Below are 461,373 nucleotides of genomic sequence, written 5' to 3' on the forward strand. Positions count from 1 at the left end.
TTTAATATTAGCACAGAATATGATGTAACCATTATGCAAACAGAAGAAAAAGGCGAAAAGCGCGGATATAAGCCTGTCCATCGTCTAACGATTACAGCATTCGATCATCAAGACGCAGCAACACAAGTATTTCAAATGTTTAATATTGCTGATAATTTGCCAAAAGATTGTGATGCAAGGTTTATTAGCACAGGCGATATTTTGTTAATTGATGAAGGTACTCGGGGGAAGTATTACTACAAGCTATGGACAGACGGCTGGCAAAAAGTAAATCGTCTGCACGTACGTTAAACATAAGGTAAAAGCGACCTATCTGGCCGCTTTTTATTTATATGTTGACTCTTAGTAATCACGAGTATGATGACCAGGGCCATTTTTTCGATTTGTTGCTGAATATTCATCTCCATGGGCTTCATGTTCTGCTATAATTGCTTCCTTTGGAATATGATTATTCTTTTTAGGCGAATTAATTCGGTTGCGATGTTTTTTCCCCATACATATCACCTCAGCTAAAGTTAGTAAATCCCTTGCGCTATTAGTGTATCCTTATATAAAAAGACATACTACGCCATTTTTTGGGCGGTATGTCTTTTTATTTTTGACGCATAATGTTAGAAGTAAATAGACAAGCAAGGGATACAATATGGTATAGTGAAAGCGTAAGATTTTTTACATATAGGAGGTACGAAATGAGCGTACATATTGGGGCAAAACAAGGTGATATTGCAGAAACGATTTTACTTCCAGGTGATCCACTTCGTGCAAAATACATTGCAGAAACATTTTTAGAAGATGTAACTTGCTATAACGAAGTGCGCGGTATGCTTGGATTCACAGGAACATATAAAGGAAAGCGCGTTTCTGTTCAAGGAACAGGAATGGGTGTACCATCAATTGCTATTTATGTAAATGAACTAATGAATGAATATGGTGTTCAAAACCTAATTCGCGTTGGTACATGCGGAGCAATTCAAAAAGATGTAAAAGTACGTGACGTTATTTTAGCCATGTCTTCGTCAAGTGATTCACAAATGAACCGTGTTAAATTTGGTCCTATTGACTATGCACCAACAGCTAACTTTGATTTATTAAAGCGCGCTTACGATGCAGGTGTTGAAAAAGGCCTTCAGTTAAAAGTAGGAAGTGTATTTACATCTGATCAATTTTACAATGAAGACGGCCAGCTAGAAAAATTAGCAGCTCACGGCGTATTGGCAGTTGAAATGGAAACGACGGCTCTGTATACGCTAGCCGCTAAATACGGCCGTAATGCTTTATCGGTTTTAACAGTAAGTGATCACATCTTCACTGGTGAAGAAACAACGTCAGAAGAACGTCAAACGACGTTTAACGATATGATTGTTGTTGCGCTTGAAGCAGCAATTAATGAATGAACATAATTTCAGTTCGTTTATTTGCTGAATGGCAGTGAAATGCCATCGCGTAACAAATAAAAAGACGAGAAGCAATCAAGCTTCTCGTCTTTTTATTTGTGAAAATTAATTGTTTCCAAATAGGAAATTGTATGGTACGATTTGATACGTTAAAAACGGCTTTGATTTTCGTGAAAGTCGAAAATCGTATAAAAAATTTATAAGAGGTGATAAACCATCATGATGGCAAGTATTAAACAGCAGTGGTTTTCAAACGTTCGAGCAGATATTTTGTCTGGGATGACAGTTGCTCTTGCGCTTATTCCAGAAGCCCTTGCTTTTTCCATTATCGCCGGTGTCGATCCCATGGTTGGCCTGTATGCATCTTTTTGTATGGCAATTGTGATTGCTTTTACAGGCGGAAGACCAGCTATGATTTCAGCTGCAACAGGAGCGATGTCTTTATTGATGATTAACTTAGTCAAAGATCACGGCATTGAGTATTTATTTGCAGCTACTGTTTTAACCGGAATCATTCAAATTTTACTTGGTGTTTTGAAAGTAGGAAGGTTTTTATCGTTTCTTCCTCAAACAGTGATGATTGGATTTGTAAATGCGCTCGGTATTTTAATTTTTACCGCACAGCTTCCGCATTTTGAAGGAGCAAATTGGATGATGTACGCAATGGTAGCCGGAACGCTGCTCATCGTCTATTTATTTCCGCTCATGACCAAGGTAATACCATCGCCGCTTATAGCGATTGTCTTGATGACGATTGTAGCGATTGTCTTTCATTTAGATTTAAAAACGGTAGGAGATATGGGGAATATTACGCGTTCACTGCCGGTTCTTCACTTTCCAAAGGTTGATTTATCAGTGGATACACTGCTCATCATTTTACCTTATTCACTTCCTTTGGCGATTGTAGGTCTGCTTGAGTCTATGCTAACGGCAACGGTACTGGACGAAATTACAGATACGCCTTCGAATAAAAATAAAGAAGCGCGCGGTCAAGGCATTGCTAATATTGTAACAGGCTTCTTTGGAGGAATGGCTGGCTGTGCCATGATCGGACAATCTATGATTAATGTAAAATCAGGGGGACGAGGAAGATTATCTACCTTAGTCGCGGGAGTCTTTTTATTGTTCTTAATTATGGTGCTTGGCGATGTTGTTAAACAAATTCCAATGGCTGCTCTTGTAGGCGTTATGTTTATGGTAGCTGCCGGTACATTTGATTGGCAGTCCCTTAAAGACTTAACGAAATATCCGCTATCAGATGCCATTGTAATGGTTGTTACGGTGGTTATCGTATTATTTACACATAACTTAGCACTAGGAGTAATGGTAGGTATTGTGTTAAGTACCATTGTATTTGGCTGGAAGATGGCTAAAATCAAAACAACTTCACAAACAGAAGGCAATATGAAACAATACAGGGTTTCAGGGCAATTATTTTTTGCCACCATCAGTTTCTTTATGGATGAATTTCAGTATGAAACAGACCCAGATACGATTATTATTGATTTTAGTTCTTCTCATATATGGGATCAATCGGCCGTGATTGGCATCTCGAAAATTATCGATAAGTACGAGCGATTGAATAAAAAGGTTATTGTAAAAGGACTAAATGAAGAGAGTAAAAAAATCGTAAGGCAAATTGGCTTAACGTCGCTGACGCATAAATAAAAGGTGTGCAATTGCACACCTTTTTCTATGTGTTTCGTTTTAGTAGCTGTATGAGCCAGGTGAAAAAAGAAGTTGTAGATGAAGGTACGGATGTCTGCTTTAACAAAATAGCATAGGCTTTGCGCCGATATTGGTAATCAAGCATGCATATCTACTCCTTTTAAAACAGGTTTTGAAAGCGTTTTCTTTATTGTAGCATGCTTAATAGGGAGATAAAAGAAAAAAGAGAGACCATCGTCTCTCTTTAATCATTTCCAAACATATAGCGTTTGTGATGCCATGAGATTCCAAACATCAGACCCATTGCAAACATGTTCCCCATCAGTGAACTACCTCCATATGAAATAAAAGGAAGTGGAATTCCGGTAATAGGCAAGACTTGAATGGTCATACCGATATTTTGAAATACGTGGAACGTAAGCATTGAAATAACGCCTACACATAAGTAAGAATTGAATTCATTTTTTGTTTCAAGGCCTAGCTTGATCAAGTAATAAACGAGTACGAAGAAAAGACTAATAACAATGCTGGCGCCTATAAAGCCAAACTCTTCTCCAATAACCGCAAAAATAAAGTCGGTCTGTCCCTCTGGCAAATAGACCACTCCATTTCCGATCCCTTTACCGTTTACCATTCCTGACCCAATCGCATCTAACGATTTCTTTAAATGATAGCCCTCTCCCGAACTATACGACTCAGGATCAAGCCAAGAATAAATACGTCCAAATTGGTATTGCTTAACCCCTAGATACTTTTCTAATAGGCTAGGTGCATAAACAACAAGTCCCAAAATGACAGAACCAACCGCTGTAATACCTAAAAATGCAGGCGCGATGATTTTCCAGCTTACGCCTGAAACAAATACAAGTCCAACTGTGATTGCTAAGAACACAAGAGCGGTACCTAAGTCAGGCTGCTGCATGATTAACAATAAAGGTAAAGCAAGTACAGCGCCTAGTTTACCAAGCAGTAAAAAGTCTTCTCTTACTGTTCGGATACGATATTTTTCATTGTGTTTAACAATGACCGTACTCAGCGTGATAATCAAAAACACTTTCATAAACTCTGATGGCTGCAACGAGAAGCCGGGAAGTGTGAACCAACTTTTTGCCCCGTTAATTTCTCTGGCAATACTTGAAGGAGCCACTAGTAAAAGAAGCAATAAAAAGTTCCCAAATCCATAAAAAACCCACGTTAGCTTTTGAAGCTGATCGGAGTCAAAACGCATGACAAATCCTATAATCACCATTCCAATAATATAAAAAACAACTTGTTGCGCTACGAAGTTCTTATCATACTGCCCAATTTTTTCAGCACTATGGATTGCCACAACGCTTACGCAAAACAATAGGAAGATTAGGAAAGCCAAGTTCCAGTCAAATCTACTAACATTTCTTTGATTTTCACCCATATTATTCACCTGTCACTATTAAATCTCATTCTTTCTTTATGATAAAAGAAAAATGCTGGTTTTTAATGCAAAGTCGATTAATGAAGAGTCGCACTAACCCCACTTTGCAGTTTTTGCTTTGAATATAGACTTGCTAAAAGTAAGAAAAGATATATCGCAAGCTGCGTTACCATACAGCCTTTTATTATACATGAATTATTCTATAACATAAATAGGAGAAATGATAACAATTTCTTTTTTCTAAAAACTCTATTTGCAGGGATTTATTCAATTCATCTTCTTTATCTCCTTAAAGGTTAATATGAAAACATATTATAGGAATTTATCTTTTTTTGCACGTGAAAAGATAAAGAAACGTGTGCATATATAACGAAAGAAAGGGGCAAATAGTTTCATATGAACGACTGAAAAATTCTAAACTGCGAGGACTAAATCTAGCAAGCTATACATATGAATAATAGTAAAGGTAAGAGAAAGTGTTCTACACTATCTTTTTCTACATGCAGACATTCAACTTCTTAGCACCCCCCACAAGTAAACAGTCATATTCTACTTTCTTACTGATGAACGTATGGAAGGCATAGGGGTAGATTACCGAATAAAAGACACAGGATATTAGGAAAATAATAGATAGAGATTAATAGAATCATAACGTAGAGAGGTGTGTTTATGATCATAGGGGCAAGTGTGACAGCATTTTTATTATTATGGTGGACAATTTTTTATAGCGGGCGCTACTATCATTATGTTTCAGAGCCTGTTGGCAAAAGAATTTCCCTTCACGTAGGCATACACGTCACCTTAGTGGTTGGGGTGAATGCATGTCTCTGGCTTGAGCAGCCGCTGCTTTTTTCTAGCATTTTAGCAGGGTGTGCAGGCCTAGGAGCCGGATGGTTTGTAGGGATTCCTTTTTCGGTAAAAAGTATTTTAAGCGGAATAATGGGGGGGATAGGAACGGGTGTTAGTTTTTATATCTCTATGAGCATGTGGATGGATCAATTTAACTGGCTATCTTTTTTATTGATAGGAACGAGCGTTATTTTTAGCGGAAGCTTGTTATTTCAAGTGTTAAAATCGATTCCGTCATTTGAAAAGGTACTGGTGAAAATGTGGGTTCAACACCCTTTTTTGATAGCTCCTATTTTGATTACCGTATTTTGGCTGTATAATTTTATTGAAAAATATTTTCCACAAGCAGATCCAACACGCAAGTAGTTTCCGTGTTGGATTTATTACTTCTTCCGATAAGGCTCCCCCTTTTAAGCTCACCAAGTTTGACATCGTTCGATTAGTCTATAGAAGGTAAAAGTAGACATTCACCTATCTTCATTATGATGCATATTGTAACGTAGCAAGCATTATAAAGGGGGAGTGTGTATGTATCCATATCAATACGATCCACGTTTTCAAAATTTGTTTCCACCTGGAGGAGGAGGCCAAGGGTTTCCATCGTTTCCACCTGGAGGAGGAGGCCAAGGGTTTCCATCGTTTCCACCTGGAGGAGGAGGCCAAGGGTTTCCATCGTTTCCACCTGGAGGAGGAGGCCAAGGGTTTCCATCGTTTCCACCTGGAGGAGGAGGCCAAGGGTTTCCATCGTTTCCACCTGGAGGAGGAGGCCAAGGGTTTCCATCGTTTCCACCTGGAGGAGGAGGCCAAGGGTTTCCATCGTTTCCACCTGGAGGAGGAGGCCAAGGGTTTCCATCGTTTCCACCTGGAGGAGGAGGTCAAGGATTTCCATCGTTTCCACCTGGAGGAGGTCAAGGGTTTCCGCCGCAGGGAGGAGCGCAGCCGCCTTCAAGTCCGCCGCCAGCTTTTACACCTGCACCAAAGCTAGGTTCAGGAGGCCCATCACTTTATGCTGTTGATCCAGGCGCTATTTCAGGATGCTTATACCGATACACCTATATATGGCCGAGATATGGTCGACCTTACTGGTTTTACCCAACCTTTGTAGGCAGACGCTCAGTTGCAGGATATCGCTGGACAGGATCTTTCTGGGTGTATGCTGGGGTAGATGTAAATCAAATTCGAGAATTTCAATGTGTATAAAACTCCGCTTGCGGAGTTTTTTTGTGCGAAAAGGTTGACGCATAAAAAATGACGTTATATAATAAATCTCGAATTAAAGATAATTTGTTTAGTAATATCTCGAATTAATAATAATAGACACTTTTTAGGAGATGACATTTATGGCAAATGTATTATATGTAAAAGTAAATCCGCAGGTTGATGAAGCATCATTTTCAACTCGTTTAGCACAGGTTTTCTTAGATGAGTATAAAACAGCAAACCCGACTGATACAGTGACAACGCTTGATCTGTATAAAGAAACAGTTCCATTCATTGATGGAGATGTTTTAGCAGCATGGGGAAAAGCTGGAGCTGGTGAAGAATTATCAGCTGTTGAATTAGAAAAAGTAACGCGCATGGGTGAATTAGTAGAGCAGTTTTTACAAGCTGACAAAGTGATTTTCTCAGCTCCAATGTGGAACTTAAGCTTTCCTCCACTAATGAAAGCATATATTGATAACATTTTAATTGCAGGAAAAACGTTTAAATATACTGAAAATGGTCCAGTAGGATTAGCTTCAGATAAAAAAGTAGTATTACTAGAAGCTCGTGGAGGCGTGTATTCAGAAGGCCCTGCGGCAGAGCTAGAATTTACTCAAAGCTATTTGCGTACAGTGATGAGCTTCATTGGTGTTCAAGATTTCCAACTGGTTGTTGCAGAAGGCATGGCTTACACACCAGCAGAAGCAGACAATATTCTAGCAAAAGCATCTGAAAAAGCAAAAGAAGTTGCGTCAACGTTCTAATCTCAAGAGGCTGGGACAAAAGGATTTTAGACGAAGTGAAAAACGAACCACTGATCAAGATGTTTGATTAGTGGTTCGTTTTTTTTGTTACAGTAAACGTAGGTTTCATGTTCGTAAGTCTTTCTAGCAGTTGATTGGAGGGCAAGCCGAAGACTCCTGCGGGAAAAGTGGAATAGGTGAGACCCCACAGGAGCGTATGCGACGAGGAGGCTCAGCGACCCCCCGCGGAAAGCGAAGTCTTGCACGGAAATCAACGGCGGTGTCAAAAGCGGTTCGGCTCATGTAAACAAGTTGTTCGTCTTTAGATTGGATTCATTTTTTTATGTCTCAACCTCTTTTTTAGGTTTAAAATTCAATATCCATCCTTAAGAAGATGTATAAAGGGTTACATGAAGTGCAGCATAGAGAACGTGCTTCTTATAAAAGCGCTTATACATTTTTATTTACAAGACAAAAAAAGCATGGTTAAATAATGACCATGTTAACGTAATACCGGGATAGGGGAAGTTTTTCTGCAGAATCATTGGGGTATGCTACAAGTACAATCTAAAAAAGGGTGATTGAGATGTTTAAAAAATTATTTGGTAATAAGACAAAATCAAAAGAAACAACCGTTCTAGCTCCGCTTTCAGGTAATATCCTGCCAATCAGCGAAGTGCCAGATCCAGTGTTCGCACAGAAGATGATGGGAGACGGTTTTGCAATCGAACCTTCAGAAGGACAAGTTGTTTCACCCGTTGCTGGGGAAGTAGTTCAGCTTTTTCATACAAAACATGCGGTAGGCTTAAAAACAGAAGCCGGTACAGAAGTATTAATACATATCGGCCTTGAAACAGTGGCAATGGAAGGCGAAGGATTCGAAGCTCACGTAACACAAGGTGACAAAGTAAGTGTAGGAACACCTCTTATTACGTTTGATTTAGCGCTTATTCAAGAAAAAGCGAAAAGCATTATCACACCAATTGTTATTACAAATAGTGATGCAAGTGAAAGTTTCGAAATTTTGGCTCAAGGGACGGTTCAAAAAGGCGAAACGGCTTGTGCAAAAGTAACGATGAAGTAATAAGCAAGGCCTTTTCCTTTAAGAAAGGAGAGCGCATTTGAAGATTTTAAAAGTGTTAAATAACAATGCCGTTGTCTTTAAGGAAGGCGGAGTTGAAAAGATTGCGATGGGTCCCGGTATCGCTTTTCAAAAAGGTAAAAATGATCTTATTAATGCTGCGAAAGTGGAGAAAGTCTTTGTCATGAAAGAAGAACAGGAAAAGTTTCAAGAACTATTAAAAAACCTTCCTGAAGAACATATTCAAGTGGCGGAAGAAATCATTTCTTATGCTGAGCAGCAGCTTTCTGCTACGCTAAGTCATCATGTGCATATTGCTTTGAGCGATCATTTATCCTTTGCTGTCGAAAGGATAGCCCGCGGAATTTCCATACAAAATAAATTGCTTAATGAAATTAAATCTCTCTATCAGCCTGAGTATGCAATAGGAGTGTGGGCTCTTCAGCATATCAAAAAGAGGCTAGATATCACGATGCCGATTGACGAAGCAGGATATATTGCGCTTCATATTCATACGGCGAAACTGAATTCACCGGGAATGCAGCAGCTAATGATGAATACAACGATTATTAATGAAATGGTTACGATTATAAAAAAAGAGCTGAATATGGAGATTGATGAAAACAGCATGTCCTATCAGCGTCTGCTGACTCACTTGCGCTTTGCGTTAAATCGTTTAGCGCAAAATGAACCTTTTCATGAGATGGATGAAGAGATGCTCGACGTATTAAAAGTCAAATATAAAAAATCGTATCAGTGCGCTGAAACGATAAAGCAATTTGTCAAAGATGAGTACGAAATTAATTTTCCAGAAGCGGAGTTAGGCTACATCACGCTTCACATTTGCCGAATAGAGCAAAGAATATAGAAAAAAACATTGACGAATATTGTTGCTTTGAGTACAATGAAAGCGTATTAATTGAATAATCGGGATTGTGACTGGTAAAGCAGGCAAGACCTAGAATGCGCATAAAGGACAAGTATGTCTTTTGTAAGCGTATTTTAGGTCTTGCTTTTTTTATGACATACAACAAGGAGGAAGTAAGATGGACGTAAAAGAAATTGCTAAAAAGCTTGTTCCGCTTTTAGGAGGAAAAGAAAATATTACTAGTGCCCAGCACTGTGCTACGCGTTTGCGCCTCGTTATTCGAGATGAAAGCAAAATCGATCAAAAAGGTTTGGATGAAATAGAAGATGTAAAAGGGGCTTTTTCAAATTCAGGACAGTTTCAAATCATTTTTGGAACCGGTCTCGTTAATAAAATCTATGCTGCTTTTATGAAAGAACTAGGTGCTGAAGAAGCTGCTGCCCCAGCGGATCACCAAGAAGAAATGAAAAAGAAAATGAACCCATTTGCCCGTTTTGCCCGCATGCTTTCCAATATTTTTGTTCCCATTATTCCAGCCATTGTAGCCAGTGGTTTACTAATGGGGCTGCTTGGAATGATGAAAGCGTTCCACTGGGTCTCAGAAGATAGTGCGTTATTTGTCTTATTGGATATGTTCTCAGGCGCAGCATTTATCATTTTACCGATTTTAATTGGATTTTCAGCTGCAAAAGAATTTGGTTCAAACCCTTATCTTGGAGCGGTTATCGGAGGGATTTTGACACATCCGATGTTATTAAATCCATGGACATTAGCAGATGCTAAACCAGAATATATGGATTTGTTTGGGTTAAGTATCCCGCTGATTGGCTATCAAGGTACGGTCGTTCCAATTTTATTAGCTATCTACGTCATGAGTAAAATTGAAAAGGGACTCCGGAAAATTGTGCCGAATTCGGTTGATTTACTTGTTACGCCTTTTTTAACTGTTATTATCACGGGCTTTGTGTCACTTGTGTTTATTGGTCCTTTCGGCCGCTATATTGGAGATTTAATTTCGATCAGCCTTCAGTCTCTATACGATGTAGCCGGAGTGTTTGCGGGGATTTTGTTTGGTGGCTTATATTCAACCATTGTATTAACAGGCTTGCAGCATAGTTTTCATGCTATTGAAGCAGGACTGCTTGCTAATCCGAAAATTGGCGTTAACTTCTTACTTCCTATTTGGGCCTGCGCCAATGTGGCGCAAGGAGGAGCAGGGCTGGCTGTTTACTTTAAGACGAAAAATGCCAAAACGAAAAAAATTGCGATTCCGGCGGCCATATCTTCCTTCTTAGGAATTACAGAACCGATTATTTTTGGCGTCAACTTACGCCTTCGCAAGCCATTTATTGCTGCGGCTATAGGTGGAGCAGCCGGGGGAGGCTACGTTGTACTTATGCACGTGGTAGCCAATGCATACGGACTCACAGGTATTCCAATGATGGCAATCGCCGCACCGCTTGGTATGAGCAATTTAATTCACTATATCATCGGTATGATTATCTCTGTGGGTGTAGCATTCGGCGTTACGTGGTTCATGAAACTAAAAGAAGACTGAAAACCAGCGTTAAGCATACAACAATAGAGAATGGTATTAGATTTGCTCATCATATCTTGTGGTGAGCAAATTTTGTGTCGTAAATATGAAACTTTTTAAAAAGTAATACGTAGAACAGTCAAAGAGATAAGTTGATGTTGTGTAACAGGAACGTAAATGCTACACTACATATATTGGATTGTACTATTATAGTCAGAAAGAGAGCTGGCACATGGAATTTTATCACGATCTTTTTCTATATGCGCCGTATTTATCTGCTTTCGTTTTATACATCCTTTGTTATTATATGCTTCGTGAAGCTAGGTTTACGGCTTTTCATGCGGAACCTGTCACCGACCATGTGAATGCAGGGATCGATCCTTCAGTATTAACGATATGGAAAAGACGAAATGTATTTATACATGTGTATAGAAAAACACCAGTTAAAGAGAAGAATAATGATGAAGAAGATCCTTTCCTTCTGAAAAACACTTCATACATTTAGTCATTATTAGGAGGAAAGAATATGAAAAGAAATAAAAAATTATTATTGCTTGGTTTAATGGGAGCGCTTCTTTTAGCTCTAGCCGGCTGTAGCAGTACAAAAACACCGGTTACGGCTACAAGCGGCGGATTCTGGGATCATTATTTTGTTTACCCTTTATCTATGGCATTAACGAAAATTGCTGAGTGGGCAGGCGGAAGCTATGGTCTGTCTATTATTATTGCGACGGTTATCATTCGTTTAGTTCTATTGCCGCTTATTTTAAAACAGCAAAAGAGCACGATGGCTATGCAAGCACTTCGTCCAGAGATGGAAAAGATTCAAAAGAAATATGCTGGTAAAAAAGATCCAGAAACACAGCAAAAGCAGCAAAAAGAAATGATGCAGCTTTACCAAACGCACAAAATTAATCCGGTTGGCGGATGTTTGCCAATCTTTATTCAAATGCCTATTATTATCGCATTTTATAATGCCATTGCACGAACGCATGAAATTGCGCAGCATTCATTCTTATGGGTAAGTTTAGGAAAGCCAGATCCTTACTTTATTTTACCGGTAGTTGCAGCGATTACGACATTCTTACAAATTCGTGTAAGTATGACGGATGAAATTCAACCTCCAATGAAAATGATGATGAACATTATGCCAATCTTCATTTTAGTAGCGGGAATTTCACTTCCATCTGCTCTTGCATTGTATTGGGTAATTGGTAACTTATTCGGAATTGGACAAGGTTACTACTTGAAAAAACGTATGAGTTTATTAAAAGAAAAAGATGCGGCTAATAATGCAGCACAAGCTAAAACAAAGCCATCACCAAAATCTAAGTCAAAATCATAATATACAAAAAGCGCAGCTATTCGCTGCGTTTTTTTATTATTTAAAAAGAGGCTGGGACAAAAGTAGTTTAGCCGAAGTGAAAAACGAACCATTAATCAAAATATCTGATTAGTGGTTTGTTTTTTTATGGTGAACGGAGATTTCATCTATTTCGTTGCTTCTAGCAGTTGATTGGAGGGCTAGACGAAGACTCCTGCGGGAAAAGCGGAAGAGGTGAGACCCCACAGGAGCGCAAGCGACGAGGAGGCTCAGCGGCCGCCCGCGGAAAGCGAAGTTTTGCACGGAAATCAACTGTGGTGTCACAAGAGGTTCAGCTCATGTATCTCATTTGTTGGTCTTTCGATTAAATTCATTTCTTTATGTCTCAACCTCTTTTATTTTTTCAAAAATGTGATGAGATGAGAAGATTTGTGTAACGCTATAAAAAAAGACAGGAGTGAACATGGTGAAAAAAATAGCGTTATGTCTGCTTTTTCTTATATTGTTCCCGATGCAAATAAATGCTGCCAATACAGTGAAAGTCAGTTTTATACGGGAAGGAAACCTATGGATATATGATAACGGCACCGAAAGGCAGTTATCATATGGCCGTCATGCCTCTATGCCTCAATGGTCATCTCATGGAGGTATGGTTGCATATGCAGAAAATGATTCTTTAATGATTGCACCGTTAAAAGGAAAACGGCTGCTTGTTGAACATGATGTGACTCATTATCAATGGTCACCGGTTGCCGAGGAGCTTGCGTATATTTCGAATGGAATCTTAGTATATTACAACGTTAAAACGCATGAAAAGAAGCGTGTAGCCGTAGGAGTTGATCAATTTTCATGGTTTCCGGAAGGAGATCGATTTTTAATTACGTCAGCTGCTGCGCTGGCGCCCACGGGATGGGGACCGGTAAAGCTATATACAGTGAGTAAATATGCAGGGTTAGACGTAAAAAAAGTGGAGGCTTTTACGACGCTGCCAGCAGAAAATGATTCATTTTTTGCGTATACAACAAGCAGCTTTAAATGGTCTCCTAACGGTCAATGGATTAGTTTTATAGCTATTCCAACGGCTTCGATGTCTGCAGATGCAAATAAGCTGTGCATTATTACAAAAGAAGGAAAAGCTTTTCAAGTAGTGGGAGATATGCTTAATGTACCCAATTGGTTTAAGTGGAGTAATGAAGAGCAAGTACTGGCATTTATTAATGGAGAAGGAAGGTTTGCCACCGAAAATAAAAAGTTCACTTTAAAAGAGATGCCGGTTTTTAAAGAACATGTGTATACTCCAAAAGGCTTCGCAGATTGGGATTTCACTTGGACAGAAAAAGATAACATCATCATTTCACGTGTGCCCGAAGCAGGGTGGTCGAATGATGAAAAAAAGAGGCGGCTGCCCTTTTTGTATAGTATGAATGTAAAGACCAATAAGCAAAGTCAGTTCACATTTCCGCAAAAAGGCTTAGGAGATTACGCGCCTGTTTATCATAAAGCAACGAATCAAACGATGTGGATTCGCACAAATCGAAAACAAGCAAATCTTTTAACACGCGTAAAAGATACGAAAAATGACAAGATACTCATTTCAAACTTAGACCTGCCGGGAAATTATTATGAGCTGTATCGGTGGAATGAAGTATTTAGCGTGTACAGTCCTTAATAGCTAATTAAAACATAAGAAACTAAGGTGAAAAGATGAATATACGATTGTTGGCAAAAGAAGACGCTGACGTGTACTTTGAACTCCGTCTTCGTGCTTTAAAAGATCATCCCGAAAGTTTTATTTTAAGTTATGAAGAAGAATATGAAAAAGAAATTGCTGATATCCGAAATTATTTTCCAAGCAGCCAATCAGAATTTGTAGTAGGAGCTTTTATGGAAAAACAGCTTGTGGGGATTGTAGGGTTTCAGCAGCAAAAGCCTTTAAAAGTTCAGCATAAAGGAGATATTTGGGGCATGTACGTAGCCCCTGAAGCAAGGGGGAAAGGTCTTGGGAAGACGCTGTTAAAAGCCGCTGTTGAACAAGCTTTTTCCAAAACGAATGTTTTGCAAATCTATCTAGCTGTCGCTGCTGAAAATGAAGGGGCAAAAGCCCTATACAAAAGCCTCGGTTTTACTTCTTATGCGTATGAAAAAAGAGCTCTTCAAGTAGATGGTGAATTTATTGATGAAGAGCATATGGTATTGTCTATGAAAAGCCTTTGATCATATCAAAGGCTTTTTTGTACGGGAAAAATTTAGCTGAAACGTATAGAGATGGAAGCACATTCCCCCTAAATATGCTATGATTTAACATATAGGATTATGGAAAGGCGAGGCAGCAGATGGAAAAACTGATTGAATTAAAAAATGTTGCAAAAGTATACAAAAAACATACCGTGTTAGAAAACGTTCATACGACGCTTTATAAAGGAGAGACTGTCGCGATTGTTGGAAAAAACGGTGCGGGGAAAAGTACGTTTTTAAAGCTAATTGGGGGATTATCTAAACCGACTAAAGGGACGGTTCACCTTCATAAAGAAACCGGTACGCCTGGATTTGTGGTAGAACAGTTTCCTCAGGAGCTGCGTTTTACACTAGCAGGATATTTGCAGCATATGGGGCGAATTCAAGGGTTGTCTAAGAAAAAGCGCAGCTCTAGAATTGAAGAGTTGCTTGAAACTTTCGAAATGGTAGAGTTTAGACATGAAGAAATTATTTCTTTTTCAAAAGGAATGAAGCAAAAAGTCAACATGATGCAAGCACTGCTGAGTTCTTCTAAGCTGCTATTGCTTGATGAACCTCTATCAGGATTAGATGCTCGTGCTCAGCTAGAAGTAGAACGGATTTTTACAAAGCTCAAAGAACGAGGGATGACCATTGTATTTACGTGTCATGAAGAAAGGCTCATTCATGCTGTAGCGGATCGTGTTATCACTATTGGCTCGCAGCGCATTTTAAAAAATGAGCGCGTTCAACTCATTGAGCATTTAACGGTTATTGAGGCAAATGTCATTCTCAATAAGCCGCTTCGTTTATTAAAAGAAAAGTGCATGAAAATTGAACAGCACGGAAACTACTGGATTTTTTACATAGATAAAAAATATGTAAATGAGTTTCTTGCAGAATTACTTGCTGTTCAAGCTGAAGTTGTAAAGCTATATCATATGGAAAGGGAAGAAATTTAAGATGGGCGCATTGATTCGCTATCATTTTATTACATATATTAAATCGTATCGATATATTCCGCCGCTTGCACTTTATATTATTTCGCTATGTATGAACTATACATATAGACCGAACCCGGTACTTGATAGCTTTTTTAATACTGCACTTTTTCTCTTTTTTCTAACTACTTGGTTTACAATGTCGCTGTTTCACGCAGAAGATTCCAGTCAAGAAGTTATTACAAAACTTCACGTAGGGAAAAAGAATAAGTACTTTACGAGCAAACTTATTAGCTGTGTTCTGCTGTTTACATTTTTATCGGCGGTTTCAATTGCTTATCCCGTGCTGCTTGATATGTTTGAAATGGATATATCCACTAAGCAAATGGTGTTTGGGTTTATTATTCACTGGACGTTTAGTTTGCTTGGTATGAGCATAGGTCTTGTTTTTACAAGAGATGTTGTAAGAGAAGGCAGCTTATCGTGGTTTGGACCTCTATTTATTTTAATCATTACGCTTGCAGCGGCAGGCGTTTCCTTTCCGTATCAAGGAGGCGGACTGCTGCTGTATGTACTGCCACCCGTATCTGCAATCATTCAATTTGTTAACGAAGGATTAAACAAATTTTTGGTGTTTGGCTGGGCTTTGCTTTATGCTATAGCACTAATTAGCCTGTACTTGTGGCGAGCGAATAGAAGAGATGCATAAAGAATAAACACTTGCCGCGGCAAGTGTTTATTCTTTATGCAGCACGTTATAAAGACGATCCGGGTAATTAGTAAACATGCCGGTTACGCCCCACTCGATAAGTGTTCTCATTTGTTTTTCATCATTTACTGTATACGGATGGACGTCTAAATCATACGAGCGAGCTTTTTGTACATATCGTTTTGTCAGCGTGTTTGCGTTAGGACCGATGCCGTTCGCGTACGTTTTAATTTGTTTGAACTGCTGATCTGTTAACATATTGGTTTGCTTTGTACGAATCAGTTGAATTAGTTTCATAGTAGGTCGGTATCGATGGACGGTTTTTAAGCTTTCAGGACTAAATGATTGCACAATAACATGATCAGTATGAATGTTGTACTTAGCCATCAGCGTTAACAATTCTTTTTCCATACCTGGATATTCATGTGGAGATTTTGTTTCAATATAATAGTTTGTTCGATTGCCAAACGTACGGAATATTTCTTCTAAAGTTGGAATGACGGCTTTTTTATTACCTTTTCCTGCGTTCAAACGCTGAAGCTGCTTCACTGTATACTGTTTTACATATCCTGTTCCATTTGTCGTGCGGTCAACTTTATAGTCATGAATTGCTACAAGCTGGTGATCTTTAGACATGTGAAGATCAAGTTCGAGATAATCTGCTTTTTGCTGTACGGCGGCGAGATAAGATTGCATCGTATGCTCTGGCTCATATCCTGATGCGCCTCGATGAGCAATAATGGCTACTTTTTCTGCTTGAGTAGAAGCTGCCTGCGTATGTATAAACATAAAAATACCGCATAAACAAAGAGTGAGTGAGCTTACAAACCACCATTTTGGTCTCATATCAAAACTCCTTTTTATTGAGGGGTCGTGCATTAGTTTACTAGCGAGATGTTGTGTTCATATTAAGGCTGTGTAAATATTTAAATAAAACGAACCAGTGTGTAATTAAAAGTAATAAAGGCCGATGTTTAGTGAGAAACATCGGCTGTTTTTTCCGGGCGCAGGCTTGTATAAATAACGAGTCTGCGCTCATGAGTTTTTTGTTTATGATCAAATGTTCCCGTACAGGTGATTAAATTAAGCTGGTGTTGAAAAGTTGGACCGAAAATCTCTCTGATAGGAGCAGAATCTCGGGGATAAGAAGCTTTATTGGTAACAACAAAGGCCAGCTGCTGACCTTGCTGATCGGTTACAAAAATTTCATCTCCTTTTGTGAGCTTGTTGAGATGATAGAAGATAGCGGGTCCTTTTTGGTCATCAACATGTCCTGCAATGACCGCATTTCCTTCCTCTCCGGGTCTTGCTCCAAGCTTAAACCAAGCTACGTCATGACCATTATCAGGAACGCTCATTTCACCTTGATTAGTAAGGCCCATTCCTTTTATAAAAGCCTTGATATGAAGCTTCGGAATAATAAGCTGAGATGGAAGAGGCGTAGAAGCAGTCCCTGAAGATTTCAAGGATTGAGCCGATTTTGTTTCAGCCATCTTTACAACAAAATCCGTCGAGCTGTTTGCAAATGCTGATTGGTCAAACCAACTGCTCATGAATAGTATAAAAGAAAAGGTGAAAACCCCTCCTATCCATTTCATTCGCTTTCGTATCCTCTGTGACGACGAACAACAAATATAGCAACCGCTCCAATTCCTAATAAAGTAAGAACCGGCACAATTGAATTATAATTATCCTCTGAAGCACCGCCCATACCTGTTTTTGGCATTTCGGAAGGCATAGCCGTATTATCTTTTAATAACAGTGTTTCAAGGCTGTCGGCTTTGTTAATAGCGAGCACCGTGTAGACCGTGTTGGCTTCTAAATTAAGATTTGGAATCTCCAGTACTTTTTTATTGTCTTGACTAGTTGCGATGGTTAAATCATAGGTTCCGGCATCTACTTCAGAATAATTTGTCATTTGTTTAAAAGCAGTGTCTTTAAACAAAGTAGGGCCGTGATTAATACCTACATTAACAGCGGGAGTATCTGGAGAAAAGTGAGCAATTCGGATTTTACTCTTTCCTTTAGCCACGTTCATATCATCTTGAGCTACTTTTAATTCTAAGTGTGCAACTTGGTTAATGGCAGCAAGGGTATAGGCTTTGTTTGCTTCGACGGTTACATTAGTGGAAATGACAGGCTTTTCTTTTCCTTTTGTACCTATAGCATATACCTCTACTTTATGAGACCCCGCAGGTACCTTAAGGTAATCTGTCACATCTTTAAACGATGCGCCGACTACGATGCTTTGATTGTCCACATATATATCTACTTCAGGTGCATCAGGTGATGCATGCACAACTCGTATCATTGCCTCCTGCACAGCTGCAGAAGTGAAATTATCTGAAAAAGCTAGCAATAAAACTGCGAGTAAAGAAGCAGCAATAATCTTTACACGGTTCATAACGTTTTACTCTCCTTTTAATCTAAGTTTGTCCTGTTAATCCCGTATGAAAAGTGGTGGGATGCATTCACTTTTGAACGTACTCGGGCATTTATTCACTTGTTATCATCTACAATTTTATCCAATATATGCACAATTTATTTCATTAGATGAAATTTTTGTAAAAGAGAAGATAAATAGTTTGAATTTTATGATAATATTAAAATAGAGCGTTTAGTTAGTCATTGATGTCTCGATCACAAAAAGGAGGGGAAGTTATGTGCTGCAAACGAATCATGAAATAAAAAAGGTTGTTCATCGTTCGCTATCAGCTAAAATGATTATAAAGCGCATGCTGTTTATTTTAGTGGGAGCCCTTTTAATGGCCGTCGGGCTAGAATTTTTTCTTGTCCCTAATGAGGTTATTGACGGTGGAATTGTAGGTATATCTATTATTTTATCCCACTTAACGGATGTTCAAATCGGATTTTATATCTTCGTATTAAATCTTCCATTCTTTTTTATTGGATATAAGCAAATTGGAAAAACATTTGCGCTATCTACGCTTTTAGGTGTTGTCATTCTATCCATTGCTACCTCTATTTTTCACGACTTGCCGGTCTTAACAGGCGACCCTCTTTTAGCAACTGTGTTTGGCGGAATTGTTCTCGGTGTGGGAGTAGGAATTGTTATTCGATACGGCGGTTCTTTAGACGGCACCGAGATATTAGCTATTTTATTTAACAAGCGTACGCCTTTCTCGGTAGGTGAGACGATTATGTTTTTTAATTTATTTATTTTGGGAAGTGCCGGTTTTGTATTTGGCTGGGACCGCGCTATGTATTCTTTAATGGCTTACTTCATTGCTTTTAAAACGATTGATATTGTGATTCAAGGTTTAGATGAGTCCAAGTCAGCTTGGATTATCAGCGAACAATATGAACGAATTGGTGAAGCAATCCTTGCTCGTTTAGGGAGGGGCGTCACGTATTTAAATGGGGAAGGGGCGTATACGGGAAATGATAAAAAAGTAATTTTTTGTGTTATTACCAGGCTTGAAGAAGCAAAGTTAAAAGCGATTATCGATGAGATAGATCCATCTGCTTTTTTTGCTGTAGCAGCTATTGCTGAAGTCAGGGGAGGAAGGTTTAAGAAACGAGATATTCATTAATGAAGGTTGTCTGCTAATGAGACTGCCCCTTATTATAGCTTACAGCAGAATTTTTAGCCTTCTCTGCTTGTTTGATTATTTGTAATGGTTTGCGTCACTTTTGCTGCTTCATGCATATTGAGCCCCTCTTTTTTCTTGTATGTCTTTGAAACAAACATGTAAAATGTCTAAAAGATGTAAAAAGAGTACATAGTAAAAAAACAGAAAGAGGGAGTGACATGAAAAAAACGTTAAAAATATTAGGAGTCGGTCTTGCCGTTCTTGTTGCAGTAACCGCTGCTTTTTTTATTATATGGTCAGGTTTTGATTATGAACCTTCAAAGCAGCTTCACTCACTGGTAGATGAGAAAAAAGTAGTGAAAAAAGACGATTATTACGTATTTAAGCCTCAAACGAACAAAGAGATAAAAGCTGGCTATATTATTTATCAAGGTGCTAAAGTAGAGCCGTTAGCATATGGCTATTATGCTCAGCAAATTGCAAATGAAGGATATCTTGTTGCTGTTGTAGATTCTCCGTTTAATATGAGTTTTTTTAGTCAAAACAAAGCGACGGATATTGTGAAGAGCTACCCGCAGATTTCCGCATGGTTTATCGGAGGGCATTCCCTTGGAGGAGTGAGTGCAGCCTCTTATGCGTATGATCATCCAAACTCAATAAAAGGCTTAGTTCTTTTAGCATCGTATCCGATGAATAAAAATGATTTTTCAACCTCCACTTATCCTATTTTGTCTTTAACCGGTGAGAAAGATGGTTTGTCGACGCCTGAAAAAATTAAAGAAACCAAGCATTTACTTTCAAAAAATACGGAGCTGGTCCAAGTAAAAGGAGCTAATCACGCACAGTTTGGAATGTACGGGAAACAAAAAGGCGACAACAAAGCCAGTATTTCTCCTAAAGAGCAGCAGGATGAGCTAGTAAAAAGAACGGTCAAGTGGTTAAACAGTCAAATGAAAAAGTCCGTCAGTTAGTTACTGACGGACTTTTTTTCTTTTTTTGGAAATAACACTTGAAAAAATAACCAGTTGGTTATATAGTTAGTTACATGAGTAACGAACCACTTAAGTGAGGTAGTCAAAATGAAACAATCATTAGATCATCAGCGACCAATTTTTCAACAAATCAAAGAAACCATCGAAGAGAATATTTTGAATGATGCTTTTCCAGAAGAAGAAAGAGTACCGTCTACGAATGAATTTGCCAAAATGTATCGCATTAACCCTGCAACGGCAGCTAAAGGAATTAATCAGCTAGTTGACCACGGAATATTGTATAAAAAGAGAGGGATAGGGATGTTTGTATGTGCGGGTGCCAAAGAAGAATTGCTTACACAAAGAAAAGAAGAATTTTATAACCGTTTTATCGTTCCGCTGAAAAAAGAAGCACAGCATTTAGGAATTACGGTAGCCGAGTTAAAAGAGCTGTTAGACAAGGGGGAAATAGAATGAATATAGAAGCGCAGCTACTGAACAAGTGCTACGGATCTAAGTTTCTCTTTTTGCTTAAAGTTAGGCGCTACTCGTAAGGCATATCTTTTAACGATGACCTGTGTTTTTGCTTTATTTGCAATTGTAATGTCCCTTATCAATGTTGTCATCATAAGCATTTCAATAAAGGTGATTAATAGTTTGAATTTAATGAATGTTCAGCTTTATTATGCGAGCGATTTTATCTTTCATGACCCTACCGTCGCTATTCACTTTTTAACAGACGCTGTATTTATCTTTTTTATTACAGCAGCAGCGTGTTTGCTCGGAAGCATCGTCTATAAATTCGGGCAAACAGGAGGGATGATCACCGGTGCTGCTCTAATTTTACTGTTTACGATTCCAGTGACAAAAGAACCGGTTATTCATTTTATAAAAAGCTTTTCGAACGGTTCGTTAGTGATTACATTCGGAACAATGGTTATCGTAAGCTTTCTACTCTTTCTTATCAACTGGCTGTTTTTAAAAAAAGCCTCTCCTGTCTATCAAGCCTAATAAAAAAGCAATCATTCCTTTACTGAATGATTGCTTTTTTACTGTACTTTTTTTGAACAAGCTGCATCAATATCTAGAATCCAGTCGTGAAACTTTTGCTGAAGAAGTTGAAGAGAAGACTGATTGTTCGATACAATGTCCAGTCCGCGCTCATCGTATAGGTGGAAGATGGTTTCTTTATTCAAATTCACAATGTAACACTCTTCTTCAATAGCCGGATGAATATGAAGATCGCGGTTGGCAATTGATTGCAAAAGAAGCTTTTCTTTCACATCATTTGTTTTACAAGCAATAATATACTCAGCGTTATTTAATAATGCTACGGATTGAACTTCCTGCTTCTTCAGGCGAGAGCGAATGAATTTTTTAATAGCTGTTTCTTTTTTCTTTTTTAAAAGTAAATCATCCTGTGCAGCATTCGCTTTGAAAACAAGCAACAGCTCATCATTTTTTTCATGGAGTGTCTCAAAAATTTCGTAAGCGCGTGCGTAAACATTTTTCATGTATTCTCGTTCCCATACGCCTTTTTGATTGGTAAGCGTAAAGCGAATACCTGCGGGCGCGTTATAAAAAAGAGGTCTCTTCATTTGAACATTTGGAAACATTGTTGTTAAGTATGATTGAAGCCGCATTGTGGTCATACGCAACACCTCATTTAGTTTAGTCCTGACTTAATATGTTGAATTTAGTCTATCACGTGATTAGCTAAATTTGTAAAGAAGTAATGTTATTTAATCAAAAGGTAACCAAACTGTTATATTTTGTTGATTTTGCATTATTTCTTTACACAACCTTTGCGGATGAACAGGTTTTTTCATACGGCTGTCGTATTACTTAACGTAGTAACGACGTGAAGAAAGGGTGATATACGGTGAAAAAACAGCTTCTTCTTATTTCAATTGTTACAGCTGCTTTTTTTGTGCTTATTTTTCACAAAACGATTTTTCAAGAAGGTAATCCTCTTCCTATTGCATGGAGTATTGTAAAATTAAAGTCTTCGGGTGAAGACGTTGTGCAAATATCGGATAAGCCTAAAAGGTATCTCATTCATTCAGATGACTACTTAACGTTTATTAAACAAATGAAAAAGAAAAAAGTGAATTTTCAATATCAAGATGATAAAAAATTTTATTTTAATAACGACAATGAACGCCAGCTGTTCGTCAGCAAAAACTATACTGATAAGTTCACGATTATGGAACTAAAGAAAAAAGAGCTGACTGAAGCTGGCGTTGAGTAATAAGAGCTAATCTCTGCCCTGTGTCCCAAAATCTTTAATTTGAACATGAACATGATAATCGATGGTCGACTGGCTAAATATTTCATCCCATTCATGCTGATGTTTTTTCCAAAAATGAGGATAATGAATTCGTACGTAATCATGCAGGTCAATCACATCAGCTTTGTAGTTGTTTTGCAGTAAGCCGAGTGTTTTTTCTGCGTCTTTTCGAATGATTTTTTCTATTTTTTTTTCGGTGTTCTTTACATTAGAGGCGGTAAGAGCCTGTTTTGAAGTCTCCCAATCTTCTGATAGCCTGCCGCTTGTTTGAACGTTGATGTCAAAATGAATGGAGTGATTTGAATCAATCCTGCCCTTCACATCTTGCTGAACATCTCCAATTTCGTAGGAAAAGGGGTATGGCCCGTGTTTGCCGTAAATAATTCCGCCTTTAATATTCCCCGTTAACCACGTTAAAGCCTCCACCTGGTGCTGAGTTAAGATGAATTTTGCTTTTTTATCTTTGATGATCGCGGCACCGTCTAGTTCAACGCTATTTTTAATTTTAGAAAGCCGCTGTATTAAAAAGCTTTGATCGGTTTTTAACTTGGCTGATAGCTCTCCCATTGTTAGGGGATTTAAAATTTTATTCGTTTTGAATTTATTGTAAACAAGCTCGTAAATTAAGTTTACAGGCGGTACAGACATTCCTTGAATCGTTAAAACGTTTTTAGCATCGCCTTTTGTAACAAACGCAAGGCTGCTGCGCCGTATCTCGTTATCACGAACGAATTGATTAATAAGCGCATCCAGAGGGATGGTCTTGCTCGCTTTTTCTCCTATTAAAAGTGCTCGCTGATGCTGGCTGTATATAGGATCAGATTTCAGCGAAATATTTCGCGTGATTTCATGAATAGTAGGACCAGCTGTTGTAATGTTCTTGTATGGAATGGAAGAAGACATATTTCCGGATTCCGTTTCGGTTAAGGTTTGATGAGTCAGCACAAGCTGATTTTTTCCTGTTTTTGGTTCGATTTTCGGTGTGATATCCATTGCCACTCCTATAACAAGAGCAAGTTGTTCAATATTCCGATGGCTCATACAGCCGCATAATAAAAAAATGGTCATCATGACAGGAAGACATTTTTTCGTCATTTGAACACAACCTTTTTTATTTTCATTAACGTGCTGAAAAAAAGAGGGATAACTAAAAATGTCACTAAAAATGCCCAGCCTAATACCGTTGAAAAATGTGACACGTCGCTTGCTGTTTTGGGTGCTAACGAGCTCATAAATAAAATGGGCACAAGAAAGATAATATTGGTAGTTGATCGATTTTTGAAAATCTTTTTAAAACCTGAAACAGCCAAAAAGAAATACATTACAAAGGTTAAAAAAAACTGAAGAAGCCACACAATAAGCAGAAATAATTCAAGCCTCTCAAAGAAAATTCCTTTTACTTCATGCGTCTGAACAAATTCAATCGTAGGCCAAACGGTTGTTTTTACCTCCGGAACGGATAACGCGCCTACAACTAATACGTAAGTGATAATATATAAAAGTAAAGGAATAGAAAATCCGATAATCGAAACTTTTCGTAAGTGATTTTTATTTTTCATATGCTTCGGAAGAAATACAATGGTTTCAATCCCTAAAAAGGAAACAGAGACGGTTGTAAAGGCAGCAAGAAGCGGGCTGAATCCGTCAGCTAATACAGGCTGCAAGTTTTTTAAATCCACCATACCGATGCTAAGAGCGTATAAGGTAAGAAGGATAATGATGGTTATAGGTGTACATAGTGCCATTACTTTTCCAATAGAATCAATACCTCCCGTGATTAAATAAACGCCTGTCAAAATAAACGAAAGAATAATTAATTCAATGGGCATCGTTTCTAGTAAATAAAAATGAATCATTTCTGCCATAGCTCTTACTTCAAAGCTTGCTACAGATGTAAAATAAACGACCATAGCAAAGTTGAATATATTTCCAATCAGCTTGCCGGTTACTTCCTGTGTAAAATCAAACATACAAGTAATCGCAAAAAACTTAACCATCCAGACTAAAAAAAGAACAATTCCAATAAACAAAAGACCGTCCATAATCAGTACAATCCATCCGTCTGCATTATTTGTCTGGTTTGTAATACTGCTTGGCAGTGTTAATAAACCGACGCCAAGCATAGTTGAAGAAATAATTGAAATGGCGTAAAAATCTGAAAGAAGCTTGCTTGATTGTGATTGTTGCATATGGTCCTCCTTTTGTTAGTTTTGTTTTGATTTATTTTTAGACTGTTTTAGACTTTTGTTTGGAAGACGAACATAAGAGTCTTTCCATGCTTTTTTATTTAACGCAAAAAACGGTTTAAAGTAGGCCATACCAAAACTTTCGAGTTTGGTTAAATGGATGACGAGCACAAGAAAAAACATGGAAACGCCATATAATCCAAAAATTGCTGCAATCATCATAGATACGAAACGCAAAATTCGAAACGAAAGACCAATCCCGTACTGAGGAACGGTAAAGGACGCGATTGCCGACACAGATACAACAATAATCATCACAGAACTAACGATATGTGCTTCTACCGCTGCTTGACCAATAACAACTCCGCCTACAAGTCCAACTGTTTGTCCAACTGGAGTAGGGAGGCGCAGTCCGGCTTCGCGCAATAGTTCAAGGGTAACTTCCATGACCACCGCTTCGATAAAAGGAGAAAAAGGAACGTTTTCTCGTGTGGCTGCAATAGTAATAGCCAGCTCTGTCGGAAGCAGACCTTGGTTAAACGAAACGAGTGAAATATAAATAGCCGAAAAGAATAGGGTAATAAAAATAGACAAGTACCTTAGTAATCTTAGCAATGAACCCGCTATCCATCTTTCGTAATAATCATCGGGTGATTTCATAATCATATCGAAAGTTGTAGGCACTAAAAGGGCAAAAGGAGAACCATCTACTAAAATGGCTACTCGCCCTTCATTCACCGCAGCGAGAACACGATCTGGTCTTTCTGTATTTTGTACTTGAGGGAACGGTGAGTAAGGTGCTTCTTCTAAAAATTCTTCAATCATTCCCGAGTCTTGAATGTTATCTAAAGGAATGTCTAATAATTTCTCTCGCACTTGATTCACAATGTGAGTTTGACAGTGTTTATTATGAAAAACGATACTTGTTCGATGTTCCTTTGCATTTCCAATATAAATGTCTTCAATAACCATTTCTTCTTCGGTAGAACGCTGCCTTAAAAGACCAAGGTTTTCATCTAAGTTTTCGATAAGAGCAATTTTAGGGCCTCGCACTACTTTCTCTGTTGTAGGTTCACTTAAAGAGCGCTGTTTGGTCATAGACATATTCAGTGAGTATACCGTGGTGCTTTCGCTCATAAACAGCAAGGGCTGACCTTTAAAAAAACACGAGATCGCTTGTTTGTATGTATAGACTTCTTTGTCTTTAATGACAGAAATAAACGAATCGATGTCATCGATTGTTTGCGTTTCACTTTTCGCTTTTGTCTCAACGATATGCTGAGTAAGATTATCAAGTTTTTCTCCGTCGACTAGTCCTTGGAGATAAATAATGCATATATATTTTGTGGGAGACAGCCATAATTTTTTGGAACCAACATCTGTATTTTGACCCACCAAATCTAAAAACGTTTGAACGGTGTAGTCTGCATTGGGCTGAAATTTTGAATCGAGCATAAATAAACTCACCGCCTGTTGTGTTAATGAGCTTAGTGTTTACGATGTAAAAACGAGTTATGCGAAAAATGTGGAAGAATAGAAAAGATATGTTATGGTAAAGAAAAGAGGTGATTGTATGCTGCATTCATTTACGTTAAAAACGAACAAGCGTGACGAAATGATTGACGTAACAAGTCAGGTACAAGCAGTGATAAGAACAGAAGGATTAAAAGAAGGGACTGTAGTAGTTTACTGTCCTCATACAACCGCGGGTATAACAATTAATGAAAATGCGGATCCCGATGTAAAAACGGATATGATTCGCCGTTTTGATGAAGTATATCCTTGGGAACATGAGTTAGATCTTCATATGGAAGGAAATACGGCGGCGCATCTTAAAGCGAGCACGGTCGGCTCCTCACAGCATATCATCGTTCACGATGGGCAGCTGCTGCTAGGAACGTGGCAAGGAATTTATTTTTGCGAGTTTGATGGACCTAGGACCCGTACGTATTATGTAAAAATTTTATCTGCTCAATAACTTTTTTTCATACTTATTGTCCAACTTTTTTCTGAAAATTGTTATAAAACAAAGTTAATTTAATATAAATGTTATATAACAGTTAAAGGGAGAGATTGAACAATGGAAAAGATCGGTGCAGAACAAGAAACAGTGAAAAAAGAAAATGAAAAAACAAACTTTACATGGGTGGAAGAATACCCAACTATTTTGGACATTGTCAATGAGTATTATAGTACGTGTCGATAATGTGAAGAAGCTGGGGCAAAATTATTTTAGTTGAAGGAAGATCCGAACGCGTTTGATTCTTGCTTGAGAATCCAACGCATTCGGATTTTTTCATTGATATCGTGAACGTAGATTTCATATATGTAGACGAGGAGGCTCATCGGCCGTCCGCGGAAAGCAAAGTCTCAAACGGAAATCAATAGCGATGTAACAAGCCGTCGAGATCATTTATCTCATTTGCTCGTCTTTAGATTGAATTGATTTAGTTATGTCTTAATATCTTTTTTTAAAAAAAGATATAATAGTAGCAATTTTCCTAAAAGGTTTAATATAATAAATATTAGGGTACTGAATTGTATGAAATAAAGATAAAACGCATCGTTTCATACTATTTCCTTTTTTACCGCTAGTATAGCCTTGAAGAAAAAGCTTCATTTGATATACTAACTATACGCTTAGTCTTTAAGATAAAGATGAAGATTCATTGTCATTGTTACACGCAGTGAATGAGCTGCCTTTGCTTGGCGAAAACGTCGTACAAACAAAGACAGATAGCGAATTGTTTTGGGTGCGTTCATTTAGTTCAAAACAGGGAGGCGATTAGTCTATGTTACTTGTACGTATGGCCATGATTGGTTTCTTTTCATTAACAGCCATATCATTGTTCTCTTTTCAGTCCGTTGAAATTATCCATGCCATTATGGACTTTTTCTCATCAGCTGATAAGTACTAAAAAACGATATCTTTTTTAAATAAAAAGAGGATAACCCTTAGGGGGCTATCCTCCAAAAACCGCCCAAAAGGCGGTTTTTTTATGCTTATAGCTGTGCTCACAAACGCACTGCATTCATTTTCTGATGACAAAGTCCACGTATTTTTTAAGCTCAACATTTGTTGAAATAAGTATTTACGTACTGTTCAAACTGAAGCCAATCGTCCACGCGAGGGACATTTACTTCTTCGTTGTATGGGTAGCTCATGGCAACAGCATGGCGACCTGTAGCTTGAAAAGCCTTCAAATTATGCGGTGCATCATCAAATAGCAAGTCTCCGTATATTTTATCTTTTTGGTGTGTAAACACGATATTGTACTTTCCGATAAACGGAAGGTGTTTTTCAACCCACTGCTCTTTTTCTGTATAAGCATAGGTACGGCTGCTTGTGACAATTAAAATGGAAAACCTTTCATAAAGTCGTTTAAGAACCTCAACAGCATGAGGCAGAGGTTTTAAATGTAAAAAAAGCCCCGGCTGATCGAGGTAGTCATAAATTTTTGTGCCGCACTGCGGCTTTACATACTTTTCTGATTCCCAGCATTTTAATTTTTCAACCGATAAGCTGTCGCCATAATCTTTGTTATATTGGTTATGCCAATCCGTCATAAGATCACAAATGACAGAATCCATGTCAATTAAAAGGGTTTGCATTTATTCAACTTCCTTTACAGTATTCATCTACACGCTTGGTTTTGCAATGTAATGTGCTGCTTCTACTATACCAAATCTTTTACATACAGAAAAAGAGCAAGCCGCATCAAAATCGCACAGCTTGCCCTTTTTATCGAAACTACATTCTTTTAGCACCTAAATAGCGTTTGCTCCAATAGCTCTCCTTTAGAGAAGAGATGCTCACACCTTTAGATGAAGAGCAGTGAAGAAACTGGTTATTTCCTAAATAAATTCCTGCATGAGAAGGCCCTTTTGTATAGGTTTGAAAGAACACAATATCTCCAGCTTTTGGACTTGAGACGCGCGTTCCTTTTTGATAAATTTGAGCTACTGTACGAGGAAGCTGAACCCCACCACCATGTTTGAACGCATAGCCAATAAAGCCGCTGCAGTCAAAGCCGCTTGGCGTTGTTCCGCCCCAGCGATATCGAACGCCCATATACTGTTTTCCTTTGTTAATCACTGCGTTAGGGTTATAGCGCGCTGAGCTAGAAGACGATTTGCCCTTTGCTGAAACGCCTAGTTTAGCATACGTTCCTTTTCCGACAATACCATCTGCTGCTAGTCCGTTTTTGCGCTGAAATGATTTTACAGCAGAAGTTGTAACAGTCCCAAAGTATGTAGTTGTATTCCCTTTAAAATAACCTTTATTTTTCAACGTTTGTTGTAGTTGTTTAACATCTTGGTGATTCATGCCTTGGCGAAGCGTTTGGTCGCCTAGAGCCGCTTGGCTGACAATCGGGCTAGTAGAAACAATAACGCCAGCGAGCGTAAGAGCTGCTATTACTTTTTTCATAAAACTAGTACCCCCTGAAAATTTTTCCTGATTTAAGTAAATTCATCATATCATCTTTCGACAGTGTTCTACGTTACAATTTCATTACATATATGAAAAAAATGAAATATAACGGTGAATATAGTCGTATAAAAGCCGTAATTAAAAAGGTTCTTTAGATGTGCAATATCACTAGAAAAACTTTGAATATTTGACGGTAAATAACTAAAAGATATGAAAAAGTATGTACATTTAAAATTTAACAAAGAAATATGTTGTGAATTACTACACAAAAAGTTCGAACTCGGGTAAAATGTAGAACTATAATATAGTAGTCATGTATGTGACTTTGATGAGGTGAAAGTAATGAAAAGAATAGGTGTATTAACAAGCGGCGGAGATTCTCCAGGTATGAATCCTGCGGTTCGTGCTGTTGTGCGTAAAGCAATTCATGAAGGTATGGAAGTTTATGGTATCTTCCAAGGGTATCAAGGGTTAATAGAAGGGAATATTAAAAAGCTAGAAGTTGGAGATGTTGGTGACATCATTCAACGCGGCGGAACTATGCTTTATTCTGCAAGATGTCCAGAATTCAAAACAGAAGAAGGGCGTTTAAAAGGTATTGAAAACCTTAAGAAGCACGGTATTGAAGGCTTAGTAGTTATCGGTGGAGACGGATCATATATGGGAGCTGTAAAACTAACAGAGCTTGGTTTCCCTTGTATCGGTATTCCAGGAACAATTGATAACGACATTCCAGGAACAGATTTTACACTAGGATTTGATACGGCCCTTCATACGGTTATCGACGCAATTGATAAAATCCGTGATACGGCGACTTCTCATGAACGTACGTTTATTATTGAAGTTATGGGTCGTAATGCAGGAGACATTGCTCTTTGGTCAGGTCTTGCTGGCGGTGCGGAAACAATCCTTATCCCAGAAGCAAAAGATGAGTTCCAAGAAATGGTTGATCGTTTGAGAAAAGGACAAGAGCGCGGTAAAAAGCACAGCATTATCGTGGTAGCTGAAGGTGTAGCCAATGGTAATGAAGTAGCGAAACAGCTTCATGAAGCTGCAGGTATTGAAACGCGTGTAACAGTATTAGGACACATTCAGCGCGGTGGTTCCCCAACTGCTCAAGATCGTGTGCTAGGAAGCCGTTTCGGCGGTCGTGCAGTCGAACTTTTACTAGAAGGTAAAGGCGGCCGTGCAATCGGTATCCGTAAAAATGAAATTGTAGATTATGATATTATGGAAATTTTAGGTGAACCTCACCATATCAATGCTGATATGTACCGTTTATCTAAAGAGCTTTCAATCTAATCACAGTATTGCTGAGGCGAAACTTCTTATATTGAAGGAGTTTCGTCTTTTTTTGACTGCATCCCTGTCCCTTCGCAGTGTTTGCATGTTTTCATGTAACCGATACCAGGAATAACGGCTAGCTTTCCGAGCCCTTTGCAAAAAGTGCAAATTAATTCAAAACCAAACATTGGTTCATCCCCTCTATACACGTTTTCTTTCAGTTTATCATAAAAGTAGACAAGTAATTTTAAAAATTATAGAAATAATCAAAAAAATGATTACATTTGAACAGCGAGTGATATAGTAAAGAGAGAAAACCATTTTACAAAAGAGGAGAGGAAGCATTATGTTTAAACGGATTTTACTTGCCTCAGATGGCTCAGAGCATGCAGCTAAAGCAACAGAAAAAGCCGTTCAGCTGGCTCAGCTGACGGAAAACAGTTTTATTCAAGTTATTTATGCAGTAGAGGGTGATTCAAGATTAAAATCACTTAGCCGCGACGAGGAACGGGAAAGTCGGATACATACAACGGACGAAATTTTAAAGCAAGGAAACGTGGAGTATGAGATTACCTTTATGCACGGAGACGCGGCTAAAACAGTAATTCAATTTGCTAATCAAAATTCATTTGACCTTGTGGTAATAGGAAGCAGAGGGTTAAATCCTGTAAAAGGCATGCTGCTTGGAAGCGTTAGTTCTAAAATTGCACAGCAAGTAACGATTCCTGTACTAATTGTTAAATAGGAGAGAAATGTAATGTTAAAACAGTACAAAGAATTAAAACAGCTCATTGATGATGCTAAACACATTTGTTTCTTTACAGGAGCAGGAATGAGCACAGAGTCAGGCATACCGGACTTTCGCTCCCAAAATGGCTTATATCGCCAAAACAAAAGCTTTGTGGACATAGTAGCTGCTGACTTTTATGAACAGTATCCTCATGAATTTTGGCCGCTGTTTAAAGAGATTTTTCATATTAAAATGCTGCATCAGTATAAAGCAAATACAGGCCATCGCTTTATTGCGGAACTAGAATCAGCCAAAACCGTACATGTTATTACACAAAATATTGATGGATTGCACCAAGATGCAGGAAGCACGAACGTTTTTGAAATTCATGGCTCCATTAAACGTGCTCATTGTCCGAACTGTAAAGAAGAGTATGATTTGGCTTATTTGAATCAGTCAGCTCTCCCGCAATGTACAGTGTGTGAGCGCCTTTTAAAGCCAAATGTTGTTCTCTTTGGAGATGCTATTCATCAGTTTGATGAAGCAGTTACAGCAGCGCTGTCATCTGATTTATTTATCGTACTTGGTTCATCGCTTGAAGTAGCACCGATTAATCAGATTCCGCTGCTTGTGAGCCGGTACAATCGTACAAATATGGTGATGATTAATCAAGAACCTACGCATTACGATTATTTGTTTGATTTGGTTATCTATGATTCCATTGGACAAGTGGTCGCCAACTTATAAGCGTCTATGCATGGACATAGCGCTTTTTTAGCATTTAGTGATAAAGTGTAGGGATGTATCATATGGTGTAGTACATCATACATTCGCTAATGGATAGAAGGGATGTTTTCGCATATGAGTGTAGGCTTGAGAGTTTGTCTCTTCATTGTTGGTATTGCACTCAAAGTGACAGCTGTTTTGACTTTGATTTTTGAAATGAATCTTGTCCCTATTCACGGAAGGAGTCTCACTTATTATGCTGAAGCGATAGGTATGAAACTCCCCATTATCTGTTTTGTCCTTGGTTTTTTTTGTGCAGCAGCAAGCTTTTATTTACCTGCTAAAAATCGCCGCACCAGTAAATAGCAAGGGCAGGAGACTATCTAAAACGTTTGACTGCAAAGTTTTTAACATTTAAAATAAAGACAATAAGTCTAAAAAGAAATAGGATAATTATTCCTTATTCTTTTTAGATATACGGAAATAGAGGTGATTGGATGGGGCAGTGTACCACGTTGGCAAAGTAGCGTTATATGCACCAGTGTCAAAGCGTACAATACAGTATTATACAAACCTACATTTGCTTCACGCATATCGCTCTTTATCACATAATTGCTCTTTTAAGGCGTTAACAGACTTTAACTTTATAAAGATTGTAAACTACTAATTTTTTTATAAATGAACTGGAAGAGAGAATCAGCGCTGAAGCAACATCATGAAATGAAGCGATGTGAGCCATTGCTTCACATCTAGAACAGCTGAATAAAGAATGACCTGCTACATTAATGAGTGAAACGTGAGATAAGGAAGAAAGACTGGCAGTTTTGCTCCATATAAAAATGTTTATACATTTATCATGTGATTCCTCCTTATATGCACTTTTCCATGTGATCAGTACAGGGATAGAGTTCTTTATCCAAATTTTTTATTTTTTAGGAGGTGAGTCCTTACTCGTTTTTAAACGAGCTAAGGAACTTGATTGGACATATTTAACTTGATTTTACTAGCGGTACTGATTGCATTAACTGCTTTTTTCGTTGCTACCGAGTTTGCGATTATTCGCGTGAGGAGTTCCAAAGTGGATCAGCTTATAGCAGAAGGGAGCAGCAATGCAAAAGCTGCGAAGCAAGTTATTTCAAATTTAGATGAATACTTATCTGCGTGTCAGCTTGGGATTACGATTACTGCGCTGGGAATTGGTTGGTTAGGAGAGCCTACACTTTCGCATCTCCTGTCACCATTACTTGATCAACTAGGGATAAGCGGTGCTTTAACAAAAGTACTATCTGTTGCGATTTCTTTTGCGGTTGTTACATTTATAAATGTTGTGGTCGGAGAGCTTGCTCCGAAAACATTTGCAATTCAAAAAGCAGAGAAAGTCACTTTATTATTTGTTCGTCCGCTTATACTTTTTTATAAAGTAACCTATCCTTTCATTTGGCTATTGAACAGTTCTTCTCGTTTAATAACAGGGTTATTTGGTCTAAAGCCTGCTTCAGAAAATGAGCTTGCACACAGTGAAGAAGAGCTTCGCATCTTGTTATCAGAAAGCTATAAAAGCGGTGAAATCAATCAATCGGAGTTTAAATATGTAAGTAAAATTTTTGACTTTGATGATCGCGTTGCCAAGGAGATTATGGTGCCGCGTACGGAAGTCGTTTCGATTGATCAGGAAGATACGGTCGAATACATCCTTGATATGGTGCAAGAAGAACGATTTACCCGCTATCCGGTCATCGATGGAGATAAAGACCATATTATTGGAATGGTCAATATGAAAGAGATTTTAACCGAGATTGTTATGAACAACAGCAAGGAAAAAATAAATTTAAAACAGTATATCCGTCCTGTTATTGAAGTAATTGAATCGATTCCTATTCATGATCTATTGCTTAAGATGCAGCGTGAACGCATCCATATGGCTATTTTAATTGATGAATACGGAGGAACAGCAGGGATTGTAACAGTAGAGGATATTTTAGAGGAAATTGTCGGTGAAATTCGTGATGAATTCGATGCGGATGAACTTCCATTGATTCAGAAAGTCAAACCCGATCATTATATTGTAGATGGAAAGTTATTAGTAAGTGAGCTTAACGAGCTGCTTGGCACAACAATTGATGATACGGATGTTGATACAATTGGAGGCTGGGTCTTAACGGAAAAATATGACGTCAAGCAAGGAGAAAGCCTTAGCTTTGATCAGTATGACTTTACCGTTACGAAAATGGAAGGCCATCACATTCAATATATTGATGTGATCAAAAAACGTCAGGTGCATCAAAGTATGGATGAAGAGGTTAATGTGTCGGACATGAATCAGTCACAGGCTTTATCTTCATAATAAGAAGGCGCATTGCGAAAGAGCAGTGCGCCTTTTTTATAAAGAAAGTGTGGAGGGAAGATAACAAAGTCATATAGTGGAACTATGGGATAATATTACCGCTATGAATCTTGAAATCAATTTGCTTTAATAAAAGTATGAAAACTCTATCAAAACTTTTATTAGTAACACTGTTGTCTGTCACTCTAGCTTTTGGTCTTAATAACACTGCGCAAGCAGCAACCGTACATACCGTTCAATCGGGAGATACGATGTGGAAAATAGCAGTAAAATATCAGGTTGGCGTTTCCGAGCTGATTGAAGCGAATTCTGCTATTAAAAATCCTAATTCGATCTATCCGGGACAAAAAATTACCATACCAACAGATAAAGCAGGAAGTTCATACGAAGAGCAAGTGGTTCAGCTAGTGAATCAAGAACGTGCTAAAGTAGGGCTTAAGCCTTTAAAGTCTAATTGGGAAGTAGCTCGCGTTGCTCGCTATAAATCGCAGGATATGATTGATAAAAATTATTTCAGTCATACATCACCTACATATGGAAGTCCGTTCGACATGATGAAAAACTTTGGCATTACATACAGTACAGCAGGTGAAAATATCGCTGCTGGACAAGCAACTCCAAAAGAAGTGGTTAACGCATGGATGAATAGCGAAGGTCACCGTAAAAACATACTATCAAGTCAATTTACCGAAATCGGAGTAGGTTACGCTAAAGGCGGAAGCTACGGTCATTACTGGACTCAAATGTTCATTTCAAACTAAAAAAGAAAGGAAAAAAAGCTGACTTAGTAGTCAGCTTTTTTTAGCTTCGAGCACTTTCTAAAAATTCTTTTGGATTGCCAGAAAGCTTTCCGTCCTGCTCAACGATGAGTGTGCGCGTAGGGAAAGCAAATTCTACGCCTTCTTCTTCAAGAATGTCCATAATTTCGAAGTTTATATTTTCTTTTACATCTAAATAATCAGCAAAAACGGTTGTATTTGTAAAAAAATACAGATAAATATTTAGACTGGATTCATAGAAGCCGTCAAAATTTACAAGAATCGTTTCATTGTGAATTTCTTCGTGTTCAGTCAGCATCTTTTTAATTCTTGCCACTACGGTTTCTAACTTTTCTTTTGGTGTATTATAATTCAAGTTTAAATGAAAGGCAATTTGACGTTTCCCCATTTTAGCCCAGTTAATAATAGGTTCATTAGAAAGAGTAGCATTTGGCACTGTTACGACTGCTTGAGCGAACGTTCGAACTTTGGTGCTTCGAAACGTAATATCTTCTACAACGCCTTCAACACTCGGTGTTTTAATCCAATCTCCAATGGTAAAAGGCTTTTCGGTAATAATTACAATTCCGCCGAATAAATTACTAACGGTGTCTTTTGCGGCTAGGGCAAAAGCAAGACCACCTAAGCCAAGACCTGCTACAAAGCCGTTTACGTTAAAACCCCATTCTTCTGCGATAATGGAGATAGAAAGCATAACAACAACGATGCGGATGAACTTTTCAATAAAAGGAATGATGATTCGATCCACTTGGATATCAAAATTTTTGGCAAACGTTGCAAAAAATAAATTGGTAGAAGCAGCTAAATTATACAAACCCCATCCTGCAAGGCCAACAGAAGCTGAACGAACTAAATGTCTTTCCGTGTCGGCTGTTAAAACATCAAAGGGAAGATAGGGAAGAGCAAGCTTGAAACCAATAATCACAAATATCCAGCGCAGCGGCTTTTCAAAAGCTTCTAAAACGCTCGTAATTAAATTGATTTTTTTATTTTTGACAAAACCAATAATAAACTTAAACAAATAAGTCGTGAACAGCTTGCGAAGAATCAAAAAGATCAGAAAGATCCCAATCGCAATCACGATTTTTTTCCAATCATCCAACGATGACAGAGACTTTAAAAAATCCATACAATCCTCCTAATTACCAAAACTGTGCTACAGTTCATTTATATCCGTCATTTGAAGCATGTCTATGTAGAATGTACTGTACCCTAAATTCATTCTTTTTAAAAGCTTCTTCCCTATTAAAATAGCATAAAAATACCCGTAAATCTATTTAAGTGATAATTATGAATATATCTCTCTTTAGTAAAAGAGACAGACAATAGTCTGAACATAAGTTGTATAATAAATAGGTGATATTATAAACGTTAATTTATCTTATTATTTATTTAAAACGTTCGTTGGAGGGAGAAGCTTTGTTAAGTCAATTAAATAAAATGCTAGAAAAATTGATGCCGTTTATTACGCCGGTCAGCTTGCTCGTAGGAGTTCTTGTCGGTTCGTCATTAAGTCATTATACTTTTTTAATTCCATGGCTTTTTGCATTAATGACGTTTGCCGGAAGTTTAAACTCAAATTTTCAGCAGTTAAACGCCACCATACACCGTCCATTTCCAATCTTTATGGCCCTGTTTGTTTTACATATTTTTATGCCAGCGTGGGCTTGGAGCGTTGGTCAAGTGATTTTTCCGCATGATGTATTTACAAGCACGGGCCTTTTACTAGCAGCGATTATTCCAACAGGAGTGACTAGTTTTATATGGGTCTCGATTTACAAAGGAAGCATTCCTCTTGCGCTATCCATTATTTTAATTGATACTCTTTTAGCGCCGCTTATCGTTCCTTATACGCTTTTATTGGTGGTTGGAGACACCGTGCATTTGGAAGCGCTAAAGTTAGTCAAAGATTTATGTTTTATGATTGTCCTTCCATCCCTGTTAGGCATGTGCTTAAATCAATATACAAAAGGAACAATTAAGCAGACATTAGGACCAAAGCTGGCACCTGTTTCGAAAATAGGGTTAAGTGTGATGGTTATGATAAATGGGGGAGTAATTGCACCTTATTTAAAACATATTGATAAAAAACTGCTGTTTATTATCGTAATCGTCTTTTTAATGAGTTCAGCTGGTTATTTCTTCAGCTGGATGATTGGCAAATGGCTAAGGTGGGACCGAGCAAAAGTTGTGACGCTTACGTTTTGCGGAGGCATGAGAAATATTAGCGCCGGAGCCGTATTAGCGGTATCTTATTTTCCAGCTCCCGTTGCTGTACCCGTCGTACTAGGGATGTTATTTCAGCAGGTATTAGCTGCTTTATCAGGGCGTTTAGTTCAAAATTATTACCAGAAAAAAGACGCTGAATTTGTTTCATTAAAATAAATGGAAGAATAAGGGGATAAACTACATTAATCATAAAATAAGCACTCTTTTTTAACGATCAGAGATAAGGTGCTTTTACACTTGTTGCGTTCAAGATAATGAGATGATTAGAAAAAGGTACGATGTGGCATACTAGAAAGAAAAAGGTCGGATATTCTTGCTTATCAATATAGCGCTGGCATTTGTTTTACCTTGGGTTTTTGGCACCCTCTATTTACATCCTAGAAATCGTCGTTTACTGCCTTTAGTAGGAACTGCTTTTTGCATTTTAGCAATCGTTATCAATGAATTAGGAAGCTATTATGGCTTTTGGAAACTGCGGACTTCTTTAGAAAATGAAGCATTAGAAGCGCTGCCTTTTAATTTAGGTGTCTATCCTGTATTGGCCAGCTATATGATTTTTTTAATCCAGCGAATAGGAAAGCCTCATTTTTTTATTTTTCTTATTGCGCTGCTTACAACATTTTTAGAAGGAACGTATATGTATATGGAAAGAATTATATACGGAAACGGATGGAATCTCGGCTGGACATTTTTTTCCTACTGGATTCCGTACAGCGTGATTTATTTATACTATAGGTATTTGGTTAGTCTTAGACTGCTTCATTAGAAGAAAAAAAGAAGTAAATTTGCACAATAAAAAAAGCCGTGAATATTCACGGCTTTTTTTATTAGATCGCTTCTTTCGAGCTAGATTTATCTTTTGAATGATCCCATGCATCAATATTATCAAGTCCAGAAATGCTGTCTTGATAGAAGACAGGGTCTTTTCCAGCTTTCTTTTGGGCAAGATAATCTTTGAGTGCGGCAAAGGCCACTTTTGAGAGCAAGAGAATGGCGATTAAGTTGACTACTACCATAAAGCCCATAAACAGGTCTGCTAGATCCCAGACAAGCTGAATTTGAGAAATAGAACCAAACACAATCATTGCAAGTACAGCAACACGATAAGTCATCAGCCAAGCTTTATTTGTGTTCAAGAACTCAATATTTGTTTCTCCGTAGTAGTAGTTACCAATTAATGTACTAAAAGCAAATAGGAAAATCATAATCGCAAGAGCGCCTGCTGCCCAAGAACCAATGTGAGTGCTTAAAGCAGCTTGTGTTAACTCAATACCGCTTAAATTTTTATTTGTGTAAGCACCTGAAAGTAAAATGATAAAGGCAGTGCTACTACAAATAATAAGCGTATCGGTTAATACACCAAAGGCTTGAATCAATCCTTGTTTTACCGGGTGGCTTGTTGTTGCAGCAGCTGCGGCGTTTGGCGCGCTACCCATACCCGCTTCGTTTGAGAACAATCCGCGTTTAATTCCTTGCATAAGAGCTGCTCCAAGAGAACCGCCGGCAATTTGCTCGAAACCAAATGCATTTTTTACGATTAACGCAATAAGAGAAGGCATCTCTTGAATGTTCATAATAATAATAAAGAGTGCTACGCCAATGTAGGCAACAGCCAGTACTACCACAATATATTCTGACATTTTTGCAATACGCTTAACTCCGCCAAAAATAATGGCAGCGAAAGCCACTGTCATAATAATTCCTAACACTAGACGATTTGTTCCGAACGCATTTTCAAACGCAAGGGTAATCGTGTTTGATTGTACAGCATTAAAAATTAAGCCGAAGGATAAAGTGATTAAGATGGCAAAAAGTCCGCCCATCCAGCGCTTTTTTAACCCTTTTTCCATATAGTAAGCCGGTCCGCCTCGGAAGCCCCCGTCTTTGTCTTTTACTTTGTATATTTGTGCTAACGTACTCTCGATAAATGCTGAAGCTGAACCAATAACGGCCAGCACCCACATCCAAAATACGGCACCAGGTCCCCCTAAAGCGATCGCAATCGCAATACCTGTAATGTTCCCCGTACCAACGCGGGCTGCCATACTGATACAAAACGCTTGGAATGGAGAAATTCCGTCTTTAGAAGAGCTATCCGCACCTTCTTTTAATACACGAATCATTTCTCTTAATAACCGAATTTGTAAAAACTTTGACCTGAATGTAAAAAACAAACCAAATGCAATCAGCATCGCAATCAGTAAGTAGGACCAAAGAAATTCGTTGATTGAACTAACAAAACCTTGAACTACTTCTTGCATAGTTTCACCTCTTCATGAATTATACTAGAATAATAATAAAAAACGTGAATTTATAGAATTTTCCCTCTATTTAGATAGATCTCTCTATTTCCCCGCTGTTTTTCTTCATTATCCTTGTCGAATCTTGTTGCTAAATCTGAACCTTATATATATATAAAATAATAATTTTGGTCTTTTGTCAACTAACCTCACATGGAAAAATAGGGTGATATGACAAATGAAGCAGGTATGAAAAGGCGATAACAGCAGGGATGAAAGAAATTTCATTTTGTTTTACTTAATTGTTGCTAGAAAATAAAAGTTTTAGGCCAAGTACGCCAAAAACCGTTCCTTTTACATATTTTAATGTGTGCTGAAAGATGCGGCTCTTTTTGACTTTTTTCCCAAGGCCAGAAGCAAATAGCGCAATAAGTGAAAAGATGATGAGCGTTTCGGCGATAAAGATGATACCAAACAAAATCATCTGCAAACTTACATGTCCAAGAGACGAATTGACAAACTGCGGTAAGAACGTAATGAAGAAAATAGCTACTTTTGGATTGGTTAAGTTGCTAACAAATCCTTTTCTAAAGTGATGGTGCTGCTGAACGTTTTCTGTTAATTCCAACGGACCGCTTTTTTCGCGAAACGATTGGTATGCTAAAAACAGCAGGTACAGAACACCTACAACCTTTAGAATTGTAAAGGCAATAATTGATTTTTGAAAGATAATAGATAGCCCTACTGCGGCTAAAAGAGTATGTACGAATGTTCCCGTAATAGATCCCAATACGGTTTTGATGCCTGCTTTGACGCCTGAAGCAATACTTTGTGTCATTACAAAAATCATGTCTTGTCCTGGTATTAAGACAATGATAAGTGACACTGCTATGTAAGGTATAAGCCAAGAAAATGTCATGATGATCCCCTCCCAACAGAATTTTAACCATTTCGACAAAAAGTTCTCAAGAGTGTGTGCTAATGAATTAATAGATTAATGGAGTAAAGTTAGGAAGGTGTAAAAGCGTAAAAAGAGGTTATTCTCCTTAATAAAAATCAATAAAAGGTGTAGGAAAAAAATAGGTGGTGTTGTATAATAATTCGATATACTTAATTTTTATAGAAAGAGGGTAAAAATTTATGAAGTACTGTTTAGCACAGCCGGAGGACGCTGCTACAGTTCACGATCTTATGCTGCAAGCCTTCTCCGTCTATCGCGATTCTGTCCCACCATCCAGTGCTCTTGATGAGACAATGGAATCTATTATGCAATCATTAAAGCACGAAAAAGAAGCTGTCATTTTATCCGTCGAAAATAAGCCGGTAGCGATGGCGCGTTTTACGCTAGAAGAAACGAGCTTATATTTTTACCGCCTGTCTGTTATTCCTGCTTTTCAAGGGAAAGGAATAGGTAAACAGCTTATTCAATGGTTAGAGACATACGCCAAAGAGTGTGGTAAGGAAAGTTTAACATGCAAGGTGAGAATGAATATTTCTCGCAATATAGCTTTGTATGAATCAATCGGCTTTTACATAGAAGAACAAGAAATTGTACATAGAGACGGAGTGGATATTCCTGTAGTAAATATGAAAAAAGACGGTCTAAAAGGAGTAATGGCATGAATAAATCAACTCTTCCTTTACCGCCGGCATTATTTCTTTTAGTAGGTGTATTAGCCGTGTCCTTTTCTTCTATTTTAATTAAATGGTCGGACGCACCTGCTTCTATTTTAGGGATGTATAGGCTGCTGTTTACGGTCTTTCTATTCTTGCCGTTTCTACCCTGGAGGAAAATGAAAATTCTTTTTAAAAACAGCACGGTAAAAGAATGGCTAATGCTAGTTGTATCAGGCGTATTTTTAGGGCTTCACTTTTTGTTTTGGATGGAGTCTTTTTCACATACAACAGTTGCTAGCGCGATGATTTTGACTGCGCTTGAGCCGGTCTTCGTGGTGATAGGAGCTTATTTTTTATTTAAAGAAAAAACCAGCAAAGTAGGAATCATCAGCATTTTAATTGCTGTTAGCGGCTCGATGATTATCGCATCGGGAGATATCGGCGTATCTAAAACGGCTCTTTATGGAGACTTGCTTTCTGTTTTAGGTACAGTGGCTGTTTCTGTTCATATGCTGGCAGGGCAAGACCTGTGCAGGAAAATGCCTCCAATCATCTATAGTTTCGCCGTTTTTTTAATCGGTGGACTGGTTCTATTTGTCTACAATATTTGTACAAACGTATCGCTGACTCAGTATGACACAAAGGACTGGTGGATCTTTTTGCTGTTAGCACTTATTCCTAATATTTTTGGTCATGCCTTATTTAACTGGCTGTTAAAGTATGTAGGTGCTACAACGATTTCAATGGCTATTTTAGGCGAGCCAATTGGCGCCATCATTCTCGCTTATTTCTTACTTGGAGAAATGACCACCGCTTCTCAGCTAGTGGGAGGAATGATTGTGATGATTAGTGTAATGATCTTCTTAAAGTACAAAGCAGCAGAGCCGGAAAAAGTCATAGCTCTTCAAGAGAAGTCGAATATCACCTAATGGGATAGGCAAGCAGCACCCGAGTATGATACAGTTTATTTATCATTATTTACCATTTGATAAAAAAGCTTTTATTAAATTACATAAAGCAGGTGTAAATATGCTGAAAAAACTAACGGACCACATTTATTACTTTCCTCACTCTAAAGAAACGGATCGACCTGTCCTCGGGCTTATATGCGGGGAGAAGTATAGTTTCGTCGTCGACGCTGGGAATTCTCCTGCGCATGCATCAGCCTTTCTAGAAGAAGTGGAAAAACTGGGGGCCCCTCCAATCAAAGGAGTAGCTATTACGCATTGGCACTGGGATCATACATTTGGCATTCATGCAATGAACAAGTATACAATCAGCCATCATTTAACTAAGAAGAAGCTGGCCTATTTAAAGACACTGCGCTGGGACGATGATTCCTTGGATAAACGCGTCCAGGAGGGTGAGGAAATCGAATTTTGCCGGGATATGATAAAGAAAGAAATGCCATGTCGAGAGACGTTAATTTTACAGGAACCGGACGTAACGTTTCATCATCATATGGAAGTTGACCTAGGTGGAATCACTTGTTGCATTCAGCATATTGGAGGGGTACACGCCCAGGACTCGTCCGTTGTCTACGTCCCCCAAGAAAAAGTACTGTTTTTAGGTGATTGTCTATGTCCAGATTTTTATAGCGGTGACTGGAGTTATGATAAAGAAGACCTTGAGCGGATTCAGAGAGAACTTCAAAAATATGATGCGCAGTATTATCTTTCATCTCATTTTGACCCTGAAACTTCTGAGGAACTTTGGCGAGACTTAAATCAATTGAGTGCGATTGGAGAAATTGTAGAAAATGAAGTCGATTTAGAAAAAGCATGTTTTCAGTTTGAATGTGAAACGTATAAGAAGCCAACAAATGAGCAAAAAGAGAGAATACAGTATTTCGTTAATGGAAATGTCAAACGCAAAAGCAGAGAACTGTTTTGATAGTTTATGCATAATGGTAAATAAGCCCGCCTGCTCATACTATAGTATGAGCAGGCGGGCTTATTTAATTGGTTGTGCTGTGATATAAGTGTTAAGTTATGATAGTAAAATAAATAACTTGACGAAACGAAGTTATAAAAATATAATAAGTTACATAAAGTAAGTTAATTAAAAAATGATATATTCAAAAGGAGAAATAATCATGAACTTTCACCGTGCACCCCATGTATTTGTTGGAAAAGTAAATTTAAAAGTAGAAAATTTAGAGCGTTCACTTGCTTTTTATCAGCAAATAATTGGGTTTAAACTTTTAGGGAGAAAAGAGAATAAAGCCTTGTTAACAGCTGATGGACGCACGGCGCTTTTATCGATTGAACAGCCGGAAAACGTTACAGCAAAACAGCCTCGTACAACAGGCTTATATCATTTTGCTCTATTGCTGCCGACTCGTTCTGATTTAGGAAGTATTCTGCAGCATTTGTTAAATAGCGGTTATCCGCTTCAAGGGGCGTCTGATCATCTAGTGAGCGAAGCGCTGTACTTGGCAGATCCAGATGGAAACGGTATAGAGATTTATCGAGATCGTCCGTCAAGTACATGGGAATGGAATGACAGTGAAGTAGTAATGGCTACAAAACCTTTAGATGCAGAAGCGATAGTAGCTGAAGGAAACGGTAAACCATGGACAGGATTACCTTCAGCTACCTTAATGGGACATATTCACCTTCACGTTTCTGAATTAAAGCAAACGGAAACCTTTTATCGAAATGGATTAGGTTTTGAGGTTGTGAGCAATTACCATAATCAAGCATTGTTTATTTCAACTGGACGCTATCATCATCACATCGGACTAAACGTTTGGAATGGAATTGGAGCGCCTAGTCCTCTTGAAAGCAGCGTTGGTTTAGAGTCATTTACACTTGTTTTCCCAGCTGAAGAAGCAAGGGAGCAGGCAATAAATCAGCTTCGTGAAATCGGAGCAGCTGTTTCTAAAGAAAACCAAGATTTCATCACAAAAGATCCATCAGGCAATATAATTAGATTAGTCCTTTAACATAAAAGCTGCCGCAATTGGCAGCTTTTATTTATCGCAATGTTCGTCAAAATAGGCAAGAAATGTACACTTTTTTCTCAAATAGTAAGAGGATAATGGCGAAAACGGTGTTATTTTCAGGGAAATAAACGAAGAGTCTTACGTTTAAAAAAGTTTGTAAACAAGCGGGCGTGGGAATAAAATACATATCAAGCGTCGTTTCTTATCGTTATTGAATCTTTATATAAAGTCTTTCCATATAAAAACTTGAAGGAAGGGAGCGGAAACCTGTGAGATATAAAGTGAAACATTGGCTTAGATTAACTTCAGACGAGCGCTATCTTGTATTGTTTGCTACTGCTGCTTTGCAAAAAGAAAAGCGATAAAAGAGTTGTTAATAGTAAGGAAAGTAGCTTTATATGCTAACGAAAAGGTAATAAAAGGCCTGAAAATAATATATTTATTTTCGGGCCTTTTATTATTTTTAAACCTTTTTTAAGTCAATTGTTGAGAGATAGCTTCGGCCGTTTGTTTGCCGTTTGTTATACACGCTGCAATGCCTACTCCATAGTAAGAACAGCCTGCTAATGTAATAGCGGGGTGCTTGTCATGCAATTTTTGAGTCAAGTTGCGCACAAGTTCACCGTGTTTAAGATGATAGGTAGGCATCAATTTATCCCAATTGGTTACGTCGCTTTCAATGGGCTGCTCTTTGATCCCTAAGCTGTTTTCAATGTCCTTTTGTGCCACTGCTAGCAGCTCTTCCTTTGACATCGTCCGCAGGCTGTCAAAGTGGTGACTCGTGCTTTTATAAAATAAGCGAACTAACAAATTCCCCCGCTTAGAGGTGTGAGCCCATTTTTTGCTCGTCCACGTGCAGGCATTGGCGATTAAGTTGCTTGATTGAGAGGCAATAAACCCGGTGCCTTCAGCGGGAAGGTATTCGTCTGGAACGTCATAGCCGATGTACACGCTAATCAGAGAAGAATCTTTTAACTGCTCAAAGTCTTCGTTTAATTCGGGATCGTTCAACAGGTGCTGAGCAGCCGTGTGCGGTGTAGCTAACACCAAGTAATCCGCTGAATGGGCTTGCCCCGGCGTACTGATTTGGTAACGTTCACCGTTCTGTTTTATGCTGGTGGTTGGCGTATCTTTTAAAATCGTTACATCAGAAAGCTCTTCTTCTAGGCGGTGAATAATCGTTGATAAACCTTGTTTAAACGAAATGAATTTTTTATTTCCTGCCGTTTTAAATTTTTTTTCATTGGCTCCCATTCCCTTGATGATGCTGCCGTACGTGTTTTTATAGTCGAGCAGATAAGGGAGAGTCGAAGAAATCGTGAGTTTGTCTAAATCGCCAGAGTAAACGCCCGATAAAATAGGTGCAATTTGCTTTTCTACTAGCTCTTCTCCTAAGAAATGTTTTAAAAAGAGTCCAATTGAGCTGTCTTTTGTAAACGTTGTATTTTTAGTAATTAAGTCTTTTAAAGCTGTAATTTTAGCTTTTGAAGAAATCAGCTCGCTTTTAAAAAGAGATTCCACGCTTGTTGGAATACCGAACATGGTATCTTCCGGAATTGGAAGCAGCTCATTAGCAGAGTAAATAAACGATTTGCCCGTTTCGTTATATACTAAATCGTTTGTTAAGTATAGCTCTTCTAGCAGAGGCATGACGTTCTCTTTTCGAGCTACGATAGAATCTGCCCCTGTTTCCATGATAAATTCCCCCGCTTCACGCGTATTAATTTTTCCTCCTAGATGGGAATTTTTCTCTAGTAATAATAATTTAAGCGGAAGGTTACGTTCTCGTTTTAGTTTCTGCAAATAGTACAGAGTGGTTAAGCCCGTAATTCCTCCTCCAATAACAGCGACCGTTTTCAAAATATTCACTCCTACATTTTCAACAATTAGTCTGTAATATACGAAAATCATACCACTATGACTAGGAAAAGTGTAATGAATTGATTGTGAACATAGTGTGTGCAAATACGAAAAGAAATATTGAAACTATACGATTAGATATTTTGAAATTACATAAAATAAAAGCTCATACACGTAGAGAAAATAACTGAGACGCAGCAGTGAAGAAAGGAGGAAGCATCATGCTCGGCGGTTTTATGGAAACGCTGAAAAAAGACTGGCTCGCTTTCGTATTAATAAGTGTTCTTATATGCGGGATTACCTTAAACGTACGAGCTGAAGAGAAGAGCGGACGAAGCGGATACATCGAACCAAAGCTAGTTTTTCCTGTGATCAGTGATGTTCATATTAAGGAAACAGGAACGCTTGATTTGCGTACTTTTCAACATGCATTAACGCAATTAAATGAACAGGCACCGAAACAAGATGCATTTGTAGTAGTAGGAGACTTGGCCGATACAGGCGCGTTAAAAGAATACGACCGTTTTTTTTCTGTTTATAATCAAAATAAACAGTCGCAGGCCGTATCTCTTTTTACAATTGGCAACCATGAATACCGGGACAGCGTAACCAATCAGCAAGCGCAGCAGCGTTTTTTATCTAAAACCAAAATGAAGGCTCTTTACTTTCATCAAGTGATAAAAGGCTATCATTTTATCATGCTTGGAACAGAAAGCCGATTAACTGCCGGTGATTATTCAATCAAGCAAATTAACTGGCTTGGAGAACAGTTGAAGATAGCAAAGCGAGACGATCCTAAAAAACCGATTTTTGTCTTTATTCATCAGCCTATTAACAATACACTGTACGGGGAAAATAGATGGGGGATAGAAGTGAATGAACAGCTTCTTTACAATACGTTAAAACCTTATTCGCAAGTCATTACGTTTTCTGGTCATACCCACCATCCGTTGGACGACCCTCGTACTATTTTTCAAAGAGATTTTACCTCTCTTGCAACGTCTTCTGTTCGGTATATATGGCCTGGTGCTGGATATTTACAAGGTGAACTTCCTCCTGGCTATCGAGACGTGAGTCAAGGTCTTCTTGTAGAGGTTTATAATCGAAAAATAGTCGTTAAAAGGCGGGATTTTCACGCAAATAAGTGGACGGGAGAAGCGTGGGAAATTGATATACCTGCAGATGCAAAAAAATTTCACTACACAAATGAGCGAGATTTAGTAAAACCGATTTTTCTTCCAAGCTCTACTATTTCTGTTATACAAGAAAAAGCTTCAGCAAATCAGCTTTATATCCAGTTTACGCAAGCGGTGGATAATCTGATGGTTCATTCTTATCGCATTACCGTCAAAAATAAAGAAACTGGAAAAGTGGTCAAAACATATAATGCATTTTCTCAATATTACAGCGATCCTGTTCCGGATGTTTTAAGTCTTCCGTTATCAGGTTTGCAGCCTCATACTGCGTATCAAATAGAAGTAGCGGCAGTGGATGCGTTTGACAATCAAAGCGATCAAAAATTAATTATTGAAGGCTCTACTAAATAGCTGAAAGAATCCTGATTTTTATTGATTCTTTTAGCTTTTTTTCATCTGTTTTTAATGTTATTTTCATTAGATTTTTAAGTGGAGTTGCTACACTGAAACTGTATTTAAAGTCATAATATGTAATTTTTATGAAAGTATCAAAATCAAAAGGAGTTTATATGAAAGGATCTTTTGTACGTTTTTTAGTAGTGGGACTGGTCAATACAGCAGTAGGTCTCTCCATTATGTATGTGCTGCTTCATATCTTTCATCATTACTGGATAGCGACGTTCGTCGGCAATGCAGCGGGGGCAGTCGTCAGCTACGTGTTAAATCGAATATTTACGTTTAAAAGCGGAGTTCATTTATCAAAAAGCATACTGCGTTTTATTTTAGTTATTGGCATTTGCTACGGCTTGTCTTACTATATTGGACTGCAGTTCTCCAGCTGGTTATTGCATCAACTTCCTGTTGCGGTGCGTCCGTTCAAAAAAGACGTCGGTATATTAATTGGAACAGGTCTGTATACGCTTTTAAATTATACGGGTCAAAAATACTTTGTATTTAATACAAAAAAAGAAGCAGTCGTCATTCACGATTAGCTTTTAGTCATTATGAAATGGAAATAGGTGTTAACAGATGAAGAAAGAAACAGCTATGAATAAAGAAAAAACATTGCTTATTATCGCTTTCCTTTTGCTGCTTGCGTATGTATCTCCTATGTTTTTACTTGGGGAAAATTCACATATACGCGTGCATGATAATTTAGACTCAAATATTACGTGGTATAAAGTTCTGCATCAAAGCGGGGAGCTGTTTGGTTCCAGTCATGCCGTATTACCTCAAATTATTAACGGATTGCCGAGAAACACGTTTGGAACAGAATTTAGCGGTATTCAGTGGCTGTATGGCTTATTTCCTACCATGCTTGCGTACAGCCTCAGCCAAATGATTACGCGCATATTTGCTTTAATTGGAATGTATTTATTATTAAAAAAGCATTTTATTAAAAGCGAGGATGCTTATGCGATTCGAGTGCTTGTATCACTTGCTTTTGCACTTACGCCATTTTGGCCTTCGGGCATGCTGAGTACATTAGGACAGCCGCTGGCGCTGTGGGCGTTTTTAACCATTCGAAACCGCGAAGGAACGTGGAAGGAATGGCTTACACTTTTATTGCTTCCGTTTTACGCGAGTTTTGTGCTAGGTTTTTTCTTCTTTTTAGCGGCGATGGGGCTGCTATGGCTAAGAGATGCCGTAAAAAAACGAGCGTGGAATATTCCTTTTTTAAGAAGTATTGCAGCGATGACCGCTGTCTTTCTTCTCATTGAATACCGGCTTGTTGATTCGCTTTTATTTCCGGAGGCCCCGACGAGTCGAAATGAATTTTTAAGCTCTACTCTAAGCTTTGGACATTCCGTTCGCCTTGCTTTAAAGAACTATACGCTCGGGCATACGCATGTAATGACGCTTCATACCTTTGTCATTTTACCGCTTTCTTTTGTCGTACTGTGGATTGTTGCTCGGAATCAGAAGGGAAAGCTTGAAAAAACGTTTTTGCAGTTATTTATTCTTAATCTCCTGCTGTCGATTTGGTATGCGTTTTGGTTTTATAAAGGATGGGAGCCGCTAAAAGAAAAATATCAGCTTTTTAATACGTTCAATTTTGCTAGATTTCATTTTTTACGCCCGCTCATTATTTATTTAATGTTTGCCGTTGGCGGCTATGTTTTATGGAAAAGGAGCAAGGCGTGGAAGAAGTTTGTGTGGGTATGTTTGATTTTACAGCTGCTTGTGTTATTTATAGCAAATCCAGAACTTTATTACCGCTACAATCACGAGCCGTCAGTCAAGGAATTTTATGCTGTTCATCAATTTGATGAAATAAGCAGATATATTGGAAAACCTAAATCATCTTATCGCGTAGCAAGCATAGGGCTTCATCCATCCATTGCTCAGTATAACGGCTTTTATACGCTAGATACGTATAACAACTTCTATCCGTTAACGTATAAGCATGAGTTTCGTAAAATTATTGCCAAAGAGCTTGATAAAAATAAAAAACTAGAAAGCTACTATGATCACTGGGGCAACCGCTGCTATGTGTTTGTTAGCGAGCTAGGGAAAAAATATGATTACCGAAAAGACTCAACTAAAAAAATCCATCATTTGCAGCTTAATATCAATCAATTTAAAAAAATGGGCGGTCGCTATATTTTTTCAGCTGTGCCAATCGAAAATGCTGAAAGCGACGGTTTGCACTTTTTAAAAGCATTTAACGATAAACAGTCCGCTTGGAAAGTGTATGTATATGAAGCAAAGTAAGGGGGCAATAAAATGAACAGACCTATTTTAACGATTGTTGTTCCATGCTACAACGAAGAAGAAGTATTCACAGAGACGTCTTTTCAATTAACTACTGTAGTAAAAGAACTAATAGATGAACGTCTTGTATCAAGTGAAAGTACCATTTTATTTGTAGACGATGGAAGTAAAGACAGCACGTGGTCGCTTATTGAAAAAGAAAGCTGCAGCAATTTATTTGTAAAAGGGTTAAAGCTAGCGCGAAATGTAGGACATCAAAATGCTTTGCTTGCAGGACTAGAAGCAGCCTACCAACAATCTGACTGCGTCATTTCCATTGACGCGGATTTACAAGATGATATCAACGCCATTCGTACTTTTGTAGAGAAGTATTGGCTCGGGTATGAAGTTGTATATGGTGTTCGAGACAGCAGAGAAACCGATACACTTTTCAAACGAACTACGGCAGTAGGATTTTACCGTTTTATGAATAAGTTAGGAATTCAGCTCGTTCAAAATCACGCTGATTTTCGTCTCATGAGCAAACGTGCTCTTGGTGAACTCATGAAATACAAAGAAGGAAACGTCTTTTTACGAGGTCTTGTACCATTAGTAGGATTTCGCTCCACTGAAGTCACATATGACCGCAAAGAACGGACGGCGGGCGAATCAAAATATCCGTTAAAGAAAATGCTCGCTTTTGCATTTGACGGGATTACATCTTTTAGCGTAGCGCCTATACGGTTATTAACGCTGCTTGGAGGAGCTTCTTTTCTTTTTAGTGTTGCGTTTGGCATTTATGCGCTGATTCAAAAATATTTAGATCATACGCAAATTGGGTGGACGTCTCTTATTTTATCAATTTGGCTTGTAGGCGGCCTGCAGCTAATGGGGATAGGGCTTGTCGGAGAATACATTGGCAAGATTTTTAACGAAGTGAAACAGCGTCCTAAATATACGGTTGAAAGAGATTTATATACGAAACACTCATTAGACAAACAAAAAGATTTGCTGATGCATTAATTAAGAAGCTTCTCCTGAATGGGGGGCTTTTTGTGTTAAAACGTATATCATAATTTTTAGGGCAATAGGAGATGCTACTACTAAAATTGCTAAGGAGATCAATATCTATGAAAAGACTATTTTATACAGTCAGCACTTTTTGTTTTGTTTGGCTTGCTTTTGCAACTATTCATGTTAGCGCTCTTTCGATGGAAAAGCTTCCAATGAAGAAATCATCTGAACAATGGTCGGTTGAACTGGCAAAAGCAAGTATGACGGGAGATAATCAGCTAAAGTGGAAAAATAACGTCTATCATACATATGGGTTAACCGTTGAAAACATTGGAAAAGACGTAGAACGCGTGCAGGTTCAAGCTTTTCGTCACGAAGGAAAAAATAAGACGAAATACAGCTTGTTTTCTCCTATTGAAAGATCTAACTTAAGCAAAAGCGGTCAGCGTTTTCGCTATGCGAATTTTGCTGTTCCTGGAAAAGCGGCAGGCTTAGACATCATGATTAACTGGACGGATGAACAAGGCAATCATCAAGAACATTTTGAATTTAAATAAAAGTCTTCGCTTAGGCGAAGACTTTTTTTGCAGGAATTTATCTCTGCATGTGGAAAACGAACACGAAAGGAGAGATCGTGATGATTGTAAAAGCTACTGAAGAAGAAATACAGGAAATTCGGACAAAATCTGCTGATGCGCTGTTTGAAGGAACAACGCATCAGTTTCAACCGTCAACTGAACGCGTAAATGAACTAATTGATAATGCTCTTAAAAAAGGATGTTATTATTTAGTATCTAGACAAGAAAATAAACTCGCAGGCTGGGTTCTTGCGGGACCATCTGCCGACTTCTTTTCAAAAGAAGAAATTGGCTTTATCTACGAGTTATATGTTGTATCAGAATACCGCGGGCGGGGTCTAGCCAAGCCGTTAATGCAAAAAGCGATTGATGAATTGTCTATCAAAGGATACCCTGAAATCAGGCTCAGCGTTCATGCTGGGAATTTTGTACAGCATGTGTATCGCGAACTTGGATTTGTAGATAAACAAATATCAATGAGCCTGCAGGTGGTAAAACGTTCGTAACGTTGGTGAATGTCAGCGAGTCCATAAAACATAAGATGTTATACATGCGATGAGGTTTGGTAATGAAAGTAAAAGTAAATAAGTAGCCCAAACGGCGCCTTTATCTAGTACTTCAACAGCTCCTCCACCTGTATGATCTGAGGCGGGAGGATCTTCAAGCGCGTTCATAATCAAAGCCGCTGCTGCTAAAATAATTCCTCCAATGCTTCCGGTTGTTTTGACAATTGCAATATGGAAAGTAGATGAAAAGGCAATGCTGAGAAGCAACAGCAAGCTTCCCAAAAAAGCAGATAACATATATCGTTTCATGTGCTCACCATCCTTTATGACAGCATACCATATTTTACTTCTTTTTTCTTTTTATTGAAAAGCTATTGACGTAACCTACAAAACATATTAGAATAGTCAGAAATAATTTAAAAACGAAATATTCTTATCTAGAGAGGTGGAGGGACTGGCCCTTTGAAGCCTCAGCAACCACAATTATTGAATGGTGCTAATTCCAGCATAGCCTAGCTTTGACAGATAAGAAGAGGAATCTTTTTCTATGGTGAAATCCTCTTCTTAGGAAGAAACATTTCGTATAGAAAAGGTGATGACATTGAACAATAGACAAACGGCGTTAAGCATTGATGATTATTTAGATCTATACTTGTTAGCAAAAGAAATAAAAGACGAAACGTGGCAACAGGAAATTTTAGCTGCGCTAAAAACGAAGCAAAATCGCTCATTTGAAGACAAACAATCCGCACTCGTTCAAGAAATATGGGAAGATTTTAAACAGTTAAATGAAGATATTTCTTTTACGTATCGCTTAATTCAAGAAGAGCCAACTAATGAACGATTTCAGGCTAAATTAAGGCACCTGCGAGAACGACGGATTACGCTGAGTCGCGAGTTATATCTAGCTAAAAAACAGTATGTTGAACATATGCAATAAAAAGATCCGCTTGATAAACAAGCGGTTTTTTTGCATGTAAATGTTAGAAGCATTATATTTCGGGTAAAAAAGAGATAAGACAAGAAAAGGAGGGATGACAGTGGCTCAAGGTGTATTATGTGAAGTAAATGAGTGCGTGTATTGGAAAACTGGAAACAAATGCAGTGCAGAGTCCATTTACGTTGTGAGTCCTGAAAGTAGTCACCATGTTTCTGAAACGGAAGAACCTGGCTGTAAAACTTTTGAACCCGCGAGATAAATGCTAGTTTTTATAAAAAGCATAAAATGAACGATGCGCTGACGGAGTTGAGTCGGCGTTTTTCTATTTTTTTAAAATGCTATTACTTAGGTGCAATAATAAATACATAGTAAAAAACCAGTGTCTACATCTAATTGTGTATTTAAACAAAATGATACGATAATTTTTTTATTTTTCGACAAAAGAAAAGTGAGAGAAAGGTGATAGAATACAAATATATAGCCTAGCTGACTTTTAGCACAGACTTATATGAAAGCGCTAACAAAAAAGGCTGTATTCATCTCGTTTTGACAGATTGGAAAAAGGGGAGACGTTTATGCAGGGGAAAACTCAGGGGAAAGAATTGAAACGCGGGTTAGAAGAAAGACATGTGACGCTGATGTCCTTAGGAGCAGCCATAGGGGTAGGGCTGTTTCTTGGATCTGCATCTGCTATTAAATTAGCAGGACCGGGAATATTGTTGGCGTATGGATTTAGCGGAATGATTATGTTTTTTATTATGAGAGCACTTGGAGAAATGGCGATTCAAAAACCTGTTGCAGGTTCATTCAGTAAGTACGCGCGCGACTATTTAGGGCCGCTTGCTGGTTATTTAACAGGTTGGAATTACTGGTTTTTATGGGTTGTAACATGTATGGCTGAAATTACAGCCGTTGGTATTTATATGGGGTATTGGTATCCAGATGTACCAAACTGGATTTGGGCGTTATCGGCGCTTGTCATTATGACAACAGTTAACTTCTTAGCTGTTAAGGCATATGGCGAACTGGAATTTTGGTTTGCACTTATTAAAATTTTAGCGATTGTATTAATGATTGCCGTTGGATTATTAATGATTGTGTTCGGAATCGGCAACGGCGGCGTTGCGACTGGTATTAAAAACTTGTGGGACAACGGCGGACTGTTCCCGCACGGATTCAAAGGCATTTTGCTGTCGCTGCAAATGGTCATGTTTGCGTATTTAGGAATTGAAATGATCGGTGTTACCGCGGGAGAAGTGAAAAATCCGGAAAAATCTCTAGCAAGAGCGATTGATTCTGTCTTTTGGCGTATTCTTATTTTCTACGTGGGTGCATTATTTGTCATTATGTCGATTTATCCTTGGCAAGAAATCGGTTCACAGGGAAGCCCGTTTGTATTAACATTTGAAAAAATCGGGATTCCAGCGGCGGCTGGTATTATTAACTTTGTCGTGCTAACAGCAGCTCTTTCTTCTTGTAACAGCGGTATTTTTAGTACAGGCCGTATGCTGTTTAACTTAGCAGAGCACGGAGAAGCGCCAAAAGGATACAGCCAGCTGACAAAAGGCGGCGTACCGGGAAAAGCTGTTTTAGCATCAGCGGGTGCTTTATTAGTGGGAGTAGCGTTAAACTACATTGTGCCTGCCAAAGTATTTACGTGGGTAACAAGCATTGCAACATTCGGTGCGATTTGGACATGGGGAATTATTTTGCTTTCTCAAATTAAGTATCGCAAAACGTTAAAAAAAGGTGAAGAGGAAAAGTTAAAATACAAAATGCCTTTGTTTCCGCTAACGTCTTATGTATCACTTGCGTTTCTAGCGCTTGTTGTTGTTCTTATGGCGTACAACCCAGACACAAGAATTGCAGTTGTCATCGGACCATTATGGTTTATCGGTCTTATTATTGCGTACTACGCAAAAGGATTTCATAAACGAAGTCAGAGTTCAGCTGCAACTGAGCAAAAGCTCGTGAAATAAAAGAAAAAACCTCTTTCTTGGAAAGAGGTTTTTTCTTTTGTTTGTTTTTAATTTCTTATAAATTAATTAGTTTAGGTAGGTTTCGATAATTGTTTCAATATCATAAGGGGTAACACCTTCATCAAGAGAATAAATAGTGTCAGCTTTTTGCTTGTCGTGGATAAGTGTTCCTCTAGCTTCTGCGTGAAATGAAAAAAGGTCATAAAGCGTTGGCTTCAACAGCTTTGTCATAGCTTTTCCTATAAGAGAGACAGATCCATTGTTTTGTTCGAGATTATTTTCAAATTCAACATGATGATGCAGCGAAATATCCGTCCAGATTAATTTTCGCTCTTGTAAATCAAAAATTAAAGGGATGGAGATGGTGGAATCACTAGCAAGATCTACTTTATTCTGCACGGTAGAAGGTTCGAATATCTCGCCGGACTCTATGTGCTGTCTTATCATCCATCCTCCAAAACATTCGGGAAGCATAACAAAAGGCTGGACAGAAAATGAATAAACGTTCATCAATATATAACGGCCGCCTTTTTTTAGAATCGTAGGGATATGCAAGTCAATAAATTCACATGCCCCGTTAGGAGCAGATGTAATATCTCCGCTGTGAAAAGCTTTGAAGCTTTTTGAAGATAAGTTTGTATAAGAAATATGCTCTTTATACTGCCAGTTTTCATCGTAAATTCCGGCAGACAAATCAATATCTACACTACCGGTGTGTTCACCATTTACAAAGCCTTCTTTCCACCAAATAAAAAAACGAAGCGTATTGCCTTCAGGAATTGTTAATTTACTGCCCCTACTAATCGTTTTTAATGTTTTGCTGCTTGAACGCTGTGAAAATGGTATAGTTTGTTCACGTAAACGTTCATCAAGCCATACATTTCCAAGAGGTGGCAACTTAGCAAAACGGTCATGTAAAGCATCTTTGCATGCATTTATTACACCATCACAAAGATTTTTACGAAGAGAAGGTAAGGGATTATCAAGCGCCATTACTTTGGACACATTCCCTTTTGGAAACACTACGCGCATATCTTGTCTATGATGTCGATGCTTCATATGTGAATAGAGCTGAAGCAGTACTGGCGTAGAGACATGATGAGCGACCGTTGCAAATGCTACAATAATAGAAGCAGCTTCTTGTTCCCCAGTAGATAAGCGCAGTAAATGGTCAATTCGTCTAGCAAAGTCACCTGGCCGTTTTTCTAAAAGTGAAACTGCTTTTGAGACGTCTTGTTGCTCGAGTGCTTTCTCTAATTTACTATAGAACGTCAACGGTCTTTTATGGTTTCGAACAGCATCGAATCCTTTAGCAGCGTGAGGAAATCGATGTTTGTATTCTCCAGGATGTAAAATCTCACCTAAACGAATCCACTTTACTTTATAACGAAACATATCTTCTTCTACATTTGGAGTGCTTTCTAGCAGCTGCAACAAGCTTCGGCGTTCAAAACGACTAAACTTTTTAAATAAAGTGGGTGATGAAAGGCTAATATCGCCATCAGATAAAGCGGTTGCCAAACGTAAGACATCTGTTGCTGTTTTAAAATAAGAAGACAAGACATCAATAGGTAGTTTGTTTGTTTTAATTAAAACTGAGCTAACAAATGCAGCATTTTCTTTTTGAGGAATGACTGCTGGAAGTAGGTCTAATGCCGGTAAAGTGATAAGAGACCATTCGATGTCTGCTCGATCCGTTTGCGATAATGAGGTATTGGCACCAATTAATTGGCGCATCATAAGGTCAAATTCTTCATCCGTTCCGAGGTCAATAATCCGTAAATCTGTAGTATCAAACAGTGGAAAAACATCTTGTTTTTCACTGTTTGGTAAAATCCCAGTCAGATAGTGAACCACAGCATTTATGTATAGTTCTGCTTCGGACGCTTGCATGACTTCGTTTGGAAAGTTAGGATACATCGGTTTATATTTAACATGAGCGCCAACAAGTCTTTTTAAAGATAAGAGAAGCTGCTCATAAAAAGACATAAATTCGTAGAACGGAAGAGTGAGTAACCGATCAATTAAAGAAGTTGAAGCTGTAAATCCTAATGCCTCAATGTTTTTTAACATGGAAGCCACATAAGCAGGGGGTAATATATCTGATCCTTGCTTCACAATTACTTTAGACTGTCTTCTTAAAAAAATATCGTTTTTCATTCAAACACCACCATGTATGATTTGCACAGAAAAAGCCAGGCGCTTTGCTTCCTGACTTTGAATATATGTATAGTTAAGTTAATGGATTAAGGAAAAGGGATACCTCTAAATTCTAAGAGTTGGATGAGAAGGAAGAAGTATCATAGCCTTAATCTTTGAATAGTGTACCATCATATTGAAAGGATGTAAAATAATAATAGTTTAGTAAGAAAGGGAATTTTTTATCTTTTTTACCTATCGAATTCTCTCAATCTTAAACCCATTATCAATCTGATGAAAGCCGACTTTTGGATAATAGTTCATAGCAGAAGGAGCGGAAAGTAAAATGAGCGCGGTTTCTTCACCGATTTCTGCTTGAACGTGCTTGATGAGCTGTGTGCCGATTCCTTGATTTTGATAGTCTTTTACGACAGCTAAATCCGATAAATAGCAGCAGTAGCTAAAATCTGTTAACGCTCTAGCTATGCCAATGAGTTCGCTGTCGTTCCAAGCGGTGATGGTAAGAGAAGCGTGATCAAGCATTCTTTGAATCCGATCAAGATCTTGTGAAGGACGTTTAATGCCTGAATGTACAAACACTTCAGCAGCTTGTTCGGCACGGATTGAGACGTTGGTTTTATAAGTAATAGTCATTGTGTCATCTCCTTGAGTTATAAGATATAATTCAGTATATGAAGAAACTGAACTGAGAGTAAGTGTCAGAAACGGTAAATTTGATAGTATCAGTTAGAAAGGAAAGAATACCATGTTAGAGTTAATGCCCTTGCTCAATAAAAGAAAAGCAGATCCCTTATACATGCAGCTTTATACTTACATAAAAAAACAAATTCAAAAAGGTACCATTCCGCCTCATGAAAAACTGCCTTCTAAACGAAAGCTAGCTCTTCATTTAAGCATTAGCCAAAATACGGTTGAAGCAGCTTATATACAGTTAGAAGCAGAGGGCTATATTGAGATACTAGCCAGGAAAGGAGCATTTGTAAAAGAGATAAAAAATGAAGTCGTGCTTCAAGAACTGCCTCCTATCTCTGTATCTCTGCAACAAGAAGATCAAAAATCAACTGCCATTGATTTTAGCCATGGAAAGATAGACGTAGAAAAATTTCCGTATAATACGTGGAAAAAGCTAACGGTTCAAGCTATTTATCATGATGAAAGCCAGCTTTTTTATAGCGGACATCCGCAGGGCGAACTGCTTCTTCGCCAAGAAATTGCGTCATACCTTTACCACTCAAGAGGAGTGCGCTGCACAGCGGAGCAAATTGTGATAGGTGCAGGTACACAGTACCTCATGTGGCTGCTTTCTGTCATTCTAGGAAAAGAAAAGATAATTGGGTTCGAAAACCCAGGTTTTCACCGAACAAGGCACGTTTTTCAAGAACAAGGCATGTCGGTCGTCCCTATTTCTCTTGATAGTTCTGGCTTGAAAGTCAAGGAACTGAAAGAAAGCGAAGCGGATGCGGTGTACATTACGCCGTCTCATCAATTTCCTATTGGTATGGTCATGCCGATAGCAAGAAGGCTTGAACTACTAGAGTGGGCGAAGGAAGCGAACGGCTATATTATAGAAGATGACTATGACGGAGAATTTCGCTATAAAGGAAAACCGATTCCGGCACTTCAAGGATTAGATCAAGACGATCGCGTTATTTATACGGGGACGTTTTCAAAATCGTTGATGCCTTCTCTTCGAATAAGTTATGCCGTGCTGCCACACCGACTTCTTACAAGATATGTGAAGCACTGTGGACTTTTTAAACAGCCTGTTTCAAGACTTCATCAGTATACGCTTTTTCTTTTTATGAAAGAAGGACACTGGGAACGTCACTTGAATAAAATGAGAACAGCATACCGCAAAAAACAAGCGCTGCTGCTAGATTGTTTGACTACTACTATGGGAGAACGTGTAGATATTGTCGGAGAACATTCTGGCTTGCATATTCTTCTTAAGGTAAAAAACGGAATGAGTGAACAGAAACTAATTGAAGCAGCTGCCGAGCAAAAAATAACGATTTATCCAACGTCTATTTATTATCATACTGCTAATAAAAACCAGACGCCATATGTACTGCTTGGATTTGCGGGACTGTCTGACGAAGAGATAAAAATGGGCATAGATTCGCTGTTTAAAGCTTGGTTCGTCCAATAAGAAGTAAAATTAAAGAGTTTTTTAAACAAAAAGACTTTAAACAGTCTATTTTAGCGAGAGAAATAGATAAGAACCAGCGCGTTTGATTATACAGACTGCGCTGGCTTTTTTGTCTGGAAATCAAGGAACAGGCAAGGGTTAATAAGTTAGTGAACTTGAAAGTAAAGGAAAGTTTGATAGGAAGAAGATGCTTCTTGTAAGGAAGTGATAAATATATGGAAAAGCGGCGTTACATTCATGCGGTTGTTTCTCGACCAGTCGTGGTTTACGAAAAATGATTTTCTTAGTTCGGCTGTGAGTTCAAGCTGTACTCCGGCTTTTAGCAGATTATCGTTCACAATATTTTGCTCGCTTGTTCCGGCTATATCAGAAGGAGCGTCACGGACTGTAAAGCCGTGTTTGCGCAGCGATTGCTTTACCAGCTCTTTATAAAGCTGATTTTTTCCCCCTACATATACGATAGGCTGGCTGCCACTGTAGCCGTGAATCGTCATGACGGACATACTTTGCTGAGCCATTCCTCTAGCAAACGGTTCGTCAAAGTTTTCTGAGGTTATGTGCAGAACTCCGTTGTTAGTGGACTTGATGCCTTCGAATAAATAATAAGAAGCGGAAAAGCGATCAGCGAGTTCTTTGGCAACTTCTGATGTACCCGGTTCAATTCCTCCGCCGTGAATGGCCATAATGGATAGGTAGCTAAAGCGCTGCTCGTAGCGAATATCATAGTCTTGATGGAGAATCTCGTGCTGCTGCAGTTCTGCATAGGAAGAGTAAGAGTCACCGCTTGCATAAGAAGGAAGGGGAATCAAAAAGCAGTACATCAAACATAGCAAAGTGCTCGCACTCCATTTGAATAAACGGTTCATTAATAATCACCTCTATCTATCCTATGATAGGTAGAGGTGATTATTAGTGCTTCCGGCCGATATAGAGTAAATGAGAAGAAAGTCCAAGGTGATAAGAACTTGATGCTTGTTGAATAAGGAGCTGAACGATGCTGTTCATTTCTTCAGAAGAAGTTTCCTGCCAGTACGTCCATTCCTTTGAATTAACTGACGAAGCAAGGTTAGAGGCAATTAGCTCAACACATTGGAATCCATGGTTCGCTAAAAAAGGAATAATATCCTCAATTTTAGTGTAATAAGCGTGGGTAAATCGGCCTTCTTCTGCATGATCAAAGCAGCCTGATTCATAAAAATCATGAAGCGCTTTTGCCGTGTTGTTTGGTTTTAAACGTTCCGGCGATGTTAAAGAAGAAATCATGTGCTGAACACGCGGCATAAACGAAATAAAAACAGTTCCGCCTGGCTTTGTTACCCGATACAGCTCTCGAACGGCTTGAATACGATCTTGCTTCTTCTGTAAATGATACATTGGTCCAAGCATTAGTGACGCATGAAATTGTTCATCTGAACAACAGTGAAGGTTTCGTGCATCTGCCACATGAAAATTACGAAATGCATTATATACTTGCTGTTCTAAAGCTTTTTCTTTGGCTTTTTCAACTAGCTGCGGCGTCAAATCAGTTAAAGTTACTTCATAGCCGTTTTCTGCTAGTTTCAAAGCATACCTTCCCGGTCCGGCACCGTTATCTAAAATATGTCCGCTAGGGAGAAGGTGCTTATTAATAAAATGCCAGTTTACTTGAAACTCAATAGGTTCTCGTTCTAATCGTCCCCACTCATCAAATTTGCTGTAATAATCGATGACTTTATCCATTTTAAAGAGCCTCCTATTCAAAAAAAAGTTATAGTAAATTATAACAAAAATAGAAATAGTTAATAGGTGCATTTATGAAAAATTGAAGAGAAAGGAGGAAAAAAAGTGACTGCAGCTTTTATTAGTCGTCTCGCGCTATCAGGTCTGTTAGGAGCTTTGGTTGGATTAGAAAGAGAATTTAGAGCAAAAGAAGCGGGCTTTCGAACTCATTTTTTAGTTGCTGTCGGTAGCACGCTGATTATGCTGATTTCGAAATATGGCTTTTCAGATGTGCTTCATCAAGATCATATGGCTCTTGATCCGAGCCGGGTTGCGGCACAAGTAGTAAGCGGTATTGGTTTTTTAGGGGCAGGTATGATTATTATTCAAAAGCAGCATATTAGAGGGCTTACAACAGCCGCAGGCGTATGGGCAACATCGGGAATTGGTTTAACCATTGGGGCGGGTATGTATACAGTCGGCATTAGTGCAACTATATTAGTGCTGATTGGCTTAGAAATATTGAACGTGATGTTTACATCTCTTTCTACTCATTCCATTTTAATTAAGTTTCGTGCAGCCAATCAAGAGGATATTTATGAGCTGCTTGATAAAATTGAAAGAGAAAATATTATGATTTCATCTTACGAAATTCACCGAGATCATCATCAAGGTGAGCTGCTCTATTTTGTAGAAATAAAAGGAAAGGCAAAAAAGAAAGGGAATAAAGTAGAATTGATTAAATCCATTCACTCTATGGCTCACGTGTTATTTATTGAAATTGAATAAGCGCTCATTTGTTTTTTGTCAAAGAGATTAAGACATAACTAAATTAATATAAAATCGAACAAATGGATAAAGGGGACCGTATGGATCGTTTAGTACACCGCGGTTGATTTTCGTGCAAGGCTTCGCTTTCCGCAGGCGGCTGGTGAGCCTCCTCGTCGCTTGCACTCCTGCGCGGTCTCACCTGGTCCGCTTTTCCCGCAGGAGTCTTCGCCTTGCCCTCTAATCAACAGCTGGAAGCACCTCCATATATGAAACCTACGTTCGGATCTTTTATTAACTAAAAAACTTTCGCTTCGGCTTCTTTATTCGTTCTCTATCTTGCTTAAACCATTTTGCTGTGTTTTAGCATAGCAAAAAAAGGCTATTACCTAAATATAGAGAATTTTACTGGAGGTTTTAAAATGAAAATTGGAGTCGTAGGTGCTACAGGAAAAGCAGGAAGTTTTATCGTGAAAGAAGCCTTAAATCGCGGACATGACGTAACGGCAATTGTACGCGATGCGAGCAAAGTAGAAGAAAGAGATGTTCATACACTGGAAAAAGACATCTTTGATATTACGGAAAAAGATATTGAAGGTTTCGATGCAGTGGTAAATGCATTTGGGGCTCCTGAAGGAAAAGAACACCTGCACGTAGAAGCGGGGCAGTCGTTAATTCATGTATTTAAACAAGCTCCGGACGTTCGCCTTCTTGTTGTAGGGGGAGCAGGCAGTTTGTTTGTTGATGAAGAGAAAACGACGCGTCTAGCAGATACGCCTGATTTTCCAAAAGAATACAAAGCAACAGCTGACAATCAAACTCAAAACTTAAAAGACCTAGAAAGTACAAGCGATGTTAACTGGACTTTTATTAGCCCGGCAGCATTTTTTAATCCTTCAGGAAAACGAACGGATGCTTATAAAACGGGGAAAGATCATGTCATTTTAAATTCAGAAGGAAACAGCCACGTCAGCTATGCGGATTACGCAATTGCGGTCATTGATGAAATTGAGCGAGGAGAACATGTAAATGAACGTTTTACCGTAGTATCCGACGCTAGATAAAGGAAAAGCCGCTTTATGCGGTTTTTTTAGCGCATGTTATACTAAGGAAAAAGGAGTAAGGTCGAGAATGGATAATGCAGTAAATGTAGAGCTAACGTTTTATAGTGAAACTTATGAGTCACCTGTACATAGCTATACGCTGCCTGAAGGGCAGCTCATTTATACGGCACTTCCTGCTGAAGCCATAGCTAAGTGTAAGCAAGAAAGAGACAGAGCGCCCGTTTTGATTTTGGCAGAAAACAAACTAGCCGGCTTTTTCGTGCTCGACGCAGGGGAAGCTGTTAAAGAATATACCGAGAGCTCCGGCGCGCTTTTAATACGGTCTTATTCCATTCATCCTGATTATCAAGGAACTGGAGTTGGCAAAAAGTCATTAAAGCTTCTTCCTTCTTTTATCATTCATCACTTTCCAACTAAAAATAAAGTGGTGCTAGGCGTGAACCATAAAAACACGGCTGCGCAGCGTCTGTACAAACGATGCGGCTTTATTGATACAGACCGGCATATTTTTGGAAGCCAAGGAAAGCAGTTTGTTTATCAGATGAACATAAAAAAAGCTTGAACAAGAGTTCAAGCTTTTTTCTTATATAACAAGGAGGAAGCTAGAGCAAATAGGGAGAGCTACAAGGGACGTTTTTAATACGGGAGCAGGTACGCGGTTTGTAAACTTTGCTCCAATATATGAACCGACCATTGTGCCGACAACAACTTGAATCAACAGCGGAATATCTAAAAAGCCCTGCTGATAATAGCCCATTCCGCCGCCAATTGCAATCGGAATAATAACGAGCATTGTCGTTCCGGCCGACTGGCGAATAGACAAACCTAACACCATCATAAGGCCAAGCTGGATAAATGGAGTTGATCCAATTCCAAACATTCCGGACAGAGCACCGGTAATTAAGCCAATTAGTAAAGAGTAGACGACAAATTTAGCTCCTGTTGGAACAGTACGTTCTTTTTGCTGACGGGAAAATAAAAACATTCGCAGCCAAAGTAAAACACCAGATAATAAAAGCATGCTGGCTGTTAGCCATTTTAGCTCGCCTTCTGGGATAAAGGATGAAAGGTTAGACCCAATCCAAGCGCCTAATGCACCGAGGATACCAACAGAGATACCGGATTTCAAAGATACGTTACCTTCGCGGTAATGACTGACTGCGCCAGATAAAGAAGAGAAAATCATTGCGGTAAGAGCCGTTGCGAGTGCAACGTGTACAGATACGCCGTACAGCAGCGTTAAAATTGAAATAATAAAACCTGATCCGCCTGCTCCGACAAATCCTAAGATCAGTCCGACGGCTAACATTGTTAAAACAATTGAAACATCCATAAACTAATTCCTTCTTTCAACACTTATTCTATGCAGGCACATAACATTTTTAGCAAGTGCTACGTTCTTCATTTAAACATGAATTTTTTATGACGTCCAATGTATAATTTATATGAAATTGATAGTATTATGTAATAAGTAAAGGATGTGAAAAAATGGAATGGCAGCAGCTCGAATATTTTAATGTTGTAGCTCAAACGGAACATTTTACAAAGGCAGCGGAACAACTATCAATCGCGCAGCCTACGCTCAGCCGCTCAATTTCTAAATTAGAATCAGAGCTTGGCGTGCCGCTATTTGAACGAAAAGGAAGGCAAGTTATTTTAAATCGATACGGACGGCTTTTTTACGAACGAACGGCCAAAGTATTAAATGAAATGGAAGAAGCTAAACGTGAGCTTTCGGATTTGATTCATCCTCATCGCGGCAGTATTTCGTTTGCTTTTTTAAAATCATTAGGCGCTTCGTCCGTCCCAAAATTAGTTCATGCTTTTTTACAAGAGTATCCGAACGTTCAATTCCAAATTTTTGAGAACGCTACAAACATCATGCTCGATCAGCTTCAAACCGGGGAAATTGATTTTTGTATGTCTTCCGTAACGGAATCTAGGGCAGGAATTCAGTGGGAATATTTATGGAAAGACGAGCTGTACGCGTATGTCCCTGATACGCATTCTTTTGGCTCAAGGCAAGTGCTTTCGATTTCAGAGTTGGCTCATGAATCGTTTATCGCGTTAAAAAAAGGATACGGAAGCCGAACAATTTTTGATCAGCTGTTTGAAGAAGCCGAAATTGTCCCAAATATTACGTTTGAAGGAGAAGAATTTTTGACGGTGATTGGTTTTGTAGCGGCTCATTTAGGGGTTGCCTTGCTTCCTGAAATAAAGGGAGTGGACTTGCGAGGTATTAAAAAAATAAAGCTCAAAGAAGACACAGCTTCAAGGGTAATTGGGATTGCGTGGAACAAGGATAAATATTTAACTCCTGTTGCGAAAAAGTTCCAGGAATTTTTAATTCAGTATTTTAAAGACCATCATACGGGGGGAGAACTATGAAGAAAATTGCTTGCCTGCACGCTCATTATTCGAACATCTCTTATATCGAAAAAACTCTGCCGTTTGCGAACTGTATGCATTTCGTAGACCCTGGACTTGTACATCGGGTAACAACCGACCCTAAGTTTGCAGCGGAGTCAGCAGCTGAAGAAGTAGAGAAGCAGTTAAAGTGGATGGAAGAATGTTCAGCAGATGCCATTTTACTTACGTGTACGAATTACATTGCTCTTTTACCAGAAGCATTTACAAGCGATGTTCCAATTATTAAAATCGATGAGCCTTATTTTCGCCGAATATGTGAAATAGAAGAACCGCAGCTTATTGCATTTACAAATCCAGAGACCGTAGAAGGAACGATGAAGCGTCTAGATGAATTTGCATTTTATCAAAATGTAAAGATAAAGGTTCGCCCTGTTGTGATAGAAGGTGCTTTTGAACTAGTAATGACTGGAAACCTAGAGAAGTATAAACAGAAGGTAAAACATGTCTTACATGAGCTAATAAAAGAGCATAACACCGTTGTTTCAGTGGCGCAGCTCTCGATGGTAGAAGCGGCGGCGGAGGTAAGCGACCGTATTATTACGCCTCTTCAACCGTTAGCCGAAGAAGTAAGAAAAACAATTATTAGGTCATAAGAAATGAAAGTAAGGGAAAATAAATGGTAAAATATTCACTTTATTTTGACAAAAATTTCATTTCCTTATATGATAAGTAGTGTTATAGAAACCACTTATTATATAGGGGAGGCATCGTTTTGTGAAGAAAGCAAATGCGCGCGATAAGATTTTAGAAACAGCATCGCGGCTTTTTCAGCTGCAAGGCTATCATGCAACAGGATTAAACCAAATTATTAAAGAGAGTGGGTCGCCAAAAGGGTCTCTTTATTATTATTTTCCAAAAGGGAAAGAAGAACTGGCGATTCACGCTGTTCAATATACGAATAAATACGTCCAAGTTCAAATTAAAGAAAGTTTAAATAAATCTTCTGACGCGGCACAGGCTATTCAGTATTTTATTGAAGAATTGTCCAAGCAGTTTGAACAGGAAGAAAGTATTGCTGGTATGCCTGTTGGGCTGCTGGCTGGAGAAACGGCGCTTATTAATGAAGCGCTGCGAGAAGTCTGCTACTCAGCGTTTCAAGATTGGGAAAAACTTTTTAGAGAAAAAATGATAGAGAGCGGATTTCAAGAGAAGCAGGCAGGAGAGCTCGCAGTTGTGATTAACTGTATGATCGAAGGAGGAATCTTGCGTTCGTTAACAGAGAAAACAAGCGCTCCTTTGCAGCAGATTCAGCAGCAGATTCCAATTCTTGTTCGTAAATAAAGAGTAGCTTTGCGCTTGGCTATTGGTACTTAACATTTTAAATAAAAAAACGCCTCCTCTGATGACTCAAAGGAGGCGTTTTTTTATTTAGCGTGCTTGACTGCTGAAGATTGATAAAAGCGGCCTTTAAAGATATACGTAGCTGTAATAAATAAATAGATAGCTAGTGTAATAGTCGTAATAACAACGGATGTTGTGCAGATAACACCAATTAAAATAGCGCTTAGTGCAATTAGGGCAGCCCACGTCGTATAAGGAAACCATTTAACAGAGTAGCTACTCGATGCTTCCGGCTGAACTTTGCGGGACTTTAAGTGTGCGATCGCAATAATCAACCAAATAAACAACACGGTATATCCTAAAGATCCCATCAAATAATCAAATGTTTTACTTCCTGCAAATAAGGAAATCAACACGCCCACATAAAGGGATGATGTACACATTAAGATTGCATAGACAGGAACTTTGTTAACAGAAAGTTTCGAAAATATCTTCGGTACTCGACCGTCTACTGCTTGCGTATACAAAATACGGGATGAACCGTAAAGTCCTGAGTTCATAGAAGAAATAACGGCTAACAAGATCACGGCATTCATAATATGATCTGCTCCGGGAATTCCAATCATCTTAAATACCATCACAAAAGGACTTTGAGAAACGCCATTTACTTCATTCCAAGGAATCAAGCTCACGATGATAAAAAACGGGAACAGATAAAAAGCAATGATGCGCGTTAATGTGCTGCGCACAGCCTTTGGTACTACTTTTTCAGGGTTTTTTGTTTCAGCTAGCGTTACCCCGATGATTTCAGTCCCACCGTAAGAGTAGATGACAACTAGCATCGCCGTAATTAACCCAGTTGGTCCTTTTGGAAAGAAACCGCCGTGATCGCTTAAATTTGAAAAACCCGCTGCGGTATGGTGACCAAATGATACAAATAGTAACAAAAGTCCAGCGATGATAAAGATCACAATGACCGTAATTTTAATTAATGCTAACCAATATTCCGTTTCAGCAAATGCTTTAACCGAAAGCAAGTTAATAACTGTGACAATAACGGATATGCCTAGAGCAAGCATCCAAATTGGATAATCAGGAAGCCAGTACTGAATAAAAATAGCTGCTACAACTGCTTCAGCTGCAATGTTTAACACCCACATTTTCCAGTAAATCCAGTCTAAAAAATAAGCGGGGTAGCTTCCTAAAATCGACTGAACTAAATCACGAAACGTTCGTGCGTCACTGTTTCGAACCGCCATTTCAGCAAGACCTTGCATAATGAATAGTAAAATAATTCCGCCAATTAAATAAGCAATGATAACTGATGGTCCTGCCATATCAATAGCTGAGCTGCTTCCTTTAAATAAACCAGCGCCAATCGCTCCACCTAGCGCCATCATCATAATGTGACGTGAAGTCATTGTTCGCTGCAAACCTTGGTTGTCCTTCTTCATGACTTTTCCCTCCACTTTTTTATAAAATAAAAAAAGCTTATCGTCTCCTACCTCATTATCAAATGAGAGAAGAGACGATAAGCTTTAGCTAACCGCGGTACCACTCTTGTTGGCTCTTAAAGAACCCTGCTTAAAACCTGATAACGAAGGTTAGACGTTAAAACTTAGAGAATACTTCTGCATTCTTTCTGAATTACCACTCCTGGGCGAGTTCAAAGTATTATTGGACTACGTTGCACCAACCCGTAGCTCTCTTGACCGAATAATATGCTTCTACTACTCCCAATCGCTGTGTTTTTGATTAAAATCTGAAAGTTCTTGATGAATAACCATTACTATACGTGCTTCTTTTTTCTTTGTCAACAGCTATTTTTGAAAAAGTGAAAATGATTGAACTCTGTTTTTTATAGAACTCAGGACTGGTTATTTTGGTAAAAAAATCAGTCGTTTCACCTAATTTTCACCAACTCTGCTTACATTAAGAAATATGAAAAAGAGGTTGTTTTGACAAGTACATAGGTGAGGAGAATGAATAGAGTGAAAAAGATGATGTACATCCGGTTTGGACTGGATCTTTTAATGGCCGTTACGTTTGTTTTATTTTTTAACAAACAAGTATTGGGAGGGTTAACGTTTCATGAAATTGCGGGGTTGACGATTGCGGTCGCCTTTTTTACCCACGTGCTACTAAACTGGCAGTGGGTAAAGAAAGTGACGGTTAAATTATTTGACCGTAAGCTTCCGCGCAGAACAAAGTTCGGTTACTTTTTAAATATCATGCTGTTGATTACGATGTCATTTATTATGATTAGCGGTATTTTTATTTCAAGAGTAGTATTTCCAAATATTAATGTGGGGGGCGAACAGTGGTTTAAGGTTTCGCATATTTCGGTATCATTTTTAGTGTTAATTTTAGTAGCCGCTCACATAGGTCTTCATTGGCAATGGGTTATAAATGTATGTAAAAATATGACGAAATTCAAAAAGTCAAAGAAAAGCTTGAGCATAGCAGCTAAGCTGGCAACCGTTGCACTGTTAGTCGTTGGCATATACGAAATAAATGAGACGGATTTTCTTGGAAAGCTTGGAGGAGTAGCGAGGGTGCTGAATTTAAGTTCCTCAGATATGCCGCAAAAAGGCGGTGGGAAGCCAGATTTTGATCGTCATTCATTTAGCGAGAACAAATCTTCTACGACGGCATCTGCTGGTCACGAACACCCGAACTTTGATCACGATGGCGGAGGTTTGGAAAGAGGGATGAAAGGAAAAGAAGGCGGTTTTGAAAGTCCGAATCCTTTTGTTGTAATCAGTACTTACTTTGCTATTATGTCGGTTTTTATTAGTGTTATTTATTATATTGAAAAAATATTAACAGGGGTGAAAAGACGTAAAAAAAAGGCGGGTGCGGCTGCGGAAATTTAAATTAAAAAAGCTATCTATTTCACTGTTTTTTCATCGTACAGAAGTAAAATCATTTATGTAAAAGCAAATGCTTTGCAAAATTAAAATGAGAGAACCTTAGGTGGTGGAAATCGTGAAACAACACACACAGCCTGAAACGGAACATAAGAAAAATTGGTTTATTAATGCGCTATTGAATTTTGGTATTTATAAAAAAGGAAATCGGCACCTATATGAACTGACACTTCAAGAGTTAGAAGCTCAATATGTAAAAGTAAAAGCATTCATGTATAATCAGGAACCTCTTTCACAATGATAAAAAAGCACTCATTATATGAGTGCTTTTTTAATCTGTATTGCTTTCGCTAGTAAAATTAAATTGATTAAGCTTAATTTGAATTTCTTTTTTGGTATGCGTTTTTATCCAATCTAGAATTTCAGAGACTTTTAGAGTGAAATTTTCTACTTCTTTATATTCTTCCCATTCTCCAGCAACCCCATTTTCGCAGCGCGGGCGAATTTGCTTACCTTTAATGGTCACCACTACATCTCTTTCAGAGAGAAACTGCTGATTTAAATCAAAAGAGAAGAGGATGCTCGCCGGCTGATTTTGTAAATAGATTAATTGTGCAAAACAGTCGGAAACGGTAATATCACAGCGCACCTTTGCATTTGAAGGTACTTCTAAAGCTATGCGTTCGTAGGAGGTTATTTGATAAGGCTCACTTATATATGAACCGTTTTTCCCTGTGATTCTAATTACTACGGTGATAATTTTAACGAGATGAATAAGATGAAGAGTTTGATGCGTTCCGTCTTGAAGCTGCACTTGGATCGTTCTGCGCCTGCCAGGTGGTTGTTCTCGGCAGGAGACTTCACAAACATTACATGTCACAACAGGGTTAATTAAATCACATGGGTTAAATGATGGAACTGGATTTTTTGGTTTTAACTCAAAGGTTTGCAATTCTAAAACCTCTCCAGAATTTACTGTTATCTGCTGTGGATCTGCAGGTATAAAACCTATAGCGGTTACAAGGATGGTATACGTGCCAGGCGGTATATCGTGAATTGTAAAGCGGCCTAGTCGATCCGTAGTTGCACGGCCAACTATTTGGTCTTTGGTATTGATTACGTGAATCGTCGCGCCAAAGATAGGTTGTTTGGTCTCGGCATTAATGACTTTTCCTGTAATTGTTGCACCCAATTCAATTGGATCAAGGCGGAAATCTGCTCTTTGCGTTTCGCCTTGTCTAATCGTAATTGTGACTGATGGTGGTATAGCTTGATAACCATCTGTATCTACTACTACGGTATACGTGCCAGCTTTTAGTGATATAAAGGAATATTCTCCTGCTTCATTGGTAGTAGTAGAGGCTGCAAGCTGTCCTTGATTATCTAAAAGATTAATGCGAACGTTGGCAATTGGAACACTTGTTGAGTTATCGACGACTCGACCAGTAATAGCCCCTGTCGAAGAAGGTATTTGCTTTAGCTCAAAGGTTTGTAAGTCTAAAACCTCTCCAGAATTTACTTTTATCTGCTGTGGATCTGCAGGTATAAAGCCTATAGTGGTTACGAAGATGGTATACGTACCAGGCAGTATATCGTGAATTGTAAAGCGGCCTAGTTGATCTGTAGTTGCACGGCCAACTATTTGGTTTTTGATGTTGATTATTTGAATCGTTGCACCAAAGATTGGCTGTTTGGTCTCAGCATTAATGACTTTTCCTGTAATTGTTGCACCCAATTCAATTGGATCAAGGCGGAAATTTGCTACGATTGCTTCGCCTTGTTCAAACAGAATGGCAATTGTGACGGATTGTTGCTGAGTTTGATAACCATCTGCATCTACCACTACGGTATACGTTTTTGCTTCTAGTGATGCAAAGAAATATTGACCTACTTCATTGGTAGTAGTAGAAGCTATAAGCTGTCCTTCGTTATCTAAAAGATTCACGCGAGCATTGGCAATTGGCAAACTTGTTGAGTTGTCGACGACCTGACCAATAATGGCGCCTGTAAAAGCAGCTGTTGTTGTTAATGCAAAATTGAGTTCAAGCACTTCATTAGGGCTTAACTGTATTTTTACCGTTTCAGACATATAGCCAGAAGCGGACGCGCGCACAGAGAACGCTCCTTGTGGTAGTCCTTCAATAACATATTTCCCATTTTCATCGGTTAAACCAAAGCTTACTGATAAATCAACTTCGTTAAAGACTTCAATCAGAGCACCGATAACAGGAAATTTAGTTTCTTTATCAACAACTCTGCCTATTAATCTGGCTGGGTTTCCATTAAGCGTAAAATCCACTTCTTTTACTTCATTTGTGGTAAGTGTCACAGTTTGTGCTGCTGCTTGATAATCTACATTGGATGTTATGATTTGATAAGTGCCAGCAGCCAGGTTAGAAAGGAGGTAGTTACCGTTAATATCAGTTTGTGTTGTTGTCACGACCACTCCGTAGGCATTAATGACACGAATGCGCGTGTTGGCTAACGGTGCACCCGACGAGCTATCTGTAACCTTTCCTCGAATAGTCCCCACTTGTGGCAGAAGCAAGAGATTAAATGTGAACGTCTGACCACCGACTGCGAATGCCGTTAAACCTTGTGAGCCAAACCCTGCTGCAGTGGCGATAATTGAAAAGGCCCCGTCTGGAATACTGCTGATGGTAAATTTTCCTGAGGTATCTGTGAAAACAGTTGTGAAAATCGGACCAGAAGAACTTTGATAGCGAATGGTGACAGCTGCCCCTTGAATAGGTGATTTTGTTTGAGCATTTAAGACACTGCCCTTGATTGTTGCAAATAAGGAGCTTAGCTTTACATTTAACGAAGTTGTTTCTCCAGAATTAATTGTTGCTCCAGCAGACAATCGTTCAAATTCTTCTGCAGTAAAGACCACTCGGTAATTTCCAGGGTTTAATCCTTGGATTGTATATTGACCGATAGCATTTGTAACTGCTGTTGCCACAAGGCCGTTAGTGAAATCAAATAGCTGCACAACTGTGTTGGGAATCGGATTTTCAGCTTCACTTTTTACGGTACCTGTTAAGAAACCAGGAGCCATGCTTAAAAATAGAGTAGTAGAAGTTATGCCGTTTGTTTGTAAAAGAACTGTTTTTGAATCTGCTCCAAAGTTGACTGCAGTAGCCGTGACGATGAGCGCTCCTGGTGGTAAATTCATTATCGTAAAGCGTCCACTTACATCTGTAGCCGTTACAGCTAAAACCTGACCTTCAAGCGTTGTGGCAGAGACGATGGCTCCCTGTATCGCCTGACCGCCTGCTAAAGTGACGACTTGCCCTGTCACCGTAGCTGGACTCGATTGTAATAGAATTCTAGCAAATGTGGCTTCATTTGCTGTGACTCTTGCTCCAATAACTTCTGTAATAAATCCTGACGCAGAAGCCGTAATAAAATAGTTGCCAGGTTCAAGATTAGGGAATGAAAATGTGCCGTCTGAATATCCTGTTGTGGTGAAAATGAGAAGATTATTGGTATCGAACAGGGAAAGGGAAATGCTAGAACCAACAATTGGCTGTGCTAAATTGTTTAAGACAACACCGTTAATTGAACCAAAAACTCCTGTAAGCATAATGTCTACGACTTCTGTAGCGTTTGTTTCAATGATAGCACCTACTGCCTTGGTTTCGAAACCTGACGCAGTAGCAGAGACAGTGTAAGAGCCTGGAGGTAAATCAGTAATTACATATCGTCCGTTTGAATCAGTGACGGTTGATGCAATAATAATACCTGTTGCGCCGAGTAATCTTACATTTACAAAAGCGCCGGGAATTGGTTCATTGCTTTGGTTGGTGACCGTACCAGTCAATATGCCTGGATTTGACTGGAGGACAAAGTCGACGTTTTTTTGTTGGTCCCCTTGAGCAAGCGTAAGGTCTGATAATACAGATTGGAATGCTGGTGCTGACGCAATCACTGTAAACGTGCCAACAGGAATGTTCCCAATGGCATAAAAGCCATTTTCATTTGTGATTCCATAACCGATAATCACTTGATTTTGATTAAGGATACGAACGGTAGCATTATTAATTGGTAAGCCTTCTAGAGTTGAAACAGTTCCTGAAATAGAAGCAAAGTTTGGTTGTAAGAACAAGTTGGCTATAGTGACTTGATTTGAAGTAACGGTAGCTCCAGCCGAAGCACTGGCATAGTTAAATTCTGAACCTACGACAACATAGCTTCCTGGCTGTAGTCCTGGGAATTGATAATTTCCTAGCTGGTCTGTAACGGCAAAGGCAATAGGGCTTAAACTTTGATTTGGGAACAGGTTAACGACAGCTCCTGGAACTGGCTGGTTCGTTACGACATCTCGTATGGTTCCTGAAATAATTCCAGGGTCAGCTAAAAGAGTAAAATTGATTGTGGCTACTTCGTTAGGAGCTGCTTCAAAACGAGTGAGGGCTGCTTGGAAATTTGGCTGATTGGCTGTAAGTGTATAGCTTCCGGCAGTAAACCCTCTGATAAAGTAATTCCCGTCATTATCTGTTTGCACTCTTCGGATTAGACCGCTTTGGGTATTGAAAAGTTGAACTAAGGCGTTTGCAAGGCCGTTTCCTTCTTCGTCAACTACACGCCCCTGTACAGTTGAAATAAAAGAAGAAAGAGATGCATTAACAATTTCAATTTCTCCAGCGTCTAACTGTACAGATGATATGTCTGATCCGAATAGAGGTGCTCCGCTAAAGACAACAGTGTAAGTGCCAGAGACGATGCCTGTTACTTCATAAAATCCGTTTGAATCAGTAACGGTTGTTGCGAGAATAGGACCAGATGGCGTTAGTGCGCGTATAACAACGCTTGCGTTTGGAATTGGCTGCCCGGCTTCTGAAGTAACGACCTGGCCTCGGATTATACCTGGATTCGGTGCAAGGTCAAATGCAATGATTATATCTTGATTTGCAATAATTGTAAAACCGCGCAGTTCGCTTCCGAATCCAAAAGAGCTTGCAACCGCAACGTACTTGCCTGGAGAAAGAGTTGGGACTTTGAAGTTACCTTGGCTATCGGCTACGATTGACAGGATAAACGTTCGATTTTCATCAAAAAGTTGTACGGTAGCTCCTTGAAGCGGAAGGCCAGATGATGCACTTGTCACTTGCCCGATAAGGCGTCCAGGACTGGGTGACAGAGAAAGAGTAGTAGTTGTTGTTTCTCCATTTGTGATAATGGCAGAAGTTGTGGCGTTTCCAAACCCAATTGCTTGTGCAATTATATTAAGCGGACCAGCTGGTAAATTTGGAATGGTGAAGAATCCGTTATCTCCACTTATTCCCGTTGCGATGATAACACCGTTAGACCTTGTCACGGTAATGGATGCTCCAACAATCACTTCGCCAGAAACACTATTAATCACTTGCCCGGTTAATGTTCCAGGTAAAGGAGTAAGGGTGACGACTACCTCTGTTGTCTCGTTATTTCTTACAATGGCAGAGACTGTATTTGACGCAAAGTCAGATGCTTCAGCATTTACTAGATACGTTCCTGGTGCCAGGTCAAATACTTCAAAGCGGCCATTGGATAGCGCAAGTAAAATTTGAACCACTACAAGGTTTGCATCAAGAATTTTTACTGGGATAAATGGCGTGGTAATCGGTACTCCTTGTTCATCTACGATTTGTCCGCGAATGCTCGGTTTACCATTAGTGCCTGCTCCACTTGCTCTTGTGAGTGTAGCGTTTAAGATCGTTGTTGTATTAGAGGTAATTTGTGCTCCTAAAATGACGGTATCGTAACTCTCATCAAAGAAAGAAACAGTATATTGTCCTGGTGTTAAGTTTTGAATTGTATAACGACCGTCCACGTTACTAAAACCAGAACTGACAATTATGCCTAACAGATTTCGAACAACCACATTCACTCCAACAAGCGGAGCGTTTGTATTTGCGTCAATAACTGTACCTGTTAAAATGCCTGGGTTGGCAACAAGTGTAAAGTTTACATCCAATCGACTTTCTCCTAGTAAGAGCGTTATTCCACTTGTAGCAGTTGAGAAGCCTGCAGCACTCACAACAATATTCCGGTTGCCAGGTGGCAACCCTTGAACAGTATAACGTCCATCAGACCCTGAAATACCTGTTCCCAACACGGTTTCACTTTGATCAATTACACGAATCGAGGCATTAGAAATTGGATTTCCATCTTGATCAACAATTTGCCCAGACATGCTGGCGGGATTCGACTGAAGTGAAAGATTAACTGTCGATTGGGTAGTAGCAAGTACAGATGCACCTGAACTTGTTCTTGCAAAATTGGTTGCATTTGCTGAAACTGTGTAGCTGCCAGGCTGAATGCTAATAAAACGATATCTCCCATTTTCATCAGTCACTGTATTTCCAATAGAGATTAATCCTTGATATGGGAAAATCTGGACAGTTGCACCAACCAGAGGCAATCCGGTTTGAGCGCTAGTGACAATGCCAACAATAGATCCTGGATTTGACTGAAGTGATACATTAATGGTTGTTGTTTGGCCAGATTTAATTGCACATCCGACAGTTTGACGCTGAAAATCAGGATTTATAATAATAAGAGTGTAGGTTCCTGGTGATATATTCTGTATGCTGTATCGTCCATTAATATCCGTTTGCACAGTGCCAACCACGACATTGTCTGTATCAACGATCCGAACCAATGTGTTAAATAAAGGTTCGCCCGTTTCTGCGTTGGTGACAAATCCTTGGGCTGCCCCAGGATTTGGTGGTAAAGATAGTTGAACAGCTGCCGTTTCATTTGAAAATACTTGAGTTGAAGCAGACTGTGTTCCAAAGGTTGATAAAGTAGCGATGACCGTATAAGTCCCAGGCGGCAGGTGAGGGATGGTAAAGGTTCCATTTCCATTCGTTGAGGAGTTTGCAATGACTGGACCTGCTGGTGAAAATTGACGTACAACAATGCTTACATTACCAAGAGGCTCCCCGGTTTGTTGATTAAAGACGGTCCCTTCAACACTTCCCGGATTAGGAGAGAGGTTGAAGTTTAACGTTGTCACTTCGTTTACGGCGACATCCGTTTCTTGTACTAACGAGCCAAAGTTTTGAGTCGAAGCGATGATTCGATACGTTCCTGGCGCTAAATTGTCAGCGCGGTATTGCCCGTTTTGATCTGTGACAACAGTTGCAACCAGTCCTCTCGTGAAATCAAATATTTGAATTGTTGCGCCTTGCAGCAGATCGGCTGTTTGTGCATTTCGTACAGCTCCAGTCACCCATCCTGCTTGGGGTGCGAGTGACAACAGAATATTCCCGTTTGCTCCTGGTCCAAGCGGAACAGATGTCGAGGCAGAACCAAAACCAGGCTGGGTAGCAGTGGCTGTTACAATAATCGTATTTGGTGGTAGATTCCTAATGATAAACTGCCCATTAAGGTCACTGATAGCATTTCCAACGACAATTCCGTTCGCATCCGTAACGGAGATGATCACCCCTGTTAATGGCGCGGAAGTAACAGAATTTACAACTTGCCCCGTTACAGTTGCAGGATTTGGCGTGAGCGGAACAGAGACAGATGTAGTGGTATTAGCTCTAACATTTACGCTTGCAACTCCTGTTGCATAATTAGGCGCCGTTACTTGAATGAGATACGTTCCTGGCGCTAAATCAATAACGTTAAATGATCCATCTGCATTCGCAAGCAGTGTTTTTAACAGTGTGCCAGTTGCAGTAAAGACTTGAACTTGAATATTCGAACCTGTAATACCGGATCCGTTTACGTTTGTGACGGTTCCAAAAACTGTTCCGGTAAGTGGAGACAATACTAGGTCAGCAGTTGTAGCGTCGTTAGCTTGCACCAATGCTCCAACCGTTGTTGTGCCAAAGCCTGAAGCTGTTGCTACAACTGAATATGAACCAGGGGCAAGACCTTCAATCAAATAGCGGCCATTTTGGTCGGTGGTACCACTGTCTACAATTACAGTTGTTCCTCCTGATGTTCGAACAACTGTAATGGCTCCAACAATTGATTGACCCGTTGCCAAGTTGAAAACTCGCCCTGTAATACTACCAACCAATGCTGTTAACTGAATGTCTACATTTGGTAAAGTTTGCGCAGGTGTTAATGTGACAGCTGTTAATTGAGTAGCGAATCCTTGTGCAGATGCAATAATAGTTAAGGTTCCTTGTGGCAAGTTTCCAACTGAATAATTGCCATTTATATCTGTAATGGCAGTTCCTAATACCGTTTCGTTCTGGTCAAGAACTCGCACGGTCGCATTTGGTATAACGTTACCACCGGAGTCTGTAACTGTTCCAGAAATTGTTGCTGGATTTGAAGTTAACTGAATATTAGCAACTGTGGGGCTGCCTGCTGAAATTACTGCTCCTACACCGCCGCGTGCAAAGTCAGTTGCCACTGCTATAATATTATATTCTCCAGGAGCCAAGTTTAAAATTGTATATTGCCCATTTTCATTCGTTATCCCTCGGGCAATAGAGGTTATGCTTTGCGAAGGAAATACGAGCACGACAGCGTTTGCAATTGGGCCTCCTGTAAAAAAGTCTGTGACCGTTCCTGTTAGCTTTCCTGGGTTCAGCTGTAAATTTACATCAACCGTCGTAGTTTGCTCAGGTGCAACAGTAAAGCCAATGGTTTGTCTTTGGAAGCCTGAACTAATGGTAACTAACGTGTAAGAGTCAGCAGGAAGGCCTCCTATTGTAAACAACCCTTGTGCATTGGTGAGAACTTCGTCAACAACTGTTCCATCCCTGCGAATTACGCGTACAATTGCTTCTTCAAGCGGTGCGCTTGTGTTCTCATTTCGTACCGTTCCTTGAACGGTACCCGGTAACAGCGTCAGTCCAATGCTAATGGTTGAAACGTCATTTGGCAGTACAGTAGTTGTTGCAGCTTGTGTTCCAAAGTTTGTGGCTTGTGCAATGATAGTATACGATGCTGGCTGTAAGTCTGATATGGTAAATACACCTACCCCATCAGTCACAGTTGTTGCAGCGATAGGACCTGCGGGAGAAAACTGTCGAATTTCAACGCTTGCTCCTTGAACGGGTGCTCCTGTTTGTTGATTAATTACTGTGCCTGTAATGGTACCAGTAAGAGGAGTAAGTGATAGGATAATCTGTTGCGTCTCACCAGGGCTAAGAACAATTGTTTGCGGTGTGTTTACAAAATTTTGTGCAAAAGTAACAATGCTGATGGAGCCGGCTGCAAGGTTTGTTAGCTGGAAATTTCCATTTATATCTGTTACAGCTGTTGCAATAATTTGCCCGTTTGAAGACGCAGTGACCGTCACTCCTTGAAGCGGTGTGTTCGTTTGTTGATTGACAACATTCCCACTAATGGTAGCAGGGTTTGGCGTTAATGCTATAGCCACAGTGGTTGTTTGATTGGCTGTGATCGTAATTGGAATACTGTTTGCTGCATAGTTCGGTGCTTCTGCAATAACAGTGTACGTTCCAGGATCTAGACCAAATACCCCAAATGTACCGTCTGGTTGAGCCGTGACGGATTTGAGTAATACGTTATCATCAGTAAAGATTCGAAGGAAAATATTTGATCCTGTGATTGGATTTCCATTTATATCCGTTACAAAGCCAGACAGAGTACCCGCGTCTGCTAATAAGGCGAAGCTTGCAGTTGATGTCTGATCACTAGCGGCGGTGACTGTTTGTATTTGAGTGCCAAACCCCATCTTAGTGACCGTGACGGAGTATTCCCCTGGAGCTAAGTTTTTGACAAGGTAAGTTCCTTGTTGGTCCGTATTTACTGTTCCTACTACAATGCCGCCGCTTCCTTGCTGAAGAGAACGAATGGTAACGATAGCTCCTGGGATTGGTGCTCCGGTTCCACTACTTGTTACTTGCCCGGCAATGGTTCCTGGGTTTTCCTCAAGGGGAATATTGAAATTAGATAACACTTGATCAGGGGCAATGGTTACACCTTGCGTATTTGTGGCAAAACCAGACGCGCTTGCAATAATGGTGTAGGTTCCTGCTGTAATGTTACCGATGGTGTAGTTACCGGTAAGATCAGCACTACCGATACCTACTACGTTTTGGTTTGAATCCAGTAATCGAACCGTTGCGTTGGATAATGCATTTCCTGAAAAATCGGTCACTCGCCCAGAAATAACACCAGGAAGCGGTGGGGCTTGAACTGTAATTGTTATTGTGTTGCCAGAAGTGACAACGGTACCTACTGCTACTGAGCCAAAGCCTGTCGCTTGGGATACGAGGCTATATTCACCAGGTGCTAACCCAATAAGAGAAAAGCTTCCGTTTTGATCTGTTACGGTATTGGCAACGGGAGTCGTACTGCCAGACTGAAAGACTTGTAGAACTGCTCCAGAGAGGGGCGTGCCAGTTTGTGCATTAACTACCGTACCGGTAATGGTTCCTGGATTTGGCTGCAACGAAATATTTTGTGTAACAGTTTGATTCGATGCAATGGTAATGCCATTTGCGAGCTGCTGGAATTGAGGGTTCGTTGCCACAATTGTGTACGTTCCAGGTGCTAACCCTTGAATGCGATAATTTCCGCTTATATCTGTTTGTGATACAGCCACAAGCACGCCGTTTACATCAAGTATGCGCAGGAGTGTATCTGCTAGCGTCTGACCCGTCTGGGCACTGGTGATGGTTCCTTGAGCGATACCAGGATCTGGAGATAAATTCAGTAGAACAGTTGAGACTGAGTTTGATTGCACAAATGTAGAGGCAGATTCTGTTCCAAAGTTAGGTTCCGATGCTACCGCTGTGTAAGCACCAGGTGTCAAGTTAAAGACGGTGAATTGACCTTGAATATTAGTTGCAATTGTTGCAACGATTGGTCCAAAAGGAGAAAATTGGCGTATTGCAATACTTGCACCTGCAATCGGCGCACCAGTTTGTTGATTAAATACACTGCCTGTAATAGTACCGGGGCTCGGCGTTAAGTTAAAGTTAAGAGTAGTGGTAGCTTCAGAAGTTACTTGAGTATCTTGAGTAACGGCTCCAAAATTGTTTGCTGTTGCAATTAATCGGTAAGAGCCGGGTGCTAGATTTTGATATTGATAAACACCGCTTTGATTTGTTTGCAAAGTGGCGACAAGTGCTCGTGTAAAATCGAAAATTTGAACAGTTGCGCCTGCAAGAGGATCCCCTGATTGCGCATTGAGAACTGTCCCTGTAACGGTGCCCGGTGTAGGTGTTAAACTTAATGTTGTAGCTTCAATTTCGCCTGGTGTTAAGATAACGGACTTTGAATCACTGCCAAAACCTCCTGCAACCGCCGAGATATTAAGCGTAGCTGGTGGAAGGTTCAAAACGGTAAAGTTTCCATTTAAATCAGTTGCTCCAGATCCTACTGCGATGCCGTTTAAGTCCGTAATTGTTATAAGAGCCCCATTAATCGGTGTTCCTGTACTGCTGTTTAATACCTGACCAGTCACCTCAGCGGGATTTAACTTAAGCGTAATATTTGTTTCAGTTGTTTGATCTGAAATGACAACAGCATTCGTCGTTGTGGTAACAAAATTTAGAACAGTAATAATTAATGTGTAGCTGCCTGGAAGCAAGTCTAGTATGTCATATGTTCCATCATATTGAGCAAGCAATGTTTTTAAAAGAGTGCCGCTTTGATCAAATACTTGAATTTGAGTGTTCATTCCTAGAATAGGGCTGCCTCCAGCATCTGTGATAGTTCCATTAATTCTTCCAACACTTGGAATGAGGCTGATATTGGCTAAAGTTGTTTCATCGCTTTGAACGACTGCTCCAACGCTTATGCTCGCAAACCCACTTCCAGATGCTACAACCGTATACGTTCCAGGTGCTAAGCCGCCGATAAAGTAGGTTCCATTTTCGTTTGTAATACTGTTGGCAACAATAACGCCAACTCCTCCTACAAGCCGTACTACAACAATTGCGCTTGAAATGGCTTCGCCAGTCTGCGCATTTGTAATTTGCCCCGTAATATTTCCTGAATTCGGGTTTAACGAGAAATTAATGTTTTCTAATACATCACCTGGTTGAAGAGTAATACCGCTAAGCTTGTTGGAAAAAGCAGGTGCATTCACTACAATAGTTTGTGCGCCTGGCGGTAGATTACTAATCACGTAGTTTCCATTTTGATCTGTTAAGGCAGTGCCTAATACAGTTTCATTTTGACTAATAACACGAACACTTGCATTTCCAATTGGTGTTCCGTTGATGCTTATAACCGTTCCACTAATGGTAGAAAAATTTGCTTGAAGTTCAATGTTAGACACCGTCGTTTGATTTGAAAAAACAACTGTTCCTACAGTACCTCTTGCGTAATTGCGTGCATTTGCTACGAGGATATATTCGCCTGGTGCCAGACCGCCCATTTGAAACATTCCATTTTGATCTGTAAGTGCGTTTGCGATAGGAACCAAACTTTGCGGAGGGAAAAGTTGAACTGTGGCTCCGTCCAAAGCTAAGCCGGTTTGTTGGTCAAGTACTCTTCCTGTGATTCTTCCTGGGTCTGGAAGGAGTGTGACGTTAACAGTTGTAGATGCATCAGAAACAACTGAAAACCCAATCGTTTCTCTTTGAAAGTCAGATGCCACTGCAATTAAAACATAGTCGCCAGGAGCTAATCCTTCTGCTTGATAATTTCCAGTTCCATCGGTTTGTACTTCTTGAATAATGACACGATTGCTATCTAAGATACGAGCAAATGAATTTGTTAACCCTTCGCCTGTTTGGCCATTTGTGATTTGCCCTTGAACGGTTCCCGGGTTTGGAATTAATGCAAGTAAAATATTAGATACATTGTCTGATTGTACAATGGTTGAGGCAGCTTTGCTTCCGAAGTTTGGATTCAATCCAACGACCGTATACGTTCCAGGTGCTAGATTATTAACGGTAAATATCCCATTTTGGTCGGTAGATAATGCAGCAATAATTGGACCTGTCGGCGTAAATTGACGAACAATAATCGAAACGCTGGCAAGCGGGTTTCCAGTTTGCTGGTTAACAACTGTACCTTGAATACTTCCTGCATCAGGAGGTAAAAAGAACTCCAAAACGGTTTGTTGATTAGCGACGACCATAGCTTCTTGGACAGTGGACCCAAAGCCTTGAGCTGAAGCAATGACGCGGTACAAATCGGAAGAGAGACTCTGAATTTCATAAAATCCAAATGTGTCAGTCATCACAGTTGCAATAATTCCTCGAGTAAAGTCAAACACTTTTAGCGTTGCACCTGCAATCAGTTCACCTGTTAGCTCATTAACTACGGTCCCTTCAAGTCTACCAACTTCTGGAGACAGAGCAATCGTTATCTGTGCCACTTGACCAGGTGTAAGAATAACAGATTGAGAGAGGCTTCCAAAGTTATTAGCTGTTACGGAAACATTAAGAGTTTGTGGAGGAAGGTTTAAAATACTGACAGATCCATTCGTATCCGTTACTCCACTCCCAACAATCGTTCCGTTTGGCAAGGTAAACGTGACAATAGCACCTGGAATTGGTTCACTCGTTTCTCCACTAACGACTTGCGTTGTAACCGTAGCAGGATCTGGCTGCAGTGTCGCCACTAAAACAATTGTTTGTTCAGAGGTAACCGTTGCACTGAATATACCAGTTGTAAAGTTAGGCGCTGTAAAGGTTAACTGATAAGAGCCAGGTGGCAAGTCAACGACAGTAAACACTCCATCGCTGTTGGCTAAAACAGACTTGATTAAATGTCCGTTTTGATCAAATACTTGAATTTGAATATTATTTCCTGTAATCGGATTGCCTTGAGAATCAATAATTGTTCCGCTAATAACACCTGCAAGTGCTGTTAATGGAACATTGGCCGTTGCAATCGTATCACTCACAACGGTCACGCCTACCGTATTTGTTCCAAAACCAGATTTGCTAGCTGTTACAAGGTAGGTTCCCGGAGTTAAATCATTTACCCGGTAGTTTCCATCTACATCTGTTGTTGCGTTTGCAACGATAATTGAACTTGCACCTGTTTTACGAATCACAATGTCAGCGCCTGCAATAAGGGCTCCGTCTTGAGCATTAGCCGTTTGACCTTGAATATTCCCGGAGTTTGGTGTTAACTGAGCGCTAAAATCTGTAATAATCTGTCCAGGTGATAATGTTACACCAATGATTTGAGTGCCAAATTCGGAAGCAGAAACGACAGCAATTTGTGAACCGGGTGATAAGTTGCCAATTGTAAAATGTCCGTTTTGATCTGTGACTCCTGTGCCAAGAACAGTTTCATTCTGGTCAATAATCCGAACGGCGGCACCAGGGATAGGTGTTCCATTGGTAGAGGTAATGGTTCCGCTTAAAGCAGCTGGATTTGGTGAAAGAAGCAGAGCAGCCGTTGCCGTTGTATTTGGAAATACCGCTGTTCCAACTGCTGCCACAGCGTAATTTGATACAGTAGCCTCTACTACATAATCTCCAGGCTGAATGCCAAGGACGCTGTAACCTCCGTCTTGCCCTGTAATCGCACTAGCAATTGGAATCAAACTTTGAGCAGGGAAAATTTGCACAGATGCTCCTGCAATCGGCAAGCCGGTTTGAGAATCAATGACCGTGCCTGTAATCGTTCCTGGGTCTGGTGTTAACGCCGTATTTACGGTTATGACCGTATCGGAACCTACTATTGCACCAATAGTACTGCTTTGGAAATTAGGGTTTGAAAATACTAGTGTATACGTGCCAGGTGCCAGCCCAGGCACAAAGTAATTTCCGTTGCTATCAGTCTGAACCGTTGCTACTAAAATTCCAGCATCGCTAAGAATATTAATTTGTGTATTTAAAGCAGACTCCCCAGTCTGAGCAGATGTAATGAGCCCTTGAACTGCTCCAGGGTTTGGCAGTAGCGCAAGTGAAACGGTTGAAACCGTATCTGACTGAACAAACGTTGTAGTGCTCTGGGTGCCGAAATTCGGATTAAATACAGTGACAGCATACGCTCCGGGTCCCAAGTTTAGCACTGTAAATTGTCCGCTGCTATCTGTTGCCGTTGTTTGAACAACTGGCCCAGCAGGAGAGAATAGCCTTACGACCACTGAAGCGCCTACGATGAGAGCTCCGGTTTGTTGATTAACGACTGTGCCAAAAATCAATCCAGCATCAGGTGTTAGAACCAGATTGACTGTCGATGTTACATTTGAGGCTGCCTGAACGTTTTGCACCTGTGTACCGAAATTTGCAGAAGTGGCAATCACTTGATAAAAGCCAGGTGTCAGGTTCTGAACTTGATAAAGCCCATCACGATCTGACAAGACAGTTGCAACAAGTGCTCCTGTAAAGTCAAATATTTGCATAGTGGCCCCAATAAGCGGAGCACCCGTTTGTTGATTTATCACAGCCCCGCTCACAGCTCCAGGATTTGGCGCTAAGGTCAATAATGAAGTTCCTGTTGACCCTGGTGTTAAAATTACTGAACGAGAATCTGAACCAAAATTTGTTGCTACAGCTGATACAATAACGGTTGTCGGCGGTAGATTTGGAATGGAAAAGTTTCCATTTTGATCCGTAACAGTACTGCCGATTGGCAGCCCGTTAAGGTCAGTGACCGAAACAATTGAGCCAAAAATAGCATCTCCCGTTGTGCTGCTTACCACTTGCCCATTCACCTTTCCAGGATTCGGGGTCAGCGGAACAGTAAGTACGGTCATTTCGTTTGCTGTAACAAACGCTCCCACTGTATTGGCTGCATAATTCGCTGCTGTCACGGTTAATTGATAAGATCCAGGAGGCAGGTTTGTAATAGAAAACGTCCCATCAGACTGTGCAGCTACTGTTTGAAGCAAGCCGCCGTTTTGGCTAAACACACGGATTTGAGTTGGGATATTGACAATTGGATTTCCTTGGACGTTTAAAACGGTACCGGAAATGGAACCAACAAGTGGTGAAAGAGCGATATTTGCTTGAGTCATTTGATCGCTGATAACAATTGCCCCCACTGTGTTTAACGCATAGCCAGTAGCAGAGCCTGTGACGGTATAAGAACCAGGCTGTAAGCCGTTTATCTTGTAGTTTCCAAGCTCATCTGTTGTAGTTGAAGCCACCACAACAGGAACTCCGGCGACTGTTCGCACAATAGCGATGGCACCGACAATTGGTATCTCTGTATCCGCTGTTACAATTTGCCCAGAAATGCTTCCCGAATTAGCTGTAAGAATGAAGTTCAAATTCGTTACCACTTGCCCTGGAATTAAAATAACGCCGCCGAGCTGTGTAGCAAATCCGGGGGCACTTACAATAATTTCTTGATTTCCTTGCGGCAAATCGGTCAGCGAATAGTTTCCAAACTCGTCTGTGACGATGGTTCCCAACACAAATTCATTTTGATCTAAAATACGCACGGTCGCATTTATAATCGGTTCGCCTGTATCTGATCTTACTGTTCCGGAAACAGTGGCAGGAGTAGGGACTAAGAAAATAGTAGATGAACTTGTTTCATTAGAGCGAACTGCTACGCCTGTAGACGAAGTGGCGTAAGTTTGAAATGACCCGATTAGAATATAAGAACCAGGTGCTAACCCGTCTAAAAAGTAATGACCCCTACCATCGGTTACGAGGGTAGCGATTGGATTTAACCCAAGAGCAGGGAAGACTTGAATAGACGCACCAATTAAAGGAGAAGCCGTTTCTGCATCCAGCACTTGACCTGTAATGGACCCAGGAGAAGCAATAAGATTTGCATTGACCACAGACGTTTGATTTGGTTGAGAAGTAAAGCTTAACGTTTGAGATTGAAACGTAGGGTTTGTAAATGGAATCGTATAATCCCCTGCTGTAAATCCTGCAATCTGATAAAAACCGTTAATATCCGTTTGCGTTTGTGTAACGAGGATTCCGTTTGCATCAATCAACTGAATCAGCGTATTAATAATCGGAACGCCGGTTTCTGCATTTGTTACCGTTCCTTGTACAGCCGATGGAAGCTGTTCCAAAGCAAAGTTTAAAGCAGCCGTTTCACCAGGAGCAAGCGTGACGGATGAGGCTTGTGATCCAAAGAGTTCATTTACAACAATAACCGTAAAGGTTCCTTGCGGTAAGTGTGATACTGCATATAGGCCATTGGTATCTGTGACAGAAGTCGCAATAATAGGACCGGTTGCGTTAAACTGGCGAATAATTACATCTGTTCCGCTGAGTGCTGTACCAGTGGCAACGTTCGTAACAGTGCCTTGAATGGTTGAAGGGTTTGGCTCCAAAGCAAAGCTTGCAATGGCCTGTGTGTCTGACACTACGGTAAAACTAATGGTTCCACTTGTATATCCTCCAGAGGCAGCAATGGCTGTATAGAGCCCCGGCGCTAATCCGGATATTAAAAATTGTCCTTGAGCATTCGCAGACACCGAAACGGCTGGCGCGCCTGTTTGATCAAAAATTTGAATGCTTGCTCCTGCAAGGGTATCCCCGTTATTACGGTTAACAACAAAACCAGACACACTTCCAGGGTTTGGCGTAAGTGTAAGTGTAGTAGTGGTCGTTTGTCCCGGCGATAAAATGACAGCCCGCGAGTCCGTTCCAAAGTCTTGGGCACCGGCGCTTGCAACAAATGAGCCGGCCGGTAAATTTTCAATAACAAACGTTCCGTCTTGACCAGACGCGCCTCTTCCGATTAGTAATCCCGTATTTGGATTAAGGACAGATACGATGCTTCCTGCAATACTTATCCCCGTTTGTTGATTAATGACTTGCCCTGTCAACGTTGCAGGAGATGGTTGAAGTATGACGCTTGTTTGAACTTGTTGATCTGCTTGCACTTGTATTCCGATTGTCGTCGCTTGGAATGCAGGTGCTGATGCATTGAGTACGTAGCTTCCTGGAAAAACATTAAAAAAGGCAAACGTACCATCTGATTGAGCAAGTAATGCTTCAATAAGAACACCATTTAAATCAAGTAAACGAACTTGCAAGTTTGATCCGGTAATCGTTGTACCTGTTGAGTCAACAAGCTGACCATTGATTGAACCAGCTAATTCGTTAAGTGCAATACTGGCCGTTGTAGTGGTATCACTAGAAACAATTGCTCCAATTGTTTTTGTTCCAAACGTAGGGAACGAAGAGGTCACGGTATAACTCCCAGGTGCTAATCCTTGCACAAGAAAGTTACCCGACGAATCAGATGTCACGGTTGCAACGGCAACACCTGAACCGATTGCTTGACGAATGACAACCGTTGAACCAGCTAACGGTGCTCCTGTTGCAACATCGGTGACTTGCCCGCTGATTGCTCCTGGATTTGGAGTAAGAGCAAAGTTTATGTTGGCTAAAGTACTGCCGGGACTTAGTATAATTCCGCTTGTTAAGTGCCCGAAACTTGGAGCTGTTACAAGAACTGAAAATGAACCTGGAGGTAAATTTCCAATTGAATACGCACCATTGGCGTCAGTTCCGGCTGTTGCGAGAATGGTTTCATTAGCATCAAAAATTTGAACGGAAGCGTTTGGGACAGCAGCGCCACCCGTATCCGTAACGACCCCTGAAATAATAGAAGGGTTAGGAATTAAAGCGAAACTCACACTGGTTGCTGTATTGGAAGAAACAATTGCTCCTGCTGATTGAACGGCAAAGTTTGGAGATGACGCAATAAGAATGTAATTACCTGGTGCAAGATTTGAGAATTGATAGTTTCCACTGCCATCTGTTAATACGCTTTGAATAAAGACATTTTTAGCACTGTAAAGTGCAACTACTGTATTGGGCTGAACAGGGGAAACATTTCCGGCAATGAGTCCAGGTTCAGGAGGTAAGCTTACATTTACAACTGTGGTTGTATCAGCCAATACAATTCCCCCGGCTATGTTCGTTTGGAAGTTAGCTGCGTTGACTACAACATGATAATTTCCTGGAGGCAACCCTTCAATCATATAAATTCCTTGACTATCGGTAAAACCAACCTGAACTTGAACATTACTTTGGTTAACTACACTTACGCTGGCCCCGATAATTTGATCTCCTGTAGTGCCGTTTACAACTTGCCCGGTGATGATTCCTGGGTTAGGAGCAAGTGAAACATCAATATTTGCTTGACCTCCTGGAGACACAGTGATGGTTGCAAAATTCGTTTGGAAATTTGGTGCGGCCACAACGAGCGTGTACGTTCCAGGAGCTAATTGCGGGACAAGAAAGTTACCTTCTGAGTTGGCAAAGACAGTGGCGATAACAGCTCCGTTTGTATCCAAAATTCTTACTTGGATTTGAGCACCAGCAATCGAGTCACCCGTTTGTTGATTTCTAACGGTTCCGGTGATGGTTACCGGATTAAAAGCAAGCGTAAAGTTTAGCGTTGTCGTTTGATCGGATCTAATCGCAGTTCCTTGACTCGAGCTTTGAAAATTTAAGGCGGTCGCCGTTACAATATAGCTCTCAGCCGATAAGTTTGGAATCGTATAAACGCCGTTTTGATCTGTGATTCCTGAACCAATAATGGCACCGCCGACTGTCGTTTTGACATTAATGGTAGCACCTGCAACGGCTGCTCCAGTAGAATCGGTCACCGTTCCAGTTAACGCACCAGGATCTGGAGTTAGGGAAAAGTTTACGGTTGTTGTCTGGAAAGCAACAACCTGGGCACCTGCTACTTTAGACTGGAAATTTTGATCGATGGCTGTGACCGTGTAGCTGCCCGGAGCCAAATTAGGAACGACATACGCTCCCGCTTGATCTGTCGTAACAGAAGCAACCAAGTTGTTATTTAAAAATACATTAACCACTGCACCTGCAAGCGCGCCGCCTTGACCGGAGGTGACGACTCCATTAATGACACCAACTAAACGGTTTAGAGCGGCATTTAACGTGGTTGTTTGATTGGATTGAATAATTGCTCCAATCGTTTGACTACCAAAACCAGGTTGCCCAAAAGTGACAGTATAGCTGCCCGGAGCCAAATTGGTCACACTGTACTGACCTTGTGCATTTGTTGTAGCTGTTGCAACGGTAATACCGCCTTGATTAACTACATTAACTGAAACACCTGACAAGGAAACGCCCGTTTGAGCATCGTTTACAGCACCTGTCAACGTCCCTGGAGAAGGTTGAAGGATAACGTTTTGAGTTGTTGTTTGACTGGCTTGCACTGTAAAACCCAGCAAGGTGGTTTGGAAGTTTTGAGCTTTCACCCGTAATTGAAATGTGCCTGGTGCAAGTTGATTAACGGTATATTGGCCTTGGGCGTTGGTTGTAACGGTTGCGATTACATTGTTCCCCGTATCAAGAACTTCCACAATCGCGCCTTGAATAGGTGTTCCATTAGTGTTAGATACAATACCCGTCACAGTTCCCGGGGAAGGAATCAGAGTAAAATTAGCAGTTGTCGTCTGGTTGGATGTAACGGTAATACCGAGTAACTGTGATTGGAAGTTAGGTGCACTGACGGTCACCGAATACTGACCTGGATTAACATTTGAAAGTGTATATTGACCTTGTATGTTAGTTGTCGCGGTTGCTACAACCGTATTAAATGCATCAATTAAATTAATAGTAGCACTGGCAACAGGTGTACCTCCTGTAGAAGTAACGGTGCCTGTTACTGTCCCAGGGGAAGGCTGAAGAGTCACATTGACGATTTGTGTTTGCCCGGCAGGTACGGTTGGCGTGCGCGTAGCAGTTACGAAATTAGCAGCGATAAAGTTAAGCGTGTACGTTCCGCTAGCAAGCTGAGTGAAGCTGTAATTTCCTTCGGCGTTCGTTTGAGTAGTAGTAATGAGGACATTGTTTTGATTTCTAAGTTCGACCGTTACCCCCCTAAGAGGTAATCCAGTTTGGCCAGATGTAACTTTCCCTGTAACAGCAGCTGCTGCAGCTGCTTCAATATTATTAAAAGCAGTTGCATTTGTTAACTGAAGGCCTGTGAAGTCATCAATTCCCGAAGCTGTAACTGTATTAAGCCTCCTTGTTCCAGAAGTAGTGAATGTCCCAATTACGGTATATGTTAACGTAGCAGTTTGCCCGGCAGCAAGGTTTCCTATTGTCCAAGACAGCGTTGTGTTGTTTGAATTAAATACGGATGTTCCAGTTGAGGTATTTATGCTGCTTACACTTGACAATTGGTCGAGACTAAATACGTCATTTACAACCACTTGTCTTGCGAGAGCCCGACCGCTATTTGTCACAGTAACAGACTGAGTCCAAGTTGTTAGAGAGCCTGTAAAAACAGATGTAGGTCCTGAAGTAATGGTCTTGGCTGCAGTTAAGTTAGCACGTACGTCCACGTCTTTAGGAGAGACAGGGTTGGTTAATGCGTTAACAAATTGAAAACCTTCAGACGTTTGTAAAGAATCTTTGTTGTAGTTGTTTGCATTAGCGGAGGAGAAAATAATAAATTGCAGCGGTGAAGAAGGACTAATTCCTAAAACTCGAAAAAAGTCAGCAGCGGGAAATTGAAAATCAATAAAATAATCGGCATCTCCGCCGAAATTAGACCCATCGTTTGTCAACGTGACGCGAGATACATCAAAATTAACAATCGGACGTGAGAAGGTAGGGGTCCCACTTCCGTCTGTTCCTTCGGCAGGGTCATTCCATGAGTTGAATACACGCGTTGTGTTTTTTATAAGATTAATTGTATTATCTAATCCATTTACGTTTGCTAACCAATCGTAGACCCCAGGATTTCCTGATGTATTGATTAAGACACCCCAAGAAAAGTTGCTAAAGCCAGTATTTTTAGAGTTTCGAGGGTCAGCATTTAGCCGAATTCGGAAAAAAATAGTTGTTCCATCATAAGCGGCAAATGCTGCTGGAAACTGCGTATTTCCCACAATATCTGTGGAAGCTGGCGATTCGTCACCTACTACATCATAAATAGGCTGAGTGCCTATAAGAATAGGGTGAAATTGGGTGTTAGATGGAGAAGCCATTTTTTGCACTCCTTTTCAAATTTATCTTTACAACATATTAAGTAGACAAAAAGTTCGTGAGATATTATACATATTTTTTTAGAAAAAGCTTCATGATAACTAATGATTTGAGCTCGAATGAAAATTAATCCAAATCCATGTAAAATTTATAAATATCGTCATTTTTTAGTAGAAGGAGCAAAAGTCAAATTTATTGACAGTATAAACTGTACAGATTAAAATCACAGTATATTTTAAAGTTACAGTTTTAAATGACACATATTAATATTATAGGAAGGGAAACAGTTTCTACCTATAATATGCCACTATTTTTGACCGTATCATTTTTGGAGGGAAATAAAATGACAAATAAAAAGTATGAGCCGCTTTTACAGCCATTTACTTTTTTAAATGGCATCAAATTAGATAACCGCGTTATTCTTGCGCCTATGACAAATTTTTCATCAAATGAAGATGGAACAGTATCAAATGCAGAAATAGACTACTATGTACGACGTTCAAAAGGTGTTAGCATGGTCATTACAGCATGTACATACGGAACGCCGAACGGCAAAGGATTTCACGGAGAGTTTGCTGCAGACAGCGATGAAATGATTCCTAGCCTGAGCCGTTTAGCAACAGCAATTAAAAATCAAGGAGCAAGAGCAGTTCTTCAAATTTTCCACGGAGGCCGCATGTGTCCGCCTGAGCTTGTTCCAAATGGAGAGGTTGTTAGCGCAAGTGCTGTTGCCGCAGAACAAGAAGGAGCACCGGTGCCTCGAGAGTTAACAAATGAAGAAATCGAAGGCATTATTCATGATTTTGGTGAGATGACGCGCCGTGCTATTGAAGCAGGATTTGACGGAGTTGAAATCCATGGAGCAAATAACTATTTAATTCAGCAGTTCTTTTCTCCGCATTCTAATCGCCGCGAAGATAAATGGGGTGGCAGCGTAGAAAAACGCTTAACATTCCCGCTAGCAATCGTAGACGAAGTAAAACAAGCCGTTTCTAAACATGCAAAAGAGCCATTTTTAGTAGGCTATCGCTTCTCGCCAGAAGAGCCTGAAACGCCTGGAATTACAATGGCTGATACGTTGAAATTAGTTGATGCACTAGCAGAGAAAGACCTTGATTACCTTCATGTATCGCTAATGGAATTCTGGTCAAAACCGCGCCGCGGCGTGGAAGATACTCGTTCACGTATTGAAATTATTCAAGAGCGAGTAGGAAGCCGCGTGCCTGTGATGGGCGTAGGTTCTATTCATACAGCAGACGAAGCAGCAGCGGCTCTTGAAACGGGCATTCCACTGCTTGCGATTGGCCGCGAATTAATTATGGATCCAGACTGGGTTCAAAAAGTCAAAGAAGGCCGCGAAAATGAAATTGTGACAACATTAAGCAAAAAAGATCAGGAAAAGCTTGTGATTCCTGACCCGCTCTGGCAAGCTGTTATTAACACGCCAGGCTGGTTCCCGGTTGAAGATTAAAAGAAAGACAGAAAAGCGCAAAGACGATGGGACTGAACCCCATGTCTTTGCGCTTTTTTATGGAATATCGCTTTTGAGCCATTAATTTACAAATGGACTTTTTTGTGTTTGAATAGTAATAGTTTTCTGGAAATGAGGTGAAAAAATGAAAGCAGGCCCAATGATAAAAATGATGGTTTCAATGAGTATTTTTGGTTCAATTGGCTTTTTCTCCACACAAACTGGACTGCCTTCTTTTGATTTAGTATTTGTCCGCTGCATTTGTGCAACGCTTTTTCTCGGAATGTGCTGGTTTGTAACGGGTGAGTATAAAAGGGAAAAATGGAATGCCAAAGAAATAAAGCAGATTTTACTGTGCGGAATATTTCTTGTGTTTAACTGGGTATTTCTATTTAAAGCATTTGAAATGATGTCCGTTACGGTAGCTATCTCTATTTATCATCTTGCCCCCGTTTTAGTATTGCTTCTGGGAAGCTTTATCTTTAAGGAGAAATTAACGGTTCTTGGCGTGATGTCTATCATCATTTGTTTTGTAGGAACACTTCTGATTATTGGGGTGAAGGAACTTACGACTGATGGCTTCATGTCGTCAGGAATACTGTGGGCGCTTTTAGCCGCTTTGTTTTATGCATGCACGACGCTGCTTGGCAAAGGAATTATTCATACGAGTGCTTATGCTGTTACATTCCTTCAGACTTTTGTAGGGATTTTTCTATTATTGCCGTTTGTTCATTTTAGTGATTTTCATTTCCTAACAGCGGCCAACTGGACAGCTATTTTAGTAACAGGCTTTGTACATACTGGTTTAGTGTATTATTTGTTTTTCGACAGCCTGCGTTACTTAAAAACTCAGGTAATTTCAGTTCTGGTATTTTTAGACCCGGCCGTTGCCATTTTATTAGATACAGCGTTTACGGGATTTCGGCCGACGCTTTTTCAGTTTGCAGGCATTGTTTTGATTTTTTTAGGAATGCTTTTTACTTTGAAGCCAAAACCTTCAGCTAAAAAAATATTTCCACATAGCAAGATTAAAAAGATCACATAGAATTTCAATTTCATCTGCAGGTCTTCATTTATTAGAAAAAGGGGAGCTAGTCATGAAAGTCAGTAAGCAAAACGCAGAACACTACGCGTGGGGAGGGAAATGCGATGGGTGGCATCTAGTGAAAAATAAAGACGTAAGTATTATTCATGAGCGCATGCCCCCTCATACGAAAGAGGTAAGGCATTATCACACGAGAGCGCATCAATTTTTCTTTGTGCTAAAAGGAACAGCTGCTCTAGAAGTAGACGGAACTATTTATGATGTAAAAGCACATGAAGGAGTAGAAGTGCTTCCGTCCATTCCTCATCAAATGATGAATCGTTCGAGCGAAGAGATTGAGTTTCTTGTTATTTCACAGCCCTTTGCACAGGGAGACCGCATAGCTGTTGATGAAGACGAAAACTAAGAATAGACAAGTCTATTTTTACTAGTCCTAACAGTAAGCGAAGAATACCGTCCAGTACAATAGTACCTTTTCATTCAGCAAGTGAAATATTATGCCTAATAAAATAAAAATACTTTTATTGCAGAGCAGAAATGTGGTAAATTAATATGTATGCAATATAGGGAGAACAAAATTTACAAATTAACAATTGTGTAATAATACCATCACGATAAAAAAATAAGAGATTGCCAGTTGAAAATGTAAATTTTGTAGATGACTAAAAAAAGAGATGAAGATGATATTGTTTGACAAATTGAATCATTTTCAGGTAATCTTTTGCAGGACGTAACCGTTACGATTTAATGTAGGGGACTTTCCTGAGGTTAGCTGAACATGAAATCTCTACTTTTTAGTGAAAGGAATTTGAAAATGAAAAAACTATTTTCAAAGCCGTTGTTTTACTTTTTTATAGCGGTTTTATTCATGTGGATCAAGTCTTACATGTCTTACAAAGTGGAGTTCAACTTAGATATAAGTGACTCAATGCAAAAAACGTTATTGTTTATTAATCCAATTAGTTCAACTTTGATCTTTTTAGGGTTAGCATTGTTTGCAAAAGGAAAAAGAGCCATCGTTTGGACGCTTATCCTTAGCACAATTATGACGGTCATTTTGTACAGCAATATTTTATATTATCGTTTTTTCAATGACTTCGTTACATTGCCTACTTTAACGCAAACAAGCAATGTGGGTCATTTAGGAGGCAGTATCGCTGATTTACTAAAAGCGCATGATATTCTATATTTTGTAGATATCATTTTACTGATTGCGCTATTGTTTGTTAGAAAAATCGAATGGCCAAAAGCACGTCTTAAATTCCGCTATACGTTCATGGTGTTAGCGGCAGGAGCTATCGCATTTGCAATTAACTTGCACTATGCTGAAAAAGATCGCCCTGAATTATTAACAAGAACATTTGACCGCAACTACCTAGTGAAATATTTAGGAGCATACAACTATACGGTGTATGATGCAGTTCAAACGTTTCAAAACTCAAAGCAGCGAGCATTCGCAAGCAGTGATGACTTAACAACAGTAAAAAACTTCAGTACAAGTCACTATGCAGCTCCAAACATTGAGTATGCCGGTAAAGCAAAAGGAAAAAACATTATTAAAATTCATCTAGAATCATTTCAGTCATTCCTAATTAATTACAAGTTAAACGGACAAGAAGTAACGCCGTTTTTAAATTCATTAGCAAATGGAAATGAATTTATGTATTTTGATAACTTCTTCCATCAAACAGGACAAGGTAAAACGGCTGATGCAGAGCTTATGATGGATACGTCATTATATGGCTTGCCTCAAGGATCAGCATTTAGCTTAAAAGGCCGCAACACGTACCAAGCAGCACCAGCGATCTTAGATCAAGAGGGCGGCTATACAAGTGCTGTGTTACACGGAGATTATAAAACGTTCTGGAACCGTAATGAAATTTACAAACAGTTCGGTGTGGATAAATTCTTTGACGCAAGTTATTACAATATGACTGGTGATAACAAAGTAAACTATGGATTAAAAGATAAGCCATTCTTCAAAGAATCGATGCCAATGCTGCAGTCATTGAAGCAGCCGTTCTATGCGCATATGATTACATTAACAAACCATTTCCCATTCGTTCTTGATAAAGGCGATGCTAGCATTGAGCCGGCAAACACAGGAGATGGAACGGTAGACCGTTATTTCCAAACGGCTCGTTATTTGGATGAATCACTGCAAGAATTCTTTACAGAGCTAAAAGCTTCAGGCTTATATGATAACTCAGTTATTATGATTTACGGTGACCACTACGGTATTTCTGAAAATCATAACAAAGCGATGGAAAAAGTTCTTGGCGAGAAAATTACGCCATATAAAAACGCTCAGCTTCAACGCGTACCGTTCTTCCTCCACGTGCCAGGTGTAAAAGGTGGAGTGAACCATACGTACGGCGGTGAAATTGACGTAGTACCTACGCTTCTTCACTTAGTGGGAATTGATAGTAAAGAGTATGTTCAATTCGGTACAGATTTATTATCAAAAGACCATGATCAGGTAGTAGCATTTAGAAACGGTGATTATGTTTCTCCGAAATACACGTCAGTTGACGGCAAGTATTACGATACAAACACAGGAGAAAGAATCACAGCAACAGACGAAGCGAAAGCTTATAAAAAGAAAGTTGGAAGAGAGCTAGAACTTTCTGATAAAGTGTTATACGGTGATTTATTACGATTTAATAAATTAGATGACTTTAAACCGGTCGATCCATCAAAATACATGTATGGAAAAGACCAAGAAACAGAAAAGTAATGTAAGCTTTCACACCATACAATCCAAACAAGCAAGTAGAGGAGCTTTTTAAAAGCTTAGCTACTTGCTTGTTTTATGAGAACTTCATTGAAAAGAAAGCTGGTGACAGAAACGTGGAGCGAACAAGACGCAAAAGAAGAAGAAGAGTTCGATGGGGCAGAGTGTTCTTTGCTTTGTTGTTCCTTTTTATTATCGTTGGAGGCATATACAGCTATTTCCAATATAAGCAAGGGCTATCGATGGCAAGCGATGGTAAATATGCGGATGACGGCACGACATTTGAACAGTTTCAAGGCAGTCTCCCGAATAACGGCGAAGTAAATATGCTGCTGTTAGGAAGTGACTCGCGCGGGGAAAAGCATTCTCGTACAGACTCTATTTTAATTGCTCACTACGATTCTAAAAGCAAACACCCGAAAATTGTTTCCCTTATGAGGGATATGTATGTGGATATTCCAGGACACGGCAAGCAAAAGCTGAATGCTGCTTACGCGTTCGGAGGTCCTGAGCTGCTGCGCCAAACGATCAAACAAAATTTTGATATTGATATTAACTATTATGCAGTTGTGGACTTCGAAGGATTTTCAAAAATTGTAGATACGATTGCGCCTGATGGCATTGAAGTAACCGTGCCTCACGATATGTCTTCGGGAATTGGTATGACGCTTCACAAAGGTACCCAAGTTTTACACGGTGAACAGCTGCTTGGCTACGTACGTTTTCGCCATGATAACATGAGTGATTTTGGACGCGTTCAGCGCCAGCAAGAAGTCGTTTTAAAGCTTAAAAATGAAGTAGCAAGCCTAAATAGCGTGTTTAAAATACCAAAGCTTCTCGGCGTAATGGATCCTTACATCGATACAAATTTAGATACAAAAAGCATGATGCTTCTGGCTAAAGATGTGGTAACAGGAAACATGAAAGATGTTCAAAGCCTGCGACTGCCGTTAGACGGATCATTTGAAAACAAAACGTATAGCGGCGTTGGTATGGTGCTTGATATTGATTTAGATAAAAATAAAGAAGCGCTGCAAGAATTCTTAAATGACAAATAAAGAAAATCCTCGAGACGCCTGTCTCGAGGATTTTTCCTTATACATAGACGATAATGCGTTTGAATGATGTAATCAAACTGGTGACTATACCGGAGCATACAACAATGAATAATGAATAAATAGCTGTATCGTTTTGAAGCAGTAAAATACCTGAAATAATAATAGATGCGTCAATCACTAAAATGATGATGCCGGGGTTTAAAGATAACCATTTCGCAAGTATCAGAGAAAATAAATCGACCCCGCCTTGACTTGCGTGCTGCCGGAGCATGATGCCGGTTCCGATTCCGTTAAAAACACCTCCAAGGCAAGCGCTTAAGATAATGGGAAGGTGAAAAATCCCGTGAAGCGGAAACAGCAAATCAATCATAACGGCTGAGAGAACCATGCCATAGATAGCATTTAAAAAATAAGAGCGGTTAAAGCCTAGGGCGAGAAGATAAATCGGCAAGTTTAAGCAAAAAATCATCACGCCTACTTTATAACCAAGTAAATAATTAATGATTAAGCTAATTCCCGTAATGCCTCCTGTTACAAGCTGAAGCGGAAGAATAAAAACGTTAATCCCGATACTAACAAACACACTGCCAATTCCAATTGCAATCAATTTTTTGTACATGCTGTCTCATCCTTGTCTATGAATCTCTTTATATGTATATGAAGACAAGCAGAGTTTCAGCACAAAGACTGCTTCAGAAACTATAATGCTCGGATTAAATATATGCAAAGGAAGCTGCTTTGAGATGCAAATGAGTTGCATAAACATTCTTCACCATAGACAATAAGAATTAACGAAGAAGGTAAATGGAGGAGAAAAAATTGATCGTTCGAAAAGCTAGAGAAGAAGAAACATCATCTATTGAAACAGTGACGCTTGCTGCTTATGAGCAATATGCAGCTGTAAAATCAGAAGCACACTGGAAAAGATATCGAAAGGGAATTTTACATACCCTGAGTGAAGAAAAGAAATTTGAGTGCATGGTAGCTGAAATCGATGGAGAAATGGTAGGAAGCGTGTTGTTTTATCCCCCAAATACGGATGTATATGGAGGGTTGTTAAAGCCATTTCCATGGGCTGAAATTCGTCTGCTGGCAGTTGCTCCGTCGCATCGCCGAAAAGGAGTCGCCAATGCGCTTCTTGAAGCGTGTGAAAAAAAATCTCGGGAGCTAGGGTGTTCTTATTTAGGTTTACATACAGATCATTCAATGGAACATGCCATTAAGCTTTACACTAAAAGAGGTTACGTCCGCTTCCCAGATAACGATTTTTATCCGGTCAAAGATTTGCACGTCATGGCATTTAGAAAATCAGTTTAATCAAAAAAGCCTTTGAAATCATTGATTTCAAAGGCTTTTGTATTTATATAACGTGACGATTCCAGTGGCGGTGAGCTGAAATAGCTTCAATAAATTCATCTGTAAAGCGTGTAGTTTCTCCAGTTACGACACCTGGGCTACTATCTAAGCCAGCAGCTTTTAGCCACTTAACACCTTCAGCCGTGGCGCCAATTGGTTTAAAATGCTCGAATGCTTCTTGAGCAAACGTCAGTGCTTCTTTACGAAACTTCTCATCAGCTGACGAACTTCCGACAACATAAACCGCATCGAATAAGACAGAATCACTTGTTAAGAACGTGTGCTGTACTTCAAGTTCTGACCCGTCTGTTCCTTTTACGTTTTGGAGGGTTGTGCCGACAATTTCAGGCTGAATGCCCTGTTGTTTTAAACTGTTTAACACCTGTGGTAGGTCACTGCTAAAGTCGTTAGCTACAATGACAGCTACTTTACGCGTATTCGGCTTTTTAATCGTCTGTTCCTGACTAAGAGCAGGCGATGACTTGGTCACCGGCGCGTCTTCTCCTGATGGAGGCGTCGCGCCAATCGCTTGTGCTACTTGTTTAGCTAACACTGTACTGACGTTGGCAAACATATCAACGACCTGCTGCTGAACAGACTTGCTTTTCACTTTTCCAAGCTCAAAGCTGAAAGCACTGATAATATGCTCTTTTTCAGGGTCGCTCATGCTATTCCAAAATAGCGTTGCCTGTGAAAAGTGGTCTTTAAAACTTTCGCTTCGACTTCGAACTTTTCTTCCTTCCACTTTTTCTTGATAGTGAGCATAACCGCCTTCTGACTCTGGGACAGGAGCCGGCGTATTGGCTGCAAGAGAGTTTCTGTGATAGCTGACAGGTCCTTTGTTAATTGTTTGACGTCCGTAACCGTCGCGTTGATTGTTATGGAACGGGCATACTGAACGATTGATTGGAAGTTCATGGAAATTAGGGCCGCCAAGACGAATAAGCTGAGTATCCGTGTATGAAAACAATCTTCCTTGTAAGAGAGGATCGTTGGAAAAATCAATTCCCGGTACTACATGCCCCGGATGGAATGCGACTTGTTCCGTTTCGGCAAATACGTTGTCTACATTTCGATTTAAGGTCATTTTTCCAACCAATTTGACGGGAATGTCTTCTTCGGGCCAAAGCTTAGTTGGATCGAGAATGTCAAAGTCGAACTTAAATTCATCTTCCTCAGCTATGATTTGTAGGCCTAGCTCATATTCAGGATAGTCTCCGTTTTCAATTGACTCCCATAAATCGCGGCGATGAAAATCCGGGTCTTTCCCAGAAATTGTTTGAGCTTCGTCCCAAACAAGGGAATGCGTTCCGAGCACAGGCTTCCAGTGGAATTTGACAAAATGAGCTTTTCCTTCTGAATTAACTAAGCGAAAAGTATGTACGCCGAAGCCTTCCATCATACGCAAGCTGCGAGGGATTGCGCGGTCTGACATTGACCACATGACCATGTGAGCAGACTCTTGGTTATTGGCGACAAAATCCCAAAACGTATCATGTGCTGAAGCCGCCTGCGGCATTTCGTTGTGTGGCTCAGGCTTAACAGCGTGAATTAAATCCGGGAATTTAATCGCATCTTGGATAAAGAACACGGGAATGTTATTTCCGACTAAGTCATAGTTTCCTTCTTCTGTATAAAATTTTGTTGCAAAACCACGTGCGTCGCGAACCGTTTCAGCTGAACCTTTAGAACCTGCTACAGTAGAGAAACGGACAAATACAGGTGTTTTTACAGACGGATTCTGCAAAAATTTAGCTTTTGTATATTCACTGAGAGAGTCATACAGTTCAAATTCTCCGTGAGCAGCGAAGCCGCGTGCATGAACGATGCGTTCAGGAATGCGCTCGTGGTCAAAATGCGTCATTTTTTCACGGAAATGAAAGTCTTCCATCAGGGTTGGACCACGTTCGCCTGCTTTTAAAGAAAATTCATCTTCGGAAAGCTTTAACCCTTGATTGGTTGTGAGCGCTTGGTTTCGATCATCTGTTTTAAACTGCTCGAGCTGTTCTTGCTTGCTTTTTTCATTTACAGGGTGCTTTTTTGTCATACCTGTCTTCCTCCTTGACCTTCAATTCATAATCATTACAAAATGTGTACCCTATCAAAAGTTCACGCAAACAGAAATGTTGGAATTTTTTCGTAGGAAATCCGTTATTTTCTTGTTATGATTATGAATAAGTATTCATAAATAAGAAAATAAAAGGAGAGGGGATACATAGATGAAAACACGGGTAACAGATTTATTAGGAATTCAATATCCGATTGTACAAGGAGGTCTAGCGTATTTAGCGTACGCAGAACTTGCTGCTGCGGTCTCAAATGCAGGAGGACTTGGACAAATTACAGCTATGACGCTCCGAACACCTGAGAAACTTCGAGCTGAAATTAAGAAAGTACGTTCTTTAACTGAGCGTCCTTTTGGCGTTAATTTTGCTGTTGGAGGTCAAACAGAAGGTTCTTATAAAGAACTTCTCGATGTAGCAGTAGAAGAAGACGTTCCGGTTATTTCCATAACAGGAGCAAATCCCGCACCTATTTTTGAGAGATTAAGAGGAACGGGAATTAAAACGCTCGTGCTGGTAGCCAACGTGCGCCAAGCTCAAAAAGCTGAGAAGTTAGGAGCAGATGCCGTCATGGCAGTGGGACAAGAAGCAGGAGGACATATTGGGCGTGAGGATCTGGGCACAATGGTGTTAATTCCCCGAGTAGCTGCGGCTGTGTCAATTCCGGTCCTTGCAAGCGGAGGAATTGGAAACGGACAAGGATTATTGGCAGCGTTATCATTAGGAGCTGAAGGGATTGAAATGGGGACACGTTTTATCGCGACAAAAGAATGTGTAGATGCCCACGATGCGTATAAACAAGCTATTGTAGAAGCAAAAGAAACCGATACTGTGGTTATTAAACGTTCGTTCGGAGCACCTGGACGCGTATTGAAGTCCCACTACACTCTTGACATTATTGAGCGTGAGCAGCAAGGAGAGAGGTACGAAGAGTTAAAAGACGTCATTAGCGGAGGGGCAAACTGCCGGTATATTTATGAAAATAAAATCGATGAGGGCTATGGATGGGCAGGCCAAGTCGTTGGACTGATTGATAGTATTCCAACGGTGCAAGAGCTGTTTGACAGTATGATAGAAGAAGTGCAAGCCGGTTCTAAACGACTGCTGAGTCTAGTGGAAAAGAAGTAGAGATACAAGCCGTCATACTGCAGCAATTATTCGCATATTTATAATCTATATCTCTAAATGAGGTGAGAGAATGAAACGAATGCGAGCATTTGCTATTATGACGTTTTTAGTAGTAGGTTCAGGGTATGCAGTCTTTACTAAAAAAGAAGAAGTTTTCAAGACTCAGCAAGCACAAGTGTATGAAGAAGCAAAGCCTGTTATTAAACAAATGGACAAACTGGATATTTGGCATAAAATCAGCAGAGGGTTAACGGAAGCAGGCTATGAATCAAGGGGCGTGAATTCTTCCCTTTACTCAAAAGACAGAGTAGAGCTGGATGTGTATATGGAGCCTTCCGTTTCATCTGATGTCAAAACGCAAGAAACGATTAAACAAATGGTATATAAAATACTGGAAGAAAATAAGTTTCAGCAAAAGGCCTTTCATGTAACAATTAAATTCCTGCCCGAAAAACAAGCAAAATAGCCTTGTCTCGGCCAGGAAATTTTTTTATTAAAATGCTTTTTCATTGGCTGCCGGAATACTCTCTGGGAGAGAAATTTCAGCATTTTTGGGCTGATACGCAATTTTTCCGTCCAGCACATCATTTGCTTTTTGTAGGTCTAATAAATTTTCCCATCGTGCGATAATAAAAGCAGCTACTGCATAACCAATAATATTAACTGTGGTCCGGTAATTACCCATAAAGCGATCAGGAGCGAGCATCAGAGCAACGGCAGCTACCGGAATGGATCCGGTTGCTGCTGCGGTAGCAGAGAGAGCAACAAAAGCTGATCCTGGAATGCCAGCCATTCCTTTAGACGTAAGAAGAAGGACGCCAAGCATTAAAAGCTGATCTGTCAGGCTTAAGTCTACGCCTGTTGCTTGTGCTAAAAAGACGAGAGCAAGAGACAGGTAGATAGAAGCACCGTCTAGATTAAACGAATAGCCCGTAGGAACAACAAGGCCAACGACTGCTTTGTTGCATCCTGCTTGTTCGAATTTATCCATGAGCTGCGGCATAACGGCTTCAGTGGAACCTGTAGCAAATGCCAGCATAATTTCTTCTCGTATATATAGAATGACTTTCCACAAACTTAATCTTAAATAGATTCGTAAAATAACAGCTAAAACAAGAACAAATGCTAGACAAGCAATTGTCATAGCGATAAATAGCTTTCCAAATGCAGCAAGTGTTCCAAGGCCGTACTGGCTAACTGCAAATGCCATGGCGCTAAACGTAGCAAGAGCCGTTAACTTCATGATGTATCCCATAATTTTGAATAACACATCATTTACTTTTTCTAATACGTGTAGAAGGGTCTCCGCTGTTTTTCCACCTATATGGACAAGCGCGATGCCGAACAAACAAGAAATTAAAAGCACTTGAAGCATGGAGTTGTTTGAAAAAGCACCAACTGCACTGTCTGGAATCATATTAAGAAAAAAATCACCTTCACTTGGAAGTTCGGAGCCGTTTGTCTTCGCGTCCACCTCGCTTGTGCTTAGGTTTGAAGGATCAACATTCATACCGGCGCCGGGATTCATTACGTTTGCTACTAATAGACCAATAAGTAGAGCGAATGTTGTGACGATTTCGAAGTAAAGAATGGTTTTTCCGCCGATACGCCCAACTGTTTTAATGTTTCCAACCTTGGCAATTCCGACAACGACTACTCCGAAAATAAGAGGAGCAATCAGCATTTTGATGAGCTTAATAAAACCGTCTCCAATCGGTTTCACAGCATTTCCAAAGCTTGGCCATAGATATCCTATAGCTATGCCAAGTACAATTGCCATCATAATTTGAAAGAAAAGACCTTTATAAAAAGGTTTTTGCTTACTTTTTGCCGCTGTTTGTGTCATGTGTTCTCCCTTCGTCGTACATTTTTTGAATATTACAATAGATGTTATTTTTTTTTACATTTTAACGTAAGGTTGTTTGAGGTGTCATTGGTCTCTTTGACTAAAATTCAATAAAAATATTAGTTGAAGTGTATAAGAAGAGGAGAGGAGGGTTTAAAACATTATTATTTTTAATGTAGATCTTTAAAAAAACTAATAAAAAGCACATGCAAAGGCATGTGCTTTTTATTTATTAAATTAGCTTAATTCCGCTAATTAAAATGATGGTCGCCATAATGGCTTGAAGTGGTCTTGAAGGCACTTTAGTCGATAAACGGCTTCCAAGCAAAACACCTGGAATAGATCCAGTTAATAGATTAGCAGTCAACATATAATCAACGCTTCCAAAGCTTGCATTTAAAATACCAGCCACCGTAACGAGGAGAAAGGCATGTGCAATATCAGTTCCAACCAGCTCAGATGTTTTTAGCTTAAATAAGTACAGCATCGCAATCGCAAATAATGAGCCGGAACCAATCGATGTTAATCCGACAATGAATCCAAAGACTACGCCAATTCCGATTGTTAATCCTTTTTTCTGATCTAAGTCCATTTCCTGAAACCGATTTGGGCGAATTAATTTATCAAAAAAGACGCGAAAGATAATTGAAAGGGCAACCAGTGTCATGACATATCCAAGAGCGTGCTTAATAATCGTTTCTTGATGCTCGTGAAAAGATGGGAATGCATGAAGCGTGACAATAGCCAGTACAGCGCTCGGAATACTTCCGAAAGCTAAATATTTTGCTAATTTAAAGTTAATGGTTCGCTGTTTGTAGTGCTGAGCGACTCCGAATAATTTTGTGATAGAATTGTAGACAAGATCTGTTCCTACGGCAATGGAAGGGTTAATGCCGAGTACAATCAGTAAAGGTGTTAATAAAGCGGCACCTCCAACCCCTGTTAAGCCTACAAGGGTTCCAACGAATAATCCCATTAAGGTAATTGATAGTTCCATATTTCGTCCTCCTACTCTCAAAACCAAGTACATTGATCTGATTATAGAGCATTGTAACTCATATGTAAATAAAATTCTGAATATTTTTAGTGGAGTTGAAAAGGTTTTCTTGGCCTTCACTATTTTAGGGAACGGACGATAAAGTCATAGGAAGTTATAAAAAAGTAAATAGAATACGTTTATTTATCTATGATTACACTCTAATTTGTGTTACAAATGTAAATGCAATAAAAGAGTTTATTTTTATCTCATTTGAAAGACCGGTGAATGCATGAGTTTTGTTACGAAAGATTTGTTAATTAATTTTTTATTTATTTTATTGGCGCTGTTTTTAGTGCAGATGTTTTATTTAATCAAGTATGCTAAAAAAATTCATTGGTGGAAAGATCGTTATATCGCGTTATTTCCGATTTTAGCCATTACCTTTTGCCTTTTGTTTCCGGTTAACGGAGCTTATGTCCCGGATGACTATCGAATGGATTTACGAAGAATTCCTTATATTTTAGGAACGTTATATGGAGGCTGGCCGCTGGGAAGCTTGCTTTTTGTCTTTATTTTACTGCTGCGCTTGCTAATTGGCGGGTACGATGTAGGGTTTTTATCAACATTAATTGCTCTTCCGATTTTATCCATTCCTTTATTTTTCATAACAAAATACTTTTTACATTTCTCATTAAAAAATAGAATTATCGTGAGCACCTGTCTTAGTGTAATTGGTTCTTTATTAGCTATGCTTGTATCTATTTTTGTCTTACACGTAACAAGCATTCCTATTAGCGTGTGGGTTCAGTTCGCTGTTTTAGATGTAGCAGGCATGTTTGTGATTACCATACTGTGGGAAGCGATACGAGCAAATTTATTAGTGCTGCAGCGCCTGATGAAAGCAGAAAAGCTAGAAATTGTCAGTCATTTAGCTGCCAGCATCTCTCATGAGGTGCGAAATCCTCTAACGGCAAGCAGAGGATTTATGCAAATGCTGCAGGAAGATGAAAAAGAACCTGCTAAAAAACGCTACATTTCAATTGCGATTAATGAATTAGACCGCGCAAAAGAAATCATTGATGATTACTTGCTATTTGCGAATTCCGCTCCAGAACGAAATGAAAAAATGAATATTTCAGAAGAAATTCATCACGTCACCCATATTATGACGCCTCTTGCCAATATGAACGGAGTCGCGATTGATTTTACATTCGATGAAGAAATGAAGTTCTTCGTAATGGGAGAAAGAAGAAAGCTTCAGCAGTGCCTAATCAATTTATTTAAAAATAGTATTGAAGCGATGCAAGACGGAGGCACGTTAACTATTAAAGTAGGAAAAGAAGGCGGAGCTGTTATCGTTGATATTATCGATACGGGCTGCGGCATGACGCAAGAACAAATCAACCGGCTAGGCGAACCGTATTTTACAACAAAAGAAAAAGGTACCGGGCTTGGAACGATGGTATCTTTCAGCATTATTCATTATATGAAGGGAAAAGTGAGTGTGTCTAGCGTAAAAGGAAAAGAAACGTGTTTTTCACTTGAATTTCCACTTTGTGAATAAAGAGCAGCCTTAGGGCTGCTTTTTATATGCAAAAGTTTTAGAAATAGATAAAAGTAAACTGATTATTAAAAAAAGTATTGAATTTAATAAATGAAAGCGTTACAATCTATTTAAAGTTATCCGAAACGTTTTGGAGGAATTTTGAGTGACAACGATTAAAGATATAGCGCGAGTTGCTGGCGTATCTGTAACGACGGTGTCTCGGGCTTTAAATGGTTATTCAGATGTAAATGAAAAAACAAGGCAAAAGATTGCAGCCGTAGCAAGAGAGCTGGACTATAGCCCTAATACATTAGCTCGAGGATTGGTTATGCAAAAGTCAAAGACAATTGGACTACTAGTTTCAGGCATCAGCAGAGAGAGCGTAAAAGATAATTTCACGTTTGAAGTATTGTGCGGTGTAAATGAGCGTGCATCTACTTTGGGGTATGACTTGATTTTATTTAATACAAACACGATGATGCAGCGAGAAAAAACGTATACTCAGCTTTGTCGAGAGCGAAGAGTGGACGGGGCAATTATTCAGGGCATCAAAAAAGAAGATCCTTATTTAAAAGAAGTAGTAGAAAGCGATATTCCTTGTGTTTTAGTTGATATTCCCGTCCATTCTAGTTCAGTAGGCTATGTCACCACCGATAATGCCTTGGGAGCTAAAAAAGGGGTTGAACATTTAGCGAGTCTTGGCCATCAGCATATTGGGATGATTAACGGACATGAAGACGCATTTGTCAGCCAAGAACGTCTCAATGGATACAGACAAGCCCTCAAAGAATGTGGTTTGTCGTTTCGGTCTGAATGGGTTGTAAGCGGAAAGTTTGAAGAAAAGAAAGCAGAGAAAGCTGCCAGTGAGCTTTTAAATAAGTATAAAGAGCTCACCGCTATTTTTTGTGCAAGTGATTTAATGGCACTGGGAGCATTAAAAGCATGCAAAGAGCTTGGCCTTGATGTACCGAAAGACATTTCGATTGTCGGATATGATAATATTGTTCTTGCCTCTTACTCGTCTCCAAATTTGACGACTGTAGGGCAGGAAGTATATCAGATTGGCTATGAAGCTGCAGATTTACTAATTGAGATGCTAGAAGGAAAAGAAACAAATATGAAGCGTTATCTTGATACAAAGCTGATTATTCGAGAATCAACAGCTAAAAACCACGGCTAGTGGTTTTTATATAATGTAAAAACCGAAACGTTTCGGTTTTTGTGTTTCGTTTTTCCAAAACGTTTCGGTGAAATTTAGGGGGATGGAAATGGATTACCGTGTGATTAAAGAAAATGACTTATTTTTACTAACAGATCAAGCAGGAAATATCACTGAAAACCATCAGTATGGTTTAGGGCTATATATGAAAGATACGCGTTTTTTGAGCAAATTTCATTTGAAAATTAACGGTGCAGATCCTGTGTTATTGTCCTCAAGTGCCGACGAAAACCTGTTAGCCACAATTCTTCTTACTAATCCGCATATGGAAAAAGAAGGAGAACTCTCGCTGTGGCGAGAGTCTGTAGAAATAGAAAGAAAACGCTTTATATACGAGGGTGTTTTCTATGAAAAAATAAAATTGAAAAGTTATTTTCCTAAAAAAATTGCTTTTACATTAAGTATCCAAGCAGATGTCGATTTTAACGATATGTTTATCGTAAGAGGTTTTCAAACTGGAAATGTCGGAAAGCGAACAGGGCAAATAAAAGGGGAAAGCAGTTTAATATATACATACGAAGGAGCAGATGATATTAAGCGTTCGACACGGATTTCTTGGGATAAAAAAGCCTCACACGTGTATGAACAAGGAGAGGTTATGTTTTCTTTCGAACTGAACCATCAGGAAGAAGAAGAAATTACATTAATGGTTCAGCCGCAAATGGGCGAAGGCATCAATGAAAATATTTTATCAGCTGGTGAAGCATTTAGTTTACTAACGCAGTCATATAAAAAGTGGGAAAAATCTTCTACAAAAGTGACAACCGATCATCCGACAATGCAGCGCCTTATTACAAGAGGACTTAACGACCTGCGCGTACTGCTAACGGATGTAGGATTCGGTGCTTTTCCTGTAGCTGGATTGCCTTGGTTTGGTGTGCCATTTGGAAGGGATAGTCTAATTGCAGCGCTTCAAATGCTGGCTTTTAATCCGGAAGTAGCAAAAGGAACGCTACGTACCATGGCAGCATATCAAGGAACGGCAAATGATCCATGGCGTGATGAACAGCCGGGTAAAATTATGCATGAAATACGTTACGGAGAACTAGCCAACACAAATCAAATACCTTTTACTCCGTACTACGGAACAGTTGACGCGACACCATTATTTTTAATTTTGTTAACGGAATATGTGAAGTGGACGGGAGACTTCGAGTTTGTAAAAGAAATGCAAATGACTGTCGATGGAGCTTTGACATGGATCAATGAATATGGAGATCGAGACGGTGATTTATTTCTTGAATACCATCAAGAATCAAGTAAAGGAATTGCTAACCAAGGATGGAAAGACTCAGGAGACTCTGTTGTCCATCGCAGCGGTGAATATGCAAAAACTCCTATTGCTTTAGTGGAAGTACAAGGCTATGTATATCAAGCGAAAATGGGTATTGCTTCTTTATATGATCAGTTAAACAAAACAAATGAAGCAAATAATTTACGTGAAGAAGCTGAGCTGCTGCGTAAAAAGTTCAATGAAGCCTTTTGGATGGAAGACGTGTCATTCTATGCCATTGCACTTGATGAACATAAACATCAAGTAGGAACGATTACGTCAAATCCAGGTCATGTACTTTTAGCCGAAATGATGGATGAGGAGAAGCTGAACAAAGTAGCGGAAAGGCTAGTATCAGAACCTATGTTTTCGGGATATGGAATTCGTACAATGGCAGAAGGAGAAGCGGGTTATAATCCAATGAGTTATCATGACGGGAGCATTTGGCCGCACGATAATAGTTTAATTGTTCTCGGTTTGAGTAAAGCGAACAAGCAAACAGAAGTCAATAAAGTGATAAAAGGGCTGGTTGATGCAGCTGAGCATTTTGAATACGACCGCCTTCCAGAGTTATTCTGCGGCTATTCAAGTAACCTTGGCAAGCCTGTCAAATATCCCGTTGCCTGCTCACCTCAAGCTTGGGCAGCCGGCACGCCTTTAGCTTTCGTACAGGCGATGCTGAGACTGTTTCCTGATAGTACAGCAGGTACTATACAGATAAATCCTTTGCTCATAGACGATATGAATGAAATTTCTGTAGAAAACCTTGTAATTGGCAATGGAAAACTTTCATTAACGGTTAAAAAAGACGAAAGCGAAACTATTATTTACGTGAAAGAAAATACGACAAAATACGAGCTTCTATCTCAATGTAAAGTAAGAAATTATGTAGGTTAATGTTACTTCGACCGCGGCTTATTAAGCGTCACTTAATAAGCCGCAGGTCAATGAAATGAAAGGAGACAGCTAATGAAGAAGTGGATACTCGCTTTAAGTTTGGTTCTGGCAGTAGCCGGAGCAGCTTTAACTGGATGTTCAAATGTACAAGAAGTTTCCGGGAAAAATGGTCAAGTCGAAATTGTATTAGCCGGCTGGGGAGGCAACCCAACAGAGACGAAGCTGCTTAATCAAACTATTCAAGACTTTGAAAAACTCCATCCATCAATTCATGTGAAGCATGAAGTAATCACTGATCAATACATGGATATTTTAAAAACGCGTTTAATTGGCGGAAACGGTCCAGATGTTTTTTACCTTGATGCACTTGAAGCGCCTGGTCTTATCAATACAGGGGTTTTAGAACCTTTGAATTCTTATGTAAAGTCCAATTTTGATGTTCAGGATTTTGAGAAACCATTATTGAAAGCGTTTCAGAAAAATGGAGAGACGTATGGTTTTCCGAAAGATTACTCCACATTAGGCTTATTTTACAACAAAAAGCTATTTAAAGAAGCAGGAGTAGACGTACCAAAAACATGGGATGAGTTTGAAGAAGTTTCAAAAATATTTAAAAAGAAAGGGATTCAAGCGTTTGGTGTCACGCCGGAATTAGCGCGTATCTTCTACATGGCGCAGGCAAACGGAGGAGACGTTGTAAAGAACAATAAGGCAAACTTTGCTACGAAAGAAGTCGTGGATTCTCTTCAGCCGCTCATCGATCAGCATTTAAAAGATAAAACGTCTGTACAGCCTTCTGATGTAGGCGCAAATTCAGGTACGGACATGTTTGCACAACAAAAAGTAGCTATGGTGATTGAAGGAAATTGGATGATTCCATTTTTACAAGAGTCCTTCCCAAAACTTGATTACGGTACGGCAGAAGTTCCGACAATAAACGGTCACAAAAATACGATGGCATTTACGGTCGCGTATGTAATGAATGCTGACTCAAAAAAGAAAAAAGCATCTTGGGAGCTCATTCAGTACTTAACCGGAAAAGAAGGAATGGAAACTTGGACAAGCAAGGGTTATGCATTGCCAACAAGAAAATCCGTAGCGGATAAGCTTGGTTTTGCTGAAGACGAAAAACGAGGTCCATTAGTAAAAGGAGCTGCTTATGCAACTGTCTGGCAAGATGGTCCGTATTTGCCTATTATCATGAATAACTTTAATAACCAGTTTTTAAGCGCCTTTTTGGGACAAAGTGATTTAGAAACAGCTTTGAAAAAAGCACAAAAGCAGGCAAATCAAGAGATTAGTATTTATGAATAAGGCTCGGCGGGGGAGTGGAGGAAATGAAAAACGGAAAAATAAGAACGTACAAACCTCGTGATGTAGGGCAAGGATATGCTTTTATGACGCCTACACTGTTTGTACTATTGCTGTTTGTTATTGCACCTATTTTTTATGCCATCTTTTTGTCTTTACATAAAGTTCAATTACTGGGTGGAACTGAGTTCCATTTTCGAGGGCTTGAGAACTACATGAAGGTTCTTGAAGATGACAAAGCTAAAATTGCTCTTTGGAATACGGTGAAGTATGTAGTAATTGTTGTACCGGTACAAACGGCATTGGCACTTATACTGGCTGCCACATTAAATGCAGGGCTAAAAGCAGAAAAAGTTTTTCGCATTATTTATTTTTTACCTACGCTTACATCATCGGCTGTATTAACACTTATTTTTATGTGGATGTACAATCAAAATGGGATTGTGAACGAGTTTTTAAAGTTTGTTGGCCTTCCAACTTACAATTGGCTTGGAGATCCTCAGGTCGCTTTGATTGCCATTATGATTATGAACATCTGGGCAACAGCTCCATTTTTTATGGTTATTTATTTGGCAGCTTTGCAGGACGTACCAGATTCGCTGTATGAAGCAGCTCAGTTAGATGGGGCTAATGTGTTTCAACGATTTTGGCATATTACAGTTCCGAATCTGCGACCGGTTACATCATTCGTAGTAATCATGGGACTGATTGGTACGTTTCAGTTATTTGATCAATCGTTTATTTTCTCAGGAGGTTCAGGAGGTCCTAATAACTCGACTCTGACTGTTGTTCTTCTTATTTATCAATATGCATTTAAAAATTTAGGAACCATGGGATATGCTGCAGCACTAGCCTTTATGCTGGCGCTCGTGATTTTGATGGCAACGGTTATTCAGAGGAAGTTTTCAAAAGAAGAAAGTATGTACTAAGGGGGGGAAGAAAAAGATGAAGAAAAAAATAGGAGTCCTCATTTTATATACGATTTTAAGCATATACGCGCTGATTACTCTGATTCCATTTATTTGGGCGCTATCCGCTTCTTTTAAAACGCTTGAAGAAATTGTGTCAGGTACGGTGAACTTTATTCCGAAACACTTTACGCTAGACAACTATAAACAAATTTTTGTGGAACAAAAGCTGTTCCCTCGCTGGATGTTTAATAGCTTATTCATTGCCGTAGTAGGAACAGCTCTGAATTTGCTATTTAACTCAATGGCTGGTTATGCCCTTGCACGCCTCAGTTTCCCGGGAAAGAAAAGTTTATTTATTATCATTTTAGCGGTGCTTATGATTCCTGGACAAGTAACGATGATTCCTAATTTTTTAATTTTAAAAGAGTTAGGCTGGTTAAATACCTATCAGGGAATGATTGTACCGGGAATGGTAAATGCGACTTTTATATTTATGATGCGTCAATTTTTTATTAATTTCCCAAAAGAGCTTGAAGAAGCAGCGGAGTTGGATGGGTTATCAAAGTTTGGAACATTCTTTAAAATAGTCCTTCCACTTGCAAAACCTGCCCTAGCAGCACAAACGATTTTTGTATTTATGGGATTTTGGAATGATTTTATGAAGCCTTTAATTGTGATGTCCGATGAAAATATGTTCACTTTGACTTTAGGCCTTAACACATTTAAAGGTCAGTATATTAGTTATTGGAACTATATTATGGCAGCTTCCATGGTTTTTACACTTCCCATTTTGCTCATTTATGCGTTTTTTAACAAATATTTCATTAAAGGAATTTCGTTTACTGGAGGAAAATAAAAAACGGCTGGGATAAAAGGATTTTAGTTGGAATTACAAACGAACGATTAATTAAAAAACTATAATCGTTCGTTTTTTGCTGTTATGGTTCAATTTGTTTTTAGTGAAGTTCACTCACATACTGATCAATCATCGTCTGCAGTTCCTCTAAGTTCGTTTTACTGTTGTTAACAGGCAGCTGTTTTAATGAATGTAGAGCACTATCAACAACAAACTTACGGGGGGGTGATTGTTTAAACAGCTCTTCTTCAATAAAACTAATAAGCTCTGTGCATTTTTGACGTTCGAATTCATCCGTGAACTGTTTGTGAACTTGTTTTTTTAAATCGATAAGTGCTGTAGAAATGTCCTGTTCTATTTGATTTTTAGTATTGGGGCAAGATGGAAGCCATTCTTTGATCGTTTGCGGATCGAGCAAAATGTCTCCTGAACTTGCTACTTCGTCTACAAGAGGAAGCAGACGCTTAACGCTGTAAGTTATAATCTCATGGGGATCAGTATTTGTACCGTTGACCATAAAATGATAGTGAAAGTTGCGGTGAAGCATGCCAAGAAACATAATTGCACAATCTAGCAGATAAGGTTTCTTTTCTTGCCCAAATAAATCAATAAACCGTTTATAAATCCAGTTTACTTCGATGAACTGGGTTTTTTTAATGTATGCTTTTAAATCAGGATCATTGGAAACAAATACTTCTTCAAGTAACGTAAAAAATTTATGTTTGTGATGGTTTTTCATCTGCGCATCGATTTGTTTAACAAATACATCTACATCGGTCATGCTTTTACCAACCAGCAGCTGATTGCGCTCTTGTTCAATTGTTGTATGAAGCCAGGTAAAAACAGCGATTAATAATTCATTTTTTGAAGAAAAATAGTTGTAGAATGTTCCTTTTGAAATGCCGCTATAATCAATGATGTCTTGAATGGATGTAGCTTGAAATCCTTTTTCAACGAAGAGATGGTGTGCATTTTTTACAACTTGCTGTTTTCGGTTATTCATTATTATCACCTAAATATAAAATTAGACTCATGGTCCAACTTTATAATACATGATTTAAAGCGTTTACACAAATGTTCTTTTCGGAAAAATAACGATATCACGGCATATATATTGATATAAGAGGATTATAGGGCTAAAAAAGTTGAGAAAATAAAGGACGTGAACGCAAGATTTTTCGCTTGCATAAATTGAACTCACAGTATAATATACTCTATGTAGAACATGTGTCTAAAAAAATGAACCTAAAGTATAAGGGGGTATAATAATGAGTCAATCAATAAATCAAATGGAAAAGCCGCCTTATGGCATAATTGCTATTTTGTTAATTGGCGCTTTTATCTCATTGTTGAATGAAACGTTACTAAATGTGGCGCTGCCGTCTATTATGAAAGACTTAGATGTGACAACGTCAACTGTCCAGTGGCTTTCTACTGGTTATATGTTAGTGAATGGTATTATGATTCCAACTACCGCTTTTTTAATTCAGCGCTATTCTATCAGAGGCTTATTTTTAACGGCGATGACTTTATTTACAGCAGGAACAATACTTGCCGGTTCTTCGCCCGTATTTTCTGTGTTGTTAACCGCTCGTATTATTCAAGCGTCAGGCGCAGCTATTATGATGCCGCTTTTAATGAACGTATTGCTCACAAGTTTTCCATTAGAAAAACGCGGAGCTGCGATGGGGATTTTCGGTTTAGTTATGATTTTTGCTCCGGCAATTGGTCCTACATTATCAGGATGGCTAATTGAACACTATGAGTGGAGAATGCTGTTCCACCTTGTTACGCCAATCGCAGCCATTGTATTAATAGGCGCTTTCTTCCTATTAAAAGACAAAAAAGAAAAAGTGGAAATCAATTTGGATTTTTTATCTCTTTTGTTATCTACAATTGGATTTGGCGGACTTCTATACGGATTTAGCTCAGCAGGGGATAAAGGCTGGGATTCTGTGGAAGTATACGGCACCATTATCGTAGGAGCTGTGGCTCTGATTTTATTTATTACGCGTCAGTTCAAGCTTAAAACACCGATGCTTGAATTCCGCATTTTTAAATATCCAATGTTTGCTTTATCATCAACGATTTCGATGGTGATCACAATGGCATTATTTTCAGCCATGCTGCTAATGCCAATTTATGTTCAAACGGTACGAGGCATTTCTCCGCTTCATTCCGGATTACTAATGCTTCCAGGTGCGCTGCTAATGGGTGTGATGTCACCGATTACCGGAAAATTATTTGATAAATTCGGAGCGCGTGCACTGGCTGTAACGGGTCTAACTATTACAGCCGTTACGACGTATTTCTTCAGTAACTTAGAGCTTGATACGACGTATACAACGCTCATTACGCTTTATACGCTTCGTATGTTCGGAATGTCTATGGTGATGATGCCGGTTATGACAAACGGATTAAATCAGCTGCCGCAGCGCTTTAATCCGCATGGTACTGCCATGAACAATACGCTTCAACAAGTATCGGGAGCTATTGGTTCGGCTCTTTTAGTAACGGTGATGTCAAACCGTACAGCTACTCATGCAAAAGAGCTCGCTCAAGATGCAATGAGCGGAGCAGGAGCAGCTAATGCAACCGCAGCCGGGGCAGCTCAAATGAAAGAACAGATTGGGATGCAGGCAATGGTACAGGGGATTAACGATGCCTTTGCCGTCTCAGTAGTACTAGTGGTGGTTGCCTTAATTCTTTCATTGTTTATGAAACGAGCAACGCCTGCAAGTGAAGATGAAGTGATAAAGGAAAAAGCAGGACGCGAGCAGTTTGCTAAATAAAAAAAATCTCCGCTGAGACAGCGGGGATTTTTTTAGCTTGTATATCTAAAGCTTAAGCCCATTTTCTTTAATAATTTCCGGTAGCCGATAGACGTTTGATCAGCCATAATATGCGCTTCCATCTGCAGATCTAAAGGCAAGTCTTCAGGTTTTTGATTTTCAACCATTTCACGGTCTTCGTCAAAGACGCGAAGGTTAAAGTCATACACACCTTCAACGGGAGAATCTTTGTCAAAGTTTCGAGCGATTGGCGCAAATAAACGTGTTTCGCGGGCTGAAATAGGAGAGACTGCATTCATAATCCACAGCTCTGCGCCTTCTGGGAAGTATACTTTTAGCGTAGCTGTAAACGGCGGATAAACATCAAAGACGCGAAGCCATTTAAAATCAGGTGGATTTAAATGCTGCTGTTCTTTGGAATAATTGCTCACGGTGCTCGTATATTCTACATGAAGCCCATAGTCTGTATCGCTTACTTTATATTTAGGCACGAAGGCGTTGTTTCGATCACCAAATGTGTCCGTGTGAACCCAAGCAAAATGAGCTACGTCTAAAAAGCCTTCCATTTGACGACCGGCTGAACCCATGATATCAAAGCTCGGACAAACAATTTGCTGAAAATCAGGATCCTCCCACGCATCGAAGTAAGGCAGGTTATCTTCTTCTCCTGTCAGGGAAGTCCACACTAATCCAAATCGTTCAATAACTGGATAGACGGCCATACACAGGCGGGGAGAAATGTTGGCGTCAGGGTGAGCTGGAATCGACGTGCATGCGCCGTCCGTTGCGTAGCGGAAGCCGTGGTAAGGACAGACAATTTCATCATCTTCCACCCAGCCCATGCTAAGCGGGGTGCCTCGGTGAACGCATAAATCACGAGCCGCTACTACTTTGTGTGTGGTACGGTATAGAACTAGATTTACATCTAGCAGTTTTACGGACGTTGGTTTCTCTGTTACATCACTGCAGCGTGCGACAGGGTACCAATACTTAGCGAGCGTCGTCCAATCTTCCAGGCTGAACGTGCAGTCTCTTGGGTAGGGAGTTGCCGTTTTTGATTTGGTCATGGTTGGTTGTTGTTCCATCTATTTTCTTCCCTTCTTTTGTAAGCTCTTTTACTAAGGGTAATATAAAAAAAGAAAATTCACACAATTTATGTGAGGAGTTCTAACATAAAATATGGAACTTTGTAGAAAGTGCGAATTTCAGAAGACGCAAATTAGAGAATATACCAATAAAAAAATTGAAAAAAGCGCTTCCTAAATTAATTTAAACGTGATATAATTTTTCAAGACGCTGGTGTAGCTCAGTAGGTAGAGCACTTGCATGGTAAGCAAGAGGTCGCAGGTTCGATCCCTGTCGCTAGCATAATAAAAAAACCTTCTTTCTTGTTGAAAGAAGGTTTTTTTATTTATGTTGGCTTTAAAAGTATTCTCCGAATTATTCTTCCCCGCCTTGTGAACACTTTAACAGTTTGATAGCCTTATTAGGAGGCCGTGAAAAAACATGTGTATCTTTTCGACTATGTCTTATGAATCATATTTAGAAATATTCTTAAAAGAATGTTTATTGCCTCTAAGTATTGGGTACACGAAACTAGGGATTAAATTTCAACAGGGAGTGTGAACGATAATTTGATTACGTTTAAGAATGTGTCAAAGCAATATCCAGACGGTACGACCGCCGTGAAAAATATTAATCTAGAAATTAAAGAAGGAGAGTTTTTCGTTTTAATTGGTCCGAGTGGATGTGGGAAAACCACCACCTTAAAAATGATTAACCGTCTTCATGATATTACCGAAGGAGAACTATACATAAAAGATAAGCTCGTATCGGACCACAACATACATGAGCTACGCTGGAACATTGGTTATGTCCTACAGCAGATTGCTCTTTTTCCTCATATGACCATTGCTGAAAATATAGCCATTGTACCGGAGATGAAGCATTGGAAGAAAAACAAAATCAAAACGCGCATTGATGAACTGCTTACCTTGGTAGGACTAGACCCAAAGCAGTATCGAAACCGAAAGCCGTCTGAGCTCTCAGGTGGCCAGCAGCAACGTGTAGGTGTAGCACGTGCCCTCGCAGCTGATCCCCCCGTTATTTTAATGGACGAACCCTTTAGCGCCCTCGATCCGTTAAGCCGCGAACAGCTTCAGCAAGATGTTATTAGCTTAAAAGAAAAAATCAACAAAACATTTGTGTTTGTTACGCATGATATGAGCGAAGCGATGACGCTTGGAGATCGTATCTGCTTGATGAAAGATGGGGAAATTGTTCAAGTTGGAACCCCAGAGGAATTCATTTAAAAGCCTAAAAATGAATTTGTAAAAACATTTATTGGAAATCAAGGAAATACTTTATTTGAGACATTAGATATGTTTGTCAAAGAAAGTGAACAGCCAGACGTAGAACCTACTGAAGAGCTAGCTTCAACCGCCACTGTTCAGCAGGCAATGGACGCCCTTTACGACCATGAAGCAATAGCCGTGAAAAAAGGGAGCAAACGTATTGGCGTTGTAACGCGCAAAACTCTATTAGCGTTTCTTTCTGATAAAACGAAAGAAGGAGGAACGCTGTAATGAATGCACTAAGCACATTATTAGATCAACGAGGAGATGCACTGTTTCAAGCTCTTCTTGAACACATTCAAATTTCAGTACTGGCTCTTGTTATTGCCGTATTAATTTCAGTGCCGCTCGGACTGTACTTAACGAGGCATGACCGCATAGCTGAACCGATCATTGGCGTAACAGCCGTACTGCAAACCATTCCTTCACTCGCTTTATTAGGATTACTGATTCCTCTTGTCGGAATTGGAACCTTTCCCGCGGTTATTGCACTGTTTTTATATTCGCTTCTTCCTATTGTACGAAATACATATACCGGAATTAAAGAAGTGGACCCATCTTTAATTGAAGCATCCAAAGCCATGGGGATGAACTCGTGGAGACGATTAATCAAAGTAGAACTTCCTCTAGCACTTCCTGTCATTATGGCCGGAATTCGCACAGCGATGGTACTCATTATTGGTACAGCGACAATCGTGGCTCTTATCGGAGCGGGCGGACTCGGAAGCTTAATTTTGCTTGGTATTGACCGAAGCGATAATAGTTTGATTTTATTAGGAGCTATTCCAGCAGCATTATTAGCGCTTATTTTTGATGGAATTCTGCGAACGATTGAACACTCAGCAAAAAAAGGGTCCAAAAAACGCTCTTTCATTATGATTATCGTATTAATACTTATTCTTGTTTCTCCGTTTGCAGCGATGAGCGCAACAAAACCAGACCTTGTTATCGGAGGGAAAATTGGCGCAGAACAAGATATTTTAATTAATATGTACAAAGAATTAATTGAAGATCAAACCGATATGAAAGTAAATCTTCGTTCGTCGCTTGGGAAAACGGTATTTGTATTTGAGGCTCTGCGTAACAAGGAAATTGATTTGTACCCTGAATATACGGGTACAGCCATTGTGACGCATCTAAAGGAACAGCCGGACAGCAAAGATGAAACACAGGTGTACAAGCAGGCAAAAGAAGGATTTCAAAAGAAATTCGGCCTTGTCTATTTAGATCCAATGAAGTTTAATAATACGTACACATTGACCGTGACAAAAGAATTTGCCAAAGAAAATAATCTAACGACCATTTCAGATTTGGCAAATGCAACAGATAAAGTAAAAGCAGGATTTACGCTTGAGTTTAAAGATCGTGAAGACGGCTACGTAGGCCTTCAAAAAGAATATGGCCTTACCTTCCCGAATATTAAAACGATGGAGCCGAAGCTTCGCTATCGCGCTGTAGAAAAAGGCGATATTAACATGCTTGATGCTTACGCAACGGATCCTGAAATCAAACAGTTTGGTTTAAAAGTCTTAAAAGACGACCAGCAGTTCTTCCCTCCGTATCAAGGAGCGCCTGTGCTTCGTGAAGATACGCTAAAAGAGCACCCTGAACTGAAAAAAATCTTAAATCAACTGGGCGGTAAAATCAGTGACGACGAAATGCGTGAAATGAACTATCAAGTAAACGCAAAAGGAAAAACGGCTGAAGAAGTCGCTCATCAATTCTTAGTGAAAAAAGGATTAATTAAAAAATAAAAATGAACAAAAAAAGATCCGAACGATTTATCGTTCGGATCTTTTTTTGGGCGTGATTTCGTTATGTTTCAATCTCTTTTTAATGTGAGAGAAGCGTTAATGAAAATGAGGTCTTATGAACAAGCTAAAGGTACCAAATTTGTTTTCTGATGGAGAGGAGATGCCGTTATGAATTCATTTTTTACGTGTCACCCTGTACAACATTCTTTTCAGCTTTTTTCAGTTGAACATCTTGTAACTTTAGCCATTATTGTGATCATAGGAGCATTTATTTTTTTGTGGCGAAAGCAGCTGCGAAAAAAGAGGTTTGCGTTCGTTTTGCTTTCATTTGTTCTAATTGCTTCAGAAACGGCCTACCAGGCTTGGGAAATCGGATGTCATCAGTGGTCGGTTGAAACTTCCTTGCCTCTTCAGCTCAGTGATATAGTCGTGCTGCTGGCTGCTGTTGTGCTGATAACCAAAAGCAGGTTTCTTTTTTATTTTGTGTACTTCGCAGGAATCAGCAGCTCTGTTCAAGCGATGATTACCCCAGACCTTGGCGGCTATGCGTATGCCCAGTTTCGCTATGTGCAGTTCTATTTATCGCATGGCGGTGTGGTGCTTGCTTGCTGTATACTAATTGCTGCCTGCAGATATGAGCCGACGTTTCGTTCTTTATGGGTAAGCGTAGTATTTGTTAATCTGTACGGAGGTTTTATCTATGCCATGAATCGTTTACTCGGTGCGAATTATTTATACATGATGAGAAAGCCAGAGCACGCTTCCTTGTTGGATGTTCTTGGACCTCACCCTTGGTATTTAGTATGGATTGAAGGAATCATAATTCTTAGCTTTCTTGTTCTTTATCTGCCGTTTTGGGTACATAAGAAAATCAAAGGGAAATCAATTTTGTTGAAGAGAAATGCTAATACTGGTAATTTATAAGTGTAAACTAGCTAGGATTTCCTGAATGAAAAGGAAAAAAAACGCCTGAACAAGCTGTTAGAGGCAAACGTAAAAAATAGAAAAGAATAAAGCAAGCACAGACATCAGAAGGAGAGTATCAAAATGAAAACACTGGTTATTTTAGCGCATCCAAATTTAGCATCTTCTCGCATTAATAAAGCGTGGGCAGAGCGGTTAAAGAAAGAAGAGAATGTACACGTTCATGATTTATACGCAAACTATCCCGATTTCAAAATTGATGTAGAAAAAGAGCAGGAGTTAGTTGTTCAATTCGATCGCATTGTGTTTCAATTTCCGTTTTACTGGTACAGCTCACCAGCACTCTTAAAAGAGTGGCAAGATGTTGTCTTAACGTACGGATGGGCTTATGGCAGCGAAGGTACTAAACTTCATGGAAAAGAGTTTATCGTAGCTACTTCGACAGGAGGACCTGCAGAAGCTTATCAAGAAGGCGGCTACAACCGTTATCCAATGAATAATCTGCTTCTTCCGTTTCAAGCTACGGCAAATTTAACAGGCATGAATTTCCAAACTCCGTTTTTATTTCAAGGAGCAGGCGGTGGACTGAGCGAAAAAGTCATTCAAGATAGTGCAGAAAGCTACGCTCAATTATTAAGACAATAAAAAAAGCCGCGTCACAGCGGCTTTTTAATTTACATTTGTTCGTGAGAAAGAAGTAAGCAGCTTTTGAGGAGCAATATCCAATCCTTCAATTAGTAATCCTGTCATAGCCGTTAGACTCCCGACTTCAAAAGATTCCCCGGCTCTCCAAAATGCTGATTCACCTTGTTTGATATAAATTTTCAGTCCGTTATCGCCAGCTACCCAGCCTTCCCCGTGAACGACTAAAAGAAGCTGTGGAATCGTAGCTTCTTGACGAGGTGTATAATCATTTTCTTGAAAAGATAAAAAGCTGATTTTGACATCTCCGGTATGAGAAAGTAATGGGTTTACTTTATAGGTAGAATGAAGAAAGGAACGCTCTTCTTCAGATTGAAAACCATATAATTTCATCATTTCATCTCCTTGGTTAAAAAATATAAAAAAAGAAGTCCTTCTCCTTTCATATACGCATACAGAAGAAAAAATAGAACTTCAAAGAAACAGCTGTTTTCTAGAAAATAGCTCCATTTCATCTCCATTTTTTGTCGAAGCTGAAAATTTTTTGAAGGATAGGGAGGAAAAACAGAAGTTTTTTTGAATAGTATAAAAAAAGGTGTCCTCTAATGGACACCTTTTCCTAATTTAAAAATGACTGTAACGCTTGTTTGTTTTCTTCCAGGTCGATGCTTAAAACAGCACCAATACCGGATATTCGTTCATTTGAATAGGAACCTTCAACCGGTAAACGAAGAGATTTTAAATTTGGCTGATTTCCAACTAAAAAATCTTTTCCTATCACAATAAATGTTTTTGGAGGAATATTTGTATCCACATATGGATCAATGACGCCCCATAGCTTAGGAGCTTTCGCCAGTGTCTTTACTTGAAGAGCTTCATCCATTAATTTACCAATCACTTCTTGTTGACGCTTCACGCGCCCGAAATCACTTTGGCTATCATGGCGGAATCGCACGTATCCTAGTAATTTATCTCCGTGAAGAGTTTGTTTTCCAGGTTTTAGGGTCATGCCAATTCCTGATGACATTTCGTGTGGCACGGTAACCGTAATCCCCTCAGGGGCAATCGTATCGGCAACTTTGGAAAAACCTTTAAAATCAACAACGGCATAATAGTTTACATCTACGCCGAAATTTTCTTTAATTGTCTTACGCATTAATTCGGGCCCGCCAAATGCATAGGCTGAATTTAATTTGTTTTTGCCATGTCCAGGAATATCCACATATGAATCACGCATCAAAGAAACAATTTTAGGCTGATTGCTGTCTTTGTCATAATGAGCAATCATAATTGTATCGGCACGCGAATGTTCTTCACCTCGAGAGTCAATTCCAAGAAGCAGTACATTCATGCTATCTAAATTGGCACTTGCACCATTAAAATCAAACTGTCCATCTTTCCCAAAAGCTCCGTCTGCTTCTGCTAACCCTTGTTGGTATTGATAATACACATATGCACCAGCGGCGATTACAAGAATGAGAAAGAAAAGAAGTAGCTTTCTAAAGCGTTTCTTTTTTCTTTGCTTTTTTCTTTTATGTTGTTTACGTTCTGTACGTTCTTCCAAATGTCTCACCATCGCATTCAAAAATATTAATACTTTTTTGTTTGAAACCAATTATGCAAAAAATTATAAAACGACATAATAAAATTAACACTAAGGAATTAGATTAGCAAGTACGTTCACGAGTAAATCGGCGAAGACAGCTAAAATAAGAGAAGGGTATAAATAGAAGAAAGAGGAAATAAAGGTTATTTTTTTCGAGGATATTTGTTATAATCTATCATAGTTAGGGAAAAAGTTCTGTCTTTTAAGAGTGGAATATGAGAAAAGTCTCTGTTTGTTGAGAATCAAATATAGGTCTAAGTGTAGGAAAAAGGAGTGAAGCGAATGAGTATATATGTGTCATCTTCGAACCTTGTGCTGATTCCAGAAGTGGCGTTAAGTCATTGGAAACCTTATGGCGCGGGGGAATTGACCGGAGCTATTATTTCAGGTAAGGATAGTGCTGAAATAATTAAAGAGCTTAATCAATCGTCTATTCTGCCTTTTACAAGTTTTTTCTATCGAAAGCATTTTGTTATTCTGTTTGATAAAGAACAAGTGAAAAATCATTTTGAACAGTTGCTTTTATTATATAAATCTCAGGGCTATATTTTTTATTCTTCTACTTTATACGATGATCATTGGTCCCAGGTCCTTGAAGGAACTAAGCAGCTGCTAACGGTAAATGGACAAGTGGTGCCGGTGCTTGAGCTTGAACAAAACGGTGAATTTGACGTTGTGCGTGATGAAAGTGGTCTGCACATTGTGATAGATGATGACGAAGACGAAGAGAAGCAGCTAGAAAAAAAAGTTCATGAGCTCCCGCTTGAAGAAGGTAACTATTTTATTGGCGATCCGGGATTTGTTGAAAACCGAGACATGCTGGTAAAAGAATATTTTCCTAAAGGTACGTACGAATTTATTTATAGATACGGAGAAAATGGCTGGCTGATGAAAGTAAGTATTCAGCGAAAAGCGATTAAAGAGCAGCTTACTACTCTTCACGCGGCTTTGTCTTAACCTCTATTCATTGTACAATATTGCTAAATAACTATGTTATAATAGTAATATTGCACAATGAAAGGGGTTTTTTTAATGGAAGCACGTTTGCAAAAAGTCGTATCATGGCTGAAGGAAAAGAATGTAGAAACGGCCTTTATTTCGTCAACTGAAAACGTATTTTATTTAACAGGATTTCACACGGATCCGCATGAGCGTCTGCTTGGTTTGTTTTTATTTAATAAAGCGGAGCCGATGCTTGTTTGTCCATCAATGGAAGTGGGTCAAGCAAAAGAAGCCGGCTGGAAATTTGATGTGATCGGATATGAAGATCATCAAAATCCTTGGGAACTTATTAAAGAAGCTTTACATAAACGAAACGTGATAGATGTAAAAAAGGTTGCTGTAGAGAAAGAACAGCTGCTGTATGCGAGAGCTGAAGAACTGCTTAATTTATATCCAAATGCTGAGCTAGTCGGAGCAGAAGAGAAATTAAATCAGCTGCGTTTAATTAAAGATGAGCGTGAAGTTGAGATTCTGCAAAAGGCAGCTGCATTAGCTGATTTTGGCGTGGAAGTAGGCGTAGCTGCCTTAAAAGAAGGCGTTACGGAAATGGATGTTCTGGCTAAAATTGAATACGAGCTAAAGCGAAAAGGAATTCGTGAGATGTCGTTTTCAACGATGGTTTTATTTGGTAAAAAAACGGGAGAAGCGCACGGGAACCCAGGTCTTCGCACGTTAAAGCCAGGAGATATGGTTCTATTCGATTTAGGCGTAGTGCTAGACGGATACTGTTCAGATATCACGCGTACAGTCGCTTACAAGTCGATTAATGATAAGCAAAAAGAAATCTATGAAACGGTACAGCGCGCCGAGCAGGCAGCTCTTGAAGCTTCCAAGCCCGGCACTCGCATTGGCGACTTGGACATGGTAGCACGCGATATTATTACAGAAGCAGGATATGGAGAATATTTCTTGCATCGTCTTGGTCATGGTCTTGGTATCAGCGTGCATGAGTTTCCTTCAATGAGCCGCAACAATAATGATGTGCTTCAAGAAGGCATGGTGTATACGATTGAACCGGGTATATATATTCAAGGACTCGGAGGCGTGCGTATTGAAGATGATGTAATCATTACAAAGGATGGATACGAAACGTTAACGAAGTACCCAAAAGAATTACAAATTATTTCATAATAATGTCATAAAAATAGAGGCTGCCATGGTGCAGGCTCTATTTTTTATGAGAAAAGAAAAAATTGGTTAAGGTTTCTTGTTTGCTTCTTGAGACAATTTCATAGTATGTTACGAAACGATAACATTTCTATCACATTTTCTAAAAACTATATCGTAAGCGAGTGCTGTAGTATATGCTGTACAGTAGGGGACTTTTTAAGGTCGCAAGCAAGGAGGTTTTTTATGAGTAATTTTACAAAAGATGAAGAATTAATTATACATAAAGCAATAGATGTATTTGGTCAAAAGGACCGAATTGAAGATTATTCAGATGAACGAAAAAAGCATGGTATTCATGTTGTGGCGTGTGAAAATCATCCGCGTCAAGACGTAACCGCATATGCAACGCTCGGTGGACATCAATGTCCGACAGGCTATACAGTTGGAGGGATCCCGCTTCGAATTGAAATCGTTGGAGCTTGTCATGAAGAATTCGGTATTTATTCTGCTATTTTAGCAAACTGTATTTTCCATATGATGAAATCTCATGTCTCCATCTTCCCAGGAGCTATTTATAAAGACGTTATTGCAGTCCTTGATGACAGCTTTCATATGCAGCACATTTTGCTGATTCCGCCGTTTTTATGGGATAATTTTTCAACGATTGAACTATCTGATAAAAAAGTAACGTTCCTGCAGGCCGTTCCGATCTCAGAAAATGAACGTGCTTTTGCACTTGAGTACGGAGTAGATTCATTGCTAAGCCGCTTTGATGCTGAGCAGGTGAATGTCTTCAATTTAGAAAGAAGATCTGTTGTATAAACAAAAAGAGCGCCGACTGAGACGCTCTTTTTTGTTATTGATTAGTAGGTCAATTCTTTTTGCGGTATAGCTTTTTTATGACTCGTTTGGTAGCTGTGAAGCACCATGCCTGCTACGATAACTCCCATTCCAACCCAAGAAAGAAACGATGGCAAAGGACTTGATAGAAGGAAGACCTCTCCTAGCAGGGCAAATAAAACTTCCATCGATTGTGTAGCTTCAACTGCACCTAACTTGTGAGAATCTTTTTTAACAAGGTCAGTTGCTGCAAAAAATAAAACCGTTGCACATACTCCTGAAAGTAAAGCAACTAAACTGCTTTGATACATCTGAGTTGTTTTTGGCAGTCCATCGGTGACGTAGGCATAGACAGAAAGAATAATCCAAAACGGCAGGCTTGAAAGCGTCATTCCAAGCACGCGCTGAAACGTATTAAGTGACGATACCTCCATCATTTTACGGTTGCCAAGCGGGTACGCAAAAGAGGCAATTAAAATGGGAATGGTACAAAGCAAGGCAGTAGAGGCCGACAGTTCAGTCGCATGCTCAAGCTGCATGAGCACAACGCCTATTAAAATAATAAACGAAAAACCTAGCTGCTTGAAAGGAATGCCTCCTCGCTTCTTTCCTTCCTTGTAAAACAAAGGGGCTAGGAGAGATCCCGATAAAATTGTGATTTGCCAAGTTCCTGCAATAAGCCAGCCGGGACCGTAGGCTGAAGCAAAACAAAGAGGAGCGTAGAATAAACCAAATCCAACCGTGCTCCACAGCAGCCATTTTTGCGGCTGGGCTTTTATTTCTGCCACCACAGGTTTGATACCACCCCAAAAATAAACAAGCACAAGCAAAAGAGGTACCATAAAAAAATAGCGCAGAGATGCGCTCCACGCCCAGCTGCCTCCAGATAAATCCATCGCTCGATTTAAAACGAATGTAAAAGCAAAAAAGAATGATGCAGCGATGCCTAATAAAAGAGGCTTCACGTTGATTCCTCCTCATTTGTCAACGCTTCACCTAATGTGAGCCAGTTTGTTTCGACAAGCTGTGATGTTAGGGCGGCATCTTTTTGACGGCAAGCGTTTATGATTTCTTTGTGCTGATTAACGGAAGCAAGACTACCAAGAGAAGAAAAGCGAGCGATTTCCAGACGTTGAATTTTGGCGCTTGTCTGTTTTACAACACGTTCTAGCTCTACATTATTCGCTCGGTTTAAAAAAACGGAATGAAATGCTTCATCCGCTTCGATCGCTTCAAGTACATTTCTTGTTTTGATTGCATGTTCTAGAGATTGGTTGTATTTGATTAGTTCGCCCATATCTTCTTCTTGTAGCGAAGTACAGGCCAGCTTAGCAGCAAGTGCATGAAGAGCTGCGACGACAATAAAAGATTGTTTTGCCTCCTCAAGGTTTAATGGAGCCACTTTTGTAGAAGAGCCAGGTGTCGTTTGGACAAGGCCTTCATCTTCGAGCCTTTTTAATGCTTCTCGAACAGGAGTGCGGCTAACTCCAAATTGCTCAGCCAGTTCTTTATCCTGAAGCTTTTGTTCCGGCTGAAATTCAAGCATAACAATATTTTGTTTAAGTGTTTGATAGACTTCCTCCCGTAGGGAAAGTCGTTTGAGGGGTTGAATGTTATTTTTCATAAAACCAATATATCGCATATTATATTAAATAACAATGTGAAATCTAAAAAACTTCATCTAAAAAGCAGACAGCTGCTTTTTAGATGAAGAGCTTAATTACTGCTGCGCAAAGACTTAGATAAGATGCTCGCAATCGCTTTGCTGTGCTCAACCTGCGTTTTTTTGGACTCTTTTCGTTCAAGAGCTACTTTTTGAAGGCTTTTTTCTTCTTCGGTTTGAGCAATAACTTGAGGAACGGGGGCGGGCTTTCCATTTTCTAGTGCAACAAAGGTGAGAAAAGAAGTTGCAGCAATACGTTTAATGCCCGTTAACAAATTTTCGGCAATGACTTTAACAAAAATAATCATGGAGCTTTTTCCTGTGACAACAACGAATGCTTCATATGAAATAAAATCTTCTTCGGTGACGGGCTCGATAAAGTCAACGTGATCAATGGAAGCTGTAACACACGACTTTCTGGAATGTTTAGCTGCTGAAAGAGAAGCCGTCATGTCCATATCAGCGACAATTTTTCCGCCAAAAAGGGTGTGGTGATTGTTCAGGTCATTTGGAAAAATGTGCTGTGATTTGACTACTCGTGAGACGCTGCAAAGTACTGCTTTTTCACTCATTGAAAACACTCCTTCAAACTGTTTATATGGTTTAATGTATGTTGACTACTTGTTCTTATGTATACAAGTTATAGAAAGCCATTTCGTAAAAAGCTCTTCAAAAGCTTCTATATGGTAAAATAGAGCAAATACGAAAGAGAGGATGAGAGTATGAACTTAACGCAATTTTCTAGAAGAAAATATACGGATTCCCCTACACCTTTAGAAAAGCTATCAGTTTTATCAAAGCAGTTAAATGGACCTTCAATTTATATGAAGCGCGATGATATGCTTGGACTGACAGGGGGCGGAAATAAGACGCGTAAGCTTGAATATCTAGTAGCTGATGCAAAAGCGCAAGGAGCAGACGTGCTTATAACGTGCGGTGCGATACAATCCAATCACTGTCGTTTGACGCTCGCTGCTGCTGTAAAAGAACAAATGAAATGCGTGCTTGTATTAGAAGAAGGAGAAAATAAAGCAAGCGATCAGCCGACGGGGAACTATTTTCTTTATCATTTATTAGGCGCTCATGACATGCGGTTTGTCGCTGAAGGTTCGGATTTGACAGCGGAAATGGAAAAAGTAGCGCGCGAGCTAAGTGAAAAAGGTCATAAGCCGTACCTAATCCCAGTAGGAGGTTCAAATGTTATCGGTGCAACAGGCTACGCTGCCTGCGCACAGGAGATGCTTATGCAAAGCTATGAGCAGCAAATAAAGCTTAGCCACGTAGTTTGCACAAGCGGAAGCGGAGGCATGCATGCAGGGTTAGTGGCAGGCTTTCAAAGTCTTCAAAGTGACGTGTCTGTTATTGGAATGAATGTGAGTCGTGCTAAAGAAGAGCAAGAAATGAAAGTTGCCAAGCTAACGAGCGAACTTTATGAACATTTACATAGCAAAACGCCTTTTAAAAAAGAAGATATTGTTTGTATGGATGAATATGTAGGTCCAGGCTATGCTGTTCCAACAGAAGAGATGGTAGAAGCAGTCAAACTTGTGGCCGGTACGGAAGGAATTTTATTGGATCCTGTGTATACGGGAAAAGCGATGGCTGGTCTAATTGATTTAATTCGAAAGGGTTATTTTAAAAAAGATGAGAATGTGGTGTTCATCCACTCCGGGGGCTCACCGGCTCTTTATGCGTATACATCGATTTTTTCATAAAAAAGCAAGGGATTCGACTCCCTTGCTTTTTTAGTTTATATAGGAATAGTAAGTGAAAACGTCACTCCGGTGTCTGTGTTTTCAGCCGTAATTGCTGCATCGTGCATCGTAACAATACGCTTTACGATACTTAAACCAATACCGAATTCACCGTTTGCTCCTTTTTTAAATGGTTCAAACAAGTGTTCAAGCACGCTTTGATCAATCGGCGGACCATCGTTGCTGATTGTACATTGAACGTTCGTTTGGTGTTTAGCAAGCGAAAGTGAAACCTTCGTATCGGCATAGCGCAGCTGATTATCGAGTACATTTTCAAGGACTTTTGTCCACAGCTCTTTGTCTCCTTTAATCGTTGCGTTTGCGTCGTCAAATTCCCACTGTATTTCAGGGCGCCTCCACCGCAAGCGATCCACTACTTCATGAAGAAGAGCAGTAAAATCAAAGTCGTCTTGTGCAAGCTGGTGAGTGGACATATAGTCAAGCTTGGTTAAGTAAAGCAAATCGCGGATTTTTTTCTCAAGATTTTTGGATTCATCTTCAATGACTTTTAACGTTTGAGATAAATCACCTTTTGGATAAATGCCGTCTTGAATCGACTGAGCGTAGCTTTGAATAACCATTACCGGTGTTTTTAAATCGTGTGAAATATTTTGAAGCAGCGTTTGCTGTGCTTCATCTTTAGATACGAGCCTTTTGCGCATTTGCTCGATGGACGCGCCTAGCTTGCCGATTTCATCGGAACGGTTGACTGTAACAGGCTCATGCCAATTTTGTTCGGCGATTTTTTTTACATCTTTTTCAAGCGATACAAGCGGCTTGCTTAAGTATCTTGACAGCCAAATAGATGGAAGCCAGCTGAATAGAAATACAATTGAAATTACAAGAAGCAGTTGCTTAAAAAGAGTAGAAGTGAGCGCGTTGCGATACGTATCCCAGGAAAATGAAAGCAAAAAAGCAGGCTGTCCGTTTACGCTTACTTTTCGAATCACGTAAAAAAGCGTCCGGTTGCCGAGATCTTTTTCATAGCGAGCGACAATTTTTCGCTGACTGATTGCATCTTCCTGTGCTTTTCTCAAAAAGTCTTGAGGCAACACCCGTGATGAAAAATAAGAGATATCCGCGTGTTCAGGCAATAAAATATGATCCACGGTTCGATTGCCAAGTGTTGGTTCACTGTCTTCATTGCTAAAGTAGTATTCACCTGAGCGGCTTGGCAGGCCGTATTCTTTTAAAATATGCTGTTCATTTTCGATAGTGGTATAAATTTCATTCGTGAAGAACTGCCTGAGCGTCGTTGGGAATAAAATAGCGAGCAAAATTGAAATAAGCAGTAAAATACCGGAGATGACGAGCCAAATTTGAAATGCAAGAGACTTGTTTTTCATGCTTTCATCATCCGGTATCCGTATCCGTAAATTGTTTCAATTCGTGCTTGCGGCATTTTTTTACGTACGCGCCTTACTAAATCATCCACCACTCGGTCTGTGCCGAAATAATCTTCTCCCCAAATGAGATTCAGCAGCTGCTCCCGTGAAAAAGCCTGTCCAAGGTCTTTTGAGATAGTGACAAGAAAATCAAATTCTTTAGACGTCAAATCAATCGGTTTTCCATTTTCACTGACTGTACGCGTATGTAAATCGATTTCATAAGGAGTCAGCGTAATGGTATCGGTTTTCTTTTGATTGGAACCATATACGAGGTTTAGCAGTTTGTTTGCTCGAATAACTAGTTCACGCGGCAAAAAAGGTTTTGATAAATAGTCGTCGCTGCCCATTTCAAGTCCAAGAACTCGGTCAATATCGGCATCGCGTGCTGAAATGAAAATAACAGGCACCTGTGGCGTTTGCTGCTTGATTTCGCGAATAAGCTGATACCCGTCAATGTCAGGCAGCATAATATCTAAAATCCACAGATGCGGAGGAGCTGCAATCATTTCTTTTGCGTCCGTGCCGTTAAAAAATGAGCGAACGTCCCAGCCTTCTTTTTGAAGGTAAAGGGTTAAAACTTCGTTTAAATTTTGTTCATCCTCTACTAAATATAGTGTAAAGCTCAAATTTGACACCTTCCTCTGAATATATGAAAATTAAGGTAAATGAAGCACATTACGCCATCTATGGGCGTTTCTTTAAAGGTCTATGTACCCGCTATTATACTACGTGTTTGCTGTTATAAAGAAATTTTTCACAATTTCACATATTGTTTTGATACTTATCCCAAACTTTTATTTTATAGTATAGATAACATAAAATTTGCTACGTTAAAAGGAGTGTTTTTCATGGATCCACGTGATTATGAAAGAGAGGAAGAACGAAAAGAAGAATATGAAAATCGCCAGCAGCGCTATGATCAGTATCAGCCTTCATCGTCGTCACAGCCTCCAAAAAGACGCTTATTTCCAGTGATCGCATCTTCCATCGCCGGAGCAGTACTAGGGGGAGGAATTGTGCTATACGGCGCTCCGCAGCTAGGGTTAATGGATTCAGCGGATACGCAAACAGCGAATCAAACGAATCAAACAACGCAGACTCAGACCGCAACAACAACGAGCACAACGCCTCGAACAGTAAGCACAACCGTGAATCAGTCAGATCTTGTTTCAGTTGTAAATAAAGTATCAGCCGCTGTTGTAGGCGTGAACAATATCCAGCAGCAAACAAATCCATTTTCTGGAGATACTCAAACGCAAGAAGCAGGAACGGGTTCCGGTGTTATTTTCAAAAAAGAAAATGGAAAAGCATACGTTGTGACCAATAACCACGTTATTGACGGCGCAAGCGAAGTAGAAGTGTCACTTTCAAATGGGCAAAAAGAAAAAGCTAAAATTGTCGGAGCTGATGCGCTAACGGATTTAGCGGTGCTTGAAATGTCCGATAAAAATGTTGAACAAGTGGCGAAGTTCGGAAAATCATCAGATTTAGTGGCGGGTGAAACGGTTCTTGCAATCGGTAACCCTCTTGGTGAACAATTTTCTCGTACGGTCACACAAGGTATCGTGAGCGCAGCAAAACGCTCTGTCCCTATTTCAGAGAATTGGAACGTAGACGCAATTCAAACGGATGCGGCGATTAATCCAGGAAACAGCGGCGGTGCCTTGATCAATTCTTCCGGTGAAGTAGTTGGTATCAACAGTATGAAAATTTCAGAAGACAATGTAGAAGGCATTGGCTTTGCTCTTCCAAGTGATGAAGTGCAGCCGACGATTGAACAGCTGATGAAAAACGGAAAAATAACGCGTCCGTATATGGGGGTAGGTCTTCAAGATGTAGGTCAGCTTTCAGCTGCAACAAAACAAGATCAGCTAGGCCTAACAAGCGATACGTCTGAAGGAGTTGTCGTAACGACGGTTGAACCGTTCTCTTCTGCTTCTGATGCAGGTTTACAATCAAAAGACGTGATTGTTGCCATCGATGGAAATGAAGTCAAAACATCCAGTGATTTACGTCAATATCTATATACAAAACGCAAAGTAGGAGACACTGTAAAATTAGACGTGTACCGAAATGGAAAAAAACAAACCATTTCTCTGAAGCTTTCAGCACAGCAGGATAACAATGGATGAGTTCAACACCGTTAAAGCTGCTGCTAGCAGTATTAACAGCGTTCGGATTTTTGGCAGGATGCGGAGAGAAGCATTCAAACACGATGTTTCCTTCTGTAGAAATTAGTCAGCTATCTTCTGCCAAAGGAGTGGCAGCGTATGAGGGAGGCAAGGTGACAGGAGCAGAATTCAACCGTTTTTTAGCCGTTGAAGGGTTCTTAAATCCAGATGCCCCGCTAAATGATACAAGCTACCGCAAAGAGTTATTGCGGCAGCTTGTTATGCAAAAAATCTTAATTTCGCATCCAAAGACGAGTGATAAAGTACAAAAACAAGTCGAGGATATGTGGAAGCAAATTAAACGCTCATATGACCTGGATACAAGAAAACAAGGTTATGAAGTGTTAAATATTCGTTCTAGTGATGTAACCAGCCAGCTAACGAATCAATTTAAATTAGAAGAATATTTCCGTAAACAAATTACGTCTGATGAACTAACTGCTTACTATAAACGTATTGAAAACGATCTAACACGCGTATCTTTTACGCGGCTGGCTTTCCCGACTTTACATGATGCCGATGTCGTTGCGGCTGAACTGAAAAAGGTAACATCGGTTCAAGACGTTCAAAAAAAATATGCTGATGTTCAGACAATCAGCACAATAGAGAATGATGATAATCTAAAGCTTTCAAGTCTATCTCCCTCTTTTATAGATGTTTTAAAAAAACAGCACATCGGAGAGAGTAGTGAGCCTATTAAAATGGGTAAAGTCTATTATATTCTTATTTTAAAACAAAAAGATAAAAAAACGGAATCAGAAGTCAAAGAAGAAATGATGAAAGAACTTGTTTTGAATCATATCAACCGGTATATCCAGGATGAACTGCCAAGGTTTCACGTGACTTTCAACCTTAGGTAGTTCCCTTTTATATAGATTGATTGTTTTCAAAAAACAAGCAGGTAAAAGAGCTTTCTATTAATAGAGAGCTCTTTTACATTTTTAAGTAGACAGAAATGTCGGCACCTGATAAAATGAAGTTGTAAAACTTTCATTATTCGGAAAATTTATACCCTCCAGCTTTGGAGGGTTATTTTTTATGCTGTTGGACGAATAAAAGAGGCTGGGACAAAAGTAGTTTAGTAGAAAGAAAATCCGAACGATGAATCGTTCGGATTTTTTCGTTAGTATGGTGAACGTATGTTTCATCTATTTAGTTGCTTCTAGCTGTTGATTGGAGGGCAAGGTGAAGACTCCTGCGGGAAAAGCGGAAAGCGAAGCCTGGTACGGAAATCAACAGCGGTGTCAAAAGTGATTCATACGAGCATATTTATCCTATTGTTTGCTTTTAGAGTAGACTGCTTTCATTACGTTTCAATCACTTTTCATCTTTTAAATGACTCAATAATGCAGAAGACATCTCTACATGGGAAAGGGCGATGTGTGAAATCGTTTTGGCATAAGGTGTAATTTCATTAATAAATTGTTCGAGTACGTGCAGGTGAGGAAGCTGAAGCTTTGTAATAAAGCAGGCTTGCCCGGCGATGCGTTCACAGAATAAAGCATACGGATACTGAGAAATAAATCGTTTAAAACGCTCGTGCTCTCCGTTTTTCATGGTTACTTCAATAAAACAAGACACGGGCAACTGCAGCTTTTCATAATCAATATCGATTGTATATCCTTTTATAACACCAAAGCTCTCTAGCTGTCTTACTCGCTCTGCCACTGAAGGAGGAGACAGGTTAATTTGTTTTCCTAGCTCTCTTAAGGAAAGACGGCTGTTTTGCTGCAGCGCCTGCAAAATCGATAAATCAATTTCATCAATTTTCAATTGGAAACCTTCTTTCTTATTAACGTTTCATTTGATTAGTAACAGAAGATAATATGTTTTATATGTTATCTAAAATTTCTATTTTTCTTACTATAATAATTAAAAAGGAGTGAGTAAAAAATGGCAAGAGTTTTGTTAACAAACGAAGAGGGAACAAATTTTGAAAAAGCACTAAATTTAATTCCGCATGTAAAAAGGTTGTATGATGAGCTATACGACAAGCTTTGGAACAGCGATATAGTAAAAAGAGAGACAAAGGAAAAAATCAGGCTTTATCTAGCAGGTGTGAATGGCTGTGAGACGTGTATGAGCATGTCATATGTAGGTGATGAGACGCTTAATCAAAAAGTATTAAGAGAAGAAGAAATTGAAGAAAAAGATCGACTGCTGTTTCGATTTATTGATGTATACCGGGTGCGTCCAAGGGATTTGACGGATGCTGATATGAATCAATTAAAGAAATTTTACAGTGATACGCAGCTGTTAGAGCTTTTGGCTGTTATTAATTTGTTTGATCAATTTCATAAACTGATTGTCAGTTTAGATTTATATGATTTTTGCAGTTTGCAGCGCAAGTAATGTCTTCCTTAAAAATATCTTGACAGACAAAATCCACAGGAGTAAGATAGCTTTCGTGAAGTGAAACGTATCATGAATCGAATCAATTATTCTAAAAAATAGAACATAGACATTTGAATAAAAATCGCTTAATCCATTACGGAGCGGAGGACCCATTATTTACGCACATATTGTGCTCTGGGGTGAATCCTTAAAAAGGTAGGGTTACTCTTAAAACCCGAACCCGACAGCTAACTTCGCAAGCGTTTTGAGGGGGAAGAGTGTGAAAAAACACAGGAGCCTTCCTGTGTTTTTTTGCGCTTTTTTTAAGAAAAAGATGTAATTTTTTAGAAAAAGTATAAGCTAAGAGAACACACAGCAGTTGAAGAAAGGAATAAATACATTATGAAAAAACAGTTTGCTGTATTGGGATTAGGTCGTTTTGGAGGAAGTTTGGTTGAAGAGTTTGCTAATCTGGATGTGGATGTGCTCGCTATTGACCGCAATCAGGAGGTAGTAAAGAAATATAGCAACTCAGCTACATATGTTGTGCAGGCGAACGCAATTGATGAAGCTAGCTTAAAAGGGCTAGGTATCCGCAATGTTGATCATGCTCTTATTTCGTTTGGGGATGATATCGAAGCAAGCGTGCTGGCAACAATGCTTTTAAAAGATATGGGCGTTAAGCAAGTATGGGTAAAAGCGGTGAATATGTATCATCAAAAAGTGCTGGAGAAAATAGGAGCGGACAAAGTCATTCACCCTGAGCGCGACATTGCTAAGCGGATTGCTCATCACGTGGTGTCAGAAAAAATCATTGATTACATTGAACTGTCAAAGGATTATAGTATTGTCGAAATTGTCGCCTCTAAGAAACTTCATAATAAAACGCTGTTTGATTTAAATATCCGTGCCAAGTACGGCTGCAATATTATCGGCTTTCAGCGAAAAGACGGGGAAATGGTGATTTCGCCTACCGCGCATGAAATAATTGAACAAGGAGATATGCTTATTGTCATCGGACATAATCGCGATTTGAACCGTTTTGAAGAAGAAGGAGTTTAACTTATGAAAAAACAAATCATTAAACTCACCCCTCCGCAGCTGCTTGTCTCCATTTTTGGCGGAGGAATTATTATCGGTGCTCTTCTATTGATGATGCCTTTTTCTGCCACCGAGCCAATTCGGTGGGTAGACGCCCTTTTTACGTCTACTTCCGCTATGACAGTAACCGGTTTAGCCGTCGTAGATACAGGCACGCGTTTTACCGTCATCGGTCAAACGATTATTATGCTGTTAATTCAAATAGGCGGTCTTGGCATTATGTCATTTGCCGTGCTGATTTTTATGATGCTAGGTAAAAAAATTGGATTTAAAGAGCGTATGCTCGTTCAGCAGGCATTAAATCAGACGAGCGTCGGTGGAGTTGTGCTGCTAGTTAAAAGGTTATTCATCTTTTCATTTTTAATTGAGTTTGCTGCACTTATTTTTTTAGCGATACGCTGGGTTCCGGAATTCGGATGGTCTAAGGGGCTGTTCTTTAGCTTGTTTCATTCGATTTCGGCTTTTAATAACGCAGGGTTTGGACTACTGTCTGATAACTTAGTTCAGTATGTAGGAGATCCTATTATTAACATAACGATTTCTTTTTTGTTCATTATTGGTGGGTTAGGCTTTACCGTCCTTGCTGATATGTGGGTGAAAAAATCGTATAAAAAACTAACGCTGCATTCAAAAATTATGATTATCAGCACGTTCGCCATTAACGTGATTGCCATGCTTTTTATTTTTTTCTTAGAGTACGGCAATTCGCATACGCTCGGAAATTTATCATTAGGAGACAAAGTATGGGCTTCTTATTTTCAAGCGGTAACAACAAGAACCGCTGGCTTTAATACGATTGATTTAGCTCACCTGCATGACGCAACGGTCTTTTTAATGGTTTTGTTAATGTTCATTGGTGCAGGAAGTGCGTCAACAGGAGGCGGTATCAAACTCACGACGTTTGTGGTGATTGTCTTTTCTGTATGGGCATTTTTACGAAGCAGGGAAGATATTGTGCTGCTAAAGAGACGTCTTCTTCCTCTTCATGTGTTTAAGGCCCTAGCCATTACGATGATTTCAATTATATTTGTGTTTGGAGCCATCTTCCTGTTGAATATTTCGGAAAACCTGCCGTTTGTAAAAATTATGTTTGAAGTTGTTTCTGCGTTTGGAACAGTAGGTTTATCGATGGGAGCGACTCCTGAACTTTCGTACTTTGGACGCGTGATTATTATCTTTATCATGTTTTTAGGAAAAGTGGGTCCATTAACGCTTGCGTTTTCATTATCTAAGCAAAAGCGTGAAGCCGTTCGTTATCCAAACGAAGATATAATGCTAGGATAGAAAAATCGCCTTCGATGAGGCGATTTTTTTATATTATTTATACGTTCAAGACATATAAGAGGTTACGCACAAAACAGTTGCGATGAATAAAAAGAAGGCAAAGACAAGAACAATGGGCAATTTGGAATGTCGGCGCATTAAAGGTCCCCCTTTTTTATAGTAAAAAAATCTCTTACTATATATAACGAAAGAATCAAAAATATGATTCACTTTTTTGGCGAAATTTGAAGATTTTTCACGTTGAAAAAATCCGCACCCCTGTCCTAAACATTTTGCCAAGCTGTTGCATACACTAAAAGCAGATAACAGGAAGTGAGGGATGGTACGTGGGAAAACAAAATTTTGCGTTAATCGTTGTGTTATTTGTTTTACTTGTTATTGTAGGTGCGTCTTGCTTTCGCTTTTAAACGTTAACTTTATTTGCGCATAGCCCCCGTCAAAAAGGGCATACTAGGCGGAAGTAAAAACCAAAAATTTCTTCAATATTGCCGAACAATGAGTTCCTCTACTCATTCATCTAATCGGTATGTAGCCATGCGAAAGCATGGTTTTTTTTTGAAATAGGAGAGGACGAATGATGTTCATCCTCTCTAGAAATTAGTAGTAGCAAGAACACCCTACGATTACTAATAGAATAAATAAAACAACGATAAATGAAAAACCAAAACCGCCTTTTGCGCCCATATGTGTAACCTCCTTTAATAAAAGTCTCTATATCCTATGTACTAATTGGGTTAAGTGATTGAGAAATTTGCCTATTTTTTAAGGGTAACGTTTTTTGTGAAGAATGAAGAACACTTACTTTTTTCATTTGTGCAGAAATCCTTTATGATAAAGAGGAAAAGGAGGACAAACAGGTGGGAATACATGCACAATACGTCATGAATCAGCTAGAAGAGGGAAAGTGGAAAGAGATCAAACGCGAAATTCAACAAGAAATGAAGAAAAAACCTCAAGCGTCTGATTTGTACTGTTACTTAGCGGTTTGTTTAGCAAAGCAAATCGAAGAATCCATTATTTTTGAAAAAATGGTATTGAACTTAGAAATGGACAGAGCTCTTCATCAGGCATTAACATTAAATCCATCTTCAAGCTTGGCGCACTTCGTTCGAGGAATAAAATACCGGGAAACTCCGCTTATGTTTGGAGGTAATTACGAAAAATCGCTGTTTTACTTGCAGCAGGCAAAAGATCTTGGTTTTGAAGGGGTTATGCTGCCGCTCGAACTCGCCAAAACCTATATTCAATTAAAAGAAATGGAAAAAGCGAAAGAACAAATCGCTTATGCCCGGAAAATCAATCCTACTCACGCGGATATTAAAAAAGTCGAAAACATGCTGCAAACAGGACGGTGAATCAAAAGTCCTGTTTTATTTTTGGTTTTCAGAAAACATATGCTGATTTTCATAAAGAATTGCTTTTTATATAACAATAAGAATATTTATAGAAATTTTAAGAAGTGCATGTAAGTCCAACGACTTCTTAACTGCTAGATTTTCTACATTATTAGAGCGTTCAGTCTACATAATTCCAAAAATAGTAAGAAACTATCAGCCTATGGATAAATTGTTAGAAAATATAGATAATTGTAAATGAATAGAGAGAAAAGTTAAACATGCGATTAACTAAAAAAGCAAAGGTATGATTTACTTTGCTTTTTATTTATACACATATGTAAAAAATATCATAATAAACCAATTTATTCTTTGGGGAATCCATCGTCTCAGGCGATGTGAAATAATGTATTTGAAGGAGGAGACCCAGATGAAGGTTATGAAGATGTTGGCTATTGCGTTATTTAGTCTATGTTTAGTTGTCACACCAGCTGCTGCTGAAGTTCCGGGTGTCGACCATTCAATGAAACGGGGTGCTACACAAGGAATTGTAGCGGCATCTCACCCGCTGGCTGCTGAAGCGGGGAGGAAAGTTTTAGCTGAAGGCGGAAACGCTGTAGATGCGGCAGCTGCCATTCAATTATCTCTAAACGTTGTGGAACCGATGATGTCAGGTATAGGCGGCGGCGGCTTTATGATGATTTATGAAAAAAAGAAAGATAAAATTACGATGTTAGACAGCCGTGAAATGGCACCAGCTGATGTCACGCCTAAGCTGTTTTTAGATTCAAAAGGAAAAGTCATCCCTTTCAGTAAGCGTCACATAACAGGAAAAGCAGTTGGAGTTCCTGGTACGCTAAAAGGAGTAGAAACAGCCCTTAAAGATTATGGAACAATGGACTTATCAGATGTTATTAAACCAGCTATTACTCAAGCAGAACAAGGAATCAAAGTAAATTGGTCGATGGCTCAGTACATTGATGAAAATGCGGACAAGCTTGAAAGATACCAAACGGCCGGTAATGTATTCGTGCCGAATGGCAAGCCGTTAAAAGAAGGAGATAAGCTTGTTCAGCCGGATCTTGCTAAAACATTAAAGCTTATTCAAAAAGAAGGATCAGACGCTCTTTATAAAGGAGAAATTGGAAAAGCGCTTGTTAAAGAAGTTCAAAAACGCGATGGAAGCATGACCATGGATGATTTGAAAAATTACGTTGTAAAAGAACGTGAGCCGGTCAAAACAACTTACCGAGGCTACGATGTGGTTAGTGCGGCTCCTCCTAGCTCCGGCGGATTAACCGTGCAGCAGATTTTAAAGCTAATGGAAGGTTATGATGTAGAAAAAATGGGTTCCAATACGCCTCAGTATTTGCAGCATTTAACGGAAGCGATGCACTTAGCTTTCGCGGACCGCGCGGCGTATATGGCAGATGAAGACTTTTACGAAGTGCCGAAAAAAGGACTGTTAGATGAAGATTATATTAAAGAACGTCGTAAATTAATTAATCCAAACAAAGCAACGCCTAATGTCAAAGAAGGAGACCCTTGGAAATATGAAGGAAAAGAAAATCCAAATAAAGCAACAGTAAAGGAAGAAAATCCAATCGGCCAAACGACTCATTTCTCTGTTGTAGACAAATGGGGAAATATGGTTTCTTACACGACTACCATTGAACAAGTTTTTGGTTCAGGAATTATGGTTCCTGACTACGGATTTATGCTCAACAATGAAATGACGGATTTTGATGCCACTCCGGGAGGCGTGAACCAGGTTGAGCCTAAAAAACGTCCTCGAAGCAGCATGTCTCCAACGATGCTGTTAAAAGACGGAAAGCCGTTCATGGCAATTGGCTCACCGGGAGGCCCAACCATTATTGCGTCTGTAGCAGAAACGATTATGAATGTTATTGACCATAAGATGCCGATTCAAAAAGCGATTTTAACACCTCGTATTTATTCAAGCGGCTATCCAACCGTAAGATGGGAGCCTGGTTTTAGCCAAGATACAATTCTTGAAATGATGGCTAAAGGACATGCGTTTGAAGAAAAGCCTGAGCATATTGGAAACGTTCAAGCGGTTATCTATGACTATGAAACGGGGAAAATGTACGGAGGCGCTGATAATACGCGCCAAGGCACGGTATTAGGAGTAGACGCAATTAAATATGTATCCAAACAGCCAAAACCAATTAAAGAAGAGAAAAAAGGAGAGTTTACGGTTGAAGTCAACCGTGCCGTTTATCCATTTACTGATAAGCAAGTGAAGCTGATTGATGGAAAGCCTTACGTTCAATCGGATCGCCTGCTGTTAGGCTTAGGCGTCATTGATTCGAGTGATTTAAAGCTGTATAAGCCAAATCACCACTCCTATTTATCGGTTATCAAAGTAGCCAAATCACTTGGCTACAAAGTGAAATGGGATGAAGAAAAGAAAGTAGTCTCATTAGAAAAAGATCCTGGTGAAGATGATAGCGGCGATGATGAAGATGGAGACATTATTACAAATTAAAAAAGGCGCTGGGATAAAAGTAGTTTAGTTGAATAAAAATCCGAACGAGGAATCCTACTCGTTCGGATTTTTTTATTGCTATGGTGACTATAGTTTTCGTCGATGCAGCGGCTTCTAGCTGTTGAATGAATTTTGTTATGTCTCACTCTTTTTTTATGAAAGCAAATAAAATTGGCGATTTTAAGCCAAATGACAAAAAAGTTTGCATGGTTTGCCAAAAAGTTGTAGAAATCGACAGTTTTTTTGGCATATATAAGAAAACCCGTGATAAAAAGACTGATAGAATGCTACAAACAAAGTTGGCATCATTTTTGCATAAGAAATAGATGAGGGGCTGTATCAATGAAAAAAATACATAGTTAAATAAACGCCTATGTTTACTTCACACAGAATAAAATGCAACGGAGGTATAGAAAATGAAAAAAGAAATTTCAATTATCGGTGTACCAATGGATTACGGGCAAACAAGAAGGGGCGTAGATATGGGGCCGAGCGCAATCCGCTATGCGGGCATGAATACACGCTTAGAAGCTCTTGGCTATACCGTACACGATGAAGGCGATATTAAAGTAGAGATTAAAGAACGGGCAGACGTGGATAAAAATACGAATCTAAAAAACTTAGCGGCCGTAGCGAGTGGCAATGAACAGCTTGCTGCAAGAGTTGAAGAAGTGAAGAAGCAAGACCGCTTTCCATTAATATTAGGCGGAGACCACAGCATTGCGATTGGAACGCTTGCAGGAGTCGCGAAAGGTTCAGAAAATTTAGGCGTTATTTGGTATGATGCTCATGGCGATTTAAACACCGCTGAAACCTCTCCATCAGGCAACATTCACGGCATGCCGCTAGCGGTGAGCCTGGGTATTGGACATCCTGTGCTTTTAAATATTGGAGGATATACGCCAAAAATTAAACCTGAAAATCTAGTTATTATCGGTGCTCGCTCGTTGGATGATGGTGAAAAAGAGTTAATTAAAGAAAAAGGAATTAAAGTGTATACCATGCATGAAATTGATCGTTTAGGTATGACGCAAGTGATGAAAGAAACGATTGATTATTTAAGCGGTACAGACGGCGTGCACCTGTCGCTAGACTTAGACGGCTTAGATCCAGATGATGCACCAGGCGTAGGTACACCTGTAAAAGGCGGCATCAGCTACCGAGAAAGTCATTTAGCAATGGAAATGTTAGCGGAAGCAGACATGGTCACATCCGCTGAATTTGTAGAAGTGAACCCCATTTTAGATCAGCATAACAAAACTGCAGAAGTAGCGGTTGCGTTAATGAGTTCATTGTTTGGCGATAAGCTTTTATAGGAAAAAGCTACTTATAGGTATTGTATGGAGAAAATCTGTTATGATCCAAGAAACGGTCATGCAGGACTAAGCGGCTGCCATCCTCGCTACGGGGCTGGCGCCATTTGAAAATCATCCGGCATCAATCGACTTCAGTCATGAAGAGCTACTTAATAAGCGGATATAAAAACAAAATAAACCTAAAAAAATGAAAGCGATTTCATTTTTATGCAGCAAAGGGAGGAAATGGGATGAATATTCCACAGGGGCAGCCAGGAGAATTAAAAAGAACGATGAAAACAAGGCATCTTTTTATGATATCACTAGGGGGATGTATTGGTACCGGTTTTTTCCTTGGGTCAGGTTATACCATCAATGAAGCAGGTCCGATGGGAGCAATGATTTCCTACTTAGTAGGAGGGATCATTATGTATCTAACGATGCTGTGTCTTGGAGAATTATCCGTTGCTATGCCAGTTGCAGGATCGTTTCAAACGTACTCCACGAAATTTATAGGCCCTGCAACTGGTTTTGCGATTGGATGGCTGTACTGGCTAGGATGGGCAGTAACGGTTGCACTTGAGTTTTTAGCTGCCGGACAATTAATGCAAAGATGGTTCCCAGACTCGCCCGTTTGGTTATGGTGCGCCATTTTTGGAGCGTTAATTTTTTCATTAAATGCACTTTCAGCTAAAGCATTTGGTGAAACAGAATTTTGGTTTTCAAGCGTTAAAATTTTCGCCATCATTATGTTTATTGTTGTAGGCGGAGCGGCAATGTTTGGACTCATTGATATGAAAAGCGGACAGGAAGCACCGCTTTTATCAAACTTCTTTGCCGAAGGGCTGTTTCCAAATGGCGTAACGGCTTTGCTGATTACGATGATTACGGTGAACTTTTCGTTTCAAGGAACAGAATTGATTGGAATTGCGGCAGGAGAAAGTGAAAATCCGGAAAAAACAATTCCAAAAGCGATCAAGCAAACGGTTTGGCGTACGCTTTTCTTTTTCGTCTTATCCGTGTTTGTCCTAGCAAGCATGATTCCTCGTGAAAAAGCAGGCGTCGTAGAAAGCCCGTTTGTTGTTGTGTTAGACAGTGTAGGTGTACCTTATGCGGCGGATATTATGAACTTTATCATTTTAACAGCTCTTCTTTCAGTCGCAAACTCTGGATTTTACGCGGCTACACGTATGCTTTATTCTCTTTCAAGAGAAGGAATGGCAAGTCCTGCGCTTGGAAAAGTCAACAAAAGAGGGGTTCCGTTTAATGCACTATTAATTACGCTTGTGATTTCATGTTTTTCGCTGCTTTCAAGCGTAGTGGCAGCTAAAACCGTTTTCGTATGGCTGATTTCACTCGCTGGACTTGGCGCTCAAATTGGCTGGATTGCGATTACAGCTTCACTGCTTGCGTTCCGTCGTGCTTACGTGGCTAAAGGTGGAAAAGTAGAAGATCTAAAATTTAGAACACCCCTTTATCCGGTTCTTCCTATCGTAGCGCTTATTACGAACTGTATCGTTATGATCAGTCTTGCGTTTGATCCCGAGCAGCGAATGGCGTTATACTGCGGAGGTATCTTCTTTATAGGCTGCTATGTTTATTATTATTTGAAAATTCGAAAACAAAATCAGTCAAAACAAGAACAAGAAGTTCAGCTTGCGGAAAATAAACGAATGATTATTTAACAAAAAACCCGGAAAATCGTAATTTTCCGGGTTTTTTTATGTACTCGTCTTTAGCTATCTAGTGTTGTCTCTTCATTTTTACGGAGGCGAAGTCTCCATAGCATGATAAGGGCAACCAGTGTAAGAACAATACCGCTGCCGAGCAGGATATGACTCACTGTTTTATCCTGCTTTTTTTGGCCTTGTTCAAAATATTTCTTGTACATCGCCACCGCAGCTTTATTTTGCTTGTATTTTTTTGGAACGCTCATTTCTTTTCCTAGTTTCCAGCCGTCTTTATAAGCTTTTTGCTGTAAAGATTTCACATCTTTATTCGAATAAAAACCTGCTTTGTACCATTTTACTAGTTCAGGCTTGTCTTGAAGACTTTTAGGCGCTCTATAGGTCTGATAAGTGAAAGCTGAGTCGTATCCGTCTGCTTTTACGTCTTTTTGTTTTTGTTTCTGTCCTTTTTCGTATCCTTGTTCAAAGGCTGTTTGCAATTCGCCCTCTGCTTCTGCAGGTACTTCTAATGAAAGGTCGTGATAGCCTTGTACGTAGCCCTGCTTTTCAAACTGCTTTTTTTGCTGATTCAGTACTTCGGCTTGAGCGGTTTCAAAGCCTTCTGTAAAAGCCTGACGTGTGACATCCTCATCATCATACATGCTGGGAACGCTCATTGAGTCATTTTCAAGACCTTGGTCATAGCCTTCTTTTTTTGCTTTAACAGATAGATCCATTAAAGAAATAGCTTTTTTGTAGCCTTGAACATACCCTTTATTCCAGTCGGATGACTTAGAAGGGAAAGGGTCGATTTCTGATTGAATCGTAGCATGTTTGTAATCAAGGATGCCTTGCTGATAGCCTTCCTCTTCGCCGGCAGCCATTTCATTTTCTTGTTCAGTCTTGAGTTCTTCCTCTTTTTGCTGCTGTCCTTTTTTATATCCTACCGTATACCCCATCATAAACCATGTGAATTCTTCAGAAGATTTGTCCAGTCCTGTTGTTTGATCAAACTGCTCGAATTTTTTCTCTGCGTATCCATCTTCTTCTCCGAGCGAATAGCCTTCTTGATAGAGAGAGTCAAAAATAGCTTTTACATCTTCATTTGTAACGCTTGTTGGCTGATCCAAAACGTCCGAAGAGGAATCAGGAGTAGCATAAGAAGAGACGGGGTCACTTGCAAGAATAAGTAAGCAAGCTGTACTAATAACGGCTAATTTTTTTTTCATCATTTCTTCACCTTTTAGTTCAAAGTTAATATTTATTTTGTAGTTTAAGCGTACAGCTTTCCATGGAGAAAGGCGTGTAAAAGTTTCTCCAATTATGAAAATTATAACATTTAAATGGAAAGGAGAATAGGTGGTAAAAAGGAGAAATATGTGTTTTTTACGGAGTTTTATTTTTGTTGCTGTTTTGCTTTTTTTACTTTAAATGAGCGGTAAAATACTTCAACTGCAAAACAGAACAAAAGGAAAAAAAGGACAAATAGTTCAGCAAACTCTATAACACGAAACGGACTGTAGGGATTTTGCAAGGCCATGGAAAAACTAAATCCTTGCATCATATCCACACCGATAGAAAATCCCATTAAGCATCCTAACAGCAAAGCTGATATCCAAACGATTTTCATATGTCTCACTCTCCGTTTTTATTTTTTTCTTAAAAACATTCTACCGATAGTTTTTGTTATTTTTTTGGTCTTACGCTTGGATTGCTCTATTAAAAATTGCATACAAAGCATTTATTTGGAAAAAGCTAAAAAACAAAAGCGCTGCAACCATCATAATGGCTGCAGCGAATTCGTCTGCGATTCTCTAATGCAAGTGCAGCTGTTCCCGCTCTTTTTTTACTTGTTCTAGCTCTGAAATCGTAACAAGCTGATATCCTTGTGTATGAAGCTTCTTCATAATTTCAACGGCTGCTTCGGCACTTGTTTGATAAATATCATGCATTAAAATAACTTTCCCGTCTCTGACTTGACTCATGACTGCTTGAACGGAGTGAGGAACGTTTCTATATTTCCAATCTTCAGGATCGATATCCCATAGAGTCACGCCAATATTTCCGATATAACGTCTTACATTTGCGCTCACAGCTCCATAGGGAGGGCGTAGATGCAGTGGTTCATATCCGCTGACTTGTTTAATGAGCGCTTGAGTATCTCCTATTTGGTGTTTGACCTGCACTTCGTTTAAACGAGTGAGCTGAGGGTGATCCCAAGAGTGATTTCCGACTTCGTTGCCTTCTTTCACCATACGTTCGATTGTTTCAGGGTAATATTGAACGCGGCTTCCTAACACAAAAAAGGTAGCGTGCCCGTTCACTTCTTTTAATCCATCTAAAATCACATTTGTAGATGAAGGGCTAGGTCCATCATCAAAGGTCATCGCAACGACTTTTTTAGTTGGATCGATAGGCGCTCCTTGCTGGGGCAGTTCGTTAACGATATGTTTTGGAGGCGTTTCTTTGACTTTATTTTTATTTGCTGCTTCGTCTTTGTAAGCATCGCTCAGCATGTCTTTAAATAAATCTTTTTGGATCGCGATTGTTTTCGTTTTCGTTTGTTCAGCACCTAGCTGATAAGGCTTGAAATAAATCACAATACTGTTTTCAAGCAGCGCAAACTGACTGAAATTTTGATCAGCTGCCTGAGTTCCTTTTTGAAGGTCCGGGTCAAAATCAGCTTTTTTCATTTGTTTTTTTAATTCAGCATATGAAATAGCCGAAAGGCGATCTAAATAGTTTGCATCCTCGTTAAATAAATTCTTTAACGTTATTTGTTTTTGAGCAGGCAGGTCAAATGTAAAAGTTTTGAGAGAAGACGTTCCTTTCTCTCCATTTACAGATTCATATTCATCAAAGACAACGCTTAGCGTTTGCTTGCTGTAATGGACGATTTTATATGTAATCGTTAATTCAGATTTTTTCTTTTTTGACTGCTTCTTCAGCTTTTTTTCATAGTGTGCCACTTGATCTGTTACGTAAGCGTGAATGGATTGATCGATTTCTTTTTTACCAAAGGAAGGGTAACTAATGGCATAGCCTCCGTCGGTAAGGTCCTTAACTAGCGTTTGAATTTCAACGTTTGGATAGGTTTGATCTGTTTGAATACTTGCCGTTTTTTTCTCTGTACTGTTTGCTTTGACGATATACCCTGCTGTACCAAGAAACAAAATACAGCATCCAAGCATTGTCAAAATACGTTTGTAGCCCATGGTTTTCATGTAGTAATATTCCCCTTTTTGTATATATCTACCTAATAGACGCATGAGACCATCATTTAGTTTTACTTTTTTGAAAAAAACCAAACTATTTTTCTACTCATTCCGTCTACCTTATAGATGTACTTCAGCAAGAAAAAATAGAAGGGGTATGAAAGACAATGAAAAAACATGATGCACATCAGATGCTCGTAGCGTGCATAACCGAGCATAAAGCGGATTTTTACCGGCTTGCTTTTAGCTACGTGAAAAATCAAGAAGATGCGCTTGATATAGTGCAAGAATCGATTAAAAAAGCACTCATTTCAATGGACAGTATCAAGGATATTCAATCGATTAAAAGCTGGCTTTATAAAATTGTTGTACGAACAGCAATCGATTTCCTGCGTAAGCATAAACGTTTAACGCTTGTGAACGATGAAGCGCTTGAGTATCTGAGCAGCGGACGTGAAGATCAGTATGAAGATATCGATTTAAAACAAGCAATGGATCAGCTGCCGGTTAAATATAAGACCATTATTATTCTGCGGTTTTTCGAAGATTTAAAAATGGACGAAATTGCGGAAATTATTGAGGAAAATGTAAATACGGTAAAGACAAGACTCTACAGAGCGTTGAACCTGTTGCGGATTACGATGACGGAGGAGGACTTAGAACAATGAATGAAAAAATAGAAAAGTTAAAGAAGCAGTATCATGACATTCCTATTCCAGACGAATTAGATGATGTTGTTGCAAAGGCACTTTCTTCACACCCTCGTAAAAAGAAATTCTACATTTGGCCGAGCGCGATTGCGGCAGCAGCGATGATTTTTATCACAACGGTGAATGCAAGTCCAGATGCGGCAAATGCAATGGCGAAAATCCCTGTACTTGGAAAAGTAGTAGAAGTGATCACATTTGATGAACTAAAGCAAGAAGAAAAGCATTCTCGTATTGACGTGAAAACACCATCAATTTCAGGCTTGGAAAACAAAAGTCTTCAAACAAGCTTGAATGAAAAGTATATAAAAGAAAATGAGAAGCTGTATGAACAGTTTAAAAAAGAGATGAAAACATTAGAAAAAGGAGAGAAAGGAAACGTGGCTGTCAGCAGCGGCTATAGTATTATGACGGATACCGATGATTTGCTTGTGGTTCATCGATATGTGGAAGAATCGAGAGCTTCAACGTCGAGCGTCAATCAGTACGACACGATTGATAAAAAACACGAAGTGCTCGTTACGCTTCCAAGTTTGTTCAAAGATAAACGCTATATAAAGGTCATTAGTGAAAATATTAAACAGCAAATGAAAGATCACATGAAGCATGAAGAAGGCAAAATCTACTGGCTGACTGAAGAAGATATGGATCCTTTTAAAGAGATTCCTGAAAATCAAAGCTTCTACATTACAAAAGATCACAAGCTTAGAATTGTATTTGATAAATACAAAGTCGCTCCAGGATATATGGGAAACATTGAGTTTGAAATTCCGACGGGCGTTATTTCAAACCTTCTAGTTGGTAAACGGTATATTCATTAAAAAACAGGCGTGAACGTTCAGCGTTCACGCCTGTTTTTTTACATAAAGAAACGTTTAAATTTATTTTTATGCAAAATAAGTTGAAATATATAAGCAATCATGTATAATATTCTGTATATATTTTCATTCTTTTTATTTATAAAGTCTTAGGGAAAAATGATGTGAACGGTTGCATTTCTAGAGAGGAAGTGAAGAGGTGAAACGCACGTTAAATCAAGATACGATTAAAGATGCCATGCTGTTTAATCAGCTTGTGATGCAAGTAAGCAAAGCTCTTTGGAAGTCTACTGAAAAGGATTGGGAACAGTGGGTTAAGCCGTACGATCTGAGCATTAATGAGCATCACATTTTGGGGATTGCTTATCAGCTGGAAATTGCTTCAATGACCGACATTTCAAAGCTAGGCGTTATGCATTTATCCACAGCTTTTAACTTTGCAAAAAAATTGCACCTGCGGGGCTATCTTACCCTTTCTAAAAATGAGAAAGATAAGCGGAATACATACGTACAGCTCACAGAAGAAGGAAAAAAGATGTTTTTAAAAACGATCGAGGATTATAACCCTCTTGAAAATCCTTTGTTTCAAGGAGCGATGCCGCTGCGAGATGTTTACGGAGAGCTGCCTGACTTTGTAGAGCTGACGGCTCTGATTCGAAGCATATACGGAGAGGATTTTGTCCAGTTTATCGAACGTTCTTCTCAAGAGCCCGCTAGCTTGAAAAAATAAAAAAGCCTTCTTGTGCAAGCTGAGAAGGCTTTTTTGCATATCAACTTTTTTCAGTTAACCGTTCAAGTTCTTCTGAGGAATGTGCCATCTTCTCAATCCGCAGAGATAGCTGCTTCATTACGTCAGCGATTTTATCAAGCTCTTTTTTTGTTAGAACGGTTTGCTGTTTGTTCTCGGTTGTTATGCTAAGGACATTCGTGAAAAAAGAAGTAATATTGTTCATATTGTCAGCCGTATCTTTTGTTAATGTAGCGACTTCTCCGCCTAACGCCGAGACGCTTTCGATTTGTTTTTGAATGTCTCCGATAAAAGTAGAAATATTAGAAATAGATTTCTTCGTTTCTTCTGCAAGTTTTCGTACTTCCTGTGCCACCACTGCAAATCCTTTTCCATGCTCGCCTGCTCGAGCAGACTCAATCGAAGCGTTTAATGCTAATAAATTCGTTTGCTCCGCAATAGAAGTAACAATCGAAACGATTTGATGAATTTGCTGTGATGTATGTTCGAGCGTTTTCATTTTGTTTTGAATGAGCGACGTATTTTTTTGTATGCTTCCAAGCATGTTTTGTTCCTCTTTTAATTTTGCTTGACTCGTAACGGATTCTTTTTCAATGACTTCTGCCAATTGGGAGCTTTTGTTTGCATAAGAAACGACGTCAGAAGACTGATTGTGCATTTGATTCATAAATTTCTTCGTTTCTTCAGATAACGAAGAAAGGATAGATGATGTACGAGAGATTTCTAGCTGAATTTGCTCTTTTTGAGTCTGAAGTCCAGCGCGCTGTTCGTCATATTCAAGCTCATAGGCTTTTAACACAATTTGCTGTTCTAGACTAATAAGCTTTGTCATACTTGCAATAAAAGCAAGACAATCTTCTTTCGATTCCATCGTACGTTCACATACTGAAAGAAGCGACGTAAATAAATTTTGAAATGCGCACAAATACCAGTTTGGCTCAAGTCCAATTTTAACGTGCATCTTGGAGATTTTTTGACGTTTTACCACAAAAGCGTCGTCTATTTGTCCATCAAACATTTCTAAGATGTGCTGTTTTAACGTTTGTTTTAATGCGTGGACACTGCTGTGCTTTTCGATAATCGCAACCAAATGAGCCTGTTCGCCAATAGCTTTGTAAAAATCATTCACGATTTCTTCGATGGCGTTCAGCGCGTGTACTTGAAATCTGGCAATCCGTTCGAGGTCCTCTGCTGTTAAAGAAATCATGTTAATCTGCTTTTTTATCACCGGGTTCGATACATGAAGCTTTACAGTGATGGATTCGACAGTCGCGGCTTCGGCGGGTACGTTGTTTCGTTTAAACCAATTCATGTTTATCACCTTTATTTGCTAGAATAGTTGTGTTTCTCTTCTTCTTATATTTCGGCGTTTTACATCCAAGAGTTGAGGCTGTTTAAGAAGATTGTTATCAAATTGTTATCTTCTATTAATTGAATTGTTATCCGCAGATGGTATGGTTGTACGGTGCTTAAAACATGATTCGGGGAGGAAACGAAATGAAAAAAATGCTATCGGCGCTTCTTGTAGGAGGAGCTTTATTTGCAAGTCCGGCAATGGGACATGCTGCGTTTGGCGACACGGTTTTAAAACAAGGGATGACAAATGAGGATGTTGAACAAGTTAAAACGGTTTTAAAAGATAAAGGATTTTTAAAAGGCGAAGTATCGCGTTATTTTAATTATGAAACAAAAAAAGCGGTTATGGCTTTTCAAGAGAAACATAACCTAGAAGCAGATGGAGTTGTTGGAGAGAATACATACAATGCATTAGGTAAAGGCGGCGTTGTAGAAGGCGAATCAGAAGTGAATACGGATAAAGTAATCAGCAAAGCAAAATCCTTAATGGGTACGCCGTACAAATGGGGCGGCACCACACCTTCGGGATTTGACTGCAGTGGATATCTTCAGTACGTATATAAAGAAAGCGTAGGCGTTGATATTCCAAGAACGATTGAAGATATCTATAAAGCAGGTGAAAATGTAAGTGAACCGCAGGTAGGAGATCTTGTTTTCTTTGAAACGTACAAAGAAGGTCCTTCTCATGCAGGCATTTATCTTGGAGACGGAAAGTTTATTAACGCATCGTCTTCTAAAGGCGTTACAATCAGCGATAAAAATTCAAGCTATTGGAAAGAGCGCTATATAGGAGCAAAGCGTATTGCAGCCAACTGACTCATAATTTAATAAATAAACAAGGCAAAGCTAAAAGGCTTTGTCTTTTTTTTGTTTTCGTTTCAGCAGGACTAGATAACAAAGAATAATTCTATGAAAAATGGGCTAGTTATGTGCATATTTGTATGAAGATAAGACAAAAATTCTGTCACCTTTACGACAGAGCTTGTATATATTGATAAAGTAATCTCTTAGGTTGCGTCAATTGTTGTAGGTAATTTGAAGGGATAACAGTATAAAAAGGAGGAACAAACTTTATGTTTTTTTGTTGTTACCGTCGCTATATAGAAAAGATAAAACACCTGTTGTTTTCAAATCGATTTGCTGAATTTATTCAGGAAAACACAAAAAAAGCAGTAGAAGAAGTCGTTTATTCTGACACGTTTAAAGAATACGTAATAAGTATTATTAAAGAATCTCAAGAATCACCTTTTAAAGAAATTGCCAAGCAGTATATTGGGAAAGAAGTTGTAATTGAAACAACGGCTGGTCCACTAGAAGGTGTTGTGACATTTGTAGGGGATGATTATTTAGAATTAGTAGAGTCTCCAACATCAACGGTGTTACTTCCATTTACAAGCATTGTTACTATTCAAAGCGCTTAAACGAAAGGAGAGAAAAGTATGTTTCAAGATACATTACGAGAAAATGTTGGCTCATTTGTGCAAATTATCACAGCTATCGACGTTATTAATGGAACACTGCTTGCTGTTACGGACGCAGCGGCTGTTGTACGTACATCAAGCTCATATGGTGAGCCCACGGACGTAACCATCCCACTAGTAGCCATCACGTATGTTCGAATTTTTAGCGGAGTTGAGTAGATTGAAAGTATCAGTGATTATTCCAGCCTGTAACGAAGAAGATTCATTATTACCTGTGCTTAACGAAGCCCAAAAAATAAAGCCGTTTGAAATTATTGTTGTAGTAAATGGATCTAGTGATGCAACGAAGGCAATAGCCGAGGATGCAGGCTGCCGCGTCGTTTATTATGAGGAAGCTCTTGGCATTAATATCGGAAGAGCCATTGGGGCTAAAAAAGCAAAAGGAGATATTTTGCTTTTTTTGGACGGAGATATTGCGGTTCCTCACGAGGAACTGATGAAATATACTCAAGCTATAGAAACCGGTCATGATATCGCTTTAAATAATCTTACATGGATTATGAAACGAAAGGTGCGTCCTCATCCTGTTTCTGTTGCAAAATACATGTTGAACTTGTGCTTGCAGCGTGAAGGTTTATCCGTTCAAGCCTTAACAGCTATTCCTCATGCCATTAAAAAAACATCGGCTGCTGAAATTGGATATGAGAACTTAGCTCATCCCGCGCTCGCTCAAACGATTGCTCTTTTAAAAGGAATGTCAATCGTTGCACCGTGTTCTTCAGACGTTATTTATACAAATAAGATTAGAACCACCCACAAAACAATTCCTACCAATTCACCTTTTCCTATTTCTACTAATTATATTATTGGAGATCACATTCAAGCGTTAGCTCATCTTATCGAAGAAAAAGGCATAAGAGGCGGACTAACAGATGGCGATCGAAATCGAGAAGTTGTTTCCGCTTATACACCAAGTGTAAAGCGGAAAGCAGGCGTTAAGTACAGTGCTGTTATTCCAGTAGGTGAAGAAAAAGAAACGATTGCAAACGTTATTAAAGAAGTAAAAAAAGCCGGAGTGGAAGAGATCATCGTGGTTGCCAACGGAGCCGATGAAGTAACGGTTAAGCGAGCGATTGAAGCCGGAGCTACTGTTCTTCATTACAAGCAGCGGCTCGGACACAATGTACCTCGAGCAATTGGTGCAATGTACAGCAGTGGTGAAGTTTGCTTGTTCATAGATGGAGACATTGTTATTTCTGCGGGGAATTTACGTCCGTATTTAGAAGCTGCTGACCAAGGGATTGATGTAGCGCTTAATAATTTAGAGTGTCTGCTTGACGAAGTGCATCCTATTCACTCGGTAAGTGCGGCGAAATATTTTCTTAATCTTGTTTGCAAACGTCCTGATCTAACGATTAATACAACGACGGCTATTCCGCATGCAATTAAACGAGATGTAATGGAGAAAGTGGGCTATGATTCTCTTATTATTCCCCCTTTATTTCAATTGAAAAGTATCATGTACGGCTTTACGGTTCAGCCCGTTCATTTTGTAGATGTGGCGCGAACGAACCGAATTCGAAAAGAGCATATGAAAGTCAAAGGTCTAGCAGCATCAACTCAGCGAATTCTAGGAGATTATGTAGAGGCCATGGCGTACTATATTAGCCAAACTAGCGAAAGAGGCGAATTTCTTCCGGACATACGAAGACATGATCTTTTGTTTGAGGTGTTGAAGAATGAATAAAAAAGTTGCCGTTATTGGTCTAGGGTATGTGGGACTGCCGCTTGCTCTTTTGTTTGCTAAGAAAAACTATACCGTGATTGGACTTGATATTGACGTCCGGAAAATTGAAGCGCTAAAACAAGGGAAAAGCTATATTCAAGATGTACGTAATGATGTGATTCAAAGCCACAAAAACTTTCAAGCATATGAATTGAAAAAAGGTATTTCCGCATTTCAAGCATGTGATTATGTAGTGGTGACCGTGCCAACTCCTATTACAGAGAAACATAATCCAGACTTAGGACCCGTTATTAGCGCATCTACGTTTTTGAAACAACATATGGTAAAAGGACAAACCGTTATTTATGAAAGCTCTACCTATCCAGGCACGCTTGAAGAAGTCGTCTTACCTATTTTAAAGGAGTCTGATTTGCAAGCAGGAGTTGATTTTTATTTAGCTTATTCTCCAGAGCGAGTCGATCCAGCAAACAAGTCGTACGACATTGAGTATATTCCAAAAGTGATTAGCGGCTACAGTAAAGACTGCCTTCATCACGTGCAGACGTTTTATGAAAATATTTTTCAGCAGGTCGTACCTGTTTCTTCTCCAAAAGTAGCGGAAATGTGCAAGCTGTTTGAAAACATTCAGCGCCTTGTCAATATTTCGTTGGTGAATGAAACAAATGAACTGTGCGAGGAATTAGGCATAGATTTTCATGAGGTCTTACAGGCTGCATCTACTAAGCCTTTTGGGTTCACACCGTATTATCCAGGTCCCGGAATTGGAGGACACTGCATACCCGTTGATCCGCTTTATTTTTTATGGAAACTAAAGCAAAATGGATTAACGAGCGAACTTATTGAAGCGGCTCATCATATTAATGAAGAAATGCCAAATAAAGTAATTAGACGTGTTGAAAAGCAGCTCGCAGCAAATGAGAAACGCGTGTTTGTTGTAGGCATGGCGTATAAAAAAGACGTAAATGATATGCGTGAATCGCCGGCGCTGACGGTATGTGAAGGTCTTTTAGCAAAAGGATATGAGCTGACGTATCATGACCCTTACATTGACTCCGCTATATTAAATAAGCAAATGTATTTCTCTGTCCCGCTGACAAAAGAAGAAGTTGAAAAAAACGATGTTGTACTTGTGTTAACCGATCACAGTCAAATCGATTGGTCGATTGTAAAATACGCAAAAAAAGTTGTGGATACAAGAGGTATTTTAAATGAATGAAGCCGCTGAATTGTTCAGTGGTTCTTTTTTTAGGGGGGATATCAATGAAAACTCTTTCTGTCGTTCTGCCCGTTTACAATGAAGAAGAAACGCTAAAAAACGTGCTTAAACAAATTAAAAAAGTGAATGTGCTTGAGATTATTGTGGTCGCAAATGGTTGTACCGATGCTTCAGTGAAAATAGCGAAAGAAGAGGGATGTACGGTAAAAGTAATGGGAAAACGTCTTTCTCCACATGAAGCCAGAATGGAAGGGGCAAAAGCTGCTAAAGGAGATGCTGTCTTATTTGTAGACGGAGATATTATTCTGTCTGCTTCCGAGCTTGAACGTTTTGTGCAGCCGCTGTTATTTAGACATAGCGAAGTTGTGCTAAACAAGTGGGGAAAAACGAAAATGAATGCTTGCAACCGCAGCGAGCTGACGTGGAGTGCGGTTTTACATCATGCGATTGGGAAGTCTCATTATGCCAATGCTTATTTAAAAGCGCCTTACGGGGTGCTGTTAAGCGTTTTGAAGAACTACTGGGAGCTGTCTCCTCTTTCTTTATTTGTGACGTTTTTAACACAGTACCGCGTAAGTATGTCTATGTCGATTGAAACAGAGGGGAAAGGAAGCTTTCGCCCGTTTGATCGCCCGCTGCGCAGCAAAGAGCGAATTCAATCCTATCAGCAGCTTCTTCAAACATACTATACACTTGCGTCAAATCATAAAAGGCGAGTGGATATGCTCGCACAGCCCCTTCCAGTTGTTGAGCACGGCTGGGGGAAATTATCTTCTTTTTATGGAGGCAAACAGCTGTCTGTTATTGTTCCGGTTTGCAACGAAGAACGAACAATCAAACAAGTGATTGCAGAAGCAAGAAAACTTGAGCCATTAGAAATCATTGTCGTCATTAACGGTTCTACTGATCAGTCGGAGGCATATGCCAAAGAACAGGGTGCCAAAACCCTCGTCTACGATGAGCGGTTAGGACATGATTGCGGAAGAGCTGCAGGAGCCCTTGCAGCAACGGGAGATATTCTTCTCTTTATAGACGGGGATTTTGTTCTTTCAGCTCAAGAGTTGTATCCGTTTGTCTCAGCAGTAGCGAGCGGTATTGATGTAGCTTTAAACGTATGTGAAGATGAAGCCAAGCTCACGCATGTTGTGCAGGGGTGGAAGTACGTGTTAAATGAGACGGTAGGAAGAAAGGATTTATTAATGAGCTCGATGACAGCTGTTCCTCATGCCATAAGCAGAGAGTGCCTGCAAAAAATTGGAACCGAATCTCTTGTGATGCCGCCTTTTGCTCAAGTAAAAGCGATAATGGAAGATTTTCATGTGCAGGCTGTTCACCATGTTGATGTAAATAAATTCAACCGGTTTCGATATTCTGAGCACCTGCCATTGAAGAGCCATTCTCCTACAGCAGAACTCATTATTCACGATCATATTTTTGCTTTTCTCTCTTATCTTCAGCGTGACTGAGCAGGGAGTATTGTCTTACTTCCAAAAGAAACGTTTAAAATGAGATAAAGAAATTTGCTGATATCTTGTTTTTCTGTTCTAACCCCTTGAATTTGTTCACAGTTGTAACTAAAATTGTTACATGTGCAGACAAAAGTAAAAAAGGAGGAAAAGAAATGAAAAGCTATCAGCTTGGAACGTTTTTACTTCGTCTTATGTTAGGGCTAACGTTTTTTATTCATGGACTTGGCAAATTCCAAAGCGGTATTGATAATACGGTCGGTTTTTTCCACAGCATGGGCATTCCTGCATTTTTCGCTTATGCGGTTGCGGTTATTGAATTCGTAGGGGGAGCCGCTATGATTCTTGGATTTCAAACGCGTTTAATCGGTGTTCTGTTTGCGATTGTGATGATTGGCGCTATTTTTACAGCGAAAAACGGTGCTGGTTTTACAGGCGGCTATGAGCTTGAGGTTGCCCTTTTTGTCGTTTCGCTTCATATGATTCTAGCGGGAAGCGGCGCGTACGCGTTAGACAACCGATTACAAAAACAAGAAGAACATTATTCTTAAAAAGGTAGGCGCTATGCGCCTACCCTTTTCTGTAAAAAATATCCTTCTATCGATTCATTTTTACTAAAATATACAGCTATCATTTTTAAGGAAATTCGTATATATGGTACTATTTGGTCATAGATGACTACACAGTCATTCTATTTGAACGATACGGGGAGGTTTTAACATGAAAACCGAAAGAGAAAACGGAATTGTCCGTCAAGTGAATACGATTCAAACAAAAGAAGAGCGCTTTAATCCTTTTTCATGGTATGAAGAGATGAGAAACAGCGCGCCTGTGCAATGGGATGAAGAAAGGCAGGTATGGGATGTTTTTCACTATGACGGGGTCAAAGAAGTGCTGGAACAAAAGAATATTTTTTCTTCTGATCGAAGACCTCCACAAAACCAAAGGCAAACTGCTCTAGGAACGAGCCTAATTAATATTGATCCGCCTAAGCATGCTGAAATGAGAGCGCTTGTTAATAAAGCTTTTACGCCTAAAGCAATGAAAGCATGGGAGCCTAAAATTGCGCGTATTACCGCTGAATTATTACAAGAAGTGGAGCATCTTGAAGATATTGATATAGTCGAGCATCTGTCCTATCCGCTTCCGGTTATGGTAATTGCCGATATTTTAGGTGTGCCGATCGAAGATCAGCGCCAGTTTAAAGATTGGTCGGATATTATCGTAGCGGGTCCATCGAATAATGAACGTGAAACGCTCGAAAAACTGCAGCAAGAGAAAATGAAAGCAAACGATGAGTTAGAAACTTACTTTTATCGAATCATTGCAGAAAAACGCACGCAGCCAGGAGATGATATTATTTCCGTACTTCTTCAGGCAAAAGAAGAAGGGAAGCAGCTAACGGATGAAGAAATCGTCGGTTTTTCCATTTTGCTGCTGATTGCAGGAAACGAAACAACCACGAATTTAATCTCAAATACAATTTATTGTTTAATGGAAGATAAAGCTTCGTTTGAACGGCTCAAACGAGAGAAAGAGCTTTTGCCTTCTGCGATTGAAGAAGTTCTTCGCTATCGTTCACCCGTTCAGGCTCTTCACCGAATCGTAAAAGAAGATGTGACTCTTGCCGGTCAGAAACTAAAAGCGGGCGAACACGTCGTTCCATGGATGGGCTCTGCGCATCGAGACGCTCAGTACTTTGAAGACCCGGATGTATTTAAAATCGATCGAAAGCCAAATGTGCACATGGCATTTGGAAGAGGCATTCATTTTTGCTTAGGAGCACCGCTTGCTCGAATAGAAGCAAAAATTATGCTGGCTGAGCTGATTGACCGCTATCCGCAGATGGACTGGAGCCCAGCATTTGAGTTGAAGCCGATTGAAAGCACATTTGTGTACGGGTTAAAAGAATTATTAATTCGTAAACATGTATAAAAAAGCACGCTTTGCGTGCTTTTTACTCTTTTTCTGCTTGAATTCTCGCTTCAGCAATTTTATCCGTATGATCATATCCCCATTTAAACATCAGCTCGATAATAGGGATGAGCGTTTCTCCAAAAGGTGTTAAATAATATTCTACTTTAGGCGGAACTTGTTTATAGACTTCGCGGTGGATGATTCCGTCGCGCTCGAGTTCGCGAAGCTGCAGCGTGAGCATTCGCTGCGTCACGCCGGGAATGAGTCTGCGCAGCTCATTAAAGCGCCGGCGTTCCTTCGATAATTGATACAAAATGACGCTTTTCCATTTGCCTCCGACTACATCAACGGCTGCTTCCACAGGGCAAGAATAGCCGTGAGGCTCCCATTTTGTTAAGTCGTATTTCATAGTGATTACTCCTTTTATCAGTGAGTTCAGCTGCATTTGTGCTGTTTATACTATAGCACGTCTTATTTGATAAAAACATGGAAATGATTCATGGAATTATTGACGGAAAATTAAAAAAGTAATGGAAATAATTATGAGTTTGTTGTATGATGAAACTATGAAAATAACTTTTCTATTAAAAAGCGAATTTTTTTGAAAGCGCTTTATTTATAAAGAACAACAGGGTAAAGGGCGGAGGAACGATGAAAAGATTTATCAAAGTAGAAAAAAGAAATCATGTGGCGGTTGTACGAATGAATCAGTCGATGCTCAATCGTTTGAACAGTGAAGTTATGTATGAACTTCAGGAAACGATGAATGAGCTGCAGCACGATTCGTCGGTTGGATCTATTGTATTTATGGGAGAGTACTACAAAATGAACGGAGATCATAGAACAACCTCTTTCCTGCGTGAAGAAACAGGAAGGCTTTATCAGCCTATTCATGCTGTAGCAGCTCGAGCGATTTTTCAGCGTATTTCATGCAGCTCCAAACAAACAATTGCGCTTCTTACAAACTTTACGTTTGGCGGAGGGTATGAGTTAGCTTTAGCATGCGACGTACGAATTGCGGAAGAACCTGTGCAGCTCAAGTTAACAAATGGCATGACCGTTAGTGCGCAAGAAGCGTGCAACATGGGCAAAGTGCAGCACGTTGTGCAAAAAGGAAAAGGATTAGAATATTCACTTACGCTGAACGCATTAGAAAAGGAAGCTTAAAAAACGCTTTCACTTTATTTTTATAAAGTGAAAGCGTTTTTATTTTATTTTGTTGATAAAAAGGTATTGAAAATTCTGAAAAAAGTAGTAGAATGATAACAAATCTACTTATTTTAAATAAGCAAAGGAGCTGGTATCAATGCCATTCATTTTTAAAGAAGCGGTAGTCGGATTGTTTACAGCGGCAGCAGCAGGTTTACTGGCGTTTCAAGGGGTAGAAGTGGTGTCAGCCATCATTCATCTGCTAACTTTTTGGAAACAGTAATAGCTAATAAGTAGAGGAACGACCTATAAAGATAAGGGGCTTGAGACTTTCTCAGCCCTTTTTGTTGTGGAGTTCATTATTTTTCAGTATACTAACGGTGGAAATTAAGACATAATATGGTTACATAGCAGGGATTTACGAATTCAGTAGGGAAGTATGTAGACTCTGAAAAAATAAACAACGATCGCTTTTACCCGGTAACAAGTTTTGTTATCGGGTAACGTGTGTAAGGGGTGTGGATAAGTGAAAGACAAAAATTTAACAGAAGAACAGCAGCGAGTTGATTGGGTAGTCGAAGAAATCAGCCAAAAAGCTGAAAAAATAGGCAAAAGCGTAGGAAGCGTAAAAGGCGAAATTGTTGATTTGCGAAGCACGTTTTGGGACGACGTCACGGTTAATATGGATGAGCCGGATGACGTGATTGAGACATTTACGAGCATTAAGCAGCAGGCAGAACTTTTAGCTGAACGCGAAATTACCCATAGACAAGCGTATGATCAATTAAAAACATTAAAAAAGCTAACGCAATCCCCTTATTTTGGACGTTTTGATTTTATAGAAAATGGTGAAAAAGAAGCGGAAGCTATTTATGTGGGCGTGGGCTCTTTAATGGATCAAAAAGATGAAGAGTTTTTAATTTATGATTGGCGTGCGCCTATTTCGAGTCTTTATTATGATTATTCACCGGGAAAAGCGCAGTACGAAACGCCAGGTGAAGCGATTAAAGGCGAGATGAAGCTAAAGCGTCAGTTTATTATCGAAAATAGCGTAATTAAAAGCATGTTTGATACAGGAATTACCATTCGAGACGAACTGCTTCAAGAAGTGCTCGGACACAATGCAAGCAGTCAAATGAAAAGTATTGTAGCAACCATTCAAAAAGAACAAAACCAAATTATTCGAAATGAAAAAAATAAAGTGCTGATTGTTCAAGGAGTAGCAGGGAGCGGTAAAACGTCTGCGGCTCTTCAGCGCGTGGCTTATCTTCTCTATCATCACCGAAAGCAGCTGACTGCAGAAAACATGATGCTGTTTTCACCAAATCCGCTTTTTAACAGCTACGTCTCAACCGTTCTTCCGGAGCTTGGAGAAGACAATATGAAACAAACAACGTTTCAGCAATACGCCGATGGACGGTTAGGAAACGAGTTTGAAGTGGAGGATTTGTTTGTTCAAATCGAATATTTACTAACGGAGAAAGATATCGCGACAAAAAAACAAAAAATGCAGGAAATCCGCTACAAAGCAAGCCGTGAATTTAAAAAGCAGGTAGATGCGTATATCGAAGAGCTGTCTACTAAAGACATCATTTTTAAAAACATTAAGTTTCGCGGCGAAATCGTGTTATCTGCTCGGCGTTTGCTGTCTTATTTCTACTCACTTGATACGGGAATTTCCATTCCTAACAGAATGCAGCTCGTAGCGGAGTGGGCGCTTAAGCTCATCAACCAGCTTGAAAAACTTGAGCGTAAAAAAGATTGGGTTCAAGAAGAAATTCAGCTTTTAGAAAAAGAAGATTATGTGGAGGCCTATCAGCATCTGCAGAAAAAGGAAGGCTATACGGAAAGTTCATTCGATGACTTTGACCGGGAACAAGCGTATCTAGCCAAAGCCGTTGTAGCTAAGAAAATGAAATTTATTAAGCAGGCCATTAAGCAGCTTAAATTTATCGATATTCGCCGTATCTATATGCAGCTGTTTGAAAGACATCACCTTTTTTCACACGTAGAAGGGTGGGACGAAACAGCTAAAAAAACGGTGGAAAGAGTCATGAACATGAAGCTGTCTTATGAAGATGTAACGCCTTACTTGTATATAAAAGATCAAATTGAAGGGCGCAAAGCTAATCCTGTCATTCGCTATTTGTTTATTGATGAAGCACAAGATTATTCACCGTTTCAGCTAGCGTTTTTAAAAGAGCTGTTTCCGCATGCCAGAATGACGCTGCTTGGAGACTTGAATCAAGCGATCTATGCGCACGCCTTGAACGCACCGACCATTCTTTCAAGCGAGCTGTATGAAGAGAAAGAAGCAGAAACGCTGACTCTTACGAGAAGCTACCGCTCAACACGTCAAATTGTCGAGTTTTCAAGGGATATGATCCCAAACGGCCATTTAATCGAGCCGTTTAATCGAGACGGAGCGAAACCGACCGTGACGGCTACAGGCGAAGTGCAAAAGTTGCATGAGGCAATTATACACAAAATTAATGAATTGAAGCAGCAAAACTATAAAACAATTGCTGTTATTGCCAAAACAGCTGAAGAAAGCCGTCAAGCATTCCAAGCACTGCCTGGAGTGATGTCTGCAAGACTGCTGACAAAAGAAACAAGTTCATTTGAAAAAGGCATGCTTGTCCTGCCAGCTTACTTAGCAAAAGGAATTGAGTTTGATGCAGTCATCATTTACAATGCGTCGAGTGAATGTTACCAGGATGAATATGAGCGAAATTTATTTTATACGGCATGTACAAGAGCGATGCATGAGCTGCACTTGTTCTCACTTGGTGAAATCAGCCCGTTTGTATCGAATAAAGAAACTTATGAATACCAAGCACAATAAAAAGAGAACAGTCAGTGGCTTGAGTATTTGAGAAAGTAACAGTAGGATGAGTACAGGAAATCGAGGGTGAAATCGCAAAGGTTTTACCCTCGATTTTTTATTTATATGGATTCAGCTCCTGTCCATTACCGAAATAAAAATTGTTTGGTTGAGTTTCCGCTATTATAAAACGAATTAGAAAGACAGTGAAAGGAGGATTTTTATATCCAATATTTACGAATAAATGTATTACTTATCTCTTCGATAAGTTTATTTTTCTCGGGTATTATTCTTTTTTCTTATAAGTTATTTGCTGCGGGAATGCTGACCATCATAGGCTTGCTTTTTATCTACGCTTTAACCTCTAAATATCGTTCAACTGTTTCTCTGTTTCTATTTTTTTTAGTAGGGACATGCATGTTTCAAGTAGGAAGCAATTATTTCATTGAATGGGATCTATCTAAAAAGATGAAAATCATTGTAAACAGAGTTTTACTTTTGTTTATCGTAGGTGGACTATTGCTTTCAATTTTATTGTCCAAGCAAAAGGTATTTCTTTTTGCATCATTACCAGACTGGCAGAAACGTATAGTTATGCCACATCATTCAATTAAGCTAACGTATTTTTTAATGTTCGGTCTGATTGGTTCCGCCACGATTTTTGTACCTTTACTGTTCGCTGAAGATATTAGCTATACAAAAACATTCGTCATATACGGTATAGTATTCTCAATCATAAATGCTATTTTAGAAGAGGTGCTTTGGAGAGGGATCATGTTATCTCAATTAAAAAGCAGTCTATCGACTTTTTACGCTGTTTTTATTACGAGTATTGGATTTGGTCTCTTGCACATATCAATAGGAATTCCCGTGGTAATAAGTTTACTTTTTTCTTTTGGTGGACTTTTCTATGCATTTGTCGTTTTAAAGACGAAAAGCATATACCCAGCCATAGTTTTTCATTTTATTGTTAATTTAGGTATGGTTTTTAACGGATGGATATTTTAGAATCTTGCGCTAAAAGAGGGTGGAGCATAAAGAAACTATTCCAATCAACAGCTAGAACCAACTGAACGCATGAAACCTATCTTCACTGCAACAACAAAAAATACGAGCTACCAATCAAAGGTTTTGATCGGTAGCTCGTATTTAACTTTGATTAAAATACTTTTATCACAGTCTATTTTTGTAAATTATTTACTGTGTAATGATGTTGTATACCATTTGAACTGCTTACAGTAGACCGTCGTTTTTTATCGACTTTCAAAATGCAGTAAATACTTCACTAAATAAAGGCCTGAGTTTGTTTTTTCTTGAAGAGGAATGGTCAGGCATGTGACGTAATAATACCCGTTTGGAATGTCATAGCTTAAGGTTTCAGATAGGACGCTTTTGATTTCGATCCCATTGCTTTCGATGTGAAAAGGAAGACGGGTCGTCTTTTCAGCACGTGATGCGTCTGGAGTTTCGTTTACCCACACTTCAATAATGGCTTTTGTATTTGATACGGCTTCAAACGAAATGGCTTTATCGTCTGCGACATATCCTTTTTGAATATCTTCATCACTCCAGTCGTGATGGGGCTTTGGCTGTCCTTTTTGAAACAGCGTAAACTGATGATAAGACATGGTTAGCTCTTGTTCTTTCCATTTTGTTTTCATTGTTTCACCTCTTCAAAGTAAAGCTTGTTCAGCTATTATTGCACGATAAATTGTATGCGCGTACCATCTGAGTATTGTTCTAATTGATTTCCAACCCATGAGCCGGCTCCGCGGTTATCAGAAGGTGAAATATAGCGAATAGACTTGCCATTAACTTTTTCCCGTATGCAGCCATCTCAAACCTCCAGTGTAGTCGTTTTTACAGCTTAACTATACTCTCAGATTGCTAAGTTTAGATTACAGGACAATAAATACGGTGTAAACAAGTATTAACAATTATGTTAAACTTCCTTTACTTGACATCATACCCTAATAGGTATAAAGTTGTGTATACATTTACTTCTTGCATACAGCTTAAAAGCAAGAAACGCAATCATGCATGAGCGGAGGTAGTAGTATGATGGAATATGATAAGCAAGTTAAAAATCGGTTGAAACGTATTGAAGGTCAGTTAAAAGGCGTCTTAAATATGATGGAACAAGGAAAAGACTGCCGTGACATCGTGACACAGCTCTCAGCAGCCAGAAGCGCAATTGATCGCACAATGGGTGTTATTGTCAGCACCAATCTTGAGCAATGTGTAAGAGAAAGCATTGAAAAAGGCGAGAATACGGAAAACTTAGTAAAAGAAGCAGTAGAGCTGTTAGTAAAAAGCAGATGAGATATTCGTTTCATCTGCTTTTTGTTTTTACTGTACGCTGCTCATAAGGATAAAAAGCGCTGTTCCTAAACACAATACGGATAGGAACAGCGCTTTTTGAGGTTTATCTCGTTTTAAGAACAGGAAAGATATATGAAGAGAAAGGAGGAGGTCAAGGTGAGTGATGACAAAAAGTCACCAACATATAATCATACGGAAATTCATCATAAAATTGAGGCTTCTCCAAAAGCGCCGGGAATCAAAGCTGCTTTTCGCTTTAACCATGCTTCTTCTCCTTGGGTAAGAGGAATCAGTTCAGGATTGTCTTCAAGTTTGCCGATTTTAATAGGAATTTTGTTTGGTCATTTGCAGTACGGACTCATTGCAAGCATTGGCGGCTTTACATATTTGTATACAAAAGATGAACCTTACGCGCAGCGTGCCGTTAAGTTATTTTTAGCTTTGCTGGGCGTTACGCTCTGTTTTACACTCGGCTCGTTATTTGCTGACTTGGCTTGGATGAAAACCATTTTATTTGGTGTGATTGGAGCCGTGTCAGTTTATATCTTTGGAGCGTTAAAAATCCCGGGACCTTCTGCCATGTTTTTTGTTCTTTCATTTGCTGTGAGCACGAGCATTCCAGCTCCGAACTTGCAGGCTGTTTTTTTACACGCCGGACTCGTTTTTTTGGGAGGAGCACTGTCTTGGTGTATTAGCATGAGCGGCTGGCTTATTAACCCGCGCGGACCTGAAACTGCTGCTGTGGCGAAAGCGTACAGGCAGCTAGCTTCATTTGTCGGGTCGCTCAGTACAGAATCGTTTCACGCGGAACAGCATAAAACGGTTGTAGAGCTCCGGGCAGCGGAAACAGCGATGAAACAAGCGAAAATTAATCGAAAGAAATCATCGTTTGCGCACCGGCTGTTTTTATTAAATCAAAAAGCCGAAGGGCTGTTTATCTTTGTGATGGCCGCTGCAAACGATTTTAATCCGGCTGTTTCTAAAAAAGCACAAGCGGTGATTGAAACGTTTGCATCCGAAATGGCCACATTAAAAAAGCATAAAAAAATTCGAGATGTAAGAGAAGAGATTGAAGAGCTGTCCATCAAAGAAGAGCTGCGCACATTATTATTAGATGTAAATGCCGTTCTTCAAATGAAGGAATTAAAAGAAACGGAGTACATTCAGTTCTCGCACGGCACGATAAAATTACGGTTAAAAGCTGCTTTTCACAAACGTTCGTATGTGCTTAAAAACGCTTTGCGCTACGGAATTATTATGATTGTTGCCGCAGCGGTTGCCTACACGACAAATATTCCAAGGTCTTACTGGATTCCGCTTACATGCGCAGGAGTGATGCTTGGGGCAACCGTGCGTGCAACGGTTCAGCGAGGTATTCAGCGCTCTGTCGGAACCATTTTAGGTATTTTAATTGGAACTGGAATTCTGATGCTTGAGCCAGCGGGAATCGTCATTGCGCTCATTGTCTTTGTGCTTCAGTCGACGATCGAGATTGTGATTGTTAAAAACTACGCGCTCGGTACGCTTTTTATCACACCGAATGCTCTTTTAATTGCTGAAAGCGGTCATCCGGACAAAGCGATTAGCTACTTTACGTCCGCTCGGGTGATTGATATTGTTATTGGTTCTGTTATTGGAGTGGTCGGTACGGTATTAGTTTTTAAACGAGCTTCTTCGCTTCGTCTGCCGTATTTGCTTGGAGATGTCATTCGAAAAGAAGGACAATTTTTAGAAATGCTAAGCACCGAACAAGATGAAGAAAGAATTAAACAAGAAAGAAATAAGCTTCAAGGGGAACTTGTTAACCTTCGGGCGCTTTATGATAATGTAATTGGAGAATATTCTAAAACGGCCGTTAAACTTGAAGGACTGTGGCCTGCGGTAGTCGCTACGCAGCAGTTAGGTTATATGCTTCTTGCGTCATATGAAGGATATGAGCTGTCAGAAACGGAAAAGCGAGAGCTTCAAGAAACGTTTGCTCAGCTAGCCGCAGCTGCTGAGCAAAAGCGAGCGCCAAAGCTTTCAAGTGTTCCGAGCCTGAAACGCTACCCTATTATTCAAGGGGAAATAACCGCTTTATATGAAAGTCTGCAGGTAGAAATATAAAAAGCACGGAACCAAGGGGCTCCGTGCTTTTGTTTTTACATATCGACAACTTCACTTACCGTTTTATTTACATCGTCACGCGTCATTTTTTCTTTTCCTTTCATCAAGGCATTTAACGTTCCGTCAGCAAGCGCCAAAGGAATTTTACAGAAATGAAGAATCGGAAGTGATTTGACGTCTTCTAAATATTTCTTTCCTAGTGAAAGATTGCGGCGAGCGTAGGCAAACATATCTTCTCTGGTCCAGTTTTTTGGAAAGAAGCTGACTCCGCGCTCTGAATCTTCCGAAGTATTGCGCAGGATATTCACAGACTGTAAGCCGCGTCCAAACGCAATGGCTAATTCTTTGTCTGTCTCCGTACCGTCATACCATTTCCAAATGTCATTAAGCATCACACCTACTAGACCAGCTACGTAGAACGTATAGTCGTCTAAATCCGCTTCATTTTGAATATGCCAGTCTTTTTCTACCCAATCGGCCATCCCTTTAGCCATAATGGAAGTTGAATCCAATACTTGATCTACAACACCAGTGGGACAAAACGCAATCCAGTTGCCGAGCTGAAGCGTTACGTCAGGTAAATCAGCTTGATAAGGACCTACTAATGCAATGTACTCGTCTTCGTTAAAAGGCTTTTTTAACAGGTCACTGATGGCGTAAAGCAAGCGGCTTTTTACACCGGCTTCTAGCTCAGGGTGATCTTCAATTTCATCAATTGCCCTCATACATAAATAAGCAGATCCTACTGCATCTTGCAATTCTGCCGGCAAGTGGCTAATTGGAATAAAAAATGTTCGGCTTGTCTCTTTTAACATCAGCATTGCGTCGTCGCGTAATTTGTTGGGTACACTCATTGATAACTAGCTCCTTTTTACATATCCACATGTCAAATTAGTTTAAGTTTTCATCTTATATACTATAGTAACAAAAAATGAGCATTTAATGGAGTTTAAAGATTACTTATTAACGATATTGTCATTATTTTGTAGAATTTTAGTCGTTATATCCTTATGTTAATGGAAAATGAAACATTCTTTTAGCTTGAAAAATAAAAGGTATGGAGTAATGAAACCCTGAATATAAAAAAAGGGTATATAAAAACTAGAGAGTTGTATAGGAGGGGAAAGATGTGAAAGCAGATGCTGTGTTTGAAGGGGGAGGCGTTCGAGGAATTGCATTTACGGGTGCGATTGAAGCGATGGAAGAAAGCAACGTAGAATGGCAGCGTCTAGCAGGTACGTCAGCCGGAGCGTTGATTGCGGCACTTTTGGCGAGCGGCTATAAAAGCGGGGAAATTCGCAAGGAGCTTCAAAACATGGACTATGCCAAGTTTCGCGGAAAAACGATCATTAACCGAATTCCTCTCATTGGCAACTTGATTGAACTGATGGTTCATTTAGGTTTTTATAAAAATGATTATTTGGAAAAATGGGTGTACCGTCTGCTGCGTGAAAAAGGAATCGAAACGTTTGCAGATTTGCCGGCAGATAAGCTGAAAATTATTGCCTCAGATATTTCGAACGGACAGATGCTTGTGCTCCCTGACGATTTGCTCCGATACGGAATGCAGCCAAGCGATATGAAGATTTCACAAGCTGTGATGATGAGTGCGTCCATTCCTTTTTTCTTTCGTCCCGTCATTTGGAAATCCAAAGGGTTCAAGAGGTCATACATTGTCGATGGAGCGCTTTTAAGCAATTTTCCGATTTGGCTGTTTGATACGGAGCATCCGCGTTTCCCAACGTTTGGTTTTCGATTTGTAAAAGAAGAAATTGATACAGCTGCTATTATTCCAACACCTGTCCATTTATTTAAAAGCATGTTTACAACGATGCTGCAAGCGCACGATCTGCGGTATTTGAACGCGGAGACCAAAGAACGAACCGTACAAATTCCAACGGGTGTGATTACGGCAACGGATTTTGCATTAAAAGAAGAAGAAATTGAGTTTTTATATGAATCTGGTTATACATCCGCCAAGCGCTTTTTAGAAAAATGGGATTTTGAACAGCATAAAATGAATCGGAACGAACGTCCGCTGACGCGAAGAAAGCTCCCATAACAGGAGCTTTTCTACGGCTGTTTTAAAATATTGACTTCAACAGCCTCGCCTTTTGCCGGAACGGAATATTGAACGCTTTTGTCTTTTTTGAGCCATGCTTTAACGAGCTGTCCTTTTTTGTATGTTTGATCATCCGAAACTTTTACATACATAGGCTGTACATCGCTAGAGCCAAGTATTTCTTTGGTTGTATAGTCAAGCGCGGTATCTCGGGGAATGACGTTTGCAATGAGAATTTCATTCTGTTTCACTTCTAAAACTCGCCCTTGAACTAAATAGCCGGCTGGTTTTTTTGACTGCTCGGCGTTATCAGAACAACCGCTTAAAAAAATAAAAAAGAGAAGAAAAAGTGCAGCTGATTGAACGGTAAACTTCATAAAATCTCCTTTCCGTTTCTACATGAATACCATTATAGCGCGTTTGCCCATTTCTTTTCCAGTTTTCAGAGAAAGCAAGAGGTAATCGTTGACGTTATTTCAGCGCTCGTGATATGTTTTAACTCATAAACGCTATTTTTACTAGAAGCCACGCTTAGTACGGGAGGCCTTTATATGGATGTTACCTTTTTAACCAACGTTATTCGACATATATTAGAACGAGATAATTTTGTCATTGACTTTGAAGAATCAGACGAACAAAATATTCACTTTTGGCATCGAGACGAGCCGTTTCGCCTTTTTATTTCAGAACAAACGGAGAATTATTTAGTCTGGAACGTGTTTGAAAATGAAAAAGAGCAGTGGAGCGGCAAGACATTTCTTCAAGAAGTGACGAATATGTGTAAAGACTGCAGTGAGCCAATCGCGCACTGGATTTATAAAGGCGGAGGCAAAGAAGGGTATTGCAATCGCTGTCTTCAAACCTTTGGAAATGCGTATTTTACCAATGCTGATGATATCCAGCAAAACCTTCATTTAATTGACGGTTCCATTTGTTTTATTACTGATGAAACCGGGAGCGACTGGTGGATTGCTTATGAAGGATTCAAGCGAGTAATTGCAAGATTAGAAGAAAATCCCGATCAGAAAGTCAAAATGTACAAGCCTGAATATCCCGTCTTTAAATGGGAAATACATTTTCTAGAGGAAAACAATTCTGCTAGCTTTAAGTTCAAAGATGACTTTGCATCTGGAATTGTACCGAAGGGAAGAATACTCTAACATCCTTGTTATAAGGGTGTTTTTTTCTTATAATGGGAAGTTTTTTTAAAAAAATTAATTAATTTAGGTTAAAAAGAAGGAATTAAAGGGTAAAGAGTAGAAGATATATCACTATAGGAAGAATGGGGGAAATAATTATGACAACTACAACAAATTTAACACTGGGGTACAAAATGTACACGATTGATTTTAGCCGTCCAATGCAGTCTAACGAGGCACTGCTTGATTTCTTTAAAGATGTGCAACACAGACAGGGAAATAACGCAGAAAGTTTTTCTAAAACATTAATGGAAATTGAAGAAATCAAAACAAAATATGTAGATCATGAAATTGTACTGCTGGCTAAATCGCTTGAACAGCAAATAAGCCGCTCAAATGCAGAAAAACTTGAGGTCTGATAATCACCATAAATGGTCGATTTATCAGACCTTTTTTATTTCTATCGATGTATCTCTGTCTCCTTGGCTAAAAAGCAGCCAAGGAGACAGGGTATCTGGTAGTGTGATTTTTTAGGCGGAAAAGAGAATTCTTTCCATTTTAAAGAATGTTTGATTTTATCAAAAGTTGTAGATGAATAGACTATCAAGTCGTTGGAGGCGTTGTATGGTTGGAATTTGCAGCTGGAAGTGTGCAGTGAGTGGAATAAGTATTGCGAGTGTTTACAGTAAGCAGCCGTCGTGGCAGCGGGAGTGTTATTTGGTGACACCTGGTAAAGTTTATTATGAGTCGTGCTATCAAGGGTACGGAGAGTTTGCGGGAATGGATATTTTTTGTTTGATGAGAGAAAGGGGAGCGGAAAAAGAAGACAGTGAAGGGGTAGCGGCTTTTAAGCCTAAGATCGTGCTGGCGAAGTATTACAGCGGACAGCATTATGAAGAACTGCCGGAATCAGAGCCGTGTCCGTACGGAGGCTATTTTTTTGAAGGGTGGAAGGAAGGGTAGCGAATATACATAAAAGCTGTAGAGATATCTCTACAGCTTGTTGTTAACGTCTTGTTTCATCGACAGATTGTTCTAAGTCACTTACTTCTTGCGTAATTGTATTTAATTCTTCTTGCACCGCTTCAGCTTCAAGAACAGGATCTTGAACGATTTCTGTCGTTTCAAGCTCTTCTGCTGCAGCCGTTTCTGCAAGCGGCTGTTCTTTAGCAGTGCGCAGAGATTTCACTTTGTTGACAACTTGCGAAGACTGTTCGGAGACTTTTTGTGAAAGACGAGCCGTGCGCTGTTTGAGGTCTTGGCCTTTTGCATATACCGTTTCTTTCACTTGACCTGTTTTAGCAAGTGCTTGATTCGCTCCGTCTTGAATAGAAGCACGCAGCTCTTTTCCTGACTTTGGCGCTACTAGTAAAGCTGTTGTTACACCCACTACGCTACCTACTAGCGTGCCGACTAATAACTCTTTGCTTCCACCTTTTGTTTCTTTACCTACTGTTTCTTTTACGTTTTCTTTTGTCATGACATTTCCTCCTTTTATAATATGTAATATGAAGGGTTTACCATTTTGTTGAATACTTCCTGTAAAACGCAAATGATTCGCTAAAAAAATCTGCAAGTGCCGTCGGACGCTCGTACAGGCTGGTGAAATTTGATTGTATATAGTATTCAACCACCTGACAGAAAAACCTTCTTTTCTGCTATAAAAACAGAAAAAAACTTATCTATAAAATCCGACACAAGAAAACGACAACATTCGTTCTTCGGTAGCATTTTCACTTGAAATTTTATATCATAGAGTGCAAGGAGAATACGTTCTCTTTTTTTTTAGATGCTGGAGGGATTGAAGAAATGGGTGAATCGAAGTACAGAACGATTTTAGAAGCAAAATCTGGAGAGTTAGAAGCATTAAAAGACAAAGCAATTAAAGACAATTGGCAGCCGATTTATCATATTCATCCACAGTACGGGCTGATGAATGATCCAAACGGATTGATTCAATTAAACGGTGAATATCACGTGTTCTATCAATGGTATCCGTACGGTGCGATGCATGGAATGAAGCACTGGGCTCATGTGAAATCTACGGATTTAGTAACGTGGGAGCGCCTTCCGGTTGCGTTAACGCCAACGGAAGAATATGAATCGCACGGCGCATACTCAGGCGGCGCGATCGAAAAAGATGGTCAAGGGCTGCTGTTTTATACGGGTAATGTCAAATACGAAGACGGCTCGCGTTCAGCTAATCAATGTATCGCGATACTAAAAGAAGATGGAAGCGTGGAAAAGTACATGCATAACCCAGCGGTACGAGGCGTTCCTGATGGGTATACAGGACATGTGCGCGATCCGAAAGTATGGAAAGAAAATGATACATATTATATGCTGCTAGGCGCTCAGCGTGAAAACGAAACGGGCGCATTAATTGTATATGAATCAAGCGATGCGCTTCAGTGGTCATTTAAAGGCGAAGTTAAAACATCGCTTCCTGGCTTTGGATATATGTGGGAGTGCCCGGATTATTTTAAACTGGACGGTAAAGATGTGTTTGTCTTTTCACCGCAGGGAATCAAAGCGGATGGCCACGATTTTCATAATATTTATAATGTGATTTACGCGGTGGGAACATTTGATGTGGAGAGTTTAACGTTTGAAATGGAGTATTACCGGGAAATTGATAAAGGGTTTGACTTTTATGCACCGCAAACGTTCCAAGATGAAAGCGGACGTCGCTTGCTATTCGCATGGATTGGAAACCCGGACGTTGACTATCCGTCAGACGAATACGGATGGGCTCATGCATTAACGCTTCCTCGTGAGCTTTCGCTTGAAGGAAATGAACTTGTTCAAAAGCCTGTAGAAGAGTTAAATAAGCTTCGAGATCAAGCGGTTCATTTTAGAGGAACGCTAAAAAATGAAGAAGTGATCATTGATGAAGCAACAAACAATGCCTATGAAATCAATATGAAGTTCCGCGAGATAGGGGCCAAACAGTTTGGTTTAGAGCTGTTTAATAGTAAAGAAGAAGAGCTTCGCCTCGTGTTTGATACAGAAAAGCAAGAAGTCAGACTCGACCGTTCTTCATTCCACCATCAATATGCAACGGAATACGGTGTGGTTCGCTCTGAAAAATGGACGGCGTCAAACGAAGTCGATGTTCGCGTATTTGTCGACAAAAGCATCGTCGAAATTTATATAAACGGCGGCAAAATTGTCTTCACTTCCCGGGTATTCCCGAAAAAAGATTCCAAATCAGCTGTAAATGTATTTGCAGAAGGAGCTGTGGATTACCGCATTGATTATTACGGTATGTCGCGCGGTATTTAATATAATAAATAAGAAAAGCCAATGAAGATCATTCATTGGCTTTTTGGTTTCTATAAAAATAAGATACAAATACATGAAGCAACTAAATGAGGGACAGCTGCAATAATAAAACGTTTCATCCATTCTGTATCCTCTCGCTGCCGGACCGGGGTAAAGTAAGGTCCTCTCGTTTCAAATCGAAATGCGTCCAGTAAGGTTACGAGTGCAATTGCCGTAAGTAATATGCCAAGAGGGCCTGAAATATAGTAAATATACTGCCAGTTGCCTGCTGTAATAGAAATGATAATCACAATAATTAAAGATATAATGCCAGATATTAATCCCGTTTTCAAACTAAAAATCTCCTTACATCCAGTTTTTGCTTATCTATTTTACCATAACCGAATGAAGGTTTGTATATACGGCTCCAGACTGATATTTACTTTTTGACTGTTCTTCTATGTAAGTATCTTCTCGTATAAAAAGAGTTTCCTAGCAAAATCATTGTCCCTGAAATCCAGCCAGCTGCAAGGGAATAAGGAAAGATATTTTTTATGCGTCAATCTGAACGTTTCTTTTCGGTTTATCACGCAGCGGCATTACCATACTCACAAAGCCAACGACTACTACGATGATTGCCGCCGTTAAAAAAGTCGTCTGAGCACCTGCAAGCTTTACGACCATGCCTCCAAGAAGAGGAGCAGTAAGTAAAACAGCACTCGTTAAGGTATTAATGAATCCGTACACTTTTCCTAGGTGTTCTTTGTCGCTGTACTTTTGAACGATATAGTTAAACAGCAGCAAATTAAGCCCAACTCCGGCGCCCCCGATAGGTGCAGCAATCAAGATAAAATAGCGCGACATAACGGCTGGGTTAAAGCTGCTAATAAAAAATAAAGAACTTCCAAATAGAAGCAGTCCAAGTGATAAAAGTCTAAATGGATGGTGAACCTGTTTTTTTCTATTAAGATATACTCCTGTTATTAGCGCTCCCAGCCCGATTCCAGAAAGCAGCCAGCCGAGCATTTCCGGATGGTGAGGCAGCACATCTCGAAGGAAGATGCTAATTTGAGCGTCAACAAGCATGACTACAAAATACGAAAGGTGAAACAACATAATGACGCGTAAAAGGATTGAGTGCTGAAAAACGATTTTCCAGCCATTTGAGTACGTTTCTTTCGCTTGATGGGAAGAACGAGCAGCTTGCCCTTGAATGTTCTTACCTGCTTTTTTAAGTGAAAACAGCACGCCAATAGAAATCATACAAGCTGCGGCATTAACTAAAATGCATGCTTTTGGCGTTGTAATCGTCAGCGCGGCGGCTCCGAGAAACGGCCCCACAACTTTGGCAATTTGAAACATAATGTTTTGTAAAGTAGAGGCCTGCAGCAGCTGATCTTCTTTGACCACTTCTCGAACGTAAGCCAGCTGTGCGGGCACTTTCATAACAGAACTCATAGAGCGCAGCGTCAGCACCCCAAGTGCCAAAAGCGGTTCATTTGTGAAAAATAAAAGACATGTGAACAGAAGACGGACTAGTTCAGACAGAAACATCAGCTGTACTTTATCGTAGCGGTCCGCTAAATTTCCTGCTGGTTGACTTAGCAGGATGCTAGGCAAAGCGTACGCGACAGGAATAAGCGTAATAAAGAGGGAATTTGCGTGCCACACGTATGTAAAAAGCGTCATCACCGCAAACATATCAAATAAATCTCCGAAGCTTGCCGCAGTACTTGAAATAAATAATTTTTTATAAGAAGAATTAGCAAACAGCTTTTCTTTTTTCAATACCTTCATTCCTTTATATGTTGTTCGTAAAAAATAATCGCATCTTCAATAAATTGAAGGACTTCGCTGTCAATAGGGTAGAGATTAAGTGAACTAGATGCCTCAGGAGATTTGCGAATATCCCAAAAAGTTTCTTCTAAAGCGGTATGCTGCCCAAATAGTTCAGCTGATAAAAGCAGAATATCTGCTGCAAGCAGCTGTCCATCTTCAGATTGAGGTACACGCTGATGCTTTAAGCAAAGCTGAACTCGTTTTATGATGTTAATCCATTTATCGGCACTCGCATTCTCCATTTTAGGCAAATCATGCTGCAGAATCTCTCTTTCTTCTATTGAAAGCGAAAGCAGATCAGTCCAGCTGCTTTGTGTAGTAGGCTGATTGTGAACTAAAGGAAGGAGCTGCTTCCAGTTTAATTCACCTTCTATTTTTATACTGTTGCGAAGAGTGTGGGTGTGTTCTAAAGCTTGTCGAATTTCCATCGCTTTTTGCTGAAGTTTTTGCTGATGAATGGCTAGAAGTTCATCGATACTCACTTTGTGAAGAATAAGTTCAATATCTCGCAAAGAAACGGCTAAGTTTTTTAACAAAGTAATTTTCTCTAGTGTGACTAAATCCGTTTCTGAGTAGGAGCGTTTTCCATTTTCTGATTTTGTCGTTGGATGAAGCAAGCCAATTTGATCGTAGTAACGAAGCGTACGGACCGTGAGGCCTAATTTTTTAGCGGCTTGCCCAGTAGAAAAATAAATCATTTTTAACCCCTCCAAAAAAATGCTTGCAGGTAACGTCACGTCACCTTTTACACTGAATATATGTAAAAGGGAGGCGAAGTAAATTGAAACAAAAAAATCAAGGATTATGGACAATAAAATCATTCGTAATTATGCTGGTCGTCACGTTTGTTGGTGTGCCTATCTTAATTGAAGGCATATTGCAGGATGCTTTACATTCCCTGTTTAAAAATGACCTTTATGCTGGAACAGCTACTGGGTTTGTTATGGCAGCTGTGTTTTTATCAGCTCTGTACGGGCTGATGGTTCAGGCTGATGATAGAAAAATTGGTTTTCAATCGTTTTCAAAACGGCACTGGCCGCGCATTCTTTTTTGGCTTTTTGTGCTGATTTTAGGAAGCGTGGCAATTGTTGTGCTAATGGAATGGTTTGGTATGACGTATGAAAATAAAAAAACAGCCAGTTTACAGCATGACCTGTCGCTGTTTTCATTTATACTTGCTTTTGTTTCAGCTGCTGTAATCTCACCTTTTTATGAAGAGATTATCTACCGAGGATTTTTTTATACGTGGCTGAAACGTAAAGGAGGGATTGTGTTTGGATTAGTGGGAAGTTCGTTTATCTTTATGCTAGTGCATATTCCAACGTACAATACCTTGCCCGTTAACTTTTTATCAGGTCTCGTGTTTGCATGGGTGTACGAAAAAACAAAGTCGCTGCTTCCGAGTATGATCATTCACGCTTGTCTTAATGGAATTGCCGTTATTTTAACAGCGGCAGCTTAATATAGTTTCGGTGACAAGTAAGCTATGATTTATCTTACCATATTATGTATACTAAAGAAGCGAATTACAAAAAAATAAGCGGAAAATGAACCCAAAAACGGCTAGAAGCACTGCCTGTTCCTAGCCGTTTTTTGTATATGCACGCACGCTTAAGGCTTGTCTTAAAGTGAACGTTAAGGTGTATGATAAGAGAGAGTAAAGACAGCCATAAAAAGGAGAGGATATCGATGCAATATCGAAAGCTTGGAACAACAGGTTTGGAAGTATCAAATTTATGTCTAGGTACGATGGCGTTTGGACGATGGATTGATGAAAAAGCGTCGGCGGCTATTTTACATAGCGCCATTGAAAACGGCATTAACTTTATTGACACAGCCAACTATTACGGAAAAGGGCAAGACGAAGAGTTTAGATATGGCACTGGGGAATCTGAAGAAATTATTGGACGTGCGTTAAAAGGAAAAAGAGACGATGTTGTGCTTGCGACAAAAGTCGGCATTGCCGTAGGAAAAGGAAAAAATGATAAAGGTCTTTCACGCACTCATATTATGAGAGAAGTGGATAATCAGCTGCGACGACTGCAGACGGATTATATTGATCTTTATCAAGTTCATCTTTTTGATCACCATACACCTATGGAAGAAACGCTTCGCACGCTAGATGATTTAGTTCGTCAAGGCAAAGTTCGTTATATTGGCTGCTCCAATTATGCCGCGTGGCAAATCACAAAGTCTCATCATATTAGTGACAAAATGAATCTTGAAAAATTTATTTCCGTTCAGCCTCAGTACAATCTTCTCTCTCGTGAAATTGAACAAGAGCTGCTGCCGTTTAGTCAATCTGAAGGTGTAGGCGTTATGGTATACAGTCCGTTAGCGCGCGGCATGCTTTCAGGAAAATATAAAACATCAAATGACGTGCCGCCAGAAAGCCGCGCTGCGCATGGTGAAAAGCTGCTGCGAAACTACTTTACAGATCGAAACTTTCAGCTGGTGGAGCAGTATCGCAAGTTAGCAGAAAAAAATGAAGTAAGCTTGTCTCAGTTTGCTCTTTCATGGGTGCTAAATCAACCGGATGTAACATCAAGCATTATCGGGGCTAGTAAATTGTATCACGTAACAGATGCGGTTGAAATTAGCGATTGGACATGGCCAGAAGAGCTGTTGAATACCGTAAATTCACTGTATTAATAAAAAGTCCGCAGGTGCACCTGCGGACTTTTATGTTTAAATTTTAATTTCTTTTTGCGTTAATTTTGCTTCTAGTGAGTCGTACAAAGCGAGCTTATAGTTAATTTGTTCAAGGTATTTAAAAGTTTTGGCCATTTCTTCTTCCACTGCTTCTTTGTGCTGAAGCATCATGTTTTTTCGTTCTTTAATCGTGCTTTCGCCTTGTTTATAGAGCTCTACATAGCGCTTGATTTCTGCAAGCGGCATGCCCGTTGAACGCAGAGCTAAGATAAAACGAATCCATTCAATATTCGTATCATTATAGAGGCGCTTTCCATTTTCATCACGCTCTACAAAAGGAAGAATGCCTTCTTTTTCATAGTAGCGTAAAGTCGGTGCGGAAAGCCCGGTTTTTTCATTCATTTCCTTCATGCTATAAGACAAGATAGTTCACTCCCACTTATGAATCGTAAAACTTACTTTAAGGTATATGATAATCGATAGCTGAACGTTTTATCAAATTACTTTTCGTTTATTTGAAAAAATATGGAACTTTTATACAGTTTGTCCGTAATAAAAAGTAGACAATAAGAAACTTACTGTAAAAGGTTAAGTAAAGGGGACAGGGTCATTTGAAAACCGTCTTAAAATGGCTTTAACAGGAAGCAGCTTTTATTTAATAATGGCATTAATTATGGTAATCCAGTGGCTAAGCGTTAAGCCTCTGTATCCCAATGAAGATACGTTTATGCGAGCTTTAGGGTGGATGCTTGGCTTTTTTGTTTCCGCCGTCGCTTTTAGTATATGTTTTATCTTCACTGCGTTTCTTGGAAAACGTTCAGCGCGTGTGTAAGGATATCATCTGTTTATTAACGTTCTTTTCTAGTTAACTACTATTGACGAAAGTAGGGGGAAACGTGATTCGAGAAATTTTAGCTTCCGATGCAGCTGCTTTTTTAGCGTTAAATAAAGAGCTTGATAAAGAAACAGCATATATGCTGTACGAAGAAAATGAGCGTGCAACTACACTTGAACAGCAGAAAAAAATGATTACCACTTTTTTGAAGATGCCGAACTCGACCATTTTAGTGGCGGAACAAGACGGACGGCTTGTTGGTCACTTATCTGTGATTGGCGGAAGCGTTAACCGAAAAAAACACAGCGCATACTTAGCTGTTGGCGTGCTTCAATCTTACGGAAACCGGGGCATCGGGACTGCGTTGTTTAAAGAAATGGAGAGATGGGCAGCGCAGAGCGGCATTAAACGAGTGGAGTTAACGGTGATGACACACAATGAACCGGCCGTTTCGCTGTATAAAAAGATGGGTTTTGAAATAGAAGGGAAAAAAGTATGTTCACTCGTTGTAGACGGAAATTCAGTCGATGAATATTATATGGGGAAGGTTTTTGAAAAAACCTACTTAGAGGAGAAATGAACATGGAAATGACGATTGTTCAGTTAAATGAATGGGTGATAAAGCTTCCTAAAAAGCTTGAAGTATTCTCTGAAGCAGCGGTATCAAACCGTCCTGCTCCTAAGAAATGGTCACCAAACGAAATTGTGGGGCACTTATGTGACTCAGCCATTCACAATTTGCAGCGGTTTATCAATGTGCAGCATGAAAAAACATCTTTGGCCCTGACGTCTTATAAACAAAATGAATGGGTAGAACTGCAGCACTATCAAGATATATCCATGGAAGAAATAGTTGCCCTATGGCGCAGTTTAAATAAGCAAATTGCTTCCGTTCTTTCTCATATACCAACAGAAAAGCATATGTATCAATTTGAATTAGAAGATGGAAAGTTCGTTTCGCTCCAGTGGTTGGCTAAAGATTATATCGCTCATTTAGAGCATCATATTAAGCAAATTGACGCTCAACTGCTGCTAGGAGGCGAAGTGAATGAAAAAAGAACGTAAAAAAGAAGAATCTCAGGTGAAAGTCGATTTCAGAACAGGCCGCGCTTATGGTGATCATGAATACATAGGAAGTTCAAAAAAAGGCGTGCTTCTTGCTTTGTTACCAATTCTGATCATTGCCGGAGGTATACTTTTTTTGATGGTAAAATGACAAAAGCCGCATTATAGCGGCTTTTTTTCATAGAGGTGCTGAGTTTTGCTTTCTTCGGGATTGGTACGGCTTTCTAGGTTGGAAAAGCCTGCGTGTTCCGCGACTATTTTAGCTGCGGAAGGAAGCGTTTCGACTCTTTCCCAAGATTCTGGATTCCACAGTTTTGATCGCTTGAACGCTTTGCTGCAATGGAGAAAGCATTCTTGTACTTCGACGCTGATAGCAAGCAGCGGAGTTTTATTGTGAACCGTCATTGTTTCAAGCATCGTTTTGTCTTTGACAATACAAGCTTTGCCGTTCACCCTCAGCGTTTCTTCTATGCCTGGAATCAAAAAAAGCAGCCCTATTTGAGGATTAGATAAAATATTTTCCAATGAATCTACTTTTTGATTGCCACTCCTCTCTGGAATCAATAGCCTTTTCTCATCAACGACTTGTACAAAACCAGCATGATCACCCCGCGGAGAACTGTCGCAAATTCCTTTATGATCAGCTGTAGCAATGATGACAAAAGGGGAATGTTTAATAAATTCCCGGCAGTGTCGATCTAGACAAGAAATTATTTTTTGATGTGCCAATTTGTTAGGCGCCCCGATTATACCGCGAAGCTCTTCCTTCGTTTTTACTTGTTCTTTAAAGTGACTGTTTTCCATTCCTTTTTTCACTCCTACTTTTTGCGTATACTGAAAATACCATTTTCACATATGAAATACTATATTTTTATACTTAAAAAACAGAAAAGTCAGTATATTTAAATGAAGTAGAAGTGTTACATGCTAGCTTCGGTCTTTTTTAAAATTTTTGATTGCGTTATCAAAAATGTCATTAACCTTCTTCATATGTCCACTGACAAGATGATTCGAGTCTTTTTCTCGCTGGCGCATGTCTTTCAACAAATCATCCATATCATCTAGCAAACTTTGAAAATATTCATCTTTTTCGTCCTCTTTCATTGATGAGTGGTCCATTTCATCAAGCTTATCGAGCTTATCTTCAATTTTTTTGAAGTATTCATCTCTCAAAATTCTCACCTCATTTATAAAGTAGCTTTCTGCTTATTGTATGCACAATGTTTGTTTGCATGAGTAAGAAGTAGAAAGTACATAAATAAAAGAAGAGTCTGAAAAACTCACTTGCTCCTTAGTAGGTTACTTTTTAGTTCCCATATTACTTTAAAGTGCGTACTTTTTTTTCTTGTTTCCATGCCTCATAATGAATTTTGTCAGAGATAACAAGACATTTAATGAATCGATTGGTCGTTGGATTCGCCTTCATACTAATTAATTTCTAAAATAGAGGTATAAAAATTTCAGGAGGTTTTATGAATATGAGAGAAATACTGCAGGGGAAACTAGGATTTGGAACAGCACCACTGGGCAATATGTATCGTAATATTCCAGAAGAAGAGGCCATAGCAACGGTTGATGCTGCTTGGGAAAGCGGCATCCGTTACTTTGACGCAGCCCCTCTTTACGGAGCTGGCTTAGCAGAAATGCGCCTTGGTGAAGCACTATCAAAAAGAAACCGCGATGAGTATGTGCTAAGTACAAAAGTAGGTCGCGTCATTTCAGATGAACTAGAAGACACATCTTCACGTGATATGGGAGAAAAAGGAGGACTTTTTGAATTCGGCCGTAAAAATAAAATTATCAATGACTACAGTGCAGATGCAACTCTTCGTTCGATCGAGCAAAGTTTAAACCGTTTGAAAACAGATCGCTTGGACTTTATGTATATTCATGATGTTGCGCAAGATTTTTATGGAGATGAGTGGGTAGGACAATTTGAGTCTGCTCGAACGGGCGCATTTCGTGTGCTTACGCGCTTGCGTGAAGAAGGAGTTATTAAAGGATGGGGACTTGGAGTAAACCGAGTAGAACCAATTGAAATCATGCTGGAGTTAGAAGAAGCAAAGCCGGATGTATCATTGCTAGCGGGCCGATACACGCTGTTAGATCATGAACGTGCGCTGCAGCGAGTGATGCCCGAAGCCGTAAAGCATAATATGGACATTGTTGTCGGCGGACCATACAGCTCAGGCGTTCTTGCTGGAGGTACGCACTTTGAATATCAAAAAGCATCTTCAGAAATTATGACAAAAGTAGAAAAAATCAAAGCGATTGCAGATCGTCATCAGATCAGCATTAAAGCCGCTGCTGTCCAATTTTCACTGGCTAATCCAGCGGTTGCTGCTGTTATTCCTGGCGCCAGTCGTCCAGAGCGTATTGCTGAAGACAAAGCGGCATTAAATACAGTAATTCCGGCAGCCTTCTGGGAAGAAATGCGTGAACAGCAGCTTGTAGCTTCTTATGCTCCGCTGCCAATCAATGTTAAATGAAGAAGTAGTTAAAAACTATATCAGTGTAAACGCTAAGTAAATCTTTATTTGAAGTTTTGACGTATTGCGCTATAATTAATTGTAAAGAAGCTTATTGATAGAAATTCATCATATATGTTTTTTTATCTTTGGTGACTTGACTATATGTAGATATATGAAGGGCTGGATAACAAGTATTGAAAAATGCTGAGTCGTTAACCCATCATAAAGAAATTTGTACAGCTATGCACAAATCTCTTTATGATGGGTTTTTTTGTGGAGGAGTGGATATGTTGGAGACAACTAATAAAGCAGCAAGCTCTAAAACAGGCTAATAGTTTTTGAGCGTTTTGCTAACATGAATAGAATTAATGTAAGGAAGTTAGATAAAAGGAAGGGATACAAAGGTGTTGGAACTATTTTTACGTAAAAAAAGGCAGTATCTAATTACGACATATCAATTTATTTTAAATGTCTCGCTGATTATCCTTGGATTTATACTCGTTTATTTTTTATTGAGAGAGCTTTTTTATATTATGAATGATGCCTTAACAGGAAATAATAACGTTCATAAAATCCTTGGAAAAGTACTTGTTTTCTTTTTATATTTTGCTTTTGTTTCGATGATTATGACTTACTTTAAGGAAAGCTGTCATTTCCCATTAAGTTATCTCTTATATATTGGAATTACTGCCACAATACGATTTATTATTGTAAATAACAATTATCAAATCGGAAGTTTATTTTTATCTTTAGGAATTATCGCTTTAACGATTAGTTACTTAATGTTAACGAAAAAAAGATTAGAAGATAATGAAAGGAGAATTTGAACATGAGTAGAAATAGAGAGCATGAATTTAGTAACTTGGTGCGCGAAATCCGTAAAGAGCAGGTTGGAAACGGACCGAGGGAAATCACTACTCGTTTTATAGATACGTGGGCTGTTAGCGAAATGAAAGGCAATCTTACGAATGTAGAAAAGTTTATGATAACTTCTTCTGAAGGCAAAAGGATGGTTCATGAGGCACGCACGGAACTAGTGAAAAAAATTTATGATTGTTTAGAGATAAGAGATAAGTTTGAAAAACTTGTCCATGCAAAAATTATAAGAGTTTTTTCAGACATTAACATTGAAGAAGATGTCGCGATGACTACTTTTGTTTTTGATAAAAAGTTAGACGATTAACTAAAATAGTTTTTTGAAAGAAAGAGGGATTTAGTGACGCCAAACAACAGAGACATAGCGGATGTTGCTGTTGTGAAGAGTAAGTGTAAAAGAGCATCAAAGGCTTTGTTTCCTTAATAAAGGCTTTGATGCTCTTTTCATCTAGGCGCTTATCTGTTCTTGACGCCGCTCATCAGTAAAAACAAAGGAATACGCATTCGCCGCTCGTAAGTTTCAGCGCTGTCAAAATGTTCTTTTTGAGGACATGCTTCTTTTAAATTTGTAACGGTGAATCCGCTTTGCTGCATCAAAGAAAAGTACTCTTCAAGCGTGCGATGATACTTTTGAACGTATCCGCCCATCCAGTGCTGCTGACGGAATCCCATGAAGAAATAGTTGTCCACCGTCCAGTTTGTGCGGAGAGCGGAAGGCTGAAGAGTAGACGTAATGACTGGGTGTTCCACAGAAAAAATAAATCTTCCTTCAGGTTTGAGTGCTTGATTCACTTTAGTGAAAATGGAAGCTAAGTCTTCCATGTAGTGGAGAGACAGTCTTGCAGTAACCAAATTGTATTCGGTGCGTGGTGGAGTATAATGCTCCATCGATTCATGGAGCACTCTTGCATTTGGATAGTTTAAAACCTGTTGCTGAGCCGCGTTTATCATATTGATCGAGCCGTCTACTCCGGTATAAGAGAAACATCCCTGTTCAAGAAGCTCCACGCCAAATCCAGCGTTTCCGCACCCTAAATCTAAAACGTCTGCATCTGTAACATCACCTAGAAGCTGTAAAATAGCCGGTTTTTCAATCGTATCGTTGGCATTTTCTTTTTGCTGCCGGCGTTTTGTATAGGCCAAAAACGTCTCGTCATTATCGTAAAATTCAGCTCCTGTTGAGATCTTCAACTAAATCAGCCTCCTCTATGCAAAGTACCTTATTATACTCATATATTCAAATTATTTACAATAATTTTGATGGATCTGGAAATAGTTTTTTATTTTGGAAGTAGTGCTATTATGTGGAGTAACCGGCTTGTACACGTTTACGGAAGATAAGTCTAAAAGCTAAGAGTTGAGTATAGAAAGGGTCAGTCTATGCATAACTCTTAGCTTTTGCTTTGAAGTGGTAGGAAACCATTTGTTTTTGGCGTCGTTCTTATTTCGGTAATTTTTCAACAATTGCTGCGTCTATTTGCTGAGATAATACGCTGCTAATCTCTTTTTCATTCTCCACTTTTTCTAAAATGAGCTGCTTATTACCTGTTTTAATTTTTAACATCGTACCTGAGTGGATGGAGAAATCATCTCGCAGCTTTTTAGGAATAGTAAGTCGAAAACGGTCATCAATTTTTCGAGATTGAGCCGTAAATGTTAAAGTCGTTTTCTTCCCAAAACTCATTTCATATTTTTGAATCACGATGTTATTTTCTTTGTTAATAAAAAATTGAACCTCCATGTTTGCATCCAATTCGACGGACGTTAAAAGTTCAGCAGTGAGCTGAATCTGCCGGCCGGTTAATGTTGCATAATAAGGAGGAGACGCCGCAGGTTTTTGTGAAAGCGCTATCGATTTTTCGTCTCTTTTTTTCATAACAATTTGCTGTTCTACCACGTATAGTTCTACATAATCAAAGGGCTTAAGTTCATAGTCATCTCGCAGGGATCTTGGAATGACTATTCTACCCATGTGGTCAATTGTTCGAATGAAGATATGAGAAGGAACCGGGACATTTTCATCATGATGATCGATAATAATCCAATCATCACAGCTCCGTAAAAAAACTTTGTCGTTCGTCTCGAGTTTTGTTAGTTGCATAAACAAAGAAGGAAGGGATACTCTTCCCATTTCGTCAATTATACACTCTTCTTTTTTTGTACGCATCTTGCTACTTAATCCTTTCTAAAAACATTTTAGATGGGGTATGTTACTTAAACTACACAGCATTTATTTCTTTGTCAAATGAAGCAAATGAGTATTTATTCATCCTACAGATTGAGAAATACAGGAAGTTTGACCTCATTCAGTAGATGCACAGCTGTCCCATGTGAAAGGTAATTATCTGAAGAAAACAGTTAATCTGTTAATTAGAAAAGCATAGAATAAAAGCGTTTTTCTTTCTTTTGATTTTATTGTCAGAAACAAAGATTTAAAAAGGAGCTTCCTTCCTTTTCTAAAGAGTAGGTTTTTTATTAACAAAATGCAGCCGGATTTACGCTAAATGATGAATAGATTTATGCATATTAAGTCTAGAAAAAAATTTCAAGCGTTGCTTTTTTCACTTGTTTTGGAGAGCAGTCATAGTTGGAAAATAAAGAAAAAAGCTCAAAGCAATGAGCTTTGAACCAATTTTTATCGTTTTTCAACCAGCAGTAAGATGAAGGTAGCAAGCGGTCCTAAAGCAAGAGATAATAAGAACCAGTTCAGACCCGTTCGATTTTTACCTTGCGCTAATCCGGCATTAATTAAAGCCAGCGTTCCCCATCCTACAACGTATTGATTATCCATATGACGCCCCGCTAATAATTGTTTCTTTATATGAGTAACAAAATCTATATTAGCATAAATATCCAAATTTTTGATTGGGATTCCTGAATTAGGGTGGAGAAACGGTGAATTTTTTCATGAAGCAAAATTCTCTATTTTCCTTAACTTAGTGAAGGTAGTAGTGAATAAGAGAAGGATGCACGTAGTAGACGTGAACGTATTGAGGCCGATGATGGTGAAGCTGATGTATATATTGATTCATAAGCCTTTGAATGGCGTCATACACATTGGGAGGATATCCATAATAGCCGTGATGAATACCAACTCGAAACAAGGAAAGGGGCGTCGTGTTATTGGTTCTGCACATTGTTCTACACTCTTCTGCGCTTTTAACCTTGCGCAGCTGCTCCACCCGCTGGTGCAGCTTTTCGCTGTCCTAGTTCTTGATCGAGTATAAAGATAGCTGCAGGGTTATTTTGGGCGATTTTTAAACGGTCTACAATCGTTTGAGCTTGAGCTTCTTCGTCGACTTGTTCTCGTAAAAAGTCCTGCACGATGACTAACGTTTGAGGGTCATTCGCTTGGCTGATAAATTGAAACGCTTGACGATAAGAATTCGTGACGAACTTCTCATGCTCCAATACTTTTTGAAACGTTTCTAACGGTGTCCCAAACTCACTTGGCTGAGCAGGCAAAGAGCTTAATTCTACCGTTCCGCCGCGGTCAACTAAGTAGTCAATGAGTTTTAGCATATGAGTGCGCTCTTCTTCAGACTGCAGACGCAGCCAGCTGCCCATTCCTTTATAGTTTAATCGATTCATATAGTTAGACATAGCTAGGTATAAAGTCGAAGAGACGTGTTCAAGTTGAATTAAGTTATTGAGCAGCTTTTGAATTTGTTCGTTCATAGTTGTTATTCCTCCTTAGGGAAAGGGTTTCTTTCGTATACTACCTGCAATCATCACGCTTTTAATCTACACAGATACTATATGTCAATTCTTTAAGTAGGTAACTTGCCCATCCTTTATTGGTGCTTCTTGCTTACATATAAAGGTTGTATAATATAGGAATAAAAGTAGTTTAAAAGACTCTTTTTTAGATGGTTAAAATTACTATGTTCTATTTAACCAATTTAGTGATAAAATTGTCACTCTGTGCAATTTTAATTGGTGTGAAGGAGTCAGAAGAATGAATATGCAACACGTATTAATACCTGGATTTGAAAAGCTTGCGAGCTTTGTATTCTGGTATCCATTTATTATGTCTTTATTTTGGATTGCAGGCACGCTTATTTACATACGCTATCGCGACCGAGATCCTAAAGTTGATTTTTCAACAATTGAATGGCCGTTAGTGAGCTTTTTAGTGCCTTGCTATAACGAAGAAGAGACGATTGAAGAAACGCTTAAGCACCTTTTGGCGTTAGAATATCCGTCTAAAGAAATCATCCTTATTAACGATGGCAGTACGGATGGAACAGCTGATATTTTAAAGGAAATCAGCAGAAATCACCCTGAAGTTCGTGTGATTCAGCTTTATGAAAATAAAGGAAAAGCCAACGCGTTACATTTAGGTGCGCACGCATCTAAAGCTGAGTTTTTAATCTGCTTAGATTCTGACGCTATTTTAGATCAAGACGCTCCATATTATCTAATCCATCATTTTCTTCATAAAGGGGAACGGCTGGGAGCCGTTACCGGAAATCCGCGCATTCGAAACCGTAATACGCTGCTGAGTCGCATTCAGCTAGTTGAGTATTCTTCTATTATCGGTTCTATTAAACGAACACAGCGAATTTTAGGAAAAGTAATGACGGTCTCAGGCGTAGTAGTAGCTTTTCGAAAGAAAGCACTTGTGGACGTCGGGCTGTGGGATCGTGACATGATTACGGAAGATATCGCCGTGAGCTGGAAGCTGCAGCAGCGCTTTTGGGATATCCGCTATGAACCGCGGGCATTGTGCTGGATGCTTGTGCCCGAAACCTTAAAAGGCATTTGGAAGCAACGAGTACGCTGGGCTCAAGGCGGACAAGAGGTAATGCTTCGCCACTGGAAAGTATTATTAAAATGGAAGCAGCGCAGAATTTGGATTGTCTACCTAGAGCAGTGGATCAGTACCTTTTGGTCATTGGCATGGCTGTTTGTGACTATCATGCTGCTTGTTACGGCGAGCAGCCCTCAAGACATGCTGTTTTGGTTTACGTTTACGTCATTTTCCCTTGTATTTACAAGCTTAATTCAGCTGTTTATTGCACTGAAAATTGATTCAAAATACGACAATGTGAAGCGGTATTACGTATGGGCTGCATGGTACCCAGCGCTTTACTGGATTGTGAATACGATTGTAGTAGTGGGCGCATTTCCTCGTGCTATCAAATCTAGAGTGAAAGGAGGCTATGCTACATGGAGCAGTCCAGACCGCGGCTTAACGAAGAGCAAATCATGATTCAAGCCAAACAGCCTCTTGCTCGATTGGTAATAAGCATCATTATTTCATCTGTTTTTTGGCTGTATTGTGCTGTTGTTCTTTGGTTTTTCCTTTCAGCTGTTATGGGAGTAAATGATCGTTACAGCGGGGTATTAAAAATTGCGTTCAAAACGTCGAACGGTGAAATTCGAACGTTTTTAATGATTGGACTCGTTATTTTTTGTTTCTTTTTCCTAGCTCTCTTTTTATGGAGATCCTATAACAAAAAGAGATTTGGAAGCTTAAACCGACGAAAAGAGCCGGCGTATACGAGTATAAAAGATTTAGAGCGACTTGAGCTTTTATCTAAGGAGCAAATTCAAGAACTTCAGCGTGCGCATTACATCGAGTTTGATGTTAATCCTTTAAAACATACTAAGGAGAGGAAGCACGCATGAAGAAATATGTATTCTTTCTTTTGATAGCGGCAACGGTAGTTACTTTTGTTTTTTTAAAAGCAGTGAACTGGGAAGACAAGGCGAAAGCCACAACGACCGTGGAGCCAGCGCTTGAGACGAACGGATGCTTAGGTTTAAATTATCATCGCGTGCGCAAGCATAATTGGTTTAATCGAGTTGTCAGCTCAGTTACAAAGTCTGACGAACTGACAGAGTACAGCGTCTACAGCAATGATTTCGAACATCAGTTGAAAAAGCTGAAGGAACTTGACGCTACGTTCGTTACGCCAAAAGATATTGAAACGTATCAGCAAAAAGGTACGTTTCCAAAACGCTGCGTATGGATTTCATTTGATGATATTGACCGTACTGTTTATCAAAACGCGTTTCCAATTTTAAAAAAGGAAAACATTCAGTTTACGCTATATGTAATCGCAGGACAAGTGGGGGCAACTGATTTTCAAAATTTAAACATGGCTTCGTGGAGTCAGCTAAAAGAAATGAAAGACAGCGGCCTTGCGACCATTGGTTCGCATACATATGACATGCACCGCTTGGAAGAAGACAAGCCTTTATTTCTGACGCCTGCTAAATACAGCGCGTTTGCTCGTGATTTACGAAAAAGCAAAGAAACGATTAAGCGACATTTAGGAGTAGACCCTGTTTACTTTGCGTATCCATATGGCAATACAAATGATGACGTAGCTAAAATTGTGAAAAATGCCGGTTTTCACCAGGCAGCTATTTTAGCCCCTCACGTTATTACAAAAGACAACGACCCGTACTATCTTAACCGGATGGTTGTGTACAACAAAACCTTTCAAAACCTTATTCTTCCATGGTTGACGCGGACAAGCTCGTAAGAAGAAAGTGAAAAAGAGGCTGGGACAAAAGTAGTTGAGCCCAAGTGAAAACGAACCATTCATCAACCTGTTTGATGAATGGTTCGTTTTTTTTGTGATGGTGCATATCGTTTTATTTGTTTCGCTCCTTCTAGCAGTTGATTGGAGGGCAAGGCGAAGACTCCTGCGGGAACAGCGGAACAGGTGAGACCCCGCAGGAGCGCAAGCGACGAGGAGGCTCAGCGGCCGCCCGCGGAAAGCGAAGCCTTGCACGGAAATCAATTGCGGTGTCATAAGCAGTCCAGCTCATGTATCTCATTTGTTCGTCTTTCGATTGGATTTATTTTGTTATGTCCCAGCCTCTTTTTTCTTTTTACCATCAAAAGGTATGTCAATTACGTGAAGAAAGTATACTTTCATTTCTATAAAAATCATTTTAATGGTACCATAGAAAAGTTGTGATAAAAGACATGGATAAACGAAACTATCTATCAATTCTTTTACAAACTGCGTGTGAGAAGTTTGTAAAGGTGAAAAGAGGAAAAGAAGCAATCCTACGCTTACTATTTTAATAATGTAAGGTAATCGGACAAGCCAATCCGCTGTCCGTTGCTGGTTAATTTATATTCATTATTCACGATTCCTCTCTATCATTTCGTCATGGGTTTTGTTTTATCGTTAAAATTTTGATAAAGGTGTATAGGCTATGGAAAACAGGCATTTTGAATATAAATTTAAAGAAGCGCTGAAAAAACTAAATGATATTGAACTTGCGTTAAACGAATCATCGATTGTAGCGATTACGGATAGCCGCGGATTCATCAATCACGTGAACGATAAATTCTGTGAAATTTCTAAGTATGAAAGACATGAGCTCCTCGGACAAGATCATCGCATTATTAATTCGAAACATCATTCAAGCTTGTTTTTTAAGGAGTTATGGAGCACGATCAGATCCGGTAAGGTATGGCACGGAGAAATAAAAAACAAGGCAAAAGACGGTTCGTACTACTGGGTGGATACAACCATTGTTCCTTTTTTAGATGAGCAGGGCAAGCCGTATCAGTACGTATCGATTCGTAATGATATTACAAAACGAAAAGCATATGAAGAAAAAATTAAGCAAATGGCTTATTATGATCCGTTAACCAATTTACCTAACCGCTACTGGTTAAACAAACAGCTGAAAAAACTGTTTTTAGATGAAGAATCTCCAGAACTGCTGGCTATTTTATTTTTAGATTTAGACCGCTTTAAATCAATAAATGATACGCTTGGCCATCATCACGGCGATGTGCTGCTTAGGCGCGTAGCAGAAAGATTAAAAAAATGTATTCCGTCCTCTGATTTTATCTCGCGGCACGGGGGCGATGAGTTTATTTTAGTGCTGCATACACTAAAAACTGTTGAGGAAATTGAAGAAATGACCGAGCAGATCGTAAAGGAAATGTCGCTTCCTTTTTATATAGATGGTGATAAAGTGCTAACCTCTACAAGCGTTGGTATTAGCCTATTTTCAAAGGAATGTCAGCAGCATATTGTCCCAAAAGACGCAGATGAACTAATTGACAGGTTAATTAAGCAAGCAGATATTGCAATGTATGTAGCAAAACGAAATGGACGAAACACATATGAAATGAGTTCGTCTTCATCTAATGAACGAATAATTAAAACAATCAGCATGGAAAATGAGTTAAAGTATGCGCTCGAAAGACATGAGTTTCAGCTCGTTTATCAGCCGTTAATCGATTTAAAAACGTCTGATGTCATAGGGGCAGAAGCGCTTATCCGCTGGAATAGCGCAAAATTTGGTACCGTCTATCCTAATGAATTTTTGCCTATTTTAGAAGAAGTAGGTCTGATTGTGCCCGTTGGCAAATGGGTGTTGGCAGAAGCGTGTAAGCAGATGAAAGCATGGACGGAGCTGAATTCAAAAGCGAGTAAAATAGGAGTGAACGTGTCACCTATTCAGCTGAAGTCCTCGCGATTCGTAGTGGATATTGAACAAATCTTGCAAAAAACAGGTCTTGAGCCGCACTTTCTCGAACTTGAAATCACCGAAAGCGTTATTCAAAACAGTCAAGAATCGAAAAAAGTGTTAAACCGCCTGCGGAGTCTAGGGATAAAAGTGGCAATGGATGATTTTGGAACGTGCTACTCTTCTCTTAGCTATCTTAAACACTTGCCGATTAATACGTTAAAAATTGATAAATCATTTATTGACGACTTAGATGAAGTTGGAAAAGTGCTGGTGGAAACGATTATTCAAATGGGGAAAAAACTTAATTTTGATCTAACTGCAGAAGGAATCGAAAACGAAGAACAGCTGCAGTTTGTGATGGAACAAGGCTGTCATATCGGTCAAGGCTATATATTTGATAAGCCGCTTTCTCCTGAAGAAATGAGACGCTTGTTGAATTGAAGGAAAATCATATGTACGGAAAGAAGCTCTTTAATAGAGCTTCTTTTTTTGAATTTTAATATGATATAAGGATTGATAAAGTCGTGAAAGAATACGTTGGAGTCTGTACGGTATGTCAAAAGAACGTGTACTGTTTAGAGGGATTTTTAAACGGTGTGGTTGTTGAAGGGAAGCTTATGTGCTTTGCGTGTGAAGAAGAGGAGAAGCGTGACTCTCATAAAAACAAAAACTAGCTACCTGGGGTAGCTAGTTTTTGTTTACTGCGCATTCACTTTTTCAGCTTGCCAGTAATACTCGCTGAACACATCAGAAAAAGCTTTGACGGTATTTGTGAGTTCTTCCATATTGTTATCGACGCCGCCTACTTCAATTAAAATGGAGCGGTCGGATAAGTCCTGATTATATAGCCCGTTATTGCCGCTTGTTTTCTTTTTGCTTAATACTCCGCGGCTAAGGCCTGGATATTTTTCCTCTAGCTTTTCATGAATCGCTTTGGCCATTTTAACATTTTCATCAAATTTCGGGTTTGCTTCACCTAATACAATCATCATTTTAGCGTACGATTTTCCGTTAATAGCAGTCGTTGTTTTTTCTTGGCGCAGTGAATCACGATGAATATCAATTAAATAATCGACGTCTTTGTTTTGCTGAAGAGCCGTTTCCACCACGCTGCGAGACATCGCATAGGCTCGTCCCGTACCCCAGCCTTTTTCATTCAGCTTTTGCGTCATGTTAGTTGTATCTACTTCCGAGCCGATTCCGTCTGCTTTTAATTCCATTCCTAGCATTTGACCAACGAGCGTGATGTTGGTTTTGTTATCAACTGCTTTATTTTCGTTCGCTTCACCTTGCATACCAAGTAAAGGAAAATAAGATTCCCAGCTGTGCGTGTGGTAGATGTACACAACTTTTTTGTCTCCCGTACTTTGCTCGGCCTGTGTTTGAGACTGTTTTTTACTTTCTTCGTACGTTTTGCTTTCAGCAGGATCCAAATCACGCTCCCCAGAAATGCTTTCGAGCGGAGGAGCTGATTCATGAGGAATCGTGGTATAATCCGTTCCTTCACCGGCTAACAGAATATGAGAATCAAAAATAGAAAAGCCGGGCAGTTCTGATCCAAAGAGACTTCTTGTATCCGCCACGCGAATATTCGTCGCAAGCTGCAGGGCGACAGAAGAAAGAGGAGGCGGAGAGAAATCTTCTTCATAGGCATGAGAGAAATGATGGTTTTCCGTATGCATGAAGTAGAACAAGCTTTGAGCTTTATAATTTGATAGTGCTTGATAGACAACGTTCGAGCGCAGCGTATGCTGAAGAGTTGAATACGTGACGGTAAAAATAGCGGCAGATGTTAACAGAACAAATAGTATAGCGATAATTAATGATTTATAAGAAAGGATCCAAAAAAGCTTTTTAGGCTTTTCGGTGAACTTGTTTTTCATAGAATAAACCTCCTCTAATGAAATTTTGAAATCAGCGGATGAGAGCTCTGAGAGGAGAATGTTATGTATCTACTATTTACTCTATTAAAAAGAAAAAGAAATATGATAGAAACCATGATATTTAACACAATATAAAAAAGGTTATAGTAGGGCATACTATAAAAAAACGGTGCATATTGGAGCTGGTTAGATGAACGATTCATGGGTTTATCATCATTTTATTAATACACTGTTATTTCCTTTAACAATGTTTGGCGTAGCATTTTGTGTACTGGGGCTGTTGCTGTACATGCTTTGAAAAGAAAAGCAAAAAGAAGGACCAAAAGAAAACAAGAGCTCGTAAATAAGAGCTCTTGTTTTGTCGAACACTCAGTTAGAAACAGGAAGATTCACTTTCTCTAAGAACTCCATTCGGTTGCCAAAAGGATCATCCACGTAAATTCTTTCGACACCGGGAATGTTTTTGTCTTCTATAAAAGAAATACCGAAGCTAGTCAGATGATCTTTTAACGCAGTGAGGTTTTTAACGAAAAAGCCTGGATGCGCTTTTTTTGCGGGTGAAAAGGCAGGTTCAACACCAATATGCAGCTGATAAGAACCAAACTCAAACCACACGCCGCCGCGCTTTTTTAGACTTTCCGGCTTTTCGACTTCTGTTAAGTCAAGAACGGTTCCGAAAAAGTGTCGTGCTTCGCTTTCTGAATTCGGGGGTGCAGCTAGCTGAATATGATCAATATGCGTCAGTGTAAACGTCATAAACATTCCTCCTTAAATAGTAGAGTACTAGTTAAGTTTACGTGAAGTATATCTGTAAATAAATGATAAAAAGTTGATGTGTTTCATAAGAAAAGCTTATGAAAAAGTGCAATTTTATATACATATAACACCAAATGAGGTATATTTTATTTTGTTGTTATTTAGTAGAATTGGAGATTAATATGGAATATCACTATACGTTAACCAAAGATGATTACGTAGCTTTTAACATGCATCACGCTCAACATTCGGAAAGAGTACAAAAAGTGCTGAGAGTTCAGCGATGGATGTCGCTTATTTTTCTTCTTATTCCTTTGCTTGTTTCGTGGGTTGAAGGAGAATTTTTACTTGGTATGTTCGTAGCGTTTGCGCTGCTTGCGGTGCTGTGGTTTTTATTTTATCCGAAATATTTTTACGGAAGTATTAAAAAGAACATCGTAAAGGTAATAAATGAAGGAGATAACAGCAGTCTGACGGGTGAGCATACTATGATGGTTACGGAAGAGGACTTGGTAGAGAAAAGCTCAAAAGGAGAAGTGAAGACTCCTTGGTCAAGCATCACTCAAATTAGAGAAACCGATGAACATATCTTTATCCTTGTTAGTGCAATGAGCGGATATGTTATTCCTACAAGCGCATTTGCAGATGTAAAAGCGTTACAGCAGTTTAAAGAAATGCTGAATGCTGCAAGGAAAACAGGCTGAGTAGTAAAAGCCATATAAAAAAGGCCCTCTTAGATACTTTTCTAAGAGGGTGTTTTTTAACAGCAGTCCCAGTTGTACAAAACATCTTTAAAGTTACGGTTGCGAAGGTCTTGTTCTTTAATAAAGAAATTGGCCACTCCTGCATCACCAAACATAATATCAGCGTCGTCGTCCATGGCAAATTGAAGAAGCAGAATGTTGTATGCCCGCAGCGCTTCATCGTAGTCTCGGGGATCGCTTTGAGTGAAAAAAGCGTATCCGCCCATTTTGTGATACTCACCCGTAACTTCATCCCAGTAGATTTCTTCCATTTCTTCATCGTCAAAAAAACCTGGTTCTACAGCGTTATAGCGATAGTCAGTAGGGGAAACAGGTTCGATTCTTATTTCAAACTGTAAGCCTACTTCTTGAGGAATAGGGAACATATCTCGGTCAATGTCTTCAAGATACGTAAAATCCGTTGTTAATTTGTTTTCGTCGGTTGTTACATCTTCATAAAAAACGACGCGAAAGTCTTTTTGAGTCGTAGGGTGGTCAAAATCCAGACCATACACATCACCAGTGTTTTTGTTATCAGCTCCGCAAATGAAAAATTGAAGCATGCCTTGAGAGGGCATATTTTCATAGGAAGGAACTTCAGAAAAATTGATTTGTGCCATCAGCAGCATCGGCTTGCCCTCGGAGTCTAGAGGATGACTTGCTTCTAGAGGAAGATAAGGGTTGCCGCCGAACTTGCTTTCATATAATTTTGGACTGTTCATGACCGTATGGAGGTGGATATAAGGCTTACATGTTTGTTCGATTTCTTTTCGGTAAGGTTCTAGCTTAGGAGGCAGTTCTAATTTTGATAGAGGATTCATATGTACTCTCCTTTTTGTTTGGAATAAAAAAGAACGTTTGTTCGTATTTATATTTTAGCGTAATACACACGAAAAGGGAAGAGAAATCGTATAAAAAAAACCCTTTGCGGATGCTTCTGCAAAGGGCACAAAGAAATGATAGCGTTTTCATTGTCGATCTTACTAAATGATTGCTTATTTAGAAAAGAATCCTTTTAAAGCAAATGCGACGTTTTGCGGTCTTTCCGCTAAGCGGCGCATGAAGTAACCAAACCAGTCGTTGCCAAATGGAACGTATACGCGCATTGTATAGCCTTCTTTTGCAAGGCTAAGCTGCATATCTGTTCGGAATCCATACAGCATTTGAAATTCAAACTGCGTGCGCGGAATGTTGTTTTTGTGAGCGAACTCTTTTACTTTTGCAATAATATTATGGTCGTGAGATGCAATCGCCGTGTATGTTCCGCTGAGCAGATGTTCTTCGATAATGCGCATATAGTTTTCATCAATTTGGGCTTTATCTTGAAATGCCACGGTTGGTGATTCTTGATACGCGCCTTTTACTAATCGAAGAGGAACCCCTTTTAACTCTTTTACGTCTTGTTCAGCGCGGAACAGGTAAGCTTGAATAACTGTTCCGACATTATCATACGTCTCACGAAGCTCTCGTAAAATATCTAGCGTCATTTGACAGTGGGCGTAGTCTTCCATGTCGATTCGGACAAAGTTATCGTATTTTTTCGCCGTTTCAACAATGCGGCGCATATTCTCAACGCAAAAATTGCGGTCGATATCCAAACCAAGCTGCGTCATTTTGACAGATAAGTTGCATGTTACGCCGGCTTGCCCCATAGCTTCTAGCGTTCTGACGTTATATTGAGTCGCTTCGATAGCTTCTTCTCTGCTTGAAACAAATTCTCCTAAATGATCAAGCGTGCAAACAAGTCCTTTTTCATTCAGTTCCCGTACTTTTTTAATCGCATGTTCAATCGTGTCGCCAGCTACCACTTGAGCTGCACCAAAGCGAAGACCCCATTTTTTCGCCGCTTTGTTTAGCACTTTATTTTGGGAAGCGTGAAGAAACACATTTTTAGATACCTCTGCTAACATAAATATCTCCCCCTATAGAAAAAATCCCTTGTTGTTTTAAGATAGAGCAGCCTAGGGCTGCTCTACTGAGTATTAAAGCGTTGTGCTTGTTGTTTTTGCTTGTAAGTGCAGAATCAAGTAATCAGGACCTCCAGCTTTTGAATCTGTTCCTGACATATTAAATCCGCCAAACGGCTGGTACCCAACGATGGCACCTGTACAACCGCGGTTAAAGTAAAGGTTTCCGACGTGGAACTCTTCTTTTGCACGCTCAATGTGTTCAGGCGTATTTGAAAGAAGGGCACCTGTTAAACCGTAGTCTGTATTATTAGCAATTTCCATCATATGATCGAAGTCGCGCGCTTTGCAGAATGCTACGACTGGGCCGAAGATTTCTTCTTGCATTAAACGTGCTTTTTCATCTACATCTGCAATGATCGTAGGCTGAATGAAGTAGCCTTTTGAATCATCTGCTTCTCCGCCCGTCATTAAACGACCTTCTTCTTTACCGATTTCAATGTACTTTGTAATTTTGTTGAAAGAAGCCTGATCAATAACAGGTCCCATATACGTGTTCACATCTTCAGGACTTCCCATTGTTAATGTTTTTGTGAGCGCAACTGCTTTTTCAAGAACGATATCGTATACGTCTTGGTGAACAACTGCACGAGAGCCTGCTGAACACTTTTGTCCAGAGAAGCCAAATGCTGAATACACGATAGAAGAAGCAGCTAAATCTAAATCAGCATCTTTATCTACAACGACTGTGTCTTTGCCGCCCATTTCAGCAATAACGCGTTTTAGCCAGATTTGACCAGGCTGTACTTTTGCTGCTCGTTCATAGATGCGGCAGCCTACTTCACGAGAACCTGTAAACGAAACGAAGCGTGTTTTTGGATGATCTACTAAATAGTCGCCAATTTCGCTTCCGCTTCCCGGTACGTAGTTTAATACGCCGTCTGGAAGGCCAGCTTCTTTCATTACTTCTACAAATTTTGCTGCGATTACCGGTGTGTTGTTAGCTGGTTTTAATAAAACTGTATTTCCTGCTACGATCGCTGCTGCAGCTGTTCCAGCCATAATCGCTAGCGGGAAGTTAAATGGTGAGATAATAACGCCGACACCAAGCGGAATGTAATTAAATTTATTTTCTTCACCTTCGCGGCTTTCAACAGGCGCGCCGTCTTTTAGCTGTACCATTTGACGAGCGTAGTATTCAAGGAAGTCGATTGCTTCTGCTGTATCAGCATCCGCTTCTTTCCACGGTTTTCCTGCCTCTTTTACAAGATAAGCTGAAAATTCATGTTTGCGGCTTCGAATAATGTCTGCTGCGCGGAAAAGGATATCTGCTCTTGCTTCGGGTGCTTCTTTTTTCCATGTATTAAACGTAGAAAGTGCCGCTTGCATTGCTTTTTCTGCTAAGTCTTGATCTGCTTTTGACACGCGACCGATAACTTCTGCTTTATTTGCTGGGTTAATTGACTGAATTTGATCTTCTGTTGTAATTAATTCTCCGCCAATTACAAGAGGATAGTCCTTTCCAAGCTCTGATTGTACAAGTTCTAATGCAGATTCAAACGCATCTTTGTTTTGTGCAGTCGTAAAGTCTGTGAAAGGCTCGTGTTTGTATTGTTTGATTTCGTTGATATTCATTGTGTTCATTTTCATTACCCCTTTTTTTAGAAAATTTTAAACATAACTAATATTCCAACACCCTATACCTGTATTATAATCACCTTATTCTAGTTTTGTACATAGTTTTTTAACAAAAATGTTCAAAAAAAATTAAAAATAAACACTTTTGTTTAAATATCCAATGAATCTATGGTTTTTATAGTGAATTTGAACAAAACGCAAAGAAAGGGATGTCGGTAAAGTATAAGAAAAGATGTTTTGAAGTGAAGAATTACGATAAAAGAAAGAGTTTATCGTTAGTAAATTAAAATGATTTTCCTTTCAAAAAAACAATAGACAAAGTTGTTCAATATAAATTATCATATAATTCGAAAAGTAATTTTTGTCGAATGAAGCTATCTTTTTCGTCAAGTGAAGGCTTCATTTGAATGTACAGATGGAGGGAGGGTAGAAAAACAGCAGTTATTTGTCCACATTGTTGTAAGGGCTTACATATTTAACGCGCGATGCGGAGAACGTGTAATTCTTTAAATGACGGTTCCTATAAGGAGGATTTTAACATGAGTCATCAACCGCCTGAGTTAAAAAAAGAATTAAAAATTCGACACATAACCATGATTTCTTTAGGGGGAATCATTGGTGCCGGTTTGTTCATTGGAAGTGGATCGCTCATTAACGCAGCGGGTCCTGGTTCCATTTTTTCGTACGCGTTTGCCGGTTTGCTGGTGATTTTAGTTATGCGAATGCTGGGGGAAATGTCTACGGCTAATCCTTCAAGCGGCTCGTTCGCCACATATGCCAGAGAAGCGCTTGGGCCGTGGGCCGGCTACACAATCGGCTGGCTGTACTGGTTTTTCTGGGTAATTGTTATTGCAGTTGAAGCGATTGCGGGTTCAACGATTATTCAATATTGGTTTCCGTCTTTACCGTCTTGGGGCGTGAGTCTGATCCTGACGTTTTTACTAACGTTAACGAACTTATACTCTGTTAAATCATTTGGTGAATTTGAATACTGGTTTTCGCTTATTAAAGTAGTTAGTTTAGTGCTGTTTTTACTTTTAGGAGGAGCGATCATCCTCGGTTTAATACCGGGAGTAGAGTCTCCAGGAGCGTCGAACCTTCTTCATAGAGGAGGATTTCTTCCAAATGGAATCAGCTCCGTCTTTTTAGGAGTGGCGATTGTCATGTTTTCTTTTATGGGAACAGAAATTGTCGCAACAGCGGCTGGAGAATCGGCTCAGCCTGAGCGAGCGATCACCATCGCAACAAATACCGTTATTTATCGTATTTTAATTTTTTATCTTGGGTCCATTTTAATCTTAGTGACTATTCTTCCGTGGGATTCTTCAAGCTTGATGAAAAGTCCGTTTGTTTCGATATTAGAGCTGGTAAACGTTCCGGCAGCGGCTCAAATTATGAACTTTATCGTACTGACTGCTGTTTTGTCCTGCTTAAATTCAGGTCTATACACGAGTTCTCGTATGCTGTACTCAATGGCGCAAAAAGGAGACGCGCCGCGCATGTTTTTGAAAGTGAATAAAAAAGGCATTCCGTTTAATGCCATTGTAGGATGTACCGTGATTTCTTACATCAGCGTTGGTTTTAACTATCTTTCACCTGATAAAATCTTTTTATTTTTAGTAAACGCATCGGGAGGCGTAGCGCTTCTTGTGTACCTTGTTATTGCTTTTTCACAGCTTCGCATGAGAAAGAAATACGAAAAAGAAAAGCCAGAAGCATTAAAAATCAGAATGTGGCTGTTTCCTTATTTAACGTATGGAACGATTGCGGCAATCACAAGTATCTTTATTGCGATGGCATTTATTGATTCACTTCGCACTCAGTTTTATCTCACGCTGCTGATTGCTGTATTTGTGGTATGTTCGTACTTCTTTATGAAAAAGAAAAAAGCTGATAGTTCTCTATCTGGACAGGGGAATAAAAGAATTTCTTAATAGAAGAAAAAATCATCACGAGGGGCTAGGGGGAAGTAAATTGGCAAACAAAGAGTTAAAAAGAGGGCTTGAATCTCGTCATATCCAAATGATTGCTCTTGGAGGAACGATTGGGGTAGGGTTATTCATGGGCTCAGCAAGCACCATTAAATGGACGGGGCCATCCGTCCTGCTTGCGTATGCTATTTGCGGCGTTTTTATTTTCTTTATTATGCGTGCAATGGGTGAGATGCTTTATTTAGAGCCCAGTACGGGTTCGTTTGCGACATTCGGTCATAAATATATTCATCCGGTAGCGGGTTATATCACGGCTTGGAGCAACTGGTTTCAATGGGTGATTGTCGGCATGGCAGAGATTATTGCAGTCGGAGCTTATATGCAGTACTGGTTCCCGCATTTACCGGCGTGGGTTCCGGGAATTGTCGCCATGGTCATTCTCGGTGGGGCCAATTTAATCTCGGTGAAATCGTTTGGAGAGTTTGAATTTTGGTTTGCAATGATTAAAGTTGTTACGATTGTTCTCATGATTGTTGCCGGTCTTGGCCTTATTTTCTTCGGTCTTGGAAACGGCGGCGAAGCGCTTGGCCTGTCGAATTTGTGGGCAAACGGCGGTTTCTTTACAGGCGGATGGTCAGGCTTTTTCTTTGCGCTGTCGCTTGTTATTGCTGCCTATCAAGGAGTAGAGCTTATTGGAATTACAGCTGGAGAAGCAAAAGATCCTAAAAAAACGTTAACAAGTGCAATTCAAAGCTTAATTTGGCGTATTTTAATTTTTTATATCGGCGCCATCTTTGTGATTGTAACGGTGTATCCGTGGAACGAGCTGGATTCACTCGGCAGTCCGTTTGTTTCTACGTTTGCTAAAGTAGGAATTACAGCAGCGGCGGGCATTATTAACTTTGTTGTCATCACAGCGGCCATGTCTGGGTGCAACAGCGGAATTTTCAGTGCAGGACGTATGCTTTACACGCTAGGTGTAAACGGTCAGGCTCCGGCCTTTTTTACAAAGGTTTCTCGAAACGGTGTGCCTATTTATAGTACCGTTGCGGTGATGATTGGTTTAGCGGCGGGCGTTGTCTTAAATTATATTGCACCGCCAAACGTTTTTGTGTACGTGTACAGTGCGAGCGTGCTTCCAGGTATGATTCCGTGGTTTGTGATTCTTATCAGTCAAATTCGTTTTCGAAAAGCAAAAGGAGCGGCGATGGACCAACATCCATTTAAAATGCCTTTTGCTCCTGTGACGAACTACGTAACCATCGCGTTTTTATTTATGGTGCTTGTAGGCATGTGGTTTAATGATGAAACGCGCATATCGCTGATTGTCGGGATTATATTTTTAGCTATTGTCGTGCTGAGCTATTATGTACTAGGTATCGGTAAACGCGCGGAAATGCTATCTTCTGAAAGACGTAAGCTAGTGAAATAAATGGTTTTGTAAGAGAGGCTGAAAATTATTTTGGTTTGAAAGGAAGATCCAAGATCCGAACGATGAATGGAATTCGTTCGGATTTTTTTATTACTATGGTGAACGTAGGTTTACTATATGTAATTACTTCTAGCTGTTGATTGGAGGGCAAGGCGAAGACTCCCGCGGGAAAAGCGGATTAGGTGAGACCCTACAGGAGCGTCAGCGACGAGGAGGCTCACCGGCCGCCCGCGGAAAGCGAAGTCTTGCACGGAAATTAACAGCGGTGTAAAAAGCAGTTAAGCTCATTTATCCCATTTATTCCTCTTTAAATTGAATTGATTTCGTTATGTCTCAATCTCTTTTGGGCAGAGAATAAGAGGCGAAGCCAGCGCTTTTCTTAGGCTATTTTCTTCTTTTATTAATGAAGTGCATGGCAAGAAGGAAAAAGAAAAAAGAAAAAACCTGAGTCAAATCGGCGTGTTCAGGCATAAGATAATCCAACTCAAGCGAAATGCAAACAGCATTTTTCTTGAGGGAAGAGTAACTAAAGAAAAGGAAGTGTTTGTATGTCTGGAAATGCTGGATATGGTCATGGATCTGGTTTTGCTTTATTAGTTGTATTATTTATTTTATTAGTAATCATCGGCTGCAGCTGCTACGGCGGAGGCTTTGGCTGGTAATTCACTCATTTAAAAAGCCCTATAAGGGCTTTTTTCAATGCTCATAAATAACGCTTTTTTTCGTGTTGATAAATGTTTACGTGAAAGCCGTTTACTTCACTCATAAAGATTTTAGAAGGAAAGTCTGCTACTTTGACAGATGAAGTGATTTCGACAGTTTGATACGCCTTTGGTTCCAACGTAACAGTATGAAGCCTAGGCTTATTCATCATCAGTAAAAAAGGGGTATCTTCTTTAAAATAGGAACGCTCATCTAGTGCTACTTCAAACGTAATGGGTTTTGAGCTGTGATTTTCAAATGAAAGGTCACAGGTGCCCGTTAATACGGTTTCTTTTTTATTTCTCTCAAATGTACAGCTGCTGTTTTCCGCATCGTAAGAAATGGCATACATACCTGGTAATACGGTCTTTTGCATCGCTTCAACCATATGACCAGGACCTGATATGACAATAAACGCAGCTAAAATTGTTAGTTTTAAACGATGACGATTTAAACTTTTGTAAAGTGCAAAAAGACCAAGTAAAAGTATAATTCCCCACGCATTGCTAGCGTATTGAATTCCCATCATTGTTTCTTCATTTCCATAGATGGGAAGACCTAAAAAAGAAAAGACAGAATGACTGAACGGCGTTGAGTTAGGGAAAGGGATGTTTAAAATAAAAACAGCTAGTAAAAAGATGAGTCCTTTTATCAAAAGTGATCGTTCACGAATCATGTTGTTCCTCCTTCGCTATAAATCACGTATCATTATATACTATTATTATCTTTTTTTGTAATTAATGGTTATTTTATTGCATGGGAGAAAAGAGAGTGAAAAATAAATTAATAAAAAATGTCCATGTCCATTTATAAGTGTCATGGTTTCTTAGAAAGCAGGATATGAAATATTTATTTTTTTGCAGATGATACATATTGCTGAATGAAAAAACTTTATGCCGTATCACAATCCAGAAATGCTGGTAGCCTCAAAGCTTATACAGAGGTTTTTAACAGATACATAATTAGGATAAAGCCTGTCTTAGAACAGGAACTTGCTATTTCTAAATTGATATGTTACACTAAGGTTAATTATTTTTGTTCGGTATGAAATTGAAAGAAGAGAAATATTCTTCATTAGAAATTTTTATCTGGAAATAGTACGATTGAGCAAGGGTAGTAATATATGTGTGGAGTAATTCCACCACTGGAGGAAATAGTATGACTGAAGGTACAGTAAAATGGTTTAATGCAGAAAAAGGTTTCGGTTTCATCGAAATTGAAGGCGGAGAAGATGTATTCGTACATTTCAGCGCAATTCAAGGCGACGGATTCAAATCTTTAGACGAAGGTCAAAAAGTGACTTTCGACATCGAGCAAGGTCAACGCGGTGCACAAGCTGCTAACGTTGTAAAAGCATAATTTTATGCAATCCAAAAAAGACTCCGACTTTGGACGGGGTCTTTTTTTATTGTAGCAAACACGCAGGTAACGGAGGAATACGTATGAGTAAAGCAAAAGGTAAAGGCGGCACGGGGCGAGGCACCGGCAAAAAAGGGTGGAACCGCTGGCAGGCGAGTGCAAAAAAGAAGAAAAATGCAAAGCCTTATAAAAGCAAGGGAACAAAAAATGCTGATAAGCCGGAAGGCAACTAATCCTATATGCGCAGTATCATCTGCAACTTCGACTTACTCTGCTTGAGTAAGTTTATTTCATATGGAATTATTTTTTTATTGCTTTTTTGACAGATTGCTGTCACTATATGAAATAATAAAGTGATTTGTGTGAATTTTCTATAAAAATTGATTTTTTTTGCAAACACTTTCATATTTCGACAACCTTTTTGATTTTTATCGGTTATACTTCTTTATAATAGATTATAGAAAGATGCAGGGGAGCATAAAGTGAGAGAGGAAAGCGACAGTTTACTCTGTACGCTTTTTACGTTTCTGGACCGTATTGCAGTAGCGTCGTAACAAGTAGATCATGCATCAGTTTAGAACACATCAAAACTCAACTAAGTGTAACGGGGGGATATGAGTGAGCGTAGGCATCGTAATTGAAAAAGTTCAAAATTATGCTATGTTAGAAGATCATGTTTTGGTTGAAATGGTTCATAGTGGAGACGAAAAATCATTAGAGTATTTAATCAACAAGTATCAAAATCTTGTAAGGGGAAAAGCAAGAAAATACTTTTTGATTGGTGCTGAGAAAGAAGATATCGTCCAAGAAGGAATGATTGGACTGTACAAAGCAATTCGCGACTTTAACGAAGACAAGCTAACATCTTTTAAAGGGTTTGCGGAGTTATGTATCACAAGACAAATCATTACGGCGATTAAAACGGCTACTCGTCAAAAGCACGGTCCGTTAAATTCGTACATTTCATTGGACAAGCCTCTGTATGATGAAGAATCAAACTATACGCTGATGGATATGATTCCTGGCGATCAAATTGCTAATCCGGAAGCGGTGCTGATTCATCAAGAAAAAGTGGAAGACCGCGAGTTAAAAATTGCGGAAACACTTAGTGAATTGGAAAGAAAAGCATTGACGCTGTATATGGACGGCCATTCATACGCTGAAATTTCGAAAGAATTAAATACGCACGTCAAGTCAATTGACAACGCGCTGCAGCGTATCAAAAGAAAGTTAGGTCGCGACGTAGAAAGCAGACAAGCTATTTCATAATGAGTAAAGAGGACCTTATTGGATAATAAGGTTCTTTTTTTATTGAATAGTTGTCTATCCTGCATTTCTATACTGAAATGTTTAACAAATTCATTTTTTACCATAATTTCCTTTATGTGCTAAACTAATAGCATGTTAATTTCGAAGGAGGATCCTATGCTTTTCTTTCTAGACAAGCATCACGCCAAGCTAACGTGGATGATTGTAGGAATTGGACTCGTTCTTTTTTTCGTAAGGCGAGAGACGCTTACATTTGTGCTAATTAGTTACGTATGCTTACAGGGAATTCAGCACCGCAGGCTTATTAAAAAGAAAATAAAAGCTACTTCTTGGGGTAAGCGTCTTCTATACGCAATATGTTTTTTACTGTTAATTGCTGCATTGGCTTATTCTACGATGCATATGCTTGCTTGGACACATACGCATCATGTATTTATTGTTTTTCAATTCATCATGATTTATTTGCTGCTTCTCTTAGGTGAATTTTTATTCTATCACTTCATTCCGAAGGCCATGAATAAGCTAAGTGAATAAAAAACAGCCGGACCTCAAAGGGGTTTCGGCTCTTTTTCACGGTCTTTTAAAATGTCTTGAATAATTTCAATATGAACAGAAGCCCACGATTGTTCACGGAAATGAAGAAACACGCTTGGAATGAGAATAAAAACATACAGCACCACAAAAATAATCCAAAGCCAGCTGCCGTCTTTAAATAAAAATTGCTGCAGCCGCTGTGAAAATAAAAAAAAGAGCCAAGGCAAGGCAGAAACAAGTATAGGGATGACGCCGGAGCCGTTTTTTTCTTTGGTCATTCGGTAATACACTTTTCGTAAAGTAACGCTGTCTAGCATAAGGTAAAGCTGCCGAATCTCTTCCATTTCCGCTAATTCATCAATATCTTCTGCGTTTTGATTTTGATGAGCCGCTTTTTTTAGTTTAAGGTAGACTTTATGAGCATCGCCGCGCAGTGAAAACATATACCAGCCTCCCGCATATTGTTTCGTCTTCTTTAAAAGAGTTTGCAGGTGCATATAAATATATACAAAAAGTTTCGTGATGCGAAAGAATAAGAAAACAGAAGTGAAAGCGTAAATCATTAGTAGAAAATAAGAGAAAACAGCTGATTTTCGATCTTTTTAGCTGCCTTTACACATCAACTAACAGCACATATACTAATAAAAGAACAATTAGTTACCTAGGTAAATAAATTAAAAGGTGAGGTGAGAAAAGTGAATAACTTGGTGTTTCATGAGCTTCATCAAAAGTCGAGATTGTCTATTAAAGAAGTAAACGAAGTGCTAAAAGCGTACGGGCTATACAGCTCACAGTATTCGATTTTATTTTGTTTAAAGCGATTTGGCTCGATGACGCAAACGGAGATTTGGCAGTATTTAAATGTCGAAGCGCCAACGGTTACGCGAACGTTAACAAGGCTTGAAAAAAGCGGATGGATTATCCGAAAAGCAGGCAGTGATAAACGAGAGCGCATCGTTTATTTATCTCCTCAAGCGAAGGAAAGGCTTCCGGAAATTCAGCAAAAGATTCAATGTTTAGAAGAAAATTTGCTGATTGCTTTATCCGAAAGCGAACAGGATCAGCTTATTTCATTATTAAAGAAAATTTGTAAATCTACAGAAAAGGGTGAAATGAATGACGAACCAGCAGGAGCCAATCTGGACTAAAAGCTTTATCAGCATTGCGATTACCAACTTTTTTATTTTTGTCGTGTTTTATGCATTGCTGACGCTGCTGCCGATTTATGTATTAGACGCCTTAGACGGCACGAGTACGCAGGCAGGGCTTGTTGTTACTATCTTTTTATTATCTGCGATTATTGTGAGACCATTTTCAGGGAAAGTCATTGAAAACATTGGAAAGAAAAAAACGCTCGTATTTAGTACCCTCATTTTTGCGCTTTCTTCCTTCTTGTATATGCTTATCCACCATTTTAACGTGCTTTTATTACTGCGCTTCTTCCAAGGAATTTCATTCAGCTTAGCGACAACCGTCACCGGAGCGATTGCAGCGGATTTAGTTCCCGCTAAACGACGAGGAGAAGGACTTGGCTACTTTGGAATGTCAATGAACTTAGCCGTTGTTGCAGGGCCGTTTTTAGCATTAACGCTTCATCAGTACATGGCATACAACATTATTTTCCTTGTGTTTGGCGTGATTATGCTCGTTGGCTGGCTGTGCGGCATGATGGTCAAAAATCTTCAGGAAAACGCTGCTCCGTCAGTAAAGAAATCATTTTCACTGAGCGATTTGTTTGAAAAGAAATCCATGCCGATTTCATCTGTAGGTATTCTTGTTTCTTTTTCGTATGCAAGTATTATTTCTTTTATTTCTGTGTACGCACAGTCGCTTGGATTGATTAAAACAGCAAGCTTTTTCTTTGTCGTGTTCGCAGCTGCGATGCTGATTTCACGACCGTTTACAGGAAGATTATTTGATAAAGCTGGCCCAAACATTGTGATTATTCCATCATGTATTGTCTTTGCGATTGGTCTATTTAGCTTAAGTCTTACGCATTCTTCTTGGATGCTGCTGTTTTCAGGTGCGTTAGTAGGACTAGGCTACGGAACGCTGCTTCCTAGCTTCCAAACGCTTGCAATTCAAGCGGCGCCTGCTCACCGAAGCGCATATGCAACTGCCACATTCTTTACGTTTTATGATAGTGGTATTGCGGTTGGTTCATTCGTATTAGGAATTGCAGCAGGTGCTTTAGGGTATTCAAAACTATACTTTGCGCTTGGTATTTTTGTTCTTTTGATTACACTTTACTACAAGTGGATTGCACATTTACGTCAAAAACAAAAAGCAGCAAATATCCAGGTAGGCATGAAATAAAAAAGCTCGGCGTAATGCGCCGAGTTTTTTTATGGATTTTTTACAGGACTTTGGAAGGTAAGCATATTTAAGCCAAAAGGTACTAGCCAATTCCTATCCATCTGCACCATACTTTAACAGGGGAACCATTTACATATAAAACTTTTTGGATGAAATAAAAAACAAAGGAGAACAAACATGAAAGTAATGAAACCTCTTATGGTCACAGCGTTAGGACTTAGTCTTACTACTTTTTATGAAGGCGCTTTTCCTGCTGAAAAAGCTGTACAAGTACAGGCTGCCACAGATGAAAGCGTGATTGCCGAAAAAGCCAAAACATATGAAGGAGCCGACTATACGTCCGGAGGCGAAACGCTAAGCGACGGGTTTGACAGCTCTGGATTTGTTCAATATGTGTTCAAGCAAGCGCTTGATACAACGCTTCCTCGTTCGGTGAAAGAACAATCAGAGCTTGGAACAGATGTTGACAAAAGTGAGCTGCAGGCAGGCGATGTATTGTTTTTTGACACCAATGAAAACGGTGAAGTGAACGTAGCCGCCATTTATATCGGAGACGATGAAATGATTTATGCATCTTCTTCAGACGGAAAAGTTGTTGTAAAAAACATTTCAAGCAGCGCCTATTGGTCATCACATTTTGCCAAAGCAAAGCGCATTACAGGAGCACCGGAAATTGCAAAAGATAATGAAGTGATTGCAGAAGCGCTAAAACATCTCGGCACACCATATGTATTTGGAGGTGAGTCGCCAACGGACGGTTTTGACTGCTCCGCATTTGTTGCGTATGTATTTCAGCATGCATCCGATGTCTATTTGCCGCGATCAACCGATCAGCAGTGGCAAGTTGGCGAAGAAGTTGCTCGCGAAGATTTAAAACCAGGAGACGTTATCTTTTTTAAAGATACGTATCGGGAAGGGATTTCACACGTTGGCATCTACGCAGGCGGCAATCAGTTTGTTCACGCGAAGCGCAGTGAAAATGTGACGGTTGATTACCTGACGAGCAGCTACTGGACGTCTAAGTATGCCGGAGCAAGACGCTACGATGACTTAGCGCTGTCAAAAGACAATCCATTTGTAACGGAATCTCTTAAATATGTAGGAGAAGTACCTTATGCACAAGGGGGGACAAGCCCTTCTACAGGCTTTGATACGGCTGGCTTTGTTCAATACATTTACAAAGAAGCAGCCGGAAAAGACATTCCGCGCTATGCGAGTCAGCAGTGGGAAGCAGGAGAAACCATTTCACAATCTGACTTGAAGCCAGGAGATCTCGTCTTTTTTGAAGGAAGTTCACTTATTCCATCTATTTATATTGGAAATGACTATGTCGTTCACGTATCTACATCCGAAGGCGTGAAAATTACAAACTATAAAGTAGACAGCTACTGGGCGCCTAAATACTACGGAGCAAAGCGCATGCCATAAAGGTAAAAAAACAAGACAGTCTGGGGCTGTCTTGTTTTTTAATATGAAGTCAATTGCTTTTGTATGTCTTTGATTCGCTCTAGCGTTATTCCTTCCCGCTGCTCGACGGCTAAAGGATGATCCGTCGGTTCTAACTCGATGAGCGGTCTTGTTCCAACGGATCGTGTATGCACATTTGTTTTTAAATTTAACGTTTCAGGATACCCTGGAATGGAAACTGAAAACCAGCCGAAATAAGGCGGTTCATTTTCTCTTTGGTCATTTTTCCATAAATCGATCATTCGGCGGAAATTTTCTTCGCTTAAAGAAACCCATATGTTCCAAGTGAAAAATTCTTCTTCATTAAGAACAGGAATTTCAACACAGCCTCTTACGAAAAAATGTTCTTGGTTCATGATACAAATCTCTGAATATAGTTCAAAGTCATTCTGTCTTTCATCGTCTGACGCCTCATAATAGTAAAAAGGAGCCTCACTTGTATAGCTCATAGGCAAAGCGGGCTGAGGGTGTTTACAGGTTGAGTCTTTATAGTGAAGTTTGTTCGTTTTCTTCTTGCCGTATAATCGTCTTCTTCGCATATTATTTTAGACTCCTCAGATAAAAGTATCTTCATTATAATACAAAAAAACGGCTGTTTAAGCGTATAATATGTAAAAAAGTTTGATGCCCCGTATCTTTTGAACTTCCTTTAATCGTTTACTAAATAGAGAGTGCAAAAGGAGTGAAAATAATGTCACATTCAAAAAAAATCGAAACACAAACAGAAAGCTTTAACGATGCATGCTGGAACGAGCATTACCCAAAATTGCAGCAGTACTGCCGCTTTTTAGCACAAAATGTGTGGGACGGAGATGATATTGCCCAAGAAACGTATTTAAAAGCTCAGCGATATAAAGGTGAAGAGCACAAGCTGTCTTCCGCGCTGTTAAATAAAATTGCGTACCACCACTGGATTGATCTGCTGAGAAAACGAAAGCGTGAAGGAATAGCCGAAGAAAAAGGTTTGGAGCAGCAAGACGGCAAGCATACGTTTGATAGTAAGGGACACTCGGTCGAGCTGCTGCTTAGTCAATTTACGCCGAAGCAAGCGGTTATCTTTTTCTTAAAAGAAGGATTCCGCTATCAGGTGAAAGAAATCGCTTCGATTTTACAAACGTCAGAAACAGCGGTAAAAAGCAATTTGCATCGTGCCAAGCAGCGGTTAGAAAAAGACGGTGAGCCGTTTTCTACGGATTCTTTTTGGGATGAAAAAGAACGAAAAGAGCTGTCAGAGCTTTTTTATAAGACGCTAGAAGCGCAGGATCCAGCACTTTTGATTCATGCTTTGCCTTCTTTAAAAAGCGTCATTCAAAAACCAACGTATACTCCGACGTGCACTCTCTGCATGGCTGCATAGCCATATTACGTGTGATAAGGAGGATATGTATGAGTACAATTCCATATGTAATTGAACAAAGCAACCGCGGTGAACGTTCGTATGATATTTATTCGAGGCTGTTAAAAGACCGAATTATTCTAATTGGTGATGAAATCAATGATCATATTGCCAACAGTGTGGTTGCGCAGCTGCTGTTTCTTGCGGCAGATGATCCTAAAAAAGATATTTCCCTGTATATTAACAGCCCTGGAGGTTCGACTTCAGCAGGGTTTGCGATTTATGATACGATGCAGTACATCGAGCCGGACGTTCAAACGATTTGCACGGGCATGGCCGCTTCTTTTGGCGCACTGCTTCTTTTGGCGGGAACAAAAGGAAAGCGCTATGCACTTCCAAATAGTGAAGTTATGATTCATCAGCCGCTGGGAGGGGCTAGAGGGCAGGCGACTGAAATTGAAATTAGCGCCCGGCGAATTTTAAAATTAAAGCAGCATATCAATGAAATTATATCAAAACGAACGGGACAGCCGGTTGAAAAAGTGGCACATGATACGGAACGAGATTATTTTATGAGCGCTGAAGAAGCAAAGAACTACGGAATTATTGATGGTATTCTGTTGCCGAAATAAAGAGGTAACAAGGAAGCATAGACGGCAGCGTCTATGCTTCCTTGTTTATATAAATAAGAAAAAAGACCTTAGTATTATCTTTATTTTTCTTAAAAAGGTAGGTATTATATAAAATATAACAGATTTTAGAAAGAAGGTTTTACACATGCAAGAAGTGATTGGAGTAGAGCAGCGGTCTCTGTTTCAAAAAGTATTAGTCACATTTATTTTTTCGTTGTTTATTTCAACAGTTGGCTTATACGTAGGTCAATATGTGCCGCCGGCTTATTTTCTTCCTTTAGCGATTGCTGAACTTGTGATGCTCGTTGCGGCATTTATGTTACGCAAGAAAAAAAGCGTAGGATACGGTTTTACATATGCCTTTTCATTTATATCAGGCATCACGCTGTTTCCGATTGTTAGCTACTATGCATCAGTAGCGGGAGCGCAAGTCGTTCTTTATGCATTTGGAAGCACGTTCGTTATTTTTACGGTGATGGGTGTAATTGGCGCAAAAACGAAAAAAGATCTAGGGTTTTTAGGCAGCTTTTTATTAGTAGCACTGTTAGCCCTAGTGTGCATCAGCATTTTCTCGCTGTTTAGTCCCTTAACAACGCCTGGACTCATGGCATTCTCAGTGATTGGTACCATCGTTTTTTCACTTTACGTGCTGTATGATTTTAACAAAATGAAGCACGGTGAAATCACGGAAGAGCTTGTTCCAATGCTGGCACTATCTCTTTATTTAGACTTTATTAATCTATTCATCAACTTGCTTCGCTTTTTCGGTATTTTAGGAAGCGATGATTAATAAGAAAAACCTGTTGTCACAACAGGTTTTTTCTTTTATTTATTCTCCGCCATCTCCATCCTCGCTAAAATCATCCTCTGTTTTTTCATAGTTTGGGCCGATAGCGTAAGGTTCTTTAAAAAACTTGTCAAACCAGGTGAGCTTGTAGCGACCGCACCGTTTTTAGCCTGAATAAATTCACTGATTGTATATATTTCAACGACTTGCTTTCGATATTTCCGAAATGAAAATGCGCTGGCAACAACGTCAATGCTGATGATTACATACGTATTCACAAAAGTCTCCTTATAAAAGGGTTAATGCTATGTATGCCTGTTAAGAAAGGGATATGCACGAACCTAAAAGAAGTTCGTTTAGTGGTGCAAGCCTTTGAAGAAATGGTAGTATAGAGCAGGTACATAGAGAACGTAAATTTTTTGGAAGGATGCATGTTAGTGGTGAATTTTAAAGAGTTTTTTACTATTTCTTCATATGAAGTAATGGAGCATTTGAGTCGAACAGAAAACGGAAAGAATATAGATGAATATGAAGTGATATTGTATAACGAAAACGTTAGTCAAACAGAAAACGTGATGATTAAATTTAAAAAGGTGAGCGATGAAATAGCAGTGGAAAAGGTACAAACGCTCTCTTACTTTGATCAACAGTGCCCTAAACACCCCTGTAAGATTTGCGGCAGTGAAGTGATGGTAAAAGAAAACAGCACTGAAGAACTAGATGTTTACGCACATAATTGTTCATTTAACTACGAAGAAATAGAAGATTGTTTAAGAGAACTAGTACAAAATGAACTTTTGCAGGATGGATTTACTCAAGAAGAATTTGAACGGAACTATGGTGTTAACTACCGCGACGACGATAACCAGCAATATGGCTTTTACGATGCCCAGCAAAGAGATACTTTTTACACCATCTTTAACGATAATGTCTATCACACATCCTACAGTGGACCACAAGAGCTTCGCTGCAAGTTTTGCGGAATGGACGAAGAGCTGCTTGTTGTAGACGGCGCCTTCTATCAAAAATGTACAGCGTTAACTCCACATACTAATCGAATTATTCATATGATTGAAGCAAGGAAACAAAACGAACCAGACGTAACAAAACGTTGATGAGAGAGAAGGGACCGAAGTCTCAGAAGAACATAAAAAAAGAAGCTTCCTTTTGAGCGAAAGGAAGCTTATCAAGTTTGTACCTATAGGGTTGAGTGGTGCATAATTAAATAGCTACCGGAATAACTGATGAATCATTAAAGTAAACAACTTCTGAAAGAATGGTGCAGCCTTTCAGCTTTTTGAGCTGAGCAAGCGCGTCTTCTTTACTATCAAACTCGTACATTCTCATTTCACCTTTTCCTACATAACACGTAATTACATACATTTTAGAAGTACCTCCACCTATCATTTATCAATTTATTAATAAAGAGCCATAACGGCTTTTATTCCTATTAAAATAGCGTAAGTGCGCCTGTGACAATAGCAAGGGCAATTAGAACAAGAGATGTTAAAATGGCCCATTTAAATGCAAAGCGCTGATGTTCACCAAGGTCAACACCTACCATACCTACAAGTAAGAAAGTAGACGCCACAAGCGGACTTAACAGATGAACAGGTTGTCCGAGTACTGAAGCTCGCGCAATTTCCATCGGATCAATTCCGTAAGAAGCAGCTGTTTCAGCGAATATTGGTAAAACACCGAAGTAATAAGCGTCGTTACTCATCACAAATGTAAACGGCATGCTTGTTAAAGCAACGATTGTCGGTAAAAATGAACCGAGTGAATCAGGAACTAAATGAATTAACAGGCTTGCCATTTCATCAACCATTTTAGTGCCAGATAGTATTCCTGTAAAAATACCGGCTGCAAAAACAAGGGCTGCAACAGTTAACGCGTTGCCTGCATGAGCCATTAAACGTTCTTTTTGATCCTCAAGTTTTGGATAGTTAATCATAAGAGCAAGCGCAAAACCAATCATAAATAAAACAGAAACTGACCAAATGCCAGAAACTAACACGACCATTAGTGCAATGGTTAAAGCTAAGTTAATCCAGATTTTTTTAGGCTGTGTAATATCTTCTTGAGAAGTTAAAGATGCGTCTTCAGCAAACGCAAGCGAGCTTTTTAATTCAAACTGCTCAATGTCAATAGCACCAAGTCGTCTGCGCTCTTTTTTTCCAAGAATATAGCCTGTAAAAACAACCCACAAAGCTCCGCCAATTAACGTTGGAAGAAGTGGAATAAAGAACTCAGATGCATCGAGGTGAAGGGCGACAATCGCACGAGTAGCCGGGCCTCCCCAAGGCGTCATGCTGCTCATAATACTAAGAGAAAGCATCGCAACTGTCGTTAACACTAACGGACTCATATTCAGGCGTTTATAAAGTGGAAGAAGAGCAGAAACCGTAATCATATAAGTGGTTGTACCGTCTCCGTCTAGTGCAACTAAAAGCGATAGAAGAGCCGTTCCGATGACGATTTTAAGCGGATCGCCTTTTACGATTTTTAACAGCTGCTTAATTAATGGATCAAACAGTCCGGCATCAATCATAACCCCGAAATATAAGATGGCGAACAGCAGCATCGCAGCTGACGGAGCTACTTGTTTTAACCCTTCTAGCATCATGTCTCCGACGCCTTTGCCAAACCCTCCAATCACCGCAAAAAGAAGTGGAATGACCATTAAAGCTACGATAGGAGACATCCTTTTTGACATAATGAGATACGTAAAGACAATAATCATTGTAAAACCTAGTAGTGCTAGCATTCAAACAACCTCCTTTATTTTCCCTCTTTTCTCTGAAAGCGTTTTCTTTTAGAGTAAAAAAACGTGACTAACATCTCTCATCCCCATGTATGAGCCGTAGTTTGATTATTAAGAATTTTTAAAGCCGCTCTTTACTCCCGCTGATGTTTCTTGTTTTCATGTTAGTACATTTTTAAAAATAAAGGAAATATAGGTTTTTTTAGAAAGCTCATAAAAAAAATTTATAATGGTAGTCTAGAAAAAAGCTTGGTCTAAAAGAGAGATTCTTCCAAGACGCAAACTTTTTAGCTTTGGCTTTATTTTTCACTTAGCTTTAAAAAGTCAATAAACGCTTTCACGACCGATAGATTCAAGTAAGAAGGATCATACATGAGCCACGTGTTTCGAAGCAAAGGTGATTCATCTCGGTACGAAAGTCCGTATGTATATAAGTTGTCGCTGGAGTGAAGGCAAATTTCAGGTAAAATCGCAAAGCCTAAATCGTTTTTGACCATTTCTTTGGCCGTTTCTTGCCGGTCAACTTCCATTGCTACAAACGGAGGCTCTGAAAACTTGTCATGCCACCAGTCTTGAATGAGATCTTTTAGCGACGTATCGGTTTTATAGTTAATATAAGGCAGGTTCGGCAAGTCATCGATCGCAATCTCTTTTTTCGAAATTAAGCAGAGCCGTTCTTTCGTCAGCAGTGATTTTTCTCCGTTCCACGGGTAATTGCCTCGTAAAATACCAACGTGCACACGCGAAGAGTCTAATAGATTCATAACTTGCGTACTCCAGCCCGTATTGACGCTGAACTGTACATTTGGGTAGTGAAGAGAGAACTGCTTTAAAATTTTAGGAAGCTTATGCTGTGCAAAGTTACTCGATACCCCTAAGCGAAGCGTTCCCGTAACGGTTTCGCTCATATTACGCATGCTGTCTTTTGTTTCCTGCAGCTGCTTCCACATATTTTCCGCATAGCGAACAAGATGCTCACCTTCAGATGTAAACTCAATTCCTTTTTTCGTTTTGAAGAAAAGCGACACGCCAAATTCTTCTTCAAGATTTTTAAGACGGTAGCTTAAAGAAGGCTGCGATACGTAGAGCCTTTCAGCCGTTCGCGTAATGTTCTTTTCTTCATGAAGCGTTTTAATTAATATCCAATCTTTTTGATCCATCCCGATTCCCCCTTGTATTTAGATTATAAAAAAAATTTTAAAAAGACAATAAATTTTATGTATTTTACTTATGACCACCTCTATTATACGATAAATGGCAAATGAACCGGTTCTAAATAGTAAAAAAATAAAATGGTTTGATGAACGCCTCGGCGTTTGTTAGTAGGGGAGAAAGGTGATTAATATGACGCGCATTCCTGTAACGGTTATGAGAGGTGGAACGAGTAAAGGGGTTTTTATCAATCATGAAGAAATGCCTGTGAACAAATCGGATTGGGAACCGTTTCTGCTAGATATAATGGGAAGTCCGGATCAACGTCAAATTGACGGGCTCGGCGGAGCTAATTCGCTGACAAGTAAAATCGCGATTATAAAAAAATCAGATTTAGAGAAAGCTGACGTAGATTACACGTTTGCGCAGGTTAGCATCAGCGAATCTCTCGTTGATTTTAAAGGAAACTGCGGCAATATCTCTTCAGCGGTCGGACCTTATGCAATTGAACAAGGACTTGTACAAGCTGTGGAACCGGTGACTAAAGTGCGGATCTATAATACAAATACCAAAAAAGTAATCGTAGCGGAAGTAGAAGTAGAAAACGGGAAAGTGAAAACAGAAGGATCCTGTATGATTCCTGGAGTGCCAGGTACGGGTTCACCCATTTATCTTTCGTTTGAAAACGGAGAAGGAGCCGTTACTGGAAAACTTCTTCCAACCGGGAACGCTATCGATCTTCTGCAAACATCCATCGGGACAGTAAAAGCATCAATTGTTGATGTAGGAAATCCGCTTGTATTTGTTAAAGCAGCAGATATTGGCCTAAAGGGAACAGAACTTCCCCATGAATACACGGACAAACAGCTGAAGCTATTTGAAGAAATTCGCTCCATTGCAGCGGAAAAAGCGGGGCTTGCACCTCAAGACAAAGCAACTAAACTATCACCAGCGGTTCCAAAAATGACGATTATTGCTCCTCCAATGGACCACCGCGACGGGACTGGAAGAGAAAAAGCTGCTTCTGAAATGGACGTATTAATTCGCATGATGTCGATGCAAAAACCGCATCAAACGCTTGCGATTACAGGAGCAATTTGTACAACGGCGGCTATCTATACAAAAGGCACGCTTCCGTCAGAAATGGTTCAATTAAAAGGCGATACCGTTCGACTTGCTCATCCAATGGGAATTATGGAAACCAGTGTGGATCTAAAAGATGGACAGGTTAAAGGAATCAAAGTAGTGCGTACAGCCCGTCTTATTTTTGAAGGATTTGTTTATACAAAGCATACGTATGATGTATGTTTATCAAGTTAATAATGTTCTCTAAAAAAAGCTCTTTCTAGGAAACTAGGAAGAGCTTTTTTATGTTAGAATATTTTTACTGAATATTGAAAAAGTGGGTGAAGGTATGAAAAAAAGAACGTATATTGATCTAAGCCACATCATTGAAGACGGAGTTATCACACATAAAGGCTTGCCGGCACCGATCATTTGCGACTATTTAAGCCGAAAAGAGTCTAGAAAGCTTTATGAACCAGGCACTGAATTTCAAATCGGTAAAATTGAAATGGTCACGAATACCGGTACGTATATTGACGTGCCGTTTCACAGATACAAAGACGGAGCGGATTTAGCTCAAACGGCTATTGATAAAACAGCCGGGTTAGAAGGAATAGTCGTTTCAGTTGACCCGACTTTAAAAGCGATTGATGAATCTCATTTTCAACATGTAGATGTAAAAGGCAAAGCGGTATTAATTCATACGGGATGGGATCACTACTGGAATACAGACGATTATTTAGAAAATCATCCATACTTAACAGAAAGCGCGGCAGCTTATTTAGTGTCTCAACAGCCCGCTCTTGTTGGAATTGATTCGATGAATATTGATGATACAAAAGGAAAAGCAAGACCAGCTCATACGCTGCTGTTAGGAGCGGACATTGTGATTGCTGAACACTTATGTCGCTTAGATCAACTAACGGAGTCCTTTTTATTTTACGCCGTGCCTCCTAAAATAAAAGAAACCGGAACGTTTCCGGTAAGAGCATTTGCGGAGGTAGAAAGAAAATGATCCAGTTACATAGATACAGAGAAGTACAGGAATTTAAAAACCAAGTCGAGCCGCTTTTAGCGGAAAATGAAGTCCTTCATAACTTAGCGCTGGGCATTTTACATAGCTTACATGAAAACAGCAAACCAAATTTTATGGGTGTTATTTTAAAAGACGGCCGTGCCGCGCTTGTTTTGCTACAAACCCATCCTGGGCAAATCATCCTGTCTCAAATACAGCAGCTAACGGAGGATGAACTAAGCGCAGCGGCAGAGCTATTACAAGAAATCGCCGTACCGGGCTTAGTTGGAGAGAAACAAACGGTTTTATATCTTTCTCAAAAACTAGCAGCGCTAAAAAATCAAGAAGCTTCTTTAAAAATGGATCAGCGTATTTACCGGTTAGACAAAGTGAAAAAAGCTGCAGACGCGGACGGAGTGCTGATAAAAGCAAGATTGGAGCATCTTCCGCTCGTGACAGAATGGATTTGGGAGTTTATGAGCGTCATTGGAGAGCCTGTATCAAAAGAACAAGCTGTCAAAACAGGAGAAGCTTTTATTAAAGCAGAACGGCTATTTTTATGGGAAGTAAACGGCAAGTATGTGTCGGTTGCCAATGCTACGCGTCCAACGGTCCATAACATTACAATTAACTTTGTATACACACCTCAAAAAGAACGTAAAAAAGGCTATGCCTCAAGCTGTGTATCCAAGCTTTCTCAGCTTATGCTAGACAGAGGTTTTCAAACAACAAGTCTATACACGGACACGACAAACCCTACGTCTAACAAGATTTACATGGAGATTGGGTATGAACACGTAGCTGATTCAGCATTAGTTTTAATTCATGAAAAAAAGTAGCAGGCTGTCTGCTACTTTTTCTATGAATTAAGGTTTTGTAACTAAATTTACGTGATTTAATGTTTTGCTATCATCAAAAATAAATTCAAGATCATAGGCGCCGGCGTGATACGTGTATTTCGATTGAGTCGTACCATCACCTTTTACTTTGCTTGTAAAGTTTGGCTGACCTAATTCTTTCTTTAAGTTAGCTTGCGTGATGGACCCTAAATTTGTTTGACGCTCTACATTCGTACCAAAATAGCGAATTTCGTTGATGACGTTATTTTTGTCATAGCCAAATGCGTATCCAGGATGGCCCATTTCCGCATGATAGTAGTCAAAGTTATTTGATGAACCTTCAGGCGGCGGACCGAACTGATCACGAACGTCTTGACGCAGGGTTTTGCCAATTTTAAAGTCTGCTGTTAATCGTGGCACTTCACCTTTTACTGCGTCGTTATAAATTTCGTTAATGTTTTTTACAGCTGTTTGACTCTGGCTGCTTGTTTCTTGAGATGTAGCTGCGTGTGCTAGTGTATCAAGCTGAGCGACAGGAGCAAATCCAAACGCAGCAATTCCTGTAATCGTTGCAGCAGCTGCCGCTTTTGATAGTCGTTGTTTCATTTTCATGATTTTTTCCTCCTATATATAACGATTTGGCAACCTCAGTCTACCTAAAAGAGCAGATAGGCCAGAATAGTCAAGGAGTCTTAGTTGAGTTGGTAACTGATACATATAATGTAACACGTCTTTTAGAATGTAAACGTCAGGTAAAGTGAAAAGTAAAAAAAGATTCATTTATCATAGGTGAAAAGATTGGTTTCTATTCCTTTATTATGTAAAAAAACGTAATATAGGAAGGGTTCTAAGTCTTTATAAAAAACTAGATAATAACTGTAAGTATGATACAATAAATCAAGTATTTGTTAAAAAATAATATTTATTTCTGGAGTTTTGATGTATGGAAAAAAATTTGATGAGAGGTACGCTTTTACTAACGGTGTCTTCTTTGCTAACAAAAATTTTAGGTTTTATTTATATTATTCCTTTCACAGCCCTAGTCGGAACGTCAGGTTACGCGCTTTATAAGTATGCATACGGTCCATATACCTTGATGCTAAGCTTATCGACAATGGGTCTTCCGCTTGCTGTTTCGAAGTATGTATCGAAATATAACGGTCTTGGAAACTACCGTGCGGGACAAGATCTATTAAAAGCAGGACTTCTATTAATGACGATAACGGGCATAGTAGGCTTTTTAGCGCTTTATACAATGGCACCGTGGCTCGCTGAACTAGTCATTAACGGAAAAGATTCCTCAGGAAATAGTCAAAAAGACGTGGTGTATGTTATCCGAATGGTGAGCTTTGCTTTAATTATTATTCCGCCTATGAGTCTATTACGAGGCTACTTTCAAGGTAACCAGTCTATGGGACCGTCTGCGCTAAGTACAATTATTGAACAAATAGTACGTGTGCTGTTCATTTTAGCAGGAGCATATGCTGTCATTCACCTTTTTCATAGCACGATGACAAAAGCTGTTGGAATTGGTACGTTTGGAGCGTTTATTGGAGGCGTAGGGGGAATAGGGGTTCTTGGTATGATTTATTTGAAGCGCAAGCGGTTGATTATGAAAGAAGCGAACAGCGGAAAGAATAATAAATCCGTTTCGTTCTCTTCAATGTTCAAAGAGCTTGTAACGTACGCCGTTCCGTTTGTATTAGTTGGTTTAGCTATTCCGATCTATCAAAATATTGATACGTTTACGATTAACATGCTCTTTCAATCAATAGGATATGGACAAGCTAAGGCTGAAACGATCAACTCAGTCATTGGATTAGCACAGATTTTAGTGATGGTGCCGGTATCGTTAGCAACTGCCTTCAGCATGTCGCTGATTCCGGGCATTACATCTTCTTTTGTGCAAGGGAATTTACGAGAAGTAAAAGGAAAGATTACAAAAACGCTGCAGCTGCTGTTATTTTTTACTCTTCCTGCTGCGGTAGGCCTTTGTTTATTAGGTAAGCCGGTATATATGATGATTTTTGGAGTGAAAAACAGTCCTGAAATCGGTGGAGTTGTTTTGCAATGGTACGCGCCTGCTGCGATTTTATTTGCTCTTTTCACCGTAACAGCCGCAATTCTCCAAGGAATTAATCAGCAAAAGAAGTTAATTTTAGGCTTGGGCTTAGGAATTGTTATGAAGATAGTATTAAACGTACTGCTGGTTTCAAGCTTAAAAGAAATTGGACCGGTTGTCGCGACGTACGGAGGGTATGGTGTATCGGTTATCTATAACTTTTATTTAATTAAAAAATCCATTTCTTACCGGATTCAATCACTGGGACAAGCGGCGTTGACGCCTGTTTTATTAGTAAGTGTGATGTCAGCCGCTGTGGTTATCTGCAATTATGCTTCTCACTATTTTTTAGAAAATAAGCTGTCTGCATCTTCACTTGCGATTAGCACATCTTGTATTTCAATTGCTTTAGGCGCTGCTGTGTATCTAGGACTTGGCGTAAAAACAAGCTTAGGGCAAGCCATTGTATTAAATAGAAGAAAAAGAATGTAAAGGAGAGAAAGTAGTGTCAAAACGATTTGTACTAACCGTAGCGACTGGAGGATGTATCATAATCTTCGGAGCGCTGCTGCTCTTAAATTGGGAAAGAGTGTTTGGAAATTACCGTCCCCTTCAAACAGCAAAAGCCGTATTCAAATTAGAAGTGGGAAGTCAAGGTGTAGCAGAGACTACGGATTCAGATGATGCTCTTCACTACGTGGTGAAAAAAGGACATTTAGATGAATATATTCAACTGATGAATGAAAAGGGCTATTTGTTAAAAGAAAAAGATATTGATCATAATCGACTTGTTTTTAACGATGGACAAGAAGATGAGCAAATTTACTACAAGCGCTTTGCTAGGAAGTATACGATGATTGATGGAGAAGGGTAAAGACTTTACATAGTATTTTAGTAGACTAAAACCTTATACCTCTATCTGTTTTTCAAGTTTTTTTGTGCGGAAAAGAAAAATAATATTGACAATTATGACAAAAAGCTTAATACTGACTTTATTACATAAAACAAATACAATTTGTTTCCTTATCAAGAGAGGTGGAGGGACTGGCCCTGTGAAACCCGGCAACCGCTGTCTATGACAGAATGGTGCCAAATCCTTAAGAGTGCGCTGCTCTTAGAGATAAGGAAGAAGCTGAAACGAAGCTCTTCCTTACTTATTTAAGGAAGGGCTTTTTATGTAGAAAAAACAACGAGGTGATATTTTTGAACAAAGCAGACCGTATCAAACGAATGAAAACACCAGAAATTGATCCAAAGTATAAAGGACGAGTGCCTCCGGGTCAGGTAGTAACGGAGCGATTTCCAATTTTACATGAAGGGGACGTGCCGGAGTATAACTTAGAGGAATGGACGCTTCGCGTGTTTGGGTTAGTAGACAAAGAAGTAACGCTTTCGTATCAAGATATATTGAATATGCCGCAAACAACGGTTAAGTGTGATATCCACTGCGTAACGAGATGGACAAGGCTTGATAATGAATTTACGGGCGTGCTGTTTACAGACTTTTTGAAGGCAGTTGGCGTGGAGTTAAAAAGTAAATATATCATGCTGCACGGAGATAATGACTATACGTCAAACATTGAGGTAAAAGATTTACTGAGAGACGATATTCTTCTTGCTCATTCTTTTAACGGAGAGCCGCTTACAGCTAAGCATGGATATCCGCTGCGATTGGTTGTTCCGCATTTGTACTTTTGGAAAAGTGTTAAATGGCTTCGAGGCTTTGAGGCTATTGATGAAAATCATCCTGGTTTTTGGGAGCAAAACGGCTTTCATCTTAGAGGAGATCCGTTTAAAGAAGAACGTTTTTCTGGAGAAGATTTAGGTATTCCAGAAGATGAGTGGGTACATAAAGACTATGATTAATGAAAATGCCTATGCGTGTGCATAGGCATTTTGTCAGCGCTGGCGGTTTAATTCCCACACAACGTGGCGAAGTTCGGGCAAAATCAGCTTGGTCATCGCTAGACGAACAGCACCGCTTGATCCTGGTGTAGAAAAAACGGCTTTTTCGTTAATCGTCCCGGCAATTGCCCGGCTCATAATCGCTGCGCTGCCGATGTCTTCCGTGTAGCTCAGCATGCGAAACAGCTCGCCAAACCCAACGATTTCTTTATGAATCAGCGCTTGAACGGCTTCAATCGTGACGTCTCGTTTTGTAATGCCAGTCCCGCCGTTTGTGAGAACAACGTCAATGTCCTCATCACTGCAGCCAGCAAGTATCGCTTGTTGAATCGACGTTTGGTCGTCTTTTACAATTTCATAGGAAGCGACATGCATGTCGTGTTCTTTCAGAAGTTGGATCATTAGCGCGCCGCTTTTATCGGTTTCTTTTGTACGTGTATCGGATACCGTAATGACTTTGCAGCGAACGGGCTGAGTTGCTTTAGATTTATGTTCGTGTACGCTCATCGTGTACCTCCTTTACGCTTCGGTGCGTTTATAGTCACCGTTTTTGCCGCCTGATTTTTCAAGCAGATACGTTTCGCCGATAATCATGCCTTTATCAATAGCTTTGCACATATCATAAACGGTTAATGCACAGGCAGAAGCAGCGGTTAAAGCTTCCATTTCAACACCTGTTGAGCCTTCGGTTTTAACCGTTGCTTCTATTAATAAACGGTACTGATTATTGCTTGTATCCCAGTCAAATGAAAGGTTCACGCCTTTTAATAAAAGAGGGTGACACATCGGAATAATGTCAGACGTGCGTTTTGCTGCCATGATTCCTGCTACTTGTGCAACAGCAAGGACGTCGCCTTTTCCAATTTTATGTTCGACAATCGCTTCGTGAATTTCTTTGTTAACAAGTATGCTTGAACGAGCGGTTGCGACGCGGCGAGTGATAGATTTTTCGCTAATATCGACCATGTTGGCACGGCCTTGATCATTAAAATGGGTAAAAGAAGACATCGGTGTTTTCATCCTTTTTCAGTAAATTTTGTTGTATGATAGAAATAGTGAGATATGCTATGATTTTACACCATAGCGCAAAAAGTGAACAGACGTAAAGGAAGTGAAGAATGTATGTTAGAAAGCAGAACACCTATTTCAATTCCTGAAGCAATTGAAAAAGTCATGACATATAAAAGAAAAGGCAGCATCGAACGCGTATCGATCACTGAAAGCTACGGGCGCTATTTAGGAGAAGATATTGTCGCTGATCAAAACGTGCCTCATTTTAATAAATCGCTTTATGACGGCTTTGCGGTTCGAGCACAGGACTGCGCAGAAGTATCGAGTGAACATCCCGTGGAGTTCGAAGTGGTAGGTGAAATCGGTGCCGGCTCTGTTTTTGAAGAAGAAGTAAAGCCGTTTCAAGCGGTGCGTATTATGACAGGAGCGCAAGTGCCTCATTCATGTGATGCGGTTGTGATGCTTGAAGTAACGAAGTCGTATGAAAAAGAAGGCAAAACGTATATGGCGTTAAGCAGGCCAGCTTCAAAGTGGGAGCACATTGCGTTAAAAGGAGAAGAAACGAAAAAAGGAGACGTGCTCGTTTCAAAAGGAACGCGCATCAATCCGGGCGTCACGGCTTTTTTAGCTACGTTTGGCTATGCGGATGTAGCTGTGGTGAAGCAGCCGGTTGTTGGGGTGTTAACAACAGGAAGCGAACTGCTTGATGTGAACGAACCGTTAGAACCAGGAAAAATCCGCAACAGCAACTCCTATATGGCACTCGCGCAAATCGTAAGAAGCGGCGGGATTCCGAAATACTTAGGAAAGCTCGAAGACGACTTTGAAAGCTGCTATGAAGCGGTAGAAAAAGCGCTTAAAGAAGTGGACATTCTACTGACAACCGGCGGGGTATCCGTTGGCGACTATGATTATTTGCCGGCTATTTATGAAAAGCTTGGTGCAAATGTACTGTTTAACAAAATTGCGATGCGACCCGGAAGTGTCACAACAGTCGCAGAACGAAACGGGCAGCTGCTGTTTGGATTATCGGGAAATCCTTCTGCTTGCTATGTCGGGTTTGAACTGTTTGTACGTCCGATTGTTCGCAGCTTTTTACATTCACCGGCGCCTCATTTACATAAAACAAAAGCGGTGTTAAACGGCCGCTTCAAAGAACCTAATGCATTTACGCGAATGGTGCGAGGAGAAATTTCAGATGAAGATGGAAAGCTTGTCGTGACGCCTGTTGGCATGGACAAGTCAGGCGCTATTTCGTCATTAGCTGCAGCAAACGCGCTGATTGTTCTTCCAGGTGGAGAGCATGGGTATGATAAAGGAACAGAAGTGAACGTGCTGCATCTTGAAAAAGAAGGCACGAGTTCGCTTTGGGTATAAAAAGACTATTTTTATGTAAGAGTTCTAGTCTGAATAGTGATCAAATTGCTAGTAAATAAACAACAATGTATAAGTCGTGTATAAATAAGAAAATGAGTAGGTAAAAGAGTCCTTGTGTATTAAGGGCTCGTTTTTATGATGTATTCCGCAAAGAGTGATTATGTTAACTATAATTATGTATCACATACAGCCTAAAAATAGAAAAAACTACCTTAGAGTTAGGGAGAAGGTAGTTTTTTCTATGACGTAATTAGGTTTCATGAGTGATGATTCATTGCATCTTGAGTAGTTTGCTTAATAGATAAGAAATATATTCATACTAATTTTAAAACTTCTTTATTTTGGGTATTAGTGAGTGGTTTCAAATGATATATCTATTTAACGAATAGTAACTAATAACCTTGGGAACTTTATCTATTAACAAAAGGAAAGGAGGAGAAATTATGCGAAAAAAATGGTCTGTTTTATTATGTACGTTAGCTTTAGCTATGATGACTTTCATCTTGCCGGTTAATGCTGAAAACAATAACGTAGATAGAGCAAATTATAATGATGACGTAAATACTCGAAATGTCACTACAGCAACTGATGTGGATGATGATAATGATTCACCTTGGGAATTACTAGGGTTACTAGGACTAGTTGGTCTTTTTGGCCTTAAAAGAAGAGATGACCGTGAAGAAAAAGTTCGTTAGTATCTATTTTGCATGAGTAGAGATAAATAATGGTTGTCAAAGATTAGCTTTCTAGAGAGTCCATAAAGGTGTCTTCTAGCAATTAGGGACACCTTTATTATTTTCTATAAAGTACATTACGTTGACTGAATCTGTGTAGGCTTTACATAAAAAGTAGAAAAAGCTCCCTATTTCCGTAGGGAGCTTTTCTGCTGCAAGAATCGTTTCCCCCATAGATCGATGCGTGGCGGCATCTTCAACAGGTTAAGTAAATAGTGGAATGTTATTGGTATTTTAACTTACAGCTTTTAGTTTTGCTTTAGAATTCAAGCTCCATAAGCTAAATAGTACGGTCATTAACCCGAGTATGATGCTAGACCAAAGCACGCCATCTGTTAGTGAATAAATAAATGGAAACAGTACAAACCATAATCCGCTAATAAGGGAAATCCAGTTTTGCCATGAATTCCATCCTGGTTTATTCGCTCCTAAAAGAGATGTGATGACTTGGAGAATTCCAAATACAATACTTGCTGAAGTAGCTCCTGCATCGTATGAAAAACCAAGCATCCATGGGGCCATAACAAACCAAATACCGATTATGGCGTTAGCAATACCTCTTGCTTTCATCATTATCCCTCCTCAAAGTATGACACTCGTAGTGATGTCATGATTAAACTATATGTTTGGAAGTGCCATGTGTTGAGTATTCATCAACGCCTGTTGAGATTTTTTCAATTTTTATTGTAGGAACAAGCACTTCTGTTGATGAGTTCTCATAAGATGTTTCAAAATCAAGTATAAGAAAGAGAGTGGAAAACAAATGTACTATTGTGTTAATTGCTGCAGACTGCAAAATGAAAATCTTATTAAGAGTAAGCTGTTTGAAAATGGAGTCTATATAGATCCATTTGTAGGAGAGAAAATCCCTTTAGGTATGTGTGCACATAGATGTAACCATGAGTCATGCAAACGATGTGAAAAAGAAAAAATTATTAAAAAGATTGTGCCAAAGGAATTATCTAAATTAAAGAAAGCAATAGAATATTTACCTGCTCATCGCCATGGTTCAGAAAAAGTTCCGTTTTCACAATAAATAGCGGCATGCCGCGTTCAGCTCGCTTGATAAAAATCAGTTTTTATTCCTTAAGTTGATTCATCACTAGTTGTACAGCTATTGCATCGTCTAAATAGCCGATTGGAAAGACATAGTCTGGGATAATATCGGTAGGCAAAATAAAATACAATAGCGCACTTCCTAATATAGAGCGCTTGGCAGCTGAGGTTTTTTCGTTACAGTATTCAAGATACATTTGCTTTAGTTGATCAATGAAAGTACCAACACTGCCTACTTGCTCTATTTTGGTTTGAAAGTTATTACAAATCATGTTGTGTCCTTCGTCTGTCTGTGCATATTGCTTATATTTTGTTAGTTCTTGTTCTACACGCTCAATCGTAAAGTTTGTATCCACTATATTAAAAGATTTAAGTATTTCTTGAATTTTATCAATGGAGTAATGAATGCCTGTTTCTACTTCATTTTCTGTATAGTTTGAAGCAGCTCCAGTAGGGTCAACCAATGCTTCAAGAGGAGTATTTAAATAGCGTGCAAATTGTTTTAAATGATGTAGATTTGCTTGCTGCTTTCCGTTTATAATCCGTGAAATAGTTGCCGTATCAATCCCCGTAAGTGAACTAAGCTTCCGCATAGATAAAGCATTTTCCTTTAATAAAGACCTTAATAACAAACCAAGGCTTTGGTCATGTTGGATCTTAGACATCGCGATTCACCTCTTTGTATTTTTCAACGCGCAGTAATCATTTTATTGAAGGTTTATCAACAATATATGCAACAAGTAAGCAAATTTCCTCAACATTATCATCAAAAGGAGAATACAAAATGGAATGGTTATTCATTTTAGGTTTTGCACTGTCATCAAGTATAGATAACTTTGGTGTAGGAATATCATACGGAGTTCGAAAGGTAAGGATAAAATGGCTTTCTAATTTACTAATAGCAGCTATTTGTTTCCTCTTTAGCATGTTGGGAATTACGTTTGGCAGGTGGATTTCAACCATCTTACCAGGAGTTTTCCATGTTATTGTAGCCGTCGTATTATTAACGCTAATTGGGATTCGAATTATTTTATTAGTCGGCTCCCAGAGAAATAACGGAATTCATGAATTAGATAGTAGGGGGCAAGTAAAAGTACGCTCTATTGGATGGATAGAAAGCAGCGTTTTAGGTGTAGCACTTTCAGCGAACGCACTTACAAACGGTCTAGGAGCTGGTTTGCTTGGATTGTCACCTTTAGCTATTTCGCTTACATCAGCATTTGGCAGTTTTCTCACAGTATGGCTAGGGGTAATGGTGGGGCAAAAAGCCACAAATGTGCAAATTGGGAAATTTACATTGAGTCAATGCGGAACGTTAATAAGCGGAATTACGATTTTAATTGTAGCCTTTACTCAAATATTTTAAAAGAAAAGGCGCCACTTATTAAAGAAAGTGGCGTTTTTTCTTTGTGTTTTATAGTGACTAGTCTTCTATACAAAATAAAGAAATGCTGCATAAGAATTTATTCAATGAAGAGGTAAGAAAACTTACTTCTGCAATTATTTCTTGTTAAGTTTTAATCGTATTTTAAAAGGGTACAGTATCCTTTAGCCAAGACGCCAGAATAACTGGCACAACTGTTATCTCGTTTGCAATCAATATAGATACACTATTCTAAAAACCAGCTGTATACCCCAAAACAAAGCGGGGAACATCTAGTTTTGACAGACAAGAACGCAAAGCGTAGAATTGTTCTAATGAATAGACAATTTACTATTTTAAGAGTCTTAATATTTAGGTTGATTTTATATAAGGGAGCGTACACACTTGAAAAATCAGTTTGCTCAATTAATACAGAATAATGAAAGCGTTCATATTTACTACAATATTGACGATATGAGAAGTTACTTAGATAATCTTGTGTCTTATATTGTTTCGGGGATTGAACAAGAGAGACATACGTTAGTTATCGAAAGTGAAAGACTAATTCCGCTGATTTTTAAAAAATTAGAGGGGATTCTGACTAAAGACCAACTAGCATATATACATACCATTAATAATTTTGATTATTACTGTTCAAGTGGAAGCTTTCAGCCTGCCATAATCTTTGAACACCTTTCCAAACACTTAGATCCTTTCTATAAAAACAATACGTCTTTTCAAATATGGGCTCATGTAGAATGGGGACAGCAAGAAGGAATTATACCTATTTTAGAAGAGTTTGAAAATGAAGCCGATAAATTAGTAAATAAAGGCGGATTACATTTAGTATGCGCGTATGATGAAGAGAGAGTACCAGAAGTTCTTAAACTTGCTTTAATGAAGTGCCATCCATACTTAATTTTAGAGAACAAAATTATTCCATCCAATTTATATGTAATGACGGATGCAGTGTAAGTAATATTGTGCACGGGCGTTATTTTTAAAAAGCAAAAGGTAAATAGAGAACAAATAAAGAGCCTTATTTAAGGCTCTTTATTTGTTGTTTCTACAGAGTATGTATACCATATATCTAGTGTGAAGCTTCAATTAAAATCTCTATTCCTTAAAATGAAGTTTTTTCGTATCTGCTCTGTTTCATCTTCTGTAACTTCTGGATAGTGCTTAGATAAGACATTAGCTAAATTTTCTTCTTTAGGTATATGTAAAAAACGTGAATATACTTCCGTACCACTTGGTAACTCATCTTCTTCACACAAGAGAAAGGCATCTAAACTCTCAATCAATTGGAATTTCACAGTCTGATCATAAACGTTGGTATAGCTGTCTTCACATTCTTTTGCTTTCTTTTCTGCAATTTCATAGGCTTGATCAAATGATCGGGCTTTAATTAATAAAATACTTTCTTCAAATATCTGATGTTCTTCATAATTTTCGTCAATCTTTTCTATATTAGGTTTATCCACTATTAAGTACTTATAAAGAACCTTTACGCCATATCATTGAAAGTCTAACTCTTCGCTATTAGTTGTTTTCATATCAACTCTCCATTCTTAACTAAAGGAACTATAATAATTAATTTTATCATCGTATTCCTTATCGTCCTTCTTACTTATATACCTAAGTTTGTATGTCGTGTTCATCCACTAACCTATGATAAAATGGAAATATAATCAAGGTATTTCTATATATTAGGGGGGTGTAAAATGGAATATATTGATCAAATAACAAATGCTACGGTAAATGGAGAGAGTGAAGAGATAAGAGATTTATTAAATAAAGAGCCATCTTTACTTAACGCTTTTAATTCAGATGGATGGACGCCTTTACATTTAGCTTGTTATTTTGGGCAAGTGGATAGCGCCAGGTTATTGTTGTCATTGGGGGCGGATATTCATGCTAAAGCTAAAAACCCGAATGAAAACATGCCTCTTCATGCAGCAGTAGCAAATAAGCAAATTCAAGCTGTAGACTTGTTGCTTACAAAAGGCGCAGATGTAAATGCAAAACAAAGCGGTGGATGGACTAGTCTTCATGAGGACTCGCTGCTAGGAGATGAAAATATGATTAAACTTCTTATAGAAAAAGGTGCAGATATCGAAATACAAAAAGATGATGGTAAAACGCCTTTAGAGGTTGCAGTAGAGAAAAAACAAGACAGCGCAGTTCATTTATTTACTCAGTATTTAAATAATAAAGCTTAATATAGAGTAAGAGATTTTATGTTAAGGAAGAAGAGGTGAATATAGTTATGTTGACTGCAGTAGTTGTAACTGTTTCTATTTTAGCGTTAGCTTGGATTGCTGGGCAAAGAGAACAACGCCAGTAGCTTCATATATTATTTGTATATAGAATTGAGATGATTGTATAAATGAGCACTAGAAATGTTTTAGTCAAATTGATGTTCTTTTTAGGATCATTTTCTAGCATAATCTTTGGGTTTGTTTTAAAACAGGGATTAACAGGGTTACTTTTATCTGCTGCCTGTATTATAACCGCAGGGTTCTTAATGAAAACTGGAGATACAAAAAGAGGGGGAAACTAACGCGGCTTAGCTTCTCCTTCTTTTTCAGTACTAGAGTGACTAGCTTTATATGTTGTATACAGCATATAAATAGAAAGACTCTTTAACCAGTAAAATAAATATAATTATGTTAAAATATAACTATATTTACTTTTTTGGTGGTGAAATAGATGAACAATCGAAGCTTGGGATTACTTTTAGTAGGTACAGGAACAGTCTTTTTGATTTTAGCTTTAACATTACATATTACGGGATTACTATATGGTTTTATTTTAGGTAGCAGCATCGTATTAAATGTTTTAGGAGCAGGTATACTTATGAAGTTTATAGCTAATGAAAAGCTGGCTAATTTGTAGAGATATTATCGATTAAGATCTCTTATGAATGCTATAGAGGAGAGACTTTAACTTTATTTAAGGTGCAGCTCGAAAAAACTCATCTATAATTTCCATTGTTAGACCATACATTACAATAATTACTGGCAGTGAATTTATAATTAAAGCAAATATTCTTTTCGGTAAATGTTCTTTGCTGAACATTGAAACGATGCTTAAAGGAAGGCCAAATAAAGGTAGAATAAATGCAAGCAATACAAAAGAACCGAGAAAAGGCTTCATGCTCTCGTCTGAAGTTTTTGATAATATGTATATGGAAGCTGGCGTCATCATCATCCTAGCCAATGCTGTTAAAAACGAGATTTTAGTAAATACGCTTAAATTTTTTCTCTCCAAACAATTCACCCTCCGTTATAAAAAATATATCATTAGTTAATGAATACGTAGCAAAAAGATACAATGTGCTAATTACAAGTGTACGCTGTAATCCTAATTTGCAGTATTTTATTCGTCTGATTTAGTTCTGAATATTTAAATAAAAATTATACTAGATGCTGATAAAAACAGAAAGGGATGAAGAAATATGTTCAATCAATATCCTATTGGGAAATTTACTGTAAAAGAAAATATTCAGAAAGAAGATATTCAAGGGTGGATTCATGACATTGGAGATGCCCCAAAGCAATTAGCTGATGCTGTAGAAGGACTGACAAAAGAACAATTAGCCACGCCTTATCGAGAAGGCGGCTGGACATTAAGTCAAGTTGTCCATCATTTAGCTGACTCCCATATGAATGCTTATACCCGTTTTAAATTAGGGTTAACAGAGCAAGCACCTACTATTAAAGCATATGATGAAGTGGCTTGGTCGAATCTTCCTGATAATGATTTACCTATAAAAGTTTCTCTTCAACTTTTTTCAGCTCTACATAAGCGGCTTCATAAATTGTTAAACTCACTTGATGAAAAAGATTTGAAGAAAATGATCCACCATCCTGAAAACGGGGAAGTGACGATTGAACAATTAATAGCTACTTACGCTTGGCATGGAAAGCATCACGTTGCTCATATTACGACTTTAAGAAATCAAAGAGGTTGGTAGAAAGGCATTTAATTAACATATGTTAGAACCAAAAAAGCTCTTTTTAAAAGCTTTTTTGGTTTTAATAAAAGACATTATACTAACTAAAGAGTATACAGCTTAAAAACAGAAAAACTCCCTCAATGTGTTAAGGAAGTTATCTTTAATCCTGAATAGTAATTCATTCATCCTGCATATAGCCATTATATTGTACAACGATGACTTATTTTTATAAGCCATCAGATCTGACTTTTGAAACACCTAAGGCAAGGTTTTTCCACAAAATTTGTTCAACCACTCCGGCGTCCACCGTACGACAATCAACAATGAGTATGACTTCCGAATGTTTGCCGCGTAAAAGCCGTTGATTTTTCCTGATTACTTTAAACATAAATAGTTTAATTCCTAGTCCTAAGATAAATCCGATAAAAGCACTAATTATTCCCCAGTAGATGGGCCCCCAGCTTAGTTTAAACCCAATGCTTGCACCAATGACTGAAAAGGCTGTGGCTAGAGCCATTCCCAAATCAATAAGAGAAACTCCATCGGCTCGATGGAGGCTATCAAAAATCCGTCGATCTTCCGTTCGATTATTAAGGGGGACAATAAATATATCTTCTTTCTTTATCCCTTTTTTTTCTAGCTCTGAAACAGCTAATTCTATGTAACTGGAGTATTCAAATGTAGAAAAGACCTGCATGTTTTCACTCCACCTTTTTTCCTTTCGAAATACAAAAGCTTGGATGTTGATATATTTTCTCGAAGAAATTTTTTTGCACTCTTTCAGCAAGTTTATTATTCTCAACCGTATTTATATAAGAGTCGAAGGTAGCAAAACCATATAGGGAAGGGAAAAATAACAGCCATTCTTTATTTAAAACGGAAGTAGCCTGTTTTATTTCTCCTAAAAATAGAAGAGAAATACCTTCAAGCAAGTGAGAGTAATAAAAGAAAACAACTGCCCAAATGATAACAAAGAAAGCACCAATGATGCGATGAATATAAAGTTGTCCTAGACCTGGCATCAGCAAGGACCAAACAACAGACAGGATGGGATTCCGTTTATCTAAATAATTTATTTCCATGGCTCCCATACTAAAGGTGTTGAACCGGTGGTTTTCTCGTTCAGCTAACACGTATATTTTATTTAAATCAACAGTTGTTCGGTAACTATCCCATATAGCAAAAATATAAACAGGAATATAAATAAGTAGCCATCTTGTATTAAGAACGTCTTTGGCCATATCAATATTTCCTTGAAAAGAATAAATCATAGCTAAATTTACATGAGATTTAATATTTATGACGACTTCCCATACAAATAACACAAAGCCGCGAAGGTATTTAGACAGTAGTAGGTGCCCAAACCCTGGAAAAGCTGCTGACCACCAAGCGATAATATAGGGGTTTCTTAAATGGATTTGAGTGGTTCCAAATATACTGACATGAGCAATATAGCGTCTTGCAGTATTGTCATTTTTATAATTATTCATTTACGATCTCCTATGGATTCGGAAAAAAGATACTTTTTATTTCATTAATCAAGAACTCTTTTCTGCTTTTTCATCTAATGCTCTTATAGCTCCGATCATTAACCTGTTTAATACTGATTTGACTGTAAGACTAAGTAAAGTATGATACCATTTCCAAGGTCTTCTCCATCTAATTAAATTTGTCTTTTTTTCTGCCCAGAGTTCGATTAAAAACATTGGAAAGATGAATAAAATAATTTTATATAGGATAACTAAGGGTTTATCGTTTTTTGTTAGTTGGTTGATGATAACAGAGACAGTTGGATATAGCAAAAAGTCAAATAAAACATGTATTTTAAACTCTTTTCGAAAATAGCGTACCGGATATTTAATGAGCTTATGAGTAATAACAAATCTGTCAACTATCCCATTGGTGTACCCATTAAGAAGAAAAGTCAATATTGAGTCTTTCACAGGAGGCTTTCTTAATAAAAAAGGCAAAGCCGATAGAGTTAAAATAAAGAGAACCCTCAAAAAACGCTTTTCAAATTTATTATTCAATTGGTTTTATCTCCTTAACTATACTGGAAGTATCTTTTGGTATATTGTTAGTAGTTTCTCTTAAAAGATTATTATGTATTCTAGAATTAATTTGGTACTGCTTATAAACGTAGATTATGTTCGCGACCTTTTTCTATTCTCTACAGTATCAAAATGGAAAAAACTACTGCTTCTGTGCAGTAGTTTTCCTAGTCGTTGAAATATAGATGTTATTATATTGATAATGCTCTACTGCATCTTGAGTAGTTTGCTCTCATTAGTGCTCTTTATTCGAGAAAGAATTACTGATTTGGAATGAATCAGCAGTTCCTTCTTATAGCGTGCTGTGGGGTTGACTTAATGTGAAATCTTCACGTTTTATACGAATTTTACGATTAACAATCCGTGTTTTTGGACTTGTGAAGAGGTGGTGGAACTAACCAGCCTTTTTCTTTGTTAAGTCGCAAAAACTTTCCACCAAGAGCTACTTTTTGCATGTGAATTTGACCAAACATTGCTGCAATATCTTCGCGAATAGATTGGCCAATCAGTTGACTGCAAGCAACTAGACCAGCAGCTATATCCAGTGAAATAGCCGCAGCAACTTCGGGGTCTTGAACACGTGCACCTACTGGAATATCATCTAAACAAGCTTCTGGACGTTCAGGCGGAGTTGGAGGTAAAGCCACTCCATTTTCTTTTAATAGCTTTTCTACACCTTTCATTTCCTGCTGACATTGTTCAATCGTTTCTTGTACTAACTTATGTAGATCCTTGTCTCCTACATGATTTAGAAACGTTTGATAACCAGCTACTAATCCTTTTGAAGCAGAAAGAAACGACCATGTTCCAAACACTTCACCGTAATGCATCGGTTCATCTGTAGGATTTCCACTTAAAATGCCCATTGTTATCCTCCTTAACATATTCATAATAATGTGCCACCTTTCTTACTATGCACACACTTAACGTCTCCATATCATGTTTTATTATTCTTCTAGATATAAAATTCCTTTTTATATCTAGAAGAATACAATCCACTATTTTACGTATACTATTCAAGATGCCTATGAGGGCATCAGTCACAATACCCTTGTTATACAAAGAGCTGCCTTCTTTGGCAGTTTTTTGTTTTGTCATGCTTTTTTGGATTTCTGCTTATGACGATAAATAGAAAATGTTCATAATAAAAGGAAGAGTGGATACCCACTCTTCCTTCAGCCATCAATTATAAAGTTGTCTTAGAAACGTCCGCCGCCAAGTTGTTGCTCAGCTAATTGCACAAGACGTTTTGTGATTTCGCCACCTACTGATCCATTTGCACGTGCAGTTGTATCAGCACCGAGGTTTACACCAAATTCGCTAGCGATTTCATATTTCATTTGATCGATTGCTTGTTCAGCACCGTATACTAATAATTCGTTGTTGTTGCTGCTTTTGTTGTTTGCCATGTTGTGTCACCTCCTTGTTTTTCTTAAGTTTCCTAGAGGCCAAGAAGTATATACGTGGTAATTTGTGGATTTATAGACCGTTATTCTTTGACCATACTAACATCTTTCCTTAAGTATGTGTTTTTTTAAAGCTGCTCATTTGAGTAGCTTTTTCTTTTTTATCGGAAATATTAGGAGAAAAGCTAATTTGTATGAAAGCTTAAAAGGAGGGGAAGCTAAAAAAAATGCGCTTTGATACGGAGGAACAGAAAATTGCAAAAAAAGAATCGATTAACATCTCCTGAAATGGCAAATTTATGGACACACTATATCCGTGAAACATTATCTGTATGTGTAAATAAATATATGCTTCACACAATCCAAGATTCAGAAATACATAATCTTTTTCAGGAAGCTCTTCAATATTCACTTAACCATATAGATACATTAAAAGCGTTATTTAAAAAAGAGAAGTTTCCTATTCCTAAAGGATTTACAGAAGAGGATCTTAACTTAGAAGCTCCTTCTCTCTTTACGGACGTCTTGTGTCTTAAATCCCTTTATATGATGAGCACACACGGCCATAATGAAATGAGTTTATCTTTTACAACTTCCATACGCCAAGACATTGTAGATTTTTATTATCAGTGCAACCTTGATGCGATGGAGATTTATAAAAAATCTAAGGATCTTCTTATTTCAAAAAAACTTTATCAGCAGCCGCCTACTTACATAACACCCAACCAGGTGGAAATGATTGAACACTACCACTATGTAACGGATGTGTTCGGTAAACAGAGACCGATAAATACAATAGAAAGTGGACATGCTTATTTTAATTTAAACAAAACAATGATTGCGAAAGCAATAATCCTTGGTTTTTCACAAGTTTCAAAAAATCAAAATGTACGAGCATTATTAGAAAAAAGTCTGCAAGTAAAAAACAAGCACATTGATATATTTTCATCTCTACTAACCAAAGACAACCTTCATCTACCTCAATCATGCGAAACAGAGGTTACAAATTCCAATGTTTCTCCTTTTTCAGATCAGCTTATGCTTCTCCAGACAGGCTTCTTTTTTGGTGTAGCGGTAACTTATTATAATGCAGCCCTCATTGCAAGTATGAGAGCCGATATTTCAGCACACTGTGAAAAGGCAGCCTTGGATAGCTTGTGGATTTATAGCCGTATTGGGAAAGATATGATTGATAATCAGTGGATGGAACAGCCTCCTCAAGCAGATGACCGTAAAAGGTTAGATGATTAGAAAAACGTTCTTAATAAATTAATGTCTAATCCTCCGACCATGCTACTAAAAGTGATGTAAATCATCATTCCGTATAAGGTTACGTATAAACAGAAAAGACTACTGTTCAGGAGCAGTAGTCTTTTGGTTTTTAGGATGTATCTTCTATACACTTCTAGTGAACATATATAACTTTGGATTGTTAAACTAAGAATAATAAATATATAAAACTCCTGGTAATTAAATATTCGTGTTAGGAATTATAACCAAGTTGTAGATTATTTGTATAATTTGTTGTTATTGTAGGTTTAATTATTTGAAAATTTAGATATTAGATTAGATTTATTATTCATAACATACATACATACTTATTCTTTATTATTTTAAAATCAATCAAATAGATAAAGGAGAGGATATATTTGAAGAATAATTATTTATATCGAGAGAAAAAAATAATGACTATGAAAACTGTTACTGAAATGACCGGATTGTCTGAGAGAAAAATTCGTTATTATGAAACTCAAAAACTTATCTTTCCTGAACGTACCTTCTCTGGTACCCGTAGGTATTCTTTTTCTGATATTGAGAGATTAATGGATATTGCAGAAAAAATAGAAGATGGAGTTCTTACACGAGAAATTCGAGATGATCTTTATAAAAGAAGAAAAAAGGTATTAATACAAGCAACAAAACGATTATAGGTCAACTAAGAACTCATTTTCCACAAACTTAATTGAATAATTTTATCAAGATTAATGATTATTATTACATTGTTTAAAATAACTTAAAATCCTTTCTTCGCTGTACTTTTTTCAAATTCCAGAAGGGTGAATTATATATGAAGGGGATAAATGATATGAAAATATTTATGAATCGGGTTATAAAAAACATTACTTGTATAGTTGAATTTGTTTATCTATATATACTGCTCTCTTTTATAGAATTACAGGCTGCTTTACTAAAATCGCTGCAAATAAAATAGTCTTTTACCTTAAAAGATTCATAATATATATACCTTTAAAGATGTATATATTATGAATCTTTCTGCTGGTTTATTTGTGGTTCTAACGTAAAAATTGAGGATCGAAAATTAAGAGGTAATCAATAATTTTATATGAATTATATGAAAATGAATTTTTTTCTTATAGAAATTATTCATTAGTTTGCTTTAAACGTCATTTTTAGTTCTGGGCGAGCTTAATTAAAATCAATATGAGATCTTGTCGCAAAGCGCTGACTATACAGAAACAAGGAAGGATGCAGTTACTCTTCGTTAGGGAATAAAGCTTGAACAAGAACTTTTATAAACTCATTCAGAGAAGACTCACTTTCTTTAGGCTGGTTGAAGTTACTTAATTTCCCCAAAAAAATTCTTTCTTTTTTTACTTATTCATTTACACAAGATATTTTATACTCTTACGCTTTTCCTTTAATTTCAACCAATAAGGTTTATTATTAAAAACCTTATTTTTGACAAATAATATATTTACTTAAAATTAAAGGAGAGAAGAACATGAAGATTTTTCTAGCACTAATTATTGTCTTTTTATTATCTACTTTAAACCTCTTGCTAATGGATTTTCTATTAGGTTTTAGTTTTTATGATTCATTCCTGCACCTTCTAAACCCTTTTTGGGTCATGAGTAATGCTGAATATATCATGTTAGCTGGACTTTTTCTTATTGTCATTGGCCAACAAATTTTTATGATTATTAAAAAAAGAGAGAAACGATACCGTCCTAACTAGTTTTTTTCTTCACATAGTTCCGAATGAGGGAGACAACCAGCATAAACAAAGGAATCACAATCAAAAAAGGAACATGAAGGTATTTTAATGTAATAGTAAACCCTTCTTCTAAATGTTCTGAAAAACTGGAAGCTATTGTCATGGAAAGGAAAATCAAAATAAAGCCCATGGGAAGAATGATTTGCTGACGGTTCTTCACCTTAAATAAATCAGTAATTCCAAGGATAGCTGCATACATAAAAATAGATGCTTTAAAAAAAACGGTCATTAACAGGGTGAAAACTACAATTGCATCCATTCTTTCAATAAAATCAAATAGATTAACTTTTCCAATCGTAGCCAAGGTAGGAAATGTAGATCTTTTCATTACATCCAAACCTAGAACCGACATATTTAAAGCAGCTGTCCAGCTTAGGATCAACCCACTTGAAAGTACTGCAGATAACCATACCTTTTTTATTAGTTTAGGACGATTTAAATATGGTAGCAGCATCGTAAATACGAGCATTTCACCAAATGGAAAAGATACAACAGGAGGAAACGCTGTAGTTAACACGGGTTTCCACCCGTGTTCAAGAAAGGGGCGGATATGATTTAAACTAACATTTCCAGATACTAGAACAAAAAAATTAGCTCCTAGCCCCAATAATAGTAGGATGACAATAAATACTTCTGCTGTTCTTCCTATTACTTCTATCCCTAGATAAATGACATAACACATAACAAGAATAAGCGAGAGATTAATTGCTAGTAATGGGGTTTCCGGTAAAGTGGACGAAGTCAATAAGTCCCCGAAATCACGTACATTTCTAGCTGCAATATACAAGAAAAACAAACAGTATAATAATCCAAGCACCCAGCCAAAGAATTCACCAAATATTTTTCTAACATATCCAGTAAGGGGAATGGTCGGATATTGACGAAATAACATATAGTAAACAAAGAATAAGAGTATGCCTCCGCCCATTCCTAGAAGGATAGCAAGCCAGGCATCTTTACCGGCGGGGATTCCATAACTTACAATTAGAGAAGTACCCAAGTCGAAGATAAACATAAGGGCAAAGAGTTGTGTAACGCTTATTTTTGCTTTCTCCATTCGTCTCTCAACTCCTTTGTTTGCCCTTTATCATTATTTTATTTGTTTATATAAGACTTGGTTGTCATACCTGTCCGACGAATAATAGCTTGTACATTCACGTGAACTTCTGTTTCTGGAAAAATATCTTTTTCCCATGAATGATTAATGTTGTTCCATACATGCTTATTCGCTATATTAACCGTTTCACCAAAATTGAAGATATCACTTTTTTGCTTTTGAGCTTTTTTTATTGCCAATAGTATTTCCTGTTTAATCTCTTCTTCTAATTGTTCATCTAGTTGGCCAAGAGCTTGCGATTTGGCAAGATCTATAGAGCAATTATTTTCTAAGACTGTTCCTTCTGCGTGAACAGTAATATAGATTGTCGGTTTCTGATGGTTGAATGTTACATGGGTAGACGATTTGGAACGCGAAATTTCAATTGCGATTGCATCCTTTTTCTTTCCGCAATTAAGATTCATCACGGTTCGTTTCATTTCGTTCGTAATCCATGTCACTCCTCGTGCAGGAGGCCCATCCACCCATTTTTTTAACTTTCCATTTTTAAAAAGAGCAATCCCTTTAATTTCAATGTTTGCACTTGGAGAAACTTGTTGTGTATTTGTTGTTGCATTTCCACTCTTTTTCTCCCCATTAATCTTAATACCTGTGACTACTACACTTCCTTCTTTTAGCCCCTGAATCACTTGATCTGCACGCGTACTTTTATAGGTTCCCCAGTCCTCTTCAGAAGATTTTAAAGCATCTCCAATATTTGCAGAAGGGATGGCTTCTAATGATGTTGTGACTTCTAGCGTCTCTTTCGCCGTAATATGTCCTCTTGCAATTAAAACTGGAAAAAGAACCCGAAACTGGCTATCACGTTCAATCATATCAAATAAATCTTCAATTCCTTGTTTCGCTACCTTCTCGCCGATTACTAAGATTTGAAGGTGAGGAAAGAAAAGCTCTCCAGGTGACTTTGTTGAAATCTTTCGAAGAGTCTCAGCAAGGGTGCTTCCTGTTTCAGTAAAGGTTGTCACAGGGGAAGCTTGAACTTTTCCTCCTTGTTGTCCACCAGCTACTTGTGAAGGATTGATAATTTGAACCGTAACTTTATATCTGTTCTTTACTTTGTCACTGCCTTTATCAATAGCCATTCCTGAAACGATACTTAGCTGCTGTAACTCTTCGCGGTCCCAGCATCCTGACAAGAAGACTAACAATATGCAAAGCAAAAGAAGCATCAATGATTTATGTCTCATCAGAATCCCTCTTTGATTCTTGATTTTTCATCTTTCCTTCTCTTGGCGAAGGCCCGCGATCTTGATTAGGGTCTGTTCGCTTCGTTTTTACCTGACTAATTAAACGGGGGCGTTTAGACATAAAAGGTAAAGGGAAACGGAAGATGGAATCTTTCTGATCAGCTAAAATGGCAGGGGCAAAAGGAGCTAAATACGGAATACCAAAGGAACGCAAGCTGCATGTATGAGCTACTAACATGATTACTCCTAATCCAATACCGTATAATCCAAAAAAACTAGCTAAAATCATCATCCCGAACCGAAGTAAACGAGTAGCATCCGTCATGGCATAATGAGGAATGGTAAAGCTGGCGATAGCCGTGGCTGCCACGACAATGACCATTGCGCTGGAAACAATCCCAGCTGAAACAGCTGCTTCTCCCAATACAAGAGCCCCGACGATGGAAACAGCCTGACCAACAGGCCGGGGCATACGAACACCAGCTTCTCGCAACACTTCAAAGGTAAATTCCATCAATAGCGCTTCTATAATAATCGGAAAGGGAATATTTTGACGCTGAGCTGCCAAATTAATCAGCAGCGGTGTTGGAATTAATTCCGGATGGAAGGAAAGAAACGCAATAAATAAAGATGGACCAAGAAGAGTAATTAAAAAAGAAATGATTCTCAGCATGCGCAAAAAGCTAGACATTGTCCAGCGTAAATAATAATCCTCTGCCGTCTGAAAAAATTGATTCCAAGTCGCAGGAACAATGAGAGGTGTAGGTGTCTCATTCACAAAAATCACGACTCTTCCTTCTAATAAATTTCCTGCCACTACATCGGGCCGTTCTGTGATAAAAACAGTTGGCCAAGGTGTCCAAGTTTCATCAGAAATCCATTCTTCAATTGTATTCGAGCCTTGAACTTCATCTACTTCCATCTTACCTAATCTTTCTTTAATTTCTGTAAGAAGCTTATCGTTGACAATGCCTTTTACGTACATCATGCCAACACCTGTTTGCGTGATTGTTCCTATTTCCTTCGTTTCTAACCAGAGGTTTGGGCTCTTAATACGACGGCGAATCATTGCTGTATTAGTGATAAGGGACTCTGTAAAGCTGTCTCGAGGGCCTCGAACGGACGATTCTGCTACGGGTTCCGAAATGGCTCTAAGATCTCCTCCTTGCGCGGCACAGCCAAAGCCTTGATTCCATCCATCAACTAAGACAATTGTTTCGCCGGATAAAAGATGGAAAAAAAGTTTATCGAAATTCGTTATCTCTCCCACATTTGTAATAGTTAATATATGTTCTTTTATGTACATCCCTAATTCGCTTGGTTCATAAGGGTTTTCCTCTTTAATCATCTCTACATCATTCATCAGCCTTTCTATAATGGAGTTTCCTAAAATTTCTTTATCCGTTAATCCATTTATATAAATAGAAGCTACTTTACGTAAAAAAGGTTTTCCCATTTTAAAATCCCGAACCACTAAATCTCCACTATTACCTAAAGAGTTCTTTACTCTTGTTAGATTTTCAGCCAAAGATGAACTAAGAGTCTCGTCATTTGAAGTAGTTTCTTCATACTGAAGGGGCATTTTTTTGGGTTTTCTTGATTTTTTTATCAGGCGATTCCATGCGCTGTTCATATTTTAATAACCCTCCATTTTTGTATGTCATCGAATGAAGAGGACACTGGTTTTTCCAATATTCACTAGTAATTTTTCCTTATATTCCTTTTTTATACATTCATTCTTCCTTCATTAACTTGTTTCAAAGGAAAGTAACTAGCGTAGCATAAAAGTTACTACAGTGTGATAACTGGATTTAGATTGAATGGACCTGTCAATATCTTTATTCGTTAAATCGTTTTGGTCGTAGTAAGGTCAATTTATAATTTATAATAGAAGAAACTCACCAAAAAGAAGCCTTTGCTATAATTAGCAAAGGCTTTCAAAATTATGAGAATCACAATTAATAGGAACGAGTTAAAAGATATTTTTTAAATTTTTAAGAATATTTAGTGTATTTTTTCTGATTCTAAGCAGTAAGTTTTGAATCATTATTATCTTTAGATGCTTGATTCTTGTTTCTTAAAAGAAATGCACCAAATAGAGTAAAGATAGTGACAATAACTCCCATGATTAAGTATGTTTGACGAAAACCAATTGAATCGTATAGATTTCCTACGATAGGGGAGAGGATAACAGCTCCTAGCTGCATCGCAAATTGGTAGCCAACCAAATATAAAATTGAAGAGAATTTTGTATCAAAATGTGTAGCCAGATATTTAAACACAGAAACAATGATAATGGCAAACTCTGGTGCGTTAAGAAGCTTAATAAATGAAATGCTGTATGGATCTGATACTAACCCTGAACCTATCACGCGTAAAATCATAATGATTCCCGCTAAAATTAAACCTCCTTTAGGACCTACTTTACGGACAATGAATGGAGCAACTAATAACATACCGGATTCTAAAAAGACCTGACCTGCATTTAAGTAACCAAATATTTGGTTTCCTAATTGTTCTGTTGGGAACAGAGAGGCATAATATACAGGGAATTGCTGGTCGAAAACATTATAAATACAGCCCGTCCCGAGCATGAAAATCATAAAAACCCAGAAATCTTTTCGTTTAAATAAACTGCCCAAATCTTGAATAGAAAGGGACTTTGCCTTCTTTTCTTCGATAGTGGATACTTCTACTTTTGTAAGGAAAATAACAAGTAATAAGAGAATGCCTGATCCCGATGCAATCCAAAAGTTGATATCAGGGTTAATGTTAAGCATTCGTCCTCCAATAGCAGCTGCCACGGCTGCCCCTATTGATCCCCAAAGTCTTGCACGACCGAATTCAAACTCATACTTTCTGCCAACTTTTTCAATATATGACTCGATAGCTGAGATACCAGCTAAAAAAGTGATGGCAAGATAAGACCCGCCTGTCAGGGCTCCTATCCAAAAATTCCAGTTTAAAAGAGGTTGATAGATAAAAATTAGAAATGGTCCAGATAAAATAACTAAAATTGAAATGAAGTATAATAAATTCTTTCGTAACCCCAATTTATCGGAGATATATCCATAAAGCGGTTGGAAAAGCATAGTGAAGACAGCGTTTACAGAAAAAACAATACCTGTTTGTGCTCCGGAAAGGTTAAGGCTTTGACCCAACCAGATAGCAAAAAAAGTGAAAATAGAGGCAATAGATAAGAAGAACAAGAAAAAGAAACTGCTTAGCTTCCAGTAAAGTTTATTGTTTTGCATATTTAAATCCCCTTTGCTGTTTATGTATCTAACTTTTATTTAGAAAGCGTTTTCTATTTGATTGTATTATATATGGTACCGATTTCATATGTCAATAAGAAAATAATTAACAAAAATACCCTTTAAATAAAGGATATTTTAAGTGTAGTGCGTTTTTTTACTGTGGTACTGGTTTCTCGCTTATGAGATAAACACTTTTAAATGTGCTGGTTTATTAATCTATATAAAAATGTCCTGTTTTAAAGAGTCACAGCGATTTTGCGGGTATTCTTATTGAACGGATGATATAGAGATGCAAACGAATTCATTCATTGCATTTTGTCTCTTTTTTAACGTAAAATAAGTATGAAACTGATTTCAGTTAGTGATGGAGTGATAAACAAATGCCTACCATATATGACGTAGCAAAATTATCGGGGTTATCAAAAACAACCGTTTCCCGTGTTATAAACAATCATTCATATGTTTCAGAAGAGAAAAAAAATCTGGTGCTAAAAGCAATGAAAGAGCTTAACTATACCCCAAACCCTTCAGCAAGAAGGTTAAGAGGACAGGTAACGACTACAATTGGTGTCATTGTACCAAGAATCGTAAATCCATTTTTCTCTTATTTAGTCGATTCAATTGAACAAGTTGCTTATAAAAACGGCTATCACGTATTAATCTTTCAAAGTAATGAAGATAAAGAGAAAGAATTGGCCTTTTTAAATTTACTAAAAACAAAGCAAGTTGACGGAATTATTATGACCTCTATTGAAAACGAGTGGAGCGTCATAGAACCGTTTACTGAATCTGGTCCTATTTTGTTATGCAATGAATATGTAAACAACGCAAGTGTTCCGATTGTTCGATTAGATCAATACAAGGGTGCATATATAGGCGTAAAGCATTTACTTGAAAAGGGACACCGGAAAATCGGGTACTGTACAGGTGGATTGTTCGCTGAGGAAGGTAAGGACAAGGACCGTAACCAAGGTTATCAAAAAGCACTTCAAGAGGCAGGAATTCAGCCGGATCCAAAATGGATTTTTGTTAATCAACACAGCATTGAAGATGGAAAACAAGTAGTTAAAAAAATCCTGTCAATGGAGGATCGCCCTACGGCTATATTTACAGGAAGTGATGAGATTGCCGGGGGAATGATGATTGAAGCCAAAGAGTGTGGTCTAAAAATACCTAATGATTTGGCGATTATTGGCTTTGATGATCAACCTCTTGCACAAATGTTAGATCCGAAGTTAACAACTATACGACAACCTATTGATCAGATGGGGATCAAAGCAATGGAAACTCTTATTGATATGTTGAATGATTCTGAAGTAAAGGTGGAAACGTTTGAACTCCCAATCGAGCTGGTGGTTCGAAGCTCAACGTAATAGGAAATCGCAAATGAAGGTGAGAGCGGAAGTTATTCGTTCTCACCTTTTTTGAAAAATTTTCAGAAAAGTTATTGAAACCGTTCCCATGATGTAATACAATGAATTCATCTTAAAGAATAAAGGTTAGATAAGATTTTTAAGAGTATATTTTTTAAAATTTTATATGGTATCGATACCATATAAAACGAAAAATAAGTACATAATTTTAATATAAATATATAGGAGCTGATAAGAAATGGTTCAACTAAGTGAAAGAAAGAATGAAAAAAGCGCTACAATAACGAAGGGACAGTGGTGGAAAGAAGCAGTTGTATATCAAATTTATCCGAAAAGTTTTTATGATTCGAATGGTGACGGAATTGGTGACTTAAAAGGAGTTATTCAAAAATTAGATTACTTAAAAGAGTTAGGTATCGACGTTATTTGGCTAAGTCCAGTTTATCAATCACCAATGGATGATAACGGATATGACATCTCTGATTATAAAGCCATTGCAGAAGAATTTGGCTCTATGGAAGATATGGATCTACTAATCCATGAAGCTAAAAAAAGAGAGATAAAGATTATCATGGACTTAGTCGTTAACCATACTTCGGATGAGCATGAATGGTTCCTAGAATCAAAAAGTGATGTAAATCATCCTAAAAGAGATTGGTATATTTGGAGAAATGGAAAAGAAGACGGGACTCCTCCTAACAATTGGAAATCTATTTTTGGCGGTTCGTGCTGGGAGTATGATGAGCAAACTGGACAGTATTATCTTCATGCATTTTCTAAAAAACAGCCTGATCTTAATTGGGAAAACCCTGATCTCCGAAATGCCGTTTATAAAATGGTCACATGGTGGTTAGATAAAGGAATTAGCGGCTTTAGAGTAGACGCCATTACGTTTATAAAAAAACGACAGGACTTTGCTGATTCGCATGATGGAATGAATGTAATTGAAACCAATCAACAAGGCATCCATGAATTTTTAAGTGAACTAAGTAAAGAAGCTTTTACTTCACACGATATCTTAACGGTGGCAGAAGCACCTGGGGTATCACACAAAGAACTGCCTATTTATGCAGGAGAAGACGGACATTTTAGTATGCTTTTCGAGTTCGAACATGTCGATCTAGATGTAGGAAAAGAAGGAAAATGGTATGAACCGTATAATTGGAATCTACTTGATTTCAAAAAAGCCATTTCTGATAGTCAAACGTTCTATAACAACACAGGGTGGGGAGCGCTTTATTTAGAAAACCATGATCAGCCTCGTTCGTTAAACAAATTTATTAAACCAGAAGATATAGGACCTATTTCAGCTAAAATGTTAGCTACCGTCTATTTTTTATTAAAAGGGACGCCATTTATCTATCAAGGGCAAGAAATTGGAATGACAAATGTAGAGTATCCATCAATCGAGCATTACAATGACTTAGCTTCAATTGATCAATATCACTCTGCGCTAAAAGAAGGATTTTCAAAAGAGGAAGCATTAGCAGCGATTTGGAGACGCAGTCGTGATAATTCTCGAACGCCTATGCACTGGAATCATTCTGAATATGCAGGGTTTAGCCAAGGCACACCCTGGCTAGAGATAAATCCTAACTACTCTTCTATTAACGTCGAGAATGCTTTAAAGGATCGTAATTCTTTATTTTATTTCTATAAAAAGTTAATTAGTTTAAGAAAAAGCAGTCCATATTCAGATGTTATTGCTTTTGGTAAATACGAAGACATGTTTAAAGATAGCCTGCAAATAATGGCCTACACGAGAGAGTTTAACGATAAAAAAATAGCGGTGATTGCTAACTTTGATAATAAAGAGTTAACTCTAAACTTAGATTTTAATATGAAAAAGGTTATTTTATCGAACTATGACCATTTAGAGCTGCAGCTAAATCAGATAAAATTACGACCTTATGAGTCCATTGTTTGTGAAATCGATTCATCATTTTAATCTCTTTTTATCACAATTAACTTATTTACGTGTAGAAAGGCAGGAGGGTATTTTTTGAAAACAGTAAGAAATCAACATCAAGAAAAAATCTCAAAGGCAATGGAATCTGTGTTAAACGAGCAGGAGTCTGTTGATCAGAATCATTGGCGACTGCAATATCATGTATCTACACCAGCGTACTGGATGAATGACCCAAACGGATTCAGCTTTTACAAAGGAGAGTATCATTTGTTTTATCAACATCATCCTTACTCTCCCAAGTGGGGGCCAATGTATTGGGGGCATATAAAAAGTAAAGATCTTACTTACTGGGAACACCTTCCTATCGCTCTTGCTCCAAGTGAAGAATACGATCAAGATGGATGTTTTTCAGGAAGTGCAGTTGAAAAAGACGGAAAGCTTTATGCAATGTACACAGGGAATGTGTGGACAGGAGATAACTATGATACGGACTTAAGACAGGTTCAATGTCTTGCTGTAAGCGAAGACGGCGTTCATTTTAATAAAGTGCCTCAAAACCCAGTGATTAATTCAGTGCCTGAAGGGGATATTCATCCTCATCATTTTAGAGACCCAAAAGTATGGAAGAAAGACGACTATTATTATTGCGTTCTTGGATCACGTACAAAGGATCATGAGGGCCAAGTTCTTTTGTATCGTTCAAGAGATCTGATGAAGTGGGAGTTTATAAATGTGATGGCAAAAAGCCAAGGGAATCTTGGTTTTATGTGGGAGTGTCCGGATCTTTTTAGTCTCGAAGGACAAGACGTGCTTCTTATGTCACCTCAAGGGGTAAAACCAGAAGGGAATCTCTATCATAACTTGCATCAAGCTGGATATGTAAAAGGAAATTTAGACTATAAAACAGGGTTGCTTCAACATGAAGACTTTCAGCTTTTGGACTACGGATTTGATTTTTATGCTCCTCAAACAACAGAAGATGAACATGGCAGACGCATTATGATAGCGTGGATGGCTATGTGGGAAAGCAGCATGCCTGAACAAAAACATAATTGGGCGGGAGCAATGACTATTCCGCGGGAGCTTTCTACTAACCAAGGGAATATAATTAGTAAACCAATTCAGGAGCTTAAACAGCTTCGTCAACATCACGTGCAGTATGAAAATATTACAGTTAACGGAGAACAAGAACTTGCAGGTATTTCAGGTGATTGTTACGAACTTGAAGTGAAAATTAATGCAAAAGCTGCTTCACAGTTCGGAATAAAATTGAGAACAGATCCTGACACTCAACAAGAAACTCTTTTAACTTATGATAGGCTGGAAAGCTTGTTTATTTTTAATCGTGATAAATCAGGTGAAGGCGATGGGGGAATCAGAAAAGCGCCTGTTGGATTAAATACTAATCACTTACATCTTCATCTGTTTGTTGATAAATCGTCCATTGAAGTTTTTATTAATGAAGGTGAGAAAGTGATGACGAGCAGAATCTATCCTGGAGACAATGCAACAGGGATTTGTTTCTTTGCAGATCAAGAAATTGAATTGAGTACCTTAAATAAATGGAACTTAAGCAAGGGCGTTTCCCCACTGATTTTTAAAGGCTAATAGGAATTGGATAAAGATAGTAGACAAGCAACGTACAAGAGAAAAATTACAACAACTTATGCAATTAGATTAACTTGAAGAACAGATTCCCTTAAGGGGATCTGTTCTTTTTATATATACATGAATATCTTTATTACGTGGAAAAGTGCTTTTTTTGATTATTGTTATCTTTTATAAATAGTTTTATAAAGAATAGGGGGTAAATCATCAAATACAAATTAAAAGCCCACCATGTTAAATCGAAATCTTTAATAAATGCCCAATACGCAATAGCTTGTAGTCCTGAGAAAAAGGTTTTAAATATTTCATCTTTTTATTTAATGTGTTCTTCCAAAGTGGATTTACCAGCATTAGCTTCTTTTTCCCCGGTCATATTTAATGTCACTACACCGATAATGATGAGAGCTATAGCAACGATCTTTAGCAGACTTACACTTTCATTGAAGTACATAAATCCAATTAGCGTAATAATTATAATCCCCATACCTGACCAAATAGCGTAAGCAATTGAAACTTCTAAACTTTTTAACGTTAATGTCAAAAAGCACAAACTACAAATATAAAAAAGTATAAGCAATACACTTGGTATAACTTTAGTAAAGCCGTCTGATAACTTCATGGTCGTAGTTCCAGCAACTTCAAAAAGAATAGCTAAACATAAATAAATCCAATGCAACTTTCTCCGCCTCCTTATTTTTTACAGAAAAGCTTAGGTGATGATTTTTGTCATAAAAATACTCATAGATAACAAATAAATATAACTTTAAATACCTTATAAGTATAAGTTTACCATATTAAGATTTTTATATATAATCTATAGATGCTGTTACTTACATATTTTGAGGAGGAGAAAAGAAATGAAGAAAACGTTTGTCGCATTAATTTTTGCTTTGTCCCTGGTTGTATCTGCATTAGGAATTCAGCCTTCGAATGTTAAAGCTGAATCGAATCACAATCCGGTTGTTCTTGTTCATGGAATCAGCGGTGCGTCTTATAACTTTATTGCTATCAAAAACTATTTAATTGCTCAAGGGTGGGATCGCGATGATCTTTATGCTATTGATTTTATAGATAAGACAGGCAACAATTTGAATAATGGACCTCAGCTTGCTCGATACATTGATCAAGTGTTGAAAGAAACGGGAGCTGAGAAGGTAGATATTGTTGCTCATAGTATGGGTGGAGCAAACACGCTGTACTATATTAAATATCTAGGAGGAGGGAATAAGATTGAAAATGTCGTGACGTTAGGAGGAGCGAATGGTTTGGTGTCTTCGACAGCACTCCCAGGTACAGATCTCAATCAAAAAATTCTTTATACATCGATCTACAGCATAAATGATCAAATTGTTGCTAATAGTCTCTCTAGGCTGCAAGGAGCAAGAAATATTCAACTTTATGGCATTGGACATATTGGATTGCTTTCAAATAGTCAGGTTAACGCGTACATAAAAGAAGGGCTGAATGGCGGGGGACAAAATACAAACTAATTATTTTTCAGTTGGATAAGACAGGCTCGACTTTTATATATTGAAAATTACACTGTTTGCCTTTGTTTTTCAAGAGCATGTATCTAATGAAAAACACCCGAAGTCAAAGCAGATCCCGTGTCAAAATAGAGTAGACTTAAAAAAGTACCTCGGTTAATCGAGGTACTTTTATAGGTTCTTGTACAAAGAGTGCGTGATTAAAACTGCTTAAAGTGTTTTTTTAATCGCGCATTGCGCCTGCTTCTCGAGAAGTCATTGCACCTTGTCCTTCATTTACATCTCTTTGAATTTCTTGTTTTACTTTTTGTGCATTTGTTGCAGAAGCTGCTGGTTTTTCAGTAAAACCCGTATTTTCTTTAGCTGGTTGATTTTGCTGCATATAATCTCTCCTTCTTTTTTTATTCGTACAAAAAGGAAGAATGGAGATCCATTCTTCCTTCAGCCATCAATTATAAAGTTGTCTTAGAAACGTCCGCCGCCAAGTTGTTGCTCAGCTAATTGCACAAGACGTTTTGTGATTTCGCCACCTACTGATCCATTTGCACGTGCAGTTGTATCAGCACCGAGGTTTACACCAAATTCGCTAGCGATTTCATATTTCATTTGATCGATTGCTTGTTCAGCACCGTATACTAATAATTCGTTGTTGTTGCTGCTTTTGTTGTTTGCCATGTTGTGTCACCTCCTTGTTTTTCTTAAGCTTCCTATTGTGGAAGAAATGTACTCATGGTAAATGATGGATGTGTATTTTCTTATCAGGAAGACATACTAGTTTTTAGAAACAATCGACACTGTAAAAAGTGGGATTAGATGTTTCATTTCCTTGTGACTAAAAACTAAACGCTTGCCATGTGTAGGAGAGAGAATGATAACTCGTTTGTCATTCTTTTTTCATGTTCATACCAGTTGAATGACAAAAGACTAACTCTTTAAAGAGTTAGCCTTTGGCTTAATAAAAATGATTGCTTTTTATAGCTATTTTAAGAGCTATGTTTAGTTATTCTATCCATTGCTTCTTGAACTGCATGTACAACAAAAGGATCTTTTTCCTTCAAATCATTCACGCTGATTTCACCTGATTGTAAACCTCTGCAAATTTCATGGATATCTTCTTCAATGGTAATCGGCAGCTTATTTTCTGTAAGCATGTTACTTAATTCATTTGCTAACATTTTTTGTTGATCCATCAGATGCCCTTCTCGTCATGTAAAAGTATAAAGTGATCAAGCTTATTTATTTTCTCATTCTTCCTGCTGATTCTGTACTTTTTCAATTCCAGTGTTTGATTCATATCCGACTCGATAAGTGCTGGATTTTTGTTGCTTTACTGACTCTGGCATTTGATACTGCTTTAAATCATCCTGAAACTGTCTTGTGCTTGGATTTCCTTCCACTTATATTCCTCCTCAGTAAATTAAATTTTGACGTTTTAGTTTCCCCATTTCATAAAACAATTAAGCATGTTGTGCATGTCTCTTAGCAACAAGTATCTATTTAATTCTCGGGAAATAAAAATATAACTTAACCTTCCACTTATTTTATCTTCAAATTTTCAAACAATAGGGCTAGGAGGTGTTTTTATGCCAAAGAAAGACTTTAAAGGCGTTGATAATTCAGGAATTGCAGAAAGAGTTGATTATAACAACTATAAAAATAAAGATAGCAATAATGATCCTACGCTTAACCGTATTGTCGAAGAAGATGGGCGTGCTCTTGACCCGAGGGAAACCTTAGAAAATTTCTTTACTGACCTTGAAGGCGAAGAGCCACAAGAAATTACAACTTAATAAAAAAAGTAGAAAACGGCGGATCTTTTTTAGCGAAAAGACCTATGAAACGCAGATATTTTTATTAGAGAACCTGCTGTAAACGAGTTAGCATGATTTAAAAAAATGAAGGCTGTTAATAGAGGTGAAGTTAATGTCGCATACAGAAGCTGAACGAACAACGTATATGTATGATCCTTTCACTATACAAGGTCTTGAAATGAATATACCTAAAGAAAACGAAGGCAGCCAACCGCTAATAAATCGTTCAGGACTGAGTACCTCTACGTTCAAAACAAATATGAATAGAGAACATTTTGAACGTTATATTTATTAGCAGGAATATTCTGCAGCGTTGTATCTTATAAAAGATCTTTCTAGTTTATATGCTAGAAGGATCTTTCCACTAAATATTCTCATTTCAATGTAGTAATCAATTGCTTGTGCCTGAGGTATTGGAAAATTCACCTTGGTTTTAGGTGTGGGTAGGTAATAAAAGTGGTTAGTGTTTTTTTCATATATACTGTCTGTACATCCATTGTAGAAAGGATTTAAAGAAATGCAGAAGCAAACCTTATTTTTTAATTTAGACGATACGCTTGTTCACTGTAATAAATATTTTAGAGATACCATAAATGCTTTTGTGGCTCAATTGCAGGAATGGTTTGAGAATCTGACTAAGGAAGAAATAAAACAAAAGCAGTTAGAGATAGATTTAAAAAGCATCGAAAAGTACGGCCTTCATTCTTCCCGCTTTCCAGAATCATTAGCAGCTACTTATTTATTTTTTAGTGAACAAAACCATCAAGATATCCATGAAGATAGAGTCGAAAGAGTCAAAAAAATTGGTCAAAGTGTATTTGAAGTGCCGATAGAGCCTCTGCCAAATATGTATGAAGTATTAGATGAACTTAAAAAACAAGGTCATAACCTCTACTTACACACAGGTGGAGACGAGGAAAATCAAGGGAGAAAAATTGTGCAGCTAGAGCTAGCTAAATACTTTGAAAAAAGAGTATTCATTTCTGAACATAAAGATACACCTGCGTTAAAAGAAATACTAAACCAAATTAAGTACGACCCCAAAAAGACTTGGATGATTGGCAATTCATTAAAAACCGATATAAGACCGGCAGTAGAAGCTGGAATACATGCGATTCACGTGCCTTCTGAACTGGAGTGGAGCTACAATCAAGTTAAAATTGATATTGCGCCAAAAGGTAAATTGATAACCGTTCATTCACTGCTGGAAGTTCCAGAAATCATCCAAAAGCACGCTCAAGAAACGGTTGTATCCACCTAATATTAGGTTATATGTAAACACAATATACAGAAACAGCTAACCGTTGATTAAACCTTACTCAACAGTAGTCAGATGAAGTTCTTATGTTTTTCCTAATCAACTCACATAATATACAGAGGAGGTGACTGATATGGAAGATCAATCCAAAAAATCAGAAAAAATGATATGTGAAGATCATAATTCTCCAGTGGATGAAAGAAGCTACGATTTATACGAAGCGACGCGTAATTCACTTTTACGCAATGAACTAGACGATAAAAACAAAACCATTTTAAATAATATTGATAACGCAGCGATGGATGTTAATCTTCAGGAATAACGGACATGAAAAAACTTCTACTGCTTAGTCTCATAGCTACGTTACTAAGAATACACATTTCTTTTTCTCTTAGTAAAGAAGACCCTAAATAATTAGGGTCTTTTTTAGGTATTTGTCCAAACATTCTATGGTTGTTTCACCTACAGTAACAGGAGTCTACTAACAGAAAGGAGAAGGTTTTTAATATGAGAAACAATTATCCTTATCAGCACTCTAATTACGGTGGTTATCAAGGGGCTATGTATCCTCAGCAAGGTAACTGTGGTTACCCTCAAACTAAACCATGTGGTCAATTGTCTCCTCAAACCATGCCTGCTCAGTATGACCCAGTTAAACAAAATACATCTTTTACTGGTCAAGATGTGTTTGTGCCAATGGTGCATCCGAGTCATACCACAGATGTTTATCAAAAAAATTATAAATATATGCACTCATTCCCGCATACAGAATCCGTTGTATGTCAGGAAACGCATCAACATTTTTGTGCTCCAAGCTGTCCTCCTAGACCTCGTCCTTGGTGCTGATAGCCAAAAAAGCCCCTTCATTTTAACAAGGAAGGGTTTTTACTATGTGAAATGATGGTATCTAGCTATCGTTAAACAAAGTAGCCTATTTTAGACTAAAATCCAATCGCTATGAGCTATGTCTACATATAATACCTTAACCCATGTATATTTAAAGTTTTTTCCTTTAGTTAAATACCACGAAAAGAGGTGTTTGTATGTCTAGTTATGGTGGAGCTGGTTCTGGTTTTGCTTTATTAGTTGTCCTGTTTATTCTTCTTGTCATTATTGGATGCAGCTGTTATGGCCGCGGATTTGGCTATTAATAACAATAAAAAAGTCTTTCTCTAATTTGAGAAAGACTTTTTTATTCTAGGTTGTGCAGGGAGTACTTTTATACGCAATAGAACTGATTGGGCGGAAGTCAAACAATCTATTGCAGAGGGAGTAAAACTCATATATGGGATCTGAGGATGCTTCATTGTATGTAAAAGAAACTAAAAGGTTATTATTTTTTTATTTATAGTGATATAAAACGTAGTCTATCCACTTCGTGGAGCAAATTTTGTTTTTCATCATATGCTAAATGTATGAACGAGAAGGAGGTGAAGTTTATGTTCTTTGGCGGTTATGGCGGAGGTTGTGGCTATGGTTATGGCGGCGGCTGCGGTTACGGCGGTGGCAGTGGTTTTGCTTTAATTATCGTGCTGTTTATCTTATTAATCATTATCGGCTGTGCTTGTTGGGGAGGATTTGGCGGTTGCTAATTATTAGCCTGCCTTTGTCTCTAACTTAAAAAAGTTAGCTTTATGCTAGCTTTTTTTCTTTGTTAAATTTGTACATGTCCAGTGATTACGCCTTATATCTCTCGTGTTAACCAATGGTTTACAGCTTGTTACTAAACGTTTATGGGATTTTTTACATAAAAGAATTGAAGATACGATTCCTAAAGTGTGAAAGTTATTATACTCAGCATAAGAACCATGAATATTTAAAATAAGTTTAGTTGAAAATTCACCTCTTTGTTTTGGGAAAATCATGTAAAATAATGATAAGAGGAGGAATGGAAATGAATGGTACAGATGCGATAGTATTAAATATAAAAGAGATTAGAAGAAGAAGTATAAAGATTTGGCAAGCAATTCCTGATGATAAACTCGATTGGAAGCCAGATAAAGAAGCTATGACATGCGTAGAAATGGTTCGTCATGTCCTAGAGTCAGAATACTATTATCATCTAGCGATCAAAAATTTGGGCAGCTTAAAGGAATTTGATTCTCCTTTTGAAAAAAGACCCTTACAATCTATAAAGGATGAATTGGAGTTTGCAGCATCATACCACAAACAATTTTTAGACATGATTACTACTTTTTCTGAAGAAGATTTAACTAATATTCAAATAGACCGTTCAGATGTTGGGTATATTCGTTCTTTAGGGGATATGTTGATGCGGATAGGCTATCATGAATCCGTACATGCTGGGCAACTCTTACACTATTTGAGAATCATGGAGGTTGATCGACCTAGGATATGGGATTAAATCAATTAAATTAAATAATATGTATGTTATGGATAAAGTTAGTTACCGTAATGTCCTTATTTGCTAAAAAACATTTTTTGTATTTATAGAAAGCTCATTGTTTACAATCTGTGCTTTTTGCACGTGAATTTGTCCAAACATCGCTGCAATATCTGCTCGAATAGACTAGTCAATTAATTAGCTATAAGCAACTATACCAGGGGCTATCTCCATGGAAATAGCCCCTGCGATTTCTGGATCTTGAAAGCGTGCTCCGAATGGAATATCATCCAAACCTGCTTCTGAATGTTCAGGCGAGGTCGAGGGAAAGCTACTCCATTTTCTTTTAATAGCTTTTCTACATCTTTCATTCATTAGATTAATCAAATGAATGTTTTGGTGCTTATTCTCCATGCTTTAGTTTTTTTATATACCTTATTAAGTACTTTACAAAGATATCATCTCTTACTAACCAAGCGGCATAATTCCTTTTTAAAAAGATTTCTGCTTCCTTAAAGCTTTTAAATGTATGAATCGATAGCCCTTTGCTATTTTCAATTATCCATTCATCTTCATTCTGAAGAGAAACAAGGAACATATCATCATTTCGAGTTTCGTAGAGAGAACCAGATGAAGATTCTTTCAAATTATATCGGTTTCTTCTTGCATCCTCTCGCACAGGATCCAGATGAAATGTATCTGTTACAAACTCGTTATAAGCTTCATTAGTTAACGAACATCCAGCAGCTTTTGCGTGACCTCCGCCTCCATAGTGGCCAGCAACTTCTGATACATCCACATGATCATGAATGGTTCGAAGGCTAATTCTTTTTCCTCCCATATTCAACATGGCGATGTAATCAAGGTGAGGATATTCTTTTCCTAATTCGTTTCCAAGTTCTGAATGATACGATTCAGCGTATACGATTCCTGATAAATAGTCACCTATAGAGGTTTGCACCAGTTCTCGTCTTTTTCGACGAATATAACGTTCTACTTTATCTTCTTCCATATCTAATATCTTCTGTTCAAACTCGTCAAAAAAGAAGTGGTCACTGTTTTGAAGCCTGTTAACCATTTTGTCTTCAAACTCGTCAATCGATATTAAAAAGAAGAGAGCATTTAGCCTGTGTGCTTCTTGGTTGTTGTTCTTTTCCCATTCCCAAGTATCATACTGCCTTACTAGTTCTACAAATTGATCAACCGCATTGGAAGTCTGGATAAGTTCATTTTCTATAAGGTATTCATAAAACAAGGACGTTCCTGAGGCTAAGTTCCCTTCGTTATCTTCCACGACAACGTGTCCCCATTCATATTCGTTGAAATGAAGAGCTGTTTTATGATGATCAAGCAGCTGGACTTTTCCTCCTGTTTGATAAAACTCTTCAAGTCTTTTTTCATTCTCTTCGTTTACTGATAAATCCGTGATAAATAAATGTGTATTTCTTTCTTCATTTTCTAAAAACCACTCTACTTCACGGTTAAGCGATGCAATAGAGTTATAACGAATTTTTATTCTGTCTCCAAAAGCTAACTTTGCTAAAACTCCGCATCCAACTCCATCTAAATCCGTATGCGATAACAGCTTATACATATCTTTCACCTCGAAATTATTATGATACAAGAGAAAGATTTTTAACCACTGAGGCTTTAGATTGCTGGAGAGCACTATCGTAAAACTAATTTTTCTTTAGTTAGCTATGTTAACGTCCTAAGAGCATAGCATATAAAGCTTCTTTCCATTTGATCTACCTGAATACAAACTAAAGTGCCGCCTTAATTATATGTTTAAGGAAGAGCTTCTTCGTTTAAAAGTATTGTATGTAACAAGAAAACATCTTGGTTAAGCATAATGATATCTGTGGTATAAGAAAAACATTGGTTGTTTACATTCTTTTAAGAACAGAAAGGGGATAATATATGAAAACTTCTGCTGAAGCACAAAAGAGTTTCGTTCAAACACCATTAAAAGGGAAAAATATTTTATCGAGACCTTATCTAAACAAAGGGTCTGCATTTACAAAAAGAGAAAGAGAAGAACTCAAGTTGGATAGATTATTACCGCCCACCGTACTGACATTAGAAGAACAGGTACAGCGTGCTTATCAACAGTTTAAGAATGCATCAAAAGATCTGCAAAAAAATAATTTATTCACTCTTTTAACTACGGGTCTATTGTTAAGAAGGCTAGAATAGCGGGTACATACAAAGTAAGGAGAAAAGATCTTAATGAAGGAGGAAAGCTCTATGAGTAAAAGTATTATAGGTGTATATGAGTCGCCGGAAGAAACATTAACTAGAATTGAGGAATTAAGAATGACAGGGTATGAGGATAATGAAATTACAGTTCTAACTAATCAAGAGACCGCAGCGGGCAATCTAGCTTACAGAACGAATGTAAACGTGGATAAGCTGTCTGCTGCTGACCAAGATGAAGTCACTCATGAAGATATGACTGGAGGGGCCCAGCCGGATTCTTTTTTTGATAAATTAAAGAAATTTTTTGTGGTCCAAAATTACTCAAATGAAGAAGACCGCGCAACAAATTTAGGTATTCCCACGGAGGAGCTAACCTCTCATAAAAAAGATTTAGATGATGGAAAGTTTGTAATTGCTGTGACTTCGCATAAATTGAATGAAAAAGGGTTAGACCTAGAGTAATATATTTAATTTAAAAGTGGAATGAAAAGGCGGCTGTAGGCATTAGCTTACAGCCCCTTTTGAGATATAGAATTCATAAGAAAAATTCTTTACAAAGAAGATTATTTATGGCCATACTCTGCCTTTAAATATTTGCGTAAGTGAATTAGGGACAGTCAAACCCAAGGAATACGTAAATTCTTTGGGTTTTTTATAAGATTTTAAGATTAAATCTTTCTTTCACTTAGAAATATTAAAACGACAGTAGTGAGCATGTACGCATAGTGTCACAAGATTTAATGGTCTTTAAATGCCTAAAAATATTTGTGCAAACGGTTGCATTGAATTGTTAGTTTATTATATAATGTTCAAATAAAAGTATTCTCATGATTTTAATAATTGGATTTTATGACACTTTTAAGAAGGTATAAGCGATAGTCAATCGCTTACGAATGAGCAGATAGTGGGGATTTTTACTTACTCAAACAGCATTTTTAGACCAGGACTATTAGTTATGCCGTATTCCAGAGGTAATCTAGCAAAATAGAAAACTGCCAGCCAAAGACACTAGTATTTACAGTATTCATCGTTGTTTTGAAAACGTTAACAACGAACGTTGTAGCAATTTACATCAGAACTCTATCTTTGCGCGGCTGTTAATTAAATCATAGGAGGCAGTTATGTTAGGAGAAAAAATCGTTGAAACCAGTGAAAAAAGCGTTCAGCCAAACTTACCTTATCTACCGATCAGTACCATATGGTTAATTAGTTTTGGATTTTTAGGTGTACAAATGGCATTCTCATTACAGAGTTCAAATATGGGACGCATATTTCAAACAATCGGTGCTGATCCAACTACATTAGGCTTTTTCTTTATTTTACCGCCGTTGGCTGGTTTAGTCGTTCAGCCCTTAGTTGGCTATTTTTCAGATCGTACGTGGATGCCAAGGCTTGGCCGTCGTATACCTTATCTACTGATTGGCGCAATTGTAGCCGTAATTGTTATGTGTTTGCTGCCAAACGCCGGCAGTTTTGGTTTTAGTGCGGTGGCTGCCATGACTTTTGGAGCTATCACTATTTTGTTTATGGACGTATCATCAAATGTAGCCATGCAGCCATTTAAGATGATGGTTGGAGACATGGTCAATGAAGAGCAAAAAGGTTTTGCCTATTCTATTCAAAGTTTTCTATCAAACAGCGGTGCTGTGCTAGCTTGTATTTTCCCTTTTGTGTTAACGGTATTAGGTGTATCAAATAGTGCACCAAAAGGAGTAGTACCGCAATCAGTTGTTATTTCATTTTATGTTGGAGCCGGTGTGTTAATTATTTGTAGTTTATTTACAATACTTAAAGTAAAAGAATATTCACCTGCAGAATTTGCAGCATACCACGGTATTACAGACGAAGCTACAAAAGAAAATATAAACGTTTTTAAACTGCTTCGCAACGCTCCAAAGATTTTTTGGACGGTCACGCTTGTTCAATTTTTCTGCTGGATGGGCTTTCAATATTTATGGACGTACGGTACAGGTGCAGTCGCTGAAAACGTTTGGTATACGAATCAGCCGTCTAGCTCAGGCTATCAAGCAGCTGGCAATTGGTTCGGTATTTTATCAGCTGTACAGTCGGTTGCCGCAGTCATTTGGTCGCTGGTTTTGTCCCGCGTAGCCAACAACGAACGTAAGCCAGCGTATGCTTTTAGTTTACTGCTAGGCGGTATTGGTTTTGGATCTGTCTTTTTTATTCACAATCAATGGATGCTGATTGCTTCATTTATTTTAATTGGTATCGCTTGGGCTGCGATGATGACGTTTCCGTTTACAATGCTTACCAACGCCCTGTCAGGAAAGAATATGGGAACATATCTAGGATTATTTAATGGAAGTATTTGTTTACCGCAAATTATAGCTTCTTGCTTGAGTTTTGCTTTGTTCCCAATAATCGGATCTTCTATGCCAGGCATGATTTTAATCTCAGGTATTTTACTTGTTACGGGAGCAGCGTCTGTTTCAATTATTAAGGAAACATACTCAAAGTAATCAGCAGCTGTGCGCGTGGTAAAAGAGTAACGTGGTTTCTTACGTTCTTTGTCTTCAAACTGTTGACTCAAACCTATAAGAATCTTATTTTTAAGTCTATTATCATGATAAAATGTAAACGAATTCAATCTGGTGGGAATTTTGATAACAAGAATGGAGAATGAATCAATGAAAACTGAAAAAGAAAAAATGATTGATGGCGAGCTGTATTTTCCAGCAGACCAAGAATTAGTAAAGGACCGAGAATCTGCAAGACGGCTTGTTCGTTTGTTTAATAATACAGACGAGACAGATTATGAAAAGCGTACAAAGCTATTAAAGGAACTATTGGGTTCAACGGGAGAACGTCTCTACCTTGAGTCTAACTTTCGATGCGACTACGGATACAATATCCACGTAGGAGAAAATTTTTATGCGAACTTTGACTGCACACTTTTAGATGGGGGACGAATTACAATAGGGAAGAACTGCATGATGGCACCGGGCGTACATATTTATACGAATACTCATCCTGTGAATGCAGAACAGCGAATTACAGAAGTTGAATATACCAAGCCCGTCACGATTGGAGATAATGTATGGATTGGAGGACGAGCTGTCATCAATCCAGGCGTTACAATTGGACATAATGTTGTAATCGCTTCCGGAGCTGTTGTGATAAAAAATGTTCCAGATAATGTAGTAGTGGGAGGGAACCCCGCAAAGATTATAAAAAAGTTGGATTAGTTTTTACTAGCTGAACATCGTTTATAAAGTAACTAGAAAATAAAGTATTGCTTTATAAAGAAAGGGAAATTCGTACGATCGGTGTTTCCAATTTCTATCCGGATCGTTTAGTTGATTTAATTCTAAATAATGAAGTTGTTCCGGCTGTAAATCAAGTGGAAAACCATCCGTTCTTTCAACAGAAAGCTGCAAAGGAAGTGATGGAAGAATACGGTGTGCAAATACAAGCATGGGGACCATTTGCAGAAGGTCAGAATAATATCTTCCAAAATGAATTACTTGCCGGTATTGGAGAGAAATATGGAAAAACAGAGTAGCACAAGTTATTTTGCGCTGACATATTCAACGTGGAGTAGTTACCATTCCAAAATCTGTTCATAAAGAACGTATCGCTGAAAACTTTAACATCTGGGATTTTACGTTAAGTAATGAAGACATGGCAGCAATTACTGCTATGGACAGTGGGAAAAGTGAAATCATTGATCATTTTATCGCCGATACGGCTAAGACTTTAAATGGATGGAAGGTTCATAAATAATGAAATACTTGCATCACCTAAGCAGTGAGATTTTTGATAGTAATCTACTTAAAACAGTCATAAAATTGACTGTTTTTATTATTGGAAAATGTAAAATAACGGTTACTTTTTTCTTAAACTTATTACAAAAAATCAAACGAAATTGATCCATTTCTATCAATTGCGGCAGAAACTGTTAAATTTTATCTAAAAAAGTGATATTCTTACAGTGATTCAATCAATATACTTTCAAAGCTATTTGTGGATTTAGTTTTTACAGTATAAAAAATATTGAGAACCATGATTACTGTATCACTCTGAGACTAAGGATGAGCAATGTATGAACAAACTTACAATACCAGCCATATTAGTTATCTTCGCTTTATGGGTCTTATTACAATTGGCTTTAGACGGTAATATCTTTAAAAACTCGCTAAATTATTTTATCTTAATTACCGTTTTCTTTTTATTTATCAAGCAAGCAAAAGAAAAATAGCCGAGAATGATCGCTGCTGAGTAGTCTATAGTTATAGGCTACTTTTTCTTTTGGTACATTAAAAATAATTCTATCTACAAGCTCCTTTTAAAAAGAAGGTTGAAACTTTCTTTTTAAAAAACACTTTATTTAATTATTATCAATCTAGGTTTAAAACTTCATTACGAGTGTAAAAATGGTTAAAATTCAAAAAAATATTAAACAGTACCTTGCAATAAACAATAGCTGGTGATATATTGTAATTATTAGGAAGTTATTATAAATCAGTACTATACAATAAACAGTAGTGGGCTGTGGAAAGAAAAGGGTGAAGAACAGTGAACGTACAATTTAAAAAAGGAGTTTTAGAGCTTTGTGTCCTTGTGTTACTTGATAAGAAAGACCGCTATGGATATGAATTAGTTCAAAAAATCTCTGATCAAATTGAAATATCAGAAGGGTCGGTATATCCTCTTCTGCGCCGGTTAACAAAAGAAGAATATTTTACAACGTATTTAAAGGAATCTACAGAAGGTCCTTCAAGGAAATATTATCAGCTTACCGATAAAGGCAGGGAGTATTTATACGAACTTATCGATGAATGGAATGAGTTTTCAAGAGGTGTTAATCAATTAATTAAAGAAGGTGTGAACAATGTCGAAGAGTAAATTTTTACAGCAATTAAATGAATCCTTAAAACCATTGTCCTCAAAAGAACGGGCAGATATTTTACAAGATTATGAAGAACATTTTTCGATTGGCTTAGAAGAAGGAAAAACAGAAGAAGAAATTGTAACATCGCTAGGTTCTCCGAATCAAATAGCTAAAGAATTGCTGGCAGACTATCACGTTGAGCAAGCAACAGCTAAGGCAACAACTCAAAATATTTTGAGAGCTACTTGGGCCGTAATTGGTTTAGCTTTTTTTAATGTAGTAATTGTGCTTGGGCCTGCCGTTGCATTAGCTGGCTTTATTCTGTCAGCTTGGGCAATAGGTATATGTTTCTTGCTATCTCCTATTCTAGTTCTTGGTGAGGCTATTGTACATTTGAGCGGCTTTTTTCTCTTTAATTTATTTATGTCTTTAGCATTTTGCGGCCTTGGATATTTTATTATGTTAGGTATGTTAGTTGTAACGAAGCTAGTTATAAAAGGCTTTGTACGTTATCTAAAATACAATGTATCACTTGTGAAAGGCGGTTTAAAACGTGTTGAATAAAAAGAAACTCTCCGTTCTTGCGGGCATTCTCATCATCGTGGGTATTATAGGAAGTCTCCTTACTTATCGTGCGATTGATCCTGAACCTATTTCAAAAGAAAAAGTCATTAACAGCAATCAAGTATCAAAGGTAAACATCGATACGGATAATACTCGTGTTCATGTGTACCCTATCAAAGGCAGTGATATCAAAGTAACGTTAAAAGGCGAAACATCTTCTAATATAAAAAAAGACTTCACTACTGATGTTAAAAATTCAACACTTTTCATCTCTTATAATGAACAGCAGCGCAGCTGGATCAATTTTGATATTGTTAGTGTATTAAAGCCGCTATCTATCAACGTTTATCTGCCTGAAAAGCAGTATAATTCATTGGGGGTTTCCAGTAGCAATGGATATGTGTCTGTTAAAAAATTACGCGCAGAAGATGTCTCCATTCGCGCGAACAATGGACGTGTAGAATTAGAGAACATTGATTCAAAAAACCTGAACACCAGCGTACACAATGGACTTACAAGCATAAAGAATGCTGCAGCAAAAACGATTCAAACGAAAGCAAATAACGGGAAAATTACGCTGAGTAACGTGGAAGGCAGTTTAAAAGGTGAAACCCATAACGGAAGCATCGCTCTTGAAACAGCAGAACTTGATCGAAATATAGACTTTAAAACGCACAATGGAAAGATTAAGATTACAACGAAAAAAGAACCGAGTAACGTTCAATTTAACGTTTCTGTCGACAACGGAAAAGTAGATATCTTGAATAAATATGATAGGGACTCTGTTATTGGGGAAGGAAAGAATATCATTAAACTAGCTACTCATAATGGCAGTATTTCAGTAGTAAAGTAACTATTTATTATAACTAAATTAAAAAGGTTTCACTCACTGAACGTTGATGAGTGGAACCTTTTTTCGTTTAGTTTATGCGCCTGTAGTAATGGTAACTGATAATGAGCTGTATACAATCCTCTCTCGGTTAACGCGTTTTTTAGTAGGGGAGGTCTACAAAAAATATATCTTCTTTTATCTTTTCTTCAAAAAAGGAATATTTCTTTAAATAAAACGATACTATTTTCTGATACAACCTATCTATCTCCCCAGCAGGAATGTTCTTCGCTATACCTATTAACCACTATCAGAAAGGAGCAAAAATAAATGAAACGAAATGTTGCCTACGGTTTGTTACTAACAGTATCTTTAGTATTTGCGTTTTTTTTAATTGTTGATTGGCGCCAATACGAAAATGGGTTAGAACATGCTATTGAACCTGCTGATAAGAACTATGAAAACAGCGAAAACTATGTTTCTGACGAACGTATGATAAATGTAATTGTAAAGCTAACGGAAGAAAGTCCTGCAACATTTGGAACGAGATTAAAAAGTGCGCAAAGAATAGATGAGAAACGTGTCCATGTGAATACCAATAAGCTAGAGGGCATTATCGAGCTAAAAGATATAGAAGGTAAGACCTTGGTATGGCGTGTGCTAGACGCCACATCCCATCATTTAATTATAGAAAGCAAGAACTGGGGAAATGAATAAGGGACCTGCTGATGTTTTTTCTTATAAAAACAGGCTGAGACAAAACTATGCTAGTGGTGTCTCAGCCTGTTATACTTTTGTTACCAATTGTTCTTAAAGCACCAAAATAGAAGAGGAAAGATATTTTTAATTAATACTCATTAAAATATTCTTGAATCTTTTTAGGGTCCTTTGTTTTCGTTAAAGCAAGCATTAAAAGAATACGGGCTTTTTGTGGGTTTAGCGAATCAGAGGTAACAAACGTATCTTTATCATCTGACTTTTCATGTGTCACAACTCCGCTTCCTACCCGGCTAGATCTAACAATAACTACGCCTTTTTTTACCGCATCTCTAGCACCTGTTAGAGCAGCATCGGAGAGCAGTCCATTTCCTGCTCCTGCAACGACTATTCCTTTTGCTCCAGCTTTTACGGCTGTATCATAAAAATTCCTAGAATCGTTTTGATACCCGTATATGATGTCTACTTGAGGAAGCTTATCTAATTTTGATACATCGAATATTGATTGTGTTGTATGCTTGCGAGTTGGTTTGTTATAAAATATTACCTTATCTCCAGCTATTTCTCCTACATATCCCTGTTCGTGAGATTTAAACGTATCCACTGCCGTTGTATGTGTTTTTGTTATATAACGAGCTGCGCCAATTCGATCGTTAAGCGCTACTAAAACGCCGATATTTCGTGCGTCTTTTGTAGAAGCAATTTTTACTGCATTATACAAGTTTAGCGGTCCATCTGCACTTATAGCGGTAGCTGGTCTCATTGAACCAACTACAACCACAGGTTTGTCACTCTTTACTACTAGGTTTAGAAAATAAGCCGTTTCCTCCATCGTATCAGATCCGTGCGTCACGACAATTCCATCAACATCCTTAGAAGCTAATAGTGTATTAATTCGCTTCGCTAGCTTTAACAAAATGCTGTTATCTATATTTTGACTTCCTATATTTACGACTTGTTCTCCGCTTACATTCGCTATTTTTTTTAACTGAGGAACAGCTTTGATAATTGTTTTAATGTTAAGAGCTCCTGATTCATATCCTGTTGTGTCTGTGCTGCTTTCAGAAGAGCCTGCAATCGTACCTCCAGTGGCCAAAATCTTTATATTGGGCTGTTCTTCTTTCACTGAATGTTTTACAGTCATTTTAGAATCATTTACCGATGCATTGACCAATGATAAAGGTCCCAAAAATAAGATAACGCTTGATAAAAAAGTGAGGCCTATTATTTTTTTCAGTTTCATCTTTGTTTAGCTCCTTTTGTTGAAAATACATGTAATGGTATTATTGATGATTTAAATTTAAAATATCCAATCATTTGTCCACACGAAGAATAAATAGATAAATGAATTATTTTTATAAGATACTTTACTATTTGTTTACTATCAAACGGATTATAAGAACGGGAAACCCTTAATAAAAAATGTGCAAACCATTTAAATATGTTAAGATTGATTCTATCATTTACATAACTTATAGAAGAAGCTCGTCAAAAAGAAGCCTTTGCTATGATTAGCAAAGGCTTCTTTTTGGCGAGAATTATGATGAATATGACTAGCTTAAAAGAAATGCACCGAATACTGCTTTTTTTATTTCTACCTGTCAATATTAGGAGTCCTAAAAGCTAACTCACAGTAGAAGATAAATCAAATACATTTTTAAAGCCATCACTAAAGAAATAGATGCCCTTCTTAATTTCCACCTTTAGGAAGGGTACGTCTATTTATGATATAACCTACATAAAAAAATGCTTAGTACTTTAACTCAATATCACTCACGCAAAAGCTTATTTACTGCATCTTTTAACTTTCCATAAGTTTTCAATTTGCTCATATCTATTCCTAATTGAACGGCAGTTAAGGCTATTTCCGGACGGATACCTGTGATGGTTGTATCAATTCCAAGTAGGTCCAACATCTTTATAACTTGAAATAATTCATTGGTCATCATAGTATCAATCGAAGGTGCACCTGATAAGTCAATAATTAAGCAAGACAGATCAAGTTCTTTTGCTTGCAGCATAACTTTCTTCGCAAAATCACTATTCTTATAATCATCAACCTGACCAATGAGAGGCAGCACGCCCACTGTATCGGAAATGCTAATAACAGGCGTACTAAGCTCAGAAATTAGCATTTTTTGAGCTTGAGACTGTGCTTCTGAAACTTGTCCATAATAAAGGGTGAAAAGTTCTATCATCCGATCAAATGCTTCATTCACTATTTTATTCCATGAAAAAAGCTCTTCGCATGTAATGCTAGATGAATGAAGGTGAAAAAATGATTCAATCCGTTTAAAAAAGATTAAACGAAACTTTTTAAAATGATGAATACTATGATACAGAGAATCGCCTCTCTGAGCCCTTTTTGTGGCAACTTCCTGTGCCCAATCACTAAGAGTATCCAATGACTCTCCTATAAGAACTTTTACAATTTTACAAGTAAAGTATCGATTTTGTACTCGAAGATATTCGGTTGTTTCGGAGGAAGCATCAGCGGTGTAGATCGAATCCTTTTCTACTTCCCGCGAGTCTAGCCATTCTTGAGACATTTCATCAATATGTTCTAGTAAAAAGTCATGTAGTTTTTCTGTCATTTCATGCATAACATGTTCTCCTTTACTGTTATCTAACGTTCCGTTTCCCGGTTTATTTATATGAAAAACTTCCACTTATTTACGTATGTAGGTTTTAACAGCTGGCTTCATGCTGAAGAGATTTCTTTTAAGGAACGATCAAATAAAACAAGTTAATTTCATCCCAATTAAAACATTATAGATAAACAAGGCCGATGTATAGCTGAGACGAGATTCATCAATATGCTAGAGCATTTAAATTAAAACATAGGCTGATGTTAAGTGGACTGGTGGATGTTCGTTTTATTTAAAAAAGCTACTCGTTTGAGTAGCTTTTTTTAAAACATATACTTAAAGGAATATAAGGAATTACGATTCCTGTGTTCTTAGTGTGCTCACAAACTTAAGTTTTCCTATTTACTTCTTCCCTTTTGCGAACATTCTATTTATGATCACGATGTTCGCCGTATAAAGATTTATCATAAACAGAGTCACCTTTCGCAAAAGGAGAATCTTCTCTATTTTCTAAGAACGGGTTTGTTTTTGTTTCTCTATTGGTTCTTACTAATAACAATACTTTTCCTTTTTGCAAATCATCTGCATAAGGTCCTGCTTCTGTAAGAGGAACGCCTAAGTTAATTAAACGCTTTTCTACTCTTGCTTTATCCCTAAGAGTGTCTTTAGGGTGATCGGACGAAAACATATGCTTAATTTTATCCATAATCGACTCATCTTGATGAATTTGATCCGTGGTTTCAATCTTCTTTATGTCAATTCCTTCTTTGTTTTCTACTTCTAAATAGTTCTCTTCATCGATATCTTTGCTGGTAACCAGAGAGAGGTCACTCTCTTGAAATCCTTGTGTTTTTAGATGTTGAATAGCCGTTACGATCGCTTCTTCATTATCATATGTGCCTATCACATTTTTTGTCATGAGTAGTTCCTCCTTCTAGTATAGAAAATGGTTTATATAAATGAATTCATTTATGCTACTTGTAATACCCTAGAGTATTTTTCTGAAACATTTAAAAAATTAGATAATTTCTGTTTAAATGGAAATGAGCTGGGAATATAGTTGACAAGCCAAAAAAATTTAAGGAGGAATTCAACATGGCAAAAAATAAAGAAAATGAAAAAATGAGCAGAGAAGAAGCTGGACGAAAAGGTGGAGAAACTACGTCTAAAAATCATGATAAAGAGTTTTTCCAAGAGATTGGAGAAAAGGGTGGAAAAGCCACATCTAAGAATCAAAACAAAGAGTTTTTCAGAGAAATAGGTGAAAAAGGCGGAAAAGCCAGCAATAAAAATTCGAACAGTTAAAAAGCTAGAAAAACAGCCTGCGCAGGCGGTAAATTACACGATTAAACTCTTTAAATATATACGATCATAAGGAGGAATTGAGACATGACAAAAAAATTAGCTATGCACGAGACGCTAGAAGTTCATGAAATCTTAACGCTTAAAACGTCGTGTGTAACAAAAGGCACAGCAATGCTGGAATTGGTAGAGGACGAAAAATTAAAAAAGATTTTGGAAGAAGATGTCCAAACGTCTACTGAAGCAATTAATGAATTGAAAAAAATCTTAAAGAAAGCTCAATAAACAGGAGGGATTTAGGAATGGCTGCTAAAAGTACGCTTAATAAAACATTAGACGATCTTGCTATTGCAACTGATTTGTTATTATCAGCGAAAAACGGTGTGCGAACATATGCTGTAGCTCTTACCGAAACAGCAACACCAGAAGTACGCAAAGTATTAAAAAAACAATTAGACGAAGCTATTGAGCTTCATGAAAAGATCGCTCAATATATGATTGATAATGAAATGTATCATGCTTATGATGTTGAAGAGCAAGTAAATCACGATTTAAAAAAGGCAAATAAAGCGTTAGAATTAGCAAAAGGTTAAAATCAATATTGGTAGATATATAAATAAAAAAGAGAGAGTCTAATTCAAATAGACCCTCTCTTTTTTATTTGTATAAGATTTGGGACTCAAGACTTTTTGAATGGAGGTTATAAAATAATATAAGTTCACATAGCGAAGGCTGTGTTCCTCATTAAGTATGAACTCTCAATAAATGGAAATCCTAGTAACGCTACTATTAAAATATTGAGTGGAGGTCTTAATGTGACTCATAATGAACGCAAGGGAGAACAGCTTCCGCAGGAGCCTGAACCATACTGGAGAGATTTTATTGATTTGCCGGAGTTTCCTGTTCTAGATAATGACATAGAGGTAGATGTTGTGGTGGTAGGAGGCGGGATTACAGGCCTTACTTCTGCTTATCTTTTAGTCAACGAAGGTCTAAAGGTAGCCGTTTTAGAAGCAGGAAGACTATTGAATGGCACAACGGGACATACGACAGCAAAAGTTACTGCCCAGCACGATTTGATCTACGATGAGTTTATTCGGAATTTTGGCAGAAGCAAGGCAAGGTTATACTATGAGGCTAATACAGATGCCTTGAACTTTATTAAGCAAACAGTTGAAGATCATCAAATTGATTGTGATTTTCTCATGCAAGATGCCTACATATATGCTACTACTGATGAGTATGCTGCAAAACTTGAAAAAGAGGCAGAAGCTTATAAAGAACTTAATATTAATGGTGAATTGGTTGATCATATTCCTTTTAACATAGAAATTAAAAAAGCCCTTGTGATGACAGACCAGGCACAGTTCCATCCCATTAAATATCTAGTTCACCTCGTTCAAGCTATTAAACAAAAAGGCGGACTTATTTTTGAACATACAACGGCAGTGAATATTGAATCTGGAGATAAGCAAACAGTTCTTACACGAGAAGGTATACGTGTTACAGGCAGCTACGTTCTTTCTTGCTCGCATTTTCCTTTTTATGAAGGGCTGGGACTTTATTCTGCCAGAATGCACGCTGACCGCTCCTATATCCTTGCTGTTAAAGGCAAAGAACCTTATCCAGGTGGAATGTATATTAGCGCTGATCAACCGACACGTTCCTTGCGCTCTGCAGTCATTAACGGTGAGGAAATGATTCTTGTGGCGGGAGAAAGCCATCAAACCGGTCAAGGAAAAGATACAATGGAACATTATAAAGCGCTAAAGAATTTTGGTGAACAAGTTTTCGACATAGAAAATACTGTGTATCGCTGGTCAGCACAAGATTTAGTCACGCTTGATAAACTTCCTTACATTGGAGAACTTACCTCTAGTCAACCTAATATACTCGTCGCTACTGGTTATAGAAAATGGGGAATGACAAATGGAACAGCAGCGGCACTCTTATTCAGAGACATAATTCTAGGCAAAAAGAACGCTTACCAACATTTGTATTCGCCATCGCGTTTTTACGCAAACCCCAGCTTGAAAAATTTTTTAGTAGAAAATGCTGATGTTGTAAGCCATCTTATCAAAGGGAAACTTGAAATCTCTGATGTAAGAGCCGAAGATCTATCTAATGATGAAGGGGCGGTAATCACGGTTAGAGGCCATCGAAAGGGAGCCTATAAAGATCAAGAAGGAAAAATCCACATTGTAGATACAACCTGTACTCACATTGGCTGCGAAGTCGAATGGAACAGCGGAGAACGGTCCTGGGATTGCCCTTGCCACGGATCTAGATTTTCTTATACAGGAGAAGTTATAGAAGGTCCAGCGGAAAAGCCCCTGCAGAAATATGATTACACCATGCTCGATAATTTTACCTCAGAGGATTCTGGCTATTAAAGACTTTCTTCCTGTATAAAAATTATTTAAATCGACAAGCTAGTACCGCGAGCCCTCAGTTGGAGTTGAAATTCCGTACTGCAGGGTTCTTTTACTGCTTTCCTATATGCATGATAACCATGAACTATAATTTCTTGTATGTAACTCCCCTATAATCTAACTCCTTATATAATATAGTAAATATGACATGCTTTTTTCCATTTTTAACTTACATCTATTATATGTTTTTATTCCTCACAATCAGCAGAAACTCATACAAAATAAACATTTTTCTGCCAGTTATAATAAAAAGCCTGTGAACAAAAAATTGTTCATTTTTCCCAAACATTTTTCTTCAAGGAACAGACAATTATAAACAAGTACGTTCTATCTATTTTAAGGAGGTTTTTAAGAATGACTAAAAACAATCAACGTTATAAGCAAAAAGATGCTCAGCTTCTTGGAGGGAATATTACTGATACTGAATTAGGACAAGAACTGGGGAGCATTCATCAAGCAATTTCGCAGCTAAGTCAAAATTTTTCTCAGTTGCAAAATTCTCAACAAGGTGCTCAAACAAGCCAAGCATCAAATCCATTAATGCAGCAGATGCAAATGTTTAGCTCTCAGGCTCAACAGCAGATGCAGCAAACAGACCAACAAGTTCAACAAAATATTCAACAAGCGATTCAATCTATGAACCAAGCTCTTCAAGGCATTCAAGCTAATCAAGTTATGCAGCAAATGAATCAAGCTATTCAGCAAGGTCAACAGCAACAAAATCAACAACAATCGTCGAACCAAAATCAACAAATTTAATAATGAATTACCTGCAAATTTGCAGGTGAAGGTGTAGTGATTTTTGTAAAATAGGGGTTTAAATTTACTTTTTGATTAGAACCCCTATTTTTACAGGAATTGAGTATTTGGCCTGTAGGTTTTGAGTGTAATCATGCTGAAAAGTAATAAAAAAAGACCTCATTACCATTGAAGTCTTTCTTTTCTTGAAAGATGAACGTTAGTATCTATTAAAGAGTTAGAATTGAAACAATTCCATAATTTTAAGTTTTCCGTAAATCCTGTTTTTATACGCTCTTGCTTTCATAGCTACTAGTAGAGAAAAATGAGTTAACTTTCTTTGTTAATTACTATGTATGTTTCGAGAAGAATTGGAAAAGTATAAAGAAGTACGTTTTATCTATTTTAAGGAGGGTTTTACATGACTCAAAATAATCAACAGCAAGATCAGCAACAAAAACAAAAAGAGGCTCAGTTACTTGGAACTAAAATTACAGATGTTGAGCTAGGACAAGAATTGGGGAGCATTCGCCAAGAAATTTCGCAATTAAGCCAAAACTTGTCTCAACTGCAAAACATTCAGCAAATGTCTCAGCAGGGATCACAACAGAATTCTCAAAGCAGCCAAGGCTCTAACTCTTTAATGCAGCAAATGCAATCATTTAGTTCTCAGGCTCAGCAGCAGATGCAGCAAACAGATCAACAAATTCAACAAAATATTCAACAGGCAATTCAATCAATGAATCAGGCTCTTCAAGGTATCCAAGCGAATCAGACTATGCAGAAGATGAACCAAGCTGTCCAACAAGCTCAACAACCGTTTGGATCACAAGGTTTTCAAGCATCCGGAAGCCAAAATCAACAAAACCAACAAAACCAACATTCGCATGAACAACAAAATCAAATTCAATTGTAATCTTAGAGAGCACGCATTTGGGAATTTTTAATTAAAGCAATTTCATATACTTTTTTGCTCTTTTAATGTAGTGAACCTCCATGAAGCCAAAGGTCATGGGGGTTTTCGTAATTCTCCGTATTCTTGATATCTTAGTATTTCATACGCTTCACTTTTTATGCAGATGACTATTTCTTACTCCTTTTAAACTATATAAGACGCCATAAAGCTTCCATTGGGAAATAGCATTTATCAAGAACAGCTGCTGACTTTATTCAGTAGCTGTTCTTGTTTTTTTATGTATACTGGCATATTGAAAGCGATCTTCTGTAATGAATTTTATCAGAATCAACACGTTAAAATACATATTATCTGGGCATATTGCAAATATTTAAGGTATTACATAATGTTGAAAGGAAAAATGAATGAAAGATAAAGAATCCATTTATGATACCTATTTTGAAAAGCAGAAAGAGCTGAATGATGAAAAACTTCATATTTGGTTAGACTACACATTATTTAGTTGGAGATGGTGGCTAGGAGTAGCACTTATACTGCTATTGATTGGGATTTGGATAAAATTCAGAAAAAAAGAAAGCACGGATCGTTTAGTATATACCGGTCTCTTTGTAGCTATCTTTTCTTCATTTCTTGATATGATTGGAGACTTTTTAGGGCTGTGGGATTACCGATATGAAGTATTTCCATTAACTTCTAACTACTTGCCGTGGGACTTGTTTTTATTACCCATTTCCATGGTGTTTTTTATACAAGTAAAACCTAAAATTAATCCTGTAATCAAAGCACTGATTTATTCAGCAGTAGCTGCTTTTATTGGCCTTCCACTACTTCATTGGATTGGTATTTATAAACCGCTGCACTGGAGGTACATTTATTCCTTTCCTATTCTAATTGTTATTTACTTAGCTGCATCTTACATAGCTTCTAGAAGAAAGTTTGAAAAACTATAGGTAGAAATAGTAAGACTAATGTTCAATAATTAGGGCAAGCTACTCAACATGCCATAGAGCATCAGCTAACGACTATTGTTAATTCTACTTATAAAGAAAGACTATCTCTTTGGAGTGGGAAGAGATGGTCTTTTTTTATTTTTGAAAATAAAGACATCTTAAAAACGGGGGATAGCATGTACTAATTTTATAATTCAAATTATTTTTTTTTAGTAATTAACGAAGTAGTCATTCCTCCTATAAAAATTGTTGAACATGAAAAAAGAAACGTTTTAGGTCCTAATAAAGGAAGAGCTGCTGTTATAATCAAACCGTCTATACTTAAAATAACCATCCCTATGTTCAAAGAAAAAGCTTTTGATAGTAGTTGAGCTAGTAAATCTGTTCCTCCAGTGCTTGTCTCATACCGAAGCATAAGACCAACCCCCGTCCCAATAAATATCCCTCCAAAGATTACACTAGGAAAGACAGAAAATTGGAACTGGTTTTTAATAGGTTCTAGCCAATCAATCAATAAAGAAGAAATAATTAGCCCATAAAAACTATTATAAAAATAATGACGCTCATAAATCCAAGCAAACCAACATAGTGGGAGACCTAAAATAATTATCGTTACACCTGTAGGGAATTCAAAATAATAATGAAGGATGAGAGCAATTCCAATTGTTCCTCCATCTAATAAATAATGAGGAACTAAAAATCCATTAATTCCTATACTTAATAATAAGCTTCCTACAAAAACAATCAGTATTTTTTGGAAAATAATAATCACCTTTTTAGTCAATTTATCTCTTACTATATTTATATGTTTTTACTACCTCTTATGAATTTTTTTTCTTTTTATGTAAATGAATAAAGATTTATCTCTTGAGCAAACTACGAAAGGCACCGTGAGAGCATCATAAAATAGCTCTCCACTCCTTAGGATGAAATAAAAAGCCACTAATTAGAGGAGAAATCCCTAATTAGTGGCTTTTTATTTTTAAACTGTTTAGACCTTTACTGATTGTTTTAAACGTAGATAATTTACGAAGTGATAAAGTTCATACAACTTTTTGGCTGTAAAGTTTAAGTGAGGAATTCGGAGAAAGAAAAGTAAGTTTCATAAGTCAGTGTTATCAACTTGTTTTATTTCTTTCAACGAAGAAAAATTTCTAGGGAGTCAGAGACCCAGTCTAGTACGTCCCCATAGATACAACCAAGATGTTCAAATACCTTCTTTCTTGATTTCAGTAAATTGGCTATCTTTATATCACAACTGTTGGGAAATTGGAAAACTTAATGTATTAGACGAAAAATCTATTGCTCTACTATTGCCACTTAATTACCAATCAAAAAAAGCTTTCAACGAAATCATTGTAGCGGCGTAGACAAGAGATGAGATTAAGAAGGTTGGCAAGTGCGCGTGTTTTTCAAAAGGTAGTTCTTTACTGATAACGTTAAATAACATTGCACCTGAACTAAATGCAATCATCGACTCAATAAGCAGGCCGGATGAGGGCCCGAAGACGCCCATGATTGATCCAAGAAAAGTTGCCCCGGCAAGCATATAGCGACCTCTGTTTTTGTGCAAACGATGATGTTTTTTTCCTAGATGGTAGGACCACCCAATAAAGTGAAGGCTGATCGCCAATCCATAGAATAGTGATTCAACTCGCTTGACATCGGTTGAGAACACAACATAAGAAATGATAAAAGAATAAACCATAAAAAAACTCGCCTGTACCATATAAACGGTCAGTTCCGTTAGGTGTGAGGCTGCCTTTGTCTGAGCGAATGAATAAACGGAAAAATAGACGAGTAAGCCGAGAAGGCCAAGAAAATATAGTTCAGTATCAAGGGCCAGCGATCCTCCAAACTCTTCTTGTTTTTTATGAAGCGTCGGTAAGATATAAATAAACACATAAGCAATAGCAACACCACCTGATAATGAGAGCAGCTTTTGCTCCCCGATTGGAGAACGTTCGACAATCGTTAATGCGTATAGTTGAATGAGGATAAATACAATGCCTATTATAATTGATTCAATTGTAACCATGATTGTCTCCTTTTAAGGTTGAATTTTAGAGTTTAGTTCCCTTTAAAAGAAAAAGAGAAACCATACTTTGGATGGATACTTCTTAAAAAGGCACATTCATTAAGGGGATATCGTACCTTAATTATTTTCTGGAAATGTATTATCTCCATACTAAATGAGATGAAAAAGGTTATAAAAACTCTATTTAAGATTTAAATAAACGAAGCAAGCTCCTAATGATAGGAAGTTTGCTTTTCTGTTTCTTTAAATATTCCTGCGGGCCAACTAACACTCTTTTTCCAAAAGTTTTGGATTTATTTACATGCATGATACGAATCTAGCAATTTTATCTGTTTTACTAGACACTCCATATTGATTATCCTATTTTTCTTAGTTATAATATTGTTGTTACATTTGTAATAATAATGTAATATTATTGTAACTTATATACAGTTTTATAGTGTTATATAAGTTGGTTGCTAATTTGAAAACTAAAAAAGTTGTTTATGGATAAACTCTTAGGTGTTGTGGTAACAGCCATAAGGGTAAAAGCTTGAATAAAAAGGTGAGGAAAATGTTGAAAAAAATATTTATTTTAGTTGTTTTAGGATATATATTCTTGAGCAGTAAGTACTTTCTTCAAAATTATGTGTATGCGGGCGCATATGAGCAACATATAACGGTTCAAGAGGACTTGCTGTCTAGTCTTCTTTCAGAAAAAGCTGTTTTTTAACGGTTTTTATGAAGTTACGTAAGAGAAAAAGAGAGAATTCTGTATGAAGAATCAAGCGATAAATAAGTTGATGTTTCTCGTTCTAATAAGTTTATACATTGTTTGGACGAAAACGAAATAGAGAAAAAATATTTGATTGAGAAAAGAACGCTGAGGGAGTAAGAATAAAATGAAGAACTATCTAGATGTGGAAGAAGGAAAAAATGGCTGGAAGCGTTATTTAAGCACCACGATACTAGCTTCTGCGTTCATGGTACTAGGGTCAATTATTTATATTATAGCTGACATGGTTATGGTGGCAGCAGATGAAAGTGGAAAGTCATACTTTGATTTCGATAGTGGAGTTGCTGTAGGAATCAATGCTAATCTTGATTTTCTATTATCACATATTGTGTACATATGTTGGATTTTTGGTTTGTGGATTGGAATTCGTTTTATTCATAAAAGAAAAATGAAATCATTAATCACTGCTAACAAACGTGTGAATTGGAAGAAAGTAATATGGTCTTTTGGAGCTTTTAGTTTTTTACTAATCGTTTCACAATTAATTGATGTCGTGTTTAACCACTCGGATTATTCATGGAATCATGTAAGTTTAAAAGAGTATGCCCTGTTAGTACTGATCACGCTTTTACTAGTGCCTATTCAAACAACAACGGAGGAACTGTTCTTTAGGGGGCTTCTTCTCCAATGGGTGAGCAAGAAAGTGAAACGCCCTATTTTACTTGCGATTATCGTTGGATTAATGTTTTCTATAGGACATTTTGCTAATCCTGAAATGAATAAATCCATTATATTGGTGGGACTAGATTATATTGTAGCTGGTTTTGCTCTTACATATATCGCGATTAAAACAAAAAGCTTAGAAATTACGATTGGAGCACATGCAGCCAATAATATGTTTATAGCTCTGTTCCTTACAACGGACGATTCTGTTTTCGGATCTATACCAAGTTTGTTTAAGGTAGCTAATACCGAACCAGGCCCTAATCTCATTTGGTCGATTATCACCTTTAGTGTTTTCTATATCTTATGTAGAGGGAAGATAAAAAAGGAAGAAGCAGCTAACAAAGATCAGCTTATTGCTTAAATTAGCGGAACCAATAACTAAATAAGATGGGAGATGTAACATAGTGAGTGGAAATCACGATGAAAAGAAACCGTTGACTCGTGCAGAAATGAAGCGAGGCCACTTAGCTACTCAACATCGTATTTTAAATGTACTTATCGTTCTTGCATCAATTGCTGCAGTGTATCTAGCTATAAAAACAATACTTTAAAAGAGCAACCGTTATGGTTGCTTTTTTTATTCCTACAGTACCTTAACTAAGAATGTATACAAATTAAGATATAAAATATAGAAAAAATGTTATTATATAGATATTATTTTTAAAATAAAATGATGTATGGGGGATATCAGCTAATATGTTTTTTTTATTATAGGATTTATAGCCGTCTTTATCACTTTATGTTCGTTAGAAGCTAAGCTAAGAACGATAGTGAAACAAAATGATAGATTAATTAAATTACTTGAAAAAAAGAACAGATACTAATAGAAAATCATCTGATAGTATATTTGGGTGCTTTTTTACCGTGTAGGAGGATTTAAATTGAAAAGGAAGTTTTTGTTTTTAGGACTTATATCTATTTTTTTATTAGTATTAGGTAGCTGTGGTAGCAAAGAAGAAAATGTGCGTTTCGAAGGTGAAGGAGATCATTGGAAAGCTTTATATCTTTTAAATAAAGGCGAGAATACTGAAAATGGGCAAGGCAGTATCATCTATAAAGGAAAAGATAAGGAGAAATTAGGAAAAGTTTCTTACGTTGTTGAAGGGGAAATAAGCAAATTATCAGGTGCGGATGACGAGACAGAAGGGAAAATTAATTTAAATGGGAGCTGCAGTGGATGTGCGACTCAAAGCAGCAACGCTCCTTTTCATGTGACAATAAAATGGAATGGTAAAGAAGATAAATTTGATTTAACACCAAAGTAGAACGATAAAACGTTGTATGTATGTGAAACTACAAATCTGGCTACATTAATAACGTATTTTCCCTATTCTAATAAAGTTAAAAATCCTTTGCCTACATCAGGGAAAGATTGTTTTTTATAAATCTTGCTTTTATTGGTTGTTTATCTAAATAAAGGGGAATTACATATAGTAAGAGCACACAAAGGGGATAAATATTAGTGACAAATTATAGGTACTATACGGGATCCCTGTTCGTCAGGGAATTAGAACGTTTAAAAGAAGAATATATTAAACTTGATCTCGACGATATGAAAAGAATGGTTGAAGAAGATATTTTACTGTTAGAAAAAGCGGTGAATATGCTGTCTATGAATACCATTTCTTAAATTAAGCAACTTACTCAAGATGCAATAAAGCATTATCTAATGACTACTTTTAATTCAATTTAAAAAAAAGCTACCTCTTTTGACTGGGAGAGGTGGTCTTTTTCAATTTCCAGACTGGATAGAGCATACTAAGTAGAAAAAAGCGTTTGAAAGCATTTTATAACATTTCCTAGTTTCTAAGAAATGTTGCCCAAACAAAAAAGGACATTTCTTCTATGCCCTGTTCCCTCGTATCAGCCCCGCCTACGCTAAATACTATGACAGCCACTCATGCCATCCAACCTATACTTAGTATAAACGAAAGCGTTTACAAAGTAAAGATATTAATGAAATATTCTGTCTATTATTTTTATTATATTAAACTTGTCTATTTTGAATAATTTCAAATATGATAGGCGAAATTTTTAATGTCTAGAGATTAACTCACTCATTAATCTGTTTAAAGCAATGTGTAATATATCATGTTCTGTATACTCTTGTTCAAAGGCTAGACTTCTTTTTTCTTTTTTTCTTAACAACTTTCTAATTTCATCACATAAGTAAATTTGAGAATCCAAAAGCTTTATTTCTTTTATATCTTTTGTTTGTTTAGACATGAAATCAACTCCTTTATCACTCTTTAAGAAACTATTCTATCTTAAAAAGTAAAAATCCTTCTTCTATTACATCGGATTAACGTAATAGGCTTTATCAGAAGGAACAACCTTAGATTAGAGAAAAATTGATTCTGTTTTTTGAGAAACAATGTGTCAACAATGCTACAAAAGGATTCTTTTTCTGTTTAAATATTTCTTAAGGTGCAAATCCTTAAAAAACAACTTCCTTTAATTATAATTAATGGTAAAATAATCAATAAAAAGGAGATTAAAATGTATTCACCATAGGAAGCCTTATTGGCTAGTTCTCTTTATTTTGTATTCATTATTCTATCTTTTATAATTAGTTTCTTTGTTGGAAGGATACTTATCATAAAATCTCATAGATCAGTAGGGGAAGTTCAGGCAACCTCTCTTTTTATTCATTTCGTTTTGTTTTGTTTGGAACCAACTTTAGATATTGACGGTGGTGGAGACACTCGGTGTCTATTCTTAACATCTTTGAATTTTTAGCCACTACTTTCATAAGCGTTCTTATCTTTATAATCAGCGATATTTATGGAATCAAGTATGGAGTGGATTATAGCTTGTGGTTAACTTTTTTAGAAGGAGTAGATAAATAAATGAGTACAAAAAGAATACACCTTACGCCTTTTGAAACAACTCACATTCAATACTTACATAAATGGTTAAATGATGAACGTGCAATACAAATGATAGGCAGGACACCTTTAACTTATGAAGAGGTAGTACAAGAAGTAGAAAAGAAAAGAATGAACAACGATTTAATTTTGGGAATTGAAAGCGATGAAAAAGAAGTAGTTGGATGGGTATTTCTGAAGGATATAGACTATGCACATGGAAGAGGTAGTATAGGGATTCTTTTATCTTCAGAATCTAGGGGGCACGGGTATGGTCGAATGGCTATGGAGCAAATGATTGATCTAGGGTTTAAACAGCTTCGTCTAAATAAAATCTATTTAACAACAAGAGGAATAAACGAACAGGCGATTGAATTATATAAAAAAATTGGTTTTGTTACCGAAGGGAAATTAAGAAATCATGCCTATGTGGAGGGGAAGTACGTAGATACATATTTTATGGGTATACTGGCTTCAGAATGGAACAAGTAAACTTACTTTTTTAGCATAAAAAGCTAAATTTATCGGCTGTCCTGAAATAAAAAAACTAGTACTTCTTAAGATAAGTATTTAATTTTAGACAATGGGAGGAGTATAAATGAAATTCTATAACTATTATTGTTCTACTCAAATTGAGGTAGGGATGGGGAAAGCTAGAGAATTACCAGAAATGCTAACATCTTTAAAAATTGGTTCATCAATTTTAGTCGTGAGTGATCCAGGTGTGGTTCATGCGGGACTAGTTTCACCTATTAAAGCTGCGCTGGAGAATTCCGGTTACCGAGTGCTTTTATTCGACTCGATTGAACAAAACCCTCGAGATACAAATTGTTTAGCAGGTGCTAAATTATTTCGTGAATTTGGTGCAGATGTAGTTGTTGCCGTTGGCGGCGGAAGTGCAATGGATACAGGAAAAGCTATTGCACTGTGCGGTCCAAACGGCGGGGAACCATCTGACTATGCAGACGGCCGACTCCTATATACAAACATTGCACCAGTCATTTGTATCCCGACTACTTCAGGTACGGGCTCAGAAGTTACTCGTTCTGCCGTTATTACGGAAGCATCTACACACCGAAAGATGACCCTCAAACATAGTACATTAAGACCTGTTTTGGCGATTCTTGATCCTGAACTAACATTAAGTCTTCCGCCTTCTGTTACTGCTGCTACTGGTATTGATGCACTCGTTCATGCGATTGAAGGTTATACGTGCAAAGTAACAAATCCTATTTCGCAAGCACTTGGGGCTCAAGCAATGAGAACCATTGTTTCGGCATTGCCTATCGTTTTCCTCGATGGTAAAAATGAAGCCGCTCGTCAAGATATGCTGGAAGGAAGTCTCTTAGCTGGCCTTTGTTTTGGATCTGCAGATGTTGCTTCAGTACACTGCTTAGCAGAAGCGCTTGGAGGACTTTATGATACCCCGCATGGAGTTGCCAACGCAGTATTTTTACCATATGTATTAAGGTTCAATTCCATGGAGAACAAGCAGCTGCATGCTACATTAGCAAGGTATATGAACTTTGCTAAGGATTCAGATTCTGATGAAATAGCTGTTGAAAAATTAATTCAAGGGATTATAGAATTAACAGAATCATTAAACATTCCTAAATTGAAAGATTTAGAGGGTGTAAAGAAAGAAGACTTTCCGCGCATTGTAAGGTTGGCCATGCAAAACAACTCAACATCAAGTAACGTCCGTTTAATTACGGAGGCTGATTATATGCAAATTCTTGAACAAGCTTACTTTGACCGTGTAGATAGAAATTGGGATTCTGGAGTGGAGAGCTTGAATTAAAAGATAAAGATTAAATACTGGCTTCCAATTGTCAGGCTGTGTCTAACGATTGGGGGCCAGTTTATAAACAGTATCTTCATGGCATTGTTTCTACGCTCTGAAAAGAATCAATATCACAGTTAAGAAAGCAGACCTTAGCCTGCTTTTCTATGTGTAAGCCATATATTTATAGTTCACATAACGTTATTTATCAGCACAGAAAAGACCTTCTAACAAAAGAAGGTCTTTTTGTTTAACCAAAGAAATGAAAATAATATTCTTTTTTCATTTCTTTCACTTCTTTATGTGTTAATCAGCAAAAGTACTCCAGAAATCAGGATAATAATACATACTAACTTTTTAATAAGTGTACGTGGCAGATGCTCAAACCATCGAAGTCCTAATTTAGTCCCAATCAATATAACAAATAGGCTAGGTAGTAAATAGAGCCAAAAAGAAGGATTATAATCTCCGTTTATTCCATGCAAAGTTAAAGTAAAACCGTTTGTAATAATAAAAGAAGCTTGGAGATTTGCATTGTATTCATTTTTTTCTTTATAACGCATTAGAAAATAAAAAGTAAAAAATGGTCCCCCAACCGCAAATACTCCTCCAATAAAACCACCTATTAAACCGATAAATACGGTGAAAGGAACTTTTTTATAAAGAGGTGATGAAGTTGTTTTCTCTTTTGTAGTTAGCAGATAAATAACCATTGCAATAAGAATGAAACCAAGTATTTTTTTTACCCAGTCCATATCTCCATATGTATTTAGAAAATAAAATGAACATACACGACCAGTCAAAGCTCCTATTAAAATAATAGTTATGTTTCTCCAATTAATTAATTTAAAAAAACGAAATAAAATCGTAAGCGAAATCACAACGGTCAAAGCTAAAACCAATAGTGTACTGTCTTTTAAAGTCAGAAAAAGAGGCAAAAAACCCATTGAGAATAATCCAAAACCGAATCCACTTGCTCCTTGAATAAAGCTCCCTATGAATAAAATAGACAAAATAAGAATTAATTCTTCTAACATATCTATGCTTTCCCCTTATTGGTTAATCATTGAGATATACTAATTTTATTCTTTAGAACATCAAGTAATGTTTCTTATTTATTTCTGGCAAAAGGTTCTTATTTGTATACTGTTTTTCTAAATATATATGATCTGTCAACCTAGTCAATATAATCATTTTTTCCCAAATGATTACATTTATAGCGAATGATCAGTTATCAATAAAGCTAAAATTAATTTCCTCAAATTCACAAGGGATAGTTCCAACACTAGGTAGAAGAGGGGTTAATACATATTAGTTTTATTTCCTGGGCAAACTATCCAAGATGGATGAATCATCACTTTATGAATACCCTTCAAAAAACAGAAAAATCACTGATTAAGCCCAGTGGTTTTTCTGTTTTAAAGGTGTATATCTTATCCACCTTTACTTATCATAATGTGATTTACAGGTACAAATAAATCGTTCATAACTTTAAAAAAGTAATAAATATTGATTTGGAATATATATTAAATGAAGAAAAGGCATAAGAAAGTATAAACAAAAATAACATTTATATCTAGGTTGTTAAAAAAACTTATCCTTAATGAGCATTGTTTAGTTAAAAGGAGGGATTTTATATGGGTAATAATCAATCAAATGATTTAGAACAGGTATTAGAGAACAATCCAGCTGAAGCCGAATTAGATAAATCTGAGAAAGAGTTTACAATAAAGCCTTCTGATCCTTATCCGCACAAGTATTATACCGGAGACATTTCTATGGCTTCTAATACTGTGCCACGAAACGAGAAAGAATAGAAAAGTTTCTTTTGATATCCTGAACCATCTTAGTTATGATAACAAAGATTATATACATTTTTTTCTTATAGAAATATCTTACTCCATAGAGGATAATATCTTATAAGGTATTTCTCACTCCATATATTAAGCCCTTGAAATTTATTTCGAGGGCTTTTTTGCTGCATCTTCATCATTATAGGTTAGAAATATGAATAAAGTTCTTCTTTTATTAAAGGATATCCTGAATCGCCAATTTCAATTTATGCAACAGGAATATAATACAGCTGTAGAATGTTTCAAAACAGGACAAAACCCTTCAACACCTACACAGAGTTATAAAAAGAATCAAGGCAATGACTTTGTATATGGACGTAAGCCTTCTCAGTCTAAGAAATCATTCCAATCTGCGTCAGAAATGACAGATGAATGTATTTCTAGCCTTATGCTCGGTGCTGTAAAAGCATCGGCACCTATGAAACCGATGGCGACTCTTGAAACAACCACTCCTGTTGTAAGCCGTGTGTTAGCTGATGCTGTTCCAAATTGCATTGAGATGGCGTATGAAATTTCTCTCTATCAAAACAAGCACCATTATTACCAAGTACCACAGCTTGCTCAACAAGGTATGCAGCAAATGGTAAATGCATTTGAACCTGCTCAAGGTAAACCGCAAATGCCAAATAATAATACCACTCATTAATATAAAAGAAGTAATTATAACGTAAGAGTGATTCATTTTATAGTGCTGGAAACTTGATATTTCGAATCTTCACCGAATGAAGAAGAAGTAATAGTGCTCAAGCATTTCAAAGCTATCCTTTTTGTAAAATAATCAAAAGGATAGCTTTTCTTATAAAATCAGATATATTTCTCCGTTTAAATCGTTCACAAATATAAAGAGTAAAATTGGCACCTATTTATAATGAGATGACGTAGGGTCACACGATGGTTTTGCAGTATTCGTTGATTGCGCTAACTTAGTTAAATAGTAGCATTCTTCCCTCATCATATGATCGGCCATTAAAGCAGAAAATGTACTAAGCATTTCGTTTGATAGTTCTAATTCTTCGATCTCATGAAGAAATACTTGAAATAACTCTATTTCTAACTTAACGTCTTTGTTCATTTTCTTTAATGCTGGAAAGGATTCAAGGTTCGTTCTTAAATAACCAGTTAATTCTACGGCCTTCAGATAAAAATGTTCAAAATGGGTGGAAAATTGCATACTCTTTTGTTTTAGTTGCTTTTCTACTGCATCAAGACTATCGGAAATAGCTCCAGCATGTCCCGCAGCATCTAATATCCATAATAAATGATGGTGAAGCTCGTGAAAGATGGGTGGAATTTGTTGTTGTCCTAAGTAGCTAAGAATTAATAAATACTCATCCAGCTCATTGACCATATGGTTTAGAAAAGTAGGTGTAAGGTGAATCGTAAAGTCAGTTGTTAAGTGCTTTCTTAATAAGGAAAGTTTAAATTCTTTGAGTGCTATTGTTTGAGCTTTGGCTTTCATTGTAATGCTTTCCAGGTTGTTATGCTCTGCTTTAACTTCTTCTAACAAACTATTAAAAGTTTGGATGAAAGTTTTAGCCATCTGTATTTCTTCTTGCTCTTTTTCAGCCAAGGCATCTAAGATAAATTGGGAATGGTCTTTCAAAATTTGAATCCAAAATGTATGTTCAAAAATTGCATTTTGAGTAAAGCTACTATTCATTGTTTTCCTCCTTTAATAAGATCGTCACTGTCCATACATATTAAAGAAAACCTATTTATATTAATATATAAGAGAAAATCTAGCACATTTAAGGTGAATGTTTTATCAAAACCAAAATACATTTTATAAAAAACAGTTATATTTCATTTTTTATTTCCGATTATAAGAGTAAAGTAGAAAAAGATTCTCTCATCCTCATTGCTTCAAGTGGACAATACGCTAAAGGAAAAGCCTACTGATTCATTCCGTATCAGTAGGCTTTCTAATTTATAATCATTTAAGCAAACTAGATCACCACTATAACTACCTTTCAACAAACAGAAGAACCGCTGATTAAGCTCAGTAGTTTTTTCTGTTTGTTATGTATTTTATAATAGTTAAAAAACACTTATAGAAAGGGTTTTTTGCTTTGGTTTATAAATGAGATCTATTTAAAACAAATCCTGTAATTAACTCATTAAACTGAGTCCACTGTTTGGTAGGCAGTTGGTGACCTTGATTGGGTAAAACAAAGAATTCAGCATGCTTACACTTATTTTTATACTCTTTCATATAGTGAGCAGTCCAATCCTTTTTTCCACCATATATAAACAATAAAGGCATCGTTAAGCAATGAAGCTTGTCTACACAGTTATAGTGTAATGAGTGATTATAATACTGATACCAGGATTCCTGGTCTGATTTTCTCATGTAACTAACTAGATTCTTTCTTAATGTTTTGTCTCGAGTATGACTTATAGCAAGGCTTGTTATTAGCATATTCGGATGTTCTTTTACCATATACATTCCTGTTTTATGTAATAGCCGTCCAGGTACATCTCTTACTATAGGGTAAGCTCCTGAAAGTATTAATAATTCAATTCGATGGCGATAATGAATAGCTAGCTCTTGAGCAATTAGACAACCAGCAGAGTAACCACATATAATCACCTTGTCTAGATGCAGCGAATCCATAAAACGTACTAACTCGTTTGCATAAAAAGAAATTGATACAGGCTGTTTAGGTTTTGAGCTTCTTCCATGACCACTTAAATCTGGAAAGATGACTCTCATATGTTTGGATAACGCGTGTTGATAGTGGAATACTTTATATCCAAGTCCAGGGGGATGAATAAAGATGACAGGAGCGCCTTGTCCATACTCTTCATAATACAGATAGTGATTAGTGTTTGTTTCAATAAAAGTCATTATTTTTCACTCCAAAAAAATGTATGAAATATATCATATAAAGAGAAAAACTTCCCCAGTCTGCCTAAGGGAAGCTCTTTTCATAGGTTGCTTATAGTACACAATGAGAAATTGAGAGTGAACACCTCTCCATTTATTCAATAGTTTGATCAAGTTTCCGTGCTTTATTCATTGTTAAGTGTATTTGTTGTCTTATTTCTAATAATTGTGAGTATCCTGACTAAATTTATATATTATATACAGTTTAAAAATAGAAAAAGACCATCTCCTTCCAGTCAATAAAAGAAGAACTAGAGAAAAGAAGCCTTGAATTAACCGCGACTACTCTAGTAGGAGATCTTACTTCATCTAGTAAAACAGAGGAGCTCATTGCTTTACTAGATGATATGTCTGAACTTCAGCTTCGGTTTGAAAGCGCTAAATATGTCGTTTTAATTGATGATTGTTATACGAATCTTTTTTCTGGCGAATTGATTAGACTTCAGTTCTTAAATGAGGTAGAATCGAGCAAATTTATAAAAAATATTATAAAGATACGTGACCATGTCAGAACAAACTACAGTCTAGGGGTAGTTTTCCATCCACATGCCCAAAGTCATGTAGAAACAGAAGAACAAATTGAAAAGCTGTTAAATGATACCGATATTAACCTTTGTTTAGACACAGGCCATCATGCATATGCAGATGGAGATCCAGTTGCTTTTATGCACAAACATTATCAGCCAATCCCTTACCTTACCTTCACCTGAAAAGCTGTGATTTAAAAGTAAGAGAAAAAATGAAAAGGGAAGGCTGGTCGTTTGCTAAAGCGATAAGCGAGGATGTTATGTGTGAACCTGAACTGGGTGTAGTTGATATGAAGGCTTCTATGAAGGTATTGGAAGATATCAGCTTTGATAAATAAAACAGAAGCATTTATCACCGCAAACTCAATGACTAGGTCAATGAGTTTGCGGCTTTTTTAGTTACTATATCTCTTATTATATTATTGGAAATAAAAAAGCCCTACTTTGACTGAGGACTTTTTTTAGGTTTATACTTTTTACTCGTTTCCTTCATGCTTAAAACCACACCCAAAAGGACAATGACTCCGCCAATAAATTGGTTTATGCCCACTACTTCATTAAGCAGCAGAACAGAAAATAATACACCAAAAATAGGAACAAGATTCATTAAAGTCATGGCAGAACTAGAAGATAATTTGCGTAATCCAAAATTATATAATAAAAAAGCGATAACCGAACAGAAAACGCCTAGATACAATAGGGTTAGAAATGATCTTATATCTGGTGTTTGCCAACTTGACTTCTCTATAAGGGCTAATGGAATAAACGTAATGGCTCCCGCCAAAGTTTGATAAAAAGAGATAGTAATCATGGAATATTTTTTGACAACTTTACGAGTTGTGAAGTTATAGAGAGCAAAAATAAAACCTGCCACAATTAATATAATATTGCCAATCAATTGTTTATCATCTGTCTGAGTTTCAGGACTATAGGATATTTGATATACACCTATCATCGCTACTCCAATTCCTATGGCCTTTACCCATGATGTCTTTTTTCTAAAAAAGAGAAATTCCATTAAAACCGTTATAGCAGGGTACGACGCTACAATAATAGCGGCATTCGATGCTGTTGTTAGTTCAACTCCTATGTTCTCCAGAGAAAAATAAAGGGTAGTACCTAGTACACCACTTATAGACATTAACCCTATATCTTTGAATGAAGGCTTTATTTTATCTTTCCTGATTAAGAGAATAAATCCTAAAATAACAGCAGCTATAACAAAACGAGCCGCTCCTAGTGTAAGGGGTGGAAAAGAGGTATAGGCTATCTTTGTCCCAACAAACGATGTACTCCATAAAAGGACGGCTATTACGGAAGCACTTATGTATAAACCATTTCCTCTTCTAACCTTTCTTGTTGTTAAGCTTTCTTGATGTTTCGCTATCATTGTATCCATTATTACACCTCCAAGCAGTATTAAAAAATATATAGTAGCTACTTTTGTAGCGTCTAAAATTAAATTATAATTTTTAATCCAAACTGTCAAGGGTACTAATGGTATACTTAGTTTAAAATTATTGACTCTATCCGGGTATTATCAAGGAGGACCAATCATGACACTAGATATAATAAAAATTTTGAAAGATGTAAATTTTACTGAATATGAGGCAAAAGCATATTTAGCTTTACTAGAAAAATCTCCTCTTTCAGGGTATGCTATTTCATTAAATTCTGGAGTGCCCAGATCTAAAATTTATGAAGTATTAGGGGGACTAGTGGATCGGGGAGAAGTCATGATCAGTCATGAAAATCCCGCTCTATATACACCGTTACCTCCTAATGAATTAATCAACTTGAAAAAACGTAAAGCTGAATCCTCGTTTGAAGTAGCTGAAGAAGCTCTTGAAAATTATTCTTATGTATCTTTAAATAGAGAAAACATCTGGAACATTACAGGTTATGAGCCTATACTAAATCGTACAAAGGAAGCTATAAAAGAAGCTACAGGGCGTATTTTATTGGAAATATGGGCAGAAGATGCCCAGGAACTAAAAGAAGAATTACAAGCAGCAGCCAAAAGAGGTGTAGAAATTTTAATTGTGTCCTATGGAGATTTAGTATTTGATTTTGCGCAGGTTCATCAGCATGATGCAAGCGAAGAAATAACCAATGAATATGGGGGACGATGGATTGTTCTAAGCGCTGATGATCGAGAAGTAGTTGCAGGTATATTATCACTTGGTAAGGACAGCCGTGCTGCCTGGACGATGCATCCGGGATTAGTTATGCCAATTACAGAAGTTATCATTCACGACTTGTATATCTATGAAATGATGAAAAAACATCGAGGAATCCTAGAGTCAAGCTTTGGTCCGAACCTTATTGAACTTCGTAATCGATTTAAATTTAACTCATCAGGTTATAGTGTAGCAGCAAAATTAGGTTTGATTAAATAGCCAGTATTAATGCATATATACTAATAATAAAATTACTTATCATATGATTTTTGGATAAACTACTCAAGATGAATGAATCATCACTTGACTACCTTTCAATAAACAGAAAACCACTGATTAAGAGCTCAGTGGTTTTTCTGTTTTTAAGCCGTGTATCGTATAAAACTTTAGTTAACATAATGACCTATCTAGGAACGTATGTAAAAAAGAACCCTTACTGCAATAGGCAAGGAGAGAGTATGGGGATAAGGCATGCTTGATTTTTATATGGTGAGGATTGTCATATTCACTAAAAGTTAGGCATATAGTTTTCATTCAAAATCACATATTATTGCGGGTTTTTTGAAATTTAATTTTAAAATTTAAAATTAATTGTTGAAATTAAATTTCAAAAACGTTATTCTGTACTTGAGAACGATTTCAAACAAAAACAAAGATAGGATGATAAGTAATGCTTGAACATTTAACTACTGAGACTCGTAATGAAAAAACAATGAATCTGGATGAAATGTCCATTTTTGATTTTCTTACAACCATGAATGAAGAAGATGAAAAAGTTGCGAGTGCGATAAAAAAAGAACTTCCTTCTATTGCAAAAGCTGTAGAAGCTATTATAGAAGCTAAGAAACAAGGGGGGCGCCTTATTTATATAGGTGCAGGAACCAGTGGCCGCATCGGCTTGCTTGATGCTGTTGAGTGTCCGCCTACATTTGGTACAAACCCAGATGAAGTAATAGGCTTAATTGCCGGCGGAGAAAAAGCTTTTATCAAAGCAGTAGAAGGAGCAGAAGACAGTAAAGAGTTAGGTATGGAAGACTTACAAAACATTCGACTTACTAAGGTAGACATTGTTGTGGGGATTGCAGCAAGTGGCCGTACACCTTATGTTATTGGAGCATTAGAATATGCTAACTCAATTGAAGCTCAAACAATAGCAGTTAGTTGCAATAAAGGTTCTGATATTGGAAAAGTAGCAAACATTGCAATTGAAGTAGTAAATGGTCCTGAAGTATTAACAGGTTCTACTCGCTTGAAAGCCGGAACAGCACAAAAATTGGTTTGTAACATGCTTTCGACAGCTTCTATGGTAGGTATCGGAAAAGTGTATGGAAATCTAATGGTAGACGTTCAGCTGACGAATGAAAAGCTCGTAGAACGCGCAAAACGAATTGTGATGGAAGCAACTTCATGCACGTATGATACGGCAGAAGAGTACTTAGCAAAAGCAAATTGTAATTCTAAGCTTGCTATAGTCATGATTTTAACAGGACTTTCATATGAGGAATCTTTACATCGTTTAGAACAAACACAAGGATTTATCCGTCAAGCAATCGTGAATTAAGTAGCGAAAATATAAGGGAGATGGGAACAACTATGAGTAAACATCATCAAACAGCTAAAGAACTGCTTCAAGCTCTTGGAGGCAGTTCTAATATAGCGAATTATACACACTGTATGACAAGACTCCGAGTCACCCCAGTGAATCATAATAGAATTGATGAAGCGAGTATAAAACAAGTGAAAGGAGTGGTAGGAGTTGTCGATGATGATACGTATCAAATTATTCTAGGACCAGGAGTAGTTACGAAAGTTGCTGAACAATTTGGTATTGCACTTCAAGAAGATTCTGCAGCTCCTTCATCTGAAGATTTGACTTCAAAAGGTGCAGATATGAAGTCTGAGCTAAAAAAGAAAAACAATACGCCATTCAAAAATTTTTTACGAAAAGTTGGAAGCATTTTCATACCTTTAATCCCAGCATTCGTAGGTGCAGGTTTAATAGCTGGTATTGCCTCTATTTTAGCAAATAGCATAACCGCAGGAGATCTTGATAAAGATACTTGGCAACAATACGTTACGATTCTTAATGTGATCAAGAATGCAATCTTCAGCTATTTAGTTATTTATGTAGGTATTAACGCAGCAAAAGAGTTTGGTGCTACTCCGGCCCTAGGTGGAGTTATCGGAGGTATCACCCTTTTAACGGGAGTTACAGAAGAGCTTCCTATTATGAATATCTTTACCGATCAGCCTCTAACTGCTGGGCAAGGCGGGGTTATCGGAGTTTTGATTGCTGTATGGTTACTTTCATTTTTAGAAAAATTCTTACGTCGATTTATTCCTGATGCAATCGATATTATTGTAACACCAACAATTGCTCTTCTGATTGTCGGATTGCTAACGATTTTCTTTATTATGCCTTTTGCAGGTCTAATTTCTAGTAATTTAATTGGTGGAATAGATTGGACACTTGAACGTGGAGGGGTTTTTGCAGGTTTTGTACTAGGAGTGGCATTTTTACCATTGGTGATGCTAGGTCTGCATCAAGTATTAATCCCTATTCATATTGAAATGATTAACACAGCTGGTATGACCATCTTGCTTCCGATTCTTGCAATGTCTGGTGCTGGACAAGTAGGTGCAACTTTAGCACTTTGGGTTCGTTGCCGTAAAAATAAATCACTTGTTACCATTATTAAAGGGGCTCTTCCTGTCGGAATATTAGGTATTGGAGAACCACTTATTTATGGAGTTATTCTTCCATTAGGACGCCCGTTCATTACTGCTTGTATCGGTGGAGGAATTGGAGGAGCTGTAATTGGAATGTTCGGAAACGTTGGTTCCATTGCTATCGGTCCATCTGGCCTAGCTTTAATTCCATTAATTGCTCATGGTTTATGGCTGAAATATATCATCGGCTTACTTGCAGGATATGCTGGAGGATTCATCTGCACATATTTATTTGGCATACCAAAAGAGGCTATTACAGAAGGCTCTAATAACAAAGAAGTACCTGAAGCGAAGACAAAAACTGAAGTTGCTGCAACAGTTGAGAAAAAAGAAATGAACGATACAACTTTAGGAAGCGCATTCAAACTTCCGTTTAATGGATATATTGTGCCTCTAGAAGAAGTCCCTGATGCCGTTTTTTCTTCAAAGATGATGGGAGACGGTTTTGCCATCGAACCAACTAATAATACTCTTGTTTCTCCTATCAATGGGGAGGTTGTTAGCATCTTTCCTACAAAACATGCCATAGGTCTAAAAACAGATCAAGGTCTAGAGTTATTAATTCACGTAGGGTTAGAAACAGTGAACTTGAATGGGAAAGGGTTTACATGTCTAATTAAAGAGGGAGAAAAGGTTACACAAGGAACCCCGCTTTTAAAAATAGATCTAAATTATATTAAAGAAAATGCTAAATCACTTGTTACACCAATCATTTTTACAAATTTATCTGAACATAATCAAATACAGTTATTAAAAACAGGGTACAATGAGCAAGGTATAACAAATATTATTGAGTTAGTTTCTAAAAAACAGTAAGTTAATTAAATCTAATTGATTATTTAAGGGTACTTTTCTAAATAGAAGAGTACCCTTTTTTACTGGCGGCAATTCATCACTTCTAGAGAGTAACCAGGGCTGGATTGGCTATTGGTTCGTTTTTGTAATATTAAACATTAAGCAATGATAGGTTACTTTTACGCCATTTTCGTCACGATGATTATTTTCATATAGGTTGATTAATTCACGAAAAAAGGAAGGGCGCTGACAATAGCTTTCCTCGTTACTATTACTTGCTCCAATCTTTTTTATTGATGTAAAAAATTCCTGAACCGTCGGAAAGTATTGAATCTCTAGTTTCTCCATTTTTGATAGTTTAAATGGATGCTCTCTCAATGGAACTAATGCTTGTTCACAAATTTGAGACAACTCTTCAAGAGAAAAAAACGATTGGCCAGGTGAACTGTTACTGAAAAGACCAAGCTTTTGTTTCGCATGACTGTAGCATGAATGAAGCTCTTGAAATGTACGATTACCAAAGGTTGAAAATAGCAGGCTGCCTGCAGGCTTAAGTTGTTTATACAATTTTTTTATTGTCGTATGAAGACTATTAAACCACTGAAATGTTGCATTCGAAATAATAAGGTCATAATGCCTTTCTATCCTTAGTTCCTCGATATCTCCGCATATGAAAGAAACTCGATCTTCCGTTACTTTTTTCTTTGCTAGCTCAATCATTCCTGATGACAAATCAACTGCTGTAATAGCAGCCTTAGGAAATTTTTTGCACAATAATTGTGTTAAATAACCCGTACCGCAGCCAATTTCAAGAATCGTTATTTCCCGGTTAAAGAAGTTGGTGGAAAGTTGATCTATTAACTGGCTTGCCATACTTTTTTGTACATCGGCATAAGCATCATAAGTTTTAGCATGATTATTGAACCTTTTCTTTAAGAGTTGCTTATTAATCATAAATGAGCTCCTTTTCGAGAAATTTCTCTATAAGCTGCGTGCACTGCTGAGGCTTCGTAAAAAAAGGAATATGGCCAGCTTTTTCTAGGATACACAGCTGCGCTTTTCCACCAATCCTTTCAGCTATGAAGGAAGAAGACTCAGGTAAACATATTTGATCATCTCTTCCATGAATCAACAAACAAGGAGTTTGAATTTGATTGAGTTGCATTCTAACATCTTGTTGGAGTAAATAATCCAGCCCTGTAAGGAGGGAATGCGTACTGTCTCCTTGATAATTACGCTGAGCAAATTCCATAAATTGCTGATGAAATTTCTCTTCTTTTTCAGATGTAGTGAACATAGCGTTATAAAATGCAGTAAGTGTTTTTTCTTTATTACGCTGTAGTTGTTTCTTCATACGTTCAACGATGCGTTGCTCCCATCCAAATGTATTATGCACGTCGTTTGTAAAGCGACTAGTTCCGCCAATCAATATGAGTCCTTCTATCTTGTTAGGGTATAAACTTGCAAGTTCAAGCGTTATAAGGGAACCTAATGACCAACCAATTAAATAAACAGTACCTTGAGTGGAAGCAAGCAATTGCATTGCTCGTTCTCTAAAGTCACTTAGTTCTTTTACACCTCTCCAGTCTGTACACAAAATATTACATATAGTTGACAATGATTTTATGATTGGGTGAAACGCTGCTTTTTCCATTCCCCATCCGGGAAATATTATAATAGTGGATGGTTTCATTGAATCACACTCATTTCTTTTCCAATTAGAGAAACTTTTTTTATGGCCCACTCTAAATCTTCTCGAGTATGATCTGCTGTTACAGTAAAACGAATTCTTGCTTTATTTTCAGGAACAGTAGGGGGCCTAACTGCAATACCAGCAATTCCTTCTTTCTGTAAACGCTCTGCAAACTGCATTGTTCTTTTGTTTTCTCCCGTTAAAATTGGAATGATTTGAGACTGACTTTTACATGTGTTAAATCCTTCATATGTAAGTGCTCTTCTGAAAAATAGTGCATGTTCTTGAAGAAGTGCGCGGCGCTCTGTGTCTTGTTGCACCTTTTCAATCGCAGCCGTTATTGCACCGAGTATAGCAGGGGGAAGAGCGGTTGAATAAATGAATCCTCGCATTCTATTTTTAAGATAATCTATCAGCCACTGTTTTCCGGTAACATAAGCTCCAAATGAGCCTAGTGCTTTACTAAACGTTCCCATTTGAATATCAATTTTATCTTGCAGATCAAGAAAATGCGCATATCCTTCACCATTTTTTCCGTATACACCGCTTGCATGAGCTTCATCAATCATTAGTAGTGCGTTATATTGCTCTTTTAACTTAACAAGCTCCTTGAGCTTGGCAAAGTCACCATCCATACTGAAAACAGTATCTGTTACAATTAACTTCCGTGACTCTAAGGGAACTTTTTTTAATAAATTTTCTAGGTGGTTCATATCGTTATGGCGATAGCGTTGCAGCTTTGCACGGCTTAGCAGGGCCCCATCAATGATACTTGCATGATTTAACTTATCGCTGAAGATGAAGCCATTACGCGGAACCAAGGCTGAGATGATTCCTAGGTTTGCATTATAACCACTATTGATAATAAGTCCTGCCTCAGCTTTCTTCCAATTAACAAGTGCTTTTTCTGCTTTCTCATAAAGAGAGTGATTTCCTACTATTAAGCGTGAAGCTGTTGCTCCTATTCCATATGTCATCACAGCATCACTCATTGTTTTCTTCAGCCCCTTATCTCCTGCGTAGCCTAAATAGTTGTTAGAGGCAAGGTTTAACATCTTATGTCCATTGACTGTAAGCCATGGTCGTTCAGCAAATTCTGTAGTAACAAGGCGCCGTTTTTGAAAAATTTCATCCAAATAGGCAAGTTCTCTCTTAATATCTTCTTCCCAATGCAATACACTCTCACCACCGAAAATAAAATATGTTAACTTTTATATTTATTAAGTTAACAATTATATCTAATCACGCCTTTAGAACAGTGTCAAGATAAAATAATTTAAAGAAGAGATACTAGATAATTGTCTCCACATAGCCTGCTTCAGTTCATTTTTTGAATCTCATGAGTGGACGTGCAACCTTACTTCAGTACTCAAATAAAACCTAAAAAATCAATACTTTGTTCACTACTCGTATTTATTAATTAACTTCTTTTCTTAATGAAAAAGCTGCCAAATAGGCAGCTAATAATACAGCTTTAATTTTCATTTAAGGTTTTGCGTTGCCCGGAGGCTTGTTAGTTGGAAAAATTGCTTTTTCCACATCTTCTGCTGCGATTACTGGATCTACCGTATTGCTATTTGGTTTGCCTTTTTGACTATTGCCTTTATCGCGTTTCTGACTCATTTTTAAATCTCCTTTCAAAGTTAGTTACATTGTTAAGATGAGTTAATAGAGCGGAGCTTATTCAAGCCATCGTCTTTTTTTAAATAACATTCTAGGACTTAAAAGTTCTTTTATCGAGACTTATCAGACAATATGCTTCCTTAGATAGTTAGGTCGGGAATTTGTTTTCTTTAGCCGAATATATATTAGATAATTAAAACAAAGTAAGGTGGATTAGACATGGATAAAAGGGTCATTTTTGACTTTGAAGTCGATTTTACTAATGGCGGTGGAATACAAGGGCAGGAATTTCGTCTTGATATTGATGGTGATGATATCTCTGATGAAGAATTGACTAAATATATTGTAAAAGATATGAGGCTGCTAATGGTGGGTGAGGTAAGGATACTGAACAAGAGAATTATTAGCGAAAAACATAAACGAAAACCTGCTGATGAAGATAGTGAAAAATAAAAAAACTTATTTATTTTTTGTTTTAACTACACAGGCATAATAGAAAAAAGAAGTTACCAAAAGGCGACTTCTTTTTTATTTAACCTTGTTTTCACTCTTTTTAAGCCTTAAGGCATATGATTCGTTAGCTTACTAAGGTAGCTGCATAGTATCTAAAAAATCATAATTCCACTTAGCAATCAGTATCTATTTCATTAATGTTTTTCTTTAATATACGCCCGTTTATAGACATTTTGTTTTGTTTTTTTATCTTAGACTGCAAAATTTATAAGGACGAATTCTTTGATAGAGAGTAACACTTTTCATAAACAATCTGAAACCCGTACAGCACAAACGTTTTTATTAAAAAAACAAGGGATAACTGAAATCTAGTCAACCGGGCTAAAGAGACATATCCTATTTTTTTTAACCATTTTAATCCGAAGTAAGTAAAAAAGGAATCAATAAGTATGTTTACTAAAAGATATAAGTTGAACTTTCCGTAAGTATATTTTAATATCCACAAAGATCCAACGAAAAAAGGACCAAATATCAATGGTAATTCTGCTAGAACATTCGGCTTGATTGAGTAAGGAAACCACCACCATTTTTTCTTCTCTGCAAACCTGCCTTCTGCAATAAGATACAAACTCATAAAAATGCTTCCTGGAAGGAATCTTTTCAGAGTCTTTCCTCCAATAAACGGAACACTAAACCAAGGTAAAATCGTCATTAAAATAAGTAGTAATTTATCATTTTTCTTCAAGTGATAGTCTCCCTTTTCAAAAATATGGATATGTATATATATTCCCTTTTTCATGAGTGTTTATGTGATGAAATAAGAGATCCTGTTTTTTATTACTTTGGTTCATTTCTTCTAAAGCTTCTAATAAACATGTAGTAGTAAGGAAACCGAAGGGAGAGCTAGTAATGATTTCATTATGGGAGGAACATTTATTTTGGTTAGAAATAATTCAGGACCATGGTTATTTTGTACGCGATCACTTATCGGTGAAGGAAGTCGAATACGTCCAAACAGCTAAGCAATATATTCATTTGTTTGATGACTTGCTAAAACGACTGAACTATTTATCCCCTGATGTTATGCATAACGATCCTGCATTAATAGAATTCTCGAGAAAGGCCTGGTCAATTGCCAAAGGGTATTTTGATTTTGAAGGGTCTCTTCAGGCTCTTCGAATTGAAAACGAAGTGAATCTAAACTTATCTCCAACCTATCTTAATGGTACGTTAAGTGAAAATCAGGAATATTTAAGATTTTTATCTTATCTAGTAAAAGGAAAGGAGCCGGTTCCTCTTAGCTTAGTCAAATTAATGGATTTATGGCTGGAAGATCAGCTTGGACATGCCGTTTTGTTTAAAAACCTGCTTGATCCGATTGAGATTATGATATCTAAACAAGCAGATTTATATATCGGAAAATTTCAGGCATTCATTGTACAAAATCATCATTTAAAGGGGTATTTGCGATTTAAGCAGCCAGGTTTTGCAAGACAAACAGAATTTGCTTTAGAAGTGGGGAAAACAACTATTGAGATGAGCCAGTTTGTTTATGCTATGACCGAAAAATACAAGGAGAACAAGCTTTTAAATAAGGAAACGTTAAGGTTTCTGATACATCATTTTCCTGAGACTTGTTATTTTATTAAAAAATTGAGTTATTATGCTCCCGAATTGCAGCAAGAAGCCAACCAATGCTCATTAAGAAGAGTTTCCTATCTTTAAGATAAGCTAAAACATTTCATAGGGCCTAAATCCACTCCTGCTTTATATTTCTGTAAGCTTTATTTATATGTATATAAAAAAGAAAGGTCTACTTTAGAGGGGAGACCTTTCTGGAGGAGGACTAATTATTGAAAGTAAAAGGAGTGTGGTGCGTATTTAATTAGTTTGCTATGTAAAAGCTACCTCAATGGTCCAATCCCCAGTACTTTTTACATCGCCAGTTATACCTTTCAGTTCTTTTTCTTTCCTTAAAAAAGATTTCACTCTCAAGCTCACGCATCCATATCTAACAGCCGAATGATTCGTTCTTAATCCGTTTTTGATATTGACAGATTGGCTATATTTTGTGAGACTTAATATACATAATGTTCATTAGTTTACATCATGTGCAGAATGTGTGTTGATGGTACAAGATCGTTTAAATAGTCAATCATCAGAAACAGTGGCTGCACCCATACATGTCACAATTATATGTCTGACACTCAATAAAAGGTACACAAGGAGACGAACGATGTCTAAAAAAGCAAAAGTAGACCCTAGGATAAAAAGAACAAATAAATACTTAAGAAACGCTTTAGTGGAACTTCTTAAAGAGAAAGACGTCACAGCCATTACGATTCAGGAAATTACGGAAAAGGCGGAATTAACGCGGGGAACATTTTATTTGCATTATCAAGATAAGCAAGATTTTCTCATGCAGAGTATGAATGAAGTTCTAGAAGAGCTGATCGAGAAGGTGAAGCCTAGACAAAATGATGAGTATTCTTCAGAACTAGAAGAAAAAGATGAATCTGTTTCTTTTTTAAAGCTTTTTGAATTTATCTACGAACACGCGGATTATTTTAAAGTCATGCTAAGTGATCGAGGATTGCCTCAATTTAGAAGTCATATGACGGAAATTGTAAAAAAGAGAGTGTATGGAGAGCTAATCTCTTCGATTGGAGAAGCAGAGGACGGACTTGATATTCCTAAAGATATCCTGATTAGCTATATCACATCAGCTCATATAGGCGTCATTTGTTCTTGGTTAGAAAGTGGTATGAAATTTAGCCCTGCATTTATGGCTGATAAATTAACCAGCCTAACACTTTTAGGGCCAATTCGAGTGGCGGGTTTAGAAAATAAAATAAAGCTTCCTTACTGAAGCTTTATTTTTTAGTTTGTTCAAATGCGGATAAATATCTTTCTTCTTTACCATAGCTACTGTGATGGTTTGAAGAAACATGAACGCCGCATTTTTAGTTTTTTACAATCATGAAAGGCAGAGAGGAATTGTAGTATGAAAATAGAAAAACACTGGGGGATTGCTTTACTTGCAGTTTTAGCTATTGGTCCTGGTTTAATGTTAAACACTTCATTAAATTCTATACGTGAAATTCTCCAACAAACGTTTAACGATCAATCTTATATTTCGATAACACCCGTTTTAATAGGGGTTATGAGCTTTGCATTTTGTATTCCGTTTGGACCTATCCTTCGACATAAGCTAGGGGAGAGAAGGACGTATGTTCTTTCGATGTGTTTGTTTCTTATCGGAGCTATCGTAAGTATTGCTTCGAACAGCTTCTTAGGAATGGGCATTGGGCGGTTTCTGCAAGGGGGAGGAACTGGTTTAGCACTTATGATGATGATTCCAATGCTGGTTCTTTCTTTTCCAATTCAGAAAAGGAACTTGGCATTACTAATCCTTATTGGCGGATTTTATGGATCTAGCGTTGTGGGTATTTTTCTCGGAATGTTAGTGAACAGCTACGGACACTGGAGAGGGTTATTTTATATAGCGGCCGTACTTTCCTTACTGGGAATATGTTTCAGCTACAAATTTTTAACAAATGATCATGCTAAGCAACAGCACAAACATCATGAACCATTTGACATCATCGGTGTAGCGTTAATGTTTATGGTTACCGCATTTATTACGTTTACATTACTTAACCTTCAAAAATCAGGATGGACATCTACTTATGTATGGATAGGCATAGTAGGAAGCATCATTTTTTTATGCTTTTTATTCGTAGCAGAATGGCATATTAAAAATCCGTTAATTCCCTTTCGATTAGTGGCTTCTCGAAAACCAGCTCTCGCTATTCTGATTGCTGTTATAGGCAATATTAGCATGAGTTTAACTCTTTTATCACTACAGGGATTGCTCAAAAGTGGATCTGGTTTTGATAAAGGAGATATTTCACTGATCTATATCGGGCTTTTTGCGGGGATAGTAATTGCGGCCATATTAAGTGCCGTATTATATGATAAAGTTGGACCGGGCGTATTAGGTATTATAGGAGCCGTCATTATTATGGGAGTGAACATACAGTGGATGTATTTAGACGGTCATGCTTCAGCTTTTCTCTTTGTTAGTAGCTTTGCCGCTCTAATCGCAGGAGTAGGCTTCACAGTCGCTGCAGGTCTTATGGGTGCTGCTTTAGGCGGACCACTACCAAGTTTAGTCCCTCGAATGGTCACGGTTCAATTTATAAGAGTTACAGTATCTGCGATCATCCCTGTAATCAGCAGTATCGTCTTTGCAAAGGTGTATAAAAATCACCTTGCGACGGTAAGCGCAGAGAGCCAGGTTGCTAGTAAAGAAAATTTCACTCAGTCTCTACATGTAAAATCTGAAATCATTACGTATCATACGTTTTCTACGTTTTCGTGTGTATTAAGCATTGTAGTATTAATTCTCTCGTTTTTGATGTTCCTAACAGGTAAGGGCCACAAGCTGGCTCATAAGCCGCATGATAAAGAAAAAAATAAAGAAAAGCTGAGTACAGAAGAGGTTCACATTAAAAAAACTACTCCCGTTTTTGAGCGTTCACCTAAAGAGGCTGTTTCGAATGGAGTCATTGGTGACAGCGAGTATAGAGAAGCTTTGAAAAAGTTTGGTCAGCCTAAACCTTCTCCTGATAAAATGCTGCATATGAGAGATCAAGAATATAGAAAAGCTCTTAAAAGGATGAAGGATATAGGACAATAAGTTAAACTGAAGGAATTTGAGTAAAGAATAGAAAGAGCAAACTCGCATGGCAGTGAGTTTGCTTTTTTAATTTCTACATGTACGCTTTGCAGATATGTTTTTAATAAATCAATAACTAATACAAAAATACAGTGCAAATATGTGTTAATTTATGTATAATTATTTATTATATAGAATAAAAATCCAAAAGGAGAAATAGATGAATCCCTTCATAAAAGAAAGCATTGAATCCCTTGATACACAATTAGGTATAATCCAAACTTGTATTAGTAGATTAGCAGATGATGATATTTGGAAAAAGTTCCGCCAAGAAACGAATAGTATTGGAAACTTATGTTTACATCTTGCGGGCAGCGAATATGCATTTATCGTCAGCATAATTGGTGGTAAGCCTTTTATTAGACAGCGATCTAAAGAATTTACTGATAACAGAGTAATGGATTCCGAGCAGCTAATAGAAAATTTAATCCTTACGCGACAAGAAAGTAAAGAAATTATCACAAATTTTGATTTTAACGATTTAGAAAAATCCATACAAATGCCTTCTACAACAAGTACATTAATTCCAGAACCAGGTAAAATACAGTCCTGTTTAAGTGTTATCTTATATGCCGTTGAACATTATGCTTATCATACGGGACAAATCGTTTATATGACAAAGCTACTTCAAATGAAAAATGAACATATCTTAAAATGGAGACATTGAATTTAATAACCCTGTTCAGAAACACTAATTATCCATATAAATTTTCAACTAATGCTGCAAGTTAATTTTTAATGGTAAAATTCAATAGGTTGGAAGGGAGGAAGTTTATTGTTATATCATCCGAAATGGAGCAAAGCAAAGAAACGTTTAATGGGTTTTGTATGCGAATCTTTGCATTCAAGAGTAGATTTTCAAGTGATTAATTATCGAAAAGCACATGACCAGTTAGGTAGAGCTGTCATAACTGTTGATAAAGTAGAAATGTTAAGTATGTGTACGATTACTGCCGAAAGAGAAGAATATTATAGAGAAAGAGATATTCGTATTCAGTCAGATGATTTTAGTTATGATAATGTTTTTAATAATCGAGCAATCCAGGAACAAGCTCATGAACAATTAAAAATGGAAGGTATTTATGCACAATATGATTTCTTTTCTGCTTTGGAAGAATATTTTAATTCACCAATTGAAGTATCTTTAAAGTCGAATGATCGGTTAATAAAAATATTGTGTATGTTGGACCGCCGTGTAGGGAAAAGAACTTTACGTAAAATGAAAGAGTTCATGTTAGAAGAAAATACATTAGTCCAGGATTTTTATAAATTACGTTGTGACGCAGAAAATATACATAGTAGCGAATAAACAAAACAGAACTTTCATAAAATAGGGAGTTCTGTTTTTACGCTTAATATTAATGCCAAAATTTAATAGAGCCTTTTGTTTAGATATATTTAGTATGTGAATTCGAGTTGTTTGTTTCAAAGATAATTTTCTCAGAGAACGTTTCTCTGCACATTAAATGCATGTATTTAGCTTGTTTCTTACTTTATCTAAAAAGTATGAAATAATGAATTTTATCCAAAAAAGGAAAATTAGTAGCTTTAAATTAAGGATACGCTTGAAGGGAGCTAAATCTATTTTGGCTTCGAGTTGGAGAGAAATTTTAGTGACTAGAACGGGAAAAAAGAGACTGTCCTATAAGATATTGTATGGATATAAAAGGACATTACTTTTGTGATAACGTCCTTTTACATAGCTAATTATTCTTTTTCAACTACCGTAAAGTATTGGACGTTCCTTTTAACAATGACCAAATCATTTGCTAGATCCAATAGTTTACTTTTGTCTTCAAACCTATACTGTATGTAGTTCTTTGCACGAATAAGTGATTTAGCTTCAACTAAATGACTTATTTCACCATTAATTAGATGAAACGTTACTTCATACTTTTTCATAAGAAAACACCTCCATATTATCAATTTTTACTATTACTTAATTTCTGATACGCTTTCTTTTGACTGATGATTAAAAAGTTAGGTGTGTTCTATTAGGGCGAACAGAACAAAAAGCATATAACAGAACCAAGTTTTAATTGTCACATGGTACCAAGTTGGGTATATAGCTGTTGTTATTTAGTATATTTTAGATAGAAACAGTACTTATAGCTGTGTTACAATATTCCTGTTATGTGAAATGAAATTCATTTTATAGTTCTATTTCGTTTTAACTTACTTATTAAAAATTCCATATTATGAATGGAAATTAGTTTACATAGGAAGGTTTCTAAAGTTGATTTAGAAATGAAATGGAGAGGTATCTGTGGAAAGAAATGAATTTAGAAGACAAAAAGCACTTCGGTCAAAAGAGAAGAGAAAGAAAAAGCTTAGCCAACATAATGCCTTAAACTTATCACTAATCTTTATATCAATATGCATTGTTTGTCTGCTAATCAACTTATCATTGAGATAGAAAAACGCTCACCAAAAAGAGTATGTAAAAGAGAGGAAGACAATTTAATATGAGTAATCAACAAACAGTGGCCGAAAGCTCTAACATCAAAGTACTGCCGATTATAACGTCGTTTCTTATTGCTGGATTTATCGGTTTATTTAGTGAAACAGCGCTAAATATGGCATTAAAAGAGCTAATTTCTGGCTTTGGTATTCACGAAACAACTGCACAGTGGCTGACAACAGGGTATCTGTTAACGTTAGGAATTTTGGTACCTATTTCAGGTTTTATTCTTCAGCGCTTTACAACCAGACAGCTTTTTATAGCATCTCTAATCTGCTCCATCATTGGAACATTTATTGCCGCTGTTGCACCAACGTTTGGGGTACTCATGATTGCCCGTGTCGTGCAAGCGGTTGGAACTGCTTTACTTTTACCGCTTATGTTTAACACGATTCTTGTTATTATCCCGCCGCATAAACGTGGAAAGTCAATGGGGATCATCGGCCTTGTTATTATGTTTGCGCCAGCTGTTGGACCAACTGTATCAGGCTTAATCTTAAAAACATTAACGTGGCACTGGATTTTCTGGATTTCACTTCCACTGTTATTTGCTGCCTTAGTGTTTGGAGCTTTCTTTATGCAGAACGTTACCACACCAACGAAGCCAAAAATCGATATGATTTCTGTTGTTCTTTCAACAATAGGTTTTGGCGGAATCGTATTTGGATTTAGCAGCGCCGGAGAAGGCGGAGGCTGGGGAAGTCTACAGGTTATTCTAACTCTTGTAATTGGAGCTATTGCATTAGTTGCATTCTCTATTCGTCAAACGAAGATGAAAGAGCCAATGTTAGACCTTAAAGCCTTTAAGTATCCGATGTTTACAATTGGTCTTTTATTAATTCTAGTCTGCATGATGGTACTGCTGTCTGCGATGATGATTTTACCTTTGTACTTACAAACATCATTAGCTTTATCAACCTTTGCCGCTGGCCTAATGCTTCTTCCTGGAGGAGTGATTAACGGAATTCTTTCACCGGTTATGGGGGGATTATTTGACCGCTTTGGTCCCAAATGGTTAGTTATCCCTGGACTTGTGATTGTAGCCGGCACCATGTATGGTTTTTCAACCGTAACGCTAGAAACGTCAACAGGGTTTATCGTTGCTCTGCACATTGCGCTTATGATAGCCATTTCGATGATTATGATGCCGGCTCAAACAAACGGATTAAACCAGCTTCCACCTGAGCTGTACCCGCACGGAACAGCAATTATGAACACTTTGCAGCAGGTTTCTGGCGCAATTGGAACAGCTGTTGGAATTTCCATTCTTTCATCAGGTTCAAGAAGCTTCCTTGAGACGGTATCAGATAAAATGGATCCATTAAACCAAGTTCTTGCCTTTACCAACGGTGTTCAACATGCGTTCATCTTTGCGATTATTGTTTCAATTGTTGGATTGGTTATCTCGTTCTTTATCAAGAGAGTCAATGTTGAACAAAAAGCACATTAATAAAAAACACAGACCATCCAATGGTCTGTGTTTTTTAGATTTACGAGAAAATTTTAAGGTTCTGTATCAGCCGTATTAATTTTTAAAAATCTGAGGCATTTGATTTATCCTGCTGCGACTCACCTCCAAGCACATTTTAAACAAAAAGTGAAGGCCATTAAATAGAAATTCGTTGCTTAAAAGAAGGTTTTTTTTGTAATAAGTGGACACTATAAGAAGAACTAGATAAAGTACGTTGAGGTGAGTTCGCTTATGATATCAAGAAAACACTTAGGATTTAATCTATCTATAATAGCGATTCCATGGTTGTCGTTGTTATTTATAGGGAAACGCAGCATAAGACGTTATTCGTTAGCAGGGTTTTTTATTATTATCTTAGAAATTATTAATCATTTGTATGGGCATGAGAGGAAGTGGTGGAGGTTCTACGACAAAAAAGATTCGTTTATAAAAGATGAACTTCCTTTTAGCATTGGGCCTTATATGCCACTTTCAATGTGGCTGCTTAAATCTTCGTATGGCAACTTTAAGAAGTTTATATTATTGAATATTATAGTTGATGGAATCTTTGCTTTTTACTTTATTGATGTTCTTAAAAGGTTGAAAATTGTAAGTCTAAACCGATTAAGTCATTTTCAATTTTTTATCTACCTTCATTACAAAGCATATTTGTTATATGGAGTGCAGTATTTATTTGAAAAGGTGAAAAAATGGAGTTGATTTAAAACCTTAAGTGGGATTACGTAGGCACCATTTTTTAATTTCGTAGATATAGACATCCCCTTATTATTCAAGCAATTGAACATGAATTTGATGTCTAAACTGTTGAGATCAAATTGACAAACGGAGATACTGTATCAGTCATGATTGATTAGTGATTTGCTTATGTTATATTTCAATCTTTAATGTAATTTAAAGTTAAACATACAAAAGAGAGAGCTGTTTTGAAGAATCAGCTCTCTCTTTTGTATGTTCCCATAAATCATTCATATAGATAGTATTCCAAATAATACAGCCACAATCGTCATAACTAACGCTGTTCCAATGGCATACTTGGCAGCAAAGCGAATATGGTCACCTATATCAATGCCAAGGAGTCCTACTAAGACATAAATAGAACCTTGAAGTGGACTTAATAGATGCAAGGGTTGCCCTAGTAAAGAAGCTTGACCAATTTCTAGTGGAGGGATGCCAAAGTGAGCAGCCGTTTCAGACATAATAGGAATAATCCCGAAATAGAAGGGGGCATTTGCCATAAAAAATGTGAATGGCATACTTATAAGGGCAACAATTACTGTTAATTTTGGGCCAAGAGCATCAGGAATAACGGCTATTAAAGTATCCGCCATAGCTTTAACAATACCTGTTCCATCTATAATTCCAGTAAATATACCTGCAGCAAATATCATGGAAACCACCGTTAATATATTCCCTGCATGAGCATGCAAACGTTCCTTTTGATCTTGTAAATTTGGGTAATTAACAATCATCACGATAGCAAAACCAATCATAAACAAAGCTGGTAATGGTAAGAACCCTAGAACTAAAGCAGTAAGAAGTAAAAGTGTTAAAGCTAAGTTAAACCAAAATAATTTTGGACGCTTTATTGATGCATCCATTCCTACATCAAGAGCTGCAGCAATTTCATTATTAAATTCTGTATCTATATTGATAACTCCCAGTCTTTTACGCTCGCGTCGTCCAAGGAAATAAGAAACCCCTAAAACCCAGATAGTTCCTGCAATCATAGAAGGAATAAGTGGTAATAGCAAGTCTGTTACATCTGCTTTTACAGCCGCCGTAGCTTGTACAGCAGGACCACCCCAGGGAGTCAAATTCATAATACCCATTGCTAACGCAGGAATACAGGCTAGAATAAGTTTATTCATACCTAATCGATTGTATAGTGGGAGAAATGCAGTTACTACAATTAGATATGTAATGGTACCGTCACCATCTAAAGCAACTATTAAAGAAAGTACTGCAGTACCCATTACAATTTTTAGAGGATCACCGCCAACCATCTTTATAATCTTCGCTACTAAAGGATCAAATAATCCTGTATCAATTAACACCCCGAAATAGAGAATGGCAAAGATAATCATAATTGCTGTCGGAGCAATGGTTTCAAGACCCTTCATCATCATTGGTCCTAAATCAGTGAAGCCGCCCAATAAAGCAAAAACAATAGGAACCACTGTTAATGCACTGAAGGCAGACAAACGCTTACTCATGATTAAATACATAAATACTACAATCATCGAAAAACCTAAAAATGTTAACATATTATACCCCCTCTAGAACTTTCTTTCATTTTCCCTCTTGTTTATCTTTAATGTCATACTTTTTAAATTCTCATGAAACTATTTAACTATCATTCTTTATTATAAAGCTGCTTTGCACAATCATTCATTAGTAGAAAACAATTGGCTTTTTTTACATATTATTGGTTTAAAACCTGGTATCAGAACGAATGTAAGGGTTTACAAAAAATCTAGCGTGAATTCCCCGCTTAAGCCCACTGTATATATAGAATCATTAATAGATTATTTTCTATTCTCGTGTTTCTTTAACTAATCACTCCTTTACTAAAATCTTTTGTTGATGATTGCTTAGAACCAAAGGTAGCGCTCTCATCATTTGCGTGTTAACAAGCAAAATACAAGTGTTAGGATTAATAAACTTATAGTCACTTTGTAATATCTTAGTAGGGGAGCAGTCAGATATCTCCGGATGATATCTAAAAATGATTTTACAGAACTAACTATATTCATTATTACAACTCATTGTTTGAAGTAATAATTATTACTTTTTATTTAATTGTTGTAATAATTGTGACTATTTAAAAGTATACTATCATGGCTTCTAATGAAAAGTAAATGTTTTTTTATAGAAATGAAAAGTGAAAGGGAAGTATTAGACTTAAATGAAAAAATAAAAAAGTGGTAAAAATATAAAATATCGAATTATTTTATACATTCGATATTTCATGCTTTTACCACATTCGTAAATTTAATCAGTGTAATGATAATTAATTTTTGTAAGGATTGAAGTGATTTTATCGAGACGATCCTTTGTCTTTTCTGGATAATTTATAGCTATCGCACTTACAAGATAATCGGCCACAAGTAGCGACGCTATAGGTGAATTATGAAAAGCGATACTACTCGAGCTACAAGTCAGTACTAAATCTGAGTACTTAACTAAAGGAGAAGAATAACTGTCGGTAATTGAAATGACCTTGGCATCGTTACTTTTGGCAGCTGTTACAAACTCAACAGTTCTTCTAGCGTACCTTGGAAAGGAGGTTGCAATAACTAAATCTTTAGAAGTTAAAGTAATTCCTTTATCCACCCAATCACTTAAGTCAGAGACAATTAGCTCACAGTTTCCGAGTAGTCGATTAAGCCCAAAAGATAGATGCTGTGCCACGGGTAAACCACTTCTAACGCTTGTACAAAATATTCGGTCTGCAGAGACAATCATTTCTAACGCTTTATTTAGGCTCTCTGTAGAAATCATTTCTACTGTTGATTGAATGTTATTGAATTGACTTTCTGCACAGCGCATCCACAAATCACTCTCATCTAAGCCCTTCAAATTTGTTTCTAATCTGATTTGAGGAGCAGCATTGTTACGTAAAAGCTCCTGAAGTCCTTTTTGAAACTCTGCATATCCAGAATAGCCTAGACTAAAAGCTAATCTCATTATCGTGGTCGTACTAGTTTTTACTGTCAAAGCCAATTGATCAACCGTTAAAAAAGCTACATCGACAGGATTTTTAAGGATATAGTCTGCTACTCTCCGTTGAGTTTCTGTTAGTTGTGAGATATTATCTTTTAATTTTAATATTGGATTTTCCATACCTTCGCTCCAATTAAACAGATTATATTGTAAATTTTATTTTTTTAAGCATATAAAAAGTATTTATCACAATACTTACTTGAATTTTAGCATGTTTACTTTTTTATGTAAAAATGTTTCTTCTAAGTAATAAAGCTTAGGATATGTTTTTCCTGTGCTTTATTTATAAAAATAGATTTACTTTATTAGGTACCGGTGATAAGATACATTTAAGATTATAGTAATAAATATTACTTAAATAAAAAATGTAGTAATTTTTATTACTTTATTTATTTTTTACGATGTTTTTCTATCTTTTTCAAAAATGCAGCAAATAAACTGTAGATATTCTGCGAATAGGGGGGGGCAATATCTAATTTTATTACTTTAATTTTGTAAGCGTTATCCTGAGTAGAGCATTGATTAGAATATATTAAAATTGAAGAGGAGTGTATATCAGTGAGTAATTTAGCACCAGTATTATCTGAAGACATTATTAAGAGAGCAAACCTTCTTAATACAACTCTTATATCCGATGCAATGGGGTGTACAGGCTCAATGGATTGTAAAATTAAGCCTGTATCTACAGGAATGAAGGTAGTTGGAACCGCTCTAACTGTAAGTTTAAGACCTGGAGATAACTTATTTCTTCATCAGGCAATCTATGACGGTACAGAAGGATATGTACTAGTTGTAGATGGAAAGGGGCATACGGCAAATGCTTACCTTGGAGAATTAATGGCAGCTGCAGCTAAAGCTATTGGACTTGAGGGGATTATTATAGATGGGGCAGTTCGGGACAAAGAGACCCTTAGTCAATCAGGATTTCCTGTTTTCTCAAAAGGATTTATTCCGAATGGTCCTCTTAAAGATGGTCCAGGTGAGTTACATAAACCTATTTCTTGTGGAGGCGTAGCTGTTATTCCAGGAGATCTAATTATAGGTGATGATGACGGAGTTGTTGTAGTTCCAAAAGAAAAGATTGAAGAGGTTCTTTTTAAAGCCGAAAAAAAACTAGAGTATGAGAAAACACGTTTAGAAACGATCGAAGCATTTGAAAGAGCGCGTCTGCAAGGTGAATCTGGAGGTAACATTCAGCCTTCATGGTTAAGAGAACAGATGAAAGCATATGGATTATAAACAGAAGGGAGAGCTTTAAAGTGAAATTAGGTTTTATTGGATTTGGAGAGGCGGCCTTTGAGTTATCAGTTGGCTTAAAAGGCGAAGGTTTAGAAACCATTTTTGCTCATGATGTTATGATAGACCATCCTACATATGGTCCACAAATTAAAGAACGAGCTGCTCAAGCTCAAGTAGAACTTCTTTATAGACCCGAAGAAGTTTTAAAACAAATAGATATAGTAATAGTAGCAGTACCCGCAGATAAAGCACTTGAAGTTAGTGAGATGCTAAAACCATTTATAAAGAAAGAATGTATCTATGTAGATGTATCAGCTTCCACTCCTATCGTGAAGCAAAAAATTAACATAAATATACAAGAGAAGAATGCATTCTTCGCAGATGCCGCAATGCTAGGTCCCCTGCCAGTTTATAAACATAAGGTTCCTATTTCAGCAAGTGGTAATGGTGTAGATCGACTGATTTCTTTAATGACTCCGTACAGTATGGACATAACTAAAGTAAGTGAAAAACCTGGTGATGCCTCTGCTGTAAAGCTAATTCGCAGCATTTATATGAAAGGTGTAGTTGCTCTTTATCTAGAGTTATTAGAAGCTTCTCATGAATTTAATGTAGAACAATTAGTCTTAGATTCTATTAGTGAAACTTTAGATAGTAAGAGCTTTAGAGAAACAATGAACCGATTGGTAACTGGAACCTCTATACATGCATTAAGAAGATCAATTGAGTTAGACGGCTCTATTCAAATGCTAGAGGCTTCTAATTTAAATTCTATTATGTCTAAAGCAGCAAAAAGTAAGTTAGAAACATTGGCTTCATTTAATTTAAAAGAAAAGTTTAAAGGACAAAAGCCAGATCATTGGTTGGATGTTATCAAAGCATGTAAAGAAGATGCTGCTGTAAACAATTAAATAAACTAATCTATTATATCAATAGTAAGAGACGGGGAGATTTACTTGGGAACATGGAATTTTCAAAGCGGTTCTATTTGGTTAGAAAAGGGGTTTATTCCTAATAAGTCTACAAGTATAGCAGCTACTCATAATATTTCCAGAGATATTCATTTATCAAAATCAAATTTAATTGTAACAGCCCTAGGAGATTTTTGATGTGGGTGGTTACTGTAATCAATGCTTATTCAAGAGAACATAATATTATCATGTTTGAATTTAACACAGAAAGGGAGGCAAGAGAAACTTTCGTGAAATTACAAAACCATAAAATTTTTTCTGAAATTATCTGTTGCTATAATCCAGCTTCTACTCTAGCTGTTAACTGAGTTCTTTTAAGCTTAGGAAATCTACTAAAAAAAGATAGTAAAGAAAGCCAAGCAAAATGAGTGAGCACGCAAATATAGTAATTCTCCAGAGCTTGACAATAAAAGAGATGTAAACGTTATGTTTAAAAATAAGATAGTGTTGGTAGCCAATGGCGGCCCAGGAATTAGAAAGGCTGCTTTCCATGATCAAACTTGTGGAAATTAAAAAATACCTCATATGACACTTATATAAAAGATAATTGCAGGTAAGGAATTATAAAAGAGGTTACAGGAAGAACTGTAACCTCGATTAAAACAACTAGAATTATATGTGTGTGAATTCTTATATAAGTGATTTTGCATTTCTCCCTAAAATATAAAAGCTACGTTAGAAATCCTCTTTTATTAAGTAGCACCTCAGTTGATCTCATTTCTTTCTTTTGAATCCAAAACTCGCGATATAGGCTATTACTAACGAAATAACCGCAGCAACACTAATTTTTATGTAAGAAATCCCCAAAGCCCAAGGACCATATTTATGGGAGTTCAAATGATACATAGACCACCATTCTCCACCTTGGCCTTTAGAAAAAGAGAAGATGATCCATAGAAGAAGCAAGAACAGAAACCATACAAAAAAGATGATACTATTAGCGATTTTCTTATTTATTGGTTAACCCTCCATCTCATAATTTATAGGTAATGTGCTTATCTCTTATTATAGTAACAGTAATCGGAAAAACGTAAGAGTTTTTATTGAAAGAGGCTGAGTAATCTAATTGATGTCTGCTTTGTGTAATACTAAAATTAAACGTAGCAACCTAAAAACATAAGTAGTAAAAGCATAGAAGGGAGGAGGAATAAATGAGTGATCTTGAGTTCTCTGAACGAACCTATACAATCTCTAACTTCAAACAAAATGGGTATGAAAAACTTGTCCTATCTAAACCACTTGATCAATACGAAGCGGAAGTTCCGGTTACAAGGCAATGGTTGTGGAGTACGGATATAGGAGAATGGGAAGAAGTTGAAATTACGGTAGAGGGAAATAGTGAAAAGCCATATGAGGAATTTATTGAAATGGCTGATTCTATATTGAAACAATTACATATCTATCTTGAACGGTCATTGAAGTATTTAAAGCAGTGCATCTCTATACAAAAATTTAGTGTCTATTATCTGTCCGCTGTAAGCTTTGGGCGGCTTTTAAATTTTGACGGACATATTCTTGCGGGATTTTCTTTAGCTTTTGTTTACGGGGATTATCCCAATGTATTTCAATATAAAGTAAAGTTCAACAGAAGTGGATGGCCTATTGGGTTTGAAGGTGGACCGCTATAAAAAATCAGAGTAGAGAACCACATATTAGTTTGTGACTATATATTTAGGGCGAATTTTTCAACAGCAGTTAAAGAGGGGAATGTATATTAAATGAGTGAATTTAATGAAAAAAAGACATTTGAAAAAGAGTTCTCAGAAGACGTAATTGACATAGCAGCGGTTACAGGTTCAGTAGGGATTGGTGCTGGAATGTCCAGTGAAGAGACGTTATGGACAGCATCAATTGATTTAATTGCATGGAAAAGTTTAGATGAAAATGAAGCTGTCAAAAAAGAAGAGATACAGCTTAGATGGTTAGTGGACGAGGAAGAAGTGGAAAAAGCAATGAATCTACTGCAAAGTAATACCGTTGTAAAGCTACAAGTACGTACGGGAACGGATTCAATGATGCTCGTTAACATTCTGGAAGCAGAGTATGAAGACGAAGAGTTAGAAACGATAGTAAAAAAATCAGTGAAGCCGGTTTATTATTATGATGAGATATTTGGCAAGTTTACACTTGAAAAAAGTGTTAAAGTTTTTGAAAAAAACATTTCGTGGGTTAATGAACAGTGCGAGCTGTATTTTGATTGGCATGAAGATGAAAGTATGATGGAGTCTGCGCTGAAGACCGCACATACACTTTTTGAAGAGCAGGACAAGTGGAGCCAAAAAATTAGAATGTATGCCGCAGCGGAACTGGTCGATTTAGCAAACGATTGGCTACAGGAAGAGGATGAAATAGAGGAAATGACAAAAGAAATGTTTATGGATTTGATGAATTTAGACACTATATCCGTTTATCCGGAAGGTGATTTTGATTTTTATTTTTCTGATGGAGATATGTTTGCAGGCCATAGCATCATTGTAGAAGGAAATATAAACGGGACTTTTACTAGGGCTCAAATTGCAGGATGAATAGATTGATTAAATGATAGTTGAAAAACAATTATGTAGTTTAAGAGAAGGCTTTTATCCTTCTCTTTTTTAATTCAATCTTGTTTTTCCTCTTTTTAGGACTTGGAGCGTATACGAATTACCGTGCTGCTTACACGGATTTATATGAGTTTTTTTGTAAGAGTAAACGTTTACTATTAAGTTATTCTGTGATAATTATATTTCTCTGTGATTTTTAACGATTAAAAGCAGTTTTTTGTCTTTATTTATCAGAAAATAAAAATTATATTGACAATTAATCGTTTACATTTTATGATTAATTACGTAAACGTTTACTATGAATTTAAAGTTAAAAACTAAAACAACAAAGGGGATGTTTTTAATGAAAAACAAAGTAAAATGGAGTGGCGTATTTCCAGCAGTTCTTATCCCATTCAAGGACGACTATTCAATTGATGAAGAAGGTTTTCGCTCTTTAGTTCGCTGGGTTGCAAGTCATGAAGGGGTTAATGGAATTGTAGTAAATGGACATACGGGAGAAATTATGACTTTACTACCTGAAGAGCGTGCAGAGGCTGTAAGAATTGCAGCTGACGAATTAAAAGGGCGTATTCCTGTTATCTCTGGTGTATCGGCAGAAGGAACAATCGAGGCTATCCAACATGCGCAAGCGGTAGAAAAAGCAGGAGGAAGTGGGATCCTTCTGATGCCTCCACATTCTTGGCTACGATTCGGGATGCAAGAAGAATCACCTGTTCAGTTTTTTAAAGATGTGGCAGAAGCGATTAACATCTCAATCGTTGTTCACCAATATCCAACTTGGACAAAAACTTCGTATACAACCAGTCAATTATTAGAAATGGCTGCTATTCCGAACGTTGTGTCTATTAAAGTCGGACAACGAGATATTGCACAATATGAAGTAGATATTCGAGCACTAAAAAAGAATGCGCCTGATGTTTCACTGTTAACGTGTCATGATGAATACTTGTTACCTACTTTAGTTCAAGGAATCGACGGTGCATTAGTTGGATTTGGTTGTTTTGTGCCAGATTTAATCGCAGAACTAGTGAAATGTGTGAAAGATCAAGACTTAACGGCTGCGAATGCTGTGTATGACCGTATCTTTGAATTAAAGCAGGCTGTATATAAAATGGATGAGCCTTCTTCTACTTCTCATTTGCGTATGAAAGAAGCGATGTATCAACGTGGATTAATTAGTAGTTCATTAGCGAGACGTCCAGTATTACCTTTAAAAGAAGAAGAAGTAGAAGAAATTCGTCAAGGCTTACTGAAAGTCGGATTATTAAAAGATGAAGTGAAAGCGTAATAAACATTGTAGATAGTGGTTGCAAGATTGCAACCACTATTCTTTAGTATTTAGGTGGGACTCGTTTATAATAGATAGATATACTTGACCCACGGAGGTATGTACTATGAGCGTAAGTATTAAGGACGTGGCACTTAAAGCTGGTGTGTCAACAGCTTCTGTCTCACGAGTATTGACAAATAAACCTGGTGTTGGCGCGAAAACCGCAGAACGAATTCGTAAAGTAATGGAAGAATTAGATTATCGTCCTAATTTAGGAGCTAGAGGACTTGTTAAACAAAACACAGGAAATATTGCAGTTGTGGTTCCACGAGGATCATTTATTTTGAACAATCCATTTTTTTCAACCGTTTTAGAAGGAATAGCGAAAGGACTCGACCAAACAGACTATAATATGATGATGTCATTTACCTCTTCTCAACAGAAGCGGTTGCTTGAAACTCAGGCTGTAGACGGGGTTATTCTTTTTGCACCTAGAAATGAGGAGCTAAGTCTAGAATGGTTAGAAAGTATTCGACTACCGATTGTCGTAGTGGGGAGCTATTTAGAAGGATCTCCTTTCCCGTGCGTGCGACCGGATGATGAAGATGGTATCAAACAAGCAGTGGATGCTCTTTATCAGCTAGGACACCGGAATATCGGAATCGTAAATGGGCCGATGAGTTCCATGCATAGTGTCAGGTGTTTAAATGGATATAAAAAGAAAATGGATGAACTAGGTTTACCTTTTTCTTCTGAAAACGTATTTGAGATTGATGAGTTTGACGCTTTAAAAGCAACAACAGAAGTAGCGACATTTTTAAAGAAACATAGTAACATTACAGCAGTCGTTTGCTCATCTGATTATTTAGCTATCGGTGTTATTAAGGCAGCCAACATGCTTGGACTATCTGTACCCAAAGATTTATCTGTGGTCGGGGCAGATGATGTTCCGATTTCAGATTTTATCACACCTGCTTTATCTACAGTGCATGTCGATTTATTAGGTATTGGTCAAAGAGCAACCTCGATACTGATGAATATGCTCGAAGGAAAACAGATTCGAAAAAAAGATGTCGTATTCAATATGGAGTATATTAACAGATCTACAACCGATAGTCCAAAACATAACTAAGATTCATACCTAGGCTCTAAAAAGATTTTAGAGTCTACTATTTGCTGCCTTTAACTGTAAACCCTTTCATTGAATTCCTGATTTAATAAGTTTTGTTTTACGTATCTTAGGGTGATTGTCATTCCGATTTGAGGGAATTGCTATTAAGGAGGATTTATGTATGAATACAGAATTGAACAGAAATTCTTCAGAACCTACTAAGAATATCAGCTATGATTACGAAGAAATTGGTTTGTCTAATCGTGCTACCGAACTGCTTACACGGATAGAAAGCGTTCCCTTTTCACGTTGGCATATTAAACCACGCGTAATTATGGGTTCAGCCACGTTTTTTGATGCTTTTGACGCGTTATCTCTGGCATTCGTTTTACCCGTGTTAATTGGAATATGGAATTTAACCCCTGGTCAAATCGGTATTCTTATCGGTTCTGGATATCTTGGACAAGCAATTGGAGCTATCTTCTTTGGGTGGTTGGCGGAACGATTTGGACGTGTCTATAGTGCTAAATGGACCATTTTTTTAATGTCAGTCATGAGTATTGCTTGTGCATTTGCAGGTAATTTTCATGCGCTACTGTGGCTACGGTTCGTACAAGGTATCGGAGTAGGTGGTGAAGTTCCTGTTGCTGCTGCTTATATAAATGAACTTTCAGTTGCACAAGGGCGCGGACGTTTTTTTATGCTATATGAAATGATTTTCCCTCTTGGGTTAATGATATCTGCACAGATTGGTGCTTTAGTTGTACCTAGCTTTGGATGGAAGTGGATGTTTTTAATCGGTGGTATCGGCGGGTTACTTGTTTTTTTATTTTTCTTTAAGCTGCGTGAATCGCCTCGTTGGCTAATTTCAAAAGGCAGGTTTGACGAAGCAGAACGAGTAATTGAAGAGATTGAATCGAGTACAGATAAACGTATAGAAGCAAAAATTAGTGCACCTCAAGCAGTAGTAAAAGGTAATTGGAGAGAATTGTTTTCCCCTTTTTACCGCAGTAGAACGTTAATTGTATGGACACTTTGGTTTTCTTCCTACTTTGTTGCGAATGGGCTTAACAACTGGCTTCCAAGTTTATATAAAACCGTGTATAACCTTCCATTGGAGGAATCTCTACATGCAGCGTCACTAACAAATGTGATTCAAACAGTAGCTGTGTTTGCTTGCGCATTACTGATTGATAGAGTGGGACGTAAAAGGTGGGCAACTATTGCTTTTCTAGTTGTAGGATTACTTTTAACAACCCTTTGGTTTAACGGTGCCAAATCTGCTGAAAGTGTTATGTATTTAGGTTCAGCAGCATACGGCGTCATGGGAACAATTACAGTTCTTCTCTATCTCTATACACCAGAAATTTATCCAACACGTATGAGAGTACTTGGAATCGCGTTTGCGACAGCATGGTTGCGACTAGCTTCGGCTATTGCTCCTACGATACTTGGCTTTGTGTTAGGGGCTAAGGGAATTACCTCTGTTTTTGTTCTGTTTGCTTGTGTAGCTGCAGTAGGTGCATTTATGGCATTTAAGATGATTGAAACACGTGAAAAGGTTTTAGAAGATATTGCTCCATAAAAGAACGAGTTCAAAGAGATAAGGTTAAGCCAATCTTATCTCTTTTATTAGTGAGTGCTGCTATTCATTTAGGAAAAAGAGTAAAGGTATAAATAAGAATGAAGAGTACAAGCCCTGTTTTGACTGACATGAAGAGAAAAATATGATGAAGTCTGCGCTGAAGACCGCACATAAACTTTTTGAAGAGCAGTATAAATAGATGGGGTGAATGATAGTTAAAAACAAGTATATGTTTTAAGAGAAGGGGTTTATCCTTCTCTTTTTTTATTTAATCTCATCTTATATTCATTTTCTTATTTAATCTATACCCAGAGTATGTGCCACCAAATATGGCAACAAACATAACGATCCAGATTCCTATCCACACCGAAATCGTATTAAAGCGTCCCTTTGCTACATGATTTTATTAGGTATTTCTTTTTATCAAGCAGCTCCTTAATTGATTTTATCTATTTCTGTTAAATTTAAAACTCACTATATAAGCTATTACTAACAAAATAACAGAATACTATTTTTTATGTGAAAAAGTTCTAAAGCCCGAGGACCATATTTGTGCAAATTCACCAGGTAAGATAGTTCACCATCGTTCACTTTAACCGTTAGAAGAAGAGGTGATGAGGCATAGAAGAAATAAGGTTTCCTTCGTAAAGTAAATATTTTCACATCAAAATGGGTCATTGACAAAGAAAGTTCAGAAAAATATAATACTTATTATATTCTAATATTTTAATGCTTAAATGTTTAAAAGCAGCTAGGAGTTTACATATGACTCATACATTATCCTTAAATTCTTTATGCAGGCTTCATACAAATCTAGCAGAAGTCGATATTCAAAAGATTGATGAAGTTGCTAAAAATTTGCCGCTTATTGCTGATTTAAACCGAGCAAATGTGTTTATCGATTGTTTAACAAAAGAAGGACAGCATGCAGTTGTAGTGGCAGAAGCTGCACCAGAAACTGCACCGTCAGTTTATGAACGTCCAGTGGCAGGGAAATTTGTGTACGAAGCGTTTGAACCAGCAGTATTTTACACGCTGAAAAATGGAAAACCGATGTCTTTAAATCGCGCCTTAACACAAGAAGGAAAAACGGTAGAACAAAGTGTGGTTCCTATTAAAGGATTTAATAATCGTGTAATTGCTACATTGATTATGGAAAAAGATATCAGTGAAATGGTTGAACGTCAAGAAAAAATGAAAACGTTATCAAACACAAATGACACGTTAAGCGAAATTTTAATGGAGATGACAGAAAATGCTTCGCTTATTCCAGAGTTTATTGGAGAGGCCCTTTTCTTTATTGATCCTAATTTAAACATTCTATATTTTAATTCAGCTGCTTTCAATTTGGTTTCTGAAGTCTGTTCCTCAGAATGTAAGGTAGGGAATCAAATCATCGAATATTTCCCTTGTTTAGAAGAGTTATTTTATCATCCAGAAAAGTTGTTTATGCAAGAAGTGACTATTTTGAATAAGGTATTTCAAGTCAAAAAAGTTAGTTTAAAACAAGAAAGCTCAACGAATGGTGCTTTTATTACATTTCGAGATATGACTGAACTTAGAGAGCGAGAAAGAGAACTTGTTGTCAAATCAGTCATGATTCAAGAAATTCATCATCGTGTCAAAAATAATTTACAGACTATTGCGAGTTTATTGCGTCTTCAGATGAGAAGGGGCCTTCCTGAAGAGAGTAAGGCTCATTTTGTCGAGAGTCTTAACCGGATTTTAAGTATCGCTTCTGTGTACGAGATTATTCTTTCCAACTCTAGTGTAGACAATGTAGATATTCTTAGTTTGATTGAGAAAATTGGTAATATGCTAGTGTATAGCGCCACGGATGAAAATAAAAATATTTCAATTGAATATTCGGGCACTCAGCTTTTTACAGAGTCGGATAAAGCTGTCTCTATAGCATTAATTATTAATGAGCTTATTCAAAACTGTATGAAACATGCGTTTAAGGGGCGAGAAGAAGGTAACATTCACGTTTCTTTTCAACAGAATAACCATGAGATAGAGGTTATAATTAAAGATAATGGTATTGGGTACTCAAAAGAAGCCAAGCCATCTTTAGGGTTAGATATAGTTACCATGATGGTCACTCACGATTTATCTGGTCAATTTTCAATTGAGAGAACTTCAAATGGCACCATGGCATTAGCTAGGTTCCCATTAGAAAGAGGGGGACACCATGACTAAACGAATTATAATTGTTGAAGATGAGTCAATTGTACGACTAGATTTATCAATGATGCTCTCTGATAATGGTTATGAAATAGTAGGAGAAGCCGGAGATGGTGAAAAAGCGGTTGAATTAGCTTTTTCACTAAAGCCAGATCTAATTATTATGGATATAAAAATGCCTAAGTTAAATGGACTAAAAGCAAGTGAAATTATTTCAAATAAATATAATATTCCTATTCTGCTGTTGACAGCATACAGTCAGAAGGAGTTTATTGATAAAGCGAAAAAAGCGAATATAGTAGGCTATTTAGTAAAACCAATCTCTGAATCCAATTTAATTCCAGCAGTTGAAATTGCTTTACAACAAGCAGAAAATGCAAAAATGTATGAGCAAAAAGTTCAGGAAATGAATAATGAACTGAAGAAACGAAAAATTGTTGAAAAAGCAAAAGGAATTTTAATGGATAAATATAATTTAACAGAAGATCGTGCTTTTAAAAAAATGCGGACTATTAGCATGAAAAAGCAGGTTACACTAGAGAAGTTAGCAAAACACATCATTGAGAAATATGGAACTTAACCTCACTATACAAGTAAATAGTTTGAGCAAAGGTGCTTAGTGGTTTTAAGTGATAAAAAACCACCTGGCACCTTTTTGTCTTTTTTAAGGGAATAATTTTAATCTTTCTCTAGTAGCAAAGCTCTTAACAGGTTACTTCATACGCTTTAAATAGATAGAAATAGTTAAACTATTATCTATTTAAATAAAAATCATCATATAGGGGGAATTGGGTGTGGTTATCATCGGGAAAATCGTGATTTATATTATCATGACTTGTGCAGTGTGTGGGGCTATTGCTGCGATTAGAAATAGTGATGAAGGGTTAGGAAAGCAATTCATGGAAGGATTGCATTCTATCGGGTATATTTTTATACCAGCGGCTGGTATTATGGCTGCAACTCCATATCTTTCGTGGTTTATTAGTACGGTATGCGGTCCTTTTTTCTCAGCTATTGGGGCAGACCCTGCTATTGCTGCCACCTCTATCTTAGCAACGGATATGGGAGGATATCAATTAGCCCACGTATTAAAAGAGTCGTATGAAGGATGGGTCATGGCCATGATAGTAGGATTTATGGCCGGAGCAACCATTGTATTTTCGATTCCAGTAGGACTTGCCATGCTTGATAAACGCGACCATAAATATATGGCGCTGGGCGTTATGTCAGGTGTGTTAACGATTCCTATCGGTGCTTTTATTTCAAGTGTTTTGATTATGGTAACCAATTCTGATGTGCGTGAAATTATTTCCACTACCAGTGATTCAACATACGAATTTACGCTAAGTTATTTAAAAATTATTTTGAATTTATCTCCACTTTTATTATTTGTTGTTCTATTAGCGGTAGGACTATATTTCCTGCCTGATTTAATGATTAAAGGATTTATGTGGTTTGGGCGTATCATGGATGCTGGAATTAAGCTAGTTCTTGTTTTCTCCATTGTTGAAATTTTTACGGGCTTATTCTCTCATTTATTTGGAAGCTGGGGATTTCATCCAATCATGGCGGATAAAGCCGATCAATTTCGTGCGCTAGAAACAGCAGGTTATATTGGAATCATGCTTGCTGGTGCATTTCCAATGGTTTATTTGCTTCAAAAATATGCAGGAAAGCCGCTTGAAGCTTTAGGGAAAAAACTCGGATTAAGTAAAGAAGGAAGTGCAGGTATTTTAGCTACGATTGCTAATATTTTAGCGATGTTTAAGCTCATTCGCAGCATGCCTCCAAAAGACAAAGTTATTAATATTTCGTTTGCAGTTTGCTCGGCATTTTTATTAGGAGATCATTTATCTTTTACAGCCAATTTTCAGCCGACATTAATTCTTCCAGTTATTATCGGGAAGTTCTCAGCAGGTTTAATAGGCATTGGTTTAGCATATTGGCTATCTGTTCCAAAAGCCTTAGAGCTAGAAAAAAAGGATCGCGAAGCAGGCATTATTGGAAAAGACGAGTACTTAAGTTCAGCAGCTGAAGAAAATGAAGAGGCAGAAGAAAAAAGCAGTAAGACACAAGTGATGTAAGTATTGTATAGAGTTTGTACGATAAGGGAGAGGTAATTTTTATGAGTGAAGAAAAAAAGCGTTTTATCCAAGAGTTTGTTCCTGGAAAACAAATTACATTGAGCCATTTAATTGCAAATCCAGATCCGGATATGTTCGAAAAATTAGGTATACAGCAAGAAGGAGCTCTAGGCATTCTAACATTGACTCCCAGTGAGACCGTTATTATTGCAGGTGATTTGGCTACAAAAGCTGCACATGTTCAATTAGGTTTTTTAGATCGTTTTACAGGAAGTCTTGTTATTGTGGGGAGCGTTTCAGAAGTAGATATGGCCATGAGAGAAATCAATCGTTTTCTCTCCGAAACATTAGGTTACACACCTTCAATTATCACAAAATCCTAATTGTATAGTAGGAAGGGGAGACTTATGCATAAAAAAAACAGAGCCATGCTCATTGGCTCAATTGGTGCCGGTAAATCGACATTAACAAATGCTCTGCTTGGAAAGCCGGTCGAGGCAGTTAAAACACAAGCTTTAATCTATTATGATTGGATCGTTGATACACCTGGAGAATATGTTGAAAATCCTTTTTTTTATAAAAATATTATGGCAACCGCTCTTGAAGTTACACATGTGTTATATTTGCACGACGCTACAAAGAAAAAGACAGTCTTTCCACCCAATTTTAGTACAGGTATTAATAAGTTAGCTATTGGGGTCATTACAAAAAGTGATGCAGAAGATGCTGATGTGAGCTTAGCTATCAAAAAAGCAAGACAAGTAGTTGTAAATGGTCCTATTGTTGTCACTTCTTCCCTTAATAAAGAAGGGCTTGAAGAGATTCGAGCTTTGGTACAGTGCCAGTCTTTACAAGAGATGAAAGAGTGTAGTGATAATTGGAAATCGAAAACTATTATTTTTAAATGAAAACCTTTACATTTTGTAAGAAATCAGTTATATTCTAAATATACAAAAAAATTACGGGCAAAGGCGCCTTATACAGCTATCTTTCAGGAGATAGTTCGTATGAGGTGCCTTTTTTATTTGACTAAAACACGACTAATTAGCAATCAGTAATGACTAAAACCTTTTGCTGATTGAAGGTTGGCGAGGTGGAGGGATATGAAGCGATACGAACCGCTAAAAGAGGAGATTATCAGTGCAGGAATTGATATAGGAACAAGCACGACCAAAATTGTGTTAAGCCAATTTTCTCTGATGAATATGGCAGGAGGAACACACTTGCCGCGTATTGAGATTATTGATAAAGAAATTATTCATCGCAGCCCGATTTATCGAACACCACTTCTCACATCCACAACAATCGATATTGAAGCAATAGAGAAGCTTGTTAGAAATGAGTATGATAAAGCAAACGTTGGTTCTGAAGACATTAAAACAGGTGCAGTGATTATTACAGGTGAGACAGCAACTAAGCAAAATGCGGAAGAAATGATTCACCATCTTTCAAATCATGCCGGTGAGTTTTTAGTAGCAACTGCTGGTCCCGATCTAGAGGGAATTATTGCAGCAAAAGGATCAGGAGCTTACCAATACTCCAAAAAAACGAGCAAAACGATTGCCAATATAGATATTGGCGGGGGAACCGCTAATGTAGCAGTTTATCGAATGGGAAGGCTGTGTGGAACCTGCACATTGCATATAGGAGGCAGGCTGATTGAGTTTTCGGAAGATAAAATCAGTAGCATTTCACCACCCGTTAGAAACCTATTAAAAGAGTGGAATAGTACTCTTGCAAAAGGTGATGTAATGGTGGAAGAAGAGGTAAAGAATATAACAAATTATATGGCTGATGTGATTAGCCGAATGCTAACACGTACTATGACGGCAGAGGACAAGATACTACTTTTAGGGCATGAACCGAATTGGAAAGAAGAAATTGATGTCATTATGTTTTCTGGTGGAATTAGTGAGTGTCTCTATCAATATGAGTCTAAAGGTGTTGAACAAGCTCCTTACCACGACATAGGAATAATGCTTGCAGACTCTTTAAAAGATAGTCAGAGTTTGAAGGGATGGTCATGGATTCAGCCTGATGAAACCGTTCGCGCAACCGTTCTTGGTGCCGGTACACAAACGACTGAAATCAGTGGAGCCACGATTCAAGTAGAAACCAAAGATTTACCTGTACGAAATATACCTGTTTATCAAATTTCTTTTAAGGATGGGTTTCAAAAAAGTGTTCATCACTTAAAGGATGCTGTAAAAGATGCAATTGAGATACATGACCCGCAGCAGGAGGGACAAAATTTTGCCTTGTACTTATCTGGGCTTCCGTACGTAGGATTTCGAGATATTCAACAATTAGCAAAAGGTCTGCTAGAAGCAGTGAAACAAAAAAGTAAAAGAGATCAGCCGTTGATCATTGTTCTTGAAAGCGATCATGCCAAGGTATTAGGCCAAACGCTTGTTGCCCAAGATTCGTCGCAAAGCATTATTTGTATTGATCAAATTAAGGTGGAACACGGTGACTACTTGGATATTGGCCAATTGCTACAAACAAGTGTAGTACCGGTAGTAGTCAAAACCCTTACGTTCCATTCATAAGAAAGGGGGCTTCACTGTTGAAGTTACATACACATTATTTAGGTGCTGTTTATCAATTTTCTGATTTAAAAGATTTGTTTGCTAAGGCAAACGAAGAAAAGTCTGGCGACCGTCTGGCAGGTTTAGCTGCAGAAACCGTTCAAGAAAGAATTGCTGCAAAGGAAGTGCTTAGTGAACTAAAACTTGCTGATATTCGCGAAAACCCAATGATCTCACCAGAAGAAGACGAAGTATCTCAAATTATTGAGAGTCAAGTAAATGAACCTATCTATCAATCGATGAAAAATTGGTCCGTAGCAGAACTTAGAGAGTATATCTTAAGTGATGAAACAACGGGTGAGGATTTAAAGAGGATTAGTCGAGGGTTAAATAGTGAAATTATTGCTGCAGTAGCAAAACTAATGTCAAACCTCGATTTAGTTCACGCCGCAAATAAGGTTGAAATTTTAACAAAATGCAACATTACTATTGGCCAAAAAGGAGTCTTAGCTTCTAGACTGCAGCCTAATCATCCTACAGATAATGTAGAGGGTATGATTGCTTCTTTAAAAGAAGGGCTGTCTTACGGAATTGGAGACGCTGTTATTGGTATTAACCCTGTAGATGATTCAGTTGAAAGTGTAAAACGGCTGCTCCACGCTACGAAAAATTTTATGAATCATTGGGAAATTCCAACTCAAAACTGTGTCTTAGCTCATGTTACGACTCAGATGAAAGCCATTGAACAAGGAGCACCAGCGGATATGATTTTTCAAAGTATTGCTGGAACAGAAGCCGCTAACCGTTCATTTGGAATCAGCGCAGCCTTACTAGAAGAGGCAAATCAATTAGCTAAAAGTCACGGAACAGGAACAGGGCCTCAGTGCTTATATTTTGAAACAGGACAGGGTTCTGAGCTATCAGCTGAAGCGCACTTTGGGATGGATCAGCTAACGTTAGAGTCTCGTAACTATGGGTTTGCACGTCATTATGACCCTTATATTGTAAATACCGTGGTTGGTTTTATTGGACCTGAGTACTTATATAACAACAAACAAGTTATTCGTGCAGGTTTAGAAGATCATTTTATGGCAAAGATGCATGGAATTCCGATGGGTGTAGATATTTGTTACACCAATCATATTAAAGCAGATCAAAATGATGTTGAAGATTTAGGTGTATTGCTAACTGCTGCAGGCGTTAATTTTATCATTGCAACACCAATGGGTGATGATTGTATGCTTAACTATCAATCAATGAGCTACCATGATGTAGCGACTTTAAGGCAAACGATGGGGAAACAGCCTTCTCCTTTATTTGCAGAGTGGCTCGAGAAAATGGGGATTTTTGAACAAGGGAAATTAAGTAAATATGCAGGAGATCCAAGTATTTTTACAAGGTAGGTGATGAAGAAGATGAATCCTGAATTGATTGAAAAAATTACACGATCCATTGTCGAAAAGCTAGAAAAACAATCTAGCTTCGAACAAAGCTCTCCTACTGACGATAGTCAAAGCAGCGTAACTTTTTGGGCTCATACATCCAATGCAAATAAGAAAGTGATTAATGGTCCTATAGCTGAAGTAGTAGAAGCTGATTCGGCAAAGGAATTAATTAAATTTCCGAATATTCAAGAAGTTGATTCAACATCTCTGCCTGAAAGTAAAATGACTATTCCACAGGAAGAAAAAGATATTGAATCAAAACAGCAGGTGGCTGGTATTAAAAATCCAGTGAATCAAGAAGAATTAGATACATTAATTCAAAAAACACCTGCTCGAATCGGAATTGGCAGAGCAGGCTTACGTCCACGAACAGAAACATGGCTGAAATTCCGCTATGACCATGCAGCAGCCGTTGATGCTGTTTATGGCAATGTGAACGACGATCTCTTAAAACGATTGAATTTATTTAAAGTAAATACTCAGGTAACAGATAAAGAAGTGTACATTCGCCGACCGGATTATGGACGAAAGCTATCAGACGAAGCCAAAAAGTGCATTCAAGAAAAATGTACCAAATCACCAACTGTTCAAATTATTGTTTCTGATGGTTTAAGCTCCAAAGCCATTGAAGAAAATGTCGAGGACGTTTATTTATCTCTTCAACAGTCCTTAAAAAGTGCAGATTTAAATGTAGGCGTTCCGTTTTACATAGAAAAAGGTCGAGTTGCTGTAATGGATGACATTGGTGAACTTCTGACGCCAAAAGTGGTGGTACTTTTAATTGGAGAACGTCCGGGACTTATAAGTGCAGAATCCTTAAGTGCCTATTTATGCTATGAACCGAGAAAAGGAATGATTGAAGCTGAGAGAATGGTGGTTTCCAATATTCATAAAGGCGGCATTCCTCCAGTTGAAGCGGGTGCTTATCTCGGTACATTGGTTCAAAAAATTTTAAAATATGAAGCTAGCGGTGTATCGCTTGTTCAAAAAGAACAATAGAGGTGAATAGGAGTGGCTTTAACACGTATCCATGCTGACATTTTAGCCGTTCGTGTGATTCCAAATGTGGATGACGCTTTAGTTCAGCAGTTTAACTTGCAGCCTTACCATAGAAGTTTAGCCATGTTTACATCAAGTATTGATGACGTGGGCTATACAGCTTTAGACGAAGCCACCAAAAGAGCAGATGTTGAGGTAGCTTATGCCCGTTCCTTTTATGCTGGTGCTGCTCATGCGTCAGGTCCGCTATCAGGTGAAATGATTGGTGTATTAGCGGGTCCAAGTCCAGATGAAGTTAAAGCTGGCATTGATGCCATTTTACAAGTGACGAAATCAGATGCCTATTTTGAAGCATTAGATGAAGAAAAAAATCACGCGCTGTATGCACATGTGGTGGCAAGGACAGGTTCTTACCTTTCTAAAGAAGCAGGAATCGATATTGGCGAACCACTAGCTTATTTAATTGCCCCGCCACTAGAGGCTATGTATGGACTTGATGTAGCGCTTAAAGCAGCTGATGTAGAGCTTGTGAAATTTTTTGGTCCTCCTTCTGAAACAAATTTTGGCGGTGGTTTTTTAACAGGATCTCAATCAGCCTGTCAAGCAGCTGCTGATGCGTTCCGCCAGGCTATTTTAGACATTGCAAGAAATCCAGTTCATTATTAAAAAGCTTATAGACAGTAGAAAGGAGTTGTTGGATGTGCAGTTTGATCAAGATCTTCAATCTTTACAGGAGATGCGAAATGCAGTGGAAAAGGCAAAAGCCGCACAGCAGGTATACTTGAATTTTACACAAGAGCAAGTAGATCGCATCGTTGAACGAGTTGCCGAAGCAGCTTATTCTAAAGCGTTGGAATTAGCAAAAATGGCAGTTGAAGAAACGCGGATGGGTGTTGTAGAACATAAGAAAATTAAAAATGAGGTAGGATCTAGAGCTGTTTATGAATCAATTAAAAATGAAAAAACAGTAGGTATTGTTCACGAAGATAGAGCGAACAAAGTGGTAGAAGTCGCCTCTCCTTTTGGGGTTGTTGCTGGAATTATTCCTACAACCAACCCAACTTCAACGGCTATCTTCAAGACATTAATTAGTTTAAAAACTAGAAATGCTCTAGTGGTCAGCCCTCACCCCCGGGCAATGAACTGTACAGTAGAAGCGCTTAAAATTTGTGCGCGTGCAGCAGTCGAAGCGGGAGCTCCGGAAGGACTTATTGGTTGGATTTCCAATCCTTCTATGGCTGCAACCAATGAATTAATGAAGCATAAAGATGTGAATTTAATTTTAGCAACAGGCGGAAGTGCTCTCGTTCGCGCAGCGTATAGTTCTGGGAAGCCAGCTTACGGTGTAGGTCCAGGAAATGTACCTGTATATATTGAAAAAACTGCAAAGGTTGACCAAGCAGTAAAAATGATTGTCGATAGCAAAACGTTCGACAACGGCACGATTTGTGCAACCGAGCAAGCGATTGTTGTTGACCGTAATATTCAACAAATGGCTATTAGAGAATTAAAGAATAATGGAGCCTACTTCTTAAATTCAGAAGAGAAAGCCAAAATGGAAAAAGTGATTTCACCAATTCCAAAGAAGCTTAATCCAAATATTGTTGGTCAAAGTGCTGTAAAAATTGCTGAAATGGCAGGTATTACAGTACCTTCTGATACACGAATCTTAGTTGCTGAAGAGACAAAGGTGGCAAAGGATGTTCCGTTTTCGATTGAAAAGCTAGCACCTATTTTTCCATTGTATACAGCTAAGAACGAAGAGCAAGCAAGGGAATTATGTTTAAGCTTATTAAATCTTGGTGGAAGAGGTCACAGCTTATCGCTTCATACAAACGATGATGCGGTAGCTAAAACGTTTGCTCTTGAAATGCCGGTCTCAAGACTGATGGTCAACACACTCTCGTCAGTGGGAGCTGTGGGTGGTACGACTGGACTTAAGCCATCCTTTACACTAGGGTGCGGTTCGTTTGGAGGCAACATTACGTCAGACAATGTGACCGCTCGCCATTTATTAAATATTAAGCGAATGGCTTACGGCACAAAAGAGGTGACAATTCCAAAACCATCTTTATCTTCTACCTCTGCTTCATCAGATACAAAAGATCATCAAGACGTACAGGAAATTGTCAACGAAGTTATGAATCAATTAAAGCCACAGGGACCGATTGATTCAGCAGCAATTTCTGAAATGGTTAATCAAGCACTTCAAAAATATCAAACAAACTAATTAGGGGGAATTAAAAATGGCAAGAGAACTAACAGCATTAGGAATGATTGAAACAAAAGGATTAGTAGCATCAGTAGAGGCAGCAGACGCAATGGTAAAAGCAGCAAACGTACATTTAGTTGGTAAAGTTCACGTAGGTGGAGGAATTGTAACGGTTTTAGTACGCGGTGACGTAGGCGCGGTAAAAGCAGCGACAGATTCTGGTGCGGCAGCTGCACAGCGTGTTGGAGAACTTATTTCCGTTCATGTTATCCCACGTCCACACAATGAACTAGAAAGTATTTTACCGAAAATCGATAGTGAACTATAAGCTTAAAAAGTTAGGAGCATAGCGCATGAATAAGCAGGCCATTCAATCGATTGTAGCAGAGGTTGTTCAGCAGTTAAGTCAAACAACCAAGCAAAGCAATACAGTCCCAATGGCTGTATCTGCTAGACACTGTCACTTAAGTATAGAAGATGTAGAAGCTCTTTTTGGAGCAGGGTATGAACTAACAAAAAAATCAGGCCTGTCTCAGCCTGGTCAATTTGCAGCTAATGAAACAGTTACCATTGTGGGGCCTAAAGGAAGCATCGAAAAGGTGCGAGTCCTTGGCCCAGCAAGAAATATAACTCAAGTGGAGGTCAGTAAAACAGATTCAATTAAACTTGGTGCTGTTCCTCCATTACGTGAGTCTGGAGATATAAGGAATTCAGAAGCGATTACATTAGTTGGACCAAAGGGGAGCATTTACAAGAAAGAAGGGTTAATCATTGCACGAGCTCATATTCATATGACGCCAGGTAATGCTGAAGCTTATGGTGTAAAAAATGGTCAGTGTGTTCGAATTACCTCTCAAGGAGAAAGGCCTACTACGCTTGAACGTGTATTAATTCGAGTTTCACCAAAGTTCAAGCTTGAAATGCATATTGATACAGATGAAGCGAATGCAGGGCTAATTTCTACCGGAGCGACAGGGATTCTTTCTCTATACGAGGAAGCTTTATGAACCATCATGCTCTGATTGAACAAATTGTAGTAGAAGTTTTAAAACGATTAGATAAATCAGACAAGCAGCACCTAAACGTAAAGCCGAAGCTGCTGATCGTGAAAGAGTCGGCAGCAATTGATCCAATTCAAATTAAAAAGTTAGAAACAAGCTGGACACTGGTTTACAGCGATGAGCAAAAAGAAAACCTTCCAAAAGATATACAAGGTATTTTATTTGCAGAAGCAAAGCAAGACCTGCTTGTAAAAGGAGCGCTTGGTATTACAGATACACTAGAGAGTTCTCTTTTGGCTGAGGCTTTGCTAGAAGGAATTTCTGTTTCACTCATTCCTTCTGTAACTTTAGGAAACGTTTTGCTGTCCAGTAATCAAAAAAAGCCAGTAAACAACAAATATGCAGCCCATTTAATTGCTTATAAAAATACATTAGAAGGCTTTGGGGTGAAAATCCAATCGTTTGAGAGATTTTTGCAATCAGGCTTAAACAGACATTCTTTATCATTTACAGAACGAGTGCTAACCCAAAGACATGTGAAATTAGTAGAAGAAGAAAAAATTACGGTTTCACCTAAAACGATTATCACTCCTTTGGCACGCGATATAGCAAGAGAATTAGGAAAAGAAATTTGCGTGATAGACGTAGAGGGAGCGGATGTTTTATGAAAATAGGGACGGTAATTGGCAACGTCTGGGCAACAAGAAAAGAAGATAATTTACGCGGTTTAAAGTTTTTAGTTGTTCAACCTGAACTTTTAAATGAATCGAATAACGACTCTTCTTTTATTGCCGTTGATCGTATTGGAGCCGGGATTGGTGATAAGGTAATGGTTACTCAAGGAAGTGCCGCAGCACATATGGCATCTGACACCCCATTACCCATTGATGCGATTATTATCGGAATTATAGATTCTGTTGATATAGAAAGAGGTGGAGAGAATGGCTAAAGCTCTTGGAATGATTGAAACAAGAGGCTTAATAGGTTCAATCGTCGCAGCGGATGCGATGCTAAAATCAGCTGATGTTCGCTTAGTGAAGCAAGAAAAAGTGGATGCAGCTCTTGTAACCGTGTTAGTTGAAGGTGATGTTAGTGCAGTACAGGCAGCTGTAGATATGGGAAAAGAAGAAGCGGCTCGCGTTGGAGAATTAGTGTCAGCACACGTAATTCCTCATCCCGATGAAGAGGTTGGAAATAGCCTATTAAAAGATGAAAATAAAGAATCGCAGTCAAAAGCAGCACCTAAAGACAATAAAACGACTAAAAAATCATCTGCTGCTAAAACAAAATCCAGTATTCAATATAAAGCAAAAGCAGATTCTGCTGCTGTAGAAGAAGATCAAAAAGTAGAATAACCATACATATAAACAACGAGGAATGGGGGATAAATCATGGCATTTAAGCGTAAAAAAATAGCTGTAATTGGAGCGGGATTTACAGGAGCCACAGCAGCATTAATGATGGCGCAAAAAGAACTTGGAGACGTAGTATTAGTTGATATTCCTTCCCAGACTAATCCGACCAAAGGAAAAGCACTTGATATGTTAGAGGCAAGCCCAGTTCAAGGGTTTGACGCTAATATCAAGGGGACATCTAGCTATGAAGACATTCAGGATGCAGATTTAGTATTAATTACTGCAGGACTTCCAAGAAAACCGGGAATGAGCCGTGATGACCTAGTCTCAACAAACGCAAAAATTATGAAAGAAGTATCGGAAAATGTAAAAAAACATGCACCAAACAGTTATATTATTGTATTGAGTAATCCAGTCGATGCAATGACGTACGTTTGTTATAAAACCACGGGGTTCCCTAAAAATCGAGTAATAGGCCAATCTGGTGTATTAGATACAGCCCGCTTTAATACATTTGTGGCTCAAGAATTAAATATCTCTGTTGAAGATGTATCAGGGTTTGTTTTGGGCGGCCACGGAGATGATATGGTGCCATTAGTTCGTTATTCGTATGCTGGAGGAATTCCACTTGATAAAATCATTTCACCTGAACGTATAGAAGCTATTGTAGAGCGAACGCGCAAAGGTGGGGGAGAAATCGTTAACCTGCTTGGAAATGGAAGTGCCTATTATGCTCCTGCTGCTTCTATGGTTCAAATGGCAGAAGCGATTCTAAAGGATAAGAAGCGAATTCTCCCTTCCGTAGCTTATCTAGAAGGTGAATATGGCTGTAATAATCTTTACCTAGGTGTACCAACAATCCTAGGAGGAGATGGAATTGAACATATCATTGAACTTCCTTTAACGGAAAAGGAAAATGAAGGGCTAAAACGTTCAATCGAATCCGTACAAAGCGTTATGACTATTTTAGAGTCATCAGAAGTATTCAGCTAAATCAGCCTTTAGTCAAAACAAAACATAAAATAGCTTTTAAAAGCCTTTAGCTGCTAGGGACTGCCCCCATGAAGTGAGACAAATAAAAAACACCTTTAAGTTAAAAAACGGGTATGCAGTACCTAACAATAACCTGGAGGTGTTTTTTCTATGGGGGCAAGAGTGAGCTATCCAGTAGAAGTGAAATTAAAAGCAATTGAATTGAATCGTTTCATTCCACCCTAAAGTCTGAAACATTTTACCTCGATGAGTTAACATGTACTACGACTGCCATCGTAGAACAAACTGTCGAAAGCCACATTACTTATTATAACCATATCCGTATTCAAACAAAACTAAACAACCAGTCACCGGTACAATACCGAAAACTGGCTGTTTAAAAGGTGTTTTGATCCTTGTCTCGAAATCAGGGGTCAGTCCCATATAACTAAGTGCTTTTTGGTGAATGAGGAGCAAGTTTCTTTTTCAACGGTAGAACAATCATAAAAACACCTATGATACTCAATATGCTCTCTAAAACGTAGAATTGATGTTCTTTTATATATCCCATAACGCATTGGCTACCAAAGATGAGAAATAAAACAGCTCCCAAATAAAACGAAGGGTTTTTAATACACCAACTCATTTTTGATTCCATCTAATTCCTCCTTGTACGCTTTCTATCGCGTATTTATTGTATGTTGACTAAGAAAGGAGTAAGGTTGTTCCTTATGGATATACGAGTGGGTGTAAGAAAAGTTTCAAACATAACATCAGCTTTCTTTTAGTATAGGCGTTTATTTTACATTCAAAAATGAAACTAATTTTTTTAGTGTTGTTCCTTGAACAAGAAGAGAAAAGACTACATTACTAAATGTCATTGCTAATAACAGATTTTTTCCTTCAAATTCGGGTGTAATGCCTAAAACAAGCGCAATTGAAAGAGATCCCTTTAATCCTCCCCATGAAATAATAGGTTTCCATGAAGTTGGAATGGATTTATCAAAAGCTAAGCTTATATAGACAGCGAGAAAACGTGCTAAAAGAACAATAAGAATACTTCCAACGATAAGCCATCCTTTATCTAAAAAATCAATACGACTCACTTCTAATCCTACTAGTAAGAAAATCAGCGCATTGGAGAGAAAGGCGATTGTTTCCCAAAAGGAATTCACTTTTTCATGTGTTAGATCTGACATGCCTACGTTTCGTCCATAAGTTCCTAAGATTACGCCACCTACTACTACAGATATTACCCCAGAAACATCAAAGTGTTCAGCAAGCTGAAACGTACCATAAAATAGAACCATTGATAATCCAGTCTCCACTAAATAATGATCAATCTTAGATGTAATACGAGAAGCTAATAAACCAAACACTCCACCAATCAATATGCCTCCACTTACAACTTTCAGAAATTCAAGCAGCGCATTCAATGTACCTGTTAAGCTCAAGGCAGTAGTTACCACAGCAATTTGAAATAGTACAACAGCAACTCCGTCATTTGCTAAACTTTCTCCTTCGACCACAATGGAGAGGCGCTTGTTTAGGCCCATTGACTTAAAAATGCTTAGAACGGATACAGGGTCAGTAGCTGCCATAAGTGCACCGAAAATTAAGGATTCCTGCAAAGAAAGGTGCAAGAAAAAATAAGTGGAAGCAGCAACTAATAAGAAGGTAAGAAATGTACCTAAAAAAGCTAATAAAGAAATAGATTGCTTATTGCTTTTTAGTTCATCAAAGGGCAGTTTAAGTGCTGCATCCCCTAACAAAGCTGATAAGAAGATAAAAATAACGGTTGTTTGAAACACGGTGTCATTGGCTGCATAACTTTTTATTTCTCCTAACCCAGGAATCGGAGTTAAACCAATGATTAATCCCATTACTACAAGGAAAGTAGGATAAGGCTGTTTCATTTTTTCTGCGATAAACACTACCCCTACAGCGATAGCTAATAAAATAATCCAATATGTAACCATTTTTATGCTCCTTTGTCTCTTTAAAACTGAAATTATGCTTCATGTGCCAAGTATTGTTAAGGGTACATTCTCTTTATGGATAGGTTTCTGTCACCTGGAGAGATATACGGCTTTTCTTATAACTTTGTTTATCATAGATAATATTTTCCTAAAGTATGATTAATAAGTAATAAATTACTTATATAATGCTAAATAATATAAATTTGAATACAATTTCAATCAGAGAAAAGTAAGTTTGTGCTTACAAACATGCAAGAAGAGAAAGGTTGTTTCCTCACTAAAAGGAAACAACCTTTAACAAAGCTTACATACATGATGTTTACTATAAAGTTTCTCTCAAACAAAAATATAAATACCGATTTGAAAATAAATCATAAACTTTTTAAAATTTCATATTGAAATAAGTTAAGCAGTTTTTTTATTTTGCTTTTTATCTTCAGAAACTTCTTGTCGGAAGGACTTAATTAATGCATAGGACATGAATAGAAGAACAATCCCTAATGGTAATGCACTGACAATAATAGCTGCTTGCATGCCTTGCAGGCCACCTGTACCTAATAGGATTAATCTGCCTTATTACCTCTGCAAAGAGTAAATTATTTGTGAATGCAAGAACTATCGCAAACCGTAAGACATTATCATTTAACTTAACGACATCAAAAATTAAATAAATAAGAAAACTTTATACATAAGCTAGAATATAGTTGCAGCAAAACAAAAAAGTTAAGTTATTATTTATTATGGGGGGTGAAAATTATGAAAGTGACAATTTTAACGTTAGGCAGTAGGGGAGATGTACAGCCTTATATTGCACTTGCTCGAGAAATGATTAAGAATGGACATGAAGTAGTCATTTGTACAGGTGCGACGTTTCAACGTTTTATTGAAGAAAATAAGGTTTCCTTTCATTCCGCTGCTACTGATTTGATGGCAATAATGGAGAGCGAGGAAGGAAAAGATATACTTAATGGTAAAAGGTTTTCACCTTTTAAAATAATGAAATTTTCAAAAGAAAAAATTGCTCCATCCTACAGAAAAAGTATGGATGATTTTTATCAGGCTTCCCAAGGAGCAGATCTAATCATTTATCATCCTAAAGCTCTTGGTGCCGTTGATATTGCGCTGTACTATCATATTCCTTGCATTTGCTTACCGCCCGTTCCAATTATGTATCCAATTACAGAGTTCCCAAATTTCTCTTTATCGTCAAAACAAAGCTTTGGTCCTACATTAAATAGATTATCCTACAAGATAGTAAAGTTCAGTGAGTACCCTTTTATGAAAGAAATTAATAATTTTAGAGAAAAAACGTTAAAATTCCCAAAGAGAAAAGCCGGACTTTACACATATGAAGTAAACGGTGCACCTATTCCTATAATTTATCCGATTAGTCCTTTTCTTTTCAAAGAAGTAGAGAGTTGGAAAGGTTCTGTATGTCTACCAGGTTTTTTCTTTTTAGATGTAGAGGAAGAGGTGCTACCCAATGAAATAGAAAAATTTCTAGAAAAAGGAAAGAAGCCTATTGTAGTATCATTTAGTTCTATGCCCTTAAAGAGTCCATCAATTTTTAAACAAAAGTTAGTTCAGGCATTAAAGGAGACGGAGAATCGCGCAATGGTGTTAACAGGAACAAGTGGTATGAAGTTTAATCAACAAGAGAATATACTCGCCGTTAAAGGTGCATCCCATAGACTTTTATTTAAACGTGCTAAAGGCATTATTCATCATGGAGGTGTTGGAACAATGTCTGAAGCTTTACTGAGTGGCGTACCACAAATTATCATTCCGTTTACAGTGGATCAACCGTTTTGGGCAAATCTCCTCTATAAAAAAGGGTATTCACTAAAGCCTTTACAAGAAAAAAATCTCCAAGTATTCGAATTGGTTCAGGCGTTAGAACAAGTAGAAAATGAAGAGTATAGTGAAAATGCTCAACAAATAAAAAGCATCATTCAATCGGAAAATGGTGTATATCAAGCGGTGAAGCATATAGAAAGCGTAGTACACAAATTGCGGGATAAATAGATGGGTTGAAGGAGAAAATTTAATAGATGATACAACCAACTTGCTTCAGGAACTTCATCAGGTCGAAAAGGAATTAAGGAAAGCAGAAAAGAGTTTAAGGTTGAACCCATTTGGCAGAAATAAAAAGCAGCAGTTAAAACAAAATGAACAATTCCTTTTGCAACTGAAGCATGGGTATACCTATATTTCCGGTGTACTCACTACATTTAACGACTGGTCCAAAACGAATTCTCTACCCACAGTTGATGGACAAAAATGGGCGGTTCAACTACAGGTATTAGGAGAATACATAACAGAACAAGCTAATAAAAACGTAGAAAATTACTCTATAAAGAAATCATCTTTGGATGTACTCGATCTTTCTTCGATACCTTTACAAATCCGTATCCCACCTGAATTAGAGTCCCAGAGATATCAATTAAGTCTATACAATGATACGCTTAAATTAATTGATAAATTAGGAACAAAATGATACTAATTCAAGTGATCCAGATATCCCTTTGATAAGCAAGGTGATAACTTCAGTATCCAGTTATTGAACTATACATGCATAGTAGACGAGAGAAAGAAGTTACCAAGGGGTAACTTCTTTTTTTTATTCAAGAAATAATACAATTTAGCTTTTATATTTTCTGTTCCCATGCTCATATCCATATAAAATCATGAATATGTTTTTAATACGTCGCTAAGCGTTTCAACTAGCTACAGAAAAATATAAAAATTTATGTTGACAGTAGAATCATATGGTTTTATAATTATCCTTAATTCAAGATATTTTAATTCGAGATTTTAAAATGATGAAAAAATAGGAGGAATAAAAAATGGTGAGCATTGGTTTATTGTTAATACGTTTGGTCATTGGATTATCTTTTATGGCACATGGAACTCAGAAGTTATTTGGCTGGTTTGGCGGTCACGGCTTAAAAGGAACGGGAGGATGGTTTGAATCCATCGGAATGAAGCCGGGAGTTAGAATGGCGTTAATGGCGGGATTATCCGAGCTGGTAGGAGGAGCTTTATTTGCTGCAGGACTTCTTACGCCGCTTGGAGCGCTTTTGATTGCCGGAACAATGGTCATGGCGATTGTGAAAGTACACGGTCCGAATGGATACTGGGCAACACAAAATGGGTATGAATATAATCTTACGCTTTTAGTGGTAGCAATCGGTGTAGCCATTGCAGGACCAGGTTATTATGCGATAGACACTTTTATTTTCTAAAAGAGAGAATGGGTTGGAATAAGAAAGATGCTTTTATTTTTTGATTAATATCTCGAATTCGAGATATTAATGATAAATAGCTGTAATTTTAAAAGGGATAACAAAACGTATGACGAAAAATATATCGAAGGAGATGGTAGTAATGAGTAAAAAAACAGCGGGTATTCATCATATCACGGCGATTGTAGGTCATCCTCAGGAAAATGTTGATTTCTATGCGGGCGTGTTAGGCTTACGCTTGGTCAAACAAACGGTAAACTTTGATGACCCGGGAACGTATCACCTTTACTTTGGGAATGAAGGCGGAAAACCAGGAACGATTATTACATTCTTCCCGTGGGCAAATGCACGACAAGGAAAAATAGGCGACGGGCAAGTTGGCGTAACTTCCTATGTGGTACCAAAAGGTGCGATGGGCTTTTGGGAACAGCGATTAGCTAAGTTTGGAGTTACAGCTACAAAGATGGAGCGATTCGGAGAACAGTATTTAGAGTTTGACGATCCTCATGGTTTGCATCTAGAGATTGTGGAAAGAGAAGAAGGCGAAAAGAATACGTGGCAAACTGGTGAAATTAAACCTGAAGTGGCTATTAAAGGATTCGGAGGCGCTACGTTATTATCGGTTCGACCTGGTGAAACAGCTCAGTTATTAGAAAATGTAATGGGTCTACAAAAAGTAGGGCAAGAAGGAGATTTTATACGTTTTCAATCATCAGCTGACATTGGCAATATCATCGATTTAAAATTAACAACCATTGGACGCGGGCAAATGGGCGTTGGAACGGTTCACCATATTGCATGGCGAGCAAAAGATGATGAAGATCAGTTGGAATGGCAGAAATACGTAGCCGACAGCGGATACGGAGTGACGGCTGTTCGAGATCGAAATTACTTTAATGCGATTTATTTTAAAGAACACGGAGAAATTTTATTTGAAATTGCAACAGACCCTCCAGGTTTTGCACATGATGAGTCACTTGAAACAATGGGAGAAAAGCTCATGCTGCCTGAACAGTACGAAACCCATCGAGATCAAATTGAAAGAGGTTTGATTCCTTTTGAAGTGAGAGAATTAGACTGAACTTTACTAAAAGAATTCTTTTAGTAATAGTAAAAAGTTAGTTCAACCCTAAATTAGGTACAAAGAAGGAATTAATTTATCTATATATAAAACTAATATCTATATTTGAAACACCGTGGTAATATGAAATTAATTCCAAGTAAGGAGGTGAATAGATGACAAAAACCATTGGTCTTATTTGTGGAAGTTTACGACAGAATTCGTATAACCGAATGATCGCTGAGTCATTGACTACATTAGATGACTCAGCTCAATATCGCTGGATTGAAATAAGCAGCCTGCCTTTTTTTAATGAAGACCTAGAAGCTGACGGATCACCAGAATCTGTCGCATCTTTTAGAGCTGCGATTCAAGATGTTGACGGCATTATTATTGTAAGTCCAGAGTACAATTCCGGAATTCCAGGGGTGTTAAAAAATGCCTTGGACTGGGCATCAAGACCTCGCACTTCTTCTGTTTTAAACAGAAAACCAGTTGGTCTCATTGGCGCAACTCCTGGAGGATTTGGTACGGCTTTTGCTCAAATGCAAACGAGAGAAGTACTGGAAGCTATGCAAGTTAATGTTTTGCCATTTCACAAAATGCTGATTTCGCAAGTTCATGAAAAAGTTGATGCTCAACAAAAGGTACTTACTGATGAATCAACAAAACGCTATCTTCAGCGCTACTTACAGCAGTTCATTCATTGGATTGATCAAGCGCCTGTTCCTGTTCTAGATTAAGAAAGAGAACACACCTCACGAACCTTCACCTCAGAAATAGCTTTTCTTTCTATATATGTTTTACTCAACAGATCATAAATGAAATCCAAAAAACCGTTCAAATTATAGACCGCTTGTAAGGAATGGAAAAGGTACATGTATCCTTACTTGCCTTAATTTAAGGAGGATTATAAAATGTCTGATCTTTACTCTCGCCTTTCAAAAGATGATGCTGCCGTGCTTTTAGTTGACCACCAAACGGGCCTTATTTCCGGCCTTGTACGTGATTATGGTGTTGATGAATTTAAAAACAACGTATTGGCTCTTGGTGATACGGCTAAATTCTTTGATTTACCGGTTATTTTAACAACTAGCTTTGAAAATGGACCCAACGGCCCGCTCATGCAAGAACTCGTTGATTTGTTTCCTGATGCGCCAAAAATAGCTCGTCCTGGACAAATTAACGCGTGGGACAACGAAGAGTTTGTTAAAGCAATTAAAGCGACCGGGAAAAAACAGCTGATTATCGCGGGTGTAGTTACAGACGTTTGCGTTGCTTTTCCTGCGCTTTCTGCTATTAAAGAAGGCTACGAAGTGTTTGTTGTGACAGATGCTTCAGGGACATTTAATAAGCAAGTAGCGGATGCAGCGTTAACGCGCATGGCCCACGGGGGCGCGCAGCTCATGAACTGGTTTAGCGTAGCGTGCGAGCTTCAGCGTGACTGGCGCAACGACGTTGAAGGTTTTGGCAATTTAATTTCTAGTCATCTTCCTGGTTATCAAAACTTAATGGGCAGCTATAGAGGAGCTCAGCGTGATTTCAGCAAGCAGGGTGTCTAACGTAGCAGAAATTAAGTTTTGCTAAAGGTCGTTCTCTTTACATATAAGACATGAAAGTAGAATGGCATCTGTGGATCATTTATGTGACGGAGAAAACGTAACGACATAAGAGAAAATTGTTAGATAGGTGAGCCGGCTGATGAACAGCTGGCTCACCTATCTTTTACTACGCTACCTGTCATGAAATATGCGTCTCTTGTATATAAAATAAAGTATATTAACGACAGCCTGATAGATGATAGGAAGGGATGCGGAGTAGTGGAAGAAAAAAAAGTTACGTGGCTGGAGCTTTTTTATGATTTGTTGTTTGTGGCAGCCGTTGCGACTGCTACGCATGTTTTGCTTCACGTTGAACAAGGGTATATTCATGGAGAGTATTTGTTAAAGTTTGTACTGATCTTTATTCCGATATGGTGGGCGTGGACGGGCCAAACGATGTTTATCAATCGATTTGGACAAGATTTTTTGCATCAGCGCATCTTTATGATTCTTCAAATGCTGTTTGTTCTTATCATGATCTCAAGCTTGTCCGTAGATTTTGATCAATATTACGTCTCTTTTTTGATTGGCTATATTGGTCTAAGAGCGTTAACCTCGATTCAATATCTCATTGTTCAAAAATTTGAACAGAGTGAGAGAAAAAAAGTTGCTGTGTTTTTAGGAACATGCTTTGGAATTGGGATTGTTATCTCGCTTCTGTCGCTCTTTTTTGATTCATGGGTCCGCTACGCCGTGTTATATACAGGAATTGCAGTGGACATGATTTTACCTATTTTAGGACATAAGCGACTGGCGAAATTACCGACCAACACGGCTCATTTGTTAGAACGCTTTGCGTTACTAACATTAATTTTGTTTGGAGAATCCGTTGTCAGCATTCTTGCTGTGATACAGCCACAAAAAGGGGACTGGAACACCATTTTATTTTCGGTTATTTCATTTGTCCTGATCATCGCCATGTGGTGGCAGTACTTTGAAAACGTAGAAAAGAAAGTGAACAAGTCTATCCAAAGAGCCGGACAAACGATTATTTACGGACACTTACTTATCCTCATGTCTCTAAGCATGATTGCAGCATCGATTAAGCTGATGTTTTTACACGAAGTTCAGTACACATTCAGCTTATATTTTGTATTCGGATCCGTGCTGCTTTACTTCATGGCAACCACTCTTGTTTTTCACCAGTATAGATTCGAAGAACATCGTTTGAAAGTGTATCATTTAGGCTTGTTTTTAGGGATTTTAGCTGTGTTTTTTATTATTAACTTACTTTTAGTCGTCCCGAACACCCTCATCATAGGAGAGTTAGCCATCTTTTTTATTATCTACGCTAGGTTTACGACCACTTAACCAAATAAAGAACGACTATATAATGGAGGTAGCGAAATGGCAAAAATTAATGTAGGAACAGAAAATGAAGCACCTATTGAACTATACTATGAGGATCATGGGACAGGAAAGCCGGTTGTCTTAATTCATGGCTGGCCGCTAAGCGGACGATCTTGGGAATATCAAGTTCCAGCTCTTGTTGAGGCTGGATACAGAGTCATCACGTATGACCGCCGAGGATTCGGAAAGTCTTCTCAGCCATGGGACGGCTACGATTATGAAACATTCGCTGCTGATTTACATCAGCTGCTAGAACATTTGGATCTAACAAATGTGACACTAGTCGGGTTTTCAATGGGCGGCGGAGAAGTAGCTCGCTATGTAGGAACGTACGGAACAGATAGAGTAGAAAAAGCTGTATTTGCAGGAGCTGTACCACCATTTCTTTATAAGTCAGAAGATCATCCTGAAGGAGCATTAGATGATGCAGGAATCCAAGAATTTGAAAACGGCGTAAAAAATGATCGCTTAGCTTTTCTTGATGATTTTACAAAAACATTTTTTGGGGTAGAAGACGGAAATGACTTAGTCAGCGAACCATTTCGGCTTTACAACCGGGATATTGCAGCAGCCGCATCGCCTAAAGGAACACTAGACTGTATAGCTGCTTTCAGCAAAACGGATTTCAGAGACGATCTAGCCAAGTTTACAATACCTACTCTTATTATTCACGGTGATGCAGACGAGATTGTTCCATTCGAATATAGCGGAAAGCGAACGCATGAAGCCATTTCTGGTTCCAAGTTAGCTTTAATAAAAGGCGGTCCACACGGCTTAAATGCAACGCATGCACACGAATTTAACGAAGCGCTGCTGTCATTTTTAAGAGACTAAGTATAAATGATTATTTTGTAAGTGAAAATCTGACGTATGAATAGAAAAAGCGAAAAGAAGTTGCCGGAGGGCGCTTCTTTTTTATCAGTTCATGCAATTAACAAAGGCATTTTGATCGCTCCAAGGATTCTTTAGGGTGACGCATCTGATTCTTAAGCATAAGATTACAAATAAAATCCCTAAATAGCTATAATAACTTTTACTTTATTTTTTCTGCTTACCATAATAACTAAAATGATTGATGAAAACAAAGAGCAAACCTTTAATTAAAGGCTGATCTTTGTTTTGTACGTCTTGTTTTGCTTCTCTAACTAGAACAAAATGTCTTAATAGTTAAGTATCGTAATACAATGCTATTTACGTAATTCTTCTAATTCCGCAAGAAGGGTTTCAATCATTTCATCGCTTCTTCGAAGTTCTTGATTAAGCATATGAATCGTTTCCTCTTCCCACTTGAAAGGGTTACCATAAGAAGGGGTAATAGGAAGATCTTCATACACATCTCCATTTTCTTCACTGTGCTTTGTAAAATATATAGCAACTTCACACATTGGATGACCAAGAGCAATACGCTGGCGCAAGCTCACTTTTCCATAGCCGAATTTACGAGCTGCAATTCCTCCAAACACACTAGACGTCATCTTGCATAAATGAGGAGCATCCTGTACGACGTCACCAAATGGACATTGGGTAGCGCTTACAACCACATGATCTGGATGAACGGAAATAATTTCAAAGTGACCTCCAATTGAATTTTTAAGGTCAATTATAACTTCTGCATATTCCTCTACCGTCCACTTTTCATGCTTATCGCTATAAAAGTCTTCCATCCACTCTCCAGTACGAATACCAATTTGTTTAATATATTCTTCAGCTATAGGGCCTACCGTTTTTTCATGAATCATTGCGTACTGTGTAATAAGTTTAGCCAAAAACACATGTCCGCTTAGCTGACCTTTTTTTAAAGGCATATTGTAAATCCCCCTTTTGTTTTGTAAAAGAGCAAAAATATCAATTCAATAAGCAGCACTTTTTTTATATATCTCTATTTCTTAATTATTACAGATTAATAAGATCGCGTGTTATGTTTTTTGAATTTAAAAATATTTATTTGTAAATACTGGTTTCTTTTTAAAAAGAAAGAAGGAGACTAGCATCATGGACCTTATAGGAAATAAAAATCCCTTAGAAGCTCATCAGTTTCTAAAGGATTTTAACTGCTCTTTCTAGATATAATTGCTTCAAAAGAAAAGGTGGTACAACGGACTAATCTGTTAAAAAGAACGTAATAAAAAGTCCAATATAGTGTTTTGCAGATTCTCATGAAACTCCTTGCGATTAAAGCCTTCCGGATCCTGTGAGGGAAGGAAGGTAGGAGATTTCATAAAGTCGGGAAATGGGCTGAGAAATGAAAAGTGCCCGCCATTTTCTACAACGATATGATGAACTTTTTCCGAATCAGAAACACCATTTAACACAAATTCCCGGTGAAAAGAAGGAGTAATCGTATCCTTTTCGCCTGTAATCATTAAAATAGGTATATTCACGTCTTCAAGGGCTCCTTTTTCCCTAAACCATCCGGTGGCTGGCGCTAAAAGAATCAGTGATTGAACACGTTTATCCTGAGTAACAGATAAACAATAAGGCTTTTGATCAGGAGATTCAGAAGGAAAAGAAGTAGGGATTCCACCTGCTACAGCAAGAGCTGTATATCCTCCCATTGAATGGCCAATAAGAGAAATATTATTTGAATGAATGGATGAAGAAAAAGCACTTTCTTTTAAAAACCAATCGATTACAGTACGTATATGGGTAGGTCGATTTTTTAGGTTATCTATTGTTCCAGACAGCGTATTATCCTCTCGATTATTAAACGGATGTTGCGGTATCCCCGCAATAAACCCATTACGTGCTAAAAACTGAGCAATGGTTCGATAAGCAAGAGGCGTGCTACCATCTCCATGAGAAAGAATGACTAAAGGAAATGATCCATTTGAAAGTGGAGCATCTTGCGCAACGCTTATCGCGTAAGGTCCCATCTTTTCCACTTTTTCTTCTTGGTATGTAGGGTACATAATAAGTAAAGGAAAGTCGTGTTCATTTTCTTGATCTTCTATATTTATGAATTGACATCCGGCATAAAATGACTGCCTTTCATGTTTTCTTATGTGCACTTATACTCCTCCTTGCTTTTAACAATCTTTATTATAACAAACTTATATATGAAATTTTTTTGATTTAGCTCGCTTGAAAAATATTAATTAACCTTTATTTTAATTATTCGTCGGGCTGTTTTTGTACCGATAAAGCACATTATGATAACTAAATTTGTGCATGCACTTATATAATGAAGACAGTGATATGTATTAAGGGGGGAAATAAAATGTATTGTTTAGAACCAAAAGATTATTACAAGATAAATAACATGTTAGAAGCGTCATTTAAGACTCCTACATTTGCTTTTTCTGTCGTTAATCATGTTATTGAAGGATCTGTATACGTAAATGATATGATGAGGCCATCATCAGGATTTCTTAGAATACGTGCAGGTGACTATTATGTATTTGGACAAGGCAATGACGTGGTATTTAATAACTTTCTCTATCGTTATTTTGTTGAGAACGTGTATGGTAAGGAGAAGCGGTTTACAGTTTTTACTCCATCGTCTGACTGGGAAACTTTTTTTGACGAAACTTTCAACACGTATGTAAAGAAAATGACGCGTTCTAAGTATAGGTTTCTTCCTTCAAAAGTTCATTCTACGTACAGCCTGTCCAATACCTATGAGTTAAAAGGCTTTAACGCTGATTCTTTAAGGGAAAGTGAGAATTTCAATGAATCATATATAGTGGAGTACTGGGGATCAGAGAGTAATTTTCTAAAAAACGGATTAGGAGTCTGTCTTATCCATAAAGAAAAGATTCTAGCTGAATGTGTGTCTATTTTTCATAGTGGAACAATAGCTGAAATCGATATTGTGACTAACCCTGCCTATAGAGGACAAGGACTGGGAAAGATAGTGGGCCAGGCGTTTATAAATAAATGTTTGGAAAAGAACGTTATACCTGCTTGGGATTGCGATAAGAACAATAAAGCATCGAAAGCACTAGCCAATAAACTTGGGTTTTCGAATGAAGAGGATTACGCTTTATATGTATTAAAATGAAAAAAGAATGAGACATAACGAAATCAATTCAATCTACAGACGAACGAATGGAATGCATGAGTGAATCGCTTGTTACACTGCGGTTGATTTCTGTGCAAAACATCGCTTTCCGCAGGCGGTCGATAAGCCTTGCCCTCCAATTAACAGCACACAAGATGATTTTACTGTAAACTGAATACTATACTCGTTAGGTTTAACAGTATCTACTTTATTAAAATATCTTAAATTAATATTTAAACAGGGGGAACTTATGCTATCAATTCATAGAAATTTAAAATTACGTGATTTAGAAATTTTCCACGTAGAAAGAGAGGGAACTATCTTATCTTATGTAGTCATTGAAGACACGAGAAATCCATTTACAGAAGAAGATAAAAAACTAGATCCATTATGTTATATGGAGGATGAAGATATTAACGCGATTTTAAATGTGTTTAGGATTTCATTAATCAATGATGAAAAATTAAATGAAGAAGATTCATTTTTTCTAAAATCGTTCTTTTCAGATTTTGTTAATAATACAAATTTAACGAATTTTATTATTACGGAATACATTCAAGAAGATTTGTATGATCATGAAGTTAATATAAAATTTTTCAATAAAATTTTAAAGGATATAGGTTCAAATTATATTATTGAAGAATTTGATGAAATGAACTGGATTTATTTATCTCAAGATTAAAATGTAACGATGTATAGCACATATGAAACTAGTTTACATAAATACTTTTCTGGGAATTCAATTACATTTATCAATTTACAAACATTAAGAAACAAAGTGAATAAAAAGAGCATCTAAACGAATAGTTAGATGCTCTTTTTATTGTCTAGAACGATGAAGTATATTCTATATATTAAGAAAAACAACTTGAACTAGGTATATTTTGTATAATATGTTTCTAGAAACGAAAACGTATAATTTTAGGGAAGAGGAGTACAAAAATAGCATGAAGTGGACGAAAGTAAAGAAAAATATGGAGAATTTATTCTGTGATAAGTTGAAGTATAGATTGAGTATTCATTTCACTAAATATAACGTTTCTCTTGGAGAACAGGCACGTATTTGGATTACTCTAGATAAGAAGGAGATTTTTAATGCTTCTTCAGCAGAATATTTAATGGAACATGATAAACTTTGGAGAGAAGTACAGAGAAAAACAAGCAACCCCTTTCCAGAGTGTTTATATGAATTTTTCCCGGAGTTCATTGGGAAGGTAAGTGATATGGACTACACTGCAAGTATTCTAGAATATAGAGGTATTTTTAACGTTGACCATGTTTATGACACTTTCATTAAGTATCCTCAGCTGTCCATTGATCGAGCATTAAATTCTGGGAACGTTATTTCTCAAGCTCTTGCATTAGTAGATAGAAGGTTAGGGAAAAGGACGCTGGAAGCTCTAAAGTACAATTCGGACGTGCACCCTTTAATTATGCAATTTTATGAACTAAGATGTAAGGTTGAAAATAGTAAGCCCAGTTAATAAAAGAAGGAGGCTATACTGTGAAGCCCACAAATTTCTTCATTAAAGATATCAAAGAATTTCAATCTGCTAATAACAATCTAAAAAATATCTTCAACACAAATAAGGAATTGCCCCATCAAGTATTTAACCAAAGGTGTGATTATTACTTATTTGAAGAGTTCTACTGGGGCATGTGTGAGGAGTTTTGGCCTACGGTACAATATTTAACAAAAATCTTTAGTGAAAAAGAAGTTACAGTTGCGGTTTTAGATCCACATCCCACAAGTTATTTTTATAAAGAGTTTGGCTATTTTAATTACTTGAAGCTTCCTACTTCTTTATCAAGTGAAGAGTATAGGAATGTCCTAGAAATTGGACCGGAGGACTACCCTGCGGATGCTCCATACTATCATTCAGAAAAAATTGTCTGGTTTTCTTCTTCTAAAAAGTGGGCAATATGGGGAGAGCGGAGCTTAGATATATGTGTCATAGGTTTTAATGAAGCTGTTTTGATAGACCATTTAATGAAATCACCATCTAAATGGTCGTATTTAAATGAAGCTGTTGAAGATTTAATTGGCTTAAACTTTAGGAATATGACGCTTCCTCAAGATTTTAAAGACAGCTTATCAAAAAACTATGCTCATGATACAGATAGTGAATGAGTATTATATTAATCTGTAAAAGAGACCCAACTCTCTATAACTATAAAAAATCCTTTGCTTCCAGAGCAGAGGATTTTTTTAGGTGAATACGTTATCGTACGTGAGTGTTGATCTACGATAACGAAGATTTAATTACCTCTATAACATTCTTTTTTGTCTGACTCAAATAGGTTCTTTTTTCAACAGAAATTAATAACCCAATAGGCATCTCAGGGTCAAACCCTTGTACTTTAAACGGGATATTAGTTGGTTTTAAACTAGTGCCTCTAGGGATGATTCCTACTGCATATCCAAACATCATTTCTGGAATGAGGTGCAGGGCACTGCAGTTATAGACTTGCTTAAAGGCTAAATTATTCTCTGTTAAAAAGTGGTTGACGGATTGATAGTAATAGCAGCTATTTTCTCCTATTAAGATAGGATAGTGAATAATATCTGCTATTTCTACCGTTTTCTGTTGTAGCAGCGGGTGATCAGGGGTATTAACGATAAATTGAATTTGTTCTTTAACAAGCGGAGTAAAAGTTACGCCGGAAAGGTTCGTATTCCGTCCGCAAACAGCAAAGTCAATTTTGTCTTGATGTAATAGTTCTGATAAAAGAGCGGTGTTTCCAATGGTGAAATCGCAGTGTATGTAAGGTTTTTCGGCATTTAAATAGCTTAATATAGCTGGCATCAACCTTTGAGCAATCGATTCTGATAACCCTATTTTAATTGTGCCTTTTTCCTCTTTGCTTATACGCTGTGCTTGAGAGATTGAGTATTCCCAGTGCTTCAACAAGCTATCTACTTCTTCTACAAATAGTGTACCTTCCTTTGTTAGTTTTGCTTCCCAACCCCGTTCAAATAAAAGAAACCCAAGATCTTTTTCTAGCTTTTTAATATGAGCGGTGACGGTAGACTGGGCGTAGTTTAGTTTTTTTGCTGCGAGTGAAAACGTTCCTTCTGCCACAATCGTTTTAAACGTCGTTAATTCTTTAATTTCCACTTTCTAACCTCATCTCTATCGGTTTTTTCGATAATTATTGTACTTATTTTCAATTATACAAATGAAGAGTGTGGAAGTACACTGAATATAGAAAGGGAGATGATTCATGCCATTTGTAAACGTTTATTATCAAGAACATCAATTAAACAATAAGGAACTAAAAAAAGTAAGCAATCGTATTCATCAGTCTTTAATCCAACATTTTCATATCCCAGAAGACGATTATTTTCAACTGTTTTTACCTTATCCACCTCAGCATTTTTTCTATGATTCACAGTATCTCTTAGAAAATGGAGAAAAAAGAACAGATAACATGATTTATATCTCCATTACGTGCGGGCAGGGAAGAAGGGTCGAGCAGAAAAAGAAGCTATACTATTCCATTGCAGAAGGACTTCACACTGACTTAGATCTTTCTACAAACAATATCTTTATTACATTAAACGAAACACCTCTTGAAAACTGGTCATTTGGGCAAGGACTAGCACAAATGGTAAATCAAAAGGAGGAAAAATAAATATGAATAAAGGTATTGATTCTAAGCTGCTGAACGACATGAGAGATCTTGCTCCTGACTTTGTGAAATATGGAGAACATATCTTATTTGGGGAAGTGTGGAGAGACCCAACGTTAACATCGAAAGAAAGAAGTTTGAGTACACTTTCTGCTTTGATCAGTATTGGCAACACTGAACAAATGCCTTTTCATCTGCAGCTGGCAAAAAAAAATGGAGTGACTGAAAAAGAAATAATTGCACTAATAACTCATATGGCTTTTTATGTGGGGTGGCCAAAGGCAGCTGCAGCACTGAATATAGTGGGGAAGCAATAATAAAAGAGGTGTGAAGATTATATTTGAAAATAAGGGAGTGGTTGCTGGTAGCCAATGGAGGTGAAGGAGGTGGAAACAATACTTCCTATGACTCTAGCTTTTTGTATTATTTAGGTTTTTATGTTAAGTTATGGACATCTTTCTGTTATGTTAGAAAGGAGTGAATTCATATCTTAAAAATAGCAATTGCTTCAATCATTGCAGGTGTTTTGTTTAGTCTTTGTACAAAATTAATGATGTATACAAGATGGTCCAAGCTGTTTGTAAAGGCTAATGAAGATACCCATAGGCCCATTAACTTTGTTCTTCAAGGGGCTTTATTTGCCGTTATTATGTTCATTATGTTTTTAATTGTAAAACCTTTTACATAGGAATAATGTTACAGCTGGAGTGAGCAATTATTAATCTTTTATATTTAGGAATAGGTTTTGTCGCTATTTTTCTTTCTGCATTTTTGGTGACGACGTTTGTTGCCAATGATACGATATCTACTATTTTTTCAGTTTTAATTGCAGGTGTAGGAGCAGCAGCTATTTCTCACTTTCGCAGAAAATATAAAGAAAAATGAATTTAAACAGGGGCTGCAGTTAGTGTGGAACTTAAAGCAACAATGCTTCATTTTATGTGACAAACTGGTAAAAAATAGAAAAAGATCCCTTTGATAAGGGAGCTTTTGAAGACTTTACTTAATCCATTGAAATTCTTTTAAAGGCCAATAAGCTAATTTTGCTTTTCCTACGATTTTGTCTACGGAGATTGTTCCTACTTTAGGTGATCTGCTATCTAAGCTGTACATTCTATTATCTCCCATAACAAATAATTGACCCTCTGGAACGGTTTTGCTGCCTGTATAATCCTCAAGTTTAAAGTCCTCAGTTAATGGGCCTGTTACTATTTCTTTTTTATATTGGTCTAAATAAGGCTCTTCATATTTTTTACCGTTTATATACAGCGTGTCATTACGATACTCTATATGATCACCCGGTAAACCAATTACCCTTTTAATATAGTCTTTTTCCTTTGTAGCATGAAAAACGATAATATCAAATCTTTTTATATTATCTGCGTTATTTTTACCCACTTCATTAAGAATAATGTGTTCACTGTCTTTTAAAGTCGGCATCATTGATTCACCGTCTACTACGATAGGTGTAAATAAATACTCTCTTACCATAAAAGCCAGAATACAGGCAATAATAATGGATTTAATCCACGAAAAAATCTCTTTCTGTTTCAATTGAAAACTCCTCTATAACCGTAATACATGTTTAAAAGTATAACATAATATATAGAAATAAACCTTTAATTTAACAATTGAAGGTTTGTTTGGCTGATTTTTAAACAAGATTAATAAACTTCATAGAAGGCCATAGCAGCAGAAGTGGTAGGGGGTTCTCGAAATCAAAACATAAAAAAAGCTATTTCAATCGTATTGGCATCGGAGTGAAATAGCTTTTTCTACTTTACATTCAAGAGTTTGTTAGTTCATATGAACGTCCTTACATGTGAAGTATATCACAAACTATTTTTGTTGTGAAGATGAAAATCAAAATTTGTATGACAAATTTTATTGCGTTGAAGAATTTTGAATGGATTATTTAGTGTGACCCCTCCGCAGAGGCTACTTTGAAACAGCTGATCATCTCAATAAAAATTAATGTTACCTCTCAACACCTCAAAGAAACCAGATTCTTTTAAAGAAACCTTTCAATTTCTATAGATAAACAAAAACTAGTTTATCAGGTATATTGTTAGGAGAAGTTTTAAGTGGTAAGTTTGTATTCACTGTATTTAATATAATAAGTATTTTTGGAGGGCTACTCATATACAACAAAAAAAATATAGACAACAGTAGCTCTACTGATAAACCATCTTTTTAAGGGAAGGCATCTTACCGATAAGAATTATATAAAGGAGAGACTTAAATGAAATTTGATGTACCTGAATTAGTTGAAGCAAAACGTCAAATTGATTCAACTTTACATAAACTCCGACAGACGGTAAAAACGTTTGAAGCTAAAGAAAATGCAAGTAGATATAAATCTCAAATTACCTTAGCTAAAAGAAGGATACAAGCATTTGAACTTTCAGTAGCTCTTATTGAAAGAGAAATAAATGAGGCTAAGAAAAAAATCTAGGTATCAGCTTTTACAAAGTATGTATTCAACGACGTTATTTATTTTATGAATTACAAAACGTCGGAAAATGCTATGTCGCAGTAAAAGCATTTTAATTCATCTTCAATTGTCGGTTAGAGTGGAATGGTAGAAAAAAAGAAACCTTAACCATACTAGGGTTTCTTTTTTTGTAATTAGTACTCTGCGTACGTCAGTATATCTTTTGGATTTTGGCTAAACCTGTTTCCAAAGCGGGCAGTCTTTGCACTTCTCCAAACGTATCCACGCTTTTTTAGCGCACTAAAAATAATTTATTCTTTTAAAAATAAGGGTTGAAGGTGACGCAACGTAATCTAATATAGTTGAACTATGGCATATCAAGAAGGGGAGCAATGAAAGTAAAAGTAACGGACGGGGGCATGAGAAGTGGAGAATAAAAAACGAATTCGCTCTTTAGATATATTAAGAGGACTAGCGATTCTGGGAACGTTAGGAACGAACATTTGGCTGTTTGCCTATCTGGGAGATGTAAATTATATATTTACTTTTACCCATAACAAATGGTGGTTATCAGGAGATGATTTTTTAAGAATCCTTTTTCTATCCTTAATTAACGGGAAATTGCTTGGACTCTTAGCTATTATGTTTGGTGTTGGTTTAGAGCTGAAATATCAGCAATCAAAACGATTAAATCAGACGTGGCCAGGAAGGTACATATGGCTGTCTTTACTTTTATTAATGGAAGGGCTTTTGCACTTTATTTTTGTCTTAGAGTACGACATTTTAATGTCTTATGCAGTAACTGCCATTGTCGTATCGTTTATCGTAAAAATGCGGAAAACGATGATACGAATAACAATGATTAGTGCAGCAGCTATTCATCTTTTCTTTATAGTACTTGTGTTCTTAGGTGTGCTAACTAACTCAATAGGAGGTGAGCTAGTTGCTGTCCCAAAAGAAGTGGTGAACCTTTATCAACATGGATCATGGATAAATCAAATTCAGTATCGACTTTTTCATTTTTGGGAGCTGCGCACAGAAGCAATTTTCGTCATTCCATTTAATATATGTATGTTTTTACTTGGTGTTTTACTAGTGAGAATAGGGGCTTTTGACAATAATTCCAAGGGTATTAATATTAGAAAGAGGATGATGAAAACGGGTCTTTTAGTTGGGCTACCTCTAAACCTATTATTATTTGTTCCTGGAGGGTACTTTGATTTTCCAGTAAGGTATGTGTTTGCCCCTATTTTATCGATTGGATACATGGGAGCCATTAGTTTTCTAATTGAAAAATTTCAGGCCTTTTCATTATGGAGCGTTTTAGAGAAAGTAGGTAAGATGTCTTTAAGTTGCTACGTGTTACAAAATGTTTTAAGCTCAATTTTATTTTATGGATGGGGCCTTGGGTGGGGTGGACACCCTCGTTCATTCTTTGTCATTTTTGTTTGGGTATTAATTTGTTTGTTTCAAATGTTAGTTGCTGCTTTGTGGCTTCGTTATTTTAAAATGGGCCCTATGGAATCAGCGCGTAAACGCTTAGCCAGTTTAGCTATAAGAAAAAGTATAAAGAAAGATCTTAAAATGTAAGTCAGCTTCTTTTTGATGAATATAAAACATGTTATAAGAAGCAAAACTTTCACATAGAATTTTATGTTAAAGTGATATTAGGTGTTGGGGATTTTAACCAATTAATAATCCATAAAGGAGAATTAAAGAAAATAGCTACCTTTTTCCTAATACTTATCGGCTTCTTTCTTATCATTTCAAATATCGTTGGATTTATCTCCTACAAAAAAAAAGAAAAATCTATACGCTGCTGCTTTCACAATATTGATACTGGCGGCTTTATTTGGGGCAATAGGCGGTATATTAGCACTGTTGATCATTAGAGACGCTTTTTCCATATTTTACGGTTTACAAGTTGGATACTACTTACTTATAAATAGCGCAATGGTTCTGTTAATGGCAGTTATAATCACAGTTATAAAACAATATAACAATAAATAAAAAATTTGCTTAGTAAGACTCATACTTCGTAAGTTTGTAGTTACCATAATCACCTTTATAGGTAGTTAAACAACAAAAAGCTCTTTCATAAGAGCTTTTTGTTGTTTAAGAGTAGAATTTAATTATCTACATCATTAGCATCAAACGTATCTTTTGTAACGTTCAATATATGACCACTAATGTTAACTGTTTTGTTATTTACCCATTTAACTTTGGCTGTTTCCTGAGGGTAATTCCAATAGATGTTTTTCTTTTTATTAAAAACTTTATTTGTATAAGTCACTTCTCCTCTAATAGCAAAAGGTGTAGTTGCTCCACCACTTGAACGATAAATCTTCACTATGTAATCACCGTCAGGAGATGTACTTTGAGAAATATATTCTCCCCTTGGAGCAAATCGCAGATAACTAGGCGCAAAAAGAAACCACCAAACAAACCCTATAACTAGAAGAGAGCTTAATGCAGTCAAACACACTATATATCGTTTTTTCAATTTCTAACCTCTATTCAGATGGACTCAATTATAATTTTGTTCCTATCTGATTATATATCAGAATTGAGTTAAAGAATCATGAATATCATATACAAAATCAGTTTACATAATACAACTTACCGGAAACAAAATAAAAAGCCTTATAAAATAAAAGGCTTTTTATTTTAAAACTTAACTCGTATAAATATTATTTCTTTTCTCAATTTCTAATATAATTTCATGTAAATTCTCTATAGAATTCATTACATAATCTGCATAATTAAAATTCGCATCTTTAGATACTTGAGAAAATAATATGGTTTGCATTCCGATTTTTTTTGCAGGAATAATGTCTTTATTATAATCATTACCTATCATAATACATTCCTGAGGAGTAATGCCTAAGGTCTGAACAATCTTATTAAAAAAATCAAGACTAGGTTTGGAAAAGCCCAATTCTCTAGATGTAAAAAGATACTGAAAATATTGTTGAATATCAACACGCTTTAAAGCCATTCCCAATAGTTCTGAATTTGAAGCTCCAGCATTAGAAGCTACACAACATATGTAACTCTGACTAACACTATGTAGAGATTTACTAACGCCATCTATAATCTCTACATATTCCCAATCAGCCATGGGGCCTGCATACTCAGAAAAATCTTTCATGAGAGTATCTCCCCAATCAAACACAATTGCTTTAATTCTAGGCATTATTTCTCCCTCCTTAAAATCTTCCCATTCTCAAAGCATCTGCCCAATCTGGACGCTGATTTATTTCTGCCATGGCAGCTGCTTTTTCCCAATGATATGGAACACTTATTTGATCAACTACCCAATTAGCTACCCAATTAGCTGATGTCTTTTCAATAATTGTATAATTGGCATGGGGAGATCCAGATTCCATTTTATGAGGTACCGGTAAATCATCTATGTATGCGGGAAGTCCTACACTACCAGGATTTATAATTAATTTTCCGTTTGGCAAATAGAGCGTTCTTGGAATATGACTGTGACCACATAATACAACGTCTTGTTCAACATCTTCTAAAGCCTTTATAATGTCTCTTGAACTTTTTAAGAGTGCACCTTCTTCCGTCATTTCTTCTACTAAATATATCTCGTCAGAATTAGGTGTACCATGACATAAAAAAATATCATTCATAGTTAAGCTACTAGGATGCTGTTGTAACCATTCGAGAGCCTCTGGGGTTAGACTTCGTTTCACATAATTAATTGTAGAAGATGGATTATTATCTGATGAATCAACTATTATTCGATCACAATTCCCTATAATATGTGTAATATCATACTCATGTTCCATTAATAGTTTAAAAGTTCCAAGGGGATCCAACGGCCCATATAAACTATCACCTAAATTAAATATAGTATCAATTCCACGATTTGAGATATCAGATAATACGGCTTCCAATGCTAAGCTATTTCCGTGAATGTCTGAGATAATGGCTATTTTTTGATTCAAGAAATATAACCTCCTTCTTTGTATGTTTTATTATACATTAAGATGAATTTTATCGCATAAATTAATATAATAATAGGAGTTATATTACAAAAAAATGAATATTTATAATAAATTAAGAGAGGTTATTTTAGGATTAATGACACTGGTAGCTGGTACAAGACGCATGTTAAATAATACACTTTATATTAAATGGATATTCGTAGGAGCTGGATGTGTGCTAATTGGATTTTCGGTGTATTTCCTTTATAAATTCGTCGGAAATATGAAGGCATATTTTTAAATTAATTATGTATATGATATGCAGAGCTAGTTTACATAAAGTCTCTTTCCAGAACACACAAAAAAAGAATCCTTGTGGGGATAGGGTTCTTCATGAAGCCGCATTTCTTCTTTATACAGCTGTTTATACATCGTTGATTTGTTAGGCTTTTCTTTAGGAGGATCAACCTTTTCAATGAATAAAAAGTACACCTTTTATTCATATGCTAAGTGATGAGTTCTGATTATAAAATAAAAAGGATATTCTTGATTAACAATAAATGTTAATCTACGGTATCTGTAAACTCTTTATTATTACAAAAAAATACATTATTAAAAGTACTTTTTTCTTAATTATCTAAAAATTATTATTTTTTTAACTAAAAAGTGATATTCTTACAAAAGTTCAAGAAATAACATAAGAAAAGAGGAATTAATTTGAAAAGAAGAAATACTTTACTGTTGGGATTTAGTATGAGTGCAGGCTTATTTCTTTTATCACAAGGAAATGTATTAGCTGCAGAGAACGTGCAAATAAAAGAAAATGTATACCAGGAAGCAGCAAGCTCTCATTTATTAACAGTAACAGAGAATGGACAAGTAGAAGCAAAAGACGAAAGTTTAGTAGAAAAGTTAGCTGATAATGATAGCGAATATAAAGATTTTACTGATACAGTAGATAGTATTAACTACTTAGTTGAAAAAGATGTAGCTAAAGTAAATAATGATTTTAATATAGAGATGCTTTCTCCAGAAGAAATTACTGAAGTAGCTCATAATTCTTATGCAAATGCAGAAACTTCACAAAAATTTTCAACTTTTGCAGTGGATACTGGACTAACATCATTAAATTTAAAAAGGTTAGTAGAGAGTAACAGAAAAGAATTAGAAAAATTTAATGCATCAGTACTCAAAACTTCTCCTGGTTCAGCTTATAATGCAACCGTAGGTTATTTTGTTGGTAAAGTTCAGGAAGGTGGACCATGGGATTATAAAGTAAGATCCGGATATAAACCATGGTATAAAGAATTCAACGCTAGTACTTACAATGGAAAAAAAGTAATTAATTCTGAGTATATTGGAAACTATAATTATGCATATACAGGAGAATTGCTATTTAGTAAAAAGACTTTACTTATTGGTGGCGGTGCAGTAGGTGTTGGAGTTGGACAACCGGAAGACTCTAAAGATAAAGATGTAATCACAAAAGGGTATAATGACGCGGTTAAATATTGGTAATATTGAATTATTTATGTAGAGCACATTATATGATATTAATAAATGAAACCATATAGGGAGGGACATTATGAATTATTTTTTGAAATTAAATTTCTCAAGTATACTATATGCAGTTTTAATTTTTATTAATATCGAACTAATTTTCAATATTTATCGTATTAGTAGAATAATAGAACTTGATGTAGCAGTAGCAAGAAATATTGGGATTGTAATTATGTTGATTTCCGTTATCGTATTTAGTTTCATTTATTATTTATTGAATCGTCGATACTTAACAGACAGTAAACTAAATTATTATGGAACTGTATTATGGATTCCTTACTTTGCAATTATGCTTATCTTATTTAACAAGCTTTTTCCAATTAGTAACCATGGAGATCAGCTCAATCCTATAGGGAGAATTGTTATATACCTTGGCGTTTTACTTTATCCAATATACTTAGCCATTGTAATTGCCTTATCTAGAAAAAGTAAAATCTAATAAATAAAGAAATACATCCTTTAAAATAAGGCAGATATTATAATGCTGCTATTGTTCGCATTTGAATACGTATGAAAGAACCTTTATAAAGGGCAACCTCGTTATTGGCAAACGAGGTTGCTTTTTTATGTTCAGATTATATATGCGGAAAAATTGTGTTACTGGCACTTAAAGGAACAAGGAGCTTAATTTAAGCTCCTTGTTCTAATTTTTATCATAACCTTCAAAAACTTATCCAATATAGATTAGCACTAGCAATCAACCCAAAAGATATAAATCCCGCAATTTTTACAGGGTGAGTACTTTTATATGTAACAAAGGGATTAACTCTCCTTATTACCTCTGCGAAGAGCAGAGTACCTATGGATGCGAGTACTAGTCCAAGCAACAAAGCATTTTCCTTTAACTGAACGAAATCAAAAATTAAATAAATGAGAAAGACCCATAGATAAGCTAAAAAGATATTTAAAACAATAGATAATAAAAAATCTTTATTTTTCATAATTAGCTCCCATTACAATTTTTTCTAGCTTCTATGATTTTATCATAGAAGCTTTTTTATATTGCTATTTAGTAACCATTTTTCAGGAACTATCATAAATATTTTTGTTTAATTTATAAAAATATTTTGAATTAATGATCTGGCTATGATAATATTTAAATCAGTAAATCATATATAAAATTTAAAATCACATATGTGATTTAGAGAGGATTTCTTCATGTCAGTAAAATCAGCAGAACGTGTATTAAGGGTATTTGAATTGATTGCTCAACATCCCGAGGGATTAACGGTAAAAGAGGTTAGTGACTTACTTTCGCTTCCGCAAAGCAGTACGTTTAATCTTGTGGGAACCCTTCATAATGAAGGGTATTTAAATCAGGACTCATTAAAAAGGTATAAGCTAGGGCCAAAGCTAATTCAAATTGGAACAGCGGCTATGGAATCATTGGATATTTCTTCTGAGGGAAAACCGTATTTAAAGAAGCTGATGGAGGATGTTCAGGAAACGGTGTTTATGGCCTTGCTGTCAGATGGAGAGTTGGTCTATGTTGTTAAGATTGATAATAATCGCTCTATTAGAACAACAGCTCAGCCTGGTAACCGAAAGCCGCTCTATTGTACCGGATTAGGAAAAACCTTTTTAGCTTTTCTTCCTAAAGATCAGCGAGAACAGCTGCTTGAACATACGGAGCTGCTGCCTATTACGGATTATACAATTACAGATAAAAAAGTTCTTAATGACAATTTAGACTCTTTTATTCAAATGGGTTATGCAATTGATGATGAAGAAAATGAGGAAGGGTTATTTTGCCTTGCTGCACCTGTATTTGGAGCAAAGGGAAGCATTCAAGCTGCTATTAGCGTAGCTGGGCCTAAGGAAAGAATGCTGAAGCATAAGGACTTTATAGTAGAAAGGCTGCTTCAAACAGCGACTAATATATCTTTTATTGCTGGATATGAAGAGGCAAAGAGATAAGTGAAAAGAGGGGTAAAATGGATGTGATAAGCATGGGGGAAACAATGATTCTGTTTACCCCACACTCGAATGGAAAGATGCGATATGCTAAAGATTTTTCTTCGAAAATTGCAGGGGCAGAAAGCAATACGTTAATCGCCCTGTCAAAACTCGGTTATCAAACGGGATGGGTTAGCCGGTTAGGAAAAGATGAGCTAGGAGAGCGGATTCTTTCAAGTATTAAAGGAGAAGGAATAGATGTAAGACATGTGATATTTGATGATCATGCTCCTACGGGTCTTTTTTTAAAGCAAAAAACAAATGAAATGAACAGTAAAGTCTTTTATTACAGGAAAGAATCAGCAGCAAGCTTTATGAATCCGCATGATATGAATGAAGAGTATATCTCTTCTGCCAAATACTTATACGTGACAGGCATTACACCTGCGCTAAGCGATTCCTGCCACGAAGCTGTTTTTCAAGCGATGAAAGCAGCTAAAAAAAATGGCGCAAAAATAGTGTTTGATCCAAATTTACGCAAGACGCTTTGGGATGAAGAAACTGCGCGTCAAACACTCATTGAAATGGCTACATATGCGGATATTATTTTACCAGGAGTGAATGAAGGCCAGTTTTTATTTGAAAAGGATAACCCTGAAGACATTGCATCAGCGTTTCATCAATTAGGTGCAGAGCTAGTTGTTATTAAGCTAGGTGAGGAAGGAGCTTATTATTCAACTAAAAATGAATCCGCTTACGTAGAAGGCTTTAAAGTTGCTAGAGTGATAGATCCAGTAGGAGCTGGTGACGGTTTTGCCGCTGGGATACTATCGGGATTAATAGATAAATCTTCTTTAAAAGAAACGGTTAGAAGAGGGTGTGCTATAGGAGCTATGGTTGTAACCGTAGAGGGTGATATTGAAGGCTTGCCTGATAAGAAAGAGCTTTACGAATTTATGAATGCGATTACAAAAGAAGACGTTATACGATAAAAGAAAGGGGCTTACCCATGACGGATAGTTTATCAGATTTATTAGAGCATAAAATCGTTGCGATTATTAGAGGAGCCAAACCGAAGGACGTAGTGAAGATTGCCTCTGCGCTTAATGACGGCGGTGTAAAAAATATAGAGATTACTCTAAATTCGCCGGACGCACTTTCAGCTATTAAAGAGGTTTCTACAGAACTAGGTAATCAAGTGCTAGTAGGAGCGGGGACAGTGCTTGACCCTGAAACAGCACGTTCAGCTATTTTAGCAGGTGCAAAGTTTATCCTTTCTCCAACTGTTAATATTGAAACGATTAAACTAACAAAAAGATACGGTGCGGTGAGTATTCCAGGTGCTTTTTCACCTACTGAAATTTTAACAGCATATGAAAATGGCGGAGATATTATAAAAGTATTTCCTGCTAGGCTGGGTGCTAGCTATATTAAAGATATTCGAGGGCCGCTTCCTCATATTCCACTTCTTCCAACAGGAGGAGTAAGCCTAGATAATATTCAAGAATTTGTAGAAGCAGGAGCTGTAGGGTTTGGTATTGGAAGTTCTTTAGTTGATACAAAACGTGAAATTACTCATGGATATCTGCAGGAGCTAACACAAAAGGCTAAAGCATACGTAGACGCAGTGAATGGTATAACGAAAGGGGACAAAGTACATGAAAATTACTAATTATGAATTATTCCAAGTGCCGCCACGCTGGTTATTTTTAAAAATAGAAACAGACGAAGGAATTGTTGGATGGGGAGAACCAGTTATTGAAGGAAGAGCCTCTACCGTTAAAGCTGCAGTAGATGAGTTAATGGAGTATCTTATTGGCAAAGATCCATTAAATATTGAAGATCATTGGAACGTTATGTACCGAGGCGGCTTCTATCGAGGCGGACCTATTTTAATGAGTGCCATATCAGGGATTGACCAAGCTCTGTGGGACATAAAAGGAAAATATTACGATGCTCCTGTGCATCAATTATTAGGCGGAAAAGCAAGAGAATCCATTAAAGTGTATTCGTGGATCGGAGGAGACCGGCCTTCAGATGTAGGCGAAGCAGCCAGAGAAGTTGTCTCACAAGGATTTACAGCAGTAAAAATGAATGGAACAGAAGAGCTTCAATACGTGGATTCATATGAAAAAATTGATCAAGTAGTAGAACGTATCGCTGCTGTCAGAGAAGCAGTGGGGCCTTATGTAGGAATAGGTATTGATTTTCACGGACGAGTACATAAGCCAATGGCAAAAATTTTAGCTAAAGAACTAGAGGTCTATCGTCCAATGTTTATCGAGGAGCCGGTTTTGCCCGAAAACAATGAGGCATTAAGAGAAATTGCCAACCATGTATCCATTCCTATTGCGACGGGAGAAAGAATGTTTTCAAAATGGGAGTTTAAAAAGCTCTTAACAGACGGCTACGTTGATATTATTCAGCCCGATTTATCACATGCAGGAGGAATTACAGAATGTAAGAAAATTATTTCGATGGCTGAAGCCTTTGATGTAGCAGCTGCGCCTCATTGCCCGTTAGGACCTATTGCATTAGCCGCTTGTCTTCAAGTAGATGCAACGTGCCACAACGCATTTATTCAAGAACAAAGCTTAGGCATTCACTATAACCAAGGCAGTGATTTACTAGATTATATTGTTGATAACCACGTATTTAAATATGAAGAAGGATTCGTGAAAATTCCTGATGGACCTGGCTTAGGTATTGAAATTAATGAAGACCATGTTAGAAAAATGGCTGATATCGGTCATAATTGGCGTAATCCAGTATGGCGTCATAAAGATGGTTCTGTAGCGGAATGGTAAATGGGAAACCATTTTAGCAGGAAAGATCTGATTGATAAATGACCGTCAGTCAGATCTTCTTTTTAAACTAGTCATATACAGGGGGATAAGGGAATGAAGGGGTATAGCGAAAAGCCGACTCGCGTTAGATTTCGTGTTTTAGCATTTATTTTCGTAAGCGTTGTCATCAACTATATGGATCGAAGTAATATTTCTGTAGCCGCCACGGCCATGTCCAAGGATTTAAAGCTATCATCAGTAGAACTGGGTCTTATATTTTCAGCCTTTGGATGGGCTTATGCTGCTTTACAAATACCAGGAGGGGTAATGGCTGACCGTTTTGGTGCTCGTGTTACGTATGCCGTTAGCTTAATTACCTGGTCTATTGTTACATTGCTGCAAGGATTTACTAAGGGATTTGTGAGTCTTTTTGGTCTGCGTCTAGCGACAGGAGCGTTCGAAGCACCGGCTTTTCCTACCAATAATAAAGTAGTTACCAGCTGGTTTCCCAATCAGGAAAGAGCATCAGCAATTGCTTTTTATACTTCAGGACAGTTTGCAGGGCTGGCATTTTTAACACCTACATTGGTGACCATTCAGCACTTTTTAGGGTGGAGAGGTCTGTTTATTACTACAGGGATTATCGGTATAGTGTGGGGCATTATATGGTACATTTTTTATCGTGATCCTTCTCAGCATAGCAAAGTAAATAAAGCAGAATTGCAGCATATCGAAGAAGGTGGAGGCTTAGTTAAAGCTGCGGATAAGAAAGGAGAAAGAGCAAAATTCGAATGGGGAAATCTGAAAGAAGCCTTTTCTCATCGTAAGCTATGGGGTATCTACTTAGGTCAGTTTGCCGTAAACTCTACTTTATGGTTCTTCCTTACCTGGTTTCCAACGTACCTTGTGGAATACAGAGGGTTAGATTTCTTAAAATCAGGCTTCCTAGCATCAGCTCCGTTTTTAGCAGCGTTTGTAGGAGTATTATTATCTGGCTTTGTATCTGACGCCTTAGTGAAAAAAGGAGTATCTTTAGGCATTGCAAGAAAAACACCGATTATCGTAGGCCTGCTTTTATCAACTTCAATTATCGGAGCCAATTATGTAAATAGCACATCTCTCATTATCATGTTTATGGCTATTGCGTTTTTTGGAAATGGCCTGGCTTCTATTACATGGGTGTTTGTTTCAACGCTAGCACCTAAGCACTTAGTCGGTTTGACAGGCGGAGTTTTTAACTTTATCGGAGGTTTGGCTTCTATCATTGTCCCAATTGTTATTGGTTTCTTAGCTAAAGGAGGAAACTTTGCTCCAGCGCTAGTATTTATAGCGGCATTGGCTCTTTTAGGAGCACTTTCGTATATCTTCCTTGTAGGGAAAGTGGAAAGAATTAAAGTGGTTAAAGATGAAAAATTGAATCGAGATATTGTGTAAGGCCGTTTGTAGTTTTATAGGAATCATACATCTGAAATTATTTGTGACGGGATGAAAAGTGAATTCGTAAAAGGTTTATTAAAGAAAGAGCATAAATTTTGTTGGAGACCAACGGATTTATGCTCTTTTTTTACCTATAAAAGAGGATTTCAGGCCGTACAAGAATAAGATTATTAGGTTAGGTAGTTGTGAGGTTCATGAATAAAAAAAACATGATAAAAGGTGTAAAGTTTCTACCTTTTACTCACAGTAGTCAAAGAATAATAAGTAAAAAATGATTATTAGAGAATTGAAGGTGTATTTATGAAAAAGGTTTTAACAACTTCTGCTGTATTATTGCTAGCATTAGCAGCTTGCAGTAGTAATCAAACCAAGTAAATAAGAGTAGACCTTTATTTATGGTAAAGTCTGTTTTTTCTTTCTCTAAAAAGGGCCGGTGCTATTTCTCTGCCTGTCAAAGTCAACAATATAAGCAGGTTTTATTCATAGATGATTGTTATAATACTAACAGTGCAGATTTGATTAAAAGCCTAAGAAAGAAATAAAATCGGAGGTAGCAAAATGGGGAAGAGTGGGATGTTTAAAGATTTTAATTTTAAATTAGTGGTAATTGAAGCTTTATTAGATCAAAAACCGCTGTTTCTAGAAGAATTAACCGATTTAAAAGATAAGTATACGAATAATTTTGAATGGTATTCTGGAGCTGGACCCATTGTTGAAATCAGGGATTATTTAGAAGAGTTAACATTGGAAATGAGTGATTTGGAAAAGATTGAATCCTTATGCTTTAATGGAGGTAATGAAATTTATCATATTCTAAAGCCAGATTGGGATGGCGAAGACAGTTTATTTGATGTATTATCTGTTGAAGGATTTCAGAGCTTAACGAATTTAAAAACAGTGGACTATATTTCAATGTGTCATTCAGAAGTACTAAAACCATTTAAACAAGCTAGAATTGAAATTGAGGATTAATGAGAAAGACGTTATTGTGCTAAAAGAAGCAATCCGTCTTTATGAAGAATAACGTTTCCTCATTATTGCCATCTAGAAAAGTTAATAAGCAATTCTCCTATACTCCGTTTACAAAAACAGAAAACCCAACCTTTAGAGCTAACAGGTTGGGTTTTCTATTTTTAGTCTGTATACGCTACATATGTTTAGTAAATATAGTACCTCTTTGCAATACAAACTAAAAAACGTTATTGGCTTGGAATTTGAAGTTGAATTCTTGTAAGTGAATTCTCTATTCCATCCGCCATTACCTCATCAATCACGTATTCCTCATATGCATACTCCCCTATTTTTAACCCTTTTTCTCTAACGAATTGAATAATTCGATCGTAAGCATGTTCGGTTTCGGCACCTTTTTGATACCCAACAACATATAGTCCCTGGGGACGTGTATGACAATGGATTTTTTCTATCTCTTCTGGGATTTTGATATACAAATGTTCGTAATTGTAAAACTCTTTTTTTTGAATTTGTTCTCTCGCAAGCATTGCTCCAATTGGATATCCTCGATCTAATTTATGAAGTTGAGTATAATGAATGAGCTCCGGAATAACTGTAGTATATTTTTGTTCGGCTTCTTCTAAAATATTTTCACTAATCATAAAGGTTTCTTCATCTAAATATTGCAATGAAATAGAAGAAAAATCAGTTTTTAAAGCATGTTCTGTTAACTGTAAACGCGTTTGAATAATTGCTTGTAAATGATTAAGGCTCTTAATTTTTTCTTCAATTTCAAGAGATTTTTCCTTTAAAAGGGTAATCATATTTATTGGTTTTTTATCTTTTAAAAGAACTTTTATCTCTTTTAATGGAACACCAAATTCTTTAAATAAGGCAATCAGTTGAAAGACTTCAAATTGTTCATACGAATAGTACCTATATCCATTCTCTGTTTTTATTTGAGGTGAAAGTAACCCTATCTCGTCATAATGAAACAGAGTTTGCTTTTTTACACGACAGAGATTCGCAAATTCACCAGTAGTAAAGTACTTTTCCAACTCTTCACTCATAAAATCCTCCTTGACTATACGGTAACCATATACTTTATGATGTTCATTGTACTGGAAAGGAGATATAAACAGCAATGACGAGTCCTTTATTTCATTAAAGTAAGTGAAAAGGCAAATTGATGATGAATTTGAAGATAAAGCAATGAATAGAATTAAAGTTTGTTTAATTAGAGAAAAGAAAGAGTAGATAAGATGCAAACGATAAAAAAGAAAAAATCCTCCGTAGGTCAACTCCTTCAAGGTATATGGTCAAAAAATCGTAAAGGAATTAGCCTTACCTATATGCTCACTCTTGTTGAAAATGTTTGCGATCTTCTTTACGCTGCAACAATTGGTTTTGCAATCGATGGCTTGCTTAAAGGGAATCCGGCTAGCCTTATACCACTTGCTCTACTATGGATCCTTCACCTAGGGGTTGGCTTGTTCAGGCACGTTTACGATACCAAAGTATTCGTTGGAATTTATTCTAATGTTGCTGCAGAAATGGTGGAGCGCCAGCGTGCTGATGGAGTAAAAGGAACTCGAATTGTAGGACGTGTCTCATTGTCTCGAGAGGTAGTAGATTTCTTTCAGATGGAGCTGCCGGCAGTTGTAACAACGGTTATTCGATTTTTGGGCGCTATTATCATGTTATTTCTTTATGACCGGTTTATTGGGTTCTTAAGTTTATTGGCACTAATTCCAATACTAATCATAAACCATTGGTTCGGTCGACGTTCTTATCGTTTGAATCACGCACTTAACAACCGAATTGAAGAAGAGGCAGATATAGTTGTTCATCGTCCACTTACCATTGTTCAAAAACATTTTGCACGGTTACGTTTGTGGCGTGTTGCTATTTCTAACGCTGAGGCTAAAACATGGGGGATGATGGAGATTGTCGTCATTCTCTTAACCCTAGCTACACTACTTAGGCTTACAGGTGTTCAGGGTACTACGCCTGGTGCTATTTATGCAGTTCTAGCTTATATTTGGATGTTCCAAGAGGCAGTAGTTGGTCTTCCTGAAATTGTGCAAAATATTTCGCGTGTACTTGATATTGGTGAACGCGTTGCTGAAGACGTTAACAGCTAAAACCACAAAAGCTTAGCCAACCATTATTGTTATGTTATCCCCTAAATTATTGTTGTTGTCTTTTCAGAGAAATAAGCCCATAAATATAGATTAGGAGGATTTTTAATGAAAAAGATTGAAACTGATCGATTAATATTGAGAAATTTTTCTAAAGCAGACTCTCACGCTCTTTTGGAATACTTGGCTAATCCAAGGGTAAGCTGCTTTCTTGAAGACAAAGTTCGCACAATAGAAGAAGCTGCTTTGAAAATTCAAAAAAGAAAAAAAGATGACTCTTTTTTTGCAGTCTGCTTAAAAGGCAGTGATTATCTAATAGGAGAAATATTCTACTTAAAGGAAGATCCAGATACTTATTCCATTGGTTGGCACTTTAATGATCAATATGAGGGGAAAGGGTATGCAAGCGAGAGTGTGAAGACGTTCCTTAAGTATCTGTTTACTCAAAAGGGTGCAAGAAGAGTCTATGCATACGTTGAGGAGGATAACTACAAATCACAAAAACTATGTGAAAAATTAGGGATGCGTAAAGAAGGACGTTTTGTTGAGTTTATTTCGTTTACTAAATACGAAGATGGAAAACCTAAGTATGAAAATACTCTTCAGTATGCATTATTGAAAAAAGAGTGGATAAAAAATACTTCTTTTAATGAACCTGAGGAAAAAGTATCTCCTTAATTCATCTAGATAAACAGAATTAGTATAAATCCATTAATATTTAGTAATCTAAGATATAGGCAATTTGTAGAAAAGCTATGTATTTGTCGTTATCTAATGTAAACATTAAAACCTTTATAATAAAAAACCTCAGATATTTTGATTATCTGGGGTTTAAGGAGGGTAGACAAAAGCTGTTTTTAATCATTTTTTTTATCTATTTTTACGTATACAAAAATAAAAAAGAAAATTATTGTAATCCACCTTGTATATAATTAGGAATCTATATTGAGCTCATTAACTGAAAAAAGTATTCGGACTTCTGAGTTTTATTTAAGCTATACCATGAATCTAATGTATTTGATGCAAATACATCTAATTTTTTTAATACGTCCCTCGCGAATTCTAGAGGTGCTACTCCTGAAGCAGTAATCATGTTATTATCGGATACTACAGGTCCAATCTCATACAACTTCTCCCCTTTATAATTAGGACAGACCATTTTTGTATATTCTAAGTTATTAAGCGTATGCTTTCTAGAATCTAAGTATCCACTATTTGCAAGGGCATCAGTAGCACCACAAATTGCAGCTACAATAGTACCAAGCTCTAAAACTTCCCCAACTTTTTTCAATATAGGTTGATGAATCTCCTCACTCCATGTAGTTCCTCCCGGTAGAATTAAAAGATCTTTATCCAGAAGAGTGCACTCATCAAGAGAAATATCCGGCTGTATACTCAGCCCCCCCATTGTTTTAATAATTTCTTTATTAACTCCTACCGTCATTACTTTTAAAGGGGCTAAACCTTGCCTAAAATATCTTCCTGAATTTAGTTCAGCAATTAAATATCCATACTCCCAGTCTGACATTGTATTAAATACATACATATAAACTTTTTTGGTTTGCATATTAAACCTCCCGAACTGACGTTCTCTATATTATACCATTTTAAAGACATATATCTATAAAAATGTTAAAATATTCAGAAAAAAAGGGGGATTGAGAATCATTTGAAAGAAAACAAAATAGAAAAAGTCGTAACAGTAGGATTAACAACTCCACATTGTGTATCAACTGTTACTCGAATGAGTGATAATTTAGGATTTGAAACGTATCTCGTATCAGATGCCACAGCTGCATTTGCAATAAAAGGAGCAGATAATGCATATTATCCAGCTAAACAAATACATACTGTGTCATTAGCAACTTTAGATAATCAGTTTGCCAAAATTTTAACAACTGAAGAATTGATCAAAAAGTTAAATTTGACTGAAGCAATACAATCATAAGATCTTTATTTTAACTGTATATCTTCTACAAAATTAGTTAACATAATACCTCTAAATTTAATGATCCAGTGGTTTTTGACATTGTGAAACAGAATTAAAAAGAAAAGTCCGTAAAAGTATACTGATTCCAAACTTTATGATAATAGAGAGAAGAGCGCACAATGAAATATGCATGCTTTTTTCTAAATTATAAGCAGCCGTATGAAATATATTAAAAACTATATTCGTAAAAAAGAAGGTGACTGTTCTGTGAAAGCTGTACAAGTAAAGGGGTATGGAGACGTAAGTAAATTAAGCCTAGTGGAAATTCCTATACCTGAACCGAAAGAAAATGAAGTTCTTATAAAAGTAAAGGCCTGTGCTATTAACAATACAGAAATTTGGATGAGAGAGGGTGCTTACGGTACTGATTCAAAATCTGGATGGCGACCGGAAGGAGTCCAGTTTCCACGTACACCAGGATCTGATATAACGGGAAATAGTAAAAGCAGGGAAGTTAGTAGAAGAGTCTATAGTGGGAAAAGATGTTGTGTCATTCCCTTTTATATCTAGTGGAGAAGAAGGGTACGAACATATTGCTGATGTGATGATATGTCCTTTATAAGTTCAGAATACGATGGTGGTTATGCTGAATATGTGGTTTGGCCTGCTGAACTTTGCTTTGACATGCCCCTATCAAGCTATTCAGAAAGTGCTGTTTTTTCGGTAAGTGGGTTAACTGCTTGGCACATGGTCAAACAAATTCAAGCTCAACCAGGTGAGACAGTTATAGTAACTGGAGCAAATGGTGGTGTGGGATTATTAAATGTACAGATTGCCTCTAAAGTCTTTGGTGCTAAAGTTATTGCAGTCACGGGGGACTTAGAAAATCAAGAAAGAATTAAGGAATTAGGAGCCCCACACGTAGTATCATATAAATCTGATACTCTTTCAGAAGACATTTTAGAACTGAACGGAAGTCCGGTCGATTCCGTTCTAGATGTTGTGGGAGATGCTTTGTTTTCCATATCTCTTCAAGTTCTAAAAAACGGAGGGGAATTTTGCATTTCAGGTTCTGCTGGTGGTCAGCATAAAAATTTTGATTTTAGAACATTGTATCTAAAACATATTACAATGTATGGATCTGTGTTGGGAACGAAAGCAGAGTTTAAAGATATGCTTAAGGCAATTTCTGAGGGGGAAATTTTATTACTTCCCGAAGAATAACTTTGTATCACAAAGGGTTCTTTCAACGAGCATGAAAGAACCCTTTTAACATTATTTTTGATTTTTGTTTGCCTGAGCGTTTTGACGTTTAACGTGTTGTACGTCAGTCTCACTAGCAAATTCCGTACCGTATTTGCCAGAAGATGCTTGAGCATTCTTTTGCTTCACATGTTGTACATCTGTTCCTGAAGCTGTCTTGTTAGAGTATTTGTTTTCCATTACTATCACCTCCACAAGAATTAATATATCCAAGTGGACAGACAGTATCCTTCGAAGTACCTGGTAAGAAAAAATTGAGAATTTCAGGAAGTATTGGTCATGCCACTATGAGGCAACAGAACGTATTTAAAAGCTAGAGTAATCAACATTACGTTGATTTAAATTTCCTTGAGGCAATTACGCTTTGGAGTTGAAAAATAGACCAACCTGCTGTCACTCTCAGCAAGTTGGTCTATCAGGTAACATGTACAAGAAAACATCATCAATAGTTTGTTCAAATTTTTAGCGATTATATATTATAATTCTTAGGCAGCATCCTCTTAAGATAATTCGTTGTGTAATTTTAGAATAGATGTACACCTTAAAACAGAGAGGTGTATAAAATCATGAAAAAGAATAGACTATTTTTAATACTGTTAGTTATGACTTGTTGGTCCAGCTTTTCATTTATGAAAGGCAAAGATTTTAAACGTTTTCTTCCAGCGTCCATTGCTATTTGTATGGTAACTAAATACCTTAATTCTTATGCTAAGAGAAAGAATTTTTGGTCTTTTAAACAAAGCATACATCCGAAAGTTCCTGGTGAAGATGTGTGGACATGGGGGCCCTTTTTTACTGTATCTATGTGGGTGCTTAAATCCACATACCGTAAATTGCCTCTGTATATAGCTGTAAACTTTATGATTCATACTACATTTACATTTGTAGTTGTACCTAAATTAAAAAAGGACAGCATCTTTAAGCTTAAGAAAATTAATCCTTTTCAGTATGTAACCATTTTGACTGTTAGACAACTCCTGTTATATGGTTTTCAACATATGAGTGAGTTTATAATGTCGAAGAAACTAGAGATAAAGTCAGATAATGGGGAGCATTAATAGGAGCATTCCTTTATTAGGTAAGTGATAAAAATATCTAAGCATCTTCATCAGTACACAGGGTACGAGCCGTTTGGATAAAGGCATCCGTTTCTTTTGATGTACCTTTCCTAGCACTGCTATATTAATTTTTCTGAACGTGTTCGGCTTTAACTCTCGAGAAACTACTTGTTCTGGCAGTGACAAGTAGTTTCTTTTCGTTGTAATCGTAATTCATAATCCTCCTTGTACCATACTTAAGGCTGTGTCATATGTAGTTCTTCACCGCCTTTTGTAAAACTTCCTGTTTCCGATATCTGAACAATAAGTTGAATTTGTGATTTGTTCATATCATTTTTGTTATATACCATATAATTAATATGCATTTTATTTATAACGAAGCCTAATGTACCATAGAAGAGGATTAAGTTTCAAGAAATCAACCGGAGGTAATTAGTATGGTCAATCGTAATAAATTGTTTCTATTTGCACTTATACTAGCTGCATTTAATCTTAGGCCGGGTCTAACTTCAGTTAGCCCAGTATTGCATGGAATAACGAAGGATCTAGGTATGAGTTCTACTTTAGCTAGTTTGCTCACTTCCATTCCTTTGGTATGTTTTGGTTTTTGTTCGTTATTTGCTGGTCGTTTAGCAAATCGCTATCAGCCAGAGAAGATGATTACTTTCGCTATAACTTGCATAGGTATTGCAACGTTTCTAAGAGCCTTTACAAATTCCTCAATTTACCTGTTAATAACGGCTTTATTAATTGGTGCAGGGATTGGTGTTGTAAGCCCTTTGCTTTCTGGTTTCATTAAAAGTCATTTTCCAGACAAGGCAGCATCGATGATAGGCATATACTCTACTTCAATGGTAGTGGGTGCATCTATTTCTATTGGGCTAACGACACCACTTCAACACTGGTTCAATCATTCATGGAAAAATGGATTAGCATTTTGGAGTATTCTTGCTCTACTCGCTGTTCCACTTTGGCTTATGGTAATAAAACAATCTCGTATTCCTGCGAGTAATTTTTCACAAAAGACTAAGGCTTCTTTACCATTAAAAAATAAAAAAGCCTGGCTATTAACTTCTTTTGTAGGGATTGTAACTCTTCTATTTTATTGTTTTGCAGCATGGCTGCCAGCCATTGTAGAGGAAAAAGGGTGGACGCCAGCATTTGGTGGTCTTGTAGGTACAATCGCTATGATTGCACAGCTACCAGCTACTTTTTTATTACCTAGTCTTTTAAAAGTGCTACCGAGCAGAAGGTTTTGGATTACAACCTTTACCTTAAGTATAATAATTGGTTTATCCCTTTTATGTTTTACAAACGTAACACCTATTGTTTCAAGTATATGTTTAGGAGTTGGTGCCGGTGGTCTTGTGTCGCTAACTTTGTTGTTACCATTAGATATGGCATCTTCCCCTATGGAAGCAAGTACTTGGTCGGCAATGACTCAAGCAATTGGATATATGATCGGTGCAGTCGGCCCATTCATAATTGGACTTCTGCATGATTATCTAGGAAGTTTCGTTCCAACATTATATCTTCTTATAATTATAGGATTCATTGCCATCTTATTAGGGTGGAAAATTACCAAACCAGCTAGGGGTAAAGCAGAGGGTCTACCTGTGAAATAAAAACCACGAAGTAAATCGTGGTTTTTATTTTAACTTTTGAAAAAGCGGATATAACAACTTTTAAAGTATAGAGTGATATTACTGTGTGCAAGAGGAGGTTTGGTCCCATGAATACATTTGGTCAGATAAATAGTAGCGATTATATAGAATCACGCGTGGGTATCGCCTACTAATAAGGACTTATATGACTCGATTATTAGCTTAAGACATATTTTTCTATCTTTCTGAGGTGACGTTATGGATTTACATGATTTAACAAGCCATCTTATTCATCGTACAGATGTAAGAGCAATGAATTATTTCAAGAAAAAGCTCAAACCTTATGGCATGACTCCAGTACGATGGAGCATCATTAGTGTTCTAGACTCTCAAAAAGGGATAACCCAAACAGAACTAGCAGAAGCAATTGATAAGAAACAAACAACTATTGTGGAAATGATTTATGCGATGGAAGAAAAAGAACTCATAAAAAGAATGTACAGTGAACGAGATCGTCGCTTACACTATCTATTTCTTACAGAAAAGGGAGAAGAGTTGAAGAAAACTCTTTCACCTTTAGTTAAAGACGCTCACCTCTTCGTCACGCGTCAATTAAGTGATGAAGAAAATACTCAACTAAAGACATTATTAAACAAGGTATATAATAGTATACAATAAGCCGTGTTACTGAATATTCCTTTCTCTAATCAGGATCCTATACTGATTCTTCCATCATTCTTTTGTTTGATTAACAACGATTAAAAAGAGTAGAAATAAAAAAGACAGCCACTTTTTGAATCAACCGGCTGTCTTTTTTATATGCACTAAATAGCAACACATGTTTCTTTAAGTGCTATTTAAGCATCTTCTTGAGCAAAAAGAGTGAGAGCTGTTTGAATAAAGGCATCTGTTGCTTTGGATGTATCTTTCATATCTAGCACTGCTATATTGATATCTCTAAACGTATCTGGTTTTAATTCACGAAAAACGACTTGGTCTGGCAACCACCAAATATTTTGTTTCGTTGTAATGGTAATTCCTAACCCTTCTTGTATCATACTTAATCCTGTCTCTATATAATCCATTTCAAACCGTACTTTAGGAGTCAAGTTATACTCGTTGAATAAAGCATGAATCTGTACCTCATAACCGCATTTTCCAATTAGTATATCTTCACCTTGTAGGTCAGGAATACTTATTGTTTCTTTCTGAGATAAAGGATGGCTTGAGTGCATAAGTACGATCAGTTGATCTTTAATTAAAGGTACGGTATCAAAATCTTTATCAGGAGGAATAATAATTCCTACATCAATGCATTTGGAACGTAACCACTCTTTTACTTGATCTACACTACCTTCCGAAAGCTTGATTTCTATACCAGGATACTGACTTTCCATTGTACGTATGATCTTAGGAATAAACCTAGTACAAGCAGTTCGGTAAGCGCCAATGTGTACCTTCCCAATTTCTAACCCCTGTTCTGCCACAATTAATTCATCTACTTTTTGTAATTCACTCAGGATTGTTCTAAAAGTAATTAATATGCGCTCTCCTACATCTGTAAAAGATAATCCGTTCTTCTTATCTCTCTTGATTAACTTTGTTCCTAGTTGCGATTCAATTGTTGCTACAGCACGACTTACCGCAGGTTGTGTCATATGTAGTTCTTCACCGGCTTTTGTAAAACTTCCTGTTTCTGATATCCGGACAATAAGTTCAATTTGTGATTTGTTCATATCAATTTTGTTATCTCCTATATAATTAATATGCATTTCATTTGTAATAGAATCCAATGTATCATGAAAGAGAATTAAACTTCAAGAAATTAACCGAAGATAATTAGGATTAGCAATGGCAATAAATTATTTTCATTTGGGCTTATAGTACTGTTTTGAGGATTTTATTTTTAAAGTGCACTTGGCTTTAGCAAATGAGATCTCAATAGTGTATTTGCTACTGTAATGTTAGCTTGTACTCATATGATGTATCTAATTGATTTAGGAAAGCGGGGTGCTAACAATGGAGAATAACTCGAAGTTACAGCAAGCGATAAAAATATATAAAGCACTCGGTGAACCAACACGATTAAAAATTGCTCGTTTGCTTGCTAATGAAGCAAATTTATGTTGTTCGGATATTGGGACAAAACTTGAATCAATTGCTGGATCAACTTTATCCCATCACTTAAAACAATTAACTGATTGCGGACTTCTGAGTACTTACAAAGAAGGAACATATATATATTACAGCCTAGACCGTGAGTTAATTGGAAAGTATGCTCCATATGTGATGGGGTAATTTCTCTTATTTCTATATTTCTATACTTAAGGAAATATAGAAATAAGAGGTATGATTTTTCTTGTCTGGATTATGGCTAAAGTGCTTAATAGGTATCCTCATCTAAATTCTGAGTATATCCATTACTGGTACTTTAGATAAAAAGGCTAAAGCAAATCATCTATCGTTATCATAAGCGCGTTAAATTCATGGTGTGTTACCTTTATAAAACATGTTTCAAGAAACTGTAAAGGTCAGTTTGTCTACGCGCAAAGATCAGCTCTTTAAAGTTAATTTTTCAAACGCTCGGTTAATTTACGAAATTAAATCTGTATTTCTGGAAATACCGAAATACAAAAACAAAAGGTGTGATTTATTTTGTCAAATATGTGGAAAATTTATTTGTTAGCTGCCATTAGTTTTCTTAATGGTACATCAGAATATGTTATTGCCGGAATCTTAGACAGAATTGCTGAGGCCAATAACATTTCAGTTTCATCTGCAGGACAGCTAATTACTGTGTTCTCAGTAGCTTTTGGAGCAGGGACACCTTTTCTAATTGCTATGACTGCTCGACTAGAACGAAAAAAGCTTCTCGTCTATGCTTTAACCGTTTTCTCTGTCATCAATATTCTTATTGCGATTATAACAGGTTATGAAATGCTAATGGCAGCTAGAATCATCTCTGCGCTTAGTGCCGGCGTTATTCAAGTTACGCTTCTAACCCTTGCTGCAGTTTTAGCAGCTCCAGGAAAGCAGGGAGGTGCGATTGCTACAGTTGTTACGGGGCAAAGTACTGCTTTAGTTGTAGGTGTACCTATAGGAAGAGTTGTGGCTTCGCATTATGATTGGAATGTAATATTCATTGGGCTTGGTTTAGTAGGATTACTTTTCTCCGCCTTAGCGTCGTTTACTATACCAAAAACAGTTGCTGAAGAACCTGTACCTTTGCGTGAGCAGTTTAAATTTCTTATGAAACCACGGATCTCAGCATACTTGCTCATCACGTTTCTATGGTTAGGTTCATATTCCATTGTATTTACGTACATTTCACCGTATTTCTTAAATACATTCGGAATGAGCAATCAAGGGGTAACTACAGCTCTCTTTATATTTGGTATTGCTAGCGCTATTGGATCCAAATTAGGAGGTTTTAGTACAGATAAGTGGGGGGCATTTCGTACATTAACTGGAGGAATATTACTCCATGCTATTGCACTACTGCTATTCCCGTTTATCGGTCAATTAGCTTTTCTTTTCTATGTATTGCTTATTTTCTGGGCGCTTTCAGCTTGGTCTTCCGGAGCGCCAATACAATTTCAGCTTATAAGCCTTGCTCCTGCTGCAGCAAGTATTGTGCTTAGCTTACACAGTGCTGCTGGACAACTTGGAATGGCAGCTGGAGCCGGTATCGGTGGTATTGCTGTCAAAAATGGTTTATTGAATTATATTCCTTGGATTGGGGCTTTTGCTCTTGCCATTTCTGTCGTAGTAATTGTTGGTGACAACGTTCTATCTAAACGAAAACAGACTAAACAAGCTCAGAGCAATCTTTGTATAGAAAAATAAAAGTTTCATATCTAAAGTAGCAAAAGGCCACTTGTTTTGTACAAGTGGCTTTTTACGTTGGCTATTTTTTGTTTTGAATCACTATACAAAGCGAACATCGATTAAACCGCTTAACCTCATTTTGTTCCTTCATAAACCATCCGTTGAAATGGATAAGAAGGAAATTAGTAAACTCGCTTCAGCAGTAGCGGCTACGTATATGAAAGACGAAGAAGACATTGAGTTTGTTCTCAAAGATGTTAAATTTTCAGATGGAGAAGATTTAAGTACAGTATTAGTCCACATTAGTCCACGGATATGCTAATGGTAAAGAGAAGAAAAAAGAGGTGTCTGTCACAGTAGATTACGGTGATGATTACCGATTAACAGGGTACGGATACACTTAAAGAAAACCTATGTAGAGAACTCTGTACACCTTAATGGAAGCCTTACATACAAATAAACAAGTATACCTTAGATATTATGTATAACAAAAACGAGATGCAAACGATTATGCATCCCGTCATGTGAAGAAGGAAAAATCAGCTTTTAATGCAGCATATGATCTTTAAGGAACACCTCATTTACGTAATTCCGTTGCCTAATGAAACAGTAACTTGAAAAAGTATATTCTCTTTAACAAACACCTCATTTAAGCATTGAGCTAAAAAATATACAATGTGAACGAAATCGTTCTTGGTCTGGGACAAACACCTCATTTGTATAATGATAAATGAATATTATTGTCTACCCATTATATATATTCTTACTACGTTCATGACTACCATCCCCTTATGAATCAAACATACATCGATTTACAATAAGGTTTTCTGAAATATGCCTGCTGTAGACACCTCATCCCAAATGTAAGAAGCTTTGTAATGATTAGTTGTAATCAATAACTTGTTTTCCTTCTTCCCTATATAGAATATCCCAATAGCCACTTTATAATTCAATAAAGCTAACAGGTGTTTTTTGGATTACATATATCCTTTATTTATAAGAAAGATTAAATAATGAATGATTATGAATAGCTATAATAAATGGAGATATACACATATTCAATATGCTCGAGCATTCATAAGCTATGCTACATATGCCTATCATAAGTCTTGGTAGGGGAAAGATGAGTAGTTAGAACTTGTTGAAGGGGCTATTTTCCTTATTTGCTATCAATCCTACTATGTGTTACACTACAGATAACTTATTTTTGTTCGGTATATTGAGAAAAGAAAAAACCCTAATGAGAAGTTTTTATCTTGAAATAGTATGTTTGGGCAAGATTAGTAATACATTTGTGGAGTATTCCACAGCAGGAGGCAACATTATGACACAAGGTACAGTAAAATGGTTTAACGCAGACAAAGGTTTCGGTTTCATCGAAGTTGAAGGCGGAGACGATGTATTCGTTCATTTCAGTGCTATTCAAGGTGAAGGTTTCAAATCATTAGAAGAAGGTCAAAAAGTTACTTTTGATATTGAGCAAGGTCAACGCGGAGCACAAGCTGCTAACGTTCACAAAGCATAATCAAAAGCGATAACAAAAAAGATTCCTATGAAGGAGTCTTTTTTGTTATGGTCTCATAATTAGCATACTATTGGTTCAATAGAAAACCCAGGCTTTGAAAAAGCCTGGGTTTTAGACAAGACGATTGATACAAGGTTAACTAGTTATAACATACAATAGAAATAGAAAGCAAACATGAACCAAGACTTTTTTATGGATAGATAGTGTTTAATCTTTAAGAAAGCATAGGTTTGTATTATCTTCTATGCGGATTACGGGGGATTTTATCAATAAGCCGTTTTTTAGCTTCCATCTGACTTTTACACAAAGGACATTTCTGATGACTATCGTAAGAGAAGTCTTTCCTCATCCAGCCTTTACACTCTTCTACTGTACATTCCCAAATTTCTGTTTCCTCTTGAATCGGAGGTTCTTCATTTCTCTTACTATAATACATATTAATCACTGCTCCTCTCTTTAGAAGTATACCTTATAAAGAGAGCATAAATACTTTATATCTTTTATTTCGTTCATATTTCACTAGCATCGATCTCGTATTTGAAAATAAGAGTGAAAAGGAGGAGTTTGGATATTAAGACACAACAATCAATATTTGATGAATAGCTGTTAGTGTGATGTGTAACATACAATGGAAATACAAAGTGTACTAATACCTTTGCGTTTTCTTGTGGGGGGTTTTATTGTTTAGAAGTTAGAGTAGTTTGCTCAATTTAATACACTTTATTCTTACACAATATCTTCATTACTTTTTCTAAAAGTAAAATGTTTTCTTTCATTAGTACTTTCATGTCGTCGAGATCAAGTAGAATATATTCTTCTTTTAAACGTTCTAATTCCTCTCACGAACAGAGATCCTGTATAGTACCCGTAATACGTCATGAATGCATATCACCTTAAGTGTCCATTATCGACTAAGAGAAGTAGGAAAGGGTGGAAAGAAATTTGATAAGTTACTTCATCCATCGCTATATGAACGAATTCTCGCTTTTCGAGAACGACGTCATGTCAGTACAGCATTAAATTCAAATGATCAAGGTCCATTATTTCCAACTAAAGATGGTATTATCAATATAAAAACTTAAGTAATTATATTGTGCGTATCATTGAACGAACAGAATTACCTTTTGTAAAAGAACGGAATGACAGGATTACGCCTCATTATTTTCGTCATTTTTATGCGATTTATAGTAGGCAGCAGGGAGCTGATATTTTTCTAATTCAAAAAGAGCTTGGACATAGTGACCGTAAAACAACGGAACGTTATTTGGAGAAAGTCTTGCAGCGAGAACAAGAAATTGGATTGTTGTGGAAGGAACAAGATTTTTAATGGTAGGTGTTAAAACAGAATACTAACAGAAATATTTGGATTAAAATAATAACAAGCCATTTTATAGCTGTTTTTATGGTTCTGGTGCAAAAAATACTTAATGGTAGCGATACTGAACTAGCTACTAATTAGATAATGAAGTTAAGATTCTTTAGATAATATGTAGCTACTGCAGTATGCTTGCCTGTCCAATCGAAAAATAACAAAGAACCCTTACTGCAGTAAGAGATCGGTAGATGATTACATAATATGTTTTCTTTTTTGACTTCTGGTATGAATATAAATAAGCCCCCTATTTAAGAGGCTTATTATCAAAAGAACGAATTCAACTAAGTGTTACATCGGTATTCTCTCAATTTTGTTAATTTATTTAACAATGCCATACCGGACAATCTCTACTTCTACTTTGGATTTAAACTTTACGTTTTTAAAATAGCTTTCTTTATCCTTTTTTAACCAGAATCCATGATGAAAAGCAATTAGTCGTCTTCCGATGCCAAACGCATCACAATTAGCTCCTTGCAATTTGTGGATTACTTCTCCTGCTTCACTAGTGAAGCTTTTTGAGAGTTCTTCATTTAGTTGATTAAGTTTCTTAGGTACATTTCCTATAGGGAATTCTTCTACTGCTAAATCTAAGCGTAGGTTTAGATTTACAGAAACGTCTCCGTCATTATTTACTGAAACATCTAGTTTACGTCTCATATTATCAACATTCAGAGAAATAAAATTTGTCATCTTGGACTTATTATCATTTATGTTTTTTGTAAAACGCGCATATTTTCCTCTCTTATTATTTAGTAAAAGAAAAAGTGTGGATTCTTCTCGAGATAGAGTTCCTGCTAATTTTCTGTCATTAAATAATGCTAGGCCTTCCACATCAATAGCCGTACCATTATGGCCTATTTTTAATAAAGGAAGAACAATGTCTTCACCTGGATCAAGTATCTCTGAAGCAAGAGACTGTATGGTTTCGTCAGGAATGATGGTATTTGTTTCAGTACTTTGTATTAAATTTAAGATGTTTTGACTAATACTTGATTCTAATTTAGGTTTAACACGGAGTATATCTACTGCAGCTCCTTTTACTACTGCCAATTTAGCACTCATAGAACTACGTGGATCACGCCAAATTACATCTAAAGATGGATAAATATCACCTTTTGCAAATTGTTCACCGAATAATATAAGCTTATTTTTCGAAGCATCTAAATTACCAGGTATTTCTGTATTTAATTTCATACGTCCTTCTCTAGGCGTATTTGCAATTGTAGACAGAGTTTGACTATTACTAGCTTGAGTCTCTTGTCCTGATGTCAATAAGTTGCTATAAATATCAGGTATTGCAATTCCAAATAAAAATTTATCATCGTCAGTGCGATCAAAAGTTATAGTTTGTATTAGGATGGCATTTTTCATCAAATTTTGATCCCAGCACCCTGTTGTTAGCAATATGCATATACTGATTGTAACTAACCTTTTAATCTTCATACACTGTGATCTCCGGACCTTTTTTTAGCAAAGAAAAACGAAAATAAGAATAGAAATAATGGTATGACCACGATAAATCCTAAGTGTGCTGGTTCTAAAATATTATTAAATTTCTGAAGATCAGTTTCATTTCTAGGAAGAAGAGCGATTATGAAAACAATCCCCGCAGTACATGGAAGAAACCTAGCGTGACTGGCACGTCCAAAAAAGTATTTGAAACCATTAGAGGCAAGAAAAATCCAGCTTGCGATAGATGTAACAACAGATATAACCCAAATGGATAAGAAAAACAAATCAATTCGTTCAACAATCTGAAAGGAATAGGATTTAATCATATACAACAAAGGCTGGGGAGTAAGATAGAGATCTTGCCTAGTTTCAAAAAAGATTAGACTAGCAAACACCATATACGTATAAAACAGCGTTACGAAAAGGTTAGCACTTGAAACCGCAACAAGTTTACGTCCATCAGTTGCTTTTACATATGGATAGAGAAAAAGCATAAACTCAAATCCTAACATTGAAAATATAGCTTCTTTAGAGCCCTTTACTATATTTGGTATACCGGATTGACCGATAGGAAAGATGTATAGAAAATTAGCATCTTTCAGTGCATATGTAACTAAACCAAATAGGATAATTAATAATGGTGTAACAAGTACATAAAAACGAGCAATGCTTCTTAAAGTATCTTTTACAAGATACACGCAAACTCCTAACGTTAAAAGAATTAATATCCAATTTGGTGTCCTCTGTAGAATCCACGTATCAATTACTTGAATGAAACGAGATAAAACTAGACTTCCTGTAACAATAAAGTAAATGGCATAAAAGAAAACAATAATTTTTCCTAACCTTTTTCCTATTAAACGAGGGATTATTTCGTAAATAGTTAAAGACGGAAATTTTCTGCCAAGACCCCACAAAACCAGAATAATGACTTGCACCATTGCCCCTGCAATTAAAGTTGATATCCATCCATCGTTTTTTGATATTAGTGATACGTCATGAGGTAGTGATAAAATACCAACTCCAATTTGAGCTTGAATAATGATAAAAAACAATTGTGTATTTGAAATTCTATTTTCTTTTCGTATCATTGTAGTTCCATCCCCTTAAAGGATCTTGTTGTTTAATATGTTTAGGATGTGAATCTAATGGTCGTGTTTTTAATTTCCAAATGGGCAATCGTAAAAAAGTATCTTTAATATCTTTTATTCTAAGTGGAGCAAATGGAGCAAAGTAGGGCGTACCAAAAGATTCTAACTTACATAAATGAGCTAAAAGAACAATATATCCAAAGACAATTCCAACAAATCCAAATGAGGCAGCGAGAAACATAAAAGGAAAGCGTAATAACCGGACCGCGTCACTCATTCCATGGGATGGAACACAAAAAGAAGAAATAGCAGTTAGAGCGACAACAACAATCATTGTAGTTGAGATAAGCCCTGCCTGAACGACGGCGTCCCCAATAACCAGCCCTCCAACTATACCAATGGTTTGACCAATTCTTGAGGGAAGGCGTATTCCAGCCTCTCGAATTAATTCAATGGTTAATTCCATAATTAACGCTTCAATCAATGGGGGAAAGGGGATTTTATTAATTGAACTTCCAACAGGGTTTACAAGCTCATCAGGCAATACTTCAAAGTGAAAGGCGATAACAGCAATATAAAAAGCTGGCAATATAATCGAAATCAAAAAACTAGCATGTCGAATAGCACGTATAAACGTCCCAATTATCCACCGAGAACTATAATCGTCTGGTGACTGATAAAAAGCAAAAAAGGTAACCGGAAAAAGTAAAGCAGTTGGGCTTCCTTCCATTAAGACAGCAACTCTGCCTTCATTTAAATGTCCTGCCACACGATCTACTCTTTCTGTATTTAATAGTTGAGGAAAAGGTGATAGTGTAGAATCTTCTATTAATTCTTCCAAAAATCCAATATTTACAACGTTATCCATCGATATGGATTTTATCCTATATTCACATTCATGAATTATTTCTTCATTAACAAGGTTATTTAAATAAACAAGTGCTATTTTAGATTTCACTTGTGTACCAGTAGGAAGATACTTCACGGATAGATTAGGACTTTGCACTGTTTTTCTAAGTAAGTGAAGGTTGGTCAAAAGGGTTTCAATAAACCCATCATGAGATCCTTGAACAACTTTTTCGTTCTCCGGTTCTGTAATAGAACGTTCTTTTGATAGAGAGACATCAACAATAAACAGCTTTGCATAACCGTCTAAACTCAGAACACAAGAACCTTCTAAAAGCGCAGCCTCAACCTGATTAAAAACAGTGGCAGACTGGAAGTTAGCACCGAGCATATCCGAGATTGGTTCCAAGGGTGATTGTAAACAAGGATTCAAAACGTATTTTTGTATCTTTTCCTTATCTACCATTGTTTCAAGATAAATAATGACGCCCTGTACAGTCTTTATCTCTAAACTTTTTATAACTAAATCCTCTGTATTTGAAAAAATTTGATTTATTGTGGAGATATTCTCTTTAATTGTTGAGAAAGCATGGTTAGAGACTTTTTCTCTTTTTTTTGAAGGATTATTTTCATTTTTATCCTTGTTATACTTTAATAATTTTTTAATGAACTTCATTAAATCTAAGCTCCTATGTTTTTATTTAAGGATATTTTCCCCACTAATTATCGATGTATGTAAAAGATTCCAGTGATTTAACTTTCTTTTACGTATCTTTTGTAATGTCAGGGAGATTGTCAAGTGAATTAAAATTGTTTATCTGTAAGTTTAATTACATTAGCCTGAAAGCTGTATAACTATATAACTTTTACATTCGAAACTATGTTAAAAATAAGTTGAATGAATGCTCAATAATCTATGGCTATGCTATGTTGTATAGACAATTCTGGGGCACTTACTTTTTAGATAGGATAGCTGAGTCCAGTGATCAAATTGGCTGTTTGGAAGGTGTCTAAAAGAATAAAATAAAGCAGTAGCATAGCTATATAACCCTATTCCATTTGAAGAAAAACTTCAGCAAGGAAAAAAATAACAGGATTAATGGATTTTAGTGGAGGGTAAAGTCAACTAACTATTTTAAAAGGAGAGAATGATTTATGGGAATTCTATGGACGCTAATTGTAGGTGGAATTATCGGCTGGCTCGCTAGTTTACTTACAGGACGTGATGTTCCTGGAGGTATTATCGGCAATATTATCGCAGGTTTTATTGGCTCTTGGTTAGGTAGTCTGATCTTAGGAAGTTGGGGACCAGTCATTGGTGGCTTTGCGATCATCCCCGCCATTATTGGATCAATCGTATTGGTATTAATTGTAAGTTTTATTCTAAGAAAAATGGGACAAAAAAAGAATCATGGTTATCATGCATAATAAATTAAAAAATAAATTGGAGTGATTAAAAATGAGAGAAGAAAGTGAATTTGTGTTAGACGACTTTGTTGAAGATAATCAATTTGAATTAGATTCTTACCTTACTTATTTGTTCGATCAAATTAATCATGATAACGAAATTCTGTTAGAAACTTAATGACAAACCAAATATTTTATTATAAAGAAAAAGAGTAAAGAATAATAAATCAGAATATAACATAAGCGACCTTAGTAACTTTGTTTACGATACATAGGGTCGTTTATTGTTATGGAAAATGTTTGAAAATAAAGTGAAGATATTCTTCTTAATAGGCCCTGTTGAAAGATTATTGATCACTTTACCTACTGCTTTATTAAAAACCGGTTGGTCCTAGTCTCCGACTAAAGGCCTTTCATGGTGCCAAACAGATGATTGTACATATGATTAAAAAGGCACAACCTCTGTTGAGAAAAGTCTGTCCATTATTAAATAGATTTTATCTACTTTAATAAGCCAACGATTTATTAAATCATTTCATGGTAAAGGAGATGGAAGTATGTTTGGATTCAGTGATATGCCTAAGTTCTTGTTTTCTTTCTTACTTGTACTACCACTTGTGTCTCTTGTTCACCAATTAGGTCATTCTATCATGGCGATCTTTTTCGGAGGGAGAGTGGATTTTACCATTGGAAAAGGAAAAACGATTTTTAAATGGAAGAAAATTAAAATAAAATCTGTTTACTTTTTGGATTCTTTTTGTGTATATGAAAAACTAAAATACGACAACCGATTTACCCATGCTTGTGTCTATGCTGGAGGTGCCATTGCTAATTTAGCTTCTATTTTCCTTATAAATGGTTTAGTTATGGATGACATCCTTTCAGCAAGTCTCTTTTCTTACCAATTTGTCTATTTTTCTGTTTATTATATTGTCTTCTCGCTACTGCCTATTAAATTTACAGAAACAACTTCAAGCGATGGACGTGCTATTTATGATGCATTGAGGTATGGAAAAATAACATGTAACCCTGATTAATAAGGCTGAAATAATGATAGAGATTGAAAGATCAACAAAGCTACATATTATTTCGTTTGTGCAATAAGTTAGACAGTAAAAATAAAACTACTTTAAATAATGTAGTTAATTCAGTAATCAGTATTGATGTTGATAATAATTGATAACAAAAAACCTTCTACTCCTGTCAGGTAGAAGGTCATTTGTGTGATGGAAATGTCATTATATACCCTGCGAGAAAGGTAACATATACCGTCTAAAGTAGAACATAATGAGCAGCAGTGGCAGCGTGAAGGATTGTATATTTCAGATTTTAAAAATAAGTAAATAAAATTATATAAAAAAGAGAAGGACTTTAATCTTCTCTTTTTCTACAACATCAATGATTAAGCTTTGCTAAAAAGGCCTTATACTGGATTTAGATATAAGGCTTTTTCTAATGTCATTCATTGTAGTTTATTAATTACAATTTATAATTTATATATAATTACCGATTCTTAAGCATCTTGTCGTTATAACCAAACAGCCATGTCAGAATAAATGATACAGCAAAGGCAATCAAATTAACGAAAATATAGATAAAAATCTGATTATTCAAGTACAATAATAATCCTGGAATAGCTGTAACAGACATTCCTGTTGCTTTTAGATGAAAAATCGAGGCTAAGAATCCCCCTACTGCTCCTCCTATAAGGCCCATTATAAAGGGTTTAAAGAACCTTAGATTTACTCCAAATATAGCCGGTTCTGTAATTCCTAAAAAGGCTGAAAATGCTGATGGGAATGCTAATGCTTTCACTTTTTTATTTTTAGATTTCAATCCAACTGCTAGCGTTGCAGCCCCTTGAGCTACGATTGCGCTAGTAATTAATGGATTGAATGGATTAAATTTTGTATCAGCTAATAATTGAATTTCAAGTAAATTAAATATATGATGAACGCCAGTAATTACAACAACTTGTTGTAGGCCACCAATAATAATACCAGCTAAACCAAACGGTAAATCTAAAATTGCTTTTGTGCTTGTTAGAATTACGTTTTCTAATGAATGAAAGACTGGTCCGATAGCGAAGAGACCTAATGTAATCATGATTAATAATGTTAGAAATGGCGTGAGTATTAAATCAATTGAATCGGGCACTTTTTTACGAATCCAACGCTCTAATTTTGCTCCTATAAGACCTACAAAGAAAGCTGGTAAAACAGAACCCTGATACCCTACAACTGGAATAAATCCAAAGAAGTGAATAGGATGTGCGTCTCCTGAACCTACTGCATATGCGTTTGGAAGTGCTGGATTTACTAACATTAATCCCAAGACAATTCCTAGAACAGGGCTTCCACCAAATACTTTAAAGGCTGACCATGCAATTAATGCTGGTAAGAATGCAAAAGCTGTATCTGTGACAACTTGTGTAAACATTATAAAGTTTTCAGGGATATCATTGGGTGTATAACCCAACCAATTTAACACTGTTTCTTGAGTTAGTACCCCACGTAAACCCATAAATAATCCGGTTGCAACAAGAACTGGAATAATTGGAACGAAAACGTCACCAAAGGTTCGGATAGCTCGTTGAAAAGCGTTTCCTTGTTTCTTAGCTTCTGCTTTTACTTCAGCTGTAGACGTGCCTTTAATACCCAACTCATTTACTGCTTCATATACTTTATTAACAGTTCCTGTACCAAAGATAATTTGGTATTGTCCTGAATTATAAAATGCACCTTTTACTTTCTCTATATTTTCGACTGCTTCTTGATTTACTTTTGTTTGATCATGTACCATAATACGCAATCTTGTTGCACAGTGAGCAAATGATGAAATGTTTTCCCTTCCACCTATTGCCTCAACTACTTTGCTAGCTATGTCTTTGTAACCCTTTTCCATTTGATGATAACACCCCTTTGGTGATGATAATATAATGAAATTGTAATAAGAAAAAAACTAACATTCGTGATCCGATCGCGACTATATTTCTTGCTATCTATAAAAGATATAGCCCGAACAAATAGGAACCGGTTCCAAAAAAACTAAAAAAACAACATACATGTAGTTAAATGTTTCCTTTCATAGGAGCCAATTTCGTTAAGTAAGAAGTCAACTTGGAACCGGTTTCTTTCGCTTATTATAGTTTATGAAATAAGAAAATGTCAACGCTTTCTTTTGTTAGTCAGAGATTCTAAATTCCAGATCTTAAAAAACAAACATAGCTATATAAAAAAGAAGGTACTTGAAGTGTGCGTAATTACGCATATAAAGCTTGTATTAACGCGGTAACGTTACTGAATTAGCCACTGATTAGGTCACGAAGTCGCAATTCTTTAGATACTATGTAGCTACTGCAGTAAGCTTGCCTATCCACTCAAAAAATAACAAAGATTTTATTTAACTGCACCTAAATATTTAAAGAAGGATTTATTTTACTGTTATTGAATCTATACAGGACGGTTTATTTCAAATCTCAATTGCAGAGAGGGGAAATGATAATGGCCACTGGAAGAGAACGGGCGGCAAGGAGTATTTTGGGTCAATCAGGATTGAGGAATAGGAATCCAGACAATGCTACGTTTGATGAAAAAGGAACAAAGCCTCGTACCTCAAATTTTGAAAAAGTTGCGACTCCTCGTGAGGGTTCTACTCGAATAGCAAGGATGGCAGAAGAATATAGAGCTGAATATAAAAGAGTAAAAAGAAGAGAACAATTTTTGCAAGACACAATAGATTTATTAAGTGATTGTAATAACAAACAGTCCGTTAGAGAGTTAAAGGAATTAATTAATTTAGCAAAAGAGCGATTAATAATGTATCAAGGTAAATAGAAATTATTCCTTTTTTATTACGGATATAGTATAACACTAATACGTTCACATACACGTTTGTGTGAGTGCATTTTTGCTAGGAGAGAGCAGCCAGTATATGATGGTTGCTCTTTTCATTTTTAAGGAAATATGATTACATGAAAGATTGGTTTAGAGTATTCACTCTGAGAGATGGTTCAAAGAGAGAAATTAGAATTGATTACGACAAATATAGGCTTTTTCTTTTCTAATTTAGTTACCATAAGTTTGATTTTAGGAACCAATTAAAATCTTTTCTATAAAAAATAAATGTAGTTAGTCCAAGATTAATTCTCGTTAAAAACTAAGGTGTTTAAAACATAGCTGTCATTCTTATTTCCAAAGACAATTATTTTACTGAAAGAGTATTTAGGGTGAAGGAATCTTTCTATATTCCTTATTCCAAATTACTTGACTAGAAGATGATCTTATAGTGATTTTTACCTTTAGGGGAATTTAAAAACTATAAATAACTTCATATTTACATGATTGGATAACATTTGTAAGTTAAAGACTTATCTATCATAATGACGCTAGTAAATGTAGTGTCAATAGTTTTTAATTCAGTGGAATTGTTCGTATCCTCTGTGAAAGCTTCATCAACGTATCAAGTTCACTTTTCTGCTGTAATCTAATTTATTAAAAGCTATGGGAACAAGGATATTACATAATTTTATTCATAGTTTCTTATTTGTAATTATATTTGAAAATAGTTTTGTAACAGTTTCAAATGAGTCCAAGGGTGAACTTTATCAAAATAAAGTTTTAATTTAATTAGACAGCGTTTTTTAAAGGGATAGTCAATTAGGAAAGCTATTAGCTCATTCTGGAATACCTGAATATTAAATATAAAAAATATGTCAGTTTATCTAACCATATATTTGCATAAAACCTTAAAAGTAATATAATCATTCTATCGTATGAACAAAAGTGTTCAAAAATAAAAAAATGAACACTTTCGTAAAAAAATATGTACAAAACCCATCAAAGGTGTTTATAATACATTCTTATAAAGATAAAATGTTCTAAAAATTATAAATTAATACATTATTTTAAACTTTTAGAACCAGTTATCTGATAAATATTGATAATTTGAAGATAGTATTGGCCAGTACTACGAAACACATCAATTTTAAAATTAGAAATCTATTAAAACTTTTAAGGGAGAGAATAGTACAATGACAACAACTCTTACAGAAATCAAAGCATATAAACACGAGCCTTTTACAGACTTCAAGCTTGAAGAAAATAAAAAAGAATTCAAAAAAGCTTTAGAAACTGTACACTCCCAACTTGGAAAAGATTATCCCCTAGTTATTGGTGATGAGTTAATTACAACAGATGAAAAAATTGTATCAATTAACCCAGCAAATAAAGTAGAGGTTATTGGACGAGTGTCTAAAACGAATCAAGAATTAGCTGAAAAAGCTATGCAAACAGCTCTTTCTACATTCAATACATGGAAAAAAGAAAATCCAGAAGTACGCGCAAACATTTTATTCCGTGCAGCTGACATTATCCGTCGTCGTAAACATGAATTCTCAAGCTATTTAGTTAAGGAAGCTGGTAAGCCTTGGAATGAAGCTGATGCAGATACAGCAGAAGCTATTGATTTTCTAGAGTTTTATGCACGCCAAATGTTGAAGTTAAAGGACGGAGTACCTGTACAAAGTCGTGAAGGCGAAGAAAATAAATTTAATTATATCCCACTTGGTGTAGGAATCATTATTTCTCCATTTAATTTTCCGTTAGCTATTATGGCAGGAACTGCAGCTGCAGCAATCGTTACGGGAAACACAATCTTATTAAAACCTGCTGATGCAACTCCTGTCGTAGCAGCGAAATTTGTAGAAGTAATGGAGGAAGCTGGGCTTCCTAAAGGAGTACTAAATTTTATTCCAGGCGTTACACCTGAGATTGGCGACTATTTAGTTCAACATCCTAAAACACGTTTTGTTTCATTCACAGGTTCTCGTGAAGTTGGTTGCCGTATTTATGAAAAAGCATCAAAAGTACAACCAGGTCAAAAATGGTTAAAACGTGTTATTGCTGAAATGGGTGGAAAAGATACAGTGGTTGTTGATAAAGATGCAGATTTAGATTTAGCAGCATCTTCTATCGTGTACTCTGCATTCGGCTTCTCAGGACAAAAATGTTCAGCTGGTTCTCGTGCTGTGGTTCATCAAGATGTGTATGACATTGTACTTGAAAAAGCAGTTGCATTAACAAAAACATTAAAAGTAGGGAATCCAGAAGATGTATCTACTTATATGGGACCTGTTAGTCACGAGGCTTCTTATAACAAAGTATTATCTTATATTGAAATTGGTAAGAAAGAGGGTCGCTTGATGACAGGTGGAGAAGCAGATGACTCTAAGGGTTACTTCATCCAGCCCACAATCTTCGCAGATGTCGATGAAAAAGCACGCCTAATGCAAGAAGAGATTTTTGGTCCAGTAGTAGCTTTCTGTAAAGCACGCGATTTCGATCATATGATGGAGATTGCAAATAATACTGACTATGCTTTGACAGGTGCCTTGCTTTCTAGTACACCTGCTCATATTGAAAGAGCAAAAGAAGAATTTCATGTAGGTAATCTTTATTTCAACCGTGGTTGTACAGGTGCAATTGTAGGGTATCATCCGTTTGGTGGATTTAACATGTCTGGAACTGATTCAAAAGCAGGAGGACCGGATTACTTAATCCTGCACATGCAAGCAAAAACAACAAGTACAGCACTTTAAAAACAATGGGACAGCTTTTCGAGGCTGTCCCGGTTTTAAAGAAAGGTACATATATTTAGGGGGGATTTTCATGTTAGCAGAGGTTTCAAAAAATGTTTTTCTTCATGTTTCTCAAAACAGAGTACTAAATAAGGCTGCAAAAAAATGGGGTCTTAAATTTGGAGCTTCCCAAGTTGTGGCGGGGGACACAATTGAGAGCGCCATCAAGAAAGTAAATCAATTAAATCAAAAGGGGTTAGTTTGCACTCTCGATCATTTAGGAGAATTTGTATCCAGTAGAGAAGAAGCTGTAGAAGCAACACAGTATAACGTGCGTACATTAGAAGCTATGGGGGAATCAGGTGTAAAGTGTAATCTATCCGTTAAAATGACCCAGCTTGGTTTAGATATTGATTCAAATTTCTGTTTGGAAAACATGCGTCGAATCCTTGAAACAGCAAAAAAGTATAATAATTTTGTACGAATTGATATGGAAGACTATGCACATTGCCAAATTACATTAGATATCTTAAAAGAATTACGTCAAATATATGGTTATGATAACGTAGGTACAGTTATTCAAGCATATTTATTTCGAGCTGAGCAAGATGTAAAAGACTTAAAAGGCATTTCTCTTAGGTTAGTTAAAGGGGCTTACCAAGAATCTCCTACAGTAGCTTATCAAGAAAAGAAGGAAATAGACAATAATTACATGAGAATTATTGAAGAACATCTATTAAGTGGAAGCTATACAGCCATTGCCTCTCATGATCATAATATTATCGAAAAAGTAAAAGAATTTGCTAAAAAACATCACATTAATCGTAATCAATTTGAGTTTCAAATGCTATACGGATTTAGAACCGATATGCAGTTGAGTTTAGCTAAAGAAGGCTATAAAATGCGTGTGTATGTCCCTTTTGGAAATGACTGGTTTGGATATTTTATGCGTCGTATGGCAGAAAGACCACAAAATGTTGCATTTGCACTAAAAGGCTTTTTTTCTAAATGAATATCTAAATTTTCATAATATTTAGATATCTTTGAGGTTCTGTCAAAAAAATTAAAGAGCCTTTGTTATGTGAGCAAAGGCTTTTTCTGATGACTTTCTTCTCTACTCCACTATTAAATTTTCTTTCTTTATGGATAGGAATATTAATTTTTACAAAGGAGGTTATAAAATAAGTACGATCAACAGCCTGAGCTCAAAAAAGAACTAAAAACGCGGCATATTACCATGATTTCTCTTGGTGGTGTCATTGGTGCTGGACTATTTATTGGAAGTGGAACATTAATTAACACTGCAGGACCCGGTTCAATTATCTCGTACGCATTTGCTGGTTTATTAGTCATTTTAGTAATGCGGATGCTAGGTGAAATGTCAACAGCCAATCCATCCAGTGGGTCGTTTGCTACTTACGCCAGAGAGGCACTTGGACCATGGGCTGGATATACTATTGGTTGGTTGTACTGGTTCTTTTGGGTTATTGTTATTGCGGTAGAAGCAATAGCTGGTGCAACAATTATTCAATATTGGTTTCCTTCTTTGCCATCCTGGTCCGTGAGCTTAATTCTTACCTTTCTGTTAACTTTAACTAACATATTTTCTGTTAAATCTTTTGGTGAATTTGAATATTGGTTTTCTTTAATTAAAGTGGTAAGTTTGGGTCTGTTTTTAATCCTTGGTGGAGCTATTATATGTGGTTTTATACCAGGAGTAGAATCACCTGGTACATCAAACCTTCTCGACAGAGGTGGATTCCTTCCCAATGGAATAAGTTCGATCTTCTTAGGAGTAACTGTTGTAATGTTCTCCTTTATGGGAACAGAGATTGTAGCCACAGCTGCAGGAGAATCACCTCATCCAGAAAAAGCAATTATATCCGCAACAAATACCGTCATCTATAGAATTTTACTTTTCTATCTTGGCTCTATCCTGATTCTTGTAACAGTTCTTCCTTGGGATTCTTCTAGTTTGATGAAAAGCCCTTTTGTATCGCTCTTAGAAATTGTCAATATTCCAGCAGCAGCTCAAGTAATGAATTTTATCTTGTTAACAGCTGTACTTTCTTGCTTAAATTCAGGTCTTTATACAAGTTCTCGTATGTTATTTTCTATGGCTCAGAAAGGAGATGCTCCTAAGCTGTTTTTAAAGGTGAATAGAAAAGGAATCCCCTTTAATGCAATTATAGGCTGTACAATTATTTCTTATATCAGCGTAGGTTTTAATTATCTTTCTCCTGATAAGATTTTTTTGTTTCTAGTCAATGCTTCTGGGGGAGTCGCCCTTCTTGTATATTTGGTAATCGCTTTCTCTCAATTACGTATGCGTAAAAATTATGAAAAGGAGCAGCCTGAGAAACTCAAAATAAGAATGTGGCTATTTCCTTACTTGACATACGGCACGATTGTTGGCATTACTAGTATTTTTATCGCAATGCCTTTTATTGATTCTTTACGTACACAGTTCTTTTTAACTTTACTCATAGCTTTATTCATTGTAAGATCTTTCTTTCTTACAAAAAACAGAAGGAATATAACAAAAGTAGAAGTAGAGAAAAATATTTCTTAAATTTAAAGCCAATACAAATAAAGGAGCTATTTTTATGTGGATAATCACTACTTATTCAAATCTAAACAATACTACGATGTTTGAATATGAAAACGAAATAGAAGCAAGAAAAACCTTTAGAGAGATCCAAGGTTGTAAAATCCTTTCGGAGGTTATTTATTTTAGTGATTCTAAATTAGAGTTGGATGTATACTAATCCCTTTTATTGTATGATTCATTATAAAAAGCTCGTCTAAAATAAGCTTATCTCTAAGAGTAAGCAATTTTCAGACGAGCTTTTCCTATTATATAGTAGTCACATCAAGCGTATTTTCATGTTGCTTCACTAACTTATAAAACGTTGTCTTTTTTAAGTTTGCCTCCTTCATTGCTTGTACAGCTGTAATTTCTGTTTGCTTCCATCGATTATAAACTTCAATAAACTCCTTACTGACTTGAGCTTTAGGTCGCCCAAAAGATACTCCCTTATTTAGCTCAGCATCAATAATACCCTCACGTTGTCGCTTACGAATTCGGTCCCGTTCTTCTTGAGCCATCCAAGACAAAATTTGAAGAACTAGATCGGCAATGAATGTTCCTAAACTGTCCTTGTACTGAGTTGTATCAAGCAATGGCATATCCAACACGACAATATCAGCCTCAGTCTCTTTTGTAATCGCATTCCACTCTTGTAAGATTTCTTCTTTATTACGACCAAAACGATCTAACAAATGAATATAAAGGATATCCCCTTTGCCAATCATTCGCTTCAATAATTGATACTGTTCTCGATTAAAGTTTTTACCACTTTGTTTATCAATGAAAATATCTCGAGGAGAAATACCTACTTCTTGCATAGATTGAAGTTGATGACCTTCATTTTGATCTCGACTACTCACACGTATATATCCAAATCTTCTGCTTTCCTTTTTTATACTCCTTTTATAGGTTTATTCCTCTTATTCTATCAAAAAAACGTTCGTAAAAGTTCATTTACAAAAGAGAACGTTCGTAATTTATTTTTAAACTTAAATGAACCACAAAAATGATAAATTTCTTATAAAAACTAAAAGTCCGTAAATATATACTTTTATGAACTATATATTTTGTGTTATTGTTAAATTTATACAAATAATTCCACTTTAAATATAGGTTTAAATACTATATCCATAATTGCATAAAAAAACCTATTCCCTGGTGCTGTGATGTGGGAATAGGCTCAATGAGTTAAGATGACATTTCGAAAAATCTCCAATTAACATGCCTTTTTTATTTTACAACAAATCAAATTAGAAAACGATTACATTTTTTTGTTTTAAACACAAAAAATTCGCAGCTTAGAAAGAGTGGTGGACTCGTTGGAGTTGGGTTTTAAGAACCAATATGCACGAGTATATATTTTCCTTTATCAACTACCTTATCCCTATTTACATAATAAAAAGAAAAGCTACTGATAAAGGATAAGTAGCTTTTCTTTTTATTATGTATCTTATCAGATTCAGCTCCATTCGTATATAAATCCCATTATTATACATAATAATAAAAAATATACTTTCTCAAAAGGGGCTTTCGATAGTGAATAGAGAACAAGTCATTGAAGTTTATCAAGATGTTCTAGAAAAGAGAAGAAAAAGATTTCCTAATTATTTCTTTGTAGGTAAGGAAGGAAAAAAATATATGCGCTATATGACATGCTATTTACTTGAGCAACTCTTATCAATCCCCATCGATGAAATCCCTTTTCAAGTAGGTGCCAATACATTATGGTCTCATCGTCTCAGACCCCCTGCTATGCTATATGGATGGAATTATTATGAAGTCATTGATAATGCCTATCCAGGAAAATTTAAACCTTGGCAATTCCAACAAACTCCTGATAAATATTGGGAGGGAGAAGAAGGAAAGAGAAGAGCTATTGAGGCAGTAAAATATGTAATAGAGGAAAAAATGAAGATTCCTATGGAAGAAATACCCTTTCGAGTTAATTTTAATTTTTTTAGACAACATGGTTTAGGTGGCGCCTTTACGCTTTTAGGCTATTCCCCTTTTCAAATAGTTGAAGCGATTTATCCTAGTGTCTTTAGGCCTTGGCAATTTGCTCATGTTCCCATGAATTGTTGGAAAAATGAAGAATATATTCGAGAGGCAATGGATGATTTCTTATTCAAACAGCTTCATTTCTCTTCCTATCAGGAGGCTTTTCTCCAATTAAAGAGAAGTCATTTTACCGATTTTCAGTTAACTGGTCTCTTTCAAATGGCTTTTGATTCCAGAATGAATAATGTAAGGAAATGGATAAATGAACAACTAAATAACACAGATGATGAATTATTTTATATGAATCTTGATTAATGAAAGAACTGATTGAAACGGGTAGCCTGAACTAAATTACCATTATGTCTATTTCCTATTTTAAAAAATGATAATTGATGAGTATATGGTTACTTGCTTTGATTTTTCTTCTTCATAAAAAGATATAACGATTCAGCAAAAAAAAGAAAAAGAAGAAAAAAGAGTACAAATAATTCAGCGACTTCCATTACCCTAAATGGACTCATGGCGTTGTACAACGCCTGAGAAACATCAAATCCTTGAACAATATCAATACCTAAAGAAAAGCCCATTAAACATCCCAACATTAAAAGGCTAATACCTATGATTTTCATATCTATCACGCTCCATATAATAGGTTCTTCCTTTTCTTCTATGATGATACATAAATATTTATTGTTAATTTTTACATAAAAAACTCTTATATGGTTAAAGTAATAAAAACTGAAAGAAGGGTGCTTAAATCTATGCCTTCGTTTTTTAAAGATCGCAAACCAAAAAAGAAACGGCCAAAGAGTGACGAGAATCAAACTACTGATCATCAAATAGAACGGATACAGGTTTCGTTATCAGGCAACCTTAACATGATTGAGCAGAAAACGGGAAATAGTTCAGATGTCGTTATTCGTGAGATAAAAATGGGGGGGGATTCTGACATTAAAACGGCGATTGTCTATGTAGAAGGAATTGTAGACAATCAGTCGATTCAAGAATATCTACTGCAATCTATGATGAAGGATGATCATAAAGAAGTAATAAATCAGCAAAATGCGATAGACCTGCTTTCTAAAGATATAATGACAATTGGAAACATATCTCCCATCACTAACTTCGATGATTTATTTGCATCTTTAATGGCAGGAGATACTCTTATTTTAGTGGATGGAGTAGATCAGGCACTGAGTGCTAGTACCAAAGGTGGAGAAAAGCGTTCCATTGCGGAATCTACTACCCAAATGGTAGTGCGAGGACCAAAAGGAGCATTTACCGAGTCTCTTGGGACCAATACAGCTATGGTACGCCGCATCATTAAGACCCCCGATTTATGGATGGAGTCTTTAAAAGTTGGGCGTGTAACTAAGACAGATGTGACGCTTATGTACATACATGGCATTGCCAATGATAAAGTCGTCAAAGAAATTCGTCAGCGATTACATCGAATTGATATCGACAGCATTTTGGAATCAGGATATATTGAACAACTAATAGAGGATCAAACATTGACTCCTTTTCCAACTATGTACAACACAGAAAGACCTGACGTTGTAGCAGGGAACCTGTTAGAAGGGCGGATTGCTATATTTGTAGATGGGACCCCTTTTGTACTCATTGCGCCAGCTATATTTATGCAATTTTTCCAATCGGCTGAAGATTATTATGCCCGGTTTGACATTGCTACCTCGATTCGGCTTTTGCGTATTTTTATGTTTATGATTTCGCTCATTGCGCCAGCTACCTATGTTGCCGTTACAACCTTTCACCAAGAAATGGTTCCAACCATGCTCATTGTAGCTATTGCGGCACAGAGGGAATCCGTTCCTTTTCCAGCGTTTGTGGAAGCCGTGCTTATGGAAATAACCTTTGAAATCTTACGCGAAGCAGGGATACGTTTACCTAAAGCTATTGGTTCGGCAGTATCTATTGTCGGGGCCCTTGTAATAGGTCAAGCAGCTGTTCAAGCAAGTATTGTTTCACCAGCAATGGTTATCATTGTATCCATCACGGCTATTGCTAGTTTTGCCACACCATCTTTTGATATGGCGATTTCGGCCCGTTTAATTCGTTTTTTGTTTATGATCGGTGCAGCAACATTTGGATTCTACGGCATCATTTTGTGTCTTTTAATGATGGTTGTCCATCTATGCAGCTTACGTTCATTTGGAGTACCCTATATGGCTCCATTTGCTCCCTTCATCCCCGTAAACAATGGAGATACTGTTGTGAGATTACCGTGGTGGACACTGAGACAAAGACCGCGATTAATTACTGCTAATACGGTTCGAGAAGGGACAAATCAACACCCACACCCTCCTGCATCTCGAGGTATGGTGAATAGCGATTTTGAAGAAGGTAACAACAATGAAGCGTAAAGGGGTTTTTCTTTTATTGATGATGACAATGACGCTTTTGCTCACAAGTTGCTGGAGTAAAAAAGAATTAACGGACCTTGCTATTGTATCAGCCATGGGTATCGACGAAACGAAAGATGGAAGATTTCACTTAACACTTCAAATTATTAATCCAGGAAACGTGGCAGGAGGTATGCAAGGAGGAGGAGGCAGCCAAAGCCCTCCTATTACCATCTATTCGGCTTCAGGGGATAATATAGTAGAAGCAAGTAGACGGGCTTCAGGCAGAATCTCTCGACGATTGTATTATGCTCATACAAACTTAGTCGTAGTGGGAGAAAGGCTGGCCAGAAAAGAAGGGCTTAATACGTTAATTGATAGTTTAGATCGGGATCCGGAATTTCGAAATACTTCCACTCTTGTGATTGCGAAAAACTCGACCGCAGCTGACCTTGTCAAAACATTAACCCCAGTTGATAAAATTCCAGCGAATAAAGTGCTAAAAACCTTAGAATTTACGGAAAGAAAATGGGGAGAGAATGTAAAAACATCACTCCAAGAAGTGATGAAGAGCATTGAGTCTCCTGGAAGAGGAGCTGTCGTATCAGGATTTCGTCTAGTTGGGAATCCCCAGCAAGCACAAAAGCTAGATAACCTTCAGGAAAGTGCACCCGCGGCAACACTTCGCGCTTCCGGAATTGCTGTCTTAAAACAGGGAAAGCTAGTGGATTGGCTGTATGGAAAACCAGCAAGAGGGACGGTATGGATTCTCGATAAAATTCAAGGGACGAATATTAATATTAGTTGGGCAGGAAAGAAAGAGGCTATTGCTTATCAAACTGTACGACAAAAAACAAGTGTGTCTGCTCAGGTGAAGAATGGGAAACCTCATATTTCTGTTCATACACGTGTTGAAGGAGATATAGGCGACATGGAGGTACCTGTTGATATCACCAATCCAAAGGTCATTACAAAAATCGAACAATCGTTGAGGAAAGAAATTAAAAAAGAGCTAAGTGTAGCTATTGAACATGCACAAAAAAACAAAACGGATATTTTGGGATTCGGTGAAGTGATTCACCGTACTAGACCAAATCAATTTAAGAAGTTAAAAACGGAATGGAATGATGTGTACTTTCCAAAGTTAGATGTAGATATTACAGTGGAAGCCTACGTACGTCGAGCTGGTTTACGAAATAAATCGTTTCTTTCAGGAATAAAGGAGAATCAAAAGTAAGGAAAAGGAGGTGCCAGTTGAATGGAGAAAGCGAAAATTAGTGCTAGTCAGCTCTTTATCTTAATGGTTCTGTTTGAGCTGGGGAGTGCTTTACTGGTACCTCTTGCCATCAGGGCTAAGCAGGATGCATGGCTTGGAATTCTGCTGGGTATGTTAGGAAGCTTTATTTTATTTTTAGTTTATCATAAACTTTACACCTATTATCCCAACCTCTTACCTACAGAATATATGCAAAAGATTTTAGGGAAAGTGCTGGGTACTGTACTTGCCTTTGTTTACATTCTTTATTTTATGTATGATGCTTCAAGAGTTCTACGTGATTTTGGTGAAATGCTGTTAACTTTTGCCTATCCTGACACGCCTTTATTCATCGCAAATGCATTATTAATACTTGTCATTATTTACACCATTAGAAAAGGAATTGAGGTCATAGCTCGATCCGGAGAACTGCTTTTTATTTTTATGTATATCCTTGCAGTTGCTGGCTTTATCTTAATTATATCTTCTGGTTTAATTGATTTTAAGAATTTACAACCTGTTTTGGAAGAAGGCTTATTACCATCGGTAAAGGTTGCATTGTCTGAAACGTTATATTTTCCGTTTACTGAAGCTATTGTGTTTACAATGATTTTGCCGTATTTAAATGATTCTAAGAAAGCAAAAGTGACTATGCTATGTGCAACGGGATTAAGTGGAATCAATTTGGTTATTACGATGCTCATTAATATTAGTGTACTTGGTGTTAATCTAACTGCGCGTTCCCAATTCCCACTTCTTAGTACAGTCGCGAGCATCCAAGTAGCAGATTTTTTAGAACGGCTTGATGTGTTTTTTATGCTTGCTATGGTGATTGGGATTTTTTTTAAGGTTACCATATTATTTTATGCAGCCACCATAGGAACAGCTAACTTATTCAAAATTACATCACCTTCAATGTTAGCGTATCCTTTAGGTATTGTTGTTCTATTTTTATCTGTCACAATCGCGAGTAATTTCCAAGAACATCTCCATGAAGGATTATATATAGCCAAGTTTATTCTGCATATCCCTCTATTCACCATAATTCCTCCTATCCTTCTTTTTATAGCTTTCTTACAAAAAAGGAAGGTTCATGGGAGTAAACATAGTTGATCAGCTAGTTTTTATATAGAATATAGTCTTTACAGCGACATTTCCTAATAAGGTAATTACCCGTAGAAAGATTCTCTCTACATTAGAATTACCTTTAGAACAAATCTCATCTTTATTAAATAACGTTCGAAAGCAATAGAAAGTTAAATAGCCATTCAAAAAAGCAAAAGGAAGCTTTAATAAAACCGAAAAGGAGGTCTCAATTGAATGGAAAAAGCTAAGATTAGTTCTAGTCAGCTCTTTATCTTAATGGTTCTATTCGAATTGGGGAGTGCTTTACTGGTACCTCTTGCAATAGATGCAAAACAAGACGCTTGGCTTGCAATTCTCCTTGGAATGGTATTCAGTTTCGTTCTATTGCTAATCTACCACAAGCTTTATACCTATTATCCTGACCTTTTGCCTACAGAATATATCCAAAAGATTTTAGGGAAAGTATTAGGTACCGTACTGGCCTTTGTTTACATTCTTTATTTTATGTACGATGCCTCAAGGGTTCTACGTGATTTTGGTGAAATGCTATTAACCTTTGCCTATCCTGACACACCTTTATTCATTGCCAATGCATTATTAATGCTTGTCATTATTTATACAATCAGAAAAGGAATTGAGGTCATAGCTCGATCCGGAGAACTGCTTTTTATTTTTATGTATGTCCTTGCGGTTGCTGGTTTTATCTTAATTATATCTTCTGGATTAATCGAGATTAAAAATTTACAACCTATTTTGGAAGAAGGTTTATTTCCTGTCCTAAAAGTGGTATTTACTCAAACTTTGTATTTTCCATTTACAGAAGTCATTGTATTTACCATGATTTTACCGTATTTAAATAATCCTAAGAAAGCAAAGGTGACCATGCTATGTGCAAGTGGATTAAGTGGAATTAATTTAATTATTACCATGCTCATTAATGTTTGCGTATTGGGAGTTGATTTAACTGCACGTTCACAGTATCCACTTCTTAGCACAGTGGAGAGCATCCAAGTAGCTAATTTTTTAGAAAGGCTTGATGTATTTTTTATGCTTGCTTCAATTATCACTATCTTCTTTAAAATCTGCTTGTTATTTTATGCAGCTGTCATAGGTACAGCAAATTTATTCAAGGTTAAATCACCTTCAAGGTTATCGTATCCTTTGGGGCTAATCATTCTCTTCTTATCTATTACCATTGCGAGCAATGTTCAAGAACATAACCACGAAGGACTGAAGGTGGCAATGTTTACTATACACATTCCTCTTCTTGGGATTATTCCTCCTTTGCTTCTTCTTGTAGCTTTCTTTAAAAATAGGAAGAAGCATGGGAAAAACAAATTTAACTAGCTAATTTTCGTATAGAATTTTGTCATCCTTGTTAAATTCCCCAGTAAAGTTCTTAACCGTGGAAAGAATACTTTTAGCCTAGAATTAACCTTAAAGTAAATCTAGTATCTATTACATAACATTCGAAAAATCGGAAGTGGTGAAAGCAGTAAAGGATAAGCCAAAAATTTAAAACAGTTCCTTAAATACAGTTGAAAAGGAAGGCGGATTGAATGGAGAAAGCTAAAATTAGTGCTAATCAGCTTTTTATCCTAATGGTTTTGTTTGAGCTGGGTACTACTTTATTGTTACCCATTGCTATGGACGCAAAACAGGACTCTTGGCTTGCGATTCTGCTTGGAACCGTATTCAGTTTTGTTCTGTTTCTAGTCTATAATAAACTTTACTCGTACTATCCAGATATTTTACCTACAGAGTACATGCAAAAAATCTTAGGTAAAGCCATAGGAAGCGTACTGGCCTTTCTTTATATCTTTTATTTTATCTATAATGTAGCAAGGGTTCTACGTGATATCGGCGAGATGCTGTTAACCTTTGCTTATCCCGATACCCCTTTGTTTATTGCGAATGCTTTATTGATTCTTGTTATTATTTATACAGTTCGCAAAGGTATAGAAGTAATAGCCCGGTCAGGAGAAATCTTTTTTATAATCATGTATATCCTAGCCATCACTGGCTTTATTCTGATTGTATGTTCAGGATTAATCGATATTACGAACTTACAACCAGTACTCGAAGAAGGGATATTCCCACCCTTGAAAGTTGTTTTTACTCAAATCTTGTATTTTCCTTTTAGTGAAGCGATTGTGTTTACAATGATTTTACCGTATTTAAAAAACCCAAAGAAAGCCAAAGTGACCATGTTATGTGCATCAGGATTAGCTGGCATCAACTTGACTATTGCCATGCTGATTAACATTAGTGTACTTGGGGTTGATTTGACTGAACGTTCCCAATTTCCTCTTCTTAGTACCATACAAAGCATCCAAGTAGCTGACTTTTTAGAACGTCTTGATGTGTTTTTTATGATTGCTTTAGTTACCGGTGGTTTCTTTAAGATAAGCGTATTGCTTTATGCGGCTGTCATAGGGACGGCCAACTTATTTAAGATTAAATCATCTTCACGACTTTCATATCCTATAGGACTTATGATTCTATTTATGTCAATGACGATTTCTAGCAATTTTCAAGAACACCTCCATGAAGGATTGGGGATAGAGATGTTTGTTTTGTATATTCCCCTCTCTGCGATTATGCCTATTCTGCTGCTTCTTGTTGCTTTCTTGAAAAATAGAAAGGACCATAAGCAATAAAAGGTTTATTTGCATTATTCCCTTCGAATATGAGGTGGTTCTTACAATCTGTTACCCCCCTCTAAAACAAGGATTATTAGGGGGAATTTAAACTATTTGAGGTGATTTTTATGTATACCTGTTTTTATGATCATTTTGTTAATACAATTCTATTTCCTCTTACTTGTATAGTGATTGTAGCCCTCATGTTAAGTGCATATGCATACTTAAAATTGAGGAAAGCAAATAATCAATAGTCTCTAGGAATTGTTGATTTTTAATATTGATTTTTCTTCCCCCTTTAAAAAAACTGATTATGTGTAGTTCTACTTTTCGTCATATCATTAAGTAAAACTAAACGTATTTTATTAAAAGTAGTGTTATTGATTTTACTCCATGTAGACAAATGAAACTTTTTTCTACAAAGTATTACGCTTCTAAATCACAGAATATCAATGATTATTTAAAAGTTATTTCTTGTATTTCGACGCGGATTTTTCTAACAAGATATACTTTTACGAATAAGATATTTAAATCTATTACAAGGTGTTAAAGTAATTATTATCGTTAATAAAAAAAGAAAGCTACCCCATCGTTGCAGGACGGATAGCTTTTAGGGAATTTATATGTTTCTATTCATAGAAAAATCTGAATAATTGTACAACAAATTTATAAATAAGGCAATATAGGACAGCTTTGAGCATATGTATAAAAGGTGCGCTTTTTATACACTTAATTCTAAAACGTCTATCTGAAAAACGTTGATAAATCAAGGATGTATAAAAAGCTGCATATGGCAGAAACCTATCCTAGATTGAACCCTTACTCCCATAAGGGTTCTTTTTGGTGATGTCTTCCGGAAAGAGTGTTTATGTTAAGTAAATTGTAAATTATTTCGTAAAAATCCACAGTTTAACTATTTACCTTAATGACGACAAATGGCGCCCAATTGTGGAGAATCTTTATAAATAAAGGAATTCTTTATATGACCCATTTTTCCTAGCACGCTAATTGATATGGTAATTATTGTAGGTTTTTGGTTTCATTTTCCTTATAGTATATTGTCGGAAAAATTTTTTTGTAGTATTCTATCATCGATTTGGATGCCATCGAAGTAATGAATTTAGTTTATTGTCTGCAAAGATAATATCCTCTATATGTTTCTAAAACAAAGTTTTATTCCAAATCAAAAAATAAGGGAGGGATAGGATGTCCAGGTTTTATAGACGTATCGTTTTATCTGTACTTTTTTTGTTTTTGGTCACAGGAATGATTTCACCAGCACAAGCGCAGTCTGATTCAAATGGCGGAGGTTATTGGCTCCCAAACAACAAGGAGAAGATTGAAAAGGCAACTAAACTTATGAAGCAAGGCAAGTCAGTTGAAGAGATTGGGATCAAGCAAGATCAGATCCAGAAAAAAGAAGGCATTCAGACATTAGATAAATTGATGGAGGAAGACCAGCAAAGTGACACAACATACAGAGCGAACATGGCGCCTCCGATCAAGACAGCAGCCGGATGGACACCGCCTGACTTCGACTATGATCATATCCTGACTACAGAAGAATGCCAGGGAAGTCCAGACAGCAGTTCAGAAACAGGGTATATTAAGAATCGGTATTCCTTCTGTTGGTCCCACGTCGCAACATATCAAGTCCCAGTAAAATGCATTGGTGGGTTCTGTTTTTACGAAGGCGTTCAATTTCAATTCACTGAAATAGGTTATGGCTCCAACCAAAGCCGGAAAATGAGGGTCTATTATACACTTGATGATATCCTCGTGACCCATCCATCCTTGAATGGAGCCAAGTTGAAAATTGATATGGTATGTGAATCCAAGGTGAACGCAGGTGACTGTAAAGAGGATCCCGACTTTCCGCCGACGGAACGAACAATCGCCCAATGGAAAAATACGAACTTCAGCACAGAAATTTTCACATCAGAAGCACCCCCACCAACTGACGCAAATCCTGATCAGTTAGGGTACATGGAATTTTGGCCAAAACTTACCCTTACACATGCACCAAGGAAATTCAAAAAGAGTATTGATGGTATTAAACAGACCGTTCGGTACGATTCTGCAAAATATATGTTTGCCTTTCCTAATCAATATTTCTGGCAAGGAGCCGTATTCAGTAAAGCCACACCAATCTTCAATGTTCCGGTCACAAAGCCAGAATTTTCAATGTTATCTGAAGCTGGACAGCATTGGAAGTTTGCGATGGATCATCCAGATCAGACGAAGCCTCAAATGGTTGGAAAGAAAATACCGGGAGCTGTGGGAGACAGCACACTGACACGGATGTATCCGAAACGTCATCAGGATGAATATAATCGCAATAGGAACAAGACAAGAAGGACTTGTGAAAGGGAATTCGGAGATGAGGATCGGACCGGCAAGCAGTGTGACGAATATCCGTTTGCTTCCACCTGGGAAGGTTCGGCGACCAATGGATCGGATAATTTTTCAGTAAAAATGATTTCAAGCGAATCGAACGGCGCTGCAGGGACATGGCTCGGTGCCTGGTACGCCTATGATAGGATTTTGGATGGGGATACTTTCAATGTGCAGGTCGAAGCCCCTGAGAAAATAGCGACGATCCGATCGGAAGGCCAGCCTCAGGACGGACAGGATAACCGATCAAGTGATAACTTCACGATCGGGAATATCCCTTCTTACGCGACCAAGTTACAATGGAAAATCGTCGATGGTCCTACTAATGCGAAATTCGATGTCATGAAAGACATCAGCTTCGGCATTGACGAAACGATCTTTAATGACCTTACAGACGGATCCGAGACAGAAATCAAAACGAGTGAAGATTTCTACGTCGCCAGACCGGAAGACACCGATGGAGAAAGCTTCACTGTCGAGGTCTATGCCATCCCATAATAATAACTTAGAGGCTGTTCTTTAAGTATGTGACACTTAAAGGCCAGCCTCTTTTAAACCATTAGAGAATCAAATCTAAACCTACTGTTTCAACAGCTACCTATGGTCGATTAAAGTAAAGAAGATTAACTATTTAGTTGTAATATAGTGGTTGGTATTATTTCTCTCGTTAATATAGCAACAAGTACTTAGATAAGGTAAAAGGGTTTGTTCAAAGTGTAAAAAAAGCTATTCCATATAAGTCATCAACTCAAAAATTGACCTCGTTCCCTATACACAAAGCTGGTCATCCAGATCCTATGGACACTGAAGATAATAAAATGGTCTCGGAAGGATCTATGTTCCCTGTGCAATATTATAATGAAAAGAAACAGTAAATTATCAATTTATATTAAATACATGATAAAAATAGCTTATCATACAGAATACTTTATTGATTTGTATGTATAAGAGATTGCTAGTTGGGCGATAATGAAAATAGGAACTCACATAAAGGAGGTCAAACTATTGAGCGAATATAAACAGGTTTTTTCTACATTTATTAATAAACAACGATTTGACTTACATTCATACCTTACTTATCTATTTATCAATGAATGTCAGGATAATGTAGTAAATCAGTTAGAACAGGAACATGTAAATCAATAAACGTATAAATAAGAAAAACTGAAAGGATAACTAATAATGAATGGAAAAATTGTGTAGGTGACTTTATCTTTCTGAACAGAAGGAATAAGTCGCCTATTGGTGTTTCTTCTAAATATTCATTTCTATTGAAAAAATCACGATTTCTACTCCCTATCCTCTACCAATCTATCTTCCTGTTTCCTTTTAAGAAAGTATGTTAACAATTACCTATAAGAATTATAGTTTTCGCCTTCCAAAATAATCAGTTTTTAATCGTACTTCGAATTGTAAAAATTTGAGTGTTGAAAAATACATTATAAAAAGTTAATGTAAAATTTATCAATATTTAACATGGAAATTGGTTAGGTGATGATGGGGATGGAAGATAAATATGTAACGCATGAAGTACTATTAGAGGAAATAGAGCGTATTAGAAAAATTATGATAAACACAGCTTTAAAAGAAGGAATTGGAAGCGATAATACGGTAAAGGTAAGTCAAGTGTTGGATAGGAAGTTAAATGAACTAGAAGAAATTCATTAAAAAAAGGAGCAGATTCAGATTTAAAACCGGTTCCTTTTCTAATCCAGTATAATATGCATATCTTTAATTTAGAGGTTTTAAATATTTATTGCAAGAAGAAAAACCTACTGTGCCTCAACAGTAGGTTTTTCTAATCTAAAAAATGGGTTTCGAACACCAAATGTCGGAAGGCATTCTAATTGCATTTTGTTCCAATCGAATAAAAAATATACTAATAGCAAATGAAAAAACTACCCTATGTGAGTAGGATAGGTCCTTTATCTTGGATGGCATAAAAAAAGCCAGTTCATTGAGCTAACTGTAACATATTGTTCTTTATTGGATTAAAACAGTTGAGATAGATCTTTTCTTGAACATACTTGAAATAATACCCAAGTTCATCTTGGTAGATTTTACGAGTAAAGAATCTTTCAAGTGTAGTGTTCTTAGCACAGCCAAAGAGGTATTCTCCTGTATCAGAATAAAAGATGTCAATAGCGTAAATAGAAAATTCATAAACATATGGAAAGTTGTACACAGCAAACTTACTAGTAATACCTTGCTCATATCTCTTGATGTGCTCTGTTTTTTTCATAATATTTCAACTCCCTTGACTAAGCATAATAGTACTTTGGAGAGTATTTCATTGTTTTTATGTAAAATAAAAAGAAGGACAGCAAATATTGAAATCGTCCCTCCAAAGCAGAAAATGAACAAAACATGCTGCATATACAATGTTTTGTCACTAATCGATAGTATACTATGAGAACGATGTCCTAAAACTTTTGATACCCTTATATATAGAAAATGAAACATTTTATAGTACTACTGAAACATTTTTGATAAAAAAAGGCATCATCCCCTCATAAAAACACGGATTGATGCTTTTTTGTTAACTATTTATCAACTTATAACCTTAAATTTATAACCATTATGCTTTTTCAAAGCTTGTCATTATAGTTCCTTGTTGCATCCATATTTTTGAGGTAGTATAGACGATTCCTAAAAGAAGAACAGCATATATGCTGTTCTTCTTTTAGATCAATACCGATAAGGTACATTATGGTAACTAAAAAATGTTAATTCTTATAGATCATATTGACTTTAAGCTTGACCTATTATAAGATTGTTAAAATATTGAAAATCTATGAAGAAGAGAGTAATCTTAATGAAGTCTTAAAGCGAGTTAGGGATGGTGCAAGCCTAACAGTCTAGTTAAGGTGAAGCGCACTTTTGAGATGCAACCTGAAATCTCGCAGAGTAGGGTGAGCCGGATCAAAATCCGTTATGTTCTTGGTAAGAAGGTTCAATTTGAACAATAAGAGTGGTATCGCGGGTAAATCTCGTCTCTAATAAGAGACGAGATTTTTTTGTTCTCTAAAAATAAAAGGAATTAGGTGATGACATGGAATTTGATAAAATATTCGCTAAAGAAATAAGCAAAATACTAGATAACAAACTGACCGTTAAAAGTATTATGAAGTTAATTGAAAAGCCTAAGTATAGTACCCAAGGAGATATTGCTTTTCCTTGTTTCACATTAGCTAAACTACTCAAGAAATCACCTAATGCTATCGCCATAAATTTGGCTGAACAATTAAAGCATCCCTTGTTTGCTAAGATTGTAGCTGAAGGACCCTATGTAAATGGATTCTTTAATAAGGAGACAGTTGGAAAAAAGGTTATAAACACTATCTTACAACAGAAAAGTCTCTATGGAACACCCGAAGTAAAAAAGGAAGGGACTATTACTATTGATTTCTCCTCTCCAAATATAGCTAAACCATTTTCTATGGGCCATTTACGATCAACTTACCTCCATGTCTAATTAAAAAGTCAGATGGTGCTACATTATATGCAACAAGAGATCTAACAGCAGCATTATATAGACAAGAGACCTATCAGTTTACGAAAGCTTTATACGTAGTAGGGCACGAGCAAAGCCTTCATTTTAAACAAGTATTCTTAGTCTTAGAAAAAATGGGGTACAACTGGGCAAAAGAATTAATTCATGTTCCTTTTGGCTTTATTTTAAAAGAAGGCAAAAAGATGTCTAGTCGTAAAGGTAAGGTAGTTCTTTTAGAAAAAGTTATTGAAGAAGCAATAGTCTTAGCCAAACAAAATATTGCTGTTAAGAATCCAACGTTACCAAACAAGGATGAGGTTGCCCAGCAAGTAGCTGTAGGTTCTATTATTTTTCAAGATTTAAAAAATGAGCGACTCAATAATATTGAATTTTCAATTGAAGAGATGTTAAAAGTAGAGGGAGAAACAGGACCGTATATTCAATACACATATGCTCGTGCTTGCTCCATTTTAAGAAAAGTAGCTCAACCTACACATTTCGTCTTCAGTGAAGGAGAAAATGAATACAATTGGTTGTTAATAAAAGAACTCATGATATTTCCTAAGATTATTGAGAGAAGTTTTGAGAAGTACGAGCCATCCCATATTGCTAAGTACTTAATTGATGTGTCACAAGAGTTTAATAAATATTATAGTCAAGTCAAAATCCTTATAGAAGACAAGGAGAAGGAAAGTCGCCTTGCTTTGGTAGAAAGTACAACGATTGTTTTGGAAGAGGGGTTAAGACTACTAGGAATTCAGACACCAAGAGAAATGTAACGGATAAGCATTTTTCAAATAAATATGTTTATAAATTAATCTAGAAAAAATAAGTAAATCCTAGCAGTAAGGGTTTACTTATTTTTTCTACCGATAACACCTGTTATGTCAATTCAAAAATAAAAAGCCTATGAACTTGTCAGGAATACATAGGGTTCTATTAATTAACAGTAATGATATGTTTAGTGCTGGTATTATGATCTTAGTAACTGCTTCATCTTCTCTTCTGTCTCATTCTCCTCACGTGGCTGATAAACAGTCACTTTTAATTCGGGTGCATCATACACTTGAAGCGTAATATGATCCATAATCATTTTTCCTGCCACAGGGTGAATAATGGTCTTTTTTCCACAAGGTGTACCTAAAACTTCATGATTAGACCACCACTTGTAAAACTGAGGGCTTTTCTCGCTAAGTTCACTAATCATAGTTTTAAACCACTTATCTCCGACAAAGCGTGTGTAAGCTAAACGAAATTGGGCAATTAGTCGTTGAGCATGATCTTCCCAATTTTGAAAAAGGTTTTGATATTCTTTGGAAGTGAAGCAGCGCCACACTGCATTGCGATTTCGCTCATCCATCTCGTTAAAGTCCCCAAATACCATCACAGCAGCTTTATTCCAGTCTACGATATTAAGTTTTTCGTCTGTTACATAGGCAGGGCAGGGACCTAATTGACTTAATAGATTTTTTACAACACGATCTATATTTTCTCTTTCATTCTGCACGGTTGCAGATGGAAGCGGCTGATTGCCTAATAAAAATAGATGCTCCATTTCTTCTTTGTTTAATTTAAAAATACGGGATATGGCTTCTAATACTTCAGAAGATACTTGTATATCTCGTCCTTGTTCCAGCCACGTATACCAAGTTATGCCGACTCCTGCTAGTTGAGAAATTTCTTCTCTGCGTAATCCTTTGGCTCTTCTTCTCGGTCCAATAGGCAAATTAAAATCTTTTGGAGACAATCGTTCTCGTCTTATCTTTAGAAAATCCCCTAATTCTTTTCTTCTTTCTTTATCACTTACCATGATTTTACTCCTTTGTGTAGGTAGTACTTTTACTACTAGTATAACTAGACTCCTATTACCATTATAATCCTTATTTTATGATCTAGGTAAAGGAGGTGAAACAGATGATAGTAAAAGATAGCGAAAAGACGTGTGATCTATCAAAAGGATTAGTTCTTTTAATAGCTACAGTTTGCGGGTTTACAGTGGCTAACGTCTACTTGAACCAAACTCTTTTAGTAAGCATGTCCGCCAGTTTTCATGTTTCAGCGGCCAGCATAGGCATTATAGCTACTTTAGCTCAAATTGGATATGCACTAGGAAATCTTTTGATAGTACCGTTAGGAGACATCTTCGAACGAAAAAAATTGATTTTGTTTTTATTATTCGCTATATGTATCGTTCTCGCTTTAAATGCTTTATCTATCAACAAAACGTGGATGATGGTTACAAGCTTAGCATTAGGAATGGTAACGGTTGTTCCTCAAATTATTGTTCCGCTGGCTGCGAATATCGCTTCAGATCATAATAGAGGAAAAGTTTTAGGAAATGTCGCCATTGGATTAGTTTGTGGTATTTTAGGCGCTCGGCTTGCTAGTGGTTTTATTGATGTTCATTTTGGATGGCGAATGGTGTATTGGACGTCCGCTGCGGCTACACTTTTTATGATTTTGTTAGTTTACATCTATTTTCCAAAAAGTAAAGGGGAGAATGCGACTAGTTATAAACACTTACTCATGTCGTTAGGTCCGCTATTTATAACAGAAAGAGCACTGCAACAAGCATGTTTAAGTCAGGGGATGATGTTTGCTTCTTTTAGCGCATTTTGGACCACGCTTGTCTTTTTATTACATACACATCCCTATGCGTATGGAAGTGACATGGTGGGGGTAATAGGGTTAGTCGGGATAGCGGGAGCATTTGCTACGCCGATTATCGGACGTTTAATTGATATAAAGGGGGCAAAGTTTGCAAGTCTTTTGTGTATGTCCGTATCTTTACTTGCTTTTATAGATCTTATAAGGGGAGGGTACTGGTTGCCTGGGTTAATTTTAGGAGCTCTTCTCATAACGATAGGAACTCAAGCGAACCAAGTTGCCTGTCAGTTTACTATTTTCCAATTAGGAGAAGAAAAGAGAAGTCGATTAAATGGGTTATATATGGTTTCCACATTTTTAGGAGGATCCCTAGGATCTTATGTGGGTTTACTTGCATGGAGTAAATGGCAATGGAATGGAGTTTGTGCAATAGCCATACTGATGATAGCCATTAGCTTTTGTTCTTTAATTCCAATGAACATTCCTAAAAAAATGATAGGGGATTTAATGAATAAGAAAGGAAGTAATATGTAATGGGAACACATACAGATAACTTTCAACGAGGATTAGATATATTAGCTAAGATTGATCCAGAGAACTACAAGGATATAATGGCAGGCTTTGAACAGTCAGCTCTCCCTGATTTAGGAACGCTAGCTGTAGAGTTTAATTACGGACAAATTTTCTCGAGACCAGGTTTAGACCTAAAGTCACGCCTTCTTGCTGCAGTGGCTGGCCTAACTGCATTAGGCAATACGGAACAGTTGAAATTTTATATAAACGGGGCGTTGAATGTTGGGTGGACACAGGAAGAAATTTTAGAAGCAATGTTACAGATGGTTATTTATGCTGGATTTCCTGTAGCTTTAAATACAATTTTGACAGTTGCTAATGAAGTCTTTTACGAAAGAAATGAAAAGGAGAAACAAAATGATTATTGATAGTCATGCACATGTGGTTTTGCCTATAGAGAAACATATTAAAATGATGGATGACAGTGGAATAGATAAAACCGTATTGTTTTCTACTCTTGTTCATCCAGAAAAAAGCAGCAACGTTAAAGAATTTACAACCGAAATGAACAGGTTAAATCAAATTCTAAATAATGAGGTGAATCCTCTACAAGCACGCTTAAAGGCGCTAGAAGAATTAAGCGTTGCGATTAAGCAGCACCCGAATCGGTTTGTTGGATTTGGTTCGGTTCCACTTTCTTTTTCTTCTGGTGATGTCACTCTAAACGATTGGGTAGAGAAGCTTGTCAAAGAGCAAAAGATGAAAGGTCTCGGAGAATTCACTCTTGGTTCAGGTCAAATTCCATTGTTAGAACCTATATTTAAAGCAGCAAGTGACTATATGTCTTTGCCTATCTGGGTACATACTTTTCATCCTTTGAACTTAAAGGATATTCAAGAGTTATTTCTTCTCACTCAAAAATATGAAAATGTGCCGGTGATATACGGGCATATGGGCGGAGTTCATTGGCTACAAACGATAGAACTGATAAAAGACACTAAAAATGCTTACTTAGATATATCTGCATTTTATACAACATACGCCTTGTCTTTGGCTATAAAAGAAATACCTGAAAGAACGTTATTTAGTTCGGATTTTCCATATGGAGATCCATACTTAAATCTACAGGCTATTAAGCGGCATACATCTAGTGGAGAAGTTGCAGACAGAGTGTTAGGTGGGAATATCTCGAATCTGCTAAATATATAAATTCAGCGTTTTTGTTTGATGTTATCTTAGGTACTATAAGGTTCATGCTTTAGGCTAAAGTATGAACCTTATTCATCATTAGGCCGGATTTAAAAACTCCTATTTTTGTTAGTATGTAATTAGCATATAAGCAATGGGGGATGGATATGAAGTTTACTATTGAAGGAATTTCAGAACTGGCATTGCAAGTGAAATCAATGGATAGAGCAATAGATTTTTGGTCGAATAAATTGGGTTTTCCAATTGTGGAGCAATGGGGATATGAAAGCGGCCATTTTCACCAAAATAATAAAGAAAATATTTGGGCAACTTGGTTATATGTAGGAGGACATACTAGGCTAGGTCTATGGCTTCCTAGAAATTTTTCACCATTAGATAAAATCGAAAAAAAAAAAAAAACAGATTTCTAAATGGAAGGAGCTTTATGATCAAGGGGGTATTCACGTCCATTTTGCTTTACATATAAAAACAGAGAACTTTGACTCTGCCATTAAAGTATTAACCGATGCTGGTATCGATTATAAGGTTATAGAAGAGGTTAATATCAATATGCAAAAAGAGAAGCGGTTGTATTTTAAGGATACTGAAGATAACGTTGTAGAATTTTACACGTTAGATATGAGGGAAGATTAAAAAAGAGCCAATCAAACATTGATTTGCTCTTTTTTATAAATGGCTGCTAAGAATACGCTTTATGTAAAGCGAAAAAATCTTTCACTGTACCTATATAAAAAACAATGATAGCCAAGAAATCACAAAGAAGGTTACAGAAAAAACTATAACCTCAATATTAGACTTCTACTCTTCTAAAAGTGTCCCCAAGGAAGTTATTCAATTCAATAAACTGTTTTTCGATAGGGGTAAATTCATAATTTAGCCGGGAAATGAGATAAAAGTCAGTGTACCGATAAGGTGGTGGAACTTCTAAAAAATTATGGATATTATAACGGTTTGCGATACGCTTAGATATTAAGGAAATTCCCATGCCCATTAACGCAAATTGTACTAATGTTTCTGGATCGCTAACTTCGATCATGTCACCTTGTTCAATATGTAAGCTGGCGTAAATAGTATCTAATATTGTCATGTACAAACACTTATCTGAAAGTACCAGTATATTCTTTTGTCTTACATAGTCATCGAATGTTGTGTGTTGATCAATATCGCGACCAATGACAACAATTTCTTCTACGCCTACTTTTTTATATTTTATCTTTTGGTTGTTTAATGATCCAATTGTATAAGCTACATCGATTTGTCCAAGTAGAATTTGATTTTCAATATATTCGGTTGAACCCGTTTTTAATGTTACTGCTAGATCTGGATAGGTGTTGTAAAGTTTGTTTAAAGCGCTTGAGAATTGAGTGCCCCCAACTGATATCATGGTGCCGATGCGGAGTTTTTCATCTTGTTTCTTCATCTTATTTTCAGTTTCTTCCCAAAGAAGCAATATTTTTTTAAATTGGTGGTACAATTTTTCTCCTTGCTTGGTTAATTTAACGCCCTTTGAGTTTCTAATAAAGAGTTCTTGATTATAATAGCTTTCTATTTTCTTTATTTTGGCAGTCATATTAGATTGAAGATGGTTCAATTTTATTGCAGCCGCAGATATATTTTTTAATTCGGCCACTGAAACAAAAGCTTTCATATTTTCAATATCCATTCATATTCACCCTCCATCAAAAAAAGTGATATAGCTATCATATTTTAATATTTAAAATGGTGATTCATTTTAATTATACTTGATTAAAAGGTACTATTTTCTACAAAATGTTGGAGGAATGTCTAATGAAGGAGAAATTAATAAAAGTAGGGATTATAGGGGGATCTTTAAATAATCAATGGGCGAGCAAAACACATATTCCAGTACTGAAAGAAAGCCCTTTTTATCGAATAACCGCAATTGGAACATCAAAAGCAGAAACCGCCAAGGAAAGTGCGAGAGTACTTAATGCTTGCCATAGCTTTACAGATTATAAGGGACTAGCGCAATCTAAAGATGTTGATTTAGTAGTAGTTAGTGTAAAAGTTCCGTTTCATTACGAAGCTTCAATTGCTGCCATAGAGGAAAAGAAACACATTTATTGCGAGTGGCCTTTAGGTGTAGATACTAAGCAGGCAATTAAACTGGCAAAGTTAGCGGATAAGGCGGACATTCACCATGCGATTGGGTTACAAGCAAGACAATCTCCCGAGGTGAATTATGTAAAGCAGGCTATTAACCAAGGGGAAATTGGAAGAATTATTTCCTGCACCATGCAGGTAGCGACACAAGGAAAGGGTGGAATAACAGATGAAGCAAACAGCTATATCTTAAAAAAAGAAAATGGAGCGAACCTTCTTACAATCAACGGTGGACACTCGCTTGATGTTCTGTGCTACATCTTAGGTGACTTTAAAGAGTTATCGTCGATAATGAATACGCATTATACAGAAGCTCTCATACAAGGAACAGAAGTTACGGTGTCAAAGGATAAAGCGGACCAAATCTTAATACAGGGAACACTCAACGGTAACATTTCAGCTTCTGTTCATATTCAAGGCGGAGTTTATCCTGCTTTTCAATTAGAGATTAGAGGAGAAAAAGGTGTTTTTCGCTTAACCCAGAATTCTTCATCCGGTCACGTACAATTTGGTAATCTCAAAGTAGAGAAGGTTAAGTATCCTACTTATTTATTAAGTACTGAAAGTGTGTATGTTGAAGAGATAAACGTATCTTCGGTAAAAGATAATCATCCAAAAGATTACGTTGAAAAGGCTTATAAGGTGTTGGCAAAAGATATATTTGAACATAAAAGTCAAATTCCAAACTTCCACGATGCTGTTAAACTTCATCAATTATTAGATGCGGTTCGAACATCTGCAGAGACTGGGGAAAGGGTAACGCTTGATAAATAAATGAAAGCCTCTTCCTTATAAAGTTAAAATGTTTATAATTTTAATAACTATCAAGTCAATTGAAGAAGGGCATTTCCTACATTTGAAGAATAGTAACACCATTAAATGAATTGAAGGTTAACTGTATGATTGCTAGAGCCACAGATTGGAAAATTGAATAGGGGTGTTCCATGATGACAAATAGTAAAATGAATCCTAAGGTTGATGAATTTTTAACTAAAGCTAAAAAGTGGAAAGAAGAATATGAGACGTTGAGAAAGATTGTTCTTGACTGTGAGTTGACCGAAGATTATAAATGGATGAACCCTTGTTACACGTTTGAGAAAAAAAACATTGTTTTAATACATGGATTTAAAGAATACTGTGCGCTACTGTTTCCTAAAGGCGCTCTGTTACAAGATTCTCATGGTATTCTAATTCAACAAACGAAGAATGTACAAGGCGCGCGACAAATTCGGTTTACCAATGTGCAAGAAATAGTTGAAAAGGAAGCCATCTTGAAAGCTTATATTAATGAGGCCATCGAGGTGGAAAAAGCCGGATTAAAAGTCAAAGCTAAAAAGCCTGAAGAACTCATTATTCCTGAAGAGCTACAGTATAAATTTGATGAAATACCTGCTTTAAAAACGGCTTTTACTACATTGACTCCAGGACGGCAAAGAGCATATATTCTTCATTTTTCTGCTGCCAAACAATCTAAGACTCGAGAATCAAGGGTTGAAAAATGCATTCCAAACATTCTTAATGGAAAAGGATTAAATGATTAGTACACTTTATTTAAAACATGGCTCATATAAATTGTTAATGTATTTGAGTTAAAAATGAAATAAGGTTAAGTGAACTGACTGATGTTCCATTTGTATAAAAGTAGAGTAAATTTAAAAAAATTTATTTGAGGAGAAAATGCTATGGAAGTTTTTGCAGAATATTTAGCGCGTATAGATAGCCCTGACCACCGTGACCGAACAGAGGAAGTTTTGGCTTGGATTGCTCATACTTTCCCGAATTTGGAACCACAAATCAAATGGAATACGCCAATGTTTACTGATCATGGAACATTCATCATCGGCTTTGCCTCAGCGAAACATCATTTGAGCGTTTCACCTGAAGAAATAGGGATTGCGCACTTTAATCATGACATCGCCCAGGCTGGATACAGCGCTACCAAAGGCCTATTTCGAATTCTATGGACTGAGCCAGTAAACTATGAATTACTTAAAAAAATAATTGAGTTTAATATGTTAGATAAGAAAGACTGTTTAACTTTTTGGCGTAAATAAAAAGCAGATTATGAGCGGAGAAGAAGGAGGGTACAGAACGGTGGACTTTGAAATGGTTATGAAAGAACTTGAAGCGCTTGGTACGGAACGAATTAAAAAGACTTACATAAATAATGGTGCACACGATCCGCTTTTTGGAGTGGCAACAGGAAAAATGAAGCCTATTGCAAAGAAAATCAAGAAAAATCAGGCTTTGGCCGAGCAGCTTTATGCGTCTGGAAATTACGATGCTATGTATTTTGCTGGTATCATTGCAGACCCAACAGAGATGACTGCGGAGGATTTTGAGCGTTGGATTGATAAAGCGTATTTCTACATGCTATCCGATTATGTAGTTGCGGTAACTTTGTCAGAAACCGATTTTGCGCAAGCTGTGGCTGATAGATGGGTGGCAAGCGATGAAGAATTGAAAATGTCGGCAGGTTGGAGTTGCTACTGCTGGCTTTTGGGTAATCGTCCTGACGATGAATTTAGCACAAGCAAGATTGCTGATATGCTTAATCAAGTGGAAAATACGATTCACGATTCTCCAGATCGAACGAAATCGGCTATGAATAATTTTATCTATACAGTTGGTGTGTCATATTTGCCACTTCATGAAAAGGCCCTTGAAACGGCAAAGGCAGTAGGTCCAGTCGAAGTTAAGAAGGATAAGAAAAAAAGTAGTATTCTTCTTGCTTCCCAAAACATTCAAAAGGATATAGATAGAGGACGGCTTGGTTTCAAACGCAAACATGTAAGGTGTTAGCATAATTTGTAATGGAGCTGCACTATCTGAAACGAGACTCATAAGTATTTAATGGTAATGATCTTACTATACGTAGGATGTTTTGTTCCTTTATAAACCATCCATTGAAGAAGTGGCAGGGGATAAAAGCTAAAAAACTCTTGTGAAAAGGAGAGATTAAAAATGAAAACCCAAAAGGAAAATCTAAGAATCTGTCATAAAGGCCACAAATATTATAAAAGCAGTACCTGTCCGACCTGCCCAACCTGTGAGCAAGAAAACAAACCTGACAATGGATTTCTTTCTATGCTATCAGCACCAGCAAGACGAGCATTAGAAAACAACGGGATAACTTCTTTGCAGCAGCTATCAATATTTAGTGAAAAAGAGATATTACAATTTCATGGTATGGGTCCGGCTTCTTTACCTAAACTTAGAGCAGCTTTGCAGACCAATGGGTTGGCCTTTAAAAATTAAACATTAAGGATAGTTAAAGCAAGAAATAGATTTGGATAAAGTGTACGAATACATTGAATTTCTGGATATGGAAGGATGTTAAGAGATAAGTAGTGGGAAAAAGAAGGGTTGGAGATTTAGGTAATGAATAATAAACTAGATAAAGCATTAGCGTTACGAAAGAATGGAAATCACCAAGACTCTAACGAATTGCTAAGTGAATTAGTTAAGGAATTTCCAGACGATGCTTTATATAACTATCAATGTGCTTGGAGCTTCGACATATTAGGAGAAGAAGAAAAGGCAGTACCCTTTTACGAAAATGCCATAAAGATAGGATTACCTTCTAAGGATATGGAAGGTGCAGTATTGGGGTTGGGCAGCACATATAGAGCATTAGGGGAATATGAAAAATCAAAAGAGACATTTTTAAAAGGGATGGAATTATTCCCAGATAATCATGTAATTAAAGTGTTTTATTCCATGACCTTATACAATTTAAAAGAACATAGCAAAGCGATGGAACTGTTACTGAAATGCTTACTACATACGACAAATGACAATGAAATACTAAGTTATAAAAAAGCCTTACATTTCTATTCAGATAAACTAGATCAGACTTGGAAGTAGCTTATAAAATTCACTGAATATAAGTTCTTTTCCTGAAACGAGGAGAGGACTTTTTTTATAACAATACTGGCAGGCTTCCTGTGATAAAATGACTTTTTAAAATTATAGATTGTAAAGAAATAAATTTAAACTATAGGGGGCGTTTGTTTAACAAGAAAGCCCTTACATATTATATATGTCTAATATGTAAGGACCCTTATAAGAATCAAGTTTGAAATAGGAGATCTTTGCTTTGGATCTTGCGCTTCTTTCTTTGTTGAAGCACTTATGTTTGTACCACTCTATCTTTACTAAACTCTTCTTCAATTAGCTTATCCATTAGAAAATGATAAAAAACGTGATAATTCGTTTTAGTTAGTTTGTCCAGTTCCTGGTGAGTGATGATATTATGTTGGATGAGTAAACCTATAGCAGCTGATATACAATTTACTTTTAAATCTTCTTCCCCTAACATATAAATCACCTTCCCTTATTTACTAAGTAACCCATTCTATATAATAGGCATACTTAAGACACGGACTGATATAAGCTCTTTTCTCGAATTATTGCTCTCGTGCTGATAGAAAATGATGATAAAATGTTCTCAACACTTTTTGATGCATACTGTTATCTTTATATACTGCGCTTTCTTTTCCTGCAAAAAAACAAAATGATTTAAATTTTCCCTTATTTTGGAATGTTGTATTTGTTTTTAACAGTTAGAGAAGCTTTTGAGTGCTCAGTATGTATCTGAATGTCAACACCAAGAATTTATGAACGCCATTCAAGGAAAGTGAATAATAGAATTTATTTTAATTGGTTCTTATTATTTAGCTTATGTAAATGTGAAATAAATGTGGTTTTCCTGGAAGGAAAAAAGGCAACTTTAACTATGTCATAAACTTCCCTGTAGGTAATTATTAAATTATATAGGGGAATTTACATTTCAATAAAATACTGTTATTACAAGTTAGTGAGGTAGAAGTATGAAAGAAACCAATAGTAAAAATTTAAAATCCGAAATTATAAAAAAGCATGAGGTATTATTTGCAAAGAGATTGGAACTTGAGAGTGAAGCAAGCCGTTTGATGTTAGAAATTAATTTATTGGATGCACAGAATATTATTAATAAAGTAAGTCAGTTAAACCAAAAAATAGATGATATAACCTCTGAAATGGATTATTTGAAACAAGCCCTTGAATCCATTAATTAAGCTATATATCAGAGTGTAACTAATTCTATAAGTATAACCACGAGCAAATTAGAAAAAAGTGATTAACATGGCAAAGAAAGAAGGTATTTCTATGAAATCTGTATTATTAATTGGACAATCAAATATGGCCGGCAGAGGATTTATTGAGGATGTACCGCCGATTTATAATGAGCATATACATATGTTGAGAAACGGTAGATGGCAAATGATGGCAGAACCACTTAATTTTGATCGTCACATATCTGGCGTTGGGCCGGCAGCCTCTTTTGCTCAAGCTTGGACAGAGGATCATCCGGGCGAGTCCATTGGGGTCATACCATGTGCCGAAGGAGGAAGCTCAATTGATGAGTGGACAATTGACGGACTATTAACCAGACACGCGATTTCTGAAGCAAAATTCGCAATGGAAACAAGTGAGTTGGTGGGAATTCTGTGGCATCAAGGAGAAAGCGACAGTTACGGAGAGCGTTATAAGACGTATGAAGATAAATTGCTTTCATTATTTAAACACTTGAGAGAAGAGTTAAATGCACCAGATATCCCGATTATTATCGGTGAGTTGGGACATTACCTTGGAGATGTCGGATTTGGAAAAAGCGCTGTAGAATATAAACAAATAAACCAGATATTATCTAAAGTTGCCCATACTGAAAAAAATTGTTATTTTGTAACATCAAAAGGCTTAACATCAAATCCAGATGGCATTCATATTGATGCCGTTTCCCAAAGAAAGTTTGGATTAAGATACTATGAGGCTTTTTCAAAACAAAAGCATGTGTTAGATGTTTTAGACGTTGAGCATGAATGGATTGAAAAGGAAGCAAAGCGTGAACTAACTAAAAATGAACGTATATTTGTTGAAAGTATGAAGTTTGCCTTGGGACAATTAAGTTTTGAGGAGTTTTCTCTTAATATCTCTACTATTAATGAAAGCAAGTAAAGCAAAATCAATTGATTCCACCTTTAATCTTAGGTTTGTTCAAAGAAAAACCCGGTTCATATGGATATGAACTTTTGGCAATTATGAATGAGTGGAAAACTTAGAATAAATACATTCCTTTTTTATAGGAGGGATCTTAATTGCTTCCTAAAATCAAACTTATATAAAATAAGAAAATATCTCAAAATAATGGCAGAAAAGGGATCCCAAAAGAGGTTACAGAAAAAACTGTAACCTCGATATTAAACTTCTATTCCTTTAAAAGTGTCAATAAGAGAGTTATTCAACTCAATAAACTAAACTGTTTTTCGATAGGGGGATATTCATAATTACTTGATTTTAGACAGAAGGTTCTAAGAAAATATTTCCTCCTTACTTACCGATTATCTAATGTGAAATCCTTTTTTTATTTGAATTCTGTTTTCATAATAAAATTCAACTTCTTTTTAGCTTGTTGCTTCTGTTGCACATAAGTCTTCCTCACTCTATAAAAGAAACCTCAGTTCAAGTCATACATTTGAACTGAGGTTTCTTATTATCCTCGAAAGGTTAAATTTATTTTTTATTTACTTGGCGTCCACTTTTTTTCTGGCTCTGGGAACTTGTGTTGCCAGTTTGAAATTCATTACCTAATTCAACATCATTTCTTTTATCTTGCTTCTCTACTTGCTCTCTTGTCTGATTCTTTTTCTGCATCCCTTGTTTTGACATTACTTATCTCATCTCGCTTTCATCTAGTATTGTTTTTAATATGTACAACTATAAGAAAAAACATATAAATTAAATAAATAAATTGTTAGTTGCTTCTGAATCAAAGCCTTATTTGCCACTAGGCGAACCCCAGCATATAAACAACCTAGCACATTTTAGATTGCTGCCTACTCCTTACCTAATACAGTAATTTTTCTTTTTTAGTTTTAGGGTGGAGGGACAAGCTTTATGGGATTAATTTGATTTTGGAATAAGTGAGAATAGGATCGTAAAAAGGACACATAATTAGTAAAACAATTACTGTTGTTTAATATGTCAGGAAATGAAGATTTTACTCATTTTTGGAGGAAGTTGTAATGGAGAATGATCAAACGTTGAAAAATGCGATGAATGAATGGGCACGTGTAACTAAGGATCCACAAATGTTAGTGACTTATGAAGTAAACCCGGAATTCCAAGTAGATGAAACATTGACATTAAAAAAAGCTGAAAAGCAAGGGGAAGAAAGAGTTATTAAAAGAGTAGCGTTAAGAATGCTACAAAAAGGTATAGATATTCAAACAATATCCGAATTAACGGAGCTTACAGAAAAAGAGATTGAACAGATTCGTAAATAACGAATGTAAACCGAGGGTAGGAAGAAATAGATCCAAAACAAAATTTTATTTTATCACGATAAAAAAAAGAGCTACCCCAAAATAGGAAAGAGGTAGCGTGCTCTACTCAAGCTGAAAATTGAATACATTGGTTGAGTTAAAACAACTACATTATTTTAACATGTATAAAAATTTTAGTAAAACGCTATCATTTCCAGTTTTATTAACTAATTTCCTCTGCTAAAATGGAATCATAGGGATGAAGAGAGAAGGGTAGATGAGGCATATGAGTACGAGTCTATTGCTAACTTTAGGGGTTATATTTTTGGCAACAATAGCTATAGCCATTTTAATTAAGATTCCAGAAGAAGATTAAACTGTATAATAAAATAAAAAACTATCTCAAATAATAAAGGAGATAGTTTTTTTATTGCTTCATGTCTCATTTGAAAAATTAAAATTGATTTTATATAAAGGAATTAGATGCATAAAAATTAATTAAAAACAAATACTTTCACTGTCATAAATAAAAAGGAGGCTAGATAAAGATGGATGCACAAAGAGCACAAGAAATTGCCGATTCAGTCGACATGGCCAATGTAATATATAACGGGAAAAGCATTTATATTGAGCATGTAGACCAACAAAATGGGGTAGCTACAATTCATAACCTGGATGAACCAAGTAATAAGCAAAGTGTTTCTATATCTGAACTAGCAGAACAATAATTTACTCTTAAAATAAAAAAGCCACTTTATTTAGGCTTTTTTATTTTTCTGTTATTTTTATCGAGAGAGGAGGAGAAGAAAAAATAACCACATCAGAAAAGTGTCGTTAGATCAAGGATGTATAAAAATCTAATCATAATGAACTTCACTTTTAAGCGGATGACTCAATATAATAAAACACAACTCCTTATAACTTCCACCTTCCAAAGAAAACTCTTCCCAACAACAGTAATCAAGCAAATAAGAAAACGTTGTATGAGGGTTAGTAGCCATTCCTTCGCTTATGTTGACTTCTACGAAATTTTATTGTAGGATAATCTATATCATCAATAAACACATTAAATACTTATCCTACGATGCACGTTATGCCCTATTTGTTTTGAACCGTACTGTTTATTTGGGGTTCCTACATCTGTTGACTGATGCCATGCCTGTCTTTGAAACAGGATCGCTGGAACGTTAATATGCGGAAACCCACCTGCGAGATCGCGGGTTCACAAAACAGATTGGGAGGACGACATAGGTGGGAATCCCTTAACTATACATACCGTGCTAGACGGGGAGATGGCGGTGCCCTGTAACCTGCAATCCGCCTTAGCAGGGTTTAATTCCTAACAGAGGTATGAGTCAGGTAAGGTCTGACTTGGACAAGTGGTGTTGACAACTAGGTCCTGCACAACAGAAACCTATGAACATGGTCAGGTCCGGAAGGAAGCAGCCATAAGTAGATTCTTCTGTGTGTTGCAGCACAACCCGGTCGAGCTAACTGTACAAGTAACGCTTATTTGATCATGTCAATGACGGGTGCACGGTGTTTTTACTTAGCAATTTTTATTTAGTGTTAAGAAAACTATCTTTAATAGGTCTGGTGGCGATAGCAGAGAGGTCACACCCGTTCCCATATCGAACACGGAAGTTAAGTTCTCTAGCGCCAATGGTAATGGGGACTTTGTCCTCGTGAGAGTAGGACGTTGTCAGGCAAAAAAACAGCCCATCATATCAATGATGGGCTGTTTTTTTGTATATTAATTTCGTTTAAATTGATTTCTACGAAATTAAATGTTATGTTTTACGTAATTTATTAGTATATGTAGGAGGATTTAGAGTGAAAAAAAATAGCCTAAAAGTTATTCCGTTGATTGATGACTTTAGCCAATGGTTAATAGAATCAGGCAAATCTGATAATACGATTAAAACCTATCGAGCAGTGCTAAACCAATTTCATGAATGGCTTCTAAGTGAAGGTAAACATTTAGATCAAGTAACAAGAAATAATGTCCAAACTTATATGATTAACCTTGAATCTAATAATAAAAGTGCGTCGACTATAGAAAAAGCTTTTGTAACAATTGGCGTTTTTGCACGCTTTCTTGAAAAATCAGAAATTGTTCAAAATATTGAACGTAAACAAAAAGAGAAAAATAACGAGGGTGTACCACAGTCATTAGAAGCAAGTGAGCGTGACCGCCTTTTATCTGAAGTAAAGCAACAGGGAAACCTTCGTGATATTGCTATTGTATATACTTTATTACATACAGGGATTCGAGTATCAGAGATTTGTGCTTTGAATCATAAAGACGTAAAGATTAACAAATCTGACGGTTTTTTAATTATCCGTAATGCTAAAGGGTCTAAAAAGCGACTTGTTCCTCTTTCTACAGAAGCAAGGAATAGTTTAAAGAAATATATCGATTCACTTGATTCTAATCATGAAGCCTTATTTGTCTCTAATTTTGATAGAAGAATGTCTGCACGTACGGTTCAGTACATGTTAAAAAAATATAATGTAAATCCTCATAAATTACGCCACACTTTCTGTCATGAGTTAGTTAAGAAAGGGATAGATATTGCAACAGTTGCCGAACTAGCAGGCCATTCTGATGTGAATGTTACAAAACGATACCTAAAATCTTCTACAAGAGATTTAGAAAATGCGATTACGCAAACCTTTTTATAAAAAAACTCTGTAACAAGAATCATGATTCTTGTTACAGAGTTTTTTTATTTAGGTGTATGTTCCTACTTAATAATTGCAAAATTAAGTATTAAAACACAACTTACATAGATGTTGACTTCTACGAAATTATAAGGTAAAATAATTTTTGTTGGTAGCGAAACAGATATTAATTATTAAATTACTAGTCCATGTTTCATATGAAGGGATAGCATACAGATAAACGCAACTGACTGTAAATCCTTTCCATGCTTATTGATGGCATAGTCAAGTGGTAAGGTCAAAGTCTGCAATACCTTTTGCCGTCTCTACATTCTAATAGAGAGCTTAGAAAGGACCTTTAGCTCAGCTGGTTAGAGCAGACGGCTCATAACCGTCCGGTCGTAGGTTCGAGTCCTACAAGGTCCACCATTGAACCTGACATATGGAGGAATACCCAAGTCTGGCTGAAGGGATTGGTCTTGAAAACCGACAGGGGTGTCAAAGCCCGCGGGGGTTCGAATCCCTCTTCCTCTTCCATTATATCTTTGTTATTATCGCGGGGTGGAGCAGTTCGGTAGCTCGTCGGGCTCATAACCCGAAGGTCGCAGGTTCAAATCCTGTCCCCGCAACCATTTTTCACATGCGGATGTGGCGGAATTGGCAGACGCGCTAGACTTAGGATCTAGTGTCTTATGACGTGGGGGTTCAAGTCCCTTCATCCGCACCATTTTAGGAAGCGCCCGTAGCTCAATTGGATAGAGCGTTTGACTACGGATCAAAAGGTTAGGGGTTCGACTCCTCTCGGGCGCGCCATAAACGAGAAGCAGCTCAGTTTGGTAGAGCTCAAGTCTGATAAGCGTGAGGTTAGGCCTACCATTATTCCACAGTATCTCAGTGGGAGATCCATATAGAGAAGTACCCAAGTGGCTCAAGGGGCTCCCCTGCTAAGGGAGTAGATCGTTAACGCGGTGCGAGGGTTCGAATCCCTTCTTCTCTGCCATTTCATAATTTTATCTGGTCCGTTGGCCAAGTGGTCAAGAGATTATCTTTTTAAAAAGGTAACACGGGTTCGAATCCCGGACGGGTCATTACAAAAAAGGCAGTTTGCTAATAAAGCAAGCTGTCTTTTTATTGGATAAGAGATATTGCTTTAATCCATTATGTAAAACTAATTTAAATGTTATTAGAATGAAGATAAAAAGCATTTGATAATAGTGCCGACAACTCGGAGTATGTCAACAGAGATATTTAATAAATTTCAACATTGTAGAAAGGCTCCAGATATAACCTCAAAAGAACCACCCCCAACAAAAAAGCACTCACCACAAGTGAGTGCTTTTCCATTAAATAAACAATCCAACCATAATACCTGTTAAAATCGATCCCATTGTCGCTACTAACAGCATTTTTAAGCCGAACTTCGCAACGCGTGAAGCTTGTTCGCCGTTGATTGCTTGGATCGTACCAAGAACGATACCAATTGAGCTGAAGTTGGCAAATGAGATTAAGTAAGCTGATACGATCCCAACCGTTTTTTCAGAAAGGTGAGGCATCATTTTTTGGAAGTCAAGCATGGCAACGAATTCGTTTGCTACTACTTTTGTTCCCATTACGCCGCCGGCTCTCATTAGTTCATCTGCCGGAATACCCATGATAAAGGCAATTGGGTAGAAGATATAGCCTAAAATATCTTGAACGGTTAATCCAATTACGCCGTTTAATACGTAGTTCACTAATGCTAAAAGACCAACGTACGTTACAAGCATAGCTGCTACGATTAACGCAACGCGTCCGCCGTCTAGGGCACCGTCGCCGATTGCTTCAAACAGCGTGCCTTGCTTAGCAGGCGCTTTGATATCGACTTCGTTTTCATCTTCTACTTTTACTGGTGCAACGATAGAAGAAACGATTAAGCCAGAGAATACGTTTAGCGGAAGGGCAATTAAGACGTATTCAGCCGGAATCATCTGCATGTATGCGCCTAAAATTGAACAAGAAACGGATACTAAAGACGTTGTTGTCACGATAAATAAACGGTTTGGTGTTAAACCTCCGATATGGTTTTTCACCGCAATTAGCGCCGTTGTATCACCAAAGATCATCGCATTCACAGCTGTGAAGCTTTCAATTTGGGGAAGTCCGGTAATTTTTGAAACAAGTCCTCCAATATATTTGATCCCAAAGGGTAAAATACGAGAGTAGTTTAAAATACTTAATAATGCTGAAACGAATACAATCATAACTAACGTTTGGATAAAGAAAATGCCTTTTCCTGCAAGATCTCCAAACACGAACGAAATTCCGTCGTTACCAAATGATAAGATCTTTGTAAATACACTTGTGATAAAGTCAAGCACCTTGCGACCAATCGATGTATTCATCATAAAAGCAGAGATAGCGAGCTGAATAACAAGCATAACTGCGATGCCTTTATAGTTGATAAGTTTTCTGTCGTTTGACATGAGGAATGCAATTGCTAAGATAATTACAATCCCGATAATTCCCATTAAAATTGACATTTACTTTTCTCCTTACATGTATTCTATATTTATAAAAGAGGGACGTGCATAGAAATGACTATGTAAATCGGCCTCTATTTTATATAAAAATCAGGACTTTCACGCTAGTTTTAGTAAAAATGGGCAAAATTTTTTAGGCCATTGTAAAAAATGACGTAATTGTAAAATAATATTTACTATGTGCTAATATGTAAAAAAACATGCAGAACTGACATAATAACTTATATTTCGACAGCCTCTACTATCTTAAATCATTTCGAACAAAAGAAAAAGAGGAAATGAAGATATTTTTAATATAATTGTGAAATATTTTTAAAAATTTATGATACTTCCGGTTCTTGGAATTACAGCATGAGAAGTAAAAAAGAGACAAAGTCATTTATAATACGCCATATGAGAGAATTTTTTCCTTTTTAATGGTAGAATATTCATGAGAAATTATAAAGCAATCGCATAAAGGAGTTAACGATGAATACTATTCAAACATTTTTTTCAAAGCATCCAAAATGGTCGTATACCGGAAATTTTGTGGTAACACTAGCGTGCGTAGCGGTGTTTCCGTCTTTATTTATGCCGACCTTTTTAGGAGTGCTGCTTGGATTTGTCGCAGCTACCGCTATTAATTATGTATTAGGACTTAAGTGGAAGCCGCTGAGAGAGCTAACAAGTAAATAAAGTGCTCTATAAGTGTGGTAAACTAGTAAAAATGATAAAAGAGGTGTAAACATAATGACAACACCCGAGAGAAAGCTGATTCATTTAGCAACCGGCATGCCTGAACAAATGGCATACGGCCCTGACAAAGAAATGCGTACAGGCATCTGCAAAAAGCAAGTAGAGAAGACGTTTTTAGCAAAAGAAGGGTTTCAAAGCGACGGCGTAGCGGACTTAAGGTATCATGGCGGACCGGATCGTGCGGTGTGCGTGTATCCGTATGAGCACTATAAAAAATGGAATGAAGAGTTTGATACGGAGCTGCCGATGTCTGCGTTTGGAGAAAATCTTGTCCTAGCAGGCATGATTGAAAAAGACGTATGCATTGGAGACGTTTATCAAGTAGGAGACGCCGTTATTCAAGTGACACAAGGACGAAATCCATGCGACACAATTACAAAGCGAACGGGCGTTAAAGGGATTTTAAAACGAATGATTGAGACAAGCTATACCGGATATCTTTGCCGCGTGCTGAAAGAAGGTACGATTACGCAAGATGCGGAAGTGAAACTGATTCAAGCTCATCCAGATCAAATATCCGTGTGGTTTACGCTTGATTTATATTTCCATCGTCCAAAAGATATAGAAGGGATGAAGAGAGCTTTAGAAGTTTCTGAGCTTGCGGAAGACTGGAAGCATAAATTTCAAACGCGGATTGAAAAGGCGCTTTCTGTCGCGCAGCGATAAAAAGTAAATGCCCTCTAATCGTTAGAACGTATCTAACGATTAGAGGGCATTTTTTTCTTAGAAGCGTCCGTATCCTAAGAAATGATCTTGATAGTAAGAAACATCTAGGTCAGCTACAGCTACACCGTGTGAACCAGCGTGAATCATTTGGCCGTTTCCGATGTAGATTCCCATGTGAGATGGGCCGCTTGTGTATGTGTTTTGGAAGAATACTAGATCGCCTGGTTGTGGAGACGAAATTTTTGTCGCCATGTTCCAGTAGTTGGCTACGCTTGTACGTGAAATGCTGTGACCGCTATGGTTGAACACGTATGCGATAAAGCCTGAGCAGTCAAATCCGCTTGGTGTGTTTCCTGCCCATTGGTAAGGTGATCCTACTAAACTACGTGCAACATTTACTGTGCTTCCAGAAGCCGTGCTTGTTGTTGGAGCAGGTGCTGGAGTGCTTGTTTCTTGTGCTGCAGATGTAGATGCAGATGCTGTAGAAGTAGAAGGAGTTGATGTGCTTACACCTTTTACTTGGCTTGCGCTTGGTTTACCTGATGCAATTGTTACGTAGCTTGAGCTTTTTGAAATCCATTTGTTTGGTGCAATTTCAACTAAGCCGTTTGCTTCTTTTAAAATAGCAAACTCTTGACCTTGTGTTGCAGTTCCAACAACTGGAGATGAAAAGCTAGCTCCTTGACGAATATTTAACGCACTCACGTTTACGATGACTTTTTGATTAGTAGTAGTAGTTGCTTGTTGTTGAGGTACGCTTGGCGTTACCTTTTCTTGTACGGGTGCTGGTGCAGCGCCTCCGTCATTTGCACTTGCTGAAGTTGTGCTAAATGTTAGGGCAGCGGGAACAAGTAATGCTGCTAACCCCATATTCATAACTGTACGATTTGCTTTCTTTAGCATGTTCTTTCTCCCTTTCCATAACTTGTTTTATTCACAACTGTGAGTCTATCAATCCTGACAGGAAAAGTAAACATCTAATTCCAAATTACGACATTTTGTAACATAGTTTTAATATTAAAGAGCGATATAAGTAGAATTGTCACCTTCTCTGTAATAATTCTGACAATTTATCTAGGTAGAAATGTTTAGGAGATTCATAGATTTATTAGAAAATATGTAAGCTAAATGAAAAAGGGGAGCAGAAACCCGGCAGCTGAATGGCTTCAAGGCTTTTAGGATATATAAAAGCTATAGGTAAAAAATGATATCATTCACTAGCGACGCACTTTATTTTTTTCTAAATGAACACATAGAGAAGAAAGATACGCTGTCATAAAAGAAGCTCAGTTACTATAACTGTTATACATAAATTACATCAAAAGCATCCAGTTGAAGTGAGTAAAAAAGAAGCGTAGTATACAAGGAGGAATGAACGCGTGAATCATTTACATTCATATATGTAGGAGTGGCTGTTGTATGAAACAGTCATCATCTTTTATTAATGGAATTCTTTTAGCTGCTCTTGTACTGATTTGGGGATTAACGTGGCCGATGTCGAAGCTGGCGCTTGGCTATTCATCGCCTATTTTGTTATCTGGACTGCGGTCATTAAGTGCGGGAATCATCTTATTAGCAGTCGCACTGCCAAGATCTAAACAGCTTCACTGGAAGCAGAACTGGCGTAAATATATGGTGTCAGGTCTATTTAATTCAATCTTATTCTACGGTCTGCAAACGATTGGACTTATGTTTATGCCAGCAGGTGTCTTCAGCGTGATTGTCTACTTGCAGCCGGTGCTCATCGGCATCATTGCATGGCTGTGGATTGGAGAAAGCATGAACGCTGTAAAGATAGGGGGCTTGCTTCTTGGATTTGTAGGTGTAGCTACTATCAGTATGGGACAGTTATCAGCTAATGCTTCAGCCATTGGAATTATTCTTGCCGTGCTTACGGCACTGAGCTGGGCGATTGGAACTGTCTATATCAAACGTATTAGTGATAGTGTAGATGGCATTTGGCTTATTACCATTCAAAGTCTTGTCAGCGGAGTGGTTATGACAGCGACCGGCAGTGGAGTAGAAGGGTGGTTTCATATGGTATGGAATCCATCATCTATACTGCTGCTTTTATTTTTAGCACTATTTTCTGTTGCCGTTGCGTGGCTCATCTATTTTTATTTAATCAGTAAAGGAGAGGCCAGTAAAGTGGCGTCGTTTAATTTTCTTGTTCCGATTATTTCAATTGTCATTGGCACGCTTTTTTTAGACGAACTGTTTACGTCGTCACTTCTTGTAGGGCTGGTGCTTATTATTATCAGTATTTATTTAGTGAATAAAAAAGCGAAGAATCAAAAGTTAAAGCCCTCTGATGGAGGAGACCAGGCAGCGTAAAGCTATCCATAAAAAACCGTATTCGCAACTCGAATACGGTTTTTCGTTTATTCAGCAGCTTCCGTTTCATTTGCTTTTAGCTTTTCATAAAATACGCCAAGCGAAGTCGTTACGTACGGAACAAGCCATAATAACCCGATGCCAAGTGTGATCATACTTAAAATGCCCCAGCCAATAAAGCTTAAAAGGAGTAAAAAGTAGGTCCACTTGTAGCCGTTCATTAACCGTCTGCTTTCAGTAATAGACTGGTTGACCGAATAATCTGGGTTATCGCGGAATACGTAGTAAGCCTGTGAATAGGCAAGACTTTTGATGATGCCAGGAATGATTAATAAAATACTCCATAGCACGGTATAAATAATCGTTAGCAAGTAAAGTCCGAGTGTTCTAAAGTATAATCCCGCAGATGAAAACGAATCAAACACGTTTCCTACACGTACACTTTCTCCTCGCACCAGACGCAATAATACCCAGTAGTAAGAAAAGAAGAGCGGTACGAGCAGCAGGGATACAATATTAGCTAAGGTAGACTGAGAGTATTCGGTTTCGGACCCGCTTGGAAATCCGTTGATTAAAAAGTCAATAAGTCCTGGAATGCCGGCAGCAATTAGATACGTAACGAACGTAAGCAGTACGGCAAATCCCCAGCGGTTTTTCAGCGCTGCGAGTGCACCTTGCTTCACTTCTTTTATTCTCATAACTTGATGTCCCCCTCTAGGTGAGTTTATACAGAGAATTCAACCTGTACATTAGTCAATATATTAGCGATTTTTGAATATATGAATGCTTGCACTAATAAGTTGTGTAAAGATTTTTTAGACGCTTGAAATTTGTGGAAAGTTCTTTAAAATGGAAGTATAAGGATATTTCAGGTCGGAAGGAGGAATGAAAATGACGCTTGTGTATTTGCTGATTCTGGCAGTTGTTTATATCTTTCTGGATCTTGTCATGCGAAAAAAGCTGCATACAAAGATGAAAAAAAGCTATTGGAGAAGCTTTAAAGGAAGGCGTCCACTGTTTATCACAATTGAAATGGTGATGCTTGCTTCGTTTTTAGTATTGATCTTTGTTATACCTCCAGCCTATACCTCCGTTTTTATGTTTCTTTTCTTTTTTCTCCTGTACGTAATTCGAGGATTTGAAGAATGGAAGTTTGAAAGAAAGAAAAAAGAGCACTATCACTCGTGGTTTGGTGCAACTTTTTTCTTATTTGGGACGTTTATATTACTGATGACGGATATGTGAAAAAACAAGAGAGCAAAAAAGTTCTCTTGTTTTTTTATGTAAAGTATTGAACGACTGTGCCTTTGTTTTTCTCTACGTTAACACTCGCATACGCGCCGTTAATAAGCGTGAGCTGAGGAGGGAGGTGGCCGCAGTCGATGTCATAGATAACTGGAATATGTAAGTCAGAGGAAAGGTCATGATACACATCTTCAGCGGTGTAGGAATCAATGGGTTTATTAGCGCTGCTTCTGCCGAATAAAATACCTGAGCAGTTATCAAACCAGCCCGCTAGCTTAAGCTGAAGAAGCGAGCGGCGAAGGTCAGTGGTCGTGAGTTCACAGTTGTCAAAGTACCAAATCACCGGCTCAGCAGGAATGTATTTTTCTCTAAACGTTTTTACATCTCCAAAAGGAGTTCCTACTAAGTGCCTAATCACGTCAATACATCCTCCGAGAAGACGCCCTTCGATGTGCACGTCGCTTAACTCTGTATGCTTCCAAACGGTTTGTTCGGTTAAATGAAACACGCATGGTGACGGGTTGTCATGCTGCCATTCTTTTTGGTAACGATCAGAAGAAACTTGAGCCACGCTTTCTCCTTTTTTGGTCGTCAGCACCTGCTGCCACATCGCAGTCGTTGGATCCCAGTATTCTCCGCGCAAATCTACAAAGTTGGTTCCATGAGCCGTTGCAATCCCGGTATTAAGTGTAATAGCCAGCAAAAGAACGCTGGTGTCAGAATAGCCAAGCACCCATTTTGCTGTCCATTTTGTAAAGTCGAGATGTTCAAGCATTTCAATCAGCAGCTCGCCTCCCCAAGGCGGGATAATGATATCAATGTTTCTATCTTCTATCATGGCTTGAAGCTCATTTGCACGTTTTTTAGGAGAAGCGGATTTTGCTTTATGCTGCGTCCACACGGTTTCGCCCGGTATAACAGGAAAGCCTTTTTCCTTCATTCGTTCACACGATAAAGAAAACATGGAATGAAGAGCTTGAGGTACACCAGAAGAAGGTGCGGTTATGCCGATGGTTGGGTTGGATGTAAGAAAAGGATAGGTAATCATAGCGGCCTCCTTCAAAGGTTTTAGCTTATTTTACCAGCGAGGGAAATACGGAACAAGCTTATTTTTCATTTAATTTAGGAAGATTGATAGGTTTTGTAAAAAGAATCCGTATTAATAGATGTAAAAGCAAGCGGAAAGGAGCAATATCATGGAAAATGACTGGATTGTTGCGTGTATAACGAGAAAAAAAGAAAAAGGATTAGAGCTGTTAATTGATCAGTACGAAGAGTACCGAAATGATAAAGACGTGACCATGCTTCGATTTATTCCGTATGTAAGTGATTACGAAAACGACAGTTCAAAAGATTTAACCTCAGACGCCTTTAATTTAAAGATAAACAACAAATAACATAATAAAAACCAGATGCCCACTAAGCGGGCACCTGGTTTTTATTAAATATTCATTTTATTTAACAAGCGAAGAAACGTTTGTAATTCTTCATCCGTAAAATGGCTAAGCTTTTCACCATATTCTTTGGTGAGTACTTTTTCCATTTCTTCTGCAAACGCTTTTCCTTTATCCGTAATCGATAAGTAGACAACGCGGCGGTCTTTTTGACTGCGTACGCGCGTGACAAATTCTCTTTCCATTAATCGGTCGCTGATGCACGTCATGCTGCTGTTTGAGATGTGCATATGCTCGGCAATCTCAGAAACGATATGATTCCCTTCTTTATACAGCATGTGAAGCGCTAAAAATTCATTTAAAGGAATATATGATTTTAAAGTGGGAATAACCGACAGCTGCATTTTTTTCGTTTGGTTTCGCATCGTTGAAACCACATCTTGGATAAGTTCATCTCGTGTATTCATTGAGGTTGTGTGCTCCTTTTTCCGTTCAAACAATTTCTTTTCTTTTCTATTGTACCATATTGTTTATAAAGATAACGGGCAGGTTTTTTAAAGATAAAAATAGAAGTAGTATCTATCTGTTGCGATAGAAAGGGGCTTGAGTGATGGAAAAGGTAATTGAGTTTAAAACGACGCTGCTTCCTTTTGATGGAGCAAAGAAGCTTGTGAACGCAAATAATTCGGAAAGTGACTTATTATACAAGGAATATTATGATCTCGGAGATGGCAAGCAGTTATGTACGCTTGTGTTTGAACGCTATTTTTTCCGCACCGGCGGCAGGGGATCACTAACGATTATTTTAGAAAATGTGTCCGGCCCAAACAAAGTAAAGTGTATTCCTTCAGGAAGCGCAGAAGGGGTATTGAATATTGATTGGGGAGCAAGCAAAGATTTTGTACGATGGGTAGAAAACGCCCTCTCATCGTACACGTTAGAAGAACCGCAGAGATAAAGGCAAAGCTGGGGAAGGCAATGAGCTTCTTCAGCTTTTTTTGTGAAGCGAAGGGCGAGTAGAGAAATGAAAAGATGCAAAAGCTACTGTAGAAATAAGAACTTTATGTGGACAATAAGCATTTTTTCTCTTTTTACCGGATAAATGAGTATAATATGAAATTGCAGGAAGACTTCACATTTACATAACAAAGGAGAACAACATAATGAAAAAACTCAGCATCGTATTATTCGTTTTAATGATAGCTATAGTAGGCTGTTCAAAAGGAAATGATTCAAGTTCAAAAGAAGTAAAAGGAACGATTGAAGTACCGGAATCAATTCAAGCAAATGAACAAGTCAAGCTTAAAGTCCTTGTGACGCAAGGAGATAAAAAAGTGGAAAACGCCGATGACGTACAGTTCCAAGTTGAAAAAGAAGGCTACATCAATCAAGAAATGACAAAAGCACCGCACGAAGGAAAAGGTGTATACAGCACGGACTATACGTTTAAAGAAGACGGCGAATATATGATTACCGCTCACGTTACGGTAGACGGTGACATGAAAATGTTTACGAAAAAAGTAGAGGTAGGCAAGTCTAAAGAGTAGTACCTATAATTGAAGAGGCGGCTTATATAGCCACGTGAAAAGAGAATGTCTTGCGCATTCTCTTTTTTTCATAAGAATACTTTAATCTACGTAGTTCGATAGCTCAATCAAATTGTAGTCAGGATCTCTTATGTAGACAGACACAATAGGACCTACAGCACCTGTACGTTTGACCGGTCCTTCTTCAATTTCTGTATTATGTTTTTGTAAGTGATGGATTACGCTCTCTATCTTTTCCTCCGTAATAAAACATAAATCAGCGGAGCCTGGAAGAGGCTGCTTTGCTTTTGGCTCAAATTCATGGCCTGCTTGATGTAAGTTTATTTTTTGTTGACCAAACCGAAGCACTATTCTTCCTTCTCCGAACGTTTCTTTTTGCATGCCTAAGATAACCGTATAAAAGTAAATCGTTTTTTTAATGTCTTTTACCGTTAGTACAAAATGGTCTAGTTTTTTAATCATTTCGTTTCCTCCTAACAATTTAAACGACGGTAGTGCAAGTACTAGGTAAAATCTGAGAGGTTTTTCTATACATAAGTATATCATTTGTAAAGTGGAGGATAGTCAAAAACAGCTTTATGTCCATTTTTAGTTCAAATGAGTGTTTTATAAATAGCTTATTTTCTAAAATGCTGCGGTTTTTACATCACACATTAAAAATTTATGGAATTTTATGTTAATATTAAGTAGAGAGCAACATTTATTTTCGCAACTCGGTCGGGAAAGTTTGTTAAGTAGATATGCTAAAAATTTAAATACATATAAGAATGGAGATGCTCGTATGTCTATGGGGATTCTTTCTTTAATCACTTTTGTTATCTGGTTTGTAGCCATTCAAGAGTTTTTGAAACCTGAAAAAAATCAGAGTAACCGAAAAATAATGATGTTAACATCCGCAGGCTCCTTGCTGACGTTAGTTCTGACCATTTCACTTTTTCAAACACTATAAAAATACCTTGAAAAGCGGTTTTTCGTTGGCTACAAGAAGCGTAATGCATGCGGCCTGAGTTCTTCCATGGTTGTATGATTTGGTTTTCGGAAAATGATGGGAAAGGGGAGAGTAGAGATTGTGAAGAGGAACTACACATTACTGTTTTATTTTCTGTTTGTATTGTCAATGATAGGCGGCCTAGCGTTAAGAGATACGTTTTCCTATTCAATGATGATTGGAGGCGGAATAGGGCTCACCTTTCTTTTTTGCTCCGCTTATTCTGCAGAAAAAAAGAAAAAGAAGCATGTGAACTGATGGTTTGCAGGCTTCTTTTTTTTTATGTTTTTTTGTACGACGATCTTATTTATAAACGCTGGACGGAATTTTAAACGTATGAATGCCGTTAGAATACGGGCCGTACTCATACTCACCAAATATAATGGCAATGCCGCTACTTGTATAGTAAAACTGATCGTCTTTTAAATTTACAGACTTAAATTCATTAACCCAGAACTGAGCACCTTTTTTATTACGCGCAATCATTTCATTGCGGATATAGTTATTAACCTTCTTTAACTTAGTGTTGTTGTTAATAATATCTTTTAAGTTAATTTGTCGAGCTTTCAACAAATCGTAATTGTACGTATCAATCCAAGCGTCGCCGTGAGCGCCGCCAGCGTACGTATCATTTGCTCTTCGTTTTAGTTTTTTCCATTTGTCTTTGCTCTTCGTGCCACTTCTTATAACCCGTAAGATGCTCATCTAGAAGTGGATCATAGTGAAACCAAGTGTGTGATTCAACCTTTGATGTAAAGTCAGTTAAGTTTTCCCAGTTATTTATTAATTCAACGGCAGGTTCTACATACTTTTCATTTTTCGCTGCTATTTTTATTAAATTTGTACACACACACCTTGTCCAATTTTTTCTATCATATTTATCAGGAAATTCCTCATTAGGAATTCCCATTAAATCAAAAGCATGATCAACCATCTCCAACATTTCATTATCAAACACTTCAATAGCTTTTGACATTACCGGTTCATTTAAAAAGATACGTATAAACGATTTTTGTTTTTTATAGTAATTTGACAGCGTTTCAATTACATTTTCCAATATCTTCTGATGTTCCATAACGTACTTCCTTCCTGTTCTTTGTTCATTAAACAATAAAAATCAGAGTGTGAAGGTCTTTGTTCTGTTTCTCCACGATTATAAGCGAATTGAGCTTTGCATAATGCTTTCTGTTCCTCTGACAACTTACGCCAAATATAAACTTCATAAATGTGGTGCATATATACACTATAAACTCCTCTACCAGAAAGTAACTCATCCATTATTCGGTTGCGAATATCTTCCTGAGAAAGTGAAGAAAAAAAGTCCAAACAAAAACCAGCCTCTTCTAAATTTCGAATATTAGCAAGTCCCTTTGAATGGGGATTAAATAATTTACTTTCCTTTTTGGACTTATCAATAGCATCAGATATTGTTTCATCTTCTCCATTGTACTCAAGATGATAATGTTGAACCCTTTGATAACCCTCTATATCACCTTTGAATACCAATATTTCATCATAAGGTAATCCCAAAATTCTAGAAAGCACTATTAAATCTTTTTTATCAGGAAGGGACTTTCCACAGTAATAATTAGAGATTGTTTTGGCATCTCTTCCTAATATTTTTGCTAATTGTGATTGAGAAAACCCTTGCCCTTGCACCAAGAATTTTATTCTTCGACCAGTTTCCTCAACAACGATTTCATCTAGTTCTGAAAAATCTATAACTGGTTCTTCTAACATTCTAAATCCCTCCAAAACGACTAAGTTACTTGTATTATAGGTTTTTTAACGGGGTATATGAAGTAGAAACATTCTTTCTATAACGGTTATAAATTCAGAGGTTTTTATTAAAAAAGTCAGTTATTTACCCTAGACTAAAAAAGTTTCCTGTGGTAAACTTTCGGTATCATGACACGTAAAAACTGAAAATTTTAAATAAATCATGCTGACATGTTCATTTTTCTGCACCAGCAGAATACCCTATTAAAAATCAACGAGCATATTTTTTTTACCTTAAAAGTTGGTCTGATGAAAAAAATATAACCATAGGTAAAAAATAAGAAGGGACGAAAAATAGATGGCTAGTGTAAATAATTATCCATTGTCTACATTTACGACAGGTGAAACGGTACAGCTCGAACGAATCGAAATTGAAGGTGCGTTAAAGCGCCGCTTGTTAGATTTAGGATTTATTCCAGGAGCCATCATCAAAGTGCTTCAAAAAAGTCCGTTAGGAGATCCTGTTGCTTATCAAGTCAGTCATACAACGATTGGTCTGAGAAAAGAAGAAAGTTCAAAAATTTATGTAAAAAAAGTAGGTGACGACGGTGAGTGAGTATCGTATTGCATTAGCAGGAAATCCGAACACAGGAAAAAGTACGTTATTTAATGGATTAACCGGTCTCAAGCAGCACACGGGAAACTGGACGGGAAAAACCGTAGCCAAAGCAGAAGGAACGTTTGAACATCACCAGCAGCTCTACACAATCGTGGATTTACCTGGAACGTATTCACTTTATTCAAACTCGGCGGACGAAGAAGTAGCGCGCGATTATATTTTATTTGAAAGACCTGACGTGACGGTTGTGGTGGTCGATGCAACGGCGATGGAGCGAAATCTTAATCTAGCCCTGCAGGTAATGGAAATGACGGAAAACGTCGTGATTTGCGTGAACTTAATGGATGAAGCAAAGAAAAAAGGAATTGTGATTAACGAAAAAAAGCTCGCTGAATCGTTAGGCGTACCGGTTGTGCCTATATCAGCTCGCAATAAAAAAGGAATTACGAATTTGCTAGATGCAATTGAAGGAGTCGTACGCGGGCAAGTAAAGCTTAATCCTTACCAAGTGCAGTACACAAAAGAAATTGAAGCGTCACTAAAAGAGTTAGAGCCTCAAGTCGCTTCTATTGTTGGAAATCAATTTCCTCTGCGGTGGATTGCTTTACGAGTTCTTGATGGAGACACGTCGTTTTTAGAAACCATTCAGCAGCGTCAGCAGCAAGATATCAATCACACGGAAAGGAGGAACAGCGCATATGGGAAATCCGTTAACTCCTGAAAACTCATTAGCGATGGAACAGCTAACGCGCTATGCGCAGCAGGCAAAAGAAAAAGATCATCGTTCGAATATGGTCGCAAGCATTTATCAGTCGTCACAGCAAATATGTAAAAAATCAGTTGTGTACGAAGACCGCTCAAAGCTTCAGCGCACGGAGAAATTGGATAAAGTCTTCACTTCGCCAATTTGGGGCTTTCCGATTATGCTTGGTATTTTATCGGTGATCTTTTATATTACCATAGCCGGCGCCAACGTTCCTTCTGGATTAATCGCACAAGGTTTTGGCTGGGCGGAAGGATATTTAACAGCTTTCTTTCAAGCGATGCACGCGCCAGAATGGCTGCACGGAATTCTTGTATTAGGGCTGTTTCGCGGTACGGGATGGGTTATTAGCGTGATGCTGCCTCCGATGGCCATCTTTTTCCCAGTTTTTGCGCTTTTAGAAAACTACGGCTACTTGCCTCGCGTCGCATTTAATATGGATCGTTTGTTCAAACGAGCAGGTGCACACGGCAAGCAGTCGCTGACGATGGCGATGGGGTTTGGATGTAACGCCGCAGCGATTATGTCGACTCGTATTATTGAATCGCCGCGTGAACGTATGATGGCAATTTTAACCAATAACTTTGTTCCATGTAATGGCAGATGGCCTACGCTGATTTTGTTAGCTTCTTTATTTATGGCAACAGGCTTTACAGGGAGTGCTAAAACTTTCGTAACGGCGCTTGTTGTAGTGGGAACGGTGTTATTTGGAATTGTTGTGACGCTGTTTGTATCATGGGCCCTGTCTAAAACGGCACTGCGCGGAGTACCAACACACTATACGCTAGAGCTCCCGCCTTACCGTAAGCCAAAATTTTTAGATACAATTGTGCGCGCAACGCTGGATAAATCGCTGTTTGTGTTAAAACGCGCGATTATTGTTGCAGCACCCGCGGCGGTGTTAACGTGGGTATTGGCTAATATCTATATCGGTGATACAAGTATTTTGATGCACTTCGTTCAGTTTCTTGATCCATTTGCCAAGACGCTGGGGCTAGACGGGTATATATTAGCTGCTTTTATTATTGGTTTGCCCGCTAATGAAATTGTTGTACCAGTTTTACTAATGGCGTATTTATCAACAGGCTCATTAATTGAAATTGAAGATGCAACTCGACTGAAACAAATTTTCCTTGATCACCACTGGACGTGGCTAACCGCTCTTAACATGATGCTGTTTTCGCTTCTGCATTTTCCGTGCGGAACAACGCTTGTGAATATTTATAAAGAAACCAAAAATGTTAAGTGGACGTTTCTTGCTTTTGCAATTCCAACGGCGATTGCGATTGGCGTTACGTTTGCGGTTGCTCAAGTCGTAAAAATGTTTAACCTTATTTAAATATGAAATAAACGTGCAGGGCTTTGCGAAAAGTCCTGTATTTTTTATGAGTAGTCAATGAGATAAAGAGTATGATAGGGTGAACTTGATTGCTATTTGTTAGGTTAAATGGTAATTTGTATGATATAGATTTGCTTCATGCACAAAAGAGATTAATAGAAAAAAGCGCTAATGCTAAAAGGAGGCTGACGGTGGGGATATTTTCTAATAAAATAGATTCAAAAAAAGCTAATAAGTATCAAACAAGGCTATACTCTTGTTTCACCATTCTCGTCATAGTGAATGTGATTAACAGCTGGTTTCTCGATTGGCTTTGGCTTTATATCACCACAAGTAGCGTTCTTGTTATACTCGTGATATTCCTGCTCAAAACACCTAAACGTGATTTAGATGAAGAGTGGAAGCAGCTAGAAATAGAGAAAGACGAGGCTTTTGAAAACAGAGTCAATTTGATGATGATGAATGGCCGAAGTGATGTGCAGGCTATTAAATACATACGCAAAGAAAAAAATCTTGGTTTGCTTCATGCGAAGCAGTATCTTGACCGTATTAAAGAATCAAAGAAATAATAAAAGCGACCTTTGACAAGCAGAGGTCGCTTTTTGATAGGCTATTTACTTTTCTCGCCAATCGTCACTTTTTTCGTGAACATTTTCATGTTGCCTTTTATCGTCACATGAGCGGTAATCGTATATTCACCGTTGTCTTTGAACGTATAGTCCGTGCTGTATGCGCCGTTACCTTCGTGTTTTGCATCGATCATTTCCTGGTTAATATAGCCTTCTTTTTCAACTTGAATCTGTACGGCGTCTGCATTTTCGATTTTTTTATCTCCTTGTGTAACGAGTACGTTAATAGATGTTTTTTCGTTTGCTTTAATAGTTTGCGGCACTTCAATTGTTCCTTTTACTTCCTGTGGCTGTTGCTCATTTCCTTTTGAACAGCCGACCACGGCAATGACTAAAACGAGCAGCAGCATGCTAAGCTTTTTCATAAATATCTCCTTTTTTATCTTATATCCTATTATTAAATACATTTCTCCATAAAACTTTATCACTGAAGTCACAAAATAAAATCATCCCAATGAGTGATTTTTATGAGTGTGACGGCAAGAAACTTGACCGTTTTGTTACAAAAAATAGTTTATGATCACAACACGACTTTACAGCATTGTGTCTTGAGCTTAGGATTAAACATAATAAGCTAGTAAAAGGAGAGAGAAATATGCTCATACTTTATGATGAGCTGTACGGAAAATTTGAAATAGACGGCGTTCTTTTAGAACTCATTCAAAGTGATCCCGTACAGCGTTTAAAAGGAATTTACCAAGGCGGAGCGAGCCGGTTTGTAAATGAAAACTGGAATACTACTCGATATGATCATTCCGTTGGTGCGATGATGCTTGTAAATAGACTCGGAGGCTCTTTGGAAGAGCAAATAGCGGCTTTATTACATGACGTTTCACATACGGCATTTTCTCATGTGATTGACTACGTTCTTGAACAAAAAGAAGAAAATTATCATGAAATGATTTACGAAAAAATAGTAGCTCAGTCGTCTATTCCTTATATTTTAAAAAGCGCCGGTTTAAATTGGCGAGATATCTTACTTGATGAAAGCCAGTGGACGCTGCTCGAACAGAACGCTCCGCACTTATGTGCTGACCGCGTGGATTATACGCTGCGGGATTTATACGTATGCGGGGAGATTACTTTACAAGAAGTGCATGCGTTTTTGGATCAGCTTGTCGTATTTAATGGACGAATGGCATGCAGTAATTTAGCAGCGGCAGAGTGGTTTGTGGATGCTTACTACAAAGAAGTGATTGGCTTTTTTATGAATCCGCTTAATATGTTTGGAAATCATCAGCTGACGGAAATTATCAAGCTCGCTTTGCAAAAAGATATTTTATCTATCGAAGATTTTTTAAAGCAGGATGACGATGTGGTTTGGTTGCTGAAAAATGCTGGAGATAGCAGCATTGAAGGGATGTTATCTGCTCTTTTTAACAGCAAAGTACAAAAAGGAACAGCATCTTGTCATGACGTTCACCAAACGACAAAAATGCGCTGGGTTGATCCTCTTGTTATTGGCTCAGATGGAGAAAATCCTGTATCTCAGCTATCACTTACCGCTAAAAGAGTAATAGAGCAAGCAAAACAAAGGATAGAAAAAGGAGTATATCTCAACATTCAGGCTCCGTTATAAAGGGAATCATTACATAAAGAAGGGATGCATAATAACGTGCATCCCTTTCTCTCATAAGAAGTTTTATAGACCTCTAAGGAAGCCTTCTCTTAACGAACTTCATCACGCTTCGCAGTTAATTCTTTAATCGTTTCTCCTTCAACTAACACCGGCTGGTAGTAGGTTTCGTTTGGCAAATCTTTTTTGCCTTGCAGCTTTTTAATGATCCAATCCGCCGCGTCGTTTCCCATTTGTTCCTGCGGATGGGTTAACGTTGTTAAATTAATCGTTGCATTTTTAGCGATGTACGAATTGTCTTGACCAATAATTGACAACTTGTCCGGAATAGAAATGCCAAGCTGTCTGCATACATTTACGACTTCTAATCCGACTTCATCGTTATAGCAGACAAGAGCTGTCATTTCGTCTTGGTTTTCAGTGAGAAACTCTTTTAAATTAGCATACAAATCAAGCTTTGTTTCGGTGTTAAAAGACAAAATATGCTCAGGCTGAAAGCGGAGTTTTGCATTACCGAGCGCTTTTATGTAGCCTTTCATTCGGTACTTTCCCTGCAGGTCATCCATTTTTGCAATGAGCCCAATTTGTGTATGTCCTTTTGAAATTAATTCATTTGTGGCAAGGTAGCTTGACTGAACGTCATCTAAACAAAAAAACGGAACCTCTAATTCTTCGTAGTAGGCGTTAATCATCGTAAATGGAACGTCTTGTTCTTTGAATGATAAATAATACGAGATGTTCGGATTATACAAATTACTTTTTGTAGGCTCAACAATTAAACCGTCTACTCCGTAGGAAAGCATCATTTCCAGCGCTTTTTTTTCTTGTTCCACATCATTATTCGTGCTCGCCAGCAGCAGCGAATAATTATCTTTATTTAACCTGCTTTCAATTCCGCGAATAATAGAAGGGAAAATATAGTCGGAAATATACGTGGTAATTACACCGATTGTTTTGTTGGCAGAAGCCCCGCTAGATTTGGATTGATAATGATTGCTCACATAGGTGCCAGATCCTTTTTCGCTTCTTAAAAATCCTTCATTCGACAGCTCTAAAATGGCTTTTCGAACCGTATGTCTGCTGACACCATACGTTTCTTGCATGACCGATTCAGTTGGAATTTGTTCGCCCATGCTGTAATCGCCTGAAAGAATTTTGCTTTTTATATCTTCAATAATCACCTGATATTTTGGCTTCATGTTTTCACTTCTTTCGTAGTTGTATACATTCAACTTTTTTCATGTATAAAATTTGTATGGACATATTTTATCATGAACATGAATAAATGAAAAGATTTCCTTGATTTTTAATGAGAAGTAGAATAATTTAACGATTGAATCGGATTCTCTAATAGTTAAAGAAGGGAAAAGTAGGGTGTTTTGAATATTTGTGTGCATATATAATTTTTATATTGACAAATGTACGTACAAATTAATATACTTAGGTTGTTAACAAATTCAAACAGGGTTACATAAAACGGAAAGCGCTTCCTTACTGCTATAGGCATCTTTATAGCTATCAGAAAGGAGATTAAACGTGAAAACAACTCAAGAAAGCATAAAGCAAGCAATTGCGAAAGGGAAAACGTCCCTTGGAATTGAACTTGGATCTACTCGTATTAAAGCAGTGCTGATTGATGAAAACTTTGAAACGATCGCATCAGGCAGTTATGAATGGGAAAATCTCTTGGAAGACGGTTTTTGGACGTACAACTTACTCGATATTATTACAGGTCTGCAAAGTGCTTACTGTGAAATGAAGCAAAAAGTGGAACGAAGCTACGGGATCACGATTCGAACAGTTGGCTCCATCGGCGTTTCAGCTATGATGCACGGATATATGGCGTTTGATAAAACGGGTGAACTGCTTGTTCCGTTTCGAACGTGGCGTAATGCAACAACAAGCGCAGCAGCAAAAGAATTAACTGAACATTTCCAATTTAATATTCCTGAACGATGGAGCATTGCGCATCTCTATCAGGCAATCATTAATCAAGAAAAACATCTGCCGCGCATTGATTACATGACAACGCTAGCCGGCTATATTCACTGGCTGCTGACGGGCAGTAAGGTGCTTGGTATTGGTGATGCCTCAGGGATGTTTCCGATTGATGAACGCACGCAAAATTACAGTGAAGATATGATGAAGCAGTTTAATGAGCTTATTTCTTACAAAGGGTATCCATGGCAACTATCAGATATTCTGCCTGCAGTTTATACTTCAGGCGAGCAAGCAGGTACATTAACAGCCATTGGGGCTAGTATTTTAGATCAATCAAAAAATTTGCAGCCGGGCATTCCGTTTTGTCCTCCAGAAGGTGACGCAGGAACGGGAATGGTGGCGACAAACAGCGTAAGAAAGCGCACGGGAAATGTTTCGGTAGGAACGTCCGTTTTTGCGATGATTGTACTAGATAAAAAGCTTTCAAACGTTTATCCGGAAATTGATTTGGTTACGACGCCAAACGGCAGTCCAGTTGGAATGGTTCATGCGAATAACTGTTCAAGCGATTTAAACGCTTGGCTCGGATTGTTTCGTGAATTTTCCGAGGCGATGGGACAAAAAGTAGAGTCGGATAAATTGTTTGAAGTGATGTTAAATAAAGCGCTAGAAGCTGATCCTGATGGAGGGGGCTTGCTTAGCTACGGCTATTTCTCAGGTGAAAATATTACCGGAGTAGAAAATGGACGTCCGCTATTTGTCCGTTCAGCAAAAAGCAATTTTAATCTAGCAAACTTCATGCGTACACATCTTTTTACAGCTTTTGGCGCTTTAAAAATAGGGATGGATCTTTTAGTCAAAGAAGAAAACGTAAAGATTCATAGTATTTTAGCGCACGGAGGATTATTTAAAACGCCGGTAGTCGGTCAGAAAATGATGGCAGCGGCAATTAATACCCCGGTTTCCGTCATGGACACAGCAGGAGAAGGCGGCGCGTGGGGAATGGCTATTCTTTCTTCTTATATGCTCAATAAAAGTGAGAATGAAAGTTTAGAAGATTTCTTGGATGATAAAGTTTTTAAAGAAGTGACCGCACAAGAAATCTATCCTGATGAGCTCGATGTAAAAGGGTTTGAAGCATTTATTAAAAGATATAAAAAAGGATTAGTCATTGAAAAAGCAGCTGCAGAGCATCACAGCGAAGAACGGGAGGAGTTAGTGTGCTAGATAAATTGAAAGAAGAAGTATTTCAAGCAAACCTCGATTTGCCAAAACACGGACTGGTCAAGTACACATGGGGAAATGTAAGTGCAGTTGACCGAGACAACGGTTTGTTTGTGATTAAACCAAGCGGCGTTACGTATGAAAAAATGACGGCACAAGACATGGTAGTCGTTGATTTAGATGGCCGCGTGGTAGAAGGTGAGCTTAATCCGTCCTCTGATACGCTGACGCACGCCGTATTGTATAAGCACTACCCGCAAATTGGCGGTATTGCTCATACGCATTCAACGTGGGCGACCATTTGGGCTCAAGCAGGGCTCGATGTGCAGGCAATGGGAACGACTCATGCCGATACCTTTTATGGTTCCGTACCGTGCGCGCGCTTTTTGACAGAAAAAGAAGTGAATGACGGATATGAAGTGGAAACGGGCAAGGTGATTATCGAAACGTTTGAAAAGCGCGGTTTAGATGTGCTAGCGGTTCCTGGTATTTTACTTCAAGGACACGGACCGTTTACGTGGGGGAAAGATGCCAAAACGGCGGTAATGAACAGCGTTGTATTAGACGAAGTATCAAAAATGAATTTCTTTACCCAAAAATTAAACGGAATGGCTGAAGAGCTGCCTCAGCGCATATTAGACAAACATTATTTACGAAAACACGGGCAAAACGCATATTACGGGCAAGGACAGTAAAAGACTTACATACAGAAAAGGGGATTTATCATGTTAAAAACGACTCAAAAAGAATTTTGGTTTATTGTTGGTTCACAGCACCTTTATGGAAAAGAAGCACTAGCAGAAGTAAAAGCACACGCGCAAAGTATGACTGATGCTTTAAATGAAAGCGGTATCTTGCCTTATCCGCTTGTGCTGCAAGATTTAGCTGTGAATGCGGATACGATTACAAATATGATGAAAGAAGTGAATTACCGAGATGAAGTTGCCGGCGTAATCACGTGGATGCATACGTTCTCGCCTGCAAAAATGTGGATTCGCGGCACCAAACTACTACAAAAACCGCTGCTTCATTTGGCAACACAATTTAACGAAAGCATTCCTTGGGAAACGATTGATATGGATTTTATGAACTTGAATCAGTCCGCTCACGGTGATCGTGAATACGGCTTTATCAACGCGCGTTTGAACAAGCAAAATAAAATTGTAGTGGGCTACTGGGAGCGCCCCGAAGTACAGCAGCAAATTGCACAGTGGATGGATGTAGCCGCTGCTTATAACGAAAGCTTCAACATTAAAGTCGCGCGTTTCGGTGACAATATGCGCAACGTCGGCGTAACAGAAGGAGACAAAATTGAAGCGCAAATTCAATTTGGCTGGACGGTTGACTACTTCGGAATCGGTGACCTTGTTCAATATGTCAATGCCGTTACGGAAGAAGAAATTAATGATTTATTTGCTGAATATGCCGACGCGTATGAGTTTGTTTACGGCGATTATTCTGCAGAAGACTGGGAATCTAGCGTAAAAGTACAGGCAAGCTATGAAATTGCGATTAAACGTTTTCTAGACGAAGGCGGATACGGCGCTTTTACGACTAACTTTGAAGATTTGTACGGCATGAAGCAGCTTCCTGGTCTAGCGGTACAGCGCTTGATGGCACAGGGATACGGCTTTGCTGGTGAAGGAGACTGGAAAACAGCCGCGCTTGACCGCCTGCTCAAAGTGATGAGTCATAATCAGTCAACCGGCTTTATGGAAGACTACACGTATGAATTAGCACCCGGACGTGAGTCAGTGCTTCAATCACACATGCTTGAAGTAGACCCGACGCTGGCGGTAAATAAGCCAAAACTAATTGTCTCTCCGCTAGGAATCGGCAACCGCGAAGACCCGGCCCGCTTAGTGTTTGACGGTAAACAAGGAGAAGGCGTAGTGGTTTCTATGGCTGACTTTGGTACGCATTACAAGCTGTTAATTAACGAAGTATCGGCATTTGAGCCGGAAGTTCCAGCTCCAAATCTTCCGGTAGCGCGCGTGCTTTGGAACATTAAGCCGAACTTCCAAGAAGGCGTTAAAGCGTGGATTGAAAACGGAGGAGGCCACCATACGGTTCTTTCATTAAATTTAACGACCGATCAAATTGTGAGCTATGCAAAGCTTGTGAATTTAGAATACGTCATCATTAAGTAAGCATTTATATTTCCAAGGGAGCACTGCTTCCTTGGAAGTGAAAATATAGCGTAACTTAGTAAAAGAACGCCGTTTTTAAGAAATAATGAAAGCGTTTTAAAAACGTGTGATAGACAGCAAAACTAAGGCAACAAAAAGGGGGATCTATAATCATGAGTAAAGTATCAAGTAAGTTTATCTTCTTTTTCGGCTCATTTGCCGGTATTTTATTCGGTTATGATATTGGGATTATTGCTGGTGCAGAAGGTCATATCCGTGAAGCGTTTCATTTGAGTCCACTCTGGCTGGGGATTGTGGTTTCGTCGCTAATGGGAGGAGCAATTATCGGTTCCATTTTAAGCGGATTATTAGGCGATAAGTTTGGACGAAGAAAGTTAATTTTAATTTCGTCGATCATCTTTCTTTTAGGCTCCATCGGTTCAGCGATTGCACCAGAGGAAATTACGTTAACGATTGCGCGCGTCTTTTTAGGTACAGCAGTAGGAACAGCTTCTTCTTTAGTTCCTGCTTATATGTCAGAAATCGCACCTGCTCATATTCGCGGGAAGCTTTCAGGTTTAAATCAGTTAATGATTGTAATTGGATTATTATTAAGCTATATCGTAGCCTTTATTTTTGAGCCGGTTCCAAACAGCTGGCGATTAATGCTTGGCAGCGCCGGTATTTTTGCAATCGTCTTGTGCATTGGTATGATCAAGCTTCCAGAGTCACCTCGCTACTTAATTAAAAACGGAATGGCAGATAAAGCGCGTGAAGTGTTGCGCACGCTTCGTTCCTCAGCAGCGGAAGTCGAAGCGGAAGTGGCTGAAATTCAAAGCGTAGCTGTGTATGAACAATCAGGCATTAAACAGCTGTTTCAGAAAAAGTTTCGTTTAGCTTTAATTATCGGTGTCGGAATGGCAACTTTTCAGCAGATTCAAGGCTCAAACTCAATTGTTTATTATGCAACAAGCATTGCTCGTCAAGTTGGTTTAGCGCCGCAGGTAGCTGCTGGTTTTACGGTTATTGTTGGGGTAATCTTCGTTGTGACAACACTTATTTTTCTGCAGTTTGTTGATAAATTCAACCGCCGTACCATTCTTACGGTTGGCGGAGCGGGAATGGCTCTTTCCTTTTTTACACCGGCTATTCTTGGAGCAGTAGGTGTTAATGAAGCTGTCGTTAACTGGGTTACGCTAATTGCTCTTTGCTGCTTTATCCTTTGCTATGCGTTTTCTTGGGCGCCGCTTACGTGGATCATTGTAGGAGAAATTTTCCCGCTTTCTGTGCGCGGAATCGGTGCTGGGATTTCATCTGCTTTTAACTGGACAGGATCGCTGGCAGTAGGGCTTGTGTTCCCTATTTTAGCTGATCAGTTTAGCTTAGGCGTTATCTTTTCAACGTTTGGGATCATTTGTGTTCTCGGACTATTCTTTATACGCTTTGTAGTTGTCGAAACAAAAGGACGTAGCCTAGAGCAAATTGAAACGGACATGGCAGCTCGTTCTGAAAGAAATTCTTTAAGTCCAGTTGAGCGCAATAAATACGTCTAATTGTTGTTTAAATGTAAGAGGCTGCGATAAAAGTATGGTAGCCGAAGTGAAAAACGAACCACTGATCAAATTGTTTGATTAGTGGTTCGTTTTTTTATGGTGAATGCAGGTTTCATCTGTTGAGTTTCTTCTAACTTTTATGTTGTCCCATCAGTGCTGAACAAAATGAAAGAATAGATAGGCTATGGAAACTCATTTAAATGTGCGTTCTGCTTACAAGACGGTAGTGACCTTCATCAACAAATGCTCATATAAATAAGTAAGCTTGTTTACTTTTAACTAACTTTATTTATTAATAGGGGGATTAACTAATTGATGAATTTGACGCTTCATGAACGTTCTGAAAGATTATTAAAGCAAAGAATTAAACAACTAAATCCGAGAGATCCATTCAACTTTGTTTTTATGGGCGACAGCAGAGGTGACGGACCAAACGATAATTGTTTTACGATGAGCGGTGAATTTGAGCTTGTGTTAAAAAAGGCGGTGGAATTGAACCCGCTGTTTATTATTCATGGGGGAGACACCGTCTATACAGGGAAAAAAGAGTATTTGGAGCACTTTGTTAAAGTTGTTGAAAAAATTGCACCAAATATTCCTATGTTTGTATGCGTAGGGAATCATGATGAACTATACCTTGATGAAAGCAATCTCGAAAACTTCAGAGCCACTATCGGAAAAGTACACTGGGTCATTGATATTCCTGTCTATAACTTCCGGTGCATCGCATTAAATAATGTCATCAGTCCCAAAAATAAAATATATGGATTTACAGATAGAGAGCTTCATTATTTAGAGCAGCAGCTAGAGGATGCTCCTTGTAATACCGTTTTAGCCATGCATGCCCAGCCAAATATCGGCCGGTGGACAAACCTTGAAGGGTTTCCTGTAACGACTCCTCAAAGTCAAGAATTTTTTGATTTAATTCAAGAACACCGCGTGAAAAAAGTGTTAGTCAGCCACGTGCATGCGTATGACGAGCAGTTTATTAGAAAAAACAGAAACGGGTCGTTTACGCTTGGAAGAGGCACTGATTTTGTATTGTCAGGAGGCGCGGGTGCTCCCCTTGATTTTGAGCCGCCTTTAATTTTAAATAATTATAATTTTACGGAGTTTTTTGTTAGCCGGTACGACATTTTAGGCCCTCTTCTTTGGAAGGATTTTGGACGACCTCGAAGAAGTTGTTTGTAAAAACAAGAAAGTAGAAAGCTAGGTTCAAAAAAAGAGGCTGGGACAAAAGGGTTTTAGACGAAGTGAAAAACGAACCATTGATCAAGATGCTTGATTAGTGGTTCATTTTTTTTATTAGGGTAAACGTAGATTTCATGTGTATAAGTCTTTCTAGCAGGTGATTGGAGGACAAGACGAAGACTCCGGCGGGAAAAGCGGAAAAGGTGAGACCCCACAGGAGCGTATGCGACGAGGAGGCTCAGCGACCGCCCGCGGAAAGCGAAGTCTTGTACGGAAATCAACTGCGGTGTCACAAGCGATTCAGCTCATGTATCCCAGTTGCCTTTAGATGAGATTCACTTCGTTATGTCTCAACCTCTTTTGGAAAACCGTACGAAACCTTGTAGCAGAAGGTTCAGTCAAACGTTATAATAGATAATGAATGATGATATATTCTCTATATTTGTCATATATTTGTATTACATATGTAATTGAAGAAAAACATTCACTTGATATACTGTTTAATGACTTAACTTTATCTTAAAATTCACAGTGAACTGCCTGTTTATAGAGGCTTAGAACATACACAGCAAATGGAGGAGCTATCATGGCAAACGAAAAGATGCAAGAAGGACTTAATCGTTTTATTAAGGAAGATTTAAATGACCTTTTAGGTAGACTGTTCCCTTTAATGGATCGGGAGTGTGCGGAAGAAAAGAGAATGCTTATTGAAACCGCGGTAGAGTACATTTATTCTTCAGGGTATCATCAAGGAGCAAAAGACTTGATCGAAACACATCGAAAAGATGATTACAAATTGTTAAGGCAAAAATTAGCGTCAGCACCTCCTGAAAACTAATTTTTTTTGCAATTTCTTTTGACAACGTAAATGTAAGGTGTTAAGATGACTCTACATTCAAAATATTATAAATAATTAAAACTCTTATTGAGAGAGGCGGAGGGACTGGCCCTGTGAAGCCCGGCAACCATTTAACATTCTTGTTAAAAAGGTGCTACATCCTGCAAAGCGTACGGCTTTGAAAAATAAGAGAGGATTTCATAGATACTATGCCTCTCTATTCACGATAGAGAGGCTTTTTATTTTATGTGAAGGTATTTTGAATGAACAATTTCATAGAAATGCATCAGGTGCTGTGTAACGAATGTACGCAGCTTAAAAGGGAAGACCGGTGAAAAGCCGGCGCGGTCCCGCCACTGTAATGGGGAGCAACTTATTAACCACTGTTTCATGCTGAAATGGGAAGGGATAGGAAGCGATGAACCTAAGTCAGGAGACCTGCCTGTTGTATGCACTTAAGCTCTACGGGATATAGAGAGGAGTGAGGAATACGTGTTGAGAAAAACAGGCTATCTCAACTTTAGTTAAGTATGCGTATCATCTCTCTTTTCATTTCGAAAAGAGAGATTTTTTAGTTTAGCGGAAAAAAAGAAATATACAAGGAGTGGAAAAAATGAGCAGTGTAAAAAGTTCAAACGTAGGTTATCCAAGAATTGGTGAAAAACGAGAATGGAAAAAAGCGCTCGAACTGTTTTGGGCAGGAAAGCTAGAGAAAGATATCTTTCTACAGGAAATTGAAGCTCTTCGTCTAGGGCATCTAAAAAAACAGCGTGACGCAGGAATTGAATTAATTCCAGTCGGCGATTTTAGCTTATACGATCACGTGTTAGATACAGCCGCTATGTTTGGTTTGGTGCCAAAGCGCTTTGAATATGACGGAGGGCCGGTATCGCTTGAAACGTATTTTGACATCGCGCGAGGAACAAAAGGTGCGGTAGCTTCTACGATGACAAAATGGTTCAACACAAATTATCACTACATCGTACCCGAGCTTGAGGAATGCACGCCGGCACTTGTAGAAAATCACCCGCTTCAATTTTACAAAGAAGCAAAGCAAAAGCTAAATATCAAAGGCAAACCCGTTATTTTAGGTCCAGTAACATTTGTGAAGCTGTCAAAAGGATATAAAGAAAGTGAGTTTAAAAAAGTAGTTGAACAATTTGTTCCTCTGTATGCAACTATTTTAGCGGAGCTGCAGGCAGAAGGAGTCGAGTGGGTACAGATAGATGAGCCGGTTTTAGCTACAACGCTATCAAAAGAAGACCTGGCACTGTACAAAGAAGTCTATCAAGTCCTGCATGACGCGGCACCGAACGTCAAAGTCATTTTGCAAACGTATTTTGACAGCGTGGATCACTATAAAGAAGTAGTCGCTCTTCCTGTTCATGGTATTGGCTTAGATTTTGTACATGACCGAGGCGAAAATCTCACGGCGCTTAATAAATATGGTTTTCCAACTGATAAAGTGCTGGCAGCAGGAGTGATTGACGGACGAAACATTTGGCGTGAAAACTTGGACGAGCAGCTTTTAACGCTTAGTGAAATTGAAGAAGCCGTATCAAAAGACCGTTTGATTCTGCAGCCTTCATCAAGTCTATTACATGTTCCTGTCACGGTGAAAAGCGAAAAAACCATTGAGCCAATTCTAAAAAACGCGCTGTCTTTTGCAGATGAAAAGCTGAAGGAAATCACGCTTTTAACAAAAGCGGTGCAGCAAGGAAAAGAAGCAATAGAAAAAGAAATAAGTGTAAGTAAACAAGCGATTCAAGCATTAAATGGATCATCTTTTCGAAATCACCAAGACGTGCAAAAAGAGCTGAAGCAGCTGCACAGCTATAAAGCAGAGCGTCAAGCGCCGTTTGACGTACGTCAACGCGTTCAGCAAGAAGCGTTTCAGCTGCCGCTTCTTCCAACGACAACGATTGGAAGCTTTCCGCAAACAAAAGAAGTGCGAAAAGAGCGTCTAAAATGGCGTAAAGGAGAACTAACAGACGAAGCGTATGAAGCGTACATTAACGAGGAAATCAAAAAATGGATTGAAATTCAAGAAGATATCGGCTTAGATGTACTTGTGCACGGAGAGTTTGAGCGTACGGACATGGTCGAATACTTCGGTGAGAAATTAGGAGGCTTTCAGTTTACGAAGTTTGGCTGGGTGCAATCTTACGGTTCTCGCTGCGTGAAGCCGCCGCTTATTTACGGAGATGTCTCATACGAGCAGGCGATGACGATCAAAGAAACGGTCTACGCACAGTCTCTAAGCGATAAGCCGGTTAAAGGAATGCTGACGGGTCCGATTACGATTTTAAACTGGTCGTTTGTGCGTGATGATATCCCGCGCTACGACGTGGCAAATCAAATTGCGCTTGCTCTTAGAAAAGAAGTGGAAGCACTTGAAAGTCAGGGCATCTCGATGATTCAAGTAGATGAACCCGCGCTGCGTGAAGGACTGCCGTTAAAACGAGAAAATTGGGAAAGTTATTTAAACGCCGCGGTGTACGCATTTAAGCTAGCCACGGTATCCGTGCAAAATGAGACGCAAATTCACACGCATATGTGCTATTCGGAATTCGAAGAGATTATTGATGCGATCAAAGCGCTTGATGCCGACGTCATTTCCATTGAAACGTCTAAAAGCCACGGTGAATTAATTTATGCGTTTGAAGAACATACGTACAATCAAGGAATTGGACTTGGCGTATATGATATCCACAGTCCGCGCGTACCAAAGCTTGAAGAGCTGACACGAAACATTGACCGCGCTTTGAAGGTGCTTGATCCTGCATTATTTTGGATTAATCCAGACTGCGGCCTTAAAACAAGAGGAATCAGCGAGACGGTTGAAGCCTTAAAAGTGATGGTTGAGTCTGCAAAACAAACAAGACAAAATTTATTACAAAACGTTTAATAACAAGAAAGTAAAGACCAAGCAGTGTAAACGCTACACTGCTTGGTCTTATGGGTTTTTTAAAGGCCAAAAATATCCATTGACACTTCCCGTAGATTTTTGTATCTTTTTAAAGGTGTTTTTAAAATCAGGGAGGTACAACATGAGTAACAACAGCACGCAGCACGTTAAAATTGTAACAGCGGATCCATCAGCGCTAGGCCTATTCGGACTTGCCATGGTGACACTTGTTGCATCGTTTCAAAAGCTTGGGGTAACCGATGGTGTTTCATTGGTATTGCCATGGGCGATTTTTTTAGGCGGGATAGGGCAGCTAATCGCGTCTATGCAAGATTTTAAACATAATAATACCTTCGGCGCAACGGCTTTTGGTGCCTTCGGGTTATTTTGGCTAGGTGTCGGCATGACATGGCTTATTCAGCTTGGAGCATTTGGGGAAGCGCTCGCAAAAGAAGCGGATCCGAAGCAGCTCGCATTTGCTTTTGTCGGCTACTTAATTTTCAGCGTTTTTATGACAGTTGGAGCAATGGGCACTCATAAAGTATTATTTATTATTTTTGTGTTAATTGATTTCTTATTTATTGGATTATCGCTAAGTACATTTGGTGTGGCATATGAATACACGCACTTACTAGCAGCAGTATCAGAGCTATTGATCGCTCTGTTTTCATTCTATGGATCTGCAGCGGCTGTATTAAATACTCACTATGGTCAAGTTGTGCTTCCGGTGGGCAAGCCGTTTGGTGCATTTATCAAATAATCAAGACGTTAATTAAAAAGCGAAGTAGGATTGAATTCTGTATAATGCAGAGGTCAATCCTTTTTTGTTTGGGCATTTTTATATATAGTAGAAAGAGAGATATATAATAGTAGTTTTTAATGAAAGGAAACGTTTCAATGATTATAAGACAAGTACATGAAAATGATTTAAACCAACTGCTTACATTAGAAAACAAAGGATTTACACCTGAGGAAGCTGCCTCAAAAGATGCATTTATCACGCGGATCAACACCATTCCTGATACGTTTATCATTGCCGAAGAAAATGAAGAAATAATCGGATATGTGAACGGTCCCGTCATTTCAGCTCCGTTTATTACGGATGATTTGTTTGAAAAAACGATTTCGAACCCTGAGACAGGCGGTCATCAAAGTATTTTGGGTATCGTTGTAAATCCTAAGCATCATCATAAAGGAATTGCGAGTATGCTGCTAAAAGAGTTTGAAAAACAAGCGCGGAACAAACAGCGCTTAACGGTTACCTTAACATGTAAAGAGGAATTGATTCCTTTTTACGAAAAAAACGGATATGTGAATCAAGGAGTTGCGGAGTCTCAGCATGCAGGCGTGAAGTGGTTTAATATGAGTAAGGAGCTTTAATATTACTACTATGAATTGCTTGTTACACCGCTAATGATTTCCGTGCAAGGCTTCGCTTTCCGCGGGCGGCCGCTGAGCCTCCTCGTCGCTTGCGCTCCTGCGGGGTCTCACCTGTTCCGCTTTCCCCCGCAGGAGTCTTCGCCTTGCCCTCCAATCATCAGCTAGAAGCACCTACATACACGAAACCTACGTTTACCATACCCATAAAAAAATTAGCACAAGGTGAATTCTTAATCAAACTCGTTCGCGTTGTTCTTCAACTAACCTACTTTTGTTCCAATCTCTATTTCAGTTATGTAAAAGACTCTACTTTGTCAAACATATTTGACAGTAACAAGGAAAATAATATAAGATATGGATGTAAAAAGTTTTTTACATTTTAGAGATGAGTGATGAATGGTGGAAAATCGAATTAAAGAACTGCGTAAAAGCAAAAAGATGTCTCAAGATGAACTGGCGAAAGTATGCGGCGTATCGAGACAAACGATTAATGCAATTGAAAACAATAAGTATGATCCAAGCTTAGCGCTGGCTTTCCAGATGGCCCAAAAACTGGGAGCAACGGTAGATGAGCTGTTTTTATTTCATAAATCATGAGTTAGTTAAAAAGAAAAAGGCAATGTGAAGCGACCATCTTCCTAGTAGGCGTGTTGACGATTCTGTCTTATACGCGAACAATACATAAGTAGGTAGAAGATTAATATTATTTCTATCACTTCATATAAAAAATTTACCAAGCGATGTTGGTGAAATGAATGGAAAATCGAGCTGCAGAAGTAGCTCTTACAAGTACGGGCATGTTACTGTTGATGGTAACGTTAATATTTCCTGTTCCGAGATTAATCTACAGCCTGCTTGTAGGAGGCAGTATTTTACTAAAGGAGTGCGGAACAGGAGGAATAAAAAGGTGTATCACGTGAATGCAGCGTGATGTAGAAAAGGAGGTTCCTTTTGAAAAAAAGAACGATTATTATAGCTGCACTTTTATTTATCGTCGTATTTTATTTTACATATACCGGGAAAGCCTATCAGTTAAAAGACGTCATAAAAGTAGATGAAGCAAACGTTACGCGTATTGAAATAGATACGGACGAAGGAAAACGTGCAGTAGATGATAAAAAAGAGATAAAGCAAATCGTACATTCTTTGGCAAAAGTAGAAGTGAAAAAAAGCAAGGAACTCGATCCAAAGTTTGATCAGTCTTACTGGGTGAGAATCGTTGAAAACGGAAAAGATGCGTACGGCTTAACGATTTACGATGATGATTACATAAAAGCATTTAATTTTAAAGATAAAAAGCAGGATACGTATACGATTGTTAAAGATCAAAAAGTAGATGTTAAAAAGCTATTTTTAACTAAATAAAAGTGTAAACCTACTAAAAAAGACAGCCTGCGCTGTCTTTTTTTTATAAAAATAATAGATTGAAAATTATGATTATTTAAAGCGGAATTAGTCTTTTCCTATATAATTAATAAATGATTGAATTAGGTCAATATCGGGGTTAACTAATAGTGCTGGAAGAAGGCCAAATGTTAATAATACTAGAACGTTTGATCCAATAAAGATGCGAAGTGCTTTTTTGATTTTCATGATATTTCCTCCCTTTTTTATATTTTCGTATAAAAAGAGAAAAAAATCAATAGAAATGTGACGAAATTGTGAACTTTTTGTCTGATAGTCCCTGCTAGATTATAAAAATTCCCTCTTTATACTAGATAAAGAGGGGATATAGCAAGTCATAAAATATGTAGAAACATTAAAAGTACATGCGCAGATTCCCAATAAATCGGTAGAGAAAATAGCAGGAAAAACCGATTAAGATACATCCAGCGGCAATAGAAACCCATTTGATATAAAGCTGATTCAGCACTTTTCTAGTTCCAGAGACAATTGTCATTAAGCCCAGGTCATGAATTAAAATTCCCGTTAATATTCCGGCAGCAATCAGCAGGAAATGAAAAGAGTGAGAGGATTGAAGCGAATTTGTCAGCACCGTTCCAAACACGCTCAGCCAAAAAATGAGATTGCTAGGAGAAATGGCAACAAAGATTCCGTTCACATAAGAAGAGGCAAACGACTTTTTTACGTGTTCTCCAGGAGCCGTTATGTCATGATCTGCGTGTCTAATGCTGTCATAGCCAATATAAAGTAAAAAAAGTGCCCCTACAAGCCACATCATAAGCTGGATAAAAGGAGCCGATAAAAAAGAAGCTAGTCCAGAGTAAAGCAGCACAATTAATAATAAATCAACCGTCATGCCTCCGAGTCCAACAACCCATCCGTGAAGAAACCCGTTTTTCAAACCTTGTTTTGTCATTTCAATTGTCACTGTTCCAACGGGAAGGGCAATCGAAAGACCGAGCAGCACATTTGTTAAAAATAACGTCACCAAAAACAAAACCTCTTTCAATCTCGTATCTACTATCGTTTTCCGTTTAAGTGGTCTTTCATTATACAAAATTATGCAATAAAATTCAATATTATGTATAAAAAAACATGTAGTGAATATAGAGGAGGAAAAAAGTAAATGAAATTAATTTGTGAATCGTTGGAAAAAGAAGACTACACGCAAGAACTTCCTGAAGTGAATTTTACAAATCCTTTAATTCAACAAAAGGTATGTGAACTCAAAAGCGGCTTGCCTCATTCTTCACTAGCTTACATAAAAAAAGCGTATGAGTTTGTGAGAGATGAAGTTTCTCATTCATGGGATATTCAAAGCAGAATCATCACAAAAACGGCTTCAGAGGCTTTAAAAGAAAAGGAAGGGATTTGTTACAGCAAGTGTAATCTATTAGCTGCTTTGCTGCGTGCAGAAGGAATTCCAACAGGCTTTTGTTATCAAAGATTAATCCTTGGAGATACAATAGACACCGGCTACTGTATTCATGCGTTAAATGCTGTCTACATCAAAAGTGAGGAGAAATGGATTCGATTAGACGCGAGAGGAAATAAAGAAGGAGTGCAGGCCGACTTTTCGCTGAAAAAAGAAAAACTGGCTTTTCCAGTAAATCCTACACAGGGTGAAGTAGACTATGCGACTATTTATACAAAACCTCGTAAAGAAACAATGGACGTGTTGTCTCAGCACGAAGACTGCTTGGATATGTATTTGCACTACTTGCCTACCGAGCTATAAAAAGAGGCTGGGACAAACGTATTTTAGTTGAAGGAAGATTCGAACGATGAATGGAGAACCGTAATAGAGAATTAAATTCGTTCGGATTTTTTATTGATAGTTTCATGTATGTGGCTGCTTCTAGCTGGTGATTGAAGGGCAAGACGAAGACTCCCGCGGAAAGCGAAGTCTTGCACGGAAATCAGCAGCGGTGTCACAAGCGGTTCAGCTCATCTCTCCAATTTGTTCGTCTTTAACTGGAATTAGTATGCCATCTCTTAACCATTTTAAACGCTTTCCTGCACGGTGGCTGACGGTCTTTTAAACGCAGCAACAAACCACACAATATTCGTGATCAGTAAGCCTAAACAAGAAATCATTACACCTATGATGGAAGCTAAGTTTCCTGAGAAATCTCCTAATCCAAATAAAAACAGAGCTGGCATTAGTAATAGAGTACTAGCAGCGATTAAAAGTCCAATGCTGCAAAAAGCAGCCATCACAAATTTTAAGAAACGCATTCCCAGCAGATAAAATGCTAAAGGCAACAGATATAAAAACAGAATCATGCCAAGAGATAACCCCATCCCAACTGAACCGAACGTGTTGACGTTGGGGCCAGAATCTGCTAGAGGAGAAAGCGAACCAAGAACTATGATAGAGCAGAAAAATAGGGCGGAAAGCAAAGTGGTGATCGCCACACTATTTTTTATTTTAGAATTGCGCACTGTTTGTTAACCTCCTTTCCAAATAAAAAGTATATGGATTAATTTTACAATATAAAACCGTGTTAATCACCAGTTTTTTACAAAAATATTCGATAGGCTGGATAATAATGAAGAGAAGCCGGGTTAAGATAATACACGTGTACATATTTCTTGTGTGGACCTGGATAGTGGGTTTCGTGCCAGTATTGCGTCAGTATTGTTTGAATAGGGTGTGAATGAGGGGCTTCTCCGTAATGTCCGTAGTAGATGCCGCTGCCTGAATAAGGAGAATACATAAAATCACCTGCCTGTTTAAATGAATGTGTTACACGGT

Annotated in this window: 470 protein-coding genes, 7 tRNA genes, 1 rRNA gene, 2 other RNA genes, 16 pseudogenes, 5 riboswitches and 2 other annotated features (1 of these 503 cut by a window edge); of the genes and pseudogenes, 339 read left to right on the forward strand and 157 right to left on the reverse strand. The window is 37.6% G+C overall.

From position 1 onward, the window contains the following. Window positions 1–291, forward strand: partial view of a hypothetical protein gene (locus ACOZIR_RS04415; RefSeq protein WP_013058713.1) — the 3' portion only. It extends 33 nt beyond the left edge of the window; 291 of the gene's 324 nt are visible here — the last part of the coding sequence; its start codon lies off the left edge, out of view; it ends in the stop codon at window positions 289–291. Window positions 292–342: 51 nt separating this feature from the next. On the opposite strand, the gene ACOZIR_RS04420 is transcribed toward ACOZIR_RS04415, so the two are convergent. Beyond that, entirely contained in the window at window positions 343–495 is a 153-nt protein-coding gene (locus ACOZIR_RS04420; RefSeq protein WP_013058712.1) for a hypothetical protein, read from the reverse strand. Window positions 496–689: 194 nt separating this feature from the next. Between ACOZIR_RS04420 and deoD the strand changes: the two genes are divergently transcribed. Further along, window positions 690–1,394 (forward strand): purine-nucleoside phosphorylase, encoded by a 705-nt coding sequence (deoD, locus tag ACOZIR_RS04425; protein WP_013058711.1) that lies wholly within the window; start codon window positions 690–692, stop codon window positions 1,392–1,394. Window positions 1,395–1,613: 219 nt separating this feature from the next. Then, window positions 1,614–3,062: a SulP family inorganic anion transporter gene (locus ACOZIR_RS04430; protein WP_045293981.1), complete on the forward strand. Its 1,449-nt coding sequence runs from the start codon at window positions 1,614–1,616 to the stop codon at window positions 3,060–3,062. A gap of 244 nt (window positions 3,063–3,306) precedes the next feature. On the opposite strand, the gene ACOZIR_RS04435 is transcribed toward ACOZIR_RS04430, so the two are convergent. Continuing rightward, on the reverse strand, window positions 3,307–4,473 hold the full coding sequence (locus ACOZIR_RS04435; RefSeq protein ID WP_013084672.1) for an FtsW/RodA/SpoVE family cell cycle protein: 1,167 nt from the start codon (window positions 4,471–4,473) through the stop codon (window positions 3,307–3,309). 669 nt (window positions 4,474–5,142) lie between these two features. Between ACOZIR_RS04435 and ACOZIR_RS04440 the strand changes: the two genes are divergently transcribed. The 13 genes from ACOZIR_RS04440 to ACOZIR_RS04500 all read left to right on the forward strand — a co-directional run bounded on the left by ACOZIR_RS04440 (window position 5,143) and on the right by ACOZIR_RS04500 (window position 15,942). Further along, window positions 5,143–5,688 carry a hypothetical protein gene (locus ACOZIR_RS04440; RefSeq protein WP_045293979.1) on the forward strand — a complete coding sequence of 182 codons (546 nt, stop codon included), beginning with the start codon at window positions 5,143–5,145 and terminating at the stop codon, window positions 5,686–5,688. A gap of 162 nt (window positions 5,689–5,850) precedes the next feature. Continuing rightward, entirely contained in the window at window positions 5,851–6,522 is a 672-nt protein-coding gene (locus ACOZIR_RS04445) for a hypothetical protein (RefSeq protein ID WP_421535516.1), read from the forward strand. A 140-nt stretch (window positions 6,523–6,662) separates the two neighbouring features. After that, the gene (locus ACOZIR_RS04450) at window positions 6,663–7,289 is read left to right on the forward strand and encodes an FMN-dependent NADH-azoreductase (protein ID WP_045293975.1); all 627 of its coding nucleotides are present in this window, start codon (window positions 6,663–6,665) and stop codon (window positions 7,287–7,289) included. A gap of 130 nt (window positions 7,290–7,419) precedes the next feature. Further along, on the forward strand, window positions 7,420–7,575 hold the full coding sequence (locus tag ACOZIR_RS04455) for a hypothetical protein (protein ID WP_340141775.1): 156 nt from the start codon (window positions 7,420–7,422) through the stop codon (window positions 7,573–7,575). A gap of 279 nt (window positions 7,576–7,854) precedes the next feature. Next, window positions 7,855–8,352 (forward strand): PTS sugar transporter subunit IIA, encoded by a 498-nt coding sequence (locus ACOZIR_RS04460; protein ID WP_028415105.1) that lies wholly within the window; start codon window positions 7,855–7,857, stop codon window positions 8,350–8,352. A gap of 37 nt (window positions 8,353–8,389) precedes the next feature. Further along, entirely contained in the window at window positions 8,390–9,217 is an 828-nt protein-coding gene (locus ACOZIR_RS04465; protein ID WP_028410911.1) for a PRD domain-containing protein, read from the forward strand. Between the two features lie 178 nt (window positions 9,218–9,395). Next, entirely contained in the window at window positions 9,396–10,775 is a 1,380-nt protein-coding gene (locus tag ACOZIR_RS04470) for a sucrose-specific PTS transporter subunit IIBC (RefSeq protein ID WP_310878471.1), read from the forward strand. A gap of 505 nt (window positions 10,776–11,280) precedes the next feature. Continuing rightward, a complete protein-coding gene (gene yidC, locus ACOZIR_RS04475) occupies window positions 11,281–12,099 on the forward strand; it encodes a membrane protein insertase YidC (protein ID WP_014458568.1) in 819 nt (272 codons plus the stop codon). A gap of 167 nt (window positions 12,100–12,266) precedes the next feature. Beyond that, window positions 12,267–12,446, forward strand: coding sequence for a hypothetical protein (locus ACOZIR_RS04480; RefSeq protein WP_080890216.1), 180 nt, complete (start codon window positions 12,267–12,269; stop codon window positions 12,444–12,446). 95 nt (window positions 12,447–12,541) lie between these two features. Further along, window positions 12,542–13,747 (forward strand): TolB domain-containing protein, encoded by a 1,206-nt coding sequence (locus tag ACOZIR_RS04485; RefSeq protein ID WP_340141776.1) that lies wholly within the window; start codon window positions 12,542–12,544, stop codon window positions 13,745–13,747. Between the two features lie 35 nt (window positions 13,748–13,782). Continuing rightward, the gene (locus tag ACOZIR_RS04490) at window positions 13,783–14,292 is read left to right on the forward strand and encodes a GNAT family N-acetyltransferase (protein ID WP_045293972.1); all 510 of its coding nucleotides are present in this window, start codon (window positions 13,783–13,785) and stop codon (window positions 14,290–14,292) included. Between the two features lie 119 nt (window positions 14,293–14,411). Next, on the forward strand, window positions 14,412–15,254 hold the full coding sequence (locus ACOZIR_RS04495) for an ATP-binding cassette domain-containing protein (RefSeq protein WP_045293971.1): 843 nt from the start codon (window positions 14,412–14,414) through the stop codon (window positions 15,252–15,254). Between the two features lies 1 nt (window position 15,255). Continuing rightward, window positions 15,256–15,942: an ABC transporter permease gene (locus ACOZIR_RS04500; protein WP_340141777.1), complete on the forward strand. Its 687-nt coding sequence runs from the start codon at window positions 15,256–15,258 to the stop codon at window positions 15,940–15,942. Window positions 15,943–15,969: 27 nt separating this feature from the next. Here the strand turns inward: ACOZIR_RS04500 and ACOZIR_RS04505 are convergent, their stop codons facing one another. The 3 genes from ACOZIR_RS04505 to ACOZIR_RS04515 form a co-directional block, all read right to left on the reverse strand. Further along, window positions 15,970–16,788 carry a glycerophosphodiester phosphodiesterase family protein gene (locus tag ACOZIR_RS04505; protein ID WP_045293969.1) on the reverse strand — a complete coding sequence of 273 codons (819 nt, stop codon included), beginning with the start codon at window positions 16,786–16,788 and terminating at the stop codon, window positions 15,970–15,972. Between the two features lie 128 nt (window positions 16,789–16,916). Next, window positions 16,917–17,540 (reverse strand): class F sortase, encoded by a 624-nt coding sequence (locus ACOZIR_RS04510; RefSeq protein ID WP_045293968.1) that lies wholly within the window; start codon window positions 17,538–17,540, stop codon window positions 16,917–16,919. Beyond that, entirely contained in the window at window positions 17,537–18,346 is an 810-nt protein-coding gene (locus tag ACOZIR_RS04515) for a DUF4397 domain-containing protein (protein WP_045293967.1), read from the reverse strand. Before ACOZIR_RS04515 ends, ACOZIR_RS04510 begins: the two co-directional genes overlap by 4 nt. Before the next feature lie 259 nt (window positions 18,347–18,605). Between ACOZIR_RS04515 and ACOZIR_RS04520 the strand changes: the two genes are divergently transcribed. The 4 genes from ACOZIR_RS04520 to ACOZIR_RS04535 all read left to right on the forward strand — a co-directional run bounded on the left by ACOZIR_RS04520 (window position 18,606) and on the right by ACOZIR_RS04535 (window position 21,478). After that, on the forward strand, window positions 18,606–19,496 hold the full coding sequence (locus ACOZIR_RS04520; protein ID WP_193377163.1) for a YitT family protein: 891 nt from the start codon (window positions 18,606–18,608) through the stop codon (window positions 19,494–19,496). A gap of 218 nt (window positions 19,497–19,714) precedes the next feature. Beyond that, on the forward strand, window positions 19,715–20,467 hold the full coding sequence (locus tag ACOZIR_RS04525) for an alpha/beta fold hydrolase (protein WP_045293966.1): 753 nt from the start codon (window positions 19,715–19,717) through the stop codon (window positions 20,465–20,467). 108 nt (window positions 20,468–20,575) lie between these two features. Then, complete coding sequence (locus ACOZIR_RS04530; RefSeq protein ID WP_045293965.1) at window positions 20,576–20,944, forward strand: GntR family transcriptional regulator; 369 nt, start codon at window positions 20,576–20,578, stop codon at window positions 20,942–20,944. A 180-nt stretch (window positions 20,945–21,124) separates the two neighbouring features. Beyond that, the gene (locus tag ACOZIR_RS04535) at window positions 21,125–21,478 is read left to right on the forward strand and encodes a hypothetical protein (RefSeq protein WP_421535517.1); all 354 of its coding nucleotides are present in this window, start codon (window positions 21,125–21,127) and stop codon (window positions 21,476–21,478) included. Between the two features lie 38 nt (window positions 21,479–21,516). Here ACOZIR_RS04535 and ACOZIR_RS04540 read toward each other — a convergent pair whose 3' ends face one another. Then, window positions 21,517–22,119 (reverse strand): DUF3885 domain-containing protein, encoded by a 603-nt coding sequence (locus ACOZIR_RS04540; RefSeq protein ID WP_013058688.1) that lies wholly within the window; start codon window positions 22,117–22,119, stop codon window positions 21,517–21,519. A gap of 230 nt (window positions 22,120–22,349) precedes the next feature. Between ACOZIR_RS04540 and ACOZIR_RS04545 the strand changes: the two genes are divergently transcribed. Further along, on the forward strand, window positions 22,350–22,718 hold the full coding sequence (locus ACOZIR_RS04545) for a hypothetical protein (RefSeq protein WP_310878476.1): 369 nt from the start codon (window positions 22,350–22,352) through the stop codon (window positions 22,716–22,718). A 6-nt stretch (window positions 22,719–22,724) separates the two neighbouring features. Here ACOZIR_RS04545 and ACOZIR_RS04550 read toward each other — a convergent pair whose 3' ends face one another. From ACOZIR_RS04550 to ACOZIR_RS04560, 3 genes are read right to left on the reverse strand one after another with little or no spacing between them, the layout of a single operon-like run. Then, window positions 22,725–23,852 carry a Ger(x)C family spore germination protein gene (locus ACOZIR_RS04550; RefSeq protein ID WP_310878477.1) on the reverse strand — a complete coding sequence of 376 codons (1,128 nt, stop codon included), beginning with the start codon at window positions 23,850–23,852 and terminating at the stop codon, window positions 22,725–22,727. Then, window positions 23,849–24,946 carry a GerAB/ArcD/ProY family transporter gene (locus ACOZIR_RS04555; protein ID WP_045293959.1) on the reverse strand — a complete coding sequence of 366 codons (1,098 nt, stop codon included), beginning with the start codon at window positions 24,944–24,946 and terminating at the stop codon, window positions 23,849–23,851. Before ACOZIR_RS04555 ends, ACOZIR_RS04550 begins: the two co-directional genes overlap by 4 nt. 15 nt (window positions 24,947–24,961) lie before the next feature. After that, window positions 24,962–26,398, reverse strand: a complete 1,437-nt coding sequence (locus tag ACOZIR_RS04560; RefSeq protein WP_045293958.1) for a spore germination protein — start codon at window positions 26,396–26,398, stop codon at window positions 24,962–24,964. A gap of 118 nt (window positions 26,399–26,516) precedes the next feature. Here ACOZIR_RS04560 and ACOZIR_RS04565 point away from each other — a divergent pair, with 118 nt between their 5' ends. The 3 genes from ACOZIR_RS04565 (at window position 26,517) to ACOZIR_RS04575 (ending at window position 27,861) form a co-directional block, all read left to right on the forward strand. Next, window positions 26,517–26,921 carry a secondary thiamine-phosphate synthase enzyme YjbQ gene (locus ACOZIR_RS04565; RefSeq protein ID WP_045293957.1) on the forward strand — a complete coding sequence of 135 codons (405 nt, stop codon included), beginning with the start codon at window positions 26,517–26,519 and terminating at the stop codon, window positions 26,919–26,921. 102 nt (window positions 26,922–27,023) lie between these two features. Then, a complete protein-coding gene (locus ACOZIR_RS04570; protein ID WP_016765283.1) occupies window positions 27,024–27,149 on the forward strand; it encodes a hypothetical protein in 126 nt (41 codons plus the stop codon). A 586-nt stretch (window positions 27,150–27,735) separates the two neighbouring features. Further along, a complete protein-coding gene (locus ACOZIR_RS04575) occupies window positions 27,736–27,861 on the forward strand; it encodes a hypothetical protein (RefSeq protein ID WP_013058681.1) in 126 nt (41 codons plus the stop codon). A gap of 151 nt (window positions 27,862–28,012) precedes the next feature. Here the strand turns inward: ACOZIR_RS04575 and ACOZIR_RS04580 are convergent, their stop codons facing one another. Both ACOZIR_RS04580 and ACOZIR_RS04585 read right to left on the reverse strand, forming a co-directional pair. Next, window positions 28,013–28,555 (reverse strand): 5' nucleotidase, NT5C type, encoded by a 543-nt coding sequence (locus ACOZIR_RS04580; protein WP_045293956.1) that lies wholly within the window; start codon window positions 28,553–28,555, stop codon window positions 28,013–28,015. 139 nt (window positions 28,556–28,694) lie between these two features. Further along, window positions 28,695–29,372, reverse strand: coding sequence for an NlpC/P60 family protein (locus ACOZIR_RS04585; protein ID WP_013058679.1), 678 nt, complete (start codon window positions 29,370–29,372; stop codon window positions 28,695–28,697). Window positions 29,373–29,717: 345 nt separating this feature from the next. Between ACOZIR_RS04585 and pfkA the strand changes: the two genes are divergently transcribed. Beyond that, entirely contained in the window at window positions 29,718–30,677 is a 960-nt protein-coding gene (gene pfkA / locus ACOZIR_RS04590) for a 6-phosphofructokinase (protein ID WP_028415086.1), read from the forward strand. 26 nt (window positions 30,678–30,703) lie between these two features. On the opposite strand, the gene ACOZIR_RS04595 is transcribed toward pfkA, so the two are convergent. Then, a complete protein-coding gene (locus ACOZIR_RS04595; protein ID WP_013058677.1) occupies window positions 30,704–30,847 on the reverse strand; it encodes a hypothetical protein in 144 nt (47 codons plus the stop codon). A 158-nt stretch (window positions 30,848–31,005) separates the two neighbouring features. On the opposite strand from ACOZIR_RS04595, the gene ACOZIR_RS04600 reads away from it, so the two are divergent. The 5 genes from ACOZIR_RS04600 (at window position 31,006) to safA (ending at window position 35,220) form a co-directional block, all read left to right on the forward strand. After that, window positions 31,006–31,404 carry a universal stress protein gene (locus tag ACOZIR_RS04600; protein ID WP_013058676.1) on the forward strand — a complete coding sequence of 133 codons (399 nt, stop codon included), beginning with the start codon at window positions 31,006–31,008 and terminating at the stop codon, window positions 31,402–31,404. A gap of 12 nt (window positions 31,405–31,416) precedes the next feature. Then, window positions 31,417–32,136 carry an NAD-dependent protein deacylase gene (locus ACOZIR_RS04605; RefSeq protein WP_045293955.1) on the forward strand — a complete coding sequence of 240 codons (720 nt, stop codon included), beginning with the start codon at window positions 31,417–31,419 and terminating at the stop codon, window positions 32,134–32,136. 114 nt (window positions 32,137–32,250) lie between these two features. Beyond that, window positions 32,251–32,481, forward strand: coding sequence for a hypothetical protein (locus ACOZIR_RS04610; RefSeq protein WP_045293954.1), 231 nt, complete (start codon window positions 32,251–32,253; stop codon window positions 32,479–32,481). A gap of 613 nt (window positions 32,482–33,094) precedes the next feature. Further along, entirely contained in the window at window positions 33,095–34,459 is a 1,365-nt protein-coding gene (locus ACOZIR_RS04615; protein ID WP_045293953.1) for a hemolysin family protein, read from the forward strand. A 137-nt stretch (window positions 34,460–34,596) separates the two neighbouring features. Next, window positions 34,597–35,220 (forward strand): SafA/ExsA family spore coat assembly protein, encoded by a 624-nt coding sequence (gene safA, locus ACOZIR_RS04620; protein ID WP_078082276.1) that lies wholly within the window; start codon window positions 34,597–34,599, stop codon window positions 35,218–35,220. A 40-nt stretch (window positions 35,221–35,260) separates the two neighbouring features. On the opposite strand, the gene ACOZIR_RS04625 is transcribed toward safA, so the two are convergent. After that, window positions 35,261–36,367: a mechanosensitive ion channel family protein gene (locus tag ACOZIR_RS04625; protein ID WP_025750169.1), complete on the reverse strand. Its 1,107-nt coding sequence runs from the start codon at window positions 36,365–36,367 to the stop codon at window positions 35,261–35,263. Between the two features lie 290 nt (window positions 36,368–36,657). Here ACOZIR_RS04625 and ACOZIR_RS04630 point away from each other — a divergent pair, with 290 nt between their 5' ends. Both ACOZIR_RS04630 and ACOZIR_RS04635 read left to right on the forward strand, forming a co-directional pair. After that, on the forward strand, window positions 36,658–37,623 hold the full coding sequence (locus tag ACOZIR_RS04630) for a bile acid:sodium symporter family protein (RefSeq protein ID WP_045293952.1): 966 nt from the start codon (window positions 36,658–36,660) through the stop codon (window positions 37,621–37,623). Window positions 37,624–37,780: 157 nt separating this feature from the next. Further along, window positions 37,781–38,233, forward strand: a complete 453-nt coding sequence (locus tag ACOZIR_RS04635; RefSeq protein ID WP_045293951.1) for a CBO0543 family protein — start codon at window positions 37,781–37,783, stop codon at window positions 38,231–38,233. A gap of 61 nt (window positions 38,234–38,294) precedes the next feature. Here ACOZIR_RS04635 and ACOZIR_RS04640 read toward each other — a convergent pair whose 3' ends face one another. Together ACOZIR_RS04640 and ACOZIR_RS04645 are read right to left on the reverse strand one after the other, a co-directional pair. Then, complete coding sequence (locus ACOZIR_RS04640) at window positions 38,295–39,728, reverse strand: alanine/glycine:cation symporter family protein (protein ID WP_045293950.1); 1,434 nt, start codon at window positions 39,726–39,728, stop codon at window positions 38,295–38,297. A gap of 277 nt (window positions 39,729–40,005) precedes the next feature. After that, on the reverse strand, window positions 40,006–40,626 hold the full coding sequence (locus ACOZIR_RS04645; RefSeq protein WP_013058667.1) for a LysE family translocator: 621 nt from the start codon (window positions 40,624–40,626) through the stop codon (window positions 40,006–40,008). Window positions 40,627–40,847: 221 nt separating this feature from the next. On the opposite strand from ACOZIR_RS04645, the gene ACOZIR_RS04650 reads away from it, so the two are divergent. From ACOZIR_RS04650 to ACOZIR_RS04665, 4 genes are all read left to right on the forward strand, one after another. Further along, window positions 40,848–41,330: a GNAT family N-acetyltransferase gene (locus ACOZIR_RS04650; protein ID WP_045293949.1), complete on the forward strand. Its 483-nt coding sequence runs from the start codon at window positions 40,848–40,850 to the stop codon at window positions 41,328–41,330. Then, window positions 41,327–42,253, forward strand: coding sequence for a DMT family transporter (locus ACOZIR_RS04655; protein WP_045293948.1), 927 nt, complete (start codon window positions 41,327–41,329; stop codon window positions 42,251–42,253). Before ACOZIR_RS04650 ends, ACOZIR_RS04655 begins: the two co-directional genes overlap by 4 nt. Before the next feature lie 25 nt (window positions 42,254–42,278). Next, window positions 42,279–43,217, forward strand: a complete 939-nt coding sequence (locus ACOZIR_RS04660; RefSeq protein ID WP_310878481.1) for an MBL fold metallo-hydrolase — start codon at window positions 42,279–42,281, stop codon at window positions 43,215–43,217. 202 nt (window positions 43,218–43,419) lie between these two features. Further along, window positions 43,420–44,271, forward strand: a complete 852-nt coding sequence (locus tag ACOZIR_RS04665; RefSeq protein WP_045293946.1) for a VOC family protein — start codon at window positions 43,420–43,422, stop codon at window positions 44,269–44,271. A gap of 474 nt (window positions 44,272–44,745) precedes the next feature. Here the strand turns inward: ACOZIR_RS04665 and ACOZIR_RS04670 are convergent, their stop codons facing one another. After that, entirely contained in the window at window positions 44,746–46,131 is a 1,386-nt protein-coding gene (locus tag ACOZIR_RS04670) for a protoporphyrinogen oxidase (protein WP_340141778.1), read from the reverse strand. Between the two features lie 221 nt (window positions 46,132–46,352). On the opposite strand from ACOZIR_RS04670, the gene ACOZIR_RS04675 reads away from it, so the two are divergent. The 6 genes from ACOZIR_RS04675 (at window position 46,353) to ACOZIR_RS04700 (ending at window position 52,059) form a co-directional block, all read left to right on the forward strand. After that, entirely contained in the window at window positions 46,353–47,678 is a 1,326-nt protein-coding gene (locus tag ACOZIR_RS04675) for a metallophosphoesterase (protein ID WP_045293944.1), read from the forward strand. Between the two features lie 158 nt (window positions 47,679–47,836). After that, window positions 47,837–48,259 carry a GtrA family protein gene (locus tag ACOZIR_RS04680; RefSeq protein WP_045293943.1) on the forward strand — a complete coding sequence of 141 codons (423 nt, stop codon included), beginning with the start codon at window positions 47,837–47,839 and terminating at the stop codon, window positions 48,257–48,259. Between the two features lie 37 nt (window positions 48,260–48,296). Next, on the forward strand, window positions 48,297–49,982 hold the full coding sequence (locus ACOZIR_RS04685; protein WP_045293942.1) for a DUF6044 family protein: 1,686 nt from the start codon (window positions 48,297–48,299) through the stop codon (window positions 49,980–49,982). A 12-nt stretch (window positions 49,983–49,994) separates the two neighbouring features. After that, a complete protein-coding gene (locus ACOZIR_RS04690; protein WP_045293941.1) occupies window positions 49,995–50,984 on the forward strand; it encodes a glycosyltransferase family 2 protein in 990 nt (329 codons plus the stop codon). A 107-nt stretch (window positions 50,985–51,091) separates the two neighbouring features. Next, on the forward strand, window positions 51,092–51,532 hold the full coding sequence (locus ACOZIR_RS04695) for a hypothetical protein (RefSeq protein ID WP_045293940.1): 441 nt from the start codon (window positions 51,092–51,094) through the stop codon (window positions 51,530–51,532). An 80-nt stretch (window positions 51,533–51,612) separates the two neighbouring features. Then, window positions 51,613–52,059 (forward strand): GNAT family N-acetyltransferase, encoded by a 447-nt coding sequence (locus tag ACOZIR_RS04700; RefSeq protein ID WP_045293939.1) that lies wholly within the window; start codon window positions 51,613–51,615, stop codon window positions 52,057–52,059. Between the two features lie 12 nt (window positions 52,060–52,071). Here ACOZIR_RS04700 and ACOZIR_RS04705 read toward each other — a convergent pair whose 3' ends face one another. Continuing rightward, window positions 52,072–52,368: a hypothetical protein gene (locus ACOZIR_RS04705; protein ID WP_050688317.1), complete on the reverse strand. Its 297-nt coding sequence runs from the start codon at window positions 52,366–52,368 to the stop codon at window positions 52,072–52,074. Window positions 52,369–52,489: 121 nt separating this feature from the next. Next, window positions 52,490–52,591, forward strand: a riboswitch (SAM riboswitch). A gap of 63 nt (window positions 52,592–52,654) precedes the next feature. Here ACOZIR_RS04705 and ACOZIR_RS04710 point away from each other — a divergent pair. The 3 genes from ACOZIR_RS04710 to alaP all read left to right on the forward strand — a co-directional run bounded on the left by ACOZIR_RS04710 (window position 52,655) and on the right by alaP (window position 54,978). After that, complete coding sequence (locus tag ACOZIR_RS04710) at window positions 52,655–52,999, forward strand: hypothetical protein (protein ID WP_303525116.1); 345 nt, start codon at window positions 52,655–52,657, stop codon at window positions 52,997–52,999. Window positions 53,000–53,099: 100 nt separating this feature from the next. Continuing rightward, complete coding sequence (locus ACOZIR_RS04715; RefSeq protein ID WP_071271404.1) at window positions 53,100–53,258, forward strand: DUF1540 domain-containing protein; 159 nt, start codon at window positions 53,100–53,102, stop codon at window positions 53,256–53,258. A 316-nt stretch (window positions 53,259–53,574) separates the two neighbouring features. Beyond that, the gene (gene alaP / locus ACOZIR_RS04720; RefSeq protein WP_340141779.1) at window positions 53,575–54,978 is read left to right on the forward strand and encodes an alanine permease AlaP; all 1,404 of its coding nucleotides are present in this window, start codon (window positions 53,575–53,577) and stop codon (window positions 54,976–54,978) included. Between the two features lie 66 nt (window positions 54,979–55,044). Here the strand turns inward: alaP and ACOZIR_RS04725 are convergent, their stop codons facing one another. Continuing rightward, window positions 55,045–57,138, reverse strand: coding sequence for a cytoplasmic protein (locus ACOZIR_RS04725; RefSeq protein WP_340141780.1), 2,094 nt, complete (start codon window positions 57,136–57,138; stop codon window positions 55,045–55,047). Window positions 57,139–57,372: 234 nt separating this feature from the next. Further along, on the reverse strand, window positions 57,373–57,771 hold the full coding sequence (locus ACOZIR_RS04730; RefSeq protein WP_045293934.1) for a GNAT family N-acetyltransferase: 399 nt from the start codon (window positions 57,769–57,771) through the stop codon (window positions 57,373–57,375). 112 nt (window positions 57,772–57,883) lie between these two features. Here ACOZIR_RS04730 and ACOZIR_RS04735 point away from each other — a divergent pair, with 112 nt between their 5' ends. Beyond that, window positions 57,884–59,287, forward strand: coding sequence for a PLP-dependent aminotransferase family protein (locus ACOZIR_RS04735; protein WP_310878485.1), 1,404 nt, complete (start codon window positions 57,884–57,886; stop codon window positions 59,285–59,287). A gap of 146 nt (window positions 59,288–59,433) precedes the next feature. On the opposite strand, the gene ACOZIR_RS04740 is transcribed toward ACOZIR_RS04735, so the two are convergent. Together ACOZIR_RS04740 and ACOZIR_RS04745 are read right to left on the reverse strand one after the other, a co-directional pair. Then, window positions 59,434–60,153 carry a poly-gamma-glutamate hydrolase family protein gene (locus ACOZIR_RS04740; protein WP_340141781.1) on the reverse strand — a complete coding sequence of 240 codons (720 nt, stop codon included), beginning with the start codon at window positions 60,151–60,153 and terminating at the stop codon, window positions 59,434–59,436. A gap of 43 nt (window positions 60,154–60,196) precedes the next feature. Next, window positions 60,197–61,006, reverse strand: a complete 810-nt coding sequence (locus tag ACOZIR_RS04745; RefSeq protein ID WP_045293931.1) for a class I SAM-dependent methyltransferase — start codon at window positions 61,004–61,006, stop codon at window positions 60,197–60,199. A gap of 105 nt (window positions 61,007–61,111) precedes the next feature. Between ACOZIR_RS04745 and ACOZIR_RS04750 the strand changes: the two genes are divergently transcribed. Then, the gene (locus tag ACOZIR_RS04750) at window positions 61,112–61,774 is read left to right on the forward strand and encodes an MgtC/SapB family protein (RefSeq protein ID WP_013058646.1); all 663 of its coding nucleotides are present in this window, start codon (window positions 61,112–61,114) and stop codon (window positions 61,772–61,774) included. Between the two features lie 89 nt (window positions 61,775–61,863). Here the strand turns inward: ACOZIR_RS04750 and ACOZIR_RS04755 are convergent, their stop codons facing one another. Further along, the gene (locus ACOZIR_RS04755) at window positions 61,864–62,001 is read right to left on the reverse strand and encodes a hypothetical protein (protein ID WP_169746691.1); all 138 of its coding nucleotides are present in this window, start codon (window positions 61,999–62,001) and stop codon (window positions 61,864–61,866) included. Window positions 62,002–62,175: 174 nt separating this feature from the next. Between ACOZIR_RS04755 and ACOZIR_RS04760 the strand changes: the two genes are divergently transcribed. Beyond that, window positions 62,176–62,817 carry an NAD(P)-dependent oxidoreductase gene (locus ACOZIR_RS04760; protein WP_045293930.1) on the forward strand — a complete coding sequence of 214 codons (642 nt, stop codon included), beginning with the start codon at window positions 62,176–62,178 and terminating at the stop codon, window positions 62,815–62,817. Window positions 62,818–62,884: 67 nt separating this feature from the next. Beyond that, entirely contained in the window at window positions 62,885–63,379 is a 495-nt protein-coding gene (locus ACOZIR_RS04765; protein WP_045293929.1) for a GNAT family N-acetyltransferase, read from the forward strand. A 21-nt stretch (window positions 63,380–63,400) separates the two neighbouring features. On the opposite strand, the gene ACOZIR_RS04770 is transcribed toward ACOZIR_RS04765, so the two are convergent. Continuing rightward, entirely contained in the window at window positions 63,401–64,150 is a 750-nt protein-coding gene (locus ACOZIR_RS04770) for a sulfite exporter TauE/SafE family protein (protein WP_045293928.1), read from the reverse strand. A 155-nt stretch (window positions 64,151–64,305) separates the two neighbouring features. On the opposite strand from ACOZIR_RS04770, the gene ACOZIR_RS04775 reads away from it, so the two are divergent. The 3 genes from ACOZIR_RS04775 (at window position 64,306) to ACOZIR_RS04785 (ending at window position 66,528) form a co-directional block, all read left to right on the forward strand. Then, the gene (locus ACOZIR_RS04775; RefSeq protein ID WP_045293927.1) at window positions 64,306–65,205 is read left to right on the forward strand and encodes a LysR family transcriptional regulator; all 900 of its coding nucleotides are present in this window, start codon (window positions 64,306–64,308) and stop codon (window positions 65,203–65,205) included. After that, a complete protein-coding gene (locus ACOZIR_RS04780) occupies window positions 65,202–65,840 on the forward strand; it encodes a hypothetical protein (protein WP_340141782.1) in 639 nt (212 codons plus the stop codon). The genes ACOZIR_RS04775 and ACOZIR_RS04780 overlap by 4 nt, the downstream gene beginning before the upstream one ends. Window positions 65,841–65,961: 121 nt before the next feature. Continuing rightward, window positions 65,962–66,528 (forward strand): TetR/AcrR family transcriptional regulator, encoded by a 567-nt coding sequence (locus ACOZIR_RS04785; RefSeq protein ID WP_045293925.1) that lies wholly within the window; start codon window positions 65,962–65,964, stop codon window positions 66,526–66,528. 83 nt (window positions 66,529–66,611) lie between these two features. Here the strand turns inward: ACOZIR_RS04785 and ACOZIR_RS04790 are convergent, their stop codons facing one another. Continuing rightward, window positions 66,612–67,982 (reverse strand): amino acid permease, encoded by a 1,371-nt coding sequence (locus tag ACOZIR_RS04790; protein ID WP_045294652.1) that lies wholly within the window; start codon window positions 67,980–67,982, stop codon window positions 66,612–66,614. A gap of 67 nt (window positions 67,983–68,049) precedes the next feature. Continuing rightward, window positions 68,050–68,281 (reverse strand) — a binding site (T-box leader). A 238-nt stretch (window positions 68,282–68,519) separates the two neighbouring features. Here ACOZIR_RS04790 and ACOZIR_RS04795 point away from each other — a divergent pair. Both ACOZIR_RS04795 and ACOZIR_RS04800 read left to right on the forward strand, forming a co-directional pair. Beyond that, window positions 68,520–69,404 (forward strand): DUF4405 domain-containing protein, encoded by an 885-nt coding sequence (locus ACOZIR_RS04795; RefSeq protein WP_310878489.1) that lies wholly within the window; start codon window positions 68,520–68,522, stop codon window positions 69,402–69,404. Window positions 69,405–69,513: 109 nt separating this feature from the next. Next, window positions 69,514–69,699 carry a Fur-regulated basic protein FbpA gene (locus ACOZIR_RS04800; RefSeq protein ID WP_013058636.1) on the forward strand — a complete coding sequence of 62 codons (186 nt, stop codon included), beginning with the start codon at window positions 69,514–69,516 and terminating at the stop codon, window positions 69,697–69,699. Window positions 69,700–69,729: 30 nt separating this feature from the next. Here ACOZIR_RS04800 and ACOZIR_RS04805 read toward each other — a convergent pair whose 3' ends face one another. Continuing rightward, entirely contained in the window at window positions 69,730–91,194 is a 21,465-nt protein-coding gene (locus tag ACOZIR_RS04805) for a carboxypeptidase regulatory-like domain-containing protein (protein WP_421535518.1), read from the reverse strand. Window positions 91,195–91,535: 341 nt separating this feature from the next. Between ACOZIR_RS04805 and ACOZIR_RS04810 the strand changes: the two genes are divergently transcribed. The 5 genes from ACOZIR_RS04810 (at window position 91,536) to ACOZIR_RS04830 (ending at window position 97,500) form a co-directional block, all read left to right on the forward strand. Beyond that, on the forward strand, window positions 91,536–92,663 hold the full coding sequence (locus tag ACOZIR_RS04810; RefSeq protein WP_421535519.1) for an NADH-dependent flavin oxidoreductase: 1,128 nt from the start codon (window positions 91,536–91,538) through the stop codon (window positions 92,661–92,663). A gap of 145 nt (window positions 92,664–92,808) precedes the next feature. Further along, window positions 92,809–93,708 (forward strand): DMT family transporter, encoded by a 900-nt coding sequence (locus tag ACOZIR_RS04815; RefSeq protein WP_310878492.1) that lies wholly within the window; start codon window positions 92,809–92,811, stop codon window positions 93,706–93,708. 52 nt (window positions 93,709–93,760) lie between these two features. Beyond that, entirely contained in the window at window positions 93,761–94,114 is a 354-nt protein-coding gene (locus ACOZIR_RS04820; RefSeq protein WP_411305219.1) for a cupin domain-containing protein, read from the forward strand. Window positions 94,115–94,522: 408 nt separating this feature from the next. Continuing rightward, window positions 94,523–96,445: an LTA synthase family protein gene (locus tag ACOZIR_RS04825; protein ID WP_340141784.1), complete on the forward strand. Its 1,923-nt coding sequence runs from the start codon at window positions 94,523–94,525 to the stop codon at window positions 96,443–96,445. Between the two features lie 86 nt (window positions 96,446–96,531). After that, window positions 96,532–97,500, forward strand: a complete 969-nt coding sequence (locus ACOZIR_RS04830) for an LCP family protein (protein ID WP_340142125.1) — start codon at window positions 96,532–96,534, stop codon at window positions 97,498–97,500. Window positions 97,501–97,537: 37 nt separating this feature from the next. Here the strand turns inward: ACOZIR_RS04830 and ACOZIR_RS04835 are convergent, their stop codons facing one another. Further along, entirely contained in the window at window positions 97,538–98,119 is a 582-nt protein-coding gene (locus ACOZIR_RS04835) for a YitT family protein (RefSeq protein WP_013058630.1), read from the reverse strand. A gap of 200 nt (window positions 98,120–98,319) precedes the next feature. Between ACOZIR_RS04835 and ACOZIR_RS04840 the strand changes: the two genes are divergently transcribed. Beyond that, window positions 98,320–98,817, forward strand: coding sequence for a GNAT family N-acetyltransferase (locus tag ACOZIR_RS04840; protein WP_421535520.1), 498 nt, complete (start codon window positions 98,320–98,322; stop codon window positions 98,815–98,817). Window positions 98,818–98,860: 43 nt separating this feature from the next. On the opposite strand, the gene ACOZIR_RS04845 is transcribed toward ACOZIR_RS04840, so the two are convergent. Continuing rightward, entirely contained in the window at window positions 98,861–100,903 is a 2,043-nt protein-coding gene (locus ACOZIR_RS04845; protein WP_340141785.1) for a catalase, read from the reverse strand. A 172-nt stretch (window positions 100,904–101,075) separates the two neighbouring features. Between ACOZIR_RS04845 and ACOZIR_RS04850 the strand changes: the two genes are divergently transcribed. Together ACOZIR_RS04850 and ACOZIR_RS04855 are read left to right on the forward strand one after the other, a co-directional pair. Further along, window positions 101,076–102,047, forward strand: coding sequence for a nitronate monooxygenase family protein (locus ACOZIR_RS04850; RefSeq protein WP_340141786.1), 972 nt, complete (start codon window positions 101,076–101,078; stop codon window positions 102,045–102,047). A 70-nt stretch (window positions 102,048–102,117) separates the two neighbouring features. Next, complete coding sequence (locus tag ACOZIR_RS04855; protein ID WP_340141787.1) at window positions 102,118–102,513, forward strand: hypothetical protein; 396 nt, start codon at window positions 102,118–102,120, stop codon at window positions 102,511–102,513. Between the two features lie 27 nt (window positions 102,514–102,540). Here ACOZIR_RS04855 and ACOZIR_RS04860 read toward each other — a convergent pair whose 3' ends face one another. Next, on the reverse strand, window positions 102,541–103,893 hold the full coding sequence (locus ACOZIR_RS04860; protein ID WP_340141788.1) for a cation:dicarboxylate symporter family transporter: 1,353 nt from the start codon (window positions 103,891–103,893) through the stop codon (window positions 102,541–102,543). 232 nt (window positions 103,894–104,125) lie between these two features. Continuing rightward, window positions 104,126–104,890: a sulfite exporter TauE/SafE family protein gene (locus ACOZIR_RS04865; RefSeq protein WP_045294635.1), complete on the reverse strand. Its 765-nt coding sequence runs from the start codon at window positions 104,888–104,890 to the stop codon at window positions 104,126–104,128. Window positions 104,891–105,161: 271 nt separating this feature from the next. Between ACOZIR_RS04865 and ACOZIR_RS04870 the strand changes: the two genes are divergently transcribed. The 6 genes from ACOZIR_RS04870 to ACOZIR_RS04895 all read left to right on the forward strand — a co-directional run bounded on the left by ACOZIR_RS04870 (window position 105,162) and on the right by ACOZIR_RS04895 (window position 112,885). Then, window positions 105,162–106,436: an ATP-binding protein gene (locus ACOZIR_RS04870; protein ID WP_045294634.1), complete on the forward strand. Its 1,275-nt coding sequence runs from the start codon at window positions 105,162–105,164 to the stop codon at window positions 106,434–106,436. A gap of 145 nt (window positions 106,437–106,581) precedes the next feature. Further along, window positions 106,582–107,598, forward strand: a complete 1,017-nt coding sequence (locus ACOZIR_RS04875; protein ID WP_045294633.1) for a LacI family DNA-binding transcriptional regulator — start codon at window positions 106,582–106,584, stop codon at window positions 107,596–107,598. Between the two features lie 88 nt (window positions 107,599–107,686). Next, entirely contained in the window at window positions 107,687–109,807 is a 2,121-nt protein-coding gene (locus ACOZIR_RS04880) for an amylo-alpha-1,6-glucosidase (protein ID WP_045294631.1), read from the forward strand. 72 nt (window positions 109,808–109,879) lie between these two features. Then, on the forward strand, window positions 109,880–111,121 hold the full coding sequence (locus tag ACOZIR_RS04885) for an ABC transporter substrate-binding protein (protein ID WP_310878496.1): 1,242 nt from the start codon (window positions 109,880–109,882) through the stop codon (window positions 111,119–111,121). 23 nt (window positions 111,122–111,144) lie between these two features. After that, window positions 111,145–112,047 carry a carbohydrate ABC transporter permease gene (locus tag ACOZIR_RS04890; protein ID WP_045294628.1) on the forward strand — a complete coding sequence of 301 codons (903 nt, stop codon included), beginning with the start codon at window positions 111,145–111,147 and terminating at the stop codon, window positions 112,045–112,047. 16 nt (window positions 112,048–112,063) lie between these two features. Continuing rightward, window positions 112,064–112,885, forward strand: a complete 822-nt coding sequence (locus ACOZIR_RS04895; protein ID WP_045294626.1) for a carbohydrate ABC transporter permease — start codon at window positions 112,064–112,066, stop codon at window positions 112,883–112,885. 100 nt (window positions 112,886–112,985) lie between these two features. On the opposite strand, the gene ACOZIR_RS04900 is transcribed toward ACOZIR_RS04895, so the two are convergent. Further along, entirely contained in the window at window positions 112,986–113,888 is a 903-nt protein-coding gene (locus tag ACOZIR_RS04900; protein ID WP_340141789.1) for a TetR/AcrR family transcriptional regulator, read from the reverse strand. Window positions 113,889–114,153: 265 nt separating this feature from the next. On the opposite strand from ACOZIR_RS04900, the gene ACOZIR_RS04905 reads away from it, so the two are divergent. Continuing rightward, complete coding sequence (locus ACOZIR_RS04905) at window positions 114,154–115,677, forward strand: DHA2 family efflux MFS transporter permease subunit (protein ID WP_310878497.1); 1,524 nt, start codon at window positions 114,154–114,156, stop codon at window positions 115,675–115,677. Between the two features lie 32 nt (window positions 115,678–115,709). Here the strand turns inward: ACOZIR_RS04905 and ACOZIR_RS04910 are convergent, their stop codons facing one another. After that, window positions 115,710–116,762, reverse strand: coding sequence for an aromatic ring-hydroxylating oxygenase subunit alpha (locus tag ACOZIR_RS04910; RefSeq protein ID WP_045294620.1), 1,053 nt, complete (start codon window positions 116,760–116,762; stop codon window positions 115,710–115,712). A gap of 210 nt (window positions 116,763–116,972) precedes the next feature. Between ACOZIR_RS04910 and ACOZIR_RS04915 the strand changes: the two genes are divergently transcribed. The 5 genes and pseudogenes from ACOZIR_RS04915 to ACOZIR_RS04935 all read left to right on the forward strand — a co-directional run bounded on the left by ACOZIR_RS04915 (window position 116,973) and on the right by ACOZIR_RS04935 (window position 121,354). Continuing rightward, window positions 116,973–117,045 (forward strand) — tRNA-Thr (locus ACOZIR_RS04915). A 266-nt stretch (window positions 117,046–117,311) separates the two neighbouring features. Beyond that, a pseudogene (locus ACOZIR_RS04920) lies at window positions 117,312–118,262 on the forward strand (ABC transporter ATP-binding protein). Continuing rightward, window positions 118,262–119,785 (forward strand): ABC transporter permease/substrate-binding protein, encoded by a 1,524-nt coding sequence (locus ACOZIR_RS04925; protein ID WP_045295022.1) that lies wholly within the window; start codon window positions 118,262–118,264, stop codon window positions 119,783–119,785. Before ACOZIR_RS04920 ends, ACOZIR_RS04925 begins: the two are co-directional and overlap by 1 nt. 168 nt (window positions 119,786–119,953) lie before the next feature. Beyond that, window positions 119,954–120,709, forward strand: coding sequence for a TIGR02206 family membrane protein (locus ACOZIR_RS04930; protein WP_045295021.1), 756 nt, complete (start codon window positions 119,954–119,956; stop codon window positions 120,707–120,709). 123 nt (window positions 120,710–120,832) lie between these two features. Further along, window positions 120,833–121,354 (forward strand): NAD(P)H-dependent oxidoreductase, encoded by a 522-nt coding sequence (locus tag ACOZIR_RS04935; protein ID WP_045295020.1) that lies wholly within the window; start codon window positions 120,833–120,835, stop codon window positions 121,352–121,354. 24 nt (window positions 121,355–121,378) lie between these two features. Here the strand turns inward: ACOZIR_RS04935 and ACOZIR_RS04940 are convergent, their stop codons facing one another. Together ACOZIR_RS04940 and ACOZIR_RS04945 are read right to left on the reverse strand one after the other, a co-directional pair. Continuing rightward, window positions 121,379–121,747, reverse strand: a complete 369-nt coding sequence (locus tag ACOZIR_RS04940; protein ID WP_234483765.1) for a cupin — start codon at window positions 121,745–121,747, stop codon at window positions 121,379–121,381. Window positions 121,748–121,970: 223 nt separating this feature from the next. Continuing rightward, the gene (locus ACOZIR_RS04945; protein ID WP_375156314.1) at window positions 121,971–122,927 is read right to left on the reverse strand and encodes an LCP family protein; all 957 of its coding nucleotides are present in this window, start codon (window positions 122,925–122,927) and stop codon (window positions 121,971–121,973) included. 312 nt (window positions 122,928–123,239) lie between these two features. Between ACOZIR_RS04945 and ACOZIR_RS04950 the strand changes: the two genes are divergently transcribed. The 3 genes from ACOZIR_RS04950 to ACOZIR_RS04960 all read left to right on the forward strand — a co-directional run bounded on the left by ACOZIR_RS04950 (window position 123,240) and on the right by ACOZIR_RS04960 (window position 125,891). After that, complete coding sequence (locus ACOZIR_RS04950; protein ID WP_045295017.1) at window positions 123,240–123,914, forward strand: hypothetical protein; 675 nt, start codon at window positions 123,240–123,242, stop codon at window positions 123,912–123,914. A 75-nt stretch (window positions 123,915–123,989) separates the two neighbouring features. Further along, window positions 123,990–125,090: a M24 family metallopeptidase gene (locus tag ACOZIR_RS04955; RefSeq protein WP_310878499.1), complete on the forward strand. Its 1,101-nt coding sequence runs from the start codon at window positions 123,990–123,992 to the stop codon at window positions 125,088–125,090. A 222-nt stretch (window positions 125,091–125,312) separates the two neighbouring features. Next, the gene (locus ACOZIR_RS04960; protein WP_013084584.1) at window positions 125,313–125,891 is read left to right on the forward strand and encodes a suppressor of fused domain protein; all 579 of its coding nucleotides are present in this window, start codon (window positions 125,313–125,315) and stop codon (window positions 125,889–125,891) included. Between the two features lie 41 nt (window positions 125,892–125,932). On the opposite strand, the gene ACOZIR_RS04965 is transcribed toward ACOZIR_RS04960, so the two are convergent. The 3 genes from ACOZIR_RS04965 to ACOZIR_RS04975 form a co-directional block, all read right to left on the reverse strand. Beyond that, the gene (locus ACOZIR_RS04965; protein WP_310878500.1) at window positions 125,933–126,874 is read right to left on the reverse strand and encodes a multidrug resistance efflux transporter family protein; all 942 of its coding nucleotides are present in this window, start codon (window positions 126,872–126,874) and stop codon (window positions 125,933–125,935) included. Beyond that, window positions 126,871–127,551, reverse strand: a complete 681-nt coding sequence (locus ACOZIR_RS04970; RefSeq protein ID WP_310878501.1) for a GntR family transcriptional regulator — start codon at window positions 127,549–127,551, stop codon at window positions 126,871–126,873. The genes ACOZIR_RS04965 and ACOZIR_RS04970 overlap by 4 nt, the downstream gene beginning before the upstream one ends. A 74-nt stretch (window positions 127,552–127,625) precedes the next feature. Next, complete coding sequence (locus ACOZIR_RS04975) at window positions 127,626–128,144, reverse strand: acyl-CoA thioesterase (protein WP_013058600.1); 519 nt, start codon at window positions 128,142–128,144, stop codon at window positions 127,626–127,628. Window positions 128,145–128,294: 150 nt separating this feature from the next. Between ACOZIR_RS04975 and ACOZIR_RS04980 the strand changes: the two genes are divergently transcribed. Then, complete coding sequence (locus ACOZIR_RS04980; RefSeq protein ID WP_310878502.1) at window positions 128,295–129,287, forward strand: D-cysteine desulfhydrase; 993 nt, start codon at window positions 128,295–128,297, stop codon at window positions 129,285–129,287. 35 nt (window positions 129,288–129,322) lie between these two features. On the opposite strand, the gene ACOZIR_RS04985 is transcribed toward ACOZIR_RS04980, so the two are convergent. After that, window positions 129,323–130,672, reverse strand: a complete 1,350-nt coding sequence (locus ACOZIR_RS04985; RefSeq protein WP_045295007.1) for a sensor histidine kinase — start codon at window positions 130,670–130,672, stop codon at window positions 129,323–129,325. Continuing rightward, window positions 130,669–131,340, reverse strand: coding sequence for a response regulator transcription factor (locus tag ACOZIR_RS04990; RefSeq protein ID WP_045295005.1), 672 nt, complete (start codon window positions 131,338–131,340; stop codon window positions 130,669–130,671). Before ACOZIR_RS04990 ends, ACOZIR_RS04985 begins: the two co-directional genes overlap by 4 nt. 222 nt (window positions 131,341–131,562) lie before the next feature. On the opposite strand from ACOZIR_RS04990, the gene ACOZIR_RS04995 reads away from it, so the two are divergent. Both ACOZIR_RS04995 and ACOZIR_RS05000 read left to right on the forward strand, forming a co-directional pair. Continuing rightward, a complete protein-coding gene (locus ACOZIR_RS04995; protein ID WP_045295004.1) occupies window positions 131,563–132,846 on the forward strand; it encodes a S1C family serine protease in 1,284 nt (427 codons plus the stop codon). Beyond that, window positions 132,843–133,745 (forward strand): peptidyl-prolyl cis-trans isomerase, encoded by a 903-nt coding sequence (locus ACOZIR_RS05000; protein WP_310878503.1) that lies wholly within the window; start codon window positions 132,843–132,845, stop codon window positions 133,743–133,745. The genes ACOZIR_RS04995 and ACOZIR_RS05000 overlap by 4 nt, the downstream gene beginning before the upstream one ends. A 457-nt stretch (window positions 133,746–134,202) precedes the next feature. On the opposite strand, the gene ACOZIR_RS05005 is transcribed toward ACOZIR_RS05000, so the two are convergent. After that, window positions 134,203–134,658 carry an Lrp/AsnC family transcriptional regulator gene (locus ACOZIR_RS05005; RefSeq protein ID WP_045295001.1) on the reverse strand — a complete coding sequence of 152 codons (456 nt, stop codon included), beginning with the start codon at window positions 134,656–134,658 and terminating at the stop codon, window positions 134,203–134,205. Window positions 134,659–134,778: 120 nt separating this feature from the next. Between ACOZIR_RS05005 and ACOZIR_RS05010 the strand changes: the two genes are divergently transcribed. The 4 genes from ACOZIR_RS05010 (at window position 134,779) to ACOZIR_RS05025 (ending at window position 138,011) form a co-directional block, all read left to right on the forward strand. Then, window positions 134,779–135,237 (forward strand): carboxymuconolactone decarboxylase family protein, encoded by a 459-nt coding sequence (locus ACOZIR_RS05010; RefSeq protein WP_045295000.1) that lies wholly within the window; start codon window positions 134,779–134,781, stop codon window positions 135,235–135,237. A gap of 115 nt (window positions 135,238–135,352) precedes the next feature. Further along, a riboswitch (cyclic di-AMP (ydaO/yuaA leader) is annotated at window positions 135,353–135,497 on the forward strand. Window positions 135,498–135,621: 124 nt separating this feature from the next. Beyond that, on the forward strand, window positions 135,622–136,281 hold the full coding sequence (locus ACOZIR_RS05015; RefSeq protein WP_028415014.1) for a potassium channel family protein: 660 nt from the start codon (window positions 135,622–135,624) through the stop codon (window positions 136,279–136,281). A 3-nt stretch (window positions 136,282–136,284) separates the two neighbouring features. Beyond that, complete coding sequence (locus ACOZIR_RS05020; protein WP_310878504.1) at window positions 136,285–137,604, forward strand: TrkH family potassium uptake protein; 1,320 nt, start codon at window positions 136,285–136,287, stop codon at window positions 137,602–137,604. Window positions 137,605–137,930: 326 nt separating this feature from the next. Then, entirely contained in the window at window positions 137,931–138,011 is an 81-nt protein-coding gene (locus ACOZIR_RS05025) for a YjcZ family sporulation protein (RefSeq protein WP_272946353.1), read from the forward strand. Between the two features lie 190 nt (window positions 138,012–138,201). Here the strand turns inward: ACOZIR_RS05025 and ACOZIR_RS05030 are convergent, their stop codons facing one another. After that, on the reverse strand, window positions 138,202–138,288 hold the full coding sequence (locus ACOZIR_RS05030; RefSeq protein ID WP_016765201.1) for a YjcZ family sporulation protein: 87 nt from the start codon (window positions 138,286–138,288) through the stop codon (window positions 138,202–138,204). A gap of 173 nt (window positions 138,289–138,461) precedes the next feature. On the opposite strand from ACOZIR_RS05030, the gene ACOZIR_RS05035 reads away from it, so the two are divergent. The 4 genes from ACOZIR_RS05035 (at window position 138,462) to ACOZIR_RS05050 (ending at window position 144,427) form a co-directional block, all read left to right on the forward strand. Then, complete coding sequence (locus ACOZIR_RS05035) at window positions 138,462–138,959, forward strand: tetratricopeptide repeat protein (protein ID WP_421535521.1); 498 nt, start codon at window positions 138,462–138,464, stop codon at window positions 138,957–138,959. Window positions 138,960–139,368: 409 nt separating this feature from the next. Further along, window positions 139,369–141,447: a gamma-glutamyltransferase gene (gene ggt / locus ACOZIR_RS05040; RefSeq protein WP_421535522.1), complete on the forward strand. Its 2,079-nt coding sequence runs from the start codon at window positions 139,369–139,371 to the stop codon at window positions 141,445–141,447. Between the two features lie 416 nt (window positions 141,448–141,863). Further along, on the forward strand, window positions 141,864–142,763 hold the full coding sequence (gene rocF / locus ACOZIR_RS05045; RefSeq protein WP_045294993.1) for an arginase: 900 nt from the start codon (window positions 141,864–141,866) through the stop codon (window positions 142,761–142,763). Between the two features lie 230 nt (window positions 142,764–142,993). Beyond that, window positions 142,994–144,427 carry an amino acid permease gene (locus ACOZIR_RS05050; RefSeq protein WP_043978423.1) on the forward strand — a complete coding sequence of 478 codons (1,434 nt, stop codon included), beginning with the start codon at window positions 142,994–142,996 and terminating at the stop codon, window positions 144,425–144,427. Between the two features lie 50 nt (window positions 144,428–144,477). Here the strand turns inward: ACOZIR_RS05050 and ACOZIR_RS05055 are convergent, their stop codons facing one another. The 3 genes from ACOZIR_RS05055 to ACOZIR_RS05065 all read right to left on the reverse strand — a co-directional run bounded on the left by ACOZIR_RS05055 (window position 144,478) and on the right by ACOZIR_RS05065 (window position 147,633). Continuing rightward, window positions 144,478–145,638, reverse strand: coding sequence for a hypothetical protein (locus tag ACOZIR_RS05055; RefSeq protein WP_310878507.1), 1,161 nt, complete (start codon window positions 145,636–145,638; stop codon window positions 144,478–144,480). A 167-nt stretch (window positions 145,639–145,805) separates the two neighbouring features. Then, the gene (locus ACOZIR_RS05060; protein WP_045294989.1) at window positions 145,806–146,039 is read right to left on the reverse strand and encodes a hypothetical protein; all 234 of its coding nucleotides are present in this window, start codon (window positions 146,037–146,039) and stop codon (window positions 145,806–145,808) included. A 184-nt stretch (window positions 146,040–146,223) separates the two neighbouring features. Continuing rightward, window positions 146,224–147,633 (reverse strand): polysaccharide deacetylase family protein, encoded by a 1,410-nt coding sequence (locus ACOZIR_RS05065; protein WP_045294987.1) that lies wholly within the window; start codon window positions 147,631–147,633, stop codon window positions 146,224–146,226. A 158-nt stretch (window positions 147,634–147,791) separates the two neighbouring features. On the opposite strand from ACOZIR_RS05065, the gene ACOZIR_RS05070 reads away from it, so the two are divergent. The 3 genes from ACOZIR_RS05070 to ACOZIR_RS05080 all read left to right on the forward strand — a co-directional run bounded on the left by ACOZIR_RS05070 (window position 147,792) and on the right by ACOZIR_RS05080 (window position 149,879). Next, window positions 147,792–148,292: an RNA polymerase sigma factor gene (locus ACOZIR_RS05070; RefSeq protein WP_251445055.1), complete on the forward strand. Its 501-nt coding sequence runs from the start codon at window positions 147,792–147,794 to the stop codon at window positions 148,290–148,292. Continuing rightward, complete coding sequence (locus tag ACOZIR_RS05075) at window positions 148,289–149,152, forward strand: RsiV family protein (RefSeq protein WP_045294985.1); 864 nt, start codon at window positions 148,289–148,291, stop codon at window positions 149,150–149,152. The genes ACOZIR_RS05070 and ACOZIR_RS05075 overlap by 4 nt, the downstream gene beginning before the upstream one ends. A gap of 196 nt (window positions 149,153–149,348) precedes the next feature. After that, window positions 149,349–149,879 (forward strand): HTH-type transcriptional regulator Hpr, encoded by a 531-nt coding sequence (locus ACOZIR_RS05080; RefSeq protein WP_045294984.1) that lies wholly within the window; start codon window positions 149,349–149,351, stop codon window positions 149,877–149,879. A gap of 40 nt (window positions 149,880–149,919) precedes the next feature. On the opposite strand, the gene ACOZIR_RS05085 is transcribed toward ACOZIR_RS05080, so the two are convergent. Next, the gene (locus ACOZIR_RS05085) at window positions 149,920–151,209 is read right to left on the reverse strand and encodes a globin-coupled sensor protein (RefSeq protein WP_114896460.1); all 1,290 of its coding nucleotides are present in this window, start codon (window positions 151,207–151,209) and stop codon (window positions 149,920–149,922) included. Between the two features lie 185 nt (window positions 151,210–151,394). Between ACOZIR_RS05085 and ACOZIR_RS05090 the strand changes: the two genes are divergently transcribed. From ACOZIR_RS05090 to ACOZIR_RS05125, 8 genes are all read left to right on the forward strand, one after another. After that, window positions 151,395–152,069: an NlpC/P60 family protein gene (locus ACOZIR_RS05090; protein WP_045294983.1), complete on the forward strand. Its 675-nt coding sequence runs from the start codon at window positions 151,395–151,397 to the stop codon at window positions 152,067–152,069. Window positions 152,070–152,326: 257 nt separating this feature from the next. After that, a complete protein-coding gene (locus ACOZIR_RS05095; protein ID WP_045294981.1) occupies window positions 152,327–152,674 on the forward strand; it encodes a DUF2642 domain-containing protein in 348 nt (115 codons plus the stop codon). Between the two features lie 18 nt (window positions 152,675–152,692). Continuing rightward, the gene (locus tag ACOZIR_RS05100) at window positions 152,693–152,893 is read left to right on the forward strand and encodes a hypothetical protein (RefSeq protein WP_013084559.1); all 201 of its coding nucleotides are present in this window, start codon (window positions 152,693–152,695) and stop codon (window positions 152,891–152,893) included. Between the two features lies 1 nt (window position 152,894). Further along, on the forward strand, window positions 152,895–154,421 hold the full coding sequence (locus ACOZIR_RS05105) for a glycosyltransferase family 2 protein (RefSeq protein ID WP_045294979.1): 1,527 nt from the start codon (window positions 152,895–152,897) through the stop codon (window positions 154,419–154,421). Further along, complete coding sequence (locus ACOZIR_RS05110; RefSeq protein WP_421535523.1) at window positions 154,414–155,637, forward strand: nucleotide sugar dehydrogenase; 1,224 nt, start codon at window positions 154,414–154,416, stop codon at window positions 155,635–155,637. The genes ACOZIR_RS05105 and ACOZIR_RS05110 overlap by 8 nt, the downstream gene beginning before the upstream one ends. Window positions 155,638–155,681: 44 nt before the next feature. Continuing rightward, the gene (locus ACOZIR_RS05115) at window positions 155,682–157,103 is read left to right on the forward strand and encodes a glycosyltransferase family 2 protein (protein WP_421535524.1); all 1,422 of its coding nucleotides are present in this window, start codon (window positions 155,682–155,684) and stop codon (window positions 157,101–157,103) included. A gap of 155 nt (window positions 157,104–157,258) precedes the next feature. After that, entirely contained in the window at window positions 157,259–157,654 is a 396-nt protein-coding gene (locus ACOZIR_RS05120; protein ID WP_045294974.1) for a DoxX family protein, read from the forward strand. Window positions 157,655–157,823: 169 nt separating this feature from the next. Further along, window positions 157,824–159,038: a cytochrome P450 gene (locus ACOZIR_RS05125; protein ID WP_045294972.1), complete on the forward strand. Its 1,215-nt coding sequence runs from the start codon at window positions 157,824–157,826 to the stop codon at window positions 159,036–159,038. A gap of 22 nt (window positions 159,039–159,060) precedes the next feature. Here the strand turns inward: ACOZIR_RS05125 and ACOZIR_RS05130 are convergent, their stop codons facing one another. Further along, window positions 159,061–159,429 (reverse strand): winged helix-turn-helix transcriptional regulator, encoded by a 369-nt coding sequence (locus ACOZIR_RS05130; RefSeq protein ID WP_013084552.1) that lies wholly within the window; start codon window positions 159,427–159,429, stop codon window positions 159,061–159,063. A gap of 242 nt (window positions 159,430–159,671) precedes the next feature. Between ACOZIR_RS05130 and ACOZIR_RS05135 the strand changes: the two genes are divergently transcribed. The 4 genes from ACOZIR_RS05135 to ACOZIR_RS05150 all read left to right on the forward strand — a co-directional run bounded on the left by ACOZIR_RS05135 (window position 159,672) and on the right by ACOZIR_RS05150 (window position 164,001). Continuing rightward, complete coding sequence (locus ACOZIR_RS05135; protein WP_045295023.1) at window positions 159,672–160,187, forward strand: enoyl-CoA hydratase/isomerase family protein; 516 nt, start codon at window positions 159,672–159,674, stop codon at window positions 160,185–160,187. Between the two features lie 139 nt (window positions 160,188–160,326). Beyond that, window positions 160,327–160,452: a hypothetical protein gene (locus ACOZIR_RS05140; RefSeq protein WP_016765178.1), complete on the forward strand. Its 126-nt coding sequence runs from the start codon at window positions 160,327–160,329 to the stop codon at window positions 160,450–160,452. 243 nt (window positions 160,453–160,695) lie between these two features. Beyond that, window positions 160,696–163,014 carry an RNA polymerase recycling motor HelD gene (helD, locus tag ACOZIR_RS05145; protein ID WP_340141800.1) on the forward strand — a complete coding sequence of 773 codons (2,319 nt, stop codon included), beginning with the start codon at window positions 160,696–160,698 and terminating at the stop codon, window positions 163,012–163,014. A gap of 396 nt (window positions 163,015–163,410) precedes the next feature. Next, window positions 163,411–164,001: a CPBP family intramembrane glutamic endopeptidase gene (locus tag ACOZIR_RS05150; RefSeq protein ID WP_045293716.1), complete on the forward strand. Its 591-nt coding sequence runs from the start codon at window positions 163,411–163,413 to the stop codon at window positions 163,999–164,001. A 245-nt stretch (window positions 164,002–164,246) separates the two neighbouring features. Here the strand turns inward: ACOZIR_RS05150 and comJ are convergent, their stop codons facing one another. Next, complete coding sequence (comJ, locus tag ACOZIR_RS05155) at window positions 164,247–164,654, reverse strand: competence protein ComJ (protein ID WP_340141801.1); 408 nt, start codon at window positions 164,652–164,654, stop codon at window positions 164,247–164,249. A gap of 35 nt (window positions 164,655–164,689) precedes the next feature. After that, window positions 164,690–164,803: pseudogene (locus tag ACOZIR_RS05160) on the reverse strand (sporulation protein); the annotation flags it as partial. Between the two features lie 251 nt (window positions 164,804–165,054). On the opposite strand from ACOZIR_RS05160, the gene ACOZIR_RS05165 reads away from it, so the two are divergent. Together ACOZIR_RS05165 and ACOZIR_RS05170 are read left to right on the forward strand one after the other, a co-directional pair. Then, the gene (locus ACOZIR_RS05165) at window positions 165,055–165,315 is read left to right on the forward strand and encodes a metal-sensitive transcriptional regulator (RefSeq protein ID WP_013058561.1); all 261 of its coding nucleotides are present in this window, start codon (window positions 165,055–165,057) and stop codon (window positions 165,313–165,315) included. Window positions 165,316–165,471: 156 nt separating this feature from the next. Beyond that, a complete protein-coding gene (locus ACOZIR_RS05170; RefSeq protein ID WP_310878512.1) occupies window positions 165,472–167,421 on the forward strand; it encodes an FUSC family protein in 1,950 nt (649 codons plus the stop codon). A gap of 35 nt (window positions 167,422–167,456) precedes the next feature. Here the strand turns inward: ACOZIR_RS05170 and ACOZIR_RS05175 are convergent, their stop codons facing one another. Then, entirely contained in the window at window positions 167,457–168,275 is an 819-nt protein-coding gene (locus ACOZIR_RS05175) for a squalene/phytoene synthase family protein (RefSeq protein WP_045293710.1), read from the reverse strand. A gap of 275 nt (window positions 168,276–168,550) precedes the next feature. Between ACOZIR_RS05175 and ACOZIR_RS05180 the strand changes: the two genes are divergently transcribed. Beyond that, complete coding sequence (locus ACOZIR_RS05180; protein WP_045293708.1) at window positions 168,551–169,483, forward strand: patatin-like phospholipase family protein; 933 nt, start codon at window positions 168,551–168,553, stop codon at window positions 169,481–169,483. A gap of 11 nt (window positions 169,484–169,494) precedes the next feature. Here ACOZIR_RS05180 and ACOZIR_RS05185 read toward each other — a convergent pair whose 3' ends face one another. Continuing rightward, complete coding sequence (locus ACOZIR_RS05185; RefSeq protein ID WP_045293706.1) at window positions 169,495–169,860, reverse strand: DUF3221 domain-containing protein; 366 nt, start codon at window positions 169,858–169,860, stop codon at window positions 169,495–169,497. A 174-nt stretch (window positions 169,861–170,034) separates the two neighbouring features. Between ACOZIR_RS05185 and ACOZIR_RS05190 the strand changes: the two genes are divergently transcribed. The 3 genes from ACOZIR_RS05190 (at window position 170,035) to ACOZIR_RS05200 (ending at window position 171,585) form a co-directional block, all read left to right on the forward strand. After that, window positions 170,035–170,643 carry a hypothetical protein gene (locus ACOZIR_RS05190; RefSeq protein ID WP_045293704.1) on the forward strand — a complete coding sequence of 203 codons (609 nt, stop codon included), beginning with the start codon at window positions 170,035–170,037 and terminating at the stop codon, window positions 170,641–170,643. Between the two features lie 137 nt (window positions 170,644–170,780). Beyond that, window positions 170,781–171,041 (forward strand): hypothetical protein, encoded by a 261-nt coding sequence (locus tag ACOZIR_RS05195; RefSeq protein ID WP_045293702.1) that lies wholly within the window; start codon window positions 170,781–170,783, stop codon window positions 171,039–171,041. 205 nt (window positions 171,042–171,246) lie between these two features. Beyond that, window positions 171,247–171,585: a hypothetical protein gene (locus ACOZIR_RS05200; protein WP_045293700.1), complete on the forward strand. Its 339-nt coding sequence runs from the start codon at window positions 171,247–171,249 to the stop codon at window positions 171,583–171,585. Window positions 171,586–171,628: 43 nt separating this feature from the next. On the opposite strand, the gene ACOZIR_RS05205 is transcribed toward ACOZIR_RS05200, so the two are convergent. Then, on the reverse strand, window positions 171,629–172,102 hold the full coding sequence (locus ACOZIR_RS05205; protein WP_013058548.1) for a YtxH domain-containing protein: 474 nt from the start codon (window positions 172,100–172,102) through the stop codon (window positions 171,629–171,631). 329 nt (window positions 172,103–172,431) lie between these two features. Here ACOZIR_RS05205 and ACOZIR_RS05210 point away from each other — a divergent pair, with 329 nt between their 5' ends. After that, window positions 172,432–173,907 (forward strand): sucrose-6-phosphate hydrolase, encoded by a 1,476-nt coding sequence (locus ACOZIR_RS05210; RefSeq protein ID WP_328120199.1) that lies wholly within the window; start codon window positions 172,432–172,434, stop codon window positions 173,905–173,907. A gap of 50 nt (window positions 173,908–173,957) precedes the next feature. Here ACOZIR_RS05210 and ACOZIR_RS05215 read toward each other — a convergent pair whose 3' ends face one another. From ACOZIR_RS05215 to ACOZIR_RS05225, 3 genes are all read right to left on the reverse strand, one after another. Then, on the reverse strand, window positions 173,958–174,239 hold the full coding sequence (locus ACOZIR_RS05215; protein WP_013058546.1) for a hypothetical protein: 282 nt from the start codon (window positions 174,237–174,239) through the stop codon (window positions 173,958–173,960). 199 nt (window positions 174,240–174,438) lie between these two features. Beyond that, a complete protein-coding gene (locus ACOZIR_RS05220) occupies window positions 174,439–175,683 on the reverse strand; it encodes an MFS transporter (RefSeq protein ID WP_328120200.1) in 1,245 nt (414 codons plus the stop codon). Next, complete coding sequence (locus ACOZIR_RS05225; protein ID WP_045293697.1) at window positions 175,680–176,423, reverse strand: MerR family transcriptional regulator; 744 nt, start codon at window positions 176,421–176,423, stop codon at window positions 175,680–175,682. Before ACOZIR_RS05225 ends, ACOZIR_RS05220 begins: the two co-directional genes overlap by 4 nt. 83 nt (window positions 176,424–176,506) lie before the next feature. Between ACOZIR_RS05225 and ACOZIR_RS05230 the strand changes: the two genes are divergently transcribed. Together ACOZIR_RS05230 and ACOZIR_RS05235 are read left to right on the forward strand one after the other, a co-directional pair. Then, window positions 176,507–177,187 carry a type II CAAX endopeptidase family protein gene (locus tag ACOZIR_RS05230; protein ID WP_310878517.1) on the forward strand — a complete coding sequence of 227 codons (681 nt, stop codon included), beginning with the start codon at window positions 176,507–176,509 and terminating at the stop codon, window positions 177,185–177,187. Between the two features lie 227 nt (window positions 177,188–177,414). Beyond that, window positions 177,415–178,377 (forward strand): aldo/keto reductase, encoded by a 963-nt coding sequence (locus ACOZIR_RS05235; protein ID WP_328120202.1) that lies wholly within the window; start codon window positions 177,415–177,417, stop codon window positions 178,375–178,377. 36 nt (window positions 178,378–178,413) lie between these two features. Here the strand turns inward: ACOZIR_RS05235 and ACOZIR_RS05240 are convergent, their stop codons facing one another. Next, window positions 178,414–178,800, reverse strand: a complete 387-nt coding sequence (locus ACOZIR_RS05240; protein ID WP_013084526.1) for a MerR family transcriptional regulator — start codon at window positions 178,798–178,800, stop codon at window positions 178,414–178,416. A 238-nt stretch (window positions 178,801–179,038) separates the two neighbouring features. Between ACOZIR_RS05240 and ACOZIR_RS05245 the strand changes: the two genes are divergently transcribed. From ACOZIR_RS05245 to ACOZIR_RS05260, 4 genes are all read left to right on the forward strand, one after another. Beyond that, complete coding sequence (locus ACOZIR_RS05245) at window positions 179,039–179,209, forward strand: hypothetical protein (protein WP_237758506.1); 171 nt, start codon at window positions 179,039–179,041, stop codon at window positions 179,207–179,209. Between the two features lie 64 nt (window positions 179,210–179,273). Further along, window positions 179,274–179,792, forward strand: a complete 519-nt coding sequence (locus ACOZIR_RS05250) for a GNAT family N-acetyltransferase (protein WP_328120204.1) — start codon at window positions 179,274–179,276, stop codon at window positions 179,790–179,792. Window positions 179,793–179,794: 2 nt separating this feature from the next. Next, window positions 179,795–180,277 (forward strand): DinB family protein, encoded by a 483-nt coding sequence (locus tag ACOZIR_RS05255; protein ID WP_328120206.1) that lies wholly within the window; start codon window positions 179,795–179,797, stop codon window positions 180,275–180,277. Further along, the gene (locus ACOZIR_RS05260; protein WP_169746683.1) at window positions 180,261–180,428 is read left to right on the forward strand and encodes a hypothetical protein; all 168 of its coding nucleotides are present in this window, start codon (window positions 180,261–180,263) and stop codon (window positions 180,426–180,428) included. Before ACOZIR_RS05255 ends, ACOZIR_RS05260 begins: the two co-directional genes overlap by 17 nt. An 11-nt stretch (window positions 180,429–180,439) precedes the next feature. Here ACOZIR_RS05260 and ACOZIR_RS05265 read toward each other — a convergent pair whose 3' ends face one another. Both ACOZIR_RS05265 and ACOZIR_RS05270 read right to left on the reverse strand, forming a co-directional pair. Continuing rightward, window positions 180,440–181,081 (reverse strand): MSMEG_1061 family FMN-dependent PPOX-type flavoprotein, encoded by a 642-nt coding sequence (locus tag ACOZIR_RS05265; protein ID WP_045293694.1) that lies wholly within the window; start codon window positions 181,079–181,081, stop codon window positions 180,440–180,442. A 123-nt stretch (window positions 181,082–181,204) separates the two neighbouring features. Continuing rightward, complete coding sequence (locus tag ACOZIR_RS05270; RefSeq protein WP_045293692.1) at window positions 181,205–181,450, reverse strand: hypothetical protein; 246 nt, start codon at window positions 181,448–181,450, stop codon at window positions 181,205–181,207. A 305-nt stretch (window positions 181,451–181,755) separates the two neighbouring features. Between ACOZIR_RS05270 and ACOZIR_RS05275 the strand changes: the two genes are divergently transcribed. From ACOZIR_RS05275 to ACOZIR_RS05290, 4 genes are all read left to right on the forward strand, one after another. Beyond that, the gene (locus ACOZIR_RS05275; protein ID WP_421535622.1) at window positions 181,756–182,766 is read left to right on the forward strand and encodes an aldo/keto reductase; all 1,011 of its coding nucleotides are present in this window, start codon (window positions 181,756–181,758) and stop codon (window positions 182,764–182,766) included. 176 nt (window positions 182,767–182,942) lie between these two features. Continuing rightward, on the forward strand, window positions 182,943–183,080 hold the full coding sequence (locus tag ACOZIR_RS05280) for a hypothetical protein (RefSeq protein ID WP_160297363.1): 138 nt from the start codon (window positions 182,943–182,945) through the stop codon (window positions 183,078–183,080). A 72-nt stretch (window positions 183,081–183,152) separates the two neighbouring features. Continuing rightward, a complete protein-coding gene (locus ACOZIR_RS05285) occupies window positions 183,153–183,575 on the forward strand; it encodes a phosphate-starvation-inducible protein PsiE (RefSeq protein ID WP_045293689.1) in 423 nt (140 codons plus the stop codon). Window positions 183,576–183,577: 2 nt separating this feature from the next. Further along, window positions 183,578–183,931 carry a DUF2294 domain-containing protein gene (locus ACOZIR_RS05290; RefSeq protein ID WP_421535525.1) on the forward strand — a complete coding sequence of 118 codons (354 nt, stop codon included), beginning with the start codon at window positions 183,578–183,580 and terminating at the stop codon, window positions 183,929–183,931. 149 nt (window positions 183,932–184,080) lie between these two features. On the opposite strand, the gene ACOZIR_RS05295 is transcribed toward ACOZIR_RS05290, so the two are convergent. The 5 genes from ACOZIR_RS05295 to ACOZIR_RS05315 all read right to left on the reverse strand — a co-directional run bounded on the left by ACOZIR_RS05295 (window position 184,081) and on the right by ACOZIR_RS05315 (window position 187,302). Next, entirely contained in the window at window positions 184,081–184,815 is a 735-nt protein-coding gene (locus ACOZIR_RS05295; RefSeq protein ID WP_310878518.1) for a class I SAM-dependent methyltransferase, read from the reverse strand. 250 nt (window positions 184,816–185,065) lie between these two features. Continuing rightward, window positions 185,066–185,791 (reverse strand): AbrB/MazE/SpoVT family DNA-binding domain-containing protein, encoded by a 726-nt coding sequence (locus tag ACOZIR_RS05300; RefSeq protein ID WP_045293687.1) that lies wholly within the window; start codon window positions 185,789–185,791, stop codon window positions 185,066–185,068. A 468-nt stretch (window positions 185,792–186,259) separates the two neighbouring features. Next, complete coding sequence (locus ACOZIR_RS05305) at window positions 186,260–186,415, reverse strand: hypothetical protein (protein ID WP_014458731.1); 156 nt, start codon at window positions 186,413–186,415, stop codon at window positions 186,260–186,262. A 145-nt stretch (window positions 186,416–186,560) separates the two neighbouring features. After that, window positions 186,561–186,761 (reverse strand): hypothetical protein, encoded by a 201-nt coding sequence (locus tag ACOZIR_RS05310; protein WP_152640857.1) that lies wholly within the window; start codon window positions 186,759–186,761, stop codon window positions 186,561–186,563. A gap of 22 nt (window positions 186,762–186,783) precedes the next feature. Next, complete coding sequence (locus tag ACOZIR_RS05315; RefSeq protein WP_028409787.1) at window positions 186,784–187,302, reverse strand: ferritin; 519 nt, start codon at window positions 187,300–187,302, stop codon at window positions 186,784–186,786. Window positions 187,303–187,582: 280 nt separating this feature from the next. On the opposite strand from ACOZIR_RS05315, the gene pgaC reads away from it, so the two are divergent. The 5 genes from pgaC to ACOZIR_RS05340 all read left to right on the forward strand — a co-directional run bounded on the left by pgaC (window position 187,583) and on the right by ACOZIR_RS05340 (window position 192,522). Further along, on the forward strand, window positions 187,583–188,839 hold the full coding sequence (pgaC, locus tag ACOZIR_RS05320; RefSeq protein ID WP_045293685.1) for a poly-beta-1,6-N-acetyl-D-glucosamine synthase: 1,257 nt from the start codon (window positions 187,583–187,585) through the stop codon (window positions 188,837–188,839). Then, window positions 188,797–189,258 carry a poly-beta-1,6-N-acetyl-D-glucosamine biosynthesis protein PgaD gene (pgaD, locus tag ACOZIR_RS05325; RefSeq protein ID WP_045293683.1) on the forward strand — a complete coding sequence of 154 codons (462 nt, stop codon included), beginning with the start codon at window positions 188,797–188,799 and terminating at the stop codon, window positions 189,256–189,258. Before pgaC ends, pgaD begins: the two co-directional genes overlap by 43 nt. Beyond that, a complete protein-coding gene (locus ACOZIR_RS05330) occupies window positions 189,255–190,121 on the forward strand; it encodes a polysaccharide deacetylase family protein (protein WP_045293681.1) in 867 nt (288 codons plus the stop codon). The genes pgaD and ACOZIR_RS05330 overlap by 4 nt, the downstream gene beginning before the upstream one ends. A gap of 137 nt (window positions 190,122–190,258) precedes the next feature. Further along, window positions 190,259–190,396: a hypothetical protein gene (locus tag ACOZIR_RS05335; protein WP_160297362.1), complete on the forward strand. Its 138-nt coding sequence runs from the start codon at window positions 190,259–190,261 to the stop codon at window positions 190,394–190,396. Between the two features lie 410 nt (window positions 190,397–190,806). Beyond that, window positions 190,807–192,522 carry a putative bifunctional diguanylate cyclase/phosphodiesterase gene (locus tag ACOZIR_RS05340; RefSeq protein WP_045293679.1) on the forward strand — a complete coding sequence of 572 codons (1,716 nt, stop codon included), beginning with the start codon at window positions 190,807–190,809 and terminating at the stop codon, window positions 192,520–192,522. A gap of 257 nt (window positions 192,523–192,779) precedes the next feature. Here ACOZIR_RS05340 and spoIIP read toward each other — a convergent pair whose 3' ends face one another. Together spoIIP and ACOZIR_RS05350 are read right to left on the reverse strand one after the other, a co-directional pair. After that, entirely contained in the window at window positions 192,780–193,964 is a 1,185-nt protein-coding gene (gene spoIIP / locus ACOZIR_RS05345) for a stage II sporulation protein P (RefSeq protein ID WP_045293677.1), read from the reverse strand. 369 nt (window positions 193,965–194,333) lie between these two features. Further along, complete coding sequence (locus tag ACOZIR_RS05350) at window positions 194,334–194,720, reverse strand: glyoxalase (RefSeq protein WP_045293675.1); 387 nt, start codon at window positions 194,718–194,720, stop codon at window positions 194,334–194,336. Window positions 194,721–194,902: 182 nt separating this feature from the next. Here ACOZIR_RS05350 and ACOZIR_RS05355 point away from each other — a divergent pair, with 182 nt between their 5' ends. After that, window positions 194,903–195,424, forward strand: a complete 522-nt coding sequence (locus tag ACOZIR_RS05355) for a YcxB family protein (protein ID WP_045293673.1) — start codon at window positions 194,903–194,905, stop codon at window positions 195,422–195,424. Window positions 195,425–195,480: 56 nt separating this feature from the next. On the opposite strand, the gene ACOZIR_RS05360 is transcribed toward ACOZIR_RS05355, so the two are convergent. The 3 genes from ACOZIR_RS05360 to pruA (ACOZIR_RS05370) form a co-directional block, all read right to left on the reverse strand. Beyond that, complete coding sequence (locus ACOZIR_RS05360) at window positions 195,481–196,284, reverse strand: YwqG family protein (RefSeq protein WP_045293671.1); 804 nt, start codon at window positions 196,282–196,284, stop codon at window positions 195,481–195,483. A gap of 174 nt (window positions 196,285–196,458) precedes the next feature. Continuing rightward, window positions 196,459–197,373, reverse strand: a complete 915-nt coding sequence (locus ACOZIR_RS05365) for a proline dehydrogenase family protein (protein WP_045293669.1) — start codon at window positions 197,371–197,373, stop codon at window positions 196,459–196,461. A 72-nt stretch (window positions 197,374–197,445) separates the two neighbouring features. Beyond that, window positions 197,446–199,014 carry an L-glutamate gamma-semialdehyde dehydrogenase gene (pruA, locus tag ACOZIR_RS05370; RefSeq protein WP_328120464.1) on the reverse strand — a complete coding sequence of 523 codons (1,569 nt, stop codon included), beginning with the start codon at window positions 199,012–199,014 and terminating at the stop codon, window positions 197,446–197,448. Between the two features lie 533 nt (window positions 199,015–199,547). Here pruA (ACOZIR_RS05370) and ACOZIR_RS05375 point away from each other — a divergent pair. From ACOZIR_RS05375 to ACOZIR_RS05390, 4 genes are all read left to right on the forward strand, one after another. Continuing rightward, complete coding sequence (locus ACOZIR_RS05375) at window positions 199,548–200,942, forward strand: amino acid permease (protein ID WP_045293665.1); 1,395 nt, start codon at window positions 199,548–199,550, stop codon at window positions 200,940–200,942. Between the two features lie 40 nt (window positions 200,943–200,982). Beyond that, a complete protein-coding gene (locus ACOZIR_RS05380; RefSeq protein WP_045293663.1) occupies window positions 200,983–202,371 on the forward strand; it encodes an amino acid permease in 1,389 nt (462 codons plus the stop codon). A gap of 136 nt (window positions 202,372–202,507) precedes the next feature. Beyond that, window positions 202,508–202,642 (forward strand): hypothetical protein, encoded by a 135-nt coding sequence (locus ACOZIR_RS05385; protein ID WP_272946339.1) that lies wholly within the window; start codon window positions 202,508–202,510, stop codon window positions 202,640–202,642. Window positions 202,643–202,919: 277 nt separating this feature from the next. Continuing rightward, a complete protein-coding gene (locus ACOZIR_RS05390) occupies window positions 202,920–203,033 on the forward strand; it encodes a YjcZ family sporulation protein (protein ID WP_013058504.1) in 114 nt (37 codons plus the stop codon). A gap of 41 nt (window positions 203,034–203,074) precedes the next feature. On the opposite strand, the gene ACOZIR_RS05395 is transcribed toward ACOZIR_RS05390, so the two are convergent. Further along, window positions 203,075–203,749 carry a hypothetical protein gene (locus ACOZIR_RS05395; protein ID WP_340141805.1) on the reverse strand — a complete coding sequence of 225 codons (675 nt, stop codon included), beginning with the start codon at window positions 203,747–203,749 and terminating at the stop codon, window positions 203,075–203,077. A 482-nt stretch (window positions 203,750–204,231) separates the two neighbouring features. Here ACOZIR_RS05395 and ACOZIR_RS05400 point away from each other — a divergent pair, with 482 nt between their 5' ends. The 4 genes from ACOZIR_RS05400 to ACOZIR_RS05415 all read left to right on the forward strand — a co-directional run bounded on the left by ACOZIR_RS05400 (window position 204,232) and on the right by ACOZIR_RS05415 (window position 206,235). Continuing rightward, the gene (locus ACOZIR_RS05400; RefSeq protein ID WP_013058502.1) at window positions 204,232–204,432 is read left to right on the forward strand and encodes a cold-shock protein; all 201 of its coding nucleotides are present in this window, start codon (window positions 204,232–204,234) and stop codon (window positions 204,430–204,432) included. A gap of 77 nt (window positions 204,433–204,509) precedes the next feature. Beyond that, window positions 204,510–204,665, forward strand: coding sequence for a DUF3934 family protein (locus tag ACOZIR_RS05405; protein ID WP_162837669.1), 156 nt, complete (start codon window positions 204,510–204,512; stop codon window positions 204,663–204,665). 385 nt (window positions 204,666–205,050) lie between these two features. Beyond that, window positions 205,051–205,701 carry an RNA polymerase sporulation sigma factor SigH gene (gene sigH, locus ACOZIR_RS05410; protein WP_013058500.1) on the forward strand — a complete coding sequence of 217 codons (651 nt, stop codon included), beginning with the start codon at window positions 205,051–205,053 and terminating at the stop codon, window positions 205,699–205,701. Window positions 205,702–205,857: 156 nt separating this feature from the next. After that, window positions 205,858–206,235 carry a hypothetical protein gene (locus ACOZIR_RS05415; RefSeq protein WP_045293659.1) on the forward strand — a complete coding sequence of 126 codons (378 nt, stop codon included), beginning with the start codon at window positions 205,858–205,860 and terminating at the stop codon, window positions 206,233–206,235. A 14-nt stretch (window positions 206,236–206,249) separates the two neighbouring features. Here the strand turns inward: ACOZIR_RS05415 and ACOZIR_RS05420 are convergent, their stop codons facing one another. Continuing rightward, window positions 206,250–206,678 carry a hypothetical protein gene (locus ACOZIR_RS05420; RefSeq protein WP_045293658.1) on the reverse strand — a complete coding sequence of 143 codons (429 nt, stop codon included), beginning with the start codon at window positions 206,676–206,678 and terminating at the stop codon, window positions 206,250–206,252. Between the two features lie 252 nt (window positions 206,679–206,930). Between ACOZIR_RS05420 and ACOZIR_RS05425 the strand changes: the two genes are divergently transcribed. From ACOZIR_RS05425 to ACOZIR_RS05435, 3 genes are all read left to right on the forward strand, one after another. Beyond that, complete coding sequence (locus tag ACOZIR_RS05425) at window positions 206,931–207,383, forward strand: MarR family winged helix-turn-helix transcriptional regulator (protein ID WP_045293656.1); 453 nt, start codon at window positions 206,931–206,933, stop codon at window positions 207,381–207,383. Then, the gene (locus ACOZIR_RS05430) at window positions 207,352–208,551 is read left to right on the forward strand and encodes an MFS transporter (RefSeq protein WP_045293655.1); all 1,200 of its coding nucleotides are present in this window, start codon (window positions 207,352–207,354) and stop codon (window positions 208,549–208,551) included. Before ACOZIR_RS05425 ends, ACOZIR_RS05430 begins: the two co-directional genes overlap by 32 nt. A gap of 177 nt (window positions 208,552–208,728) precedes the next feature. Further along, window positions 208,729–209,979 (forward strand): C40 family peptidase, encoded by a 1,251-nt coding sequence (locus ACOZIR_RS05435; RefSeq protein WP_045293653.1) that lies wholly within the window; start codon window positions 208,729–208,731, stop codon window positions 209,977–209,979. Window positions 209,980–210,017: 38 nt separating this feature from the next. On the opposite strand, the gene ACOZIR_RS05440 is transcribed toward ACOZIR_RS05435, so the two are convergent. Then, on the reverse strand, window positions 210,018–210,557 hold the full coding sequence (locus ACOZIR_RS05440; RefSeq protein WP_045293651.1) for a DUF2199 domain-containing protein: 540 nt from the start codon (window positions 210,555–210,557) through the stop codon (window positions 210,018–210,020). Window positions 210,558–210,709: 152 nt separating this feature from the next. Here ACOZIR_RS05440 and ACOZIR_RS05445 point away from each other — a divergent pair, with 152 nt between their 5' ends. From ACOZIR_RS05445 to ACOZIR_RS05455, 3 genes are all read left to right on the forward strand, one after another. Continuing rightward, window positions 210,710–211,375 carry a sigma-70 family RNA polymerase sigma factor gene (locus ACOZIR_RS05445; RefSeq protein ID WP_071271734.1) on the forward strand — a complete coding sequence of 222 codons (666 nt, stop codon included), beginning with the start codon at window positions 210,710–210,712 and terminating at the stop codon, window positions 211,373–211,375. 29 nt (window positions 211,376–211,404) lie between these two features. Beyond that, on the forward strand, window positions 211,405–211,986 hold the full coding sequence (gene clpP / locus ACOZIR_RS05450) for an ATP-dependent Clp endopeptidase proteolytic subunit ClpP (protein WP_045293646.1): 582 nt from the start codon (window positions 211,405–211,407) through the stop codon (window positions 211,984–211,986). A 145-nt stretch (window positions 211,987–212,131) separates the two neighbouring features. Next, entirely contained in the window at window positions 212,132–212,776 is a 645-nt protein-coding gene (locus ACOZIR_RS05455) for a Bax inhibitor-1/YccA family protein (protein WP_045293644.1), read from the forward strand. A 35-nt stretch (window positions 212,777–212,811) separates the two neighbouring features. Here ACOZIR_RS05455 and ACOZIR_RS05460 read toward each other — a convergent pair whose 3' ends face one another. Further along, entirely contained in the window at window positions 212,812–213,051 is a 240-nt protein-coding gene (locus tag ACOZIR_RS05460) for a hypothetical protein (protein WP_340141806.1), read from the reverse strand. A gap of 159 nt (window positions 213,052–213,210) precedes the next feature. Between ACOZIR_RS05460 and ACOZIR_RS05465 the strand changes: the two genes are divergently transcribed. Continuing rightward, window positions 213,211–213,888 (forward strand): hypothetical protein, encoded by a 678-nt coding sequence (locus tag ACOZIR_RS05465; RefSeq protein WP_045293643.1) that lies wholly within the window; start codon window positions 213,211–213,213, stop codon window positions 213,886–213,888. Window positions 213,889–213,994: 106 nt separating this feature from the next. Here ACOZIR_RS05465 and ACOZIR_RS05470 read toward each other — a convergent pair whose 3' ends face one another. From ACOZIR_RS05470 to ACOZIR_RS05480, 3 genes are all read right to left on the reverse strand, one after another. Continuing rightward, window positions 213,995–214,156 (reverse strand): hypothetical protein, encoded by a 162-nt coding sequence (locus tag ACOZIR_RS05470; protein ID WP_169746681.1) that lies wholly within the window; start codon window positions 214,154–214,156, stop codon window positions 213,995–213,997. A gap of 67 nt (window positions 214,157–214,223) precedes the next feature. Beyond that, window positions 214,224–215,540, reverse strand: coding sequence for a CitMHS family transporter (locus ACOZIR_RS05475; RefSeq protein ID WP_045293641.1), 1,317 nt, complete (start codon window positions 215,538–215,540; stop codon window positions 214,224–214,226). 296 nt (window positions 215,541–215,836) lie between these two features. Beyond that, entirely contained in the window at window positions 215,837–216,697 is an 861-nt protein-coding gene (locus ACOZIR_RS05480; protein ID WP_025750019.1) for a LysR family transcriptional regulator, read from the reverse strand. 184 nt (window positions 216,698–216,881) lie between these two features. Here ACOZIR_RS05480 and ACOZIR_RS05485 point away from each other — a divergent pair, with 184 nt between their 5' ends. The 3 genes from ACOZIR_RS05485 to ACOZIR_RS05495 all read left to right on the forward strand — a co-directional run bounded on the left by ACOZIR_RS05485 (window position 216,882) and on the right by ACOZIR_RS05495 (window position 219,608). Beyond that, window positions 216,882–218,009 (forward strand): 2-methylaconitate cis-trans isomerase PrpF family protein, encoded by a 1,128-nt coding sequence (locus ACOZIR_RS05485; protein WP_045293639.1) that lies wholly within the window; start codon window positions 216,882–216,884, stop codon window positions 218,007–218,009. A gap of 94 nt (window positions 218,010–218,103) precedes the next feature. Beyond that, window positions 218,104–218,769, forward strand: coding sequence for a cyclase family protein (locus ACOZIR_RS05490; protein WP_340141807.1), 666 nt, complete (start codon window positions 218,104–218,106; stop codon window positions 218,767–218,769). Further along, the gene (locus tag ACOZIR_RS05495; protein ID WP_045293635.1) at window positions 218,766–219,608 is read left to right on the forward strand and encodes a GNAT family N-acetyltransferase; all 843 of its coding nucleotides are present in this window, start codon (window positions 218,766–218,768) and stop codon (window positions 219,606–219,608) included. Before ACOZIR_RS05490 ends, ACOZIR_RS05495 begins: the two co-directional genes overlap by 4 nt. Window positions 219,609–219,635: 27 nt before the next feature. On the opposite strand, the gene ACOZIR_RS05500 is transcribed toward ACOZIR_RS05495, so the two are convergent. Beyond that, window positions 219,636–220,220 (reverse strand): YjgB family protein, encoded by a 585-nt coding sequence (locus tag ACOZIR_RS05500; RefSeq protein WP_340141808.1) that lies wholly within the window; start codon window positions 220,218–220,220, stop codon window positions 219,636–219,638. A 331-nt stretch (window positions 220,221–220,551) separates the two neighbouring features. Here ACOZIR_RS05500 and ACOZIR_RS05505 point away from each other — a divergent pair, with 331 nt between their 5' ends. From ACOZIR_RS05505 to ACOZIR_RS05515, 3 genes are all read left to right on the forward strand, one after another. Next, on the forward strand, window positions 220,552–222,162 hold the full coding sequence (locus ACOZIR_RS05505; protein WP_340141809.1) for a putative polysaccharide biosynthesis protein: 1,611 nt from the start codon (window positions 220,552–220,554) through the stop codon (window positions 222,160–222,162). Between the two features lie 13 nt (window positions 222,163–222,175). Continuing rightward, window positions 222,176–222,544 (forward strand): hypothetical protein, encoded by a 369-nt coding sequence (locus ACOZIR_RS05510; RefSeq protein WP_045293629.1) that lies wholly within the window; start codon window positions 222,176–222,178, stop codon window positions 222,542–222,544. A gap of 146 nt (window positions 222,545–222,690) precedes the next feature. Next, window positions 222,691–222,797: riboswitch (SAM riboswitch) on the forward strand. A gap of 76 nt (window positions 222,798–222,873) precedes the next feature. Continuing rightward, entirely contained in the window at window positions 222,874–223,536 is a 663-nt protein-coding gene (locus ACOZIR_RS05515; RefSeq protein ID WP_045293628.1) for a sulfite oxidase-like oxidoreductase, read from the forward strand. 33 nt (window positions 223,537–223,569) lie between these two features. Here the strand turns inward: ACOZIR_RS05515 and ACOZIR_RS05520 are convergent, their stop codons facing one another. Beyond that, complete coding sequence (locus ACOZIR_RS05520; RefSeq protein ID WP_045293626.1) at window positions 223,570–224,082, reverse strand: MogA/MoaB family molybdenum cofactor biosynthesis protein; 513 nt, start codon at window positions 224,080–224,082, stop codon at window positions 223,570–223,572. 12 nt (window positions 224,083–224,094) lie between these two features. After that, a complete protein-coding gene (moaC, locus tag ACOZIR_RS05525; protein WP_045293624.1) occupies window positions 224,095–224,583 on the reverse strand; it encodes a cyclic pyranopterin monophosphate synthase MoaC in 489 nt (162 codons plus the stop codon). Window positions 224,584–224,697: 114 nt separating this feature from the next. Here moaC and glp point away from each other — a divergent pair, with 114 nt between their 5' ends. Together glp and ACOZIR_RS05535 are read left to right on the forward strand one after the other, a co-directional pair. Further along, entirely contained in the window at window positions 224,698–225,963 is a 1,266-nt protein-coding gene (gene glp, locus ACOZIR_RS05530; RefSeq protein WP_340141810.1) for a gephyrin-like molybdotransferase Glp, read from the forward strand. 443 nt (window positions 225,964–226,406) lie between these two features. Then, entirely contained in the window at window positions 226,407–226,658 is a 252-nt protein-coding gene (locus tag ACOZIR_RS05535) for a WGxxGxxG family protein (RefSeq protein ID WP_045293621.1), read from the forward strand. Window positions 226,659–226,931: 273 nt separating this feature from the next. On the opposite strand, the gene ACOZIR_RS05540 is transcribed toward ACOZIR_RS05535, so the two are convergent. Next, window positions 226,932–227,270: an SPW repeat domain-containing protein gene (locus ACOZIR_RS05540; protein ID WP_052942414.1), complete on the reverse strand. Its 339-nt coding sequence runs from the start codon at window positions 227,268–227,270 to the stop codon at window positions 226,932–226,934. Window positions 227,271–227,460: 190 nt separating this feature from the next. Here ACOZIR_RS05540 and ACOZIR_RS05545 point away from each other — a divergent pair, with 190 nt between their 5' ends. Further along, window positions 227,461–227,733, forward strand: coding sequence for a DUF3973 domain-containing protein (locus ACOZIR_RS05545; protein ID WP_340141811.1), 273 nt, complete (start codon window positions 227,461–227,463; stop codon window positions 227,731–227,733). Window positions 227,734–227,776: 43 nt separating this feature from the next. Here ACOZIR_RS05545 and ACOZIR_RS05550 read toward each other — a convergent pair whose 3' ends face one another. Beyond that, a complete protein-coding gene (locus tag ACOZIR_RS05550) occupies window positions 227,777–228,418 on the reverse strand; it encodes a DUF1232 domain-containing protein (RefSeq protein WP_045293617.1) in 642 nt (213 codons plus the stop codon). Window positions 228,419–228,480: 62 nt separating this feature from the next. Here ACOZIR_RS05550 and ACOZIR_RS05555 point away from each other — a divergent pair, with 62 nt between their 5' ends. Next, window positions 228,481–229,119 carry a manganese efflux pump gene (locus tag ACOZIR_RS05555; RefSeq protein WP_340142126.1) on the forward strand — a complete coding sequence of 213 codons (639 nt, stop codon included), beginning with the start codon at window positions 228,481–228,483 and terminating at the stop codon, window positions 229,117–229,119. 402 nt (window positions 229,120–229,521) lie between these two features. Further along, window positions 229,522–230,091: an MEDS domain-containing protein gene (locus ACOZIR_RS05560; RefSeq protein WP_340141812.1), complete on the forward strand. Its 570-nt coding sequence runs from the start codon at window positions 229,522–229,524 to the stop codon at window positions 230,089–230,091. A gap of 128 nt (window positions 230,092–230,219) precedes the next feature. On the opposite strand, the pseudogene ACOZIR_RS05565 reads toward ACOZIR_RS05560, so the two are convergent. After that, a pseudogene (locus tag ACOZIR_RS05565) lies at window positions 230,220–230,621 on the reverse strand (DUF4288 domain-containing protein); the annotation flags it as partial. A gap of 219 nt (window positions 230,622–230,840) precedes the next feature. Between ACOZIR_RS05565 and ACOZIR_RS05570 the strand changes: the two are divergent. Continuing rightward, window positions 230,841–231,338: an ankyrin repeat domain-containing protein gene (locus ACOZIR_RS05570; protein WP_045293609.1), complete on the forward strand. Its 498-nt coding sequence runs from the start codon at window positions 230,841–230,843 to the stop codon at window positions 231,336–231,338. A gap of 490 nt (window positions 231,339–231,828) precedes the next feature. Then, on the forward strand, window positions 231,829–232,014 hold the full coding sequence (locus tag ACOZIR_RS05575; protein WP_045293608.1) for a hypothetical protein: 186 nt from the start codon (window positions 231,829–231,831) through the stop codon (window positions 232,012–232,014). Window positions 232,015–232,071: 57 nt separating this feature from the next. Here ACOZIR_RS05575 and ACOZIR_RS05580 read toward each other — a convergent pair whose 3' ends face one another. Beyond that, entirely contained in the window at window positions 232,072–232,389 is a 318-nt protein-coding gene (locus tag ACOZIR_RS05580; RefSeq protein ID WP_340141813.1) for a 2-acyl-glycerophospho-ethanolamine acyltransferase, read from the reverse strand. A gap of 187 nt (window positions 232,390–232,576) precedes the next feature. Here ACOZIR_RS05580 and ACOZIR_RS05585 point away from each other — a divergent pair, with 187 nt between their 5' ends. After that, complete coding sequence (locus ACOZIR_RS05585) at window positions 232,577–233,095, forward strand: YfiT family bacillithiol transferase (RefSeq protein WP_045293605.1); 519 nt, start codon at window positions 232,577–232,579, stop codon at window positions 233,093–233,095. Window positions 233,096–233,303: 208 nt separating this feature from the next. On the opposite strand, the gene ACOZIR_RS05590 is transcribed toward ACOZIR_RS05585, so the two are convergent. The 5 genes from ACOZIR_RS05590 to ACOZIR_RS05610 all read right to left on the reverse strand — a co-directional run bounded on the left by ACOZIR_RS05590 (window position 233,304) and on the right by ACOZIR_RS05610 (window position 236,537). Beyond that, window positions 233,304–233,774, reverse strand: a complete 471-nt coding sequence (locus ACOZIR_RS05590) for a hypothetical protein (protein ID WP_045293603.1) — start codon at window positions 233,772–233,774, stop codon at window positions 233,304–233,306. Window positions 233,775–233,778: 4 nt separating this feature from the next. Continuing rightward, the gene (locus ACOZIR_RS05595) at window positions 233,779–234,567 is read right to left on the reverse strand and encodes a hypothetical protein (protein WP_045293602.1); all 789 of its coding nucleotides are present in this window, start codon (window positions 234,565–234,567) and stop codon (window positions 233,779–233,781) included. Window positions 234,568–234,615: 48 nt separating this feature from the next. Beyond that, window positions 234,616–235,107 carry a CBO0543 family protein gene (locus ACOZIR_RS05600; RefSeq protein WP_045293600.1) on the reverse strand — a complete coding sequence of 164 codons (492 nt, stop codon included), beginning with the start codon at window positions 235,105–235,107 and terminating at the stop codon, window positions 234,616–234,618. 374 nt (window positions 235,108–235,481) lie between these two features. Further along, window positions 235,482–235,994 carry a DUF3231 family protein gene (locus ACOZIR_RS05605; RefSeq protein WP_013058453.1) on the reverse strand — a complete coding sequence of 171 codons (513 nt, stop codon included), beginning with the start codon at window positions 235,992–235,994 and terminating at the stop codon, window positions 235,482–235,484. Window positions 235,995–236,327: 333 nt separating this feature from the next. Further along, entirely contained in the window at window positions 236,328–236,537 is a 210-nt protein-coding gene (locus tag ACOZIR_RS05610) for an alpha/beta-type small acid-soluble spore protein (protein WP_013058452.1), read from the reverse strand. A gap of 252 nt (window positions 236,538–236,789) precedes the next feature. Here ACOZIR_RS05610 and ACOZIR_RS05615 point away from each other — a divergent pair, with 252 nt between their 5' ends. From ACOZIR_RS05615 to ACOZIR_RS05625, 3 genes are all read left to right on the forward strand, one after another. Next, a complete protein-coding gene (locus ACOZIR_RS05615; protein ID WP_340141816.1) occupies window positions 236,790–237,785 on the forward strand; it encodes a DUF3231 family protein in 996 nt (331 codons plus the stop codon). Window positions 237,786–238,183: 398 nt separating this feature from the next. Beyond that, a complete protein-coding gene (locus ACOZIR_RS05620; RefSeq protein WP_088567414.1) occupies window positions 238,184–238,465 on the forward strand; it encodes a MerR family transcriptional regulator in 282 nt (93 codons plus the stop codon). 812 nt (window positions 238,466–239,277) lie between these two features. After that, the gene (locus ACOZIR_RS05625) at window positions 239,278–239,511 is read left to right on the forward strand and encodes a hypothetical protein (RefSeq protein ID WP_045293594.1); all 234 of its coding nucleotides are present in this window, start codon (window positions 239,278–239,280) and stop codon (window positions 239,509–239,511) included. Here the strand turns inward: ACOZIR_RS05625 and ACOZIR_RS05630 are convergent. The 4 genes from ACOZIR_RS05630 to ACOZIR_RS05645 all read right to left on the reverse strand — a co-directional run bounded on the left by ACOZIR_RS05630 (window position 239,504) and on the right by ACOZIR_RS05645 (window position 245,108). Beyond that, window positions 239,504–240,607 carry a GerAB/ArcD/ProY family transporter gene (locus ACOZIR_RS05630; RefSeq protein ID WP_045293591.1) on the reverse strand — a complete coding sequence of 368 codons (1,104 nt, stop codon included), beginning with the start codon at window positions 240,605–240,607 and terminating at the stop codon, window positions 239,504–239,506. The two genes, ACOZIR_RS05625 and ACOZIR_RS05630, sit on opposite strands and share 8 nt — an antisense overlap. 38 nt (window positions 240,608–240,645) lie before the next feature. Next, a complete protein-coding gene (locus tag ACOZIR_RS05635; protein WP_310878055.1) occupies window positions 240,646–241,854 on the reverse strand; it encodes a Ger(x)C family spore germination protein in 1,209 nt (402 codons plus the stop codon). After that, complete coding sequence (locus tag ACOZIR_RS05640; RefSeq protein ID WP_310878054.1) at window positions 241,844–243,487, reverse strand: spore germination protein; 1,644 nt, start codon at window positions 243,485–243,487, stop codon at window positions 241,844–241,846. The genes ACOZIR_RS05635 and ACOZIR_RS05640 overlap by 11 nt, the downstream gene beginning before the upstream one ends. A 391-nt stretch (window positions 243,488–243,878) precedes the next feature. Further along, complete coding sequence (locus ACOZIR_RS05645; RefSeq protein ID WP_045293587.1) at window positions 243,879–245,108, reverse strand: MFS transporter; 1,230 nt, start codon at window positions 245,106–245,108, stop codon at window positions 243,879–243,881. 383 nt (window positions 245,109–245,491) lie between these two features. Between ACOZIR_RS05645 and ACOZIR_RS05650 the strand changes: the two genes are divergently transcribed. The 3 genes from ACOZIR_RS05650 to ACOZIR_RS05660 all read left to right on the forward strand — a co-directional run bounded on the left by ACOZIR_RS05650 (window position 245,492) and on the right by ACOZIR_RS05660 (window position 250,001). After that, window positions 245,492–246,484, forward strand: coding sequence for a LacI family DNA-binding transcriptional regulator (locus ACOZIR_RS05650; RefSeq protein WP_045293585.1), 993 nt, complete (start codon window positions 245,492–245,494; stop codon window positions 246,482–246,484). 238 nt (window positions 246,485–246,722) lie between these two features. Continuing rightward, window positions 246,723–248,432 carry an alpha-glucosidase gene (locus ACOZIR_RS05655; RefSeq protein ID WP_328120486.1) on the forward strand — a complete coding sequence of 570 codons (1,710 nt, stop codon included), beginning with the start codon at window positions 246,723–246,725 and terminating at the stop codon, window positions 248,430–248,432. 54 nt (window positions 248,433–248,486) lie between these two features. Continuing rightward, the gene (locus ACOZIR_RS05660; RefSeq protein ID WP_340141821.1) at window positions 248,487–250,001 is read left to right on the forward strand and encodes a glycoside hydrolase family 32 protein; all 1,515 of its coding nucleotides are present in this window, start codon (window positions 248,487–248,489) and stop codon (window positions 249,999–250,001) included. Between the two features lie 133 nt (window positions 250,002–250,134). Here the strand turns inward: ACOZIR_RS05660 and ACOZIR_RS05665 are convergent. Beyond that, window positions 250,135–250,296: pseudogene (locus ACOZIR_RS05665) on the reverse strand (DUF5360 family protein); the annotation flags it as partial. Between the two features lie 18 nt (window positions 250,297–250,314). Further along, window positions 250,315–250,677 (reverse strand): DMT family transporter, encoded by a 363-nt coding sequence (locus ACOZIR_RS05670; RefSeq protein WP_045293582.1) that lies wholly within the window; start codon window positions 250,675–250,677, stop codon window positions 250,315–250,317. A 181-nt stretch (window positions 250,678–250,858) separates the two neighbouring features. On the opposite strand from ACOZIR_RS05670, the gene ACOZIR_RS05675 reads away from it, so the two are divergent. Further along, entirely contained in the window at window positions 250,859–251,491 is a 633-nt protein-coding gene (locus ACOZIR_RS05675) for an esterase/lipase family protein (RefSeq protein WP_045293580.1), read from the forward strand. Between the two features lie 220 nt (window positions 251,492–251,711). Here ACOZIR_RS05675 and ACOZIR_RS05680 read toward each other — a convergent pair whose 3' ends face one another. From ACOZIR_RS05680 to ACOZIR_RS05695, 4 genes are all read right to left on the reverse strand, one after another. Continuing rightward, the gene (locus tag ACOZIR_RS05680) at window positions 251,712–251,870 is read right to left on the reverse strand and encodes a hypothetical protein (RefSeq protein ID WP_169746680.1); all 159 of its coding nucleotides are present in this window, start codon (window positions 251,868–251,870) and stop codon (window positions 251,712–251,714) included. 83 nt (window positions 251,871–251,953) lie between these two features. Then, entirely contained in the window at window positions 251,954–252,163 is a 210-nt protein-coding gene (locus tag ACOZIR_RS05685; protein ID WP_013058452.1) for an alpha/beta-type small acid-soluble spore protein, read from the reverse strand. 308 nt (window positions 252,164–252,471) lie between these two features. Then, window positions 252,472–252,678, reverse strand: coding sequence for a hypothetical protein (locus tag ACOZIR_RS05690; RefSeq protein WP_045293578.1), 207 nt, complete (start codon window positions 252,676–252,678; stop codon window positions 252,472–252,474). Window positions 252,679–252,732: 54 nt separating this feature from the next. Further along, the gene (locus ACOZIR_RS05695) at window positions 252,733–252,885 is read right to left on the reverse strand and encodes a hypothetical protein (protein WP_169746679.1); all 153 of its coding nucleotides are present in this window, start codon (window positions 252,883–252,885) and stop codon (window positions 252,733–252,735) included. A gap of 186 nt (window positions 252,886–253,071) precedes the next feature. Between ACOZIR_RS05695 and ACOZIR_RS05700 the strand changes: the two genes are divergently transcribed. The 8 genes from ACOZIR_RS05700 to ACOZIR_RS05735 all read left to right on the forward strand — a co-directional run bounded on the left by ACOZIR_RS05700 (window position 253,072) and on the right by ACOZIR_RS05735 (window position 256,922). Continuing rightward, complete coding sequence (locus tag ACOZIR_RS05700) at window positions 253,072–253,278, forward strand: hypothetical protein (protein WP_013058443.1); 207 nt, start codon at window positions 253,072–253,074, stop codon at window positions 253,276–253,278. Window positions 253,279–253,411: 133 nt separating this feature from the next. Continuing rightward, window positions 253,412–253,594: a hypothetical protein gene (locus ACOZIR_RS05705; protein ID WP_310878052.1), complete on the forward strand. Its 183-nt coding sequence runs from the start codon at window positions 253,412–253,414 to the stop codon at window positions 253,592–253,594. Window positions 253,595–253,816: 222 nt separating this feature from the next. Continuing rightward, on the forward strand, window positions 253,817–254,560 hold the full coding sequence (locus tag ACOZIR_RS05710) for an HAD family hydrolase (protein WP_045293574.1): 744 nt from the start codon (window positions 253,817–253,819) through the stop codon (window positions 254,558–254,560). Between the two features lie 130 nt (window positions 254,561–254,690). Further along, window positions 254,691–254,879, forward strand: coding sequence for a hypothetical protein (locus ACOZIR_RS05715; protein WP_045293573.1), 189 nt, complete (start codon window positions 254,691–254,693; stop codon window positions 254,877–254,879). Between the two features lie 185 nt (window positions 254,880–255,064). Then, window positions 255,065–255,403 carry a CotD family spore coat protein gene (locus ACOZIR_RS05720; RefSeq protein WP_052942412.1) on the forward strand — a complete coding sequence of 113 codons (339 nt, stop codon included), beginning with the start codon at window positions 255,065–255,067 and terminating at the stop codon, window positions 255,401–255,403. Between the two features lie 197 nt (window positions 255,404–255,600). Further along, window positions 255,601–255,708, forward strand: coding sequence for a YjcZ family sporulation protein (locus tag ACOZIR_RS05725; RefSeq protein ID WP_016766356.1), 108 nt, complete (start codon window positions 255,601–255,603; stop codon window positions 255,706–255,708). A 288-nt stretch (window positions 255,709–255,996) separates the two neighbouring features. After that, a complete protein-coding gene (locus ACOZIR_RS05730; RefSeq protein WP_013058439.1) occupies window positions 255,997–256,149 on the forward strand; it encodes a YjcZ family sporulation protein in 153 nt (50 codons plus the stop codon). Window positions 256,150–256,451: 302 nt separating this feature from the next. Beyond that, entirely contained in the window at window positions 256,452–256,922 is a 471-nt protein-coding gene (locus ACOZIR_RS05735; RefSeq protein ID WP_045293422.1) for a DinB family protein, read from the forward strand. 382 nt (window positions 256,923–257,304) lie between these two features. On the opposite strand, the gene ACOZIR_RS05740 is transcribed toward ACOZIR_RS05735, so the two are convergent. Then, entirely contained in the window at window positions 257,305–258,495 is a 1,191-nt protein-coding gene (locus tag ACOZIR_RS05740) for an oligoribonuclease (protein WP_328120488.1), read from the reverse strand. Between the two features lie 326 nt (window positions 258,496–258,821). Between ACOZIR_RS05740 and ACOZIR_RS05745 the strand changes: the two are divergent. The 10 genes and pseudogenes from ACOZIR_RS05745 to ACOZIR_RS05790 all read left to right on the forward strand — a co-directional run. Beyond that, window positions 258,822–259,052 (forward strand): annotated as a pseudogene (locus ACOZIR_RS05745) (NAD-dependent malic enzyme); the annotation flags it as partial. 96 nt (window positions 259,053–259,148) lie between these two features. Continuing rightward, window positions 259,149–259,562, forward strand: a complete 414-nt coding sequence (locus tag ACOZIR_RS05750) for a general stress protein (RefSeq protein WP_045293428.1) — start codon at window positions 259,149–259,151, stop codon at window positions 259,560–259,562. A 659-nt stretch (window positions 259,563–260,221) separates the two neighbouring features. Further along, window positions 260,222–261,580 (forward strand): SLC45 family MFS transporter, encoded by a 1,359-nt coding sequence (locus ACOZIR_RS05755; RefSeq protein ID WP_328120489.1) that lies wholly within the window; start codon window positions 260,222–260,224, stop codon window positions 261,578–261,580. Between the two features lie 168 nt (window positions 261,581–261,748). Beyond that, window positions 261,749–262,306 carry a sugar O-acetyltransferase gene (locus ACOZIR_RS05760; protein WP_045293431.1) on the forward strand — a complete coding sequence of 186 codons (558 nt, stop codon included), beginning with the start codon at window positions 261,749–261,751 and terminating at the stop codon, window positions 262,304–262,306. Between the two features lie 50 nt (window positions 262,307–262,356). After that, window positions 262,357–262,844, forward strand: a pseudogene (locus tag ACOZIR_RS05765) (aldo/keto reductase); the annotation flags it as partial. Window positions 262,845–263,163: 319 nt separating this feature from the next. Then, window positions 263,164–263,319: a hypothetical protein gene (locus tag ACOZIR_RS05770; protein WP_045293432.1), complete on the forward strand. Its 156-nt coding sequence runs from the start codon at window positions 263,164–263,166 to the stop codon at window positions 263,317–263,319. A 317-nt stretch (window positions 263,320–263,636) separates the two neighbouring features. Beyond that, window positions 263,637–263,966 (forward strand): PadR family transcriptional regulator, encoded by a 330-nt coding sequence (locus ACOZIR_RS05775; RefSeq protein ID WP_033580026.1) that lies wholly within the window; start codon window positions 263,637–263,639, stop codon window positions 263,964–263,966. Next, a complete protein-coding gene (locus ACOZIR_RS05780; RefSeq protein ID WP_045293558.1) occupies window positions 263,953–264,516 on the forward strand; it encodes an HAAS signaling domain-containing protein in 564 nt (187 codons plus the stop codon). Before ACOZIR_RS05775 ends, ACOZIR_RS05780 begins: the two co-directional genes overlap by 14 nt. Then, a complete protein-coding gene (locus ACOZIR_RS05785; protein WP_045293435.1) occupies window positions 264,506–265,369 on the forward strand; it encodes a DUF4097 family beta strand repeat-containing protein in 864 nt (287 codons plus the stop codon). Before ACOZIR_RS05780 ends, ACOZIR_RS05785 begins: the two co-directional genes overlap by 11 nt. Window positions 265,370–265,675: 306 nt before the next feature. Further along, complete coding sequence (locus ACOZIR_RS05790) at window positions 265,676–266,062, forward strand: hypothetical protein (RefSeq protein ID WP_045293437.1); 387 nt, start codon at window positions 265,676–265,678, stop codon at window positions 266,060–266,062. 130 nt (window positions 266,063–266,192) lie between these two features. On the opposite strand, the gene ACOZIR_RS05795 is transcribed toward ACOZIR_RS05790, so the two are convergent. The 3 genes from ACOZIR_RS05795 to ACOZIR_RS05805 all read right to left on the reverse strand — a co-directional run bounded on the left by ACOZIR_RS05795 (window position 266,193) and on the right by ACOZIR_RS05805 (window position 269,569). Continuing rightward, the gene (locus ACOZIR_RS05795) at window positions 266,193–267,305 is read right to left on the reverse strand and encodes a type II asparaginase (protein ID WP_045293439.1); all 1,113 of its coding nucleotides are present in this window, start codon (window positions 267,303–267,305) and stop codon (window positions 266,193–266,195) included. A 526-nt stretch (window positions 267,306–267,831) separates the two neighbouring features. Then, window positions 267,832–268,665: an STAS domain-containing protein gene (locus ACOZIR_RS05800; protein ID WP_045293440.1), complete on the reverse strand. Its 834-nt coding sequence runs from the start codon at window positions 268,663–268,665 to the stop codon at window positions 267,832–267,834. A 412-nt stretch (window positions 268,666–269,077) separates the two neighbouring features. Then, window positions 269,078–269,569, reverse strand: a complete 492-nt coding sequence (locus tag ACOZIR_RS05805; protein ID WP_237758495.1) for a general stress protein — start codon at window positions 269,567–269,569, stop codon at window positions 269,078–269,080. A 176-nt stretch (window positions 269,570–269,745) separates the two neighbouring features. On the opposite strand from ACOZIR_RS05805, the pseudogene ACOZIR_RS05810 reads away from it, so the two are divergent. The 7 genes and pseudogenes from ACOZIR_RS05810 to ACOZIR_RS05840 form a co-directional block, all read left to right on the forward strand. Then, window positions 269,746–269,943 (forward strand): annotated as a pseudogene (locus ACOZIR_RS05810) (KGG domain-containing protein); the annotation flags it as partial. A gap of 96 nt (window positions 269,944–270,039) precedes the next feature. After that, window positions 270,040–270,237, forward strand: a complete 198-nt coding sequence (locus ACOZIR_RS05815) for a hypothetical protein (protein WP_045293443.1) — start codon at window positions 270,040–270,042, stop codon at window positions 270,235–270,237. Window positions 270,238–270,254: 17 nt separating this feature from the next. Beyond that, window positions 270,255–270,545, forward strand: a complete 291-nt coding sequence (locus ACOZIR_RS05820) for a spore coat protein (protein WP_045293445.1) — start codon at window positions 270,255–270,257, stop codon at window positions 270,543–270,545. 222 nt (window positions 270,546–270,767) lie between these two features. Further along, the gene (locus ACOZIR_RS05825) at window positions 270,768–272,345 is read left to right on the forward strand and encodes an FAD-dependent oxidoreductase (RefSeq protein WP_045293447.1); all 1,578 of its coding nucleotides are present in this window, start codon (window positions 270,768–270,770) and stop codon (window positions 272,343–272,345) included. Window positions 272,346–272,738: 393 nt separating this feature from the next. After that, complete coding sequence (locus tag ACOZIR_RS05830) at window positions 272,739–273,143, forward strand: hypothetical protein (RefSeq protein WP_045293449.1); 405 nt, start codon at window positions 272,739–272,741, stop codon at window positions 273,141–273,143. 400 nt (window positions 273,144–273,543) lie between these two features. Beyond that, a complete protein-coding gene (locus tag ACOZIR_RS05835) occupies window positions 273,544–274,038 on the forward strand; it encodes a hypothetical protein (RefSeq protein WP_310878049.1) in 495 nt (164 codons plus the stop codon). Between the two features lie 404 nt (window positions 274,039–274,442). Beyond that, on the forward strand, window positions 274,443–274,988 hold the full coding sequence (locus ACOZIR_RS05840; RefSeq protein ID WP_328120490.1) for a CBO0543 family protein: 546 nt from the start codon (window positions 274,443–274,445) through the stop codon (window positions 274,986–274,988). Window positions 274,989–275,187: 199 nt separating this feature from the next. Here ACOZIR_RS05840 and ACOZIR_RS05845 read toward each other — a convergent pair whose 3' ends face one another. Both ACOZIR_RS05845 and ACOZIR_RS05850 read right to left on the reverse strand, forming a co-directional pair. Then, window positions 275,188–275,772, reverse strand: a complete 585-nt coding sequence (locus ACOZIR_RS05845; protein ID WP_080890204.1) for a YitT family protein — start codon at window positions 275,770–275,772, stop codon at window positions 275,188–275,190. Window positions 275,773–276,312: 540 nt separating this feature from the next. Then, a complete protein-coding gene (locus ACOZIR_RS05850) occupies window positions 276,313–277,026 on the reverse strand; it encodes a hypothetical protein (RefSeq protein ID WP_045293454.1) in 714 nt (237 codons plus the stop codon). 553 nt (window positions 277,027–277,579) lie between these two features. On the opposite strand from ACOZIR_RS05850, the gene ACOZIR_RS05855 reads away from it, so the two are divergent. From ACOZIR_RS05855 to ACOZIR_RS05875, 5 genes are all read left to right on the forward strand, one after another. After that, window positions 277,580–277,738 (forward strand): hypothetical protein, encoded by a 159-nt coding sequence (locus ACOZIR_RS05855; RefSeq protein ID WP_169746676.1) that lies wholly within the window; start codon window positions 277,580–277,582, stop codon window positions 277,736–277,738. A 169-nt stretch (window positions 277,739–277,907) separates the two neighbouring features. Next, complete coding sequence (locus ACOZIR_RS05860; protein WP_328120491.1) at window positions 277,908–278,828, forward strand: CPBP family intramembrane glutamic endopeptidase; 921 nt, start codon at window positions 277,908–277,910, stop codon at window positions 278,826–278,828. Window positions 278,829–278,871: 43 nt separating this feature from the next. After that, window positions 278,872–279,018: a hypothetical protein gene (locus ACOZIR_RS05865; protein WP_165351634.1), complete on the forward strand. Its 147-nt coding sequence runs from the start codon at window positions 278,872–278,874 to the stop codon at window positions 279,016–279,018. A 330-nt stretch (window positions 279,019–279,348) separates the two neighbouring features. After that, window positions 279,349–279,732 (forward strand): hypothetical protein, encoded by a 384-nt coding sequence (locus tag ACOZIR_RS05870; protein WP_045293457.1) that lies wholly within the window; start codon window positions 279,349–279,351, stop codon window positions 279,730–279,732. Between the two features lie 197 nt (window positions 279,733–279,929). Next, a complete protein-coding gene (locus ACOZIR_RS05875; protein WP_169746677.1) occupies window positions 279,930–280,097 on the forward strand; it encodes a hypothetical protein in 168 nt (55 codons plus the stop codon). A 404-nt stretch (window positions 280,098–280,501) separates the two neighbouring features. On the opposite strand, the gene ACOZIR_RS05880 is transcribed toward ACOZIR_RS05875, so the two are convergent. Beyond that, on the reverse strand, window positions 280,502–280,693 hold the full coding sequence (locus ACOZIR_RS05880; protein ID WP_013084390.1) for a hypothetical protein: 192 nt from the start codon (window positions 280,691–280,693) through the stop codon (window positions 280,502–280,504). 623 nt (window positions 280,694–281,316) lie between these two features. Between ACOZIR_RS05880 and ACOZIR_RS05885 the strand changes: the two genes are divergently transcribed. Together ACOZIR_RS05885 and ACOZIR_RS05890 are read left to right on the forward strand one after the other, a co-directional pair. Beyond that, the gene (locus ACOZIR_RS05885; protein WP_045293458.1) at window positions 281,317–281,826 is read left to right on the forward strand and encodes a GNAT family N-acetyltransferase; all 510 of its coding nucleotides are present in this window, start codon (window positions 281,317–281,319) and stop codon (window positions 281,824–281,826) included. Between the two features lie 106 nt (window positions 281,827–281,932). After that, window positions 281,933–283,135, forward strand: coding sequence for an iron-containing alcohol dehydrogenase (locus ACOZIR_RS05890; protein ID WP_310878044.1), 1,203 nt, complete (start codon window positions 281,933–281,935; stop codon window positions 283,133–283,135). A 281-nt stretch (window positions 283,136–283,416) separates the two neighbouring features. Here the strand turns inward: ACOZIR_RS05890 and ACOZIR_RS05895 are convergent, their stop codons facing one another. Then, entirely contained in the window at window positions 283,417–284,154 is a 738-nt protein-coding gene (locus tag ACOZIR_RS05895; protein WP_328120492.1) for a sulfite exporter TauE/SafE family protein, read from the reverse strand. A gap of 600 nt (window positions 284,155–284,754) precedes the next feature. Between ACOZIR_RS05895 and ACOZIR_RS05900 the strand changes: the two genes are divergently transcribed. After that, the gene (locus ACOZIR_RS05900) at window positions 284,755–284,934 is read left to right on the forward strand and encodes a hypothetical protein (RefSeq protein ID WP_045293462.1); all 180 of its coding nucleotides are present in this window, start codon (window positions 284,755–284,757) and stop codon (window positions 284,932–284,934) included. A gap of 211 nt (window positions 284,935–285,145) precedes the next feature. Then, window positions 285,146–285,616 (forward strand): annotated as a pseudogene (locus ACOZIR_RS05905) (spore coat protein); the annotation flags it as partial. A gap of 213 nt (window positions 285,617–285,829) precedes the next feature. Here the strand turns inward: ACOZIR_RS05905 and ACOZIR_RS05910 are convergent. Continuing rightward, window positions 285,830–286,630, reverse strand: a complete 801-nt coding sequence (locus ACOZIR_RS05910) for a DUF2935 domain-containing protein (protein WP_045293464.1) — start codon at window positions 286,628–286,630, stop codon at window positions 285,830–285,832. 414 nt (window positions 286,631–287,044) lie between these two features. After that, a complete protein-coding gene (locus tag ACOZIR_RS05915; protein ID WP_340141827.1) occupies window positions 287,045–287,818 on the reverse strand; it encodes an alpha/beta hydrolase in 774 nt (257 codons plus the stop codon). 386 nt (window positions 287,819–288,204) lie between these two features. On the opposite strand from ACOZIR_RS05915, the gene ACOZIR_RS05920 reads away from it, so the two are divergent. Beyond that, window positions 288,205–288,567 carry a sugar phosphate isomerase/epimerase family protein gene (locus tag ACOZIR_RS05920; RefSeq protein WP_412762004.1) on the forward strand — a complete coding sequence of 121 codons (363 nt, stop codon included), beginning with the start codon at window positions 288,205–288,207 and terminating at the stop codon, window positions 288,565–288,567. Between the two features lie 256 nt (window positions 288,568–288,823). On the opposite strand, the gene ACOZIR_RS05925 is transcribed toward ACOZIR_RS05920, so the two are convergent. Further along, a complete protein-coding gene (locus ACOZIR_RS05925; RefSeq protein WP_045293467.1) occupies window positions 288,824–289,783 on the reverse strand; it encodes a DMT family transporter in 960 nt (319 codons plus the stop codon). Between the two features lie 157 nt (window positions 289,784–289,940). Here ACOZIR_RS05925 and ACOZIR_RS05930 point away from each other — a divergent pair, with 157 nt between their 5' ends. From ACOZIR_RS05930 to ACOZIR_RS05945, 4 genes and pseudogenes are all read left to right on the forward strand, one after another. Next, on the forward strand, window positions 289,941–290,783 hold the full coding sequence (locus ACOZIR_RS05930; protein WP_045293469.1) for a TrmB family transcriptional regulator: 843 nt from the start codon (window positions 289,941–289,943) through the stop codon (window positions 290,781–290,783). A gap of 451 nt (window positions 290,784–291,234) precedes the next feature. After that, complete coding sequence (gene murQ, locus ACOZIR_RS05935; RefSeq protein WP_028414879.1) at window positions 291,235–292,125, forward strand: N-acetylmuramic acid 6-phosphate etherase; 891 nt, start codon at window positions 291,235–291,237, stop codon at window positions 292,123–292,125. A gap of 32 nt (window positions 292,126–292,157) precedes the next feature. Beyond that, window positions 292,158–293,549 (forward strand): annotated as a pseudogene (locus ACOZIR_RS05940) (PTS transporter subunit EIIC); the annotation flags it as partial. A gap of 120 nt (window positions 293,550–293,669) precedes the next feature. Continuing rightward, window positions 293,670–294,110 (forward strand): annotated as a pseudogene (locus tag ACOZIR_RS05945) (PTS sugar transporter subunit IIA); the annotation flags it as partial. Between the two features lie 108 nt (window positions 294,111–294,218). On the opposite strand, the gene bioC reads toward ACOZIR_RS05945, so the two are convergent. The 4 genes from bioC to ACOZIR_RS05965 form a co-directional block, all read right to left on the reverse strand. Continuing rightward, window positions 294,219–295,043 carry a malonyl-ACP O-methyltransferase BioC gene (gene bioC / locus ACOZIR_RS05950; RefSeq protein ID WP_328120328.1) on the reverse strand — a complete coding sequence of 275 codons (825 nt, stop codon included), beginning with the start codon at window positions 295,041–295,043 and terminating at the stop codon, window positions 294,219–294,221. Then, window positions 295,036–295,782: an alpha/beta hydrolase gene (locus ACOZIR_RS05955; RefSeq protein ID WP_328120329.1), complete on the reverse strand. Its 747-nt coding sequence runs from the start codon at window positions 295,780–295,782 to the stop codon at window positions 295,036–295,038. Before ACOZIR_RS05955 ends, bioC begins: the two co-directional genes overlap by 8 nt. Next, a complete protein-coding gene (bioF, locus tag ACOZIR_RS05960; protein ID WP_328120330.1) occupies window positions 295,779–296,957 on the reverse strand; it encodes an 8-amino-7-oxononanoate synthase in 1,179 nt (392 codons plus the stop codon). Before bioF ends, ACOZIR_RS05955 begins: the two co-directional genes overlap by 4 nt. A gap of 310 nt (window positions 296,958–297,267) precedes the next feature. Then, complete coding sequence (locus ACOZIR_RS05965; protein ID WP_165351633.1) at window positions 297,268–297,405, reverse strand: hypothetical protein; 138 nt, start codon at window positions 297,403–297,405, stop codon at window positions 297,268–297,270. A 219-nt stretch (window positions 297,406–297,624) separates the two neighbouring features. On the opposite strand from ACOZIR_RS05965, the gene ACOZIR_RS05970 reads away from it, so the two are divergent. After that, on the forward strand, window positions 297,625–297,858 hold the full coding sequence (locus tag ACOZIR_RS05970; protein ID WP_045293476.1) for a hypothetical protein: 234 nt from the start codon (window positions 297,625–297,627) through the stop codon (window positions 297,856–297,858). Window positions 297,859–298,123: 265 nt separating this feature from the next. Here the strand turns inward: ACOZIR_RS05970 and ACOZIR_RS05975 are convergent, their stop codons facing one another. Then, a complete protein-coding gene (locus ACOZIR_RS05975; RefSeq protein WP_045293478.1) occupies window positions 298,124–298,603 on the reverse strand; it encodes a hypothetical protein in 480 nt (159 codons plus the stop codon). A gap of 164 nt (window positions 298,604–298,767) precedes the next feature. Between ACOZIR_RS05975 and ACOZIR_RS05980 the strand changes: the two genes are divergently transcribed. From ACOZIR_RS05980 to ACOZIR_RS06000, 5 genes are all read left to right on the forward strand, one after another. Beyond that, window positions 298,768–299,583, forward strand: coding sequence for a DUF2935 domain-containing protein (locus tag ACOZIR_RS05980; RefSeq protein WP_045293480.1), 816 nt, complete (start codon window positions 298,768–298,770; stop codon window positions 299,581–299,583). Window positions 299,584–300,094: 511 nt separating this feature from the next. Further along, window positions 300,095–300,727, forward strand: a complete 633-nt coding sequence (locus tag ACOZIR_RS05985) for a TetR/AcrR family transcriptional regulator (protein WP_045293482.1) — start codon at window positions 300,095–300,097, stop codon at window positions 300,725–300,727. A gap of 135 nt (window positions 300,728–300,862) precedes the next feature. Further along, a complete protein-coding gene (locus ACOZIR_RS05990) occupies window positions 300,863–302,560 on the forward strand; it encodes an MFS transporter (RefSeq protein WP_328120331.1) in 1,698 nt (565 codons plus the stop codon). A 199-nt stretch (window positions 302,561–302,759) separates the two neighbouring features. Further along, on the forward strand, window positions 302,760–303,266 hold the full coding sequence (locus tag ACOZIR_RS05995; protein WP_045293486.1) for a DinB family protein: 507 nt from the start codon (window positions 302,760–302,762) through the stop codon (window positions 303,264–303,266). A gap of 108 nt (window positions 303,267–303,374) precedes the next feature. Beyond that, window positions 303,375–303,908: an SF0329 family protein gene (locus ACOZIR_RS06000; protein WP_045293488.1), complete on the forward strand. Its 534-nt coding sequence runs from the start codon at window positions 303,375–303,377 to the stop codon at window positions 303,906–303,908. Window positions 303,909–304,306: 398 nt separating this feature from the next. On the opposite strand, the gene ACOZIR_RS06005 is transcribed toward ACOZIR_RS06000, so the two are convergent. Continuing rightward, window positions 304,307–304,501: a hypothetical protein gene (locus ACOZIR_RS06005; protein ID WP_328120332.1), complete on the reverse strand. Its 195-nt coding sequence runs from the start codon at window positions 304,499–304,501 to the stop codon at window positions 304,307–304,309. A gap of 563 nt (window positions 304,502–305,064) precedes the next feature. Between ACOZIR_RS06005 and ACOZIR_RS06010 the strand changes: the two genes are divergently transcribed. After that, on the forward strand, window positions 305,065–306,510 hold the full coding sequence (locus ACOZIR_RS06010) for a DHA2 family efflux MFS transporter permease subunit (protein ID WP_045293491.1): 1,446 nt from the start codon (window positions 305,065–305,067) through the stop codon (window positions 306,508–306,510). A 252-nt stretch (window positions 306,511–306,762) separates the two neighbouring features. Further along, window positions 306,763–307,230 (forward strand): hypothetical protein, encoded by a 468-nt coding sequence (locus ACOZIR_RS06015; RefSeq protein WP_421535526.1) that lies wholly within the window; start codon window positions 306,763–306,765, stop codon window positions 307,228–307,230. Between the two features lie 266 nt (window positions 307,231–307,496). On the opposite strand, the gene ACOZIR_RS06020 is transcribed toward ACOZIR_RS06015, so the two are convergent. Beyond that, window positions 307,497–308,795: a CitMHS family transporter gene (locus ACOZIR_RS06020; RefSeq protein WP_045293495.1), complete on the reverse strand. Its 1,299-nt coding sequence runs from the start codon at window positions 308,793–308,795 to the stop codon at window positions 307,497–307,499. A gap of 727 nt (window positions 308,796–309,522) precedes the next feature. Continuing rightward, window positions 309,523–310,374, reverse strand: a complete 852-nt coding sequence (locus ACOZIR_RS06025) for a MurR/RpiR family transcriptional regulator (protein ID WP_048019337.1) — start codon at window positions 310,372–310,374, stop codon at window positions 309,523–309,525. Between the two features lie 438 nt (window positions 310,375–310,812). Between ACOZIR_RS06025 and ACOZIR_RS06030 the strand changes: the two genes are divergently transcribed. The 25 genes and pseudogenes from ACOZIR_RS06030 to ACOZIR_RS06150 all read left to right on the forward strand — a co-directional run. Continuing rightward, on the forward strand, window positions 310,813–311,493 hold the full coding sequence (locus ACOZIR_RS06030) for an S-adenosylmethionine--2-demethylmenaquinone methyltransferase (RefSeq protein WP_045293499.1): 681 nt from the start codon (window positions 310,813–310,815) through the stop codon (window positions 311,491–311,493). Between the two features lie 20 nt (window positions 311,494–311,513). Then, window positions 311,514–312,404 (forward strand): prephenate dehydrogenase/arogenate dehydrogenase family protein, encoded by an 891-nt coding sequence (locus ACOZIR_RS06035; RefSeq protein ID WP_421535527.1) that lies wholly within the window; start codon window positions 311,514–311,516, stop codon window positions 312,402–312,404. 45 nt (window positions 312,405–312,449) lie between these two features. Next, window positions 312,450–312,602, forward strand: coding sequence for a hypothetical protein (locus ACOZIR_RS06040; protein WP_421535528.1), 153 nt, complete (start codon window positions 312,450–312,452; stop codon window positions 312,600–312,602). Window positions 312,603–313,615: 1,013 nt separating this feature from the next. Continuing rightward, window positions 313,616–314,092 carry a hypothetical protein gene (locus tag ACOZIR_RS06045; RefSeq protein WP_421535529.1) on the forward strand — a complete coding sequence of 159 codons (477 nt, stop codon included), beginning with the start codon at window positions 313,616–313,618 and terminating at the stop codon, window positions 314,090–314,092. Window positions 314,093–314,182: 90 nt separating this feature from the next. Beyond that, the gene (locus tag ACOZIR_RS06050) at window positions 314,183–314,989 is read left to right on the forward strand and encodes a DUF2262 domain-containing protein (RefSeq protein WP_310878035.1); all 807 of its coding nucleotides are present in this window, start codon (window positions 314,183–314,185) and stop codon (window positions 314,987–314,989) included. A gap of 361 nt (window positions 314,990–315,350) precedes the next feature. Continuing rightward, window positions 315,351–316,298, forward strand: a complete 948-nt coding sequence (locus ACOZIR_RS06055) for a dihydrodipicolinate synthase family protein (RefSeq protein ID WP_013058385.1) — start codon at window positions 315,351–315,353, stop codon at window positions 316,296–316,298. A 106-nt stretch (window positions 316,299–316,404) separates the two neighbouring features. After that, window positions 316,405–317,412 (forward strand): LacI family DNA-binding transcriptional regulator, encoded by a 1,008-nt coding sequence (locus tag ACOZIR_RS06060; RefSeq protein WP_421535530.1) that lies wholly within the window; start codon window positions 316,405–316,407, stop codon window positions 317,410–317,412. A 160-nt stretch (window positions 317,413–317,572) separates the two neighbouring features. Beyond that, a complete protein-coding gene (locus tag ACOZIR_RS06065; protein ID WP_045293510.1) occupies window positions 317,573–318,976 on the forward strand; it encodes an MFS transporter in 1,404 nt (467 codons plus the stop codon). 765 nt (window positions 318,977–319,741) lie between these two features. Then, on the forward strand, window positions 319,742–321,175 hold the full coding sequence (locus ACOZIR_RS06070; RefSeq protein ID WP_045293511.1) for a sensor histidine kinase: 1,434 nt from the start codon (window positions 319,742–319,744) through the stop codon (window positions 321,173–321,175). Then, the gene (locus tag ACOZIR_RS06075) at window positions 321,168–321,740 is read left to right on the forward strand and encodes an ANTAR domain-containing response regulator (RefSeq protein ID WP_045293513.1); all 573 of its coding nucleotides are present in this window, start codon (window positions 321,168–321,170) and stop codon (window positions 321,738–321,740) included. Before ACOZIR_RS06070 ends, ACOZIR_RS06075 begins: the two co-directional genes overlap by 8 nt. A 250-nt stretch (window positions 321,741–321,990) precedes the next feature. After that, window positions 321,991–323,244, forward strand: a complete 1,254-nt coding sequence (gene eutH, locus ACOZIR_RS06080) for an ethanolamine utilization protein EutH (RefSeq protein WP_415382836.1) — start codon at window positions 321,991–321,993, stop codon at window positions 323,242–323,244. 41 nt (window positions 323,245–323,285) lie between these two features. Next, complete coding sequence (gene eutS / locus ACOZIR_RS06085) at window positions 323,286–323,627, forward strand: ethanolamine utilization microcompartment protein EutS (RefSeq protein ID WP_013058372.1); 342 nt, start codon at window positions 323,286–323,288, stop codon at window positions 323,625–323,627. A 24-nt stretch (window positions 323,628–323,651) separates the two neighbouring features. Next, window positions 323,652–324,152, forward strand: coding sequence for a EutP/PduV family microcompartment system protein (locus tag ACOZIR_RS06090; protein ID WP_071271973.1), 501 nt, complete (start codon window positions 323,652–323,654; stop codon window positions 324,150–324,152). Window positions 324,153–324,347: 195 nt separating this feature from the next. Then, on the forward strand, window positions 324,348–325,793 hold the full coding sequence (locus ACOZIR_RS06095) for an ethanolamine ammonia-lyase reactivating factor EutA (RefSeq protein WP_045293516.1): 1,446 nt from the start codon (window positions 324,348–324,350) through the stop codon (window positions 325,791–325,793). Between the two features lie 17 nt (window positions 325,794–325,810). Beyond that, window positions 325,811–327,175: an ethanolamine ammonia-lyase subunit EutB gene (locus tag ACOZIR_RS06100; protein ID WP_421535531.1), complete on the forward strand. Its 1,365-nt coding sequence runs from the start codon at window positions 325,811–325,813 to the stop codon at window positions 327,173–327,175. Between the two features lie 12 nt (window positions 327,176–327,187). Next, window positions 327,188–328,216, forward strand: coding sequence for an ethanolamine ammonia-lyase subunit EutC (eutC, locus tag ACOZIR_RS06105; RefSeq protein ID WP_045293519.1), 1,029 nt, complete (start codon window positions 327,188–327,190; stop codon window positions 328,214–328,216). 12 nt (window positions 328,217–328,228) lie between these two features. Then, complete coding sequence (gene eutL, locus ACOZIR_RS06110) at window positions 328,229–328,882, forward strand: ethanolamine utilization microcompartment protein EutL (protein ID WP_013058367.1); 654 nt, start codon at window positions 328,229–328,231, stop codon at window positions 328,880–328,882. Between the two features lie 34 nt (window positions 328,883–328,916). After that, entirely contained in the window at window positions 328,917–330,446 is a 1,530-nt protein-coding gene (locus ACOZIR_RS06115) for an acetaldehyde dehydrogenase (acetylating) (RefSeq protein WP_080890207.1), read from the forward strand. Window positions 330,447–330,462: 16 nt separating this feature from the next. Continuing rightward, the gene (eutM, locus tag ACOZIR_RS06120; protein ID WP_013058365.1) at window positions 330,463–330,756 is read left to right on the forward strand and encodes an ethanolamine utilization microcompartment protein EutM; all 294 of its coding nucleotides are present in this window, start codon (window positions 330,463–330,465) and stop codon (window positions 330,754–330,756) included. Window positions 330,757–330,781: 25 nt separating this feature from the next. Beyond that, entirely contained in the window at window positions 330,782–331,435 is a 654-nt protein-coding gene (locus ACOZIR_RS06125) for a phosphate propanoyltransferase (protein WP_045293520.1), read from the forward strand. Then, complete coding sequence (locus tag ACOZIR_RS06130) at window positions 331,432–332,097, forward strand: hypothetical protein (RefSeq protein WP_421535532.1); 666 nt, start codon at window positions 331,432–331,434, stop codon at window positions 332,095–332,097. Before ACOZIR_RS06125 ends, ACOZIR_RS06130 begins: the two co-directional genes overlap by 4 nt. Further along, window positions 332,094–332,378 carry a EutN/CcmL family microcompartment protein gene (locus ACOZIR_RS06135; RefSeq protein WP_045293522.1) on the forward strand — a complete coding sequence of 95 codons (285 nt, stop codon included), beginning with the start codon at window positions 332,094–332,096 and terminating at the stop codon, window positions 332,376–332,378. The genes ACOZIR_RS06130 and ACOZIR_RS06135 overlap by 4 nt, the downstream gene beginning before the upstream one ends. Continuing rightward, on the forward strand, window positions 332,371–332,784 hold the full coding sequence (locus ACOZIR_RS06140; protein WP_328120345.1) for a BMC domain-containing protein: 414 nt from the start codon (window positions 332,371–332,373) through the stop codon (window positions 332,782–332,784). The genes ACOZIR_RS06135 and ACOZIR_RS06140 overlap by 8 nt, the downstream gene beginning before the upstream one ends. Before the next feature lie 36 nt (window positions 332,785–332,820). After that, window positions 332,821–333,777, forward strand: a complete 957-nt coding sequence (gene mdh, locus ACOZIR_RS06145) for a malate dehydrogenase (protein ID WP_328120346.1) — start codon at window positions 332,821–332,823, stop codon at window positions 333,775–333,777. Between the two features lie 200 nt (window positions 333,778–333,977). Beyond that, window positions 333,978–334,157 (forward strand): annotated as a pseudogene (locus tag ACOZIR_RS06150) (IS3 family transposase); the annotation flags it as partial. A gap of 47 nt (window positions 334,158–334,204) precedes the next feature. On the opposite strand, the gene ACOZIR_RS06155 reads toward ACOZIR_RS06150, so the two are convergent. The 3 genes from ACOZIR_RS06155 to ACOZIR_RS06165 form a co-directional block, all read right to left on the reverse strand. Next, window positions 334,205–334,414, reverse strand: a complete 210-nt coding sequence (locus ACOZIR_RS06155; RefSeq protein WP_045293524.1) for a hypothetical protein — start codon at window positions 334,412–334,414, stop codon at window positions 334,205–334,207. Window positions 334,415–334,553: 139 nt separating this feature from the next. Then, a complete protein-coding gene (locus tag ACOZIR_RS06160) occupies window positions 334,554–335,735 on the reverse strand; it encodes a cation:proton antiporter (protein ID WP_045293525.1) in 1,182 nt (393 codons plus the stop codon). Between the two features lie 405 nt (window positions 335,736–336,140). After that, entirely contained in the window at window positions 336,141–336,299 is a 159-nt protein-coding gene (locus tag ACOZIR_RS06165; protein ID WP_412762006.1) for a BCCT family transporter, read from the reverse strand. 192 nt (window positions 336,300–336,491) lie between these two features. On the opposite strand from ACOZIR_RS06165, the gene ACOZIR_RS06170 reads away from it, so the two are divergent. The 8 genes from ACOZIR_RS06170 to ACOZIR_RS06205 all read left to right on the forward strand — a co-directional run bounded on the left by ACOZIR_RS06170 (window position 336,492) and on the right by ACOZIR_RS06205 (window position 343,825). Further along, complete coding sequence (locus ACOZIR_RS06170; RefSeq protein WP_340142127.1) at window positions 336,492–337,760, forward strand: glycosyltransferase; 1,269 nt, start codon at window positions 336,492–336,494, stop codon at window positions 337,758–337,760. A 40-nt stretch (window positions 337,761–337,800) separates the two neighbouring features. After that, the gene (locus ACOZIR_RS06175) at window positions 337,801–338,232 is read left to right on the forward strand and encodes a hypothetical protein (protein ID WP_328120348.1); all 432 of its coding nucleotides are present in this window, start codon (window positions 337,801–337,803) and stop codon (window positions 338,230–338,232) included. Between the two features lie 349 nt (window positions 338,233–338,581). Further along, window positions 338,582–338,980, forward strand: coding sequence for a DoxX family protein (locus ACOZIR_RS06180; protein WP_016766319.1), 399 nt, complete (start codon window positions 338,582–338,584; stop codon window positions 338,978–338,980). Window positions 338,981–339,122: 142 nt separating this feature from the next. Beyond that, window positions 339,123–340,061, forward strand: coding sequence for a ring-cleaving dioxygenase (locus ACOZIR_RS06185; protein ID WP_045293530.1), 939 nt, complete (start codon window positions 339,123–339,125; stop codon window positions 340,059–340,061). Window positions 340,062–340,216: 155 nt separating this feature from the next. After that, complete coding sequence (locus ACOZIR_RS06190; protein ID WP_045293532.1) at window positions 340,217–340,783, forward strand: NADPH-dependent FMN reductase; 567 nt, start codon at window positions 340,217–340,219, stop codon at window positions 340,781–340,783. Between the two features lie 174 nt (window positions 340,784–340,957). Further along, entirely contained in the window at window positions 340,958–341,602 is a 645-nt protein-coding gene (gene ycaC, locus ACOZIR_RS06195) for an isochorismate family cysteine hydrolase YcaC (RefSeq protein WP_340141830.1), read from the forward strand. A 258-nt stretch (window positions 341,603–341,860) separates the two neighbouring features. Further along, a complete protein-coding gene (locus ACOZIR_RS06200) occupies window positions 341,861–342,952 on the forward strand; it encodes a low temperature requirement protein A (protein WP_141235301.1) in 1,092 nt (363 codons plus the stop codon). Window positions 342,953–342,988: 36 nt separating this feature from the next. Further along, window positions 342,989–343,825, forward strand: a complete 837-nt coding sequence (locus ACOZIR_RS06205; protein ID WP_074895563.1) for an alpha/beta fold hydrolase — start codon at window positions 342,989–342,991, stop codon at window positions 343,823–343,825. A gap of 353 nt (window positions 343,826–344,178) precedes the next feature. Here ACOZIR_RS06205 and ACOZIR_RS06210 read toward each other — a convergent pair whose 3' ends face one another. Both ACOZIR_RS06210 and ACOZIR_RS06215 read right to left on the reverse strand, forming a co-directional pair. Then, window positions 344,179–344,796, reverse strand: a complete 618-nt coding sequence (locus ACOZIR_RS06210) for a methanogen output domain 1-containing protein (protein WP_328120350.1) — start codon at window positions 344,794–344,796, stop codon at window positions 344,179–344,181. Window positions 344,797–345,099: 303 nt separating this feature from the next. Further along, entirely contained in the window at window positions 345,100–345,999 is a 900-nt protein-coding gene (locus ACOZIR_RS06215; RefSeq protein ID WP_045293541.1) for an alpha/beta hydrolase family protein, read from the reverse strand. 209 nt (window positions 346,000–346,208) lie between these two features. Here ACOZIR_RS06215 and ACOZIR_RS06220 point away from each other — a divergent pair, with 209 nt between their 5' ends. The 4 genes from ACOZIR_RS06220 to ACOZIR_RS06235 all read left to right on the forward strand — a co-directional run bounded on the left by ACOZIR_RS06220 (window position 346,209) and on the right by ACOZIR_RS06235 (window position 349,122). Next, window positions 346,209–346,991, forward strand: coding sequence for a GNAT family N-acetyltransferase (locus ACOZIR_RS06220; protein ID WP_045293543.1), 783 nt, complete (start codon window positions 346,209–346,211; stop codon window positions 346,989–346,991). A gap of 250 nt (window positions 346,992–347,241) precedes the next feature. Further along, window positions 347,242–347,673, forward strand: a complete 432-nt coding sequence (locus ACOZIR_RS06225) for a terpene synthase (protein ID WP_328120352.1) — start codon at window positions 347,242–347,244, stop codon at window positions 347,671–347,673. A 265-nt stretch (window positions 347,674–347,938) separates the two neighbouring features. After that, window positions 347,939–348,475, forward strand: a complete 537-nt coding sequence (locus ACOZIR_RS06230; protein ID WP_045293546.1) for an SF0329 family protein — start codon at window positions 347,939–347,941, stop codon at window positions 348,473–348,475. 20 nt (window positions 348,476–348,495) lie between these two features. After that, window positions 348,496–349,122 (forward strand): hypothetical protein, encoded by a 627-nt coding sequence (locus ACOZIR_RS06235; RefSeq protein ID WP_340141831.1) that lies wholly within the window; start codon window positions 348,496–348,498, stop codon window positions 349,120–349,122. Window positions 349,123–349,234: 112 nt separating this feature from the next. Here ACOZIR_RS06235 and ACOZIR_RS06240 read toward each other — a convergent pair whose 3' ends face one another. After that, complete coding sequence (locus ACOZIR_RS06240; RefSeq protein WP_340141832.1) at window positions 349,235–350,110, reverse strand: LysR family transcriptional regulator; 876 nt, start codon at window positions 350,108–350,110, stop codon at window positions 349,235–349,237. A gap of 106 nt (window positions 350,111–350,216) precedes the next feature. Between ACOZIR_RS06240 and ACOZIR_RS06245 the strand changes: the two genes are divergently transcribed. Both ACOZIR_RS06245 and ACOZIR_RS06250 read left to right on the forward strand, forming a co-directional pair. Then, complete coding sequence (locus ACOZIR_RS06245; RefSeq protein WP_340141833.1) at window positions 350,217–350,627, forward strand: tautomerase family protein; 411 nt, start codon at window positions 350,217–350,219, stop codon at window positions 350,625–350,627. Between the two features lie 2 nt (window positions 350,628–350,629). Further along, on the forward strand, window positions 350,630–350,941 hold the full coding sequence (locus ACOZIR_RS06250; RefSeq protein WP_340141834.1) for a carboxymuconolactone decarboxylase family protein: 312 nt from the start codon (window positions 350,630–350,632) through the stop codon (window positions 350,939–350,941). Between the two features lie 682 nt (window positions 350,942–351,623). Here the strand turns inward: ACOZIR_RS06250 and lepB are convergent. Further along, window positions 351,624–352,178 carry a signal peptidase I gene (gene lepB / locus ACOZIR_RS06255; protein WP_328120356.1) on the reverse strand — a complete coding sequence of 185 codons (555 nt, stop codon included), beginning with the start codon at window positions 352,176–352,178 and terminating at the stop codon, window positions 351,624–351,626. Between the two features lie 688 nt (window positions 352,179–352,866). Between lepB and ACOZIR_RS06260 the strand changes: the two genes are divergently transcribed. Continuing rightward, window positions 352,867–353,079 (forward strand): hypothetical protein, encoded by a 213-nt coding sequence (locus tag ACOZIR_RS06260; protein ID WP_328120357.1) that lies wholly within the window; start codon window positions 352,867–352,869, stop codon window positions 353,077–353,079. 405 nt (window positions 353,080–353,484) lie between these two features. Then, window positions 353,485–354,648, forward strand: a complete 1,164-nt coding sequence (locus ACOZIR_RS06265) for a DUF418 domain-containing protein (protein WP_340141835.1) — start codon at window positions 353,485–353,487, stop codon at window positions 354,646–354,648. Window positions 354,649–355,186: 538 nt separating this feature from the next. Here ACOZIR_RS06265 and ACOZIR_RS06270 read toward each other — a convergent pair. The 3 genes from ACOZIR_RS06270 to ACOZIR_RS06280 all read right to left on the reverse strand — a co-directional run bounded on the left by ACOZIR_RS06270 (window position 355,187) and on the right by ACOZIR_RS06280 (window position 357,023). Continuing rightward, a complete protein-coding gene (locus ACOZIR_RS06270; RefSeq protein WP_340141836.1) occupies window positions 355,187–355,561 on the reverse strand; it encodes a DUF5412 family protein in 375 nt (124 codons plus the stop codon). Between the two features lie 171 nt (window positions 355,562–355,732). Continuing rightward, window positions 355,733–356,254 carry an HAD family hydrolase gene (locus tag ACOZIR_RS06275; protein WP_045295253.1) on the reverse strand — a complete coding sequence of 174 codons (522 nt, stop codon included), beginning with the start codon at window positions 356,252–356,254 and terminating at the stop codon, window positions 355,733–355,735. A gap of 13 nt (window positions 356,255–356,267) precedes the next feature. Beyond that, window positions 356,268–357,023, reverse strand: a complete 756-nt coding sequence (locus tag ACOZIR_RS06280; protein ID WP_328120359.1) for a YfcE family phosphodiesterase — start codon at window positions 357,021–357,023, stop codon at window positions 356,268–356,270. A 94-nt stretch (window positions 357,024–357,117) separates the two neighbouring features. Here ACOZIR_RS06280 and ACOZIR_RS06285 point away from each other — a divergent pair, with 94 nt between their 5' ends. The 3 genes from ACOZIR_RS06285 to ACOZIR_RS06295 all read left to right on the forward strand — a co-directional run bounded on the left by ACOZIR_RS06285 (window position 357,118) and on the right by ACOZIR_RS06295 (window position 359,001). Further along, the gene (locus ACOZIR_RS06285; RefSeq protein WP_045295249.1) at window positions 357,118–357,303 is read left to right on the forward strand and encodes a hypothetical protein; all 186 of its coding nucleotides are present in this window, start codon (window positions 357,118–357,120) and stop codon (window positions 357,301–357,303) included. Window positions 357,304–357,719: 416 nt separating this feature from the next. Then, window positions 357,720–358,520, forward strand: coding sequence for a polymorphic toxin type 44 domain-containing protein (locus ACOZIR_RS06290; protein ID WP_328120360.1), 801 nt, complete (start codon window positions 357,720–357,722; stop codon window positions 358,518–358,520). Window positions 358,521–358,587: 67 nt separating this feature from the next. Next, a complete protein-coding gene (locus tag ACOZIR_RS06295; protein ID WP_045295247.1) occupies window positions 358,588–359,001 on the forward strand; it encodes a hypothetical protein in 414 nt (137 codons plus the stop codon). A 223-nt stretch (window positions 359,002–359,224) separates the two neighbouring features. Here the strand turns inward: ACOZIR_RS06295 and ACOZIR_RS06300 are convergent, their stop codons facing one another. After that, a complete protein-coding gene (locus ACOZIR_RS06300; protein ID WP_328120361.1) occupies window positions 359,225–359,503 on the reverse strand; it encodes a hypothetical protein in 279 nt (92 codons plus the stop codon). A gap of 217 nt (window positions 359,504–359,720) precedes the next feature. On the opposite strand from ACOZIR_RS06300, the gene ACOZIR_RS06305 reads away from it, so the two are divergent. The 6 genes from ACOZIR_RS06305 to ACOZIR_RS06330 all read left to right on the forward strand — a co-directional run bounded on the left by ACOZIR_RS06305 (window position 359,721) and on the right by ACOZIR_RS06330 (window position 365,653). Beyond that, window positions 359,721–360,479, forward strand: a complete 759-nt coding sequence (locus tag ACOZIR_RS06305) for an IclR family transcriptional regulator (protein WP_045295244.1) — start codon at window positions 359,721–359,723, stop codon at window positions 360,477–360,479. Between the two features lie 17 nt (window positions 360,480–360,496). Further along, the gene (locus tag ACOZIR_RS06310; RefSeq protein ID WP_045295242.1) at window positions 360,497–361,450 is read left to right on the forward strand and encodes a sugar kinase; all 954 of its coding nucleotides are present in this window, start codon (window positions 360,497–360,499) and stop codon (window positions 361,448–361,450) included. 17 nt (window positions 361,451–361,467) lie between these two features. Beyond that, complete coding sequence (locus ACOZIR_RS06315; protein ID WP_328120362.1) at window positions 361,468–362,130, forward strand: bifunctional 4-hydroxy-2-oxoglutarate aldolase/2-dehydro-3-deoxy-phosphogluconate aldolase; 663 nt, start codon at window positions 361,468–361,470, stop codon at window positions 362,128–362,130. Continuing rightward, window positions 362,117–363,265 carry a galactonate dehydratase gene (dgoD, locus tag ACOZIR_RS06320; RefSeq protein ID WP_028409932.1) on the forward strand — a complete coding sequence of 383 codons (1,149 nt, stop codon included), beginning with the start codon at window positions 362,117–362,119 and terminating at the stop codon, window positions 363,263–363,265. The genes ACOZIR_RS06315 and dgoD overlap by 14 nt, the downstream gene beginning before the upstream one ends. A 93-nt stretch (window positions 363,266–363,358) precedes the next feature. Then, a complete protein-coding gene (locus ACOZIR_RS06325) occupies window positions 363,359–364,678 on the forward strand; it encodes an MFS transporter (protein WP_340141838.1) in 1,320 nt (439 codons plus the stop codon). Between the two features lie 561 nt (window positions 364,679–365,239). After that, window positions 365,240–365,653 carry a DUF6892 domain-containing protein gene (locus ACOZIR_RS06330; RefSeq protein ID WP_328120363.1) on the forward strand — a complete coding sequence of 138 codons (414 nt, stop codon included), beginning with the start codon at window positions 365,240–365,242 and terminating at the stop codon, window positions 365,651–365,653. Between the two features lie 227 nt (window positions 365,654–365,880). Here the strand turns inward: ACOZIR_RS06330 and ACOZIR_RS06335 are convergent, their stop codons facing one another. After that, the gene (locus ACOZIR_RS06335) at window positions 365,881–366,702 is read right to left on the reverse strand and encodes a MerR family transcriptional regulator (protein ID WP_310878019.1); all 822 of its coding nucleotides are present in this window, start codon (window positions 366,700–366,702) and stop codon (window positions 365,881–365,883) included. 192 nt (window positions 366,703–366,894) lie between these two features. Here ACOZIR_RS06335 and ACOZIR_RS06340 point away from each other — a divergent pair, with 192 nt between their 5' ends. Beyond that, window positions 366,895–367,776: an ABC transporter six-transmembrane domain-containing protein gene (locus ACOZIR_RS06340; protein WP_328120364.1), complete on the forward strand. Its 882-nt coding sequence runs from the start codon at window positions 366,895–366,897 to the stop codon at window positions 367,774–367,776. A gap of 105 nt (window positions 367,777–367,881) precedes the next feature. Further along, entirely contained in the window at window positions 367,882–368,451 is a 570-nt protein-coding gene (locus tag ACOZIR_RS06345; RefSeq protein ID WP_310878017.1) for a GNAT family protein, read from the forward strand. 262 nt (window positions 368,452–368,713) lie between these two features. Here ACOZIR_RS06345 and ACOZIR_RS06350 read toward each other — a convergent pair whose 3' ends face one another. After that, window positions 368,714–369,340 (reverse strand): type 1 glutamine amidotransferase family protein, encoded by a 627-nt coding sequence (locus tag ACOZIR_RS06350; RefSeq protein ID WP_310878016.1) that lies wholly within the window; start codon window positions 369,338–369,340, stop codon window positions 368,714–368,716. A 90-nt stretch (window positions 369,341–369,430) separates the two neighbouring features. Between ACOZIR_RS06350 and ACOZIR_RS06355 the strand changes: the two are divergent. Both ACOZIR_RS06355 and ACOZIR_RS06360 read left to right on the forward strand, forming a co-directional pair. Then, window positions 369,431–369,721 (forward strand): annotated as a pseudogene (locus ACOZIR_RS06355) (isochorismatase family protein); the annotation flags it as partial. A 249-nt stretch (window positions 369,722–369,970) separates the two neighbouring features. Continuing rightward, window positions 369,971–370,906, forward strand: a pseudogene (locus ACOZIR_RS06360) (zinc-binding dehydrogenase); the annotation flags it as partial. Between the two features lie 72 nt (window positions 370,907–370,978). On the opposite strand, the gene ACOZIR_RS06365 reads toward ACOZIR_RS06360, so the two are convergent. Beyond that, window positions 370,979–371,146 (reverse strand): gamma-type small acid-soluble spore protein, encoded by a 168-nt coding sequence (locus tag ACOZIR_RS06365; protein WP_033580113.1) that lies wholly within the window; start codon window positions 371,144–371,146, stop codon window positions 370,979–370,981. Window positions 371,147–371,532: 386 nt separating this feature from the next. Between ACOZIR_RS06365 and ACOZIR_RS06370 the strand changes: the two genes are divergently transcribed. The 3 genes from ACOZIR_RS06370 to ACOZIR_RS06380 all read left to right on the forward strand — a co-directional run bounded on the left by ACOZIR_RS06370 (window position 371,533) and on the right by ACOZIR_RS06380 (window position 374,306). Next, window positions 371,533–372,024, forward strand: coding sequence for a hypothetical protein (locus ACOZIR_RS06370; RefSeq protein ID WP_052942424.1), 492 nt, complete (start codon window positions 371,533–371,535; stop codon window positions 372,022–372,024). A 437-nt stretch (window positions 372,025–372,461) separates the two neighbouring features. After that, window positions 372,462–373,649 carry a CynX/NimT family MFS transporter gene (locus tag ACOZIR_RS06375; protein WP_045295235.1) on the forward strand — a complete coding sequence of 396 codons (1,188 nt, stop codon included), beginning with the start codon at window positions 372,462–372,464 and terminating at the stop codon, window positions 373,647–373,649. Between the two features lie 237 nt (window positions 373,650–373,886). Further along, window positions 373,887–374,306 (forward strand): MarR family winged helix-turn-helix transcriptional regulator, encoded by a 420-nt coding sequence (locus ACOZIR_RS06380; RefSeq protein ID WP_045295234.1) that lies wholly within the window; start codon window positions 373,887–373,889, stop codon window positions 374,304–374,306. 179 nt (window positions 374,307–374,485) lie between these two features. Here ACOZIR_RS06380 and ACOZIR_RS06385 read toward each other — a convergent pair whose 3' ends face one another. Next, complete coding sequence (locus ACOZIR_RS06385) at window positions 374,486–375,364, reverse strand: LysR family transcriptional regulator (protein WP_045295232.1); 879 nt, start codon at window positions 375,362–375,364, stop codon at window positions 374,486–374,488. Between the two features lie 283 nt (window positions 375,365–375,647). Here ACOZIR_RS06385 and ACOZIR_RS06390 point away from each other — a divergent pair, with 283 nt between their 5' ends. The 4 genes from ACOZIR_RS06390 to ACOZIR_RS06405 all read left to right on the forward strand — a co-directional run bounded on the left by ACOZIR_RS06390 (window position 375,648) and on the right by ACOZIR_RS06405 (window position 378,981). Next, entirely contained in the window at window positions 375,648–375,926 is a 279-nt protein-coding gene (locus ACOZIR_RS06390) for an ArsR/SmtB family transcription factor (RefSeq protein ID WP_045295230.1), read from the forward strand. A gap of 366 nt (window positions 375,927–376,292) precedes the next feature. Next, window positions 376,293–377,474: an MFS transporter gene (locus ACOZIR_RS06395; protein WP_237758595.1), complete on the forward strand. Its 1,182-nt coding sequence runs from the start codon at window positions 376,293–376,295 to the stop codon at window positions 377,472–377,474. A gap of 73 nt (window positions 377,475–377,547) precedes the next feature. Beyond that, the gene (locus ACOZIR_RS06400) at window positions 377,548–377,778 is read left to right on the forward strand and encodes a hypothetical protein (protein ID WP_045295227.1); all 231 of its coding nucleotides are present in this window, start codon (window positions 377,548–377,550) and stop codon (window positions 377,776–377,778) included. Window positions 377,779–378,780: 1,002 nt separating this feature from the next. Further along, the gene (locus ACOZIR_RS06405; RefSeq protein WP_045295226.1) at window positions 378,781–378,981 is read left to right on the forward strand and encodes a cold-shock protein; all 201 of its coding nucleotides are present in this window, start codon (window positions 378,781–378,783) and stop codon (window positions 378,979–378,981) included. Between the two features lie 235 nt (window positions 378,982–379,216). Here ACOZIR_RS06405 and ACOZIR_RS06410 read toward each other — a convergent pair whose 3' ends face one another. Then, window positions 379,217–379,417 carry a cold-inducible protein YdjO-related protein gene (locus ACOZIR_RS06410; RefSeq protein ID WP_045295224.1) on the reverse strand — a complete coding sequence of 67 codons (201 nt, stop codon included), beginning with the start codon at window positions 379,415–379,417 and terminating at the stop codon, window positions 379,217–379,219. 657 nt (window positions 379,418–380,074) lie between these two features. On the opposite strand from ACOZIR_RS06410, the gene ACOZIR_RS06415 reads away from it, so the two are divergent. Beyond that, on the forward strand, window positions 380,075–380,308 hold the full coding sequence (locus ACOZIR_RS06415) for a site-specific integrase (protein ID WP_045295223.1): 234 nt from the start codon (window positions 380,075–380,077) through the stop codon (window positions 380,306–380,308). A 366-nt stretch (window positions 380,309–380,674) separates the two neighbouring features. On the opposite strand, the gene ACOZIR_RS06420 is transcribed toward ACOZIR_RS06415, so the two are convergent. Genes ACOZIR_RS06420 through ACOZIR_RS06430 form a run of 3 tightly spaced genes read right to left on the reverse strand, consistent with a single transcriptional unit; the run spans window position 380,675 to window position 384,421 of the window. Then, entirely contained in the window at window positions 380,675–381,799 is a 1,125-nt protein-coding gene (locus ACOZIR_RS06420; RefSeq protein WP_045295221.1) for a Ger(x)C family spore germination protein, read from the reverse strand. Continuing rightward, window positions 381,796–382,899 carry a GerAB/ArcD/ProY family transporter gene (locus tag ACOZIR_RS06425; RefSeq protein ID WP_340141839.1) on the reverse strand — a complete coding sequence of 368 codons (1,104 nt, stop codon included), beginning with the start codon at window positions 382,897–382,899 and terminating at the stop codon, window positions 381,796–381,798. Before ACOZIR_RS06425 ends, ACOZIR_RS06420 begins: the two co-directional genes overlap by 4 nt. After that, entirely contained in the window at window positions 382,880–384,421 is a 1,542-nt protein-coding gene (locus tag ACOZIR_RS06430; protein ID WP_045295217.1) for a spore germination protein, read from the reverse strand. The genes ACOZIR_RS06425 and ACOZIR_RS06430 overlap by 20 nt, the downstream gene beginning before the upstream one ends. A 479-nt stretch (window positions 384,422–384,900) precedes the next feature. On the opposite strand from ACOZIR_RS06430, the gene ACOZIR_RS06435 reads away from it, so the two are divergent. Beyond that, the gene (locus ACOZIR_RS06435) at window positions 384,901–385,173 is read left to right on the forward strand and encodes a GlsB/YeaQ/YmgE family stress response membrane protein (protein WP_045295216.1); all 273 of its coding nucleotides are present in this window, start codon (window positions 384,901–384,903) and stop codon (window positions 385,171–385,173) included. A gap of 536 nt (window positions 385,174–385,709) precedes the next feature. Further along, window positions 385,710–386,189, forward strand: coding sequence for a site-2 protease family protein (locus ACOZIR_RS06440; protein WP_045295214.1), 480 nt, complete (start codon window positions 385,710–385,712; stop codon window positions 386,187–386,189). 466 nt (window positions 386,190–386,655) lie between these two features. On the opposite strand, the gene ACOZIR_RS06445 is transcribed toward ACOZIR_RS06440, so the two are convergent. Next, complete coding sequence (locus ACOZIR_RS06445; protein ID WP_045295213.1) at window positions 386,656–388,056, reverse strand: sucrose-specific PTS transporter subunit IIBC; 1,401 nt, start codon at window positions 388,054–388,056, stop codon at window positions 386,656–386,658. Between the two features lie 599 nt (window positions 388,057–388,655). Here ACOZIR_RS06445 and ACOZIR_RS06450 point away from each other — a divergent pair. The 4 genes and pseudogenes from ACOZIR_RS06450 to ACOZIR_RS06465 all read left to right on the forward strand — a co-directional run. Then, a complete protein-coding gene (locus ACOZIR_RS06450) occupies window positions 388,656–388,988 on the forward strand; it encodes a hypothetical protein (protein ID WP_045295211.1) in 333 nt (110 codons plus the stop codon). A 1,196-nt stretch (window positions 388,989–390,184) separates the two neighbouring features. Beyond that, window positions 390,185–391,750 carry an L-glutamate gamma-semialdehyde dehydrogenase gene (gene pruA / locus ACOZIR_RS06455; RefSeq protein ID WP_310878013.1) on the forward strand — a complete coding sequence of 522 codons (1,566 nt, stop codon included), beginning with the start codon at window positions 390,185–390,187 and terminating at the stop codon, window positions 391,748–391,750. A 70-nt stretch (window positions 391,751–391,820) separates the two neighbouring features. Next, window positions 391,821–392,741, forward strand: a complete 921-nt coding sequence (locus ACOZIR_RS06460; RefSeq protein WP_045295207.1) for a proline dehydrogenase family protein — start codon at window positions 391,821–391,823, stop codon at window positions 392,739–392,741. Between the two features lie 183 nt (window positions 392,742–392,924). Then, window positions 392,925–394,301: pseudogene (locus tag ACOZIR_RS06465) on the forward strand (amino acid permease); the annotation flags it as partial. A 284-nt stretch (window positions 394,302–394,585) separates the two neighbouring features. On the opposite strand, the gene ACOZIR_RS06470 reads toward ACOZIR_RS06465, so the two are convergent. Further along, complete coding sequence (locus ACOZIR_RS06470; protein ID WP_340142128.1) at window positions 394,586–395,215, reverse strand: recombinase family protein; 630 nt, start codon at window positions 395,213–395,215, stop codon at window positions 394,586–394,588. A 640-nt stretch (window positions 395,216–395,855) separates the two neighbouring features. Between ACOZIR_RS06470 and ACOZIR_RS06475 the strand changes: the two genes are divergently transcribed. Then, window positions 395,856–396,632: a hypothetical protein gene (locus tag ACOZIR_RS06475; protein ID WP_045295367.1), complete on the forward strand. Its 777-nt coding sequence runs from the start codon at window positions 395,856–395,858 to the stop codon at window positions 396,630–396,632. Window positions 396,633–396,721: 89 nt separating this feature from the next. Here the strand turns inward: ACOZIR_RS06475 and ACOZIR_RS06480 are convergent, their stop codons facing one another. Continuing rightward, window positions 396,722–396,946 carry a hypothetical protein gene (locus ACOZIR_RS06480; protein WP_045295366.1) on the reverse strand — a complete coding sequence of 75 codons (225 nt, stop codon included), beginning with the start codon at window positions 396,944–396,946 and terminating at the stop codon, window positions 396,722–396,724. Between the two features lie 132 nt (window positions 396,947–397,078). On the opposite strand from ACOZIR_RS06480, the gene ACOZIR_RS06485 reads away from it, so the two are divergent. The 8 genes and pseudogenes from ACOZIR_RS06485 (at window position 397,079) to ACOZIR_RS06520 (ending at window position 407,725) form a co-directional block, all read left to right on the forward strand. After that, window positions 397,079–398,701, forward strand: coding sequence for a spore germination protein (locus ACOZIR_RS06485; RefSeq protein WP_045295365.1), 1,623 nt, complete (start codon window positions 397,079–397,081; stop codon window positions 398,699–398,701). Next, entirely contained in the window at window positions 398,691–399,917 is a 1,227-nt protein-coding gene (locus ACOZIR_RS06490; protein ID WP_045295364.1) for a Ger(x)C family spore germination protein, read from the forward strand. The genes ACOZIR_RS06485 and ACOZIR_RS06490 overlap by 11 nt, the downstream gene beginning before the upstream one ends. Window positions 399,918–399,938: 21 nt before the next feature. Continuing rightward, window positions 399,939–401,048, forward strand: a complete 1,110-nt coding sequence (locus tag ACOZIR_RS06495; protein ID WP_045295363.1) for a GerAB/ArcD/ProY family transporter — start codon at window positions 399,939–399,941, stop codon at window positions 401,046–401,048. Between the two features lie 207 nt (window positions 401,049–401,255). Then, complete coding sequence (locus tag ACOZIR_RS06500; RefSeq protein WP_045295362.1) at window positions 401,256–402,368, forward strand: GerAB/ArcD/ProY family transporter; 1,113 nt, start codon at window positions 401,256–401,258, stop codon at window positions 402,366–402,368. Between the two features lie 212 nt (window positions 402,369–402,580). After that, window positions 402,581–403,681 carry a GerAB/ArcD/ProY family transporter gene (locus tag ACOZIR_RS06505; RefSeq protein WP_045295361.1) on the forward strand — a complete coding sequence of 367 codons (1,101 nt, stop codon included), beginning with the start codon at window positions 402,581–402,583 and terminating at the stop codon, window positions 403,679–403,681. A 1,188-nt stretch (window positions 403,682–404,869) separates the two neighbouring features. Further along, window positions 404,870–406,555, forward strand: coding sequence for a NucA/NucB deoxyribonuclease domain-containing protein (locus tag ACOZIR_RS06510; RefSeq protein ID WP_052942431.1), 1,686 nt, complete (start codon window positions 404,870–404,872; stop codon window positions 406,553–406,555). Window positions 406,556–406,821: 266 nt separating this feature from the next. Beyond that, a pseudogene (locus tag ACOZIR_RS06515) lies at window positions 406,822–406,932 on the forward strand (hypothetical protein); the annotation flags it as partial. Between the two features lie 628 nt (window positions 406,933–407,560). Continuing rightward, on the forward strand, window positions 407,561–407,725 hold the full coding sequence (locus ACOZIR_RS06520) for an aspartyl-phosphate phosphatase Spo0E family protein (protein ID WP_328121358.1): 165 nt from the start codon (window positions 407,561–407,563) through the stop codon (window positions 407,723–407,725). A 286-nt stretch (window positions 407,726–408,011) separates the two neighbouring features. On the opposite strand, the gene ACOZIR_RS06525 is transcribed toward ACOZIR_RS06520, so the two are convergent. After that, window positions 408,012–408,299, reverse strand: a complete 288-nt coding sequence (locus tag ACOZIR_RS06525; protein WP_328121357.1) for a hypothetical protein — start codon at window positions 408,297–408,299, stop codon at window positions 408,012–408,014. A 543-nt stretch (window positions 408,300–408,842) separates the two neighbouring features. Next, window positions 408,843–409,058 (forward strand) — a binding site (T-box leader). Between the two features lie 51 nt (window positions 409,059–409,109). On the opposite strand from ACOZIR_RS06525, the pseudogene argS reads away from it, so the two are divergent. Continuing rightward, window positions 409,110–410,329 (forward strand): annotated as a pseudogene (gene argS / locus ACOZIR_RS06530) (arginine--tRNA ligase). Window positions 410,330–410,523: 194 nt separating this feature from the next. On the opposite strand, the gene ACOZIR_RS06535 reads toward argS, so the two are convergent. Further along, the gene (locus ACOZIR_RS06535) at window positions 410,524–411,360 is read right to left on the reverse strand and encodes a helix-turn-helix transcriptional regulator (RefSeq protein ID WP_045295358.1); all 837 of its coding nucleotides are present in this window, start codon (window positions 411,358–411,360) and stop codon (window positions 410,524–410,526) included. Between the two features lie 104 nt (window positions 411,361–411,464). Between ACOZIR_RS06535 and ACOZIR_RS06540 the strand changes: the two genes are divergently transcribed. From ACOZIR_RS06540 to ACOZIR_RS06555, 4 genes are all read left to right on the forward strand, one after another. Then, a complete protein-coding gene (locus ACOZIR_RS06540) occupies window positions 411,465–412,691 on the forward strand; it encodes an MFS transporter (protein WP_421535533.1) in 1,227 nt (408 codons plus the stop codon). Further along, window positions 412,691–413,098 carry a carboxymuconolactone decarboxylase family protein gene (locus ACOZIR_RS06545; RefSeq protein WP_045295356.1) on the forward strand — a complete coding sequence of 136 codons (408 nt, stop codon included), beginning with the start codon at window positions 412,691–412,693 and terminating at the stop codon, window positions 413,096–413,098. Before ACOZIR_RS06540 ends, ACOZIR_RS06545 begins: the two co-directional genes overlap by 1 nt. Beyond that, window positions 413,088–413,879 carry an amidohydrolase family protein gene (locus ACOZIR_RS06550; protein WP_045295355.1) on the forward strand — a complete coding sequence of 264 codons (792 nt, stop codon included), beginning with the start codon at window positions 413,088–413,090 and terminating at the stop codon, window positions 413,877–413,879. Before ACOZIR_RS06545 ends, ACOZIR_RS06550 begins: the two co-directional genes overlap by 11 nt. A 146-nt stretch (window positions 413,880–414,025) precedes the next feature. After that, complete coding sequence (locus tag ACOZIR_RS06555) at window positions 414,026–414,289, forward strand: VOC family protein (RefSeq protein WP_421535534.1); 264 nt, start codon at window positions 414,026–414,028, stop codon at window positions 414,287–414,289. 380 nt (window positions 414,290–414,669) lie between these two features. Here ACOZIR_RS06555 and ACOZIR_RS06560 read toward each other — a convergent pair whose 3' ends face one another. Next, window positions 414,670–415,542, reverse strand: coding sequence for a LysR family transcriptional regulator (locus ACOZIR_RS06560; RefSeq protein WP_045295354.1), 873 nt, complete (start codon window positions 415,540–415,542; stop codon window positions 414,670–414,672). A 125-nt stretch (window positions 415,543–415,667) separates the two neighbouring features. Here ACOZIR_RS06560 and ACOZIR_RS06565 point away from each other — a divergent pair, with 125 nt between their 5' ends. The 6 genes from ACOZIR_RS06565 (at window position 415,668) to ACOZIR_RS06590 (ending at window position 419,870) form a co-directional block, all read left to right on the forward strand. Continuing rightward, window positions 415,668–416,777, forward strand: coding sequence for a Gfo/Idh/MocA family oxidoreductase (locus tag ACOZIR_RS06565; protein WP_340141843.1), 1,110 nt, complete (start codon window positions 415,668–415,670; stop codon window positions 416,775–416,777). A gap of 173 nt (window positions 416,778–416,950) precedes the next feature. Then, window positions 416,951–417,544, forward strand: a complete 594-nt coding sequence (locus ACOZIR_RS06570) for a YdeI family protein (protein ID WP_340142129.1) — start codon at window positions 416,951–416,953, stop codon at window positions 417,542–417,544. Window positions 417,545–417,685: 141 nt separating this feature from the next. Continuing rightward, window positions 417,686–418,057, forward strand: a complete 372-nt coding sequence (locus ACOZIR_RS06575) for an iron chaperone (RefSeq protein WP_045295351.1) — start codon at window positions 417,686–417,688, stop codon at window positions 418,055–418,057. A gap of 40 nt (window positions 418,058–418,097) precedes the next feature. After that, complete coding sequence (locus ACOZIR_RS06580) at window positions 418,098–418,805, forward strand: DNA alkylation repair protein (protein WP_340141844.1); 708 nt, start codon at window positions 418,098–418,100, stop codon at window positions 418,803–418,805. A 162-nt stretch (window positions 418,806–418,967) separates the two neighbouring features. Further along, window positions 418,968–419,261, forward strand: coding sequence for an RNA polymerase alpha subunit C-terminal domain-containing protein (locus tag ACOZIR_RS06585; protein WP_071272151.1), 294 nt, complete (start codon window positions 418,968–418,970; stop codon window positions 419,259–419,261). Window positions 419,262–419,384: 123 nt separating this feature from the next. Further along, window positions 419,385–419,870 carry a tetratricopeptide repeat protein gene (locus ACOZIR_RS06590; RefSeq protein WP_340141845.1) on the forward strand — a complete coding sequence of 162 codons (486 nt, stop codon included), beginning with the start codon at window positions 419,385–419,387 and terminating at the stop codon, window positions 419,868–419,870. Window positions 419,871–420,135: 265 nt separating this feature from the next. Here ACOZIR_RS06590 and ACOZIR_RS06595 read toward each other — a convergent pair whose 3' ends face one another. Next, entirely contained in the window at window positions 420,136–420,324 is a 189-nt protein-coding gene (locus ACOZIR_RS06595; protein ID WP_014458940.1) for a hypothetical protein, read from the reverse strand. 511 nt (window positions 420,325–420,835) lie between these two features. Here ACOZIR_RS06595 and ACOZIR_RS06600 point away from each other — a divergent pair. Further along, a complete protein-coding gene (locus tag ACOZIR_RS06600; RefSeq protein WP_045295347.1) occupies window positions 420,836–421,063 on the forward strand; it encodes a hypothetical protein in 228 nt (75 codons plus the stop codon). Window positions 421,064–421,154: 91 nt separating this feature from the next. Then, window positions 421,155–422,003 (forward strand): sialate O-acetylesterase, encoded by an 849-nt coding sequence (locus ACOZIR_RS06605; protein WP_340142130.1) that lies wholly within the window; start codon window positions 421,155–421,157, stop codon window positions 422,001–422,003. A 555-nt stretch (window positions 422,004–422,558) separates the two neighbouring features. Here ACOZIR_RS06605 and ACOZIR_RS06610 read toward each other — a convergent pair. Then, window positions 422,559–422,714, reverse strand: a complete 156-nt coding sequence (locus tag ACOZIR_RS06610) for a hypothetical protein (RefSeq protein ID WP_169746697.1) — start codon at window positions 422,712–422,714, stop codon at window positions 422,559–422,561. 356 nt (window positions 422,715–423,070) lie between these two features. On the opposite strand from ACOZIR_RS06610, the gene ACOZIR_RS06615 reads away from it, so the two are divergent. The 12 genes from ACOZIR_RS06615 (at window position 423,071) to ACOZIR_RS06670 (ending at window position 426,974) form a co-directional block, all read left to right on the forward strand. Beyond that, window positions 423,071–423,331 (forward strand): hypothetical protein, encoded by a 261-nt coding sequence (locus ACOZIR_RS06615; protein ID WP_340141846.1) that lies wholly within the window; start codon window positions 423,071–423,073, stop codon window positions 423,329–423,331. A gap of 527 nt (window positions 423,332–423,858) precedes the next feature. Further along, window positions 423,859–424,038 carry a small acid-soluble spore protein H gene (locus tag ACOZIR_RS06620; RefSeq protein WP_088567835.1) on the forward strand — a complete coding sequence of 60 codons (180 nt, stop codon included), beginning with the start codon at window positions 423,859–423,861 and terminating at the stop codon, window positions 424,036–424,038. Between the two features lie 345 nt (window positions 424,039–424,383). Further along, window positions 424,384–424,572, forward strand: a non-coding RNA gene (gene ssrS, locus ACOZIR_RS06625) — 6S RNA. Window positions 424,573–424,585: 13 nt separating this feature from the next. Next, an RNA gene (gene ffs, locus ACOZIR_RS06630) (signal recognition particle sRNA large type) lies at window positions 424,586–424,850 on the forward strand. A 52-nt stretch (window positions 424,851–424,902) separates the two neighbouring features. Continuing rightward, window positions 424,903–425,018, forward strand: a 5S ribosomal RNA gene (gene rrf / locus ACOZIR_RS06635). A 125-nt stretch (window positions 425,019–425,143) separates the two neighbouring features. Beyond that, a complete protein-coding gene (locus ACOZIR_RS06640; RefSeq protein ID WP_340141847.1) occupies window positions 425,144–425,995 on the forward strand; it encodes a tyrosine-type recombinase/integrase in 852 nt (283 codons plus the stop codon). 331 nt (window positions 425,996–426,326) lie between these two features. After that, window positions 426,327–426,403: transfer RNA gene (locus ACOZIR_RS06645), tRNA-Ile, on the forward strand. A 15-nt stretch (window positions 426,404–426,418) separates the two neighbouring features. Then, window positions 426,419–426,511, forward strand: a tRNA-Ser gene (locus ACOZIR_RS06650). Between the two features lie 18 nt (window positions 426,512–426,529). Beyond that, window positions 426,530–426,606 (forward strand) — tRNA-Met (locus ACOZIR_RS06655). A 10-nt stretch (window positions 426,607–426,616) separates the two neighbouring features. Further along, window positions 426,617–426,701: transfer RNA gene (locus tag ACOZIR_RS06660), tRNA-Leu, on the forward strand. 9 nt (window positions 426,702–426,710) lie between these two features. Beyond that, window positions 426,711–426,787 (forward strand) — tRNA-Arg (locus tag ACOZIR_RS06665). A 96-nt stretch (window positions 426,788–426,883) separates the two neighbouring features. After that, window positions 426,884–426,974 (forward strand) — tRNA-Ser (locus tag ACOZIR_RS06670). A 343-nt stretch (window positions 426,975–427,317) separates the two neighbouring features. Here ACOZIR_RS06670 and ACOZIR_RS06675 read toward each other — a convergent pair. Further along, window positions 427,318–428,493 carry a NupC/NupG family nucleoside CNT transporter gene (locus tag ACOZIR_RS06675; RefSeq protein ID WP_074679540.1) on the reverse strand — a complete coding sequence of 392 codons (1,176 nt, stop codon included), beginning with the start codon at window positions 428,491–428,493 and terminating at the stop codon, window positions 427,318–427,320. Window positions 428,494–428,961: 468 nt separating this feature from the next. On the opposite strand from ACOZIR_RS06675, the gene ACOZIR_RS06680 reads away from it, so the two are divergent. Both ACOZIR_RS06680 and ACOZIR_RS06685 read left to right on the forward strand, forming a co-directional pair. After that, complete coding sequence (locus ACOZIR_RS06680) at window positions 428,962–429,168, forward strand: hypothetical protein (protein ID WP_340141848.1); 207 nt, start codon at window positions 428,962–428,964, stop codon at window positions 429,166–429,168. Window positions 429,169–429,222: 54 nt separating this feature from the next. Next, window positions 429,223–429,894, forward strand: a complete 672-nt coding sequence (locus ACOZIR_RS06685) for an MOSC domain-containing protein (RefSeq protein ID WP_340141849.1) — start codon at window positions 429,223–429,225, stop codon at window positions 429,892–429,894. Between the two features lie 57 nt (window positions 429,895–429,951). Here ACOZIR_RS06685 and ACOZIR_RS06690 read toward each other — a convergent pair whose 3' ends face one another. Then, the gene (locus ACOZIR_RS06690; protein ID WP_043981056.1) at window positions 429,952–430,797 is read right to left on the reverse strand and encodes an SH3 domain-containing C40 family peptidase; all 846 of its coding nucleotides are present in this window, start codon (window positions 430,795–430,797) and stop codon (window positions 429,952–429,954) included. A gap of 516 nt (window positions 430,798–431,313) precedes the next feature. Between ACOZIR_RS06690 and ACOZIR_RS06695 the strand changes: the two genes are divergently transcribed. Continuing rightward, the gene (locus ACOZIR_RS06695) at window positions 431,314–432,228 is read left to right on the forward strand and encodes a DMT family transporter (RefSeq protein WP_045291041.1); all 915 of its coding nucleotides are present in this window, start codon (window positions 431,314–431,316) and stop codon (window positions 432,226–432,228) included. Between the two features lie 47 nt (window positions 432,229–432,275). Here ACOZIR_RS06695 and ACOZIR_RS06700 read toward each other — a convergent pair whose 3' ends face one another. Further along, complete coding sequence (locus ACOZIR_RS06700; RefSeq protein ID WP_045291039.1) at window positions 432,276–432,926, reverse strand: DUF975 family protein; 651 nt, start codon at window positions 432,924–432,926, stop codon at window positions 432,276–432,278. A gap of 193 nt (window positions 432,927–433,119) precedes the next feature. On the opposite strand from ACOZIR_RS06700, the gene ACOZIR_RS06705 reads away from it, so the two are divergent. Further along, window positions 433,120–433,473, forward strand: coding sequence for a DUF4181 domain-containing protein (locus ACOZIR_RS06705; RefSeq protein ID WP_045291037.1), 354 nt, complete (start codon window positions 433,120–433,122; stop codon window positions 433,471–433,473). 34 nt (window positions 433,474–433,507) lie between these two features. On the opposite strand, the gene ACOZIR_RS06710 is transcribed toward ACOZIR_RS06705, so the two are convergent. Then, the gene (locus ACOZIR_RS06710; protein WP_045291035.1) at window positions 433,508–434,521 is read right to left on the reverse strand and encodes a S66 family peptidase; all 1,014 of its coding nucleotides are present in this window, start codon (window positions 434,519–434,521) and stop codon (window positions 433,508–433,510) included. 148 nt (window positions 434,522–434,669) lie between these two features. Between ACOZIR_RS06710 and ACOZIR_RS06715 the strand changes: the two genes are divergently transcribed. Then, the gene (locus ACOZIR_RS06715) at window positions 434,670–434,870 is read left to right on the forward strand and encodes a hypothetical protein (RefSeq protein WP_340141850.1); all 201 of its coding nucleotides are present in this window, start codon (window positions 434,670–434,672) and stop codon (window positions 434,868–434,870) included. Between the two features lie 44 nt (window positions 434,871–434,914). Here ACOZIR_RS06715 and ACOZIR_RS06720 read toward each other — a convergent pair whose 3' ends face one another. Further along, the gene (locus tag ACOZIR_RS06720; protein ID WP_340141851.1) at window positions 434,915–435,334 is read right to left on the reverse strand and encodes a MarR family winged helix-turn-helix transcriptional regulator; all 420 of its coding nucleotides are present in this window, start codon (window positions 435,332–435,334) and stop codon (window positions 434,915–434,917) included. A 143-nt stretch (window positions 435,335–435,477) separates the two neighbouring features. On the opposite strand from ACOZIR_RS06720, the gene ACOZIR_RS06725 reads away from it, so the two are divergent. Continuing rightward, complete coding sequence (locus ACOZIR_RS06725; protein WP_045291030.1) at window positions 435,478–435,825, forward strand: DUF6054 family protein; 348 nt, start codon at window positions 435,478–435,480, stop codon at window positions 435,823–435,825. 205 nt (window positions 435,826–436,030) lie between these two features. Next, window positions 436,031–436,414 carry a FixH family protein gene (locus ACOZIR_RS06730; RefSeq protein WP_013058250.1) on the forward strand — a complete coding sequence of 128 codons (384 nt, stop codon included), beginning with the start codon at window positions 436,031–436,033 and terminating at the stop codon, window positions 436,412–436,414. Window positions 436,415–436,495: 81 nt separating this feature from the next. Here ACOZIR_RS06730 and ACOZIR_RS06735 read toward each other — a convergent pair whose 3' ends face one another. Next, a complete protein-coding gene (locus ACOZIR_RS06735) occupies window positions 436,496–436,876 on the reverse strand; it encodes a VOC family protein (protein WP_340141852.1) in 381 nt (126 codons plus the stop codon). 319 nt (window positions 436,877–437,195) lie between these two features. Here ACOZIR_RS06735 and ACOZIR_RS06740 point away from each other — a divergent pair, with 319 nt between their 5' ends. After that, window positions 437,196–437,363 (forward strand): hypothetical protein, encoded by a 168-nt coding sequence (locus ACOZIR_RS06740; protein ID WP_013058248.1) that lies wholly within the window; start codon window positions 437,196–437,198, stop codon window positions 437,361–437,363. A gap of 342 nt (window positions 437,364–437,705) precedes the next feature. On the opposite strand, the gene ACOZIR_RS06745 is transcribed toward ACOZIR_RS06740, so the two are convergent. The 3 genes from ACOZIR_RS06745 to ACOZIR_RS06755 all read right to left on the reverse strand — a co-directional run bounded on the left by ACOZIR_RS06745 (window position 437,706) and on the right by ACOZIR_RS06755 (window position 439,142). Then, complete coding sequence (locus tag ACOZIR_RS06745; RefSeq protein ID WP_340141853.1) at window positions 437,706–438,107, reverse strand: RsiV family protein; 402 nt, start codon at window positions 438,105–438,107, stop codon at window positions 437,706–437,708. Beyond that, complete coding sequence (locus tag ACOZIR_RS06750; RefSeq protein ID WP_340141854.1) at window positions 438,031–438,378, reverse strand: hypothetical protein; 348 nt, start codon at window positions 438,376–438,378, stop codon at window positions 438,031–438,033. The genes ACOZIR_RS06745 and ACOZIR_RS06750 overlap by 77 nt, the downstream gene beginning before the upstream one ends. Window positions 438,379–438,446: 68 nt before the next feature. Further along, the gene (locus tag ACOZIR_RS06755) at window positions 438,447–439,142 is read right to left on the reverse strand and encodes a helix-turn-helix transcriptional regulator (RefSeq protein WP_340141855.1); all 696 of its coding nucleotides are present in this window, start codon (window positions 439,140–439,142) and stop codon (window positions 438,447–438,449) included. A gap of 337 nt (window positions 439,143–439,479) precedes the next feature. On the opposite strand from ACOZIR_RS06755, the gene ACOZIR_RS06760 reads away from it, so the two are divergent. The 4 genes from ACOZIR_RS06760 to ACOZIR_RS06775 all read left to right on the forward strand — a co-directional run bounded on the left by ACOZIR_RS06760 (window position 439,480) and on the right by ACOZIR_RS06775 (window position 442,411). Then, window positions 439,480–439,737 (forward strand): FeoA family protein, encoded by a 258-nt coding sequence (locus tag ACOZIR_RS06760; RefSeq protein ID WP_013058246.1) that lies wholly within the window; start codon window positions 439,480–439,482, stop codon window positions 439,735–439,737. After that, window positions 439,730–440,461 (forward strand): FeoB small GTPase domain-containing protein, encoded by a 732-nt coding sequence (locus ACOZIR_RS06765; RefSeq protein ID WP_340141856.1) that lies wholly within the window; start codon window positions 439,730–439,732, stop codon window positions 440,459–440,461. Before ACOZIR_RS06760 ends, ACOZIR_RS06765 begins: the two co-directional genes overlap by 8 nt. A gap of 13 nt (window positions 440,462–440,474) precedes the next feature. Next, the gene (locus ACOZIR_RS06770) at window positions 440,475–441,842 is read left to right on the forward strand and encodes a nucleoside recognition domain-containing protein (protein ID WP_415382842.1); all 1,368 of its coding nucleotides are present in this window, start codon (window positions 440,475–440,477) and stop codon (window positions 441,840–441,842) included. 191 nt (window positions 441,843–442,033) lie between these two features. Then, window positions 442,034–442,411, forward strand: a complete 378-nt coding sequence (locus ACOZIR_RS06775) for a hypothetical protein (RefSeq protein WP_045291071.1) — start codon at window positions 442,034–442,036, stop codon at window positions 442,409–442,411. Between the two features lie 41 nt (window positions 442,412–442,452). On the opposite strand, the gene ACOZIR_RS06780 is transcribed toward ACOZIR_RS06775, so the two are convergent. Further along, window positions 442,453–442,836 (reverse strand): FixH family protein, encoded by a 384-nt coding sequence (locus ACOZIR_RS06780; protein ID WP_421535535.1) that lies wholly within the window; start codon window positions 442,834–442,836, stop codon window positions 442,453–442,455. Window positions 442,837–443,066: 230 nt separating this feature from the next. On the opposite strand from ACOZIR_RS06780, the gene ACOZIR_RS06785 reads away from it, so the two are divergent. After that, window positions 443,067–444,050 (forward strand): HD domain-containing protein, encoded by a 984-nt coding sequence (locus ACOZIR_RS06785; protein ID WP_045291016.1) that lies wholly within the window; start codon window positions 443,067–443,069, stop codon window positions 444,048–444,050. 89 nt (window positions 444,051–444,139) lie between these two features. Here ACOZIR_RS06785 and ACOZIR_RS06790 read toward each other — a convergent pair whose 3' ends face one another. Next, on the reverse strand, window positions 444,140–445,246 hold the full coding sequence (locus ACOZIR_RS06790; RefSeq protein WP_045291014.1) for a GntR family transcriptional regulator: 1,107 nt from the start codon (window positions 445,244–445,246) through the stop codon (window positions 444,140–444,142). 337 nt (window positions 445,247–445,583) lie between these two features. Here ACOZIR_RS06790 and ACOZIR_RS06795 point away from each other — a divergent pair, with 337 nt between their 5' ends. The 10 genes from ACOZIR_RS06795 (at window position 445,584) to ACOZIR_RS06840 (ending at window position 457,211) form a co-directional block, all read left to right on the forward strand. After that, window positions 445,584–447,215 carry a xylulokinase gene (locus tag ACOZIR_RS06795; protein WP_421535536.1) on the forward strand — a complete coding sequence of 544 codons (1,632 nt, stop codon included), beginning with the start codon at window positions 445,584–445,586 and terminating at the stop codon, window positions 447,213–447,215. Continuing rightward, complete coding sequence (locus tag ACOZIR_RS06800; RefSeq protein WP_310877997.1) at window positions 447,209–447,907, forward strand: L-ribulose-5-phosphate 4-epimerase; 699 nt, start codon at window positions 447,209–447,211, stop codon at window positions 447,905–447,907. Before ACOZIR_RS06795 ends, ACOZIR_RS06800 begins: the two co-directional genes overlap by 7 nt. Before the next feature lie 30 nt (window positions 447,908–447,937). Then, window positions 447,938–449,362, forward strand: a complete 1,425-nt coding sequence (araA, locus tag ACOZIR_RS06805; protein ID WP_340141860.1) for an L-arabinose isomerase — start codon at window positions 447,938–447,940, stop codon at window positions 449,360–449,362. 152 nt (window positions 449,363–449,514) lie between these two features. Further along, window positions 449,515–450,894: a sugar porter family MFS transporter gene (locus tag ACOZIR_RS06810; RefSeq protein ID WP_328120840.1), complete on the forward strand. Its 1,380-nt coding sequence runs from the start codon at window positions 449,515–449,517 to the stop codon at window positions 450,892–450,894. A 315-nt stretch (window positions 450,895–451,209) separates the two neighbouring features. Continuing rightward, window positions 451,210–452,085 (forward strand): metallophosphoesterase family protein, encoded by an 876-nt coding sequence (locus tag ACOZIR_RS06815; protein WP_310878058.1) that lies wholly within the window; start codon window positions 451,210–451,212, stop codon window positions 452,083–452,085. Window positions 452,086–452,242: 157 nt separating this feature from the next. Beyond that, window positions 452,243–452,413, forward strand: a complete 171-nt coding sequence (locus tag ACOZIR_RS06820) for a hypothetical protein (RefSeq protein WP_169746657.1) — start codon at window positions 452,243–452,245, stop codon at window positions 452,411–452,413. A gap of 258 nt (window positions 452,414–452,671) precedes the next feature. Then, a complete protein-coding gene (locus ACOZIR_RS06825) occupies window positions 452,672–452,923 on the forward strand; it encodes a hypothetical protein (RefSeq protein ID WP_033580155.1) in 252 nt (83 codons plus the stop codon). Window positions 452,924–453,004: 81 nt separating this feature from the next. Further along, a riboswitch (SAM riboswitch) is annotated at window positions 453,005–453,115 on the forward strand. 79 nt (window positions 453,116–453,194) lie between these two features. Next, window positions 453,195–453,383: riboswitch (cobalamin riboswitch) on the forward strand. Window positions 453,384–453,536: 153 nt separating this feature from the next. Next, window positions 453,537–455,831, forward strand: a complete 2,295-nt coding sequence (gene metE, locus ACOZIR_RS06830; protein ID WP_340141861.1) for a 5-methyltetrahydropteroyltriglutamate--homocysteine S-methyltransferase — start codon at window positions 453,537–453,539, stop codon at window positions 455,829–455,831. A 142-nt stretch (window positions 455,832–455,973) separates the two neighbouring features. Next, window positions 455,974–456,591, forward strand: a complete 618-nt coding sequence (locus tag ACOZIR_RS06835) for an acetate uptake transporter (protein ID WP_045291003.1) — start codon at window positions 455,974–455,976, stop codon at window positions 456,589–456,591. Between the two features lie 119 nt (window positions 456,592–456,710). Next, window positions 456,711–457,211 (forward strand): GNAT family N-acetyltransferase, encoded by a 501-nt coding sequence (locus ACOZIR_RS06840; RefSeq protein WP_340141862.1) that lies wholly within the window; start codon window positions 456,711–456,713, stop codon window positions 457,209–457,211. Between the two features lie 22 nt (window positions 457,212–457,233). Here ACOZIR_RS06840 and ACOZIR_RS06845 read toward each other — a convergent pair whose 3' ends face one another. Further along, on the reverse strand, window positions 457,234–457,365 hold the full coding sequence (locus ACOZIR_RS06845; RefSeq protein WP_272946317.1) for a hypothetical protein: 132 nt from the start codon (window positions 457,363–457,365) through the stop codon (window positions 457,234–457,236). Window positions 457,366–457,607: 242 nt separating this feature from the next. Between ACOZIR_RS06845 and ACOZIR_RS06850 the strand changes: the two genes are divergently transcribed. The 3 genes from ACOZIR_RS06850 to ACOZIR_RS06860 all read left to right on the forward strand — a co-directional run bounded on the left by ACOZIR_RS06850 (window position 457,608) and on the right by ACOZIR_RS06860 (window position 458,576). After that, window positions 457,608–457,808, forward strand: a complete 201-nt coding sequence (locus ACOZIR_RS06850) for a helix-turn-helix transcriptional regulator (RefSeq protein WP_045290996.1) — start codon at window positions 457,608–457,610, stop codon at window positions 457,806–457,808. A 158-nt stretch (window positions 457,809–457,966) separates the two neighbouring features. Further along, a complete protein-coding gene (locus ACOZIR_RS06855; protein WP_340141863.1) occupies window positions 457,967–458,131 on the forward strand; it encodes a hypothetical protein in 165 nt (54 codons plus the stop codon). 31 nt (window positions 458,132–458,162) lie between these two features. Continuing rightward, window positions 458,163–458,576: a DUF5301 domain-containing protein gene (locus ACOZIR_RS06860; protein WP_340141864.1), complete on the forward strand. Its 414-nt coding sequence runs from the start codon at window positions 458,163–458,165 to the stop codon at window positions 458,574–458,576. Window positions 458,577–458,663: 87 nt separating this feature from the next. Here ACOZIR_RS06860 and ACOZIR_RS06865 read toward each other — a convergent pair whose 3' ends face one another. After that, window positions 458,664–458,804 (reverse strand): hypothetical protein, encoded by a 141-nt coding sequence (locus tag ACOZIR_RS06865; protein ID WP_013058226.1) that lies wholly within the window; start codon window positions 458,802–458,804, stop codon window positions 458,664–458,666. A gap of 166 nt (window positions 458,805–458,970) precedes the next feature. Then, a complete protein-coding gene (locus ACOZIR_RS06870) occupies window positions 458,971–459,603 on the reverse strand; it encodes a LysE family translocator (RefSeq protein WP_310878057.1) in 633 nt (210 codons plus the stop codon). Between the two features lie 138 nt (window positions 459,604–459,741). On the opposite strand from ACOZIR_RS06870, the gene ACOZIR_RS06875 reads away from it, so the two are divergent. Together ACOZIR_RS06875 and ACOZIR_RS06880 are read left to right on the forward strand one after the other, a co-directional pair. Next, window positions 459,742–460,353: a transglutaminase-like domain-containing protein gene (locus tag ACOZIR_RS06875; protein ID WP_310877991.1), complete on the forward strand. Its 612-nt coding sequence runs from the start codon at window positions 459,742–459,744 to the stop codon at window positions 460,351–460,353. Between the two features lie 127 nt (window positions 460,354–460,480). Then, complete coding sequence (locus ACOZIR_RS06880; protein ID WP_421535537.1) at window positions 460,481–460,657, forward strand: hypothetical protein; 177 nt, start codon at window positions 460,481–460,483, stop codon at window positions 460,655–460,657. Here ACOZIR_RS06880 and ACOZIR_RS06885 read toward each other — a convergent pair. Further along, window positions 460,620–461,060 carry a DUF5391 family protein gene (locus ACOZIR_RS06885; protein ID WP_045290992.1) on the reverse strand — a complete coding sequence of 147 codons (441 nt, stop codon included), beginning with the start codon at window positions 461,058–461,060 and terminating at the stop codon, window positions 460,620–460,622. The two genes, ACOZIR_RS06880 and ACOZIR_RS06885, sit on opposite strands and share 38 nt — an antisense overlap. 77 nt (window positions 461,061–461,137) lie before the next feature. Next, entirely contained in the window at window positions 461,138–461,335 is a 198-nt protein-coding gene (locus tag ACOZIR_RS06890; RefSeq protein WP_152640837.1) for a hypothetical protein, read from the reverse strand. Window positions 461,336–461,373 lie beyond the last annotated feature (38 nt).

This window comes from Priestia sp. D3YE.R1, from assembly GCF_049199565.1.
Taxonomy (GTDB): domain Bacteria; phylum Bacillota; class Bacilli; order Bacillales; family Bacillaceae_H; genus Priestia; species Priestia aryabhattai.

Bases quoted from the DNA above. Each gene is read 5' to 3' on its own strand.
- ACOZIR_RS04805 (WP_421535518.1), bottom strand. From the start codon at position 91,194: ATGGCTTCTCCATCTAACACCCAATTTCACCCTATTCTTATAGGCACT.
- ACOZIR_RS06570 (WP_340142129.1), top strand. From the start codon at position 416,951: ATGACAAATAGTAAAATGAATCCTAAGGTTGATGAATTTTTAACTAAA.
- ACOZIR_RS05605 (WP_013058453.1), bottom strand. From the start codon at position 235,994: ATGGGCATTTTAAGTGGAAATCCTACAGATGAACCGATGCATTACGGT.
- ACOZIR_RS05645 (WP_045293587.1), bottom strand. From the start codon at position 245,108: ATGCAAAACAATAAACTTTACTGGAAGCTAAGCAGTTTCTTTTTCTTG.
- ACOZIR_RS04880 (WP_045294631.1), top strand. From the start codon at position 107,687: ATGGATTACCGTGTGATTAAAGAAAATGACTTATTTTTACTAACAGAT.
- ACOZIR_RS06705 (WP_045291037.1), top strand. From the start codon at position 433,120: ATGACGCTTGTGTATTTGCTGATTCTGGCAGTTGTTTATATCTTTCTG.
- ACOZIR_RS06225 (WP_328120352.1), top strand. From the start codon at position 347,242: ATGCTATCAATTCATAGAAATTTAAAATTACGTGATTTAGAAATTTTC.
- ACOZIR_RS05060 (WP_045294989.1), bottom strand. From the start codon at position 146,039: ATGAAAATCGTTTGGATATCAGCTTTGCTGTTAGGATGCTTAATGGGA.
- deoD (WP_013058711.1), top strand. From the start codon at position 690: ATGAGCGTACATATTGGGGCAAAACAAGGTGATATTGCAGAAACGATT.
- ACOZIR_RS06535 (WP_045295358.1), bottom strand. From the start codon at position 411,360: ATGGTAAGTGATAAAGAAAGAAGAAAAGAATTAGGGGATTTTCTAAAG.
- ACOZIR_RS06600 (WP_045295347.1), top strand. From the start codon at position 420,836: ATGAAAGAAACCAATAGTAAAAATTTAAAATCCGAAATTATAAAAAAG.
- ACOZIR_RS06095 (WP_045293516.1), top strand. From the start codon at position 324,348: ATGAAGCGATACGAACCGCTAAAAGAGGAGATTATCAGTGCAGGAATT.
- ACOZIR_RS04905 (WP_310878497.1), top strand. From the start codon at position 114,154: ATGAGTCAATCAATAAATCAAATGGAAAAGCCGCCTTATGGCATAATT.
- ACOZIR_RS06370 (WP_052942424.1), top strand. From the start codon at position 371,533: ATGAAAAAGAATAGACTATTTTTAATACTGTTAGTTATGACTTGTTGG.
- ACOZIR_RS05740 (WP_328120488.1), bottom strand. From the start codon at position 258,495: ATGTATAAGCTGTTATCGCATACGGATTTAGATGGAGTTGGATGCGGA.
- ACOZIR_RS06675 (WP_074679540.1), bottom strand. From the start codon at position 428,493: ATGTCAATTTTAATGGGAATTATCGGGATTGTAATTATCTTAGCAATT.
- ACOZIR_RS04940 (WP_234483765.1), bottom strand. From the start codon at position 121,747: ATGATGAAATTATATGGTTTTCAATCTGAAGAAGAGCGTTCCTTTCTT.
- ACOZIR_RS05500 (WP_340141808.1), bottom strand. From the start codon at position 220,220: ATGAAAATGAAACAACGACTATCAAAAGCGGCAGCTGCTGCAACGATT.
- ACOZIR_RS04540 (WP_013058688.1), bottom strand. From the start codon at position 22,119: ATGACCACAATGCGGCTTCAATCATACTTAACAACAATGTTTCCAAAT.
- ACOZIR_RS06690 (WP_043981056.1), bottom strand. From the start codon at position 430,797: ATGCTAAAGAAAGCAAATCGTACAGTTATGAATATGGGGTTAGCAGCA.
- ACOZIR_RS06685 (WP_340141849.1), top strand. From the start codon at position 429,223: ATGACAACACCCGAGAGAAAGCTGATTCATTTAGCAACCGGCATGCCT.
- ACOZIR_RS05115 (WP_421535524.1), top strand. From the start codon at position 155,682: ATGAAAACTCTTTCTGTCGTTCTGCCCGTTTACAATGAAGAAGAAACG.
- ACOZIR_RS06070 (WP_045293511.1), top strand. From the start codon at position 319,742: ATGACTCATACATTATCCTTAAATTCTTTATGCAGGCTTCATACAAAT.
- ACOZIR_RS06550 (WP_045295355.1), top strand. From the start codon at position 413,088: ATGATTATTGATAGTCATGCACATGTGGTTTTGCCTATAGAGAAACAT.
- ACOZIR_RS05535 (WP_045293621.1), top strand. From the start codon at position 226,407: ATGCGAAAAAAATGGTCTGTTTTATTATGTACGTTAGCTTTAGCTATG.
- ACOZIR_RS05885 (WP_045293458.1), top strand. From the start codon at position 281,317: ATGAGTACAAAAAGAATACACCTTACGCCTTTTGAAACAACTCACATT.
- ACOZIR_RS06510 (WP_052942431.1), top strand. From the start codon at position 404,870: ATGTCCAGGTTTTATAGACGTATCGTTTTATCTGTACTTTTTTTGTTT.
- ACOZIR_RS06585 (WP_071272151.1), top strand. From the start codon at position 418,968: ATGAAAACCCAAAAGGAAAATCTAAGAATCTGTCATAAAGGCCACAAA.
- ACOZIR_RS04710 (WP_303525116.1), top strand. From the start codon at position 52,655: ATGACATTGAACAATAGACAAACGGCGTTAAGCATTGATGATTATTTA.
- ACOZIR_RS04550 (WP_310878477.1), bottom strand. From the start codon at position 23,852: ATGACGAAAAAATGTCTTCCTGTCATGATGACCATTTTTTTATTATGC.
- ACOZIR_RS04890 (WP_045294628.1), top strand. From the start codon at position 111,145: ATGAAAAACGGAAAAATAAGAACGTACAAACCTCGTGATGTAGGGCAA.
- ACOZIR_RS06350 (WP_310878016.1), bottom strand. From the start codon at position 369,340: ATGCAAACCAAAAAAGTTTATATGTATGTATTTAATACAATGTCAGAC.
- ACOZIR_RS06745 (WP_340141853.1), bottom strand. From the start codon at position 438,107: ATGAGCATCTTACGGGTTATAAGAAGTGGCACGAAGAGCAAAGACAAA.
- ACOZIR_RS05855 (WP_169746676.1), top strand. From the start codon at position 277,580: ATGTTGAAAAAAATATTTATTTTAGTTGTTTTAGGATATATATTCTTG.
- ACOZIR_RS06735 (WP_340141852.1), bottom strand. From the start codon at position 436,876: ATGATTAAAAAACTAGACCATTTTGTACTAACGGTAAAAGACATTAAA.
- ACOZIR_RS05070 (WP_251445055.1), top strand. From the start codon at position 147,792: ATGAAAAAACATGATGCACATCAGATGCTCGTAGCGTGCATAACCGAG.
- eutS (WP_013058372.1), top strand. From the start codon at position 323,286: ATGAGTGAAGAAAAAAAGCGTTTTATCCAAGAGTTTGTTCCTGGAAAA.
- ACOZIR_RS05020 (WP_310878504.1), top strand. From the start codon at position 136,285: ATGAAAAAACAAATCATTAAACTCACCCCTCCGCAGCTGCTTGTCTCC.
- ACOZIR_RS05095 (WP_045294981.1), top strand. From the start codon at position 152,327: ATGTTTTTTTGTTGTTACCGTCGCTATATAGAAAAGATAAAACACCTG.
- ACOZIR_RS05795 (WP_045293439.1), bottom strand. From the start codon at position 267,305: ATGAAACTGAAAAAAATAATAGGCCTCACTTTTTTATCAAGCGTTATC.
- ACOZIR_RS05890 (WP_310878044.1), top strand. From the start codon at position 281,933: ATGAAATTCTATAACTATTATTGTTCTACTCAAATTGAGGTAGGGATG.
- ACOZIR_RS06500 (WP_045295362.1), top strand. From the start codon at position 401,256: ATGGAAAAAGCTAAGATTAGTTCTAGTCAGCTCTTTATCTTAATGGTT.
- ACOZIR_RS05175 (WP_045293710.1), bottom strand. From the start codon at position 168,275: ATGAGTGTACCCAACAAATTACGCGACGACGCAATGCTGATGTTAAAA.
- ACOZIR_RS05260 (WP_169746683.1), top strand. From the start codon at position 180,261: ATGAAAAAAGAACGTAAAAAAGAAGAATCTCAGGTGAAAGTCGATTTC.
- ACOZIR_RS06595 (WP_014458940.1), bottom strand. From the start codon at position 420,324: ATGTTAGGGGAAGAAGATTTAAAAGTAAATTGTATATCAGCTGCTATA.
- ACOZIR_RS05445 (WP_071271734.1), top strand. From the start codon at position 210,710: ATGTCACATTCAAAAAAAATCGAAACACAAACAGAAAGCTTTAACGAT.
- ACOZIR_RS05000 (WP_310878503.1), top strand. From the start codon at position 132,843: ATGAGTTCAACACCGTTAAAGCTGCTGCTAGCAGTATTAACAGCGTTC.
- ACOZIR_RS06125 (WP_045293520.1), top strand. From the start codon at position 330,782: ATGAATAAGCAGGCCATTCAATCGATTGTAGCAGAGGTTGTTCAGCAG.
- ACOZIR_RS05995 (WP_045293486.1), top strand. From the start codon at position 302,760: ATGAATCCCTTCATAAAAGAAAGCATTGAATCCCTTGATACACAATTA.
- ACOZIR_RS06810 (WP_328120840.1), top strand. From the start codon at position 449,515: ATGAGTAAAGTATCAAGTAAGTTTATCTTCTTTTTCGGCTCATTTGCC.
- ACOZIR_RS06245 (WP_340141833.1), top strand. From the start codon at position 350,217: ATGCCATTTGTAAACGTTTATTATCAAGAACATCAATTAAACAATAAG.
- ACOZIR_RS05165 (WP_013058561.1), top strand. From the start codon at position 165,055: ATGGAATATGATAAGCAAGTTAAAAATCGGTTGAAACGTATTGAAGGT.
- ACOZIR_RS06575 (WP_045295351.1), top strand. From the start codon at position 417,686: ATGGAAGTTTTTGCAGAATATTTAGCGCGTATAGATAGCCCTGACCAC.
- ACOZIR_RS05255 (WP_328120206.1), top strand. From the start codon at position 179,795: ATGGAAATGACGATTGTTCAGTTAAATGAATGGGTGATAAAGCTTCCT.
- ACOZIR_RS05195 (WP_045293702.1), top strand. From the start codon at position 170,781: ATGACAACTACAACAAATTTAACACTGGGGTACAAAATGTACACGATT.
- ACOZIR_RS06420 (WP_045295221.1), bottom strand. From the start codon at position 381,799: ATGAAGATTAAAAGGTTAGTTACAATCAGTATATGCATATTGCTAACA.
- ACOZIR_RS06540 (WP_421535533.1), top strand. From the start codon at position 411,465: ATGATAGTAAAAGATAGCGAAAAGACGTGTGATCTATCAAAAGGATTA.
- ACOZIR_RS06730 (WP_013058250.1), top strand. From the start codon at position 436,031: ATGAAAAAACTCAGCATCGTATTATTCGTTTTAATGATAGCTATAGTA.
- murQ (WP_028414879.1), top strand. From the start codon at position 291,235: ATGCTTGAACATTTAACTACTGAGACTCGTAATGAAAAAACAATGAAT.
- ACOZIR_RS05310 (WP_152640857.1), bottom strand. From the start codon at position 186,761: ATGTGCAGAACCAATAACACGACGCCCCTTTCCTTGTTTCGAGTTGGT.
- ACOZIR_RS04930 (WP_045295021.1), top strand. From the start codon at position 119,954: ATGAATTCATTTTTTACGTGTCACCCTGTACAACATTCTTTTCAGCTT.
- ACOZIR_RS06790 (WP_045291014.1), bottom strand. From the start codon at position 445,246: ATGAAGCCAAAATATCAGGTGATTATTGAAGATATAAAAAGCAAAATT.
- ACOZIR_RS04610 (WP_045293954.1), top strand. From the start codon at position 32,251: ATGAGTGTAGGCTTGAGAGTTTGTCTCTTCATTGTTGGTATTGCACTC.
- ACOZIR_RS05675 (WP_045293580.1), top strand. From the start codon at position 250,859: ATGAAGAAAACGTTTGTCGCATTAATTTTTGCTTTGTCCCTGGTTGTA.
- comJ (WP_340141801.1), bottom strand. From the start codon at position 164,654: ATGAAAACAAAATGGAAAGAACAAGAGCTAACCATGTCTTATCATCAG.
- moaC (WP_045293624.1), bottom strand. From the start codon at position 224,583: ATGTCTTCTTTTACCCATTTTAATGATCAAGGCCGTGCCAACATGGTC.
- ACOZIR_RS04870 (WP_045294634.1), top strand. From the start codon at position 105,162: ATGAGTTTTGTTACGAAAGATTTGTTAATTAATTTTTTATTTATTTTA.
- metE (WP_340141861.1), top strand. From the start codon at position 453,537: ATGAGCAGTGTAAAAAGTTCAAACGTAGGTTATCCAAGAATTGGTGAA.
- ACOZIR_RS06495 (WP_045295363.1), top strand. From the start codon at position 399,939: ATGGAGAAAGCGAAAATTAGTGCTAGTCAGCTCTTTATCTTAATGGTT.
- eutM (WP_013058365.1), top strand. From the start codon at position 330,463: ATGGCAAGAGAACTAACAGCATTAGGAATGATTGAAACAAAAGGATTA.
- ACOZIR_RS04900 (WP_340141789.1), bottom strand. From the start codon at position 113,888: ATGAATAACCGAAAACAGCAAGTTGTAAAAAATGCACACCATCTCTTC.
- ACOZIR_RS06130 (WP_421535532.1), top strand. From the start codon at position 331,432: ATGAACCATCATGCTCTGATTGAACAAATTGTAGTAGAAGTTTTAAAA.
- ACOZIR_RS06480 (WP_045295366.1), bottom strand. From the start codon at position 396,946: ATGAAAATCATAGGTATTAGCCTTTTAATGTTGGGATGTTTAATGGGC.
- ACOZIR_RS04530 (WP_045293965.1), top strand. From the start codon at position 20,576: ATGAAACAATCATTAGATCATCAGCGACCAATTTTTCAACAAATCAAA.
- clpP (WP_045293646.1), top strand. From the start codon at position 211,405: ATGAGTACAATTCCATATGTAATTGAACAAAGCAACCGCGGTGAACGT.
- ACOZIR_RS06725 (WP_045291030.1), top strand. From the start codon at position 435,478: ATGGAAAAGGTAATTGAGTTTAAAACGACGCTGCTTCCTTTTGATGGA.
- ACOZIR_RS05185 (WP_045293706.1), bottom strand. From the start codon at position 169,860: ATGAAGTTTACCGTTCAATCAGCTGCACTTTTTCTTCTCTTTTTTATT.
- ACOZIR_RS06485 (WP_045295365.1), top strand. From the start codon at position 397,079: ATGCCTTCGTTTTTTAAAGATCGCAAACCAAAAAAGAAACGGCCAAAG.
- ACOZIR_RS06375 (WP_045295235.1), top strand. From the start codon at position 372,462: ATGGTCAATCGTAATAAATTGTTTCTATTTGCACTTATACTAGCTGCA.
- ACOZIR_RS06055 (WP_013058385.1), top strand. From the start codon at position 315,351: ATGAAAAACAAAGTAAAATGGAGTGGCGTATTTCCAGCAGTTCTTATC.
- ACOZIR_RS06315 (WP_328120362.1), top strand. From the start codon at position 361,468: ATGACGGATAGTTTATCAGATTTATTAGAGCATAAAATCGTTGCGATT.
- ACOZIR_RS06135 (WP_045293522.1), top strand. From the start codon at position 332,094: ATGAAAATAGGGACGGTAATTGGCAACGTCTGGGCAACAAGAAAAGAA.
- ACOZIR_RS06050 (WP_310878035.1), top strand. From the start codon at position 314,183: ATGAGTGAATTTAATGAAAAAAAGACATTTGAAAAAGAGTTCTCAGAA.
- ACOZIR_RS05120 (WP_045294974.1), top strand. From the start codon at position 157,259: ATGAAAAGCTATCAGCTTGGAACGTTTTTACTTCGTCTTATGTTAGGG.
- ACOZIR_RS05800 (WP_045293440.1), bottom strand. From the start codon at position 268,665: ATGCATGAAATGACAGAAAAACTACATGACTTTTTACTAGAACATATT.
- ACOZIR_RS04760 (WP_045293930.1), top strand. From the start codon at position 62,176: ATGAAAATTGGAGTCGTAGGTGCTACAGGAAAAGCAGGAAGTTTTATC.
- ACOZIR_RS05590 (WP_045293603.1), bottom strand. From the start codon at position 233,774: ATGCAGGTCTTTTCTACATTTGAATACTCCAGTTACATAGAATTAGCT.
- ACOZIR_RS04945 (WP_375156314.1), bottom strand. From the start codon at position 122,927: ATGGTGAGACATTTGGAAGAACGTACAGAACGTAAACAACATAAAAGA.
- mdh (WP_328120346.1), top strand. From the start codon at position 332,821: ATGGCATTTAAGCGTAAAAAAATAGCTGTAATTGGAGCGGGATTTACA.
- ACOZIR_RS06140 (WP_328120345.1), top strand. From the start codon at position 332,371: ATGGCTAAAGCTCTTGGAATGATTGAAACAAGAGGCTTAATAGGTTCA.
- ACOZIR_RS05205 (WP_013058548.1), bottom strand. From the start codon at position 172,102: ATGACAAAAGAAAACGTAAAAGAAACAGTAGGTAAAGAAACAAAAGGT.
- ACOZIR_RS06710 (WP_045291035.1), bottom strand. From the start codon at position 434,521: ATGATTACCTATCCTTTTCTTACATCCAACCCAACCATCGGCATAACC.
- ACOZIR_RS06445 (WP_045295213.1), bottom strand. From the start codon at position 388,056: ATGGAAAAGGGTTACAAAGACATAGCTAGCAAAGTAGTTGAGGCAATA.
- ACOZIR_RS06785 (WP_045291016.1), top strand. From the start codon at position 443,067: ATGCTCATACTTTATGATGAGCTGTACGGAAAATTTGAAATAGACGGC.
- ACOZIR_RS04510 (WP_045293968.1), bottom strand. From the start codon at position 17,540: ATGAAATGGATAGGAGGGGTTTTCACCTTTTCTTTTATACTATTCATG.
- ACOZIR_RS05400 (WP_013058502.1), top strand. From the start codon at position 204,232: ATGACTGAAGGTACAGTAAAATGGTTTAATGCAGAAAAAGGTTTCGGT.
- ACOZIR_RS06310 (WP_045295242.1), top strand. From the start codon at position 360,497: ATGGATGTGATAAGCATGGGGGAAACAATGATTCTGTTTACCCCACAC.
- ACOZIR_RS05395 (WP_340141805.1), bottom strand. From the start codon at position 203,749: ATGATTCGTGAACGATCACTTTTGATAAAAGGACTCATCTTTTTACTA.
- ACOZIR_RS05010 (WP_045295000.1), top strand. From the start codon at position 134,779: ATGGCAAGAGTTTTGTTAACAAACGAAGAGGGAACAAATTTTGAAAAA.
- ACOZIR_RS05680 (WP_169746680.1), bottom strand. From the start codon at position 251,870: ATGCAGCAAAATCAACCAGCTAAAGAAAATACGGGTTTTACTGAAAAA.
- ACOZIR_RS05550 (WP_045293617.1), bottom strand. From the start codon at position 228,418: ATGTCTAAGATCCAACATGACCAAAGCCTTGGTTTGTTATTAAGGTCT.
- ACOZIR_RS05065 (WP_045294987.1), bottom strand. From the start codon at position 147,633: ATGAAAACCATGGGCTACAAACGTATTTTGACAATGCTTGGATGCTGT.
- ACOZIR_RS06060 (WP_421535530.1), top strand. From the start codon at position 316,405: ATGAGCGTAAGTATTAAGGACGTGGCACTTAAAGCTGGTGTGTCAACA.
- ACOZIR_RS05430 (WP_045293655.1), top strand. From the start codon at position 207,352: ATGACGAACCAGCAGGAGCCAATCTGGACTAAAAGCTTTATCAGCATT.
- ACOZIR_RS06250 (WP_340141834.1), top strand. From the start codon at position 350,630: ATGAATAAAGGTATTGATTCTAAGCTGCTGAACGACATGAGAGATCTT.
- ACOZIR_RS04780 (WP_340141782.1), top strand. From the start codon at position 65,202: ATGAAGAAAATTGCTTGCCTGCACGCTCATTATTCGAACATCTCTTAT.
- ACOZIR_RS05225 (WP_045293697.1), bottom strand. From the start codon at position 176,423: ATGATTTATTTTTCTACTGGGCAAGCCGCTAAAAAATTAGGCCTCACG.
- ACOZIR_RS04825 (WP_340141784.1), top strand. From the start codon at position 94,523: ATGAAAAAACTATTTTCAAAGCCGTTGTTTTACTTTTTTATAGCGGTT.
- ACOZIR_RS06090 (WP_071271973.1), top strand. From the start codon at position 323,652: ATGCATAAAAAAAACAGAGCCATGCTCATTGGCTCAATTGGTGCCGGT.
- ggt (WP_421535522.1), top strand. From the start codon at position 139,369: ATGAAGGTTATGAAGATGTTGGCTATTGCGTTATTTAGTCTATGTTTA.
- ACOZIR_RS05085 (WP_114896460.1), bottom strand. From the start codon at position 151,209: ATGAATTGGTTTAAACGAAACAACGTACCCGCCGAAGCCGCGACTGTC.
- ACOZIR_RS04950 (WP_045295017.1), top strand. From the start codon at position 123,240: ATGAGTATATATGTGTCATCTTCGAACCTTGTGCTGATTCCAGAAGTG.
- ACOZIR_RS06605 (WP_340142130.1), top strand. From the start codon at position 421,155: ATGAAATCTGTATTATTAATTGGACAATCAAATATGGCCGGCAGAGGA.
- ACOZIR_RS06430 (WP_045295217.1), bottom strand. From the start codon at position 384,421: ATGAAGTTCATTAAAAAATTATTAAAGTATAACAAGGATAAAAATGAA.
- ACOZIR_RS06295 (WP_045295247.1), top strand. From the start codon at position 358,588: ATGAATTATTTTTTGAAATTAAATTTCTCAAGTATACTATATGCAGTT.
- ACOZIR_RS05835 (WP_310878049.1), top strand. From the start codon at position 273,544: ATGACTCAAAATAATCAACAGCAAGATCAGCAACAAAAACAAAAAGAG.
- ACOZIR_RS05360 (WP_045293671.1), bottom strand. From the start codon at position 196,284: ATGAATCCTCTATCAAAATTAGAACTGCCTCCTAAGCTAGAACCTTAC.
- eutC (WP_045293519.1), top strand. From the start codon at position 327,188: ATGAATCCTGAATTGATTGAAAAAATTACACGATCCATTGTCGAAAAG.
- ACOZIR_RS05245 (WP_237758506.1), top strand. From the start codon at position 179,039: ATGGCATTAATTATGGTAATCCAGTGGCTAAGCGTTAAGCCTCTGTAT.
- ACOZIR_RS04515 (WP_045293967.1), bottom strand. From the start codon at position 18,346: ATGAACCGTGTAAAGATTATTGCTGCTTCTTTACTCGCAGTTTTATTG.
- ACOZIR_RS05300 (WP_045293687.1), bottom strand. From the start codon at position 185,791: ATGCGTACAAAAAAAGAAGAGTGTATAATTGACGAAATGGGAAGAGTA.
- ACOZIR_RS06045 (WP_421535529.1), top strand. From the start codon at position 313,616: ATGAGTGATCTTGAGTTCTCTGAACGAACCTATACAATCTCTAACTTC.
- ACOZIR_RS06325 (WP_340141838.1), top strand. From the start codon at position 363,359: ATGAAGGGGTATAGCGAAAAGCCGACTCGCGTTAGATTTCGTGTTTTA.
- ACOZIR_RS05475 (WP_045293641.1), bottom strand. From the start codon at position 215,540: ATGCTAGCACTACTAGGTTTTACAATGATTATTGTCTTTACGTATCTC.
- ACOZIR_RS06825 (WP_033580155.1), top strand. From the start codon at position 452,672: ATGGCAAACGAAAAGATGCAAGAAGGACTTAATCGTTTTATTAAGGAA.
- ACOZIR_RS06715 (WP_340141850.1), top strand. From the start codon at position 434,670: ATGGAAAATGACTGGATTGTTGCGTGTATAACGAGAAAAAAAGAAAAA.
- ACOZIR_RS06330 (WP_328120363.1), top strand. From the start codon at position 365,240: ATGGGGAAGAGTGGGATGTTTAAAGATTTTAATTTTAAATTAGTGGTA.
- ACOZIR_RS05980 (WP_045293480.1), top strand. From the start codon at position 298,768: ATGATTTCATTATGGGAGGAACATTTATTTTGGTTAGAAATAATTCAG.
- ACOZIR_RS05895 (WP_328120492.1), bottom strand. From the start codon at position 284,154: ATGTTAGAAGAATTAATTCTTATTTTGTCTATTTTATTCATAGGGAGC.
- ACOZIR_RS04450 (WP_045293975.1), top strand. From the start codon at position 6,663: ATGGCAAATGTATTATATGTAAAAGTAAATCCGCAGGTTGATGAAGCA.
- ACOZIR_RS04605 (WP_045293955.1), top strand. From the start codon at position 31,417: ATGTTAAAACAGTACAAAGAATTAAAACAGCTCATTGATGATGCTAAA.
- ACOZIR_RS05710 (WP_045293574.1), top strand. From the start codon at position 253,817: ATGCAGAAGCAAACCTTATTTTTTAATTTAGACGATACGCTTGTTCAC.
- ACOZIR_RS06700 (WP_045291039.1), bottom strand. From the start codon at position 432,926: ATGAGAATAAAAGAAGTGAAGCAAGGTGCACTCGCAGCGCTGAAAAAC.
- ACOZIR_RS04560 (WP_045293958.1), bottom strand. From the start codon at position 26,398: ATGCTCGATTCAAAATTTCAGCCCAATGCAGACTACACCGTTCAAACG.
- ACOZIR_RS04935 (WP_045295020.1), top strand. From the start codon at position 120,833: ATGAAAACACTGGTTATTTTAGCGCATCCAAATTTAGCATCTTCTCGC.
- ACOZIR_RS06260 (WP_328120357.1), top strand. From the start codon at position 352,867: ATGAAATTTGATGTACCTGAATTAGTTGAAGCAAAACGTCAAATTGAT.
- ACOZIR_RS06335 (WP_310878019.1), bottom strand. From the start codon at position 366,702: ATGAGTGAAGAGTTGGAAAAGTACTTTACTACTGGTGAATTTGCGAAT.
- ACOZIR_RS06815 (WP_310878058.1), top strand. From the start codon at position 451,210: ATGAATTTGACGCTTCATGAACGTTCTGAAAGATTATTAAAGCAAAGA.
- ACOZIR_RS05915 (WP_340141827.1), bottom strand. From the start codon at position 287,818: ATGACTTTTATTGAAACAAACACTAATCACTATCTGTATTATGAAGAG.
- ACOZIR_RS04955 (WP_310878499.1), top strand. From the start codon at position 123,990: ATGGAAGCACGTTTGCAAAAAGTCGTATCATGGCTGAAGGAAAAGAAT.
- ACOZIR_RS05570 (WP_045293609.1), top strand. From the start codon at position 230,841: ATGGAATATATTGATCAAATAACAAATGCTACGGTAAATGGAGAGAGT.
- ACOZIR_RS06490 (WP_045295364.1), top strand. From the start codon at position 398,691: ATGAAGCGTAAAGGGGTTTTTCTTTTATTGATGATGACAATGACGCTT.
- ACOZIR_RS04845 (WP_340141785.1), bottom strand. From the start codon at position 100,903: ATGACAAAAAAGCACCCTGTAAATGAAAAAAGCAAGCAAGAACAGCTC.
- ACOZIR_RS05625 (WP_045293594.1), top strand. From the start codon at position 239,278: ATGAAGATTTTTCTAGCACTAATTATTGTCTTTTTATTATCTACTTTA.
- ACOZIR_RS05780 (WP_045293558.1), top strand. From the start codon at position 263,953: ATGTCGAAGAGTAAATTTTTACAGCAATTAAATGAATCCTTAAAACCA.
- ACOZIR_RS06285 (WP_045295249.1), top strand. From the start codon at position 357,118: ATGAATATTTATAATAAATTAAGAGAGGTTATTTTAGGATTAATGACA.
- eutH (WP_415382836.1), top strand. From the start codon at position 321,991: ATGACTTGTGCAGTGTGTGGGGCTATTGCTGCGATTAGAAATAGTGAT.
- ACOZIR_RS06520 (WP_328121358.1), top strand. From the start codon at position 407,561: ATGGAAGATAAATATGTAACGCATGAAGTACTATTAGAGGAAATAGAG.
- ACOZIR_RS04470 (WP_310878471.1), top strand. From the start codon at position 9,396: ATGGACGTAAAAGAAATTGCTAAAAAGCTTGTTCCGCTTTTAGGAGGA.
- ACOZIR_RS05880 (WP_013084390.1), bottom strand. From the start codon at position 280,693: ATGTCTAAACAAACAAAAGATATAAAAGAAATAAAGCTTTTGGATTCT.
- ACOZIR_RS06305 (WP_045295244.1), top strand. From the start codon at position 359,721: ATGTCAGTAAAATCAGCAGAACGTGTATTAAGGGTATTTGAATTGATT.
- araA (WP_340141860.1), top strand. From the start codon at position 447,938: ATGTTAAAAACGACTCAAAAAGAATTTTGGTTTATTGTTGGTTCACAG.
- ACOZIR_RS05375 (WP_045293665.1), top strand. From the start codon at position 199,548: ATGAGTCATCAACCGCCTGAGTTAAAAAAAGAATTAAAAATTCGACAC.
- ACOZIR_RS06770 (WP_415382842.1), top strand. From the start codon at position 440,475: ATGGAACAGCTAACGCGCTATGCGCAGCAGGCAAAAGAAAAAGATCAT.
- ACOZIR_RS06410 (WP_045295224.1), bottom strand. From the start codon at position 379,417: ATGTATTATAGTAAGAGAAATGAAGAACCTCCGATTCAAGAGGAAACA.
- ACOZIR_RS06385 (WP_045295232.1), bottom strand. From the start codon at position 375,364: ATGAACAAATCACAAATTGAACTTATTGTCCGGATATCAGAAACAGGA.
- ACOZIR_RS04435 (WP_013084672.1), bottom strand. From the start codon at position 4,473: ATGGGTGAAAATCAAAGAAATGTTAGTAGATTTGACTGGAACTTGGCT.
- ACOZIR_RS06450 (WP_045295211.1), top strand. From the start codon at position 388,656: ATGGCCACTGGAAGAGAACGGGCGGCAAGGAGTATTTTGGGTCAATCA.
- ACOZIR_RS06345 (WP_310878017.1), top strand. From the start codon at position 367,882: ATGAAAAAGATTGAAACTGATCGATTAATATTGAGAAATTTTTCTAAA.
- rocF (WP_045294993.1), top strand. From the start codon at position 141,864: ATGAAAAAAGAAATTTCAATTATCGGTGTACCAATGGATTACGGGCAA.
- ACOZIR_RS04665 (WP_045293946.1), top strand. From the start codon at position 43,420: ATGAACTTTCACCGTGCACCCCATGTATTTGTTGGAAAAGTAAATTTA.
- ACOZIR_RS05755 (WP_328120489.1), top strand. From the start codon at position 260,222: ATGTTAGGAGAAAAAATCGTTGAAACCAGTGAAAAAAGCGTTCAGCCA.
- ACOZIR_RS06565 (WP_340141843.1), top strand. From the start codon at position 415,668: ATGAAGGAGAAATTAATAAAAGTAGGGATTATAGGGGGATCTTTAAAT.
- ACOZIR_RS05690 (WP_045293578.1), bottom strand. From the start codon at position 252,678: ATGGATCAACAAAAAATGTTAGCAAATGAATTAAGTAACATGCTTACA.
- ACOZIR_RS06525 (WP_328121357.1), bottom strand. From the start codon at position 408,299: ATGAAAAAAACAGAGCACATCAAGAGATATGAGCAAGGTATTACTAGT.
- ACOZIR_RS04820 (WP_411305219.1), top strand. From the start codon at position 93,761: ATGAAAGTCAGTAAGCAAAACGCAGAACACTACGCGTGGGGAGGGAAA.
- ACOZIR_RS04740 (WP_340141781.1), bottom strand. From the start codon at position 60,153: ATGAACCGTTTATTCAAATGGAGTGCGAGCACTTTGCTATGTTTGATG.
- glp (WP_340141810.1), top strand. From the start codon at position 224,698: ATGTTAGAAAGCAGAACACCTATTTCAATTCCTGAAGCAATTGAAAAA.
- ACOZIR_RS05545 (WP_340141811.1), top strand. From the start codon at position 227,461: ATGTACTATTGTGTTAATTGCTGCAGACTGCAAAATGAAAATCTTATT.
- ACOZIR_RS04650 (WP_045293949.1), top strand. From the start codon at position 40,848: ATGAAGTACTGTTTAGCACAGCCGGAGGACGCTGCTACAGTTCACGAT.
- ACOZIR_RS05015 (WP_028415014.1), top strand. From the start codon at position 135,622: ATGAAAAAACAGTTTGCTGTATTGGGATTAGGTCGTTTTGGAGGAAGT.
- ACOZIR_RS05640 (WP_310878054.1), bottom strand. From the start codon at position 243,487: ATGAACAGCGCATGGAATCGCCTGATAAAAAAATCAAGAAAACCCAAA.
- ACOZIR_RS04430 (WP_045293981.1), top strand. From the start codon at position 1,614: ATGATGGCAAGTATTAAACAGCAGTGGTTTTCAAACGTTCGAGCAGAT.
- ACOZIR_RS05470 (WP_169746681.1), bottom strand. From the start codon at position 214,156: ATGTATGTAATTACGTGTTATGTAGGAAAAGGTGAAATGAGAATGTAC.
- ACOZIR_RS04570 (WP_016765283.1), top strand. From the start codon at position 27,024: ATGGAAAAGATCGGTGCAGAACAAGAAACAGTGAAAAAAGAAAATGAA.
- ACOZIR_RS04505 (WP_045293969.1), bottom strand. From the start codon at position 16,788: ATGAGACCAAAATGGTGGTTTGTAAGCTCACTCACTCTTTGTTTATGC.
- bioC (WP_328120328.1), bottom strand. From the start codon at position 295,043: ATGATTAATAAGCAACTCTTAAAGAAAAGGTTCAATAATCATGCTAAA.
- ACOZIR_RS04790 (WP_045294652.1), bottom strand. From the start codon at position 67,982: ATGAAGAAGGACAACCAAGGTTTGCAGCGAACAATGACTTCACGTCAC.
- ACOZIR_RS04705 (WP_050688317.1), bottom strand. From the start codon at position 52,368: ATGAAACGATATATGTTATCTGCTTTTTTGGGAAGCTTGCTGTTGCTT.
- ACOZIR_RS05330 (WP_045293681.1), top strand. From the start codon at position 189,255: ATGAAGAAATATGTATTCTTTCTTTTGATAGCGGCAACGGTAGTTACT.
- ACOZIR_RS05220 (WP_328120200.1), bottom strand. From the start codon at position 175,683: ATGAAGGTATTGAAAAAAGAAAAGCTGTTTGCTAATTCTTCTTATAAA.
- ACOZIR_RS04680 (WP_045293943.1), top strand. From the start codon at position 47,837: ATGAAAGGATCTTTTGTACGTTTTTTAGTAGTGGGACTGGTCAATACA.
- ACOZIR_RS06010 (WP_045293491.1), top strand. From the start codon at position 305,065: ATGAGTAATCAACAAACAGTGGCCGAAAGCTCTAACATCAAAGTACTG.
- ACOZIR_RS06340 (WP_328120364.1), top strand. From the start codon at position 366,895: ATGCAAACGATAAAAAAGAAAAAATCCTCCGTAGGTCAACTCCTTCAA.
- ACOZIR_RS04685 (WP_045293942.1), top strand. From the start codon at position 48,297: ATGAAGAAAGAAACAGCTATGAATAAAGAAAAAACATTGCTTATTATC.
- ACOZIR_RS04815 (WP_310878492.1), top strand. From the start codon at position 92,809: ATGAAAGCAGGCCCAATGATAAAAATGATGGTTTCAATGAGTATTTTT.
- ACOZIR_RS05730 (WP_013058439.1), top strand. From the start codon at position 255,997: ATGTTCTTTGGCGGTTATGGCGGAGGTTGTGGCTATGGTTATGGCGGC.
- ACOZIR_RS06160 (WP_045293525.1), bottom strand. From the start codon at position 335,735: ATGGTTACATATTGGATTATTTTATTAGCTATCGCTGTAGGGGTAGTG.
- ACOZIR_RS04980 (WP_310878502.1), top strand. From the start codon at position 128,295: ATGAACTTAACGCAATTTTCTAGAAGAAAATATACGGATTCCCCTACA.
- ACOZIR_RS06855 (WP_340141863.1), top strand. From the start codon at position 457,967: ATGGAAAATCGAGCTGCAGAAGTAGCTCTTACAAGTACGGGCATGTTA.
- ACOZIR_RS05965 (WP_165351633.1), bottom strand. From the start codon at position 297,405: ATGAGTCAGAAACGCGATAAAGGCAATAGTCAAAAAGGCAAACCAAAT.
- ACOZIR_RS06170 (WP_340142127.1), top strand. From the start codon at position 336,492: ATGAAAGTGACAATTTTAACGTTAGGCAGTAGGGGAGATGTACAGCCT.
- ACOZIR_RS04690 (WP_045293941.1), top strand. From the start codon at position 49,995: ATGAACAGACCTATTTTAACGATTGTTGTTCCATGCTACAACGAAGAA.
- ACOZIR_RS04495 (WP_045293971.1), top strand. From the start codon at position 14,412: ATGGAAAAACTGATTGAATTAAAAAATGTTGCAAAAGTATACAAAAAA.
- safA (WP_078082276.1), top strand. From the start codon at position 34,597: ATGAAAACTCTATCAAAACTTTTATTAGTAACACTGTTGTCTGTCACT.
- ACOZIR_RS04895 (WP_045294626.1), top strand. From the start codon at position 112,064: ATGAAGAAAAAAATAGGAGTCCTCATTTTATATACGATTTTAAGCATA.
- ACOZIR_RS05050 (WP_043978423.1), top strand. From the start codon at position 142,994: ATGAATATTCCACAGGGGCAGCCAGGAGAATTAAAAAGAACGATGAAA.
- ACOZIR_RS04855 (WP_340141787.1), top strand. From the start codon at position 102,118: ATGAAACGAATGCGAGCATTTGCTATTATGACGTTTTTAGTAGTAGGT.
- ACOZIR_RS06190 (WP_045293532.1), top strand. From the start codon at position 340,217: ATGACAAAAACCATTGGTCTTATTTGTGGAAGTTTACGACAGAATTCG.
- yidC (WP_014458568.1), top strand. From the start codon at position 11,281: ATGAAAAGAAATAAAAAATTATTATTGCTTGGTTTAATGGGAGCGCTT.
- ACOZIR_RS05735 (WP_045293422.1), top strand. From the start codon at position 256,452: ATGAATGGTACAGATGCGATAGTATTAAATATAAAAGAGATTAGAAGA.
- ACOZIR_RS04810 (WP_421535519.1), top strand. From the start codon at position 91,536: ATGACAAATAAAAAGTATGAGCCGCTTTTACAGCCATTTACTTTTTTA.
- ACOZIR_RS05650 (WP_045293585.1), top strand. From the start codon at position 245,492: ATGCCTACCATATATGACGTAGCAAAATTATCGGGGTTATCAAAAACA.
- ACOZIR_RS06850 (WP_045290996.1), top strand. From the start codon at position 457,608: ATGGTGGAAAATCGAATTAAAGAACTGCGTAAAAGCAAAAAGATGTCT.
- pfkA (WP_028415086.1), top strand. From the start codon at position 29,718: ATGAAAAGAATAGGTGTATTAACAAGCGGCGGAGATTCTCCAGGTATG.
- ACOZIR_RS04835 (WP_013058630.1), bottom strand. From the start codon at position 98,119: ATGTACAAAAAATTGATTGCAATTGGAATTGGCAGTGTGTTTGTTAGT.
- ACOZIR_RS04745 (WP_045293931.1), bottom strand. From the start codon at position 61,006: ATGGATAAAGTCATCGATTATTACAGCAAATTTGATGAGTGGGGACGA.
- ACOZIR_RS05455 (WP_045293644.1), top strand. From the start codon at position 212,132: ATGCAAGAAGTGATTGGAGTAGAGCAGCGGTCTCTGTTTCAAAAAGTA.
- ACOZIR_RS06610 (WP_169746697.1), bottom strand. From the start codon at position 422,714: ATGTCAAAACAAGGGATGCAGAAAAAGAATCAGACAAGAGAGCAAGTA.
- ACOZIR_RS05910 (WP_045293464.1), bottom strand. From the start codon at position 286,630: ATGAATAGTAGCTTTACTCAAAATGCAATTTTTGAACATACATTTTGG.
- ACOZIR_RS06460 (WP_045295207.1), top strand. From the start codon at position 391,821: ATGTTAGCAGAGGTTTCAAAAAATGTTTTTCTTCATGTTTCTCAAAAC.
- ACOZIR_RS04765 (WP_045293929.1), top strand. From the start codon at position 62,885: ATGGATAATGCAGTAAATGTAGAGCTAACGTTTTATAGTGAAACTTAT.
- ACOZIR_RS05505 (WP_340141809.1), top strand. From the start codon at position 220,552: ATGGAAAAAAATTTGATGAGAGGTACGCTTTTACTAACGGTGTCTTCT.
- ACOZIR_RS05970 (WP_045293476.1), top strand. From the start codon at position 297,625: ATGGATAAAAGGGTCATTTTTGACTTTGAAGTCGATTTTACTAATGGC.
- ACOZIR_RS05850 (WP_045293454.1), bottom strand. From the start codon at position 277,026: ATGGTTACAATTGAATCAATTATAATAGGCATTGTATTTATCCTCATT.
- ACOZIR_RS05630 (WP_045293591.1), bottom strand. From the start codon at position 240,607: ATGGAGAAAGCAAAAATAAGCGTTACACAACTCTTTGCCCTTATGTTT.
- ACOZIR_RS04655 (WP_045293948.1), top strand. From the start codon at position 41,327: ATGAATAAATCAACTCTTCCTTTACCGCCGGCATTATTTCTTTTAGTA.
- ACOZIR_RS05930 (WP_045293469.1), top strand. From the start codon at position 289,941: ATGACACTAGATATAATAAAAATTTTGAAAGATGTAAATTTTACTGAA.
- ACOZIR_RS05635 (WP_310878055.1), bottom strand. From the start codon at position 241,854: ATGAGACATAAATCATTGATGCTTCTTTTGCTTTGCATATTGTTAGTC.
- ACOZIR_RS05815 (WP_045293443.1), top strand. From the start codon at position 270,040: ATGACAAAAAAATTAGCTATGCACGAGACGCTAGAAGTTCATGAAATC.
- ACOZIR_RS05575 (WP_045293608.1), top strand. From the start codon at position 231,829: ATGAACAATCGAAGCTTGGGATTACTTTTAGTAGGTACAGGAACAGTC.
- ACOZIR_RS04970 (WP_310878501.1), bottom strand. From the start codon at position 127,551: ATGCGATATATTGGTTTTATGAAAAATAACATTCAACCCCTCAAACGA.
- spoIIP (WP_045293677.1), bottom strand. From the start codon at position 193,964: ATGAAAAACAAGTTCACCGAAAAGCCTAAAAAGCTTTTTTGGATCCTT.
- ACOZIR_RS06720 (WP_340141851.1), bottom strand. From the start codon at position 435,334: ATGAATACACGAGATGAACTTATCCAAGATGTGGTTTCAACGATGCGA.
- ACOZIR_RS06005 (WP_328120332.1), bottom strand. From the start codon at position 304,501: ATGAAAAAGTATGAAGTAACGTTTCATCTAATTAATGGTGAAATAAGT.
- ACOZIR_RS05135 (WP_045295023.1), top strand. From the start codon at position 159,672: ATGAAAAGATTTATCAAAGTAGAAAAAAGAAATCATGTGGCGGTTGTA.
- ACOZIR_RS06210 (WP_328120350.1), bottom strand. From the start codon at position 344,796: ATGCCTTTAAAAAAAGGTCAGCTAAGCGGACATGTGTTTTTGGCTAAA.
- ACOZIR_RS06590 (WP_340141845.1), top strand. From the start codon at position 419,385: ATGAATAATAAACTAGATAAAGCATTAGCGTTACGAAAGAATGGAAAT.
- ACOZIR_RS05955 (WP_328120329.1), bottom strand. From the start codon at position 295,782: ATGAAACCATCCACTATTATAATATTTCCCGGATGGGGAATGGAAAAA.
- ACOZIR_RS05820 (WP_045293445.1), top strand. From the start codon at position 270,255: ATGGCTGCTAAAAGTACGCTTAATAAAACATTAGACGATCTTGCTATT.
- ACOZIR_RS05595 (WP_045293602.1), bottom strand. From the start codon at position 234,567: ATGAATAATTATAAAAATGACAATACTGCAAGACGCTATATTGCTCAT.
- ACOZIR_RS04575 (WP_013058681.1), top strand. From the start codon at position 27,736: ATGTTACTTGTACGTATGGCCATGATTGGTTTCTTTTCATTAACAGCC.
- ACOZIR_RS06840 (WP_340141862.1), top strand. From the start codon at position 456,711: ATGAAAGGAAACGTTTCAATGATTATAAGACAAGTACATGAAAATGAT.
- ACOZIR_RS06405 (WP_045295226.1), top strand. From the start codon at position 378,781: ATGACACAAGGTACAGTAAAATGGTTTAACGCAGACAAAGGTTTCGGT.
- ACOZIR_RS05200 (WP_045293700.1), top strand. From the start codon at position 171,247: ATGGTTGGAATTTGCAGCTGGAAGTGTGCAGTGAGTGGAATAAGTATT.
- ACOZIR_RS05055 (WP_310878507.1), bottom strand. From the start codon at position 145,638: ATGAAAAAAAAATTAGCCGTTATTAGTACAGCTTGCTTACTTATTCTT.
- ACOZIR_RS06545 (WP_045295356.1), top strand. From the start codon at position 412,691: ATGGGAACACATACAGATAACTTTCAACGAGGATTAGATATATTAGCT.
- ACOZIR_RS04775 (WP_045293927.1), top strand. From the start codon at position 64,306: ATGGAATGGCAGCAGCTCGAATATTTTAATGTTGTAGCTCAAACGGAA.
- ACOZIR_RS05520 (WP_045293626.1), bottom strand. From the start codon at position 224,082: ATGAGCGTACACGAACATAAATCTAAAGCAACTCAGCCCGTTCGCTGC.
- ACOZIR_RS05150 (WP_045293716.1), top strand. From the start codon at position 163,411: ATGTTTCAAGTAGGAAGCAATTATTTCATTGAATGGGATCTATCTAAA.
- ACOZIR_RS06835 (WP_045291003.1), top strand. From the start codon at position 455,974: ATGAGTAACAACAGCACGCAGCACGTTAAAATTGTAACAGCGGATCCA.
- ACOZIR_RS06435 (WP_045295216.1), top strand. From the start codon at position 384,901: ATGGGAATTCTATGGACGCTAATTGTAGGTGGAATTATCGGCTGGCTC.
- ACOZIR_RS05420 (WP_045293658.1), bottom strand. From the start codon at position 206,678: ATGTTTTCACTGCGCGGCGATGCTCATAAAGTCTACCTTAAACTAAAA.
- ACOZIR_RS05725 (WP_016766356.1), top strand. From the start codon at position 255,601: ATGTCTAGTTATGGTGGAGCTGGTTCTGGTTTTGCTTTATTAGTTGTC.
- ACOZIR_RS04885 (WP_310878496.1), top strand. From the start codon at position 109,880: ATGAAGAAGTGGATACTCGCTTTAAGTTTGGTTCTGGCAGTAGCCGGA.
- ACOZIR_RS05290 (WP_421535525.1), top strand. From the start codon at position 183,578: ATGAGTAGAAATAGAGAGCATGAATTTAGTAACTTGGTGCGCGAAATC.
- ACOZIR_RS05830 (WP_045293449.1), top strand. From the start codon at position 272,739: ATGACTAAAAACAATCAACGTTATAAGCAAAAAGATGCTCAGCTTCTT.
- ACOZIR_RS06865 (WP_013058226.1), bottom strand. From the start codon at position 458,804: ATGAAAATCAAAAAAGCACTTCGCATCTTTATTGGATCAAACGTTCTA.
- ACOZIR_RS04700 (WP_045293939.1), top strand. From the start codon at position 51,613: ATGATTGTAAAAGCTACTGAAGAAGAAATACAGGAAATTCGGACAAAA.
- ACOZIR_RS05920 (WP_412762004.1), top strand. From the start codon at position 288,205: ATGTCTGAACTTCAGCTTCGGTTTGAAAGCGCTAAATATGTCGTTTTA.
- ACOZIR_RS06620 (WP_088567835.1), top strand. From the start codon at position 423,859: ATGGATGCACAAAGAGCACAAGAAATTGCCGATTCAGTCGACATGGCC.
- ACOZIR_RS06380 (WP_045295234.1), top strand. From the start codon at position 373,887: ATGGATTTACATGATTTAACAAGCCATCTTATTCATCGTACAGATGTA.
- ACOZIR_RS05720 (WP_052942412.1), top strand. From the start codon at position 255,065: ATGAGAAACAATTATCCTTATCAGCACTCTAATTACGGTGGTTATCAA.
- ACOZIR_RS05390 (WP_013058504.1), top strand. From the start codon at position 202,920: ATGTCTGGAAATGCTGGATATGGTCATGGATCTGGTTTTGCTTTATTA.
- ACOZIR_RS06020 (WP_045293495.1), bottom strand. From the start codon at position 308,795: ATGTTAACATTTTTAGGTTTTTCGATGATTGTAGTATTTATGTATTTA.
- ACOZIR_RS04925 (WP_045295022.1), top strand. From the start codon at position 118,262: ATGAATGCACTAAGCACATTATTAGATCAACGAGGAGATGCACTGTTT.
- ACOZIR_RS06065 (WP_045293510.1), top strand. From the start codon at position 317,573: ATGAATACAGAATTGAACAGAAATTCTTCAGAACCTACTAAGAATATC.
- ACOZIR_RS06230 (WP_045293546.1), top strand. From the start codon at position 347,939: ATGAAGTGGACGAAAGTAAAGAAAAATATGGAGAATTTATTCTGTGAT.
- ACOZIR_RS06760 (WP_013058246.1), top strand. From the start codon at position 439,480: ATGGCTAGTGTAAATAATTATCCATTGTCTACATTTACGACAGGTGAA.
- ACOZIR_RS05790 (WP_045293437.1), top strand. From the start codon at position 265,676: ATGAAACGAAATGTTGCCTACGGTTTGTTACTAACAGTATCTTTAGTA.
- ACOZIR_RS04735 (WP_310878485.1), top strand. From the start codon at position 57,884: ATGTTAGAGTTAATGCCCTTGCTCAATAAAAGAAAAGCAGATCCCTTA.
- ACOZIR_RS06555 (WP_421535534.1), top strand. From the start codon at position 414,026: ATGAAGTTTACTATTGAAGGAATTTCAGAACTGGCATTGCAAGTGAAA.
- ACOZIR_RS05485 (WP_045293639.1), top strand. From the start codon at position 216,882: ATGACGCGCATTCCTGTAACGGTTATGAGAGGTGGAACGAGTAAAGGG.
- ACOZIR_RS05315 (WP_028409787.1), bottom strand. From the start codon at position 187,302: ATGAACGAACAAATTCAAAAGCTGCTCAATAACTTAATTCAACTTGAA.
- ACOZIR_RS05210 (WP_328120199.1), top strand. From the start codon at position 172,432: ATGGGTGAATCGAAGTACAGAACGATTTTAGAAGCAAAATCTGGAGAG.
- ACOZIR_RS06185 (WP_045293530.1), top strand. From the start codon at position 339,123: ATGAGTAAAAAAACAGCGGGTATTCATCATATCACGGCGATTGTAGGT.
- ACOZIR_RS04460 (WP_028415105.1), top strand. From the start codon at position 7,855: ATGTTTAAAAAATTATTTGGTAATAAGACAAAATCAAAAGAAACAACC.
- ACOZIR_RS05685 (WP_013058452.1), bottom strand. From the start codon at position 252,163: ATGGCAAACAACAAAAGCAGCAACAACAACGAATTATTAGTATACGGT.
- ACOZIR_RS04440 (WP_045293979.1), top strand. From the start codon at position 5,143: ATGATCATAGGGGCAAGTGTGACAGCATTTTTATTATTATGGTGGACA.
- ACOZIR_RS05190 (WP_045293704.1), top strand. From the start codon at position 170,035: ATGGATGTTACCTTTTTAACCAACGTTATTCGACATATATTAGAACGA.
- ACOZIR_RS06015 (WP_421535526.1), top strand. From the start codon at position 306,763: ATGATATCAAGAAAACACTTAGGATTTAATCTATCTATAATAGCGATT.
- ACOZIR_RS06615 (WP_340141846.1), top strand. From the start codon at position 423,071: ATGGAGAATGATCAAACGTTGAAAAATGCGATGAATGAATGGGCACGT.
- ACOZIR_RS05840 (WP_328120490.1), top strand. From the start codon at position 274,443: ATGAAAGATAAAGAATCCATTTATGATACCTATTTTGAAAAGCAGAAA.
- ACOZIR_RS04490 (WP_045293972.1), top strand. From the start codon at position 13,783: ATGAATATACGATTGTTGGCAAAAGAAGACGCTGACGTGTACTTTGAA.
- ACOZIR_RS04555 (WP_045293959.1), bottom strand. From the start codon at position 24,946: ATGCAACAATCACAATCAAGCAAGCTTCTTTCAGATTTTTACGCCATT.
- ACOZIR_RS05700 (WP_013058443.1), top strand. From the start codon at position 253,072: ATGCCAAAGAAAGACTTTAAAGGCGTTGATAATTCAGGAATTGCAGAA.
- ACOZIR_RS05435 (WP_045293653.1), top strand. From the start codon at position 208,729: ATGAAAGTAATGAAACCTCTTATGGTCACAGCGTTAGGACTTAGTCTT.
- ACOZIR_RS05495 (WP_045293635.1), top strand. From the start codon at position 218,766: ATGATCCAGTTACATAGATACAGAGAAGTACAGGAATTTAAAAACCAA.
- ACOZIR_RS05860 (WP_328120491.1), top strand. From the start codon at position 277,908: ATGAAGAACTATCTAGATGTGGAAGAAGGAAAAAATGGCTGGAAGCGT.
- ACOZIR_RS06440 (WP_045295214.1), top strand. From the start codon at position 385,710: ATGTTTGGATTCAGTGATATGCCTAAGTTCTTGTTTTCTTTCTTACTT.
- ACOZIR_RS06890 (WP_152640837.1), bottom strand. From the start codon at position 461,335: ATGTATTCTCCTTATTCAGGCAGCGGCATCTACTACGGACATTACGGA.
- pgaD (WP_045293683.1), top strand. From the start codon at position 188,797: ATGGAGCAGTCCAGACCGCGGCTTAACGAAGAGCAAATCATGATTCAA.
- ACOZIR_RS06075 (WP_045293513.1), top strand. From the start codon at position 321,168: ATGACTAAACGAATTATAATTGTTGAAGATGAGTCAATTGTACGACTA.
- ACOZIR_RS06180 (WP_016766319.1), top strand. From the start codon at position 338,582: ATGGTGAGCATTGGTTTATTGTTAATACGTTTGGTCATTGGATTATCT.
- ACOZIR_RS05365 (WP_045293669.1), bottom strand. From the start codon at position 197,373: ATGTTAGCAGAGGTATCTAAAAATGTGTTTCTTCACGCTTCCCAAAAT.
- ACOZIR_RS05540 (WP_052942414.1), bottom strand. From the start codon at position 227,270: ATGATGAAAGCAAGAGGTATTGCTAACGCCATAATCGGTATTTGGTTT.
- alaP (WP_340141779.1), top strand. From the start codon at position 53,575: ATGCAGGGGAAAACTCAGGGGAAAGAATTGAAACGCGGGTTAGAAGAA.
- ycaC (WP_340141830.1), top strand. From the start codon at position 340,958: ATGTCTGATCTTTACTCTCGCCTTTCAAAAGATGATGCTGCCGTGCTT.
- ACOZIR_RS04485 (WP_340141776.1), top strand. From the start codon at position 12,542: ATGGTGAAAAAAATAGCGTTATGTCTGCTTTTTCTTATATTGTTCCCG.
- ACOZIR_RS06205 (WP_074895563.1), top strand. From the start codon at position 342,989: ATGGCAAAAATTAATGTAGGAACAGAAAATGAAGCACCTATTGAACTA.
- ACOZIR_RS04625 (WP_025750169.1), bottom strand. From the start codon at position 36,367: ATGGATTTTTTAAAGTCTCTGTCATCGTTGGATGATTGGAAAAAAATC.
- ACOZIR_RS04910 (WP_045294620.1), bottom strand. From the start codon at position 116,762: ATGGAACAACAACCAACCATGACCAAATCAAAAACGGCAACTCCCTAC.
- ACOZIR_RS06300 (WP_328120361.1), bottom strand. From the start codon at position 359,503: ATGAAAAATAAAGATTTTTTATTATCTATTGTTTTAAATATCTTTTTA.
- ACOZIR_RS05990 (WP_328120331.1), top strand. From the start codon at position 300,863: ATGAAAATAGAAAAACACTGGGGGATTGCTTTACTTGCAGTTTTAGCT.
- ACOZIR_RS04640 (WP_045293950.1), bottom strand. From the start codon at position 39,728: ATGCAAGAAGTAGTTCAAGGTTTTGTTAGTTCAATCAACGAATTTCTT.
- ACOZIR_RS05585 (WP_045293605.1), top strand. From the start codon at position 232,577: ATGTTCAATCAATATCCTATTGGGAAATTTACTGTAAAAGAAAATATT.
- ACOZIR_RS05805 (WP_237758495.1), bottom strand. From the start codon at position 269,569: ATGACAAAAAATGTGATAGGCACATATGATAATGAAGAAGCGATCGTA.
- ACOZIR_RS05760 (WP_045293431.1), top strand. From the start codon at position 261,749: ATGAAAACTGAAAAAGAAAAAATGATTGATGGCGAGCTGTATTTTCCA.
- ACOZIR_RS05275 (WP_421535622.1), top strand. From the start codon at position 181,756: ATGAGAGAAATACTGCAGGGGAAACTAGGATTTGGAACAGCACCACTG.
- ACOZIR_RS04695 (WP_045293940.1), top strand. From the start codon at position 51,092: ATGAAAAGACTATTTTATACAGTCAGCACTTTTTGTTTTGTTTGGCTT.
- ACOZIR_RS05705 (WP_310878052.1), top strand. From the start codon at position 253,412: ATGTCGCATACAGAAGCTGAACGAACAACGTATATGTATGATCCTTTC.
- ACOZIR_RS04595 (WP_013058677.1), bottom strand. From the start codon at position 30,847: ATGTTTGGTTTTGAATTAATTTGCACTTTTTGCAAAGGGCTCGGAAAG.
- ACOZIR_RS04445 (WP_421535516.1), top strand. From the start codon at position 5,851: ATGTATCCATATCAATACGATCCACGTTTTCAAAATTTGTTTCCACCT.
- ACOZIR_RS04770 (WP_045293928.1), bottom strand. From the start codon at position 64,150: ATGGATGTTTCAATTGTTTTAACAATGTTAGCCGTCGGACTGATCTTA.
- ACOZIR_RS06680 (WP_340141848.1), top strand. From the start codon at position 428,962: ATGAATACTATTCAAACATTTTTTTCAAAGCATCCAAAATGGTCGTAT.
- ACOZIR_RS04565 (WP_045293957.1), top strand. From the start codon at position 26,517: ATGCTGCATTCATTTACGTTAAAAACGAACAAGCGTGACGAAATGATT.
- ACOZIR_RS06365 (WP_033580113.1), bottom strand. From the start codon at position 371,146: ATGGAAAACAAATACTCTAACAAGACAGCTTCAGGAACAGATGTACAA.
- ACOZIR_RS05075 (WP_045294985.1), top strand. From the start codon at position 148,289: ATGAATGAAAAAATAGAAAAGTTAAAGAAGCAGTATCATGACATTCCT.
- ACOZIR_RS06780 (WP_421535535.1), bottom strand. From the start codon at position 442,836: ATGAAAAAGCTTAGCATGCTGCTGCTCGTTTTAGTCATTGCCGTGGTC.
- ACOZIR_RS04995 (WP_045295004.1), top strand. From the start codon at position 131,563: ATGGATCCACGTGATTATGAAAGAGAGGAAGAACGAAAAGAAGAATAT.
- ACOZIR_RS06275 (WP_045295253.1), bottom strand. From the start codon at position 356,254: ATGCCTAGAATTAAAGCAATTGTGTTTGATTGGGGAGATACTCTCATG.
- ACOZIR_RS05900 (WP_045293462.1), top strand. From the start codon at position 284,755: ATGGGTAATAATCAATCAAATGATTTAGAACAGGTATTAGAGAACAAT.
- ACOZIR_RS06395 (WP_237758595.1), top strand. From the start codon at position 376,293: ATGTGGAAAATTTATTTGTTAGCTGCCATTAGTTTTCTTAATGGTACA.
- ACOZIR_RS06740 (WP_013058248.1), top strand. From the start codon at position 437,196: ATGTCTATGGGGATTCTTTCTTTAATCACTTTTGTTATCTGGTTTGTA.
- ACOZIR_RS05985 (WP_045293482.1), top strand. From the start codon at position 300,095: ATGTCTAAAAAAGCAAAAGTAGACCCTAGGATAAAAAGAACAAATAAA.
- ACOZIR_RS06560 (WP_045295354.1), bottom strand. From the start codon at position 415,542: ATGGATATTGAAAATATGAAAGCTTTTGTTTCAGTGGCCGAATTAAAA.
- ACOZIR_RS06695 (WP_045291041.1), top strand. From the start codon at position 431,314: ATGAAACAGTCATCATCTTTTATTAATGGAATTCTTTTAGCTGCTCTT.
- ACOZIR_RS06875 (WP_310877991.1), top strand. From the start codon at position 459,742: ATGAAATTAATTTGTGAATCGTTGGAAAAAGAAGACTACACGCAAGAA.
- ACOZIR_RS05415 (WP_045293659.1), top strand. From the start codon at position 205,858: ATGCTTTTCTTTCTAGACAAGCATCACGCCAAGCTAACGTGGATGATT.
- ACOZIR_RS04975 (WP_013058600.1), bottom strand. From the start codon at position 128,144: ATGAGTGAAAAAGCAGTACTTTGCAGCGTCTCACGAGTAGTCAAATCA.
- ACOZIR_RS05490 (WP_340141807.1), top strand. From the start codon at position 218,104: ATGAAAAAAAGAACGTATATTGATCTAAGCCACATCATTGAAGACGGA.
- ACOZIR_RS05770 (WP_045293432.1), top strand. From the start codon at position 263,164: ATGAACAAACTTACAATACCAGCCATATTAGTTATCTTCGCTTTATGG.
- ACOZIR_RS05440 (WP_045293651.1), bottom strand. From the start codon at position 210,557: ATGCGAAGAAGACGATTATACGGCAAGAAGAAAACGAACAAACTTCAC.
- ACOZIR_RS06750 (WP_340141854.1), bottom strand. From the start codon at position 438,378: ATGTCAAAAGCTATTGAAGTGTTTGATAATGAAATGTTGGAGATGGTT.
- ACOZIR_RS04850 (WP_340141786.1), top strand. From the start codon at position 101,076: ATGAAAACACGGGTAACAGATTTATTAGGAATTCAATATCCGATTGTA.
- ACOZIR_RS05610 (WP_013058452.1), bottom strand. From the start codon at position 236,537: ATGGCAAACAACAAAAGCAGCAACAACAACGAATTATTAGTATACGGT.
- ACOZIR_RS05110 (WP_421535523.1), top strand. From the start codon at position 154,414: ATGAATAAAAAAGTTGCCGTTATTGGTCTAGGGTATGTGGGACTGCCG.
- ACOZIR_RS05350 (WP_045293675.1), bottom strand. From the start codon at position 194,720: ATGACGTTTACACTGACGCATATTGATCATATTCAGCTAGCTGCACCC.
- ACOZIR_RS04525 (WP_045293966.1), top strand. From the start codon at position 19,715: ATGAAAAAAACGTTAAAAATATTAGGAGTCGGTCTTGCCGTTCTTGTT.
- ACOZIR_RS05750 (WP_045293428.1), top strand. From the start codon at position 259,149: ATGAGTAAAAGTATTATAGGTGTATATGAGTCGCCGGAAGAAACATTA.
- ACOZIR_RS04660 (WP_310878481.1), top strand. From the start codon at position 42,279: ATGATACAGTTTATTTATCATTATTTACCATTTGATAAAAAAGCTTTT.
- ACOZIR_RS05265 (WP_045293694.1), bottom strand. From the start codon at position 181,081: ATGGAAAACAGTCACTTTAAAGAACAAGTAAAAACGAAGGAAGAGCTT.
- ACOZIR_RS04960 (WP_013084584.1), top strand. From the start codon at position 125,313: ATGAGTAATTTTACAAAAGATGAAGAATTAATTATACATAAAGCAATA.
- ACOZIR_RS04860 (WP_340141788.1), bottom strand. From the start codon at position 103,893: ATGACACAAACAGCGGCAAAAAGTAAGCAAAAACCTTTTTATAAAGGT.
- ACOZIR_RS05925 (WP_045293467.1), bottom strand. From the start codon at position 289,783: ATGGATACAATGATAGCGAAACATCAAGAAAGCTTAACAACAAGAAAG.
- ACOZIR_RS04730 (WP_045293934.1), bottom strand. From the start codon at position 57,771: ATGACTATTACTTATAAAACCAACGTCTCAATCCGTGCCGAACAAGCT.
- ACOZIR_RS06155 (WP_045293524.1), bottom strand. From the start codon at position 334,414: ATGGAATCAAAAATGAGTTGGTGTATTAAAAACCCTTCGTTTTATTTG.
- ACOZIR_RS05340 (WP_045293679.1), top strand. From the start codon at position 190,807: ATGGAAAACAGGCATTTTGAATATAAATTTAAAGAAGCGCTGAAAAAA.
- ACOZIR_RS05130 (WP_013084552.1), bottom strand. From the start codon at position 159,429: ATGAAATACGACTTAACAAAATGGGAGCCTCACGGCTATTCTTGCCCT.
- ACOZIR_RS05305 (WP_014458731.1), bottom strand. From the start codon at position 186,415: ATGGATAATCAATACGTTGTAGGATGGGGAACGCTGGCTTTAATTAAT.
- pruA (WP_328120464.1), bottom strand. From the start codon at position 199,014: ATGAACACAATGAATATCAACGAAATCAAACAATACAAACACGAGCCT.
- dgoD (WP_028409932.1), top strand. From the start codon at position 362,117: ATGAAAATTACTAATTATGAATTATTCCAAGTGCCGCCACGCTGGTTA.
- ACOZIR_RS04600 (WP_013058676.1), top strand. From the start codon at position 31,006: ATGTTTAAACGGATTTTACTTGCCTCAGATGGCTCAGAGCATGCAGCT.
- ACOZIR_RS06025 (WP_048019337.1), bottom strand. From the start codon at position 310,374: ATGGAAAATCCAATATTAAAATTAAAAGATAATATCTCACAACTAACA.
- ACOZIR_RS06425 (WP_340141839.1), bottom strand. From the start codon at position 382,899: ATGATACGAAAAGAAAATAGAATTTCAAATACACAATTGTTTTTTATC.
- ACOZIR_RS06505 (WP_045295361.1), top strand. From the start codon at position 402,581: ATGGAGAAAGCTAAAATTAGTGCTAATCAGCTTTTTATCCTAATGGTT.
- pruA (WP_310878013.1), top strand. From the start codon at position 390,185: ATGACAACAACTCTTACAGAAATCAAAGCATATAAACACGAGCCTTTT.
- ACOZIR_RS04985 (WP_045295007.1), bottom strand. From the start codon at position 130,672: ATGAAAAACAAGTCTCTTGCATTTCAAATTTGGCTCGTCATCTCCGGT.
- ACOZIR_RS05140 (WP_016765178.1), top strand. From the start codon at position 160,327: ATGCCATTCATTTTTAAAGAAGCGGTAGTCGGATTGTTTACAGCGGCA.
- ACOZIR_RS05100 (WP_013084559.1), top strand. From the start codon at position 152,693: ATGTTTCAAGATACATTACGAGAAAATGTTGGCTCATTTGTGCAAATT.
- ACOZIR_RS04865 (WP_045294635.1), bottom strand. From the start codon at position 104,890: ATGGAACTATCAATTACCTTAATGGGATTATTCGTTGGAACCCTTGTA.
- ACOZIR_RS04420 (WP_013058712.1), bottom strand. From the start codon at position 495: ATGGGGAAAAAACATCGCAACCGAATTAATTCGCCTAAAAAGAATAAT.
- ACOZIR_RS05355 (WP_045293673.1), top strand. From the start codon at position 194,903: ATGGAATATCACTATACGTTAACCAAAGATGATTACGTAGCTTTTAAC.
- ACOZIR_RS05480 (WP_025750019.1), bottom strand. From the start codon at position 216,697: ATGGATCAAAAAGATTGGATATTAATTAAAACGCTTCATGAAGAAAAG.
- ACOZIR_RS04645 (WP_013058667.1), bottom strand. From the start codon at position 40,626: ATGACATTTTCTTGGCTTATACCTTACATAGCAGTGTCACTTATCATT.
- ACOZIR_RS04585 (WP_013058679.1), bottom strand. From the start codon at position 29,372: ATGAAAAAAGTAATAGCAGCTCTTACGCTCGCTGGCGTTATTGTTTCT.
- ACOZIR_RS05715 (WP_045293573.1), top strand. From the start codon at position 254,691: ATGGAAGATCAATCCAAAAAATCAGAAAAAATGATATGTGAAGATCAT.
- ACOZIR_RS05655 (WP_328120486.1), top strand. From the start codon at position 246,723: ATGGTTCAACTAAGTGAAAGAAAGAATGAAAAAAGCGCTACAATAACG.
- ACOZIR_RS04725 (WP_340141780.1), bottom strand. From the start codon at position 57,138: ATGAAAAACGATATTTTTTTAAGAAGACAGTCTAAAGTAATTGTGAAG.
- ACOZIR_RS05030 (WP_016765201.1), bottom strand. From the start codon at position 138,288: ATGGGCGCAAAAGGCGGTTTTGGTTTTTCATTTATCGTTGTTTTATTT.
- ACOZIR_RS05235 (WP_328120202.1), top strand. From the start codon at position 177,415: ATGCAATATCGAAAGCTTGGAACAACAGGTTTGGAAGTATCAAATTTA.
- ACOZIR_RS06220 (WP_045293543.1), top strand. From the start codon at position 346,209: ATGTATTGTTTAGAACCAAAAGATTATTACAAGATAAATAACATGTTA.
- ACOZIR_RS05090 (WP_045294983.1), top strand. From the start codon at position 151,395: ATGAAAAAAATGCTATCGGCGCTTCTTGTAGGAGGAGCTTTATTTGCA.
- ACOZIR_RS06390 (WP_045295230.1), top strand. From the start codon at position 375,648: ATGGAGAATAACTCGAAGTTACAGCAAGCGATAAAAATATATAAAGCA.
- ACOZIR_RS04580 (WP_045293956.1), bottom strand. From the start codon at position 28,555: ATGCAAACCCTTTTAATTGACATGGATTCTGTCATTTGTGATCTTATG.
- ACOZIR_RS04500 (WP_340141777.1), top strand. From the start codon at position 15,256: ATGGGCGCATTGATTCGCTATCATTTTATTACATATATTAAATCGTAT.
- pgaC (WP_045293685.1), top strand. From the start codon at position 187,583: ATGAATATGCAACACGTATTAATACCTGGATTTGAAAAGCTTGCGAGC.
- ACOZIR_RS06755 (WP_340141855.1), bottom strand. From the start codon at position 439,142: ATGTTAGAAGAACCAGTTATAGATTTTTCAGAACTAGATGAAATCGTT.
- ACOZIR_RS04675 (WP_045293944.1), top strand. From the start codon at position 46,353: ATGCTCGGCGGTTTTATGGAAACGCTGAAAAAAGACTGGCTCGCTTTC.
- ACOZIR_RS05125 (WP_045294972.1), top strand. From the start codon at position 157,824: ATGAAAACCGAAAGAGAAAACGGAATTGTCCGTCAAGTGAATACGATT.